This is a genomic window from Pseudomonas sp. SWI44 (assembly GCF_002947915.1).
In the GTDB taxonomy this organism is placed as follows: Bacteria; Pseudomonadota; Gammaproteobacteria; order Pseudomonadales; family Pseudomonadaceae; genus Aquipseudomonas; species Aquipseudomonas taiwanensis.
This window is the reverse complement of record NZ_CP026674.1, coordinates 4,516,154-4,955,230: the sequence shown is the minus strand read 5'-3', so window position 1 is coordinate 4,955,230 and position 439,077 is coordinate 4,516,154. Positions and strand designations below refer to the sequence as shown.

The following is a 439,077-nucleotide window of genomic DNA, read 5'->3' as shown; positions in this document are numbered from 1 at the left end:
CGGGACTTCCTGCCCAAGGCCAGACGCTTGCTCGATGACTTCGAGGACTCGATCCTGAGCATTCGCGAACTGGCCGAACGACAGACCGGCCAGGTCACCCTCGCCTGCATTCCGACCGCAGCGTTCTACTTCCTGCCTTCGGTGATCCGCGACTACAACGAGCAATACCCGAAGATCCGCATTCGCTTGCTGGACCTTAGCGCCAATGATGGGCTCGAGGCCGTGCTGCGGGGTGAGGCTGACTTCGGCATCAACATGATGAGTGGCCAGCACCCGGACATCGAATTCGTCTCCCTGGTGCAGGAACACTTCGTCCTGGCCTGCCGCCGGGACCATAAGCTGGCGACCCGCGACGCCGTCACCTGGACGGAACTTGCCGACTACCGCCTGATAGGCGTTGGCCGCCTGAGCGGCAATCGGATGCTGCTGGACCATGCGCTTTCCGGGCTCAACCTGCGGCCCAAGTGGTTCTATGAGGTCCAGCACCTGTCCACCTCGCTGGGCATGGTCGAGGCCGGGCTGGGGGTGTCGGCCATGCCCAGCCTGGCGATGCCCAGCGCCGACCACCCGACGCTGGTCAGCGTGCCGCTGATCGAACCCCAGGTGACCCGCACCCTGGGCCTGGTCTATCGCCGAGGGGCGTCGCTGTCGCCCGCAGCGGAGAAATTCGTGTCGATCCTGCTGGACAAGTGGCCTAACCGTTGAGCGAGAGGACTTGCCTGTGGTTTGGCGCAACGCAGGGCGAATGCCAGATGCGATCATGGCTCATTCCCCTCCCAGGCCCAGCGTGTTGGGTCGGCGTTTCTCGATCGCGAACTTGAGCAATGCCGCGCTGCGGAACAGGCCATGGGCGAACTTGCCGTAGGGCAACGTGATGAACAGCGCCATGACCGTACCCAGGTGAATCGCCAGCACGATCGCCATCGCAGCCGTGTCACGCAGGCCCAACAACGCCAGGCCCGTGGCGCTGACCAGCAGCAGAAGCAAGATGAACGCCCGGTCCATGGGACGCTGGGCGACATCGCCCTGCTCCGGCGCCCTGCGAAGGTTGAGCGCCAGCAGCCCGGCTGGCCCGACGATCAACCCAAGACCGCCCAACGTGCCGAGCAACACCGGTGCACTCAACAGGGGGTATGGCGCCTGGTAGCCCAACAGGTAGTGATACCCGGTGGCAACCACTGTGGCGGCGAAACACAGCATGAAGCCGTAGAAGGTGAAGTGATGGAAACGTCGCCGCCACAGTGTGTAGCGATCGTCGGCGTTGTTGCAGCCCTGGCCATGCCCTCCATCGAGATACTTGAGGGTCAATGCCGCACTCGATGCCTCCACCACAGCCCCTTTGACTGGTTGCGCCTGCGCCTCGGCCGGCGAGACCGAACGCCAGAAACGGCGTACCGCGACCACCAGCGCCAGACTCGCCGCAGCGAAGACACCGCCGAACATCAGCGCCAGGGTGTTATGCGGGAAAACTGCATAGAAATTTCCCGCCAACCGACCGGGCAACAGCGTGCCGTTGGCGCACAAGGTCAACAGCAAGAACAACGACAGTGCCACTGCCAAAGCACTGGCGACGAAGATGCCGTTGTGTCGATACAAGCGTCCGAACAGGGCCGGCCAGGCGTACTCGGCGTAGGTTTGCCCACGCACCTTCGCCATAGCCTGCGGCACGTTGACGGCAAATTCGTGGGGTTGAGCGTACTGGCAAGCATGCAGGCACGCGCCGCAGTTGTGGCACAGGTTGGCCAGGTAGTGGATATCTGCCTTGCCGAACTCAAGCCTGCGGGTCATGGCCGGGAACACCGCGCAGAAGCCCTCGCAGTAACGGCAGGCGTTGCAAATGCGCATTTGCCGGTCGACTTCTTGCTCCTCGACGTTCAACACCGGGATCAAATCGAATGCGGGCTGGGCGGTATCAGGCTGGAATGGTTCAGGCAGTTGCGCGGTCATGGCGTTTCTCTTTTTCTGGATGTTCGTAGCCTGCCGCAGCAGCGGCGCTGGTCCCGGCGATGCGCCCGAAGGCGGTACCGATGGACATGCCGACACCGGCGGTGTAGCCCTTGCCCAGCACATTGCCCGCCATCATCTCGCCGGCAACAAACAGGTTCGGGCTGGGATTCCCATCGAAATGAACGGCGGCCGTTTCATCGGTGCGCAGCCCCAGGTAGGTGAAGGTCACACCCGGTCGCAGCGGGTAACCGTAGTACGGAGGTGTATCGATCGGGCGCGCCCAGTGGCTTTTCACAGGCGCCAGGCCTACGGTGTGACAGTCGTCCAGCTGCGTGTGATCGAAGGTACCCACCTGACAGGCATGGTTGTAGGCGCGCACGGTTTCGACGAAGGCTTGGACAGGCAAGCCAAGCAGGCCCGCCAACGCCTCAAGGCTGTCGGCGGTAGCGCCCGGGAATACCGGCGGCATAAATCGACCCAGGGCTTTCTGGTCGATGATCGAGAAACCCACCTGCCCAGGCTGATGGGCCACCAGACGCCCCCAGATGGCATAGCGCTTGGGCCAGAAATCCTCACCTTCATCGTAGAAGCGCTGCCCGTCGCGGTTGACCACCACGCCCAGCGACACACAATCGATGCGGGTGCAGATCCCGCCGTCGTAGAGAGGCGCACGGGCGTCGATCGCTACCATGTGTGCCTGCGTCGGGTCGCCAATCTTGTCTGCGCCCTGTTCGATCAGGCGGCGTAACAGAACCCCGTCGTTGAAACGCGTGCCGCGAATCAGGAAATTGTCCGAGGGCCACTCCCCTCGCGGGTTCTGCCCCCAGGCCTCGCGCAACCACTGACGGTTGGACTCGAACCCCCCGGCTGCAAGCACACAAGTGCGCGCCTCGATGCGCTCGGCAGGAAGGTGCCGGCCCTGGACCTCACGCGCCGGCACATGGGCTGCAACGAAGGATCCCTCTTGCAGTTCAATGTCGGCGACAGGCGTGTCGTAACGTACCTGCACCCCAAGGTTCTCGGCGCTGCGATAGTAGGCATTGATCAGCGCCTTGCCGCCGCCCATGAAAAAGGCGTTGGTTCGTGCGGTATGCAGCGCACCAGATAACGAGGGCTGAAAGTGCACGCCATGACGGCGCATCCACCCGCGGCAATTGGAGGAGGCACGGATCACCAGGCGCGCGAGCTTTTCGTCGGTCTGGCCACCGGTGACCTTCAGCAGGTCCTGCCAGAACTCTTCTTCCGGATACGCGTCGACCAGTACGTCCTGCGGGGCATCATGCATGCACCGCAAGTTACGCGTGTGTTGGGAATTGCCACCCCGCCAGGCGCGGGGGGCAGCCTCAAGCAGCAGTACGCTGGCTCCGGCTTCCCGCGCCATCAGCGCGGCACAGAGGGCGGCATTGCCCCCTCCAATGACTAGCACATCGATCATTTCGCCTCCAAGTCACGAAGCGCCGAATGTTCGGCTGCTCCTCGTGACCAGGGACTCTAATGAGTACCCAGAGGGTCCGAAACGCGATTAGCGGGGGGAGGCATTCAGTTTTTCTAAAGGCTACGGATGGCAATGCCGGGAGACTGAGTCAAAGCAACTGCGCTCCGGGCCATCGGTCCTGCTCCACCAACTCCCGAGAAACCTCCTGCAGCACGATCCGTGTCGCCAAGGCGGCCGGCGAGAGCTCGTCATCGGTCAGGCTGACGATCAGGTTCCGGCGCTGCGCCTGTGCTTCGTCAATGGCGAACACCCGCAAGCCTGCGTGATGCGCCCGTGCGACGGTCGCGCCGGGCTGGATGGTGGCGGCATGCCCTGCACAGACGCAATCCATCAACAGCGACAGGCCATCGACTTCCATGACGATCGAGGGCTCCAGCCCGGCCCGTTCGAAGATCGAGCGCAGCGTGGTGCGCAGGCCGTGCTGTGTGCTGGGCATCACCAAAGGCAGCGAGGCGATCTGTTGCAGGGTCAGGGCCTCGCCCCAGTTGGCATCGACCAGCGCGGCGGGAACCAGGACGAACAACCGCTCGTTGAGTAGCGGCCGGACCTCCAGCCTAGGCCCCGCCTCTGCCTGGAACAGCACAGCAAGGTCAAGGTGCCTGGCGTTGAGTTGGTTCATCAGGTAGCCCGACAGCATCTCCACCAGGTGCAGACGGATATCGGGATAGCGTTCGCGCATCCTGTCGATCAACGCCAGACCAAGAATGGATGCAGTAGTCGGTGCCAATCCGACACTGGCATAACCGCTCATACGGCCGCTTTGCGCGGCTAGGACAGCATGATCCGCCTGCCGTAGCGCCAGCCGTGCATGGTATTCGAAGGCCAGGCCCGCTGCCGTCGGCGAGACACCGGTACTAGACCGCGTCAACAACCGAGTACTCACTTCGCTTTCCAGCTTCGACAGTTGCTGGCTCAAGGCAGAAGCGCCAACCCCAAGCTCAAGCGCAGCACGGCCAAGGCTGCCGCACTCCAATACACTGAGGAAATAGCGAAGTTGACGTAATTCCATGTGGGTCTCTTTCAGCGATATGGGTCTGGCCCCATGGTAAAGGCAAAAGTGCAATGGCCAAGGTGCGAAAGCCTCAGCGCAACCCGGTGGCCTCAAACGACTCCACACGTCACTGCACGAAAACCCGCACCCGGGCGCTCAAAAGGCGATTGGGGGAATAGACCATAGAGATCGGATTGGACTCAAGCGACCAGCACGCCAGCAACCGAACCCGTGCGTCAGACTCGAATGCGGTTCGACCATGCCCGCTTCGCGGGTAAAGCCGCTCCTAAAGTGGCCTGGACGCACGCTGGCGTATCAGAGCAACAGCCTGTGGTTCTGCAGTGCCTTCCTGACCGCCAACGCTGCTTCAAACAGGGACCGTTCCTCATAAGGCGCGAATCCCAGCAAAAAACCTGCAGACACCGGCGCCTGGAAAAATGGCGAAAGTGGCAGTACATCAACGTTGGCTTCTTCGATTCGACGACCCGCTTCAGACTCGCTACCGACCAGCAATGAGCAAGCGATGTCCAGGCCAGCACGAATCTCCGGCACCTCGATCAAACCCTGCCAGTGTGCTTGAGCTGCGCAGTTGAGCGCCTCAGCACGCAGCGAATAGCGTTTGCGCATGCGTCTGACATGCCGTTCGAAATGCCCTTGATCGAAAAATGCCGCCAGCACCGCCTGACTCAGGCTGTTAGGGTGTCGTGAGGTCAACGCTACCGCGCGGGTAAAGACATCGACCAGATGTGTAGGGAGCGCCAGATACGCCAGGCGAGCGGACGGGAACAGCAGTTTGCTGAATGTGCCGGCGAGGATTACCGACTCATCGGCACCCGCCATGGCGCGCAAGGCTGGAATGGGCTTGGCAATGAATCGATACTCGCTGTCGTAGTCATCTTCAATGATATAGGCCCCAGAAGCGCTCGCCCAACGCAGCAATGCAAGCCTCCTGGCGGGAGACAGTTCATGGCCGGTGGGCATTTGCCGCGAGGGCGTCACATAAGCGAGCTTAGCCTTAGGGGCGGCCTGAATACCATCCTCGACCCGCATACCCTGTTGATCCACCGGGACGCCCACGACCTCACAACCTGCCACCGCCATAAGCTGACGTACCCCCGGGTAACCCGGGTCCTCCATCCAGACGCTCTCCCCTGGCGGAACCAATAAGCGCAAACATAGATCGATCCCCTGTTGCACGCTACTGAGCACCACGATCTGGTCAGCCGAAATATGCACGCCTCGAGCGCAGCCCAGATAGTCGGCGATGGCGTGACGCAAACTCGGCAACCCGGCGGCATCATAATCGAGCAGCGCTTCCAGTTTGGAACTGCGCATCTGCTGGATATGCAGCTTGCGCCAAAGGTCTATCGGGAATGACCGAACGTCACTACGCATCGGGAAGAAAGGACGAAGTCCAGGCGCGACCTTGCGCCTGGCGAATGCCGGCGTGGCAGTCTGCAGCCGCTCGACCCATTCCGTGCTTGGGGGAATCCGCCGCACCGGGATTTGCGCTCCACCGCCTCGCTGGCGGGGAAACACCCGTTGTTTGGCATCAGGCAGCTCCAAGCACACACGGGTGCCACTGCCTGTTCGGCTGACCGCGTAGCCCTCAGACAAAAGCTGCTGATACGCTGCCTGTACCGTTCCGCGTGCGACGCCGAGTCGTGCAGCCAGCGTCCGGCTTCCCGGGAGCTTGCTTCCTGCAGCCAGACGCCCGGCAAGCATTGCCTCGCGCAATTCCAGATACAGCCACTCCTGAAGATTGACGCCCGCAGTTGACCTTCCCGAGGGTAGCGCTATCGCACCGAACAGGGTCGCATCGGATGGCATGGGCACCTCAAAAGTGGATCAGTGAATTAGAGTCCAAGTGGATCACTACTATAGTCCGCTTCATGACCACAATTGAACCCTACCCAAGCTTCTCGCGCTGTGTGCGAACCGGGTCAGGGAATCCCGCAAATGACGCCCCGCATGTCGCGCGCTCACCACCGTCCCGAAGAAAGGAAACAACCCATGAGTCGCCTCAATTGGTTTCAAGCTTCGCCTGGCGCAGCCAAGTCCCTTGGAGGTCTGCATCATTTCGTGACCACGGCTACGAATCTGCCGGCCCCCCTCATCCATCTGGTGTTTCTCAGAGTGTCCCAGATCAATGGATGCGCCCACTGCATTGATCTGCATTCACGGGATCTGATCAAAGAAGGTATGTCGGTGGACAAGCTGGTGTTAGTACCGGTATGGCATGAAGCGCAGGACTTGTTCACGGATCTGGAACGCTCGGCTCTGGCCTGGGCAGAGGAAGTCACACGGGTTAGCGAGACCCATGTGTCGGACGAAGCATACGCAGCGGCCTCGGCGATGTTTGCAGAGAAGGACCTCGTTGACCTGACGGCGGCCATTGCCGCCATGAATGCTTTCAACCGTATGGGAGTCAGCTTCCGGTTACGGCCTGCTGCCGAGGCTTGATCCCGAGGTTCATGAAGAAGGCAAAAAAAGGCCCGCGCTAGAACGGGCCGAAGACCTGATTGGGAACGTCGAACGAACGTTACATCTGTTCTGATGAGCGCCCCCGGCAAAGGTTTTTCAGCGATACGGATCACACCGACGAACGGCAACCTCCGCCACGTGCCAGCCTCAGCGCCAATGGGTCATCGGCGCGCCTGTGACGGGGTCCTGCACGGGGCCTGGTACGACAGCGATGCGCGCAATTGCCTGAGCGTAGGTGTGGGCATCAGGCCGCTGGATGTCGTAGTCCTCCTGCCCGCGGGGATAGGCCCCGACCACCAGGAAGTCTTCGCTGCACTCGACGCAGCGATGGCCCGTCCCGGCCGGCAACACCAGCACATCGCCAACCCTCACGCTCAGCGTCTGACCCGCTTCGCCACCGAGGGTCACCTGGGCGCGGCCCGCGGCGACGCCCAATACCTCATGGGCATTGGGATGAAAGTGGTGATAGTCGAATATCCCGGCCCGCCAGAGCGGCGTCCAGCCATGGCCGGCGAACAATGCCTCGAACGCACTGGCATTGTCATTATCAGGGTCGAGCTGCAAGCGATAGCACAACACGGGGAAACGGTTGTTGGGCGTTGCCCCGTCGTCTTCGAAGTGCAGGGTCTGCAGCGCGCCACTGCTGGTGTCGATGTCATTCATCTGTGTCCCGTCCCGATCAGGTTGTCGATGTGCCTGGGAACCCCTCGCCCGAGATGAGGTTCCGGTTAGCCGACCGACGTGAACGCCGTTGAAACTTTACCGGCGCGTGCCAAGTCCAGCCCCCTATCGAGGACAGACCGGGAGAAGACAATGAGCGGCACGGTAGGCCACTTTCTGGTGGAGCGCTTGTATCAGTGGGGGTACGGCGCATCTTCGGCTACCCCGGCGATGGCATCAATGGCATGTTCGGCGCACTGTGCTGATCGAATTCAAGACCGACCCCAACGTGCCGCCGCTACCCCCGCATATCAAGCTGGAACAGGCGAAGCAGTTCGCCAGCACCCTGCTCAAGGGCGCCCCGAACCAGGCTGGGGTCATCGTGCAGACCGCCAAGCAGGTACTCAGCTCGGTACTGCCCGGCAAGAAATACCCCACCGTGAGGACCTGCCATGAGTGCCATTTCCCTAAAGGGAGCGAAAACGCACCGCCCGCAGCCAGATCCTCGGGGCGTGGTGTGGGGCGTGGCCATTGGTCGGCGTTGCTGTGGCGGTGGCCAATGCGGTCTACCACGCCACTGGCAAACGCGTCAGGGAGTTTCCGATCACCCTCGACAGCTCCTGTAACCCACTACCTGCGCCCGCCCAGTTCGATCCAGGCGGGCGCGTGGTCGCTGGCCTTGACCTGGTTGCGTACCCAGGCATCGACCCCCGCCCGTTTCAGGTAAGGTGCAAGTTCGGGGTTGAGCAACAAATGGTCGAGGCGTAACCCGGCATTGCGCGCCCAGTGATTGCGAAAGTAATCCCAGAAGGTGTAAACGCGTTCATCGGGATGCAGGTGGCGAATGGCATCGACCCAGCCCACCTCCAGCAGCTGCTGATAGCAGGCGCGGGACTCGGGCTGCAGCAGTGCATCCTTCTGCCATGAGCGCGGGTCGTAGATGTCCAGGTCGGTGGGCACCACGTTGAAGTCGCCCGCCAGCACCGTTGGATGGCCGTTGCCGTGCAGACCCTTGGCGTGCTCGATCAGGCACTCGAACCAGCGCAGCTTGTAGTCGAACTTGGGCCCCGGCTGCGGGTTGCCGTTTGGCAGGTACAGGCAGGCGACCAGCACCCCGTGAACGGCCGCCTCGAGGTAACGGCTCTGCGGGTCATCCTCCATACCCGGCAAGCCCCGGCGCACTTCCAGCGGCTCGCTGTCACGCGCCAGGATGGCTACGCCATTCCACGACGGCTGCCCCTGATAGAGGCAGCCATAGCCTGCCATTTCCAGGTCATGGCGCGGGAATTGCTGATCGGTTGCCTTGAGCTCCTGCAGGCAGGCAATGTCCGGCTGCTCGCGCTCCAGCCAGTTCAGCAGGGCCGGCAGGCGGCTGCGAATGCCGTTGATGTTGAAGGTTGCGATTTTCAGCGTTTTCATGCGTCAGGGGCGCTCCCTGGGGCCTGCACGAAGTTTCCAGCGCATGCACACGGGCCGGGACGGCCCGCGTCTTGAGCGCCAGGTCTGTAGCGACATGATGGCAGGCTTTGCTGGACAGCGCACCGCCGAGGGGGCGCCGAATAGACTCCAGTTACCCCAGGACAGGATGGCCAGGTTGGTCGATGCTCATCTGCCGTGAGGTGGGCGCACGCCGACCGCGTACATCACGCATGACAGGTGCGGGTCTATGCCCTACCTGGGAGAACGTGCAGGTGCTCGCGCAGAAAATCGATGAACGCCATCGCCCGTGCCGAATGACGCCGCTCACGACTGAACACCGCACTGACTGGCAGCGCGGTGGCCTTGTAACGGTCGAGCACACTTTGCACGCGGCCTCGTTCAACGTCTGCAGCGAAAAGCCATTGTGGAGAGAGGGAGATGCCCAAGCCGCAGAGGACCATTTCACGAATGGCCTCGCTGCTGTTGCTGGTGACGTTACCGGTGATGGCGATCTCGAACTCGTGCGCCCCGCGCGTGAAGCGCCAGCGGTCGTAATGCTCCAGCAAGGTGAAACCGATGCAATTGTGACCTGCCAGTTCACTCGGCTCCAGGGGCACACCGCAGCGTTCTAGATAAATAGGCGAGGCGTATACCCGTCGCGTGGTTGTGCCTAATGATACCGCCACCAGGCCCTCGGTCTTCACCACTCCAATTCGGATCGCCAGGTCTATGTTTTCCATGAGCAGGTCTTCGTTGTGATCGCTCAGCCGCAGGTCAATTCGCACATCGGGATAGCGCTGCAGAAACGTCCCGATCAGAGGCGCGATGCATAATCGCCCGTAACTGACCGGTGCGGCGACGCGCAGGGGGCCTGCGACCTGCTCCTGGCCACTGGCAAAGCTGCGCGTGGCGCTTTCGACTTGCCCGAGAATTTCCTGGCAGTGGCTGTAGAAACGTTGCCCCTGGTCGGTTAGCGCGAGGTGTCGGGTGCTGCGGGCGAACACTGGCCCGCCCAGGTACTGCTCCAGAGCGCGGATCTGCTTGCTGACGGCGGGCTGGCCCATGTTCAGTTCCCGAGCCACTGCCGAAAAAGACCCACGCTCCACGACCCTCACGAAGACGCGCATGCTGTCGAACAGGTCCATGCCACCAGCCCTCTCTTGGGAATGAGTCATATGCAAATTTAGCTTCTTATCGGAATGGCTCGAAAGGAGCAACTTGTATGCATCCACTCAAACAGAGGTTTCCGTCATGAGTCAGACCATGCTTGCCGCTATCGCCGAGTCCGCCCACGCTCCACTGGTCGTACGGCGCATTGCTCGTCCAGTTCCCGGTAAGGGGCAGATCCTCGTCAAGGTGCACGCCGCCGGGGTCAACCCGCTCGATACCAAGATCGCCAACGGTGCTGGGGCACACGCCCGTCAGCCGCTGCCGGCGGTGCTCGGCCTGGATTTGGCCGGCACGGTCGTCGAGCTCGGCGAGGCGGTAGAAGGCTTCACGCTCGGCCAGGAGGTCTTCGGCATGGCCGGTGGGATCGGCGGGACCCAGGGCACCATGGCCGAATACATCGCCGTGGATGCCCGGCTGATCGCACCCAAACCGCACGCTCTGGACATGTGCGAGGCGGCCGCCTTGCCTTTGGTGTTCATCACCGCCTGGGAAGGTTTGGTGGATCGCGCCAATGTCCGCGCAGGCCAGCAGGTGCTGATTCACGGCGGCGCCGGTGGAGTCGGCCAAATGGCCATCCAGCTGGCCAAGGCGCGTGGGGCCAAAGTCTACGCCACCGGATCGGCCGCCAGCCTCGACTTCATACGCGCCCTGGGAGCCACGGCGATCGACTACCAGGCCCAGCACGTAGCGTCCTATGTGGCGCAACATACGGCCGGGGAAGGTTTCGACATCGTCTATGACACCGTGGGCGGTAGCACGCTGGATGCATCGTTCGAGGCCGTGAAGCCCTATACCGGGCACGTGCTGAGCTGCCTCGGTTGGGGCCAGCACAGTCTTGCGCCGCTATCGTTCAGAAGCGCCACCTATTCGGGCGTGTTCACCCTGACTCCGTTGCTTACGGGCAAGGGCCGCGAACACCACGGAGCAATCCTGCACGAGGCGGCTGAGCTGGCAGATGCCGGGCAACTGAGGATCCGGGTGGATCGGCAACGGTTCGCACTGGACGAGGTCAACGACGCCTTCCGCCAGGTTGCTGAAGGCCGAGCCAAGGGCAAGACGATAATCCAGTTGCCGAGCGAATAGAGTCGAGACGATTGGAAGCCAAAGTACCCGACCAGCATTTGCCGAGCGGGACCGAAGGCAGTCTGTGGGCAAGGGCAGCTAACGGCCCAAGCAGTAAACAATTTCGGGGATGCGGCGAGCCTTGAGGGCTCGCCGTCGTCCCGTTGATTGCAGCCGTCGATTACAGCGTTGAGATGGTACCGCCGTCGATACGGTGCTCGGATCCTGAGATCGAGGCGGCACGGGGGGACGCGAGGAAGACGATCAAATCGGCAACCTCTTGAGGTTCGGCCGGCCTGCCCAGTGGGATTCCGCCAATCGACTCCATGACAATTCGTTTGCCTCCTTCGTAGTCCGTTCCTGCCTGGGCAGCCAACCGCTCTGCAAGCCTTACGGACGCCTCGGTCTCAATCCACCCAGGCGCGACGCTCAGCACACGAACCCCCTTTGGCGTCACTTCCCTTGCAAGGGATTTGCTGTAGGTGGTGAGCGCTGCCTTGGCGGCGGCGTAGGCGGTGGTGGATTCAGGCACAGGCATCATGCGCTGAATCGAGCTCACATGGATGATAACGCCTGAGCCCTGGGCAAGCATGGACGGCAATAGCGCGCGATCCAGGCGTACGGCAGGCATCAGATTGAGGTTCAGCTCTGCTAGCCACTGCTCGTCACTGATGGCGGCAAAGCCACCACCTGGAGTGCTTGAACCACCAACCACGTTAATCACGATATCGACCCCGCCCCAGCTCTGCAGCACGGTCTGCGCGACGTGAGCCACGCCTTGTGCCGTCGTCAGATCGGCACCGATATAGGTGACGCCATCCACCGGTCGTGCCGACACGTCGCGCGCCGACGTTGCGACTCTGGCACCAGCCTCCACGAGGGTCTGCACGACTGCAGCGCCAAGGCCCATCGTGCCGCCAGTGACGACTGTGCGCAAACCCTTGAGTTGAAGGTCGAAGCTCATGCCGTTATTTCCAGCGATGCGATCAGGCCGCGTTCAAGACGAAAGCGGTACGACAGAACGATCGGGCTGCCAGGGAACTTGCCAGTGACGTTGGCGCGCACCAGTTGGAGTCCGTCCTGGCGCTCAATGGCAAAGGGCACGCTCGTCGCGCTGTACTTGGCCGAGGCCTCGGCCATGAATGCCTGGATGGCGTTGATACCCGTGTAGGTGTGACCGTCGTCCTTCATGACGGCTTGCGTATCGAAGCAATGTGCCAAAGCTTCAGGGTCGTGTTCGGCAGCGAAGTACGCAGCAATCGGATCAGGTAGGGTCAAGGTATGCATGTTGTTGGCTCCATGGGGTCAGTGACAGCCTTAGGCTCTGTACGAAAAGCCTTGAAACTCGGTGATGCTGCGCTGAAAACAGCCTCGGAATGCTCATTTACAACCGTAAACTCCGCTTCCTCGGCTGTTTTCGCCTTGCCTTACCTTCGTCTCAATACTTTTTGTACAGCCCCTAGGATGCGTACCGGACAGCATTAATTGAATGCTCTAGAATCCGAATGGACTATGTAGAAGCGAATGCATAATGCGTGGATCCGAATTTGCTGAGCTAAAAGCCTTTGTGGCCATCGTGGAGCGTCAAAGCTTCGCGCGGGCCGCCGATCATCTGGGCTTATCGCCCTCTGCACTCAGCCAGACCATTCGACAGCTCGAACGTCGCATCGGCGCACGCCTGCTCAATCGCACGACCCGAAGCGTCGCGCCATCGACGAGTGGCGAGCTGCTCTACAGGCGTGTCGCCCCCTTGTTTCGAGAGATAGCTGTTGCCGTCGCCGAAGCCAGTGAGGCCACAGGCCAGATAAGCGGCACGCTGCGTATCAATACGCTGGGGATCGCCGCGAGAACCCTCATTGCGCCCCGGCTGGCACGCTTCCATCAGGCACACCCTGACGTGGTGCTCGATATCGTGGTCGATGACGCACTGGCCGATATCGTTCTTGGCCGTTTTGACGCGGGCATCCGTGTAGGTGGCCGGCTTGAGAAAGACATGGTGGCCGTCCGCCTGACGCCAGACCTGAACATGGTCGCCGTGGCGTCTCCGGACTACCTCGCACGTCGAGGCATCCCTCAGTCACCTGCTGAGTTGCAGGATCATGCATGCATCAACTGGCGGCTGCAGATGGACGGTAGGCCCTATCGCTGGGAGTTCCAGGAACGGGGACAGCCGCTGGAAGTGGCGGTCGACGGCCCCGTCGTCACCAATCACCCTGACATCGGCATCGCTGCCGCCCTGCATGGGCTCGGCATCGCCTATCATTTCGAGAAAGAAGACGTGGGCGAACTGTTGGCCCAGGGACGGCTGATCCAAGTCCTTGCTGACTGGTCGATTTCACGTCCAGGGCTGTTCCTCTATTACCCGAATAGGCAACACCGGCCAGCCGCCCTAGGAGCGTTCATAGACTGCCTATTGGATCGCAAACCGTTCGATCAGGCCCATTCCGAAACCCATCGATGATAAGCGCGAGGCAGGGGTAGCGGGAAACATGACATTGAGCCCCTCGAAACAACAGCGGACGCGACGGTAGCGTTTGAGTGCTTGTCCTGCGACATCCCATCTTCCTTCGAAGAATGCCTGCAGGTCAGTAGCTGATCTGCAGGGCATCGGTATTCATCCGATGCAGCGATGTAGATGAAGCCGTGCTTGCTCAGCTGCGCTCGGCCATTTCCAACATTGGTGACTTTATGGGCAGTGATCAGAATGTGTGTGTCATCGACTGCTGTTTGTACGTTGTGGCCAACCGTGCCTCGGCCACTCGTGGCCATTTAGCGGCGATCAAAACGTTAGACAATCGCAGGTGTCTTCACACAGCCTGGCCTCAATTGGTGCCCTTCATACCGAGTAGCCATGGGACAATGTAGTTGAAAAAGTCGGATTATCAGCCCGTCAGAACTTGGCGCCATGTGACAAGTCTTGAGGCGAAGGTCAGGCGAGGCTGTTCTCAACGCAGCCTCACCGAGTATCAAGGCTTTTCGTACAGAGCCTAAGGCATAAACTGCTTTGATGCGCTGGCAATGCGTTGGTACTTACGCTGCTGCCGCTTAATGCTGCGGATATCCAGAAAAAATATTTCTGCGCTACGCCACAGCAGCATCCACGCGGTGACTGTAACGACTCCCACAGGGATGGTGCCTTCAATCCCCAGAGCTGTGCCTGCCAGCACCAAGGCAAGCGCCAAGCCTAAGAGTGTCAGCGCTACCAGCCGTTGGACGCGAATATCCCCTCTGAGTTGCTCCCTCTTTTCCGCAAAGGTATTGCTGATGGCGTGCTGCAGGCGTTCTCGCTCGTCTTCTGGGCAACGAATGTGTAGGCACAGATCGGGATGGTACCAAGCACTATCTGATAAGTAGTCGGTCAGCTCCGGGCTTAACTTGGGGTTTTCCGGCAAGGCAAATGGATTGAGGTAATCTTGGGTGATCGTGAGATCGATTATTTTAGTCATAACGAAACTCTACCGGGTTGAGCTATGAACGGAGATTTTAGTGCTCGAGGTAAAGCTAGTCGCAAGACAACTGCTCTGCCCGATAGGCCGTTGCGCGCTCAGTTGCAGAAGCGGATTCATCCGGGATCTGTGAGGGACATCAGAAAGTGACCGGCTCAGGCGGGGATAAGGGCCTGGGGCAGCGGGTGGCCGATCTCGATCAGTAATGACTAGGGTCTGTCTGAAAAGTCTTGGGACGAAGGTCAGGCAAGGCGAAAACAGCCTAGGAAGCGGAGTTTACGGGTTGAAAATGAGCATTCCGAGGCTGTTTTCGACGCAGCATCACCGAGTTTCAAGGCTTTTCGTACAAAGCCTAGCTGCTTTTGGCTGATCTCTGCCCTTCATGAATGGCAGCTTCGGGCCGAAAGCAGCCGGTCGTGAGTGACTGCTTTCGACCCATAGCTGCCCTTCGCGGAGGGCAGCAATCGGCCAGAAGCTGCCCATCCGCTCTTCGAATGCTACGCTCTGCGGTATCCGAATGACCCTTTACTACTTCTACAACCGTTGCGTGTTTGTTGGAGATCTACATGGAAACCATCGCACGGGCATTGATCCTTGCCTGCAAACATATTGATGACCGGCATAATGTCGAAAACGATGATGACGTAGCGGCGCTTGAGGCAATTGCTGCTGAACTGAACGACGCATCTAACGCGGAAATAAATTGCTTGATTGAGACGGCGAAAAAGCTTGAAGTGGAAACCTGGCCTGAAGAAATGGGAATTATCTAACACTGCGTATTCGATAGGTCATGAACTACAGCTTTTGGACGAGAGCGGTCCATGTCGGAGGTCTGCTTTGGGTCGAATGCAGCCGGTCGTGGGTGACCGCTTTCGACCCAAAGCGGGCATCGAATCTGGACTCTTTATCCAGTATCGGCCTCATCGCTTGGTAGCCGGCTCCGGACCGAAATGCGCCACCTTCCTGGTCTATGCCCCACCGGTCGGATCTGCGCTTGCAGACCATGGGGCATGAAACGGCCCCCTCTCGATAGGTGTTCGCTTCACGCCCTGATGAGGCTAGCCACTACTGTCGATGTCGACTCAGATCCAGACGTCATTCAGCGCTGTTCGCTCCTCGACTTCATGACCAGTATTCAACACGCCTCGCGGCTCAATCATCATAAGTGCTGTTTCCGTTTCTGCCGCTGTTCTGTGCTCTACACCACGTGGTACGACATACAGTTCGCCCGGCTTCACATGAACGCAGCCCTCGGGGAGATCGATGCGCAAGAGACCTTCGAGCACTAGAAAAGCTTCATCAGTTTCTGGGTGTGAATGCCAGATAAATTCACCTTCGATGCGTATCACCTTAAATTGGTAGTCGTTCATTTCCGCGACGACCCTTGGGCTCCATTGCTGCTCGATCAGAGAAGCTTTTTGAGTCAGGTTTACAGGCGGTGATGCCGATTGCTGATGCATGCTGGACATAGCTGATCCTCTCTAATTTGGAGTGACCAGCCTATCGAGCGGAAAGCGCGCTGTTCTTGTACGATCCTGCAACTTAGCGAACAGTGCGTAAGCGTTCCAGCCAACGCAGAGGCGGCACGCCGTAGGTGCGAGTGAAATGCCGGGTCATGTGGCTCTGATCATGAAAGCCTGAGACAAGGGCGGCATCGACCAGTGAGAAGCCATCCAGAATCAGTCTGCGGAAAGAATCCAGGCGCCTAAGCGTGACAAAACGGTATGGGCTGGTGCCGTAAAGGGCCCGAAAGTCTCGCGACAAGCTCCATTGCTCACGTCCACTCGCCTGTTCGAGCATCTCCAGCGTGATGTCCACGTGAAGGTGCTCCAGGATGAACTCCCTGGCGCGCCCGGCAGAGCGGTAATCCAGACGTTTGCGACCACGCGGCTTGCCGCCGACTGCACGAAGCGCCATTGCCAAGTCATAAACGGCGTCCTGTTCCTCTAGTGTTTCCAGTGGATGATCGAGTGCCTGCACGAAAGCCTCGCTGGCGTGGTACAAGCGCGGGTCGCAGGATAGTCCGCCAGCAATGAAAGGCAACGGTTCTCCCCCGAGAACGTTCTGTATAAGCGACGGGTCGATGTAGGCCATCCGATAGCGAAAACCCACATCCGTGCCAGCCATGCCGTCATGCACTTCGTCGGGGTGCAGCACAAGTGTGTTGCCTGGCACGCCGTGGCACAGCGCTCCCTTGTAGTGAAAGCTCTGAACGCCGGCAAGAGTACGGCCTATCGAATATGTATCGTGACGATGCAGGTCGTAGCCATGGCCGCCAAACCACGCTTCGATGCGCTCCACACTGCCAGGTGTAGTGCTGCGTATGACCCAATCAGAGGTGGATGACGGGATTGCTTTTCGCTCCATGGGTATGCTCACCGCTAGTGCGCCATCTTGAATGTAAATAGCCCATCCTATTTCAGGATTACGCGAGCACCCAATCCATTTCCGTTCAATGTCCGCAATGGGTCGTTTGCTGGTCTGAAAGCGTATAGCGACAGTGAAGGTATGACCGTCGCTACACGATCCTAAGCAGACATTCTGCGTTCTTGTCGGCAGCCCAATAGTCACATATGATACTACGTCTCATTTGCATCGACTCAAACTCATGGCATCCGTCGACAATGCTCAGCTCACGGCTCTTTACGAACAGCAACACCGCTGGCTGCGTCGCTGGCTGTATCGGCAATTGAGCTGCTCACACCGCGCCGCTGATTTGATGCAGGACACCTTCATGCGCCTGTTGCTCAGCAAAGAGGCGTTGGAAGTCCGACAGCCTCGACCGTTTCTGGCGAAGGTTGCACGCAGTGTCCTGTCAAACCACTACCGCCGCACACGCCTGGAAAAAGCCTATCTGGATGCAATTCAGACGGATGACGAAAACGTGCTGCCGGATCTGGCTACCCAATTGATTATTTTCGAGACGCTGGTTCGACTCGACGAAGCACTCTGTAAGTTGGATGTCGCCGTCAAAAAGGCATTCCTCTGGTCGCAACTGGATGGGCTCAGCCATGGGGAAATTGCCGAGCGGCTGGGTATTTCAATCGCTACCGTCAAACGCCACATCATCAAGGCAGGTGCGCAGTGCATGCTGGTCACGGAAGCGCTGGGATGACGATCACCGAAAACGCCTTTACCCCAGAACCCGCGCCATCACCGAAAATGTGCGAGGCGGCGATGGCGTGGTGGCTCGATATGCAGGAAGCTCACTTCGATTCACCCGCACAGGCCGCCTTCATGGCATGGCGTAGTGAACACCCCTTGCATGAGCTGGCCTGGGAAAGGGCCTTGGCCCTGGCTGCGCAGCTAGACTCAATACGTACCCAGGGCGATCCAAACCTTGCCCGACAGGCCCTGTTGCTTTCTTCTCAGGAAGGGTTGAGCAGACGACGGGCTATCAAGGGCCTGGCCCTGCTGCTTACCACAGGCGCGGGTGCATGGTTGGCCGGAGGCAGCGAAGTGGTTTCGCGCTTGAGCGCCGATTACGTCACGGGCGTTGGAGAGCAGCGACGCGTCGCGCTGAACGCCAATCTGTCGTTTGATCTCAATACCCACAGCGCGATAAATGTTCGTCATACAGATCATCGCTGGCACCTTCGATTACTCAGCGGCGAGATCCTGGTCGACACGGTTTTGAACCAGGCACTCTCCATCGAAGCCCCTCAGATCCGCGCGCAGGCGTCCTCGGCGCGCTTCACGGTACGCCAATTTGAGAATGGCTCGACTCAGTTGGCGGTCTATCGTGGCTCGCTTCAGGTAAAACCGGCAAAAGCGAGCACGTGGACTCCCTTGCAGGCCGGGCAACTGGCTCGTTTCGGGCCGCTCGGGCTGCTCGATCAGGATGCACTGCAAGCAAACGCTCCGGCCTGGGCAGAAGGCATGATCGTCGCCAACGGCCAACCGCTCCAGGCTTTCCTGGATGAACTGGGTCGTTATCGTCATGGGCATCTCGGGTGCGACCCCGCATTGGCCAACCTGCGTGTATGGGGATCCTACCCGCTGGCAGACAGTGATCGAATCATCGATGCCATTGCCCAGACACTGAAACTGGATGTCCAGCGTTTCACTCGCCTATGGGTCAACTTGCGCGCCTTGCCAGCAACCGTTTGAACTATTTTCGTCTTCGATGAGCCGTTTTGATTTCTGGCGAGACTTATAGGCCAAACATCAAAAACATCGGGGAACTTCACATGCATCACCGCAGTATTTCGTCGTGCTACGCAAACCCGCTCGCCAGCACCCTGGGTTGCGCCGCGGCGGTTCTGATTGCCAGTTCATCGCCAGTGTGGGCAGCCGCCGATAGCAGCGTGCAACACTACGAAATCCCCGCGGCGCCACTGGGCACTGCGCTCAATCACCTGGGCCAGCAAGCCCATTTGTTGTTGTCGTTTCCCAATGAATTGATTGCCGGACAAACCAGCCCTGGCTTGAAGGGTGATTACACGGTCGACGGTGCGTTACAGGCGCTGCTTGAGGGCAGCCAGCTCATAGCGGTGCGCCAGCCGGATGGGCGATACACCCTCCAGCGAGCGCCGGCCTCTAACGTGCTGGAGCTTCAAAGCATTTCAATTTCGGGCAAAGCGCCCGGGTCGACTACAGAAGGTACCGGGCTCTATACCACCTACTCATCCAGCAGTTCGACCCGTCTGAACCTGACCCCCAAAGAGACCCCGCAGTCGCTGACCGTCATGACCCGCCAGCGCCTGGATGACCAGCGCCTTACCAATCTAAGCGATACCCTCGATGCCACACCGGGCATCATCGTGTTGCGCGACGGGCTGGGTGCCGAATCCGATGGTTACTTCTCACGCGGCTTCGAGGTTCAGAACTTTGAAATCGATGGTGTGCCCACCGTCAAGCGCATGGACAATTACACCCAGAGCATGGCCATGTATGACCGGGTGGAGGTGGTGCGCGGTGCTACCGGCCTGATCAGCGGCCTGGGCAGCCCTTCAGCGACGATCAACCTGATCCGCAAGCGTCCGACCTCCGAGGCTCAGGCCAGCGTCACCGCAGAAGCGGGTAACTGGGACCGCTACGGAACTGGCTTTGATGTATCTGGCCCGCTGACCGAAACCGGCAACGTACGCGGTCGTCTGGTCGCCGACTTCAAGACAGAGCAGTCATGGGTAGACCGCTACAAACAGGACTCGCAGCTGATCTACGGCATTACCGAGTTCGACCTGACTGAAGACACCCTGCTGACGATGGGCTTCAGTTACCAACGCACAGACGTTGACTCGCCCATGCGCTCCGGCCTGCCGACCCGCTTCACCGACGGGTCTCGCACCAACCTCAAACGCTCACTCAATTCGGCTCAAACGTGGTCTTACAACGACCATGAGCAAACCAGTTTTTTCACCTCGATCGAACAGCAGTTCGCCAATGGCTGGAGCGGAAAGATCGAGCTGACCCACTCCGAAAACAAGTTTGATGAAGTCTTCAACTACGTCAACGGCAGCCTCAATCCGGACGGAAGCGGCACCACACAGTTGCCCGTGCGCTTCTCCGGCATCCCCCGCCAGAACAACATCGATGCCTACCTGACCGGCCCGTTCAGTCTGTTGGGCCGCGAGCATGAATTGATCGCCGGCGTGACCTTGTCCAACTACTACGAGGACGTGCCAAGCTACGGCGGCTGGAAATACGACTATTCCGGCTCTCCGGCTGGCGCAATCGATAACCTGTTGAACTGGAACGGCGGCTCGGTCAAACCGGAATTCGACGTCACTGGCAAATCCACTGCCGACGAAACTCAATACGCCGCTTATCTCGCCACGCGCCTGCACGCCACCGACGATCTCAGTGTCTTGCTGGGTAGCCGCGTGATCGATTGGCATCGTGACACCGAGGATAAACCCTACAACGCCGAGCAAACCAAGACCAAGGAGTCGGAAACCGGCGTGTACATCCCGTATGCTGGCGTGGTGTATGACGTCAACGATACGTGGTCGCTGTATGCCAGTTATACGAAAATCTTCAACCCACAATCGTCCTGGGTTCGCGACATCGACAACAAACCTCTGGATCCGATGGAGGGCACCGGATATGAAGTCGGCGTCAAGGGAAGCCACTTCGACGGCAAGCTGAACTCCAGCGTCGCGCTGTTCAAGATCGAGCAGGACAACCTGGCAATCTGGATCGATACTCCAGGCGGTAACACGTACAAGTCGGAACAGGGAACCACTACCAAAGGCGCTGAATTCACCCTGGACGGAGAGCTGGCCGAAGGCTGGCAGGCATCTGCCGGTTATGCCTATGCGGTCAGCACCGACGCTGACGACCAGCGTATCGTTACCACCCTGCCTCGCCACAGTCTCAAGACTTTCACCCGCTATCGCCTGCCGGGGATTCTGGACAAGCTCACCCTTGGCGGCGGTGTGAACTGGCAGAGCAAAACCGGTGCCGACCTGCACACCTTCACCCAGGGTAGCTATGCCGTCACCAACCTCCTGGCTCGCTACGACTTCAACCAGCATCTAAGTGCGTCAGTCAATCTGAACAACGTGTTCGACCGTGAATACCTCAGCTATGCCGGCGACCACGGTATGTACGGTGCTCCAAGAAACATCATGACGGGTTTCAAGTACAACTTCTGACGTTCGCGCGCTTCGTGCTGGGCGATGGGTCGATAGCAACGACCGCCTTACAGGCCGAGCATGGCATACCTGCCAAGTTGGGTAAAAATGCCGGAGAGTGCGCAATGGACGGTGGGAGAGCAGGTTCGCCCACGAAGCAGGCCGCGCGGTGAATGGCGAGGGCTTCGCCCGTGTTTGCGGGTGAACCCGTTCCTACAAAGATTACTGCCGACCTCACAGACCTCTGCAGTATGAAAAATTCACGGAGTAGCATACCGAACTGGAAAAGCTACTATCAGTAGGTTACCTTTAGTAGCTAAAGCGCGGTCGCTTCTACATCGAGGACCACGCGTCCTCTGTCGGAGAACCGATCATGCACAGTTTAATCGTCGTCGCCCATCCCGATCCGCGTTCTTTGACCCATGCCATCGCCCAGCACATCGTCCACGGCATCACGGCCTCTAACCCACACAACAGCGCAGAGTTTGCCGATCTCGTCGCCGAGGGCTTCGACCCGCGTTTCAACCTGGCGGACCAAGCGCTATTTCACAAGCAGGCAGAGCCACCCGCCGACGTTGCTGCCGAACAAGAACGACTGGACCGTGCAGACGCTTTGGTCTTGGTCTACCCAGTCCATTGGTGGTCCTTCCCTGCCCTGCTCAAGGGTTGGATCGACCGCGTCTTCTCCCAGGGTTGGGCCTACGACGACAGCGACGGTAAGGTTGTGAAGAAGCTCAAGCGCCTTAACGTTCACCTGGTAGCCATTGGCGGCGCCGATGAAGGTACCTATACGCGGCACGGCTACACATCCGCCATGAAGACCCAGATCGAGCACGGCATTTTTGATTACTGCGGCGCACAGGTGCACTGTTCAAGCGTACTGCTTCCTTCGGAAAAGGGTTATCCGCAGGCTCATCTGGAAACAGCACAGGCCATCGGTGCCGGTATCTTCGCTTCACACACGCAGGGGCGTTGAGCATGACAACGCCAAGTGACGCACCTTCCCGTCGACGCCTGCCCAGAGCTGCACGCGCCCGCCAGTTGCTGGAAACATCCTGGATGCTGATCGCCGAAGAGGGCACGGATGCTCTGACCCTAGGTCGCCTGGCCGAAGCGGCGGGCGTAACCAAGCCGGTGGTCTACGACCACTTCGGTACCCGCGAAGGCCTGCTGGCTGCACTGTACGAAGACTATGACGCTCGCCAAACCGCCCTCTTCGACGCCGCGATCGCGGCGGCTGAGTCCACCTTGCAGGATAAAGCGACTGCCTTCGCCAGCGCCTATGTCGATTGCGTGATGACCCAGGGGCGGGAGATTCAGGGTGTGCTGGCAGCCCTGAGCGGTTCACCGGAGTTGGCCATGTTGAAACGTCAGTATCAAAAGGCCCTGATCACGAAGTGCCTCGGGATTTTTGCACCTTTCGCCCAGCCTGCTGGTATTTCCAACGCCTACCTCTGGGGCATGTTGGGGGCGGCCGATGCATTATCGGATGCAGCCGTGGCAGGAGACATCACTCAGGCCCAGGCGAAGGAAGAACTACGACAAACGCTACTGGGCGGCATTGAGCGCAACACGCCGCAGAGTAGGCGACCGACCGAGTAGGTGTCATGACGATGCGGGCCGGTAATCGTCTCCTGCCAATCACGCTTACTGCCCGAGGTGCCACTGCGTATGACCCAGTGGGCGGTGCTTGAGAGGGTGCTCTGCTCCCAGGAGTGATCTTTCTGCTACTGCGCCACCTTGCCGGGCAATCCCGTTCCCCAGACTCCATCGCTTTGCGCGTTCAGGCGATCAATCCCAGTGGCAGGCCTTTCAAGGTGGCGGTCGCCCGGGTCGAGCATTCCAGGAAGGGCCCGAGCGCACCTAGCGGCAGATCACATCATCTGCAGCAAACCGTCGAACCGCACTAATCGCGCACGCTACATGAAACCAGGCATCGCCCCTGGTTTCAGCCGGCGTTGTGAATCAATGGCTTCAGGCCGCTGTCCTCGATCGCCGCGTCCGCTTGTGGCGAGGCCAGGTAGTCCAGTAGTGCCTGGGCCGCGGCATGGTGCGGGCTCTTGCTGACGATGGCGCCCGAATACATTGTCATTTTCTGCGCCTGGGCCGGGATCAGGCCAACGATGTCGATGCCCTTCACGGGCTTGAGTTCGCTCAGTTGTTGGAAACCGATCTGCGCTTGGCCACGGGCAACCACGGCCCCGACCGGCTCGGCAGGGATCATGTGGGCTTTGGCATCGAACGCTGTGCCCAATTGCATGCGCGGGAAAAGAGTCTTGGAAAGGTACACGCCGCTTGCACTGTCGGAATAGGCAACCGACTTGCTGTCGAGCAGAGCCGTACGCAAGCCCTGCAGGGTGCTGATGTCCGGCTTCGGTTCGCCTTTGCGCACAGCCATGGCAATGAAAGACTTGCCCAGGTCGACTCGGCTGGCCTTGTCCGCCTGGCCGTGGTCGACCAACTTATCGAGCGCCGATCCGACCATGAGCACGACGTCTGCCGGCTCGCCGCGAGCCAGTCGGTTCGGCACGGCTTGCGGGGTCTCGCCCATCGACGGAGCAGCCACGACGTTGAGCTTGACGCCGAATTTCTTTTCATACGCGGGGGCCACTTCGCGGATAGCGCCCATGATTCCGCCAGAACTGAGCACCGTCAGAGCCTCCCCCGAGGGCGCCGCGTCAGCCGCCGAGCAGGCGAACGTGGCCATCAACAGGACAGTGCAAGACAGCATCCGAAACATTGTGGGTTCTCCGCAAATTCATGAAAAACAGAACCTTACCGAAGTGCGGAGACAGCCATGGTTAATCAGTCGTTAAGAATGTTTCATATCCCAAGCCGTACGGGCGATGCGAACGTGAGTCGGCGCGCCGTCATCCTCGGCCACAGCGTTACCGATGCGCCGCCCGGACGGCGCTCGGTGCTCAGGGACATGCACAGGACGGCACTGGACCGACCCTGCTCTTCAGAAATGAACCTTGAGCAATGCGCTCAGCGCATTCTGGTCGGTTGCAAAGCCGTGACTGTCCTCGATCCCATACTTGTCCGACCAGTAATCCCACTCTACCCCCACGTAGAACTGCTTCGGGTTGTGCCCTAACGCCTTGCCAAGGTCGTACTTGATCTGCGGATTGAAGTGGAAACTCTTGGCTACATAGTCCGACGTGCCCTTGCGGCCAACGTCATTCACATACCATTCCAGGTAACCATCGAACAGGATGTCCGACCGCCCCAACGGAAGGGTCATCGCCCAGGTCGGGTTGATCTGCCACTGCCCCGATGCCTTGCCGGTGATGCCGTCGGGCTTGCGATAGTAGGTGTTGAGCGAAAAGCGGTCGAATCCAGGCAGCAACAGGTCCACCGCTGGCCCCAACAGGTACCGGCGAATACGCCCCTCCCCGCGCTCGTAGGTGGCGGCAATCAGCACATCCTTGATCACGCCGTAACGCAGGTTCTGCCCGCTGACCTTGCCCAGCGACAAGCGCGGAGAAAACTCGCCATAGTAGGTATACCCATCACTGCCGGATAAACCGTTCGACCACTTGTTGTCGACGAACAGAAACACATCCCCCCAGCTCCAGCCGCTGGCATGTTCGAAGGTGACGGTCTGCTGGATGTCATTGCCGGTGCCATCGACCTTGTAGTTATGGCCGTAGAGATAACTGAGGCTGTTGTCGCTCCACATCAACGGGCCAGCCTGGGCGCTGGCGCTCGCCAGGGCGCAGACGGGCAGGAAGCTGTGGAAGAACCAGGCAAATGGGCTGAGTTTCATGGGCATCCCTTGGGCTGAGGTCGGTGAAATTCACCCGCAAGGGACAGGCGGACAGACCTCGTCTCTGGCCACGGAGCAAACCGTGGCGCCACCCCTGCCGGGTGTGCGGCGTGATGCCGCCAGAGCAATGTCCCATGCCATTTCCAGGCACTGACCGCTTCTACTCCCATGATCCCTAGCAGGGTACGTGCCAGCTGATCGAATACAGTAATACGCATGGATTGTGAGCAATAAATCCGACAAATGAATACTCACCAGTAACGATATTGCGCACTCAAATAGCGCTGGCGCAGGCCTCGCTGCACCGTATCGATCCACTGCCCTGACCTCGCAACGCCCCGGCCAGGCTCCGCCAGCCCTGTTTCAGCGGCTCTCAGGAACTGGCACGCTTCTGGCTTCGTGTACGGTCGAGTAGAAGCGGTCAGTGCCGGTGGACGGCATGGGGCATTGCTCTTGCGCCTTTGATCAGGCGTACATCCGAGTGGATGTTTGCACGCGGCCAATCGGCCATGGGCAAGAGAACAATGTCAGCCGAGAACACTCACCCTGCTCCTGCCGCGTTGTTTCTCCACTCGGTCTTCTCGTTGAGGTGCCCACAGGCACCCTGCGGATTTCGAATCGAGGTGGAGAACAATCATGAAAAACCGCTTTGGCTTGACTCAACCGCTGCGCTCGCTGGCGGCAGCGCTCAGCGTGATGCTGGCGGGCACGTCCCTGGCCGTGGCCAACGACAAGGTCGTGCTGCTCACCTCCTGGTACGCCCAGGCCGAACAGGGTGGCTTCTACCAGGCCCTGGCCGAGGGTCTGTACGAGAAGGAAGGCCTGGATGTGACCATCCGCATGGGTGGCCCGCAGGTCAATGGCATGCAGTTGCTGGTCAGCAAACAGGCCGACTTCATCGTCAACTACGACCTGCAGATCCTCAAAAGCGTGGAACAAGGCCTCCCAGTGGTTGCGGTAGCCGCCCCCTTTCAGGGCGACCCACAGGGCCTGATGACCCACGCTGACATCCAAGGCCTCGACGCGCTGAAGAACAAGCAGGTGCTGGTGTCTACCTCCGGTCAGCAAACCTGGTGGCCGTGGCTCAAGGGCAAGTACCAGCTCCAGGACAACCAGGCGCGCCCCTATACCTTCAACCTGCAGCCGTTCCTCGCCGGCCCGGATACCACCCAGCAGGCCTACGCCAGCTCGGAGTTGTTCCAGGCAATCAAAGCCGGCCAGCAGCCGAATTTCTTCCTGTTCGCCGACGCAGGCTACCCACCCTACGGTTCCACCTTGGCCACCCGCCAGGACATCATCGATGAACATCCGCAGCGCGTCGCGGGGTTCGTCCGAGCCTCGCTCGAGGGCTGGAAGCGCTACCTGGAAAACCCCGCCGCCGGCAATGCGCTGATCAAGCGCGATAACCCCAACATGACTGACGAACTGCTGGCCTGGGGCCTCTCGACCCTCAAGCAACACCAATTGCTGACCCGCGGCGATGCCGCGACCCAAGGCATCGGCACCATGAGCGACGCCCGCTGGCAGGCCACCCGCGATTTCATGGTCGAGGCCGGCCTGCTCGGCGCCGCCGCACCGTGGCAGCAAGCCTACACCACTCGCTTCGTGGACGACCTGAGGGTGCTGCCCGACGCGCCCCAGGCCGCTAGCCGCTGAACGAATAACGACAACTTCAAGCCGTGTGAGGAAACTGGATCATGTTGGTCACCAAACAACCTGTATTGCGTCGCTTCTGGTATGCCCTGCTGCCCCTGACCGCCCTGGACGACGGGCCAAAGCCGTTCACCCTGCTCGGTGAAGCCCTGGTCCTGTGGAAACGCCACGACGGCACGCCGGTGGCGATGCGCGACCGTTGCTGCCACCGCACCGCCAAACTGTCCAAAGGCTTTGTCAGCGAGGCCGGCAACATCGCCTGCGGCTACCACGGCTGGGAATATGACTGCACCGGCGCCTGCGTGAAGATCCCGCAGAACCCGACCGGCGCGATTCCACCCGGTGCGGCAGTCGAGACCTTCCACTGCCAGGCGCGATACGGTTATGCCTGGGTGGCACTGGACGATCCGCTGCAGCCGATCCCCGACTTCCCCGAGGACGGTGCCCCTGGCTATCGCCGAATCTTCCAATTCTACGAAGAGTGGAAAACCAGCCCGCTGCGGGTCATGGAAAACTCTTTCGACAATTCGCACTTCTCCTTCGTGCACAAGGCCAACTTCGGCCTATTCGACCAACCGCAACCGGCCAGCTACGAATTTCGCGAGACCGACTACGGCTTCGAGGCCGAAACACGCGTCGCGATTCGCAACCCAGAAGAGAGCTTCGCCATCACCGGAACCCGTGCGCCGATCACCGAGCGCCATCTGATCAACCGTTACTACCTGCCGTTCTCGCGCCGCTTCGGCTGCATGTACCCCGATAGCGGCATTCACCACATCATCTACAACTGCGCCACACCCATCGACGATGGCCGCCTGATGCTCGTGCAATGGCTGTACCGCAACGACAGCGAAGAACAGTGCTCGACCCAGGCGCTCATCGACTGGGATGCGGCGATCACCGCCGAGGACCGCGACATCCTCGAAGCCACCGACCCCGACGCCTGTGTCGATACCCGTCGGCGCGTCGAGCTGCACATGCCCTCGGACAAGCCTGGCCTGGTGATCCGCCGGCAACTGCTGGGGCTGCTCGAAGCCCATGGCGAAAGCGAAGTGTTCGCCAGCCACTGACTACCTGTTCGACGCCCCGGTGCGCCGGGGCATACGCAACCGCTCAATGTCCAACGGGAGAGCGCCATGTTGATGCAGACCTTATCCGAAGCCAACGCCCGGCTGCAGGCCCCCATCGGTGCCGACGCCGTGAGCGCCGACACCCCGCTGTTCGCCAATCAGGTCGAGAAGACCTACAGCAATGGCACCCATGCCCTGAGCCGAGTCAAGCTGGCGATCCAGCGCGGCGAGTTCGTGTCGTTGCTGGGCCCCTCAGGCTGCGGCAAAAGCACCTTGTTGAAGATGTTCGCCGGACTGGAACAGCCCTCCGCCGGCCACGTGCGCTGGTGGGGCAAAGAGGCCCCCGACAGCGACAGCCGCGGCACTGGCCGCCGCCTGGCAATGGTGTTCCAGGAAGCGACCTTGATGCCCTGGGCCAAGGTGCAGGACAACGTGCGCCTGCCCCTGGACCTGGCCGGCGTGCCGCGGGCCGACAGCCAGGCCAAGGTGCAGGCCGCACTTGAACGGGTAGGCCTGGGCGCGTTCGGCGAGGTTTATCCGCGGGAACTCTCAGGCGGCATGCAGATGCGCGCATCGATCGCCCGGGCGCTGGCCACCGAACCCAACCTGCTGCTGATGGACGAGCCGTTCGGCGCCCTGGACGAGTTCACCCGCAACAAGCTCGACAGCGACCTGCGCCAACTCTGGGCCGAGCGCGACCTGACGGTGGTGTTCGTCACCCACAGCATCTTCGAGGCGGTGTACCTGTCGTCGCGTGTCGTGGTGATGGGCGCCCGCCCCGGTCGGGTGATCGCCGATGTCGCCATCGACGGGCCACGGGAGCGCGACGAAGCCTACCGCACTTCCCCCGCCTTCATCGCCCAGTGTGCCCACCTGTCCCAGCTGCTGGCCAAGGCCAACGGCGAGCCTTCCTGAGAGCCCCGACATGAGCCGAACCTCTACGCCCTGGCTACACAACCCAGCCCTGTTGCGCATCGCCTCACCATTGGTGGTCGGCGCCGCGTTGCTCGCACTCTGGCAACTGGCGTGCATCGCCTGGCAGGTACCGGTGTACCTGGTGCCCTCACCCGCCGATATTGGCCGCACGCTGATTGCCGACGGCCCGATGCTGCTGGGTGCACTGTGGATGACCTTGAAGATCACCTTCCTGTCGTTTGCCCTCGCGGTGGTCATCGGCACCCTGGCAGCCTTCCTGTTCGTGCAGAGCCGCGTCGTGGAAGCCAGCCTGTTCCCCTACGCCATCCTGCTGCAGGTCACGCCAGTGGTTGCCATCGCACCACTGATCATCATCTGGTGCAGCGACACCACCCTGGCCCTGGTGATCTGCGCCACGTTGGTCGCGGTGTTTCCGATCATCGCTAACACGGTCCTGGGACTGCGCAGCGTCAACCCGGGGCTGCTGAACCTGTTTCGGCTCAATCGCGCCAGCCGCTGGCAGGTGCTGCTGCGTCTGCGTATTCCCAGCGCGTTGCCATGCTTCTTCGCCGGCTTGCGGATTGCCAGCGGGCTGGCGTTGATCGGTGCAGTGGTGGCCGAATTCGTTGCCGGCACAGGGGGACGGGCGCCGGGCTGGCGTACCAGATCCTGCAAGCGGGCTTTCAGCTGAACATCCCGCGGCTGTTCGCCGCCTTGGTGTTGATCGCGCTGACCGGCGTCGCGCTGTTCAGCCTGATGGCCGTGCTGGCTCGCCTGAGCCTTCGCCATTGGCACGAAAGTGAATTGGGCTAAGCCTATGGAGACCCACATGAAGCATTCAGACAGCTGGCTGATCCGCAACGCCAGCGCCATTCTCACCGGCCTGCGTGGCGTGCCAGCGCGTCATGCCGGGCCGGACATCCGCATCAGCCAAGGGCGTATCGCAGCCATCGGCACACTGCGGCCGGAGACAGGCGAACCCGTGCTCGACGCTACCGATTGCGTCGTCTATCCCGGCTGGGTGAATACCCACCACCACCTGTTCCAGTCGCTGCTCAAGGGTATTCCGGCAGGGATCGACCAAAGCCTTGGGGCGTGGTTGGGCGCGGTCCCGTATCGCTACCGCGGGCTGTTCGATGAGCACAGCTTCCGCCTGGCCGCACGTATCGGCCTGGTTGAACTGGCTCGCTCCGGCTGCAGTACGGTTGCCGACCACCATTACCTTTACCTGCCAGGCATGGGCTTCGATAGCGCACAGATCCTGTTCGAGGAAGCACAGCAGCTTGGCCTGCGCTTCGTGCTGTGCCGCGGCGGCGCGACCCAGGTGCGCCAGGCCGAAGGCCCGGCAAGTGCGGGGCCGGAGACCCTGGAGCAGTACCTGGATGACGTCGAGCGGTTGGTACGCACCTACCACGACCACGCCGCCGACGCCTGGCGCCGGGTCGTAATGGCGCCCACCAGCCCACCTTATTCGATGCCACCCGAGCACCTGCGTGAAACCGCCCGCGCCGCCCGCAAGCTGGGCATCCGCCTGCACAGTCACTTGAGCGAAACGGTGGAGTACCAGAACGAAGTCCAGCGTCGCCATCAGCTCTCACCGGTTGCCTTCTGCGCAGAACACGAATGGCTGGGGCCGGATGTGTGGTTCGCCCACCTGGTCAAGCTCAGCGCCGAGGAAATCCGGCTGTTGGGCGCGACCGGAACCGGCGTTGCCCATTGCCCCCAGAGCAACGGCCGGCTGGGCAGCGGCATTGCCGACATCGTCGCCATGGAAGCTGCTGGCATGGCGATCTCGATCGGTGTGGACGGGGCGGCCTCCAACGAAGCCTGCGACATGATCAGCGAAACCCACGCCGCCTGGCTTATGCAGCGGGCCAAGGGCGGCGAGCGGGCCTTGCCTGGTTACGCGGGCGGCACGCTGGAGGGGGGTGCCCATGTCGCCTGTGTGGAAGACGTGGTGCGCTGGGGCACGGCCGGCGGCGCCCAGGTGTTGGGGCTGGATGCGCTGGGCACGCTGGAAGTCGGCATGGCGGCGGACCTCGCCTTGTACCGGCTCGACCAGCCACGCTACTTTGGCTTGCATGACCTCGGAATCGCGCCAGTGGTCGGCGGCGGGCGACCGACGTTGCGGGCGTTGCTGGTCGGCGGCCAGCTGCGGGTGGAGAACGACGCCATCCCTGGCCTGGACCTTGCCGAACTGGGCTGCCAGGCCCGCGAGGCCGTGGTGCGCCTGCAACGGGCGGCGGGAGTACGCGCATGAACTGGACGTCCCTGCAAGTACGTGCCTTGCGCCTGGAAGCCGACGATGTGCTGGGTGTCGAACTGGGCACACCGGGCGGCGGCGCCCTGCCCTTCAGTTGGGCAGCCGGCGCCCACGTCGACCTGCGCCTGGGCAACGGCGTGGTGCGCCAATACTCCGTGGCCAGCCTGCCCGATGAGGGGCATCTGTACCTGGGCATCAAGCGTGAACCCACTTCACGGGGCGGTTCGAAATGGCTGCATGAGCACCTGCGCCTGGGTGCAAGAATAGAGGTAAGCGCGCCGCGCAACCTGTTTTCCCTGCAACCTGGCAACGGCCCGGTGACGCTGCTGGCGGCGGGCATCGGCATCACGCCGCTGCTGCCCATGTACCGGCAATGCCAGGCACAGGGGCGTGCGGTGCGGCTGCTGTATTTCACCCGGCACTTGCACCAGGCGCCCCTTGTCCAGCACCTGGGTCCGCACGTCGAGGTGTTCAGAGGCTTGCGCGCGGCGCAGATCCGTGACTGCCTGCATGAGCAACTGCCCGACTGGCAACATCAAGCCAGCGTGTACTGCTGCGGGCCTGCGGGGTTCATGGAAAGCGTCGAGCAGATCGCCCTGGCTCGCGGCTGGCCGGCTTCGGCGCTGCACCGCGAGCACTTCAGGCCGGCTGAGCCACTCGATCAAGCCGGCGCCAGCAGTGTGCTGGTTCTGCAGCGCAGTGGGCGTGAAGTCCAAGTGCACGCGGGCGAAAGCCTGGTCCAGGCTGCCGCGAGAGTTGGGGTGGCGCTGCCCATCTCATGCGGCATGGGTATTTGCGGTGCTTGCGTGTGCCGGGTCATCGAGGGCGAACCGCAACACCGTGACGAATGCCTCAGCGAGGCACAGCGCAACAGCGGTGAATGGATCGCGCCATGTGTCTCGGTCGCGCGGGGTCCGCACCTGGTGCTGGACGCCTGAGGCCGGGCAACCAGTGCCCGATAACCTGACATCCAACGGGTTGGCGAGGTTACAGGGGCGGGCGCACCCGCAATGCTCGATCGCCAACCCTGCCAGGCTTAAGCTTGGCAGCGATGCAGCTCAAGCGCCTCCACGAAAACAGCTGACACCCCAGGCGGTGATCTTGAAAGGCAGGTGATAGTGCGCCTGCGCCTCGCCGATGCCGAAGCGATACACCAACTCGTCCAGGAAGGGTATGGCGGGCAATTCGGTGCCGAGCTGGCGATAGAACTGCGCCACCTGCAGGCGCAGTTCGTAGACGCCGACGCCAAATCGCTCGTTCAGCGCAGCCAGAGCCGGCCACTGGCCGCGGGCGTCGATAATGCCTTCGGCAAACGCCGCCTCGCCAACTGCCCCGATGCTCACCCGCAGCCCATGCGCGGCGCGCCCGCTGGCGATGTCGACGACATGCACGGAAACGCCGCCGTTCATGACCAGAACCCTTGGTGAGCTCGCGCCGCCTCATCCTCCAGCACTGGCCCATGCACCTTCACGATGCGCTGACCACGGGCGAACACTTCGCGGCATGGCAACGAGAACGTAGGGTTTTCCGGGTGGGCGCCGGTCAAACCCAGCAGGGCATGCTCCGACAACGCATAGACTACCCTGCCGATACCGGTCCAATACACCGCCCCGGCGCACATGCAGCAGGGCTCGGCGCTGGTGTATAGCGTGCAGGACGCGAGTTGCTCAGGTGTCAGCAGCTTGGCTGCCTGCGCGGCCGCCACGAGCTCGGCATGCTGGGTCGGATCGCCCTCGGGGGGCATGGAATTGTTGCCAGCGCTGGCGATGATGCGGCCCTGGGCATCGGCGACGAGTGCGGCGAATGGATGTCGGCCATCCCTGCGCGATTGCTCGGACAGGCTGATCGACTGGCGCAGCAGGTCAAGGTCCAGCTCGGACAGGTCGGTGGCATGGGGGGTGGACAGCGTCATGGCGGTTGCTCCCTGAGAGGCAGTTGAAAGCGCGCCGACGGGCGCGCGTGAAGAAAGGCTCACTTGGCCAGTTTGGAGTCGATGGCGTCCTGAGTGCTTGTCTCGGCTTCACGATTGAGCAGCAGGTTGAGCACAATGGCACTGACTGCGGCGAGGAAGATGCCGCTCTCCAGCACCAGTTTCAGCGGACCGCTGACATGCTCGAACAGCGCCGGCATTGACATCGGCAATACGCCAATGCTGACCGATACCGCCACCACCAGGCCGTTGCGAGTCCCCTCGAAGCGCACCCGCGACAGTTCCTGGATCCCCGCCACGGTGGTCATGCCAAACATCACGATGGCGCAGCCACCGAGCACGGGTGTCGGCACGCTGGCGATCAGAGCACCCAGCTTGGGAAACAGCCCCATCAACACCATGATGGCGCCTGCGGCAGCGACCACGTAACGGCTCTTGACGCCAGAAAGCGCAATCAGGCCAGTGTTCTGGGTAAACGCGTTGTAGGGGAAGCTGTTGAACAACCCGCCCAGCATGGTCGACAAACCATCGGCACGAAACGCGTTGCCCAGGGTTCGCGGGTCGGCAGGCTTGCCGGTCAGCTTGCCGATGGCCAGGCAGTTACCGGTGGTCTCGGCCATGATCACCAGCATGGCCAGGAACATGATCAGCACCGGCGTCAACGAGAACTGCGGAACACCGAACGCCATTGGCGCACTGAGCTCGAACCACGCCGCCGCCCCCACCCGGCTGAAGTCGGTCATGCCGCATGCCGCCGCCGCCAAGCTGCCGACGATCAGCCCCAGCAGCACGCTGAGATTGCCGATGAAACCGCGAAAGCGGGCATGGATCACCAGGGTTATCGCCACCGTCGCCAGGCCCAGCAATAAGTTGGCCGGTGCGCCGAAATCCGGGGCACCTGGCTGACCTCCCCCGAGCCAGATCGCTGCCGCAGGCATCAGCGAGATGCCAATGACCGTGATGAGGCTGCCGATCACCACCGGCGGGAAGAAACGCAGCAGGCGGCTGAACAGCGGTGCTATGGCCATCGTGAGTGCACCGGCGGCGATCACCGCACCGAACACATGGGGTAGACCGAATTCCTTACCGATCATGATCATCGGTGCCAAGGCGATGAACGAGCAGCCCTGGATCAGCGGCAAGCGGGCACCGAAGCACCTCAGGCCGAGGGTCTGGAGCAAGGTCGCGATTCCCGAGGTGAGTAGGTTGGCATTGATCAACGTGACCACCTGGGCATGGCTCAGTCCCAGGGCGCTACCGAGAATCAATGGTACGGCGACGGCACCGGCGTACATCACCAGCACATGCTGCAGGCCGAAGGTGAACAGCTCCCGTGGAGGCAGTACTTCGTCCACGGGGTGGATCAGAGATTGGCTCATGTTGTGACGCTCCTGAAGTGCGGCTCTTTTTATTGTTGAAGGCGCCCGGAGTGACATGCAGCACAGGAAAGCATGGGCAGCTGTCGCCGATGTCGACGGGGAGCATCCTGTTAATTCAACGATGGAGCAAATGATTAACCATCGCTAATATCGATGGTTGGACCGTTTGGGAAGGATCAGGCGATGCGCTTTTCACTGGAACAACTTCAGGTGTTCGTCAGCGCCGTGCAGGCAGGCTCATTTTCTGCCGCGGCGCGGCGACTGGGGCGCACGCAATCGACGGTCAGTGCGGCGATCAGCAACCTGGAAACCGACCTTGGCGTGCAGCTGTTCGACCGCTCCAGCCGCATTCCTGGTCTGACACCCGCCGGCCACAAGCTGCTGCTGCGGGCCGAAGGCATCCTCGAACGCTGCTATGCCCTGGAGGGCAGCGCCGACAGCCTGGCCGGCCAGGTCGAAGCGGCACTGACATTAGCCATCGAAGTCCCGTATGGCCCACTGATACCGCCGTTCAAGGGCTTCGACGCAGCGTTCCCCTTCGTCGATCTGCTGATCCGCCACCCGCTGCACGGCGATGTCAGCGAGATGATCCTCACCGGCGAAGCTGACCTTGGGGTGACATTCGCCCAGCCCGACTACCCGCCTGAGCTTGCCTTCCAGCAGTTGGGCAAGCTAATCATGACCCACGTCTGCCATCACCAGTTCGCCCTGGCGCGACAATCACCGGTCAGTTTCGCCGACCTCAACGCCCATCGCCGGCTGGCCTTCTTTGCCCATGCCGACAAACTGCCCAGCAGCGAGTATCTGCGTGCGGGCCAGCTATGGCGTGCGGAGAGCTACCTGGCACTGGTCGAGATGGTCTGCGCAGGGCTGGGCTGGGCGACCCTGCCGCGCCTGCTGGTGCAGCGCGAATTGGAGAGCGGCCAATTGGTGGAGTTGCAACTGGAAGCCTACCCACACACCGACTGGCTGGTGGGGGTGGACCTGCTGTGGCATCGCAGCCGCCAAGCGGGGCCGGCGGCGAGCTACCTGCGCGACCGCCTGCAGCACAGCAAGGTGTTCGAGCTGGATCGACTTGGGCGGGCAACGACTTTATAGAAGCGTGTCCGTGGGGTGGCGGCGGAAATCGCCTGCCGCTGAAGGCCAGGCGCTCAGTGCCCGCAACAGCGTCTGCACGAGCTGAGGTGAAGCCCCGATACGTCCCGCAACCGGGTATGCCACCTGGAGAACGCTGTCGCGTGGAGAACCTGGAACGGGGGCAACGGTTCATCTACGGGCACGACGCTGCTGGCGAACGGTCTATCCACTGCGCCGCTCGCCCGCGCAGGCGTGAGGCTTGATCATCAAGGTGAAACTGCCGGTCAACTTGGCACGCAGTTCCTTGGGCATGAAATAGGCGAAGTGGACGAGCCAGGTGCCATCACCCAGCAGATATGATTCTCCCCGGTAGTGTTGGACTTGTGATTCGCTGATGTCGATCAAGGTCGCAACTTCCTGGTTGGTGGGCTCGTTGAGCATGGTTGAAGCTCCTCCTCTGACTCACGCTGATGGCCCTGCATGAACAGCTGAGTGTCATACCTTCGTATTCGTTCAAAGGTTTTAGGCTCTGTGCGAAAAGCCCTGATACCGGGTGATGCTGCGTTGAACCAGCCTCGGAATGCTCATTTACAACCCGTAAAGGGGTTGCAACAAAAAAGCCAGGGCAAATCGCCCTGGCTCATCGTGCCCGTCTGCAAGGCTTCACGTGTCGGCACTGCCGCTATTAGAGAACTTCTTCATATCGATAAGCGGCGCGACGAACTCCGGACCTTGCCCCGATACCCACCACCGTACGTTGGCGATACCGTACCGCTCGGCCATGGGCCGGCTGACCTTCTTGATCCTGTGCTGGCCAAACCTGGGGATGATGCCAACCCCCGCATCGCAGCTCGCCCAGTGCCAGGCCTGAGCATTGTCCATACGCTCCTGGCGGATGATGAACGTGCGAAACTCCCCGTGAAGCTCATATTCGATCACATACAACTGCTGTCCTGCCATTGGACTCTCCTCCTTCGATTCAAGCCAATGGAGCGAGTCGAGGCAGAAAAGATTCAGTTAATTTGACCGATTGGTCACTGTTGTTGGCCAAGCGAACCGCCAGCGGCCTCGGCCCTGACTGCATCACCTGCGACCGCGACTCGCCTGGCATATCCCACGCCCCATACCAATGCCCGGCTCATGGTTTCTCCGGGGCGTCGGCTGTAGACCCGCTCGCGCACCACCGAGCCATCGCGTCGATAGACACCAATGAACAACTGCGTTTCTCCCGTGCGTGACAGACGCGTCTGCACTTCCAGACAGGTGCCATCGTCGAGGGTCTCCTCATGGGCCTGATGATGCAGGATCGGGTCACACCACTGTCGATAGGTCTCGCCTCTGTGCTTCATCTGCTGGCCCTCGCCGCTGTTGTCGTCGGTAGATCCTCTGATCGGCGCTGCCGATCGAAAAAAATCGACGCCGTCGGACAACCGGCCAGGCCTCTACAAAACGACTGACGCTGTACAACCACCGGTCATCGGCCGTGCGCGAATGAGCCACCCCTCTGCGTCCCGCCCGTCCTTCCCACTGAACGCGCCGAAACATTCGGCGCTATCGCTCGGTTGATGAAATCCAATCGACCTGTGGCGTCTGCCGGACGTCCAAGACAAGGAATTGCACACCTATCGATGGCAACCAGGAGGCGAGCCGCTGATGAACGATCGCATCATTGCACTGTTCACCGACACCACCGTATTCGGTATTTCCATTCTCAACGTGTTGTTGGCGCTGACCACCACCCTCGTGACCTTCCTGGTCGCCCGTGCGGCGATCAGCTTCCTGCTGCACCGGGTCCGGCGCTGGTCAATGCACGATGGCGCCTTGAGCCAAGTGCTGGCCAAGGTGCTGGCTGGCACCAGCAATTTCCTGCTGTTCCTTGCCTCCTTGCTTGTAGGCTTGAGCCTGCTCGACCTGCCCGAGCGCTGGCTCAGCCGGGTCAGCAGCCTGTGGTTCGTGGTCGCCGCCCTGCAGATTGGCCTGTGGGCCAACCGCGCCATAAGCCTAGGCCTTAGCCGCTACTTCGCACGCCACAGGGCCGATGGCCTGAACCAGGGCAGCGCCTTGGCCACGCTCTCGGCCTGGGGCGCGCGGGTGTTACTGTGGTCGGTGGTGTTGCTGGCGATGCTGTCGAACCTGGGCGTGAACATCACTGCCTTCGTTGCCAGCCTGGGTGTGGGCGGGATCGCGGTGGCGCTGGCCGTGCAGAACATCCTCGGCGACCTGTTCGCCTCGCTGTCGATCGCCGTGGACAAGCCGTTCGAAGTCGGCGACTTCATCGTCATCGGCCCGCTGGCGGGCACCGTGGAGCATGTCGGCCTTAAAACCACGCGTATCCGCAGCCTTGGCGGCGAGCAGATCGTCATGGCCAACGCCAGCATGATCAGCAGCACCATCCAGAACTACAAGCGGTTGCAGGAACGCCGCATCGTGTTCGAATTCGGCCTTTCCTACGACACACCCACCGAGGCGGTGAAGAAGGCGCCGGGCATCGTCGAAGAAGCGATCAAGGCGCAGGATCAGGTGCGTTTCGACCGTGCTCACCTGCGCGGTTTCGGCAAGGAGGCGTTGGAGTTCGAGTGCGTGTATATCGTCAAGGACCCAGGCTACAACCTGTACATGGATATCCAGCAAGCGATCAATTTCCGTCTACTGGAACGCTTCTCCCGGATCGGCGCCACATTCGCCGTTCCGGTACGGGCAATCAAGGTCACCGCCTTGCCAGAGGCCAACGTTGAGTCTGCAGGGCGCGAAGGCCGTGGCTTCAGAGGAGCCTGAATGCACAAGCCCCAGGGAAGGCGTCGACAGCCAAGGCGTCTTCCCTCTCCGTCACAGGTCCAGCGCACCGCTGAGCAGCGCTTCCAGGACACCCGCCACATTGCTCTGACGCTCGTTCAGCAGGCACAGCGGAATACCCTGCAAAACCCCCAGGGAATCGTCCAGGCCCTCGCCCACCACCGCCAACGGGCAAGCGACGTCCATCTGCAACGACCGCAGGCGCCTGGCCAGCACAGGGGTAACAGGCTCCCGTACGGCAATCACCACCGCCGCGGGCTGGATCGCCGCGCACAGCAGGGCCAGTTCTTCGAGGGGTTGGCCACGACCGAGCACCTCGATGCGCTGGCGCTCGCCACTGAGCAGCAAACCGGTACTAAGCAACTCAAGCTCGGCATGGTCCTCCAAACCAGCCAGCAGGACCCGAGGGGCATCGGGCTGATTCATCTGCAGGCGCAGGAGTAACCTGGCGCGCAGGAAGGTATCGAGGAAAAGCCACTGGCTGCGCTCCCCGAAACCACTACCGGATGCCAGACCACGCCAGACCGGCATCAGCACGTCATGCATCACGCTGGCCTTGGGAAAGAGCGTGAACAACTGGCCATGGATACCTTCCAGCGCCTGGCTATCGAATGTTCTGGTTGCGCGCACAACGGCCGTACGCCATTCATCGAAGGCATCGTCGCGCACAAGGCTGGTCTTGCTTTGCCCCGCGAGCATTTCGCCGACCTTGCTGATCGGCAGGCCATTGGCGGTCCAGCGCAGGATGTCGCGGATTCGCTGCACGTCCGTGGCAGTGTACAACCGGTGGCCGCCATCGGTACGTTGTGGGCGGATCAGGCCATGGCGCCGCTCCCAGGCACGCAAGGTAACGGGGTTGATGCCGGTCATGGTGACCACATCGCGCATGGGAAAAAGATCAGGTGGGGTGGCTTCAGTCATCGTGGGGCATCCGTGAGATAACACATTCTAAACCCCTGCACATCTTCTTGGGCGAGCATCATTGAGTCATCATTCGACGAACCGCACCGAAGCTCTCGACAGTAGAGCTACGCTGCGCATACTGAACATGAATCCGTGGGTGGCTAAATGATCAACGCAAAACTCCTGCAACTGATGGTCGAGCATTCCAACGATGGCATCGTCGTCGCCGAACAGGAAGGCGACGACAGCATCCTTATCTACGTCAACCCCGCTTTCGAACGCCTCACAGGCTATTGCGCCGCCGATATCCTTTATCAGGACTGTCGCTTCCTCCAAGGCCAGGACCACGACCAGGCAGGGCTCGTTGCCATCCGCCAGGCCATCGCCCAAGGGCAGCCCTGCCGTCAGGTGCTGCGCAACTACCGCAAGGATGGCAGCTTGTTCTGGAACGAACTGTCCATCACGCCGGTGCATAACGAGGCGGACCAGTTGACCTACTACATCGGGATCCAGCACGACGTCACGGCACGAATGGAAGCCCAGCAAAGGATCCGGGAACTGGAAGCGCAAGTCGCTGAATTGCAGGGCAAATTGGGCGAGCTCGAAGCTTGATACAAAAAAAGCTGTACAAGGCCGTTGACTTGTACAATTTTAGACGTAGTCTTCAGCTATACCTGTACAAGATTCATTATCTGTACAGGCCTGCCTGGAGACTCGCATGTCCGCCTACCTGCAGCAATTCGCGCAACGCTTCGCGCGGCTCGACGCGCACAATATCGATGCGCTGGTAAACCTGTACAACGAAGAGGTCACTTTTCGCGACCCCCTGCATCAGATTCAGGGTCTTGAGGCACTGAAGGCCTACTTCTCCCAGCTTTACGCCAACGCGCAGGACATCCGCTACACCTTCACAGGCGCCGATGAGGTAGGGCCTGGTCAAGGCTATTTGCGTTGGACCTTGCAGTTCCGCCACCCTCGCCTGTCCGGCGGACGGCCGATCGCCTTGCAAGGTTGCAGCTACCTGCAATGGCAGGACCGGGTGCATCTGCATCAGGACTTCTTCGACGCAGGAGCCCTGCTCTACGAGCATGTTCCGGTCATGGGCGGCGCTATCCGCTGGCTCAAAGGCAGGTTGGCATGAGCCGTTGCTGGCTGACCGGCGCGAGCAGCGGGATCGGCGCCGAACTTGCGCGATGCCTGCTCGAACAGGGGCACCAAGTGGCACTCGGCAGCCGTCATGCCGAGCGGCTGTCACCCCTTGCCGAACAGTTTCCTGGCCAAGTGCTGCTGGCCATCGGCGATCTCGACGACCCACGCCAGGTAGCCCAGGTCGCCGCCTGCATCGAGCAGGCCTGGGGTGGCCTGGACATGGTCATCCTCAACGCAGGTACCTGCGAATACCTGGAGCCCGGCCGATACGACCCGCAGCTGGTCGAACGCGTGATCCGCACCAACTTCCTCGCGCTGAACCATTGCCTGGCAGCCGCCCTGCCCTTGCTGCGCGCTGGGGAGCGCCCGCACCTGGTGGTGATGGGCAGTTCGGTTACCTGGCTGGCCTTGCCTCGGGCGGGAGCTTATGGCGCATCCAAGGCGGCTGTACGCTACCTGGTGGAATCGCAACGCATCGACCTGGCGCGCGAGGGTATCGACGTGACCTTGGTGAGTCCGGGGTTCGTCGACACGCCGCTGACCCGCCGCAACGACTTCCCCATGCCCCAGATCTGGCCAGCCCAGCGCGCCGCCAGCCATATCGCCAAGCGCCTGCCCCGGCGCCCGCTGGAGATCAATTTCCCCGGCCTATTCACCTTTGTCCTGCGCCTGCTCGGTGCTTTGCCTGCGCGTCTGCGCCTGGCGATTGGCCGACGCCTGGCACGCCATGAACAGGAATGATGCCCCATGCGCATAGCGATCATCGGCAGCGGTATCGCAGGTTTGACCTGCGCCTACCTGTTGTCGCGCAAACACGAAGTGACAGTGTTCGAGGCCGAGCAATGGATCGGCGGGCACACCCATACCCTGGATGTGGACTGGCAGGGCCAACGCTATGCCATCGACACTGGCTTCATCGTCTTCAACGACTGGACCTACCCCCATTTCATACGCCTGCTCGGTCAGCTCGGGGTCGCGTCGCAACCAACGCAGATGAGCTTTTCGGTCCATGACCCGCTCACTGGCCTGGAATACAACGGTCACGACCTCGATACCCTGTTCGCCCAACGCAGAAACCTGTGGTCGCCGGGCTTCTGGGGGATGCTGCGCGACATCCTGCGCTTCAACCGGCAGGCACTGGCCGACCTGGACAACCAGCGCATCGATGCCTCCACCACCCTGGGCAGCTACCTCACGACCCATGGCTATGGGCAACGCTTCATCGAACACTACATCGTACCGATGGGGTCGGCCATCTGGTCGATGTCCCGCGCCGACATGCTCGACTTCCCGCTGCGGTTCTTCGTGCGGTTCTGTCGCAACCATGGCCTGCTGTCGGTCAACGATCGCCCGCAATGGCGGGTCATCCAGGGCGGCTCGCGTAGCTACATCGAGCCGCTGTGCCGACCGTTCGCCGATCGTATTCGCCTTGGCACCAAGGTCCACCGGGTCAGCCGCGACGAGGGGGGGGTGAGCGTTTTCACCAGCGCCGGCACCGAACGCTTCGAAAGCGTGGTGTTTGCCTGCCACAGCGACCAGGCCCTCGGGCTGCTGGAAGCACCCAGCGCCCAAGAGCGCGCCGTGCTAGGCGCCATAGGGTACGCCGAGAACGACGTGGTGCTGCACACCGACATCCGCCTGTTGCCGCGCCGCAGGAAAGCCTGGGCCAGTTGGAACTACCGCTTGGGCGGCGCCGAGCATGCCCCGGCCGCGGTCACCTACAACATGAACATTCTCCAGGGTATCCAGGCGCCGGCGACCTTCTGCGTCAGTCTCAACCAAACCGCACTCATAGACCCGGCACACATCATCGCCCGCCTGCGTTACGCCCACCCACAATACAGCCTGGCCGCCTCCACCGCGCAGGCAAGGCAGGAACAGATACAAGGCCATCTGCACAGCTACTTCTGCGGTGCCTATTGGGGCAATGGTTTTCATGAAGACGGCGTGGTGAGCGCGCTGCAGGTGGCGCGCCACTTTGGAGAGCAGCTGTGAACAGCAGCCTTTGCCTGGGCTGGCTCAGCCACCGCCGCCTGGCGCCACGCCCCCACGCGTTCCGTTACCGGGTAGGCATGTTCTTGCTGGACCTGGACGAACAAGCCGCATGGCTGGGGCTGTCGCGCTGGATCGGACGCTGGCGCCTGGCCCCTCTGAGCTGGCGCGACACCGACTACCTGCCCGCCCTGACCCGCCAAGGTACACCGCTAGCCGAAGCTGCCCGCACATTGGTCGGTCAGGCCACCGGCCGCACACCCACTGGACACGTCCAACTGCTGACGCAATTGCGTTGCTGGGGGCTGTCGTTCAATCCGGTGAGTTTCTACTTCTGCCATGACCACGACGGGCAGCTGGCGGCGATCCTGCTGGAAGTCCGCAACACTCCCTGGCGCGAGCGCTACCACTATGTGCTGCCGGTAGAGGGCAACCTGGCGACGTCCTTCACCCTGGCCAAGGCCTTCCATGTGTCGCCGTTCATGCCGTTGAACATGGACTACCGCCTGCACTTTCGCCTGGCGGCGACGCAAGTACGCATTCACATGCAGAACTGGCAGGACGGCCAGAAAGTCTTCGATGCCGATCTCGCCCTGCAGCTTCAGCCCCTGGATAGGCGCGCACTGCGGGGGTACATCCTGACCTTCCCCTGGATGAGCTTGCGCACCGTCTCGGCCATCTACTGGCAGGCGCTGCGCCTTCTACTCAAACGCACGCCCATCCATGACCACACCGAACGCCAGGGCGACCTGGTACTCGGCCAACCCTGCGAGGACCCCAACCATGCCCAACCCCACTCTGAGCGTTAGCAAGTCCGCAGGCCTGGCGCCCTTGCTCGGCACATTGGCACGTAACGCCCTGCTCGCCCAATTGGGCAAGTTACGCCACGGCCACCTGCGGCTGCTCAGCCATGGGCGGCAGTGGAACTTTGGCGATGCCGCCAGCCCGTTGCAGGCCGAGGTGGAGATTCTCGATGACGCAGCCTGGGGCATGATCGCCGGGAATGGCTCGATTGGCGCCGGCGAGGCGTATATCCATGGCTACTGGCGCAGCCCGGACCTTGCGCGGGTGACCCGCCTGTTCGTGGCCAACCTCGACGTACTGGACGCCCTGGAAGGTGGCCTGGCACGTCTTGGCCGACCAGCCCTGCGCCTGCTGCACCGGTTGAACCGCAACAGCCGGCGCGGTGCCCGGCGCAACATCCTGGCCCACTACGATCTGGGCAACGCACTGTTCGAGCAGTTGCTGGACCCGACCATGATGTATTCCGCGGCCAAGTTCGAGCATCCAGGGCAAACCCTGGAACAGGCGCAACTGAACAAGCTGGAGCGCATCTGCCAGAAGCTCGAACTCAGCCCGAACGACCACCTGCTGGAAATCGGCTGCGGTTGGGGCAGCCTGGCCATCCATGCCGCAACCCGCTACGGCTGCCGAGTCACCACCACCACGCTGTCGCAAGCGCAGTACAGCTATACCTTGCAGCGGGTCCGGGACCTTGGCCTGGAGCAGCGCGTGACCGTACTGCAAGACGACTACCGCGACCTGGTCGGCAGCTACGACAAGCTGGTGTCCATCGAAATGATCGAGGCCGTGGGCCACCGCTACCTACCGACCTACTTCCGCCAGTGCGCCGCCCTGCTCAAGCCCGACGGGCTGATGCTGCTGCAGGCCATCACCATCCGTGACCAGCGCTATGCCCAGGCGCGGCGCTCTGTGGACTTCATCCAACGCTACATCTTCCCCGGTGGCGCCCTGCCGTCGCTGAGCGTGATGCTCGACACCGCCAGCCGGCAGACCCCGCTCAACCTCGTGCATCTGGAAGATTTCGGTGTGGACTATGCACGCACGCTGGAGCATTGGCGCGACAACCTGCGCCAGTCACGCACCACGCTGGCCGCGCTGGGATACGACGACACGTTCCAGCGCTTGTGGGAGTTCTACCTGTGCTATTGCCAGGGCGGCTTCGAAGAGCGTGCAATCGGTGTAGCACAATTGCTGTGGGCAGCCCCCTTGGCCCGGCGTGCGCCGTTGCCAGCACAGCCATGATGCCCAGCGCCTGGCTGGTGGCCAACGCCCTATGGTTGCAGGCCGGCTGGTGGCTTTGCGTGCTCGGCGCAAAATACCCGTGGCTGTTGCTACTGGTGCCGATCGGGCTGGCCGTGCACCTGTACCTGTGCGCGGACCTTGCCGCCGAGACCAAGGCGTTGTGGCGGGTCACACTGGCCGGCTGCGTCATGGACAGTCTGCTGGGATCGTTGGGCGTTTTCGATTTCGGCACCTGGCCACTGCCCCTGTGGCTGGGGCTTTTGTGGCTGGTGCTGGCCAGCGGCTTGCGCCACAGCTTGGCCTGGGCTGGCAGCCCATTCTGGCGTGGCGCACTGCTGGGTGCTCTGGGCGGCCCGGCGGCTTACCTGGGCGGTGCCGGGCTGGCTGATGTGGCGCTACCCTTGGGGTCACTGCCCACCGCGCTGTTGCTGGCCCCGATCTGGGCGCTGGCCTTCCCCCTGCTGGTGCGCATCGCCGCGTGGCGCTGACCTTCGGCAGCGCTGCGAGCAGTACCGCACCTGGTCCCAACACCGCGCCCAGCGCTTGCGCCAATCGAATGGGCGACCACACACCACGCAAACCTTGCTCGGCAATAAACCCTTCTTCATAGCGCCTCCCCGGCATCCAGCCGTGCCAACAACTCCTGGCCACGCTCCCACACCGCTTGGCGACGCGCCGGTGACATGTTGTCGAGGCTTCCATAGACCAGGCGCAGGCGCGGATTGGCAGATAGCTGGGCACGATGCCGAATCAGAAAATGCCAGTACAGCGCATTGAACGGGCAGGCATTCTCCTCCGTGACCTGCCCGACCTTGTAGCTGCAGGCCTGGCAATGGTTGGACATCCGCTGGATGTATCGACCACTCGCGCAATAGGGTTTGGAGCCCAGATAGCCGCCATCGGCGTGCATCACCATGCCCAAGGTATTGGGCAGCTCGACCCAATCGAACGCATCGATATACACCGCCAGGTACCACTGGCAAATGGCGTCTGGTGCGATGCCGGCCAACAGAGCGAAATTGCCAGTGACCATCAGCCGCTGGATATGGTGCGCGTAGCCAAGCCGCAGGGTCTGCCCAATGGCCTGCGCCATGCAGCGCATGCGCGTATCCCCGGTCCAGTAGAACGTCGGCAGCGCGCGATCGTTGCCCAGGTGGTTCAGCCCAGCATACTCGGGCATGCGCAACCAGTAGATGCCCCGCACGTATTCGCGCCAGCCGATCAACTGACGAATGAAGCCCTCAGCGGCATTGAGCGGTACCTGGCCGCTGCGCCAGGCGTGGTCGACATCCGCGCACAACTGCCGGACATCCAGCAGCCCGACATTCAGGGCCGCACTGATGCGTGCATGGAACAGGTACGGTTCGCCTTCGGCCATGGCGTCCTGGTAATCGCCGAATGCCGCCAGGCCAAAGTCGAGAAAATGCTGCCAGAGCTGCTGGGCCTGACCATGGGTCACGGGGTAATCGAAACCGTCCATGGCACCGTAATGATCATTGAAACGCTGCCGGACCAAGTCCACCACCGTTTGGGTGATCGCATCCTGGTCGAACTGCGCCGGAATCGGCCCGCGCAGGCCTCGCGGCAAGGATTTGCGATTGTCGGCATCGAAGTTCCACGAGCCGCCTGCCGGACTGCCGTCGGGCTCCAACAGCAGGCCACAACGCTTGCGCATGCCTCGGTAGAAATGCTCCATGCGCAGTTGCGTGCGCCCTTGCGCCCAGCGCGCAAATGCCTCGCGCGAGCATAAGAAGCGGGTATCGCGATGCCACACCAGCGGCAGCCCGGCATCGCGCAGCGCCTGTTCCAGACGCCACTCGCCGCATTCGGTCAGGTGAATTTCGCTCGCACCGAGCACCTTGCACCAGCGCCGCAGCTCGCCGGCGATGCTGCCGCTGTTGCCTTCGGCATCCAGCTCGACGTAATGCACCTGCCACCCACGCTCGCGCAGGGCCTGGGCGAAATGACGCATGGCGCTGAAGATGAACATGATCTTGTGCGGATGATGCGGCACATAGCGGGCCTCCCCCTTGACTTCGGCCATGAGGACGGCGTCCTGGGTCGGGTCCAGCGCCGCCAGGCTCGCCAGGTCGAATGACAGCTGGTCACCGAGCACCAGGCCGAGACGCATTGCGTTGGTCACCATTGGCTGGCCATGGTCAGAGGCCCTTATTCAGTTGCAGGGAGCGCCTTCCGGCAGACGGCGGAAGAACAAGGTGATCTGCCCGAGTTCCACGCCCAGTTTGCTCATGCGCGAGCGATTGATCAGGGTGTCGTCGTCCATCAGGTACATCCAGTCGTCCAGGTCGACCTCCCAGTGCCGCCCGTCCACGGGCAGATCCAGCTGGTAGCGCCAGCGCAGCGCATTGCCCGCCACCTCGCCGCGGGCCTCGCCAATCACGTCCGCCGCGGTTCCGCGCCAGCGGCCAGGGCCGTCTGGCACGAGGGTCCAGACGCGCCGTTGACGCGTGCCATCGCTGTAAAGAAAACGCTCGTCGAGGATCAGCCGCTCACCGTCCCGCCGGCTGGCGATGCACACGTGAAAACGCTTGACCACTTCCCCGGAGCGCTTCTGGAACATGCCCCAGGCCTGCACCGGCTGCGAGAAGAAACCCGCCAGGTCTAATTTCGGCTGCTCCGAGGCGTAGCGCTCGACGCCAACATTGCCACAGCTACCCAATAAAACGCAGGCCGCCAACACCAGTGCCCTGTACATGCTCATGCTCCTTCGTCGTCGCTAACCTGCCCCAGCAAGCGCAGGCGCAGTCGAGGGTCTCTGGCCCGAGGGTCGAGCCATATCGCAAAGAACGCCCGCGCAAAGGCCGGGTCGGCGATTTCCCGGTGTAGCGTGCCGTCGACATAGAAGCGGCATCCCTCACCCGGCAAGTACAAACCGGTGATGCGCATTCCAGGGCGCACATCCACGAATGCCGTTTGAATCAGCTCGGCCCATGCAGCGATTTGCTCCGGCGTCACGGCCCCCGTGTTCAGTCGGCGAATCTCATCCATGCTGGCCTGGACCAGAGTTTCGCGGGAAATCGGTCGGTGGTAGAGCAGCTCCAGCGCAAAGGGCTGTCGCCAATCCTGTACAGGTCCGTTGGTCCAAAGCCTGGCGCTGTAGACACGCAACCCGAACCAGGTGAACTCACCGCTGCCCAGTCGCTGTGCCGTGGGCAGCGCTGTCCGCCAGTCGGCTGCTGCCGCTTGCAGGCAGATCAACAGGAACCACAGGCAGGTCCAACGCGCAGCGTGCGTCATGCTGACCTCCAGCTCACTCAATCCTGTACAAGAAGATACATTTGTACAACTTTATGAAGGGGATGTACAGCTTCTGACGAAACCTGCCCTCACGTCCGACTTGCAATACATCCGGAAAATCGTATATTCGGAAAATCATATACGCTCAGTGCACCCCTGCGGGCTGGCAGTGAAACCCAGCCACCGAGACACGCCATGACTGACCCGCTGTCACCCCTCCAGGTTTTCAAATGCCTCGCCGATGAGAATCGCATCCGGATGATGCTGCTGATCGCCCGCGAGCAAGAGCTCTGCGTCTGTGAGCTGACCTGCGCACTGGAACAAAGCCAACCCAAGGTTTCCCGCCATCTGGCGCAACTGCGCACCTGTGACCTGCTGGAGGACCGCCGGCAAGGCCAATGGGTCTATTACCGCCTGCATCCAGCGCTGCCCGCCTGGGTGCGAGAGGTACTGGCAATCACCCTCGAGGCCAATCGCGAATGGCTGAGTCGCACTGCCGATCGGCTGGACGCCATGGGGGATCGCCCACGGCGCGTCGCCACCTGCTGCTGATGCCATCGGATGGAAGAACCTCCTTCGCCTTCACCCTGAACAAGACCGACGTCCGCTGCATCGGTCATCGAGCGGCCATTGCCGCCCTACCCCTATGAGCGCTCTCTGAGCACAACCTGAGTACAACGACATGGCAATCAAAGTAGGCATCAACGGATTCGGACGTATCGGCCGCCTGGCGCTGCGCGCATCCTGGGAATGGCCAGAGTTCGAATTCGTCCGGATCAACGACCCAGCCGGCGACGCCAAGACACACGCCCATCTGGTCAACTTCGACTCGGTCCACGGCCGCTGGCACCGCGAAGCCAGCGCAGACGGCGACTCGGTGGTAATCGATGGCAAGCGCATCAAGGTCAGCGCGAACAAAACCCTTGCAGAAACCGACTGGTCCGACTGCGACCTGGTGATCGAGGCCAGCGGCAAGATGAAGTCGGTGGCCGTGCTCCAGGCCTATCTGGATCAGGGCGTCAAACGCGTGGTGGTGTGTGCGCCAGTCAAGGAAAAGGGCGCGCTTAACGTGGTGATGGGTGTCAACCAGCACGTGTTCGACCCGGCCCTGCACCGCATCGTCACCGCTGCTTCCTGCACCACCAATTGCCTGGCTCCGGTGGTCCAGGTAATTCATCAGCACCTGGGCATTCGCCACGGTTCGATCACCACCATCCACGACCTGACCAATACCCAAAGCATCCTCGATACGCCACACAAGGACTTGCGTCGCGCCCGGGCCTCAGGCATGAGCCTGATCCCCACCACCACCGGCTCGGCCACTGCGATCGCGGAAATCTTCCCTGAGCTGCGCGGCAAGCTCAATGGTCACGCCGTGCGTGTCCCGCTGGCCAATGCCTCGCTGACCGACTGTGTGTTCGAGGTTCAACGCGCGACCACCGCCGAAGAGGTCAATGCCCTGCTCAAAGCGGCTGCCGAAGGTGCGTTGAAGGGCATCCTGGGCTATGAAGAACGGCCATTGGTGTCCATCGACTACCGCACCGATCCACGCTCCTCGATCATCGACGCGCTGTCCACGCTGGTGGTCAACGGTACCCAGGTGAAGATCTACGCCTGGTACGACAACGAATGGGGCTATGCCAACCGTGCAGCAGAACTGGCCCGACTCGTCGGCATGGCGGAGTAGACAACGATCATGAAGGCGTTGTCAGCCCTGTCCGGGGACGTGCGTCAATACCTGCTGGTGACCGGCAATTACTGGGCCTTCACGCTCACCGACGGCGCGTTACGCATGCTGGTGGTCCTGCACTTCCATGCACTGGGCTATACGCCGCTGCAGATCGCGGCGTTGTTCCTGTTCTATGAAGTGTTCGGCGTGATCACCAACCTGACGGGGGGCTATCTTGGCGCACGCCTGGGGCTCAATCGCACCATGAACATCGGCCTGGGCATGCAAGTCGTGGCCTTGATGATGCTGACGGTCCCGGCGGCCGGGCTGACGGTGCCCTGGGTGATGGCTGCCCAGGCGCTGTCCGGCATCGCCAAGGACCTCAACAAGATGAGCGCCAAAAGTTCGATCAAGCTGTTGGTGCCGGACAGCCAGCAAGGCACCCTCTACCAGTGGGTGGCCATCCTCACCGGCTCGAAGAACGCGCTCAAAGGCGTGGGCTTCTTCCTCGGTGGAGCGCTGCTCGCGCTGCTTGGTTTCACCCACGCGGTGCTGTCCATGGCGGCCGTGTTGGCAGCGGTTTGGATCGGCAGTTTGCTCCTGCTGAAAAAAGACCTTGGCAAGGCCAAGGCCAAACCGAAGTTCCGCGACATGCTGTCCAAGAGCCGGGCGATCAACATCCTCTCGGCTGCACGGCTGTTCCTGTTCGGGGCCCGCGACGTGTGGTTCGTTGTGGCGTTGCCGGTCTATCTGAGCGCCACTTTCGGCTGGGACTTCTGGATGGTCGGCGGTTTTCTGGCCGCCTGGGTCATCGGCTACGGCATCGTCCAGTCGTTCGCCCCTTACCTCACCGGCAAGAAGCAAGGCCATGTGCCCGACGGCCGAGCCGCCTTCACCTGGGCCATCGCCCTGGCCGGGCTGCCCCTGCTCATGGCACTGGGCCTCACAGCCGGTGGCTCGGCCCAGATCGTGCTACTGGGCGGGCTGATGTTGTTCGGCGTGCTGTTCGCGGTGAACTCATCGCTGCACAGCTATTTGATCGTGAGCTATGCCAAGGAGGATGGCGTTTCCCTGGACGTGGGCTTCTACTACATGTCCAACGCCCTGGGACGGCTGATGGGCACGCTGCTTTCGGGTTGGGTATTCCAGGCCTATGGCCTGGAGGCCTGCTTGTGGGTTTCCAGCGTTTTCGTCCTGGCTGCGGCACTCATCTCGGTCGGATTGCCAAGGCACGGCAACCGGGTACGACAGCACGACTGAGCGGCGCCGAACAGCGCAGGCTGTGGGGCCTGCGCTGACACCGAGCGGCGATCCTGGGTTTCGCAAGACGCCCGCGAATCATCACTCAATGCGGAAGCTGGCCACCAACCGGCGCAATTCCCCAGAACGGCCATCCAACGCCTCACACACCTGGAGTGCCTGCTGCTGACTGGCTTGAACCTGCTGGTTGAGCAGGGAGATTTCGCCCACCTCACGGTTGATCGACTCGACCACCGCACGCTGCTGCTCGGTCGCGGCGGCTACCGACTGGTTCATTTCGTCAATGTCGGCCAAACGTCCAATCACGCTATCAATACCTCGGCAGGCCTGGGCTATGACCTCGACACTGCGCTCGGCATGACGGTGGCTGGCAACCATCGAATCCACCGATAGCCGTGCACCAGCCTGCAGCGACTCGATCATGTCCTGGATCTCTTGCGCCGACGCCTGGCTGCGATGGGCCAATTGACGCACTTCGTCTGCCACTACGGCAAACCCTCTGCCCGCCTCGCCCGCACGCGCCGCTTCGATCGCGGCGTTGAGTGCCAGCAGGTTGGTCTGCTTGGCGATACCATGGATCACCTCGAGAATGCGGCCAATGGCTTCGGTCTGCCCGCCCAACTGCTCGATGCTGGCACGCGCGCTATCGACCTGGGCTGCAAGGGCATCCAGCGCGGCAGAGCCTTCCCCGAGGATGCTGTGGCCCTGCTCGGCCTGGGTACGTGCCTCGGCGCTCTGCAGCGAAACCCTGGCGGCGCTGCCAGCAATTTCCTGGGCTGCCGCACCCAACTGCTCGATCGCAGCAGCGACGCTGTCGCTGCGTTGCACCAGCTCGCTGGATTGGCTCAGGGTGGTCTGGCTCGCATGTACCACGCGGCGCGCACCTTCATCGACACCGACGCTACCGGTCGCGACCTGACCGATAGTACTTTGCATGCGCTCGACGAAGCGGTTGAACGCCAACGCCAGCAGGGACAGTTCATCGCGCCCGCCCGCGGGCAGGCGCTGGGTAAGGTCGCCCTCCCCGGCGGCGATGTCGCCCATGGCGTCGCCCATGCGCACCAGCGGCTTGAGTAGCAAACGCAGCAGCCCCCCCAGGGCAAGCATGACCAGAACCACCGACACCACCATGGCGATCAGTGCCGAACGGCTGAAGTCACTGAGTTGTTCATAGGCCAGATCGCGGTCCACCGAGAGCCCGACGTACCAGTCCGTACCTGGCAGGCCGGCGACCGGAATGAACGTGTCGATGCGTACGTGGCCATCGACCTCGTGCTCTTGCAGTTCGCGGCTGATGCTCAGCGGCTTGGCCGGGTCGAGTTCGGCAAGACGCCGATTGACCAGATCGGTCTGCGGATGGACCAATATCTTGCCCTCGCCGTTGACCAGATAGGCATAGCCCTTGCCTTGCAAGTCGACGCTGTTGATGATCTGCACCAAGGTGTCGATGGGCATTCCTGCACCGACGGCGCCCAACAGTTCACCAGCACGACTCACCGGGGCAGCAACGGCCATGATCATTTCCTGGGTGGCAGCATTGATGTAGGGCTCGGTCAGTACACTGGCATCGCGTGACTGCACGCGCTGATACCAGTCACGCTGGCGTGCGTCGTAGCCTGCAGGCATATCCTGCTGCGGACGGATACTGAAGCTACCGTCGGCGCGAGCCAGGTACACCATGTTGAATGTGTTCCGCAGCACATCCTGATCGAAGGCTTGTTCCACTGCCGCTTCACGGGTGTCGGCAGCTAGGCGCTGGGCCAGGCTTTCCACCAGCAGCACGCGGCCGCTGAGCCAGTTGTGGATGCTATCGGCGGACAAGGCCCCCACTTCACGCAGCTGGCCCTGCAGCTCACGGGCCAGCAGCCGCTGTTGCCAGCTGTAGTTGTAGCGGGTGAACAAGGCAAATGCGCATACCACCACAAGGGCGGCTGCCAGCAAAATCTTGTGACTGAATTTCATCATGGAGATCATCGAAAAAGGACCGCGCAACCGAACTGCGCGGCCAAAAAACCTCTGGTGGCACTCGCGCCCCCAGGAGCGCGAAGACGCGAACGCCAGCAGAGCCTCAGGCGACCCGCCCTCCCAGATACAGCTCACTGACGTCTGGATCGTGCATCAGCTCGTGAGCGTCGCCGGTTAGCGCCACCCTCCCCATCGACAGCACATAGGCCCGGTCTGAGATACGCAGCGCTTCCATGGCGTTCTGCTCCACCATCAGGATCGTCACTCCCTCCTGAGCGCGGATCTGCTCGATGGCTTCGAAGACCTCCAGCAACACCTTGGGGGACAAACCCGCCGACGGCTCGTCGAGCAACAGCAGGCTGGGCCGGGGCATCAATGCCCGGGCCAGGGCGAGAATCTGCCGTTCACCACCGGACATCGACGCCGCCGGGGCGTTGAACTTCCTCGCGAGGATCGGGTAGACCGCACACAATTCGTCGATGCGTTGCAGGTTGTCCTGGCGACGCTGGTAGTGCCCGCCGACCTGAAGGTTTTCACGGATGCTAAGGCTCGCGAAGACATTGTCGGTTTGCGGCACGAAACCCACTCGGCAGCGGCGGATCTTTTCATGGACCGGCACCCGCGACACGTCTTTCCCCTCCAGCAGGACTTGCCCCTTGCGCGGCAACAGGTAGCCGGCGATGGTCTTGAGCAGCGTGCTTTTGCCGCAACCATTCGGTCCCAGCAACGTGACGATTTCTTTTTCCGCGGCATGCAGGGACATACCGCGCAAGATGTCGACCTCCGCCGAATAGCCGGCAACGACGTCCTTGACTTCGATCATGGCGTGCTCTCCTGCAAGGTCTGCGGGTTATGGCGACCGCCCAGGTAGGCCTGTATCACCCGCTCGTTGGAAGCCAGCTTGTCGGGCGTGCAACTGGCGACGATTTCACCGCGATCGAGGACCACGCAACGACTGCAGACATCGCGAATGAAGTGCATGTCATGCTCGACGATGACCAAGGTCATGCCCAGCCCGTTGAGGCGCTTGAGCGCGGCGACCAGATCACGGCGCAGGTTGGGGTGAACGCCGGCAGTGGGCTCGTCCAGCAACACCAGTTCAGGCTCGCCCATTAGCGCGCAGACGATACCCAGCAGTTTCTTCTGCCCGCCGGACAGCGACGAAGCAGGCAAGTCACGAACGCGGCCCAGCAGCAATTCGTCGATCAAGCGCTCGGCCTTGGCACGGGCCTGTTGTTCTGCCCGGCGCAACAGGGGGGTGCCGAACAGCGTGGCGAAAACACCATGTTGCTGGGAGCTGGCGGCCATGGCCACTTCGAAGACGGACATCCGGGAGGGCATCGACGGCAACTGAAACGTCCGAGCGATACCCTGGCGAACGATACGGTGCGCAGGCAAGTCGTCGATGCGTCGAGGGCCAAGCGCAATGGCACCATCATCTACCGTTTCAAAACCAGTGATGCAGTTGAGCAAGGTACTTTTGCCCGAGCCATTGGGGCCGAGCAGGCCGACGATTTCGCCGCGCTGTACGTTGAAGCTGACATCGCGCAGCACCTGGTTGCCACCAAAGGCCTTGGCTACCGAGCGTACGCAAAGCAGGCTTTCGCGAGTGGCACTCATGTGATCTTCCTTACTTTTTCGGGGATGAGACCCTCGCTGCGCCACATCAGGCAGGCCAGCAGGATCGCGCCAATCAGACCCAGGCGCAGGGCGCCAGCCAGATCCGAGTCGAAGCCGAGGTGATCCTTGGCGAACGGCACCAGGCTGTAGGCACACTGCACCAGAAACACCCCAAGCAGCACACCCCGCAAGTTGCCCAGGCCACCAATCATCAACATGGTCCAGAGCAGGAAGGTTTCCGAGGCCAGCACATAGTCCGGCCCGACGTAACTCATGAAATGCGCATACAACGAACCGCCAACAGCCGTGAGTGCAGCCCCGCTCATGATCGCCCGTGACTTCAGCGAGGTCAGGTCGTAGCCCATGCAGGCTGCCAACTGTGGCTCTTCACGCATCAAGCGCAGCGCGCGTCCGAAGCGACCATCGGCCAATCGCTGGCAGAGCAGCGCGGCAACGGCCAGCAACACCAGCATCATGACCAGAAAGCCGACGCCATCGGCTAACGTCGGGATGGCGCCGATACCCTGTGCCCCTCCGGTCAGCCAACCTTCATTGGTGGCAATCACGCGCAGGATCTCGGCGATTGCCAGGGTGGCGATGCCCCAGTAATCGGAAGCCAGCTTGCGCCCCAGGCGGGCCATGCACCAACCGAGGGTCATGGCCAGCAGAATGCCTAGGGCCATGCCGGACCACCACGCATGCCCCGCCTGGATGGCAATGCCCGTGGCATAAGCGCCCACGCCAGCGAACGCGATGTGGCCGAAGTTGAGCAAGCCGGCATAACCGGCCTGAAGATTGAGCCCCAGCGCCATCAGGCCGTACAGGCTGGCGAATGTCAGGGCGGAAACCAGAAAGTCAAACACGCCGCACCTCCCGGTCGAACAGGCCGTATGGCTTGAACAACAAAGCCAGCAGCAGGATCAGGAACGCCGCGCCGCTGATATAGGACACCGGCAGGAACGCCACTTGCTCGCCGACCAGCCAGCCGAGATTGAGGTTGGTCACCAGAGTTTCGGTGAAGGCGATCAGCAAGGCGCCAGCCACCGCCCCCATCGGGTTGCCGAGACCACCGAGGATAGCGGCGGCGAACACCGGCAGCAGCAGGTCATGACCAAGGTTGATGTGAGCGCCCGTGGACAGCGCCAGCAGCCCGCCACCCAGGCCTGCGATGGCACCGCTGGCGAAGGTCACTACCTGAGAGATTCGGGTGGCGTGCAGGCCACTGGCGTTTGCCAGTCCCGGGTTACCGGCCAGCGCGCGCATGGCGCGTCCGAGACGGGTGTGGAACAGCGCCACGGTAAAGGTCGCAAGCAGTGCAACGGTCGTGAGGAAGAAATACGACTGCGTAGGGGTGACCCGCGCGTTACCGATGACCAGCGGCGCCCTCAACGGCAGCTCGAACATCCGCGGGAAAGTCCCGGCGGCGCCTTGCACGGCGGCGACCAGCAGCATGGCAATGGCAAGCGAACCGATCATGGCAATTGCCGGGCCACTCTTCAACAGACGCTGGAACACCACGCGCTGCAGCAACAGGGTCAAGGCACCGACCAGCAGTGCGGCGCACGACAACGCCAGCGGCAATGGCAAGCCGCCGGCCGCCAGGGCGTAGGTCAGGTAGGCACCGAGCATGGCGTATTGCACATGGGCGATATTGGGGAACTTGACCAGGCCATACACCAGGCTGAGGCCGAAGGCGATCAGCGCAAGGTCAGTGGCCCTGAGCAAGGTATCGATCAGGAACTGCAACATGAAAAACACTCCGCAAGGGCAGGCAGATACCCGCCCGGAATGCCGGGCGGGTGTGTCGCGTACTTATCGGGGAACGACCTTGCCGCCGTCGTACTTGAGCTTCGCGTACGGCGGGTCGAGGCGTTGACGGCCAGCGTCGAACGCAACATTGCCGGTAACGCCGTCGTAGCCTTTGCCCACATCCTTGAGTGCAGCCTGAACCGCTGCAGGCTCGGTGGAACCCGCTTTCTCGATGGCCTTTGCGGTCATCAGCACGGCATCGTAGGCATAGCCGGTGTAGGAGGTTTTCATGCCTTCCTTGTACTTGGCGGCAAAGGCATCGGCATAAGCCTTGCCGGTTGGGCCGACGTAAGAGCCAACCTCCATGCCCAACTGGCCCTGGGCGATGTTGGCGGGGGTGTCGGACAGGCTCATGGACAGCAGAATCGCGTACCACGGTTGCTCACGCAGCCCCAGCTCCAGGGCCTCGCGATTGATCACCGCCGACTCCTGGCCGTAGGCGGTATAGATGTAAGCATCCGGCTCGGCGCGGGCGATCTGTTGCAACTCGCGGCGGTAGGTGGACTGCCCTGCGGTGTAGAGGGTCTCGCTGACGATCTTGCCGCCCAGCTTTTCGAACTCGGCGCGGAAACCATGGGCGACACCCTGGCCATAGGCGTTGTTCGGCGCCAGGATGGCGACCTTGCGAAAGCCCAGGTCCCAGGCGTCCTGGGACGAGAACTTGTTGCCCTTGTCTTCGAGGCCGATCAGGTTGAACGAGCTAGCGCCCAAGTCCCGAATCTTCACACTGGTGCTGGCGATGTTGATGTGTACTACCCCCTCTTTCACCAAGTATTGCCCCATCGGAATACTGATGCCCGATGAATACTCGCCGATCACCACCGGCACCTTGTCGACACTGACCAGTTTGCGTGCGGCGTTGATGGCGGTGGTAGGGTTGCCGCCGGAGTCTTCGACGATGACTTGGAACGGCTTGCCCAGCACCCCCCCGTCGGCGTTGACTTTGTCTTCGGCCAATTTCACGGCCCGACGGACATCTTCGCCGACAGTCGCGTTGGCCCCCGTCAGGGACAGTACCGCGCCCATCTGAATGGCGTCAGCGGCATGGCTGAACGGCGCAGCCATGGCCAGGGTGAAGAACAGGGAGCTGGAGGTAAGAATGGAGCGGAACTTGAATGGCATAACTGTCTCCTTGGAATGATCGTGACGGCTTCGGCCGTCGCGCATTGCGTCATGCAATCCCCTGTATCAGCGGGACAAACAGCTCAAGTACCGGTGCTTCCACGTCGCTCGTGGCAATTCTCGGACGCACCGCTCCGGCCTCCCCGGTGTGCCGGGTGAGGAAGGAATTCACGTAAACGCTTCGCAGTCGTTACCAGATCGGCACGGTGTAGCTGACGGTCAGACGGTTGTGGTCGATATCGCCGAGCACATCACTGCGCAAGACGCCATTGCGCCAGGCAACGCCAACCCCTTTCAGCGGCCCGCCCTGCACCACGTAGCTCAGCACGATGTCGCGCTCCCACTCTTCGCGGTCCGAACCCACGGCGGTCTTGATCTGGTCGCCTTTGAGCCAGGTCACGCTGGCATTCAGGCCTGGCACCCCGACGGTGGCGAAGTCGAAGGCGTAACCCCCCAGGATGGTGCGTTCACCCGCATAGGTGAAGTTCTGCACCAGGCTGTCGGTTATCACGTAGGTGCTGGTGCCGCCGGCACCTTCATTGGCCAGTCCGCCCTGGTTCAACTGGGCGAAGATACTGTCGTCCGATACCTGCTGATAACCCAGGGTCAGGGCATGGCCACTCAGGGCGTAGGTGAACTTGGCACTCCAGGTGGAGTTGTCCAGTTCGCCATCGTTGCCACTGCCGTTGGTCGAGGCAAGGTAGCCCGCGGCACGGTCGGCGTTCTTGCCATCGGAGGTGGTGCGGAAGTAGCGCAGGTCGGTCTTCAGTACGCCGGGCCCCAGCGGCAGGCTATGCAGGGCGCCAAGGAAGTGCTGGTCATAATAGTCTTCGAGGTTGGCGAAGTAGTACTGCAGGGTCAGGTCCTTGACGCCCTTGTAGTCTCCGCCAACAAAACGAAAATGGTTGCTTTGCTGGGTGCCGCCCGAGATCGCCATCCCAGTGAAGTTGCTCGACATCCGCCCCACCACATGCTCGATCTGGCCACCGGTGAGGGTCAGGTCATCGATCTCGTTGCTGGTGATCTGCCCCCCTTCGAACAGTTGCGGCAACATACGGCCATCGTTCGACCAGAGGATTGGCAGCTTGGGTGTGAGAATGCCGTATCGCGCCTCGGTCTTGGAAAGACGCATCTTGCCCGTCAAACCACCACGGCTGAAATTGTCCACGGCCTCGCCATCACTGTCGGCCGGGAATATCGATCGAGCGCCCGGTGCATCGAGCTTGATACCCAGGGTATAGGTCGCATCGGCACCGAAGCCGACCACACCCTGGGTGAATCCGGACTGAACGTTGAGTATGAAACCCTGGCCCCACTCTTCCTGGGTCGGGGAATCGGTATCGCGGATATCATGGTTGAAGTAGAAGTTGCGAAGCTCCAGTTTGGCTGTGCTGTCTTCGATGAACCCTGCGGCAAGCGTCTGCCCGCCCAAGCCCCCCAAGGCCGAGATAATGGCCAGGTTCAACAGTTTTTTCTTCATGTGAAGCGGCTCTCCATTGCTTATTGCTTTTTTTAGGACGCACTTCCCCGCAAGCGGCCCTGACAAGGGCGCCTGGAGGAAGAAGACGAGTGGCGACAGATGATCAACCGGCGCACGAGTGCGCCGGCTTACAGCATTCAGGACGCGTGAGCGCGGCCCTGAACATCGTCGTCTTCGCGACGTTTACCAACGGACAGGATGGCGATCAGCGAGATCGCCACGGTTGCCAGCATATAGAGAGCAACTGGGCGCCAGTCACCCTGGTACTCGGAGAGCAGCCAGGTCGCGATCAGCGGTGCGGTGCCCCCTGCCAGCGCGGCCCCCAGTTGATAGCCCAGGGTGATACCGGTGTAGCGCACCCTGGTTGAGAAGATTTCCGAAGACAAGGTACCCAGCACAGCCGTGACAGGAGCCCAGAGCACACCGAAGCCCATCACGGTGGCCAGGGTGATCCCCCACTGAGTACGGGTATCGAGCAGCGTGAAGTACGGCACGATATACAAGGCAATGGCGATGATGCCGCCGATGTACACGCGCTTGCGACCGAGGCGGTCCGACAGCCAACCCATCACCGGAATCAGCAGCGAGGCCACCAGCGCACCGATCATCACGGCGTTCAGTGCCGAGACTTTCTGGTAGCCGAGGTTGTTCACCGCGTAGCTCACCACGAAAGTCGAGAAAATATAGAACGGCGCGGTTTCGACGACTTTGAGCCCTGCAGCGATCAGCACTTCGCGCCAGTGATTGCGGAGGGTTTCCACAACCGGCATTTTCGAGACATTGCCGGTGGCCTTGGCCTTCTTGAACTCCGGGGTTTCGTCCAGACCATGACGAATCCACAGGCCGAGAAACACCAGACCGGCGCTCAGTACGAAAGGCACACGCCAGCCCCAGGACAAGAAGGCGTCTTCAGGCAACATTGCCATCAAGCTCACTGCCATCGTGGCCAGCAGCATGCCGAGCGTGACCCCCACTTGCGGCACGCTACCGAACAGCCCCTTGCGGTTGGCAGGCGCATATTCATAAGCCAGCAGCAGAGCTCCGCCCCACTCACCACCAATGCCAAGCCCCTGAATGACCCTCAGCAGGATCAGCAGTATCGGCGCCCAGATACCGATCTGTTCGTAGGTCGGCAAGCAGCCGATCAACACGGTTGCACCGCCCATCAGCGACAGCGTGATGACCAACGTCTTCTTGCGACCTATACGATCGCCGATATGGGCGAACAGCACACCGCCAATGGGGCGAATGAAGAACGTCAACGAGAACGACAAGTAAGCCAGCAGTAGTCCAACCACCGGGTCGAAATTAGGGAAGAACAGTTTGTTGAACACCAGTGCGGCGGCGGTCCCATATAGAAAGTAATCGAACCACTCGATTGAACTACCGGTAAGGCTGGCGACCAGCGCACGCCGACGCGTCTTTGAAGAGTGCGCCTCGGAGGAGGGATTGCTCATGTAAATGCCCTATTTGTTATTGGATGGGCCACAACGACCCAGGCATCACTGGGTAGCACCAGCGATGAGGGGATCCTAGGTTTCTCTGCGTAAAAGGTGCAACCGCACACTTTGTCATGGGTATAACAAAATCTACCAGTGATATCATTTTGCACCATTAAAGTGCACCTTTATTGCCTGGCAAACGTTTGCCGCACTATTACAAGACCTGCCAACCTGCCTAGTTTCGAGCGAAATATTCGCTGAACCGGAAAGCCAGGTTGCACTCGGTTGCACCCTTGTTCGATCCGGGTTTAATCTGCTTCGCGTTCCGATTGGCCAAGCCACTTACCAGGTAATAAAAACATGGCAAGCACCACCCTCGGCGTGAAGCTCGATGACGCCACCCGCGAGCGTCTCAAGCAGGTTGCCCAGCAAATCGACAAGACCCCTCATTGGATGATCAAACAGGCCATCTTCAACTACCTCGAACAGCTAGAAGGCGGCTTGACTTCGGCCCGACAGGCCGCAATGGCTGTCGTTGCGGGTGAAGAGTCCCTGGAAAGCCTCGATGATGACGGCCTGCAGGTGTTTCTCGATTTCGCCGAAAGCATCCTGCCGCAGTCGGTCTTGCGCGCCAGCATCACCGCCGCTTACCGACGCCCCGAGTCCGAGGCCGTACCGATGCTGCTGGAGCAGGCGCGCCAGCCCGCCGACACGGCCAAGGCCACGCACGCACTGGCCTACGGCATCGCCGAGAAGTTACGCAACCAGAAGAGCGCAGGCGGCCGTCAAGGGCTGGTGCAGGGGCTGCTGCAGGAATTCTCGTTGTCGTCGCAGGAAGGCGTGGCGCTGATGTGCCTGGCAGAAGCCCTGTTGCGCATCCCCGACAAAGGTACCCGCGACGCGTTGATTCGCGACAAGATTGCCAATGGCAACTGGAAGCAACATTTGGGTCAGAGCCCGTCGATGTTCGTCAACGCCGCTTCGTGGGGCCTGCTGATCACCGGCAAGCTGGTCTCGACCCATAACGAATCTGGACTGTCGTCGTCGCTCAACCGCATCATCACCCGAAGCGGCGAGCCCCTGATTCGCAAGGGCGTGGACATGTCCATGCGCCTGATGGGCGAGCAGTTCGTCACCGGTGAAACCATCGGTGAGGCGCTGGCCAACGCCTCCCGCCGAGAAGAGCGCGGCTTCCGCTACTCCTACGACATGCTCGGCGAAGCTGCCCTGACCGAGCACGACGCGCAAAAGTACCTGGCTGCCTATGAACAGGCGATTCATGCCATCGGCAAGGCTTCCCACGGCCGGGGAATCTATGAAGGCCCGGGCATCTCCATCAAGCTTTCGGCCCTGCACCCGCGTTACAGCCGTGCCCAGTACGAGCGCGTCATGGATGAGCTCTACCCTCGCCTGCTGGCGCTTACCCTGCTGGCCCGGCAGTACGACATCGGCCTGAACATCGATGCCGAGGAAGCCGACCGACTGGAACTGTCGCTGGACTTGCTCGAACGTCTTTGCTTCGAGCCGCAATTGGGTGGCTGGAACGGTATCGGCTTCGTGATCCAGGCCTACCAGAAACGTTGTCCGTATGTGATCGACTACGTCATCGACCTCGCTCGCCGCAGCCGTCACCGCCTGATGATCCGCCTGGTAAAAGGTGCCTACTGGGACAGCGAGATCAAGCGCGCCCAGGTCGATGGCCTGGAGGGCTATCCGGTATACACCCGCAAGGTCTACACCGACCTGTCCTACATTGCTTGCGCTCGAAAACTACTGTCGGTGCCTGAGGCCATCTACCCGCAATTCGCCACCCATAATGCCCACTCGCTGGCGGCCATCTACCACATCGCTGGGCAGAACTACTACCCCGGCCAGTACGAGTTCCAGTGCCTTCATGGTATGGGCGAGCCGCTTTACGAACAGGTGGTGGGCAAGGTCGCCGATGGCAAATTGAATCGCCCCTGCCGAATCTATGCCCCCGTGGGCAGCCACGAAACGCTGCTGGCCTACCTGGTGCGGCGCCTCTTGGAAAACGGCGCCAATACCTCATTCGTCAATCGTATTGCCGATCACTCCATCTCCTTGGACGAGCTGGTACAAGACCCCGTGATTCAGGTCGAAGCCATGGCAAGCAGCGAAGGTGCGCTCGGCCTGCCGCACCCGCGCATCCCCCTGCCCCGTGCGCTGTATGGCAACGCGCGCCTCAACTCCAGCGGCATCGACCTGTCCAACGAGCATCGACTCGGCTCGCTGTCGTCGGCACTGCTGACCAGCGCCAACCAGGTGTATAGCGCTGCGCCAACACTGAGCGACGAAAGCAACCACCCGCGCACCGTCACTGCAGTACGCAACCCGGCAGACCATCGTGACCTGGTAGGCCAAGTCTACGAAGCCACTGACGCCGATGTTCAGCATGCCGTGCACTATGCCCAGGCAAGCGGGCCGATCTGGCAAGCGACCCTGCCTGCCGAGCGCGCAGCGATTCTGGAGCGCGCCGCCGACCAGATGGAAAGCGAGATGCAGCAATTGATGGGGCTGTTGGTCCGCGAGTCCGGCAAAACGTTCGCCAACGCGATCGCCGAAGTGCGTGAGGCGGTGGACTTTCTGCGTTACTACGGCGCCCAGGCCCGGCACTTCGGCAACGACAGCCACCGTCCGCTGGGCCCGGTGGTATGCATCAGCCCATGGAACTTCCCACTGGCGATCTTCAGCGGTCAGGTAGCAGCCGCCCTGGCTGCGGGGAACACCGTTCTGGCCAAACCTGCGGAACAGACCCCTCTGATCGCCGCACAGGCCGTGCGGATCCTCCATGAGGCTGGCGTGCCTGTTGGCGCCGTTCAACTGCTGCCAGGCCGGGGTGAGACGGTGGGCGCCAGCCTGGTGGGCAACGAGCGAGTGCGCGGGGTGATGTTCACCGGTTCCACTGAGGTCGCAGGCATTCTCAGCCGCAACCTCGCAGGACGCCTCAACGCCCAGGGCCAGACACTGCCGCTGATCGCCGAGACCGGTGGCATGAACGCCATGATCGTCGACTCCTCGGCACTGGCCGAGCAAGTGGTCGTGGATGTCATCAGTTCCGCGTTCGACAGCGCCGGCCAGCGCTGCTCGGCACTGCGTGTGCTGTGCGTGCAAGCCGATGTGGCTGACCACGTCAGCCAGATGCTGCGCGGCGCAATGGCCGAATATCGGGTCGGCTCGCCGGAGCGACTGAACACCGATATCGGGCCGGTGATCGACAGCCAGGCGCGTGACAACATCCTCGAACACATCGAAAGCATGCGACGCAAAGGCCGCAACGTCTTCCAGGCCGCACGCGCGGTGGGTGAAGAACTGCAACGCGGCACGTTCGTTCTGCCTACCCTGATCGAACTGGACAACCTTGCCGAGCTGGAGCGGGAAATCTTCGGTCCGGTACTGCACCTGGTGCGCTACGAGCGCCAGCAGCTCGGCGAACTGCTGGAGCAGATCAATGCCAGCGGCTACGGCCTCACCTTGGGCGTGCACACCCGGATCGACGAAACCATCAACCAGGTCGTCGATACCGCTTGCGTCGGCAACCTGTACGTCAATCGCAATATCGTCGGGGCCGTGGTCGGCGTGCAGCCCTTCGGCGGCGAAGGGCTATCCGGCACCGGCCCGAAAGCCGGTGGCCCACTGTATCTGTATCGCCTGCTCTCCACCCGTCCCCACGACGCCGTGGCCGATGCGCTGGCCGAGGGAGCGGGTCAGACCATCAAGCTTCCCGATGACTTGCTGCAGGCGCGCAAAGCTTTCGCCGCCTGGGCCGAGCAGAAGGCGCCGACCATCGCTGCGCTATTTACCCAGTACCTGGCTCAATCGCAGAGCTATACCCGCTATTCGCTCAGCGGACCGACTGGCGAGAGCAACAGCTACACCCTGCTGCCAAGGGCATGTGTCCTCAACCTCGCCGAAGACCGCCACGACCTGCTTGCCCAACTCGCGGCCAGCCTGGCCGTCGGCAGCAGCGTACTGTGGCTCGATAGCCACCAGGGGCTGCACGCCCAACTGCCCGCCGAGGTGCGGAGCCGGATCGCCATTCTCACCGACTGGACCTGCGCGGATGCCCACTTCGACGCCATCCTGCATCACGGCGACTCCGACCAATTGCGCCATGTCAGCCAGCAGGCTGCGCGTCGCAGCGGCGCGATCGTTGGCGTGCATGGCCTGAGTCGCGGCGAAACCGACATTCCGCTGGAGCGCCTGTTGCTTGAGCACGCACTGAGCGTGAACACCGCCGCGGCAGGGGGCAACGCGAACCTCATGACCATCAGCTAAATACCCGCCTGCCGTGGTCCTGGCCACGGCAGGTCTCGCTGCGGCGTTATCGACGCTGCGCTTCTGCACACAACAACAAGGTACAACGATGAACGCACTTTTCCTGGGTTACGGTCGTATGGGCAGCGCCATTGCTCAAGCCTGGCTCGAAGCAGGCCTGGTCAGCCATATCAGCGCCGTGGACCCCTATCTGCAAACCGCCAGCCACGCCACGCTCTACAACGATGTGGCAGCGCTGCCCACCATCGCTTACGACATCATCGTGGTAGCGGTCAAGCCCAACTACGCCTGTGAAGTACTCAGCGCGCTACCCCCTGGCCTGTGCCAACAGGCCGTCGTGATCTCGGTGGCGGCGGGCGTCACCAGCCAAAAGCTGAGCCAGGCGTTGGGCCATGGATGCCCCGTGGTTCGCGCCATGCCCAACACACCGGTATTGGTAGGCGCTGGCTGCACTGGGCTGTTCGCGCCAAGCGGCCTGAGCGAGCGCCAACGCGCGCAGGTCACCCGTTTGTTTTCGGCCGTGGGCACCGCCAGCTGGGTCGAACAGGAAGGCTTGCTGGATGCCGTCACGGCCCTGTCCGGGAGCGGCCCCGCCTATTACCATCTGTTCAGCGAGGCACTCGCCGCTGCCGGTATCGAACTCGGTTTGAGCCCGGAGCTTGCGAAAACCTTGGCGGCGCAAACTGCCCTGGGGGCAGCGACCCTGCAAACCCAGGCGGATGCGGATTTCGTCGCGCTGCGCACGGCTGTCACCTCGCCCAATGGAACGACCGCGGCTGCGATCGGTGTGTTCGAACACGAAAGCGCCCTGCGTCGCCTGGTTGAAACGGCCGTGCGTTCGGCCTCGCGCCGCTCCGAAGAGCTGTCCCGCGAATCCTGACTCCAGTCGCAACCGTGCCCCAGGCCACGGTTGCCTTCCGCGCAGGTAGGTAACACCGATGAAGCTACATCAACTCAAAGTGCTGGTCACAATATGCGAGAGCGGCAGTATCCAGGAAACGGCACGCCTACTGCACCTCTCCCAGCCCGCACTGTCGAAAACCATCAAAGAACTCGAGTCTTCACTTGGCGTACCCTTGTTGGTGCGTTCCAACAGAGGCATCACCACCACCGAGTATGGCGAACGCCTGGTTCGTCGCGCTCGCTTGATGCTAGAGGAAGCCAATCGCGCCCGAGAGGAAATAGCGGCACTCAAAGGCGAGGCCACCGGTCGAGTCTCGATTGGTGTTTCACCGGCAACGCCCAGAGCGCAGGTCATCGCGGCAATCAACCAGTTCAGCGCACGCAACCCAGAAGTGCGCTTGCGCATTCACGAAATGCGCCCTTCCAAGCTGATGGAAGGGCTGCGTGAAGGGCATCTGGACCTGGCCTTGTCATGCCAGCCGGCCTGCCGCTATGGCGATGGGTTCCAATGGACCGAACTGTACCAGCAGCCCACTGTACTGGCGGTACGACGGGGTCATCCGTATGCGCAGGTGCGTAATCTTGTGCAGTTGCGCGAACAGCAATGGCTGCTGCAGGAGCCATTGGACAGCTCGCGGATTCGCTCGATGTTCGACCAGTACAAGCTCGCGCCCCCTGAGAACATCCTCGAGTGTTCCGCCGGCGGTATTTTCTGCGAGCTTGCATTTACCACGGATGTAATCAGCTTCTGGCCGTTGCGGATGCTCCGCTCCATCAACCGCAACAGCCAGAAGTTCGAAGCCCTCGACCTTGAGGAAGAAGTCCCGGCGCTGGACATATCCATGGTTTACCGTACTCAGGAGCTGCTGACACGGGAAGCCAAGCTCATGGCAGATGAGCTCGAATACATGTTCACCAATCCCGGGGCGCCCAAGTTCAACGACGAATACTGAGGCGCCACCTCTGCCTGTCAGGACTCAAGCTCGTCCGCACACGAGATGTCGCATTGGCCCGGAACCTGGATCATCGATACGGGGTTCGGGCAGCCCACCGCGGTCTACCGACGGGCGCGAATCGCTTCGATGCCATTGAACACCAGCATGCCCAGCAACATGGCTGCCACGAACAGCCAGGCCTGCCAATAACCACCCGGCAACAGCACCAGCGCAGGGCCCGGGCATACGCCAGCCAGCCCCCAACCAATGCCGAACAGCAGGCTTCCGCCTACCAGGCGACGGTCGATGTCACGCCGGGTGGGCAACTGCATCGTGCCCCCCAACAGCGCCACCGACTGTCGGCGCGCCCAGGCCATCGGCACCAACGCTGCGCCAATGGCACCGACCATGACCAATGCAAGCGAAGGATCCCACTGCCCGGCCAGGTCGAGAAATCCAAGCACCTTGGCGGGATTCGCCATGCCGGACAGCAACAAGCCCAACCCGAACAGCAACCCTGCGATGAAACCAGTGATCCGCGTCATGTCACACGCCCGCCAGAAGATGCCGAGCGACGAACACGGTGGCGAACCCGGCCGCCATGAAGCACAGCGTCGCCACTGCCGAACGGGGTGACAGCCGCGACAGGCCACACACCCCGTGACCGCTGGTGCAGCCGCCGCCGTAGCGAGTGCCCAGGCCGACCAGCAGCCCTGCGACCATGAGAACCCAGGGTGCACGGGTGAACTCCACGGCGGGAAGCGACACGAACACCTGCCACAGCAGCGGTGCAGCAATGATGCCCAGCAGGAACGCAGCTTTGTCGCCACGCCCCTCCCCTGACCGCTGCAACATCGAAGCCAGCAACCCACTGATACCGGCTATCCGCCCGTTGGCTGCAGCGAACAGCCCTGCGGCCAGACCAATCAGCACGCCTCCTCCGAGCGCCGACCATGGCGTGAAGGCATTCATGTTAACAAGCATCGCAACGCTCCAACTCAAGAGAAAGGGGTGAGCATGCCCTTATTCTAGCCCTGGGCCAGCAGGGTTGAAATCCGAGTCTGCGGCAGCCCGCCGTGGCTTGGGGATAGGTGAATTACTGCTACGCTTTTCAGAGGCTGACCGGTAATCCTCGTTGCTGCATTGCCAGTTCAGCACCGATGAGTTCCATTGTCGTTCGGGCCCACCCTTTGCGCATGACCTTTGCTCAACAAAGGTGCCGACATGGCTGACTTCAAGAAGCATTCGACCAAGCGGTTGTCCAAGGTGAAAGACGACATCCGTGAAGAAAAGAATTTCCATTCGCGCAAGGAGAGACTGGAGGCCGGTAAACGTCTGCGAGACGTCGTTCCGCGGGCGGCTCATGCAACGTGGAAATCCAAGCCCAGGCAGCGTGATCCCGTCGGTTTGCTCGAACTGTCCAACCGTGACCGCCATCCGGCACTGGTGCCTGTCCGTTATGGGCGAATGCTGCGCAGCCCATTCACCTTCTTGCGTGGCTCGGCCGGCCTGATGGCACGCGACCTCGCCACGCTGCCTTGTACCGGCGTACACGTCCAAGCCTGCGGCGATTGCCACCTGCTCAACTTTGGCTTGTTCGCCACCCCCGAACGTAACCTGATCTTCGATATCAACGACTTCGACGAGACACTTCCCGCGCCGTGGGAATGGGACATCAAACGGTTGGCAGTCAGCTTTGCCGTCGCCGCCCAAGACAATCGGCTGAACGACAAAGAGGCCGGACAATTGGCCATGGCCTGCGTGGAGGCCTACCGCAAGCGCATGCGTGAATTGTCGGATATGAGCCCGCTTGACGTCTGGTACGACCGCCTGGACGCTCAGGCCATCATCGACATGGCCCCCAACGAGAAATACCGCAAGGCGCGCGAAGCATTGATGGCCAGGGCCAGAACGCGGATCGGGGACTACCTGTATCCCCAGATCAGCGATGAAGTGGGCGGTAGGCGACGCCTGGTCGACCAGCCTCCGATCCTGTTCCATATCCAAGAAGCCGGTTTCGCCAAGCGCGTGAAGCTTGCACTTGAGGATTACCGCCGTTCATTGCTACCCGAGCGCAGAGTGCTCTACGACCGCTATCGCCTGGAGGACTTCGCAGTGAAAGCCGTGGGCATTGGCAGCGTGGGCACGTTCTGCTTCGTCGGCTTGTTCTTTTCGGCCGAAAACCATCCGCTGCTGCTGCAATTCAAGGAAGCCTGCCCGTCCGTGCTGGCGCCCTATGCCGGCAAAAGCGAGTTTGCCAATCAAGGTCAGCGAGTGGTTACCGGCCAGCGCCTTTCGCAATCCGCCAGCGACATTTTTCTGGGCTGGACCGAAAGCACCAAGGGCCGGCAGTTTTTCGTCCGACAGCTACGCGATATGAAGATGTCATTGCCAGTGGAAGGTGCGACCTTCGAGCAGATGAACATGTATGCGCAGGTGTGTGGCATGACGTTGGCGCGGGCGCATGCCAAGTCAGGGGACGCAGCGCTGATCAGTGGATATCTCGGCAAGTCGGACGCCTTCGATCAAGCCCTTGGCAAGTTCGCACTGGCTTATGCCAAGCAAAATGCCATGGACTACGCGGCGCTGGTCAATGCCGAGAAAAAGGGCAGGATCAAGGCACTTCGCGAGGAAGACGATTGAGCACTGCCATGGCCTATGCCATGGGGGGTGACCTAACTGCATTCATCTGGATTCAAGAAGATGCATGACCCTCGTTTTCCCCCAGCGCGTTCAAGATCGTCTCGTTTCCACTGGGCCGTTCTCGTCGCGACCATACTGATGCTGACCGCCTGTTCAACCCTCGGTCCCTCCACCATCGAGCGCGACAGAAGCGATTACGCGACCGTCATAGCCACGACCTGGAAAGAACAGACCCTGTTGAACATCGTCAAGTTGCGTTACGCCGATGCCCCCGTCTATTTGGAGGTGTCATCGGTGATCAGTTCCACGGCCATCCAAAGTCAGGTGAACCTCAGCGCCAGTTGGTTCAGCGGTTCGCCCGCTGAGGGTAACAACCAGACCTTGGGCGCTTCAGGCCTCTACACAGATCGCCCTACCATCAGCTACACACCGTTGTCCGGCGAACGCTTCTCCCGTTACCTGCTCACGCCCCTTTCGCCAGCGGCTATATTCTCGCTCGTCCAGGCGGGCTATCCGGTCGATCGTGTGCTGCACCTGACCACGCGTGCCGCAAACGGCTTGTACAACAGGTCAACCTCCCCGTCTCGGCTGCGTGCAGCAGACCCAGAGTTCTATGCGGTGCTGGATGCGCTTCGGCGGATTCAGCGTTCAGAAAAGCTGGGCATGCGAATCAGCCAACGTGCCGGGACTGACAGTGAACTGCTGCTGATCGCCGACACCCGGTCGGAAATCGTCGAAACCGATCGCCGACTGGTGCGCCAGTCGCTGCACCTTCGACCCGACGCGGAGATACTGAAACTCACCTTCGGCTCGGTGCAGAGGGACGATACCGAGGTGGCCTTGCTGACACGTTCGATGTCGGAGATCTTCTCGGAGATCGCCGCCACCATCGAAGCCCCGCCCATCCATGTGCAAGAGGGTCGGGCAAACCCCGAACCCGCCCTTCCCAAGGTTTCCAACGAATGGGACACGCCACTGGTGCGTATCCATTCAAGCGAGCGAAAGCCAGACAATGCCTATGCCGCCGTGCACTACCGCGATCACTGGTTCTGGATAGACGATCGCGACCTGAAGTCCAAGTCCGAGTTCCTCTTCATTCTCGTGCTCTTGTCCCTCGCCGAAACTGGCGTAGCCCCGGAAACACCGGTCATCACGATCCCCGCCAACTAGTCAGGCAGCGGATACAGGCTTTGCAGCAAACGATCCTGCGCGGACAGGGGACCTAGATGGCGAACGAACAGGGCCTCGCCTTGTGGGCCCGAAAGTGCCTGGCTCAAGGCGGTATCCACCAACAAACGAAAATCGTCGTCTCCTCTTGGCATCGACAACGCCACCCGGCTCATGACGAACAAGTGATCCGGAACCCACAGCTGGTCGCGCTCAGCTTGCCGGGCCTGATAGGCCAGCAGGACCACCCTGTCTCCCAGGAGCGCGTCGACCTTGCGGTCGACCACCCGCTGCACCCCTTCCGCGTACGTCGACACTTCCTGGAGCGTGGATTGCAAACCAAGCTGGCGGATCCGCTCATGGGCCCAGCGACTGCTCAAGGTGCCACGCAGGACGGCAAAGCTGTGCTTGCTCAACCCCGCGTTGATCGTCGCGCGCCAGCGCGGGCTGGTGTCCTGCGCGCCACCGCTGAGGGGGCCGAGCAAGGTATTCGGTGCATCACGCCTGACCAGAGCCGCAAGGCCGGAAGTAAAGACCGCGATGGAAAAGTCCAAGGTGCCCCTTCTGGATAGGGTTTCCACCATCGGTGTACAGAGCAGGTCGACCTGCCCGTCACCCACGGTGCGAACAGCCTGCGGCTCTGCCAGGGAGCGCCAGCGTACCTGCAAGCCCGCGAGCCCGGGCGACTTCCGAAGGCGTGCGACGACTGCCTGGCAAAGGTCGATGGAGTACCCCTCCGGTGCCTGTTCGCTGCCAGATGAGAAGGGAGCGAACCCCTCCACGAATCCGAGATTGAGCACCTGCCCTTGCCTTAACCTGCTCAATACGTCCGCAGCGGCGACAGTGCTGTCTGCTACCGCGCACAACAGCAAACTGGCAAGACACCAACCGGTCGCTTTCAATGAACGCTTCATGGCGCACCTCCGATCATGTCCAACGCCTTGACGAAACGCTTGGCAATGAAACCGAACAGCAGGTAGCCCAGCGCCATGATCAGAGCGGCACCGAATACGGCTTCCAGGCCCGAGGCGTACAGTGCGTAGAAGCAATAGCACACCGCGACCACCATGACCGCGCTGTTACGGCGAAAAATGGCTGCCTGAACCTGGGCCTTGTACATGATCACCAACAGCCCGGTCAGCGAGGTGATGTAGGGAATGATGTTGGTCACGGCAGCCAGGTTGACCAGTTTGCTGAACTGGGCGCTGGCATTGGGCGAGAGCGTCGACAGGGCAATGAGGCTCTGCAGCACGGCGCAGGTCAGCATGCCTATCAATGGCACACCACGTGCCGTGGTGCGCGTGAACAGCGTTGGGAAAAGCCCCTGCCCGGCAGTCACTCTGGCGGTTTCAGCCAAGGTGAATTGCCAGCCGAGCAACGAACCCACACAGGCGATTACCGCCAAGGCCATGATGACATTGCCGACAGCGTCATTGAACATCTGCGCATAGACCAGGGCGAAGGGCGCGCTGGCGTTTGCAAGTTCCGGGTTCGGCACGATGCCCTGGATGACACTGGTCGAAAGAATGTAGATCACCGCTGCGCCAAGGGTGCCGAGCAAGCACGCCAGAGGCACATTGCGCTTGGGGTTTTCCACCGCGTCGGAGTTCTGCGCAGCCGATTCCATGCCCAGGAACGCCCACAAGGTCAGCGGAATACTGTTGGTAATGGCCTGGGCGACCGGCATTTGACCCGGGTTCCAGGCATCCTGGAAGGTCGCGGGGCTGAACCAGTGCCACCCGATCAGGCTTAAACCGGCAACCGGGACGATGACGCCCCACACGCTGACAGCGCCAATACGACCGGTAACTTCGGCTCCCCCCAGGTTGGACAAGGTGGTAAACCAGATCAACGTCACCGCTCCAACCAATAGCGGCCCACCACCAGTTCCAAGCCAGGGAATGAAAGGCGTGAGGTAGCCAACGGCAGAAATGGCGATGGCTACATTGCCAATCATCAGCGACAGGAAGTAAAGGTAGGAGCACAGAAAGAAAGCAGACTTGCCATGGGCTTGTTCACTGTAGGCAGACATGCCGCCCGATTGCGTGCAGTAGATGCCGCATTGGGCGAAACAGTAGGCGATAGCCATCGAGCCGATGGCCGTAATCACCCAGGACAGCAGCGAGACGGCGCCGATCTGCGCCATGCTTGCCGGCAGCATGATGATGCCCGAACCCATCATATTCACAGTGACCAGCGTCGTCAGTCCGACCAGGCCCATTTTCTTTGCTTTATCACGCATGGCTGCCACCTCCGCGAAAGCCTGTCGAAGAACCGATCGCTCATGTGCCACGCCTTCACTTTCGAGCCCTGCGCCCCAACCGCCGGGCACCGGGTGCAGCGCTTATGCCATGCAATATCACGCTGAGCACGACGCAGGCGATGGTCGTGGCGATGATCGTGCTGCCCTCTTGCAGCGGCGCATCGAGTACCAGCACGGCGAAGACGATAGACGCTAGACCACGCGGTCCGAACCAGCCAATGAACAGACGGCTCTCGGCAGCCAGCTCGCTGCCGGCCAGGCTCACCCAGACAGGCACCATACGCACCAGCGACAGGCTCAGCAGTGCATAGAACCATACCGAGGGCGACAGGATTTGCGAGGCCTTGGGCGCTACGTAGGCACCGAACACCACCCAGGTCAGCAGCGAAAGTGCTTCACCGCAGGATTCGCCGGTCTTAAGCAGCGGCTGCGTTTCCCGATTGAACAGGTAACCGGTCAACACACCTGCACAGAACGCTGCGATAAAGCCGCTACCGCCCATTGCCTGGGCGCTGGCGAAGCTCAGCAACGCCAGGGCGGGCATCACCAGTTGTTGCCAAGAGTCCATTTGCAGGCAGCGGCGTTGGGAAAGACGCAGCAGCCCTCCCACCACCAGCGCCAGCACTGCCCCCGTCAGTACGCCAATGCCCAACTCCTCCAGCAAGAAGTATCCCGCCAGGGCAAAGGGCATCGTCGAGCGACTTTCCATCAGCAATGCCAGCAGCAAGAGCAGAACCGGCACGCAGATGCCGTCATTCAGTCCGCTTTCGACGTTCAGGCTTTCACGCACATTGGCCGGCACCAGGGGGTTACTCACCACTGCCTTGCCAAGGGCGGCATCGGTGGGCGCCAGGATCGTCGACAACAGGGCCATTTCCAGCCAGGGCATGCGTGGAAACATCAGCCACGCAGCAAGCCAACCGGCGACCAGGGTCAGCGGCAAGCCAATCGTCAGCAGACGCAGCGGCAGGCTACGGTGAAGGCGCAATTGAGCCAGATCAGCTTGGGCAGCATCGCTGAACAGTACGATCGCCAGGGTAAGCTCGGCCAGCAGCCGAAGATCATGACGATCCAGGGAAAGGTTCAGCACCCCAAGCCCAGCGGGGCCTGCCACCAGCCCCGCCAGCAAGAACAACAGGGGGCCATTGATAGGTTTGGATTCGAGCGCGCCGGCCAGGTTGGCGTACAGCACCAGCAAGGCAGCCAGGACAGCCAGATTCTGATACATGACAACCCACCGTGATCGCCACGACTGTATGAATACGCTACCACTGCGTTCGTGGCGCGACGATCCAAAAGGCGGCGCAAGTTATCCTAGGTCAACAGTTGAGGTAATAAACCTGCAAGACTCCTGTGCATCAGGTGGTACCTGCCCCAAGGCCCTCGCCAGCGACCGCGGGGATCATCGTGGAAATGACCTGTGCTTGGCTTTTATCAAGTCGAGCAGGTGGCAGCGGTATAGGTTGCCAATGACCCTTGGACGACCACGGAAAACAATCATGAACCGCCCCGCCCCCTCACGCGCTCGCCTGTATGACGAACAAGACCTCGACAGCGTGCTGCGTAGCATGGCGCAGCAGGCCCTGGCGTTCATGACTGCCCAACCCACGGTGCTGGTGGGGATTCAACGCCGAGGGGAGCCTTTGGCGCGCCGCCTGCAACTGCACTTGCACCGACTGACCGGGGCGGCGCCATTGCCACTCTACCCGATCAAGGTCAAGCGCTACGCCGACGACCTCAGCATCCTGCATGCCTATACGCAGCTTACCGAGAACCCTGAGTTGGCCAAACTGGATCTGGCCGATACCACCTTGCTGGTGGTCGATGACGTGCTGTACGAAGGGCACTCCCTGCTGCGTACCTGCGCCTACCTGGCTGAGCTTGGCGCGCGACGGGTATTCAGCGCGGTGCTCGTTGACCGTCACGTCTGTCACCAACCCGTGCATGCGCAGATCGTGGGTATACACCTGCAGGTCGCCGAGCAGGACATCGTCGAATGTCATGTGCCACCTTTCGAGGCGGATTTCAGCGTGGAAGTGGTTCGCCACGGCCGAGCTGGCGACACCGCCTGAATCAATCCGCGGACGCGGACCGGACCGTCAGAAGGCTGCACGGCGCATGGTTGAGGAGCCGTTCGGTGGTGTCGCCGATCAGCTTGGCCCAGCGCCTGGGCTGCACCACGCCGACCACCACCACGTCGATCTTCAGCGTGGCGACCAGAGACTGGATCACGCGCAGCGGCGCACCTTCGATGAAGTAGCGCTGCGCATGGACAATGCCATGGATATCGGCCAGCTCATCGAACGGTGCCTGGAGCGACTCGCGCACTTGCTCCGCCCAGGGCGCTGCAAGGTCGGGATTGGCCAGCATAGCCATGGGCAGGTCGTACGCCGACAGCAAGTGGACCTGGCCGTTGCATGCGCTACCCAGTTGTCGACCTGCCTCCACCAGCGCATGGTTCAGCGCTTGCTGCGCAAGGTCCGCCTTGGCCACATCCACGGCGACCAATATGCTCGCGGGCATGGCCGGGGCCTCGGCAGGCACCAGTTGCAAAGGCACCTGACACGTATGCAGCAACGCACGGTCAACCGAGTACTTGTCGATCAGGCCACGTACCGGACTGGCGGAAAGCCCCTTGATCACCAAGTCAGGCGCACAACGCTCGATGCATGCCGGTAGGAGGTCACCCGCCGTGGCGGTTTCCAGCGCTTCGAAGGTGATGTGCAACCCTGTGGGCGCCTGCTCATCGAGCAATGCCTTGAGCCCGGAAGCGAAATGCGCGAATGCGGCTGACGGTTGGGCAGCTTGCCGCTCTTGATCGGGCACGCCACGTTCGGCAGGCGTATGGATGCCCAGTACATGCAGCGAGGCACCTGACGCTTGAGCCAATCCCAGGGCCCGACGCAACGCTGCATCGACCTGGACCTGGGTCATGACCAGAAGCATCCGACGGTACAGGCTCATCAGCCACCTCCTGGCGCGAATGGGGGTGCCGCACCGCTGTCATTATCGAAGCTGGCGGTCAGCCAATCTTGATAAATATCAAGGCCATCAAGCCCCACTGCGTCACCCTTGGCCTGAACCGGTGGGCCTTCATCGAGGCTGCCATCGCCGTGGAGGCCATCATGAATGCTTACTCGCGACTGCTACTGATCTGCCATCCAGACCTGCACCCCTCGCCTGCCCTGACGCGTGCCCAGGCGCTGGCCAGCACGACTGGCGCCACCTTGCACCTGGTGGTGCTCAGCCAACTCCCCTCACGTCTGGCCACCCTGGACCAAGTGCTGCGCGCCAATGCTCGCAAGCAGGACGCCGAGCACCGCAAGGCTTGGCTGGCCGACCAGGTGAAGGCGCTGGGCGAACTGGGCATCAGCGCCTACGCCGAGACACTGGACGATGAAGACCCGCTCAAGGACTTGATCCGGCTGGCCCAGTTGCACCGGGTAGAGATGGTGATCAAGGACATCAAGCACGAAACCGCCTTGAGCCGTGCACTGCTCACGCCTTTGGACTGGCAACTGCTGCGCCGTTGCCCGATCCCGCTGCACTTGGTGGCCCAGGCGCAGACCAACTTGCCAGCGCGCATACTTGTCGCCGTCGATCTGGTCGAGCACGACCCTGTGATCGACAAGCTCAACGACCACATCCTGCAATCGGCACAGGCCCTGGCACAGCGATGCAAGGCGCAACTGCATCTGCTGCAGGCCTATGAACCCAGTGCAAGCTTCGTTGCCTATGCCGCCGCCCCCGTCGCCTGGACTGACAAACTGGTCGAGGAAATGTCCGGTCGTGCGCGCGAGCGCATGGCAGCGTTCGGCGGCCGCTACGGCATCAAGCCAGATCATCTGCACCTGGTGAGAGGCGCTGCCCGTAACGTGGTCAGCGAATACGCCAACCAGCATGGCTTCGATGTGGTGGTGATGGGCACGCTGTACCATGAGGGGGTGAGCAAGGTGGTCGGAAGTACCACCGAGCAAACCCTGTACAAGGTTCACTCCAGCATTCTGGCGATCCACGGTTGAACGATCGCTCGCCTGGTTTCACCTCCTCCCTGGAGTGAAACCAGGCCAGGCGACCTCAGTCTCGATGCCAATCGACACTCAAGTACACATCGCTGTCGCTATAGCGGTAGCTGCACGCGCCATCGTAGGCGGCCTCCAGTTCATGACCGATGCGGTTGGCCAGGTGCGTGCCAGTGGTGGTTGCCACCAGTTGGCCCTGCTGGTAGTCGATCGCGATCAAGCGCTCAAGAACATGCGTCTGCCTTTCCTGTTGCTCCACGTTGTGCATGAGTTTGCGAATCTCCTCTTCATGCGCTGCCAGAAAACGGCCCGACACCCGCACTTGTCCGGCAGCGGCACGGTCTTCGATGCGCCGGCATGCCGGGCAGACGATCGACTCAACCGGCCCAGGCCCCGTCGCCCCATGGGCGTGCCACTCGCCTCCATGGTAGGCAGCGCCACATTGCGGACAACGCGCACTGCCAGCAGGACGATGCGCCGTGGCATAGGGGTCGAACGGATGCGGCTTGAACAGTTTGTCCTTGTGGCTTTTCTGGTATTTGTCCATTGGCGTACTCTCCGTGCAGGGTGTAGGGGGCGCAGGCCATTGCATGCTCTGACATGCCCAGTGTCCGCCCGCTGGCTATGCTCGACTTGATAATCGTCAAACCGCGCAGTGGCATGCCGCTTATGTTGCTGTGAACGACCTCTGGAGCGCAGGGCATGAATGACACACCACCGTTACTGTTCGCCTTGCAACGCAGCCAGGCCTATGGTCATGCCGTGGCGCAACGATTGGGCTGGAAGCTGTCTGCGCATGAAGAGCGCGACTACGAGGATGGAGAACACAAATGCTGGCCTGCCGAGTCGGTCGACGGTCGATCGGTCATCGTCTTCCATTCGCTCTTTGGTGACGCGCACCACAGCGCGCACGACAAGCTGTGCCGCTTGCTGTTCTTCTGTGGTGCGCTCAAGGACGCCGGTGCCCGCCAGGTGACAGCCGTCACGCCTTACCTGTGTTATGGCCGCAAGGACCGCAAGGTGGAGTTTCAGGACGCGACCATTACCCGCCATGTAGCCCGGCTGATGGAAAGCTGCGGCATCGACCGCGTGGTCGCGCTGGACGTACACAACCCCAGCGCCTTCGACAACGCCTACCGAATCCCGAGCTGGAACCTGCAATGCACCCAGCTATTCGCCCAACACCTGGCCCCGCTGCTCGGAGAAGAGGCTGTCACGGTCGTCTCGCCGGATATCGGTGGTATCAAACGCGCCGAGCAGTTTCGCCAGGTCCTGGCGGACCTGCTGGCGCGCCCGGTTTCGGTGGCCATGATGGAAAAGCATCGCCAGCCGACGGGCCTGAGCGGCGAACATCTGGTTGGCAATGTGGCAGGCAGCACCGTCATCGTGTTCGACGACCTGATCAGCACGGGGCAGACGCTGCTCCGCGCTGCCCACGCCTGCCGGCAGGCCGGCGCCACCCGCATACTGGCCGCAGCCACCCATGGCCTGTTCACCACAGGTGGCGAGCTGTTCGACAGCTGTGCGTTCGAACGAGTACTGGTGACCGACAGCATCTCGCCCTTTCGCCTACCCGTGCGATGTCTGGAACAGCTGGATATCGTCGATACCAGCGCCCTGGTTGCCGAGTTGCTTGCCTGCCGCCGGGGCTTGGACGCATGACTCCGGCGCCGGGCCTTACACCGCCAGGATATTGCAGGGAATCTGGTACAACACATGCTCCGTGGTGCTGCCGAACAGTCGGTCCAGTCCCCGGGCGAGCGGCCTGCCCATGACGATCACGTCCACCGGATGGGTTTCGACGTATTCGCTCAGCACCGTGACCGGGCGGCCCAGTATGAAGTGCCTGCGCTCGGCCGGAGCGCCATAGCGGTCAGCCACCGCCTTGAAATCCTCCTCCAGTGCCTGGCGCAGGGACTCGCCGACGTCGCCAATGGCCCAGGCGCCATATCCCATGTCGCCCATGTAGGCCATGGTCAGGTCGCACGCGAACAGCAGGTCCAGTTGCGCGCCGGTCTGCAACGCGAGCGCATTGGCCTGCTGGACGATGCTGTCATTGCGCGCCTGGCCCTCGGGCGATGGATCGGCCACGTCTACCGCCGCGACGATCTGGCGAGGCAAGGCCGGTCTGGCTGCGCCCAATAGGTAGACCGGGATCGGGCAATGCCGCAGCAACTGCCAGTCCAATGGGGTAAAGAAGGCCCGCTTGAGCACCGGTTCGCGCTCGACCTGCTTGAGCAGTACATCCGGCTGCATCTCCAGGGCATGTTCGAGAATATCCGCCTGCAGATCGCTGCTCCAGGCGACTTCCGTCGTCACTTGCACACCCGATGCCCGCAGCACCTGGGCCTGCGCTTCGAGCTGCGCCTGCTGGGATTGCAGGTAAGCCTGCCGCTCGCTCTGATGGTCACCTGTCTCCAGGAACCTGAGCTTGTCCAGCGATTCCAGCAAACCCACGATGTGCAGGCTGGCCGAACTTGACCTGGCCAGGGCGGCCGCCTGTTCCAAGGCACAGGACTGGCGCAATGCAGGGCGCAGGATCAGCAACAGGCGTTGATAGTGGCTCATGGTAGCCTCCGACGATCGGTTCGCCTGATCACTCAGGCAATGGGGGTTGCATCAAAGGTGCTGTCTTTTCCGGGATATCGGTCATGGTTGCCTCGGTCAGCAGCAGGATGCTGGCGACTGAGACTGCGTTCTCGAGGGCGATGCGTACCACTTTGGTGGGGTCGATGATGCCGGCCTCGTACAGGTCGACGTAAGTGTTGGCCGCCGCGTCGAACCCGATGCTGCCCGTTTCGGCGAGCATGCGTGCCACCACCACGCCCGCGTCCACCGCGGAATTTTCGGCAATCATCCGCGCTGGGGCCTCCAGCGCACGGCGCAGTATCTGCAAGCCGGTGCGTATATCACCTTCGCTGCCCGCCTCTTCAGCGAGCAACGCAGGCACCGCCTTGAGCAAAGCCAGGCCACCGCCAGGCACCATGCCTTCGGCGATGGCCGCGCGGGTGGCGGCCAGGGCATCATCCAACGCGTCCTTGCGCGCTTTCATCTCCGCTTCGGACGGTGCCCCGACGCGGATCACTGCCACACCACCCGCAAGCCTGGCCAGGCGTTCATGCAGTTTTTCCCGGTCGTAATCGCTGGTGCTGGCCTCGATCTGGGCGCGGATCTGCGCAACGCGGGTAGCCACCGCTTGCTGGGTGCCCTTGCCACCGATCAACGCCGTACTGTCTTTCAACACCACCGCACGGTGCACCTGGCCGAGCTGGGACAACTGCAACTGATCGAGATTGATGCCAAGCTCCGCCGACACCAGGGTCGCCCCCGTGAGCACCGCGATGTCCTGGAGCATTTCCTTGCGCCGGTCGCCATACCCAGGAGCCTTCACGGCCACCGCTCGCAGCACGCCGCGGATCTGGTTGATCACCAGCGTGGTCAAGGCCTCGCCGTCGATGTCTTCGGCGATCACCACCAGCGGCTGACCGCTTTTCGCCACTTGTTCCAGCAGGGGCAGCAGATCGTTGAGTGCGCCGATCTTGTGATCGCACAGCAAGACACAAGCATCGGTCAGCTCGACCTGCATCTTCTCGGTGTCGGTGACGAAGTAAGGCGACACATAGCCCCGGTCGAAGCGCATGCCATCCATGATTTCGACCACGGTTTCGGTGGTCTTGGATTCCTCCACGCTGACCACGCCTTCCACGCCGACCTTCTCCAGGGCATCCGCGACCAACTGGCCAATCAACGGGTCGTTGTGCGCCGATAACGTCGCCACCTGGGCTTTTTCCTTGGCAGTGCTGACCTGGCGTGACTGCGCCAGCAGCGATGTCATGACCAACGCCAGCCCTCTGTCCAGGCCTCGCTTGAGGTCGATGGCGCTGGCCCCGGCCACCACGTTGCGCACGCCGTCGGCCAGGATCGCGTGGGCGAGCACTGTCGCGGTACTGGTGCCATCCCCCACCGCTTCACCGGTGCGTTCGGCCGCCTGGCGCAGCATCTGGGCGCCAAGATTTTCCTCCGGGTCCTGCAGATCGACCCGTTTGGCGATGGTGACTCCATCGTTGCAGACGGTCGGCTTACCCCAACTGCTCTGCATCAGCACCGATTTCGATTTGGGCCCTAGCGTAACGCGCACGGCATCGGCGAGCTGGGTGGCGCCACTGAGAATTTTCTCCCGCGCTGCAGAGCGGAACAGCATTTTGCTGTGGGGCATGGTATTGCCTCCCGTGTAGGCCAGGGCATGAAACAGCTGCTGCCAGCATCCCGCTCCACCACATTGGGTGCTTGATTTTTATCAACCCTACAAGGCGCTGAACGCTGCGCTCAGCGTTGATCCAGGTACCGGTAAAGGGCCTCTTCCTGGTCGAAGTGCAACTTTGCCAAGGTGTCCAGGCGTATCAGCTGGTGCTGGATGTCATCTGCGCTCGGGCTCGCTGCCGCCTGACTGAAATCGTGGTTCATGCAGGACAGAAGATGGATGAGGCGGAAAATTTCCCGGTGGGTATGGCTCATCGCCGACAACGGGTCTTCGCCGGGCATGAAGCGGCTCAGCAGCGGGTACAGACGACGCTCGTCATCGCGCTCGTGGCGCTCCAGAAGGTCATGCAGCCCGGTGACCAGCCTGCCGAGGTCAGCCCGCGCCTGCTCGATGGGACGCTTGGCGAAGTCGCAGGCCATCTGGCTCAGTTCCGTCAGCAACCCGTCGAGTTGCCGATGCTCGTCCTGCAACCGATCCAGGTCCTCGACGGCAAGCCCGCTGCGTTGCCTGGCCGTCAAGGGGCCTAGCGCACGCAAGGCGTTGACGATGATCAACAGGTCGATACCTTCCTGCAACACCGCCCCCAGCAATGCCGGCAGGTAGCCGGCGGCTGCAACCACCATCGCCAGCAACGACAGGCTCATCCCCAGCCATACTCCCTGCCGGGCGATGTACACGGCATGCCGGGCGATATCCAGGGCCTCGACCAAGCGATCGAGCCGATCGACCAGCAACACCACACCGGCCGCCTGGGCGGAGGCCGTCACGCCAGAAGCCCCCATGGCAACCCCGACATCGGCCGCCGCCAATGCCGGTGCGTCGTTGATGCCGTCGCCGACCATCAGCGAGGGGGCCGTACGGCAGCCCTCCTGCACCAGGCGAATTTTGTCTTCTGGCGAGAGCCCTGAGCGAAGCTCGTCGATACCCGCCGCCAGCGCGACCATTTCCGCGGTTTCCGGGCGGTCACCGGTGAGCATGACCACCTTGTCGATCCCTCGCGCCCGCAGGCGTCGCAGTGTCTGGGGGGTTTCCCGGCGCAGGTCATCGGCCAGCCGCAGTACCGCTTTCAACTCACCGTCAACCGCCACGAAACTGCCGCTGTTGGCCAGGTAGTCCAGTTGCTGCAAACGCTCCTGTGCCCAGTGCCCATCGTCCTTCTCCTGCTGCACATAGGCCAGGGCACCCAAGCGTACAGCCTTGCCGTGCACAACCCCGGCGAGCCCCTGGCCGGGGCTTTCCTCCACCTGCTGGGCGGCGGTCAGCGTCACGTTGCGCAATCGGGCAGCATGAACAATGGCCTGGGCAATCGGATGGGTCGATGACTGGGCCAACGAAGCGGCCAGCTGCAGCATCTGCAAGGGCGCGCCCTGCCCCCTCACCTCGATCGACTGCAACTGGGCATGGCCACTGGTCAAGGTCCCGGTCTTGTCGAGGAACACCTGGCGCACGCCGGCGAGGGCTTCGAGCACCTCGCCGTCACGCACCAGTATGTTGCGCCGTGCAGCCCTCGAAATGCCTGAAATGATGGCAATCGGCACAGCCAGTATCAGCGGGCAAGGCGTGGCGACCACCAGCACGGCGAGCACCCGCTGCACATCGCCACTGGCCCACCACGCCAGCGCAGCCATCAGCAATGTCAACGGGATCAGCGCCAGTGCGTAGCGGTCGGCCAGGCGCACGAACGGTGCCCGTGACTGACGTGCCGCTTCGGCCAGTCGCACGATGCCCGCGTAAGTGCTTTGCGCTGCGGTACGGGTGGCCAGCAAGAGCAGCGGCGCGCCTGTGTTGGTCACGCCGCTGGCCACCGGCTCACCGGCATGGCGGGTGACGGGCAACGATTCGCCGGTCAGCGCAGCTTCGTCCAGAGTCGCCTGCTCAGACTGCAAGTACCCGTCCACTGGCACGATTTCGCCCAGGCGCACCAGGACGCGGTGGCCAGCGCGGACTGCGTCGACCGGCACCTCACGCAAGCCCTCCTGCTCCTGAATCCAGGCCCGCTGTGGCGCCCGGTCGATCAGTGCGCGCAATTCGCGCTCGGCGTGACGCAGGCTGAGCGTCTCCAAGGCACGCCCCGTGGCCAGCATCAGCGCAACCACGGCGCCCACCAGCATTTGCTCCAGGGCCAGGGCCGCGCCAATCGACATCAGCGCGATCAGGTCGATGCCCGCCTCACGCCTGGCCAGGCGCTGGACCATTTCCACCGCCAGCACCACTGCCATGAGCGCGCTGCCGCCGGCCCAGATCAACGCCGCCCAAACCGGCTGTTGCGCGGCATAGACCAGCCCGCCCAACAGCAGGGACAGGACGCAGACCAGCAACAGGCTTGGGTCCAGCCATCGACGTGACATGGCCGTTACTTGCGTTTGGCCTGCTGGAGCAACTGCTGGACCTGTTCCTGGGCCTGTGTCGCTCTGCGCAACGCCTCGTTGGCGGTCTGCTCGACCATATCGATGCGGTAGCACACCTGGTCGGCCCGCAAGCGCGCGGTCGCCGCGTTGTTCTCGGCCGACTCCAGCCGTGCGTCGTATTGCTCAGCGTGCCATGGCGTGCATCCCCAAACCAATACCAGCAGCAGGCTGGACAAGCCGGCAAGCAGATAGCGTTGCATGGTGGTGCCCTCGCGCATGCTCAAGACACCCCTAGTATCGGCACCGGCACTCACCGCAGCCTGACATTTATCAATCTCGCCAGGCGTACGGTAGCGCGCCGGTTTTGACCTTTGTCAATCGCGTGGTACCGCTGGAGGGTAGAAACATGGGCTGAGGGCATCTCGGCCCACCTTTCCAATGGATAGCGGAGACCATCATGAACGACCTTGATTTGCGCGACCTGGTGCTTGAAGAGTTGGCGTTTCAACCTGACATCAATGCCGCCAGCATCGGTGTGACGGTGCAGGATGGCGTGGTCACACTGTCCGGCCACGTCAGCAGTTATGCCCAGAAGATCAGTGCCGAGCGCACCGTCAAAGCCATGAAAGGCGTGCGTGGGCTGGCCGAGGAAATCGAAGTCCGACTGAACAAGCTCGAAGGTACTGCCGACGATACCATTGCCAGCCGCGCCCTGAAGATCATCGCCTGGAGCTCGGATGCCAATGTCGAGGGCATCAAGGTCACCGTTCACAAAGGCACGGTGACCTTGGAAGGCGAACTGGACTGGCAATACCAGAAGGAAGTGATCGAGCAAGCGGTTTGGCGTCTGTCGGGCGTGGTCGGCGTGCACAATCGCATCACCTTGAAGGCGCGGGCCAATGCCAGCGATATCCGCCATCGCATCGAACAGGCCCTCAAGCGCAGCGCAGAGATCCAGGCCGAGGGCATCCGCATTACCGTCAACGGCGGTGTGGTCCGGCTGGAAGGCAAGGTGCACTTGCTTCGTGAACGGGAAGTGGTCGAGCGCGCTGCCTGGGCAGTGCCTGGCGTAAGCAAGGTTGAAGACTACCTGTTGATCGCCTAGCCCGGCGGCCCACCAGGAGAGACGGTCATGAACAAAGATCAGCCCTGGACGCTGTACCTGCTGGCAATCGGCCTGGCCGTGCTCGCCGCCATCCAGTTCGGCCTGTTCAACCGAGCGGCCGTTCAGACCATCTCCTATAGCCAGTTCCTGCAATTGCTCGAACAGCAAAAGGTCAGTGAGCTGCGGATCGAACATGACCGCATCCTGGGCACATTGCAGGAACCGATCGCCGGGCGTTCGGTGTTCTCCACGGTGCGGGTCGACCCGCAGTTGAGCGAGCAATTGGGCCGTACGGGCGTTACCTTCACTGGGGTAGCCGAGGACAGCAACCTGGCGAGCCTGGTGGGTTGGCTGATGCCGCTGATGATGATGCTGGCGCTGTGGTTCTTCCTGTTTCGTGGCGTGACCGACAAACAGGGGTTGGGCGGGTTGATGAGCGTGGGCAAGTCACGTGCGCGCGTCTATGTCGAGCGCGATACCAAGGTCACCTTCGCCGATGTGGCGGGCATAGACGACGTCAAGGGCGAGCTCACCGAAGTGGTGTCCTTTCTCAAGAACCAGGCGTTCTATGCCCGCCTGGGGGCGCATGTGCCCAAGGGCACGTTGCTGGTCGGCCCCCCTGGCACCGGCAAGACCCTGGTCGCCAAGGCCATCGCCGGAGAGGCGGCGGTACCGTTTTTCTCGATCTCCGGGTCGGAGTTCGTCGAGATGTTCGTCGGCGTGGGCGCGGCGCGGGTGCGCGACCTGTTCGACCAGGCCCGGCGCGCAGCGCCCTGCATCATCTTCATCGACGAACTGGACGCCCTGGGCAAGATGCGTGGTATCGGCAGCCTGGGCGGCAACGACGAGAAGGAACAGACCCTCAATCAACTGCTGGCTGAGCTCGATGGCTTCGATCCACGCGAAGGTGTCGTGCTGCTGGCAGCGACCAATCGCCCTGAGATACTGGACCCGGCGCTGCTGCGCGCCGGACGCTTCGACCGGCAGATCCTGATCGACCGCCCCGACCGCAAGGGCCGCCTGGCGATCCTTAAGGTGCACCTGCACAAGATCGTCTACAAGAACGACCTGGACTTGGAACGCATTGCCGAGATCACCCCTGGCCTGACCGGCGCCGACCTGGCCAACCTGGTGAACGAAGCCGCCATCGTCGCCACCCGGCGCGCCAGCCAATGGGTTGAGCTGCAGGACTTCACCGCTGCCGTCGAACGCCTGGTGGCAGGCGTGGAGCGCAAGGGCAACGTGCTGCGCGACGATGAACGCCAGGTTGTGGCGTACCATGAAATGGGCCACGCACTCGCGGCAAGCAGCCTGCCGGCGATGGACCCGGTGCACAAAGTGTCGATCATCCCCAGAGCCGCTGGCTCGCTGGGGTTCACGCTGCAACGGCCGACCGATGACCGCTACCTGATCAGCGCGCAGATGCTGCGCGACCGGATCGTCGTACTGATGGCCGGGCGGGCCGCCGAAAGCCTGGTATTCGGCCAGGTGTCCACCGGAGCCGCTGACGACTTGGGACGCGCCACCGACATCGCCCGCCAGCTGATCACCCGCTTCGGCATGAGCACGGAGCTGGGCCAGGCAGTGCTGGAGCGGCAGCAGGCCAGCTACCTGGGCGAATCGTTGTTGCGCCAGGAGCGCAAGGACTACTCGGAGCAGACCGCAAGGGAAATCGACCTGGGTATTCGCGGCTTGCTGGAGGAAGCCTACGCCCGTGCCCGGACGTTGCTCGAACAGCGACGTTCCGACCTGGACGCTGGGGCACGCCTGTTATTGGCCAAGGAAACCATCACCCCGGAAGAATTCCCCGCGCTGCTGCCCCTGGCCAAGGAGCCTGCCACCTATAATCTGGTCGATGCGGCCAAATGACAGACCGATCCAATCCGAGTACCGACCATGCTCACCGTCACATTGATCAACATGCTGGTGGTGATCCTGGTGGTGATCATCCACTACGAATGCCTGCTTCGCCTGAACGACTGGCTACCGCGGCTGAAGCTGTGGAGCCGGTTCCGGATCGTCGCTGGCGTGTTTGGCGCGCTGCTGGCCCATGCCTTGGAGGTCTGGTGTTTCGCCCTGGTGTATTACCTGATGGCCCACGCCGAGGGCTGGGGCACGCTCAGTGGCAACTTCGACGGCAGCTTGCTCGATTGCGTGTACTTTTCCTTTACCACCTACACCACGATAGGCTTTGGCGACATCGCCCCTACCGGTCATCTCAAGTACCTCACCGGCCTGCAAGCGTTGACAGGCCTGGTGCTGATCACCTGGACCGCGTCGTTCCTGTTCCTCGAAATGCAGAAATACTGGAAAGCCAAATAGCGCCGGTTCAGGCGTCTGGGTGCGGTGTCCAGTGCCATTGCGCAACCTCAGGCATGTCTTCGCCATGCTCGATCAGGTACAGCTTGTGCTTTTCCATGGTCGACCAGTAGCGGGTTCGCGCCCGCTCCACCTGCGCTTGCAGGCGAGGCACGCGTTCGAACACATCCAGCACCAGCTGGTAGCGGTCGAGGTTGTTGATGACCGTCATGTCGAACGGCGTGGTGGTCGCCCCTTCCTCACGAAAGCCATGCACATGGAAACGCTGCGGGTTGGCACGCTTGTAGATGAGGCGGTGAACCAGGGCCGGGTAACCATGGAAGGCGAAGATCACCGGCTGCTCTTCGGTGAACAGCGCATTGAAGTCACTGTCGGGCAAGCCGTGCGGATGCTGTAGCGGTGATTGCAGTGCCATCAGGTCGACCACGTTCACCACCCTGACCCGCAGGTCGGCGACGTCGTCACGAAGCAGGGTTACCGCCGCCAGCACTTCCAGCGTCGGCACATCGCCTGCGCAGGCGAGGACCACCTCCGGCAGGTCATCGTCATGGCTGGCCCATGCCCAACGCCCGATGCCAGCCTGGCAGTGCAGGTTCGCCGCCTGCCCATCCAGCCACTGCCACTCCAGTTGCTTGCCGGCAACGATCACATTGATGTAGCCACGGCTGCGCAGGCAATGGTCAGCCACGGACAGCAGGCAGTTGGCGTCCGGGGGCAGGTAGATACGCGCAAGATCGGCCTTCTTGTTCGCCAGAAGGTCCAGCAGACCTGGGTCCTGGTGCGAAAAGCCGTTGTGGTCCTGACGCCAGACATGCGAGGTCAGCAGGATGTTCAACGAAGCGATCGGCTTGCGCCACGGCACTTCGGCGGCTGTCTTGAGCCATTTTGCATGCTGGTTGATCATCGAATCGACGATGTGGATGAACGCTTCATAACACGAAAACAAGCCGTGGCGGCCGGTCAGCAGGTAACCCTCCAGCCAACCTTCGCATATCTGCTCGCTGAGAATCTCCATCACCCTGCCATCTGGACCGAGGTGGTCATCCTCGGCACCGTGGGGGTCCAGCCAGACCTTGCAGGTCGCCTCGAATACCGCATCCAGCCGGTTGGAAGCCGTCTCGTCAGGGCCGAACAGGCGGAAATCGCGGGACACCAGGCTGTTCTTGATCACGTCGCGCAAGTAGCTGCCCAGAACCCGGGTCGCCTCTGCGCGTACGCGTCCAGGCCCGTCCATCTTCACGCTGTAGTCGCTGAAGCGCGGAAGGTCCAGCGCTCGCAACAGCAGCCCGCCATTAGCATGTGGGTTCGCGCTCATGCGCCGCCGCCCGGTCGGGACCAGCGCGGCCAGTTCCGGCAACAACGCGCCCTGGGCATCGAACAATTCATGCGGCCGGTAGCTTTCCAGCCATTGCTGCAACTGCTGCAAGTGCAGTGGCTTGCGAAGGTCTCCCAGGGGCAGTTGATGGGAGCGCCAGGTTCCCTCTACCCGCTGCCCATCGACGAACGTCGGCCCCGTCCAGCCTTTTGGGGTGCGCAAGACCAGCACCGGCCACAATGGCCGGTCGATGGCTTGGCCCGCCTCGGTGTGCCGGGCAAGCCGCTGGATCTGGCAGATTTTCTCGTAGATCACATCCAGCGTCCTGGCCAACGCCCGATGCACCTCCATCGGTTCGTCGCCCTCGACGAAATAAGGATCATAACCGTAGCCATACATGAGGCTGGTCAACTCGTCCTCGCTGATCCGCGACAGCACCGTCGGGTTGGCGATCTTGTAGCCATTGAGGTGCAGGATCGGCAGTACCGCACCGTCGCGCGCGGGATTGAGGAATTTGTTGCAATGCCAGCTCGCCGCCAGCGCTCCGGTTTCCGCCTCGCCGTCGCCGATGACGCAGGCCACGATCAGCTGCGGATTGTCCAGGGCTGCGCCATAGGCATGGACCAAGGCATAGCCCAGCTCGCCACCTTCGTGCAGAGAACCCGGAACATGCGGGCCGACATGGCTGCCAATGCCGTACGGCCAGGAAAACTGACGAAACAACCGCGCCATTCCCTGCGCGTTACGTTCTATCGCAGGGTTCAGCTCGGTGTAGGTGCCATCCAGGTACGCCTGGGCAACCATGGCCGGGCCGCCATGGCCAGGGCCGGCGACGAACAACATGTTCAGGTCGTAATGGCGGATCAGCCGGTTCAGATGGGTGTAGATCAGGTTGAGCCCTGGCGACGTGCCCCAGTGCCCCAGCAACCGAGGCTTGATGTCGGTCAGCTTCAGCGGCGTGGCCAGCAAGGGATTGCCCTGCAGGTAGATCTGGCCAACGGTAAGGTAGTTCGCGGCCCGCCAGTAGGCATCCAGCCATTCCAGTTCCTCGGTGCCTGGAAAATCGTTCATGATCGCCCCCTCTGTCGATGGCGCGCACGCGCATGGGGTTCAGATGTCCCCGGCGCGGATATCTTCTTCCCGCCGGCTCTGCTGACGGATCAGCAACGTCAGCTCGTGCAGGTGGTCGGCCAACAGCCCCACCAAGTCGTCCGCGGTGACGATTCCGACCAATAGGCCAAAGTCATCGACCACCGGGATCCGCCTGATGTTGGCTCGCCGCATGTTCAGAATCACATCGAACAGGTCTTCGTTCTGGTTCGCGGTGATCAATGGACGTGGCAGCACGTCGATGGCCTGCAGGTCTTCCTGGTCAGGAGGGTTGCGGGCGATGATCCTCAGCGCAAGGTCACGGTCGGTGATCAGGCCGATGGGCCGGCAACGGTCGCGGTCGACAGGCTCGGCCAGCACCAGGTCCCCGACGTGGTACCGGCTCATCATCCGCGCCGCGGCGTAGATGGAAATGCTGGGGGGCGCTGTGACCACATCCCGGTTGCAGTATTTGCCAATGGACATGATGTTCTACCTTTTGGAATGCGAAGGCGGAGCGTCCCTGCTCCTGAAATCGGTCGGGTCAATCACTTGCTGCTTTTGATAGGAATCACTTTTTCAGGGTGAATCGCTTCGGCGCGCTTGGGCAGGTGCACCAACAGTACGCCCTTGGCAAACTGGGCATTGATCTTTTCAGCGTCGACTTCACGGGGCAGTTGGAAGACCCGCTCGAAGCTGCCGTAATGCCGCTCCGACAGGTGGTACTCCTTACGCTTTTCGTCGACCTCTTCCTGCTTCTCGCCGCGAATCACCACATTGCCATTGACCAGCTTGATCTCGATGTCCTTGTCGTCCACACCTGGCAGTTCGGCACTGATGCGAAACTCATCGGCCAGTTCGCTGATATCCATTGCCGGCATGCCATGGGCGAACAGCTCACGGCGCCAGAACGGCTCGACATCGAATGGGGTGTGGCTGAACGGCAAGCGCAATGGCCGGCGCCCGAAATCGTCGAACAGGCTGTCGATCTGGCGCCGCAGCTGCTGGAACGGCCGCCACAGGTCCGACGGCTCGGTGCCGGGTGGAGAAGCCTTGGCAGGTTGGGTGGCTGCGGGAGTGACAGGTACTTTCTTGGCTGCTTCGGACATGGCGACCTCCTCGAATGAGTAATGCCTCCCAGGGAGACACCTCGATCGTGCGCGGGCAGGCAACCCCGCGCTTGACCTTTATCAATCAGCGCGCTGCTGCCATCGCTTGTCGGTTTGATCCTGATCAAAGTCCCGTTCTGGCAGACGCCTAGCCTGAAAACAGTGCGGTCCATCCAGACACTATCGAGGCGACTATGGAGCGGGACGACGGCAAGCGTGTCCGCTTGCTGGAAACCTTCCCTGGCCCGGGTATTCAACAATGCCTGCGCCTGGCACAGTGCAGCCCGCTATTCACCGAGGCGATGCCAGGCCAGTATTGCCTGCTGGCCAATCGCACCGAGCGCTGGCCATGCAGCTACGTCAGCCTGCCCGGAGTGGATGGACGGTTCGTGGTGACTACCCACGGTGCGCACCCGCTGGGGCAGCCAGGCGAGCTGCTGGGGTATTCAGGCCCGTTGGGCAGCGGCTGGCCAGTGCCCTTGCAGAGTGCGCGCCTGCTGGCGATCACACGGGGCGAAGGGATATTGGCGCTATTGTGCATGCTCGATGAGGTCCGCTGCTGGCTGCCTTGGGTACAGGTGCGCTTGCTACACGAGGGCTTGGCGCTGGAGCACCTGCCCGCTGAATGCCGGCCATGGCTTCGCGCGCAAACGACGGCGCCGCGCGACCCCTCAAGCGGATGGATGCAACTGACACAGCAACTGCAAGCATTCAGGCCAGACACGGTCTACTGCTGCGCGCCGCCCCAGGTGGCTCGACAAGCAGCACGCCTGTGTTGGCAAAAGGGGATATCGCCACAGCGCATCTGGCTGCGGACCGACCATATGCCTCGGCCAACCTGGGGGGATCACTGTCCACTGGGAGGGCCGGTCCAGCGCTATGACAGGGTCCTGGCTGCGCTCAAGTGGGTTCCTCCAGCCGGCTGAGGTTCAGCAGGCTTTGCAAGTCGACCAGCCGAACTTCCCGCCCGACGCATTTCACGAACCCTGCCTGGGTGAAACGGCTGAACAGCCTACTGACGGTTTCCAGGGTAAGGTCCAGGTAGTTGGCGATATCGCCACGGGACATCGGCAGGTTGAAGACGTCTGCGCGCAGGCCGCGTTCGTGATAACGCGCCGACATGCCGAGCAGGAATATCGAAAGCCGCTGTTCGGCTCGGCCGTGGCAGCAGCGCAAGTGCTCATCCTTGCCCTGAATCCCCATGCTCAGCATATGCAACAGCTGGTAACGCAAGCCTGGGATCTGCCCCGACAGGTCGACCAGCTGATCCAGCCTGATGGAACACACCAGCGAAACCTCCAGCGCCAGGGCATAGCTTCGATAATGCCTTGCACCAATGGCGTCCAGCCCCAGCATCTCCCCCGGCAGGACGAAACCGGTAATCCGCTCGTTGCCCTCGGTATCGATCAGGAAACTCTTGATCGCCCCTGAGCGTAGGGCGAACACGTGCTCCATCGGCTCATCGGCCTTGAACAGATACTCGCCCTTCTTCAACGGGCGGTTACGGCGCACGATTCGCTCCAGCTTGTCCACTTCGTCGGCACTGAGGCTGGCGGGCAGGCAAAGCCGGCTCAACGAACACGCAAGGCACTTCACATGGGGCCTTGCCCCCATATCCAGTGAGCCTGACATGACCATGCCTCCGCTAATGTGCATGGGGGGTATTAATACAAATTAGCTGGTTCCCCCGGCCTTTTCGCGCCCTCCGACCAAGGGTCACGCCGTCCTGCTCAAGGCTTGATGAAGATCAAGTCAGGTCTGCGCGCTGCTCTCATGCTCGACTGTCGGCAGGTTGCAAGCAGCCAGTGCGGCTCGATCGATGCTCAGTCCAGACAGAAGGCCCCATTTATGAAAATCAATCACTTGCTTTTGATCGCCCCTTGCGATGATCGATACAGCCCGGCGGTTGAGCAAAGCGCCGAATTGGCAATGGCCTTGGACGCCAGTGTTTCGCTTGCCGCGCTGCGTGCCCCATCCCTTGGCGGGCAGAAACCGTCCGTCGAGTCGTACCTGAAACAGCGGGCCTCCCATCTTGCGTCCAGGGGCCTTCGTGTCAGTCCTGATGTCACGGTACTCAAACCCACGGCAAACGGCGTCGCGGCGCAAGTCACGCGCTGTGGCGCGGACCTGGTGGTCATGGACCATGCCGCCGACGAGGCGGCGCATCAGGCCAACCTGGACCTGCAACTGCTGGAAAAAGCTCCCTGCCCGGTGCTGTTCGCTCGCGAACAGGTGGCGCCCAACCTGGAGAAGCTGTTCGTCGCCGCGCCAGCAAGCTGCGAAGACCTCGACGAACGGGCATTGAATGCCCACGTCATCGAGGTAGCCAAGGCCGTATGCCAGGCCCGCAAAGGCAAGATGCACCTGTTTTCGGTCTACGACCAGGCGGCGCTGCTGCGCCATAGCGAGCACTACAGCCTGGCAGAAATCCCAAGGTACGAAACCTTGGCCGCCACGTTCAAGGCATTTGCTGGGCAGCTTGGGATACCGACGCTTCACCATCACCTGATCGTCGGCTCTTGCGCCCATACCCTCTGCGCCTATGCCAATCGGTGCGAATACGACCTGGTGGTGATCGCCAATGCCTATAACCTGCGCCAGCACGAGACACTGCGCTATTTGCTGAGCCACCTCACCTGCAGCCTTTTGGTGGTCAACGCACCGAACAGGGCAATGCAGCCAGCGACCCAAGCCTGGGCGAGCCTTGACGATCCGCTGTTGTTCCCTGCCTGACAGGTGACACCCGCTGGAGGGCAGGCAATTGACAACTATCAAGTCCGCGCAGGGCCAAGCGTCGAAACTGAAGCTCCATTGTCCATTCCCGACACACGAGGATTATTGCCATGGCTCCTACAGAACCCTCCCGCCAATACACCGCGCCCTCGTTTCCCAAGCCTGCGGGCGAGCATTGGATCGAAGCCCTCGACAATGGCACCCATGTGCTGATCAGACCGCTGCAAGCCAAGGACCGGGAGCGCGAGAGGGCCTTCATCGAACGGCTGTCACCGCAGTCGCGGCATTTTCGCTTCCTGTGCCAGATCAAGGAGCCCGGTGAGGCAATGCTCGACCAGTTGATGGCGGTCGACCAGGACCGCCAAGCGGCCTACGTCGCCCTCGCCCATGTGGACGGCGAGCTGCAAGAGGTGGGCATTTCCCGTTACGCCGCCATTGCCGGCAAGGATGAATGCGAATGCGCCGTGACCGTGCTCGACAGCTGGCAGCACCATGGTCTGGGTCGACTCTTGCTCAAGCACCTGACCGATCATGCCCGGGCCAAGGGCCTACGACAGATGTATTCGATCGACTCGGCCGCCAACCAGGCGATGCGTGACCTGGCCAAGGCGGCAGGATTCACCACCAGCACCGACCCGGATGACCCGACCCAGGTCATCCATCGCCTGAACCTGACCTGAAGCGTCGTTGCGCCAGCGCCTGGGGTGGCCACAGCGCTGCCCCACCCGCTCTTCGCCCCACGACCTGCGGCCACATCCGCACGAGGAGGGTATCCATGAACGGTAACTCGCGCAAACTGATGGAGATGCTCTACGGCAAGCAATACCAGGTCGACAGCGCGGAGATCGCCCCCCTGCTGCATCAATTCGCCGAACCCTTGCCCGACCTCGAGTCCCCCGCCTTCGCCGCGCTGTTCGATCGCTACGCCGACGCCCGTGTGGTGATGCTGGGCGAGGCAAGCCATGGCACCAGCGAGTTCTATCGCGCCCGTGCAGCCATTACCCGGCGGCTGATCGAACAGCACGGCTTCGATATCGTGGCCGTCGAAGCCGACTGGCCGGATGCAGGGCACGTTGACCAGTACGTGCGGGGCTTGGCTCATTCGGCATGGAAGCGCCATATATTCAGCCGTTTCCCAACCTGGATGTGGCGCAACAGCGAGGTCAAGGCATTCGCCCACTGGCTGCATGGGCATAATCGCCTGCTCGCCGTCGACCGCCGCGTGGAGTTTCGCGGCCTGGACGTCTACAGCCTGCGCAACTCCATTCACGAAGTGCTGGCCTTTTTGGACCGGACAGATCCGCACCTGGCCCGCGAAGCGCGCCGACGGTATGGTTGCCTGACGCCCTGGCAGGATGACCCGACACTGTATGGCCACTTCGTCGAACGGGGTGGCGTCATGCCCTGCGAGCAGCCTGTGGTCGAACAACTGAATGTGATGCTGGCCGATCAGCTGTCGGGCCTGATCCGCAATGATGAAGCGTTTTTCAATGCCACCCAGAACGCACGCGTGATCATCGCCGCAGAACAATACTATCGGGCGATCTACCGAGGCTCGACTGCCTCGTGGAACCTGCGCGACCGGCACATGTTCGATACCCTGCGCGCACTGCTGGAACATCGCGGGCCACACGCCAAAGCCGTGGTCTGGGCACACAACTCTCACATCGGCAACGCCGATGCCACGGAAATGGGCTGGAAAGGCCAATTCAACATCGGCCAACTGTGCCGCCACGCGTTTGGCCGGGACGCCGTGCTGATCGGCATGGCCACCGACCGCGGACAAGTGGCCGCCGCCAGTGACTGGGATGGCGACATGCTGATCAAGGACATCCGTCCTTCGCGGTCGGACAGTTGGGAGCACCAGTTCCGCCTGGCAGGCGTACCGGCTTCCTTGACCGACTGGCGAGACCCACAGCGCAAGGAGCTTCGTCGCATCTTGTCAATGCCACTGCTCGAACGCGCGATCGGCGTCATCTACCGACCGGAGAGCGAACGGCTGAGCCATTACTTCGAAGCAGTGCTGGCCGAGCAATTCGACGCCCTGCTTTGGATCGAACAGACCCAACCGGTTGACGCCCTGCCTCTGCCGAAACAACAACACCTTGAACCGGAGGACGAAACCTATCCGTTCGGCGTCTGAACATCCGGCCTGCAAGGCTCAAGGGGATGGGTCTTGCAGGTGGGTGACGAACCAGTCACCCGCCAGAACGGCGACTTCGGTCAGGGTGCCAGGCTCTTCGAACAGGTGCGAAGCACCTGCTACTACCTCCAAGCGATGCTCGCAAAGCAGCATCCGACTGGCCTGACGATTGAGTTCCAGGACCTGAACGTCCCTGCCACCAACGATCTGCAGGGTCGGGGCTTGTACCCGCTTGAGCGCTTCGCCTGCCAGATCGGTGCGCCCTCCCCGACTGACCACCGCCGCCACCACCTCCGGGCGCTCGGCCGCCGCACACAAAGCCGCCGCTGCACCCGTACTGGCGCCGAACACGCCAATGCGCAAGCTACCAAGGTCGGGGTCCTGGCCAACCCAATCGATGACATCCGTAAGCCGCTTCGCCAGCAGCGGAATATCAAAGCGCAGCGCGGCGGTCTGGTTGTCCAGTCGCTGCTCCTGCTCGGTCAAAAGGTCAAACAGCAACGAGCCGAGGCCGCGACTGGCGAGCACGTCCGCCACATACTGGTTTCTGGCGCTCAGCCGACCGCTACCGCTGCCATGGGCGAAAATGACCAAGGCCTGGGTGTTGGTGGGTAACCGTAGGTCCGCGAGCAGTTCGACGCCGGGCCATTTCATCGAGCGCAGCACTACCTCAGTCATCTTCAGCCTCCCCGCCACGGCCCCCGGACGACGCTGCGATCCCGGCCTTGTCCATCAGCGCCATGACCTCCTCGTCCGAGGTCTGCGGAAAGTCCTGGTACCAATAGCCGACCGAAACCATCCGATCGGGCACCAGCGGGCAGATCACCTCGTCCACTTCGCTCCACAGGGCCTCTAGCGTTTCCGGTGGCGCGACCGGCACCGCGACCACGATCCGCGCTGGCGATTGGGCACGCACCGCCTGGATGGCCGCCATCATCGAGGCCCCGGTTGCCAGGCCATCATCGACCAGGATCACGGTCTGGTCTTTGAGCCGAAGCGGAGGTCGGCCACCCCGATAGGCGCGCTCACGACGTCTCAGTTCCTGTGTTTCCCTGGCTATCACGCTCTCAAGCAGGGCCCGATCGACCGGATAGGCCCGCAATGCATCGTCATTGAGAATCTTCACCCCTCCCCCAGCGATCGCGCCCATGGCATATTCCGGGTGCGATGGCATGCCAAGCTTGCGCACCACCAGCAGGTCCAGGCGAACCTTGAGGGCGATGGCGACCTCGTAAGCCACCGGCACCCCGCCCCGTGGCAAGGCGAGCACGATTACATCAGCCCGTTCGGCGTATTGGCTCAACGGCGCCACCAGGCAGCGACCGGCTTCAGCGCGGTCGGGGTACAGGGTGCGACGCGCAAGATCATGTGACATGGAAACCTCCCGCGCCGAGACGGCGCCTGTCGTTTCACCTACTGGCAAGCACTACCACCCTTCAAGGCGCCGTCGCCCGGGCTTCTTCAGGTAGCAGGTCGAACTGCTCGAGACAGCGCTGTTCATCGTCCGCCGTCAACGCCTTGTATGCGCTCACTTCCCGCATCGGCGTTTCGAACAAGGCCAGGCGGATCACGCCATTGCGATCGAGGAACGTTTGCGCCAGGCAGGTACACACCGGCTTGCCGACCAGTGCCGTGAGCTTCTCATCCCCTGGGGTGTTCACCTGGGCCTGCAAGTTGTCTGCGCAATTCTCCACGATACGGTCCACCGAGCGCCCCGCCAGCCAAAGCGTGCCGCCAGCGAGCAACGCCAGCAGCAGCAACAGGCCTAAAAGAACATTCGACTCCTGGGTGACCGAGCGCAGGAAGGCAAGCCGAGCCTGCCAGCCCGTGGCCTGACCATTGAAAATGGTCTTGCCGACCGTGCGCTTGACGCCACGCTGCACCACCCAGCCCAACGCCACGCACAAGGCCAGCAAAGCCAGCAGCACGAACGGGTGTTGCATGGGCAGACGCCAGCTTGGGCTCAACGACCGGTAGGTAGCGGCCACCATGAGCAATGCCAAGATCGCCACGATCCACCCCAGGCTACCCCGTGGCCGATGCATCCAGGCCCGGAGTTTCGCCCTCGCTTGTGTTTCCATGACAGCCTCCCGGCCCACGCTAGCGCACTGGGTCAATGGCAACGGTTTCCTGGTACTCGGGCACGCAGACCTGCCAACCGAGCTCGATGCTGATCCGCCGTCGCAGCGTGTCGGCGGCATGGGGCTCGCCATGGATGACGTAGGTCTGGCGTGGCGGGCGGGCGAATCCGCGCAGCCACTCCATGATCTCGTCGGCATCGGCATGCGCTGAAAGGTTCTCCATGGCATGCACCTGGGCCCGGATGGGCACGTCTTCGCCATGCAGGCGGACGTTGTGTGCACCGGCGACGATATCAGCCCCGCGCGTACCACCGGCCTGGAAACCCGAGAACAGGATGCTGTTGCGTGGGTTGGGGGCCAACGCCTTGAGATGGTGCAGCACCCGTCCACCAGTCGCCATGCCACTGGCGGCGATGATCACCGAAGGTTCCCGCAGCTGATCCAGATGCCGGGACTCATCGACCGTACGGATGATATGCGTGCCCCTGCACATTGCCGCGCATTCCGTGGACGTCAAGCGATGCTCGCTTCTGAACTGCTGGTACAGGGCGGTTGCATCGGTGGCCATCGGGCTGTTGAGGTAGACCGGGATGTCGGGTATCAGGCCATCGCGCTTGAGCTTGTACAGGTAGTACATCAGCAACTGGGCACGACCGACGGCGAATGACGGTACCAACGTGATGCCATGGCGCAGGAGGGTCTGGTTGATGACCTGGGCAAGGTATTGCTCGGTTGATTCGGTTGGGTGCTGGCGATCGCCATAGGTGGATTCCACCAGCAGCACGTCTGCCGTCCTGATCAGTTCCGGCGCGCGCATGATCGGGTCCTGTGGCCGGCCAAGGTCCCCGGAGAAGACCAGCGTCTGGCCATCGACCTTGATCTGCACCGTTGCCGCGCCAAGTATGTGCCCGGCCGTGCGCAACAGCAGCTCCATGCCTTGCACGACCATGATCGGGTGATGCAACTCCACAGGGCGCAGCAGTGCCAAGGCGCGCTTCGCATCCTGCTCGGTGTACAGCGGGCGTGCCGGTGAATGCTTGGAGTAGCCGTGGCGGTTGGCATGCTCGGCCTGCTCTTCCTGCAATCGGGCACTGTCGAGCAGCAGGATCTCGGCCAAGGCGCAGGTGGCCGGGGTTGCGTAGATCGGACCGGCATAGCCTTCCCGTGCGAGCACTGGAAGATAACCACTGTGGTCGAGATGGGCATGGGTCAGCACCACCGCATCGAGTGCATGAAGCGCCGCCGGAAGCGGTTCCCAGTTGCGCAGGCGCAGTTGCTTGTAACCTTGGAACAGTCCGCAGTCGATCAGCACACGGCTGCTGTCGCGGGTCAACAGGAACTTGCTGCCGGTCACGGTCCCGGTACCACCGAGAAATGTCAGTTGCATGGCTAGGGCTCCAAGGTTTCGACCGCTTGAGGGTGAACCGCCAGGACACTGCACGGTGGACGGCTGACGATGCGCTCGGTGGTATCGCCCAGCAGCTTGTCCAGCCCTTTGGGCTGCACCACACCCATGACCACCGCGTCGATATCCAGCGCAGCGACCTGCTCGCGAATCACTTGCACCGGGCCACCTTCCATGAAATGGCGGCGATTCGCCGCGACCCCCTCAGTGTCCGCCAAGGTGTCGAACGGCTCCTTCAAGGCGTTGCGCATCTCATCGATCCACGCCTGGGTGACGTTCATGTCCGAGGCGAATACGCCGGCCAGGTTGTAGGCCGAGAGCAGGTGCAACTGTGCATCGCATTGCAGTGCCAGCGCCTGCGCGGCACGGATCAGCCCACGATTGAAGGATGCCTGGACCTCGGGGGTTTCGCTGAAGGAAGTGTCAACGGCGACCAGCACGCGCTGGGGCAGCGACACCGCTGCCGCCGGCACGAAGTGCGTGATGCCCTTCAGGCCCCGCATCAAGGCGCAATCCAGGGGCGTGCTGAACAGTCGCACCATGGTTGGCGTCGCTTCGCTGTCCTTGATGACCATGTCGGGCTGCAGTTCGCTGATGTAGTCGAGGGCCTGGCTGCGGATGTCGTCCGCCTGCAGGCTGTCGACCGTCAAGGCGACACCGCTGCCACGGTGACGCTCGACCAAACCTGCCAGCCGTACACGGTAGTGGTCGAACTGGCGCTGGATATCGGCCTCGTTCAATCGCTCTTCACGCAACAGGTGCTCCTGCGTCGGTTCGAACAAGCCCAGTACATGCACGCTGGCACCACTGACATGCGCCAGGGCCAGGGCCCTGCGCAGCGCGGCCGAATGCGGATCGACCTCGGTGAGCAGCACCAGCAGTTGTCGATATTGACCCATGGCGAACCTCCGGGCTTGCGCGGCTGGCGTGATGATGTAGGCGATTGTCCGGAGGCAGGCTGATGCGCGCTTGATGCAGATCAGAAAAACCACCTGCCGCGCCTGAACTTGACGATTGTCAGAACCGGCGCCGCCCAGCACGGTACAACGGCTGCAGCAAGCATCGACCAGGTAATCGGGAGGCGACATGAACAAGCAGCAGGCTGACCAGCCAGATACGGGCGAGCATTGGATCGAGAAGCTTTCGGACGGCGCTGCCGTACTGATCCGTCCGCTGCGAGAAGAGGACCGCGAAAGGGACCGCCGCTTTCTCAGCACGATCGCCTACGAAGCCCGACGTTTCCGCTTGATCGCTGGGCTCAGTGGCGGCGTGCCAAGCCTGGATGCGCAGCAAATGCCAGTGGATCACCACCAGCGCGAAGCCTACGTTGCCCTGGTCCATGCAGATGGCCAGTTGCACCAGATCGGGGTAAGCCGGTATGCCAGCGTGCCCGGCAGCCGCCTCTGCGAATGCGCCGTCGCCGTGGACGAACAATGGCAGCGCAAGGGGCTGGGCCGGTTGCTGATGCAGCACCTGATCGCAGCCGCCAAGCGCAACGGCTTTCACTGCATGATTTCCAGGGACCTGGCGAACAACTATGCCATGCACCGGCTGACCAAGGGCCTGGGCTTCAGCTCACGCTACTTGGGTGGCGATGTCAGCGAGATCATTCACGAACTTGACCTTCGCACCTGAAGACAAGGCCCTTTGGGGCCTTGTCTCTCAGCCTTGGGAATGCTCCGGTGAAATCACCAGCACGCTGCTGGACAAGCGATTCAGCACCCGCTCGGCAGTGCTGCCGATGAACCAGCCGATGCCGTGATGGTGGTAGCTGCCCATGACCAGTACGTCGATATCGTTGTTCTCCATGAACAGCGCCAGCACCTTGGCCGGGTCTCCCAAGCGCAGGTGGCGGTGTTCGGCGGCGATTCCATTGCGCTCGGCAAGTGCCTGGAAGGCATCGCTTTGCGCCTCGTGCAGTGTCTGGGCCAGGTTGGAGTCGAACAGGAATGAATGCTCGCGGCTGCCGCCGGCGTCCAGGTACATCGACCCCATGTCGTAGGCATATAGCAACTCGATCTGGGCATTGCACTGTAATGCCAGCTTCAGCGCCTCGCTGATGATCTGGTCGTTGAAGCCCTCGAACTGGTCTTCCGGGCGCGACAGGTCCACGGCCGCCAGAATCTTGCGCGGCAGCGCATGGCTGGCCTGGTGAACCAGGTGCAGGGGAATGCGGGTTTCCCGCAGCAACTGAATGTCGAGCGAGGTGAACATTGCCCGTGCCCACCAGGGTTCATGCTCGAAGGCCTTGATCAGCATGGCGAAAGGCTGCTCGCGCAGGTGCACGAGTATCTCGTCCAGCGGATGCTGGACCCATACCACTTCGGTGGTGACCGTCACCCCATTGCGGCGCATCGACAGCGCTTGGGTTTCCAACCATTCACGGTGTTGCTGTACATAGCCTTCGCGCATCACCGCCAGGGCCTGGTCGTTGACCAAGCCCGCGGTGACAAGGCCTTCGAGGTAGTCAAACGCCACGATATGCAGGGCCATGCCCTTGGCCTTGGCCAGCGCCGCCGCACGGTCGTAGACCGGGGTGCGCCGCATCAGAGGCGAAGCGATCAGCAGAAGTCTTTGCGGGTTGTCCATGGCGCACCTCAGCGTTTGGGAAGTGTCCCTGGATCATCCCTGAACCGCCCTATGCGGACTTGACGTTTATCAACTGAACCACTGGACGGACAAACGGCGATGCCAGCTGCGCGAGAATTTGATGCGGATCAAAGCTTCCTGGCGTTTACGGCGCAACCTGACTCTATACCAACAACAATCATCGAACTCCCTGGAGGCGTGCCATGACGCTCATGACAACCTGCGAAGTCGGCCATGAATCATTCGCCAACCCGCCCAATGGCGTGACGAAAATGGCCAATACGCCCTGAACCACCCCTGTTGCTGGCAGGGATGCCTTCGTTTCGCATGGATTTGCAGTTGGTTTGCTCATGCATGCTTCTGGAGGCTTCCATGAACATCTACGTCGAAACAAGCCCTGAACAGAACCGCTGGTGGGTCCGCATGGACGACTGCCGGGTGAGCTTCACGACGCCCGACGAAGCGCAAGCCTTCGTCGATCGGCTTAACGCCCGTCTCAATGCACCCCATTCACGCGACATGCTTGCCGACTGGTCACCACGCCCCGGCATGGGCAGCACGGGTAAAGCCAATGCTCGGATGGCCACTCAGGCAGATCTCCGATGCGCGAAGGAGGCCTGAAAATGACTGGCCTACTGAACGTGACCTTGCTCGACCAACCGCCAGCGTCGAGTCCCGCGACGCCGATCCACCTGAAACCGCTCACGACCCTGTGCACCGAGTGCCGTGTCAGCGGGTTGTGCCTGCCCACCGGTCTTCCGGTGCAAGACAACAGTTGCCTGGGCGCCCTGATCGGCCCACGCCTGCGTGTTCGCAAAGGCGCCGCGCTGTTCAACGCCAATGACCCGCTGACAACGCTCTATGCCGTGCGCTGCGGCAGCTTCAAGACCAGCCTGAACAGTGCCGAAGGCCAGGGCGTGGTGATCAATTTCTGGATGCCGGGCGATGTGCTTGGCCTCGACGCCATCGCCACCGAACACCACGTATGCGATGCCATTGCCCTGGAAGACAGCGAGGTGTGCCCTGTCCCCTACCGCCGGCTGCAGGCCCTGGCACACGACTTTCCCGTCCTGCAGCAAAGCCTGAACCGTTTGATGAGTCGGGAAATCGTGCGCGAGCATGAACGGGTGTTGATGCTGTGCAACCTCACCGCCGAGCAGCGCCTGGCCAGCTTCCTGGTGGGGTTGTCACGGCGCTTCGTCAGCCGGGGCTATTCTGCCCACGGTTTCATGCTGCGCATGTCCCGGGAAGACATGGCCTCGTACCTGGGACTGCGGCTTGAGACCGTCTGTCGTTCGGTCGCCCGCTTGCGTGCGCTGGGTATCGTCAGCATGCGTGGCAGGCTTGTCGAGATACTCAATCTGCCAGCCTTGATAGCCCTTGAGCAAGGCGGCGCGGACGTCGCGCCCAAGGACAACCCGAAGGCGCCATGCTCGACGCGGTGAATATCAGCCACGGCGCCGTGGCATTGGGCATCGGCATGCTGGTGGGGCTTGAGCGCGAGCGCAAGAAAGGCCGCAATGAAGACCATGCCGCCGCCGGCCTCCGGACCTTCGCCATCACCGCCCTGTTGGGCTACGTCAGCATGTTGCTGGCCGGGCCCATGCTGGTCGGGTTCGCCAGCCTTGGCCTGGTACTGATGTTGTGCATGCATTACCACAAACATGCCGACAGAGACCCCGAAGTCACCAGCGAAATCGCCCTGCTGCTGGTGCTGACCCTCGGAGCACTGAGCCTCGAGGAACCAGAACTGGCCACCGCTGTCGGCGTGGTACTGACCCTGCTCCTGGCACTGCGCCGCGAGCTGCATCATTTCGTGCTCCAGCAACTGAACGAGCAAGAGCTGCGCGATGGCTTGATGCTGTTGACGATGGCGCTGGTGGTGCTGCCGTCGACACCGGACAGGTTCATGGGGCCGTATGGCGCACTCAACCCTCGCACCCTCTGTACGCTGGTCGTGCTGCTGATGACCGTCGGTGCGCTGGGGCACATTGCCTTGCGTCTGGTCGGCCCACGCTACGGCTTGCCCCTGAGCGCCATCGCATCCGGCTTCGCCTCGGGCACGGCGACGATTGCGCTGCTTGCCCATCAAGCCCGTCAACGCGTCGCTGCCGTGAAATCCCTGGCCGCCGCGGCCGTGTTGTCCAACCTCGCCAGCATCGCGCAATTCGCCTTGGTACTGGGCATCGTCGACCGCCGCCTGTTGAAACCTTTCATGGCCTCGATCGGGCTCGGTGTAGGGGTTACGGTGGTTTACGGAACCTTGTTACTGGCACCTTGGCGCAACGACCAAGGCGCGTGCCCGGCACCTCAGGGCGATGGCGCCTTCAACCTCTGGACAGCCTTGATCATCACCCTGGCGCTGGCCGGAATCGCCTTGTTCTCGGCATTCCTGCTTCACCACCTGGGCCACAGCGGCGTCAGTATCGCGGCCTTCCTCGGCGGGATGGGCGATGCCCACGCAGCCACCGCATCGGTAGCCTCGCTGGTTGTGGCAGGACAGCTGGGGACAGCCGATGTCGTGGTACCAGGGATGATGGCAGTGACGGGCAATAGCCTGACCAAATGCGTACTGGCGTTCAGCAATGGCGGCTTCGCATTCGCACGTTACCTCGCCCCGGCACAGTTGATCATTCTTGGCGCGATGTGGCTGGGGCTTTTAGTGACCTGACTTGTCGAACGCCACTCGGGCATTGCGCAGGAACTTTGCACCCGTCGGACAGGCCTCCTGTTCCAGGTCTATCGAAAAACGGAGATTACGACGATGAGTGCACCACTCAATGGCAAGCGCGTGGCCTTTCTGGTCACCGATGGATTCGAACAAGTCGAGCTGACCGGCCCCCGCGAAGCATTGCAAAACAATGGCGCCGTGGTCGATATCCTGAGCGACAAGGAAGGCACTGTGCGGGGCTGGAACCACGACAAGCCCGCTGACGAATTCGCCGTCGATGCCACCTTCGAGAATGCGCATCTGGATCTGTACGATGCGCTGGTGCTGCCCGGCGGCGTGCAGAACTCCGATACCATTCGGCTGATTCCCGGCGCGCAGAAACTGGTCAAAAGCCATCAATCGGCCAACAAGCCGTTGGCAGTGATCTGTCATGGCGCCTGGCTGTTGGTGTCGAGCGGTTTGGCCAAGGGCAAGCGGATGACCAGCTACAAGACACTGCAGGATGACATTCGCAACGCAGGCGGCACCTGGGTGGACGAAGAGGTGGTGGTGGATGGCAACCTGATCAGTAGCCGTCAGCCCGATGACATTCCCGCGTTCAACGACCAGTTGGTCCGCGCCCTGGCCGTTTGAGCTGCGCGTTGACACCGCCGCTGCAAGTGAATTGAACGTCGCGCGCGGCCCCATGACCTAAAGAGGTACCCATCCGCTACTGGAGGTACCTCGTCATGCACGATCCCAATGCCCCAGACCCATATGTCGATGACGTCCCCCACAACCCAGGTGAACCGATGCCTGCACCAGACTCCGAAACCGAGGCGCCGGACTGGCCAGAGGACCAAGTCCCGCCAGAAGAGCAATCCGATGGTTGAGTGACGGGTTCGCCGGCGTCAACCTGTGGCCGGCGTCATCTCGCCCACCACTTGGTCGACCACCGCCCGGAAGGCCTGGCGCCGGTCTCTCCCCTGGGCGAGGGCGCGCTCGAAGGCGGCCAGTTGGCGTTGGGCGCTACTGCCGTCCTGGAGGATACGCGCAGCGTGGCCGAATGCGTGCTCGGCATCCTGGGTGTCGGCGGGTACCAGGCCCTGCAGCTGTGCCAGCCAGCCATGGGCGGTCACCGGTTGCCTGTCGTGCGCGCCTATGAACATGCCATTGCCGCCATGGCGGAGCGCCCTCCAGTAGTTCTCCTGGATGATCCAACGTTGCTCGGGGCCGAGCGGCTGCCAATGCTGACGAACCCGCAGCGTCTGCTCTACCAGGTGACGGAACAGCCCGGCGATGGCCAGGCCGTCTTCCAAGCGTGGGCACGCATCACAGATGCGCAACTCGATTGTCGGAAATCGCCGCGACGGGCGGATCGCCCACCAGAAGTCGCCGTCTTCGGCAAGCCCGCCTATACCTTGGAGCAGTGTTCTGTAGCGCAGGTAGGCATTCCAGTCAGCCAGCGGCTCTGGCATGTCCATGTGCGGCCACTCCCCGCAGACCACGCGTCGGTAACTTTGGTAACCGGTCACTTGGCTGCACCAGAACGGCGAAGAGGTGGTCAGGACGAGCAACAGCGGCAACCAGCAGAGCATCTGGTTGATCAGCTGCATGCGGTCGATCTCCGGCGCCACCCCCACGTGCACATGCAGCCCCGAGAGCAGGCTACGGCGGGCGACCATTTGATAGTCGTCGAATACCTGGCGGTAGTGATTCTGGTCCCGGGCATGCTGGCGTTGCCACCGCGCGGTGGGATGGCTGGCAGCGCCATAAAGGGCCACCCCCTCCTGCGCCAGCGCGCTGCACAGATTGTGTCGACATTCGGTGAAATAGCTGCGCGCTTCATGCAGGTTGGCCAACACCGGTGAAGCGACCTCGATCTGGCTGTAGAACATTTCCTCGGCGAAATGCTCGCCCACCACTTCACGGCAACGGCGCGCCACTGCGTGCGACGGCCTGGCTAGGACGTCGCCACGGGTAACGTCGACCAGCAAGTATTCCTCTTCGATGCCGAACCCTTGCGCCCTGACCATCGTGCACTCAGGCGATGCGAGTCAGGGTCAGTGCTACTGCGGCGATGCGTTCGACATGCGCGTAGCCTGGTTCGAGCAGTTGCTCACCGAATACATCCGGGTCCAGCTCACGGTAATGCCAACTGAAGGCAGGCCCGGCCAGGCGTAGGCGCACAGCGTCCAGCAAGGCATCGCGACCGTCGACGATCGCGACCCCGGTGTACAGCAACAACGTGCCACCCATGACCAGGCGTTCGCGCGCCTGTTCGATGATGCGCAGGGAAAGCTCGGCTCCGAGCGCACCGCCACCATGGCGATAGGCGCGCTGCTGGGCGTCGAGCATGTAAGGCGGATTGGCAACGATCAGGTCGAAGTTCGCGCCGATGCCATCGAGCAGGTCACTGGGCTCGACCGACACGTTGGCCACCCCCGCCAGTGCAGCATTGATGGCGGTATAACGCAACGCCAAAGGGTTGATGTCCACCGCGCAAACCTGCGCATGGGGGGCTGCACGGGCGATGATCAGCGCGCCGATGCCGGTGCCACAGCCAAGGTCGACCGCATGTTCCACGCGCCGGGGACTGTGCTGCAGAAAGTCCTGTATCACCTGGGCGAATCGGTAGCTATCGGGACCGAAGAACACCGCGTCGTGGCTGTCGGTCGGCCACGCGGAATGGACCAGCAACAGGTTGTCGAGGCTCGACCAACGCACCGCGCTGCGCAATAGCTCACCCTGCGCCTGCACCACACCAGCGGTTTTCAACTGGGCCAACTCGTCACTACTGATCAGCGAGGCCGGGAACGGCCGGCTCCAGCCGAACACATCCCGCAGGTCGTGGGCCTGCTGGGCGGCGGTCCGGTCGTTGACGCGAGCATGGGTAGCTGGGGTCACGCAGGTGAAACGATAACCGTCGGCGCTGAGGCGCCGACCCAGGTGCAACAGTGCCTGGTCGGCATAAGCTTGGTTCTGGTCAAGCAACATCAGCACTCTCCTGCGTGGGTCAAGCCGGTGGCAAGGATGAAATCGCGGGTGGCGCGCAGTCCATCGGGCTCGGCGTGATGGTTACCGGACATCCGTTCGATCATGCACTCGACACGAGGCAGCCCTTGCGTGGCCGGCCCGCCCTCTTCCAAGGCCAAACCCTGCTCCCAGTGCCCCGGTGCGACGCGCCGATACGGCACGCCGGCCCTGTCACCGGCAATCCAGTCATGCCAGAGCTGCTTTTCGTAAGCGGTGAAAACCCCAAACATCGCGGCATGCGGTCCGTCGATCAAGGCCCAGAACCGGCTATTCGAAGGCGCCTCGCCTCGTTGCACCCACTGTTGCGTTTCAAGGGCGCGCAGGAAGCCGGGTAACGCGCTGGCATCGGCCAGCCATTGGTTGATGGTCCGACCTTGCAGGCGGCAACGGTCACTGTGCATGAACTGGCCGTATACCCGCTTGCGTTGCAAGGCGGCCAACAACTCCGTTTCCAGGTCGAAGGACGCAATCAGCGAGGCCGTGTCGAGCCCAAGATCGTTGAGACGATAGCCCCTGCGCACTCGCTCGTAGCAGGCTTTTTCCGACGGCCCCGGCATCAGCAGGAACAGGCTTTGCAATGCGCGACGAGCATGACCGCTGGCGGCATTGTCGATCGTGACGTGCAGCTGAAAGTAATGAGCATCGATGCCCAGTTCGGCCAACTCGTGGGTGGTGATCAGCAAGTGCAAAGGCGGCTGTTCATACCCCAGGTTGTAGCCAATGACCTCCGGCAAATACTGCTCGACGTTGCGCCCCAAGGCCAACTGCACCGCGCCTTGCAGGTACCGCGACGGGTCCAAAGGCAGCCCTTGGTCACAACCCAGGCGGCTCAGCAATCGCTGGTAGATCAACACATGGTTGCAGCGGGGGTCACCATCGCCCAGTTCTTCTAGGAAGGTACGGATCAGCCCATGGAACCGTGGATCTTGCCAGTGCTTGAGCGTTCCGTGCAGCCAAGCGCCATCCACCTCTTTGGTCGGGGCGACCTGTTGCAGGAACCACAGGGCCTGTGCCCGGTTGGCGAAGAACCGCCGTGGTGCGCCCTCACGCCGCTGCGCCAGGTAACGCGCATGCTCTGCGGCGACCCGGGCGGCATGATCGACCGACCACTGCGCCAAATCCGCGGGATCGTCCGGCAAATCATCGGTCATCGATATCGTCCGCTGAAGTTGACCGGCCAACCACTCCCGCGCGTCGTAGCCACCCGACTGCAGCATTGCCGAGTACTGCCGCTGCGGATCGTCCGGCACAACCCGGACTGACTGCTGCATGATTTCTAACGGTATCAACCTCATGGGCCGCACCTCGCTCAGGGATTCTGGGGCTTGGTCTCGGGGCTCGGATGAGTGGTGGGTGTATCGGGTTGCTCCATCTGCAAGGACGGCTTGCTGGGGTCCGCATCCTTGGCGGGATGATCTGAATCACGGTCGAAACAGCCGCCGAGCAGCGTCAGGCTGGCGCCGAGCAGCACCGTGGGGAGCAGGGTGTATTTCATGTCGGGCTCCGGTTGTAGTTGCGAGGGTTCATAACGAACGAGTGCGCTCGACGCGGCTGGATTCGTTTTTTTTACCCTGCAGTGGATGAACGGCGCTAAATACCGGGGCGGGGTGCATCGGGAGGCGCGGGTAGCCATCACGATGATTGAAGAAAAACTAAACCTTCCCGCCCTCGCCTGGCTCAACCGAATGCGACATCGAGGTCGCGCCAACTGAACGAAGGAGTCAGACATGAGCCAACCCTTCTTGAAACTCGCAGGCGTCACGTTGTTGATGAGCCTTGCTTCGCTGCAGGTCCAGGCGGCCTCTTCGGACGATTTCGTCGACGCGGCGATCGAGGCAGGCATCGCCGAGGTGGTCACCAGTAACCTTGCCCAGGAAAAAAGCCAGAACGCCGACATCAAGAAATATGCCCAGCAGATGGTCACCGACCATACCAAGGCCAACCAGCAGCTGGGCGAAATCGCCCGCAAGCTTGACATCAGCGTGCCCGACGAAGCGGCGCTGACCGACAAGGTCAAAAAAATGATCCTCGAATGGCGCGAAGCGTCCTTCGACCGTTCCTATGTCAACAACCAGGTCGATGCGCACGAAAAAGCCGTGGAGCTGTTCAAGAAGGAGTCGACATCCTCCGACAAACCAGAGCTGAAGGCCTTCGCCAGCGAAAAACTGCCGACGCTGGAACATCACCTCGAGCAGGCCAAAGCTTTGCAGACGACTCACGGCAAATAACCCAGCCGACAGGCCAGGCGACGGTAGGCCCGACGCCAATGGGGCAGCCATACTGCCCCATTGATCAACGGTTCTGCGACCTTGTATCACTCGAACGCGGAGAGAACAGCATGCCACGTGGAGACAAAGACAAATACACCGACACCCAAAAGCGCAAGGCTGAACACATTGAAGAGCGCTACGAGCATAAAGGCCTGTCCAAGGACGAAGCCGAGGCGCGCGCCTGGGCAACGGTCAACAAGCAATCGGGCGGCGGCGAAAAGCCAGGCGGCTCGGGCAAAGCCGCCTCGTCGAAGGCCCAGTCCACCGCCCGTTCGGATTCGGCCAAGCGGGCGGCGCAAACACGTCAGGGGCACTCACGTACATCGAGTACGTCGCTGAACACGCAAACCAAGCAGAGCCTTCTCAAGGAAGCGCGGAGCAAGAACATCAAAGGCCGCTCGACCATGAGCAAGGCAGAACTGGTCGAGGCGTTAGGCAAGCATGGTTGAGATGCTCGACGCACGTCGGCGGCCTGCTTGGGTTTGACGGATGCTGGCCACCTCCTTGAGCGGTCATGCATCCGGATCGCTCACATGGGCCTGCACGGCATCTTCAAGCGCCCGCACGTGGGCTTCATCGGCCAGCGCCTTGAGTGCCAGCCAATCGTCCCAGTCGATGGCGCCATCGTCACGCAAGGCCTCGGCGGTGCGGACCAAAGCGTGGTGGTAGGCATCCGGCGACTCGGTGCGGTAGCTGGTGTCGTCGTACTGGGCGTACCAGGCTTCAAGCTCTGGGATGCTGCGTTCGATGCTCATGGCAAGACTCCTCGGTGCTCATTGCAGTGAGAGTCCATCCGCCGGGCGACGTTCACCCGGATCGGGCGAGGATCGTCATCGCGACGTCGCCAAACCCTCGTCGCTCAGATGATGTGAAGCCTATAATCGCTGCCAATGCCCATGATTCATACAGGGACCCTACCCGGTCCGCACAAGGTTCGTGCCCATGAAGTCGTCCAGCAAGACTACACTCGCAGCACCGCACAACCCGGCGCTCAGCCCCAGCCATCTGGATTTCCCGGTCGTAGGCATCGGCGCATCGGCTGGCGGGTTGGAGGCGATCCAGACGTTCTTCCAGCACATGCCGGCCGACTGCGGCGTCGCGTTCGTCGTCGTATTGCACCTGTCGCCGGACCATCAGAGCCAGGCCGACCGCTTGATCCAGCGGGTCACCCGCATGCCCGTCTGTCAGGTGAGCGAGCCGGTGCCGATCGAGCGCAACCATGTCTACGTGATTTCTCCGGCCAACCGGTTGTCCACCAACGACGGCTACCTGCGCGTCAGCCCAGCCAGGCGCAGTCGCGGCGATCATGTCGCCATCGACCTGTTCTTCAGGGACCTGGCCGATGTGCACAAGGATCATGCTTTTTGCGTGATTCTTTCCGGTAGCGGCAGCGATGGCGCAGTGGGTTTGTCGCGAATCAAGGAGCAAGGCGGTGTGACCCTGGTGCAGGCACCCGACGATGCGCTGTACGCCGACATGCCCAAGGCGGCGATCGACACCGGCATGGTCGACCTGGTGCTTCCAGTGGCCCAGATCCCTGGGAAGCTGGTGGAACTGTGGCGCACGGCACGCGAGGTCAAACTGCCTGAAATAGACGACGACAGCCTGCCCCCTGCCCTGGGCGAGCGCTCAGGCGACCCACAGCAAAGCGATCCGCTCCTGGACGACATCCTGGCCCGTCTGCACGCCACCACCGGGCATGACTTCCAGCACTACAAGCGCGCAACGGTTTTGCGTCGGCTTGAACGGCGCCTGCATGTCACCGCGCAGACCGACCTGGCCGGCTATCGCGACTACCTGGAGCAACACCCCGAGGAGAGCCGTGCCTTGCTCGCCGACATGCTGATCGGGGTGACCAATTTCTTCCGCGACCGTGACGCCTTCGAGGCGCTGCAACAGCATGTGATGCCCGGCCTTAGCCATGACCAGAGCGGCGAAGATCCGCAGCGCGAAGTGCGCATCTGGTCGGCAGGCTGCTCTTCCGGCGAGGAAGCCTACAGTCTGGCGATGCTGGCCACCGAACAACTGGCGCGGGAGCAACGTAGCGCCAGGATTCAGGTGTTCGCCACCGACCTTGACGAACGCGCTATCAATGTCGGCCGCCTGGGTGTTTATCCTGATGCCATCGCCACCGATGTGCCTACCGCGCGGTTACGCCAGTTCTTCATCAAGGAAGACCAGCACTACCGGGTGCGCAAGGACATCCGCGAAAAGGTCTTGTTCGCCCGCCATAACCTGCTGTCCGACCCACCCTTCTCCCAACTCGACCTGGTCGTGTGCCGTAACCTGCTCATCTACCTTGACCGAGAAGTGCAACACGAAATCCTGCGAATCTTTCACTTCGCCTTGCGCAAAGGGGGCTACCTGTTTCTGGGTTCATCGGAGTCGGCGGATGCGGCTGCCGATCTGTTCATTCCGGTGGACAAACGCCATCGTATCTTCAAGGCCAGGGAGGTGGAGCCTGCGCGTCGCACCGCCCGCCTGCAGGCGCCCGAGTCGCAGGTGGCGCGGGTCAAGACCAGGCCCGTTCGCAAGCTGTCCTATGCCGAGATCCATCACCGCGCACTGGCCAGGCGCACGCCACCAAGCCTGATCATCGACGCCGACGGCAACATCTTGCACATGAGCGAAGGGGTCGGCCGCTTTCTGCGCCACCCAGGGGGAGAACTCAGTCACAACCTGCTGAACCTGGTGCTGGTGCCGCTTCGACCGACCTTGCGCAGTACCGTGCTACAAGCCCAGAACACCGGCCAACTGGTCACCTCAGGCCCGGTCATCGTCGCTGTCGATGAGCAGCGTATCGAAGTAAAGATGCAGGTCCAGCCACACCAGGACGAGCCCAGCGGCAGCGAATGCCTGCTGGTCGTCTTCCAGGTGAGCGAAGCCGACGCGCACGGCCCGGCCATTGCCGAGCAGACCGACGGCATGGTGTTGAACACCCTGGAGCGCGAACTTCAGCGAACCCGCCAACAGTTGCAGGAAACCATCGAGCAGTCAGAGATCTCCAGCCAGGAGCTGACCGCTTCGAACGAGGAAATGCAGGCGATCAACGAAGAACTGCGCCTTGCCAGCGAAGAGCTGGAAACCAGCAAGGAAGAACTGCAGTCGATCAACGAAGAGTTACTGACGGTCAACTACGAGCTCAAGTCCAAGGTCGATGAAACCGACAAGATCAACGATTACCTGAGCAACCTGATCGCCTCCACCCAGATCGCGACAGTGTTCGTCGACCGCAGCCTGCGCATCCGCTGGTTCACCCCCCGGGCCACCGATATCTTCAGCATGCTGCCGGTCGATACCGGCCGCTCGCTGCTCGACATCACCCACCGCCTGGACTACCCAGGGCTGGCGGACGACGCGCGCGCGGTGATCGAGCGCGAGACCACGCTAGAGCGCGAGGTGATCGGCAATGACCAGCATTGGTACCTGGCCCGCCTGTTGCCCTATCGGGCCAATGAACAGAACGTCGATGGCACCGTGCTGACGTTCATCGACATCACCAAGAGTCGCGCTGCCGAAGAGCGTTTGCGACGAGGGGAAGAGCGCATGCGCCTGGTCGCGGAGAGCACCCACGACTTCGCCATCATCCTGCTCGACGAACAAGGCTTGATCATCGACTGGAACACCGGCGCTGCGCTGATATTCGGTTACGCCAAGGACGAAGTGCTGGGCCAGCACTTTTCGCTGCTCTTCACCGAGAAAGACCGCGAGAACGGGGTGCCGGAGCGTGAACTTCGCACCGCTCGCCTGCAGGGTCGCGGCCAGGACGAGCGCTGGCATGTGCGCAAGGGCGGCAGTCGCTTCTATTGCAGCGGCGAAGTGTCGCGCCTGAAGGGCAACAGCCTGCGCGGCTACGTCAAGATCGCCCGCGACCTGACAGGGCACAAGCGGCTTCACGACGAGCAAAGCAAGCGACTGGCCGAGTCGCAGGTCACCAGCCACATGAAGGATGAGTTCTTCGCGGTCATGTCCCATGAGCTCAAGCATCCGTTGAACCTCATCCAGCTCAATGCCGATATCCTGCGACGTCTGCCTCCGGTCAAGAGTACCAGCGCGGCGAACAAGGCCGTCAGCGTGATCTGCGAAGCGGTCGCCAGCCAGGCGCGTATCATCGACGACCTGCTCGATGTCGCACGCATACGTACGGGCAAGCTCAAGCTCCAGACCCGGCCGGTCGACCTGTGCGCTGTGCTGCAGGGTATCCACTCGGTGGCCTGCAGCGAACAACGCGGTTGTAGCGTGCGCCTGACGCTGCCAGCCAATGGCGCGCCGGTGTATGTCATGGCAGACAGTACGCGCCTGGAACAGATTATCTGGAACCTGCTGAACAACGCGCTGAAATTCAGCCCCGCCGATGGCGAGATCCTGCTGGTGCTCACGCAGTTGGACGAGCATGCGCAACTGCAGGTGATCGACCACGGCATTGGGCTTGCCGAAGAATCGCTGGAAAACATCTTCGAACTGTTCAGCCAGGCCGCCCCCACCAGCCATGGCCGCGAAGGCCTCGGCATCGGCCTTTCCCTGGTACGCCAACTGGTCGAGGCCCATGGCGGTAACGTGCGCGTACAGTCACCAGGGCTTGGCCAGGGCTGCACCTTCACCATCACCCTGCCGTTATGCGAATACACTCAGCAAACCCAGGAACAGGCTAGCGATGCAGTGCCTGAGGGGCGGCTCGCCGGTATCCGCATATTACTGGTGGATGACTCGGTCGATGTGTTGGATGTGATGGAGCAGTTACTGCTCATGGAAAATGCCGAAGTCGATGCCTACAGCGATCCACACCTGGCCTTGGCCTCAGCGGCGGATGCGCGATATGACGTGATCATTTCCGATATCGGCATGCCCGGCATGGATGGACACGCGCTGATCAAAGCACTGCGTGGCCTTGAGCATCTTCGCTACGTTCCGGCCATTGCCCTGACCGGCTACGGCGCCAGCGCCGATCAACACAAATCGCGACAGTCCGGCTTCGACCGACACTTGAACAAGCCTGTCGGTTACGAGGACCTGATCGAAACCCTTGAACGCCTGAACGGCGCGCAAACCCGCTGATCGCGCGGCTGGCGCCTGGCGCTGTGCCGCACGAGTCTACCTGCTGTCCCGGCGGCCCGCTCGTCAATCGTGGTGAACCCTTGCACCCCACCACGGGTCGCTAGAGGTGAGTCCACGAATGCAGGGGAGCTGGCGTGAGCGAGATTCGCATTGGTATTTCCGGATGGCGCTATGGTCCATGGCGCAAGGACTTCTACCCCAAGGGGCTGCGCCAGGACGATGAACTGGCGTTCGCCTCGCGGGCGGTCAACAGCATCGAGATCAATGGCTCGTTCTATGCGTTGCAGACACCGGAACGCTATTGCCATTGGCGTGACCAGACACCGGACGGGTTCGTGTTCTCGGTCAAGGCGCCGCGCTACATCACCCATGTGCGCAGGCTGCGCGACATCGACGAGGCGCTTGCCAACTTCTTCGCGTCCGGCCCGTTGTTGCTGGGCGACAAACTGGGCCCATTCCTGTGGCAGTTTCCCGCCACGCTGAAATTCGACGCCCAGCGTTTCAGCGACTTCCTCGGCAAGTTGCCCCGTGATCGCAAGGCTGCCCGCGAATGCGCAGGGCAAGCTGCCGCGCGCCTCAAGGACAATGGCGGTACCGCCATTGGCGGCAATGCCCGGCTCCGTCATGCCGTGGAAATCCGTCACCCAAGCTTCCTGTGCGACACCTTCATCAACCTGCTGCGTCGACACAAGGTGGCCCTGGTAGTGGCCGACAGCGCCGGCAAATGGCCGTACGTCGAGGATGTCACCGCCGACTTCGTCTACCTGCGCCTGCACGGCGATGTCGAACTCTACAGCAGTGGCTACACCGCCAAAGCCCTGCGCCGTTGGCGCTTGCGTATCGAGGCCTGGGCTGCCGGTAGCCAGCCAGATGATGCCGAGCTGGTGATGCAGGGCGCACCGGCCAGACGCGCCTCTCGCGATGTGTACTGCTATTTCGACAACGACCAGAAGGTGCATGCCCCGTACGATGCGCGCCGCCTGCTGGGTAAACTCGGCCTGGACGGTGAGCTTGTGACCGAGCCTGGCGTCGAACCGCAGGTGCAGTCATGAACCGGACCCTACCTACCGCAAGCTGCGTGATCGACGAGGCGAGCGCGGTGCATCGCCTGACAGTGCTCACCCTGAACGTGCATAAAGGCTTCACCCTGTTCAACCGCCGCTTCATCCTCCCTGAGCTTCGCGAAGCCGTGCGCGCTACCGGTGCCGACCTCGTGTTCCTGCAAGAAGTGCATGGCAGCCATCAGTGGCATGCCGAGCGCCATCCAACCTGGCCGCAGGAACCCCAGTACGAATTTCTCGCCGACAGCATGTGGCCTGAGTTCGCCTACGGTCGAAATGCGGTCTATCCCCATGGCGACCATGGCAATGCCCTGCTGTCGAAGTTTCCGATCCGCGCCTACGACAATCTCGACGTGTCGATCCACGGCAACGAGCAGCGCGGCCTGCTGCATTGCCAACTGGAAGTGCCCGGCCATGAGCGAATGCACGCCATCTGCGTGCACCTGGGTTTGCGCGAGGAGCACCGTCAGCGCCAGGTCGGCCTGCTCCTGGGGTTGCTCGACAGCCTGCCAGCGGACGAGCCGGTCATCGTCGCCGGTGACTTCAATGACTGGCGACTGAGGGCCGATGCACTGCTGTCCGGGCACCTGGCCGAAGCTTTTGGCAAACCGGCGCGCAGCTTCCCTGCCCGCCTGCCGCTGCTGCGCCTGGATCGCATCTACCTGCGCAATGCCAAGGCCAGCGAAGCGCGGGTGCTGTCCCGATACCCTTGGTCGCATCTTTCCGACCATGCCCCCCTGGTAGCGGAGGTGACCCTGTGAAACACACTTGGAGCGACGGCAACCACGTCGAACTGCTGATCAACGGCGAGCAATATTACCCTCGGGTGTTCGAGGCCATGGCCCAGGCACGGCACGAGATCCTGCTGGAAACCTTCATCATCTTCGACGACAAGGTCGGCCAGTCCCTGCGTCAGGCGCTGATCGACGCGGCCCGACGAGGCGTGCGGGTCGAGGTGGCGGTGGACGGCTATGGCACCGCCGACCTGCCCGATGACTTCATTTCCTCCATGACCGAGGCCGGGGTGCGCTTCCATGCGTTCGATCCCCAGCCCAAGCTGGCCGGCATGCGCACCAACCTGTTCCGCCGCCTGCACCGCAAGGTGGTGGTCATCGACGGTCAGCGCGCCTTCCTCGGCGGCATCAACTACAGCGCCGACCACCTGGGCGACTTCGGGCCGCAAGCCAAGCAGGACTATGCCGTGGAGGTCGCAGGCCCGGTGGTGGCGCAGGTGCATGCATCCAGTTGCCGGTTGCTTGCGCCCGTGCTCGAAAGCATCAGCCAGTTGCCCTCGGCCAGCCCCCCTGCCGGCACCGCCAGTGCCTTGCTGGTGGAACGCGACAACCGTCACCACCGCAACGATATCGAGGTGTGCTACCTGCAGGCCTTTCGCGAGGCCAAGCACCGCATCATCGTTGCCAATGCCTACTTCTTCCCCGGCTATCGCCTGCTGCGCGAACTGCGCAACGCCGCACGGCGCGGCGTTGACGTCACCCTGATTCTTCAGGGCCAACCGGACATGCGCTGGGTTCGTAGCCTATCGCGCCTGCTCTACAACTACTTGTTGCGCGACAATGTGCGCATCCGCGAGTACTGCCAGCGGCCTCTGCATGGCAAGGTGGCCTTGGTGGATGACGACTGGTCCACCGTCGGTTCCAGCAACCTTGACCCGCTGAGCCTGTCGTTCAATCTCGAAGCCAACCTGCTGATCCGCGATCGTGCGTTCAACCATGGCTTGCACGAGCACCTGAGCGAACTGGCCAGCAAGCATTGCAAGACCGTGACCCTCGAACGGATGGTACGCGGCTACTGGTGGCGTGCGCCGCTGATTTTCCTCGGCTTCCATATCACTCGCTACTTCCCGCGCATCGCCGGTTGGTTCCCGGCACACCGCCAGCGCCTGCAGTCCGTGCAAGTGGACCTCACGGCGCCGGTGGATTACCGCGGAGGCAAAACCGGATGAGCGGGCAACGTTGGAAGACCTGGGGCAAGCGTCTGTTGACGCTGCTGTTCGTGGTGCTGATCCCGGTACTGCTGTTCACCCTGGCGCGCAACCTGGACTGGTCCGAAGTTCGCCAGTCACTGCTGGCCTACCGGCCCTCGACCCTGGCCCTTGGCCTGCTACTGGCACTGTGCAGCTACCTGGTGTTCGCCAGCTACGACCTGCTGGCCCGTGCCTACACCGGCCACCACTTGCCAGCCCGACAGGTACTGCCAGTGGCGTTCGTCTGCTATGCGTTCAACCTCAACTTCACCACCTGGGTTGGCGGTGTGGCCCTGCGCTACCGCCTGTACAGTCGATTGGGACTGGATACGGCGACCATCACGCGCATACTGACCCTGGGCCTGCTCACCAATTGGATGGGCTATATGCTGCTGGCCGGCACGGTGTTCGCCTTGAGCCTGGTCAAACTGCCTGAAAGCTGGGCACTGGGTACCCTCGGCCTGCGCCTGGTGGGCGTGCTCATGGTAGCGATCGCGGTGGTCTATCTGCTTGCCTGCGCCTTCGCCGAGCGCCGGACGTGGCACCTGCGAGGGCATGAGATCGCCTTGCCGAGCCTGCGCCTGGCGGTGTGCCAACTGGTGCTCGGCGCCAGCAACTGGGCCCTGATGGCGGCGCTGATTCATCTGTTGCTGCCACCTGAGCTGTTCTACCCCTCGGTACTGGGTGTATTGCTGATCAGTTGCCTGGCCGGCGTGGTGGCGCATATTCCGGCCGGGCTAGGGGTATTGGAGGCGGTGTTCCTTGCCCTGCTGCACGGTCAACTCGGCCAAGGCACGCTGGTAGCCGCCCTGCTGGGCTATCGGACGTTGTACTACCTGATACCGCTGGTGCTGGCGGTGATCACCTACCTGATCCTGGAAAAGCGCGCCAGGACCCTGCGCCAGCAGGCCGGGCAGGCCTGAGGCAAGCGTCGATGGGCCGTCTGGCCCGGGAGGTACATCATGCGATGCTTATTGTGTGTGGCACTGCTGGGCGCCCTGGCCAGCGGAGATGCGCTGGCCGAAGGCTGCGAGGTGGTCACCCGGTCTTCCAGCGAAGCGGTCAAACCGGTGCAACAACGTACCTGCTACACCTTCGGCAACATGCCTTCCGAAGCGATTGCCTGGTCTTGCAGCAATGAAAGCAAGGAAATGCTCAACAGCCAGAAGCGCAAGGTCGAGCGCTGCAGCGACGGCAGCGTTGGCAGTTGCATCGCGCCGCTGACTCAGGAGACCTTGGCCAACCCGGACGCCGCGGGGCGCGATGAACCCTCGACCCGCCCGCAGGTGCCGAAGGATGCGCGGATCATCACCTACTACTACGACACCCCAAGCCTTGGCCAGGCGCGCAGTGACTGCGAGCGCAACAATGGTATCTGGCAGACTCACTGAGGTGATCAGGGCGGGGCGAACCGGTACACGGCTTGCCCCGCGCAGCGCCTCAAGGTGAGATCGGGTCGCTCGCCGGGAAGGTTTCATCCAGGGCGTTATCGACGCTGCTTTCCTTGGGCTGGGTGGCTTCGCCACATTTGCATTCGGCCACGCGGCAAGGCTCACCGTTACGGTGACCCGTCGCGCACGCTTCACAGCAGTAGGCCTTGCCATCCTGGACCACGGCATTGGCGTCGACGGTGCAGGAACAAGGGTTGCAGGAACAGCGTTGCTCGTTCATCAGGGCGCTCTCCGGTCGTCTTCAGGTGTGACTTCATCGGTCCACGGCTCGCCGTCCAAGGGTGCCGAGCGCGCCAGTTCAGCCTCGTCCAAACCAATGCCACCGCCAATTTCATGGGCCTGGACCTGACGCAAGGTCTTGTCCGCCGGGCCGTCCCCCGTCCCCGGCTCATGGGGATCGCGGGCGCCAGTTTCGTCCAGCAGCGTATCGGGGCTCAGGTCATCGAGGGTGACATTGTCCTCGTGCAGGCTGTCACTGAGGGCTTCGCCACCGGTCATGCCGCTTTCGGCGACGCGCCGGGGCGGAAAGTCCTCGTGCACCTCCCGCGCCGGACGCTCGTCGCCGATGCGACCCCTGCGCTCATCGCGGCGCTCGCTGAAATCCAGTTCATGGACACTGCCCATACGGTCTTCGGTGTCGTCTATTTCGACCTGAGGTCTTGGGTCATCGGGTGTAGCCATGAGGGTTCTCCGTCTGTGGGCTTCATTCGGTCGACTACCCTCATGGGTAAATGATTCAGAGTTTCTGGCTGTGCGCGCCTCGCTTTTTTTGGAACTCCCCGTTCCTGCGCCCTCTCCCACTCTAGAGACCCGCGAATCGTTTCGGAGCCCGCCATGGCCAAGCCCCTGCAGGAGTACCAGCGCAAGCGCGACTTCAACGCCACCCCCGAGCCGGCTGGCAAGCGCGCACGCGCACGCCCCGCCCATGGGCTGCAGTACTGCATTCAGAAGCATGACGCCAGCCACCTGCATTATGACTTTCGCCTGGAACTCGATGGCACCTTGAAAAGCTGGGCGATCCCCAAGGGCCCCTCACTCGACCCCAAGGTCCGGCGCCTGGCTGTGCATGTGGAGGATCACCCGCTGGACTACGCCAATTTCGAAGGCCACATCCCCGAGGGACACTACGGTGCCGGGGACGTGATCGTCTGGGATCGGGGCATCTGGGAGCCCGAGGGCGACCCGCGCGAAGCCTATGCCAAAGGCAAGCTGCGCTTTGCCCTGCAAGGCGAGAAGCTGTCGGGTGTCTGGAACCTGTTCCGCACCCATCTGGCCGGCAAGAAAGAGCAGTGGATGCTGGTCAAGTCCCATGACGACCAGGCCCGCAGCGAAGCCGATTACAGCATCGTCGAGGCCCTGCCGGACAGCGTGCTCAGCGACCGTACCCTGCTGCCGCGGCGCCCGACCAACGCCAGACCCGCCAAGCCCAGGCGCAAGGCCAAACCCAGCGCCCTGCCGGACAAGCTTCAACCCCAGTTGGCCACCCTGGTCGATTCGCCTCCCAGCGGCGACTGGCACTATGAAGTGAAGTTCGATGGCTACCGCATCCTGGCCCGCATCGACGCAGACGATGTGCGCCTGTTCACCCGCAATGGTCACGACTGGAGCGCCAAGCTATCGCACCAGGTCGAGGCACTCAAGGCGCTCGGGCTCGATTCGGCTTGGCTGGATGGCGAGATGGTAGTGGTCGACGAGAACGGCGGCACCGACTTCCAGGCCCTGCAGAACGCCTTCGACACCGAACACGACGACAACATCACCTATTACCTGTTCGACTTGCTGTACCTGAGCGGCAAGGACCTGCGTGAACTGCCCGTGCAAGACCGCCGGGCAACCCTGGCCAAACTGCTTGAGCACAACACATCGGACACGCTTAAGTTTTCCGAGGACTTCAACCAACCGGTCGACTCACTGCTCGCCAGCGCCTGCCGGCTCGGACTGGAAGGCCTGATCGGCAAACGTGCCGACAGCGTCTACATGAACCGGCGCAGCAGCGACTGGATCAAGCTCAAGTGCAAGCAGCGCCAGGAATTCGTGATCGTTGGCTACACCGATCCCAAAGGCAGCCGTCACGGCTTCGGCGCCCTGCTGCTGGCCCTGCACGACAAAGACAGCGGCCAGTTGCGCTACGCCGGCAAGGTAGGCACCGGTTTCAGCGCCGCCACCCTGGCGAGCATCCGCGACCGTCTGAAACCACTTCAGACCGCCACGCCACCCTTGCCCAAGCCGCCGACCGGGGCCGATGCCCGCGGCGTGCACTGGCTAAAACCGCGCCTGCTGGCCGAGGTCGCCTACGCCCAGATGACCCGCAGCGGCATCGTGCGCCACTCGGTATTCCACGGCCTGCGCGACGACAAGCCTGCAACCGCCATCGACCTGGAGCGCGCCGTGCCCGCCAAGACCGCAACGACGGCTCAGCCGAACGGGCTGGGCAAATTACGCCTCACCCACCCCGAACGTGTCATCGACCCGACCAGCGGCACCACCAAACGCCAGATCGCGCAGTACTACGCACAGGTCGCCGACTGGCTGCTGCCACAACTCAAGGACCGTCCCGTGGCGCTGGTTCGCGCACCGGACGGTCTTGACGGTGAATTGTTCTTTCAGAAGAACGCCGGTCAGTTGCACATTCCCCATGTCGTCAGCTACAGCAAGGCCGAAGCCGGCCAGGCGGCGATGGTGCTCAACCGCGCCGACAGCCTGCTGGGAGCGGTGCAGATGAACATGCTGGAACTTCACACCTGGAACGCCACCGACAAGGACTTCGACCGCCCCGACCGCTTCGTCCTGGATCTGGACCCTGACCCGGCACTGCCGTGGAAAGCCATGCTCGAGGCCACCCAGCTGACCCTCACCCTGCTCGATGAGTTGGGCCTGAAGACGTTCCTCAAGACCAGTGGCGGCAAGGGCATGCACCTGGTCGTGCCGCTGACCCGCAGAGCCGGATGGGAGCACGTGAAGGAGTTCAGTCACGCTATCGTCGAACACATGGCGAACCTCTTCCCGGATCGGCTCAGCGCCGTGTCCGGGCCCAAAAACAGGGTGGGTAAGATCTTCATCGACTACCTGCGCAACGGCAAAGGCGCCACCACCGTGGCCGCCTATTCGCTGCGCGCGCGCGAAGGCCTGCCGGTGTCGGTACCGATCTGGCGCGAGGAATTGACGCAGCTCAAGGGGGCCAACCAATGGAACATCGGCAACCTGCACGAACGGCTGGCGCAGGTGGACGACCCGTGGGCCGAGATGAGCAAGACCCGGCAGTCGATCACCGCACGCATGCGCAAGCAACTGGGGCTCGCTTGATGGGGGGGCTGATCGACCTGCTGCAATGGCCGGCGATGCTGCTCACGCTCGCAGCGGCCTGGTGCATCGGCTCGCGCCAACCCCGTCGGCGACGCATGGGATTCTGCTGCTTCATTGGCAGCAACGTGCTCTGGGTGGCATGGGGCTGGCAGGTGCAAGCCTGGGCATTGATCGTCCTGCAGTTCTGTCTGTGCGCCATGAACCTGCGGGGGTGGAAGAAGAATGTGCAAGGAGGGAGCAGCCCATGAGTCTCGACCCGGATTTCGACCCAGGCCATCTCGACCGGCTGCTGCAGCGCTTCGGCGCACGACCGCGCCCTATCGACCTGGCAGGCTCGCTGCCAGCGCTGTTGCATGCCTTGCAGGCCGACCACCTGGACTTGCTGCCGCTCCCAGGCCAAGGCAAGACCCTGCAACGCTGGCAAGCCCTGGCGCGGGTGGCGGCTTGCGATCTAGGTCTGGCGAAACTCTACGAAGGCCATACCGATGCCCTGGCGATCCTTGCCGAATGTGGCGCGGCGCAGCTTACGCAAATGGGCATCTGGGGCGTTTGGGCGGCCGAACCGCCGAATGCCCGGACCCACATCGTCCAGCGCACTGGCGATCAGGTACGCCTGCAAGGCCGCAAGGCCTGGTGTTCGGGCGCGCTGCAAATCGACCGTGCGCTGATCACCGCCTGGGCACACGACCAGCCACAGCTGGTCGTCATCGAGATGGCGCACCCCAGCCAGCAGGTTCAGGCCGATCACTGGCAAGCCGTGGGCATGGCCCATACCGCCAGTGTCACCGTCACATTCGACGACTCGCCGGGGCTGGCCGTCGGCTTGCCGGGTCAATACCTGTCGCGACCGGGCTTCTGGCACGGCGGCGCAGGCATCGCGGCCTGTTGGTACGGTGCGGCCGAGGCGCTGGCCGAGTACCTGCGCGAACAGTGCCGCAAGCCTCGGCCCGATCCGCACGCCGACGCTCACCTGGGAGCGGTCGATGCCGCCTTGCAGGGGGCCCGCGCCGCGCTTCGCGAATGCGCGGCCTGGATAGACAGGCACCCCCAGGCCGACGCCAGCGTCGAGGTGCGCCGTACCCGCGCCCAGGTCGAGCAGGCGGTCGAACAGGTCATTCACCACGTTGGCCGGGCACTGGGCGCTACGCCGTTCTGTCATAGCAGCCACTTCGCCCGGCTCAGCGCGGACCTCCCGGTCTACCTGCGTCAAAGCCACGCCGAACGAGACTTGGCCGAATTGGGCCGGCAAGTGACCCACCTTCCGCCAGGAGCATGGCACTTATGAGCGAAAACTTGATTCAGGCAGCCTCCGGCACGCCGTGGAGTGAATGGCAGCATTCCGCGCACCTGGCACGCGCGAGCTGGCTGACGCCCGAGCAGCTGTGCCCTCCTGGCCGGCGCCTGGTGCTGCTGGCGCCGCATCCAGACGACGAAATCCTCATGGCGGGCGGACTGCTGGCGAGCTTTCGCGGGCGCGAAAACGAGCTGGTGCTGATATCCGCCACCAATGGTGAGGGCAGCCACCGCGATTCCGCGTACTGGACCGAGCACCGCTTGCGTCACCAGCGCCCGCTGGAGAGTCGACATGCCTTGCAGCACCTGGACCTGGACCTCACCCGCCTTGACTGGCGACGGCTCAACCTCAAGGACGGAGCCCTGCCGCGCGATGAAGCCTTCCTGGTCAACCACCTGGAGCAGCTACTGGAACCCGACGACCTGTTGCTGACCACCTGGCGCGGCGACGGCCACTGCGACCATGAGGCCGCTGGCCGCGCCGGTGCGCGGGCGGCCCTGTCGCGCCGGGCACAACTGGCCGAAGCGCCGGTGTGGGCCTGGCACTGGGCCGAGCCTGACGACCCTCGCCTGCCCTGGCCTCGGGCGCATCGCCTGCAGGTGGACGAAGCACGCCTGGCACGCAAGCGGGAGGCCTTGGCCGCGCACGCCAGCCAACTGCAGCCCGATGGCGATCGTCCTCCAGTGCTGCCAGCGCCTTTGCAGACATGCCTACTGCAACCCTTCGAACTGCTTTTCCTATAAGGAGTCGCCATGAGCCTCGACGCGCAGTACTTCGCCGAGTTGTATGCCGCCAGCGATGACCCATGGGCCTTCCGCACCCGCTGGTACGAGCGCCGCAAGCGTGACCTGGTGATGGCCTGCCTGCCTCGCCAGTGCTACGCGCGCATCTTCGAACCGGCCTGCGCCAACGGCGAGCTCAGCGTGCTGTTGGCCGAACGCTGCGCCAGCCTGCTGTGCCAGGACATCGACAGCACCGCCGTATCCCTGGCTCGCCATCGCCTGACGGGCGCACTCCACGCCCTGGTCGAACAGGGGCACTTGCCGGGCGACTGGCCAGGCGGGACATTCGACCTGGTGGTACTGAGCGAGATCGGCTACTACCTAGACCCGACCGACTGGCTGCAAGTGATCGAACAATCGGTGGCGAGCCTTGCCAACGAGGGGGGGTTGCTCGCCTGCCACTGGCGCCATCCTATCGCCGGTTGTCCGCAAGATGGTCGCGAGGTACACGCCCTGCTGGCCCGTCACCTACCGCTCTACCCCCTGGTGCGCCACGAAGAGGCGGACTTTCTGCTCGAATACTGGTCATGCCAGCCCAGCGTGGTGGACCTGCAAGAGCGCTGCCAATGATCGCCGTCATTGTACCCGCCCACAACGAGGCCCGGCGCCTGGGACGCTGCCTAAGGGCGATCAAGGCTGCGGCTGCACGCGCTGAAGCGGCTGGACTTGCCGTCGAGGTGCTGGTGGTGCTGGACCGCTGCAGCGACACCAGTGCGCTTATCGCCCACCGCCATGGCGTGCAAACCCTTGCACTGCAAGCCGGTAATGTCGGCATTGCCCGGCGAGCGGGCGCGGCGCGGATGATCGCCCGGGGCGCCCGCTGGCTGGCATTCACCGATGCCGACAGCCGCGTTCCGGAGCACTGGCTGGTGTCGCAACTGCAATGGCATGCCGATGTGGTCTGCGGCACGGTGCACATCGAGCGCTGGCACCCCTGGCACAGTCACGCGCTGCGCGAGCTGTACCGTAGCGGCTACCAGGCCCTGGAGGGTCATCGGCATATTCACGGAGCCAACCTCGGCGTGTGTACCGAGGCCTATCAGCACGTCGGCGGTTTCCAACCGCTACCGGCCCATGAGGATGTGCAGTTGGTGCTGGCGCTGGAAGCCAGTGGCGCGCAGATCGTCTGGACCGCAGAACACAGCGTGGCGACCAGCAGCCGGCGGGATGGCCGGGCGAAGGGCGGCTTCGCCGACTACCTTACTCGCTTGGAACGTCAGCTGTGATGACGGCGCGCCAGGGTCTGCGCAAGACCCCGGCTTTTACGACGCAACCCATTGAGCGCTGGGTATTTCGTGCACCCTGTCTGCTCGTTCGAAAGTGAGTGGAGCAATCGCCTGCTGCCTGATCTCACACGTAAACACAGTCTTTTCTGTGTGAACAAACGAGGTTCAAGACCATGGCTAACGAACAAGATAAAAGTGGACAGCAAGGTGGTACTTCCCAGAACGCCCAGGGCAGCCGCGCCAACGACCCTGGCCGCACGTCCGAGGCAGGACAAAAAGGTGGCCAAACGACCGGAGGCAGGCCTGAGGAGCGGCAGCAGGGCGGCCAGGGATCGTGGGAGGACAAACAGCGTGGCGACCTTGAGCGTGCGAGCGGTGCGAATCAGCAAGGCGCAAAAGGTGGGCATGGGGCCGACACCCAATCCGACAATCGCCGTCCCCAGGACATGGACGACAACTCACAAACCGTCCAGGACGAAGACAGCGGCATGACCGACGACAACCGCTAAACCACGTAGGCCGAGGCGAAGGATCGCCTTGGCACTGGGCCTACGCATGACATGCCATCGCCGCACAGTCCGAAAAATAAGACTCAGCGCTCCCACGGAGGTCAGATTCTGTAGATCCTCGTGGAGTCAACACCATGAAATTCGCGCAGTTCTGCCAATGGCTTTCCCACCATGCCGGTAAACCGAGCACCTTCTTCACCGCTCTATTGCTGATCGCCCTGTGGGCTGCAACCGGACCATGGTTTCACTACAACGATACCTGGCAACTGATCGTCAATACGTCGACGACGATCATTACCTTCCTGATGGTCTTTCTTATCCAGAACACCCAAAACCGCGACAACGACATCATTCATGTGAAGCTCGACGAGCTCATCCGCGCCACGAAATCGGCTCAACGCTCGGTGCTGGACCTCGAGGACCTGGACAACCGGCAGATCCACAAGCTGCGCGAAGCTTACCAGGCCATGGGCTGCCAGGGTGAAAACGAAACAGACAGCCCTGAGGCGCCACCCCGGGATGCAGCTGGCGACGACGCGCAGCGCTGATCCCAGGCGCCGTCGCGCTGTAGCCGGCGGCCGGGGGAGTACCACTCGTCGAGTCGACTGCACATCGGAGCCAACGCGCCGCGGGCCGGTGTTTCGAACAGGTATGAGCCTTCTCAACCGCAGGAGTTTTTACCATGCACCCCTACCCTACTCCCCCCTTTCCCTCCCAACCGCAAAACGTGCCAGGTTCGCAACGAAAAATGGACCCGTATCCCGACTGTGGCGAGCAGTCCTATACCGGTCACGATAGACTGAGCGGGAAGGTGGCGTTGATCACCGGAGCCGATAGCGGTATTGGCCGGGCTGTGGCCATCGCCTATGCCCGCGAAGGCGCCGACGTTGCCCTCGCGTATCTCGACGAACACGAAGACGCCAAGGAAACCGCGCGCTGGGTGGAGAACGCCGGTCGACAATGTCTCCTGCTGCCGGGAGACCTGTCCCAAAAGCAAACTTGCCGTGACATCGTCGAGAAGACCGTCAAGCAGTTCGGTCGAATCGATATCTTGGTCAATAACGCGGCGTTCCAGATGTCCCACGAGACCTTCGAAGAAATCGACGATGACGAGTGGGTGAAGACCTTCGACACCAACATCACCGCCATCTTCCGAATTTGCCAGGCGGCCTTGCCTTCCATGCCCGAGGGCAGCTCGATCATCAATACCAGCTCGGTCAACTCCGACGACCCCTCGCCAAAACTACTGCCCTATGCCACCACCAAGGGTGCCATTGCCAACTTCACGGCTGGGTTGGCGCAGCTGCTCGCCAAGCGTGGGATTCGCGTCAACAGCGTAGCCCCAGGCCCGATATGGACGCCCCTGATCCCGGCCACAATGCCGGACGAAGCTGTCAGGAACTTCGGTTCTGGCTATCCCATGGGGCGGCCAGGTCAGCCTGTCGAGGTCGCACCAATCTACGTGCTGCTTGGCTCGGATGAAGCCAGCTACATCAGCGGGTCGCGCTATGCTGTCACCGGGGGTAAACCGATCCTGTGAGAAACGCAGGCTCGCCTTTGCGGCGAGCCTTGCCACCCAACCACAGGGCCCATTTCAGCGTTTGGGTCGACCCTGTCCACGCGCGGCTTTCTGAGCGGTGGAGTCGTGGGAGGTGCCCGTCGAGCCGTCTGGACGTAGTGCGTCGTTATCCCTCTCCTGCTCGCCTTTGGGGTTTTGCTGGGTGTCAGTGTTTTGCGACGGGTCTGCCTTGCTCATGCTGCACTCCTATCCCTTGCTGTGTTCGGGGGACGTTGGTCCGGTGCCGCGCTTGATTCCGCGCGGCCCGGCCACGCCCCAGAGGGCGAGCCCGACTATCGGCAGCGCCACGAGAATCAAGGACCACACCACCTTGGTCGTATCTGACTTGTCGCTACGAAAAACACTCACGATTGCCCAGAGGTCGACCAGCAGGATGATCACGGCGACGGCAATCCAGAAATAAGTCACAGGGGCATTCATGGCGCGCTCTCCTTCTTTGTGCGCAACTGGCCGCATCGCTGCGCAGCGATTGCTGCCTATTACACAGAGGAAGCCGCCAGTGGCAACAAGTTCAGGCCGATCCGTATGCAAGGGATGATCGGGGCCAACGAACGCTGAACCAAATAGCCCTGGATGGCGTCCACCGCACAACAACAGACGAGTCGATCCCCTGATGGAAACCGAACCTGTATTGGCCACGCTCGGCTATCTCAAGGATCATCGGTTGATCCTGACCACAGCTGAGTCCTGCACGGCGGGTTGCATGGTGGCCTTGTTAGCGGCAGTGCCCGGCACCGGAGAAGTACTCGAAAGCGGGTATGTGGTCTATTCCCCGACTGCCAAGAAACGCTTGCTCGGCGTCGCCCCCAGGACCATCGAACGATACGGCCTCACCAGTGAGGCAGTGGCATGGGAAATGGCCCTGGGCGCCCTGCGCGACAGCGACGCCAATGTGGTCATCGCCACCACTGGCGTGGCCGGGCCCGAGCCACAGGACGGTGTTGCGCCAGGCACCCTGTGCTTTGCCTGGGCATTCGCCGGGGAACCCGTGGCTGTTTTCACACGAACCCAGCGGTTCTTCGGAGATCGCTCCGAGGTCATGCAGCAAGGCGCGCTATTCGGGCTGACCCGGCTCGCGCACTACCACCAGCGCTGGCTTCGCGGCGAGCGCGCCTGAGGCTTACTTCTCGCTCGGCGTCACCAACACTGTCTCGCTGCTGTCGAGCACAAACACGGCCATCAGCTTGGCGGGCTTGCTGTCGCTGGCGTTGGCGCTGACACCATGAAACGCCCCTGGCGCCTCGTACCAGTTTTCACCGGGTTTGTAGACCTTGGCTGGTTCACCATTCACACTGCTGCGTACTTCACCTTCGAGCACCGTTGCATAGATGAACGCGGATTTCGGGTGTCGGTGGGCAGGGGACGCGGCGCCCGGGGCATAATCGACGATCACCCCGCGCATGCTCTTGCCCGGCACGTTCGGCAGTGGGTGGTCAAAGACCACGGTGACTTTACTGACCGGCCGTTCGGCGGCCAGTACCGGGGTGAGGGTCAGCGCGGTGAACGCGGCGACCAGGAGAGTGCGACTGAACATGGCGAAGCTCCTTCTGTTCGGTAGGGGTTGCATGGGTTCACTGGCGCGCCAGCCAGTCTTCAAAGCGTGTCTTGCCAAGCCGCGCCCCCTTGCCAGGGGTCAGCGACTTGTCATCGAGTTCGGCGCCGAAGTAGCGTGCGTGGACGTCCGCCACCACCTTGCGCGCATCGCCTTTGAGCCGCAGGAAACGGCGTACCAACTCATCCAGCGGAGTGGCTTGGGGACCGGCGATCTCCAGCGTGCCATTGGCTGGCGCCGCCAGCGCGACGTCGGTGAGCGCCTCAACCACATCGTCCGCCGCCATGGGTTGGAACAGTGCCGGTGACAGGCGAATCTCCTCACCCACCGCTCCCGACTGGGCAATGCCTTCGACGAACTCGAAAAACTGGGTGGCGCGCACCACGGTGTAGGGCACCCCAGACTGCTCGATCAGCGCCTCTTGAGCGACCTTGGCACGGAAATAGCCGTTTTCCGGCAACCGCTCGCTGCCCACGATCGACAGCGCGACATGGTGTCCGACCCCTGCCGCCTTCTCGGCGGCCAACAGGTTACGGGTGGACGTCTCGAAGAACGCGAGTACGGCCTGGTCCTCCCAGGACGGCGCGTTGGCGACATCCACCACCACATCCGCCCCGTTCATCGCTTCGGCCAGCCCCTCGCGGGTGATGCTGTTCACCCCTGTGCTCGGTGCTGCGGCGACGGCCTGATGGCCTCGCTCGCGTAGGCCGTTGACAAGCTTGGAACCAATGAGACCGGTGCCTCCGATGACCACGATTTTCATGGCGCTCTCTCCGCGTGCTCGACTGCAACCTTTGCCGTCGTCAGGCATGCAGTGTGTGCCGTCGCCGCGGCAAAAGCCTTGCTGGCAGGCTGGATTTTCCTCCAGGCACGCTTGAATTTGCGTCCAAACCGTTCAAACCGCGCCCAAGCATGTGCAGCCGGCGATGCGCTGCCGTATCATCGAACAACCCCCATGAACAGTCGCCTCGGACACCGAGCCTAGGGCGCGCGCGAGGACATCACGTGCCATTCGAGTTTGACGACTATGTGCTCGACGAGCAGCGTCGGGAGCTGACCCAGCGCGGACAGGCCGTGACCATCGGCCCGCAGGTGTTCGACCTGCTGCTGCAACTGGTCAGCCACCGCGACCGGGTGCTGGGCCGCGATGAATTGCTGGCCCGCGTGTGGAACGGCAAGATCGTCTCCGAGTCGACCATCACCAGCCATATCAATGCCGTGCGCAAAGCCATCGGCGATACCGGTGAGGAACAACGTCTGCTGCGCACCGTGCCGCGCAAGGGCTACCGCTTCGTGGCCCGGGTCCGCGAAGCCTGCAGCACCGAAGCGCCTGTTCCCACCGGGCCTGTGAGCGCCCCTGTCGGGCCCAGCCTCCCCGAGAAACCCTCGATCACGGTGCTGCCGTTCCAGAACCTCAGCGGCGACCCCGAACAGGACTACTTCGCCGATGGCATGGTCGAGGACATCATCGCCGCCCTGTCGCGCATCCGCTGGCTGTTCGTCATCGCCCGCAACTCAAGCTTCACCTTCAAGGGCCAGCGTGTCGACGTGCAACAGGTCGGCCAGGCCCTGGGCGTGCGCTACGTCCTCGAAGGCAGCGTGCGCAAGGCTGACAAACGGCTGCGCATCACGGGCCAGCTGATCGACGCCACCACCGGCGAGCACCTGTGGGCCGAGCGTTTCGAGGGACGGCTAGACGACCTGTTCGAGCTGCAGGACCAGATGGCTGAAAGCGTGGTGGGCGCTATCGCCCCACAGCTGGAACGGGCCGAGATCGAGCGTGCCAAACGCAAGCCGACCGACAGCCTGTGCGCCTACGATTACTACCTTCGCGGCACGGCGAAGCTGCACAACGGCACCCGCGAGGCCGTCGACCAGGCGCTGCCCTTGTTCTACCAGGCCATCGAACGGGACCCTGATTTCGCCTCGGCCTATGGCATGGCAGCCTGGTGCTACTTCTGGCGCAAGCTCAACGGCTGGATGGGTGATCGTACCCAGGAAATCGCCGAGGGTGCGCGCCTGGCACGCCTGGCCGTGGAGCTTGGCCGCGACGATGCCGTGGCGCTCACCCGCGGTGGGCATGCCCTCGGGCACCTGGCAGGTGACCTGGACGGTGGCATCGCCCTGCTCGATCGGGCGCGCCTGCTCAATCCCAACCTGGCGCCTGCCTGGTTCCTGGGCGGGATGCTGCGGGTACTGCGGGGTGAGACGCAGACCGCCATCGACAACCTCAACCACGCGGCACGGCTGAGCCCGCTGGACCCCGAAATGTTCCGCATGGAGGTGGGCATGTCGTTGGCGCATTTCTTTGCTGGGCGCTTTGACGAGGCGGTGGAGTGGGCGGAGAAGGCACTGGGGAATCTGCCCAGCCTGCTTGCGGCGGTGGCCCTGCTGGCCGCCAGCCATGCGCTCAGCGGGCGCATGGACAGCGCGTACAAAGCCATGCTGCGCTTACGCGAACAGGACCCTGGGTTGCGGGTTTCGGCGTTGCGCCAGTGGATGCCAATTCATCGCGACGAGGACTTGGCACTGTTTGCCGAGGGCCTGAGGCTCGCCGGGCTGCCAGAATGATCGCCCGATCAGGGCATCGCGCGTTTGGGGTTCGATAATCGCACACTTTTCCACGCGGGGCAGCGCTTCGAATTGACGTAATTAACCACCTGGTACAAACATAAGCACATCCAAAAACAACAAAGTGATGCTGCTATGAAGCCCCTCATCCTGGTACTCAACGGCCCCAACCTGAACATGCTGGGCACCCGTGAACCTGCCCAATACGGTCGTGAAACCCTCGCCGACCTCGCCCAGGGTTGTGCTGACAGCGCCCAGGAACTGGGCCTGGACCTGGAGTTTCGCCAAACCAACCATGAAGGTGAGCTGATCGACTGGATTCATGCCGCCCGTGGCCGCTGCAACGGCATTCTGATCAATCCAGGCGCCTGGACCCACACCTCGGTGGCTATCCGCGACGCCTTGGTCGCCAGCGAATTGCCGGTAATCGAGGTGCACCTGTCGAATGTCCACAAGCGCGAACCGTTCCGCCATATTTCATTCGTCTCGTCCATCGCCGTCGGTGTGATCTGTGGCCTTGGCAGCCAGGGCTATCGCCTGGCCCTGAGTCACTTCGCGGAACTGTTGCAGGAGCAGGCAGCATGAATCAGCAAGCCATCCTTGCCGGACTGATCGGCCGTGGTATTCAACTGTCGCGCACCCCTGCCCTGCACGAGCACGAAGGTGATGCCCAAGCCCTGCGTTACCTGTATCGCCTGATCGACGCCGACCAGCTGGACGTCCAGGACAGTGCGCTGGCGCAATTGCTTGAGGCGGCGCAACTCACAGGCTTCACCGGCCTCAATATCACCTACCCGTTCAAGCAGGCGATTCTGCCACTGCTCGATGAGCTGTCGGATGAAGCGCGCGGCATCGGCGCGGTCAATACCGTGGTGCTCAAGGACGGCAAGCGGGTGGGACACAACACCGACTGCCTGGGCTTCGCCGAAGGTCTGCGCCGTGGGTTGCCCGACGTCTCACGACGCCAGGTGGTGCAGATGGGTGCCGGTGGTGCAGGATCGGCGGTGGCCCATGCCCTGCTGGGTGAAGGGGTCGAGCGACTGGTGCTGTTCGAGGTCGATGCTGCCCGCGCACAAGCGCTGGTGGACAACCTCAACGCGCACTTCGGCGCGGGCCGTGCGGTGGTAGGTACTGACTTGGCTAGCGCGCTGGCCGAGGCCGATGGCCTGGTGAATACCACGCCCGTGGGCATGGCCAAGTTGCCAGGCACCCCACTGCCTGTAGAGCTACTGCATGAGCGGCTGTGGGTGGCGGAAATCATTTACTTCCCGCTGGAGACCGAACTGCTGCGCGCAGCACGGGCGCTGGGCTGCCGTACGCTCGATGGCAGCAACATGGCCGTGTTCCAGGCGGTGAAGGCCTTTGAGCTGTTCACCGGGCGACAGGCCGATGCGGGACGGATGCAAGCGCATTTCGCCAGCTTCAGCTGAATCGGCCGCCCCCTTCATCGTCGGCAAGCCGGCACCCGCACCAACCCGGTAGGTGCCGGCTGCCGGCGATGAAAGCCGACACATTGCCATCAGCCCTTCTCATCCAGCAACGCCCTGATCACCCGCGCCTGACCGTCATAATCACCCTCGCCAAAGTGCACATGCCGCACCTGCCCCTTGCGATCGACGAAATAATGGGCGGGCCAGAACTGATTGCCCCAGGCATTCCAGACCTTGTAGTCGTTATCCACCGCAACCGGATACTCGATACCAAGGCTGGCAACCTTCGACTTGAGCGTCCCCACATCATGCTCGTAGTCGTATTCCGGGGTATGTACGCCCACCACGACCAGCCCCTGGTCGGCGTACTGGCGCGCCCATTCGTTCACATGCGGCAAGCTGCGCTGGCAGTTGATGCAGTCCCAGGTCCAGAAATCCACTAGCACCACCTTGCCCTTGAGCGCCGAGGCGTCCAGCGGTGGCGAGTTGAGCCACTGGTTGGCACCGGCCAGCGACGGCATGGCCCCAAGATCGTCATGGGTCCAGGGCTTCGCGGCTAGGCCCAGGCCTACCAAGGCCAGGGCCACACCGCCTATCTTCAGCCAGTGGCGCCGATCAATTCTCATGGCAACCGCCGGTAGCGTACGTACGGTACTGCACGCTCTGGTGCTGACCTTTCGAATCGAGGTAGTCCATGCGGGTGTTCACCAGGCCGCAGGCATTGCCCTGGTCGTCCTGTACCGACAGCACTTTCTTGATATCGAGCGTGTCGCCGTAGCGGTACTGCATGACACCGGCATCGCTCATCGGTGCCGTGGCGGCCTGGGCGGCGATAGTGCCGAGGCTCAGCACGGCGAACAGGCTGGCGCTGGCGAAGGTCTTGAAGTTCATGGCATCTCTCCTGTGCAACGTTCAGGTGTGGGGAGTGTTGCTCCCCGGTCGAGAGCCATTTCACCGCTGCCAGGTATCCTGGATGTGTCGTTGCACGTTGCTATATGCCTCTTCCTGTATCTGAGTCCGGTACAGTGACGCATTGAAAAATCAGATAAAACCCTTTAAATACATGATGTTAAGGAATAATCCAGCACCCGAGATGGGCGCCAATCTTGTACAAACGGATACAATGGCATCAGGACGTCACGTATGCATTTTGAGAAAGACCCTCGTCTGCTCTGCCATCTCCAATGCGTCATCGACTTCGATGCCTAGGCTCTGTGTGAAACGTCTTGAGACGAAGGTCAGGCAAGGCGAAAACAGCCGAGGAAGCGGAGTTTACGGGTTGTAAATGAGCATTCCGAGGCTGTTTTCAACGCAGCATCACCGAGTATCAAGGCTTTTCGTACAGAGCCTACGGGCTTGCTCCCGGGAGGACCGCGCTGAACGGCCCCTCCTGGGCCGCAGCGCTTGACGGGCATCCATGCCCGTCACCTCCCTACGCAAGCCCTACGCTCGGCCTACTGACGTCGCAATTTGCAGCGTCTGGGATATCGCGCATTAAAAGCAAAAGCGGAGCATGAAATACCAAATCCGAACAACAACAACAACAACAACAACAACAACAACGACAACAACAACAACAACAGCTAAACCAGCCGCACATTCAACATTAAAACCATAAATGCGAGGCAAATTTTCTTTTGCTTCGCTTTGCTCTTGCTTCTAGCGCGCGGTAGTTCAGGCGCCACCTAATGCGACTTCAGGAGGCCGAGCGCAGGGCTTGCGCAGGGAGGTGACGGGCATGGATGCCCGTCAAGCGCTGCGGCCCAGGAGGGGCCGTTCAGCGCGGTCCTCCCGGAGCAAGTCCGGAGCGAGGGAACCCCGGAGCGCAGCGCAGGGGCCGGATGATAGGAGCCAGACTTTTTTGGTTACTTTTTGGGGCGCCTGCCAAAAAGTGACCCGCTGTAAGAGCGGAAAGGTGATTGAGCGTCACCTTGGCAAATGGATAAGCTCACGCATCCAGAAACCAAAACTTCGAAGCACAGATTTAAGGGCGGCATTCAGATAGCGTGAATATCCATTCGCCATGGAGGCGCTCACTCACCTTTTCGCCTTTACGGCGACCTACTTTTGCTCTTGGGCAAAAGTAGGCAAAAACCGCTGGCTCCTATCATCCGGCCCCTACGCTTCGCTTCGGGGTTCCCTCGCTACGGGCTTGCTCCCGGGAGGACCGCGCTGAACGGCCCCTCCTGGGCCGCAGCGCTTGACGGGCATCCATGCCCGTCACCTCCCTGCGCAAGCCCTACGCTCGGCCTACTGACGTCGCAATTTGTAGCGTCTGGGATATCGCGCATTAGGCTCTGTCTGAAATCCCAAGAAACTGAAATGTGGCCCCGGAACAGCCGGGGTTCTGTACAGTCGCCGGCCATCTGCGGAAAGGAATTCTGTGATGGCAAAGCGTTATGAACTCTCGAATGAAGCGTGGGCAGTGGTCGCCGATCTCTTTACGGCAGCCCACGTCAGGGGCAGGCCCCGCAGCAGTGATCGCTTGATGCTCGATGGTGTGCTCTGGGTGCTGTGCTCAGGAGCAGCCTGGCGAGATATGCCCGAGCGCTTCGGGTCTTGGGCGACGGTCTATCACCGCTTCCGGGTCTGGCGAAACCGCGGAACATTCGATCAGATGCTCAGACGATTGCACCTCAGACTCAATGACAAAGGCTTGATCGATCCCCACACCTGGATGATCGATTCGACCGCTGTTCGAGCAACCCGTGCTTCATCTGGAGCGCGGAAAAAAGGGGGCCTGACGAGCCTACCGATCACGCTCTAGGCCGCAGTCGCGGCGGACTGACAACCCAAATTCATATGCTCTGCGATGCCAACGGGATACCGTTGCGCTTCCTTCTCTCTGGCGGCCAAGCCAGCGACATCAGCTATGCCCAGCCGTTACTTGATGATGTCAGCATCCCGACAAACCAGCGTGGTCGTCCACGCAAACGATGCAAATGGTTGCTGGCTGACAAAGGCTACGACGCCGAGGCCTTGCGCCGTTACTGCGATCGATATCGGATGCAGCCGGTCATTCCGCTGCGCTCAATGAAACGCAAGCCCAAACCCGGCTTGCCAAGACTGTTTGACCGCCCAAAATATCGACAGCGCAACATCATCGAACGCATGTTCGGCTGGCTAAAAGAGAACCGCCGAATCGTCACGCGCTTCGACAAGCTCGCAAAAAGTTATGCCGCAATGGTCTCGCTGGCTTGTGTCATGCGGTGTATGCGACGGCTTTTTTCAGACAGAGCCTAGGGCCATAGGCATCACTGATGTCCGCTTGGGGTCGAAAGCGGTCACCCACGACCGGCTGCATTCGACCCATAGCGGCCATTCGCGGAAGGAAACTACCGGCCAAGAGTAGACTTTCGAACTAGCCTGCTAACAACCTACAGCGGTCGTTTGAAAGTGATTACTAGAGAGTGTGACTTTATATGAGTACGCCCCAAAACCAGAAATGGTGCCTATTGCGCATGCTCGGTTTTGCTTCGCTGCTTTTCTCCGCCTTCCTTTACTAAGTTACTCATAATATTGGGTACCAACATCTCTGCAAAACCAGCCACCATGGCGATCATATAAAACCCTGAGTCATCTGGAGCTTTGGATACAAATGAAAAGGCAACATCTGCCCGTATTGCAAAGTAAGAGAAAACGGAAGCTGCGATTGCAATTAAAATCCTAGAGCAGCCAATTAGGCAGTTGACCATTTTACTTGCGTCGAGATCTATCTCAAGAGAAGAAAACCCTAGAGCGATTGAAAGAACGCCACCAAGACTCCCGAGCAAAATTATATTAAATAATATCGGGGCGCTCGATAGGCCATTACATAAAGATATAAGAAAAACGAAAAATACAAGAGTTAGCGCACTCAGCGTGTATTGAAGGCGCCCTTGAATGGTTTTTAACTTTACAAGCCGGTCTTCCGCTTGATCTAGGATTTTTTTAGCGTCTTCAGGGAAGCCGGCGGCGTTTGCAGTTATCGCGCGTGCAACAAGCCTATTGATAGATTCTGATTCAGACAAATTCTCTGGGAGCCATGAATATATTCGAGCTAGGTTTACACTTAGCTCATAGTGTCTTTGTCCAATGACTTTGGCGTCTTTGTGCTCATCATCGATATCAATTCTTATCGCGCGATCCGTTCTGTACACAACGCAGCTCAACGCTTTTGAATAGATTTTAATTACTTCTTGGTCGTCATTATCCATAGCTCCAATTATATAAGAGTAAGGTTTTTTTGTTTTTGCGACTGCTCTCTCTCTTTGTCGCTTAACTCATTTTCGGAAATTGAAGATTCGCCCCTGTTATCTCTTTCAGAATCTGTGGGAGCTACGTTTTCAATGTTGTTCTGTTCTGTACGTTTTTCTTCTACAATATCCATTTACACACCTTCAACAAACTCATAAATTTTATTCGAATGCAACGTAAGCTCCACGCGGCATACTGAACACGCGTCATACCAAAATGATATCATTTAGATTTTAAAGGCAACAACCCTTGGAGAATTTCATCGCTTGGGAGGGCGTATTTTTCACTATTCATGTCGACGCTGGGTCTATCTCAGCCAACATCTACCGATACTAACTGGCAGTTTTGGGTCGATAGCGGCCATTCCTGCTCGGCCCTAGCGTATCTAGGCGGAGACCTTCGAAAGACGGTCATATTCACGGTCACACTGTTCGCCAGCTATTCGGGCACGGTCATCAGCTGTCGACAGTTCTCCCGATCACTCAGCCCGTGCGAGCAGGTCGCAGAACACCCTGGCGGCGCGGGTGGCTATCGCACACTAGTTACAGTGCTGATCCGGCAATCGCTAACCTAGTGCCGTGGGGGCAAATCCTTCCCGGGAGCCTTCGCTATGGACACGGAGCAGGTGGCCAGAAACCGACTCAACCAGTGGGCTCCGCCAGCAGCCAATGGCGCTCCACCTCTTCTGGATGAGCGCCATGGTCTTGGGCGTGGTGGTACTTGCGCATGGCATCAAAGGACTTTTGAATCAGCTGCTCGCCAACCTCGACCATCCCTATAAAGCTGTGCTTATCCACGGTACCGCTCCGATCATCTGACCAGCGCATTATAGGACTTTCCTCGGCACTGTCGGCACTGTCCGGCGAATCCAGCATGGTCATTGCGCAAACTCTCTCGCTCAATGTCCACCCAAGCAAAGGGGCCGGAGGGTACTCTTGCACACTTTCAATGGAAACTTAATCAGCCTCTTTAGGCAATTTAGTTTTCCAAAGCGAAACCACAACCCCACCCAGCAGAAGACCTATTGTCACGCTTAAAGATAGCTCTGCCGGAACTTTACCAACTATATCATGAAGGAAAATTTTTGCGCCAATGAATACGAGCACCAGTGCCAACGCATACTTCAGATAAACAAAACGACTTATCATGGCTGCCAGCGCAAAATAAAGGGCTCGCAAACCGAGAATGGCAAAAATATTAGATGTATAGACTATGAAAGGATCTTGGGTAATGGCAAATATAGCAGGCACACTATCAACAGCAAACACCAAGTCGGCGCACTCGATAAGAACAAGCGCAAGAAAAAGCGGCGTCACCCATAAAACATTTTTACCTCTTGCGTCTGGCAAGCTCACCAGAAAACTTTGCCCGTGCAGCTCCTTGGTAACGCGGAGATGACTGCGCAAATACTTGACAAAACGGTTATTTTCTAGATCCGGGGCATGATCGACACGCGCAAACAGCATTTTTATACCCGTAAATACTAGGAAAGCACCAAACAAGTAGAGCACCCAACTGAATTTCGCGATGAGCGCCGCACCAAGGCCGATCATGATAGCTCTCAGTACGATCACCCCCATGATCCCCCAGAATAGGACCCTGTGTTGGTACTGCCGTGGTATCGCTAGAAAGCTAAATATTAGCGCGATCACAAAAACGTTATCCATGGACAAGGATTTCTCAATCAAGAAACCTGTCACATAGTCCATACTGGCATCGCTTCCCTTCTGGAAATAAACCCAAATTGCGAACAGCAGCCCCATGCCAATATAGCCTGCAGAGAGCATTAGGCTTTCTTTGACCCCAATCTCACGATTGCCGCGATGAAGAACTCCTAGATCAAGAGCCAACAGGGTCAAGACAACGGCAAAGAAAGACAGCCAGAGCCATAGATCAGTACCAAAAACATCTTGAGAGAGATAAGCACTGAGGGCAGACATAGGCCCCTCCTCGACAGTCGTAGTTTAACAACTATGACTCCGACATGGCGGCTGTTAACCGTCAGAGGGGCCCGGCGTCACGAGCCAATATTTTATCGAGGCTTTTAAGCTCGCAAGTAGAATTGATTTACAAAACATGTCATAACCAAATTAGATAATCTAAAGAAAATTGATAAAAACATTATCGAGATGGATTTTAATAGGGCGTTCCTATTAGCTATCCCCCCCAATCGCACAGGCAGGGCTACCAGCTGAACTCTATGTATTTGAAGTGGAAGCCATCAACAGCCGCATCCGTTGTCCGGGTGGTTAATCACCGCTCTCAGCAAAAGGACATTTTCATGGAGGCCATGGCTAGGTTCTTTATGAAAAGTCTTGAGACGAAGGTCAGGCAAGGCTGTTTTCAACGCAGCATCACCGAGTTTCAAGGCTTTTCGTCCAGAGCCTAGCCCTTCTCACTGGCCAGCACCGGCAAGACATTCTCTCTTTCAGGTTCAAAGACGAGGTGGAGGGTTTCCTGCAGGTAGTTAAGTCGAAGACAGGAGCCAGGCTCAGGATCAGCATCACGCTGGGGTGCATAGGCCTGAGCCTAGTTGAGGTGATACGACGTTGTCGTGACAGGGTGGTTGCAAAGCAACTGGCGCACCATCACCGAACAGTCGCTCGCGTCAAAGCGGGCGCAACGATCATGCCAGACACCATCAGCAAAGAGTTCGCGGCAGCTCGAGACCGGGCGGTAGCGAAGCTGGGTTTGGTACTGGGGAACAGCCCACCGCCATTCCATGAACAGGGGTCGTTGGCTGCACGGCTCCCTGAACAAGAAGGCCGGGATGCCCAGCGGCGACTCGGACACCATATTGCCAAAATGACCGATATGTACCTCGATAGCCGGGGCTCTGCAGGGATCGATTTCGCCTGGTTTTGTATTTTAGTTTTGGGGATATATTGGGGGAAGATTTCTGGAGACCAGTTAATCTCCTTTAAATTCAGTACCTTAAGCCAGTTGCTGTATCTGGTACAGATACACTGCAATACAAAGCGCCGCAGGCAAGTACGCAAAGGCTCGGTACACTGCGCCCAACCCTTCTGAACAGGAACGCTTTAGATGGAACACGTCGATCACATCCTGGTCGTCGACGATGACCGCGAAATCCGCGAGCTGGTCGGCAACTACCTGAAAAAGAGCGGCCTGCGCACCAGCATCGTTGCCGATGGCCGGCAGATGCGCGCCTTCCTCGAAGCCAACAGCGTCGACCTGATCGTGCTCGACATCATGATGCCCGGTGACGACGGCCTGCTGTTGTGCCGCGAACTGCGTGCCGGCAAGCACCGCAATACCCCGGTGCTGATGCTGACCGCCCGCAACGACGAGACCGACCGCATCATCGGCCTGGAGATGGGCGCAGACGACTACCTGACCAAGCCCTTCTCCGCCCGCGAACTGCTCGCTCGCATCAACGCGGTGCTGCGTCGGACCCGCATGCTGCCGCCCAACCTGACCATCAGCGAAAGCAGCCGCCTGCTCGGCTTCGGCCAGTGGCGCCTTGACACCACCGCACGTCACTTGCTCGACAGCGAAGGCACCCTGGTGGCGCTCAGCGGCGCCGAGTACCGCTTGCTACGGGTGTTCCTCGACCATCCGCAACGGGTGCTGAGCCGCGAGCAGTTGCTCAACCTTACCCAGGGCCGCGAGGCGGACATCTTCGACCGCTCCATCGACCTGCTGGTCAGTCGCTTGCGCCAGCGCCTGGGCGACGACGCTCGGGAGCCCAGCTGCATCAAGACCGTACGCAGCGAAGGCTACGTCTTTTCACTGCCCGTGCAGCTGCTCGAGTCACCCTCATGAAATGGCCCCGCACCCTGGCCTCGCGCCTGGCCCTGATCTTCTTCACCGGATTGGTACTGGCCTATGGGCTGTCGTTCAGCCTGCAGGCCTATGAGCGGTTCGTCAGCAGCCGCTCGATGATGCTCAGCAATCTGGAACAAGACGTCGCCACCTCGGTAGCCATCCTCGACCGCCTGCCTGCGGCCGAGCGCGCCAGCTGGCTGCCTCGCCTGGAGCGGCGCACCTACCGCTACCGGCTCGACCCGGGGGAGTCGGGCGAAGCGATGCCAACCGAGAACCCGCCGATGGCCGCCGATTCGATCGTAAAAGCCATCGGCCATGACTACCGCCTGACCTTCCAGGATATCCCTGGCCCGAATGCGCACTTCCAGGTCCATTTACGCCTGGCGGATGGCGCGCCCTTGACCATCGATGTCACGCCGGCACCGGTGCCCATGGCTACCTGGCTGCCAACGGTGCTGCTGATCCAGTTGCTTGTCCTGTTGCTGTGCACCTGGATGGCCGTGCGCCTGGCCATCGGCCCACTGACCCGCCTGGCCCAGGCCGTGGACAACCTCGACCCGGACAAACCTGGCGTGCAACTGGACGAAAGCGGCCCGCGAGAAGTTCGCTACGCCGCGGCTGCGTTCAACGCGCTGCAGGCGCGAATCGCCGCTTACTTGAAGGAGCGCATGCAACTGCTGGCCGCGATCTCCCATGACCTGCAAACCCCCATTACCCGCATGAAGCTGCGGGTCGAGGTCATGGACGATGGCGCCGATAAGGACAAGCTGTGGAGCGACCTCAACGCCATGGAGCATCTGGTGCGTGAGGGCGTCGCCTACGCCCGCAGCATGGACAGCAGCACCGAAGCGCCTTGCCGGATCAACCTCGACGCCTTCCTCGACAGCGTGGTGTTCGACTATCAGGACAGCGGCGCCCAGGTCGCCCGGCATGGCACCACCGATAGCCTGCTGGAGACCCGTCCCCATGCCCTGCGCCGGGTGCTGGTGAACCTGATCGACAACGCCCTCAAGTTCGCTGGCGCTGCAGAGCTGGAAGTGTCCCGCGAGGGCGGCAGTACGCTGATCCGCGTGCTCGATGACGGCCCCGGCATTCCTGCTGATGAGCTGGATGACGTGCTCAAGCCCTTCTACCGGGTGGAAGGCTCGCGCAACCGCAGCACGGGCGGCACCGGGCTGGGCCTGGCGATCGCCCAGCAGCTGACCCAGGCCATGGGTGGCCAGCTGACCCTGAGCAATCGCGCCTCTGGCGGGCTGTGTGCCCAAATCGAACTGAAGTGAGTCTGGCCAGCGCCCGCGCTGGCCCATGACTTTGCCCACGATCCAGATCGCTACAGTCCGATACACAAACGCCCCTTCACCGACACACTGCAGATACCCCCCGCCTTCACACTCTCGGCATACCACCACAACCGGGAGCGCCCTCGATGAAATCCCTCACCCTGCCCAGCGGCTGGAAGCTGTTCGCCGCCCTTGCCGGCCTGACTTTGGCCATGACCGCCGTGGTACTTGCCAGCCACCCCATTGGCTCGGATGGGCTGCGCAGCGCGATACGCGCCACTGCGCGCAGTTCGTTCGCGTTGTTCCTGCTGGCCTTCCTGGCGTCGACGCTGGTGACCTTCCTCCCCGGTAGTGGCAGCCGCTGGCTGATACGCGAACGACGGTTCCTGGGCCTGGCGTTCGCTTTCTCGCACACCGTGCATGGCCTGTTGATCTACCGCTATGCCCAGCAGTTCCCCGAGTTGTTCTGGGCCGGTCGCACGGTAACCTCCAGCCTTCCTGGCAGCGTGGGCTACCTGTTCCTGCTGCTGCTCACCCTGACCTCGTTCAAAGCGCCGATGCGCCTGTTGGGCGGGCGTGCCTGGAAAACCTTGCACAGCACCGGAATGTGGGTACTGGCGGGTGTGTTCTGCTTCTCGTTCTACAAGCGCGTCCCCCTGGGCGGCTGGTACCCGGTGGCATTCGCCATCATGTTCGCCGCCCTTGCCTTCAAGCTCACCGCCAAGCTGGCCCAGCGCCAACGCCGCACCACCACCGCCCTTTCCTGAGATGAGCCCTGACCATGACGACCCTGACCCGCGCCCTGACCCTTTTCGACCGTTTCGGTACCTGGAGCGCCGACCTGCCGCTGCGGCTGTTCCTGGCCTGGGAGTTCTTCGAGTCCGGCCTGGAAAAATTCAACGGCAGCAACTGGTTCGGCGACCTGCAGGCAAGCTTCCCCTTCCCCTTCAATCATCTGCCGGCGCAGTTGAACTGGCAGCTGTCGATGTGGGCCGAGCTGATCCTGCCACTATTGCTGCTGTTGGGCCTGGGTACGCGGCTGGCCTCGGCAGGCTTGATGGTGGTGACGGTGGTCGCCATCGCCGCCGTGCACTGGCCGGCGCACTGGTCGAGCCTGGCTGAACTGGCCCAGGGCTATGCCATTACCGACCAGGGCTTTGGCAACTACAAGTTACCGCTGATCTACCTGGTCGCACTGCTACCGCTGCTGCTCAAGGGCGCCGGACGGTTGAGCCTGGATCAGTGGCTGAGCCAGCGCTTTCTTCGCCACGCTTGAGTGCCACGCCCGGTCCCGATAAATTTCCCGGCGCGTCGCTCGTTTTCTGTTCAGATCAATGACCAAGAGAACGCGCCGTGGACCTGCAGATCCTTCTGGGCAAGCTGTTCGCCAACGCTGGGAGTGTCGGCCTGACCGGCACCTTCCAGTTCATCTTCGATGCCACTCACGCGTGCTGGTTCGAGGCCGGCGGCCGAGGCGGCAGTGGCCGTCATGCTGCCCCGGATGTCACCATCGAAGTGGCCACGCCCGACTTCATGGGCATCATGGGCGGCCAGGCCAATGTCGAGGAACTGTTCGCCACTGGCCGCCTCAAGATCGACGGCAATCTTGGCCTTGCCACTTTGCTGCCTCAGGCCATCGACATGGCGCTCAATGGCGCCAGCGCCCCCAGGGTCGAGGCCAACCGCCGTTACCCTCCACGTCCCCGCCTGAGCGATGCCCTTTCAGCCAGCCAGCCGCCCTTGCTCAGCGTGGAGCGTCGTGCGCACAGCAGCCTGTCGGTCGAGGCGTTCCGTGAACGTTACATGCTGCATGGCATTCCTGTGGTGATCAGCGATGCTTTGCAGGACTGGCCTTTGTTCACCACCGGTCGCCAGGCTTCGCTGGAGCTGTTCGCCAATCTGCAAGGCATCACCCGCCATGGCGACTACGTGAAGAAAACCTTCTCCACCGAACGCGACTTCCGCTCGACCTCGATGGCCGAATTCATCGCCAGCCTGGATGCACCCGCCCCGCCAAGCAGACACGGTCAGCCGCCGGCATACATGGGCAACAACATTCTGCCTGCGCAGTTGCTCGAACACATTCGCTATCCGCGCTACTTCAACGCGGCGCAGTTCATACCACCAAGGATCTGGATCGGCCCGAAGGGCACGCTGACACCCTTGCATCGCGATGACAGCGACAACTTGTTCGCTCAGGTGTGGGGGGAGAAGTCGTTCATCCTGGCCGCTCCCCATCATCGCGATGCGCTCGGCTGCTGGGCAACATCGCCCGACGGGGGACTGGAGGGTTGCGATGTGGACCCAAAGGCGCCGGATCCGCAGCGTTTCCCGGGCTGCCAGGCGGTTCATTTCATGGAGGTGGTGCTGCAGGCGGGGGACTTGCTGTTCTTGCCGGAGGGTTGGTTCCACCAGGTGGAGTCTCGCTCCACCTCACTGTCGGTGAACTTCTGGGTCGACTCGGGGCGCGGCTGGAGAAACTCGCCCTTGCCCGGAATGACCGGCCAGCACGCCCCCGTCTGAAGATCAACGAGTGCCTACGATCACACCTTGCTCGCGCAGTGAAGTGAGCAACGCCAGGCCTTGCAGGTCTACATCACCCAAGGCCTGAAGGCGCGCGCGGCCAGTGCCTGAAACCACGGCCAGCAGTTGATAGGCCATGGCTGTCAGCCGGGCGAAGCGCACCTGCAGGTCAGCATCGCGGTAGACCAGCAGCAAGGTTGGCGCGGCGGGCGCTTGCTGGGGCTGAAACGGCGGGCCGATCTGCTCTACCGGCCATTGATAGGCCAACACCCTGGCCGTGCAGGACAACAGCGGCTCACCTTCGAGCAGATCACCCCTGGCGTCATGCGGCGGGTCCTGTGCATCGCTGAGGTACAACTGCGCTTCGACCCACTCGTAATGGGCCAGCTCCAGCTGCCAGGGTGCGTCGAGTTCGATGCCTTGCAGGTAGTCGATGAAGGCTTCGGCAATTTCGGTGAACAAGGGCGTCTGGCAGCGGTAGTTGGCATAGAAGTGATGCACCCGCGCATGCCAGGCGGCATCGCCCAATGTCTCCCTCATTACCGGGAAACTCCCCGCCAGCAAGCCCTCGATGGAACCGTAGAACAGATCGCGGTACACCTTGAGCCGCCTCGCCTCGATGCCCGGTGGTGGCGCATGCACCTTCGGGTCACGAAGATGCCGGGCCAGGCGCCATTGCTGGTCACGCAGCGTCTCGTTCATCACGGTCCTCCTGTGCTGCCTGTTGCACGGCGCGTACCCGCGCGGTTTCCGCCAGCAGCTCGGCCAGCGGCGGGTAGTTGAAATCCCGTTCCAGCAGCGTCGGTTGCGTACCGAAGCGCCGACAGGCAGCGTGAAACAGCGACCAGACAGCCTCTTTCACGGGCGCCCCATGGGTATCGACCTTGAGGTCATCCGCCTCGTCATAGTGCCCGGCCACATGCATGCCGGTTACTCGTGCCACCGGCAAGCCATTGAGGAAGCCCGCTGCGTCGTAACCGTGGTTACAGGCATTGACGAACACGTTGTTGACGTCGAGCAACAGGTCGCAATCGGCTTCATCGAGCACCGCATTGATGAACTCCAGCTCGCTCATGGCTTGGTAGGGCGCGGCGTAATAGCTGATGTTCTCCACGGCGATACGCCGTTGCAGGTGGTCCTGAACCTGACCAATTCGCGCGGCCACGTGGTGCACGGCCTCGTCGGTGAACGGTATCGGCATCAGGTCGTACAGATGGCCATCGTCGCTGCAGTAGCTCAAGTGCTCGCTGTACAACCCGACGTGGTAGCGGTCGAGAAACTGGCGGGTCTGGTCGAGAAAAGCACGGTCAAGCGGCAGGCTTCCGCCCAGGGACAGGGACAGACCATGGCAGGTGATCGGAAAGCGCTCGGCCAACCGTGCCAGCCCCTGGCCATAGGCCCCCCCGACACCGATCCAGTTTTCCGGCGCGCATTCCAGGAAGTCGACCGCGCCGTCTTCCATTACCAGCAGTTCGCGCAGCAATCCGCGACGCAGGCCCAGGCCGGCACGCATTGGGTTGTGATTCATGGCGGTCACTCCATAAGGCACGACGCCCGCCTGCCCGGCAGGGAGCGTCGTGGGTAACGCAAGGGTGAGGGTCAGGACTTGCCGGCCAGGTGGCTGAATAGCCCGTCAGGCATGGCCTTGCCGTTGGCCTGGTAGATCGACTTCAGATGATCGTAGGCTTCCTGCTCGGAGATGAAACCATCGTGGTTGCGGTCGATCTTGTCGAAGTCGGCGGCACGGTCCTTTGCCACCACCAGAAACTCCTGGCGCGAGACCTTGCCGTCGTGGTCGGTATCGGTTCGAGCGAAGGAGGCATCGCCACATTTACCCTCCCCGCATTTGCCCTCTGCCCCGGCCTTGGTGCTGGCGCCACACTTGCCTTCGCCGCATTTACCTTCACCGTGAGTAGCCTTGGCACTGCCACCACACTTGCCTTCGCCGCACTTGCCTTCGCCTGGGACCTTGGCTGAAGCCAGTTGATAACCCTGGGCCAGCGGTTCGGCCGCGAACGCAGTGCTGCCAAAGGCCATGCTACCGATCAGTGCAGCGCCGAGCAGTCCGAGAGTATTGCGTGCATGAGTCATGGTGTTGCTCCACTTGTGGTTGGGAAGTGGAGCCATTAAGCCGCTTGGATGTGTCGCAGGTGTATCACCACAATCTGCGTTTGGTATGAGAATGCGTCTGTTGCCGTGACAGATACACAGCGATACATTCAGACCCCGTCAGCTGGCGGCAGTCGAGGTCCGTGCAGGGTGGTCAGTCTTCCAGCGGCTTGGGGGGCGCCGCCGGCTTGGCCGGTTTCGCCGGCTTGCTGTCCTTGGCCTTGGGCTCGGGTGCAGCTGCAGCCGCTACCGGTTCCGGCGCAGTGATGGTTTTCTCGCTGGCCGGCAGGTCGTCGACGGCCTTGAGGATCACCTGTGGGTCGATCTTCTCGCCGGTGTCGTCGTCCCTGAGCATATGACGCTCGCCATCCTTGCCCACCAGAATGACCTTGGTCCCCTTGCTTGCCCCAAGCTTGAGCTCGCGGATCAGGGCCATGGTGGTCTGTTGCTCGAGGTTCTTGTCCTCGCGCTTGCCCATCATGTTGGCGACGCTGTATAGCACCAGGCCGCGTTCCTTGAAGGCAGCCTGGGTCGCGGGGTCCTTCAGTGCCTCGTTCAGCCCCCGCAAGGTCGGGTCGGCTGAACTCGGGGCAATGATCACCAAGGGCCGTGCCTTGCCCAGTTCCTTGGCCAGTGGCGCGTCGCTGTCGGCGGCGAACACAGGGCCTGTGACGGCGAGCAAGGTGGCGAGGGTCAGTGACCGGACGAGCATGCGCATCTCCTTAATGTTTCGATAAACCAATGACTACAGATCACGGAGAAAAATCCGATCCGGAGCCTAAACCAGTTCCAACGCCCAGTGGCCAAGGAAAAGTAACTGACAGTTTCCAGCCCTGCGTCAGACTCGGACGTCGAGCCCTTCAGAAAGTGCCGATACCCTGACTGAGCATAGTCCAAAGCCACGGGCGCGCAGGGGCTCAATGGTTTGCGCCGGGCCGCGGTCAGACGTCGATCCCGGGGTCTTCCGGGCCGATTTCCATGGCTCTGAGTGTGATGTCGAGCATCAAGGCGCGCCGGGCGGCACGCTGCTCCTCAAGGGTCGCATCCGACTGATCACGCCGCTGTTCATCAGTCAGCGTGTCATCGTCGAGCACCGTTTCAAGCCGTTGCCTGAATGGCTCGTCGACCGACGCGAAGCGATCAGGATAGGTGCGCTCCAAATGCTCTCGCCAGAAGGCACGATCCACCAGCGAGCGTGCGACGTCGTCTACGTTCTGCTCCCAGGCGAGAATCCTGGTTTCAGCCTCTGCCAAGGCTGCTTCATCGACGCCTGACAACAGGCGAAAGCTCATGCTACCCACCGTAATCGGCAAACCCAGCCGGTCGCGAAGACCAACCCGATAAGCCAGCCCGACCTCGCTCTCATCTGGATTGCCACCCCGTTGTTGCCGTAAGCGGATCTCCTGCGCGGCATACCGATCAACGGCATCCTGACGCCATAAACGCCTGCCCAGCGCGAGCAGACTGCGCTCTGGGTTTCCCCCGACCCGGGTCCGAGCACGCCAGGTCAGCACATTCAGCTCCAGGTTGCTCAGGCACCAAGTGGCGCCGTCCTGGCAACCCCACTCGTCATTGGCCACGACGAACAGTTCGTCACGCAGCGAGGCATCCATCGCCATCGCCTGCAGAAGGGCCAGCACCCGGTTTGCGAGGGACGGGGCATCGATGTGGAAATCGGCTGAATGCACCAACTGCTGCAGCACCCGGAACAACCGCTCCGACACGGCGCCCTGATCGACGGTTTCCCAGGCCGCCATCAGCAGGCCGCGTAACCGTGGGCCGATGGCATCCCCCCACACTTGACGTGCGTGAGCGAGCTGTTCATTGCGCAAGGCTTCGTCCACGGGTTCGGAAATATCCATGAGCGAAGCATGCAGACGCATCATTTCTGCCTCGCCCAGCGGGTTACCGGCCAACCTGATACTGCGCCGGGTACGGAGCGAGGCCTGGTAGAAGCGCTCGGGTATATGCCTGATGCGATTCTCACGCAGATCCACGTAGACCAGCTCATGGTTGAGCAGGCCGCTGGGAAACTGCCTGATGGCCGTGCTGCGCAAATTCAACCAGCGAAGTCGGGTCAACCCAGCCAAGGTGAACGCGCGCCCCAGCGGGTTGTAGGACAGATCGACGTACTCCAGGTTGCCACAGCTGGCCAGCATGGCGGATTGCGCCATATCGAGGACGATCTCGTTGTTGGTAAACGTGAGATGACGCAGGTGTTGCATCTGCAACAACGACTGCGGCAGGCGGGTCAGGTAGTTGCCGCCCAGGTCCAGGACCTGCAAGCGAGGGAAAGCCAATAGAAAGCTCGAAGGCAGGTCCTCCAGATCCATGCGCAGCAATGACATTTCGGAAACATGGGCAAAGCTGACCTGCGCCGGTATAGGCGGCAGCTCACCGAGCCTGGAGTTGTAGGTCATGATGCGGTAGTCCTGGTCGGTATTGAGTTGCGACTCGCCAACCGAAACCGTTCGACGCCAGCAGTCGATCATCGTCGTACGAAAACTGTCCCGATCCTCCCAGACATCACCCTCGACCTCTCCCACCCAGGCGCTCAGGGTGTTGCGCAAGACGGTCAGCTGTTGCTGCAGCGTGCTCAATACCGTCTCGACCCGGCGTCCGGACCGCTGCACATGAGTGATCCAGGCCTCCACCTGCTCATCGGTGAACGTGGGGTACAGCTCACGCAACATTGCACTGAGCGAACGATCGGCACCTCGCAATTCGCCCGAACTGCACCCGCCCAGGGGGTAGCCGAGGCGACCGTCGGCCAAGCGCAAGGGCAAGCGGGTCGCACCCGGGCGCAACGGACTGAGCAAGCGCTTGACCTCGGCTCTTCGCTGCGCCGCTTCAAGTCCCAGGATCACCCGAAGGTTGTGCGCGAAAGGTTCGGCGATTGCCATGGCTTCACGCTGACTCGCGCCATAGGCCCTGGCCATGACGTCGAACAACTCCCCTGGCTCACCCAACAGCACGCCGTGGGTGTCGCGCAGTTGGAAGGCGCCGTTGGTGTGCACCAGGTCGAACGCTTGCTGCCCTAGCTCGGTCGAGGCTAGCAATGGCCCCTGAAAATAACCCTCGAACAAGCGCCAGCGGATACCCTGCTCGCCACCTGGCAGGTGCTTGAGCATTCCCAGCGCGACGCGCGCCAGGTCTGCGTTTTGCGGTGTATCGATGTTGAATGCCTCGAACACCCGCGCGGTACGAATGCCCAGCACACAGCGCCGCGCCGCCTCAGCCAGACGCAATGGCACCCGGCCGTGCTCCAGCAGGGTTCGGCGGTCCTGTACGTTGGCTGCCTCGACAAGCGCTTGCGCGGCTCGCGGGTACAGCCCCGTGAAGACCCGGCGCAGCGTGGCGCTGCCCGGGCTTTCTACGGGCTGCTGGGCCTCGTACAAACGTCCCAGCAACAGCCGTCGCTGAGTCCAGGCAAGCTCAGCCAACGCTTGGTCGGACAGGCTTTGGGCGCCTGTCAGCCCGCGAGCCTGGTCCAGCACCATCGGATCGTCGACCACCTCACCACCACGCAAACGGTTGATCGCTCGTCGAATGCGCTGGTCAAGGCCGATGCGCTGTGCACTGTCGAGCATTCCGGGCTCAGGCGCCAGGCCATAGACATGCAGGGCCCGTACATGGTCACCATCCATACCTTGGAACAGCAGTACCTGATCGATTTGTTCGTCGTTCAGTTGATTGAGCGGCTCACCCAGCCGGCGGAACATCCGATGGGTGTCGCGCCAGTCTGCCGGCTGCTCGCTCCAAAGTCGCCAGGCGCCGGCACCATTGCTTCGCAGGGCCGGGCCATGCCCGTTATGCGGACGCAACTGCCACTGCCCTTCGCCACCTTGCTCGACCACCGGATAATGATGCCCGTCCATCTCGATCCAGGCGTGATCGCCCAAGCGCCAGATGCCCTGCGCATCCCGGGTTGCCGCCGCGCCAGGCAATGTGCTGCGGTAGGGCATCAGGTCCTGCTGCCAGAGCTTGGTACTGCCGTTTTCCAATTGCGCGGGCACCATGGCATCGACCAGCGAAGAGCGCGTCCACAACCGCCGTACGACCACTCCCCCGACAGCCACGGCACCAATGGCCGCAAGGTCGATGGCCACGTTGGTCAAGTGGTCGAGCGCCTCCTGGTGGTCGCCATCACGCCACGCTTCGATACCGTGATAAACCTCGTCCAGCAGTTCCCACACGGCCACTGCCAGCAAGGCGGCACCGATGACAGGAACGAACAGACCTGCCACGTTGAGCAGTGTCCAGCCCTGTGCTGCCAGGCGTTCGTCATGGGCCCTTTGGACTTCACGATCGAGTTCGGCGACCGGCATGGCGATGACGGCGGCATCGTCCTTGATCTGGCGGACGCGGGCATGGGCGAGGCTATTGAACAAGGGTGCCGGGTAGGCGCGTAAGCGCGGCTTGAGGTCCAGCGTCGCCCATGCGGGCAAATCGGCGTAATCGGGAATGATCGTGGAGAAGAATGCCTGGCTGTCACGGCGGCGCACGAAGCGGGTGAAGAATCGCTGGTAGGACGGCTCACGCAGCCGATTGCCAAGCGCGCGCGCAAGCTCATCCATGCTTGCGAAGGCACTCCAGGCTGCCACCGGATCACCCGGGACATGCATCAGCAGACGCCGGGTCGTGTCCAGCAGCGGCCCCTGGTCGATGACTTGCAGCACGACGATCTGCTCCAGCTCGCACCCCAGCAGGCTCAAACGCCTGGCAACCACCAGATCGCCCGCCAGGCGCAGCAACTTGCCGTCGATGCACATGGCCACCAGCAACCTGAGCTCGCTGTCGTCCAGCTGTTGCTCCTGTCTGGCCTTGTAGGCGTCGACCAGCATGCTGAAGCGGCTGGCGTCACGCAGCAAGGCCTCCACGCGCTCGTCGCGGTCGCCGGGCGAAAGGATCGAGTCCAGGTGGCGTTGGTAGGCCTCACCCAGATCGAGCTCACGGCACAGGGCCGCGAACTCGATGGCCGTGGGCGGCTTCACCGAACCCTGGCGCGGCATCAGCAGACGGTTGCCCACCGGCTGGCCGCCTGCCAGCGCCTGTTCGGCGGTGAAGTTGCGCAGTGCGACCTCGAGCAACGGTTTTTCTTCGTACACCACTTTCGTCAGGTGCGCGCCTACCGGTTGCTCGTTGATGACAGGTTCGCGGCGCCCCTCCAGAAACCGCATGCGGCGCAGGTTAGCGGTGATGCCGTAACGGTCCTGCAATGCGGTTGCCAAGGCCGACTCGACGAAACCGTCGATATCCTGCAGGCGCGTCAGCAGTCTGTTCAGTTGCTGCCGGCAGGCAAGGCTCTGGGCCAATGCCTTGCCGATCTCGGGTAACTGTGCGACCGGCGCATCGCGCAGCCATCCAGGCAACCGCCTGCCAATGATTCCGTCCTGGTAGGCCCTGCTCGCCTTTCGATAGGTTTCGAAACGCTGGGCTTCGACCGTCACATTGTCTTGCGTGGCGGTTGGTGTGTGTGGCGATGGTTTCGTGCCCATGCTCGCGGCCTCGTGGTCGACAAAGACCGCCAGCCTAGGCAGCAAGGGTGTTTCAGGGCGCTAGATAGGTAATACCCGCCTCAGAACAGTAGTAGCTGGCGATCGGTCAACGCCGAGAAGTCATCGCCGACAAAGGGCAGGATGGCGTCTGCCACGGGTTGAAGCTGGCGACTGAGGTAATGGTCGTAGTCGATGGGCGACTGCAGGTTTTCCAGCGGTTCCGGGCCTGCGGTGGTGATCACATAGCTGATCCATCCGCCATTCTGGTATTGCCGCGCGCGCCCCAGGCGGCTGTTGTAGTCGTCGGCCATGCGTGCGGCGCGCACATGGGGTGGCACGTTGCGCTGATAATCGGTCAGTGGCCGACGCAGGCGTTTGCGGTAAACCAGCAATGCGTCCTGCTCGCCTGCCAGGGTGCTTCGCACGAACTCCCGGACATACTCGCGATAAGGCTCGCCGCGGAAGATGCGCCCATACAGGGCCTGCTGGAATTGCTGGGCCAAGGGCGACCAGTCCGTGCGTACCGACTCCAGTCCCTTGTACACCACATCGTCACTGCCATCGGTGCGCTGGACCAGGCCGGCGTAGCGCTTCTTGCTGCCCTCGTCGGCACCACGAATGGTGGGCATGAGGAAGCGCCGGTAATGCGTTTCGAACTGCAGCTCAAGGGCACTCTCAAGGCCCATGGTCTCACTCAGGTGATGGCGCCACCACTGATTGACCTCAGCCACCAGCGCGCGACCGATTCGGGCCGCAGCCTCCTCGCCATGGGCCCCTTTGAGCCAGACGAAGGTGGAGTCGGTGTCGCCGTAGATCACGTCATAACCTCGCGCCTCGATCAACGCGCGGGTCTGGCGCATGATCTGATGGCCGCGCAGGGTGATGGACGATGCCAGGCGTGGGTCGAAGAAGCGGCAACCATTGGAGCCGAGCACGCCGTAGAACGCATTCATGATGATTTTCAGCGCCTGGGACAGCGGTGCATTGCCTTCACGCTTGGCCGCCTCCCTGCCCTGCCACACCCGCGCCACGATAGCCGGCAAACAATGCTGGCTGCGCGAAAAGCGCGCGCCCCGAAAGCCTTCCACCGAGTGTTCCTCGTCCGGCTGGCGCAAGCCCTGGACCAGTCCCACCGGGTCGATGAGGAAGGTACGGATGATCGAGGGGTACAGGCTTTTGTAGTCCAGTACCAGCACCGAGTCGTACAGGCCAGGGCGCGAGTCCATGACGAAGCCACCGGGGCTGGCTTCGTCCGGGCGACTGCCCAAGTTGGGGGCGACGAAGCCCAGGCGATGCATGTGCGGAATGTACAGATGACAGAACGCGGCCACCGACCCGCCACTGCGATCCACCGCCAAACCGGTGACGGACGAGCGCTCCAGCAGGAATTCCAGCAGCCGCGTATGGGCGAAGATGCGGGTGACCAGTTCGCAATCCTTGAGGTTGTAGCGCGCCAGCGATGGCTTGTCCTGGGCGAACATGCGGTTGATTTCGTCCATGCGCTGGTAAGGGGTCTCGATGGCCTTGCCCTCCCCTAGCAGAGTCTGGGCGACGTTCTCCAGGCTGAACGAAGGGAAACTCCAGGTTGCCGAACGCAGCGCCTCGATTCCGTCGATCAGCAGGCGACCGGGGGCATCGGCAAACACATGGCCCCGGCTGGCCTGGGCGCGCAAGCTCAGGACAGCGCCATTGCGGCCCAACGCCAGTGGCACGTCCAGTTGCTTGGCATGTTCGTGCAACAGCCGCAGGTCGAACTGCACCAGATTCCAGCCGATGATGGCGTCGGGGTCGTGGGTGGACAACCACTGGTTGAGGCAGGTCAGCAGTTCGGTGCGGCTGTCGCAGTAGTGCAGGTCGAAGTCCAGGTCTTGAACATCGCCATTGGCTGGGCCGAGCATGTAGACCTGTCGCTGGCCACAGCCTTCCAGTGCGATGCTGTAGAGCTCGCCGCGCTCGCTGGTTTCGATGTCCAGCGAGACCAAGCGCAGGTTTGGGCGGTAGTCCGGCGAGGGTTTGAGCTGGGCGTCGCACAGGACCCCTTGAGCGTCGGGTTTGCCGGTGAACTGCACGGGAGCGGTGATGAAGCGCTCCATCAGGTAGCGCTCGGGGGGGCGTATGTCGGCCTCATGGACCTCGATCCCGGCGCTGCGCAGGCGTTGTTCCAGTTGCATCAGCTGGCGGTGCTGGCGGGTGTACAGGCCCATCACCGGTTGCTGCTCGAAGGTTCGCAGGTCCAGCGGTTTGAGTTCGACAGCCGTTTCATTGGCCAGCAGTGCGCGGGTGCGGTCGGCGTCTTTGCTGGCGATGAAGGCGATTGACGCCTGAGGGGCCAGGCGTACCTGGCGGGGGCCTTGGTCGGTAGCCAGCCAGAATTCCACGCAGGTGCCTTGGGGGGTGTCATGCCAGTGTCGGGTCAGGACGAAGCCCTGCTGCACATTCACTGCGTTGTCCTCAGAATGGCTGTTCGATTCAAGAGGTGATTCTACCTCCAGTCGCCGATGGGAGGTTCGACAACGGCAGAATTCGCGAGTGCGCACCCGTTCAAACACACCCGGTTGCGACTTCAGGAAGTTTAAAAGTGATGACGCGTCGCCTTGGCAAATGGATGCTCACGCATCCAGAAACCAACACGCCAGACGTCAGGTCACCAACGTAGGCGCGGCATTCAAACCGCGCGAGGCTCCAACCGCTGCCTCCGGTCTCCCGGCCTCCTGTCGTGGCAATCGGCTGAACCTGAACTTGCGCACACGAGAAGCAAAGAAGAGCAAGAGCGACACCGAGAAATCACCCGTATAGGTAATTGATATCCTTGTAGGCCAACGCTGGCACCTGCCCCAGCAGGAACTCACGCAGCTTGCCCATCTGCCGGGCCTTGGGACTCGCCTTGAGCCAGGTCATGTAATAACCATCCCCCGTCGCCACCGCATGCTTGAACGGCGTCACCAACCGCCCCGCCGCCAAGTCAGCACTGGCCAACACCAGGTCCACCACCGAAATCCCCAACCCTTGCTGCGCCGCGGAAATCCCCTGGTCGAGCGTATCGAACACCTGACCATGGTCGATGCTGATATCCAACGCATCCATACGCGCCAACCAGCGCCGCCAGTCTCGCCTATCCGGTGACGGATGAAGGAATTCACAGTGACGCAGATCCCCCAGGTCCGGCTGCGGGTTATCCAGGTAATCTGGGTGACACACCGGGATCAGCCACTCATCGAACAACTTGAAACTCTCGACATCGGCCGGAAAACGCCCATTGGCCAGCAAAATCGCGCAATCGTAGGGCTCGGAATAGAAATCCACCGTGTCGATGTCCATCCACACGCTCGACAATTGCACGCTGCAACTGTCATCGACCTTCTTGAACGCATCCAGCGCCCTCAGCAGCCAACGCACCGTCAAAGTCGATGGCGCTTTCAAACGCAGGCCATAGCGGTCCTGACGCAATAACGCACATGCATTCTCGATGATCTTGAAGCCAACCTTGAGCTCCTGGGCCAACAACCGCCCGTGCTCGGTCAGGCGCAACTTGGGACCTCGGCGCTCGAACAGGTCGCAGCCGAACATCGCTTCCAGGGTCTTGATGTGGTGACTGACCGCCCCTTGGGTCAAGGCCAGTTCCTCCGCCGCCCGGGTGAACGACCCGTATCGAGAAGCCACCTCGAACGCACGCAGCGCGTGCAAAGCCTGAATCCGTTCCGACATGGGGTCTTCCGAAGCATGAGTGAGACTAATAGTAGGTCATAGTTCCACGCGTTTTACAACCTGAGGGCCGTCTCAGAAAATGCAGGTAAATAACAAAGATAAACAAACAAACTGCCTGCATATGACTGGAACGTCCACTTATCTTAAACGCCTGGGGAAATCATGTTTACAGGTTATGGAAACTGCTATCGCCTGGATGCGCTAGACGCGGCCTCTGAACATGTCCGGAATTCGCAACACTGGACCTACACGACCATACAACACTTCAAAGGCGTCCTTGCCAACCCCGAATTTCCTTGCCTGTTCGGGCGCAAGGCAGTGGCTGCCGAAACCTGCCACATCCTCTTCGCACGCGCCGAATACCTGGCTGACGACATGGCCAAGGGGCTTGCCGACTATGTCGTGAACATCAAGCACGTGCCGGTCAAGCAACGCATCGGCAGCCCCCTGGTGGTGTTTCTCGAAACGGCCAGCGAAATGACCCTTGCCGAACAACAGGCCTTGGCCTGGAAAGTCTTGCGTGGCGTTCACGCGCGCGACCCTCACCCCTGGCCCCAGGCCATCCCGACCGACCCTGACGACAGCGGTTGGTCGTTTTGCTACGCCGGCATGCCGCTGTTCATCAACATGAACTTTCCCGGCCACCAGCAGATGAAAAGCCGCAACCTCGGCGCGCACATCACCTTCGTCATCAACCCGCGGGAAAACTTCGACGAAGTCGCCAACGCCAGTACTGAGAGCGGCAAGCGCATCCGCGCCCGCATCCGCGAACGCGTGCACCATTACAACGATGGCGTCGTACCAGACACCCTCGGCTTCTTCGGCCAGGACGACAACTACGAGTGGAAGCAATACCAGCTTCAGGAGCAAGGCTCGCTGAACCCACCACGCTGCCCCTTCCACGCCCTGGCAACCTCTGAATCATTGATCGAGAACTGACCGTGAATACCGCACTGACGCTGACCTACGCCCTGACCGTCCTGCTGCTGATCGCCACCCCAGGCCCGGTGGTGGCACTGATCGTCAACACTGCCGCGGCCTCAGGCTCGCGCAAGGCCATCTTTACCGCTGTCGGCACCAACTGGGCATCGCTGGTACTGATCGGCGCGGCAGCTTGGGTCATTCTGACCAGCGCCGCCATCGACAAGACCTGGCTCAGCGCCATGAGCCTGCTGGGGTGCCTGTTCATCGGTCATATCGCCGTGGGCACCCTGAAAGACGCGCTGCAAGCACCGGCTGCCGAGGCATCCGGCGAGGCATCCAAGGCTGGACGCGGAGGCTTGTGGCAAGGGTTCATGGTCGGCATTTCCAATCCCAAGGACATCATCTTCTTCATCGCCTTCTTTCCCCAGTTCATCCAGATCACCGAATCGTTCGGCAAGAGCATGGTGGTACTGTCGCTGCTCTGGGTGTTCATCGACTTCGCGGTGCTCAGTCTCTACATCTTCGCCATTGGCAAGATCGCCTCGCAGCGTAGCAACCGCCTCATCAGCTTGGCCTCGGGCGTCGCCCTGCTTCTGATTGCCACCGGTGGCCTGCTGTACAACCTCAAGGAGCTGGCCTCCTGACACAGGCGAGCCAACCCCGTCGCCCCAGAAAGAGGAATGCCCATGACGACGACCGACACAGCCAACGACGCGCCGGACATGCCCTCTTCCCTGCAGCAGGACTATCAGCATTTCCTGTTGATGGGTAACCAGCGAGCGCCGCACACCTTGCAGGTGCACGAGCGCGGCTATCGCTCGGGCACCATCAACACCGATGCACTGGGCTTTCGCTACAGCCATTTCGCTGGCAAGCGCTTCTCGGCGGCCGAACGTGGCCCGGCAGGACGTGTCAACCTGCTGGTCGGTGGCTCCGCCGTATTGGGCATTGGAGCCAGCTCCGACGAGCACACCGTGGCCTCGCACCTGTCGATGCTCACCGGAGAGGTATGGCTGAATCTGGCCAGTTGCGGACTCAACGCCAGCCAGGAACTGCTGCTGTTCCTCACCCATCAGCACCGCTTCGGGCAGATCGGCCACGTGGTGGTTCTAAGTGGCCTGAACACCTTGGCCCACGAAGGCTTGAGCGAAGTCCTCGACGGCCTGCTCGACCCACAGCATGCCAAGGCCCAGCAGGCATTTCTCGACAGTTTCAAGGAAGGGGTTCAGCCCCCGGCCTCGCCAACCAACCAGTCCTTGTGGCGCCGCCTGGGGCAAGCCCTGGCGCCGCGCAGACCATCTACCCCGATCAACTGGACACTCTCCTCGCCAGAAAAACGCATGGCCCGCGCCGCCGACACCATCGGCCGCACCCTGCGCCAATGGGAGCGCATGCTAGCCGACAGCCACGCCACGCTCACCTTCATTCTCCAGCCACTGCTGCCCTGGTGCCGGGACACGGTACCCGCTGGCGAGCAAGCAATGCTGGCAGCCCTGGAGCGTCGACCGGCGAACTTCGACAAGTTGTTGGAGGATGCATTCGACAGCCAACTGCACATGGCCTACTTCCGCCGTATCAAGCGCCAGGCCGACCCGGTTCCCTGCTATGACATGAACAGCATGCTCAGCAGCTCACCTGTATTCGCCGCCGAGCTGTTCGTCGATCGCCTGCACCTCAACGACCTGGGCAACAATGCAGTAGCCAAGGTGATCACCGCCAAACTTGGCCTGGCCCAGGAAAAACACGCTCCGCGCAAGGTCACACCGATCAAGCTCGTCTGACAGTTGCCCTTGGGCCTTCCGGCAAGCGCCTGGGCATGGCTAGAATACGTCGTCGTTCCGTTATGCCTGAGGCACCCTGTACCGGCCATGAACCTCGTAGTCCTGCATCAGACCCTGCCCGCTGGCCATGACCGCTGTTCGTCGTGCGAGGGCAGCCTGTGAGTCGCGTCCGACCCCTGCCTGCGCTGTTGTTCGCCCTGTTACCGCTGGCCGCGCAAGCGCTCGATGTGCGCATCGATCCCCATGCCGACCTGCTCTATCGCCAGGCCCTGCCACTGCTCGAACAGGCCGATACCCAGGAAGACAACCCTAGCCCCCTGCGCACCGCCCTGGGCAGCGACCCTGAGTTGACCCGCCAGGGCGAGGCCATGGCCCGCACGTTGCCGACGGCCGTGGCATTGCTGAAGAAGTCCGTGGAATTGGGCCACCCGGTGGCGCAGTACCGACTGGCCCTGTACTACATGACCTACTTGCCGGCAGCACAGATTCCGGATGCCGCCTGCCCATTGCTGGAGGACAGTCTCAAACAAGGGTTCGCCCCTCCTGCCTCGGCCATTGCCAGCTTGTGCGCGCCGTACAACACCAGCCCGACCTACCGCCAGGAGCTGGAAGCCATTCCCAGCATGGCCACGCTTTACGCCCCCTACTACCCGCAACCGGCCTTGCGCCTGGCCTGCAATCGCAGCCAACCACAGGGCCTGCAGATGCAATGGGGGCGTCAGCGCGACTACCAGGCCGAGGTCTACCGGCTGTTGAGCGACCTGGATCCGCAGCAGCGTCAAGCCCTGTTGCAAAAGGCTATCGAGATCAATGGCTGCGCCACCGCCCAGCAGCGTTTGGCCAGCCACCGCTGACAGAGCAAGATCGTTCAAGCCATCGGCTCCCTCGCTCTGGCATGCTGGCCTGCCTAATCGACGTGTCGTCATCGCCATGCCCAGCAGCCTTCCCATTGCCCGTCAAGCCTTTCTCCACGGCGCCATCGCCATTCTCCCGCTGTCCCTGGCCGTGGCCCCGTGGGGGTTGCTGGCAGGCTCCATGGCCATCGAAGCCAACCTCAGCGCCTGGGAAGGCCAGGGGCTTTCGGCCATCGTCTTCGCGGGCGCGGCACAACTGGTGGCCATTGGCATGCTCAAGGGCGGCGCCAACCTGGCGTCGATCCTGCTCACCACCCTGCTGCTGACTTCTCAGCACTTGCTCTATGGCCTGTCCATGCGCCCGGTGCTGTCGAGTCAGCCGCTGCGCTGGCGGCTGGGTCTGGGCTTTCTGCTCACCGACGAGTTCTTCGCGCTGACCAGCCATTACGACCAGCAGCAGTTCAACCGCTGGTACGCACTGGGTGTGGGCCTGACCTTCTATATAGCGTGGAACCTGTTCACCCTGGCCGGGATCATCCTCGGCCAGAACATCCCGCACCTGGATCAACTGGGTCTGGACTTCTCCATCGTCGCCACCTTCGTCGCCCTGATTGCGCCGCTTGTACGCAGCCTGGCGACAGTCGTCTGTGTGGCGGTATCGCTGTTCTGCTCGGTGCTGTTCAGCTACTGGCAGTGGGAAACTGCGCTGGTGGCTGCAGGCCTGCTAGGCATGGCGGCGGGCTTTATTTGTCAGAAGTTTTCCGGAGGCCGCGCATGATCTGGTTGCTGATATTCACCATGGGCGCGGTGGTATTCCTCAACCGCTATGCCTTCCTGGAACCTCGCCTGCCCCTGCGCCTGAGCTCCAATGCCCGGCAGTTCCTGGGCTTCGCCGTGCCCGGCATGCTCACGGCCATCTGCGGGCCGATCATCTTCCTGCCCGACCACCAACTGGACCTGAGCCCGCTCAATCCTTACCTGCTTGGCTCGCTGGTGGCCATCGCACTCGTGCTCTGGACGCGCAGCGTATTGTTGAGCATGCTGGTGAGCATGTTGATCTTCTTTCTTCTGCGTAGCTGGCTGGCATGAGCAGACCCCTGCGCGAACAGACCCACCTCTGGCAAGCGCCTGCCCTGGGCGATGTGGAGATGCTGCATGCGCGGTATTTCCAGCAACGCTTTGCCCCGCACGTGCATGAGGGCTACGTATTTACCGTGATCGAGTCCGGGGCCCAGCGCTTCTGGCACCGAGGCAGCGAGCATCTGGCACCGGTCGGCAGCATGGTACTGATCAATCCCGATGAGCTGCACACCGGGGCCACCGCCCATGAAGCCGGTTGGCGCTATCGCGGTTTCTATCCGGAGCACGAGCGGGTCACCGGCGTGCTGGACGAGCTAGAGCTTGGCCGCCATGGCATGCCGCATTTCAAGGAAAGTGTGATTCAGGACCCGGCCCTGGCCTTGGCGTTCAGCCAACTGCACCAGCTGTCCGAATCCGGCGCCAGTGCCCTCGAACAGCAAACCGCCTGGCGCCAGGCGGTACTGGCCCTGGTGCAGCGCCACGGGCAATGCGCCGAACCTGCGGCGCCCGGCCAGGAACCGCTGGCAGTGGCCCGCGCCCGCGAACTGCTGGAAAGCCAGCTGGCCGACCCGCCCTCGCTTGAAGCGCTGGCGGCGGCGGTCAACCTGTCGCCGTTCCATTTTGCCCGGGTGTTCCGCCAGGCCACCGGCCTGCCGCCACATGCCTGGCTGAAGCAGCGCCGCCTGGCCCGGGCACGGGAAATGCTCAAGCGTGGCTGGGCAGCCTCGGAGGTAGCGTTCGACCTGGGTTATGCCGACCAGAGTCATCTGAGCCGGCAGTTCAAGCAGGCCTATGGAGTGCCCCCTGGGGCCTACCGGCAGGCGTGCATCAGCTCAAACATGCCTGCCGGATCGCTCACAATGCCAACTCAAGTTGCAATGGATCCAGCAGGTCCCGTCGAATCCTGACGGCAACACCAACCAGGCGCACTGCTCGCCCCTGCCGCTTGCTTTCCCAAAGCATTCGACACAGCCCCCGCATGACCTGCGGTTGTAACGCCAGGGCGGGCGCTTCGGCAGTGGCAACAGAAAAATCGGAAAACTTGAGTTTGACTTGATTCTTGATAATAGGCGGTGCGTTGCCTAGCGCTTGCAAGCGGGTCGCTAAACTCGCCAGTAGTTCATCCAGCTCTCGGATACAGCAAGCAAAATCATCACAATCGCTGGGCAACGTATGCTCAACACCGAACGACTGCATACCACTGGGCTTGCCTTCGTAACCTTCCCGGCCCCGGCAACGCTCCCACACATAGAAACCGTGAGCGCCAAGGTGACGCAGCAGGGCCGGTATCATCTCGTCTGTGACATCAGCACATTTTGTACACCCCAATGCTTGCAATACCGCCCAGGTCTTGGGACCCACCCCTGGAATCTTGCGAATGTCCAGGCTCGCAAGAAAGGCCTGCACCTGATCCGGCGCGATAACGAACTGGCCGTCAGGCTTGTTCACCTCCGAAGCCATTTTCGCCAGGTACTTCAAAGGAGCGATACCCGCAGAAGCTGTCAACTGCAGCTCTTGTTCAATGGTCGCCCGGATCCGGCTTGCCATGTAAGTCGCCGATCCGCTGCAGTGCGTCTGCCCTGTCACATCCAGCGTTGCCTCATCCAGCGAGAGAAACTCGACGCTCGAGGTATAACGCCGGAAAATGATGTCCAGCCTGCGAGTCACTGCCTCGTAACGCTCGAAGCGCACAGGCAACAGGACCAACCCCGGACATAAGCGTTGCGCTGTTGCGGTTGCCATGCCGCTCCTGACGCCAAATCGCCTGGCGATGTAGTTGGATGTACTGATCACACCCCGGTCAGTCGCCTTTCCGCCGACAGCGACAGGTCGTTCACACAACCATGGGGCATCCAGCAGCTCGACGGCAACGAAGTAGGAGTCCATGTCGATGTGAATGAATTTGCGCCCGTGACCGTTCGGTTGCTGCCCCGCGCTGTCATGCGATTGAGCGTTTTCAGTCAAGCACGAATACCCCCAGCGAGACCGATCCATCGGTATTACGAACCTTGTGCACACCCTGAATATGCGGGGCAAATTCGGGGTATTGCACAGACAACGCCTCGACTGCCTGCAGGTAGCCAACCAAAGCCGCAGTCCAGCGCTCGCCGGGGGCGATGCACATGATCCCTGGCGGGTATGGAATAACCCCCTCGGCCGCAACCCTGCCCGTAACCTCTCCAATGCTCTGAAGGCGGGCTTCGCCACGCACAAACCGCTGGTTGGCCTGATACGGGGGGCAATCCACCTGTGCCGCCCCAATGGCACTGAAGATCTCACTTTGCCTCTGTTCTACCTGATGTGCGCGATAGAGCGTATTGATGCGCTCACCGAGCATAGCAAGGGATAGCCCCTGATAAGGCGCTGGAGCTAAACGCAGCGAAGGCAGCAATTGCAGCACCGCAGCCCCCTCGAGCAAGTGCGCTTCGAAAAACTCCAGAACATGCACCAACCCATTCAAGGCGGCATTGTTGCTGGATGGCGTCATTAGCAGGGTGAAGGTGTAGAAATCCGTTTTTTCCGGGGTAAAGCCGCAATCTCGCAGGTACTGGGTGACCAGGCATGCCGGGATGTCGAGCTGTCCTCGAGTAGTGAAAATGGCTTTGCATGGGTCGATGTAGTGCAGACCAGGCTCGATAGGTAACGCGCCCTGCGCCTGGTATTCGAGCGGGGTTTCGGAAACAGGCGGCATCAGTGGCCGGATGAACCGGCAGCGGCGTGCCACTTGGTCCCGCAATGTCTGCGCAGCGGCCAACGCCTGCCGCCAATGCCGCTCGCCTTCGCCGTCGGCAAGCATGGCGGCATTTACCTCCAGCGACATGAACAAAGGGTAGGAAGGGCTGGTCGAGGCGTGTTGCATGAAGGCGGCATTGAACACTGGCCGCGGGCAGTAACTTGGCAGATGGCCGATATGCCGGTCTTTCTTGTGAATCTGCGACGCCTGGGAGAGCCCGGACATCTGCTTGTGCACCGACTGGGTCACGACAATACCGGGGGAGGTATCGATCAACTGCACGTTCAGCGGCGACAGTGTGGCCAATGCCGGAATGAAAGGCTCATACCCAGCCCAGGCGCCGTCGAACAGTACGTATTCACAAAGATGGCCAATGCGCGCCAACATTGCCGCTGCGTCGACCACAACTCCATCGCAGGTCGCCTGCTGGATTATCGCCAGACGAAAAGGCCTGGGTTCGTGCGACCGCCGCTCACAGATCTGACCCACCCGGCTGCGCAAGTGCCCCTCATCCAGGGCACCCAATCGGTAGCCGCCCAGCACCCCCCGCTCATCTCGTACATTGTCCAAGTACACCGGCAATGCACCGCACTGGATCAAGGCACCGAGAAACACCGACTTGTGGTTGTTTCGATCCATCAACACCAAGTCGCCTGCCGCCAGCAGAGCGCTGGCAACCACCTTGTTCGCAGTAGACGTGCCATTGAGCACGAACCAAGTATCGTCGGCACCAAAAACCCTTGCTGCCAGTTGTTCGGCCTCTTGTACCGGGCCTTCATGACCGAGCACGTCACCCAGCTCCGGTGCTGCATGGGGGACATCCACATGAAACACTTCCGGCCCCAGCAATTGCCGGAAACGGGCACCGGCCGGGTGCTGCTGTAAACAGGCTCCCCCTTGGTGACCAGGGCAGGCAAACGTGGGTCGGCGTTTGTCGACAAATGATGCAAGCGCACGGGTGAAGGGTGGTAAAACCTGCTGTTCAAAGGCGAGTGCAGCAGCTATCAGCCTGGCCTTGTCATGCTCAGATAATGGCAATTTCAGCTGCCGCTCGTCCCCCCCCTCTGCCGGACCACTCGCAGCGTTCGAACTAATGAACAGTGGTAAACGCCAACGCTCCACCGCTTCACGCACGGTCGCTTGCAGCGCGTCCTCAGGTGTCATATACAAAGCCGAAGCGAGTGCAAGATTTACCGACGAATCCAAAGGTATGGTTTGCACGCCCTCCCACATGTCTACATCGAGCGCCACGCTATAGACGATTGTCGGTGTCATGGTTTTTTCCTTTCAGGTTCCAGCGCACTGGAGCAATAAACAACATCAGCGTCATCCAGATGAAGGTCGCCGGCCCTGCAAGTACAAACACCAAACTGGCAACCAGCCCTGAAACGGCATCACCCATGACGGCCGTGAAATAGTAGAGAGAGAAATTCCTGCCAACTTCCTGCTCACCCGACAAGCACTGGATATTGGTCACGATAGCGATATCGACAAATGCTCCAATGAAGCCGACCAGAAATAGGGCCAGCAGGAATATCCAGCTGTTGACTTGCAGTGCGATTGCGGCAGCCAAAAACAATGCGCCATACAGCAGCCAATACCGCAATACCGTCCGAGTGGTAGTGCGCGGGTTCAAACGTGTGTAAAGCACACCCCCCAGCACAGTACCTGCAGCAAGCAACGAAATTACGTAACCAACCGCCGCTTCGGAGGCAAAATGTTCCAGCACCGCAGCCGGAAGGATGAAGCGAATGACCGACGTTGCAAAAAGTGCACAGAGCGTGGTGCAGCCAATAACGGCAAATAATGGGGCGTTGTTGCTCCTGAGCTTGCTCACATTGCGTGCGGCATCGCGAATTATGGCACGCCCATCAAACACCTGATGCTTGCCTCGCCTGCCAGGTCTGAGGGCGGTGATGGAAATGGCCGACAACACTAGGCACAGCACAAAAAACAGGAAAGTCGCTTCGCGCGTCAGCAGCAGCACACATGCCGAAAAAACCAGCGGACCGACAATCGAGGCGACATCTTCGATCACCTGAACCCCACTGTTCACCGAGGCCAACAGATGCTTTTCGACAAGATCGGGAAAGTATGCTCGAAAGGTCGGCGCATAAAGGCATTCCAGTGCCGTCATGACCATCGCCAACCCAACCAGCACCGGCAATACAGACGTGTGCAGACTGAACAAGGAAAAGAAGGCAAGAGCCAAAACACCTTTGCTCACCTCGACCGCCAACAGCGTTCGTTTCTTGTCGCCGTTATCTGCCAGCCAGCCGCCCAGGGGCGAAAACACCACACTCGGCAAGTAGCGGAAGAAATAGGCAATGCCGATCAAAAGCAGGTCGGCATCGGCCATGGACACGATTGCCACGGCAAATGCAGCTTCGAAGGCAAACTCACCGCATTTGGAAAAGCAGTACCCCAACGCCAGCGAACGCGTTCCGTAATTAACAGTCAACGCCTGCATATCCGGTGCTCCTTAGCCAGCTGCATAAATCAATTCACGCTCGGTGATGTCGCGCCCTGGTACATCAAGCCGCTCGAATACCAGCTTCTTTAGAATGTCCTGCTCACCTGCCGGCATCAGGTAAAACATGATGTTGCTGTACCAAAGCCAGCCAAGCCGCGTCAGCCGATAATGGTTTGTGTCCTCCAGGACCAGGCCTGCCTGGATCAAAGCATCAAGCCGATGTATCAGCGCCTCCGGCACACGGCACATTTCAACCTGGCGTTTGTCGACCACGCCGTGATACGCCAGGCGAACGACCAGCGGCTTGACCACATCCAGCAGCGAATCATGCCCACTCACCTGGCACACGTGCTCCCCTACCGCCATGCGTTGGGTATATTTTTCGCGCAATGAAATGTTGGTAATGACGTGCCCCGCCACCGACGAGATGGCGCCCACGCCAAAGCCCAGCAGGTCATGGTCGGCATAGCCGTAGACATGTTCGTGGTAGACAAATGAGTAATCGTTAGCGAATAGCAAGCTATCGGCGCCGGGCCTGTGCACATAGCCATGGCCATTATAGGGAACATAACCATACTGGCGCAGATGCTCATCGAGCATAAATTTCATGTTGAGCTTGCGCATCGCAGGCATTACGTCCGCGAAGCGAGCCTTGATCTGCTTATGTAGTTTGACGGATGTGGCAGCGTTATTAATAGGGTAGATATCCACATTACTGACGCCCATCTCAACCGCTTTATCAATGTCGGCAAGTGTCTGCTGCTCATGGCTTCCGTTCATGCCATACAGGATGTCGCAGAGCACATGCCCAAAATGGCCGCGCAGCAGTTCGGCAGCACGCTCGATCTTGCCAATGTCCGGGTCGAGATTGAACAGGTGCCGCCATTCACGATCAGTCGTTTGCAGGCCAAATCGTGCATGAGTGATACCAATGGCAGCGAGTGCGCGAATACGCTCTTCGGTGACACTGGTGACATTGAACTCGAATGAGAACTCCTGTACATCGCGCATATCGAAATGACGATGCAGCGCCTCGCCAATGTCGTAAATGTTTCGCGGCGATAGCAGTGATGGTGTTCCACCACCAAAAAATATGGCTCTGACCGGGACCGCCTTCAAGTCCATTACTTGTGCCTTGTACTCTATTTCGCCGATCAGAGCCTGCGTATATCGGTCGATGTCCTCGGCTCGCTTGTACAGCCCTCGGGTAAACGGGCAAAACGAACAAATGGACTCACAGAAGGGGATGTGGAAGTACAACGCCCGTGAACGCGCACTCTTATTCGCAGTGACCATCATCTCAGCAAACTGATTTCGTCCCGGCTGGTAAACATTGAGTGCTTGCGTTGGAAAGAAAAAATTGTAGAGCGGGAACTGATAGTCAAACTTTAACATTCCTCTATCGAGCAACTGCATGCCTAACCCCCCCTGGATCGTTCACTGCACTTCCACGCAACAACGTTCTTCGATTGATTTGTACATCCGCACCAAAAAATTCTGAAATCCCTTCATTGATCGATTGATTACTCTTCCCACACGTATACACGTCAATACTAATGTAGCCGCGCTCAGGATAAGTATGGTAAGAAAGGTGAGACTCGGACAAAAGAAAAAGCCCGGTAACTCCCTCCCCGCCTGAGGAAAACTTGTGAATCATATCGCTTATCACGGTAAACCCGGATGCCTGCAGAGCAGATAAAAAGAAGCAATGCAATGCTTTATCATTGCTCAGCAACTGCGCATTGGCACCGGTTATATCCCAGATGGTGTGGTATCCACGATCGTTCATAAAGCGTGCTCCTTCAGGAAAATGAAGGGGCGGCACGAAGCCGCCCCCTTACTTACCACATGCAAACACCTTTCGCGTCAACGCCAGCCACATCGGTCTTGAACAGTTCGATTGCAGATTTCATATGTGAACTCCTTTCAGATTATTGAGGTCGCCCGTGTATCTGCAGGGCAACTCCAACCTAAGACTTCTTTGGGGCCACACTCAACAACCAAGTTGTAACAAGAACACGACCAACGACATGCACTGACCAAGCAAGCAGAATATTCCTACACTGCTTACATGCTTGATAAGCGCACTACCCAATATTCACCCACGGTGGGATAGAGCACTTCAATGGCGCTTACTAAAATGCGCACACTCCTCGTCCCCACAAGGAGCAATGGCATCAAATTTAAACATGTTGTTTATACGTAACGAGTTGTTACCGGCCGCCACCGCCGCCGTTTTCTGCCGGTTCGGCGCCTCACGCACAGGCAGCAGAGCCCCGTCAAGCCTCTGCTACACTGACAGAGCTGAACGGAGGATCCTGCCATGTCCGAAAGAGAGCTCACCACCCTGCTGTCGCTGATGAACCAGCGCCAAGCCTGCCTGAGCAGCGCCTGCAAGGAGATTGCCGACTGGATCGACCGGCAGGGCGATGTGCCCGCCGCCGGCAAGATCCGCGCGAGCCTCAAGGCCCTGGAGGCTGACGAGGCCCAGGTACGCAAGACCCTGACCTCGCTGACGCTCGACAGGCCGCTGCCCAAGTTTCGCAGCTGAAAAGATCAGGGCCGCTGTGCGGCCCTGTTTCAAGTGTGTCAGTGGTTCATGTGCATGTGGTCATGCCCTGCGCCCACCTCGGCTGTGAGCGCCCGCACTTCAGCCTGCACGTCCAAGGTTTCCCTGGCGCCTTTGGCATCTTCGATGGTCAGGGTCAGCGGCACTTTCTCACCCTCCTTCACCTGATTGCTCAGCCCCATCAGCATCACGTGCAGGCCATTCGGATCCAGCGTCACGGCTTTGCCGGCTGGCAACTCGACGGTTTTCACCTCACGCATGCCCATCACGTCGCCGTTCATGGTCATCTCGTGCACCTGAACGGTCTTGGCCAACTTGGATGCCACGCCCACCAACTTGCTGTCGCTGCTGGCGGTCAGGGTCATGAAGGCACCGGTGGACTGCTGGTGCGGCACACTGGCGCGTACCCACGCATCACTCACCGTGGTCTGAGCCAGAGCCGGCAAGGCGAGGCCCATCAATGCCAGCGTGGCCAGGCCGCGCTTGAACGGTTGCAGTGAAATAGCCATTAGCAAATCTCCATCAGGGTAACCAGGTCTTCGGCGCATTCCTGGGCGGTCAGGGAATGGCCCAGGCTCAGGCGCAGCGTGCCGCGCGTATCGTAGACATAGCTGGTGGACGAGTGGGAGACGGTATAGGTATCCCCGGTCGGGACCTTCTCGTAGAACACCTTGAATTCCTTCGCTACCGCGGCGATTTCCTCGGGGGTGCCGGTGAGCGCGGTGAACGACGGGTCGAACGCCTTGACATAGGCATCGAGCACTTCCGGCGTGTCGCGCTCCGGATCCAGGGTAATCAGCACCACCTGGAACAGGTCGCGATCGCGGCCTTTGAGCAGCTTGCGGATTTGTGCGGCGCGCGCCAGCGTAGTCGGACAGACCGCCGGGCACTGGGTAAAGCCGAAGAAGATCATCGGCATGCTGCCGTAGAAGCTCGACAAGGTGACGTCGTTGCCACGGGTATCCTTGAGGCGGAACTTGCGCCCGAGGATTTCGTTGCTCATGTTCTTGCCGTACTTGAACTCGAGCCCCCGGGCCGGGCTGCAGCCTGCCAGCAGGCCGAGCCCGAGAACGCCCATCCCGGCGACGACCGCGCGCCGGGTAAACAGATCATTCATGGAACCATCCTTTACAGGGAAGGTGCCGGCCCTAGGGACAGGCCGGCCGAAAAACCGGGGCATTCTGGCATGACACCCCCAGGGCATCTACCCGACGTTGGAGGTGCAGGCCTGCAGCCCTTTAAATACGGGCTGCGGCCTGTTGTCGCAGGGGTTGAATCCGTAACAGTTTGTTGCTAGGGATCAAGGTTCTGGCAGCGCCAACCTGAATCGCCCGAGACGTCTCAGTAGTACGCGTTTTCTTTCTGGCTGTGGTCGGTCACGTCACGTACACCCTTGAGCTCAGGAATGCGCTCGAGCAGGGTACGCTCGATGCCGTCCTTGAGGGTGACGTCCGCCTGGCCGCAACCCTGGCAACCGCCGCCGAACTGCAGCACGGCGATACCGTCGTCGACCACGTCCACCAGGCTGACCTGACCACCGTGGCTGGCCAGCCCCGGGTTGATCTCGGTCTGCAGGTAGTAGTTGATGCGTTCGTTGATCGGGCTGTCTTCGTTGACCATCGGCACCTTGGCATTCGGTGCCTTGATGGTCAGTTGGCCACCCATGCGATCGGTGGCGTAGTCGACCAGCGCGTCCTCGAGGAACGGTTCGCTGACCGAATCGATGTACGCGGTGAAGCTCTTGAGCCCCAGCGCGGTGTCGTCAGGCTTCTCTTCGCCCGGCTTGCAGTAGGCGATGCAGGTCTCGGCGTACTGGGTGCCCGGCTGGGTGATGAAAATGCGGATGCCGATGCCAGGCGTGTTCTGCTTGGACAGCAGATCGGCCAGGTAATCATGGGCGGCGTCGGTAATGGTTATAGCGCTCATGGAAGTTCCTCACAGACTTGCGGCCAAGTGTACGCCAACCTGGCCTTCGAACAAAGTCCTAGTAATTGACTCGGGAAAGCGCATATGCCTGGCTTTGCTCCCGTGGCGCCGCCAGCCAGGCGTGCATCCGTCGGTACAGGCCTCGCTCAAGCCACTGGTAGCTGAACCAAGACATTAGTCCAATGGACGGCACGCAGAAGGCGAAGACCAGGTAAGGGTTCAGCTTCAGCCGCTGGCTGACGAACCAGCCGCCGTAAAGCACCAGCACATGGATCAGGTACACCGAATAGGAGCAGTCGCCCAGCATCTTGAGCAGTCGATTGCCTTTGAACCAGGGCTCTAACGCAACGAATGCCAGCACCACCAGCGCGCTCGGCAGCCCCCAGTGCAGCAGGCGCTGGGAAGCGTCCAGGTGAAACAGCGCATACCCCGCCACCGCCAGTACTGCCAGCGGCAGCCATCGCCCCTCGCGAATGAGTCCGCGGCGGTACAGCACACCCAGGCCAATACCGAGCAGGAACTCGTAGATGATGTCGTTGTTGTAGAAACGGCTGACGACACCCAATCGGCCCAGCAACTCACTCACCACCAGCAGCGCGGCGGCCACCAGCAACAGGTGGTGACGCTGGCGGGCCAGAAACGCGAGGCCGAACAACGCGTAGAAGAACATTTCGTAATTCAGCGTCCAGCCAACGTTCAGGGTCGGATACAGCCCATAACCTCCCGGGTTTTCGGCCGGAATGAACAACAGCGACAACAGCAAGTGTTGCCATTGGAACACCTGGTGGGGCATCCATTGGCTGGCGACGAGTAGCAGCGTGGCCATCAGCGCCGTGTAGAACCAGTACGCCGGGACGATGCGCAGCAGTCGGTTGAGCAGGAACTGCCCAGGGGCGATGGCTTTGTCTCGGGTTGAGAGGTAGATCACCAGGCCGCTGATCACGAAGAAGATGTCGACCCCCACGGCGCCTCGCTCGCTGAGCAGGCGGCCGACAGGGCCGGTGGCATGGAAGTCGAAGAAAATTTGCATGAAGTGGTGGCAGACCACCACCCAGGCGGCGAGCGCCCGCAGTGCCTGAAGCGAATACAGCATGAAATACCTGCGATCAGCCGGTGCATTGAGGCCTCGCCCGCCCGGCTCCCACAGCACCTGCAGGAGCCGGCTTGTCGGCGATGGGGCTGCAAACCAGCCCCTGGCCACCCGACCTTTGGGACCGCAGTGAGTCCGCAAAGGTCAGTCCGGCCGATCAGAGGTTCTCGTAGCGGTTCATGTCCAGTACGCCCGCCTCGACCGGATCGGTCTGTTCGATGAAGGTGTTCAGGTCATGGAAGTAGAACCAGAACCGCGGATGGCTACGCCGCACGCCCCAGCGCATGACGATGCGTTCGAACTTGGCCGGGTCGTCGCGTGCCGCCTCCATGTCCTCGACGAACTCCGGCACGTTCGACGCCGGGATGTTGAAGATGAAGTTCGGGTAGCTACTGAGCACCCCCGGGTACAGGGTCAGGGTATCCAGACCTGGCTGGTAGCGGTACGCCTCGCCCAGCAAGAAGGCCACATTGCTGTGGGCCCTGTTGCGCAACAGGCTGTAGACCTGACGGCGGCCGCCCTCGCCTTCGATGCGCAGCATGGTCGCCTCGGGCAGTTGGTTGATCACCTTCAGCCCCGCCGCCGGACGCGACACCAGTCGGCTGAGCGACTGCTCTACATCGCGGAACTCGGCATCCATCTCCGACCGTGAACAATAAGCGCCCTTGCAGCGGTTGATCGGGTCTGGCGCTGCGTTGAGGCTGCCGGTGCGCTGCAGCAGTTTCAGGCCAAAGTCGCGCGTCGGGTCGCGAGGGTCGAGTTTCAGCCCGCTTGGGGTGTCGGTGTCGATGTCCTCGTAGTCCATCCACATCTTCACCTTGCCGCTGTTCTGGTACCAGTTGCTGAGCACCTTGCCACGCTGATCGGCCGGCATCAGGCGCAGGAAGTTGACCTCGGCGCCGTTGCGGATCAAGTCGAAGTACAAGCGCGTCTGCAACTGGTGCGAGACGTTGCCAAACACATCGAAGTTGACCGCCAACTGATAATAAGTGCGCTCGAACAACGGGTAGTCGAACAGCCAGGTGGTCAGCGGCACATCGCCGATCAACCCCTTGGTCACCGAAGCACTGTCAAAGTGGCGGAAGATGGTCAGCAAGGCATTGTCGTTGCCCGCCCACAGGGTCGACCAACTCGGCGGCGCCATCTCGGCGTAGGCCTCGCGGCGCAGCTTTTCATATTCATTGCGCTTGTCCCGGTAGGCGTGCCACAGGGTGAGCACGCTGCCCACGTCATCGATCTGCCCAGGCATCGCCAACAGCGGCGTGGCTTCGCTGCGGTATTTGGCATCGGTGATGTAGCGGTCATGCGCTGGCTCCTGGAACAGCGCCCAGAAGTTGTCGCGGATCACGTCGGTGGCGATTTGCCCACGGCAAACTGGGCCGCGGATGAAGGTCCGCACGAAGTACTCGGCGTTATCCAGCATGAACTGATAGCGCGCCACCGCCGGAATCGCCTCGAAGGTCTCGAACGGGTTGGCCCGGTGACGTGGGCCGTAACCCGGCAGCGCGGTGGCATGCCAGTCGCCCGCGTAGAACAACTGCTTGACCCGCTTGAGCTTCTGCGGACCCATGGGGTACGTGATGTGGGTCTTGTGCACGATCACGCCCTGCACCGGCACCAGGCGGTAGTAGAAGTCGGTGCCCGGCGGGTCGTTGGGGCGGCGAGTGGCGATCAGGTCGACCGGCTGGCCGCTCGGCGTGCGCGAACGTACCCATTGGAAGAAGTGGCCTTGTTCGCCGCCGACGAAATAAATATGCGCGAGGAACAGGTGCTCGTACAGCCAACGACCCACCAATGATTCGGTGGAACCGGGACGGTTGAGCAGTTCTTCCCACTCGGCGATCTGCCTGGCTTCGACCGGGCTGGGCTGGATCGGCTGGTATTCGACTGGCGCACCGGCGGCCAGCCAGGCGCGCATGGTCTGGTACTCCTGGTCGGTCAGACCGGTGACGGCCAGCGGCATGCCTTCCTTGGGATGCGCGCCGGCATAAGCGTCGAACTCATGGGGCAACGGGCACATGTTGGTGCGGTTGAGCCCAAGCACGATCTCGTCGGGCAATTTGGCATTGGGCGTGAGCGGGGTCTTGTGACCGAGTTCGAGCATTCGAGCCATCAGTGCGGCCTGGCTGCCCTGGTTGTCGAGCACCGAATAAAAGCCCTTCTTACGCCATTCGGCCTCGCTATGGGCGTCGTAGAACAGCCGTGTGGTGGGCACCGCCTTGCTCCGGTCGCCTTGGTACACCGGCACCTTGGAGGCACCGCGCACTGCACCTTCGGGGCTTTCCAGCTTGAGCTGGCACGCGGCGTCGTTGCACGCATGGCAGGCCACGCATTTCTCGGTGAAGATCGGTTGAATATCCCGGGTGTAGGAGATGCCCGGACTCGACTGGGGGCCCTGCCCAAAGGCCACGCCACTGACGAGCAGCGCGAAGCCACAAGCCAGGGCAATAAAACAGCGATGCACCATGTGCGCGAAATCCTGGTTACAGAAAGCCATCACGTTAGCCTGGTCGTCCTTGGATGCTCATCGACCCAACATGAACAGAATTCATGCAAATGGGCAGCGCGCCTAAAAACCGCGCAGCTTTGTTATGATTCGGCACCTTCTGATTTTTGCCCGACCAGGTAGTTCCTATGTCCGACCGCAGCGCTCGTCTCCAAGCACTCCAGAACGCACTCAAAGAGCGCATCCTGATCCTCGACGGTGGCATGGGTACTATGATCCAAAGTTACCGCCTCGAGGAACACGACTATCGTGGCACGCGCTTTGCCGATTGGCCAAGTGACGTCAAGGGAAACAACGATCTGCTGCTGCTCAGCCGCCCCGATGTGATCGCCGCCATCGAGAAGGCCTACCTGGACGCTGGCGCCGACATCCTTGAAACCAACACGTTCAACGCCACGCAAATCTCCCAGGCCGACTACGGCATGGAGTCGCTGGTGTACGAGCTGAACGTCGAAGGCGCCCGCATCGCCCGCCAGGTGGCCGACGCCAAGACCCTGGAAACCCCGGACAAACCGCGTTTCGTCGCCGGCGTGCTCGGCCCTACCAGCCGTACCTGCTCGATCTCCCCGGACGTCAACGACCCCGGCTACCGCAACGTCACCTTCGACGAGCTGGTGGAAAACTACATCGAGGCCACCCGTGGCTTGATCGAAGGCGGCGCCGACCTGCTGCTGATCGAAACCATCTTCGACACCCTCAACGCCAAGGCCGCGATCTTTGCCGTGCAGCAAGTGTTCGAAGAAGACGGCGTCGAACTGCCGATCATGATCTCCGGCACCATCACCGATGCCTCCGGCCGAACCTTGTCCGGCCAGACCACCGAAGCCTTCTGGAACTCGGTGCGACACGCCAAGCCGATTTCCGTCGGCCTGAACTGCGCCCTGGGCGCCAAGGACTTGCGTCCGTACCTGGAAGAACTGGCGACCAAGGCCGACACCCATGTTTCGGCGCACCCCAATGCCGGCCTGCCCAACGCGTTCGGCGAATACGACGAAACCCCGGCGGAAATGGCTGCCGTGGTCGAGGAGTTCGCTGCCAGCGGTTTCCTCAACATCATTGGCGGTTGCTGCGGCACCACCCCGCCGCATATCCAGGCCATCGCCGAAGCTGTGGCCAAGTACAAGCCGCGGGCCATTCCCGATATTCCCAAGGCTTGCCGCCTGTCGGGCCTGGAACCGTTCACCATCGATCGTCAGTCGCTGTTCGTCAACGTCGGCGAGCGGACCAACATCACCGGTTCCGCCAAATTCGCCCGGCTGATCCGCGAAGAGAACTACACCGAAGCGCTGGAAGTCGCCCTGCAGCAGGTAGAAGCCGGCGCCCAGGTGATCGACATCAACATGGACGAAGGGATGCTCGACTCCCAGGCTGCCATGGTCCGCTTCCTCAACCTGATCGCTGGCGAGCCGGATATCTCCCGCGTGCCGATCATGATCGACTCCTCCAAATGGGAAGTGATCGAAGCGGGCCTCAAGTGCATCCAGGGCAAGGGCATCGTCAACTCGATCTCCATGAAGGAAGGCGTCGAGCAGTTCAAGCACCACGCACGCCTGTGCAAGCGCTATGGCGCCGCCGTGGTGGTGATGGCCTTCGACGAAGTCGGCCAGGCCGACACTGCCGCACGCAAGAAGGAGATCTGCCAGCGCAGCTACGACATCCTGGTCAACGAGGTAGGCTTCCCACCGGAAGACATCATCTTCGACCCCAACATCTTCGCCGTGGCCACTGGCATCGAAGAGCACAACAACTACGCCGTCGACTTCATCGAGGCCTGTGCCTACATCCGTGACCACCTGCCTTTCGCGCTGTCGAGCGGTGGTGTGTCCAACGTATCGTTCTCGTTCCGCGGCAACAACCCGGTGCGCGAGGCGATCCACTCGGTGTTCCTCTACCACGCCATTCAGAACGGCCTGACCATGGGTATCGTCAACGCTGGCCAGCTGGAGATCTACGACGAGATCCCGCCTGTCCTGCGCGAGAAGGTCGAGGACGTGGTACTCAACCGCACCCCGCACGGCACCGATGCATTGCTGGCCATTGCCGATGACTACAAGGGCGGTGGCGCGGCCAAGGAAGTGGAAAACGAAGAGTGGCGCTCGCTGCCGGTGGAAAAACGCCTGGAGCACGCGCTGGTCAAAGGCATCACAGCCTTCATCGTCGAAGACACCGAAGAGTGCCGTCAACAGTGCGCGCGTCCTATCGAGGTCATCGAAGGCCCGCTGATGAGCGGCATGAACGTGGTCGGCGACCTGTTCGGTGCTGGCAAGATGTTCCTGCCCCAGGTGGTGAAGTCAGCCCGCGTGATGAAACAAGCGGTAGCCCACCTGATCCCCTTCATCGAGGCGGAAAAAGGCGACAAGCCAGAGGCCAAGGGCAAGATCCTGATGGCCACGGTCAAAGGCGACGTGCACGACATCGGCAAGAATATCGTCGGCGTGGTGCTGGGCTGCAACGGCTACGACATCGTCGACCTGGGCGTGATGGTGCCGGCGGAGAAGATCCTGCAGACCGCCCGTGAACAGAACTGCGACATCATCGGTCTATCCGGCCTGATCACCCCGTCGCTGGACGAGATGGTCCACGTCGCCCGTGAAATGCAGCGCCAGGATTTCCACCTGCCGCTGATGATCGGTGGCGCCACCACCTCCAAGGCCCACACAGCGGTGAAGATCGAACCCAAGTACAGCAACGATGCGGTGGTCTATGTCACCGACGCCTCCCGCGCCGTGGGTGTCGCCACCCAGCTGCTGTCCAAGGAGCTCAAGCCAGGCTTCGTCGAGAAAACTCGCCAGGACTATGAAGAAGTGCGCGAGCGCACCGCCAACCGCAGCGCCCGCACCGAGCGCCTGAGCTACGCCCAGGCAGTGGCCGCCAAACCGAAGTACGACTGGGCCGGCTACCAACCGGTCGTCCCGTCCTTCACCGGCGTCAAGGTGCTGGAAGACATCGACCTGCGCACCTTGGCCGAGTACATCGACTGGACCCCGTTCTTCATCTCCTGGGACCTGGCCGGCAAGTTCCCGCGCATCCTCACCGACGAGGTGGTCGGGGAAGCCGCCACCGCGCTGTACAAGGATGCCCGCGAGATGCTCGACAAGCTGATCGACGAAAAGCTGATCAGCGCCCGTGCCGTCTTCGGTTTCTGGCCAGCCAACCAGGTGGCCGACGACGACATCGAAGTGTACGGCGAGAACGGCCAGACGCTGGCCACCCTGCACCACCTGCGCCAGCAGACCATCAAGCCGGACGGTAAGCCGAACTTCTCCCTGGCCGACTTCGTCGCACCAAAGGACAGCGGCGTCACTGACTACATGGGCGGCTTCATCACCACCGCTGGCATCGGTGCCGAGGAAGTGGCCAAGGCCTACCAGGACAAGGGCGACGACTACAGCTCGATCATGGTCAAAGCCCTGGCCGACCGCCTGGCCGAGGCCTGCGCCGAATGGCTGCACGAGCAGGTGCGTAAAGAGCACTGGGGTTATGCCAAGGACGAGCACCTGGACAACGAAGCGCTGATCAAGGAGCAGTACAGCGGCATCCGCCCTGCCCCAGGCTACCCCGCGTGCCCGGATCACACCGAGAAGGCCACGCTGTTCCGCCTGCTCGACGGCAGCGCCATCGGCGAAACCGGCCCAAGTGGCGTATTCCTCACCGAGCACTTCGCGATGTTCCCGGCGGCAGCGGTCAGCGGCTGGTATTTCGCCCACCCGCAGGCGCAGTACTTTGCCGTGGGCAAGGTCGACAAGGACCAGATCGACAGCTACAGCGCGCGCAAGGGCCAGGAAGTAACCGTAAGTGAGCGTTGGCTGGCACCTAACCTCGGTTACGACAGCTGACAGTTCATCGCCGGCACGCCGGCGCCTGCAACGATGGCGCAGAGCCTGCAGGAGCCGACTTGCCAGCGATGAGGCCAGTACCTATCACCTACACTGTCCTTGTATGCCTCTGCATTGATCAGGAGCCCCCATGGACGATTCCAGCCAAGGCAAGCCGCCCACCTTCTGGCAGATGCTGCACAGCATCCTGGCCGCAGCGTTCGGCGTGCAGAGCGGCAAGAACCGGGCACGCGACTTCACTCACGGCAAAGCCAGCCACTTCATCGTGCTGGGCACGTTGTTCACGCTGGTGTTCATCCTGGTGCTAATCGGCCTCGTGCAACTGGCCGTGCACCTCACCGCCCGCTAAAACGCAATCCGCCCGCGGAAATCCCTTCCACGGGCGGCTCAGGTTGAGTCACGGTCTGAAGACTAAGGCTACTGGTGGCTGACCCAATATACGGCAGTGACCACCACCAGGACGATCAGGCAGAGGATCGCCCAGGCATCGACGCTGCTGTCAGCTTTGCGGACCTTGGTTGAGTTTCCCATTGCATTGCCTCTTGTAGTGGTTATGGGAATGCACTTCACAACCAGCAGTTAAGACGAGCGATGCCCTTCTCTCAAGCAGGGTTTTTCAATAGTCGACGGGTGACGCAAGAAACGGATACTGGAAACCGGCCGGGCGCCCTTCGGCGCTGTAACGCTGGAAATCGATCCCGTAGTCGTCCCGATCCAGCAGCTTCAGCCAACGCCGGGCCTTGTTCTCGTCGATCGATTGCAGCGCCGGCGCCCGGTACTCATGCAGGCCATCACGATCCATCGACACCCCTTGGGCATCATCATGCAGCATCACCATGGCCCAGCCGCCCAAGGTGAAGTGCCCGCCCATCAATACCCCCAGGCGTCCATCGATTCGTGCCCGCAGTGCCTCGGGGGAGCTGTTGATCGCGCTGAACACCACGTCCCGGCCCGGCTTGCGCCCAGCCGCTTCGAACGCCTGCATGGCGCCAAAAGCCATTTCGTCATTGGCTGACCAGACCAGCTTGATGTCCGGATATCGCTCAAGCAGCACCTGGGCCTGTTCGAAGGCACGCTGACGGTTCCAGCCACCGTACACGACCTGACGCAAGCGCACCTGGGGAAAGTCCGCCAACGCCCGGCGCATGCCCTGCTCGCGCAATTGCGAGGCTGGCGTGCTCTTGACCCCGGCGAATGCCACCAGGTCCACGGGCTCGTTGCTACGGGGCAGCAAAGCGACCATCTGGTGCAGCATCTGGTAACCGGCCTGTTCGTCATTGGCGGTTAGGGTACCCAACAGCTGTGCGTATTTCTCCGGCTGCGCCTTGATACTCTGGGCCTGGCTGGCGGTCAGGCCATTGTTGACCAGGAACAACTTGACCCCGGTGCCCTGGGACAGCCGGATGATTTCCGGCGCCACGTACTGCTCGTTGACCAGCACCAGGTAGTCGGGTCGTTGCGGCCCCTGGAGAATCGTCCGGGCCTGAACCAGCGCACGCTCGGCACTGCGCTCGCTGTACTCCACCCGAAGGGTCATGCCCAGGTCGTCGGCCGCCGCCTGCATGAAACGCGAATAGCTGGTCCAGAACGCTTCGCTGGACAGGCCTGGGTTGAGAAATACCACCGAAGCAGCCTGCGCACTGGCTACCAGCGGCAGGCTCAGGCACAGGCTTTGGCACAACGCCTTGAGCATGCGGTTACACCCGTCGAAACAAAGTCGCGAGTATAAACATGTCGGCGCACGGGCGAACAAATGCCAGTCAGTCTCACATAGTCCGTTTAGTTCTTTTCATATGCAAAAACATCACTTTAGCGCATAACTACAACCTGATATCGTTCCCCGGCTCCGAAACCGGAGTGCGCGGCCGTGCGCGCGAATAGCTGCATGCAGCCTGAGACAGGACTTTTATGTACGTATACGACGAGTACGATCAGCGGATCATCGAGGACCGCGTCAAGCAGTTCCGTGATCAGACCCGCCGCTACCTGGCCGGTGAGCTGAGCGAAGAAGAATTCCGCCCTCTGCGCCTGCAGAACGGCCTTTATATCCAACGTTTTGCCCCGATGCTGCGCGTCGCCGTGCCGTACGGCCAGCTGAACTCGACCCAGGTCCGCTTGCTGGCCAAGATCGCCCGCGACTACGACAAGGGCTATGCGCACATCAGCACCCGGCAGAACGTGCAGTTCAACTGGCCTGCGCTGGAAGATGTTCCAGACATCCTGGCCGAGCTGGCCACCGTGCAGATGCACGCGATCCAGACCAGCGGCAACTGCCTGCGCAACACCACCACCGACCAATTCGCCGGTGTGGCTGCCGACGAAGTCGTCGACCCTCGCCCCTGGTGCGAAATCATCCGCCAGTGGACCACCTTCCACCCGGAATTCGCCTACCTGCCGCGCAAGTTCAAGATTGCGGTCAACGGCTCGCAGGAAGACCGCGCGGCCATCGAAGTCCACGATATCGGCCTGGAGCCGGTGCGCAACGAAGCCGGCGAGCTGGGCTTCCGCGTGCTGGTCGGCGGTGGCCTGGGCCGTACCCCGGTGGTCGGTTCGTTCATCAACGAATTCCTGCCATGGCAGGACTTGATCAGCTACCTGGACGCGATCCTGCGCGTGTACAACCGTTACGGTCGCCGTGACAACAAGTACAAGGCGCGCATCAAGATCCTGGTCAAGGCACTGACCCCTGAGGTGTTCGCCGAGAAGGTCGAGGCCGAAATGGTCCACCTGCGTGGCGGCAGCACCACCCTGACCCAAGCGGAAGTCGACCGTGTGTCGCGCCACTTCGTCGACCCTGACTACAAGGCGCTGGAAAACGTCGACTACAGCGCACTGGACCAGGAGCACCCAGGCTTCGCCCGCTGGCGCTCGCGCAACACCCGCGCCCACAAGAAGCCCGGCTACGTGGCCGTGACCCTGTCGCTCAAGCCGACCGGTGTAGCACCAGGCGACCTGACCGACAAACAGCTGGACGCCGTGGCGGACCTTGCCGAGCGCTACAGCTTCGGTTTCCTGCGTACTTCCCACGAGCAGAACATCATCCTTGCCGACGTCGAGCAGCGTCAGCTGCACACGCTGTGGATGGAGCTGCGCGAGAACGGCTTCGCCACGCCGAACATCGGCCTGCTGACCGACATCATCTGCTGCCCGGGTGGTGACTTCTGCTCGCTGGCCAACGCCAAGTCGATCCCGATCGCCGAGTCCATCCAGCGCCGCTTCGACGACCTGGACTACCTGTTCGACATCGGGGAAATCGACCTGAACATTTCCGGCTGCATGAACGCCTGCGGCCACCACCACGTGGGCCATATCGGCATCCTCGGCGTGGACAAGAAGGGTGAGGAGTTCTACCAGGTTTCCCTGGGCGGCAACGCCGCGCGCGGCGCGAGCCTGGGCAAGATCCTCGGCCCGTCCTTCGCCCAGGAAGACATGGCCGATGTGATCGAGAAGCTGATTGCCGTGTACGTGGAACAGCGTACCGAAGAAGAGCGCTTCATCGACACTTACCAGCGTATCGGCATCGACCCCTTCAAGGAACGCGTCTATGCAGCGAATCATTAAGAACAACCAACTCGTCGACGAAACCTGGCACCTGCTGCCCAAGGAAACCACCCTCGACGAGCTGACCAACTGCGACGACTACATCGTCCCCCTGCAGCTGTGGAGAGACCATGCCCACGTGCTCAAGGCCCGCGACGGTGGCCTGGGTGTGTGGCTGGACAGCGACGAAGAAGCCGAGGAGATTGGCGACGACGTCGACCAGTTCCAGGTCATCGCCCTGAATTTCCCGGCCTTCACCGACGGGCGCAGCTACTCCAATGCGCGCCTGCTGCGAGACCGCTACAAGTTCAAGGGCGAACTGCGCGCCATAGGCGACGTGCTGCGCGACCAGCTGTTCTTCATGGCCCGCTGCGGCTTCGATGCCTTCGCCATCCGCGCCGACAAAGACCCGGAGGATGCGTTGCAAAGCCTGAAGGACTTCTCGGTCACCTACCAGGCCGCCACCGACGAACCGCTGCCGCTGTTCCGCCGCCGCTGATTCGACCGTGTTTGCCACAACGGCCCGCCTCCTTGGCGGGCCGTTGCATTTCCGCAGGCCGCTTCTTCAAGCGTGGCTGCGGCCTTGTCGACTGAGCGTATCGAGTTGCAACTGGACGGCTTGCAACCGGGCCATGGCTTCAACATCCAGCGGATTACGAAAAAGATTCAGTCGGGTCGGGTGATTTCGAATCCACTGCAGCGCCTGCTGACTCAGATCGACGATCAGGTTCTCGGCAAGGTCGACATACAGGTCAGGATGACGTTCGAGGAAAGCGAGCGGCAGCTCGGTCAGGCCAGTGGCGCGCAACGACAGGTGGCTAAGGTGATCCAGGTTGCGCAGCGCGGGAACAGTGCCGATCGGGTTGCCCCCCAGGTGCAGGGTTCGCAGTGCACTGAACGCTTCCAGGCGCTGGGCACCCGGCCCATCTATGACGATCTGGTTGCCTGTCAGGTACAACTCCTGCAGTTTCCTCAAGCGCTCCAAACCCTCGGGAATGGCGGTCAGCTGGTTGTCACGCAGGTCCAGAACGCTCAGCTGGCTTAGCTTGGCGAGGTCCCCAGGCACACGGATCAAGCGGTTGTCGCCTACATTCAACTGCCTGAGTCGGCTCAGCTCTCCCAGCCCTTTTGGCAGCTCGGCAAGCTGGTTATAAGAAAGGTCCAGCTCGAGCAGCCCTGTCATCTGCTCGATCCCGGCAGGCAGACTTTCGAATCGGTTTCCACTGAGGCTCAGGTACTGCACGCGCACGAGTCTGTGAATCGAATCAGGCAACCGGATCAGTCGGTTGTCGCTGAGGTCCAGACGAGTCAACAGGGTCATCTGTTGCAAACCCTCGACATCAGCCAAGCGGTTGCGCTGTAGATCCAGCCGCGTCAACCGCTGCAGGCCCCCCAACCCAGGTAATGCAACCAGCTCGTTGTCGTTGGCGATCAACTCGGCCAGGCCGGTAAGTTGCCCCACACCGTCGATGGCCTTCAGTTTGTTGAACTGCAAATCGAGCGTGTTCAGATGCCTCATGCCATCAAGCCGGGGCACGCCGACCAGTTTGTTGCCGCCCAGTTGCAACTGGCGCAGGTTGGGGAAGCGACTCAGAAATGCGTCATCCAGCGACTTCAGGGCCACATTGACCAAGCTCAACCGGTGTATGTGCTTGAACGCGAGGTCCGCTGGCAGCTCTGGCCAGGTGCCCATGGGCAGGTTGCGCACCACCAGTTCGCTGACACCATGCGGCCCGAAAAACTCCGGCTCCCAAGCCTCGCGAATCAACTGCCCCGCTTGTTGCCGACTGCGGTACGCAGGGTCCAGGTACACGCCTCGCCAGGCCCTGAGGCTTGACTCCAGCCTATCCACCTGCCTGGCCAGTTCGCTGAAGGCAACCCAGATCGACTGCCCGGGCCTTCGCGCCAACTGGAAAATCAGCCAGTGGATGTCCGCGGCAGAGCGGTGCGGAAACAGGTGCCATACGCCGGCACGAATCGACTGGCGCGCCTGGGCAGCGCCGGCATTGACTGCCTCGCCCCTTGGCAGCCAGCCAATCTCCCCGCCACTGAGCGGATAGCCCAGCCGGCCATCACCCAGGCGTACCGGCGGACGCACTCCCAGAGCACTCGGCGCCATGCCCAGCAGGTGAGCGGCCCGCTCGCGTTGGTCAGAGGCCCTCAGGGCAAGGGCCTGGCTCAAGGACTCGGGCGAGCGGCCCGCCTCCCCCAAGTCATGTTTCTGGGCATCGACCAACTGCAGCCACAACGCTTTGAATAAGCTGTCGTCCACCTGCGCCGAAGGCAACCCGGTGCCATGGCCATCCACTGCCTGGTAGCCCTGTCCACGTTTGATGATGTAGCCCACCTGCGTGGCATCCTGGGCAGCGCTGCGCGCTCGAAGCTCTCCAGCGACGCCGCCCAGGCGAATTTCGATGCGCAGCGTGTCCGGCCAGGCTGACCAATGGTCAATCAAACCCAGTGCCAAGCGTTCGCTGTCAGGGTTGATCGCGTCCGCCTGGTAGAAACCGACACAAGCCCGATCCAGGCGGCTGTCGCGCAGCGCCCAACGCGCCTGGGTGGCCAGCGGCAACGGAACACGGCCGCTGTTGACCAGGGTTTCGATCTGCTGCGTGCCGGCGTGCTCGAGGATTTCCTGCGCGGCGCGCGCCGACAAGCCCGGAAAATCCCTACGCAACAATTGGGCAGCTGGCGTCGGTGCGGCCTGCATCGCGGCGAGGTGCTGCTCGAACACCTCGCCGATCAGGCCAGGCTGGCGCTCGTGCAACTGGTAGCGCTGCAAGGCATCCCACAAACGCGCAGGTGCAGGCGCATGCTCCAGGTGCAACTCGCGCAGCCGGTCCTCGTCGAAACCGGCAATATGCATGACCCGTTCGGCTGTCTGCCGGTCGAGTGTGGCCCATTCACTGCCCAACCGCTGCATCAGGTAGTGCGGATCCTGCCAGTCCCGTGGCGTTTCCAACTGATGGCGCCAGCCGCCCTCACCGTTATCATCGAGCCAGGGCGAGTACGCAGACGACCTGCGAGGGTGCTGGATGCGAAAACCGCCGTGCTCCTCACGTACCTGATAAGTCGCCTGCAGGGTACGCACCCTCGTCGTGCCCGCCACCTGGGTGCGTTCACCGACCGCCACGTCCTGATCAGGCACTGCGTAGCCCGGCAGGCTGGGGTCGATCAGCCGGACCTGCTCGCCAGCCGTCAGCACCGGAACCAGCCTGTCCACCTGGGCAGAACGCTCGATCAGCCTGGCCGCAACCTGTCCAGCGCCAGCCAGGGTAATGCCTGCGGCTACGTTTTCGGCCACACCCCACACATGCTTCAAGGCCCCTTCCCGGTCACCCAATTGCCAATCCTCATAGCCTTCGAAGACCGCATCGGCGATCTGCAGGGCCGCGATGCCCAACAGGGGCAGGCCCAGGGCTGGCACGAACAGGCTAGCCAGCCCCAGTACGTTCAGGCCTGCGTTTGCGTATTCGGACATTCGTTGCTCGCGTTCGGCGTTGGCCGCCTGCGCACTAGGGACAGCCAGAAGCGCTGCATCGTCCAGCATCGTGTCCACGCGAACCTCGCGCAGATGTCGAAACAACGGCGCATGGATCCGGTGGCTGCGGCCATCGAGTTGGATCGCCCCATGGCCTGCGGCACTTCGGATCAAGCCATCAAGTGCCTGGACGAACCCTGGACGGTCGCGCTCACTGATGAACCGCGCGAAGAAGGCCGCATAGTCCGACGCCTTGAAACGCCGCCCAAGCCCCTGCCAGAGGGCCGCCCAGGTGTCGAAGCGTTGCAACGCGCCATGCGGATCGTCCGGAACCCACAGCACTACCCCCTGCAGCGGCGCATCCGACTGGAGGCCATGGCGAATCTCGAATGCCACGCCACCACGCACTCGCTTGCCGAGCACGCGAAAGTCGAACGGCACGGCGCGCCCGGAATTCGGGCCGACGATGGGCGCCACCGAGATGATAGGCAACAGCGAGTAGTAGGTTGCCCGGTCGATTCCGCCGCTGAGCAGGGCCAGGCGCACGGAGGCCTCCAGCGCCGCACGGGCGCCCTCTTCCAGCAAATGGCGCATGTCGGCCGGCCTCGCAATAACCTCATCGAGGTGGCGTTGATAGGCATCGCCAACATCCACCTCGCGGCAAAGCTGCATGAAGGCGGCAGGTTGCAGCGCCAACGGCTCATCCTGCGCATCGACGATCACCGAGGTGTGCAGCGCGCCGGACGGCGCTGTTTCGTGTTCGGCGAAATTCTGCAGCGCAGCCGCCAGTAAAGTCACCTCACTGACCTCTTCCACGCGCCGGCCCAATGCGCCCGGAGCGCCCTGTGCGGGAACCACGATCCGGGTGTGGCGCAGTTTGGCCCTGCGGACATCCGTTCGCGGCCACGCGCGCGCTGCCAATGCCTGCCCAAGCAGCGCTTCGCCGAAGGTATCCAAAGGCGCCACCCTGGCGAAGCGAGCCGCCAGTTGGTGCTGGATGCGTTGCTGCTGCAACAAACTCGTACGCAACCTGCTCAGATCATCCAGCGAGGCAGCGGTGAGCCATTCCGGCAACCTGCTGGCGATCAGGGAGTCGACATCGTGTGGTGGGGAGGGTTCGAAGGTCATGGAGGCGGTCCTTTGGGTGAAAACCCAAGCTAAACAGGCTACCGCTCCACCCAAGCACTACTTATGTGATGCACCGGCGATTCGTGACTGCAAGTCAAATATCCTTGGCCGCGCATGCCCTTAATCATTTCCCGGGAAACCCGCACACTGCTCGCCACTGGCAACAACGACGAACTTCATTGATCAGGAGCCTACATGAGCATTCCATCCTTCGGCCTCGGCACATTCCGTCTTACCGGCCAGGCCGTCATCGACTCGGTCACCTCCGCCCTGGAGCTGGGCTATCGGGTGATCGATACCGCGCAGATCTACAAGAACGAAGCCGAGGTCGGCGAGGCCATCGCCAAGAGCGGCGTACCTCGTGACGAGCTGTTCATCACCACGAAGATCTGGGTCGAGAACTATAGCGCCGAAAAGCTGGTTCCCAGCCTGCGCGAAAGCCTGAGCAAACTGCGCACCGCGTACGTCGATCTGCTGCTGATTCACTGGCCGGCCCCCGGCAACGGTGTCGAACCGAGCGAATACATGACGGCCTTGGCCGAGGCCAAGAAACTGGGCCTGACCCGCCAGATCGGCATCTCCAACTTCAACATCGAGCTGACCCGACAGGCAATCGAGGTGGTCGGCAAAGGCGAGATCGCCACCAACCAGATCGAACTGAGTCCTTACCTGCAAAACCGCAAGCTCGCGGCGTTCCTCAAGGAACAGGGTATTACCGTCACTTCCTACATGACACTGGCCTACGGCAAGGTCTTGAAAGACCCGGTACTGTCCGAGATCGCCAACAAGCACAAGGCCACCGTGGCACAGGTGGCATTGGCCTGGGCCATGCAACTGGGATATGCGGTGATACCGTCGTCCACCAAGCGCGAGAACCTGGCAAGCAACCTGCTGGCCCGCAGCCTGCGCCTGGACGATGGCGACATGGCGCGCATCGCTACCCTCGAGCGCAACGGCCGAGAAGTCAGCCCGGACAACCTGGCGCCCGCCTGGGACTGAAACCAGCAGCGGGCTGGGCCGCGAAGCACGCTGCGCAGTGGGTGGCGCGGGCAGTGCCCGTGTTCGCGGGCAAGCCCGTTCCTGCAGTGATCACGCTCGCTTTCAGACGACACCGTTTCACCTGCGATCTTCCCTATTTTCAAACCGGAGCTGCCGATGAGCACGCTTTCCTCCAAACGGGTTCTGTTCGCCCTCGCCATCGGCGCATTCGGCATCGGAACCACCGAGTTCACCCCCATGGGCCTGCTGCCGGTGATCGCTGACGGCGTTGGGGTCAGCATTCCCAGCGCGGGCATGCTGATTACCGCCTACGCCGTGGGCGTCATGGTCGGTGCACCGATCATGACCCTGCTGTTCAGCCGCTTCGGCAAGCGTGCCGCATTGATGGGGCTGATGAGCATCTTCACCCTGGGCAACCTGTTGTCGGCGCTGTCGCCGGACTACTACACGCTGCTGGCCTCGCGCCTGGTCACCAGCCTCAACCATGGTGCCTTCTTCGGCCTGGGCGCAGTGGTGGCCGCCAGTGTCGTACCCAAGGACAAGCAAGCGAGTGCCGTGGCCACCATGTTCATGGGCCTGACCATCGCCAACATCGGTGGCGTGCCCGCCGCCACCTGGGTGGGCCAGCAGGTCGGTTGGCGCATGGCCTTCGCTGGCACCGCCGTGCTCGGCCTGCTGGCGATGGCGACGCTGTGGTATGCACTGCCCAAAGGTGAACGCGGCAGTGTGCCTCACGTGCGCAAGGAGTTGGCAGTGATTGCCCGCCCCAGCGTGTTGCTGGCCATGGCCACCACCGTATTGGGCGCAGGCGCCATGTTCACCTTATACACCTACGTAGCGCCGGTACTTTCCGAGTTGACCGGGGCCTCGCACGCCTTCGTCACCCTCGCCCTGGTGCTGATCGGCGTGGGTTTCACCTTTGGCAACAGCCTCGGCGGACGCCTGGCCGATTGGTCGCTGGACGGGGCGGCGAAAATCTTCCTGGGCGTGCTGGCCGTGATCATGCTGCTGATGCCCCTGGTGCTGGCCAGCCATGTCGGCGCCGCTGCCGCCCTGCTGATCTGGGGGGTGTTCACCTTCGCCGTGGTCCCACCGCTGCAAATGCGGGTGATGATCGCCGCCAGCGAGGCGCCAGGACTGGCATCGTCCATCAACGTGGGCGCCTTCAACCTGGGTAATGCGTTGGGTGCGGCATTGGGTGGGGCGGTGATCAGCGTGGATCTGGGCTACGCTGCAGTGCCCATGGCGGGTGGTTTGTTGGCAGGCGCCGGGCTGCTGCTGGTCTGGCTTGGCCAGCGTGGCAAGGCCGGCCAGGCCTCCCTGAGCGACGCCGCGTAAACGGCTGGCGGGGGCTGCGTTACCCGCGCAGCCCCGGCTGGTCATCCTCGCAAGCAACCGCGCATTATTCCACCGGCCGCAACTATGAAGTGCCGGTCGCGCGGATTCTCCGCCAGCGTGCGCAATAGTAGCCTTCATCGTGCCGATCGACGAAATGGCCACACATCGTCGCCAACAGATCCGTTCCTTCCCTTCATTAGAGGAATACCACGATGTCCCGTCCTCCACTGCCACCGTTCACCCAGGCCTCGGCCATCGAAAAAGTCCGTCTCGCCGAAGACGGCTGGAACAGCCGCGATGCGGCGAAGGTCGCGCTTGCCTATACCCCGGACACCCGCTGGCGCAACCGCGTCGAGTTCGCCACCAACCGTGAACAGGCCCAGGCCTTCCTGACCCGCAAATGGAACCGCGAACTGGAATACCGCCTGATCAAGGAGCTGTGGGCGTTCACCGGCAATCGCATTGCAGTGCGTTACGCCTATGAGTACCGCGACGACAGCGGCCAATGGTTCCGTGCCTACGGCAACGAGAACTGGGAGTTCGCCGAGGACGGGCTGATGCAGAACCGCCACGCCAGCATCAACGAAATGCCCATTGCCGAAGCGGAGCGCAAATTCCGCTGGCCACTGGGCCGTCGTCCGGACGATCACCCAGGCCTCAGCGACCTGGGGCTCTGATCAATCGATCGGCAACGTGACCCTGACCTGCAGCCCACCCTCTGGGCGGTTGGTCAGGGTTACGCTCCCCCCTTGCTCAAGCACGATCGCACGCACCGTCGCCAACCCAAGCCCCACCCCTCCGGTAGTCTTGTTACGCGAGCCTTCGATACGGAAGAACGGCGCGAAGACCTGCTCATGCAATTGCGGGGCGATGCCTGGCCCACGGTCGAGCACTTGGATTTGCAACTCATCAGCGCTCACGCGCAATTCAAGCCTCGGCTCCCGGCCATACTTGGCGGCGTTGTCGATGAGGTTGACCAGCACTCGCTTGAGCGCAATCGGCCGCCCGACGTAAACCCAGTGACGCGGGCCGTCGAAAGCCACCTCCACACCGGCATCCTTGTAATCGTCCACCACCGTCTGCAGCAACTCGCCCAGGTCGAATGCCGTGGTCTGCTCGAACCGCGCATCGTCCCTGAAGAACTCGAGTGCGGCGTTGACCATGGACTCCATTTCGTCCACATCCTTGAACAGCTTCGCCTGCAATTGGCTGTCTTCGACGAACTCGCCACGTAGTCGCATCCGTGTCAACGGCGCCCGCAGATCATGGGAAATGGCGGCCAGCAGCTGCGTGCGGTCATTGAGAAAATGCTTGAGTTGCGCCTGCGTGGCGTTGAACGCGAGTATCGCCTGGCGCAGGTCATGGGGGCCGACCACCGGAATGGGCGGTGCGTTGAAGTCCTTGCCGAATCGCCGCGCACCTTCGGCAAAGCGCTCCAGTGGACTTGCCAGGTAGCGGCCAGCCAGCACGGCCACGGCAACGCTGGACGCCAGCATCAGTACGAGGATTATCAGGTAGCGGGGCAACTCATCCAGCCCCCAATTGCGCGAGGGAGCGCGAAACACCACCCATGAACGATCCGACAACTCGATCATCAGCGCATAACCCTGCCCCGCCAGCTCGGGCGGCAGGTTCGGTGGCCCGTAGGCTTCGATCCTGGCATCGGGCCGACCCAGCAACGCACGCAAGATCGGCTCGCCCTCGGGAAAGCCTGCATCCCTCACCCTGGGGATACCCGCGTCGGCATGCCGCTGCAGCCATTGCACGCGGTAGGTAGTGTCACCGGCCGCTTGGGCAATCGTCGCGCGCTGCTCCACAGGCGCGACGTCGAGGATGCGAGTGACGGAAGCGATTCGCTCGATGATTCCGCTTTGCAGCAAGGGCGGTTGCGCCCAGGTTTCCAGCACGAGACTGAGCAGGCCACGCACGGCCAGCAAAGCCAGCATCGCGACCAGCGTCGTCATCGCGATCCAGCGGGTGATGGTGATGCGGGGACGCCACCCTTTCTGACGGCCTAGCGCCCTTGCCTTCACCGCCTTACCACCGTTGGCGTGAACAGGTAACCGACGTTGCGCAGCGTGCGGATGAGCGGTTCGACCTGGCTATCGGTCTCCAGCTTGCGACGCAAGCGACTGACCTGCACATCGACGCTGCGGTCATACGCTTCATGCGTCTCACCGCGCGCAAGGTCGAGCAGTTGCTGACGGCTCAGCACTCGCCGTGGGTGCTCGGCGAACACCAACAGCAATTCGAACTCGCCATTGGACAGCGGTATCATCACCTGCTGGGGAGAGCGCAGTTCGCGCCTCACCACGTCCAGCTGCCAGCCCGAGAATTCAAGAATCGTGCGCGAATTGCCCGCCGGCACCGGGGCTTCACCGGCACGTCGCAAGACCGCCCTGACCCGGGCCAGGAGCTCACGAGCGGCAAACGGCTTGGTCAGGTAGTCATCCGCGCCCAGCTCCAGCCCTACCACGCGATCACTCAGCTCGCCCATGGCGGTGAGCATGATCACTGCCAACTGGTGCTCGGCGAGCAGTCGCTGGCACAACACCAGGCCGCTTTCGCCGGGCAGCATGACATCGAGGATGACCAGATCCGGTACCCGTCGCGCCAATGCCCGCCACAGGCCTGCACCATCGCTGGCCACCTCCACGTCATAGCCGTGCTGGCGGAGGAATTTCTGCAGCAGGTCCAGCACTTCGACATCGTCGTCGACAATCAGCAAATGACTCACACAATGGCACCACGGGAATAGGCAAGATGGCGTATTTAAGACCATCCGACCGGTGCCGTCATATATTTCAACCCGGAAACAATGCATCAGGACGGAGACAAAGCGGACATGCCCAGGCAAAAAAGCACCCGCAGCATCTGCACCCGTTCTCGTCAGGAATGCATCCATGTCTGCTTCTGTTTTGCTATCGGCATCTGCCCGCAGTGCGCTGCTGGCCCTCCTGTTGCTCAGCGCCGGGGGCTGTAGCCAACGGGCCGCTTCAACGACCCTCGCGTGCAGCGACCCCCGCTACCAGATCAGTGACCCCGCCGAGCCGGCCAACCGCGCGGTGTTTGCCTTCAACCGAGGCGTCGATGACTACATCGCGGCGCCGGTCGCCCGTGGCTATACCCAACTGCCCGAAGCCGCCCAGCAGGGCGTGCACAACTTCGTCGCCAACTTCGGTGAACCCAAGGTATGGGTAAACGACTTGCTGCAAGGCAATGTCGAACGCTCGATGACTACCCTGTCGCGGTTCATCTTCAACACCACCTTCGGCCTGGCCGGCCTGATCGACGTTTCCGGGAAGATGGGCCTGGAGCGCCACAGCGCGGACTTTGGCCAGACCTTCGGCGTCTGGAGCATCGGTGCCGGGCCTATCGTGGAACTGCCGCTGCTGGGCTCGCATAACCTGCGCGACGCCACGGGACGCGTACTGAGCCTGGCCATCGACCCGTTCGGCGACAACAGCGACACGGTCCAGACCCTGAACACCGTTGCCATGACCGGTGGCGCAGTGGCAGGACGCGCCCAGGCGCTTGCGCTGACCGACGTGCTGCAAGAGGCGCCGAACTATTACCGCGCCGTGCGCGACTACACCGCGATGGTGCGCGCCCACTATGTGGCCGAGGGCAAGGCCGGCAAGCACATTGCGTGGGTTCCTAGCTGCCGGGAGCAAGGCGATGAGTGACCCAGCCAATGCGTCGATGTTGCTGTTCAGACGCCTGGAACGTGCCGCATCGGAGTCCGTTCTGCTGCATGAATTGCAAGCCAGGGTGTCCGACGATGGCCAACACCTGATCGTGAGCCGCTACCGGGAGCATCGCACCGCACAAGGCCGTCCGCACTGCCGCGAGGTTCATCGCAGCGTGCCGATCACTGCACTGCTCAAGTGGATGGCCAAGCAAGGCGCGGTTTTGAACAGCCTCTAGAACCCGCCACAGGGCCCAGCCCGCCCCAACAGGTGCGGGCTGTTTTGCATTATCATGGCGTCATTCCTTTACACGAGTTGCCCATGAAATTCGCAATTGCGGTGTTTTCCCCGGCCCACGCGCCCTCCTCGCGTCGCGCCCTGCGCTTTGCCGAGTCGGTGTTGGCGGGCGGGCATGAAATTGTCCGACTGTTTTTCTACCAAGATGGCGTGCACAGCGCCTCGGCCAATATCGTCGCACCCCAGGATGAACTGGACTTGGCCGGCCAATGGCGCACCTTCGTCGAGCGACACCAGCTCGACGCCGTGGTGTGCATCGCCGCCGCCCTGCGTCGCGGCGTGCTCGACGATGCCGAAGCCAACCGGTACCAGCGTCCGGCGGTCAACCTGCCCAAACCCTGGGCATTGTCGGGCCTGGGCCAGTTGCACGAGGCCGCTCAGCTCGCCGATCGCCTGATCTGCTTCGGAGGCGACTAAGATGAGCAAGTCCCTGTTGATCATCAGCCGCCAGGCACCTTGGAGCGGGCCCTCGGCCCGAGAGGCGCTGGACATTGCACTGGCCGGCGGCGCGTTCGACCTGCCATTGGCCATGCTGTTTCTCGACGATGGCGTGTTCCAGCTCACCCCAGGCCAGCAACCGTCCACCGTGCAGCAGAAAAATCTTGCCGCCAACCTGCAGGCCTTGCCGATGTTCGGTGTCGAAGCGCTTTTCGCCTGCGGCCACAGCCTGAACCGGCGCGGCCTGAGCGACCAAGCCTTGGCGCTGCCAGTGCAAGTATTGGAAGACGAGGCCCTTGCTGAACTGATCGCCCGTTTCGACCTGGTGGTGACCCTCTGATGACGACCCTGCATGTTATTGCCCACTCCCCCTTTGGCGATGACCGCCTGAACAGTTGCCTGCGCCTGCTGGGTGCCGGGGATGGCTTGCTGCTGTGCGGCGACGCGGTGTACGCCCTGCGCCCGGGCAGCGAACCCTATGCTGCGCTGCAGGCCAGCGGCCTCGGACAACGCCTGTTCGCCCTCGAAGAAGACCTGCAGGCGCGCGCCCTCGATAGCGACCTGGCCAAGCCTGTCGATTACCCGGCTTTCGTCGCGCTTTCGCTGGAATATGACAAGGTCAACAGCTGGCTATGAGTACCCTGACTGTCGGTGATCGCGACATCGCCCTGGACAAAGACGGCTTCCTGGTCGACCTGCAAGACTGGTCGCAGCCGGTTGCCGAAGCCCTCGCTAGCCGCGAAGGCATTTCCCTGACCGCGGATCACTGGGAAATCCTCGCTTTGCTGCGTCAGTTCTATGAGGAATACCAGCTGTCCCCGGCCACCCGCCCGCTCATCAAGTACACCGCGCTCAAGCTGGGCCCGGAGAAGGGCAACAGCCCGCACCTGAACCGCCTGTTCAATGGCACGCCCGCCAAACTCGCCGCCAAGCTGGCGGGCCTGCCCAAGCCGACCAACTGTATATGACCGAGCCGATGACCAACAGCCCGCGCCCACTCACTCTGCAAACCCCGGCCGAGCACCCTTTCGCCGAATTCGTACGCATTCTGGGCAAGGGTAAGCGCGGCGCCCGTAGCCTGACCCGTGAGGAAGCCCGCGCCGCGATGGCCCTGCTGCTCGAAGGCCAGGTCGAGGACACTCAGCTGGGTGCATTCCTGATGCTGTTGCGGCATAAGGAAGAAAGTGCCGAGGAGCTGGCCGGTTTCACCGAAGCCCTGCGGGCACACCTGCAAGCACCCTCGATGGCCGTCGATCTGGATTGGCCCAGCTATGCCGGCAAGAAGCGCCACCTGCCCTGGTTCCTGCTGTCGGCCAAATGCCTGGCCCAAAACGGTGTGCGCATCCTGCTGCACGGCGGCGGCGCGCACACTGCCGGACGTCTGTACACCGAGCAACTGCTCGACCTGCTGCACATTCCGCTGTGCCGCGACTGGGCAGCGGTGTCCAGTGCCCTGGACCAGCAGCAACTGGCGTTCATCCCACTGCAAGACTGGGCCCCCCAGTTGCAACGCATGATCGACCTGCGCAACACCCTTGGCTTACGCTCACCGATTCACTCCCTGGCCCGGGTGCTCAATCCTTTGGGTGCCCGCTGTGGCCTGCAGAGCATCTTCCACCCCGGCTACCAGGCCGTGCATCGCGAGGCCAGCCGCCTGCTTGGCGACCATGCCGTGGTCATCAAGGGCGATGGAGGCGAAATCGAGGTCAACCCCGATGTCATCAGCCACTTGTACGGCACCTCCGCCGGCGAGGCATGGGACGAGGAATGGCCGGCACTCAGTGAGCGCCGTCATGTCAAGCCAGCCAGCCTGCAACCGGAACATCTAATGACGGTATGGCGGGGCGAGGCACAGGACAGCTATGGCGAAATGGCCGTGGTCGCGACGATGGCCTTGGCGTTGCGAGGGCTTGGACAATCGCGGGAGGAGGCCTTCGAAACCGCTCGCCACTACTGGACCGCGCGCAAACAATCGAATTAGCCGATCAAAGACCCCCAGTCTTTGCGCTATTTATTCGAACGTTTTCACCTAGACTGGGCTCCAACGACAAACACTTTGTTCCGAGGAGCTCAGCATGGGCCTTTTGATCGACGGCCGCTGGCACGACCAGTGGTATGAAAATGGCAAGGACGGCGCCTTCAAACGTGAAAACGCCCAACGCCGCAACGCGCTACCCGCTCCTGACGCCGGCCGCTACCATCTGTATGTCTCGCTGGCCTGTCCATGGGCCCATCGCACCCTGATCGTACGCGCCCTCAAAGGGCTCGAACCCCTGATCGACGTGTCGGTGGTGAGCTGGCTGATGGGCGAAAACGGCTGGACTTTCGACGTCCAGAACGGCTCCACCGGCGATCACCTGGACGCACTGAGCTACCTGCACCAGCGCTATACCCAAGACGATCCGCATTACACCGGGCGCGTCACCGTGCCTGTGCTGTGGGACAAACAGCAAAAGCGCATCGTCAACAACGAGTCGTCCGAGATCATTCGGATCTTCAACACGGCGTTCAACGAACTGACCGGCAACCTGCTGGACCTGTATCCCGAGCCGCTGCGCCCGACCATCGACGCGCTCAATGCCCGTATCTACCCTACGGTGAACAATGGTGTTTACCGCGCAGGCTTCGCCACCACACAAGAAGCCTATGAGGCTGCGTTCGACGATGTGTTCAATGAACTGGACGCCCTGGAAGACCTGCTAAGCCGCCAGCGCTACCTGGCCGGTGAGTACCTGACCGAAGCCGATGTGCGCTTGTTCACCACGCTCATACGTTTCGATGCGGTGTACCACGGCCACTTCAAGTGCAACCTGCGTCGTCTGGCCGACTATCCGAACCTGTCCAACTGGCTGCGTGAACTGTACCAATGGCCCGGCGTTGCGCAGACGGTGAACATGGAGCACATCCAGAAGCACTATTACATGAGTCACAAGACCATCAACCCGACAGGCATCGTGCCAAAGGGGCCGCTGCAGGACTTCAACCTGCCACACGATCGGCAACGCTTGGTGGGTAAAGGCATCTGGAAAGACTGAAATAACGGGGGCCGCTAAGCGGCCCCGGTTACTCAATCTTGCTGCGACCCTTCGAACCAGGCCAGCTTCTCACGCAATTTCACCACCTCCCCCACGATCACCAGGGTCGGCGCATGCACTTCGTGCCGGGCCACAAGCTCTGGCAGATCTGCCAGGGTGCCGGTGAACACCCGCTGATTTCGCGTAGTCCCCTGCTGCACCAGCGCCGCAGGCGTGCTGGCCGCACGGCCATGGCGAATCAGTTCGGCGCAAATGGTCGGCAACCCCACCAACCCCATGTAGAACACCAGCGTCTGGGCAGGCGCGACCAAGTCATTCCAAGGCAGGTTGCTGGTGCCGTCCTTGAGATGGCCAGTGACGAAGCGCACCGATTGCGCATAGTCACGATGGGTCAACGGAATACCGCCGTAGGCAGAGCAACCACTGGCCGCGGTAATGCCCGGTACTACCTGGAACGGGATACCCTGTTCGGCCAGCTCCTCGATCTCCTCGCCACCGCGGCCAAAGATGAACGGATCACCGCCCTTGAGCCGCAGTACACGCTTGCCCTGGCGGGCCAGATCGACCAGCAGGCGGTTGATCTGGTCCTGCGGCACGGCATGGTCGGAGCGGCGCTTGCCCACGTAGATACGCTCGGCATCACGCCGGCACATCTCGATGATCGCCGGGGCCACCAGACGGTCGTACAACACCACATCGGCTTGCTGCATCAGGCGCAAGGCACGGAAGGTCAGCAAGTCTGGATCGCCAGGACCGGCCCCCACCAGATACACCTCACCACCCTGCTGCACCGGCGCGCCCTCGACCATGGCCTGCAGCAGGCGCTCGGCCTCGGCGCCCTGCCCGGCCAACTGGCGCTCGGCGATGGGGCCTTGGAACACCGTCTCCCAGAAGCCCCGACGCTGATTGACATCCGGATACAAGCCCTTGACCTTGTCACGGAACCGCGCAGCCAGGCCAGCGAGTTCGCCATAGGCCGACGGAATCCAGGCCTCGAGCTTGGCGCGGATCAACCGCGCCAGCACCGGGGCATCGCCGCCACTGGAAACCGCCACCACCAGGGGTGAGCGGTCGACGATCGCCGGGAAGATCACCGTGCACAGCGCCGGGGCATCCACCACGTTGACCGGCAGGCTGCGTGCCTGGGCATCGGCCGAGACCTGGGCGTTGAGCGCAGTGTCATCGGTCGCGGCAATAACCAGACGGCAGCCGTCCAGATCGCTCATGCGATAGCCACGCACCTGCACCTCGCCGCCACCTTCATGGGCCAGCGCGGCCAACTGGCTGTCGACCTCGGGCGCGACCACCCGCAGCACGGCGCCGGCATCGGCCAGCAGGCGCGCTTTGCGCAAAGCGATTTCGCCACCGCCGACGACCAGTACGCGGCCGCCTTGCAGCTTGTGGAACAGGGGCAGGAAATCCATTTAGCGGATGACCTCGACACCACCCATGTATGGCTTGAGCACCTCGGGCACGCGGATCGAGCCATCGGCCTGCTGGTAGTTCTCCAGAACAGCCACCAGGGTGCGGCCGACCGCCAGGCCAGAGCCGTTGAGGGTGTGCACCAGCTCAGGCTTGCCGGTTTCCGGGTTACGCCAGCGCGCCTGCATGCGTCGGGCCTGGAAGTCACCGCAGTTGGAGCACGAGCTGATTTCGCGGTACTTGTCCTGGCTAGGCACCCACACTTCCAGGTCGTAGGTCTTCACCGCACCGAAGCCCATGTCGCCGGTGCACAGCGCCAGCACGCGATAGGGCAGTTCCAGCAGCTGGAGCACGCGCTCGGCATTGGCGGTCAGGCCTTCCAGCGCTTCCATGGACTTGGACGGCTCGACGATCTGCACCATCTCGACCTTGTCGAACTGGTGCTGACGGATCATGCCGCGGGTGTCGCGGCCGGAGGCGCCCGCTTCGCTGCGGAAGCAAGGCGTGTGGGCAACCAACTTGAGCGGCAATTGCTTGGCATCAAGAATCTGGTCGGCCACCAGGTTGGTCAGCGACACTTCGGCGGTAGGAATCAGGTAGAAGTCGGCTTCGCCATCGCGGCTGATCTTGAACAGATCTTCCTCGAACTTCGGCAACTGACCGGTACCCTGCAGGGCCGGGGCTTGCACCATGTACGGGGTGTAGTGTTCCTCGTAGCCGTGTTCACCGGTGTGCAGGTTGATCATGAACTGCGCCAGGGCGCGGTGCAGACGGGCGATCGGGCCACGCAGCACGGCGAAGCGGGCACCGGACAGCTTGGCTGCGGCTTCGAAGTCCAGGCCTTTGCTGATTTCGCCCAAGGCCACGTGGTCCTTGATTTCGAAATCGAAGGCACGCGGCGTGCCCCAGCGGCGCACTTCGACGTTGTCTTCTTCGCTCGCGCCGACCGGTACGCTGGCATCCGGCAGGTTGGGGATGGTCAGAAGAATGCCGTCCAGCTCAGCCTGGATACCATCGAGTTCAGCCTTGCCAGCGGCCAGCTCGTTGGCCATGCGCTCGACATCGGCCATCAGCGGCGCAATGTCCTCGCCCTTGGCCTTGGCCTGGCCAATGGACTTGGAGCGGGCATTGCGCTCAGCCTGCAGTTGCTCGGTACGGGTCTGCACCGCCTTGCGGCGCTCTTCCAGTGATTCGATGCGCGCGACATCCAGGCTGAAGCCACGGGAGGCCAGGCGATCCGCCACTTCCTGAAGTTGGCCGCGTAACAGTTTGGCATCGAGCATATCGTTCTCTCGTTATGTTTAGGTTGGTTCAGAATCGAGTCAGGGACAGGCCGGCCCAGGTTGCGAGCAAGCCCCCCATCACGCTAATACCGGTATAGCCCAAGGCGAGCGGTACCTGCCCGCTTTCCATCAGGCGCACGGTATCGAGCGAGAAAGAGGAAAAAGTTGTAAGGCCGCCGAGGAAGCCGACAATCAGCCCGGCGCGCAGCTCGACCGGCGCCAGCGGCTTGTGCAGGAACAGGCCGTAAAGCAGGCCGATCAGCAGGCAACCCACCAGGTTGACCGCCAGCGTACCGAGATAGAAGTGCCGTGGCCAGTGGGCCGATACCCAGTTCGAGGTGGCGAAGCGCAGCAGTGTGCCAGCGATGCCACCCGCACTGACGGCGGCGATGAGTGCGATCATGGTTTTCTCCGCTGCCGTGGGCTGTTGCGATCCAGGTCAGCCAGATGGCGAAGCTTTTCGCCGATTTTCAGTTCCAGGCCGCGGGGCACCGGCTGGTAATACTGGCGGGGTTCAAGCTGCTCGGGGAAGTAATCTTCACCAGCGGCGTAAGCATCCGGCTCGTCATGGGCATAGCGGTACTCTTCGCCATACCCCAGTTGTTTCATCAGCTTGGTCGGCGCGTTGCGCAGGTGCAGCGGCACCTCCAGCGAGCCATGCTCGGCGGCCTCACGCAACGCCGTCTTGAAGCCCATGTAGACGGCGTTGCTCTTTGGCGCGCAGGCAATGTAGGTGATGGCCTGCGCCACCGCCAGCTCACCCTCGGGACTACCCAGGCGTTCCTGGACATCCCAGGCCGCCAGGCACAGGCTCAGCGCACGAGGGTCGGCGTTGCCGATGTCCTCACTGGCCATGCGCACCACCCGGCGTGCGATGTACAGCGGGTCGCAGCCGCCGTCGAGCATGCGCGCGAACCAGTACAGGGCCGCGTCGGGATTGGAACCACGCACCGATTTGTGCAGCGCCGAAATCTGGTCGTAGAACGCCTCGCCGCCCTTGTCGAAACGGCGACGGCTGTCGCCGAGCAGGCTTTGCAGCAGGTCGACACCGATCTCTCCACCGTCCTCTGCCAGGTCCGAGGCGTTTTCGAGGAAATTGAGCATGCGTCGGCCATCGCCATCGGCGGCCGCCATCAGCATCTTGAAGGCATCGTCGCCTACCCGCAGGTTGCGCTTGCCCAGGCCGCGCTCTTCACTCAACGCGCGGTCAACCAGCTTGCGCAACGCCGGCTCGTCAAGGCTCTTGAGCACATACACCCGCGCCCGCGACAGCAAGGCGTTGTTCAATTCGAAGGACGGGTTCTCAGTGGTAGCGCCGATGAAAATCAGCGTGCCATCTTCCACATATGGCAGGAAGGCGTCCTGTTGGGACTTGTTGAAGCGATGCACCTCGTCGACGAACAGGATGGTGCGCCGACCGTACTGCCCCGCCTGCTGCTTGGCCACCTCAACCGCCTGACGGATCTCCTTGACCCCGGCCAGCACCGCGGAAACCGTTTCGAAGTGAGCATCGCAGAACTGCGCCAGTAACCGCGCCAGGGTGGTCTTGCCCACCCCGGGCGGTCCCCAGAAAATCATCGAGTGCAACGCACCCTGCTCCAGCGCCTCGCGCAGCGGCTTGCCGCGCGCCAGCAGGTGCTCCTGGCCGACGTACTCGTCCAGGTTCGCCGGACGCAGGCGGGCCGCCAGGGGCTGGGCGACGGGTTCGCTTCGAAACAGGTCCATGGCGGGCTCTGGTTACTCCTTGATGACGTCCGCGCCTTTCGGGACGTCGAACTTGAACTTGCTGTCCGGCACCGCCTGGTTGGCCTTCACCCCGTTGAACAGGATATTGGTGCGCTGGCCGACACTGTCGATCAGTTGCATGTCGTTGACCAAACCCTTGCGGAAGGAAATACGCAGGGAATCGAACAGGGTGTCCTTGGTCTTGGGCTTCAAGGTGAAGTCCATGACTTCGCCCTGCTCCTTGGAGGTGATGTCGAAACTCTGGCTGATCTTCGACACATCACCGGACAGCAGCAACGCCGGGGTCTGGTTCAGGCGCACGTCGAGCTTCTTGATGGTCGCCTGCTCAAGGTCAGGGTCCCACAGGGTGACGTTCTTGCCGTCGGAAACCACCACCTGCTCCTGGGGTGCGTCGGTGTGCCAGTAGAACAGGCCGGGACGTTTTACCGTCATCTTGCCGCTGGTTTCCTGCAGGCTCGTGCCACTGGCATCCAGGGTCAGCTGAGAGAAGTTGGCCTCGATGGTCTGGGACTTCTCCAGCAATTGGGTCAGACGCTGTACATCCTGCTCACCAGCGTAAGCCGACAGGGAGCCCAGGGTAAGGGCAGAAACCAACAGCATGCGAATCGCGCGCATGGGAATCCTCATTGAGCATTGAATAGGCCGGATGCCACCGTTGGCACCCGGCAAGGTGTGATCAATCGCGTGGGCCGCCCGGGGCAATCACTTCGCGGGAACCGTTGCTGTTCATCGGGGTGACGACACCGGCCATTTCCATCGCTTCGATCATACGCGCGGCACGGTTGTAACCGATCTTCAGCTTGCGCTGCACCGCCGAAATGGAGGCGCGCCGGCTCTCGAGCACGAACTGCACGGCCTCATCATACAAGGCATCGCTTTCCGAATCGTCACCGTCGCCGCCACCGCCGCCGCCTTCGAAGCCGCTGCCGGCTTCTTCGACGCCGTTGAGGATGTCGTCGTTGTAGTCCGGCGCCCCTCGGAGCTTCCAGGCCTCTACCACCCGATGCACTTCATCGTCGGAGACGAACGCACCGTGCACGCGGATCGGCAGGCTAGTGCCCGGAGGCATGTAGAGCATGTCGCCGTGGCCCAGCAATTGTTCGGCGCCACCCTGGTCGATGATCGTCCGCGAGTCGATCTTGCTCGATACCTGGAACGCCATGCGGGTCGGAATGTTGGCCTTGATCAAGCCGGTGATCACATCCACCGACGGGCGCTGGGTCGCGAGGATCAGGTGAATTCCCGCGGCACGTGCCTTCTGGGCGATACGGGCGATCAGCTCTTCGACCTTCTTGCCGACGATCATCATCATGTCGGCAAATTCGTCGACGATCACCACGATGGTTGGCAGGGTCTTCAGCGCTGGTGGCTCGTCGTCCATGCTCTCGCGACGGTACAGCGGGTCATGGATGATTTCGCCGGCTTCCTGGGCGTCCTTGATCTTGCGGTTGAAGCCCGCCAGGTTACGCACGCCCATGGCCGCCATCAGCTTGTAGCGCCGCTCCATCTCGGCCACGCTCCAGCGCAGGGCGTTGGCGGCGTCCTTCATGTCGGTGACCACCGGGCACAGCAGGTGCGGGATGCCTTCGTAGATCGACAGCTCAAGCATCTTCGGGTCGATCATGATCAACCGCGCGTCTTCGGGGCTGGACTTGAACAGAATCGACAGGATCATCGCGTTCACACCGACCGACTTACCGGAGCCGGTGGTACCGGCCACCAGCAGGTGTGGCATCTTGGCCAGGTCGGTGATCACTGGCTTGCCGCCGATGTCGTGACCCAGGGCCAGGGTGACCGGCGACTTCTGCTCATCGTACTGCGGCGTGGCGAGAACCTCGGAGAACCGCACCATCTGCCGGTTTTCGTTGGGGATCTCGATACCCACGGTAGTCTTGCCAGGAATGACTTCGACCACCCGCACGCTGGTTACCGCCAGGGAACGCGCCAGGTCCTTTGCCAGGTTGGCGATACGGCTGACCTTGACCCCGGCCGCAGGTTGAATTTCGTAACGGGTAATGACCGGGCCCGGGTGGATCGAGTCCACCGAGACTTCCACGCCGAATTCCTTGAGCTTGATTTCCAGCAGTTGGCCGACACCGGCCAGGGACTCTGGCGAATACTCGATCTTCTTCTGCTCGGCCGGGTCGAGAATGGAAATCGACGGCAAGGTGCCTTCCACGGCGCTGTCGACGAACAACGGCGCTTGTTTTTCCTTCATCACCCGCTTGCTCGGCTCTGCTGGCTTGGCCGGCGTTGGCGCAATGATCACCGGTGCCGTTGGCTGCTCGCGCGACACTGCGGGCTCACGCGCCAGCACGGGCCGAATCGGGGTCTCGTCGCGTTCGACGCTGCGCTCGCGCGGTTGCGGTTGTGGTTGCTGCGGTTTGGCCGGCTCGCGCTTCTCGGCGGCCATCGGCGCCACATCGAAGACTGGCTCGTCGACCTCACGCAGTTGCGCCACCAGGCGCTTGCGCTCGTTGCGGGCTTCCCACCAGCGATTGGCTGCGCCCTGCACCAGCTCGAACAGGTCAAGGGTGATCTTGCCGGTCATGTCCATCACCTTGAACCACGACAGGTCGGTGAACACGGTCAGGCCGAACAGGAACAAGGCAATGAACATCAGCGTGCTGCCCTGCACATTCAACAGATTGCGCGCCAGGTCGCCGAGGCTTTCGCCCAAGGCCCCACCCGCGGAAAACGGCAGGCTCTCGGGCGGATGGAAATGGATATGCGCCAGCGCCGCACCGGACAGCACCAGGAACACCAAACCGATCAGGCGCCAGGAGAACAGCCAGCCGCTCCACTGCCAGGGCTGGTGGCGCTCACGGAAGATCTGCCAGGTCTTGATCGCCAGCAGCAGCGGGAAGATATAGGCGAAATAACCCAGCACCATGAACAGGATGTCGGCGAAGTAGGCACCGGCGCGCCCAGCGGCATTCTGCACCTGCTCGACGTTGCTGGTGTGGCTGAAGCCCGGGTCCGAGGTGTCGTAGGTCAGCAGGGCCATCCACAGGTACAGGCACAGGGCGCCGACAGCGATCAACGCACCTTCCTTGAGGCGGTAGTGCAGCTGCTGCCGCCACTGGGGCACTGGCAAAGGGGCTGGAGTTGCGGTGGATTTCTTCAAAACGCGTCTATTCCTGCGCGTGGTGCGCGTCCAATAGTGATCGGCCGGTCACTGGCCAATGAACCACTACTTTTAACATTACTGCCCGCCTGCCGCCATGGCGGCACGCCGTATGGCCGGCTTAGCGGGCGACTTTCGTATAGGTGCAATTTGAGCACGCATTTTCTTTCGTGACAAAGGCTTATGCTGTGTTTTTGCACAGGTGTGACAGCAAATGTGGTGGATGGTGCCGATGGGAACATGAATGTGTAGGAAATTACCGGCAGCCCAGCCAGACAGCGCTGGCATTGACCCCATACGCCTGGCGCGCCATGCTGCCCTCTCCCCTCCCCCACCGCACGATAGACCATGCTGACCTGGCTGACCCGCGACTCGCTCACCTTCCCTCCCCTGGAAAAGGCCCTGCATGACCCCAATGGCCTGCTGGCCGCCGGTGGCGACCTGAGCCCCGAGCGCCTGGTCCAGGCTTACCGACATGGCTGCTTCCCGTGGTACCAGGATGGCCAGCCGATCCTGTGGTGGTCGCCCGACCCCCGCACGGTGCTGTTTCCAGACGAGCTGCACATCTCCAGGTCCCTGGCCAAGCTGATGCGCCAAGGCCGCTACCAGGTGAGTTTCGACACCGACTTTCCTGCCGTCATCGCCGCCTGCGCGGCACCTCGGGATTATGCCGACGGCACCTGGATCACCGACACCATGCGCGCCGCCTACTGCGAACTGCACCGGCGCGGCATCGCGCACTCGGTGGAAGTGCGCCAGAACGGCGAGCTGGTGGGTGGCTTGTACGGCCTGGCCATGGGTCGACTGTTTTTCGGGGAGTCGATGTTCAGCCGTGCCGACAACGCCTCCAAGGTCGGTTTCGTGACGCTGGTCAACCACCTGCGCCAGGCCGGATTCGTGCTGATCGACTGCCAGATGCCCACCGACCACCTGCATAGCCTTGGCGCCCGCGCCATCAGCCGCGCCGAGTTCGCAAGCTACCTCAACCGCCACCTCGACCAGCCCAACAGCGCCACCTGGGTTCCCTAGGCGAGTTCTGCCAGCTGGCTTACACTTAAAGCAAAGTCTCACCGAGGGGGTTGATCATGACAGAGCTGGCGCGGTTGAAGTTTTATGCCACTCAACCCCACTCCTGCAGCTACTTGCCGGACGAGCAGGCGACAACGCTGTTCCTCGATCCCAGCCAGCCGATGGACGTGCATGTCTATGCCGACCTGTCGGAAATGGGGTTTCGTCGCAGCGGCGACCACCTCTATCGCCCCCATTGCCAGAACTGCAATGCCTGCGTGCCAGCGCGCATCCCTGCCGCCCGCTTCCTCCCCAATCGCCAGCAGCGGCGCATCCTGAAGCGCAACGCAGACTTGACCGTGACCGCGGCGCGCCCGGCGTTCAAGGAAGAGTATTTCGACCTGTACCGACGCTACATCGAAACCCGACACGCCGATGGCGACATGTACCCACCGAGCCGTGACCAGTTCTCCACCTTCCTGGTACGCGACCTGCCTTTTTGCTGGTTCTACGAATTCCGCCTGGGCGAACGCTTGCTGGCTGTGGCGGTATGCGACCTGCTACCCAACGGTCTGTCAGCCGTTTACACCTTTTACGAACCTGAGGAAGAGCGCCGCAGCCTTGGCCGATACGCCATCCTCTGGCAGATCACCGAAGCGCTTCGCCAGAACCTTGAAGCGGTTTACCTGGGGTATTGGATAAAGAACTGCAAGAAGATGAACTACAAGACCCAATATCGCCCTATCGAGCTGCTGATCAATCAGCGCTGGGTCACCCTCAACTGAAAGCATTGGCTTGACACACAGTTATCGGGCATAATCCACGCCACTTTTTTGCCCGGTGCAGTCATTGCGTCGGGCCAACACTGGATACCGAGGGCTTTACTGCATGTCGAAAGAAGACAGCTTCGAAATGGAAGGTACTGTCGTCGACACCCTGCCCAACACCATGTTCCGCGTGGAGTTGGAAAACGGGCACGTCGTAACCGCGCACATCTCCGGAAAGATGCGCAAGAACTACATTCGCATTCTGACTGGTGACAAGGTCCGCGTCGAACTGACGCCATACGACCTGAGCAAGGGCCGCATCACTTACCGTGCGCGCTAAGCTCAAGCCATGAAAAAGCCCGGCCATGTGCCGGGCTTTTTTGTACCTGCCAGTTTGGCAAGGGCCGCTGCGCGACCCCGCTTTCACGCCACCTCTGCCGTGGTCTCGAAGTCGAACACCAGTTCGCCATCGCGCAGGTCGATGTGCACGACACCGCCATGCTCGGCCAGCTCGCCAAACAAGATCTCCTCGGCCAGCGGCCGCTTGATCTTGTCCTGGATAAGCCGCGCCATCGGCCGCGCACCCATCTGCACATCGTAGCCGGTGGTAGCCAGCCAGCCGCGAGCGGCATCGCTGACTTCCAGCAGCACACGCTTGTCCTCCAGTTGCGCCTGCAGTTCGATGAGGAACTTGTCGACGATGCTCTTGATCGTCTCGTGGCTCAGGCGGCCGAACTGGATGATGGTGTCCAGGCGGTTGCGGAACTCCGGTGTGAAGCTCTTGCGAATGACTTCCATCGCGTCGGACGAGTGATCCTGGTGCGTGAAACCGATCGAGGCCCGCGCAGCGGTTTCTGCACCGGCGTTGGTGGTCATGATCAGAATCACGTTGCGGAAATCGGCCTTGCGCCCGTTGTTGTCGGTCAGCGTGCCGTGGTCCATCACCTGCAGCAGCAGGTTGAAGACTTCCGGGTGGGCCTTCTCGATTTCATCGAGCAGCAACACGCAATGCGGCTGCTTGGTAATCGCCTCGGTCAGCAACCCCCCCTGGTCGAACCCGACATAGCCAGGTGGCGCACCGATCAGGCGCGACACGGTGTGGCGCTCCATGTACTCGGACATATCGAAGCGTACCAGCTCGACACCCAGCGCCTTGGCCAATTGCCGCGCCACTTCGGTCTTGCCGACACCGGTCGGACCTGCGAACAGGAACGAGCCGACTGGCTTGTCCGGCGCCTTGAGGCCCGCCCGCGACAGCTTGATGGCCGTGGAGAGCGAGTCGATCGCCGCATCCTGGCCGAAAACGGTCAGCTTCAGGTCACGCTCGAGGTTGCGTAGCAGTTCCTTGTCGGAGCTGGTGACGTGTTTGGGCGGAATACGCGCGATTTTGGCGACGATGTCCTCGACCTGCGGCACATCGATGCGCTTGACCCGGTTGGCTTCCGGCTGCAGACGCTGATAGGCGCCGGCCTCGTCGATCACGTCGATGGCCTTGTCCGGCATGTGCCGGTCATTGATGTAGCGCGAGGCCAATTCGGCGGCGGCGCGCAGCGCTTCGTCGCTGTACTCGATGTTGTGGTGGCTTTCGAAGCGCCCTTTCAGGCCACGCAGAATGCCCACGGTATCTTCGACCGATGGCTCGGAGACATCGACTTTCTGGAAGCGCCGCGCCAAGGCACGGTCTTTCTCGAAGATGCCACGGAATTCCTGGAAGGTGGTCGAGCCTATGCAGCGGATGTCACCCGAAGATAACAGCGGCTTGAGCAGGTTGGATGCATCCATCACCCCACCCGAAGCCGCACCGGCACCGATGATGGTGTGAATTTCGTCGATGAACAGAATGGCCTGGGGACGCTTGCGCAGTTCGCCGAGCAACGCCTTGAAGCGTTTTTCGAAGTCGCCGCGGTATTTGGTCCCGGCCAGCAGCGCACCGAGGTCTAGCGAATACACCACGCTTTGCGCCAGCAGGTCGGGCACCTGGCCGTCGACGATGCGCTTGGCCAGGCCTTCGGCGATGGCGGTCTTGCCGACACCCGCCTCCCCCACCAGCAACGGGTTGTTCTTGCGACGGCGAGCGAGGATCTGCGCAACGCGCTCGACTTCCTGCTCACGCCCTACCAGCGGATCGATGCGTCCGGCCCGGGCGAGTTCGTTCAGATTGCTGGCATAGGCATCCAGCGGGTTGCCCGAGGCCGACGTTTCGCCGCCCTCTTCGTCCTGCATTTCCTGGTCGTTCTCGGTGTGCGAACCATGGCCTGGCACCTTGGAGATGCCGTGGGCGATGTAATTGACCACATCGATCCGGGCCACGCTCTGCTGTTTGAGCAGAAAGACTGCCTGGCTTTCCTGTTCGCTGAAAATCGCCACCAACACGTTGGCACCGGTCACTTCGCGCTTGCCCGAGCTTTGCACATGGAACACGGCGCGCTGCAAAACGCGCTGGAAGCCCAAGGTCGGCTGAGTTTCGCGATCTTCGTCATTGACCGGAATCAGGGGTGTCGTGGAGTCGATGAACTCTTGCAGGTCGTGCTTGAGTTTGTCGAGATTCGCGCCACAGGCGCGCAGAACGGTCGCGGCAGCCTCATTGTCAAGGAGTGCTAGCAGCAGGTGTTCGACGGTCATGAACTCATGACGCTTCGAACGAGCCTCCTTGAAGGCCAGATTGAGGGTGACTTCGAGCTCGCGGTTTAACATAGCTTCACCTCATACCCAAGTGGTCGGCGATTAACCGTCCTTCTCGATTTCACAGAGTAGCGGATGCTGGCTTTCCCTGGCGTATTGGTTGACCTGCATGGCCTTTGTCTCGGCGATGTCACGGGTAAACAATCCGCACACTGCCCGCCCTTCGGTATGGACGGTCAGCATGATCTTGGTCGCCAGCTCGCGGTTCAGATTGAAGAACGTTTCGAGCACTTCGACGACGAAATCCATCGGTGTGTAGTCATCGTTGAACAAAACCACCTTGTACATCGGTGGCGCCTGCAGGATCGGCTTGGCTTCCTGAACCGCAAGACCTGAGCCGTCGTCCTCATTCGATTGCGGGCGATCCTGATTGAATGTTAGTCGAATCTCACTAGGTGCATGCATGGAAAGAATTTCATCATGATCGACAAGTTAAGGTTGTGGGTTGACCGCACAGGCCACCAACAGCGCACGCGCCGGCTGACCTTGACTATCGGCAAAACGGTGTTACAACCAATAAGAACCCACCGTGGTCGATAAAGATCCGCGCAGTCAACCAGATTTTTCGCACGGTTCGTATGCGGATGAAGTGGATGATACTCCAGTGATGGAGTCCTTTGCAGAGGGACATAGGGATGGCAAGCGGTAAAGTCAAGTGGTTCAACAATGCCAAGGGCTATGGATTCATCAATGAGGAGGGCAAAGACGAAGATCTGTTCGCCCACTATTCGGCGATCCAGATGGACGGCTACAAGACGCTCAAGGCCGGACAGGCCGTGACGTTCGAGATCATCCAGGGCCCCAAAGGCTTGCACGCGACCAACATCAGCAGCGCTGGCGCCACCCCCTCACCCGGCATACAGACCACGACCGACGATACCGTGAATGCCTGACGCACCCTACTCTGCCGGTAGACGAACAAGCCGGCCGCTTCTTTGAACGGAAGCGGCCGGTTTTCATTTAACCATCCCCCTGCAGGAGCCGGCCCGGTGATGGTGCCGGCAGCCCAGCCCCCCAGGGCACAGCATTACATGTGCTTGATCATTTCATCACCGAAACCTGAGCTGCTCACCAGCGTCGCCCCCTCCATCAGGCGCTCGAAGTCATAGGTCACGGTCTTGGCCGCAATGGCGCCATTGGTGCCCTTGATGATCAGGTCGGCCGCCTCGGTCCAGCCCATATGGCGCAGCATCATTTCGGCCGAAAGGATCACGGACCCTGGGTTGACTTTGTCCTGCCCGGCATATTTCGGCGCAGTGCCATGGGTAGCTTCGAACATGGCCACGGTATCCGACAGATTGGCCCCCGGCGCGATACCGATGCCGCCCACCTCGGCCGCCAGGGCGTCGGAGAGGTAATCGCCATTGAGGTTAAGCGTGGCGATCACGTCGTACTCGGCCGGGCGCAACAGGATCTGTTGCAGCATGGCATCGGCGATGGCGTCCTTGACGATCACTTCGCGGCCGGTCTTGGGGTTCTTGAACTTCATCCATGGGCCGCCGTCCAGCAGCTCGGCGCCGAACTCGTCCCGTGCCACTTCGTAGCCCCAGTCCTTGAAGGCCCCTTCGGTGAACTTCATGATGTTGCCCTTGTGTACCAGAGTCAGCGACTCACGGTCGTTATCCACCACATACTGCAAGGCCTTGCGCACCAGACGCTTGGTACCTTCCCTGGAGACCGGCTTCACGCCGATGCCGCAATCCTGGTCGAAGCGGATCTTGGTGACGCCCATTTCCTCCTTGAGGAACTTGATCACCTTGTTGGCTTCCGGCGAGCCAGCCTTCCATTCGATACCGGCATAAATGTCCTCGGAGTTCTCACGGAAGATCACCATGTCGACATCGCCAGGCTTCTTGACCGGACTGGGCACGCCCTGGAACCACAACACCGGGCGCAGGCATACATAGAGGTCAAGCTGCTGGCGCAAGGCCACGTTAAGCGAGCGGATGCCGCCACCGACCGGGGTGGTCAGCGGCCCCTTGATCGACACCACGTAATCGCGCACCGCATCCAGGGTTTCCTGGGGGAGCCAAGTGTCCTGATCGTAGACCTGGGTCGCCTTTTCGCCGGCGTAGACTTCCATCCAGGCAATCTTGCGCTTGCCGCCATAGGCCTTCTGCACGGCGGCATCGACCACCTTGATCATCACCGGCGAGACATCCACGCCGATACCGTCGCCCTCGATGTAAGGAATGATGGGGTTGTCGGGAACGTTAAGCGAATGGTCGGCATTGACGGTGATCTTGGCGCCGTCGGTCGGAACCTTGATTTTCTGGTATCCCATGCTTGCACTACTCCGCTGTCGGGTGTGATTGGACATCATGCGATCCACTGAGCCTAAACCACATCCGCTGACCTGCAAGGCGTTGCGCGTGCGTCGACGAGACAGGACACGTCGCCGGGCAGGCCGTTTCCCGCAAGAAATCCGCCGCACCGCACGGCCTTGCAGGCCCCGTACGAGCCTGCGGCAACACGCCACATTGCCCCTACGTCTTTGGTCTTATAAATGCGCAGATATCACTTCGCCTTGCTGAATAGCCCGCATGGTTTGGTATACTGCGGCGCGACCGTAGGGTCATCGGGGCGAACCCTTGGAAAAATGCGGCTCGCCCTTGGCCATCGACGGCCACTAAGCCTGGGTTGTTACCGCAGCTCAGCACTTGACGCTCGACTGATGCATCCACCATCACCGCTCGCAGCCTCTCGACTATCCGCTCATGGCGTTGCCAGGGCGATGCGCCTACCCTGCGCACCTCGAGACTCGAGTACGCTCAGCACATAGAGAGTTAACCCGCATGCCCACCCGTTCCAAGATCATCTACACCTTCACCGACGAAGCTCCCGCCCTCGCCACCTATTCCCTGCTGCCGATCATCGAAGCGTTCACCGCATCGGCCGATATCGCCGTCGAAACCCGCGACATCTCCCTGGCCGGCCGTATCCTCGCAGCCTTCCCGGAGCAATTGGGCGCCGAGAAGCAGGTAGGCGATCACCTGGCGGAACTGGGCCAGCTGGCCACCACCCCCGAAGCCAACATCATCAAGCTGCCGAACATCAGCGCCTCGGTACCGCAGCTCAAGGCCGCGATCAAGGAGCTGCAAGGCAAGGGCTTCAACATCCCTGACTACGCCGACGAGCCGGCCACCGAAGCCGAGAAAGAATCCCGCGCCCGCTACGACCGCATCAAGGGTAGCGCCGTGAACCCGGTTCTGCGCGAAGGCAACTCCGACCGCCGCGCCCCGCTGTCGGTCAAGAACTACGCACGCAAGCATCCGCACAAGATGGGCGCCTGGGCCGCTGACTCCAAGTCGCATGTTGCCCATATGACCCAGGGCGACTTCTACGGCAGCGAGAAAGCCGCACTGATCGAAGCTGACGACAGCCTGCGCATCGAGCTGGTCGGCAAAGACGGCACCACCACCGTCCTGAAAGAAAAGACCGCGGTCAAGGCCGCCGAGGTCATCGACTGCGCCACCATGAGCCGCAAGGCCCTGAAAGCCTTCATCGCCGAACAGATCGCCGATGCCAAGGCCTCCGGCGTACTGCTGTCGGTGCACCTGAAAGCCACCATGATGAAGGTCTCCGACCCGATCATGTTCGGCGTGATCGTCGAAGAGTTCTACAACGACGTGCTGACCAAGCACGCCACCGCATTGGCCGAAGTCGGCTTCAACGCCAACAACGGCATCGGTGACCTGTACGCCCGCATCAAGGACCTGCCCGCCGAGAAGCAAGCCGAGATCGAAGCCGACATCCAGGCCCTGTACGCCGTGCGCCCAGCCCTGGCGATGGTCAACTCCGACAAAGGCATCACCAACCTGCACGTTCCGAGCGACGTCATCGTCGACGCTTCGATGCCGGCCATGATCCGCGACTCGGGCAAGATGTGGAACACCGCTGGCGAACTGCAAGACGCCAAGGCCGTGATCCCGGACCGTTGCTACGCTGGCATCTACCAGGCCGTGATCGAGGACTGCAAGGCCAACGGTGCCTTCGACCCGACCACCATGGGCAGCGTACCGAACGTCGGCCTGATGGCCCAGAAAGCCGAAGAATACGGTTCCCACGACAAGACCTTCCAGATCAAGGCCGACGGCGTCGTGCGCGTGGTCGATGGCAAGGGCAACGTCGTTCTGGAACAGAACGTCGAAGCTGGCGACATCTTCCGCATGTGCCAGACCAAGGACGCGCCGATCCAGGACTGGGTCAAGCTGGCCGTCAACCGCGCCCGCCTGAGCAACACCCCGGCGGTGTTCTGGCTGGACCCGGCTCGCGCCCATGACGGCGTGATGATCGAGAAGGTGCAACAGTACCTGAAGGACCACGACACCTCCGGCCTGGACATCCGCGTCCTGGCTCCGGTCGACGCCATCAAGTTCTCCCTGGCCCGCATCCGCGAAGGCAAGGACACCATCTCGGTAACCGGTAACGTACTGCGCGACTACCTGACCGACCTGTTCCCGATCATGGAACTGGGCACCAGTGCCAAGATGCTGTCGATCGTGCCGCTGATGAACGGCGGTGGCCTGTTCGAAACCGGCGCCGGTGGTTCGGCTCCGAAACACGTGCAGCAACTGGTCGAAGAGAACTTCCTGCGCTGGGACTCGCTGGGTGAGTTCCTGGCCCTGGCCGCTTCCCTGGAGCACCTGGGCAACACCTACGACAACCCGCGCGCCAAAGTCCTGGCCAACACCCTGGACCAAGCTACCGGCAAGTTCCTGGACACCAACAAGTCGCCATCGCGCAAAGTCGGCGGTATCGACAACCGCGGCAGCCACTTCTACCTGACCCTGTACTGGGCCCAGGCCCTGGCCGCTCAGACCGACGACGCTGCGCTGCAGGCGCGCTTCGCCCCGCTGGCCAAGACCCTGACCGAGAACGAAGCGACCATCGTCGCCGAGCTCAACGCCGTTCAGGGCAAGCCGGCCGACATCGGTGGCTACTACGCCCCGGATGCCGAGCTGACCGCCAAGGTGATGCGCCCAAGCCAGACCCTGAACAGTGCCATTGCCGCCCTGTAAGGCTCGCTTGAAGTAACCACACAAACCCCGGCCACGCACCGGGGTTTGTGCTTTTCAGGTACACACCCAGAATCCGCAGGCGCCAGCTTGCCGGCGAGGGCAGCGCAGCGGCCCCAACGATCGAAGGACTCCACCATGACCTGGCAACCCCACATCACCGTCGCCACCATCGTCGAGCACGAAGGCAAGTTCCTCCTCGTCGAAGAATTCAAAGCCGGCCAGCACGTCTTCAACCAGCCTGCTGGCCACCTCGAACCCAATGAGACCCTACCCCAGGCCGCCCTGCGCGAAACCCTCGAGGAAACCGCCTGGGAAGTCGAGCTGACCGGCGTGGTCGGCATCTACCTCTACACCGCCCCGAGCAACGGCGTAACCTACCAGCGCATCTGCTTCGCCGCCCGCCCCGTGCGCCACCACGCCGACCTGGCGCTGGACAGCGATATCGTCCGCGCCGTCTGGCTCACCCGCGAAGAATTGCTGGCCGACTCCACGCGCTGGCGCAGCGAGTTGGTACCACGCTGCATCGACGACTACCTGGCCGGACCATTGCACAGCCTCGACCTGCTGCGTGACTGACGTACGTGCGCGGGTTTGATAGAATCGGCGCTTTTCCCCCTGAAACACATCGGTAGCCATGACCAGCCCAGCACTCAAAGACCCCGCCAAGACCCGCGTCATCGTCGGCATGTCCGGCGGCGTGGACTCTTCCGTCTCCGCCCTTCTGCTCATGGAGCAGGGGTACCAGGTGGAAGGTCTGTTCATGAAGAACTGGGAAGAAGACGACGGCACCGAATACTGCACTGCCCGCGAAGACCTGGCCGACGCCCAGGCGGTGTGCGACCGTATCGGCATCAAGCTGCATACCGCCAACTTCGCCGCCGAATACTGGGACAACGTGTTCGAGCATTTCCTCGAGGAGTACAAGGCCGGCCGTACGCCGAACCCGGACATCCTCTGCAACCGCGAAATCAAGTTCAAGGCGTTCCTCGACTACGCCCTTTCCCTGGGGGCCGACCTGATCGCCACCGGCCACTACGTGCGCCGCCGCGATACCGGCGACCTCACCGAGTTGCTCAAGGGCCTGGACCCGAACAAGGATCAGAGCTACTTCCTGCACGCGGTCGGCGGCAAGGAAATTGCCCGCACCCTGTTCCCGGTCGGCGAACTGGAGAAGCCCGAAGTCCGTGCCATCGCCGAGAAACACGGCTTGGCCACCGCCAAGAAAAAGGACTCCACCGGGATCTGCTTCATTGGCGAACGCCGCTTCAGCGACTTCCTCAAGCAGTACCTGCCCGCTCAGCCTGGCGATATCGAGACCACCGAAGGCGAGGTGATCGGCCGCCATCACGGCTTGATGTACCACACCATCGGCCAGCGCCAGGGCTTGGGAATCGGCGGCTTGAAAGATGCCGGCGACGAGCCGTGGTACGTGCTGCACAAGGACCTGGCTCGCAACGTGCTGGTGGTGGGCCAGGGCAACGAACATCCGTGGCTGTTCTCCCGCGCCCTGCTCGCCTCGGAAATCTTCTGGGTCAACCCGATCGACCTGAGCAGCCCGCGTAAACTCACCGCCAAGGTCCGTTACCGCCAGAGCGACCAGCAATGCACCCTGGAGCGCACCGAGACCGGCTACCGCGCAGTGTTCGACGAGCCGCAACGGGCTGTCACTCCAGGCCAGTCGGTGGTGTTCTATGACGGCGAGGTCTGCCTCGGCGGCGGTGTGATCGAAACCGCCGAGCCGTGGAGCCCGCGCGCATGAGCAACCTGCAGGAGCAACTGGTCGCCCTGGGCGGCGTGTTCCAGGCCGCGGTGCTGGTCGACCGCATCGCCCGCACCGGGCAGGCCAGCGAGGCCAACATTGGCTGCATGATCGGTAGCTTGCTGGTCCGCGACCCGAAGGACACCCTGGAAGTGTTCGGCGGCGACGACCTCAACCTGCGCGATGGCTATCGCGCCCTGGTCGGCGCCCTGGAGCGCGACCCCAGCAGCCTGCAGCGCGAGCCCCTGCGCTATGCCCTGTCGATGCTGGGCCTGGAGCGCCAGCTGAACAAGCGCGGCGACCTGCTCGACACCATCGGCAACCGCTTGCCCCAGATCCAGTCGCAGGCCGAGCATTTTGGCCTGGTCCACGAAAACGTCATCGCTTCCAGCGGCGCGTTGTACCAGGACACTCTGAGCACCCTGCGCCAGCGCATCCAGGTGCATGGCGACATGCGCTTCCTGCAGCAGGCCAGCAATGCCTCGAAAATCCGCGCCCTGCTGCTGGCTGGCATCCGCGCCGCGCGCCTGTGGCGCCAGCTGGGCGGGCACCGCTGGCAATTGGTGTTCAGCCGGCGCAAGTTGCTGAACGAACTGTACGACATGATGCGCAACCCTTCCTGAGGGGGGGGGTTGACCGTTCCGGCCCTCATCCCGGCAAGCCAGCTCCCACAGGAACCGCACTCGCCTCGAGCGCGGTGCAAGTCCTGTGGGAGCTGACTTGCCAGCGAGAGGGCCGGAACAGGCAATACGCAATGCCGCACCTGATAAATGGCCTGACCTTTGGTCAGCCACCCGACCTGAGCGCATTTTTCATGTATGATATGCGCCCTTCCAAAAGCCTGACTGTCCGAGAACACCCCATGCAGCTCTCTTCGCTCACTGCGGTTTCCCCTGTAGACGGCCGTTACGCCGGCAAAACCCAGGCCCTGCGCCCTATTTTCAGCGAATACGGTCTCATCCGTTTCCGCGCCCTGGTCGAAGTCCGCTGGCTCCAGCGTCTGGCCGCCCACCCGCAGATCGGCGAAGTGCCGGCGTTCTCCGCCGAAGCCAACGCCCTGCTGGACAGCCTGGCCACCGACTTCAAGCTCGAGCACGCCGAGCGCGTCAAGGAAATCGAGCGCACCACCAACCACGACGTCAAGGCGATCGAATACCTCCTCAAGGAGCAGGCCGCCAAGCTGCCTGAGCTGGCCAAGGTCAGCGAGTTCATCCACTTCGCCTGCACCAGCGAGGACATCAACAACCTGTCCCACGCCCTGATGCTGCGCGCCGGTCGTGACGAAGTCCTGCTGCCGCTGATGCGTCAGATCGCCGACGCCATCCGCGCCCTGGCTCATCAGTACGCCGACGTGCCTATGCTGTCGCGTACCCACGGCCAACCGGCATCGCCGACCACCCTGGGCAAAGAGCTGGCCAACGTCGTGTACCGTCTGGAGCGCCAGATCGCCCAGGTTGCCGCCGTACCGCTACTGGGCAAGATCAACGGTGCCGTGGGCAACTACAACGCCCACCTGTCGGCCTACTCGCAGATCGACTGGGAAGCCAACGCCCGCGCCTTCATCGAAGACGAGCTGGGCCTGGTGTTCAACCCCTATACCACCCAGATCGAGCCGCACGACTACATCGCCGAGCTGTTCGACGCCATCGCTCGCTTCAACACCATCCTCATCGACTTCGACCGTGACGTCTGGGGCTACATATCCCTGGGCTACTTCAAGCAGAAGACCGTCGCTGGCGAAATCGGCTCCTCGACCATGCCGCACAAGGTCAACCCAATCGACTTCGAGAACTCCGAAGGCAACCTGGGTATTGCCAACGCACTGTTCCAGCACCTGGCCAGCAAACTGCCAATCTCCCGCTGGCAGCGCGACCTGACCGACTCCACCGTGCTGCGCAACCTGGGCGTGGGCTTCGCCCACAGCGTCATCGCCTACGAGGCCAGCCTCAAAGGTATCGGCAAGCTGGAAATCAACACCCAGCGCATCGCCGCCGACCTGGACGCCTGCTGGGAAGTCCTGGCCGAGCCGATCCAGACCGTCATGCGTCGTTTCAACATCGAGAACCCCTACGAGAAGCTCAAGGAGCTGACCCGTGGCAAGGGCATCACGCCTGAAGCGCTGCTGACCTTCATCGATGGTCTGGACATGCCAGCCGAAGCCAAGGCCGAGCTCAAGCAGCTGACCCCGGCGACCTACATCGGCAACGCGGCAGCCCAGGCCAAACGCATCTAAGCTGAGCGTCGCGTACAACGCCCGGCTTGGCCGGGCGTTTTTATTCCCGCACGAAAATTACGTTTTTTCAATAGGTTGAACATGAATCCTGATACTCCACTGCAGCTGCTCGGCGGCCTCACGGCCCGCGAATTCATGCGCGACTACTGGCAGAAGAAGCCCCTGCTGGTGCGCCAGGCGTTCCCGGACTTCGAAAGCCCTATCGACCCCGATGAGCTGGCCGGCCTGGCCCTGGAAGACGAAGTCGAGTCGCGCATCGTCCTCGAGCACGGCGCGCACCCATGGGAGCTGCGCCGGGGCCCGTTCGAGGAGGAAACCTTCGCCGAGCTGCCGGAGAAGGATTGGACCCTGCTGGTGCAAGCCGTCGACCAGTTCGTTCCGGAAGTCGCCGAGCTGCTGGAGCACTTCCGCTTCCTGCCAAGTTGGCGTATCGACGATGTGATGATCAGCTTCGCCGCCCCCGGAGGCAGTGTCGGCCCACACTTCGACAACTACGACGTGTTCCTGCTGCAAGGCCACGGCCAGCGCAACTGGAAGATCGGCCAGATGTGCAACAGCGACAGCCCGCTGCTGCCGCATGCCGACCTGCGCATCCTCGCCGAGTTCGAGCAAAGCGGCGAGTGGACCCTGGAACCGGGTGACATGCTGTACCTGCCACCGCGCCTGGCCCACTACGGCGTGGCCGTGGACGACTGCCTGACCTACTCGGTAGGCTTCCGCGCCCCGAGCGCCGCTGAGGTCCTGACCCACTTCACCGACTTCCTCGGCCAGTTCCTGCCCGACGAAGAGCGCTACAGCGACGCCGACGCGGAGCCTGCCAGCGACCCACACCAGATTCAGCACGATGCCCTCGACCGCCTCAAGGCGCTGCTCGACAAGCACATGGGCGACAAAGACCTGCTGCTGACCTGGTTCGGCCAGTTCATGACCGAGCCACGCTATCCGGAACAGGTCGTCGGCGAAGAGTTGTCCGAAGACGAGCTGATCGAGGCCCTTGAAGACGGCGCGATCCTGATCCGCAACCCGAGTGCACGCATGGCCTGGTCCGAGCTCAACGACGACCTGATGCTGTTCGCCAGCGGCCGCAGCTGCCCGCTGCCGGACAAACTGCGCGAACTGCTGAAACTGGTGTGTTCCGCCGACGCGTTGCATATCGACAACCTTGACCAGTGGCTGCAGGACGAAGATGGCCTTATGCTGGTACAGCAGTTGGTCAAACAAGGAAGCCTGGGGTTTGCCAATGAATAAGATCAGCGTTCGCCTGGCCGACTGGCACAAAGACAACGCCGATATCCGCCGCATTCGTGAGGCGGTATTCGTCGCCGAACAGCACATCCCGCCGGAGCTGGAGTTCGACTCCGAAGACCAGGACGCCCTGCACTTTCTCGCCCTGGAAGGCGACTACCCGATCGGTACCGCCCGCCTGCTGCCCGACGGCACCATCGGACGCATTTCAGTGCTCAAGGACTGGCGCGGACTGAAGGTTGGCGATGCGCTGATGAAGGCCGTGATCGCCGAAGCGCAGAACCGCGACCTCAAGCAACAAATGCTCAGCGCCCAGGTCCATGCCACCCCCTTCTATGAGCGGCTGGGTTTCCGCGTGGTCAGCGAAGAGTTCCTCGAAGCGGGTATCCCGCACGTGGACATGGTCCGCGATTCGCGCGCCTGATGCACAACCGGCAGCGGCCCTATCACGGGTTTACCCGCGAAAGGGCCGCTGCCGGCCAAAGACATGCCTGCCCGACACAAAAACCTGTACATCCATCCAGATAAAGCTTGCCTGCGCGCCCTCGCTTGCGCATCCTAGTGCCCATCTTTCCCGATGAAGCGTTCCCGGCCATGCGCCTGTTCCTCTGTGAAAAACCCTCTCAGGCAAAAGACATCGCCAAGGTGCTAGGTGCCAATCGCAAGGGCGACGGCTGCTGGCAAGGCACCGATGTCTGCGTGACCTGGTGCATCGGCCACCTGCTTGAAACCGCACCGCCCGACAGCTACGACGCTCGCTACAAACGTTGGAACCTGGCCGACCTGCCGATCATTCCGGAAAAATGGAAAATGCTGGTCAAGCCCAAGACCGCCAGCCAGTTCAAGGCGGTCAAGCGCCTGCTGGGAGAAGCCCGGGAGCTGGTGATCGCCACTGACGCCGACCGTGAAGGCGAGATGATCGCCCGCGAGCTGGTCGAGCACTGTCGTTATCGGGGTCCGATTCAACGCCTATGGCTGTCGGCCCTGGACGATGCGTCGATTCGCAAGGCCCTGGCCCGGCTGCTGCCGGGCCAGGACACGTTCAGCCTTTATCACTCGGCACTGGGCCGCTCGCGGGCCGACTGGCTGATCGGCATGAACATGAGCCGGCTGTTCACCCTGCTCGGTCGCCAGTCCGGCTACCAGGGCGTACTGCCGGTAGGCCGTGTACAGACGCCGACTTTGCGTCTGGTGGTCGACCGCGACCGCAGCATCGCCAACTTCGTACCCGTGCCGTTCTGGTCCATCGACGTGCAGCTGGAACACGCCGGCCAGCACTTCAACGCCCAGTGGCGCGCTCCAGAGGATGCCTGCGACGATCAGGGCCGCTGCCTGAACCCGGCATTGGCACAACAAGCCGCCGCCGATATGGGCAACTCAGGCACCGCGCAGGTGCTGAAGGTAGCCACTGAGCGCGTGCGAGAAGCAGCGCCCCTGCCCTTCGACCTTGGCACTCTGCAGGAGCTGTGCTCGAAGAAGTTCGGACTCGGCGCCCAGGAAACCCTCGACATCGCCCAGGCGCTGTATGAAACCCACAAGCTGATCACTTACCCGCGCAGCGACTGCGGCTACCTGCCCATGAGCCAGCACAGCGAGGCTCCGGCAATCCTCGCCGCGCTACAACGCGCCGACGCCAGTTTGGCCCCCTTGCAGCCATACCTGACGCCCCAGCGCCGTTCACGGGCCTGGAACGATGCCAAGGTCAGCGCTCACCACGGCATCATCCCCACCGCGGCCGCCAGCGACCCGTCCCGCCTGCCGGCCAAGTACAAGGCGGTCTACACGCTCATTCGTGCCCGCTATCTGGCGCAGTTCCTGCCCAATCATGAATTCGACCGCACCCAAGCCGAATTCGATTGCGCCGGCCACGCGCTGCGTGCCGTGGGCAAGCAGATCGTCGAGCCAGGTTGGCGCCGCGCCCTCCCCGAGGCACTGACCCCGAACAAAGGCCGCGAGGCGCCACCGGCCCAGGTGCTGCCAGTCCTGTCTGAAGGCCAGGTGTGCAACGTGCACGATGTGCAACTGAAGGATCAATGGACCCAGCCCCCCAAACCCTTCACCGAAGGCGACCTGATCAAGGCCATGAAGAACGTCGCCAAACTGGTCGACGACCCTCGCCTGAAACAAAAGCTCAAGGAAACCACCGGCATCGGCACCGAGGCGACCCGTGCCAGCATCATCCAAGGCCTGCTCGACCGCGGGTACCTGGTGAAGAACGGCAAGGCGCTGAGCGCCACCCCGGCAGCCTTCAGCCTGATCGACGCCGTCCCCCGCGCCATTGCCGACCCCGGTACCACGGCGATCTGGGAGCAGGCCCTGGACATGGTGCAAAGCGGCGAAATGAGCCTGGAGGAATTCGTCGCGCGGCAATCGGCCTGGATGGGCAAGCTGGTGCAGCGCTGCAGCGGCATGCAACTGACCATCAGCGGACCGGCGGCAGGCAAGGCAGCAACACCGTGGAAGAAGAAGCGCCGGACCAGCGGGAAAGGCAAAGCGAGCGCTGGCAAACCGAAGCAGCCTCGGCGCATGGCATCGACATAGCCGGAGGATTGATCGTTGCCTCCTCCTCATCGCCACCCTGCGTAAGAGCGGTAGCCGCGAATCTCCCATAAAAGAAAGCTGGCGCCGTGAAAAAATAATGCTACATTTTCATGAAAATAAGCACTATAAATTTCACGAGGCATCTGCATGTTCAAGCAATCCGCCCAGCATATTGCCAGCTACTACGCCCAGACCTTCCCCACCCCCATCCCCTTGCGCCCTACCCTGCAAGGCCAGCATGACACCGATGTAGTGATCGTTGGTGCTGGCTTCAGCGGCCTGCACACTGCCCTGCGCCTGGCCTTGGCCGGTAAGCGCGTGACCTTGCTCGAATCCAGTCGTGTGGCATGGGCTGCCTCCGGGCGCAACGGTGGCCAGGCATTGCTGGGTTGGTCGTGCGACATGCCGCCGCTGGAAAAATCCCTTGGCACAGAACGCGCACGTCGGCTGTGGGACAGCATGTGCTGGGCGGCAGAAGAGATGCGTGAACTGCCCCTGCGCCACGGTTTCGACATCGACTACCGGCCCGGCAGCCTGTGGGCGGCGGTACTGCCTCGCCGTGTGAAGATGCTGGAAGAAGCCCTGCACGAGGCCGAAGACAAATGGGGCTACGACGGCTTGCGCCTGATTGGCCGCGACGAGCTGGCGCAGTGGATCGGCAGCCCGCGCTACCAGGCTGCGCTGTACGACGGCAAGGGCGCGCACCTCAACCCGCTCAAGCTCGCCCAGGGACTGGCCATTGCCCTCGAAGCCGCGGGCGGGGGCATCTTCGAACAAAGCCAAGTGGTCGACTACCAGCAGACCAACAACGGTTATCGCGTCCGCACCGAGCGCGGCGAAGTGCGGTGTGACGTGCTGGTGCTGGCCTGCAATGCCTACATCGACCGCCTCGACCGCACGCTCTCACGCAGGCTGTTGCCAGTGGGCTCGTACCAGGTCGCCACCGCGCCGCTTGACCCTGCACTTGCCGCATCGCTGCTGCCGCGCAACAGTTGCGTGATCGACAACCAGTTCGTCCCCGACTATTTCCGCCTCACCCCGGACCACCGCTTGCTGTTCGGCGGTGGCTGCACCTACCTGGGCGGCATACCCAAGGACGTGGCCAGCGCCACCCGCCCCTACCTGGAACGGGTCTTTCCTCAACTGACGGGCGTGACCATCGACTACGCCTGGGGTGGCCATATCGACTGCAGCATGCGGCGCACCCCGGACGTTGGCCGGGACGGCCAGCGCTACTGGCTGCAAGGTTTTTCCGGCCATGGTGTGCTGCCGACCCTGGCGGCGGCGAAAGCAGTCAGCGATGCGATCCTGGGTGACGATGACCTGTTGGCACTTTACCAGGGCATCGACAATGGCCGCTTTCCCGGCGGCGACACCCTGGCCGCGCCCCTGGAGGCAGCCGCCAAGGCGTGGTACCGGCTGCGGGACCATTTCTGAAGCGAGGCTGGCACATGAACATGCAGGATGAGATCGAGGGGCTTGCGATTCTGGTACGTGACCTGCGCAAGCACCGTGGCCTGACCCTTGACGACCTGGCGGCGAGGATCAACCGCTCGGTGGGCTTCCTCTCCCAAGTCGAGCGCGGGCTGTCGCGCCCCACCGTCGCCGACCTGACCGCAATCAGTGAAGCACTGAAGGTACCTACCACCTACTTCTACCACGTCAGCAAGCCCAGGGCGCTGGACTGGGTCACCCGCCCGGACGAGAGACGTACGCTGTATTACGCCGCCGGCATCACCGACGTACTGGTATCACCCAAGCTCAACGGTGGGTTCTCGATGCTGGACAGCCACCTGGCGCCAGGCGCCAGCAGCGGCGATGGGCATTTGAACGACAGCGCCGAACAAGGCGGCTTCGTGCTCGAAGGGGAGCTCACCTTGTGGCTCGATGGCCACGACCAAGCCGTCACCCTGCGCCCCAACGACAGCTTCCAGCTCCCCCCGCACAGCCAGTTCCGCTACGCCAACCTGTCCGACCGGGCGACCCGCGTGCTCTGGGTATTCCGATAAGTCACCGCCCCAAAATCTTCTATGCCTGGCGAAATCTCTCCTATTCTCAATGGTTCATTCGACTCTGCCTGATACACCCCTACGGAGGAGAAACAACCATGAGCTACGTAACAACCAAAGACGGCGTTCATATCTTCTATAAGGACTGGGGGCCGCGCGATGCACCCGTCATCCACTTCCACCACGGCTGGCCACTGAGTGCCGACGACTGGGACGCGCAAATGCTGTTCTTCCTCGCCAAAGGCTTCCGAGTGGTCGCCCATGACCGCCGTGGCCACGGACGTTCCAGCCAGGTTTGGGAGGGCCATGACATGGATCACTACGCCGCTGACGTGGCTGCGGTGGTCCAGCACCTGGGTATCCAAGGGGCTGTCCATGTCGGTCACTCGACAGGCGGCGGCGAAGTGGTGCACTACATGGCCAAGTACCCCCAGGACCCGGTGGCCAAGGCCGTCCTGATTGCCGCGGTACCCCCGCTGATGGTGAAGACGCCGGCTAACCCGGGCGGCCTGGACAAGTCGGTGTTCGACGGTTTCCAGGAACAGGTGGCCAGCAACCGTGCACAGTTCTATCGCGATGTCCCGGCCGGACCGTTCTATGGCTACAACCGGCCTGGCGTACAGGCCAGCGAGGGCGTCATCGCCAATTGGTGGCGCCAGGGCATGATCGGCAGCGCCAAGGCCCATTACGACGGCATCGTCGCCTTCTCGCAAACCGACTTCACGCAGGACCTCAAAGGCATCAAGCAACCGGTACTGGTCATGCATGGCGATGATGATCAGATCGTACCCTATGAAAACTCAGGGCCGAAGTCGGCAGAGCTGCTGCCCAACGGCACGCTGAAAACCTACAAAGGCTTCCCCCATGGCATGCCTACCACCCATGCCGACGTGATCAATGCCGACTTGCTGGCGTTCATCCAAAGCTGACGTGGCGGCCCTGCACGGGGTCGGGCTAGGCCCTGGCACCTGAACGCCGGCACCTCTGATGGGGCCGGCTTTCAGCGCTCAGGCTGCCGCTCAGAGGAAGGTAAAGACGGTCGAGGCTGGCAGACGCGACTTGTTCAACCCCGCATTGAAGTCTGCGTCGCTGCGATAGCCCAGGCTCAGCACCACCACGCTGGTGAAACCGCGCTCACGCAGGCCCAGCTCGGCGTCCATGACCTTGCTGTCGAAACCCTCGATCGGCGTGGCGTCCAGGCCATGTGCGGCGGCACCGAGCAGCGCGGTACCCAGGGCCAGGTAGGTCTGCTTTTCCATCCAGTGCTGCAGGTCTTTCTGATCGTATCGGTGCAGATTCACATAGTGGCGGCGGCTCTGGTTCTGCGCGGCGCGGGCCTGCTCGTCACGGAATCGACCATTGGCCGCTTCCTGATCGAGCACGGCATCGAGGTGCGCTTCGGTCATCTCGGTGCGGGTGCAGAAAACGATGACATGGGACGCATCGAGGATCTTTGGTGTGTTGTACGCAAACCCTCCCACCGTGCTCTTGGCCAAACGCGCCTTGCCTTCGGCGCTGTCGGCAACGATGAAATGCCAGGGTTGCGAGTTCACCGACGACGGGCTGTGACGCAATTGCTCAAGCAGCGCGTCGATGGTGGCCTGTGGGATCTTGCGCGAGGCATCGTAGGCTTTGGTGGTGTAACGGCGTTTGGCGAGCGCAACGGTATCCATGAATCGACTCCTGGTGGTGGCACGGGTTTGCCACGCATCTTATCTGTCCGTAGAAAAAGAAAAACAGGCACAATGCAGCAACACTTTCATCTTTGGAGTGAAAATGCTGCGTATCGCTGATCTGGAATTGTTCGTTCGCAGTAGCGCCTTGGGCAGCTTCACCGCTGCCGCCCAGGAGGCCGAAGTGCTGCCCGGGCAGGTGGCCGCCGCCATCAAGCGCCTGGAGCGCGAACTGGACGTACGTCTGTTCGCCCGCACCACCCGCAGCCTGCGGCTGACCGCCGAGGGTGAGCTGTACCTGCCCACCGCGCATACCGTCCTGGAAAGCCTGCGCCAAGGGCGGGACAACCTGCACGGCGCCCACAGTAGCCTGCGCGGTGTGCTACAGGTATCGGCGCCGTCGGACCTGGGCCGCAACATGTTGTTGCCATGGCTCACGGAGTTTCGCCGCGAACACCCCGACCTTAACTTGCGCATCCTCCTTTCCGATCAGCTCGCCGACTTCTACCGCGACCCGGTCGACGTGGCCATCCGCTATGGGACCAACGACGATGCCAACTACATCGCCTTGCCTCTGGCGCCTGCCAATCGCCGTGTCGTGGTCGCCTCGCCGGCCTATCTGGCCCACCATGGACGGCCGACCACACCCGAGGCGCTGCATCACCATGCGTGCCTCCTGTACCCACAACAAGGCCGGGTCTATGACAAGTGGCGCCTGGGAGATCGCACAGTACAGGTCAAGGGTTCGCTGTTCAGCGACGACGCCGACCTGGTCAGGCGCTGGGCGCTGATGGGCGAAGGCATTGCCTATAAATCGTGGCTGGATGTGCGTGCCAATGTGGCCGCCGGCGAGCTGGAGGTCCTGTTGCCCGACCACCCTGGTGAACCGACGCCGGTGACCCTGGTATGCCCGCACCGCAAACAGCTGTCGCCTGCGGTTTCTCGCCTGCATGTGTGGTTGCGTGACCGGTTCGCGGCGCTGGACCCGCGATGACCTGACTTTCTGCACAAATGTTCTAAGCCGGGGCAGGACCTGCGAGTTACAGTGGCAAGCCTATTTCCACAGCAGCACCCGGCCATGAGCAATTGGATCGACCTCAAGCAGGACGCCGACACCGGCATCGAGTCGGTGCGTGCGCACTTCACCGGTCACGCCTACGACCCACACTGGCACGACACGTACCTGGTCGGGGTGACCGAGCAGGGTGTGCAACAGTTCAACTGCCGCCGCGAGCAACACAACAGCACGCCTGGGCAGGTGTTCTTGCTCGAACCCGGTGAATTGCACGACGGCCACGCGCCCACCGATGACGGCTTTACCTACTCGACCTTGTACCTGGACCCGAACTGGCTGGAAGCCGAAATGCGCGCGCTGTTCGGACAGGCCCCGGCCGGCTGCCTGCCCAGCTTCAAAGGCACGCTTTGGCGCGACGAGCACCTGTCCCTAGCCACGTTCCGCGCCTTCCAGGCATTGCACGGCGAAGAATTGCGCATGGTCCGCCAGACCGCTACGGATGACCTGCTCAGTTGCCTTACCCGGCACCTGCACTGGCGCAAACGGATCAACCCCGACCCGCGCCTGCCCCTGGTCGCCCAGGTGGCCCGCGACTATCTGCATGCCCATCTTGACCAGGACATCGGCCTGGACGACCTGGCCCATGTCTGTGCTGTCGACCGCTTCCGCCTGACCCGCGCCTTCAAGGCTGCATTCGGCCTGGCGCCGCACGCCTACCTGATCCAGCTGAGGGTGGCCCGTGCCCGGCGCCTGCTTGCCAAAGGCCAGACGCCAGCCGAAGTGGCCTCGACCTTGGGTTTCGCCGACCAGAGCCATCTCGGCCGCTGGTTCCGCCGCGCATATCGACTGACCCCGGCCGACTACCGTCGACGTTGCTCAAAGCTTCCAGACTGAAGCACCGCTGACAGCGAGGATGGTGCTCCGATTCATTGGAGTACTCGTCATGTCGTCGTCCCTGTTGCCTTTCATCCTCTTTGCCCTGGTCGCCAGCATCAGCCCAGGACCGACCAACCTGCTGATCCTTGCCCACAGTGCCCGCCTGGGCCTGCGAGCCAGCGTGGCGCCGATCGTAGCGGGGTGTGGCGCGGCCGCAGGGGTGGTGCTGATGGTCGGCCTGGGTTTGGGTGATTGGCTGACTCGCCACCCCCTCGCCCAGCAGTTGATGAGCTGGGCTGGAGTGATCTGGTTGAGCTGGCTGGCGTGGCAGATGCTGCGCAGCGCTGACGAACCGCTGCACAGTCTCACTGGCAAGCCCTTCAGCGCCTTCAGCGCTGCGTCGTTGCAACTGGTCAACCCAAAGGTGTGGATGATGGCGGTGGCGGTGATCGGCGTGTTCGCCGCGCCGTCACTGCCAGTGTGGCAGTTGGCGCTGGTGTTCCTGCTGGTTGCCCTGCCGTGCATGACCGTCTGGGCGATGCTGGGCGTGGGGAGCGCCCGCTGGTTGCATTCGCCGCAGCGGCTGCGTGGGTTCAACCGGGGACTTGCCGGGTTGTTGCTGGTGTCGGCAGGGTTGGCTGTCCTGGGTTGAGACTTACGCCCTCATAGCCGGCAAGCCGGCTTCAACCGATGCGGTGATGCCTTTACAGGAGTGCTCAGGCCCCCAGCGCTTCCCGGAAGCGCCGGGTGCTGGCCAGCGCCAGCAGCAACCCCGCCACGGCTATGCTACCGCCCACCAGGCCGATGTCCGCCACGCCCATCTGGCTGCTGACGATGCTGCCCAGCAGCGCCCCACCACCAATGCCGATGTTGTAGATGCCAGAGAACAACGCCATGGCCACGTCGGTGGCGTCGGAGGCCAACTTCAGGGTCTTCGATTGCAGCGCCAGACTGAAACTCAGGATCGCCACGCCCCAGAACATGCTCAACGCCGCGAACCCATAGAAGTTGCCCGACAGTGGCAGCAACAACAGCAGGCAAGCAGCCAGCAGGCTGATCGAGCCAATCAGGAAGCCATGGGGGAAGCGGTCGCTGTAACGGCTGAACAGCAGCGAACCGAACACGCCAGCGCCACCGAACAGCAGCAGTACCAAGGTGGTACGTTCGCCGCCGATCTGCGCCACATGCAGGGCGAACGGCTCGATGTAGCTGTAGGCGGTGAACTGCGCGGTAATCACCAAGGTCACCAACAGGTAGGTGATGACCAGCGCTGGACGCTTGAACAGAATCGGTAGGCTGCGCAGCGAGCCGGAGTTCTGGCTGGGCAACAGCGGCAACGACTTCATCAGGCATAGCATGGTCGCCAGCGCCACCCCGGCGATGCTGAGAAAAGTGGTGCGCCAGCCCAGCGCCTCACCCACCACGCGGCCCAGCGGAATGCCCAGCACCATCGCCAGTGTGGTACCGGTGGCCAAAAGCCCCAAGGCCTTGGCCTGCTGCCCCGGTGGCGCCACACGCACCGCCAGCGATGCGGTGATGGCCCAGAACACGGCATGGGCCAAGGCGATACCGATCCGGCTGACCAGCAACATGGCGAAACTCTGCGCCAGCCACGACAACAGGTGGCTGACGATGAACACCGCGAACACCATCAGCAGCAGACGCCTGCGCTCGATGTTGCGGGTCATCAGCATCATCGGCAACGACGCCAGCGCCACCACCCAGGCGTAGATGGTCAACATCAGCCCGACTTGCGCGGTGGTCATCTCGAAGCTGCGACCGATGTCGCTGAGCAATGCCACCGGGACGAATTCGGTGGTGTTGAAGATGAAGGCCGCCAATGCCAGGGCAATGACGCTCAACCAGCTGCCATTACCCGTAGTGGTGGGTAGGTGGGTAGGAATGGGTCCGTTCATGGGTGGATATCGTTACTCCGGAAACGAGGCAACAGTCGGCGCGCCTGGCACACGCGGGCCCGGTGCTGACGTACGGTCTGTTATTGGAAGGAATGCCGGGCATGGTACGCGTCAGCCCAGCCCCTCACAACCACAGGCGTCCCAGATTCATCGCGCCGACCTGGGGTTCGATCAACCCTGCAGCGTCGCCATGTCGATGACGAACCGGTATTTCACATCACCGGCGATCATCCGCTCGTAAGCCTGGTTGATGTGACGAATATCCAGCAGCTCGATGTCGCAGCGAATATCGTGCTCGGCGCAGAAGTCCAGCACTTCCTGGGTCTGGGCTATACCGCCGATCAACGAGCCAGCCAGCACCCGACGCTTCAATACCAGGTTGGCCGCATGCAGCGCCGGGTCTACCGGTTCGATCAGACCGACCAGGATGTGCACGCCGTCGAACCTGAGGGTTTCCAGGTACGGGTTCAGGTCGTGCGGCACCGGGATGGTGTCGAGCAGGAAATCGAAGCGCCCGGCGGCAGCACGCATCTGCTCGGCATCGGTGGACACGATCACATGGTCGGCGCCTTGGCGGCGCGCCTCCTCGGCCTTGGCCTGGGAGCGGGTGAACAGCGTCACTTCGGCACCCAGCGCCTTGGCCAGCTTGATGCCCATGTGGCCCAGGCCGCCCATGCCGAGAATGCCGATCTTGTGGCCTGGGCCGACGCCGTGGTGCTTGAGTGGCGAGTAAGTGGTGATACCCGCGCACAGAATCGGCGCGGCACTGGCCAGGTCCATGCCCTCGGGAATACGCACGACGAAATGCTCGTCGACCACGATGCTGTTGGAGTAGCCGCCCATGGTATTGCTGCCGTCCACCCGGTCGGGGGTGGCGTAGGTCATGGTCGGGCCTTCCAGGCAGTACTGCTCCAGGTCCTTGGCACAGGCTTCGCAGTGACGGCAGGAATCGACCATACAGCCGACGCCGACCAGATCGCCCGCCTTGTACCGGGTAACATTCGCCCCCACGGCGGTCACCCGGCCGATGATTTCGTGGCCCGGCATCAGTGGATAGACTGCGATGCCCCATTCGTTGCGGGCCTGGTGGATGTCCGAGTGGCACACGCCACAGTAGAGAATCTCGATAGCGACATCGTCCGGGCGTGGGCTGCGACGTTGGAAGGTCATCGGCGCGAGGGGGCTGGTGGACGTCTGGGCGGCGTAACCGATAGCGGTGTACATACGGTACCTCATGGGAAGTGAAACGATTCAGGCGACGCATTCTGCGCGCCTCGAATCGCTGAGCCCACAACCGATTCTCCGGCATCCATGCCTGATTCTACGGAACTAACAGCCAAGCTCTGGCGCTAGACCGTCAATCTGCGATGATGCGACTGTCTGATTCTCTGCCCTGGTTCCTCATGCAACTGACCCGCCACGTCGACGCCAATGCCACCCTCTGCGCCCTGATCCGCAGACTGACCACACGCCCCGGTTTCGTACCCACCGCCCTGCCCCAGGTGAACGTCCTGAGCTGGGACCACTACGTGGCCAGCAGCCCGCAGATCTACGAGCCGAGCCTGATGATCCTGGCCCAGGGCAGCAAGCTTGCTCGCCTTGGGCCACGCACGCTGGAGTATGGCGCCGGCCATTACCTGGTGCAGGCGCTATCGGTGCCCTTTATGTGCGAAACCTTTGCCACTCCCGATGCGCCTCTGCTTGGCGTAGCCGTGGACATCGACCGCGCGGTGCTCGGTGAGCTGGTGCAAAGCATGGACCTGCCCCCCGACGCCACAGTGCAGGCGCAAACTCCGCAGTCGATGACGTCGGCGGCTTTGGATGCGCCGATGCGCGACAGCGTCGAACGCCTGCTGCAGTGCCTGCAAAACCCGCTGGACGCCAAGGTTCTTGGCCCGGCACGGGTACGCGAAGTGCTCTACACCGCCCTGCGCGGCCCCCAGGCCAATGTCCTGAGGGCACTGGTCGAACAGCAAGGTCACTTCGCCCGCATCGGCGCGGCCCTGGCCCACTTGCGCGAGCACTACACCGAGCCACTAAGCGTCGAAGACCTGGCGGCGTGCGCCAACATGAGCGTTTCGACTTTTCATGAGCATTTCAAGCGTTGCACCGACATGGCACCGATGCAGTACCTCAAGCGTCTGCGGCTGCTCAAAGCCCAGCAAATGCTGATCGGCGAAGGCCTTGGAGTGGCGCAGACAGCGCACCGGGTGGGGTACCAGAGCACCTCGCAGTTCAGCCGCGAGTACAAACGCCAGTTTGCCCGCAGTCCAGGGGACGAAAGTGGCCGCCTCCTGTCATACCCCGTTTAGTGCGTCATTTCTGAGGCAGCCATTTCGCGACGCCAGGCCGCGCCCACCGTGCTCTACAACAACGGCCACTCGGCCAGCGGCCAGTAGCGCCCCTTGCGTGACTCGTACAAGGTGAAATGCCGGGCCGCGATAAAGAACTCCGGGGCCACCGTCGCTTCAGGCAGCTGCCCGCGAAAATCCCGGGACAAGGTAAGGTGCGGCCGGTACTCGCGTGCCTGCTCCTGGAACCCCAGGGGCAGCAGTGCCTGCTGCAGGCCATATACCAGCTGACGCATCCCCGCAGGCGTTTCCTGAGGCTCCAACACCAGTGCATTGGCGCGGTTCCAGACCTGCAACCGGTCAAGCAGCAACCGCAGCGGCGCCTCGGGCCGCGCCAGATTGTCTACCACGGCGCAAATGGCAGGCACCTGTGCGGCGTCCACATCGCCAAGAAACAACAAGGTCAGGTGGAAGTTCTCGCTGGGCACCGGCTTGCCACTGCGCAGGTTCAGACCGCGCCGCCATTGGGCAATGTCACTGCGCTGGCTGCCTTTTACCGGTAGTGCGAAGAACAGTCGCTTGAACGGGGCGCCACTTGGGCGAACATCCTGGGGCATGGGATCTCCATAGGGCTGAATCCACTTGAAACGTTTGCGCAAAGCATGGGCCATTACACCTAAGTCGTCCTGATTTCACGTAACAATAAGTACAAAGTCCCTACATGATTGTTTATGCTGGCGTGCTAATGCCATGTCGCATGGCCATTTCTTCGACAAGTAAACGTCCATGAAAATTGCACTCGTACTCCTTTTCGTCTTCTCGATCGCCTATGTTCACCTGCGCGGTCGGGTACGCCACAAGCTGACCCGTCAGCTGGGCGACCACTCCAGTTTCCTCGCCCCGATCAATAGCTTCCTCTACCTGTTCTCCAAGCATCCAGCCAAGCCCTACCTGCCGGTCGAGGCGTTCCCGGAACTGCAACCGCTCAAGGACCACTGGCAGGAAATCCGTGAAGAGGCCCAGCAACTGCTGCATGCCGGTGCCATCAAGAAATCCGAGAATTACGACGACGTTGGCTTCAACTCGTTCTTCAAGACCGGCTGGAAGCGCTTCTACCTGAAGTGGTACGGCGAAAGCCACCCCTCGGCCATGAGCCTGTGCCCACGCACCACCGAGTTGCTCCAAGGCATCGGCACGGTCAAGGCGGCGATGTTCGCCACCCTACCGCCGGGTGCGAAACTGGTGCGCCACCGCGACCCCTACGCCGGCTCCTACCGCTACCATCTGGGCCTGGATACACCGAACGACGACGGCTGCTACATCGATGTGGATGGCGAAAAGTATTCCTGGCGCGATGGCGAAGCGGTGGTGTTCGACGAAACGTACATCCACTACGCCGCCAATACCACCGATCACAACCGCATCATCCTGTTCTGCGACGTCGAGCGTCCGCTCAAGTACCGCTGGGCGACCGCCTTCAACCGCTGGTTCAGCCGCAATGTCATGGCCGCCGCCGCCGCGCCGAACACCGCCAACGACAAGACCGGCGGCATCAACCGTCTGTTCACCCGCATCTACCGGATCCGTGAGCGCGGCAAGGCGCTGAAGAAGCGTAACCGTACCCGCTACTACCTGGAAAAGTGGGCCGTGGTCGCGGCACTGCTGCTGGTGTTCATCTATATCTGAAGGCTTGGACTACCCTGAAAGCTCCTGCCCAAACCCCAACAAGGTGAAGACGATGAGCATGATGGACTGGGACGCCTACCGTAAGCAGTTGATGGCCGGCATCGGCGATCTCAAGCAACTCTCCCCCGACACCGTGGCCGGCTACATGACGGCCAGCGGTGCGGGTGCCAAGACCAACCACCTGGACGCCAAGACTCGCGAGTTGATCTCCCTGGCCGTGGCGGTCACCACCCGCTGCGACGGCTGCATCGCCGTGCACTCGCAGCAAGCCGTCAAGCACGGCGCCACCCGCGAAGAAATCGCCGAAGCCCTGGGCGTGGCCGTCGCCATGAATGCGGGTGCCGCGCTGGTCTACTCGGCCCGGGCACTGGATGCCGTTGGCAAGGCCGACAGCTGAGGCCTGGCGGCGCCGCCCTTGCGCGACGGCGCCGCGTTACTCAGACTGGGCACCTCAGCCCTTGCAGGAACCCGCATGATCCACATCCGCCCCATGACGCCCGAAGACTTCGAGCGCTTCTGGCCAACCTTCCAGGCCGTCATCCAGGCCCGCGAAACCTACGCCTACGACCCTGCCCTCACTTTCGAACACGCCCGGCAACTGTGGCTGGAACTGCCCCTGCATACCCTGGTTGCCGAAGCGAACGGCGAGGTGCTCGGTTCGTATTACCTCAAGGCCAACGCGGCAGGTCCCGGCGCCCATGTGGGCAACTGCGGCTATATGGTTTGCGAAGCCGCCCGCGGGCGCGGCGTGGCGCGGATGATGTGCGAGCACTCGCAAAAGCTGGCACGCCAGGAGGGCTTCCTGGCCCTGCAGTTCAACTCGGTGGTGGCCAGCAACGAAGTGGCCGTGGCGCTGTGGCGGAAACTGGGTTTCGAAACGGTCGGTCGCCTGCCCAAGGCCTACCGCCATGCCCGTCTTGGGCTGGTGGATTGCCTGGTGATGTACAAATGGCTGGCCGACGAACCGGTGGTGGAGAAACCGCCGCTGCTGATCGGGCGCAAGAACATCGAAGCCCGCGTATCACGCCGCCGGGGTCGATAGCGCCATCGGCAATACCGCGCAATCCATTGACGCAGAGCCGTTTCGATGGTCAGATGCGCGCCAGTTTCAGGTGCCCTGCGCCGCCGCGCGCAGGGTGAAACGGGAAGCCGGTGAGTCGAGCTACACGACAAGTCCGGCGCTGCCCCCGCAACGGTAAGCGAGCGAACCCTTCGAAATACCACTGTGCAAACGCATGGGAAGGTGAAGGCTTCACGACCCTCGCAAGCCCGGAGACCGGCCTGGAGCTTCACTTGGCAACCCGCGGTGGGCGGGCGCAGGCCGGTTTGCGCGTGCGCGCCTGCGTGCGTGGCTCACCTTTGCGTGTTTTCCACCGGGATCCATTCATTCCTACAGCCGTGGAACGACATGTCCCGTATTTACAAGCTTCACACACTGGCGGCCTGCCTGGCCGTGACTTTTCCTGCCCTGGCCGACGAACGAAGTGCCCTGGCCCTGCCCTCCACGGCCATCACCGGCACCCACGATGACGCCGCCGTGGACCTCGCCACCCCGACCCAGGCTGGCTCGCGCCTTAACCTCAGCGCCCTGGAAACCCCGGCCAGCACCAGCAGCATCAGCGCACAACAGATCCAGCAGCGCAACAACCTCACCGTTCAGGATGCAGTCAGCCGCTCGCCCGGCATCTCCTTCATCGGTACCCCAGGCGACGGCGGCACCGGTCTCTCGGCCAGGGGCTTTACCGGGCATGGATCGGTGATGACCCTGTTCGATGGCACACGCCTGTACACGGGCGCGGGCACCCAGACTTTTCCGGTAGACCCGTGGCTGGTCGAGCGTATCGACGTGATCCGTGGCCCGGCCTCGGTGCTGTATGGCGAGGGCGCAACCGGCGCGGTGGTCAACGTGATCCCCAAAAAGCCATTCAGCGGCCAGGTGCAGAACCATCTGCGCCTGGGCTATGGCGCCTGGGACCGTCAGCAACTGGGCCTGGACAGCGGCGGCAGCATCAGCGAGCGCCTCAGCTACCGGGTGACCCTCAACCGCCAGGCAAGCAACGGCTGGGTCGACCGCACCGACTCGCGCAGCCTGGCCCTGGGCGCCGCGTTGCGCTTCGACGCCAACGACGACCTCAGCTTCACCCTGGCCCACGAGCGCGGCGATGCCGAGCCGGCCAACGACTTCGGCACACCCTTGATCGACGGCCACTACCGCTCCAGCCTGCGCAAGAAGAACTACAACATCGACGATGACGTGCAGCGCTACCGTGATGCGTGGACTCGTTTCACCACCGACTGGACCCTCAGCGACCACCTCAGTGCCAGCAACCAGCTCTACTACATCAAGAGCCGCCGCCATTGGCGCAATGCCGAGGCCTACAGCTGGGATGCCGACCGTGACCAACTGCTGCGCCAGAGCTACCTGCAGATCAAGCATAATCAGGAGCAGATCGGCGACCGCCAGACCTTCACGCTCGACCACCGCCTGTTCGGCTTGGCCAGCACCACCCTGGTCGGCGCCGAGTACAACAAGATTCGCTTCAACGTCGACAGCAACTCACCCTACGACGATGTCGGTGGCGACTACGTCGACCCATGGCACCCAACTGCGGCGACGTTCCACAGCAACTCGCCGCTGCGCCCGCAGACGCTGTCCACCACCCACACCTTCGCCCTGTTCGCGGAAAACCGCCTTCGGGTCACCGAGCGCCTCTCGCTGGTGACCGGCGTGCGCCGCGACCAGAACCATATCGACCGCGACAACCTGGTCGACGGCACCCGCAGCGACCACAGCCTGCAAGGCGGCAACTGGCGCGCCGGGCTGGTGTTCGCAGTGAACGATGACCTGTCCCTGTACGGTCAGTACGCCACCAGCGAGGACGGGGTGAACGATTTGATCAGCCTCAGCCCCGGCCAGATGCACTATGACCTGACCGAGTCGAAACAGACCGAACTGGGCCTCAAGCAACGTTTCTGGGAGGGGCGCGGCGAGTGGACCCTGGCGGCTTACCACATCGTCAAGAAAAAGCTGCTGGTGGACGACCCTGTCAGCCACGACAAACAACAAGCCGGCCAGCAGACCTCTGACGGGCTGGAGGCCAGCCTCGAACTGGCCTTGCCCCACCAGTGGCAGGTCTCGGCCAACGCCGCCGTGGTTCGCGCCACGTACGACGACTTCGATGAAGTGGTCGGTGGCGTAACCCAGGACCGCGCCGGCAACCGCCCGGCCAACGTGCCGCGACGCACCGCCAACCTATGGGTGAGCAAAGGCTTCGGGCAGGCCGTGGAAGCTGGGCTGGGCTTGCGCTACGTCGACCAGCGCTACGCCGACAGTGCCAATAGCCTTCAAGTACCTGGCTACACCGTGGTCGACGCCAACCTGGGCTGGCAGGTGGTGCCGGACGTACGCCTGGGCTTGCAACTGAACAACCTGTTCGACCGTGACTACGTGTCCTCGGCCTACAGTGGCGAACAATGGCTGATGGGCACACCCAGGTCGTACTTCGCCACGCTGGACTACCGTTTCTGACCGCAGTCCCTCGACGTGACGCCAATGTCCGCCTCGCGGGTCGCCCACGTCGGCGATGATAACCCTACTGCATCCAGGGTGGCGTCGGTTCCACCGCGTTGAGCGGCCCGTGCTCCGCCTCGGCACGAGCCGCTCGGCGACGGGCATCGTCGAGCCGTGCGGCATCGATCTCGCGCAGCACGCCCTGGACGTCGGCGTCGTACTCATCGTCCTCGAACTGCCCGGTCAACGGGCTGTCGGGGCGCAATTCCCCGGCCTCGTACAGGGCCCACATTTCCTCTGCGTAACGGGTGCGCTTGAGCTCTGGTGCGAAGTGCCCGAAATAGCTGGCCATGTTCGCCACATCACGCTGCAGCATGCTGAAGGCGTGGTTGTTGGCGGCGGCGTCCACCGCTTGCGGCAGGTCGATGATCACCGGGCCTTGCGGCCCGAGCAGCACGTTGAATTCCGACAAGTCGCCATGCACCATGCCGGCACAGAGCATCAGGACGATCTGGCGGATGACGAAGGCATGGTGCTCGCGGGCTTCTTCCGGCTCCAGGTGAACATCGTTCAGACGTGGTGCAGCGTCACCGTCGGCGTCGGTCACCAGCTCCATCAGCAACACACCATCCTGAAAGTCGTAGGGCTTAGGCACCCGCACACCGGCATTGGCCAGACGGAACAACGCGGTCACCTCGGCATTCTGCCACGCGTCCTCGGCTTCCTTGCGGCCATACTTCGAGCCCTTGGCCATGGCCCGGGCCTGGCGACTGTTGCGGACCTTGCGGCCCTCCTGATACTCGGCGGCCTGGCGGAAACTGCGCTTGTTGGCCTCTTTGTAGACCTTGGCGCAGCGGATCTGCCCTGCGCAGCGCACCACATAGACGGCTGCTTCCTTGCCGCTCATCAATGGCCGCAGTACTTCGTCGACCAGTCCGTCTTCGATCAGTGGTTCGATTCGTTTTGGCGTCTTCATCAGGCTGGGTTCTTGGGTCCTGGCTGGCCGATCGGCCGGAATGGACATCCTCTCACAGGCTGATGCGTATTGCTTGGTTGTCTGCTACTGGCCAATCGCTGGCGTGCTGGCGCCTGCCGGGGGGGCCCCTACGTCGTCGGGGACCACCTGCCAACTGTCATCCGGATCGAAGCGCTTCATGGCCTTGGCCTCTGCCTCCCCATTCGGCCCAAGGTCCTTCTCGAACACCTGGCCGTCATGGCTGATCATGAAGCTCATCACGCCGGTATCGTTGTACTTCGCAGGCCAGGCGATCAAGGCAAAACCACGGCTCATCTGGTTGCCGATCAGATAGCTGTAGGCCCCACCCGGTGCCGAGGGTCCCTGGCCGTCGAGGATGCGGAAGTGATAGCCATACCAGTCGTCGCCCATCACGTCATTGCCGAACAGCGGCCCCAGCGGACTGACCTGGCCGTCGTTCTCGTCTTCCCAGAACAGCCCGTCATGCTTGCCTGGGGAACTGAAGATCTTTTGCGCGTATTCCAGCGCGCCGTTGCCGTTGCGGTCCTGGGAGGCGTACTCCATCTGTGCGTCGTGGTACGCCAGCACGGACTGCAGCGCGGCCAGTTCATTGCGACCAATGCGCCGTGCTCGAATTTCGGCGCTGCCGGCCTTCAGGTCGAACGTCCAACCCTGCGCGCCTTTTACCAGCGGGATGGGCAACGTCCAGTGCTGGCTGCCCACCGCCAGAATCGCGTTACGGTCTCCTTGCGCCTGGACACGGTGCTGCTCGCGGTACTGCTGCAAGAACGCGTCGACATCGCTGCGCTGCACACCCCCGCGGGGAATATAGGTACGCCAGTCATCCCCAAGAAGCTGCGCCAGACGCGCCTCATCGGCGTGCGTTTCGCCCAATGCCGCAACGAACGCCTCCACTGCCTTTTCCGGTGTGGGGAATGCCTGCTGCGCCATGGCCAGACCCGACCAGGTCAGGCCCAATGCCAGTACCGCTGCCTTTGCATTCATCGACGGCCTCCTGCGCTACGGCGCACGCCTGCACTGGAGGGCCGGGAAATCTGGTGCCCGGCCGCCCGCGAGGCATTGGGCCGCTGGGCGAAGCTCTGGCTGGTCCGCCCGCGGGTGGCTTGCAGGGTGCTGCGCGACGGCGAGCGAACCCCTTCGAAGGCATTGTTGCGCGCTCGTCCGGCGCTACGCTGCTGCAGGGCCCGCCCTTCACCAGGCCGGGCTTGGCCGGCGTCCCGGGTGTTGCGCAGTTCCTGCCTGCGATCATGGGCACGTGGCGCGTCCTGCCGTGCCTGCACCCGGTTACCCGGGCTGTTGCCCGCCTGCACCTCGCGTACCCGGTCGCGGGCTTCGCGATTGCTGGTGGCCGGGCGCTCGATGCCATGGCGATCCATCGACGCCCGGGCCTTTTCCCGCGCCTGCGCCCGCTGGGCATCGTCACCACGAAAAGCCGTGCGCTGGGCGGCACCGTCGAGCTGGCGGCCAAACTGCTCACGGCTACGGCTGTCTCGGTAAGGCACCCCGTCACGGTGCACGGCGTTGTGCTGCCATTTGTTCTGGTTGTTGGTGATGCGGTTGTTGGCGTTGATGTTGTTGTAGCGATTGACGTCGATGTCGATGTCGTTGTCGCCCCAGTCGCAATCACCCCACAGCGAATCGATGATCGCCACCCCCGCCCCGAACGCCAGCCCGGCGATCAGGGCGGAGCCAGCGTAATACAACGGCGATGGCGGGTAATAGACCGGTGGCGAGGCCGGGTAGGCCCAGGTGCCATAAGTCGTGCTCGGGTTGTAGCTGGGCACGTACACCACCTGCGGGTCGGCTGGCTCGATGATGATCGTGGTCGACGATGAACTGGCCGCTGGGGATGCACTGCCAGTGGCGGGCGCCGCCTGGACCGTCACGTTCTGGTACTGGTTGCTTTGCAGGTTGCCGGCGGCCTGGGCCTGGTGGCGCAAGCGCTGGACGCTGTTCATCACATCGTCGGGCTGGGCGAGGAACGCATCCCCCAGACGCTGCACCCACACCGGGTCCTGGCCAAGCGTGACGAGCACCTGAGGGAAGGCCACCACTGCCTGAACACTGGGGTCCCAGGATTGCTTGGCCACTTGCCTCACAGCCTCGTCGCCCTGGGCCTTCGGATTGGCCTTGGACCAGGCCACCGCCTCGGCGACTTCGCCGGGGTAAGTGGCGGCCATCAGTACCTGGGCCAGCAGCGCGTCGGGGTAAAGCGCGAGGGGAGCGAGCATCTGGTCCAGTTGCGCCTGGGTGAACACCGCGTCCTTAGTCGCAGCTGCCGGCGTCGCAGGTTCAGGCGCTGGGGGATCTGCAGCCTGCAGGCGGTTGGGCAGGACGTTCAGGCACAGCACCATCGACACAACACAGCACATTGGAATGCGCATGGCATTTCCCCATGTGTTCGGCTTGCGTGAAAGGAGTGAACCGCCACTGGGCAGTTGGAGCGTGAATAAGGTTAGCAAAGCGCTCGTCGTCAGCAACAAGCGCGCGTTCTCTTGGTCCTGGGGTTGGCTCGATAGTCACTATCGACAATGCCAATTTCTATCGCGCGGCGCCGCTCAATAAGCTGGGGCCATCGACAAGACACCTGCCCCGCCGCCCCTGGAGCCGCCCAATGAAAGCCACGACCCGAATATTGATCACTGCCCTGAGCGCCCTCGGCGTGGCACTGCTTGGCGGCTGCGCCAGCCACCCGGAACTGCGCCCTTACACGGCGCAGGAAACCCTGCAACTGCAACTGGAGGCCCTACAGCGTCAAGGCCTTTCCATGGATGAGTACGAACAACGCCGTCGAGTGATTCTGCGCGCCGCCACCCCGCAAGCGGTGACTGAAGTGACCGGCGCGCAGCCTGCGATCAGCGGCTGACCGGCAGCGCCTTGGGCATCAACTCGTAGGGGTGCTTCCACCCTGGCAATGCCTTGATGCGCGCCTTCCAGGCTTGGATGTGGGGATAATTTTCCAGCTCGATGCCGGTGTCCTCAGGCATGTACACGTAACCCGCCAACGACAGGTCGGCAATGGTAACGCGCCCGCCCACCATGAAAGGGGTCTTTTCCAGGTGCGCATCGACCACGCTGTAGGCCGCCTTGGCCCGCTCGCGCAGGAAGTGGGTCACGTCCGTTTCACCGGTATTCTTCAGACAGAACAGAAAACGCAGCGCCGCGTAGTAGCTGGTGAACTTGTGGTTGTCGAATAGCATCCAGCGCCAGATTTCGCGTTTTTCGTCCTCGTTACGGGCAGCGAACTGGCCCGTGCGTTGCGCAAGGTAATCAAGAATCAGCGCCGACTGGGTCAACGTCTGCCCAGCGTGCTCGAGCACTGGTACTTCGCCCTGCTCGTTGACCTCGTCTCGCCAGGCCTGCTCACGGGTCTGGCCATTGAAGAAGTCGACGAATACCGGTTGCCAGTCCTGGCCGGTCAGTTCAAGCATCAGCGCAGCTTTGTAAGCGTTGCCGGATTCAGCGAAGCAGTGCAGCGTGTATTCGGACATGGCGGACCTTCATTTTCCCTTGAATGATCTGTGATCGGGTTCGCACCCGAGCCAGGGAGCAAATCATGCCCTGGTCGCCAGCGTCAATGCATCACTGATGCAATCGAGCCCACAGGTGAACCGTTGCGCCCGTTATGCTTAGATACAGCCCAGCACACTCCGCCAGGATGGCTCCGATGCCCTGCCCTTCATTGCCCCGCGCCGTCACCACTCAACGCACCCGGCTCAGTCGTCCGACCCCGGCCATAGCCTCCCAATTGCACAGGGCACTGCTGCGCAGCTACGCACTGCACCAAACCTTCCTGGCATGGGCCAAGGACGACTGGACGCTGGATGAAGTCCGCGACAGCCTGGAAGTGAGCGCCGAACAGTTTATCGACCCTGATGCTGAGAAACGCTACTTCGTGCTGACCCCGGACAACGCCGAAGTGGTCGGCTGCATCGGCCTGCGCCCCGGTCAGGATGGGTACGAGGTGGGTTACTGGGTCAGCCAGGACCACTGCGGACAAGGTTTGATGCGCGAGGCACTGGCAGGCCTGCTGGATGCCGTGGAGGTGCCGCTCTGGCTGACGACCGATCTGGCCAACAGCGCCAGCCAGCGCCTGGCCGAGCGTGTGGGATTCAGACGCGAGGGTTGCGTGCAAGTCGGACAGGCCCCTGGCACACCGCACGCGCTTTACCGCCGTCCGCCCACGGGTTGCCGCTGAGTCACTTGGCAGGATCGCCAACGGAACTACTGCCGGGCCCGCACCCTCTTAAGGATTGAGCGCCAACCCCTTTTGGCTGCACGCTTTTGGAGAACACGCTATGCGCAAACTACTCCTTGCCCCTGCACTGCTGCTCCTTCTGCCTGCCGGGGCTGCCCTGGCCAGAGTCGATGCCGGAGACGTCGCCACCTCGGCCGGTATCTCCGCGTCGCTGTATTCGACCTTCAAGGATGACAAACGCATCATCCCTGCCCGCGACGAGCTTTCGGCTTTTGTCGCCAGCGGTGGCGCGATTCGCGGCGCCTACGTGGAGTCGGCGCTGGAGCAGGCCCGCAAGGACCATCCAGGCCTGCAGGCCAGTGATGAAGAGCTGGCGCGCGCAATTCTGTCCCAGGATGACCCGATCGCCGAGCATTGATCGGCGCGGTGCGAACCCTGTAAGCGTCGGCTCGCCGGCGCTTGCGGGGCAGCCGGGGTCATCGCGGCCCACATAGCGCTCGAATCTCTAGAGGGCGATTCCACGCCTACCCCCACCCATCCATGCGCATGGTCGCCCGCACCAGGCGTTGTTCCTCTTGCTCGATCTCGCGCAGGCTGTCGCGTATGCCGTTGATGTGCTCGCGCGCCGCTCGCTGCGCCTGCTCGGGCAGTTGCTCCATCACGGCGTGGTATAGCCGCGCGTGTTGGCGGTCGATCTGACGCTTCTGCGCTGGCCGGCAGTACAGGTTGTTGACCGAGGCGAATACCGTGCTCAAGGTCAGGTCGCTGAGCGTCTGCAGGGTGTGCACCAACACCGGGTTGTGCGATGCCTCGCTGATGGCTCGGTGGAAGGCGTGGTCGCGGCGGGCGTGCTCGCGTGGGTCGTGGGCGTCAGCCGCCTCATGGGCCGCCAGCATCTCTTCGTAACGACGACGAATCAGCAGACGGTCGATCTCGGTGGCGCGCAGGGCCGCCAGGCGGGCCGACTCACCTTCCAGCAGCGCACGCACCTCCAGCAGGTCGAACAACGTACGCGGTTGCGAACTGAACAGATGCATCAATGGTGTACTGTTGGCCGAGCCGGTGAGGTCGGCCACGAACGAGCCACGCCCCTGTTCGGTGTCGATGATGCCACGCCCGCTCAAAAGACGCAGGCCCTCGCGCAGCGCCGAACGGGAACAGCCGAGCTTCTCCACCAGGCGTCGCTCCGACGGCAGCGCCTGACCGACCTTCAATACTCCCTCCACGATCAACCGCTCGACCCGCTCGGCCACCTGTTCGGCGACCTTGGCCTTGCCTTCAGTAATCATACGTATCCTCTGACTGGTAGGACCACATGTACTGCATGCCGCAATCTAGCCATGGAGCGCCACGAATCACCAGCTTTCGTGCGAAAAACTGGTAGGACCAGCTGCCCGAAGGCTCGACCGAACGCCTCCGTCGGCGCAGGCTGAAAGGGTGATGGGTTAACCGTGAGCGCGCGCCTGCCACAGGTGCGCGATAACAACAAGAATTGCCTCTGAGTGAGCCTGATGAGCATCCTTTACGACGAACGTGTCGATGGGGAACTGCCCGCCATCGACCTGCCTGCCCTGCTGTCGGCCTTGCGCGAGGCGCTACCCGACCTCGATATCCTGCACCGCGCCGAAGACCTCAAGCCGTACGAGTGCGATGGTCTCTCGGCCTACCGCACGCTCCCGCTGCTGGTGGTGTTGCCTGAACGCCTGGAACAGGTGCAAACCCTGCTCAAGCTCTGCCATGCATGGGGAGTGCCTGTGGTTGCACGGGGCGCCGGCACCGGGTTGTCGGGCGGCGCCCTGCCCCTGAGCAAAGGCATCCTGCTGGTGATGGCACGCTTCAACCGCATTCTCGAAGTGAACCCACAGGGCCGCTTCGCCCGTGTGCAGCCTGGGGTGCGTAACCTGGCGATTTCCCAGGCGGCGGCGCCGCATGGTCTTTACTACGCGCCGGACCCGTCCTCGCAGATCGCCTGCTCGATTGGCGGCAATGTCGCCGAGAATGCCGGTGGCGTGCACTGCCTGAAATACGGCCTGACCGTGCACAACCTGCTCAAGGTCGAAATCCTCACCGTCGAGGGCGAACGCCTGACCCTGGGCGGCGATGCCCTGGACAGCCCGGGCTTCGATCTGCTGGCCCTGTTCACCGGTTCGGAAGGCATGCTGGGTATCGTCACCGAAGTGACCGTCAAACTGCTGCCCAGCCCCCAGGTGGCGCGGGTGCTGCTGGCCAGTTTCAACCGCGTCGAGGATGCCGGTCGGGCGGTCGCCCAGATCATCGCCGCCGGGATCATCCCAGCCGGCCTGGAAATGATGGACAACCTGGCGATCCGCGCCGCCGAGGACTTCATCCACGCTGGCTACCCGGTGGATGCCGCCGCGATACTGCTGTGCGAACTCGACGGGGTCGAGGCAGACGTGCACGACGACTGCGAACGCGTCGCAGCCGTGCTACAACAGGCCTGTGCCCGCGAGGTACGCCTGGCCTGCGACGAGGCCGAGCGTGCGCGTTTCTGGGCCGGGCGCAAGAACGCCTTCCCGGCGGTGGGCAGGCTCTCGCCGGACTACTACTGCATGGACGGCACGATTCCGCGTCGCGAGCTACCACGGGTACTCAGGGGCATCGGCGAGTTGTCGCAGGAATACGGCCTGCGCGTGGCCAACGTGTTCCACGCCGGCGACGGCAACATGCACCCACTGATCCTGTTCGACGCCAACCTGCCAGGCGAACTGGAACGCGCCGAGGCCATGGGTGGACGGATTCTGGAGCTGTGCGTCGCGGTGGGTGGCTCCATCACCGGTGAGCATGGCGTGGGGCGCGAGAAGATCAATCAGATGTGCGCGCAATTCAACAGCGACGAAATCACCCTGTTCCACGCAGTGAAGGCCGCGTTCGATCCGAAGGGTTTGCTCAACCCCGGCAAGAACATCCCGACCCTGCATCGCTGCGCCGAGTTTGGGGCGATGCATGTGCATCATGGCCAACTGCCCTTCCCCGAACTGGAGCGCTTCTGATGAGCATGGATCGCGACCTCAGCCAGGACCTGCTGGAACAGGTCAACCAAGCGCTGAACCTAGGCAGCGCGCTGCGCATCCAGGGCAGCAACAGCAAGGCCATGCTTGGCCGAGCGGTGGCCGGCGAAGTCGTCGACACCCGTGGCCACCGTGGCATCGTACGCTACGACCCGACCGAACTGGTGCTCACCGCCCGCGCCGGTACACCGCTGCGCGAGATCGAGGCAGCGCTGTACGAAGCCGGGCAGATGCTGCCCTGCGAACCGCCGCACCTGGGTACCGAGGCGACCCTTGGTGGCATGGTCGCGGCGGGGTTGTCCGGGCCACGACGGCCCTGGGCCGGTTCAGTGCGCGACTACGTCCTGGGCATACGGATGATCACCGGCCACGGCAAGCTGCTGCGCTTTGGTGGTGAAGTGATGAAGAACGTGGCCGGTTACGATGTCTCGCGGCTGATGGCTGGCAGCTTCGGCTGCCTGGGCTTGCTGACCGAGGTGTCGCTAAAAGTGCTGCCACGTCCACGGCAATGCCTGAGCCTGCGGTTGCCCATGACCCGCCACCAGGCGCTGGCAGAGCTGGCCGAATGGGGCCAGCAACCCTTGCCGATCAGCGCCGCCTGCCACCACGGCGACGCACTGTACCTGCGCCTGGAAGGCGGCGAAGGTTCGGTGCAGTCGGCCCGTCAACGGCTGGGGGGCGAGGAACTCGATAGCCGCTTCTGGAGCGACCTGCGTGAACAGCGCCTGGGCTTCTTCGCTGCCCCAGCGCCGTTGTGGCGCGTGTCGCTGCCGATTGCCACCGGCGAACTGGAGCTGCCGGGCGAACAGCTGATCGACTGGGGCGGTGCGCAGCGCTGGCTCACCTCCACGGCCCCAGCGGCGCTGATTCGTGAGCAGGTCGCCCAGCGCGGCGGCCATGTCACAGGCTATGCAGCGGGCGATGACAGCAGCGCACCACTGCCCGCCGCGCTGATGCGCTACCACCGCACCCTGAAGCAACAGCTCGACCCCCAGGGGGTTTTCAACCCCGGTCGTTTGTACCCGGATCTGTGAGGCCACGCCATGCAAACCAACCTGAGCGAAACATCCAAGCGCCTGGCCCGCGCCGAAGAGGCCGAAAGCATCCTGCGCGCCTGCGTGCACTGTGGTTTCTGCACCGCCACCTGCCCCACCTACCAACTGCTTGGCGACGAACTGGACGGCCCGCGCGGACGTATCTACCTGATCAAGCAGGTGCTCGAAGGCGCGCCAGTCACCGCCAGCACCCAAGAGCACCTGGACCGCTGCCTGACGTGCCGCAACTGCGAAACCACCTGCCCCTCGGGGGTGAAGTACCACGATCTGCTGGACATTGGCCGCGCCGTGGTCGAGCAGCAAGTGCCGCGCCCCCTCGGCCAGCGCCTGCTGCGCCAGGGTTTGCGGGCGGTGGTGCCTCGGCCGGCCCTGTTCAAGGCCCTGAGCTGCACCGGCCAGGTGTTGCGGCCGCTGTTGCCGGCCACACTCAGGCATAAGCTGCCGGTGCATGTCGCCGATCCAGGCAAGCGCCCGGCACCACGCCATGCCCGCCGGGTGTTGCTGCTCGAAGGCTGCGTACAACCCGCGCTGTCGCCCAACACCAACGCGGCCGCGGCAAGGCTGCTGGACCGCTTGGGTATCAGCGTCGAGCCGGCGTTCGAAGCCGGCTGTTGCGGCGCCGTGGATTATCACCTCAACGCCCAGGAACGCGGCCTGGAACGCGCACGACGCAACATCGATGCCTGGTGGCCGGCCATCGAAGCAGGCGCCGAAGCCATCGTACAAACCGCCAGCGGCTGCGGCGCGTTCGTGCGCGACTACGGTCACCTGCTGGAAAAAGACCCACGCTACGCCGCCAAGGCCAGACGGGTCAGCGACCTGTCACGCGATCTGGTGGAGATCCTGCGCGACGAGCCGGTCGAGCAACTGGGCCTGTGCGCCGAACAGCGTCTGGCCTTCCATTGCCCGTGCACCCTGCAGCATGCCCTCAAGCTCGGCGGCGCGGTGGAGCGCCTGCTGACACGCCTGGGTTTCTCCCTCACTGCAGTGCCGGACGGCCATTTGTGCTGTGGCTCGGCTGGCACCTACTCGCTGACCCAGCCGGCATTGTCGCAACAGCTGCGCGACAACCGCCTGGACGCCCTGGAAAGCGGCAAGCCGCAGATCATCGCCACCGCCAACATCGGTTGCCAGACCCACCTCGACGGCGCCGGGCGCACAGCCGTGCGCCATTGGATCGAAATCGTCGAAGCTGCCCTGAACCCGGAGACCAACCATGCATAGCAAGCCCGTGATCGGCCAGGCCGAAGTCCATCGCCTGCTCAGCGCCGCCCGGCAACACGCACAGGCCAACCAGTGGAACGTGACGATCGCCGTGGTCGATGATGGCGGCCACCCATTGGCCCTGGAACGCATGGACGGCTGCGCCCCGGCCAGCGCCTACATCGCCGTTGAAAAGGCCCGCACCTCGGCGCTGGGACGCAAGGAAAGCCGCGATTACGAGCAAATGGTCAACGGTGGGCGCACCGCATTCGTCACCGCGCCCTTGCTCACCAGCCTGGAAGGCGGCATACCGCTGAGGATCGACGGCCAAGTGGTGGGCGCCATCGGTGTGTCCGGGGTCAAGTCCGAGCAAGATGCCGAAGTGGCCAAGGCCGGGGCCGCTGCATTGTGACGGCGTCGTTGCCAGAAGCCAGACGTCAGTCCGGCACCACCACCGGCTCACCGATTGCGTAGAAATGCCCACCCGCCACGTAATGCAGGCTGCGCCACTGCGGGTCGGCATGCTCATAGGCCCAGTGCCCATCACGGAACACCCGATCGTCCGCCCAGGCTGCCACCACTTCACCGATGAACAGGTCATAGGTGTTCTGGTTGTGCGGCTCGTCGATCACCCGGCAAATCAACCAGGCCGAGCAGCCCTGCACCAAGGGTGGCGCGTAGCCCTGGACATGGGCCAACTCGACGCCAATGCTGGCCAGCTTGTCGGGGTGGTCGAACAGGCTGCGCGTGCCGACTTCGTGGGTCAGCTCAGCCTGAGCAGCCGTCGGCACCTGGATCACGAACCAGCCACTGCCTTCTACCAATTGCCGGGTGCGGGCCGTCTTGTCGAGCACCACCGTGACCTTGGGTGGGTCGAAGTCCAACGCACAGGCCCAGGCAGCAGCCATGACGTTTTCCACGCCCGCATGGTGCGCGGACACCAGCACGGTCGGCCCGTGATTGAGCAGGCGATAAGCCTTGTTCAGGTCGACGGCTTGGAAATGGCTGTTCATCGGGACGCCTCGGCAATGCGATTTAGCGAGACATTGTGCCGCAGTGCCTTAGGGCGGTACCAGCCTGACCGATGGCGCCAATAGCGATAAATTCGGAAATTTCCCACGGACAGAACGGATGTGCCTTACTTGTCGCAGCCACCCGGCGAAAACATGATCGGCACTGGATGACAAAGGGCCGCAAGGAACTGGTGGCCCGACCCCGCTCGCGATCCGAGGAGGTTCCCCATGCTGAAACACCTGCGCACCACCGCCGAACTGCGCAGCGCCCTGCGCGAACTGCTGGACCACGACATCAGCAACCCTGATGACGACCCGCACCTGTCCGGCGTGCTGTTCTTCTGCTCGACCGATGAACGCACCCGGCAACTGGTCGAACAGATCGAGCTACTGGCCAGTGAAGTGTTCTTCGATGCCAGTGGCCGCGCCATCAGCCACCGCATGAGCGCCGTCGCCGTGGAAGGGGTGCGCATCAAACAGAAGCGCAAGGCACCGGCTGACGAGACGGTGATCCGCATCGCCCTGCCGGACAAAAGGTACATCACCGTGAGCACGGCTCGATTCTAGTGTGGTGTTTCAGAAATACCACACTAGGTAACCCGCACGGTGGCGCTGCCATGCCCTGTAACAGCGATCTCGGGGTGCACGTTGACCAGCGGTATCCGCTATCCTGAGCAATTCTGCGCTGCGGACCCCCACCATGGAATTGCACATCCGCCTGGACGGCCGCAAAGGCTTGGCCGACCAGCTCTATCGACAACTGCGTGCCGGTATCGACAGTGGCCACCTGGCCGCGGGCACCCAGCTCCCCCCCTCCCGGCTGCTGGCCGAACAACTGGGGGTTTCGCGCAAGACCGTGGCCGAGGCCTATTCCCGTCTGACCTACGACAACTTGCTCAGCGGTGTAGTAGGTCGCGGCACCTTCATCACCCCACGGCAACCGGTGAGCGTGAGCGATACGCAGGCCATTCCCCTGGCCGCCGCCGACTCGCTGCAACGCTGGCAGCAGCGGGCCACGGTGCTAGCCAGGCGCACGCTGCAAGCGCCCTCGCGCTATGACTTCGTTGGCGGCGCCTCGACCAAGGCGCAGTTTCCCTTCGACCAGTGGCGCAGTTGCCTGAACTACGCGTTGCGTCGCAGCCAGCGCCATCCCGAGCGGCAATTCCCGGCCCAGGGGCTGCCAGAGCTGCGCGAAGCCATTGCCCACCACATCGCCTACGCCCGCGGCGTGCACTGCAGCGCGGCGGATGTGCTGGTCTGCAACGGCGCCCAGCAAGCACTGGACCTGATTGCCCGCGTGCTGATCGAACCCGGCTGCCAGGTGGCCATGGAAGACCCCGGCTACCCACCCGCACGGCAACTGTTCCTGGCCCTGGGTGCCCGCCTGCAATCGGTACCGGTGGACGACCAAGGCATGTGCGTCGAGCAGATCGCCCAAGGCACGCGGCTGATCTACGTCACCCCTTCGCATCAGTTTCCGTTGGGCATGCCGATGAGCGAAGGCCGCCGTCAGGCTTTGCTGGCCCGCGCCGCAGAGCTGGGTGCACTGATCATCGAGGACGACTATGACTGCGAATTCCGTTACCACGGACCGGCGTCGGACGCCCTGCAGCGCCTCGACCGACACGGTCTGGTGGCCTATGTCGGGACCTTCTCGAAAACCTTGCTGCCCGAGCTGCGCCTGGGCTACGCGGTGCTACCGGCCGCAGTACTGCAGGCGGCCTGCGTGGCCAAGCACCTGACCGACTGGCACAGCCCCACGCTGCTGCAGTGGGCATTGGCACGCTTCATCAGCGAAGGACACCTGAACAAGCACATACGCCGCTGCCACGACATCTACAGCGCCCGCCGCGAACGGATCCTGTCACGCCTGGAAGGCGACCTGGCCCCATGGTTCCGGGCCGTGCCCGCCAGTGCTGGTTTTCACCTGAGTGCGCTGGCGCAGCCGCAGGTCGATGTGGAGCTTCTGGCCAACCTGGCCCGCAAGGTCGAAGTAGGCCTTTACTCACTGGCCCCCTTCTACCACGAAGTCCCGGTGCGCCCTGGCTTGTTGATGGGCTTCGGTGCGATCGAGCTGCTGGACATCGACCCGGCCCTGGACCGGGTGGTCGATACCCTGCAACGACTCAGTTGACCGCAGGCGCCCGGTCGACCCGCTGCGCTCGGGCGATTGCGACCGAATAGCCGCGCGGGGCAAAACACAGGGTGACCAGCAGCATCGCCAGCACAGTGAGCGCCAGCAACGACCAGGACGCCTGGAAGTCACCGCTCACATCACGCAACCAACCGGTGATGTAGGGCACGATGCCGGTGATGATGAAACCGATCCCCTGCACGAAGGCTGCCAGGCTGCCCGCCTCGGCCGGAGTCTTCAGGTGCTCCAGGGTCAAGGTCAGGCTCAGGCTGAAGCATGCACCCAGGCCGAAGCCGATCATCGCCACCCAGGCCCCCATGGCCTGCGTCGGCGCCAGCAACAACCCCAGAAAACCGACCAATTGGATCGACAAGGCCATCCACAGCCCTGGGCGACGATCGAGCCAACGCCGCAATAGCAATGGCAGTCCCAAGGCACCGGCAACCTGGAAGAGGGTCATCAACCCGACCAGGTCACCACCGCCCTGAGCCGTGCCACCGTGCTCCAGGTGGTAGGCCGGCAGCCAAGCGACCATGCTGGTATAGCCACCATTGATCAGTCCGAAGTACAGCGCCAGCAACCAGGCCCGACGGTTGCTGAACCAGTGCCCGTCGGCGGTACTGGACCGTTTCGGTACAGCCTGGCGGGGGCGCAGCGAACCCCAGGCGAGTGCCGCCAGCACCGCGGGAATCGCCCACAACCCAAGGCCTGCCTGCCAGCGCCCGAAGTACTCACTCAGATGCGGCCCGAACACCGCCGCCAGCCCTCCTCCACTCATCAGCGCCGCCGAGTACAACCCCATGGTTGCCGCCAGGCGGCTGGGGAACCAGCGGTTCACCAGCCCCGGCATCATGCCCTGGACCACGGCCACGCCTAGCCCGGCAAGCACCGCACTGGCGACCAACGCGGCGGCGCTGTCCAGTTGCAGACGCCACAGGCAGGCCAAGGCAATGGCCGACAGCCCGACCAGCATGCCACCGTGCTCACTGAGCCAACGCCGCAGCCAAGGTTGCAGCAATGGCACCAGTCCCATGCACAGCACCGGCAACGCGGTCAGCAACGCAGCCTGTTGGTAGCCCAGGCCCGTGCTTTCGCGCATCGGTTCGAGCAACGGGCCGATACTGGTAAGGATGGGCCGCAGGTTCAACGCCAGCAGCACCACCAGCAACACGTTCAGTGCACCTCTCATTGTGTGCTGGCCTGCTTCCATTGTTGATAGAGGCCGGCCTCACCCGAGGGCTTGAAGGGGCGAAGCGGCAGACATTGCTGCTGCGGGGGCCGGGCCATCTGGGCATAGACAGCCGCCGTGGACAGTCCATAGGGCTCGCCTTCGTCATTGTCATAGGCGAACCAGGCTCGCTCGATGCCACACAGGTGCATGGCGGCCAGGCACATTGGGCACGGATGGCCGCTGGCATAGATCTGCGCACCGTCCAGGCGCGCTTGCCCCAAGGCCTTGGCCGCCTGGCGAATGGCCTGCATTTCGGCATGGGCGGTGGGGTCCTGGGTGCAGTGGATCTCGTTGACCGCACGGGCCACGACCTTGCCCTGGTACACCAGCACGGCGCCGAAGGGCCGGCCGCCGGCCTGGATATTGGCACGAGCCAGCTCAAGGGCTTCGCGCATGTAACGTTCTTCGGGCATGGACACGTACTCCTGATGCAAGACCCGGTCATTATCCCGGCAGACGCTTGCCGGCTGAAATGAAGAGATTGGATGCCTGCCAGTGGCTACCCGAATGGGGCCATTGGCCTCCCTTGAAAGCGCGGGATTGGCTATCGGGTGAGCGCACGGGCACGGCTAAGGTAGCTGCATGTCCACACCCCTTCACACTTGAATACGGAGACTGTCATGCAAGCGCGCATCGAATGGGCCAAGCACGCCCCGCAAGCCTACAAAGCCATGGTCGGCCTGGAGCAGGCCCTGGCCAACAGTGGCCTGGAAAACTCACTGCTGGAGCTGGTGCGCCTGCGCGCATCGCAGATCAACGGCTGCGCCTACTGCGTGAACATGCACGCCAATGACGCGCGCATGGCCGGCGAAACCGAAGCACGCCTGCAAACCTTGAGCGTATGGCGCGAAACCCGTTACTTCACGCCACGCGAACGTGCAGCACTGGCCTGGGTAGAAAGCCTGACCCGCCTCGCCGAACACGGCGCACCGCAGGCGGAATACGACGCGCTGTTCGAACACTTCGAAGCCGAGGAAGTGGCCAACCTGACGCTGGCGATCGCCACCATCAATGCCTGGAACCGCTTCGGTGTTGGCTTTGCGATGGTGCCGGCCTGATCACTCGGTTCTGGCTACCGCCAAGCGCGCCCGGTAGGTACCCGGGCTCTGCCCCGTCCACTTCTTGAACGCCCGGTGGAACGCACTGGGCTCTTGAAAACCGGCCTGCTCGGCAATTTCGGCAATGCTCAAGGTGCCGTCGCGTAGGCGCTCGAAAGCCATGGCGCGACGTACCTCGTCCTTGATCTGCTGGTACGAGCGCCCTTCGCGTTCCAGTTGTCGACGGAAGGTGCTGGCACTAATGCCTTGCTGATCGGCCAGCGCTGCCAATGTCGGCCATTGCCCGTATCCCCGCGCGCGCAGGTGACGGTACACCTCGGCCACCAGGCCATTCTGGTTGCGAAAGCGAATCACCAGCCCCTGGGGCGCACTGCGCAGAAAGGTCTTGAGACCGGCCAGGTCCTGTACCACCGGCAGACGCAACCAGGCGCTGTCGAACTCCACTTCGGTACGGCCGCTGCCCAGGCGCAGGTCCGGCCCCCACAGCAACAGGTCATCTTCCTGGGCCGGGCGCGCCACCGAGAGCTCGGTTCGGTCGATGGCAATGCGCTGACCGGCCAGCCAGCACGACAGACCGATCATCAGCACCAGGTAGGTTTCCTCGGCGTACACCCGGGTCAAAGGGTCAACGATGCTCGACTGTACGCTGATCACCGCCCGGCCGCCGCGTACCGTCAGGCTGCCGTGCAGGTCACGCAGGAACAGACTGAAATTGGCCATGCACTGGCGCAAGGCCTTTTCCAGGTTCGGTTCCTGGATCAGCCCACGGCAGATCAGGGCAAAACTGCCCAGCGGCATGCCGTGGCTGTCGAGACGGAAAAACTCATCGTCGAGCAGTTGAATCAGCTCTAGCCACAGCTGCGCGAAAGCCTTGGCCGGCACCCGCGCCTGGGGTTGCCCGAGCAGCGCCGGGTCGATGCCCACGGCACGCAGACGCGCATCGCGTTCATCGGGGCGATCACGCAAGGCATGAAGCATGGCATTGAGAAAGTACACCGCGACCGAATCGCTCTCGCGCATGGCGTTTTTCGCTGTCTATGCTGAGTGGCAAAAAATGCCAGGTTGACTGAACAGTTCCGGCATAGGCTCAAGCCCGGCCTTTGCCTAGACTCGGACCTAACCGACGGATCACCGGCCATTCTCGCAGAGCCTGGCCCGGTCCCGCCATGCCTTCGCAATCGGAGCCCCTATGAGCAGCGCAGAAATCTACGTCGTCAGTGCCGTCCGTTCAGCCATCGGTGGCTTTGGCGGATCCCTCAAGGACCTGCCGCTGGCCGACCTGGCCACCGCCGTGACCCGCGCCGCGATCGAGCGCTCGGGCGTGGCCGCCGACCAGATCGGCCATTTGGTGATGGCCAACGTCATTCCGACCGAGGCACGTGATGCCTACCTCAGCCGAGTGGCTGCGCTGAACGCGGGCCTTCCCAAGGAGACCCCCGCGTTCAACGTCAACCGCCTGTGCGGCTCCGGCCTGCAGGCCATCGTCTCGGCGGCCCAGTGCCTGCTGCTGGGCGATGCCGACGTCGCCGTGGCCGCGGGCGCCGAGTCGATGAGCCGTGGACCGTACCTGCTGCCTCAGGCCCGCTGGGGCGCACGCATGGGCGACCTGCAAGGCATCGACTACACCGTTGGTGTGCTGCACGATCCCTTCGAGCACTTCCACATGGGCATCACCGCCGAAAACGTCTCGGCCAAGCACGGCATCACCCGCGAAATGCAGGATGAACTGGCCCTGACCAGCCAGCGCCGCGCAGCGCGTGCCATCGCCGAAGGCCGTTTCGCCAGCCAGATCGTCCCGCTGGAGCTGAAAACGCGCAAAGGCAGCGTGCAGTTCAGCGTTGACGAGCATGTGCGCGGCGATGTGACTGCCGAGCAACTGGCCGGTATGAAGCCGGTGTTCAAGAAAGACGGTACCGTCACCGCTGGCAACGCCAGTGGCATCAACGACGGTGCTGCCGGCCTGGTCCTGGCTTCCGGCGAGGCGGTACGGCGCCTGGGCCTCAAGCCGCTGGCGCGCCTGGTGGCGTATGCCCATGCAGGCGTCGAGCCAGAGCTGATGGGCCTGGGCCCAATCCCAGCCACCCGCAAGGTCCTGGAAAAAGCCGGCCTGAACGTCAGCGACCTGGACGTGATCGAGTCCAACGAAGCCTTCGCCGCCCAGGCCTGTGCCGTGGCGCGTGCGCTGGACTTCGACCCGGAAAAGGTCAACCCGAACGGCTCAGGTATCTCGCTTGGCCACCCCGTCGGCGCCACCGGGGCAATCATTGCCACCAAGGCCATCCATGAGTTGCATCGCATCCAGGGCCGCTATGCCCTGACGACCATGTGCATCGGCGGCGGCCAGGGTATCGCCATCGTCTTCGAACGCGTCTGAGGGAGCCAGGAACATGAGCATTGAACGAATCGCCGTGATCGGCGCTGGCACCATGGGCAATGGCATTGCCCAGGTTTGCGCAGTGGCGGGCTACCAGGTGCTACTGGTGGACGTTTCCGACGCAGCGCTGGAACGCGGTGTGGCGACCCTGAGCAAGAACCTCGAACGCCAGGTCAACAAAGGTACCTTGACCGCCGACCAGGCCCAGGGGGCGAAAACGCGTATCCGCACCAGCACCGACTACGCTCAATTGAGCGGTGTACAACTGGTGGTCGAGGCCGCCACCGAGAACTTGCAGCTCAAGCAACGCATCCTGCAGCAGGTGGCTGCCAATGTGGCTACCGATTGCCTGATCGCCACCAACACCTCATCGCTCTCGGTCACCCAGCTGGCCGCGTGCATCGAGCACCCGGAACGCTTCATCGGCGTGCACTTCTTCAACCCGGTGCCGATGATGGCGCTGGTAGAGATCATTCGTGGCCTGCAGACCAGCGACAGCACCTATGCGCAGGCCCTGGTAGTCACCGAGAAGCTTGGCAAGACGCCGATCACCGCAGGTAACCGCCCAGGTTTCGTGGTCAACCGCATTCTGGTGCCGATGATCAATGAGGCGATTTTCGTGCGCCAGGAAGGCCTGGCCAGTGCCGAGGACATCGACACCGGTATGCGCCTGGGCTGCAACCAGCCGATCGGTCCGCTGGCGCTGGCCGACTTGATTGGCCTGGATACCCTGCTGGCGATCATGGAGGCCTTCCACGAGGGCTTCAACGACAGCAAGTACCGCCCTGCTCCGCTGCTCAAGGAAATGGTCGCGGCCGGTTGGCTGGGCCGCAAGAGCGGTCGTGGTTTCTTCACTTACTGAGGAGCGAATGCCATGCCACCTGTCACTGCCGAAATGCGCTGTAGCAACTTTGAAGAGCGGCGTGACAGGGCCATGGCACTGTTTGCCGAGAAAGGCTTCGGGCAGGTCAGCATGCGCGAACTGGCGGCGCACGTGGGGCTGACCGCAGGCTCGCTGTACCATCACTTTCCCAGCAAGCAGGACCTGCTGTACGACTTGATCGAGGAGTTGTACGAGGAACTGCAGGCGACGCTGGACCTGGGCCGTCGGGCCATGGCCCGGGGAGCATCGGCGCTGTCGTGCCTGATTGCCGCGCACTGGGAGCTGCATGTGCAGCGGCCCATGCAGTTTCGCCTGGCCGAACGCGATTTCTGTTGCCTGAGCGAGGCGCAACAGGCGCGCTTGAACGTGCTGCGCAAGCGCTACGAGTCGGGTTTGCTGCGCTTGATTGCGCCTCGGGCAACGCTGTCGGGGGACGCCCTGGCGGCGACGGCCCACGTGCTGGCGACCTTGCTCAACCAGTTGCCAGCACTTTTGCAGGCATTGCCACAGGAGCAAGGGCTGGGGTTGATGGAGGACCTGCTGGTGGGGGGGATAGAGCGCACATTGCGCTAAGCGCTGTACGAAAAGCCTTGAAACTCGGTGATGCTGCGTTGAAAACAGCCTCGGAATGCTCATTTACAACCCGTAAACTCCGCTTCCTCGGCTGTTTTCACCTTGCCTGACCTTCGTCTCAAGACTCTTCATACAGACCCTAGGCTGCTGTTTTTGAGTTACGTGCGGGTCTCTTCGCGGGTGAACGCGCGCCCACAGAGCTGCCACAGCCCTGGTGAGAGCGGGTTTCTCTGCGCAGAGGCCCGTCGCATCAGCGCAAAAGCGCTTGGATCTGCTCGCGCAGCGTATCCAGGTCGAACGGTTTGGCCAGGATCGGCGCCTTGCGCGCGATCGGGCTTCCTGATTCGAGAATCTCCGCCGGGTAGCCGCTGATGAAGATCACCTTCAAGTCCGGTCGCAACTTCACCGCAGGCTCGGCGATCTCAACGCCGGAGATGCCGCCCGGCAGGCGAAAATCGGTCACCATCAGGTCCAGGTGCGGTTTGCTCGCCAGAATGGCGAACGCTTGCTCACCATCCTCGGCCACCAGCACGTGGTAACCCTCGCCTGCCAGGTAGTCGCGCAGGATCATGCGAATCGCCGGTTCGTCCTCGACGATCAGTACCACATCTTGTGCATCTTCACTCATGACAACGCCTTGAAATTCTTTGAGTTGGCCTTCTGACCCCTGGCTCAGGCAGAGGTTGCCCGCAGCGGGTCGTTTTGTTCGGTCGTACGCGCCAGCGGCAATTGCACACTGAAGGTGGCACCCTGGCCTTCCTCGCTTTCGACCAGGATCCGCCCGCCATGGGCCTGGACGATCTGCTCGGAAATGTACAGTCCCAAGCCCAACCCACCACTGGCCTGATGCGCGGCAACCCGCTCGAACTGGTGGAAAATCCGCTGCTGGTTGTCCGCACTGACGCCGATACCCTGGTCCTGTACCTGCACCCAGGCCATGCCGTCCTGAGCGTAGACGCGCACCTGCACGGGGCGCCGCTCACCATAACGCAATGCGTTGGACAACAGGTTGGCCACCACTTGCTCAATCCGAAATTCGTCCCACTCGCCCTGCAGGGGCTCGCAGCGCAGCAGTTCGATGTGAGTGTCCAGGGCAGCGGCCTGGGCCGCGAAGTTTTCGACCAACCCACGCACCAACTGGCTCAGGTCGAACGGTTTGGGCCGCAGCGACAGTTTGCCGGTGCGAATGCGCGACACATCGAGCATGTCTTCGATCAGCCGGATCAGACTGTTGATCTGCCGCTCATCGCGCTCGACCATGGCCTGCAGCTTGTCGGCGGTAAACGCTTCGAGCTTGCCTCGCGCCAGGTGCATCTTGCGCAACTGGGTTTCGAGGATCAGGCCATTGAGCGGGGTGCGCACTTCATGGGAAACGATCGACATGAAGTCGTCGCGCATGCGCACCGCCCGCTCCAGCTCTACCCGGGCCGTTTGCAGCTGGGCCAGCAGCACCTCCTGCTCCTGGCGGCTGCGCTCGAGGGCCTGCAACTGGCGGTCGAGGACCTTGCGTTGGCGGAACAGGTCGACGAAGACCGAGACCTTGCTCTTGACCGCCAGGGTATCGAGCGGTTTGTGCAGGAAATCCACGGCACCGCTTTCATAACCCTTGAACGCGTAGTTCAGTTCACGACCCGCGGCGCTGACGAACACGATGGGGATGTTGCGGGTCTTGTCGGTGCCGCGCATCAGCTCGGCCAGTTCGAAGCCATTCATGCCCGGCATCTGCACATCGAGAATCGCCAGGGCGAATTCGTGCTCCAGCAGAAGCGACAGCGCCGCTTCAGCCGAACGGGCCTGGTGCACTTCACGATCGTCGCCCTGGATCAGGGCTTCGAGGGCCAGCAGGTTTTCCGGCAGGTCGTCGACGATCAGCAGTTTGGCGATGATGTTGCTTGACATGCGCTGGGTTCCAGGTTGGCGAGCAACTGCTCGATACCGCTCAAAGGAAGAATCAGGTCCGGGCGATGCAAAGCCAGTGCGGCTTCCGGCATCAACGCCACCTGTGCGTCATCGGGGTCCTGGACCACGGTCCGGCCTCCGGATTGTTTGATGTAGGCAAGCCCTTCGGCGCCATCTTCGTTGGCGCCGGTGAGCAACACGCCGAGCAGCCCGGCACCAAAGGCATCAGCTGCCGACATGAACAAAAAATCTATCGCCGGCCGCGAGAAATGCACCGGGGCTTCCTGGCTCAGCGACAGGCTCAGGTCACGTTCGATCGACAGATGGTAACCGGGCCCGGCGACATAGATCTGGCCGGGGCGGATGGTCTGCTTGTCGCAAGCCTCATGCACCGGCCGCTGCAATCGTCGTTGCAACACTTCAGCCAAGTGACTGTGGCGGTCACCCGGCAGGTGCAGCACGCACAAAATGGGTATGGCGAAGTTTTTCGGCAGTGCGCCAAGCACCTGCAACAGCGCCGTGACACCTCCCGCCGAGGCCCCCATGACCACCGCTTGTACGCCCTTCATGATTTACGGTAGATCCGTTCGGGCTTGACCAGCGGCTCGAACCGGTCGCTGTAAGCCGAAAAGTCCACCGATTCCTTGCTGCCGAGCAACAGGAACCCCCGGTGACACAAGGACTCATGAAACAGGCCCAGGGCCCGGTCCTGCAATTGCTTGTTGAAGTAGATCAGGACGTTGCGACATGACACCAGCTGGGTTTCCGAGAACACGCTGTCGGTGGCCAGGCTGTGGTCGGCGAACGTCACGTTCTCGCGCAGGCTACTGTCCATGATGGCGTTGCCATAGGCTGCGGTGTAGTACTCGGAAAAATCCCGGCGCCCACCGGCCAGGCGGTAGTTCGCTTCGTACTCGCGCATGCTCTTGATCGAGTAGATGCCCTGCTTGGCCTTCTCTAGCGAGTGCGGGTTGATATCGGTGGCATACAGGATGGTGCGGTCGAGCAGGCCCTCCTCGCGCAGCAGGATGGCCATGGAGTAAACCTCCTCGCCTGTGCTGCAACCGGCGATCCACACCTTGATCGAAGGCCAGGTGCGCAGCAGCGGCACTACTTCGTTGCGCAAGGCCAGGAAGTGCTCGGGGTCGCGAAACATTTCGCTGACAGGGATCGTCAGGTACTGCAGCAACTGCATGAACATGCCGGGGTCGTGCAGCACCCGCTCCTGCAGCGCCGATACGGTCATGCACTCGAACTGGCGCAGCGCATGGAGGACCCGGCGCTTGATGGAAGCGCCGGAGTAATTGCGAAAGTCATAGCTGTACTTGAGGTAGATCGCCTCGATCAGCAGCCGGATCTCGATATCGGTGTTGCGTTCGCTAGTCAAATTCGCTCCAGTTGCGGCAGCCAGACACGAATCAGCGAGAACAGTCGGTCCAGGTCGATCGGTTTGGCCAGGTAGTCGTTTGCACCCGCCTGCAGGCAACGCTGCTGGTCATCCTTCATGGCCTTGGCGGTCACGGCGATGATCGGCAGCTTACGCCAACGCGGCTGCTGGCGAATCAGCCGGGTGGCTTCAAAGCCGTCCATTTCCGGCATCATCACGTCCATCAGCACCAGGTCGATGTCGTCGTGCTGCTCCAGGCGCTCGATGGCCTCACGCCCGTTGCGGCCGATCTCGACGATCGCGCCCTTGTGCTCCAGGGCACTGGTCAACGCGAAAATGTTGCGCACATCGTCGTCCACCAGCAACAGCTTGCGCCCCTCGAAGACTCTGTCGCGGCTGCGGGCAGTCTTGAGCATGCGCTGGCGTTCATGTGACAACTGCGACTCGACTTTGTGCAGGAACAGCGTCACTTCGTCCAGCAGACGTTCCGGAGAACGCGCGCCCTTGATAATGATCGAGCGCGAGTACTTGAGCAGGTCGGCTTCTTCCTCGCGCGTGAGGTTGCGTCCGGTATAGACGATCACTGGCGGGAAACTGCGGATGTCCTCGGCGGTCATGCGTTTGAGCAACTCGTTACCTTGCATGTCCGGCAGCTTCAGGTCGATGATCATGCAGTCGTAGATGTTCTCGCGCAACAGCTCCAGCGCTTCCTGCGCCATGGCCACGGCGGTGATCTCAACATCGTCGTCGCCGATCAACCGGGCAATGCTCTCGCGCTGCAGGTCATCGTCCTCGACCAGCAGGATGTGCTTGAGCTTCTGGGTCAGCTTGGCTTCCAGGCGGGCGAACACCTCCTTGAGTTCATCACGGCTGGTGGGCTTGACCGCATACCCCACCGCGCCCATGTGCATGGCCGCCTCGACCCGGTCTTCCACCGAGATGATATGCACCGGAATGTGCCGGGTCATGGCCTGTTCCTTGAGACGCTGCAGCACGGTAAGGCCGGAGTGGTCAGGCAGCCGCATGTCCAGCAGGATGGCATCGGGGATGTACTGCACCGCGAGCTCGAAGCCTTCATCGGCCCCCTGGGCCACCAGGCAGCTGTATCCGAGCTCGTGCGCCAGGTCGAAGAGGATGCGGGCGAAGTTCGGCTCATCCTCGATCACCAGGATGCAACGATTGTCGAACGGCGCTTGTCCACGGTCATCGTCGAACGCCGGTTTCGGGCGCTTCGGCGCGCTGGGTTGACTGACCTGGGGCGCAGGTGGCAGCGCATCCACCGCCGGGCGCAGGCTTTGCGGCTCGATCACCTGATCCTGGGCCTCATAGCGCTCAGGCAGGATCAGACTGAACACACTGCCCTGGCCTGGGCTGCTGTCGACGCTGATCTGCCCACCCAGCAGATGCGCCAGGTCGCGGGAAATCGACAGACCGAGGCCAGTACCACCGTAGCGCCGGTTGCTGCTGCCATCGACCTGGTGGAAGGCGCCGAAGATCGCCTCTTGCTGATCGGCGGCAATGCCGATGCCGCTGTCGCGCACCGCGAAGACGATGCCGGTGCCCGCCTGGTGGCTGATGTCCAGGCTGACCTGACCGTGATCGGTGAACTTGATGGCGTTGGACAGCAGGTTCTTGAGGATCTGCTCCAGACGCTGGCGGTCGGTGAACACGGTGACCGGAACCGACGGCTCGACCCGCACGGCAAAGGCGAGGCCTTTGTTCTCGGCCAGCGGCAGGAACATACCTTTCAGGCCGTCTACCAGGCGCTCGACCTGGGTAGTTTCGGGACGGACTTCCAACTTGCCGGCCTCGACCTTGGCGATGTCGAGAATGTCGTTGATCAGGTTCAACAGATCGTTGCCGGCCGAATAGATCGATTCGGCGAACTTGACCTGCTCTTCGCTGAGGTTGCCCTCGCCGTTCTCGGCCAGCAGCTTGGCCAGGATCAGCGAGCTGTTGAGGGGCGTACGCAGCTCGTGGGACATGTTGGCGAGGAACTCGGACTTGTACTTGCTCGAGCGCTGCAGATCATCGGCGCGGGCTTGAAGCTCCTGCTGGGCCTGGTTCAGTTCATCATTCTTGCGGTTCAGCGCGTCGGTTCGCTCGGACAGCTGTTCGTTGGTCTGTTCCAGTTCCGCCTGCTGGGTCTCCAGATACGCCTGGGACTCCTTGAGCACGCGGGATTGCTCTTCAAGCTCTTCGTTGGCGGTCTTGAGCTCTTCCTGCTGGACTTGCAACTCTTCATTGAGCTGCTGGGTCTCGGCCAGCACCTCCTGCAAACGTTGACGATAGCGGGCGCTTTCGATGGAGATGCCCAGGTTGCCGCAGACGCGATCGAGCAACTCGTCATCCCGCGTTTGCAGCGGACGCAAAAAGCCCAGCTCGATCACGCCGTTGACCCGGCCATCATCGCTGGTCGGCATCAGCAGCGCACTGCGCGGCAGGCCGCTGCCCAAGCCGGAACTGAGACGGTAGTAATCGGCAGGCAAGTCGTCCAGGCGCAACAAGCGCCCTTGACGCACTGCCTGGGCCATCAGCCCTTCACTGTCGCCCAGCACCTGCTCGCGGGCCTGCTCCTCGGCATCCAGGCCGTAGCTGGCCACGCGCATCAGCCGCCCATGCTCGTCTCGCACGTACACCGCACCGACCACACTGCCCAGGTACCTGGCGAAAAAGCGCAGGATATTGTCGCCTAGCATCGGCAGGGTCAACTGCCCCAGCACCTGCTCGGCCAACTGGGTCTGGCCGTTGCGCAGCCAGGCCTGATGTTCGAGGCGTTCAGCCGAGCGCTGCTGTGCCAGCAGGTTATCGTTGTAACTGGTGGACAGCGAAAGCAGGTCACGCCTGCCCAGGTAGGCCAACAAGGCAGTGAGCCCGACGATCAGCAGCACGAACGCGGATATGGCCGTCACCGTGACGGTACTGACCTTTTCGTTGCGTGCCGAGCGCAACTGCTGTTCGGTGAGAATCAGGTCATCGAACTCCCTACGGATCTCGTCAGTGATGCGCTTGCCGCGACCACTGCCTATCAAGGCCTGGTAATTGCCCTGATCGCGACGCAACGCGATCATTCCACTGCCGAATTCGTTCCAGGCCTGCTGCAGGGCGATCAAGCGGTCGATGCGATCGACCTGCTGCGCGTTGTCCCCGACCAGTTCGCGCAAACTTTTCAGGCTACCCAGAATGCGTGGCTTGGCCACCTCGTAGGGATCGAGGAAACGTTCTTCACCGGTCAGCAGAAAACCCCGCATTCCAGTTTCCATGTCGATCGAGAGCTTGAGCGTTTCATTGGCATTGCCAATCACTCGGTCGGTATGCTCCACCCATTGCATGGCCGACAGCAGGTAGTTGATCACCGTGACGAAGGCCACGGCGCCCAGCAGGCCTACGCCCAAGGGCAGGCTGATGTTACGAGCCAACAGTTTGCGGAAACTTTTCTGGTCCATGGAGGCGGCCTGAGTCATGAGATAACGCCCGAGCAAAAATTAAAGTCCATTGAAACGGTGTAGCGGCCAGTTTCCATTATCTCCAGCCACTTTGCTCACCAGTTACAGCGAGTCTAACCAGCTTTGCCCAGTCTGGCAGGGCATTTAGCCAGTATTTGAAGGTGACGAACACGAATCGTTCCCTCCCATCGCGTCGGTCGGTATCCTCGGGGGAACTTCTATCATCGCCCGATGAACAGATATACAGACACTCCCCTCTCAACAGGACCTGAACCATGCCCCTATTGGTAGTCGAAGACGACGACATCGTACGTTTGCTGATCGTCGAAGTGCTCGACGAAATGGGCTACACCATCGTTCAAGCGGCAGATGCCACCGAAGCCCTGCGCGTGCTTGAAGATGACGGTCAGCCGCTGGATCTACTGATGACCGATGTCGGGTTGCCGGACATGCGTGGCGAAGATCTGGCGAAACAAGCCCGCAAGATCCGGCCCTCCCTGCCGGTGTTGTTCGCCAGCGGTTATGCCGAAAGTGTCGACGTGCCCGAGGGCATGCACTTGATTGGCAAGCCCTTCAGCATCGATCAGTTGCGTGACAAGGTGATGGCGATTCTGGGCGCGCCCTGACCTCGAATTCAAGGTGGCCGTCCAAGCGGCACCTGTTCAACATTCCCGACGCAGCAGATAGGTGTCCATGATCCACCCCTTGCGCATGCGCGCTTGTTCTCGCACTCGCACAATCTGCCCTTTGACCTGCTGCAGCGGGCCCGCGATCAGCAGCTGATCCTCGGTGCCCAAGTAGGCCCCCCAATAAATCGTCAGTTCGGGGTCATCGAGCGTGGCGAACGCGCACTGTCCATCGAGCATGACCACCACGTTGTCGATCCTTGCCTGTTCGGCCAGGCGTCTGCCTGGCAGCACTGTCAACGGCTCGCCGATACGATTGAGCGGAATCTGGTGGCTGGCCGCCAAAGCCTGAACACTGCTGATGCCGGGGATGACTTCCAGCGACAATGCCACACCGAGCTGGCGAACCCGGTCAAGGATGCGCAAGGTGCTGTCGTACAGGGTCGGGTCCCCCCACAGCAGGAACGCGCCGATATCACCTGGGCGCAATTGGTCGCGCAGTGTACGGGCATACAACTGCGCACGCTGTTCATGCCAGTCCTGTACAGCCGCGGCATAGTCGGTGGCTTGGTCATCGCGCTGCGGGTCATCCATCGACACCAGACGATAACTACCGGCCGCAGCGTGCTGCTCAAGGACACGCCTGCGCAACTGCACCAATTCATCTTTGTCCGCGCCCTTTTCAAGCACGAAGAAAACACTGGCGCGTTTGAGCGCATCGATGGCCTGCAGCGTCACCTGGCGCGAATCACCCGCCCCAATGCCAATCAGCAGGAGTGTATGCATCGTCTTTTCCGCCGAGTTTTCCTCATGGTAGTGGAAAAACAAGGCCTGGAGGCAGTGCAAACTTTTCGGGCTATCTACTATGTCGACCTATTGGTCAGCCCACAAACGCCTTAGGCTCTGTACGAAAAGCCTTGATACTCGGTGATGCTGCGTTGAAAACAGCCCCGGAATGCTCATGTCCGGAAACTCAGCTTCCTCGGCTGTTTTCGCCTTGCCTGACCTTCGTCTTAAGACTTTTCACACAGCGCTAGAGCATCAGGCCCGTCGTACATCACCAGAGCGAGAAGTTGTAGCTCACAATCACCCGTGTCTCATCCATATCGCGCGCCCACTTCTCGTAGTTGCTGCGATAGGTGGAGTTTCGCAGGCGCACGCTGACATCCTTGAAAGTGCCGCGCTGTACCTGGTATTTGAGCTCGGTGTCGCGCTCCCATTCCTTACCCTCGGCATTGCTGCCTGGGACCTTGATGCTGTCACCGTTGATATAGCGGGTGAAGAACGTCAGCCCGGGCACACCCAGGGCTTTGAAGTCATAGTCATAACGCACTTGCCAGGACCGCTCCTGGGCGGCGGCGAAGTCATTGACCTGGGCGTAGTTGACCAGGTAGGGGTTGCTGCCGTCGAGGTACGGCATGGCGCTTTCGCCATACATCCGCTGCCAGCCGGCGCTGACCTTGTGTCCACCCAGGCTGTAGCCGAGCATGCCGCTGAAGGCGCGGTGGTCGATTTCGCCGGCGCGGGCATTGCCGATATCGTCGCTCTTGATCACCCGCAGGTCGGCCGACAGGCTGCCCACCGACAGGGGCTGGTTGGCCACTACGCCGAGGAAGTGCTGGCGATAGATGTTTTCCAGCTTGGACACCTGGTAGGTAGCGGTGACCCGGTCATTGAAACGGTAGTCCAGACCGGCCAGATCGAAGTGGTCGGCCTCGATATCGCAGGCATAACGCTTGTTCTTGCAATGCACGCGGATATCCTGCCGGTCGGTAGAGTCCCGTGCGGTGTAAGTGTTTAGGCGGGCCAGGGTGAACTTCAGGTCGCGCACTTCTTCGGAAGTCAGCATGAAGCCGTGGAACAGGGTCGGAAGCAGACGGCCATCGTTGTACTTGAGCAACGGCATATCGGGCATCATGGAGCCGTACTTGAGCACGGTATTGGATACCTTGACCTTGGCCGCGAGCCCCATCTTTGCATACTGATCGGCAGAGTGGCGTGGGTCGTGGCCAGAGGACGGCATCAATCCGCTGTTGCTGTCCGCCGGACTGGAATCGAGCTTGAAGCCGACCATGCCCAGCGCATCCACGCCAACACCAACCGGCCCTTGGGTGTAACCGGACTGCACATTCAGGATGAAGCCTTGCGCCCACTCTTCACGCTTGGAAGCGCCCTGGCTGGAACTGCTGTGACCATCGCGAAAATCCCGGTTGAAGTAGACATTGCGTGCTTCGACCTTGGCACTGCTGTCTTCAAGAAAACCGGCGGCCTGGGCATCGACGCCGGCACACAGAAGAAACAGGCCGGCAACACGGCGCCCGGGGGCGAGAGGAAAAGGGGCAAACATGCGGGGGAACATCCAGAAATAAGGCGAAAACAATCCGCGAGCAACAAGCGACGCGGCAATGCGCAATGGCCAAACATTGGGCGGCCATCATCTGAAATGGTCACGTAACCGCTCTGGTACGCACCATTGGACCATGGTCTAAAAGGCCCCGCAGAGCACGCCAAAAGCGTTAAAGATCGCGGTTCAAAAAACGTGTAAAGTTCCCACCTTACTTATAAAAAGTTTGCGGTTTACCCACTAGCAACGGGTGCTACACTCGTTATCAGCGAACAGCTGATACCCACCCACGTGGCCGGCGTTTATCTTTCTCCCATGTTCGTCACGCCCCGCCACGAATGACGTACAGGAGTGAAAACAGTGTCCAGACTTGCAGAGTTTCGTGCTGCCGAAAAAGCGCTCCAGGAACAGATGGCTCAACTGGAGGCGCTGAAAAAGGATGCCGGCCTAAAACGCGAAATCGAATTCGAGCAGAAACTAGTCGGCCTGATGAAAAGCTATGACAAAAGTCTGCGCGATATCATCGCCATCCTTGACCCCAAAGCCGTTACCCGGGTTTCGAGCGCAGCGCCGAAACAGCAGCGCCGCCCCCGCGTGGTGAAAGTCTACGAAAACCCGCATACCGGCGAGCTGATCGAAACCAAAGGCGGCAATCACCGAGGCTTGAAGGCTTGGAAGGAGCAATACGGCGCCAGCACGGTGGAAAGTTGGGTGCGCTGATGAAACGTCCACGCACCCTTCACGCTTTTTTCACATCGACTCCCCCAGTATCGAGACAGCTAAAGGACTAGCGACCCCATCACGCGCCCGCACATGCGGGCCTCTAATTCCAGCGCCCTGCCTCGTGCAGGGCGCTTTCATTTGCGCAATCGGTTCACTGCCGTATCATGACACCCTGTCTGTTTTTCGCTGGTGCCTAGCCGCCAGCCCGTCTCAGGAGTACCTATGAGCCTGCACGAACTGCACTCGCTGCCTGGCGTTACCGCCCGGCCAGACGCCGCTACCGCCAACTTCGTCTTCAACCACACCATGCTGCGGGTCAAGGACATCGAGAAGTCCCTAGACTTCTACACCCGCGTCCTGGGCTTTAGCCTGGTGGACAAGCGTGACTTCCCGGAAGCCGAATTCAGCCTGTACTTCCTGGCCCTGGTCGACCCGGCGCACATCCCAGCCGACGATGCCGAACGCCACCAGTGGATGAAGTCGATTCCAGGCGTTCTGGAGCTGACCCACAACCACGGCACCGAGAGCGACCCGGCGTTCGCCTACCACAACGGCAACACCGACCCACGCGGCTTTGGCCACATCTGCATCTCGGTGCCGGACGTGCGCGCAGCCTGCGAACGCTTCGAAGCGCTGGACGTTCCGTTCCAGAAGCGCCTGAGCGACGGGCGCATGAAGCACCTGGCCTTCGTCAAGGACCCCGATGGCTACTGGGTCGAAGTCATCCAGCCGACCGAACTCAAGGACTGATCTTTCGTCGGTTCGCGCTCGTCGGGCCGGGAACTCCCGGCACCTTGCTGTGGTATATGAAGGTAACGGCTTCACATGCCACAGCGAGGTAAGGACGATGCAAACCCTTCACTGTGAATACCGCGACCACACCATCACCGCCAGCGTGATGCCCCACCCGGACTCTCCCCTGCCCTATGCGGCCGGATGCCTGATCACAGATCCCGAAGGCCATACCAGCCGACGCATTTCGATGCCGATGAAGTTCTTTGCCGACCTGGACAACGCCCAGCATGTGTCACTGGCCCATGGCAAGGCATTGGTGGACCAGCGGCTGGATGAAGGCCACAAAGCATTTTGATCGAATGCCGGCTCCTGCAGGCGCGCGGGACGCCTGCGGGAGCTTGCCGGCGACTTAAAGGTCCCGCGCGTAAGCCACTGCTGCCTCGACCTGAGCCTTCGACGGTCTTACGCCCGTGTACAACACGAATTGCTCCAGCGCCTGCAGGGCGATGACCTCCAACCCAGTGATCACCGGCTTGCCCAATGCTTCAGCGCGGCGGATCAGCGGTGTGCGCGCTGGCATCGCCACCACGTCGAACACTCGCTCGGCCGCGGCGATGGCCTCTTCGGAAAATGCCAGTTGCTCAGCCTCGGGACCACCTGCCATGCCGATCGGCGTCACATTCACCAACATCGGAGGGCAGCGATCGCCCAGTTCGGCCAGCCAACGATAACCGCAGGCATCGGCCAACTGCCGACCGGCCTGCTCGTTACGGGCAACGAGGGTGCCCTGACGGAAACCGGCATCACGCAGCGCATGGGCCACCGCCTTGGCCATGCCGCCACTGCCCCGCAGCGCAAACGCCGTGCCGGGGTCGACCTGGTGCTGTTCCAGCAATTGCCGAACGGCGAGGTAATCTGTGTTGTAGGCCTTCAGGTAGCCCTTGGTATTGACCAGCGTATTGACCGACTCGATGACGGCGGCGGAAGGGTCGACTTCATCCACCAATGCCATGCAGGCCTCCTTGTATGGCATGGACACCCCACATCCACGGATGCCCAGCGCACGAATACCCGCCACCGCCGCCGGCAGGTCATCGGTGGTCATGGCCTTGTAGTAAAAGTCCAGGCCCAGTTGCTGGTAGAGGTGGTTGTGAAACCGCACGCCAAAGGTACCCGGTCGCCCGGCCAGGGAAATGCACAACTGGGTGTCTTTGCTGGGAGATGTCGCCATTACCGGCTCCTTCCTCGTCACTGAATCGATTATGCAGCGTAACAGAGACCTGTGGTGGTCGTCCCTTACACAACCTTTACCGTTTCCCTGCGCTCAGCTGACAGTCGCCTGGGTCATAGTGGAGGTACACGCCCCCTGAACCGTCAGGTCGCCGGTGATCGTTGATAAAGCTAATGACCACTATCGAGGAAGTTGATTTCAAACCTCTCTGGCTGCTGCGTAAGGTAGGGCCATGTTTTACAGGAGGTCCACATGGCCACTATCCAGATCATGTCCGTCGTCGGCAGCGCCGTCCCAAGCGCATTGCGTGAGCAAGGCCTGCTGGCCTGCTGGTACCTGGTACGCAATGGCGAAGCCGTCAGCGGCCCACTGATGACTCGCGCCTCGGCCCAGGCCCTGGCCCAGCGACTGCAAGCAGACACGCTGCTCGCCTGACCCTATTTGTTGTGCGTTGCTCCCTACGCCCTTCTGGCCCGCCTATGGCGGGCTTTTTTTGCCTTCATGGCCCGGCGGATGGGGTCACCTGCTTTCTGACACCTACAATGCCGATCGCTCGGGCCATTTCATCATGAATGTGTGATCTGTGCCGATGAGCCTGCGTCTGAAACGCACCCCTCGCTTGTCGTCTGGGGAAGTGATTACAGGGCTTTCCATGCAAACGCTGTTGAACGAGATTCTCGACGAAGTGCGTCCCTTGATCGGCAAGGGCAAAGTGGCTGACTACATTCCCGCGCTGGCCGATGTGCCTGCGCAGCAGTTGGGCATCGCCGTCTATGGCAACGATGGCAGCTATTACTGCGCAGGTGACGCCCTGGTGCCGTTTTCGGTGCAGAGTATTTCCAAGGTGTTCAGTCTGGTCCAGGCGATTGGCCATTCAGGTGAAGCCATCTGGGAGCGTCTTGGCCATGAGCCCTCAGGTCAACCGTTCAACTCGCTGGTACAGCTGGAGTTCGAACGCGGGCGCCCACGCAACCCCTTCATCAATGCGGGCGCGTTGGTGATCTGCGATATCAATCAGTCGCGCTTCGCCGCACCCACCTTGTCGATGCGCGACTTCGTACGGCGGCTATCGGGCAACCCCCGTATCGCCATCGATGCCCGCGTCGCGGATTCGGAGTACCAGTTCCGCGCGCGCAACGCCGCCATGGCGTACCTGATGCAGTCATTTGGCAACTTCCATAACGAAGTCGAGACGGTGCTGCGCAGTTACTTCAGTTACTGCGCACTGCAGATGAGCTGCCTCGACCTGGCCCGTGCCTTCTGCTTCCTGGCCAACGATGGGTTCTGCAAGCACAGTGGCGAGCAAATCCTGACCCGACGCCAGACCCAGCAGGTGAACTCGATCATGGCCACCAGCGGGCTGTACGACGAAGCGGGGAATTTCGCCTACCGCGTGGGCTTGCCAGGCAAGAGTGGCGTAGGTGGCGGAATAGTGGCGATCGTGCCGGGTCAATTCACCGTTTGCGTGTGGTCGCCGGAGTTGAATACGGCGGGCAACTCGTATGCCGGGATGGCGGCGCTCGAGTTGCTCAGTTCACGGATCGGATGGTCGGTGTTCTGACCCGCGGGTGGTGTCGCCTGGCCGTCAGGCTGGCCTGCGCCCCAAAGCTGCCTTGGCGTCAGCAGTGAGCGCTGCGGGAGCGCCGCCGACCTCGCAGGCCCCTTCGGGTCGAATAAGGCCGGTCGTGGATGTTCCATCGCAAACCGCACCGCCTACGCGCTTGGGGAAATCAAAAATGGCGTACCGGATTAAATTTCCTTCACGTTGCGCCCTTTAGATATAAGGCATTCGACAGCCGTTCAGCCATACTCCAAAGATGTTTTCCGCGTTTTGAGCAGTTTACGAAAGTGAGGAAAGCCCGTATTTACGGGCCTTCCAGTCCGCCTCATCACTCTGCGATACCCACCAAAACACAGCTATTGGTACAAAAAGTGGTACGAGCTTTACTGTGTATCCATCCAGCACTTTTGGCAAGCAAGCACCCGCCTCTTCCGGCGTTCTGCCAACTCTAACTCCCCTCTCAAGTTGACACCCCGACAGGCCCCTCATGCTCGAGCGCCCACAGCCGGGCAGCCTCGGCAAATTCCAGCATGTCGGATAACTCACCGTCGTCCACCTCGCGGCGGCGATGAGCAGCAAAGGCCATTTCACAGAGCACGGCGGCACGCCCATCCGGATCGGTGACCAGGGCACCCTGGTCGTTCAGTTCGGCCAGCCAGGCCGGCGGCAGACTAGTTGCCATACGATCCCTCCGCCCGGCACCACCAGGACTGCGCGTAGAGCACGCCGTCGACCTCTTCCACGCCATTGATGTTCATTCCGAGCTGGGCCATGCCGTTGACCTTGGCATCGAGCAGGCGCGGGATGATGTCGCCGCTCGGCGTTGGATTGAAAACCCATGCCTGGGTAGCCACCCGGCCAAGCACCTCGGAGTGATGCTCACCGATATGGATGTCAGCTTTCAGGGGTTTTACCTTGCGAAGCTGGTCCGCAGGGATTGCCACGCCGCGTACTCGGCGACGAACAACGAGGAAGTACATAGCTCACCGACACCAATACTGTATATAGATACAGCATCGTATCCACCAAGTCAGCACCCGGGCAACTGCCGGTCAGCGGATCAGTGCAGCGGGGGCAGTTCCTTGCCGCGCATCTTGGCAATCACGCGAAGTTGGTAATCGGAGACGACTTGGAACAGCGACTCAGCCAGCAAGCGTAGGCGCTCGACCTCTTCAGGCGGCGCGCCACGGTCCTGGGCTTGGTGGTATTCCCGCATGGCGTCGATGGCCTGCTGAATCAGCGGCTCGCCAGCCTCGACCATCCCAATGAAGGTTCGCTTGTCCATTGCTCTTCTCCGTCCCCCTAGACCGCCCATTATAGGCAGTCGCTACGGAGCCTTCATATGATCAACCACCGCCTCGCACGCCAGTCCAGCTATTCGGCTTCGCTCAAGCGCTGTCGCGAGGTCTCCCGCCATTCGGTCAGCGTCTTCAAGCAATCCCCCAAGCACCATGACGGCAGAGGTTCCTGCCTGGCGCTGCTGGGTAGCGATGGTGTCGCAGGTTGCTCGATGGCCGGCGCGCAGTCTGGCGATTTCCCCACGCAGCCCAGCAGCAGAAGACTCAGCATCAGCGGCGCGGCCTTGGGCCAGTTCCAGTTGTTGTCGTGCACTCTCGCCCTCCTTGTCCGCCATAGCTTGGCGGCGCTGTTCTTCGGTTCTGGCCTGGGCAGCGGCACGCCGGTCGCGCTCGGCTACCTCCAGGCGGTAGTCGGCCAAGGCCTTGTCGGACTTGGCAGTTTCTGCCCGGGCATCAGCCGCAGCCCCATCAGCAATCACGACCCGGCACTGCTGGCCGCCGGTGACCAGCACCAGAGCGATCAACCACCAGCACCAGGCCGGTACCGCGCCGAGCCAGCTCATGCCAGCGCCCGCCGCACACCCTCATCGACGATCGCCGGCGCGTAAGGGTTGCTGCCGTTCTCGTGAATGATGATGCTGACCACCATGCCGCGCAGCGTGGCCGGGTCCTTTATGTTGATCGGGTCAGTGGTGCGCACGCCCAGGCGCTTGGCCACGGCGCCAGCATAGGCCTGGGTGTCGTTCTCGTTGCTCGGCGCCCAGCGGTTGATGGTTTCCAGCACCGTGTCGATGCCCTTCCCGCCCACGCCGGGCATTCCATCCTTGCCGCGGTAGTTGATCAGCAGCTTGCCTAGGGCACGAATGCCGTTCTCTGGCGTGTCGAAGATGGCGAAGCGGCCACCAGGTTCCTTGCCGATCTGGCCCTGCCAGTCGTTGCGTGGGTTGAAATCTATGTTGCCGGGGTTGCGGTTGCGCACTCCCCGGGGCTGGGATTGGGTCATGGGGTTTCTCCAGGCAAAAAAATACCGCCAGTCGGCGGTTTGTGGGATTTCGGCAGCTCAGGCCGGAATGGTGCGTTTCACGATGATTGGCACCGGGTCGTCACCGGGGCGGAAAACCACCTCGTCATGCTCAATCAACGGCTCTGGGTACTCGATCATTGAGCCGTCACCTTGAACCGATCGGGTGATGCTCGCCACCTCGCGATCAACAAGCCGACCGTCGATCCTGACTTTCATATCCATAGCCTCTCCAGTTCGAATGATTGATTGAGCAGCGGAGGTTCAGCTGAGCTCTGCGGTTCACACAGGTGCAAAATTCCGCCCGTCTGGTACCGAAAGCTGTCGAGAATGTAAATTTGGGTTAAGAAATCGGTTAATCTGGGCGGCTGATGCGGCGAGGGGCGGCGCGACTATCCGCGGTAGACGAGTCATATCTCTCTTGCCGGACACATCTGTGTGACCCACCCATGCATGGGCAGGGCTTGGGTTTTCAGTTTTTTGTATATCGTCAGAAGGACCGACTGGCAAAATGTCTCATACGAAACACCACACTGCGTCGCTACCAACCCCACTGGGGTTCAGGCCCGACATCGAAGGCCTACGGGCATTAGCCGTTACTTTGGTCCTTCTATACCATGCCGGCGTAACGCAACTCAGCGGCGGCTTCATTGGCGTAGATATTTTCTTCGTGATCTCAGGCTTTTTGATCACGCGCATTATTTACATTGAGATACTGAACAACTCGTTCACGTTTGCAAATTTCTATACTCGACGACTAAAAAGAATCTTCCCACTGCTTGTACTGGTAGTATCCGCAACCTCCGCAGCGTCATACGCCATTCTCGCCCCTGCCGACCTCAAATCGTATGCAAGTAGTGTTTTGGCATCTCTATTTTCAGTAAGCAACATATTATTCTGGAACAACGAAGGAGGCTACTTCGCCCAGAGTGCCGCTCAGATTCCACTTACCCATACTTGGTCATTATCAGTAGAAGAACAGTTTTACTTAATAATGCCTGGACTGCTTCTTCTCTCTCTAAAGTTAACTACAAGCGGCAAGCGCACAGCCATCTTTCTGGCAGCTTTCGCCCTATCCTTCGCGTATTCAGTATATTCTTCGCATCATGCGCCCGCATCGTCATATTACCTCATTACCTCAAGGGCTTTTGAGCTATTAATTGGCGCGGGCCTTGCCTTCATTTGGGACAAATTACCAGTTTTTGGAACTATCACTGCAGGCTTAATGCGGACAACCGCCCTTGCGTTGATCGTCGCTACAGCGCTGTATATAAATGCTGAAACCCCATTCCCGGGGCTTGCTGCCATAATTCCATGCCTTTCGGCGTCTGTACTCATTGCATCTGGGAAGGCTGCTGCGCAACCAAAAGGCTTGACCTACTACCTGCTTAGCAACCCGCTCGTCACATACATAGGCAAGCTTTCCTACTCGTTGTATCTATGGCATTGGCCAATCGTAGCTCTGATCAACTACCAGGGAATACAGATCACCGGCTCCATCACTATTCAGATCATCGCCGCGTCCTTGGCCTTGTCCGTTGCATCCTATCATTTGGTCGAGTCCCCCATACGGCACAGAAGAAATATTAGTTTCAAATTTGCTTTTTCAACAGCATTTGCTATCCCAGCAGTAATTGCCACTGCCGGCTTATTGCTGACGAACGCGACCGAAGGCTTCAAATCGCGGTTCTCAACGGAGCTTCAAAGCGAATTTTCATCAAGCAACTCCCCAGGCGCTCTCTACAAGGAGTGCTTCAATAGCTACAAGCTTGACAATTTCGACACCTGCTTCGTGGGAGTAGCTTCAAAGCCTGCTGTCGGTATGTTTATCGGCGATTCAATGGCCGGGCACTATATGCCATTCATGGATATCCTGGCAAAAGACGCTGGAATCAAGCTCGTGGCCTCAAGTGCTTCTGGCCTGCCGCCGTTCCACGTCAAAAATTACGACTATTTCAAACAGCAGCGGACTGAACAGGCCCTAGCCTACAATGACAGCCGCATAGAGATGTCGATGAATTATCCTTACGTATTCATTGCCGCCAGCTGGGCTCAAGGTTACCCATATCTATCTGAAAACGAAAAAGACCTTCTCGACAGCATTTCCAGATATATCAAAAACGGTACACAGGTCTATCTGATCACAAGACCTAATACCATCACAGACAAAATAGTTAGCGATATACGAACCAAACGAATGAACGGCGAGAACATATTTAATGACCGTGCCCCACTCAAGGACTCCAACAAATTCTTGCGGACTATTGCTGAAAAATACCCTTCCGTCAAAGTTATCGACCCTAACAAAATCATCTGCCCCGACGCTTCCTGCATCGTGTCCATTGACAACCAAACTATGTACCTTGACTCGGCGCACATCAACGTTCACGCCTCGGAAAAACTAGGCGAAAAATATATCCAGCAGCTTGGAAACCCACTGAAATCAGTTTACTGATTTCAGTGCAGTTCTGTACAGTCGAGCGACCGCGCCCCGGACAATAAATTTGCCGGGGCGCAATTTTCATACATAGTTTGGCGTTACATTCACACGGTCCAAAGCGAATCCGGCGGTGATTGAATTCACTGTAACCGTAAGGCCGTCAGCACTTAGCGCAATGATTGCCGAGGCGTTAGAGCCGAAGGAAACGTTGAAAGTCGTACCTCTCACCGCGCTCAATGCGGCCTGTTGCATCCCGGCATACGATGAGTTTACGCCGAACATGAGCAACTCCCCCGGCTGCACCGCTCGACTGAGGGTTGCCGATCCGGTCGACAGGCTTCCGGTCCAGAGCGAAACCGGTGCCTTCTTCGGGCCGGCATAGTGAGCAATGCGACCTGTGATTACTTCGCCAGACGTATTGTTGAGGAATGTGGTTGTTGCGCCATTCGGCAGGATACCGTTGAGGCACCAGGTGCCGAGGAATCCGCTTGGAATTGTGATCATCGTGCCAACGGCGTTGGCTGAGCCAGTCATTCCGTTAACCAGCAGGTTACCTGCCACACCAGCCAGAAGGCCAAACTGTACGTATTCGACGTGCAGGTTTTCGACATGCAGCGAATCGTTAATCATGTAGACAGAGCGGGTTAGCTGATTGGTGTCCGTACCGGTTATGGTCGAGTTCCGAATAATCATGAGGAACCCGCCAACCGTTGAGACTTGATTAACTCGGATTCCGTTCTTCGTGGCTGCCGTCGAATCTATGAAAATCTCACAGTTGATGACTTCCCAGATAGCCGCGCCACCCGCACCGAGTTCATAAAGGACACCAAGGCCGGTTGTGCCATTCGCACTGATGACCACGTTCTCCATCGCGCATGTTTCTTGCCAGCCGGTCGTGTAAACCACTGCCGTTAGGTTTACACCTCTGGCATCGAGGTACATGTCTCTAACCCAGCTGGCGAACATCGAGGTGGTGCCATTTGTTGCGGATATCAAGTACTGCCCAACGAAGCCTGCCAGAGGCTTGAGCACTGTCCCCCTGCCATTTGTGCCGCGCAAACCTACACGGTTTGGCACGTTGATAGTCTTGCTAGCACCGACCGCGCCGCGCGGCAGACGCACAACCATGCCCTGGCCACCGCTCACCGCTCCTGCTGCGAAGTTGATAGCGGCCTGCACTTGGTCAGCGTAATCCGCTCCGTCGTTGCCGCAGCCGAACCATTCAGCAAGAATTTCGTTGTCAGTGCCTGGGCGAATCCAGCGACCACCTGCCAGGGCCCCGAAGATGGTTCCGCCGTTATCAGTCAGCGACGATCCAGCAACCCACACAAGATTGCCTTGACCCATACGGTTGACGATGTCGCGCCCGCGCAAGTAAACGACTTCACCATCATATTGACCTGCCAAGGCGCGTAGCTCGGTCAGGCTGTTTATATGCCGGATAGCGCGAGCCACCAATGCCGCGCCAAGCGCAGGATCGGTGCTGTTGGCCAAAGCCTGTCGAATCGCTGCATCACCTACCGACTGGAGCTTTGGCGCATCAGTGGCCCAGTTGCCTGTGAGGGTGAGCGGAACATCCACTGCATTCATCACCCGGTACAGGTCACCATTTCGCTGTACCAGTTGCGTTTGACGCTCTACGACTACGCCCGCGCCATAGGTTAAATAGACCGACTCGTACCCCATATCGATGAGGAAATCGGTGACCTGCTGCATGATCCCGAGCCAGGATTTCAGCGGAACACCAAGCCGGCTCAGGTATTCGCCGAGCGGACCGTTCACGAGGAGGTCGATGATGCCGGCGTTGTCATAGAGGTCTCTCGGATCGCTCGATCCTTGAGTGCCAACCGGGTTGCCAGTGTTGTAGCGCATATTTTCTCCGGGCATAAAAAAGCCCGCTCAATGGCGGGCATGCTCGTTCAGGGTCCGGTCAGGACGGCGGGAAGTTGTCATCGTCCAGATAGACGCGGGGGTCGTAATTCACTGCCGTGACGTTGCAGCTGACGGTACCGCTTGGGTTCACTTCTTTGATCAGCGCCGGGTAGCAGAACTTAGCCTTTGGCCCGAACTGGAGCACCGGGGCATCCATGGCACTGTTCAGCACTGGAACAAAGTCCAGGTCCGGAATGGTCAGGCGGTAGTCGTCGATGCGGGTGGCCACATACGGGCCAGAGGCGCTGCCGTCCGGCCGGCGAAGCGCAACCCAGTGCTCGCCCCCGGCCGACCAGTCGAAACGCTCCGACGAAACCAGCATGTGCAGACTGCCCAGCGGGGCATAGCCCTTGAGCATTGCGCTCTGGCCATAGCCTGGCGTGGTGTCGCCCAGCAGGGCGTAGTCGAGATAGCCGCTGTTGAGCGCATCCAGCTCCGTAGAGAAGCTGTAGCGCTTTCGCTGGTAGACCTGCTGCCGGCGGCGGCGCATTCCGTAGCGCCAAGCCCTGATTTCGTCGCTGATTCCCTCGACCTTGACCTTTTCGACTCTCAGCCCAAGGTCGCCAGGAAGGCGGCATTCAATGGTCTCCACCTGCCAGGTGGTGCCATCCATGTATTCAACGTCGACGCCGTCGAAGTCGTCTGCCGTGACGTGCTCTGCCTCTCGCTTGAGTGGCTTCGTCATTACCTGTGGGTTGTACATGTGGTCGAAGTCAGGGCCGCGAGGCTCATCGCGAACCGGGCGGATAAGTCCGCGGTCGATTGTCAGCTCAGAGAACCCGGCCTGCAGAGCCTCGATCATGCAGGCCTTGACGGTACTCGCTGAATCGATGGTGCGGTCGTAGTAGTCGCCACGGGCCGTCCAGATCTCCTGAAGTCGATCCAGTTCGTCGAGGTCGATGTCGGAATCTCCATCCTCAACCGAGTACCCCACGCTCTGCGCCACATAGCCGATCCATGCCGCGATATCCCTGGTCGGCTCTGGATCAGTCCACGCTCCGTCACGCCTTGTGCGCAGCTTTCGGGTTGCGATCACCGACACCTGGCTCTCGGACTGGGATGCGATGCGGTTCCCGCCTTTGACCCGCAGGGCCAGCAGCGTAACGCCTTCGTAGCTGGTCGGCGCTGGAAGGTTCGCGCGCAAGCCATACCACTGAATTGTATTCGCCACCTGGGTGCTTTGGTTTTTCGCGCCAATTCGGCGCACCCGTACCTCAGGGCGCATAGCAGATGGCAGGTCCGTATATTCCGTGAACCCGAGTTGATCGAGCGTGGACTGCTGGTACACCTTCTTTACCGACGTCCACGAGCCAGCAGTAGCTAGATCCCTGTACTGCAATTCCACAGTGACGGAATAACTGCCGATCGATCCAGAGGAGGATATGAGCGCCAGCCCTTGTGGAAAGAAGATATCCCAGGCAATCCGCGTTGTTGTAGTTCCAGCCGGACAAGCTGGGAATGCCCCTGACCAATCACCTTCCTGCGTCGAACCGTCGAGAGTAAGAGCGGCTGATGAGGTTGTCAGTGCGTCGAACCCAGGCCAGGTGGCGTCATTGTCGCCAGCGGCATTCATCCTCTCGACCGAGATAGATGCAGTGCCCGCTGCTGTTATGCGATAGCGCAGGCCGCGAAAACCTATGCCCATCACCAACCCAGTGCCGACGGTCAAGCCAGTTGCTGCGCCGCCAGCCGACCAGTCCAAGGTCATCTCGTCAGGCGCCGTTCCTACGCCGGGCGTGTATGTGGCCACGGTGTAATTGCCAGCGTTCGCCCCGATGATCTCGATAGGCATGCCGACATAAGGCGCGATCTGGTCCAGGTTGCCGCGAATGATGTCACGTCCAGCCCCGCCATCGATTACGTCGTAGGGATAGCCCACTTCAATGCGAACGATCATGCCGGCTGCCCACCCATCCGGGAACTGGCCTGCTCCCGCGGGAACTGTGATGGTCTTTGCTGCGAACTGGTAGGACTGGGCGGTCGGCACTGGAGCGACTGCATAGGTAGCCTTGAGCTCAATACCTGCCGTTCCGGTAGAGGTGGCCCCAACTTCTGGAGCGGAGTGCCACCACTTCGCCGCAGTTTCTGACGATAGGTTTGCTCCGGGCTCATATAGCGTGTACTGGGCATCACTACCCAGGGAAATAACTGGAGTGTCACCAATCAGGATGCTGCCCGCCGGTATTTCGTAGCTCCCCTTTCCAACCACCAGCAGCATCTCAATCCACTGCGAGCGCGGGTCATCGAAGTAACGGTTTGGCGGCAATGCATAGTCCGGATACGGGCGCTGTCGACCGGCGATCTCACGGATCAGTGCGTTCAGCTTCACTTGGTTGCCCTTGACCGTGGCCAGCCCAAGGTCGTTGCCACGCTTGGTGGTGCTTCGGCTGTTCAGGGATGGCATTTTCGGCATCAGCGCGCTGAGCACAGCCTTTGCGCCGAACACCAGGGCAAAGGTGATCGAGAACGGATCGGTACCCTTAGGCTCGCGGTAGATCTGCACCTGGTCTTCAGGACCGAACTCGATGCTTGCCCACTGAGTCGGCAATGCGCGATCGCCGTTGACGAACACGCTCAACGGCAGCGCCTCCGGCTCAACCTCTTTCGGCAGGCCGTCAGCATGGAACCATGCCAGAAGGCTCTGCCGGATTTCTACCGGGCGCACCTCGGCAGGCTCGGAAGCGAGCTTATTGGGGTAGATTTCGATCATTCCCGGTCTCGGTAATAGATAACGGTGTTGTGGTCGCGTTGCCACTGGGAAAGCGGCAGGCACCGGGCGCCGCGCTCTGGATTGATTTCCAGAACCTTCAGGCGACCGCCTGACTCGACGACAAGGGCGACGTGCACGCAGATGTGGCCGCGCATCACGGCGGCAATTGCGCCAGGCTCTGGCCGGCACACTTCCATGTGCTCGGCTTCGGCCCGGTACGCCCGGGTGAACTCCTTCGGCTCGGTGTTGCGCACATGGCCCCAACTGGGCAGCAAGCGCTTACCCATGTGCAGGTGTCGCGCCTCCCTGACCAGCCCCCAGCAGTCGTACCTTTCTGGACCGCGAGCGCCGTCCTCGTATCTGCACGATAGGTAGGTGTTGATCCATTCCATGGGGGAACCTCAGAGGTATTTCAGGCCCGGGAAGCGCTTGGTGCTAGCAATGTCGCGCGGGAATCCTGTCCCGATCAGATCGAAGAACCCGCATTGCAGGTTTGCCTGGTTCTGCTCGAATGAGTCGCTGTCTACTGACATTCGATAGGGCTTCTCGCACGGCGCTGAAAGGTCGCTGGCCAGATAGACGCGGTAGGTGGCGGTGACTCGGGCGGCGGCATCAAGGGCCTGGTCGGCCTTCTGCTGCACTTCGCCCGTGGTGTTGTCCACGGCGAAGGCCAGGGCCTGGTTGCCCTTGTTGTTCTTGGACGCGAGAGCGATCCCGATATTCGCAGCAACGAAGGTGAGCAATCGCCCGTCCTCGGTACCGCAAATGCGATCCTTGAAGCCGTTGCAGATAAGAACCGGCGCGGCCCAGGCGGAACAGGTGATTTCCAGCGTCCTGACAAACGCCTCTTTGCCACCTGATGCCACCGCCTCCCGGTAAATCTGCTCGAGAATGGCGGTGTCGGTCATGCTTCTGGCCACTCCCTGTTAACGGCCATGTCGATGATGCCCATCATGAACCAGAACTGCGGGAAGTCTTCCCAGCCAGGCTGGATCAGCGGTGGTTCGCGCAATTCAAGGGTTGCCGAAAACTCCCAGCGACTAACCTGAACCAGCGAAGGCCCGGTGTAATGACCGGTGAACCGGCATTCGTAGTCCTTGAATCCGATTGGCGTCAGCAGCGTGGCCTTGAACCACTCCACACCCTGCACCAGTGTGCGCGCGTACCATCCCTGGAAGAACGCCATCTGGTTGCGATCACAGTTCCATTTGGCGTTGATCAGGTAGGGAACCTCGTCAAAGTTCAGCCGCTGACGCGCCCTGCCCGACTCCATCTGCGTGCGTAGCATCGGATCAACAGGGGTGTCCAGCGCATAGCCGTCCTGCAGTGGTAGCGGCAGTTCTGCTGGGTACTCGATCATGATCCAACCCCTGAAAGTCCGTATTTTGCCCGCATGGCCTGATCCGCCTCGCCATCACCCATGATGCTGGCGACCCATACCTTGATGAAGTCCTGATTACCTTCTCGGGTTACCTGCGATGTGCCTGCGCGAGATGGATCCTGGTAGATCTGGACGATCGGCTGCGGCATGGGTGAACCTCCGGCGCCGGCAACCGTGCCGCTCGAAGTGGATACGCGCTCTCCCGAGTTGATCGCTTCCAGCAGGGCTCGGTTCTTCCTGGTCGCCGCAGCGTTGACGATGAACTCGCCATTGCTGATCTTGGCCAGGTTACTGTCAGAAGTTCCGGTGCCGGAGCCTGTGAAGTAGCCACCGGTGGCGAACCCTGGAACAGCTGCCAGCGTGGTTGCCAGGGCCGTGGTCGAGGTAAGTGCCGCGGCAGCTGGAATCGAGTTACCGCCGAGAGTTGCGAGGGATGCCAGGGCGGCAGGCGCCGCCCATGCCGCTGCAGTTGTCCCAGCCAGAGCAATAGACGTACCGGCCGTGGCCGTGCCAAGGGTTGCGGCCAGGGCCGCGTTCAGCCCCATTTGCACACCCATCTTCACGAACCCAGCGACGATCTCCCTCAGCACGTTCTTGCCCAGGTCGCCCAAGCTCTGGAACGACAGGTTAAGGTTCATGATGTCGTCAGTCAGCCCCTGCGTAACCGAGCCGAACGCCGTCGAGAAGATCGATTGCGTCTGACCCGCCACGTTCATGGATTGGACGCCGAAGTTCTGCACCGCTGCCGTCCAGCCATTGATGGGGTTCAGCATGGCCTGATCCATCTGGGCCCAGCCGTTCTGCAGCGCCTCCAGCTGACGCGGCAGAAACTCATTGGTCAGGTCGATCTGCGCCTGCAGATCCTGGCGCTGCTTCTCCGTCGTGGCATTGGCCAGTTCGGTGCGCAGCTGCAGGATGCGGTCGTTGGTCTGCTGCTCCAACTGCACGCGCTGCTGCATGCGTTGCGTCTGCTGGTCGCCCATGCCGACGCCGGCTGCTGCAATGCTGTACTCGCTCTGCTGGCCGGCTAGTTGCCGCTCAAGCTGCGCCCGGTATTGCTCAGCCTCGGTGAGGCCTTGGGCGCCCTTGATGGCGGCGGCGTAGTTGATCGAGGCCTGGGCCAGCGCCTTGCCGTACTCGTCCTGGCTGATCTTTCCCTTGTCTAGGGCCAGCCGGAGCTGGGTTTGTTCCTTGGTCAGGGTTCGCGCAGCCTGGGCGGCCGGGTCGTACTGGTTGTACAGGCGAGAGAAGGTGTTTTCCGCCTCGGATACGCCTTTGTTGGCTCCCTTGGGCGTATTCTTCTTCGCTTCGCGGGCTTTGATGTCCGCGATTGACTGCTCGATGTTCTTCCGAGACTTGGCGTACTTTTCTTCCTCAGCAGCGCTAAAGCCTCCCGCTGCAATGGCGTCAGAGCGCGCCTTGTCCAGGTCAGTCAACTCCTTCTGCAGCTTTTGGGTCTGCGTCAGGGATGACTTGTAGGTCGAGTTGATGAGGTCGACCCCCTTCTTGCCGGCATCCTGAGTCGCCTTGTTGGCGGCATCAGCTGCTGCCTGAGTGGCATTGTTGGCCAGGGCTGTCTGTAGCTGTTTCAGACGGGTTTCGAGGCCACGGAGGGTCTGGTCGTCATCGCCCGCGAAGAACCCGATGATACCCCCTTTGCGCTGGGCAATCAGTTTCTCTGTGTTGGCGATTTGCTCCTCGATCGTCTGATCACGACCAACGTCGAGCATCGCATCCCAGGCCTTCTTGGCCGCCCCGGTGATGGATTGCCAGGCTGACTCCAAGGTGCCCAGGTTGCGCTCAATCTCCGCTGCCCGGCTGTTGATGGCCTCGGCATATAGTCCAGCCGCCATGGCAGCGGCGTCCATCGTCTTGCCCTGTTCCTGCAGGGATTGGATGTTGGCGTACTGCGATGCGGTAAGGATGTTAAGCTCGCCATCGAGCTTCTTGATGGCCTCGACTGGGTTCTTGCCGATCTCGTTGAAGGTCTGGACGACATCGTTGATATCGCGACCAGTTTGCTTTGACCACGCCAGGGAGGCCTGGGCGATCTCCACGTACATGGTTCGCAGCGGGTTTCCTGCGGCGGCAAACTGGGTCAGAACACCAGCGGCCGCACCAACGGTTCCGCTACTTGCGGCGACCTGATTGGCCATGTCGGCCAGCTGGTTGGCGGACAGCCCAGCCGCGTTACCGTTCTCGATCAGCGCATTGGCGAACCGCTCGGTTTCCTCGGATCCCTGGTAGTAGGCCAAAGCCAATACGCCGGCCGCTGCCGCCGCTGCTGTGAACGGGTTGACCAGTCCGAGTATGTAGCCGCCCATGGCGCGGGCAGCCGGCCCTATGCCGCCGAACATGTCCTTGAGTTGGCCGCCCTGCTGAAGCAGAACAGTGAGCGGTGCCTGGCCTGCCTGGAGGCTGACCGCGATGTCGGTGAATTGGGCAGGCAAGCCGCGCAGCGCTGCGTTGTAGGCCTTGGCTGACATGCCAGCTTTGCTCATGCCATCGGACGTCTCACCAAGGGCATCGCGCATGGTGTTAATGCGCTGAGTGTACTCAACAAAGGTGTCGCTCTCGACGATTCCGGCCTTCTTGAACTTGGCCAGTTTCTCCTGCATGTCATCCAGGCGACCCAGCGCGGCTGTCGTCGGATTGATCTGACCGAGCAGCTGTGAAAGTGCCCGGCGTTGATCTTCCAGGCTCTCCGAGACGCCTTCTGCCGATGCCGCGGCAGCGTCACCAGCCCGCTCCATTTGCTGAAGCGAACCTGTCAGATCATCCGCGTTGCGCTTTGCTCCGCGCGAGTCGATAGTCACCGCAAGGCGTGATTCTTGCGCCATGTCGTCCTCCGGCGTCAGCGCCTCTTGGGCTTGGATTTGGATTCAGCGTCCGCTCTGGCCTTCTCGTTCTGTTCGTCCCAATGCTTGCGGAACTGGTCGTCGAGGGCAAAAACAGCTGCGTCAAACTCTTCGCGGCATAGCGCCGAGGGGTAGCGGTCGAGGTATTCGGTGATGGCTGATGGCGCGATAGGCGCCGGAGCGCCCACCATGCCGACGTACTGCCGGGACCGGCTGATGTAGGCGTAGGCCTCAAGGATCTCTGCGGTTACACCGTCAATCTCGGGCGCCTCGGGCACGCCAGAGCCAAGACGCTCATGCTTCCAGCGCTTCTTTTCGTTGGCATCGCCAGCCCAATCGCGTCCCCACAGGTATGCCGCTACTGCTTTTCCGCAGTGGCTGCAGCCTTCTCCTCAACGCGGCGTGCGATATCGGTCGCGGTACGCAGGGCCAGGAAGTAGACGCTTGGCATCTGGTTGATCAGAGCGATGCACAGCTCAGCGCTGTAAGGAGCTGGTTCGCCGGGCTTCTCTTCTACGTCGACGCCCTTCCAGTCCTTGATCAGGTGCTTGGCCGCCAGTTCGACGAACAGATCATCGTCGGTCTCCAGCTCAACATCAGGGATTTCCGATAGGCTGAACTCAGCGGTGCCGACCCTTGCCTGTTGGTTGATCGCGGCAAGGTGTCGATTGATCAGCGCCTGATGGGACTTGTAGAGCGGGTTGGCAATCGACCCAACGAGGATTTGGGCGCCAGGGGCGAACTCGACCCAGCGCTCGCCGCTGATATCCAGTTCTGGCTTCTTTGCGATGGTGAAGGCCATGGTATTCCTCTGCGGTAAAAGGCCCGGCGCACACCGCAGGGCGCGCCGGGCAAAGGATTAAACAGTAACGGTGACAGCGCAGGTGTCGGTCTTGGTGCCGTCTGCGGCGCTGGTCGCGGTGATGGTGGCGGTGCCCGCAGCCAGGCCGGTGACCAGGCCGGTGGCACTTACACTGGCGATTGCCGGGGCCGAAGAGGTCCAGGTGACCAGTTGGCTTGCGCCTACCGGGGTCACGACAGCCTCGAGGTCGCCGGTTTCATCGACTGCTAGGCTCAGGGTGGCCGGGGTCACGGTGACCGCTGCGATCGCAATCGGCGCTGGCAGACGGGTAATGGTCGGCGGCACGCGGCGGGCGGTGTATTCCAGTTCGACCTGGATGATGTCGGTGGCGCCACCGTCCGGCCAATCACCGCTCACTTCCATCTCAGGGATGAAGAAGGTGTAGCCGCCGTCGGCGTTGTTCAGGGTGAACTCGAAGCTGAGCGAGTCGCCGGTCTGCTGGGCCTTCCAGTACTGATAGGCGGTCTTGGACCAGCTCATGGTGATCGAGCCCGACGGGGTGAAGGTGGTCGGGATAATGTTGCCCGGGAACGGGTTGCCGTTACCGATGCAGCGCTGGGTTTGAGCGTTGTTGGCGAACTGCAGGTTGAAGCTGTCAACGCAGGCGTTGTCTTCGCCCAGCTGCACGCCGTTGATCTTCAGGCCGGTGACGTCCTTGAAGCCGTAGCGCCGCTGATTCGCCTCGGGCGCAGGGCTGACGATGAACGACGTATTGTCGGCCTTGTCATCCCACGACGTGGCCATGAACGTGGTGGTGACGCTGATTTCGTTGTCGTTCGGGACCTCGATGTTGATCGTGTCCACCTGGGCGCCGCGGGCGATGCCAGCGATACCCACGTCGGCATCGTAGGCGCCGATGGAGAACGAAATGCGGTCGTTGCCCATGGTCAGGACGTTGCCGACCCAGTCCTTGCCGAAACAGGAGGCCAGGAACTCGTCCAACGCACCGTAGCGGAACTTGGTTTCGATATCGCCACCGACATCGACGGTCGTCTGGGCAGTACCCTGCGACATGCGGCTTTCGCCGATCTCGTTGTTCTCTTCGGTGTTGTAGGTGGGCACCAGGCCGAAGCTGACGCGGGTCAGCACGTTCCAAGGGCCAGGCGGGGTAATGCCCGGGGTGACCTCGCGAATCCACGCGGTCGAGCGCTTTGCACCGCTACTCATGGGGTGTTTCTCCTATCAATAGGCGTAAAAAAACCGCCATTTGGCGGTGCGGGATGGTTCGGCGCTCAGGCCGGGATTGTGCGGGTGACGATGATGGGCATAGGGTCGTCGTCAGGGCGGAATACGACTTCGTCGGGCTCAAGCTTGGGTTCGTGATACTCGACGGTGGACCCGTCGGCCTGGATGGCCAGGGTGGTGCTCCCTATGGCCCGGTCCACAACCTCGCCGTCGATGCGCACCTTCATGGTTTCGCTCATCAGTAGGCCCTGTAGGGGATGGAGACGTTGACCTGATACCAGCCGTTACCTTCGTCACCAACCACGCTTGGCGATGCAGCGAAGAAGTCCAGCGGCCCTTCTGGCGCGCTGTAGTACTCGAAGTGCTGGACCAAAGTGTCGGCGGCCTTGGTAATAGCCAGGTTGCCTTTGTTGCTCGGCACGAACAGCTGAACGATGACAATACCGGTGCGCCGAACGCTTGGGCCGTTGCCGACCTCTGGCGTACTGGATAGACCAGGAACATCCGCAAGCCTGGCCCAGATTGGCTTGCCTGCTGGACTGAATGGCCCCTGTGGGTTGTTCGGGTAGTCGATGGCATCGGCTGGAATCCCCGCCCACTGCTGCATGCGGCCGATGATGACGGCGCGGATCTGTTCGAAGGTCATGAATAGGCCTGCGTGACGCCATGGAAGCTGGCTTCGTAGATACCCTTCGGCGGCGCTTGGTTGGAATGGCCATCTTCAAGGGCCTGGGCATATGGAAGGTTGTTCTGGATAAACACCTGCGTGTACGGCTCAAGCCCGCTCATGGCAGACAGGCCGCGCTGGATCGTCTCGCCGCCGCTCTTGTCCAGGTTCTCAGTGCTCGTGTAGACCGGCGCGCCCACGCTGACGATGTTATTGCCACGGAACCTCCCAGTGTCGACCGGCGACCGCAGCACGATTTCGTTGAGCATGGCCAGCGCAATGACGCGCACACGCTGCGCCAGGGCCTCTTCGACCAGGCCGGTGAACAGGCTTGGCGGTGTGCTCCATCCCCTGCTCTTGGCCATGTCTACTTCCTCAGCTGCATTCGGTAGGTGGCTGAAGCCGGGTCGGAGCGCACCGATTTGACCAAGTAGACAACCTGCTTGGACCGGTCCATCAGATCAGGAGCGGTGATCTTGTGCCCAACATGCGGGGTATCGCTGACCTCGTTGGCAAGCGCGGTGAGGCGCAGGTCGCCGACCAGGATGTTCACGTTGTCGATACGGCTATCTTCGTAGCGGGACAGCACGCCTCGGCCCGTGTATGTCACGGGCTGGGCCGTGGTTTCCTCGGTGGCGGGATCAACCACGCCGGGGCCCATGTACTCGCCAGTGAAGGCCAGCACAGCGTCGGCCAGGTCCGTATTGAACGCCTGGGCCAGGTCGGCCTGCAGTTCATCGCGAAGCCCCATATCAGCCCCTCACGATCTTGGTTTGGCCGCTGCTGTTCAGGTGATGCGCCAGCAGCGCCAGGGCGAACGACTCGCCAGCGCTGATGGTGCGGGAGGATTCCGAGTAGGTTTTGCTGCTGGAAACCCCGTCAGCGTTGACCGACTTGCTCAGCACGCCGGTCTCCTTGCTGCCGTAGATGTTCCCTGCCGCTGCCTCTCGGGCAATCTCGGCGCCGGCCTGGATGACGTCGTCCGGTACCGGATCGAACTCAGGCAGGCCGAGATTGGTAAGCCAGGTGTTGGCCATCAGCACCGCCCGGGCCTTCTGGTCGTCGGGCGCCCAGGTCGGCCCAAGCAGGGCGTCTACCTGCTCGACGGTGATGTAGATGATCATTACGCGGCCTCGTCCAGCAGCTTCTTGAGGTCTTCCAGGCTGGCGTCAGGGCTGAATTGCACGCCCTTTTCGTTCAGGGCGGCCTGCAGCTTTGCCTTCAGCTCGGCTTCTTCGGCAGCCTTCTTGTCGGCAGCGGACTTGCCAGCCTTCGAGCCTTTGGTTTCCTTCAGGGGCTCCGGGTGTTCGTAGCCATCGGGCGCGAAACGCGCATCGATGATCTTGTAGCCCTTCTGACGCAGTTCGGCCTTTCGCTCAGGGCTGACCGGGTGTTTCTCGTAAATCACTTTCTCGCTCATGGCGATCTCCTGGGAAAGCGCCCCGGAGGGCGCGGTACCGATTACTTGGTGGCGTCACCGATGGTCAGCACGCCGGCCGAGGCCTTGATGCTGTTCGCCACCAGGTCCCAGTTGGTGCCGGTGGACAGTTCGGCGTTGGTCGGCGACTTGCCGCCGTTGGCGGTGTCCCAGGTGTAGCCCTTGAGGCCCAGGCCGAAGGTGTAGTCGGCCTGCATGGTGGTCTCGATACGCTCCTTGCCGTTGGAGGTCTCGATGTTGGTGATCAGGTCAGAGCCATCCATCACCACCGCGGCGCCGTCGGCCAGGCTGAGCACCTTCTGCTTGTTCGGGGTGCCGGCCTCGTACAGCGCAGGGGCATCGGTGATGATCACGGCTTTGCCGAGGATGTCGACCACCTGCACGCCGGAGAACTGGAACAGACGCTCGGCGTTGGCGAGGTTCTGGCCAACCAGCTTGTGGTACATGGCACCGGTCATGACCTGGGCCACCAGGCGCTGGGAAGCGTCACCGAACAGCGCGTGGGCGTTGTTGATCGCGACGTAGGTCACGCCAGCAGTGGCCGAAACGTCGTTGGTGGCGCTCGGCTGGTTGCCGATGGCGCCGGCCAGGGCCGAGATGGCGGTGTTCAGCTGGTCCGCCATGATGGCTTCGGACAGGTTGCGGCTGATCACTTCCAGCGCTTCTTCCGGGTTCTTCTGGATCCAGGAGAGCTGGGAAGGCTCCCACAGGATCGGGCCGAAGCCGCCGGCGATCTTCACCGAGTCGTACTGCTTCTGGGCCAGCGGGGTGGACGCCTGGGCGCCGTTGGCGGCGTAGCGGTCGACGCGACGCTGGGCGCCGTGCAGACCTGCCCAGAACGATTCCTGCAGGAAGTCGCCGTCGATGCCCTGGGTGGTCAGGCGGATGGCACCGGCCGAGGATGCGTTGAACTTCTCGACATCCTGAGCCAGGGTCTCGATGGTGGTGCGCTTGAGGTATTCGTTGAACACCTTCATGTTCGAAAGGGCCATTGGGCCTCCTTATTCGCTTGCGGTCAGGCCCTTGATGGCTTCCAGGCGTTCAGCCTTGGTGCCACCGAAGTTGCCCTTCGTGGTTTTGTGCTGGCCACCGCCGTTCGGCGCGCCGCCGCCATTGGCGCCGGAGCTCTTCAGGATGTGGTCGCGATGGGGGTACTGCGAGACGAGGGTTTCGAGCGCTTCGTTGAAGTCGGCCAGTTCGCCCGGGCGAGCGCGACTGAAGATCTTCTGGCCCTGGGCGTCGTACGCGACGACCTTGCCTTCCTCGATCTTGAAGTTGCTGCCGAAGGCGGCCTGGACCATGTCAGCGGGAACAGCCATCTTCTCGGCGATGAACTGGGAGCGCGCGAAGCTGCCGCCGATCTTCTCGGCATACAGCTGCTGCTCGAAGGTCTGCGCCTTGCCGTTGGCTTCATCCAGCTGGGTTTGGAAGGCCTTGCTGATTTCGCCCTTCACCTTCTCGATCTCGCCGGCATCCACCAGCTTCTTGGCGTCGAGGTTGGCGACGATCTCCAGGGCTTTCTTGGCGGCCGCAGCATCTTCGATGCCTTCGAACGCCTTCGCAGTTTTCTCGAAGCTGTCCGCGCGCTCGCGGTGCGACTTCGCCTCGGCATTCAGCCGGGTGATGGTGTTGCGAGTGCCGACCGCATCGAAGGCGACGTCCTTGCCGTCGTCATCGGTGTATACGGGCTTTCCATCTTCGATCACTGCGTACTGCTTGCCATCCACTTCAACGGTTTTGAGTTTCATCTCGTCTCTCTGGGCCATCCGGCCTGTTGGTGAGCCATCCGGCCCCAGGTCGCCCCGTCCATCCGAACCGCAGGCATGAAAAAGCCCCGCACTAGGCGAGGCTTTGCAATTGCGCGCCACGAAATGGCGCTTTGGTGTTTTGTGGCGCGGGCTACAACAGGCGCTCCCGGAGCTCATCGAGCGTCAGGAACTTGCCCTTGTCGTTGTAGAAGTCCTGCAGCTTCAGCTTGTCCTGGCGCAGCAGCTTCCCCCGCTCCGGGCCGAGGATCTCGTCCTGGCGGGCGGCAGGCTGGCGTGCAAGCCATTGTGCGTACGTGGTCTGCTGCGGCACCTGGCCATCCATACTCGCCCTGGTCGCTGCATCGCTGATGCCGAGCGAAAGAGCGCTCTTGAGGATTGGCAGCTTGGTCGAGCGGCAGCAGAAGTGAATACGGCCCGGGCCGGCTAGCCACGGCACCTTGTGCCCGATGGGCCGGTAGGTGCCCAATGTGTACGGCAGGCGGTCACGTATTCGGCAGGTCGTCGATGTCCGGTTGTCCAGAGTGCTCAGCCACTCAACATGGCTGATGATGTCGCTGTTGGCCTCGAACGCCTTGTCGCTGGCCGTCTCAGCCGTGCTGGACACAGCAGACCGGACAACCGCCTCCACCTCCCGGCGAGACCTCTGCAGGATGCCGTCAGCGTACTTCTCCGCCTTGGTACCCATGATCTGCCGGACGATCTCCGGCGTCGTGCGCCCTTCAAGCACGCCAGACCGCACGGCATCGCGGATCGACGCAGCACGGTCAGCCTCGATGCCCGCCATCCACTCGCTGAGCAGCCGTCCTTGGAAGGGTCTTGCCAGCGCAATGGCGCGTACCTGACTGAACTGTGCCACGGCAACCGGGAATCGCGCCTGCACAAGCTCAGGAACAGCCGCTGTAAGCGCAGCGGCCTGAAAGGCAATCTCGTAACTGGCCACGCCGTCGATTACGCCTGTGAGCGCCTGCTGCAGGCTAAAGAACGTCGATTGATTGATCCGCAGCACGGGCGCCAGAGCGGCATCGATCGCTGCAACGGACGCGCCGGCATCCAGGCTGTCGATGGCAGCGATGAGCGCTGCCCTCAGCTCAGGGTCAGAACTGTTCAGGATCCTGATGATCGCCACGACCTGGCTGTTGCTCAACCTGGAGAGATCAACTTCATGGCCGATCAGCTCGTCCAGCAGCTTCTCGTTGGCGGTCTTCATCACAGCGTACCGAGAGCCGGGCCCTGGGCCTCAATCTTCGCCAGCTCCTCTTCCCAGTCGTATTCGTCGCTGATCACGCCGCGCCGCTGCATCTCGGTGAATAGCGTCTCCTTACTGATCATCCCGGCATTTGCCATGGACACCAGCGTCGGCAGCGACACCTCCGGCATGTAGTCGACATCGAAATTGCCGCGCATCTCGACGGTTCCGCCATCGCCCAGTCCGCGATAATCGGCCATGAACTGGAGCAGTTGCGCCAGGCAGTCGGCGAAGTGGTGAGCCATGCGTGCCAGCGGGGACAGTTCCTGCGCCGCCTCCTCCTCCGCCTGGGTGGCGGTCTTGGTGGCTGTTTTGTCCGGCGTCAGCAGCTTGGCCCCGGCCATGCGCATCTCGTTGATCAGGTCCTGCAGCGCGGTGCGACCCGCATCGACGGCTTGGCCGGTGTGCTCGACATACTTGAGGTCACCATCCTTGGGCAGATCGGTCAGCTGGCCGGTACCCACCTTGAACTCTGGCGGAATCACCTTCCCCTGGTTGTCGTACTGGGCCTGGATGCCGATGCGCACCAGGATCGGCACGCGGATAACGTGGAGGATGTTGTCCTGGTCGCTCTGGCTTTGCCAGTGCTTCACGTTCAGGTGTGCCAGTTCGATCAGCGGCGGCTTGGCCGTCATGAAACCGGTGCGCCCCGTGTAGAAGGTGACCCAGGGGATCGCGGTCAGGCTGTTGGTGCCTTCCTCGTGCAACTCCCAGGTACCGCCAGATGCTGCCTGCTTACCGCGCACGGCCTTGGCTGACCTGCGATAGGTTCGCCAGGCGCCCGGCTCCAGCACGCGAATCTGCTCGACGCACTTGGCGCCGAACTCGCCATCTTCCTCCTCGACCACCTCGATGTAGCGGACCATGGTCAGCACGCCGCCCTTGGAGCGCCAGCCCAGCACCTGCTCAGGCCTCACCATCACCACATAGGGGCGCACGCCAGCGGCCTGCTCGTCTGCCTGGGTCTTCAGCTCACCCGCTGGCGGGTGATCGACGAAGGCGTGGCACAGCCCATGGCTCAAGCCTTCGGTGAAGAACCCCACCGCCCAGGAGTTGAGATCGTTGCCGGCGTGGTCGATGTCCTTAGTCATCTCGACAATGGCCTCTGGCACATCGTCGCCCACCTGCAGCGGCTCAGCGAACACGCGGGAGGTCATGTTGCCCACGGTCTCGGAGTACGCCGGCAGCAGGGTTGAAAGACGCAGGCGCTCTTTGTAGGCCTCGTCGTCTTCGGCTGGATACTGCGGCAGCAGGGTCTTTCCTGCGGCCCGCATAGCCATCGTCCCGTTCATGAGCGGCGAGATCACGGCCCAGTAGGCGCGCATCGCGTCGACAGCGGGCAGCGTGATGCTCGGGTTATCGCTCATGGTCACATTCTCAGGGATTGGCTTGTGGTCGTCGCCACGTTGATCGGGTATCGCTTGGCGATGAAGTAGCCGGCGGCGTCGTTCATATGGTCATGACCCTTCTTAGGGTCTTTGTCCGGGTCGCCGTGCTTGTCGTAGGTCTGCCGCTCCAGGCACAGCGCCAGCTGTGGGCACTGGTCCATGTTGACCTTAAGCCGGCGTTCGCCGTAGCTGTTCAGCAGCATGGCGTTGACCGAGTTAACCCGGTCTTTGACGCTCGGGTTCTGCGTGTCCACGATCACCGTGAATCCAGCTTTGCGCAGCAGGGATAGGTCCGACTCGCTGGCGTTCTTGCTACTGGTGTTCTGGCCACTGGCGTCGGGATAGACCGCTATGCCGTGCCCTGGGAAACGCGCCTTGATCTTCTCGATCATCTCCGGCGTGTCACGAACCGAGTGGAACTCATCAAGGGCCAAAGGCAGGCCATCGCGGACGACATAGACCACCGCGGCCATCTTCATGACGTTGAAGTCCATGCCGATGTGCAGGGCCTCGCCAGGCTTGATGCGCTCGCTTGTGCAGCTCTCGCTGCGGCTGAAGGTGTAGTAGACGACCCCGGCATAGTTCTCGAAGCTGGCCTCGTACTCCTGCCGGAATGTGCGCGGGTCCATCTTGCGGCGGGCCGCGTCCAGCTCCTCAGCCGGAACATTACCGCCCTGCAGTGACGTATAGAGCCAGCTCTTGTGGTCTGGCTCGCCGCCTACCTGGCCGTCGCGGTAGGTGTCGAAGCAATGGTTGAAGCCTTTCGGGGTGCCAATGCGCAGCGCATGTCCGCCCTTGCACTTGCCAACACCGGGCACGACGTACTCGCAGGTGGACAGCATAGGTCGCAGGACTTCCTCCCACGCAGCCCACTTGCAGTCCGCCCATTCGTCCACCAGCACGAAGAACAGGCCTGAGCCGCGCAGGTCGTCGTAATTCTCCAAGCCAACGCACCGGATCAGGTGGCCGCTCTTGAGCGTGATCAGCATGTCCGACTCGTTCGGCTTGCACTCTCGCCACTCTCGCGGGATGGCCTGCTTCAGTCGGCGCCAGAACACTCGGCGGGCCTGCTTCTGCGTCGGGGCTGCGTACCAGATCTCATCCTCAACGCTGACACCCCACTCGGCAGCCAGCCGGGCCGCGCGGCGCATCTCAGCCTTGCCGAGGAAGGTCTTGCCGAATCGCCGGCCACACACCGCATCGCGGAAGCGGGCATTACGCTGGAAGCCCCACACGTAGATGTTCGCCTGCTTCGGCGTCAGCTTTACCGGAGCCTCATAGGTACGGGGTAGCGGGGACATTCTCGTCTGGCTCCAGCTTGTACTCAGCAACGGCGTGCTGCTGGTCCGCCTGGGAGCCCAGGGGCTTGTCGGGTTCGATCTTGCGGTTGACGTACATGTCGCCGCATTCCTTGGCCGCCTGCTCATACAGCTGAGCGGTCAGCGCCAGGTTTCGCATGTTCTCGGCCTTCTCGGCCAATCGCCCAAGCCCGCGCAGCCGAAACGCTCGGTTAGCGATTGGAATGTCTGCCGTCTCTTCACGAAAGCGCTTTCGGCATTCGTGGAAAAGGTCAGCCCACTTTTGGGCCAGACCTCTTCCTGCATACTTGGTGGGGTCATGCGACTCGCACTGCTGGCGACTCACTTCAATCCCGAATTCCTTCTTGACGGCCTCAGCAACCTGCGACGGTGTGTCGAAGCAGGCCAGAGCCTGAACAATGAAGGCTTTGACCTCGCTTCGTAGTGCTGCCATAGGGTTGTCATCCGTCAGGACCCGTCAAAATCAGGCCGACTTGAGTAGGCAGGTTCCGCAGGCCCTCGAAATGTTGATCTTGGCCACCTCAGGCGGCCGGCTTGCAGCGTCGATCAGCTGCTGTACGTCATGCCCGGCGCCGTAGCGGCGAACCACTCCGACGAACTCCTCCACATCGTGGCCACGCAGCGTCAGGCAGGGCAGCCCGTCCTGGGTGAACTTGGGCGCGCCGTACTGATCGAGCTTCTGGGCTATGTGGTAAAGCTCGTGCTCGACCAGAGCGCAGAACTCGGTGTCGGAGCACTGGGAGCAGTAATCGGCAGCCAGGGTGATAACGAAGCCCGGCACCTCGCCGAACCAGTCGATCATTTGCTGCTCTTGCCGAGCCTTCTGCCATCCGCCAGCGCGGAACATCAGCTGTTCGGCCTGACCTACCACGGTTCGACCTTGCCTCTCGAAGCAGGCGGACGCCCACAGAAAGCGCAGCGGTGCGTCGATCAAGTGGGCATGGTCGGGATTGTGCAGATCGCCTGTGTCACTGAGGATCGCAGCCTGTACCCACTCGCCGACCTCAGGCGCTGGCTTAAGCCTGGTACCGAGCATCGATAGATCGGTCAGCTCAAGCAATGCAGGTGGCGGCATGGGCCTGGCCGTTTCTCCACTCACTTGCACACCATCTTGTGCGTCTCGGCGTGGGCATGGCCATGCAGCAGGCCGACGATCAATCCTTGCGGAAGCCCGGCAGTCTTAGCGACGTCAATTGCAGCCGCCAGCGCAGCATCTAGGCCGGATACAGCAGCCTTGATCTCGTTACTGACCGGTAGCTCGTGGCGGATCCGAGTGACACGACCCGTCATCGAATCGTCTCGATGAGTCATGTTGATGATTTCCCTCTGTGGGACTAATACTTAGTTATCTGCCTGGGGAGGCACAAAAAATGCAACCAAGATTCGTTATCGTTCCGGCTGTGCCAATAGAAGGCGAGTCCTTCCGAATCGGTAACCGGTTCTACTCCGCCACAACTTCGGGCGGATTTGATATCTATGACAACCAGGAAAAGGCCAGGCTGAAATTTGGCTTCACAAACAGATCTGACGCCGCAGCTGCGTGCGACAAGATGAACGCCGACTCACGCAATCCGGACGAGCTATTCCCCCTGCTGCGCTCAGAGTGAAACGCTACGAAACGGCGCATCCCGAATTTGTGGCGCCCTACCCCGGCTGAAACACATGGCCACGTCGAGCGACCGCGTACAGGACGATCCCGAGCTTGAGGATCACGCCGTACACGGTGGGCACATGACCGTTCATGGCCAGGACGAACGAGCCGAAGGCGCCGATGGCCACCAGGTAGAACGCGACGGCCAGTAGCGGGTGATCCATTGGGCGGATGCGGCGCAGGTAGTCGCACGCAGCGATCACCACCAGCACGCTCAGGAAGGCATTGGCGCCGATCAGGACTGAAATCAGGGTCGAGCTCATCAGGTAGCTCCTTTGGCTCCGAACGACCCCACGAGCGACTTCAGCGCCGGGATGATGTTCATTGCCAGAAGGCCTATCAGAAAGGCCACGCCGTATTGGGTTTCTCCGCTTGTGCCAAGGCCGAAGTAGCTTATGGCGAGCGGGGTGCAGAAGACTGCCGATGCGAATCCGGTGAAGAAGGCGGCGACCGCTTGGCCCCGGGTGAGGCCCCGCAGGAAGGTAAGCGAGAGGATCGCTCCTGCGAAGCCGCCAATGATCACGCCGTACTTCACCAGCAGGACGCCGGCAGTCGTGCTTGCTGGTTCGGCCATGAATGGTTCCTAGAAGAAAAGGCCCGGAGGGGAGGCCCTATTGAGGGACCGGGCAAAGGTGCGGAGCAGCACATAACGAATCGAATTGGGGCGGGCACAGGGAAACGAACCCTGATTGTCAGCATGTGACTGAGCGTCCTACGCTACCCGCGTTGTGTGGGTCTCTCCCCACCTGTCCGCCGAAGACCATTGCAGCGCTGGCACCCCAATGCACCAGTCTCGCCGATCCGGTCACGCGCCACCCTGAAAGCATGTGAGGTCAGGGTGCGCGGGCTGCCGGTGTTTTTCCGTACACCACACTACCGGCTAGCAGTGTCCAGGCTGTCCCGTTAGGGCCTGCCCTGGCTGCAGTTGCGTTTCTTGCGGGAACAAAAATCCCGGCGCTTGGCCGGGACTCTTGAGGCCCTCTTCGGGCAATAAAAAACCCGGCTCATTGGCCGGGTTTCTTTTCGTCACTCCTCAACACGCGCAGGAATGACAGGATGGAGCAAATTTACGACATGGCGACATGATATTGCAAGCCCTTTTGAGGCCATTTTCACGCGGCCTCGTCGAACAGCACGCCAATCGCTTCAAGCATGTGCTGGGCCTCGGTCAGCGCCTCGTTCACCAGCGACTCCAGCGCGCCCTTGATTGCCCGGTTCCAACGCTGGTAGGTGCGCTCGGTCAGGCCTTGGGAATCCCAGTTGGTCATGTCGTAGTTCGACTCGGCCAGGACGATCATCTCCCCCGGCTTCACCTCGGCCACGGCACGGGCGTGCTTGTTGGCGCGCTCAGCAGCGGCAGCAGCAGCCTTGTTGCGCCAATCCCACTGCCCTTCCCGTTCGTTTTCGCGAGGGTCAGGCGCCTTGAACTGGGGCACCTTGCGCTGAATGCCCTTCGTTTGCTGCGGAACCGCCCAGACCAGAACTGCCTGCTGAGTGAAGCGCTTCGGCGCCGGGGTTGGCACGATGGCGACCAGGCGGCCGATGGAATCGATCTTGCGCCCCTTGTGCGTGCTGTACTTCGCCACCAGGGCATTCCAGTGTCGTGGGCTGAGCTGGGCGTGCAGCAGTTTGTGCACGATCGAGTCAGCCAGCAGCGCGGCATCCTTCCCCGATATCTCGCCCTTGAGCTTGCTGGTCTGCACCCGAGGCTCGACATTGCAGCCGCCGGCGCTGTTGATCGTCTCAGCCGCCAGGGCGCGAACCACCGCTGATACCACGTTCTGATAGCTCATTCGCCCTTCTCCTTTTTCATCCGATCCGATACGCGCATGGCGCGCCAAACGCACAAGTTGCTTGCCACGATCAACGCCAGCACGAGGATGTGCGCTGCGTCATTCCAATCCCAAGTCATGCCGCACTTCTCCCCTCGATCTGCTGCTCACAGCGCTTGCAGCGAACCCAGTTTCCAGCATCGAACATCGGCATTTTCCCGGCGCTGACGGCATCGATGCCGCAGAGGGAGTGCCATGACACCGCCACCCCTTGGCCGTCCAGCGCCGGCAGTTCGAACTCTTTCTCGAAGTAGTGCGCCCGCCCGGTGATCGGGAACATCGGCTTCAACCAGCCCTCGGAGGCCTGCGTGGGCGGGCCACCGATCATTGCTGCCTTGGTCATGCTGCCGCACTCCGCAGGTCTTTGAGTTTTTGCCTGTACAGGGCTTTGATGGCCTGCAGGTCCTCGATGGTCAGGCGCTGGGGCTTATGAGGCCCTTCGATCCAGTCGACTTGGTCGGCGCCGATGCGCTTCACCAGACGGATGCGGTACTCGACCGCGTTCCCCGACAGGTTGCGGTTGCACTTCACGCACTGGCGGTGGACGTTCAGCGGCTCGAAGCGCAGTTCCGGGCAGGCGCCCACAGACCGGTAATGTCCGGCGTCCCAGCGACTGCCGGTGATGAGGTCGTGGTCGCTCGGGTTCGAGTCGCAGCTGATGCACGGCAGGCCGGCGTCGCGCTCACGGATGTAGGCGTTAAACGCGGCCTGGGCCTCGGCCATGTGCTCGCGGCGGGTCTTCAGCTTCTCTCGGCGCTCCTGCAGTTCTTGGCGGGCCTGCTTGGTGATCGCCTTGGCCGCAATCTTCTGCACCTTTGAATCCTTCGACATGGCCAGGGCGCAGGCGATGCTGCACACCTTCTGCGTGGTCATGGTCGGCTTGAAGGGCTTGCCGCAACCTGGTGCCTTGCACTTCTTCGACTTGATCTCGGTTACGCGCATGGCTCGGCCTCCTTGGCTTTCTGCTGCTCGGGCTCGAAGTCGCCGCGCAGGGGAATCAGGAAGCGCTCTTGAATCAAGAAAATGCCGCCGACATCGACGCGCCCACTATCCCCTACCGCTGTAGCTCCTTCAGCATGTACGGCCCACGCCACGTACCCGCTGGCATTCGTGGCCTTCCTGCCATTTGACGTATCGAACACCTGGCCAGGGGCAAGCTTGATAATCAGCTCTACGGCCCTGCCGATATTCGGTGACGTCCCAGTGCGAGATCCGGCAACCAGCGCCAGGTCTCCCGGCTTGAACTGATGGCTCATGCCGCCTCCTCGCTGAGCAAATCGCTGAACACCACGCCCTGCGGCGAGAACTCGGCCACGATGCGGTCGGTGTACTGGCAGCCCTGGGCCCGGTCGAACAGCCGGGTCACCGGGAAGCCATCCGGCCCGAACATGGCGCACGGCCCCATCAGGCGCAGCTTCACCTCATACGGCAGATGGATGAACGACTCCGCCCAACCGGTGCGGAACTCGTCGCAGCCGGCGCGCATGATCGGCACGCCGAAGTGCAGCTTGCAGTACCGGCGCACATCCTCGATGTCGCCCATCTCAGTGCTTTTGGCGATGCGGTCGTACATGGCAAACCACAGGGCGTTCTGGTCCAGGGTGCGGTCCTTGCCTGGGCGCATGGTGACCACGACGAACTTCTTGTCGCGGAACAGACGGGTGAGCATGGTTACGGCCTCGGACAGCTTGGCCTGGCAATTGACGCTGATTTTCTCGGTCATGGCCTTGCCCTCCCGATGGCGCAGTTGTAGGTGGTGTTGCCGATGTAGAAGCCACCGATGCGGTCGCAGTCGTTCTTGATGCTCTCGTGAGCTCCAACCCAGCCGCCGAGCGCGCAAAGCGCAAAGACGAAGGCAAGCCAGAGGGAATTCATCACACCCCCTCCCCGGCCGGCTGCCCGGCGCGCTTGATGTTCAACTTAGCCAGCAGGTGTGCACGGCATGCGGCGGCGCTCGATGGGATCTGCTGAATCTCCAGCAGGCGGACCTGGCGCTGATTCGCGTACTCGTCAGCCAGCTCGACCAGGCTCTTCTGACTGTCGTGGCCGATACCGGTGGCGATGTCGCCCAGTGGCTCGCCGGCCACCAGCATGCGAATGGTGATGTCGTAGGCCCGAGCAAAGACCTTCTCGGCCCGCTCCACCTCCATCGACCCCAGGTTCTGCGCCTCGCACTGCAGGGCCGCGTGGCGCACCGCTGCATGCGACCAGGTGCGGGAATCTGCCCTGCTGGGGTGGAAGTTCTCCAGCGCCTCTGCCAGGGCCCGCGCAAGCGGCGGAATGCCCATCTCCTCCGGCGTCGGCTGGCACAGCTTGATGAACTTGCCGCTGCTCGGGGCGAAGTCGGTACCCAGCACCCGGCACTTCTGGATGCCGAAGCGGATCTGCTCGAGCGTGTTGATGCCCGCGGTTACGAAGGACTTGATCCAGCTGCGCTTGGCAGCCTTCAGGGCCTCGTCATCCGGCCAGGCCTGCTTCCACGCCGGGAAGATGGCCTGCAGTTCCTTGAACAGGGCGTTGACCACTTCGGTGGTGCCTGGGTCCAGCTGCTTGGCCGGAGCCTGCACCTCGGCTGGCAGGTTGCGGGCCGTGGCCATGATCTGCGTCACGCTGCGCAGTTTCGGTTGTTCGGTCATAAGCCCCCCAGGTCATCAGCCCAGCTGGTGTCGTTGAAGTCGGGACCGTTGCGGCGCTGGCCCTGCTGTGCACCCGGCAGCACCTTCTCCGGGAACAGGCCGGTCCAGCCGTTGCTGATCGATTGGTTGATCACGGCGTCGGGTGCGTGGTGCTTGGCCAGCTGGGCGGCCTGGCGCCCGCACGACGTCTTGGTCAGGCGCTTGCCGATTTCCTTGCGGTGCTGGCACCAATCAGCCCATACGGCGTCGCTGACGTTTGCCGGCTTTGCAGTCATCGGATCGAACTTAGGAGCCTTCTTCGGAGCCGCAGGAGCGTCAGCGACTGGCCCCTTCGGTTCTTTGGTGGTTCCTTGATGGTTAATTGATGGATTGGGTGCAGCTCCTGCACCCCGTTCTGTCGTGGTTTGCACCCCGTTCTGTCGTGAGCTGCACCCCGTTGCGTCGTCATTTGCACCCCGTTCGGAACCGGGTGCAGCTGGTGCACCCCGTTCTACGCACAGGTCGTAAACGGTTGGGCGGCGGTCGTGACGGTCGATGTAGGCGCCGGCAATAGCCTGATTCCCAAGGCGAATTGCCCCGATCTCCAGCAGGTGGTCGAGCTTGTACTTCACCGTGCGGATGGACAGGCCGGTGTCATCGCTGATGCTGGCGGAGGACGGAAAAGCCCCTCGGCCGTTCTTGTCGGCATAGTTGGCCAGGACCAGCAGCACGTAGCGCGCAGTGGCGTCTACGATGTCGCGCTGCTCCAATGCCCAGGACATGGATTGGACGCTCATTGGCCGCGCTCCTTGTCCTTCTCAGCACGGCGCTTTTCGCGGTAGGCGTACACCTCTTCCAGGCCTTCCTCGATCTTCACCACCTCGCGGTCGAAGTAGGCCTGGGCCTGGGTCTCTACTTCCGGCGGCAGCTCGCCAGGGCCACGCAAGCCGTTCCAGATCCACTGCATCGCGGCATCAGCACCCTTCCCTTGTTGCCATTCCACAACGGCGGCACGCATGCCAAGCAGATAGCGCCCAAACAGCAGGTCGATCTCCTTGACTTGCATGCGCAGCGCCTCGTTCTCGTCGAGCAGCTCCAGGATCGAAGCGGGACTGGCGGCAGCGATGAACGCGGCATCAGCCAGAGATCGGGCCTTGGCAACGAGATAGTCTTCAATATCGTCGTTATGAACTTCGAAGCCGTCCTGGGCCCACTGGCCCTGGCTCGCAGCCTGAGCCGTTGTCTTGAGTTGATCCTTGCCGACAGTCATGACGGCTCGCTCCCCTCACGCATAGCGCGCAGCTTGTCGCGCTGGATGATTTCGGTGCACTTGGCGTTTCCATAGAAGCAGGCGTCTGGCATGCCTTTCGGATCGGAAAGGCAGCAGTCGGAGCAGATCCAGCCGCATTCGCCCCGGGCGGCCTGGTCGGTCCAGTCACGCATCTGCTTGTTCATTCCATCCAGGTAGGCGGGGAACTCACTGGCCGGCATTTCGGTGATCTTCACGAAGTCGCTCATGCTGCACCCCGCACGGCCTTGTCGTGGGTGTGCAGACCGTCCCAGTTCTTCTTCATGGGCAGCTCGCCGGCTAGGTACAGCTCGTACAGGCGCACGGCGCCTTTGCGCAGCAGGATCGGCGTGTAGCTGATGAATGCCTCTTTCCCGTGCGGGGTGATCTCCTGCTGGTGCTCGGTCATGTACTTGTCGCGGGCGTAGGCAGCGACGCGGTACCGGGTACCGGACTTGCTCTCGTTGTAGAGCCAGTTGCGGCCTTCGAGGAAATGGCCAACCTGCATCACGTTGACCCCATTGAGGCCCTTGCAGAACTGAACGTGGCTCATGCCTTCCTTGAACAGGTTTTCCAGGCTGTCGATCTTCTTGGCCTGGGCCTCGACTTGGACAGTGAGCAGGACGCGGGCTTTCTCCGACTCAAGGGCCATCTGGAGGATTTCCAGCTTGCTGAGGTCGGCGGGCTGGGCCGGGGCGGCTTTCGCCAAGCGCCAGAACTCCTTGACCAGGCGCTTCTTGAAGTCGCGGACTATCGAGGTGTTACGCATGTAGGTGAGCAACAGGGTCGCTTGCTGTTCATTAAGCAACGCGATCTCGCGGGCTTGGGCGCCGCCAGGAGTTTCAAAGGGTTCGATTTGAAATCTGACCCCTCCGAATTCGCTGAAATCGGCCTGATACTTGCGAACCAGCGCGATCACGCTGGCGTGCTCGTTGTCAGTTTCTCGGGCGATGGTGACGGTGCTGGTGACAGCTTCGCGATCGAACACCGTGACTATTTCCGTGCGCGCCACGAAATCGTGGTTCGCATTTTGTGGCGCGGGCCTGGACAGGGCCTGTACACTTTGGGTCTGCATATGCATAATTCCCTTCACAAGTTGTGTATTGCAGAGAGCCGGGCCGCGAACCCGGCTTTTTTGTCTCTGCGATTTTGTGTTGCGGTGCTGCATTGGGTGTCCGGCGCATCCGTGGTAGCTTTTTGCTTCCACACAACAAGGTCCAAGGAGACCGGACATGGCTGAAAAATCTGTCGAGCAAATGGCTCGTGACACGCTTAACGCCCTCATCGCTGGCGGCTACTTCAAAGGCTCGATCATTAACCTCACATCTGATGGCCTGACCCTGGACAAGGAATCCCTGGCCGTTATTGAGGGCCAGCTTCGGAACTACTACTCGACTGGGATTTATGCCCCTGTTCCGCCAATGACCGGATCGTTCCGCCTGTGAAATAGCGCGACATGAATACGAAGGCTGAGGCGAACGCTTCGCCGTGAGCTCTGGCCTTCTCCTCATTAATGTCGTCGCGCATGATGTAGCCGACCGACTCCTTCAGCGACTCAGCGCAGGCCCGCGCAAAGATCAGTTGGATTTCCTGTTTCAATTCTTCTTGGGTCATGCCCTTCTCCTGCTCTATTGGTTCGACCCCAATGAGGGACTAGCGCCCGGGTCCCTAATTAGGGATCGGACGGTTACCTCGGCGCCGCGAACGGCACCACGTTGTTGCTCTTGGGCTTGCCTCGCATTGCAATGAATCGGGTGGCCATGCCGACGATCTGCGACGCCAGCTCATCCGGGGTCAGGCCTACCTCTTCCGCCCAGGCTTCAAGCGCCTGGAAATCCGTCTTGCGGAAGTTCTCGACCTTTACGTCGTGCTGCACTGCTTCATTCGCAGGTGACATGCGTCCTCCCATGACCTATTCAGGCCCTGGCCTTCTTCTCGTTGATCAGCGGCAGGTGGCCGTGCTCTTTCTTGAACGCCAGCGCAGCCAGGATGATTTCCCGGGCCAGCACGCTGTGCTGAGCCTTGAGCTCCAGGGCGTACCCCTTCAGCTCGTTGAAGTCCTCGTCATCCAAGCGGACCTTGACCTGGTGGTCGTGTCGGTGTGCTTTGTCGTCGTAGGCCATCAGGTGATCCCCTGGATGCTTTTGTCGTTTGAGGTTGAGTGTTATGAGGGCCTCCGCCCTACCCTGAAGAGTCCCTCGCAGAGGCCCTTATTGGGGGCACCAACTGCAAGACTTTGGCCTTTCGGCGGCCAACCACTGACAAGGCTCCACTGGCTACAGCTGCTTCGAACACTTCGTTCATCGCTCTACTGAAATCCCAGTTGTTAGCCCTCATCAGCCCCTCTACTCGCTGCCGCGCAACCGGCGGCAGCTGATCAAGCTGTACGGTCATTTGGGCCTCCAAAGGGCCTTCAGCCCGCGATATCTTCTTGCTTGTCCTGCATCAGCTCCTCGATAACGCCGTTGGCTACTGCCCACTCGATGATTTCGTAGAGATAGGTCGCGTGTTGCATACGGGTTTTGCTCGCTGCTTTGCGGAGAATCCGGTCGAGCACGGGCTCGAAACGGACCTTCACCGGGATGGCGCGCTTCTGATTCGGGTCTTGGTACATGCTTGGTTGGCTCCTTGCGGCTATGAAATTGGTTAAGCGGCGGATTTAGCTGTTGGCCGAACGCACAGTTCGCGAGCAGTGATCACGCCGGATGTGAGTTCTTCTGCCTTGAAGGCCTTCTCGGCGCTCATGAAGTGGATCCCGGACACCCAGTACGAAACCGCAGCCTGGGATACGCCGAGAGCCAATGCTGTTTTGGTCTGGCCGCCGAAGAATTCGACGAGCCTTTCTATGGGGGTCATACGCGATCCCTCCTGATAAGCCTGCTTATATCGTATGAATAAGGAGCCTTATTTGCAACCCTATAAGGCAACTTATAAATTGCTGTGCATGACGACACTCGCCCAACGCATGAAAATCGCCCGCTCGCACGCCAAGCTCACCCAGAAGCAACTGGCTGAAAAAGCAGGCGTAGAGCAACCAGCCATATCGCAGCTGGAAACAGGAAAGAGCCTGAAAAGCGCTCACATAGCGGCTATCGCAAAGGCCTGTGGGGTCAGCGCAATTTGGCTCGATAAAGGCATTGGCGAGATGACTGACGGCGCGCCTGGATTCGACGCTAACGTCGAGCCTGCATCGGGGCCTTTCAGGTATTACGAGTACCCAGAAATAAGCTGGGTCCAGGCGGGGATGCCCGTGGAAGCTGTAGAGATTTCGAACGTCGCATTGTGCGAGGTTCACCCATCGGATGCCTGGGCTGGCCCGAACGGGTTCTGGCTCAAGGTGAAAGGCCCCTCGATGACCTCGCCAAATGGCATGTCGTTCCCTGAGGGTATGGTGATCCTGGTGGCCCCAGGTTTCGACGTTGAGAGCAGCCAGTTCGTGGTGGCCAAGATGGTCGACACCAATGAAGCGACCTTCAAGCAGTTCATCTGGGATTCTGGCCGTGCCTTCCTCAAGCCGCTGAACCCTTCGTTCCCGACTGTCGAGATGGATGGCGAGTGGGTTCTGGTTGGACGGGTGGTTGATGCTAAATGGCCTAGATCGGCTCTGTGAGGAGTTGCCATGCCCCTAACCAAGCCCAACCAAGAACTCCGCCGCGACCTCAAGGAGGCCGCCTCTACTCTCAAGTGGTCGGGCGTGGACCTCTTCACCTTCGCCAAGAAGCTTCTGGCCGCAGGGGATGAGGACGGGGCAAACCAGCTGATGGAGATCTCCCTTCGCTTCCAGGATGTCGAGGACAAGCTGCAGGGGTATGCAGAAGAGGTGAAGATAGGGCTTATCTCCAGGGAAAAGAGTAGCGCCATACCATCGAGCGCTTCTGAGCTGGAACACAAACTTATTGCAGAAAACATAGAAGCCATCACGCAAAAGGATTAATCGAGTCAGCAGAATCATTTAATTTAAAGCAAATAAAGCCATACGCACTTAAACTGTACCGAGCTGACTCATGATCAACAGCGGAATTTTGAGACGTCAAATATATAGATTTTCCGAAATCACTTGGATGGGAATATCTGCAGCATTAGCTGTAATGGGGTGGATCCTGTCCATCGATGGCGATGAGGATTGGACAAAAGAACGACCAATTGTATGGCGCGCATTTGAAGTCATCCAAAACAACTCACTATACATTTATTTGTTAATTGGCATCTTGGCAATAGCTACCTTTTGGGCTAAAAGAAAATGCGATCCTTGGCTAATTGAAAAGCTCAAGTTCATCCTGAATGGCTATCAGCAGGGCGCTTTCGCTGGAGATGATCCAGTGCTACGGGATCGGGATCGCGTCACAATATTCAAGCACACCGGAAGCACTTGCTTTGTGCGCCACTGGAGTTCCACCTCGCGTCTTGCTCCCTGGGGGAAAAACCCTATTTTCTCGCGTTATCTGGTACCCATTCTTCGCTCCGGACATACATCTCAGAATTCAAAAGCAGCTTTTTTCGCTCCCGATGTAGCTGATAAGGCAGAGGGCATCGCGGGCCGCGCCTGGGCGACAAATCGCCCAATCGTCTTATGCGACCTTCCAGACATCACAGAAAACTCTAAGGTCCGGGATAAGAAAAGCTATGCAGCCTCGACGTTTAGTGACGTTGGCATGCTTGAAAAGTACATAAGTGATGGTCGCAAGCTACCACGATCTATCGCAGCAATCCCGATCGAAAGCTGTGGGCGGGTCTGGGGCGTTGTTGTACTTGACAGCGCAAACCCAAATGGTGTATCGCCGGATTCTGTGTCACACTATAGCCTGACGGTCGCCTTGATTGGCGAGCTTTTGGAGAGAGTTTAATGAAATCTAATCACATATCCGAATGGATTACTGTCTCCCAAGAAGAGATCAATAAGCCGACCTCGGAAAATAAGAATGGGATTAAGATTCACTTCATGATCTCACCCTTTGATGTCCCAGTAGCCACTCGCGCTGGAGTTGAGGAATCAGACAAAGGGCCTGGCACATATTTTTTAGAGTTTAAATATATTTCCGAAGAGAAAAATAGCCGAATAATAAATGGCGATACTGGAATCCAGTTTGAAGTCGGAAAAAACAGTAGGAAAATTCATAAAATAATGATTGACCTATCGAAATTCACCGATGGAATTAGTGATTCGGAGCTTAACGTGGCGGTGAGCTTTAATATCGATGAATCATTAAAAGATTTAGAGAGCGGTAGCTCCAATCTAGTTAACTCAAACAATGCTGATGCAATACGCAAGATCATTAGAGGATCAAAGGGCTCCGAAGGCGTACCTGTCAGCCCTGTAAATCACCATCAAACATAGAACCAGCTTCGGACTAGCCCGCCTCGGCGGGCTTTTTCATGCCTGCTACGATTTCCTCATGACTTGGAGGAATCGCCATGGCCGACCTTCCCGACGATCCGACAGCCGCCCTGCTCTTTCGGCTGAACCAGAACATCAACGCACTCGGCGCCGCAGTCGAAGAGGTGGGGATCTGGCTCGACCAGCGAGGCGCCTCAGAGGCGTACGACCGTATCAACGAGCACCTGGAAGTACTGATGGAAAACAGCGATTCCATTGCTGAATTGCTGGCCTACCTGATTTCCAAGTCGAATCCTGATAGCCCTGACGGCTGAGTGATGGCTGGTTGCCAGAGTGGTAGGATGGCGTCTCAATTCACAGGGAGGTCGCCATGCTTCGCCACATACACCGATTCTTTCTCGCCGCAGTAGTCGCCGTTCTTGCGGGCTGCGCCGGCACCCCATTCACCTTCGGCCAGGCCAGCCAGGTCAAGGTCGGCATGACCGAAGATCAGCTTTACGAGATCATGGGCAACCCCTACATGGTCACATCCAGGGAAGACGGCCAGATGTGGGTCTACAGCCATGCCACAGCATTCGGCGGCGCGAAGTCCGTGTCGTTCGAAACAAAGGATGGAAAGGTGACCAAGGTGCCGTATATCCCGAAGGATTTCATCGCCAAGCCCAGCCCTGACGAGTGATCCAGCCCTTCCAATGAAGCCCGCCTAGCGCGGGCTTTTTTGTGGGCGCTATAAAAATTATAAGCACGCTTATTGACAGCAAAAATAAGCATCCTTATATTTCATCTCAAGCAGTCACTCACGAGGGACTGCAGAGGCCCTCAAGCCTCACCGCTCTTTCACATCGATGGGAACCTCGCGGATCGATCCCGGCAACGGCACAGCGCGAGCAATAAATTCGATCCCCATGCCAGCTCTGGAACTGGCCAGCTCGAAGTCAGGCGGAACGTCAGCGCGGCAGGAACACAGGCCGGGCAACGGAAAGCGGATGGAGGGTTGCGCTGCAAACGCTCCCTGCCGGGATGCCCTCAGAACGGGCGTCGGTGCCTGGCACAGCGCGAGCAGCGATTAACCAAGAGGAGGAACCTGCCCATGAAGTAGATAGACCAGCCGGAACGCGGACCGGCACTCCACGACGGACTGCCCACACAACGGGCCGCAGAGCTGCAGTCGGCAGTCGTGTAGCGAACACCTTACCCAGCGACCACCCCGCCGAGGCCGATCGACGCGAGGTGATAGGGAAGCTCCAGGCCAACCGAACTGAGAGCAGGGCCGTCGGCGGCTGAGCTCGAGCGATCACCGCTGACGCAATGCCCCGGCCTGTCGCCAGTAGCGAGGCCGGGATTTCACCAGGTGCCATTCAGAGAGTGGCATCTGGGAAATCAACCAGAGGAACACAGCATGAGCATCACATTCGACGCGGATAGCGTCAGCGTTGAAAGCGTGGGCCGGAACAGCCAGGTGCGCGTGGCGGTTGAAGGCAAAGGCAGCGACATCGCTGAGTCGCTGCACATCGACGATCGATTGCACGACCTGGAGCCCCACGAGATCGTCAACCACATCGGCGCCGGCAAGCTTCTGGAAACCATGGACGAGGCCGAGATATCCGAATGGCTGGCCAGCAGCGATGTCGACCCGACCGAATTCCTCAACGCTATCGGCGAGGAAGAGGTTCTGCGCTGGCTCAACAACGAGTAAGCGCCACGACAGCCTGTCGTTAACTGCCCGATGCCCTGCTCCCCATCGCAGGCTGCATCGGGGTGTGAACTGAATCCTGCCGCCAAGCAGCACAGCTTCTATCCAGCGAGATCGGGAGGAACGAACACCGGTCGATGCAGAGATTGGCTCCTGCCAGTTCACACCCCGATGCAGATAAGCGCCCAGCTCAGGGCGCGGTTACCGAAGCACCTGTGGACGTCCCTTCCCTCGCTCTGAGGGTAAACGAATTGCACCGCTGGATGGGTCCACGCCAAGCCAGCTGCCGGGGTAGCGCCCGGCATCTGCATCCCCTTCCCTTCACATACGACCGCATTGGCAGGCGCCAGGCCACCTTTCACGGTGGGTTTGGTCACCCGCGCCTGACGTCTGGCCAATGCGGCCGCACAACCACCCCTGGAGGCGACCATGGCTCGTGAGTATGAGCTGTACGCAGACAGCGCCCAAGCCCGGGAGGTCGACCGCCAGTACCAGCTATTCGGCGACACGGCCTGGGCTGACCACCTGACCTCGAAGCAGGCCAGGGCAAACAACGAAGCTTGGAACACGATGATCCGCGAACGTGATGAGCGCCAGCGGGCAGAAAGCCGCCGAGTGATCGGCTCGGCTCTCGACAAGATGGAAACCATGTGCGGCTCAGGTGCCGCCCGGAGGACTGCATGAACAGAGGAACACGCGACGAGGTGGTCGCCATCATCAACTCGCGTTTCGTGGCCATCGAAGCCTCGTTCAGCGAAGGGTTGCGCGGCGAACTGTCGATGGCCATCGACCTTGCCGGACTGACCGGCGCGATCGACATTCCCAAGCAGCGCGGTTATGCCGAGCGCCTGAACCAAATTGTCACTCGAAAGCATCAGCAGTGGATGGAAGAAAACGGGAGGGTGGCATGACTACGCCTATTGTGATGTCGCTTATTGACGAGCAGGTAGCTGAGGCTGAGCACACAGTCCCTGACGACCGAATCCTCATGGTGTTCAAAGGCCTGACCCTGGAAGACGCCATGAACCAGGCGCGCATGGCGCACATCGAGAACCCGGCTGCATGGTCTGGCCGCGCCTATTTGTGCGGCATTTGCACCCTCGCCTACGAGGTCCGCACGTGAGCCGCCAGCAGGCCAGACGCATGGCGTTCTGGCGCGGCAGTTTCATCACCTTATCCCTCTGCACCGCTTGGATGCTCGCCAGCGCGTACGCGGACCGCATCACTTCCTGAGGCAACCATGAACACGACACCTCGCCAGGCCGCCCAGCTCGACTGGAGCACAGTCGGATCATTCTCGCCTGAGTGGTACCAGGGCGAAGAGCGCAAAGAGTACGAAGAAGAGGCCGCTCGCATCGAGCGGCAGTGGGACAACCAACCGAACTGAAGGCATCCCAATGTTCAAGAAAGCCGAACGTAAGCAGGCAAGGCTACGGCTAGCACTTACCGGCCCATCTGGATCAGGCAAGACCTATTCCGCGCTGCAACTGGCCATCGGCCTGGGCGGCACGATCGCGGTAATCGATACCGAGCACGAAAGCGCCTCGCTGTACGCCGACCTGACCGACTTCGATGTCATGGGGCTGAGCGCGCCGTACTCGCCGGAGCGGTACATCGAGGCCATCAAGGCTGCAGAGGCAGGCGGCTACTCGACGCTGATCATCGACAGCTACTCCCACGAGTGGGTCGGTTCCGGTGGCTGCCTTGAGATCAACGACACGATCGCCAAGCAGCGCTACAAGGGCAACACCTGGTCGGCCTGGAACGAGACGACGCCGCGCCACCGCAAGCTCGTCGACACAATCCTAACCAGCCCGCTGCACATCATCTGCACGATGCGCAGCAAGACCGAGACGGTCCAGGGCGAAGGCAAGAAGATCCTCAAGCTTGGCATGAAGTCCGAGCAGCGTGACGGTTCTGACTACGAGTTCACCGTGGTGCTCGACCTCCTCCACGACGGCAACGTTGCCGTGGCCACCAAGGACCGGACCCGGCTCTTCGATCAGCCTGAAGTGATCAGCCCGGATACCGGCCGGCGCCTCCTGGCCTGGCTAAACGATGGCAAGTCTCAGGCTGACCTGCAGGCCGCAGCACTCGACGATGCCCTGTCGAAGATTCCACTCACGGAGACGATGCAGGAGCTGCAGAGCGTGTTCTCGGCAGCTTATCGCGTCCTCGAGCAGTCCCCTCACCTCCTTGCGCAGTTGAACGCCGCGAAGGATCAGCGCAAGTACCAACTCACCCCTCAGGAGCAATCGGCATGAATGCCTTCATCTTCGACAGCGAAACCACTGGCTTCAACGAGCCACAATTGGTCGAGGCCGCTTGGCTGCAACTGGCGGCCACCCCAGGCCTGCCAGTGGCTGGCGAATTCCTACAGCGCTACAAACCGGGCAAGCCGATCGAGCTCGGCGCACTGGCCACCAGCCACATCCTTGATGAGGAGCTGGCGGATTGCCCGGACCATACCGAGTTCGCGCTGCCTGCCGAGGTTGAGTATCTGATCGGTCACAACGTCGACTACGACTGGGGTGTCATTGGCCGTCCGGATCTCAAGCGTATCTGCACCGCGGCGCTGAGCCGTCGCCTATGGCCAAACGCCGATAGCCACTCACAATCGGCGATGATCTACCTGCACTACCGCGAGCAAGCCCAGGGCCTGCTCCGCAATGCTCACGCAGCCCTGGATGATGTGAAGAACTGCCGACTGCTGCTGGTCAAGATTCTCGATGCCCTAGCTGCCGAGCTGGGCCGCCCGGTGGCCGACTGGGAAGAACTCTGGAGCATCTCTGAAGACGCCCGCATCCCGACCGTAATCGGGTTCGGCAAACACCGCGGCACCAAGTTCAGCGATCTGCCGGCCGACTACCGTCGCTGGCTGCTCAACCAACCTGACCTCGACCCGTTCGTTCGCAAAGCACTGCAGCGCTAGGAGAAAACATGGCCCGCGGCGTAAACAAAGTCATCCTGGTCGGCACCTGTGGCCAGGACCCAGAGGTCCGCTACCTGCCCAATGGCAACGCGGTCACCAACCTAAGCCTGGCCACCAGCGAGGCCTGGACCGATAAGCAGACAGACCAGAAGGTCGAGAAGACCGAATGGCACCGGGTGGTGCTGTTTGGCAAGGTCGCAGAGATCGCTGGCGAGTATCTGTGCAAAGGGTCGCAGTGCTACATCGAAGGCAAGCTCAAGACCCGTGAATGGGAAAAGGACGGCATCAAGCGGTACAGCACCGAGGTTCACGTTGACATCAACGGCACCCTCCAGCTGCTGGGCGGCCGGCCGGATAACCAGGGCGGTGGCCAGCAGCAACAACAGCGGCAGCCTCAACAGCAGCGGCAACAGCGCCAGCAGCCTCGGCAGCAGAACAACTACAACCAAAATGACAACTACGGGCATCAGAACCAGCAGTCGGCGCCGCCGGACAACTTCGACGACGACATACCGTTCGCGCCCCTCCACCACCTGGTAGGTGCATAACCATGAGCGATTGCGGCGAGCATCCCAGCGTCTACTACCTTGGCCGGGAATGCCGCCGAAACGGTGGCGGCAAGATGGCCAACCCATTCGCCTATCACACGTTCCATGGGGCCTGGTTCTTGGCCGGCTGGAACGACATGGATCTTGAGATTGAGCAGAAAAATCCGAAGCGCGCTGCAAAGAACAAGGCGGCGTGAGCATTTCCACCTTCCACCAAGCGGCCTGCAGGAGGTCGAGCATGGCATCCCTTTTCGACGCATCGATTCGCAAGCCGGTCCGAAAGCTGTACATCACCCGCAGCGGCGGCCAGTACCGGCCTGATGATGTGGCCCTGGCATTCGCGCTGAGCCTGCGCATGCACGACAGCGCGGATCATCTGCGCAGGCTGGCCCGGCGCTTGGTCGATAAGGTCTGCCTGGAGCACCAGCCGAACATGAAGCGCCTGGCCCGCGAGCCGGACGACGCCAAGATGTTCGACGCCGCGCTCAAGATCATCAACCGGGTGTGCGACCTGCTCGACATCGGGCCGGGCGCCACCTTTGTGCGCAATGGAGGCGATGATGGCTCTGACGCAGCAGCAGCGTGACGAGAAGCGCAGGGCCAAGGCCGAGCGCCTACAGGAAGAAGACCTGCGCTTGAAGGTTCGACCAGGGACTAAGCAGGCCCTGCTGGAGCTGATGGAGTGGGCCGGGATCGAGGAACAGGGCGAGGCGATGACGCTAATGATTCATCACCTGCATGGGCTGGGCCCGGGCGGAGCGCTGCCGCTGTTGACGCCTCCGCGCCACGAAATCACGGTATCACCGGATGTGGCGCGAAGGCTTGAGATGTTCAGGGCAAGTGAATCGCTTCGCGTCCTCAGCGACGTGTAGTGCCAATAACCTGAGTTACTCCGTGTCCAAGTCAGCCTGTATGCGAGCGGCTACCGATGGAGCCCAGTTCTGCCCCGTCAGTTGATACGTAGAGCGAGTCTTACTCACGATGTGGATCTTGTAGCTTTCGGAGGCTTTGGTCGTTGGAGTGATGAAAAGCCCAACCACTTCTCCCCATGTTGCAATTCCCGCAGGAACTTCAGACTTAATCACCCCTGCCGACTTGTTCATTTCGACGATAGCCATGTTGGTGCTCATAGCATTAACCGAGGACTTCCAGACCTCCGCGTATGGCTTGTGGGCGACCTCTAGGGTAATTCCACTGTCAGTAGGTTCAAGGCTATCGATGGTTGAGCATGCGGTTGCGCCAGCAGCCAATACACAAACCCCCATAGCCCGCAGCCAGCGTTTCATCACGTTTCGATTCCTTATTTGATCGACCTATAGAGGCGGCAAGCGCGCACAAAAAAGGCACCTGCGAAGCAGATGCCTTGATACCGGATTAAGCAGGGATAAAGCCCCGCTCCGGCTCGATGAGTAAACACCATTCGAACCAAAATTGCCACCATGCCGCCACCAGCACGGAGGGGCGGCGCATGCATGGAGAAAGCCATGAGTAACTTCAACTGCGACTACGTTCGCCGCCACTACGACGTGCCGGCAGAGATCGGGCGACGCGTCATCGCGAACGGTGAGCCAGGCGTGATCATGGCCGACCGGGGCCACTACATCGGCGTCATCCTGGACAGCGACCCGAAGAAGCGCATCCGCAACTACCACCCTACCTGGAAAATGCAGTACGGCGAGATGTCCGAGAAGCTGCCGCTCAAGCAGTGGGAGGTGCTCACTAACGACCTGTACGACTGGGATGATGTGCGGTACATGCTGGGCGATGCGCGCCATTACGTGCAGCGCGTGTGGGCAGCCACTCGCAGCCAGGCCAAGTACCGGGCCTATCAGGAGCTTGTTGAGTGCTTCAACGACGACGCTACCGCCATGCTGTCGTTCAAGGTACGCGCCGCCTGACTCTCCGCCGCTGCCGGACAATTAGCGGCCCGATAACGATCTACTTACACTGCAACGCAACTTCACCCAAAGGACCACCGGTTCCATTTGCTGAAAATGCGACGACGCACTGCATCGCCCCACAATTGCAATTGTATACGGCGTGCTTATTCCCAATCAGGTTTGCCTGGTCAGAGCATCCGCAAGCACTTGGAGCAACGTTGGCCTGCGGCTGCGCCTCCACCTTTTCACCGCAGCCAACCAACTGGGCGGCTACCAGAGCAATTCCGAAAACGATGAGAAATCTCATTAGAGTTCTCCTTGTTCGACCATATCGGAATAGCACACACCAACTACCTGAACAAACTGGCGCTGCCCGCCAGCGCCTCAGGAGCCTTCGCTTTTCACCTGGCAAATCCCGTTAGCCCGGTCCTTCCCGGTATACGAGACATCAGGCGAGCCGTCCGGGTTGATCGACAGCGAGATTGTCACCCCACTGCCTTTGGCTTCGAAGTAGTTCTCGTTGAACTTCTTCAGCTTGCCTTCTTTGCCGTTGATATAAATCGGTCCGCCCTTGTCGGCGTGCACCTCGATGTTTCCTGGGCACGTCGCGTTCACCAGTGGAATGCCAGCCTGAGCCGCGCCCGACGCAGCCAGCAACGCACAAATCATTAACCGCTTCATCTCACGCTCCCTGAATGGATTGACCGAGAGCCAAGCAATAGCCCAATTCGGCACTGCCCGCCAGCGCCTTCCCCTATTCAACGACAGGGTCGGCGCCCAGCCCTTCCCGGTAGCGCGCAATCGCAATGATCTGGCGCAGGCCGATGACAATTTCCTTCTTCAGGTGGTCATCCGGCAGACCGATCTTTTTCAGCATTGCCTGGGCTTCTTCCTCGATAGAGGCAAGGGCCTCGGTATCGCTTTTCAGTGTCATGGCGACCTCCACCAGGTCGAGTCACCCATGAACTGATAGCCCAGCAGAAGAATGCGCGCCAACTACAGCGCCTTCCCTATTCAACGATAACGCCTCCCCGGCAAGGGCGGCGCCTGGACGCAAGGATCACAAAACATGACCAAGCAGCACTGCAGCCCCACTCTCGAGCCGAGCAGCTAACCGACGTGAGCGAGGCCACCAACATAGACCTGCGGGCCACGGCCAACCCCAACCACCTGGTGGCGGCCGGCTGGATCGCCATCCCTACCGACACAACGCTCGACGAGGCGGATGCGGCCAAGATCTCTGCCGATGTCGGCGATTGAAATCAGCAGAAAGCAGCGTGAAACGCACCACCACGCGCGATCGGCACAGCAGGTTTCAGGAGCATAACTAAAACTCGTCCTCATTGGTTTGAGAGACGTCATACTTCTCAGAAACCACCTTACGCAACTGCTCTTTGGTAATATCTTCACTATCTGCGTACGCCATGTCATCGTACACACTTTTCACGTAACCGAAGTCAAAAGGCTCAGGCAATTCGACTCCCTTCAAAATCGAATATTTTTCAACATAATGTCTCAGCCCAGCACCCTTATTAGTTAGGCAATTTATGAAGATACAACACAACTCGTCATTACTAAGCTGCGCCCGAAGTATATTGGCATAAACTCGCTGCTCACTATAGTACCGAATTGCTTTGCGAACCCTCATAGTCGACGGCATGCCTTCACTAAGCGTACTTCTACTTCCGTATCCATCGATGAACTTCAAGATTTGATGCAGATTCTTAAAATATCTCGACAAACCCATGGAATAGTCATAGGCATACACACTGACATTTTGCCGAAGGAGTTCAACGGGGTCTACGCCATATGTAGCTGCGGGCAAAAACTTATATGTAACCCAAGCAAAGCAATCTTCACCAACCTTGTCTTTCACTGAATTAGGCACTGAGACGCGCGCCAATTTAAATTGCTGACTGTGAGCTTCCAGAAGGCGAAAGAACGTCGACTCAAAATTTTGACGCTCTACTGCTTCATTTTGTTTTTGAAATATCCTGCTCTGCATTCGCTGGGTTCTATTAGATTCCCGAGCCTCCTCTCTAGCCAGAGCAAGATCACGGCGCTGTAGAACCAAGTTAATCAATACTGCTATGAAGGCCACGAAACTCAAGAGTGGGTTGAGAACCCCTCCAATGAAATCCCCAATCTGCCCCCAGTGCGCGGCAGTGGTGTAACTTTTCACACTTAACCACGGTACGTCACCCCCCAACTGGAAATGAAAGTATACAGCCCCAATCACGGCCAAAATTGGCAGCACTGCCACAAAAGCAAGTAGTGAAATGTAGCTACGCGCAACAAAGCTCCAAGCTTTCTTGGCTGTCACTTTCAGTTTATCAAGATCATCCCGAGACAGAACCTCCCACACGTCCTCAAGATTTCTTACATCCCTGTTTTCATTTTTGGGCAGCACTGGAACTCGCTCTCTCACTAACCGACCTCCTCAAAAAACTCCAGATGATATCAAAATACAATCAACTCTTCGATGACAGTTTGAGAGCTTGCGTTGTGGATAAGTGAGGCAGAGTGTCAAAAGAGGTTTCTCAATGACAATCACTTACGGAAGCGTCTGCAGCGGCATTGAAGCTGCGACCGTAGCCTGGCACCCGCTGGGCTGGCGTGCCGAGTGGTACGCCGAGATCGAGCCATTCCCTTGCGCGGTTTTGGCCCACCACTACCCCGCTACGCCGAACCACGGCGACATGACCCGCCTGGCTGCCATGGTGCTGTCCGGCAAGATCCAGGCGCCCGAGGTGCTGGTTGGAGGCACGCCCTGCCAGGCATTCAGCGTGGCCGGCATGCGCGAAGGCCTTGCTGATCCCCGCGGCGCCCTCACCATCAAATACGTGGAGCTCCTCGATGCAATTGACCATGTTCGAACAAAGCGCGGCCAGCCCGAGGCCACCTGTCTCTGGGAAAACGTCCCCGGCGTCCTCTCCGACAAAGGCAACGCGTTTGGCTGCTTCCTCGGCGCCCTGGTGGGCGAATCCGAAGAACTCCAACCGCCAGGGGGCAAATGGAAGGACGCTGGTTGTGTGTATGGACCCACGCGAACAGCCGCATGGCGGATTCTGGATGCCCAATATTTCGGCCTGGCCCAACGACGCCGCCGTGTGTTCGTTGTCGCAAGTGCTCGAACAGGGTTCGATCCCCTCGAAGTACTTTTTGAGCGCGAAGGCGTGCGCCGGGATACTGCGCCGCGCCGAGGCGAGGGGCAAGGCGTTGCCTGCACCCTTGATGCACGCGCTGAAGGCGGTGGCTTCCCAGGAACAGATGGGGCCGCAGGTGGCCATGTAGTTGCACCGCCAGCCTGGCCTAGGGTGTACGGCGGGAACAATACCGCCGGGCCGATTGATGTAGCGCCAGCTCGCAACGCATGCGCCAGCGCCAGCGCCAGCGGGCGGATGGACTTCGAATCCGAAGCTTTTATTGTGAGCGGCACACTCCAGGCCAACGGCAAGGCGGCCGGCAGCGCCACCCAACAGGATGCAGAAAGCGGAATGCTGGTCGTGCACGGCACGCAAGACCCATGCGTCATTGATGATCAAGCTTTCGCCCTGGGCCGAAACAGCGGTCAGGAGAATGCGCTACTCGCCTTCAATTGCAAGCATCAGGGCGCTGATGCAGGCGAGATCACCCACACATTGAAGGCCGGGGGCTTCGACGCGAGCGAAGACGGCACAGGTCGCGGCCAGCCCATCGTCGCCCACGCGATTCAGGCCGGCGCGTTGCGCGAGAACCCATCCAGTGGACCGGATGGCGTGGGAGTTCAGGCCGACCATGCCTACACCCTCGAAGCTCGGGCAGAGGTTCAAGCGGTGCAGGCAAATGCCCAAGTACGCCGACTCACCCCTTGGGAGTGCGAATGGCTCCAAGGCTTCCCCGGCGACCACACCCGAATCCCCTATCGCGGCAAGGCCGCAGAAGAATGCCCCGATGGTCCGCGCTACAAGGCGATTGGCAACAGCAAGGCCGTATTCGTCGTCCGCTGGATCGGCCAGCGCATCCAACAACAACTTGAACGTCTCGGTTGAGATTACCCATGCCCACAGAAAACCGATCCAGCAACACCGAGGTGGTCAGACAGGTGCAGCCGTGCCCTTTTTCGCGGGGATAGCTGACTCGCGCTGCTAATTCCAGTAGGCGGTCTGGCTTTCAATAAGCGGAGGGTTGATGTTCATCTTCCGCTGTTCCTCCAACCAGAGCCTATTCAACTCCACGTCTAGACCATTCGGGTGTTGAGCCATGGCCGCCAGCGCGTCCCTGGATATGTCGTACCGCCCGCATAGAACGCATTCCAACGACTTACCGCCCTCGCCTCGGTCCCATATCAGTACGAGATAGCAGCCGCAGAGATAGCAGTACATTGCTTGGCCCTCCACACATCCAAAAATTTTAGACAACTGCAGAGGTATCCCCATGCCCACAGAAAACAAAGTTGATTGCCCCGCGCTACACAAGCGCAGCAGCAGCTATCCGTTCGGCGATCGAGTGCCGCGCACAGTCCGGATGCTGAAGACCGTCACCGCCGACCCTATGCCCGGTATCGGGCTCGCCTACATCAAGGGCGATGCGCCAGTTGCGAAAGCAGGTCAAATCTATCCCGTGTGGACGAATAGCCACGGCGCCGTCACAGCGGCGATGGAAGACGGGACCCGACTTGGCCTGCGCCCGGCAGAGTTCGAGGTTGAGAGCTGGCACCACCTTGCAGCTGAACCAGCCCCGCAGCCCCACCCCGAGCCAATATCCTGGCTGGTTGGTACTGCCATCTGGTGGACCAAAGCAGAGGCAGAGAGGGATGCGGCTCAAACTGGGCTGCCGATTGTCCCTGTTGGGCCTTTGATATCCATCCCTGACGGATATTGCCTGATGCCCAAGCGGCTCACGGCCGAGAACGGCGCCAAGGCCCTGCTGCTCGGTGAGTTCAAGCTGGAGGTCACCCAGGCATGCCCGGAATGCCGCAAACTGGATGAGCCGGTAGAAGGCTGCGAGATATGCGATGGCGAGGGTGAGTACGGCCAGCGTCACACGATCCCATGGGAACTCATCAAGTACATCTACAGCGAGGCCGTAAGGGGTCTCGCTCTCCAGCCACGCCGGTCGGTAGCAAAACCCTGATATGAGCACATTTGTACTCCTGGCGGCGCCTCAATCCGTTTTCGCCACACCATTGGGGGAACAGGCAGCAAGACTGCTCACCGATACGTTGAGCTCACGAATCGAAGCTTCCACTTGTGATGTATCCACCCACCATTCAGGCGCTTCCTTCGTAAGAATGCCAATCGCAGTAAGTCTCAGCAGTTCTGGATGGATTCCCAGCTGCTCGGCTGCAGCCATAAGAGACAGAAGAGCCTGACGAAGCTGGATGTCGGATTCTTTCGGTAGATCCATGGTTTGGGCCTCTATCACTCCTATCACCCGCTGGCGGTAATGAAGTTTGCTTCATGTGCTCTAGTGGCCAATTTCCGTGCATAACCGACCCCCCAGGCAAGGGCTCTAGTCATTGTTTCGTTCGGTCTTGAATCAAAGGACTCCTCGTGAATCGCCATGCCGGCGGGAGCGTAGACGCCGATGAACATCTGCGTACTGCCTGTTCGCGACAGTCGCACCTGGACATCGATGTAGGTCCCATCACTGAGCGTCTCCTCGTGAGACCGGTGATGAAGCGTTGGGTCAGCCCAATCCCAAAAAACGTCACCGCGGATCCTCATGCCAAACTCCTACGACTTTCGTCTTATTAATCTCCATCCCCCACCATAGCCCCCTCTGCCACTAGCACGAACAAATACTTCAGAAATGCGCAGTGAATCGGACCATCGGGCCCGATAGCTATACCCAATCATTCTTCTGTACAACTTCTGCCGCGAAAGGGCGGCCAAGGAATTGTCATGCCCGAAAAAACTGAGTTGGACCTCGACGCGATCGAGGCGGCGGCAAAGGCTGCAACCCCGCAAGACTTTGTCAGTGCCCAGGTCGCCGGGGCCGAAGAAGGCTGGATGGAATGCCCTGGGTGTGGCGGTGAAGGCTCCGTCGAGCTGACAGCGGACTATCTGAACTACGACGGCGAGGCTCTGGGCGTCCAGTTCTACGGGATCGGTGAACCGCACGTTCACGCTGAGGCCTACTACCGCGCCGCGCGGCCTGCAGTCATGTTGGCCCTCATTGCAGAAGTTCGCGCCCTCCGGGCTGACGCAGAGCGGTACCGCTGGCTGCGCGATCCTGACGGCCAGGAGGATCTTGGTAGCGAATACAACATGCCTCCCATCATCTGCGGTTACGCAGAGCATGAGGACATTCTTGCCAACAATGCGTTAGACCGCGCAATCGACCAAGGCATGGAGGCGCTTAAGCCATGACCCGCCTCACCCTCTGCCTCCTGCTGCTGGCCACCGGCGCCAGCGCAACCGAACTGCCGCCAGGCGTCTCGTCCTTCGAGGATAAGCCCCGCGGCGTCGTCTGCTACGTCATGAACTCGCTGGGCAACAACGCCATCAGCTGCGTGAAGGTATGGCTGCCGCAAGTGGCAGGCAACGAGCGCCAGCTCTCCCCGCACGAAACCCAACCCGAACCTACACCCGCTCTGGCGCCTGGGCGCTGGATTGATGAGAGGTATCAGCTGTGAGCAAGTATCGCAAAGGTCAGCTTTACACCCGCCGCATGCACCCTTCTGACGACAGCGTCAGTTGGCGCTTGGCGATGCGACTGGCGTTCTACACAACCATGCTGCGCAGCGGCGAATACAAGACCGCCTACGTGCTCTGCCGCCACGGCGTGAAAGGAATAATGGAGGTTGGTCGGAGCCGTAAAGACCTGACTTCCAGCCTGCTCATGTCCGGTTGCCGCAACTTCAAGGATATCCAACGCAAGAGCAAGTTCAACAACATCGAGCGCGCCAGAGCGGCGAAGAGCAAGCAGGTGGCCCCATGACCGACCTGATTGAAGTGAAGACGGCCAGGTTGATCGGCGCGCCGCTGGACTGGGCGGTGGCCCAGGCCACCGGTGCAGGCGACATCACCACCACGGAGAACGGGGTGAGCTGCATCTACGACACGCCCGAAGGGGGCTGCTGGACGAATCTCTATCAGCCGTCGAAGGACTGGAGCCAGGGCGGCCTGCTGATCGACAAACACTCTGGAACATCGCAGCACGTCCACGGGCTACCGGACGATGTCTGCTACGCAGGCGGCCCTGCCGGCGCCGGAGTCTGGTGCTACGGCCCAACCGCACTGATCGCATTCTGCCGCGGCCTCGTTAACCACAAGCTCGGCGATACCGTCTAGGTGCCGAAGGAGCTGATGCCATGATCCTGCCCCTGATGTACATGGCCTACCTGATCTACAAAGGACCGCGACCATGAAAGCGCGAATGACCTACTGGAACGGCTCCTGGTGGTGCCGGCGAATGGGGTGCACCGGCCAGGGCTCGACAATGAAAGAAGCCTGGGACGACATGTGGAAGCTGTACTTCGAAGCCGTCCGTCCTGTACTGCCTCAGACTTTCCATTCCCCGCGCGTCCGCTGCGGCTGATTTCCGCCTAACCCCTACCGCTACTACTCAAGCCCGCCGATATGCTCGGGCGAGGATTTCCTATGTCCGCAACTCAGCAATTTCATCAAACCGCCAATGACTGCCTGGAGCGCATCGCGGCCGACCTCTGGCCCGAAGCTAAGCTCGCCCTGGTCATCTACACCACCAACAAACTAGAGCTCGACATTGTGCTCAAGGATAGCGGCCTGAACGTCGACGAGGTCGTCAGCACTCTGCGTCAGCGCGGTGGCCTGGGCCTGGATGGCGAGAACATCTACAAGCGGCTGCTCTGTGACGCCATCATCGGCGCCATGGCCTTCGGCAAGCAAAACAGCAACCCGCCGCCGGAAGGCCATTGGGGCAAAGAGTTCTGGGATATCGGCCGCGCCGAGGGGGCGCTGCAGGAAGAACTGACCCAGGCGCTGCGCCTAGTACGCAAGGAACTAGACGCCTGCCAGCGCGTCATCCACTACGCCGGGGGCTTCGACCCGGCCTACGTCAACGACGCCCAGGCTGCACTCAAAGTCGCCGACACAGTGCTCGAAAAGACTCCCGCCTGACCACCAACCTGCCGCCACCGGCGGCGTGGAGACCATCATGCAAGACGAAGAACGCCAGCCGGCGGCCTATGTATCCGACAAGGTCCCGGAGGAGAAAATGGCCGAGCTGGTCGGCACGACCAAGCGGGCCTTGGAAGGCAAGCGAAGCCGCGGAGTGATCCCCGAGGGGGTCTGGAAGAAGATCGACGGCCGGATTTTTTACAGCATCAGGAGATACGAAGCGTGGCTGGAAGGAAGCTGGGGCTACCCACTGGAGTCGAATTCATCGGTAAATCAATCCGGATCCGTTTTACTTGGAACGGTGAGCGTCGGTCCGAAACTCTCGCGTATCCCCAAACCGCCAAGGGGATCAAAGCGGCAGCCGATCTACGCGCTCAAGTAGTCAGCCTGGCCAAGCACGGTGTTCTGGACGAAAAGCGGTATGCCGAGTTGTTTCCTGGTTCGAGCTATACGGCGCCGGCCAATGAACTGATGTTTGACGAGTATGCCCAAAGCTGGCTGAACAGTCTGGAGGTGGTGCACGACACCCGAGTTAACTACAAAGGTTTGATGAACAACTACTGGATGCCCCATCTGGCGACACTGCCTATCAGGGCGGTCACGCCGATGGTGCTAAGGGAGGTGGTTGCGAAAACCGAGTGGAAAAGCTCGACAGTCAAGCGTGCAGCAATCGCCCGGGTCAAGGCGATGTTTCGAGCAGCTGTGTATGACGAGGTGGTAGACAGGAACCCGGCAGCATCGATCCAGCTGCCGCTGAAGAACAAGAAACAGGTGGACCCTTTCACGGTTGAAGAAGCGGAATCGCTGATTGAATGGATGTACGAGAATTTCTCCCGGTGCAATCAGGTATTCGCGGCGTTCTATGAGTTCGCCTTTTACACCGGGATGCGAACGGGGGAAATCATGGCACTGCGCTGGGATGAGATCGACTTTGAGAAGAAGACGGCTCACGTCTGCCGGATCGTGGTCGAGAAGAAGGTGGTCGAGCGGACCAAAACCAAATACACCCGCACTGTGATGTTGAATAGCCGGGCCTTGGGCGCGCTAGCCAGGGCCAGGGATATCGCGCACTACCGTTCCAAACAAAAACGCCGGGTGTCGACCGAGTCGCCGTTCATCTTCCAGCCAGCTGGCTCGTCGCCACACATCACCGTACCCGAGACCGCCGGTAAGCACTTCAACCAGGCGGTTGAAGCGAAGGGCTTCAAGCACCGCCCCCAGTACAACTGCCGGCATACTTATGCCACGATGTGCCTCATGTCAGGGATGAATCCGGCATTCATTGCAGGGCAGCTTGGACACTCGGTGCAGGTCCTTCTCTCGACCTATGCCAAATGGCTGAATTCCGCCAACGACTGGGCCGAACTGGCGAAGCTGGAAGCGAACGTAATTGGTACAGAATTGGTACAGGATTAAATTTCGTTCACTTTGCGCCCTTTAGATATAAGGCATTCGACAGCCGTTCAGCCATACTCCAAAATGCAGCGGTTTTTTGGGGGAAAACCCTTGCACAGCCAACGACATACCAACATTTAGTGAGCCTCAACGTGAAAACATCCCTGTCCATCCTCAGCCTGATGCTGTTGCTCACAGGAACCGCGACCCTCCCGTCGACCGCTGCTGCACAACCCCCGGCCCAGGTTCAACGCGACCCTTCCAAGCTGCACCTGGCCTCTGGCAGCGCCCTGCTGATCGACCTGAACACCAACCAGGAACTGTATTCAAGCCACGCCGACCGCGTGGTACCCATTGCCTCGGTGACCAAACTGATGACGGCGATGGTGGTGCTGGATGCCAAGCTGCCCATGGATGAAATGCTCACCATGACCATCGCCAACAACCCGGAAATGAAAGGCGTCTATTCGCGTGTGCGCCTGGGCAGCCAGCTCAACCGCCGCGAAACCTTGCTGATTACCCTGATGTCGTCGGAGAACCGTGCCGCGACCACGTTGGCCAACTACTACCCAGGAGGCTACCCGGCCTTCATCAAGGCCATGAACGCCAAGGCCCGTAGCCTGGGCATGGCGCACACCCGCTACGTCGAGCCAACGGGCCTGTCGACCCAGAACGTCTCGACCGCCCGTGACCTGGCCAAGCTGCTGATGGCTTCACGCAAGTACCCGATGCTGAGCGAGCTGTCGACCACCCGGGAAAAGACCGTGGCGTTCCGCAAGCCCAACTACACGTTGGGCTTTCGCAACACCGACCATCTGGTGAACAAAAGCAACTGGGACATCAAGCTGACCAAGACGGGCTTCACCAACGAGGCCGGCCATTGCCTGGTGCTGTTGACCCGGATGGACAATCGCCCAGTGGCCATGGTGATTCTCGACGCCTTCGGCAAGTACACTCACTTCGCCGATGCCAGCCGCATGCGCCAATGGCTGGAAACTGGCGCGGCCAAGCCGGCACCGGCGGTGGCCATGCAGTACAAGTCCGAGCGCCAGAACAAAGGGCGCGTGGCGGCAGACTGAGTATCGATTGGGCTGACAGCAGCAAGTCAGCCCTTTTCACTGCCAGCAACGCCCCTCAAGCCTGGGTGCTGACGATACCGCCCGCGCTGCTGCCACCGGTTTCCTGAAGCGCTTCGAGCAACTGTGCGGTGGCCCGCAGGATCTCACCATTGATCGTGGTGATGCTGGCCTGCTTGGCACTGGCCTGCGCAAGCTTGGCGCTCTCGTCCATATCCTTGGCCATGATCGCGGCCAGTTGCTTCTGCTGCTCGGCCAATTGCTTCTGCAAGTCCTTGATCATTTGACGCAGTTGCTTGATGGCAGCCGACTCGCCGCTGCCCTCGCCGCCCTGGGCCCCTTGCGCACCCTGCGCCTGGCCATTGCCGGTGATTTTCGACGTGTCGACCTGAGTGGTCGAGCGGTCCTCGGTTGCGGCTGTTTCGCTGCTTTGATTGGCAGCCTGGGCCTGAGCCGAAACGTTGTTGACGGTGACGGCGCTGATTCCGACCATGAGATTTCCCTGCCTTTGAAGTGGGTCCTTGGGTTGGCCTACCTATCGGCGCAGCGGCTCAGAACTTTAGGCCGGCGCGCAAACACCCTACGCCGCCTTAAGTAAATTCCTCCACACGTGGCTCGTTCCAACCCATGTACTCGCGCAGGAGCCGGAGCCCCGGCGGGCGTCCACATTCGACCATTATGGAATCGCAGCCATGAGCCAGTCTTCAAACCCGGAAACAATCAAAGACCTGATAGGCGTGGGCTTCGGCCCGTCCAACCTGGCCCTGGCCATCGCCCTGGAGGAGCTCGCCCAGACCCAGGGTCACGCCCTGGATGCCCTGTTCATCGACAAGCAGAAAGACTATCGCTGGCACGGTGAGACCCTGGCTACCCAGAGCGAGTTGCAGATCTCTTTCCTCAAGGACCTGGTGTCCCTGCGCAACCCCACCAGCCCTTACAGCTTCGTCAACTACCTGCACCAGAAGCAGCGACTGGCCGACTTCATCAACCTCGGCACCTTCTACCCCTGCCGACTGGAGTACAACGACTACTTGCGCTGGGCTGCCGAGCATTTCGCCACTCAGGCGGCCTATGGCGAGGAAGTGCTGCGCATCGAGCCTGAAGTGAATGCCGGTCGAGTCGAACACCTGCGTCTGGTGTCTCGCGATGCACAGGGCCGCGAATACAGTCGCCGCACGCGCGCGGTGGTGGTCGGCAGTGGCGGCACGCCAAAAATCCCGGAGAAATTCGGCGCGTTCAAGGAGGATCCCCGGGTCTTCCACCACTCCCAGTACCTGAGCAGTCTGAACCAGCTGCCTTGCACCGAAGGCAAGCCGATGCGCATTGCGGTGATCGGCTCGGGCCAGAGCGCCGCCGAAGCCTTCATCGACCTCAACGACAGCTATCCGTCGGTCAAGGTCGACATGGTGCTGCGCGGTTCGGCACTCAAACCGGCCGATGACAGCCCGTTCGTCAACGAGATCTTCTCGCCGGACTACACCGACCTGGTCTACAACGAACCGGCCGACCAGCGCAGCAAACTCTTGGGCGAATACCACAACACCAACTATTCGGTGGTCGACCTCGATCTGATCGAGCGCATCTACGGCATTCTCTATCGCCAGAAGGTGTCCCACCAGTTCCGCCACAATGTGCTGTGCCGCCGCAATGTGGAAGCCGTGGTGGCCACCCGCGAGGGCATCGAACTGACCCTGCGTGACCTGGCCACCGGCCAGCAGCAGACCCACCGCTACGATGCGGTGATCCTCGCCACTGGCTACGAGCGCCGCTCGCACCGCGACCTGCTGGCACCCTTGGCTGGCTACCTGAACGACTTCAGCGTCGACCGCAACTACCGCGTACTGGCCAGCCCAGACCTGCAAGCCTCCGTCTACCTGCAAGGCTTCTGCGAAAACAGCCACGGCCTGAGCGACACGTTGCTGTCGGTGCTGCCGGCCCGCGCGGCGGAAATCGGCCAGTCGCTGTACCAGGACCTGGCCCGCCAGTACGGCAGGACACACGCGGCTGCCGCCAGCGCCTGAACCTCGCCATAGGCCTTCGCAGCCGGCATGTCGCCTCCGCGCGCATGCCGGCTCGTGTTTTCTGAAACATTTGCTTGCATTTAAATCTTCAGGATTTCGATTCTCATTCGTCCTTATTAATGCAGCCCTTTGGTTGGGCCTGTGCTCGACCCTCCTTTTCAGAAGACCGACCGATGGCCAAATCTCCCAAAAAATCCAAGTCCAGGCTGTGGTTCCTGGTACATAGCTGGCTCGCCCTGCCGATCTGGTTCTTCGTGCTGATCGTCTGCTTTACCGGCATGCTCGCCGTGGTCAGCCAGGAAATCGTCTGGCTGGCCAACCCGGACGTGCGCGCCAGCAAGCCCGATGACGTGACTGAACGCTTGAGCTACCAGCAAGTACTCGACGCCTTGCACAAAGCCGAGCCGGACATGGTGGTGCGCACGTTGCGCCAGCCGGACGGTGCGCACTTCGCACTCAATGCCTCGGTGGTCTTCCCGGACGGCACCAGCCCGACGCTTTACGTGAACCCCTATACCGGCGTGATCCAGGGCAAGAGCCCTGACTTCAATTTCGAGGCGTTCACCCGCGCCTTGCATGGCTGGTGGCTGGTGCCCTTCACCAATGGTTACAGCTGGGGCTGGTACCTGGTGTCGCTGCTGGGCCTGCCGATGCTGGCCTCGTTGGTGACTGGCCTTGTGGTCTACAAGAAGTTCTGGAAAGGCTTCTTCAAACCCATCCGCACCGGTCACGGCTCACGTATTTTCTGGGGTGATCTGCACCGCCTGGCCGGCGTGTGGTCGATCTGGTTCATCGCAGTCATCTCCATCACCGGCACCTGGTTCCTGATCCAGGCCATACTTGCCGACAACCACGTCACCGTATCCACCGAACCGGTGGTGCCGGTCATTTCGCGCGAGGATGTGCCACCCACTCGCGATGGCAGCCCGGCACCGCGCATCGACCTGGACGAAGCGGCGCGCATCGCCGGCCAGGCGATCCCGGGGCTGGATATCGATTTCATTTCACTGCCTGCCACCCACTACAGCCATATCAACCTGGGCGGGCGTGGCTGGTATCCATTGATGTACCAGACCGCGGCCATCAACCCGTACACCCGAAACGTCGACAGCCAGTTCCTGCTGGCCGACCGTTCGGCCCTGGAGTTCGTCACCGAATCCATGCGCCCCTTGCACACCGGCGACTTCGGCGGCCTGCCGATCAAGCTGATCTGGTTCTTCTTCGGCCTGGTTCTCACCCTGATGGTATTCAGCGGCCTGCTGATCTGGACCAAACGCACCGCCCAGGCCACCGCAGCCGCCCTCAAACGCAGCGAGCGCACGCCCCGCCTACACGCTGGCCACAACGACACCACTGCCGAGGTCCATCCATGAGCCAGGTCCATAGGGTGCCCGTCAGCCCGCTGAAGCAGTGGTGGCTGAAGTGGCGCTTTCACCTGAACATCCTTTTGATCCTCATACCGCTGGGCTTCATGCCCAAGTACTTCGCCGACGCCAAGCTGTTGCGTGGCGATGCCGGCCTCGGCGTCAACCCGATCAGCGCCATCCAGGTCGGCCCCTACACCGTCGACCTGGCCGAGTTGCGCAACGAGGCGCCGCGCGCCGACGGCCCCGCAGGCCACTTCAAGGCGTTCAATGCGGCCTTGTGCAAGGCGTGCATTGGGGACGTCAAGGCCATCTACCTGCGCATTGGCAAACCACGCAACCTGCGCGCCGCCGGCAGCATCTTCTTCGGCGCACCCTACCGCATGAGTACCAATCTGCCAGTCCCTGCCCGCACCCGCCCCGACGCACGGATCTGGATCACCCTCGAAGGCTGGGACGGCAGCATGCACCAAGGCTCCGTCGCGCTGGCCGACGCATCCCCCGCCACCGTGGCCTGGCTGAAGAAACAAGGAGGCAAACCATGAAACATACGATCCGCAGGCTCGTCCTGCCACTGATGGCCCTTGCCGCCGGGCCAGCCTTGGCGCACAACCCGATGTGCGAATGCGAAGAGGTCGCCGGCGGCCAGATCAAATGCACTGGAGGGTTCTCCGACGGCAGCGGCGCGCCTGGCGTGACGCTGGACGTGATCGGCTACGACGAACAGGTGCTGGTCGGCGGCAAGCTCGCGCAGGACTCGACCTTGACCTTCCAACGCCCCGATGTCGAGTTCTACGTGTTGTTCGACGCCGGTCCCGGCCACGTGGTGGAAATCGACCACGCCGACATCGCCCAGCCATGAGCAAGCCCTGCATGAGTCACGCCCAGGTAGTACGCCCGGCCGGTGCCGGGTACGAAACGCTCTACGTTCTGCTCGCCAGCCTGCTGATCGTGCTGCTGGCCTCCACGGTGGTGCTGATGCGCGGTGAGCGCGAGGACGAACAGGCCATCGCCCGCCATCAGATAGATGCCCGGCGTGACCTCACTGCCGCCGAACAGGGCATCTACACCGACCTGCGGGTGGCCTTCGACGAGATCCAACTGCTGCGCGAAGAAAACGCCGTTGCCCCGAGCGTCGACGACCTGGTCGAAGAGGGCCTACCGCCCTTCGTCGTCGATGCCGGCAGCCAAAGCCGTGGCCGCCATCACTGGCAATGGCTGCAAAGCGGCGCCTACCTGGGGCGCAGCCAAGCCCCGGAAATCGCCGGCAGCTTCCTGTTGATCCTGCCTGGCGACGCCGCCGGGCCGTCCGATGTCTGGCTACGCCGCGACAGCACTGCCCTGCTCCCGGACGACCTGGGCCAGGCGGCCTTGATCGCTGCCGGCTGGCAGCAGGTGGTTAGCCACTACGACGCCGGGGTCACCCGCGAACACCGTCACTGAACCCAAGGAATCTCCCCCATGCTCCGCTCCGTCCTTGCGCTGCTCCTGGCCTGCGCCCTGCCAGCCCTGGCCCTGGCCGACAACGCCAAGCCGCTGCGCATTGGCATCACCCTGCACCCCTACTACAGCTACGTCAGCAACATCGTGGGCGACAAAGCCGAGGTGGTACCGCTGATTCCGGCGGGCTTCAACCCGCACGCCTACGAGCCACGAGCCGAGGACATCAAGCGCATCGGCACGCTGGACGTGGTGGTGCTCAACGGCGTGGGCCACGACGACTTCGCCGACCGCATGATCGCCGCCAGTGAAAAACCGGGCATCGCCACCATCGAAGCCAACCAGAACGTTCCGCTGCTGGCTGCCACCGGCATCGCTGCTCGCGGCGCGGGCAAGGTGGTCAATCCGCACACCTTCCTGTCCATCAGCACCACCATCGCCCAGGTCAACAACATTGCCCGCGAACTGGGCAAGCTCGACCCAGACAATGCCAAGCTCTATACCCAGAACGCCCGCGCCTACGCCAAGCGTTTGCGCGCCCTGCGTGCCGAGGCTCTGGCGCAGGTCACCGAGGCGCCCTCGGCGACCTTGCGCGTCGCCACCATCCACGCGGCCTACGACTACCTGGTGCGCGACTTCGGCCTGGAAGTGACCGCCGTGGTCGAGCCGGCCCACGGCATCGAGCCGAGCCCCGCACAACTGAAGAAGACCATCGACCAGCTCAAGGCCCTGGACGTGAAGGTGATTTTCTCGGAGATGGATTTCCCTTCTGCCTACGTCGAAACCATCCAGCGTGAATCGGGCGTTCGACTGTACCCGCTGACGCACATCTCCTACGGCGAGTACACCAAGGACAAATACGAGGTGGAAATGAAGCGCAACCTCGACACAGTGGTGCGGGCCATCCAGGAGAACCGCGCATGACCGCCGCCGCCACGCGCATGCCCGCCCGCGGGCCGCGCATCGAGTTCGTCGGCATCGACCTGACCCTGGGCCGTACGCGCATCCTCGAACAGGTCGCCTTCAGCGTCGCCGCTGGCAGCGTGCATGCCATCGTCGGCCCCAATGGCGGCGGCAAGAGCTCGCTGATCAAGACCTTGCTGGGGCAGATGCCGCACCAGGGCCAGTTGACCCTTCACTGGCCGACACAAGCCAACGTGATCGGCTACGTGCCCCAGGCGCTGGAGTTCGACCGAGGCCTGCCAATGACCGTGGACGACTTCATGGCCGCCATGTGCCAAAGGCGCCCCGCGTTCCTGGGCCTTTCGCGGCGTATCCAGCCGGCCATCGACGCAGCGCTGGCTCAAGTCGGCATGCTCGACAAACGCAAGCGTCGCATGGGCGCATTGTCCGGTGGCGAGCGCCAGCGGGTGCTGCTGGCCCAGGGCCTGATCCCCGAACCCCAGTTGCTGGTCCTGGACGAGCCGATGTCGGCCCTCGACGAAGCGGGCATCCAGGTGTTCGAAGCGCTGCTACAGGGCTGGCGCCAATCCGGTACCACCGTGCTGTGGATCGAGCACGATCTGCAGGCCGTGCTGCGCCTGGCCGACCGGGTCACCGGCCTGAGCCGCCAGGTGCTGTTCGACGCCGCGCCCGCCCAGGCCCTGACCCCCGAGCGTCTTCTCAACCTGTTCTCCGTTCACCCGCGCAGCGAGAGCCTCGCCTGATGAGTTATGAAGCCTTCCGTCAACTGGTCCAGGACTGGGCCAGCGCCGGCTACCTGCCCGAGGCCCTGGCCTATGGGTTCGTGATCAATGCGTTACTGGCCGGTCTGATGATAGGCCCGGTGCTCGGCGGCCTGGGCACGCTGGTCGTGGTCAAGCGCTTCGCGTTCTTCTCCGAGGCTGTGGGCCACGCCGCGCTCACGGGCGTAGCCATTGGCATCCTGCTCGGCGAACCCTATACCGGCCCCTATGGCAGTCTGTTCGGCTACTGCCTGCTGTTCGGCATCCTGCTGAACTACCTGCGCAACCGCACCGGACTGTCGCCGGACACACTGATCGGGGTGTTCCTCTCGGTGTCCCTGGCCCTAGGCGCGAGCCTGCTGCTGATGCTGGCCGGCAAGATCAACGTGCACATCCTCGAGAACGTGCTGTTCGGCTCGGTGCTGACGGTCAGCGCCCACGACCTGCTGGTGTTGGGCATCGTCGCGGTGCTAGTGCTGAGCCTGGCCCTACCGCTTTACAACCGCATCATGCTGGCCAGCTTCAATCCGCAACTGGCCGCGGTGCGCGGGGTGGCGGTGAAGACCCTGGACTACCTGTTCGTGGTCCTGGTGACCTTGGTCACCGTGGCCTCGGTGAAAGTGATCGGGGCGATTCTGGTCGGTGCCCTGCTGGTGATTCCGGCCGCCGCCGCACGCCTGGTCAGCCAGTCGCTGAAAGGCTTTTTCTTCCTCTCGGTGCTGATCGCCACACTGAGCACCCTGCTCGGCATCCTGTTGCCGATCGTACTCGACCTGCCGGTGCCGTCGGGTGCCGCGATCATTCTGGTCGCCGGCCTGTGCTTCGCCCTCGCCGCGCTGGCCCGCGCCCTCGTCCCACGCCTGCAAGGAAACCCGGCATGAATCTGAATATCAAGCAGCTGACCCTGGCCATCGCCCTGGTGGGCCTGCCTTCGCTGAGCTTTGCCACCCAGGTGCTCACCACCTTGCCCGTGACCCACAGCCTAGCCGCTGCTCTGCTTGACGGCACCTCGGTGCAGCTCAAGCGCGCGGCTCCAGCCAACCTGCCGGCAAGCCGCCAGCCGTCGTACTTCAGTGGTCGTGGCGGTGCCGGCCTGCAGAAGGCCGCGCAACAGGCCGATGCGGTGATTGGCGTGCGCTCGATCTGGCGGGACGACCCGCTCTACCCAATGGCGCGGCGCAGCAATATCCGCATCGTCGAGATCGATGCCGCACGGCCAGTGGATGGCGCATTGCCGGGCATTGCCGTAACCGGCGATGAGGCCTATGCCGCTTATCCCTGGCTCAGCCCGACGAATCTTGGGCGCATGGCCGATGTGGTGGCCAATGACCTTGAGCGGCTCTCACCGGCTGACAAGGCGAAGATCCAAGGCAACCTCACCGCTCTCAAGCGCCAGTTGCTGGAGCTGACCGCCAGCAGCCAGACACGCCTGGCCGAAGTCGACAACTTGACCGTGGTCAGCTTGTCGGATCGCCTGGGTTATCTGGCCAGCGGGCTGAACCTGGACGTGGCGCAGCAGGCGCTGCCGCCCGAGGACAAGTGGGATGAGGCCACGCTCAAGGCGCTGGGTGAGAACCTCAAGACCCAGGATGTGGCTTTGGTGCTGCACCACCGCCAGCCGGAGGCTGCGGTAGCCGAGGTGATCAAGGCATCCGGGGCCAGGTTGCTGGTGGTCGACAGCGACCCGGAGGATGCCCTGGCGGGGTTGAAGGCCAGTGTCGAGCAAGTGGTGGATGCCTTGGGTCAGGGTTGAGGTTCGCTTCACCGGCCTGTTCGCCGGTACACCCGCCCCCGGGGTCGGCGCCACGGCCAGACTTTGGGGAGCGGGTTTGCCCTACCGCTTCATGCAGCGCTGGTAACGCTCATCCACACGACCTGCGAACCACGCCGTGGTCAACTTGCGGGTAATCTTCGGGCTCTTGAGCTCGATTCCCGGCAATACTGCACGCGGCACCGGCTTGCCGGCCGCCGCATCGGCCAGGGCGAACACGCCGCGGTACAACCGGGTGTCCTCGAAGGCCAGGCTGTCACCCTGCTCCAGTTGGCTGCGAATCTGCGGGTTGCGCAAGCCAAGCTTCGCCCCCAGTTTGCGCGCCGCCTGCTCGGTGGTTCCGGGCATGATCGCCCCTGGCGCCACCAGGTCGCCATCCAGCGCCAACTTCACCCCGGTTGCCCGGCTCAACGCTGCCTGGAAAGCGGCATTGCGGCTGGCGTACCAACCCGCATTGAAATCGGCGAAGCGGTACAACGGCCGCTCGTAGTTCGCTGGGTAGCCCAGCAGGTGGGTGATGCCGAAGTACAAACCGCCACGGCGGGTGAATACCTCCTGCCGGATCGTGCCTTCATAGCGGTAGGGGTAACCCTTGGCGTGCTGCTCGGCAAAGTCGATGCTCACTTGCATCGGCCCACCGGTATGCACCGGGTTCAGCCCGCCCAGCAGAGTCTTGCCCAAGGGCAGGCCGGCAATGAAATCATCGTACAGCGTGCTCAACTGTTTCTCGCTGCGTACCGCCAGCAGCCTCTGCTGATAGGTCTTGCCACTGCCGGAACTGGTATTCAGGGCACCGTCGACCAGCAGCTTGGGGATATGCAGACGCGCCGCGCGCCGGTCGATTTCTGCTCGGGCGATGCGCCCGAGGTTCGGCACCTGTGGGTCGGCATTGAAGGTCGACTCCTGCTCGGTGACGGCCAATACCGCGCACAGGTTGCTTTTGCTTGGGGCAATGCCCTGGGCTTCGAAGGCCACTTGGATATCCTGGGCCCACCCTTGCCGGTCCTTGGCTTGCGCCGGCAGCAGTCGCATCAACTGTGCTCGCACTTTGGTGGGGTCGGTTTCCACTGCTTCTTCGCGGCGCCCGGCGCAACCTTGCAGCAGGGCCAGCGCCACCAGCCCTGCCGCCATCAGCCGCGCGTTCAGGGCTGCTCACCGACCAGGTAGGTCTTGCTGATATGGCGAAACAAGGGATGGCTGGCGCTGCCCATCAGTTCGAACAGCACCATCTCACGGGTCACCACCTGCGCCCCGGCATCACGCATGCGCGCCAGGCCCGCGGCCTTGCTGGCCGGGGTACGGCTGTCGCAGGCATCCTCGACCACGAACACGTGCTTGCCCAGCGACAACAGGCCCAGCACGGTCTGTAGCACGCAGACATGGGTTTCCATACCACAGACGATCACTTGCTCGCGGCGCAGCAGGCTTTCCGGCAGGCACTCGGCAGCCACACAGGAAAAATGCGTTTTCTCCACCACCTGGGCTGCCGGTGCGGCAGTGGTGAGCGCTGCCAGGGTGTGCCCCAGGCCTTTGGGGTACTGCTCGGACATCACGATTGGCAATTGCAGCTCGGCGCTGGCCGCCACCAGCCAGCGCGCACGCGCTCGGGTGCCCTCGGGGTCGCTCATGGCGCCTATGAGCTTTTCCTGGATATCGACGACCAGCAGCGTGGCCTGGCGAGGGTTGATCAGCATTGTCGGCCTCTTGCCTGGGGAAAACCCTAGCCTCCCCCAGGCAAGCGATGACGTCAATCAGGCAGAACGCCGGTACGGCTCCAGCGACGCGGCCACCACACCGAGCACGCGGTGCTCGTGCTCATGGATGAAGAAGTGGCCGCCGGGGAACATTTGCAGCGAAAATTCCCCCGAGGTTTCACGGCGCCAGGCCATGAGTTGCTCTTGCGTGGCCCGGTCGGCCTCACCGCCGAGGACGTGCAGCGGACATTGCAGCAGCGACCGCTGACGATAGGCATAACGGCCGCACAGCAGGAAATCATGGCGCAGGATGGGCAAGGTCAGGCTCATTAGCTCGGCGTTGGCCAGCACCTCCTGTGGAGTACCGTCGAGCGCACGCAGCTCGTTGATCAGCTCGGCGTCGGTCTTGGGTTCGGACCAGTGCTTGCCATCGTAGTCTTCGCGACGGGTCGGTGCCGCGGTACCGCAGGCGAACAACGCGCGTGGCGCCGGGCAGCCCAGCGCTTGCAGTTCATGGGCCAGCTCGAACGCCAGCAGCGCGCCCAGGCTGTGCCCCAGCAATGCATAGGGCGCGCTGGCGGCCGTGCGCTGCTCGGCCGCCAGTTGCCGGGCCAGCGCCTGCATGTCGGTCTGCAGTGGTTCACTCAGGCGCGCGCCACGGCCCGGCAGCTCCACCGGGCGCAGCTCAAGCCAAGCCGGCAACGTGCGCCGCCAGCGGCTGTAGACCATGGCACTGGCGCCGGAGTAAGGCAGGCACAGCAGCTTCATCCCGCTCACTGCGCCGCGGCTTCAGCCATCTTCTGACGTAGGCTCAGAGGGCGCATGTCGGTCCAGACCTCGTCGATGTAGGCCAGGCAGTCCTTCTTCAGGCCGCTCTTGCCCACGGCGCGCCAGCCGTTGGGGATGGCCTTGTAGTCGGGCCAGATGGAGTATTGCTCTTCGTGGTTGACCACTACCTGGAACTGAATATCGTCGCGGTCGAAAACGGAAGTCATTGCCTGTCTCCTTGAGTGATGAATGCCGATACGCACTTGGCGTGGGGCGGCTCTCAGGTAGACGTTGGAGCCGTTGGGAAAATTAGTCTGGGTGAGGCTGGAGCAGGCTGGCGGGAGTCCCCTGTTGGGCGGCACTCGATCTCGACAGCGCCGTGCGGCTCAAGACGAACCCTCAAGCGTCCCGCAACAGATCATGCGCATCCAGCAACCGGAACGCGACCTGCGGGTTACGCTCCAACCCCCGCCGAATCGCAGCCGGAATCGACTGTCGGGTCTTGCGGCACAACCCCACCTGCTCGTCCAGTTCGATGACGATACCGCGCATGGTGCGCACTTCGTTGAACCCAGGGGCGATGTGCACGCGAATGCCGAGGTTTTCGTACATGCGCTGCTGCAGGCGTTGCAGATCCTCCAGGTCCTTGAGGTTTTCCAGGCGCTCGAGCAGGCGTTTTTCTTCCTGGCGAGTGAGCAGCAGGATTCGCTGGGCGGCCTGGGGGTGATCGGCCAGTTGTTCGCGGCCACACACACAGGCGCCGGGGGGGCACGGTTGGCGTAATGGAGGGGTGTTGGTCATGGGGCAAGCATAGCCAGTTTTTGGTGTCGGCTGCACTGGCGATGTCGCCGGCCAGCCGGCGCCTGCCAGGGGCCACCTCGATCACCAGAGTTTCCCCTCAGGATAAAAAATTTCACAAACCTCTGGACCACCACCCACCTCTTCGCCTATAAATCGCCAAAAGGAAATTTATATTCCTGATAAGAAACAACGCTTCGCCAGCCGCGAGGCCATTTCGCCCTTGTGCCCGACCTGCCCCACCCCACCACGAGGACCTCGACATGCACCCCGCTCCCGACCATTTCATCCTGCGCGTCAGCTGTCCGGCCGTGTCCGGCATCGTCGCGGCGGTGACCACCTACCTGGCCGAGCACGGTTGCTACATCAGCGAGATGGCGCAGTTCGACGACGAAGACAATGGCCGCTTCTTCATGCGCGCCGTGTTCCGTTACAACACCGGTATCACTGGTGACACGCCGCAGCTGGAAGCGGGCTTCGCCGACGTGGCCCAGCGCTTCGCCATGGACTGGAGCCTGCACAGCAGCGCCCGCCCGATGCGCGTGCTGCTGATGGTGAGCAAGTTCGACCATTGCCTGAGCGACCTGCTCTACCGCCACGCCAAAGGTGAACTGGAGATGCAGATCACCGCCGTGGTTTCCAACCACCTGGACCTGCGGCCCATGGCCGAGCGCCAGGGCATCCGCTTCGTCTACCTGCCGGTAACCAAGGAAACCAAGGCCGAGCAGGAAGCGGCGCTGATGCGCATCGTCGAGGACACCGATACTGAACTGGTGGTGCTGGCGCGCTACATGCAAATCCTCTCCGACGACCTGTGCCGTCAACTCTCGGGCCGGGCCATCAACATCCACCACTCGTTCCTGCCGGGTTTCAAGGGCGCCAAGCCCTATCACCAGGCCTACCAACGCGGGGTCAAGCTGATCGGCGCCACTGCCCATTACGTCACCAGCGACCTGGACGAAGGCCCGATCATCGAGCAGGAAGTGCAACGTGTGGACCACGCCTACGCGCCTGACGATCTGGTCGCCATCGGCCGCGATACCGAAACCATCGCCCTGTCCCGCGCGGTGAAGTACCACCTCGAACACCGCGTGTTCCTCAACCACGACCGCACGGTGATCTTCAAATGAATGCCATCCCCAGCGTCAAGCTGATCGACGGCAAGGCCACGGCGGCGCGGGTGCTGGCCGAGGTGCGCGAGCAGGTCGACACCCTGCGCCAGGGCGGCGTGCAACCGGGCCTGGCAGTGGTGCTGGTGGGCATGGACGCGGCTAGCCAGGTGTATGTGCGCAACAAGGTGCTGCGCGCCGAGGAGGTGGGTATTCGCTCGCTGGAGCACCGTCTGCCAGGCGACACCACCGAGCACGAGCTACTGACCCTGATCGACCGGCTCAATCGCGATACGGCGATAAATGGCATTCTCGTGCAGTTGCCCTTGCCCGCGCATATCGACGAACACCGCGTCTTGCAGGCCATCAGTCCGCTTAAGGACGTGGACGGTTTTCACAGTGAAAACGTCGGCGGCCTGGCCCAGGGTCGCGATGTACTCACCCCTTGCACGCCCAGTGGCTGCATGCGCCTACTGCGTGATGCCTGTGGCCCATTGCGGGGCAAGCACGCGGTGGTGGTCGGCCGCTCCAACATTGTCGGCAAGCCCATGGCCGCCCTGTTGTTGCAGGCCGACTGCACGGTGACCGTGGTGCATTCGCGCAGCCGTGACTTACCGGCACTGTGCCGCGAAGCGGACATCCTGGTCGCCGCGGTCGGCAAGCCTCGGCTGATCGGCGCCGACTGGCTCAAGCCGGGGGCAGTGGTCATCGATGTGGGTATCAACCGCATCGAAGAGAACGGCCGCAGCCGCTTGGTGGGCGATGTCGACTTCGACGCGGCCCTGCCCCAGGCCGCCGCCATCACCCCGGTTCCCGGAGGCGTCGGGCCCATGACCATCGCCTACCTGATGAAAAATACCCTGCTCGCCCTCGACCTGCAGCAACAGGCCGCCCAACAGGAGCGCACCCCATGCCCTTCGCCCTGCTGAAATACGGCCTGAGCGCCGACTACCCGGTGGAGGTCGACCTGCCGCCACCTTGCGAACTCAAGCCACGTTACGACGTGGTGATCATCGGCGGCGGCGGTCACGGCCTGGCCATTGCCTACTACCTGGCCAGATACCATGGCGTGACCAATGTCGCAGTGCTGGAGAAAGCCTATCTGGGCGGTGGCAATACCGCGCGCAACACCGCGGTGATCCGCTCCAATTACCTCACCAGCGAAGGCGTGCGCTTCTACGCCGAATCGGTGCGGATGTTCCAGCACCTGTCGAACGAATTCGACTTCAACATCATGTATTCCGAGCGTGGCCAGCTCACCCTGGCGCACACCGATGCCACCGTGCGCGCCTTCCGCCAACGGGCCGAAGTCAACAAGCACTTCGGCGGGCGTACCGAAATGATCGACCGCCAGCAGATCCGCGAACTGGTACCGACCCTGAATCTCGACCCCGGCCACTTGCCGGTGCTGGCCGGGCTCTGGCACATCGACGGCGCCACCGCGCGCCATGACGCGGTGGCCTGGGGTTACGCCAAGCAAGCGGCCAAACGCGGCGTGGAAATCCATCAGTTGACCGAAGTGCAGGACCTGGTGATTCGCAATGGCCGGATCGAAGCGGTCAAGACCAACCGTGGCACCGTCCAGTGCGGCTGCGTGGTGCAGGCGGTGGCTGGCGCCAGCTCGCTGTTGATGGCAAAGGCGGGCATTCGCGCGCCGATCCACACCTACCCGCTGCAGGCGATGGTTACCCAGCCGTTCAAACCGTTCCTCGATCCGCTGGTCAGCTCGTCCGCCCTGCACTGCTATGTGCAACAGACCAGCCGTGGCGAGATCGTCTTCGGTGGCGGCTCCGATCCCTACCCGCTGTACAACACCCGCTCGACCCTGGACCTCAAGGAAAGCCTGCTGGCCCACGCCATCGAAATGTTCCCGTTCATGGCCAACGCCAAGCTGATGCGCCAATGGGCCGGTATGACCGACATGACCCCGGATTACAGTCCGATCATGGGCCTGTCGCCGGTCGAGAACTACTACCTGGATGCTGGCTGGGGCACCTGGGGCTTCAAGTCCACGCCCATCTGCGGCAAGACCATGGCCGAACTGGTCGCCAGCGGCGGCAAGGTGCCCGAACTGATCGCCCCTTTCGCCCTGGAGCGCTTCAGCCGCTTCCAGCAAGTCAATGAAATGGGCGCCACGGCGGCCAGCCACTAGAGGAACGCACGATGAAGATCCTGACCTGCCCCTTGAACGGCCCGCGCAACATCAGCGAATTCACCTACGGCGGCGAGTTCAAGCAGATGCCCGACCCAAGTCGCTGCAGCGACGCGGAGTGGGCCGACTACGTGTTCAACAGCGACAACCTTGCCGGGGTGGTCGTCGAATGGTGGCTGCACAACGCCTCCAGCTACTGGTTCCTGGCCGAACGTCACACCGTGAGCGACCAGGTACTGCGCACCTTCGATCCAAAGGACGTATTCGTCCGCCGCATCGACTTTGCCCCCACCGCCACGCCGGAGACCGCAGGATGAACAGCCTCACTCGCCTCCCCGCGCCCATGGGCCTGCTGATCGACCGCGACCGGCCCCTGCGCTTTACCTTCGACGGCCAGAGCTACCCTGGCTTTGCCGGCGACAGCATCGCCAGCGCCTTGCTCGGCAACGGTCGCTGGCTGCTGTCGCGCTCGTTCAAGTACCACCGCCCACGCGGCCCCTTGAGCCTGGCCGGGCAGGACGCCAATACCCTGGTGCAATTGCCCGACGAACCCAATGTGCTGGCCGACATGCAGGCCGCACAGGATGGCCAGGTGGTCGAAGGCCAGAACTTCAACGGCAGCCTGGACAACGACCGCGATGCCTACCTGGGCACATTCTCGCGCTTCATGCCGGTGGGCTTCTACTACCGTGCGTTCTACAAACCCAAGGGTATGTGGAAGGTCTGGGAGCCTCTGATCCGCAAGAAGGCCGGACTCGGCGTGCTCGACCTGAGCTTCAGGCCGCAGTACTACGACAAAGCGTATCTGTTCGTTGACATCGCCATCATCGGGGGCGGTCCAGCCGGCTTGCGCGCGGCCCTGGATGCCGCCAACGGCGGGGCCAAGGTGCTGTTGATCGAGCAGCAGCCGGTGCTGGGTGGTTCGCTCACCTATGCCCGTTTCGACATCGCCGGCACCCGTGCCACCAGGCTGCGCAAGGAACTGCTGGCGGCGGTCGAAGGCCACCCGAACATCCAGGTATTGCTGGAGGCCACCTGCAACGGTTGGTTCACCGACAACTACCTGCCGGTGATCCAACACAAACGCATGTACAAGGTACGCGCTACTCGCTGCCTGGTGGCGGCCGGCTCGTTCGACCAGCCGGTTGTGTTTCGCAACAATGACCTGCCCGGTGTGATGCTGACCAGCGCGGCCCAGCGACTGATGAAGCTGTATGCGGTCAAGCCGGGCCAGCGTGCGGTGATCCTCACCGGGCATGACGATGGCTACCTGGCCGCGCTCGACCTGCAAGAGCAAGGCGTGGCCGTGGCGGCGGTGGTAGACATGCGCGCCGCTCCCGCCGATGCCACGCTGGCGGCCGAGCTCAAGCGCCGCGACATTGCCCTGCACCTTGGCAGTACCGTCTACGAGGCCCTGCACGAAGCCGGCATGCGCCATGTCAGCGGCGTGGACATTCGCCCCATCACCGGTCAAGGGAAGGTGAGCGAGCATGGCCTGCGCCTGGCGTGCGACCTGCTGTGCATGTCGGCAGGCTACATGCCGGTGTACCCGTTGCTATGCCAGGCCGGCGGCAAGCTGGCCTACGACGTAGGTCGCGACGAGTTCGCCATCAGCGGCCTGCCCGCTGGGCTTGATCTCGCAGGCTCGGTGAACGGCCGCCACCAACTGGACAACGTGCTAACCGACGCCTCGCGCGGCGCCGCCGAAGCACTGACCGCACTGGACCTGCCGCCCCCGGTGCTGCCGGCCTTCGTCGCCGAAGCCAAGGTCAACTTCCCCTGGCCGATCTTCCCGCACCCCAAAGGCAAGGATTTCGTCGATTTCGACGAAGACCTGCAAGTGCGTGACATCGTCAACGCTACCCGCAGCGGCTACCGTGATGTACAGCTGGTCAAGCGCTTCTCAACGGTGGGCATGGGCCCGTCCCAAGGCCGCCACTCGGCACTGCCCACCGCTCGCCTGGTGGCCCAGGCTACTGGGCGCAGCATCAGCGAAACCGGTGTGACCACCGCTCGCCCACCATTCCAGGCCGAGAAACTGGCGCACGTCGCGGGCCGTGCGTTCGACCCCTATCGCCAGACACCCATGCACCGCCGTCACCTGGAAGCCGGGGCGAAGATGATGCCTGCTGGCATCTGGCAGCGCCCCGCTTACTACGGCACGCCGGACCAGCGGGAGCGCTGCATGCAAGAAGAAGCCCGCCACGTGCGCGAGCAGGTCGGCCTGATCGACGTTTCCACCCTTGGCGGCCTGGATGTGCGCGGCCCGGATGCCGCCGAACTGCTCGAACGGCTCTACACCTTCGGCTTCGCCAAGCTTCCGGTCGGGCGCACCCGATATGCTCTGATGACCAACGAGCACGGCGTGGTGATCGACGATGGCGTCTGCGCACGCCTGGCCGACCAGCACTTCTACGTCACCGCCACCACCAGCGGCGTGGACCGCATCTACCAACAGATGCTCAAGTGGAACGCGCAATGGCGCCTGGACGTGGACATCACCAACGTCACCGCCGCGCTGGCTGCGGTGAACCTGGCCGGGCCACTGTCGCGACAGGTGCTGGCCAAGGTGTGCAACGATGTCGAACTGTCGGCCGAGGCCTTTGCTTACCTGGGCGTACGCGTGGGCACGGTGGCCGGCATCCCGGCGCGTATCCTGCGGGTCGGCTTCGTCGGCGAGCTGGGCTATGAAGTGCACGTGCCTGCGCGCCATGCTGAACGCCTGTGGGATGCGCTGATGCAGGCCGGTGCGGGGCTTGGCATCCGCCCGTTCGGTGTCGAGACCCAACGCCTGCTGCGCCTTGAGAAGGGCCATGTGATCATCAGCCAGGACACCGACGGCATGACCCACCCGGCCGAGATCGACATGCAGTGGGCGATCGGCCGCAAGAAGCCGTTCTTCGTTGGCAAACGCTCGATCGAGATCCTCGAAGGGCAGCCGCTCAAGCGCAAACTGGTCGGTTTCACCCTACCCAAAGGCAGCCCACAACCGCTGGAGGGGCATCTGGTGCTGGACGGCCAGGACATCAGCGGCAACGTCACCTCCTGCGAGTACTCCCAGACCCTGGGACAGATCATCGGCCTGGCCTACGCCGGGGCGCACCAGGCCACCCCCGGTATGCACATCCCGATCCGCGTGGAGGGCGGCGTGATGGTCAACGCCCTGGTGGTGCAACTGCCCTTCTTCGACCCCGACAACCAGCGCCAGGAGCTCTGATTCATGTCCAGCCTCAATGCCGAAGCTTTGATCGAACGCAGTCCGCAGGCCGGGCTGCTCAATACCTGTGCGCTGACCAACCTGACTGACCTGCCGCGCGTGGGCTTTCGCGGCAGCGACAGCGCAGCCTACCTGCAGGCGCGGGGCTATCGCCTCCCCGAGCGGCCCAACCAGGCGCTGCGCCAGGATGACGGAGGGTGGGTAGCTCGGTTGTCACAAAGCGAATACCTGCTGCTCGGCAGCCTTGCCGACGAAGGCGAGCGGGTCGCCGCCGAGGAGGCCAACTGGGCACAGGACGCACGACGCAATTACCTGCTGCCGCGTCAAGACAGCCATGCCTGGCTGCAACTGTCAGGGCACCGAGGGAGCGCGGTGATGGCCAAGCTGTGTGGCGTCGACCTGAGACCGGAGGCGTTTCCCGTCGGGGCGGTGGCCCAGACATCGGCGGCGCGGATCAATGTGATCGTGATCAATGTTGGGAGCGCGACGTTGCCGGCTATGCACATCCTGTTCGACCGGGCATCGCTGGTTTACTTTAGCGGTGCCATGCTCGATGCCATGGATGAATTCGACGGCGCGATGGTGGCGCTGGGCGCGTTGCTGGATTGACCTCCCGGCAGCCCTCCCTGTGGGAGCGGATTTACCCGCGAATTCGGCAGTGAAACCACTGCCCTTTTCACGGGTAAACCGCTCCTATCGGAATGGGCCGTGCCAGGTGATTTGGATGCAGCGCCAGATCCTGAGGCACTCCAACTGCGTCCCCGATTACAGTGATGCAGGTCGTGCGCCGTCCAGCCCCATCTGCCAGAATTCGGCTTCCAGCCTCGAAGCTTGGGCGAAGATCGCCGCCAGCTCCGTGAAGCGTTGTTCAGTCATGCTGCGGGCAGCCAGTTCGTCCAGGTGCCTGCGCGCGCCCTGGGCAACCCCTTGGTAAGCCTCGCCGGCATACTCACCAATCCATTCGCGGTATGGGTGGCTGGCCATGTCGCCGATAGCGCCTGCCAACCGACTACCAATTTCAGCGTAACCGATCACGCAAGGCGCCAGCGCGACGTGCAGGTCGAGCAAATCGCCGGCCGCGCCGCAGTCCAGGACGAAACGGGTGTAGGCCACGGTCGCCTGGAGCTCCGGCGCCGCTTCGATATCAGCCTGACTAAGGCCCCAGCGCGCGCACAAGCGCACATGCAGGTCGGTTTCGTCGAGAATCGCCGCCAGCCCGGCCTGGGCGGCGCGGATGTCGGAAGGGCGACGGCTTTTATAAGCAGCCAGCGCCCAGGCGCGGGCGAACTGGATAAGGAACAGATAGTCCTGTACCAGATAGGTGCGGAAGGCCCCCTCCGACAACGTGCCGTCACCCATCTGGCGCACGAAGCTGTGATCAACGTAGCTGTTCCATTCCGGCAGTGCAGCGGCCTTGAGGCGGTCGAAGATATCCAGGCTCATTGTTGCTCCTCGTACACGGCCTCGAAGAAGGCCAGTTCCAACGCGACGGTGCGCAGGTAGAAATCGGCAGCCCGCTCAGCGTCCTGCGGGCCGACCCGGTCCAATTCGGTTTGCAGGAAGGCGACAAATTCACTGAACGCCGGGTTGTCGTGCAGGGTAATCCACTCGGCATGGACGAAATTCGCTGGAAGCGGCTTGGGTGCCTTGGTCGCCCAGTCCAGGTACAGGCCTTCGGCGACATTGAGCACTGCCAGCGCTGCGGCGTAAGAACGGGTGGCGGCGGCTTCGCGCATGATCGCCTTGAAGCCCGCGGTGGGCACGGTGTCGGCCGGTGCCTGGCGCTGCTCGGCGCTAACGTCCAGGGCCTCGAAAGCGCGCAGGAAATAGGTATTTTCGTCGCTGCTGATCATGCCGGCGAAACGCCCGAAACGCAGGCGGGCTTCGAAGGTGTCCGCCGTGGCGATGGCCGCGCCGAGCAAGGTCAGGAAGCTGTCGAGGAAGCGGTGGTCCTGTACCAGGTAGCGGACCATCACCACGTCCGGCAGGCTGCCGTCGCACAGTTGGGTGACGAAGCGGTGTCCAACGGCGGCGGACCAGGTCGGCTCGCTCTGACGGCGCAGGGTGGCGGTGAAGCGTTCGGTCATGGTGCTGTCCTTTCTAGGCTGACAGCGAGACCGGTGCAGTGATACATGGAACGACCTCGCAGTGAGGCCGGCAAAAAGGCAGGTCGGCAGTCCCATCCCTTCGCCGGCATGATCCGGATCAGGTTCGAAGGGTCACCGCGCCAGCGGTTTCTCAGCCCGTTGCCGGGCTCCCCTTGGTGGCGTCATGTATACAGCAGTGGTTGCGCCCGCATCAACTGAAATAGCGTGTGTCCAGATGTTCGACCAGAAAGTCGATGAACACCCTCACCCGCTGCGGCAACTGCCGGCCCGGCCCAATGAACACGGCGTGCAGCACGTCCTGCTGGTCGTCGCTTTCAAAACCGTCCAGCAATGGCACCAACCGTCCCGCGTCGATATCGGCGCCCACATGGAAATTGGCCAGACGAGCTACCCCCGCCCCGCCCAGGCACAGCTGGCGCATGCTCTCGCCGTCATGCACCAGCAGGTTGCCCTCGGGCTCGACCTCCACCCGCTCACCGTGCTCGTCACGGTAGACCCACGCCTGGGCGTGGCGATGAAAGCCAAAACCGAGCCGGTTGTGGCGGGCCAGCTCTGCTGGCGTGCGCGGCCAGCCATGGCGCGCCAGGTAGCCCGGCGAGGCGACGGTGCGCAAGCGGCTGCGGCCCAGGTGGCGCTGCACCAGGCGCGATGCCTTCAACGGGCCCGAGCGGATGGCGATATCGGCGCGGCGCTCCAACAGATCGACCACCATGTCGGTCAGCTCAAGATTCAGGGTGATCTGTGGGTAGGTCTCAAGAAATCGGGGAATCAACGGCGTCAGGCAATGCAAGCCGAATGGCAGGTTGCTGTTGATATGGATGACGCCGCTTGGGCAGGCCGCATTGGCCACGTCACGTTCGGCGTTGTCGATCTGCTCGAGGATGCGCAGGCTTTCGACGTGAAAACGCTCACCTTCGGCCGTCAGTTCCAGGCGTCGAGTGGTCCTATGTAGCAGGCGTGCACCGAGACGTTGTTCGAGGCGGGCAATCAATTTGCTGACCGCCGAGGGCGTCATGTCCAGGCGACGTGCCGCTTCCGAGAACGTGCTGGCGGCCACCACCTCGGCGAACACCTCCATTTCGCCGGAGCGGTTGATGTCCTTGATTCGGCTTTGCATGACTTCGATTCACAGCTGGCTTGAATTGTACGAGTCTACATCACAGGCCTGTGAGCTCGTATCGTCTGCCTCATCGTTGTCGTGCCGCCTTTTCCTTGGCCTTTCGCCGCGCAAGCTAGGCGAAGCAAGCTTTCTGTGACGTGGATTCACCACAGTTTGGCCTGGCGGCGGCTGTTTCAGCCTGCGCCGATCCGCTAGCCTCCAGGCAGATTTGTGCTCAAGGAGACCTTCATGTCCAACGATTACAACGCCTGGGCCTGGACCCCAGGCGCCGGTCTTGACGGCTTGCAACTGGTTCGCAAGCCCCTGCCTAACCCTGGCCCCGGCCAAGTGTTGGTCGCCAACCGCGCCATTGCCCTTAACCCGGTGGATTGGAAGATCTGCCAATGGGGCCATCCGGACTGGCACCAAGGGACCGTGCCTGGGGTGGATGGTGTCGGTGTGGTGGAGGCGCTGGGCGATGGTGTGGATTTGCCACTGGGTACGCGCGTCGCTTACCACCAGACGCTGTCTCGCGATGGCAGTTTCGCCGAGTACTGCCTGGTGGATGCCAATCTGCTGATGCACCTGCCGACCAACCTTGACGACAGCGCTGCCGCCGCTGTGCCCTGCCCCGCGCTCACTGCCTGGCAGGCCTTGGCCAAGGTGCCCGCTGGCGCCAACTGCGATGTGCTGGTGATCGGAGCTGGTGGAGCGGTGGGCTGGTATGTCGCGCAATTGGCGGTGCAGCGTGGGTTGAGGGTCTGGGCCACTGCCGGCCAGCATCATCACGCGGCGCTCAAGGCCCTGGGCGTGATCGAAGCCTACGACTACCAAGCGAGCGATTGGCAGGCCCGCTTGCAGGCCGCCCTTGGCGAGCGCCCGCTGCATGCGCTGTTCGATACGGTAAGTGGCGCCCATGCCGCCAGCCTTGCCCACCTGCTTGGCTACAACGGCCATCTGGTATGCATTCAGGACCGCCAGGAAAACGCGCCCCTGCCCGCATTCAGCACCGCGATCTCGTTGCACGAAGTGGCACTGAACAGTATTCATGCCCATGGCCGCTTGCTCGACCGCCAAGCGCTGCGGGTGGCGGGAGAACAACTCTTGCAGGCCGTCGCCGAGGGTCGGTTGCTGTCACCACAACGGCGCAGTTTCGACTTCCAGACACTGCCTCAGGCGTTACGCCAGTTGAAGGATGGCCGTCTGGGTGGCAAGTGGGTCGCTCGGCTGGTCCAGTGACCTCAAGGGAGGTGCATTTCACCCTGTGGGCCGATACTGCGCCAGAACCTGGCACTGCAGGATCAGTGAGCCTTGCCCGTCAGCTCAGGATGGTAGGACCGGCGCACGACGCCGCCACAGGCAGATACAGCCAAGCCCCAGCACGCTCAGCCCCAACACCCCAAGCAGTGTGACCAACTCGCGGCTGTACCGGGCCACTTGCGCGGGAAACCCCACATACTCGCGGTAAACCTGCACATCGGCCAGGCCATCGGCATGGCTTATGCTGATACCGCCCTGGCGGATCTGGGCGTAGTCGGCATCGAAATACACCCAGACCTTGCACAGGCCACCCGGCTCGAGGGTGGGAATCTCGACCGTCGACGTCGAAACCTCGACGATGTTGTCGTTGCCCTGGGCATCGCGAACCTGTACCAGGCCCTTGGCCGGCAAGTTGACCTTCACGTTGCGCACCAGCGCATCGCCCGTGTTGCGTAGGTCGATCAGCAAACCGGTGCGGTGATCCACCAGGCCTGCCTCGAAGGGCTTGGCGAACAGTTGCGCATAAGGGGCCTGGGCCAGGTCGACCAGCTTGTCGACTTGCTCGTCGCTGAGCCCACCTTGGCCGATGCTGCGAATGCGCCGATGCAATTGCTCGTACTTGAGCAGCTCGCTGGCCTTGCTGATGCGCTCGCTGAACTGGCTTGGGTAAGTGAGATAGGCGTAGGTCAGCGTGGCCTCCAAACGCGGACGGCTCTTGAGGAACCCATAGGCCACCAGCACGACCAGCAGGCCAATCAGCACAGCGACCAGAAGCTTCCCGACTTTGTCCCAACTCAACGGTGTGTTTCCTTCAGCCAAGGCACGGACCATTCAAGCGGTCCAAGGGTGCCAAGTTCGACGCCCCCAGGCAAGCGTTCAACGTGCCAGCAACACAGGCAGCGCTGCCAACCCGGACCAGGTCAGCACCACCGGCGAAACGCCGCCTCGCGGACGTCCAGCTACACCCGGGTACTCACGGCAAGCCAGCCCCTACAATGACCGGGCCACTGCTGCACCGTAGGGGCCAGCTTGCCGGTAAAGGCGTCAGGCAAACCGCTCGACCTGCGCAGGCGTACGACGCATGAGCACCTTGCCATTGCGCACCGACACCAAGGCATGCCCCTGGCTGCGAACCATTTCGTAGTCATCAGGCGCAGACAGCAGCAACAGGTTGGCCGGCCGCCCGACGTCGATGCCGTAGCGCTCGCCCAGGTTGAGGGTACGGGCGCTGTTGTCGGTGATCAGGTCCAGCCCGCGTTGCAGGTCTTCGTAGCCAAGCATATGGCAGATGTGCAGCCCGGCTTCGAGAATGCGCAGGATGTTGCCGTTGCCCAGCGGATACCACGGGTCGACGATCGAGTCCTGGCCGAAGCACACGTTCATGCCCGCACGGTCGATTTCGGCCACGCGGGTCAGGCCGCGGCGCTTGGGGTAGGTGTCGAAGCGACCTTGCAGGTGGATGCTCTCGGTTGGGCACGACACGAAGTTGATGCCCGACAGCTTGAGCAGACGAAACAGCTTGGAGCAGTAGGCGTTGTCGTAGGACCCCATGGCCGTGGTATGGCTGGCGGTGACCCGTGCCCCCATGTGCCGCACACGGGCCTCCTCGGCCAGTACCTCGAGAAAGCGCGACTGTGGGTCGTCGGTTTCGTCGCAGTGCACGTCCACCAGGCAGCCGGTACGCTCTGCCAGGTCCATCAGGAATTTCACCGATGACACCCCTTGATCACGGGTGTTTTCAAAATGCGGTATGCCGCCGACCACATCGGCACCGATGGCCACCGCCTCCGTCATCAAGGCCCGGCCATTGGCATACGACTCGATGCCCTCCTGGGGGAAGGCAACGATTTGCAGGTCGATCAGGTGACGCACCTCTTCGCGCACTTCGACCATGGCCTTGAGCGCAGTGAGCTTGGGGTCGGTCACATCCACATGGGTACGCACGTGCTGGATGCCATGGTTCACCAGCATGTCGATGGTCTTTTTCGAGCGGTGCTTGATGTCGTCGTGGGTGGTGATTTCCTTGCGCTCGGCCCAGCGCTCGATACCCTCGAACAAGGTACCGCTCATGTTCCACTTCGGCTCACCGGCGGTAAGGGTGGCATCCAGGTGAATGTGCGGCTCGACGAAGGGGGCTACCACCAGGTTCTGCTTGGCGTCCAGGTCATCGGGGCTGCCGAGCGCCGCCACATCGGCCTGTGGCGCGATGGCTGCGATGCGGTCGCCGTTCAGTTCGATGCGAAACAGGCCCGACTTGCCACGCAGACGTGCATTGATGATGTTCATGACATTACTCCTTGCCTTGGGCTTCGCTCATGCGCCATACCAGCATGGCGACCGAAGCGTTCATACGAAACAGCGGGTCGTCCAGAGACTGCCCGCTCAGTTGTTCGATGCGTTGAATTCGTTGGTTGATGGTATTGCGGTGCAGGCCCAGACGCTGGGCAGCCTTGAGGCCATTGCCATTTTCCTTGAGCAGCGCATCGAGGGTATGCACCAGCATATGGGGCTGCTTGCGACCAGATGCGATCAGCGGGCCCAAGGTTTGCGCGACGAAGTCGTCGATCAGTGAACGGTCGGCGATGCCCTGCAGCAAGCGCAGCACGCCCAACTCGCTGAAGTCGCAGAAGCCCGTGACCGGGCGCAGGTTCTGCGCCACCTCCATGGCCTGACGTGCTTCGTTGAGCGCCTGGCGATAGTGGGCGCAATCTTCGGCCAGGCTCGACAAGCCCATGGCAAGACTCAGCTCCCCTGCCGCAGCGGCCAACTGCCGGTGCAGCGCGGCCAGGGTGACCTGCAAGTCCGGCGCATCCGCCAGCAACAACACGAACAGGTCGCCCGGCAACTGCGCCGTCACCGTCCCCGGGCGGCCATGGCACCAGGCCTCCAGCCGATCTTCCAGCGCCTGGCGGATGCCCTGCCACACCCGCTCGCCCTGGGCCAGCCCGTGGCGTTCGAACAGGCTATCGACGCCAGACAAGCGCAGCGCAACCAGGCGGCGTGGCGCGTCCAACGCCAGGGCCAGGTGCGTGGCCCGCTGTCGGGCGATGGCCAGGCTCGGGTAATCGCCGGTCAGCAACTGGCCGAGGATGTCGTTGCGCGAGCGCCGCACCTGGGTCATCTGAACCAGAGCCGTGCCGATCAAGTGGGTAACGACCACCATCTTCAGCGCGTAAGGCTGTTCGATCAGTGGCAGCCCCAGCTGCTCGGCCCGCTCGATCACCGCCGGCGGAATACGTTGGATGAAGCTGCCGCCAGTCAGGATCACCATACCGGCAATACCCACGGCGTCGCCGTCTTCCACCAGGCTCAGCAAGTTGGCCTCACCGCGAGGGTGATTGATCCCGGTAACGAACACCAACTCGCCGCCCATCACCCACTCGGCGATACCTTCGTTTTCCGCCACATACGGCCAACGCACGCGCCGTTGCAGATTGCGCGCGCCCGCACGAACGGTCATTTCCTGCAGGCCTGGCAGGTGAAGGATTTCGTCAAGCGCCAGGCTCACGGTTCGACACCTGCCTGCCCCAGTGCCCGGCGCTGGCCGCTCAGTTCAAGCATGACGATGTAGCACAGCGCCGAGGCGCCGATGCCTACCAGTGGCGCGACCCACGGCGACGCATAGGCCAATACCGCGCCGACCGCATAGGCGAACAGCCCCATCAGGTTGTAGCGGGGCAGGTTCACACTGGCCAACGCAGGGTACTTGCCGCGGTGGCGGTACCAGAAGTCGGCCATGATCACCCCACCCACCGGCGGGATGATCGAACCGAGCAATACCAGGAACGGAATCAGCATTTCGTACATGCCGCCAATGGCCAGCACGATCCCGACGCCTGCCGCCACCAGTGTCGCCGTGCGGCGGCGTTCGCTGCGCAGCAGGTGGCACGCGGCTGCCGACACGTTGTAGATGGTGGGCCCCTGAATGGTCCATAGGTTCAGGCACAGCATCACCACTGCGGCGAACGACAGGCCCTGCAGCATCATCACCTCGACGATGTCGGCTTGCTGGTAGACCATGGCGCACCAGGCCCCCGCCACCACCATCAACCCGTTGCCGAGCAAAAACGCGACGACGCTGGCGACTACCGCCACCCGTCCGCTGCGCGCCAGGCGGGTCCAGTTGGTGGCCTGGGTGGCACCACTGGCGAACGTGCCAAAGACCATGGTCACTGCCGCTGAAAAGGTCAGGCTTTCATGGGGTACCACTGCAGCCAGCCCGGCAAAGCCACCGGCATCGCGAGTGGCGATGTACATCGAGATCACGAGCAGCGCGAACATCAGCGGCACCGACACCCGCGACAACAGGTCCAGCCCTTTGAAGCCGATGATGGCGGTGATGCTGAAGCCCAGACCGAACAGCACCATCAACGGCATCGTGTAACCTTCCGCCAGCCCCAGCAATTTGACCAGCACGATCGCCACGGTGGCAGTGCCCCATGCATACCAACCCAGCTCGGCAAAGCCCAGCAGAAAGTCGGACAACCGGCTGCCCGCCTCACCGAAGCAGAAGCGCCCCATCAGCACGGTATTCAGCCCGCTGCGCGAGGCGATGAATGCCAGGGCTGCGGCATACAGGGCCAGTAAGGTGTTGCCGATGGCGGCGACCCACAGCATGTCGACAAAGTTGAAGGCCATGCCAAGCTTGCCGCCGGCGAACATCGTGCCGGTAAAGAAGGTAAAGCTGAACAGGACCATGGCAATGGGCAACAGGCCCTTGCGGGAGGTCTGAGGGGCTTCGGACAGCGGGAATTCGGTGGGTGAGCTCATTGCACGGTGCTCCGGGTTGTAGGTGGGAGCAGGCAGAGCAATATGCGGGCCGCTTTTGCACCGGCTGAAAAGGCAAAAATAGCGGGCGAACGGCACAAGCGCCAATGTGCATCATGCACACTCAAAAGCCAACGTTGTCGATTCAATGTGTGCGCCGTGACTTAATTTGAGGCGGTTGTGCACCAAGACGGAACAGGGCTGGGTAGTTTCCACCCAGCCCATGCATCAGCGTGTTCTGCGCAGTTTTTCTGCCTTGAGCCTGCGATAGACAGCCATCAATGGCCGGAACACCGCCAGGCGGTCAAAGATCGAGAGCGCATGCAGGTCGGTGCGCGAAGGACGCTGGTAGCCAAGGTTCCAGGTGTAATAGTACGCCTGGATGTCCTTGCGGGTTCGAATCAGGGTATTGAGGGCCGCGTCGTAGTGCATCGGCCCGCCATCCGGGTGACCGGGGGGGCGTTCGAGAATCTGGGTGAGGAAGTCCCGCAGCTTGGCAACGCTCTTGCCGTTCACGGCATAGAAATGGGACAGGTGAATCGGTCGGTCGACCACCTCCCAACCGGGTGTATCCGAGTTACCTTCATAGGGGTGACCGAGGTAGGCGATGTCCCAATCCATGCCCTGCAACGACTCGATGGCCTGTTTGCCGAACGCGGCGATGCGCCGGGAAAACTGGATATCATCCTCCATGATCAGGATGTTCTTCACATTCAGGCGCATCGCTTCTTCGAGGATGTGCAGATGGCTGAGAAAGCAGCCCCTGGCGCCGATGCTGGGAAACCCCTCCTGCGCCGTGGGCGTAACCGCGGCGAAGAAGCCTATCTTGTCGTCGTCGATATGGAAGCCATTGCGGGCGAACTCGGCTTCGGTTTCCACCCGACGGTCCGTCCGGTACGGGATATTGATGATTCTGGTTCGATCAAAGTAGTCGATCACATTCATCGGTCAGGTCCTTGGGCAACGACTCAGGCGAACAACTGGGTGACGAACTCTCCACACAAGGCACCAATCACCATCACCGGCAAGACCACCAGCTCACGCTTGATGCTCAACATGCCCAGTTGGTGGCTGACCTTGAAGATCAGGATGAGGGTGAAGAAGCTATGCAGGGCCACGCCCCATAGCGCATAGGTCACGCTGCCAATGGCCAACAGCAGCGGCATCAAGGTGAACAACGCCACGACCCGGATGATGTTGTCCATGGCCATGTACTTGGTGAGCCCCAGGGCCATCCAGATTTGCTGGGTCAGGCCATAACGGAGCGTGAACAGCGACAACGACAGGATCGCCATCATCTGCCCCGCGTCGGCATAACGATCATCGTACAGCCAGTGGATGATCAGCGGGCTGGCGGTGAACAGGAAGCCACAGGTGAACAAGGTCAGCACATCGAACATCAGCCTGAAGCGCCAATACAGTCGACGCAGACGCTCTTTGTCGCCACTTCTGGCCGCCTCGCTGAAGGCCGGCAGCGCGACGGCGCCGGCCAGGCGCTGCAGGCTAAGGGTGAATGCCTGCAGGATACCCACGGCAATCGAGTAGACCCCCAGTTGAGCCACTGTCATGCTGCCACCGAACCAGATGCGATCGCCTTGCATGGCCAGCACGCCAACGGCAGACGACAGCAGCACCCAACGGCCGTAACTGACGATCTCGCGCAGCGCTTCCGGGTCCCATTGCGGACGGTCCTTGTGCCCTGGGAACATCACGTGGCTGAGCACGGTGGTGACCAGGGTACTGACCAGGCCCGCGGCCACCAACGCCCAGATGGAACGGGTGAGGTAACCGATAACCAGCATCACCAGCAGACCGGCGATTTGCGAAACCAGCTCGACCACGACCACTTTCTTTTGCTGGAACGCACGAACGGCCACGTCCATCTTGGTCGATTGGAAGGCGAAGATGATCGCGAAGAAGCCTGTTATGGCCAGCACACCGGGCAGTTCCGGGGCGGCATAGGTGGAGTGCGCCGGCCACAGTTCCAGGTGTTGGCTGAACCAGGAGCACAGCGCGATCAATTCCATCACGACGAACAGCACCATGCCGCGAATGATCTGCACCGACCAGACCGTGTTGAGGAACAGCGGCTCCTCGCCGCGCGCGCTCTGGACGATGTTCTGCCGCAAGCCGACATCGGACAGTAACAGCAACAGCACCGACACCGTGGTGGCGATGGCCATCAGGCCGAACATCTCCGGCACCAGCAACCGGGTGATGATCAGGTTGCCGCCTAATCGAATGACTTGTGAAGCCACGATGGACCCGATGTTCAGGGCCCCTGCCACCAGCACGCGTTTGCGAAGGCTTTGCGGGGACGACAACTCGATCGTAGGCATGGCACCATCCCTGATCTGGTTTTTTAGACGTTACTATAGTCTCAATCTGCCATGCCGCTAGGGCGCCCGTCGCGCCCCACCAACGACGCCAGCCAGGCCGACCCGTGTGAACCCTGCACGGATCTCTGCCCTTGACCTGACCTGCACCTACTACGAAACGCGACGAGCGGGCCGAGACTAGAACGGCAGCGCCATCACCACAATGGCTAGGGGGCTGGAAACACCACCTTTGGGAAATGGACTACAAGATTTCCGCCCAGTCGTGACTTAACGATTCGCCTGGAACCCCGGCGACCGATCGAGGGCATACCCTGGGACCTGTGTTCGCAGACCACGGCAAACGCAGGTCTGCGCAGTGTCGATGGCAGATATGCCACTTCGCCATCAGCGCTGTACGGAGGGCCCAAGAAGCGGTGATAGCAAATGGCCTGCTGAAAAGCCTTATAGCGCCTGTCCTAGGAAAGTGAGTACCATGGCCATTTTGCCACATACCCCAGCGTAGAATCGCGCTAGCCATGGCCATCATCCAAGGAGGGAGCTCATGAGATCCGTACTCGTCCTCGCCGCATTCGCGAGCCTGTTCAACACTGCTGCCTGGGCACAATCCGGCACGTCCGAACCTGCCCCAGCCTGGCCGAAAGAGCCAAGCGCGTTCCTGGGCATCGACATCGAAGGCAACTTCATGGAGCAGGTACCGACCTGTCCAGCCTTGCCCGCCAGCCCGGCCAGCCTCTGCCGTGTGGCCACCGCCACTGCCGATCGCTTCGAAGTTCGCGGGCTGCCGTATCTGCCGATTTCTCCAGGCTATGAGCTGGTGGTGGTCGCACCCAACGGCAAGATCAAAGAGCTGGTGTTCAGCGGCAATGCCAACAGCCTGTACCTGGTCAGTGAAATGCTCACCGAAGATTTCGGCGAACCCGGCGAGCGCACCAACCATTGGGTCAAACTGTCCTCCGGTGCTTCCTACCAGACCGAAGTGTACAAATGGCAAGGCCAGAAAGTGGGCATGCGCTTCCAGCGCCAGGAAAACGACCTGGGTCGCTATGCGGTCACCGTGTCTACCCTGGCGGGGGAAGATGTGATCGCCGACGACGATGTCGACACCCGCAGCGTGCCTTCTGAGATCACTACCAATAGCCAGGACGAGAGCACTTCGACGCTCTGACGGCAGTGGCGCGGCCCAGGCGCCAAAACCGTTACCCGCTCACTTTGCGCAGACGAACTGCTCCACGGCAGGTACGGCATCCGTCGCGATGCGCCGGGCGCGCCCGACACCCCAGGCCAAGGCCCGGGTCATGGACTCTCCCGGCCGTGACTGCACCGATTCTTCGTGAATGGGCATACCCGAGGGGGCATAGACGCCGATGAACATTTGGGTACCACCGGCTGACGACAGCCTGACCTGCACGTCGATGAGCGTGCCGTCATTGAGGGTTTCGTCATGAGTGCGATGGTGAAGCGTCGGGTCAGCCCAGGCCCAGAAAACATCACCGCGCATTTTCATGCCACTCTCCTACGACTTTAGTCTTATATGGGTGGTGTAATGCCACCATAGACAAAGCACGTCGGTAATCAACCGCGAAGACCCTTTTTTTGATTCAATCGGACAGCCGGACAAGAAGCTCGGGCCTGCTACTTGCCCTGTAGAAATGCCCCCACAGTCCGTCTTCAGGAGAGGCCCCAATGCCCTACCCCATCGAACAGAAACTGGTCGTTGGCGTCGCCTCCAGCGCCCTGTTTGACCTGACCGTGTCGGATACCATCTACCAGGACGATGGCATGGAGGCGTACCGCCTGCATCAGGAGCAGAATCTGGACGTTCCCTTCCCCAAGGGTGTGGCGTTCCCTTTCATCCGCCGCTTCCTGAGCATCAACAAAGCCTTCCCCGAGCAATTGCCGGTTGAAGTGGTGTTGCTGTCGCGCAACTCGCCAGAAACCGGCCTGCGGGTATTTCGCTCGATCGACCATTACGGCCTGGACATCACCCGCGCAGCGTTCATGTCCGGCCGCTCGCCCTACGAATACATTCCTGCCTTCAACGCATCATTGTTCCTGAGCGCCCATGAAGGCGATGTGCAACGGGCCATCGACGCCAACTATCCCGCCGGTCTGGTACTGCCCACACGCATCTACGATGACGAGATCGACACCGAACTGCGGGTAGCCTTCGACTTCGATGGCGTGATTGCCGATGACGAGGCTGAAAGCGTGTACAAGCAGCGGCTGGACCTCTCCGAGTTCCAGGCCCATGAGCATGCGCGCAAGGCCGTCCCTCACCAGCCGGGGCCGTTGGCCGACCTTTTCCGCAAGCTGTCGCACATTCGCACGCTGGAAGACCGTAAACTGGCACAGGACCCGGGCTACCAGCGCATTCTGCGCATCGCCATCGTCACCGCGCGCAATGCGCCTTCCCATGAACGGGTAGTGACGACCCTGAAGACCTGGGGCGTTTCTCCGGACGAGTCATTCTTTCTGGGCGGCATGGAGAAGGGCCGGGTATTGTCCATCCTACGGCCGCACATGTTCTTCGATGACCAGCGCAGCCATCTGACCTCGGCGGCGGGGAACCTGCCAATGGTGCATGTACCGTTCGGGGTGGCTAACCAAGTGCCAACCCTCAGGTTCACTCCACCCGACGCGCATCCCGACGCACCGCCTGCGGGGGAACGCCAAAAACCCGCATGAATACCTCACGCAGGTGACGCCGGCCCCTGCCCTCCCGTTACCCTGGCCACCACATCCAGGCAATGACGGCTCCTGTTCGATCATTGGCCGTGCGGCCTCCAGCCTCAGGCTCTCCACCGGCTCGCCCCCGCTACGCTGACATTAAAGCCAATCGAATGCCGAAGCACCCGTCGCAGCCGGCAGGTGCTGCAGCGGATGCACGCAGCCCTCGCCCAAACCGACACGCAAGACTTTCGCCAAAACGACGAAAGTCTTGCGGTGATTACCCTGTTTCTGCATCAGACCAACATGGATAGCCTGACATCACGTCTGAACCTCTGTGAAGGAAAAACCCCATGAAAGCCATCGTCTTCAGCCAGCCCGGCTTGCCGATCCAAGACCCGCAATCGCTGTACGAAACCACACTGCCCCAACCCACGCCTGGCCCACGCGACCTGCTGGTGGAGGTCAAGGCCATCGCCGTCAACCCGGTCGATACCAAGGTCCGCGCGCGCAGCAGCGGCCACGGCCCGCAAGTGCTGGGTTGGGACACTGTCGGCATCGTCCGCGAGGTGGGTGCCGACGTTTCGCTGTTCCGACCTGGCGACGAGGTGTTCTACGCTGGCGCAATCGACCGCCCTGGCAGCTACAGCGAATATCACCTGGTGGATGAGCGCATTGTCGGGCACAAACCCCGCACCCTTGACAACGCCAGCGCCGCCGCCCTGCCACTGACTTCCATCACCGCCTGGGAACTGCTGTTCGATCGGCTGGGTGTCAAGGAGAGCGGCGGCAAAGGGCAAAGCCTGCTGGTGATCGGTGCCGCGGGCGGGGTCGGATCGATTCTGGTCCAGCTGGCTCGTCGGCTCACGCAACTGACCGTCATCGGCACCGCGTCGCGCCCGGAAACACAGCAGTGGGTGCAGGTAGCCGGGGCTCACCACGTGATCGATCACTCAGCACCGATCCCGCACCAGTTGGAAACGCAGCAACTGAGCCCGGTCGACTATGTGATCAGCCTGACCCACACCGACAGCTACCTTGAGCAGATCGTCGAAGCCCTGCGTCCCCAGGGCAAACTCGCACTGATCGATGACCCTGAACAACTCGACATCATGCCACTCAAGCGCAAATCGCTGTCTGTCCATTGGGAGCTCATGTTCACCCGATCGCTGTACCACACCGACGACATGATCAAGCAGCATCAGCTGCTCGAACGGGTCGCCCGGTTGGTCGACGAGGGTGTGCTGAAAACGACCCTGGGCGAACATTTCGGCAGAATCAGCGCAGAAAACCTCAAACGCGCCCATGCGCTGATCGAAAGCGGCAAGGCCAAGGGCAAGATCGTCCTGGAGGGATTCTGATAGCGGGTCAGTGCCCTGCGATGGACGTGTTGATGTAATGCTCACAACGCTCGGCCAGGAAGGTCCGCAACACCTGCAATGCGGGCGTGAGCGACGTGCGATGTGCGCATACCAATTGAAGCGGCGCTGGCTGGCCATGCTCGGGCGGGAAGATTTCCACCAACTTCCCCCTGCGTATGTCGTCCATGACGTCGAGCTTCGACTTGTACACCACGCCCAACCCGGCGACCGCCCAGCGTCTGACGATGTCAGCATCGTCACTGATGCGGTCGCCGGTTACCTGAAGGGTTTTCACTCCGTCAGGCGTGTGGAAATGCCAACGTTCGTAGGTTTGCTCACCCATGACATAGCGCAGACAGTTATGCCTGCTCAAGTCCTCCAGCGTCTGGGGCCGCCCGTGGCGGGCGATGTAGTCGGGAGACGCGCAGACGGTGCGGCGGTTGGAGGGTGACAGCATCAGCGACACCAGGCTCGAATCAGCGAGCTGCCCATAACGGATGCTGGCGTCCAACTGTTCGCCGAACAGATCGGCAACCTGATCACTGACACGCAGCTGCAAAAGAACCTGCGGGTGCAGTTGCTGAAACGCATCGAGCCATGGCAGCAGGACGTTGCGGCCCAGGTCCGATGGCATGGACAGGCGCAGCAGGCCGGCGATTTCATCGCGACCCTCGGTCAGTGCCAACTCGCCCAAATCCAGAGACTCCAGGGCCTGGCGGGCGTGAGGCAAATAGCGTACACCATCTTCCGAGAGGCGTAGCCGGCGAGTTGAGCGGATGAACAGCCTCACCCCCAGGCAGGTCTCCAGGCGCTGGATCGCGCCACTGGCCAGGGCCGGCGAAATGTCCAGCAACCTCGCGGCTGCGGAGAAGCTGCCGACCTCAGTGGTGGTGAGAAAGATCTGCAGGTCGTCGACGCGGGGGATTTTCTTCAAGGGTGCAAAGTCTGTGACGGAGGAAGAGAGGTTTCAGCGTAAAGGGAATGCTGAGCATTGGACAGCCACTGAGGATGATTCAGCGCGCCGGCCCTGGGCAAGCATCGAAATCGCTAGGCAAAAGATTTGGCCGCAGGTGCCTACACTGCTTGTACGAGGTAAACGGCAGACCGGCACCGCCGCCAAATGGTGCTTGAACCGCTCACGTCGAGGATAACTGCGCGAGGTGCTGCATGAGCCTGATTCCCCATCTGTCTGGCAAGGCCAATGTGCTGGTATGCGGCGCAAGCCGGGGTATAGGGTTGGCGCTTTGCGAGGCGTTGTTGGCTCGCGAAGATGTTTCCCGGGTCTGGGCCGTGTCGCGCAACGCCACGCACGATGACAGGCTTGCGAAGCTCGGGCAGCTCAACAATCAACGCTTGGTGCCGATAGATTGCGACGCACGCGACGAGCAAGCGCTTGCGGCGCTTGCCGGACAGGTGGCGCGCGGTTGCGATCACCTTCACTTGGTCATCAGCACGCTGGGCATCCTTCATCAGGGCGGCGCAAAGGCAGAAAAATCGCTGGCGCAACTGGACCTGGCTGGCCTGCAGGCGAGCTTCGCCACCAATGCATTCGCGCCGATATTGTTGCTCAAACACCTGTTGGCGCTTTTACGAAAAGGGCCGACTACCTTCGCAGCGCTGTCGGCCAGGGTTGGCTCGATTGGCGACAATCGGCTGGGCGGTTGGTACAGCTACCGGGCGAGCAAGGCGGCGCTGAACCAGTTGCTGCACACGGCAAGTATCGAGCTCAAACGCCTGAACCCCGCAGCCACGATTCTGGCACTGCATCCGGGTACGACCGACACCGAGCTGTCGCGGCCGTTTCAAGGAGGGGTACCCGCTGGCAAACTCTTCGAGCCTGCGTTTTGCGCGCAGTGCCTGATCGAGCTAGTGGGACGGTTTGGGCCGCTGGACAGCGGAGGCTTCTGGGCATGGGATGGGCAAGCGATCGAGTGGTGAAGCCTTCGGGCAGGTTACCGGCGAGATCGCGGAAACGAAAAAAGGGCCCTAAGGCCCTTTTTTCACGACTTACAGATCCCATTGCGAAACCTGTAGATCTTTAATTTGGAGCGGGAAACGAGACTCGAACTCGCGACCCCGACCTTGGCAAGGTCGTGCTCTACCAACTGAGCTATTCCCGCGTCGTGATGGGTGCCATTCTAGCGATATCTAAAACGGCGTCAACCCCTTGATTCGAAAAACTTTTATTTCTGCTCCGAGCCTTCGCGCAGATGCGGCCAGGCTGCCAGCAGGTAGTGTGCCATGGACCATAGGGTCAAGGCGGCCGCCACCAGCAGCAGTGCGTAGCCCAGGATCACCCAGAAAGTGACCAGCGGCGGGTTGGCCAGCAGAATCACAAGCGCCAGCATCTGCGCCGCAGTCTTCCACTTGCCGAGGTTGGACACCGCCACATGCGCCCTCGCCCCCAGTTCGGCCATCCACTCTCGCAGGGCCGACACCACGATTTCGCGACCGATGATCACCGCCGCTGGCAGAGTCAGCCAGAAGTTGGCGTGCACTTGCACCAGCAGCACCAGGGCCACGGCCACCATCAGCTTGTCGGCCACGGGGTCGAGGAAGGCGCCGAACGGCGTGCTCTGCTGCAGACGACGGGCCAGGTAGCCATCCAGCCAGTCGGTGGCGGCGGCGATGGCGAACACACTGCTGGCGGCTGCATAGCTCCAGTGATAGGGCATGTAGAACAGCAGAATGAAGATCGGAATGAGCAGGACGCGTAGAACGGTGAGCAGGTTTGGAATATTCATCGGTACGACTGGCTGCGGGTTGAGTCGGGCATTCTACTCGCTATGCAGGCTGGCATAAATCGACTCGGCAAGCTTTTTACTGATACCGGGCGCTTTGGCGATTTCATCGACACTGGCGCGGTTGAGCTCCTGCAGGCCGCCGAAGTGCTTGAGCAGGTCTCGACGCCGCTTGGGCCCTACCCCGGCCACATCCTCCAGGCTCGAAACGCGGCGAGCCTTGCCACGGCGGGCGCGATGCCCCGTGATCGCGAAACGGTGAGCCTCGTCGCGGATCTGCTGAATCAAATGCAGCGCCGGGTTGTCGCCCTTGAGGGTGAATTCATGGGCTACGTCGTTCAAATACAGGGTCTCGAAACCCGCCTTGCGGGTCACGCCCTTGGCCACACCGAGCAGGGTCAGGTCGGTGATGGCAAGTTCCTGCATCACCTCCCGGGCCATGTTCAGCTGGCCTTTGCCGCCGTCCACCAGCAACACATCGGGCAGCTTGCCTTCGCCGTCCTTGATACGGCCATAGCGCCGAGTCAGCGCCTGGTGCATGGCGGCATAGTCATCGCCAGCGGTCACGCCTTCGATGTTGAAGCGACGATAGTCGGACTTGAGCGGACCTTCCGGGCCAAACACCACGCAACTGGCCACGGTGGCCTCGCCGCTGGAGTGACTGATGTCGTAGCACTCCAAGCGCTGTGGCACTTCATCGAGCCCCAGCACCTGGGCCAACGCCTCGAAACGCGCAGCCATGTGCTGGCGGTTGGCCAGGCGGGCGTTGAGCGCCTGCTCGGCGTTGGTGACCGCCAACTGCTGCCAGCGGGCACGGGTGCCACGCACGCGATGACTGATCGCGAGCTCACGACCACGCAAGCTGTGCAAGGCCTCGCGGATCGCGTCGAAGTCCTCGTGCAGCACGTTGACGATCAGTTCGCCCGGCAACTCGCGCTCGGCATTGCCCAGGTAATACTGGGACAGGAACGCAGCCATCACATCAGCAACCTCTTCCTCGATGCCCACCTGAGGGAAGAAGTTCTTGCTACCCAACACCCGACCGCCGCGCACGCTGATCAGGTGCACACAGGCCCCACCGGGGTTGACGAAGGCGGCGACCACATCGACGTCGCCCGAGCCACCCTCCATGTATTGCTGGTCCTGCACCCGGCGCAACAGGGCTATCTGGTCCCTCAGCTCCGCGGCCCGCTCGAAATCGAGGGCCATGGCGGCCTTCTCCATCTCGGCATTGAGCTCGTTGCCCAACTGCTGACTGCGCCCCTCGAGGAACATCACCGAGTGGCGTACATCCTCGGCATACTCCTGTGCATCGACCAAGCCAACGCACGGCCCCTTGCAGCGCTTGATCTGATACTGCAGGCACGGCCGGGTACGGTTGGCGTAATAGCTGTCTTCGCATTGGCGTACCGAGAAGGCCTTCTGCAACAGGCTCAGGCTTTCACGGATAGCCCCTGCGCTGGGGTACGGACCGAAATAACGCCCCTTGGCCTTCTTCGCCCCACGGTGGATCCCCAAGCGGGGGAATTCGCCATCGGAGAGAAACACATAGGGGTAGGATTTATCGTCGCGAAGCAGAATGTTGTAGGGTGGTCGCCACTCCTTGATCAGGGTCTGCTCCAGCAACAATGCCTCGGTCTCGTTGGCGGTGATGGTGGTTTCGACCTGGGCGATGCGGCCTACCAAGGCAGCGGTCTTCGGCGCCAGCCCAGTCTTGCGGAAGTAGCTGGCCAGGCGTTTCTTGAGGTTCTTGGCCTTGCCCACGTAAAGCAGACGTGCCTCGGCATCGAACATCCGGTACACGCCCGGGCGGCCGCTGCAGGTTGCCAGGAATGCACTGGCATCAAAAATCTGGGACATGGGTCTTTACAGGCTTGCGTCGACCATACCGTGGCGAACGGCCAGCAACGTCAGCTCGACGTCGCTGGTGACGGAGAGTTTTTCGAAGATCCGATAGCGGTAAGTATTGACGGTCTTGGGCGACAGGCACAACTTGTCGGAGATGATCTGCACCTTCTGGCAACCGACGATCATCAGGGCGATCTGGATTTCCCGCTCGGACAGGGCATCGAAAGGCGACCCCTGGGGCTGGAAGGACTTGAGCGCCAGTTGCTGGGCAATCTGCGGGCTGATGTAGCGCTGCCCGGCGAAAGCCAGGCGAATGGCCTGGACCATTTCGTCCAGCCCTGCGCCTTTGGTCAGGTAACCGGCGGCGCCGGCTTGCATCAGGCGCGTGGGGAATGGGTCTTCTTCGCACACGGTCACTGCCACCACCTTGATGTCAGGGTGGCTACGCAACAGCTTGCGGGTGGCCTCCAGGCCACCGATCCCAGGCATTTTCACGTCCATCAGGACAACGTCCGGCTTGAGTTCGCGGACCTGCTTGAGCGCCGACTCGCCTGAATCCGCCTCGCCCACCACCTGCAAGCCGTCGATGTCGGCCAGCATGCGGGTAATACCGGTTCGTACCAGATCGTGATCGTCGACCACTAGGACCCTAATCAAGCACACACCTCGTCAACAGGGCGATTGGATCCCGCCACCTTAACAAAATTTTTCGTGGCGGACCTAGCGTAAAACTTCTGTCAGAAACGTCTGGCGCTGCTGCGCGGACGACCTTGCCGTTCCACGGGCGCAGTCTTGACCTGGTCACTGCCCCAGCATCCACCCGGATGCCCTGTGGCCGGAAGCCGGCAGTCAACGAAACCCAATAGCATCATGCGCAATTAGATATCTAAATGCCACTATGACCCTCCCCTTCGATTGTCGCAACCCAGGGTTTCATCTGTATGCCACCACCGCCTGCCCCGACAATTAAATCAACGGGGAGGCAAATCCTTGAAAAGCAATCACACCAGCAGGGGAAGATCAATTAACCGGACATTCTCCGGCCCTTTTAGGCGTGGCGAAAACACCGCAAAAAGCCGAAAAGACGCAGATTTGACGTCATTTTACCGCCCCTTCAACAGCAAACAATTTTTTGACGCCTAACTATCATCAAACTTTAACTATTTGATTTTTAACGGTTTTATAAACTTAACGAGAAACCTTTTAGTTATTTTCAACTTTAAGAACACCAACACTTGCAGCAAAAATAAAAACCCCCTTAGGATGTAAATAGACAACTAAGAAACAGCCTGTTACGCCACTTCCGAGCGCGGCTAACTTCTGCGCGTCTGCCGATCGAAAACTAACCAAACTGAGTATCTCGGCCGGCGTTGCCGCGCCCGAGGAAGAGGGATCTATGAACATCAGTATCTTTGGACTTGGCTATGTAGGCGCAGTCTGCGCGGCGTGCCTGTCGGCACGTGGCCACACCGTGCTGGGGGTAGACATTTCTCCAGCGAAAATCGACCTCATCAACCAGGGCAAGTCGCCCATCGTCGAGCCTGGCCTCGAAGCGTTGCTGCTCGATGGCGTCAGCAAAGGCCGACTGCGTGGTACCACCGATGTCCAGGCCGCGATCTTCGCCACCGACCTTTCCCTGCTATGCGTCGGCACACCAAGCAAGAAGAACGGTGACCTGGACCTGGTATACATGGAAGCGGTCTGCCGCGAGATCGGCACGGCCCTGCGCGACAAGGCTGGCCGCCACACCGTGGTGGTACGCAGCACCGTGCTGCCGGGCACGGTGAAAAACGTGGTGATCCCGATCCTGGAAGCGGCTTCAGGCAAGAAGGCCGGTGAAGATTTCGGCGTCGCGGTGAACCCCGAATTCCTGCGTGAAAGCACCGCCATCAAGGACTACGACTTCCCGGCCATGACCGTGATCGGCGAGCTGGACAGCCAATCAGGCGACCTGCTGGCTTCACTGTACGAGGGCTTGGACGCACCGGTGATCCGCAAGTCGGTGGAAGTCGCCGAGATGATCAAGTACACCTGCAACGTCTGGCACGCCACCAAGGTCAGCTTCGCCAACGAGATCGGCAATATCGCCAAAGCCTCGGGCGTCGATGGCCGCGAGGTGATGGACGTGGTCTGCCAGGACTACAAGCTCAACCTGTCGCGCTATTACCTGCGCCCCGGCTTCGCCTTCGGCGGCTCGTGCCTGCCCAAGGACGTACGCGCCCTCACTTACCGCGCCAGCCAGTTGGACGTCGAGCACCCGCTGCTGGCGTCGATCATGGCCAGCAACCGCAACCAGGTGCAGAACGCCCTGGACCTGATCGAGCGCCAGGACAAACGCAAGATCGCCCTGCTCGGCCTGGCCTTCAAGGCCGGCAGCGACGACTTGCGCGAAAGCCCGTTGGTGGAACTGGCCGAGCGCCTGATCGGCAAAGGCTATGACCTGCGTATCTTCGATGCCAACGTCGAGTACGCACGGGTCTTCGGGGCTAACCGCGATTACATCGAATCGAAGATCCCTCACGTCTCCTCCCTGCTGCACAGCGACCTCGACCAGGTGATCGACGACGCCGAGGTCATCGTCCTGGGCAACAACGACGCACGCTTCGCCCAGGCCCTGGAGGCCAGTGATGGCAAACGGGTGATCGACCTGGTCGGTTTCATGCCCCAGACCAGCGACGCGCAACGTCAGGGCATCTGCTGGTAACCGGCAGCGTGCCTAACCCGCCGTCCCGTGGGAGTCGGCGGAGCCAGCGATGCAATTAGTTGCGTCCGGGGGCTGCTATGCAGCCCTTCGCAGGCTCCGCCAGCACCCACAAGCCCCGAGTTCCGTCGACGAAATCACCTTCGTTGATCGACATCGGGCACCCGACAACAGGAGTTGAAGCTACATGGATCGACAGCAACAGCATCCCTTCGAGGCACCCGGCTACCTGCGTGCAGGCGCCAGCTTCTTCGCCTGGGCATGCCTGGCCGGGCTGATCGCGCTGGCGTCGGAGATGGTCGCGCCGCAGTACCTGGACCCGAACCATCACCTGTTCATCTTCATCATCGGCACGCTGGGCATGTGGCGCTACGGTAACGCGGTCGTCCACTACGTGCGCGGCATGTACTTCCTGCACCTGAAGTTCCCACGCCTGCGCCGCCAGGTCGAACGCATGGGCGATGCGGCCCTGCCCTCGCACCTGTTCATGGTGGTGACCAGCTTCCGCATCCCGACCCTGACCACCTTCAAGGTCTACCAGTCGGTGTTCCAGGAAGTGCAACGGCTCAAGGTGCCCTGCACGGTGATCGCCTCGATTGTCGAGAAAGGCGACGAGACGTTCATCAAGGACATCCTGCGCAACGAGGTCAAGGACCGCGACGATATCAGGCTGGTGATCGTCCGTGCACGCGGCACCGGCAAGCGCGATGGCCTGGCCCACGCCTTCCGTGCCCTGTCCCGGCAGATGCCGCTGGACGATGCGGTGGTCGGCGTGGTCGACGGCGACACCATGATGCTGCCCGGCTGTGTGGAGCGCGCGGTCAAGCTGTTCGCCCTGCTGCCGAATGTCGGCGGGCTGACCACCAACGAGTTCTGCGAAGTCGAAGGCAGCCGCTGGATGCGTCAGTGGCACTCAATGCGCTTCGTGCAGCGGCATATCAACATGTGCTCCATGGCACTTTCGCACCGGGTCCTGACCCTCACCGGGCGGCTGTCGTTCTTCCGTGCCAGCGTGATGACCGACCCCGAATTCATCCGCGACGTCGAGGCCGACTTCCTCGAACACTGGCGTCTGGGCCGGTTCCAATTCCTCACCGGTGACGACAAGTCGAGCTGGCTGAGCCTGATGCGCGCCGGCTGGGACACCTTCTACGTGCCCGACAGCCACACCCTGACCGTCGAGCACCCGCCAAGCGACAGTTTCTGGGTCGCCACCCGCCAGCTGATGTTTCGCTGGTACGGCAACTCACTGCGCCAGAACTTCCGCGCCACCGCCCTGCTCGGGCGTGCTCGCCTCGGGCTGTTCACCCTGTACGTCCTATTGGACCAGCGCATCTCGATGTGGACCTGCCTGATGGGCCTGACGGCTTCGGTGATGGCGGGGTTGATCTTCGGCATCCAGTACCTGCTGGTGTACCTGTTCTGGGTACTGCTCTCACGCAGCCTGGTGACCGTGCTGTTCGTCTTCGCCGGCCACCCGGTCAGCCCGATGTACCCCTTCGTTCTCTATTACAACCAGATCGTCGGTTCGCTGATGAAGGTCTACGCGATGTTCCACATGGACCAGCAAAGCTGGACGCGGCAGAAGACCACCCTGAGCACCGGCAACGTCGACTTCGATGCGACCCTCAACCGCTGGTCCTCGAAGGCGATGCTGTGCTCCTCGATCGCCATCTTCTTCGGGGTCATCACCGTTCTCCTCGAAGTTTCCCGATAACTCAACGCAACGTTAAGGAAAGGCGCCTGCACATGAGTAGCTCGAACATTCCCGTGGCCCCGGGCAAGACAGCGGCCAACATCGTTCATGAGGCGATCGACGAACGCCAGCATGTACGCACCCGCATGAACGCACGCGTGCGTTTATCCGCCGCAGGTCAGGCAGCGTTCGAAACGGCCCTGCAGGACATTTCCCTGGGAGGCATGGGCCTGCGTCACGAAACGCCGCTGAAGATCGGCGCGCTGTACGACGCCTCGATCCGCCTGCGCCTGAACCAGGTCGACCTGAGCATCGACAGCAAGATCCGCATCGTCTCGCAGCGCGGCAGCGAAGTGGGCGCGCAGTTCGTCGAGCTCGACGCACAGAAGCGCGACATCCTGCGCTACCTGATCAGCGCCTACCTGTCGGGTGAAATCGCCGACATCAATGGCCTGTTCAACGTCATGCAACGGGAAAACTACATCAAGGAGCGCAAGCAGAAGTACGCCACGGCACGTACCCCCGGTGCCCGCCTCAAGGCCTTTACCGGCACCCTGCTGTACACCGCCGCAGGCTTGGCGGCGCTGGCCTTCGTCGGCTACAAGGGTTACCTGTTGTTCTTCCGCATTCCGGCGGTCCAGGCGCAGGTGTCCACCCACGCCCAGGTCATCAGCATGCCCGACAACGGCTACGTGAAGTACCTGCTGCCTGCCGGCGCCACCGAAGTGCAAGCCGGCCAGCCGCTGGCCAACGTGTCCACCCAGCTGGCAACCAGCTTCACCAGCCCGGCCGACATGAAGGCAGTGGCCGACCTCGCCCCGGGCGATCTGCAAGCCTTGCTAGGCCGCGCCACCCTCGAAACGGTGATCAACAGCCCCTGCGACTGCCAGGTGTACTACCCGACCCAACGCCTGGATGGGTACGGCTACAAGGATGCGCCGCTGATGCACCTGCTGCCCAAGGACCAAGGGCTCTTCGTGCGCGCCAATGTGCCGTTCGACAAGCTGGCCGATGTCGACCGCGTGCGCTCGGTGGACATGCAGGTGTTCGGCCTGGACCAGCACTACAGCGGCAAGGTGGTCGATGCCCGGGTCGATGAAGTCAATCGCAACCTGGCCCTGACGATTCAGCCAGACAGCCCGCTGCCAGCCTCGGCCTATCAGAAGGCAGTCGCGGTCGACCTGTACCTTGGCCTGCCCTTTGGCCGTGCCAATTGAGCCTGTCGAGGACAATGCCATGACCCTGATGACGCCCACGCGCTTGCTGCTGGCCAGTCTCACCCTGGCTTGTGCGGGCAGCGCGACTGCCGGCCAGAGCCTGGAGCAGGTGCGCTATGCCCTGTTCAAGGATCCCAGCGCCGATGTGAGCGCCGATTTGCGTGAACTGGCACGGCGCGGTGATCTGGCCAGTACGCTGCTGCTGGGCGATGTCCTGGCCAGCCGCGAGGATGTCAGCCGTCAGGAGGTGGTTGCGCTCTATCACACCGCGTTCGGCGATGGCCAAGGCATGGTTCCGGCACTGGCCTCGTTGGCCCGGCTGATCGACCGCACCCCCAGTCTTCGCGAAGCACAACGGCCATGGTTCGAGCGCGCCCTGACCCGCTACCAGAGCACACTCGACCCACGCAACGCCAGTACCACACTGGAAGTGTTCCTCACCTATCCGCAACTGGTGAGCGTCGACCAGGCGGCGGAACTGCTGGAACTTTACGAGCGCTCGTGCTTGCTCAACTGCCGCCCGCAGCTGTACCGGGCGGTGCTTGCCGAGCGCCAGGGCGACCAGGGCGCGGCCGAACGCTGGTACCGCGAGGCCGTGCGCTTCGATGCGCGCGCGATCGACCGCTACTACGCCTTCCTCGGTGATCGACAAGACCAACTGTTCCCGGCTTTCGCCACTTCACTGGAGGCGCAGCGCAGTCAATTACCAGTCGATATCGTGCACCGTATCGCCTCGCTGCTCGACAACATCGCCAGTGTTCAGCGCGCCGAGCAGGAAGCCGACCGTATCGAACGTCAGAGCCGCGAGCCTGACACGCCGCCCGTCGCACCGACGCCCGAACAGCAGGCCCGTGACAAAGCCCAGGCCGATGCCTTGGCGATCGCCACCGCACAGGTGCAACGCTGGCGTGACGAGGCCGTCGCCAGGGGCTTCGTCCCGGCCATGGTGTCCAAGGCCAACTTCATGATCTCCAACCCCACCGAGCACAACGCCGAGGAAACCCAGGCGCTGATCGATCAAGTCCGCCTGCGCGAGCCGATGCGGGCCAAGGCGTTGCAGGCCTCGTTCTACATGGTCAACAACTGGCTGACCCTGGACCCGGAGAAGGCCCGGGCCGTGATCGACGAACTGCGCGCCAGCCAGTATCCCGGTGCCGGCCTGCTGCTGGCCGACTACTACAGCAAGGGCGTGCAGGACCAACCCGACCAGGACAAAGCCCTGGCGCTGTTCCAGGAAGAGGCTGCCAAGGGCTCGACCGCCGCCTGGTACCGCATGGCCACGTTGCACGCCTATGGCCGCGCCCTTTGCCATGACCCGGTCAAGGCCTACACCTATGCGCGGATCGCGCTAGACCTCGGCGAGCGCAGCGCCCGTAGCTTGGTCCGACGCCTGGAAAAGACGTTACCCAAGGATGACATCGAGCGTGCCCTGGCCGCGCGCAACGATCTGCTGAAGGAGGCCACGCTGTGAAAACCCACCATCCCCTGTTCGCTGCCCTGCTCACCCTGACGCCGCTGTCCGTGGTCCTGGCCGCCGAAGAAATCACCGGCCCCGAAGCCGACAGCAACGCGCCGGTGCGTGTTGCCACAGCCGATGGCAGCGAGCCGCTGATCACCTCGGAATTCTTCAACAAACTCACCGTGCAGACCGGCTACGGCCCGGAAGACTCGCAAGTCGGCAGCGATCGCGAAATGTTTTACAGCTTGCGCTACGAGCCATCATTTGCCTGGTATTCGCCCGAAAAGCGCTGGGCCAAATGGATGGTCTACGGCCGCCTGTGGCTCAACTACGACTCCAGCGAGTCGAGCAACCTGACCAACGAAGCCACCAACAGCAGCGAACGCGAACAGCCCGAGGGCTGGTACGCCGAGCTGCGCGAGCTGTACGTCAAGCGCAACCTGATCGGCGACGACCCGCGGTATTCCGCGTCACTTGGCCGGCAGCGCTTCTACGACGACTACGGCATCTGGTGGGACGACAGCCTGGAATCGCTGCGCTTCAACTACCAGGACACGTTCTCCGAGGCGTTCATCGCCGTTGGCCAGAAGTTTCACAACTACAACACCGATGTGAACAGCCTTGCCGATAGCGAAGCGCGCACCACCTACGTGATGGGTCAGTATGCCTACCGCTGGAGCCCGAACAACCAGGCCGGCGTGCGCCTGATGCACGAGAACGACCACAGCGGCCACGACGCCGAAGACCGCTACGACTTCAAGGGCCTGCGCTACGGGTTGTTCTTCATGGGCGACAACCTGGGCCTGCCGGCGCTCAGTGACTACCACCTGGAGCTGGCCGCCCTGGATGGCAAGATGGACAACACCGACGGCAATGGCACGACCACAACTGGCCACGGCAGCAAGGGCTGGGCCGCCTTGGGTGAGGTCGGCAAACGCTTCGACACGCTGCCCTGGACGCCACGTATCGCATTGCGCGGCGGCCTCACCGACAAGCCAAGCGACGAGAACGATGGCTTTCGCCTCAATGCCATCCAGTCGGACCGCATCACCCGCAGCGGGTCCTACAGCACGCGCCTGACCAGCTCGTTCGTTGCCCTGGACCTGCGCAACCTCAGCTACTACGGCATCGCCGTCGAGACCAAGCCCACTTCCCGCAGCGCCCTGGACCTGCGCGTGACCCAGCTCGACCTGCGCGATGAAGACGGCACTTTGCCCATCCGCATGAACGGCGACCAACGGGCCGAGCGCAACCGTGCAATCGCCCAGGGCAGCAATGGCAATGGCCGCAATGTCGGGCAGATGGTCGACCTCAATTACTACTGGAAGATGTTTCCGCTGGCACTCGACGGCAAGCACCTGGATGTCAACGCACTGGTCAGCGCCAGTTACCTCAATGCCGGCAGTGCATTGGCAACCGGCGACGACTACCAGCTGAGCGTCGGCGTGGTCATCAGTTACTAAGGACGGGCAGCGCCATGATCTTCGCCTCCAACGTGTTCCTGTTTCTCTACCTGCCGCTGTTCCTGGCCGCGTATTTCCTGGCCAGGGCGCAGTGGCGCTCGACGGTGATCGTCGTCGCCAGCTACCTCTTCTATGCCTGGTGGCGACCGGACTTCCTGTTGCTGTTCGTCGGCATCACCTACTGGAACTACTGGTTCGGCCTGCGCATCAAGGCGCGCCTCGACGCGGCGGACAAACGTTGGGCGCTTCGTCTGCTGTGGATCGGTGTAGCCGGCAACCTCTCGACCCTGGGCTACTTCAAGTACGCCAACTTCGGCGCCGAAGTGCTGGCCCTGCTGCTGGCGCCACTGGGCATCGACACCTGGACCCTGGAAAACATCTTCCTGCCCCTGGGCATCTCGTTCTATGTGTTCCACGCCCTGAGCTACATCGTCGACATCTACCGCAAGGACGCCACGCCGACGCGCAATTTCATCGACTTCGCCGCCTTCGTCGCATTGTTCCCGCACCTGGTGGCCGGACCGATCCTGCGCTACAGCCAACTGGCGCCGCAGCTGCGCGAACGCACCCATTCGCTGGAGCTGTTCTCGCTGGGCGTGTGCCGCTTCATGCTCGGCTTCATCATGAAAGTACTGATCGCCGACCGCCTGGCGCCGATCAACGCGCTGTTCGTCAGCGAAGGCACCCTGCAGTTCAGCGACGCCTGGTTCGGCCTGGTGGTCTCCACCCTGCAGTTGTACTTCGACTTTGCTGGCTACAGCCACATGGCCTTGGGCCTGGCCTTGATGATGGGCTTTCGCTTCCCGGAAAACTTCAACCAGCCCTATGTGTCGCAGAGCATCACCGAGTTCTGGTCGCGCTGGCACATGACCCTGGCGCACTTCCTGCGCGACTATGTGTACATGCCCCTGGTACGCAAGCGCGTGGCCGGCGCATTGCCGGCGCTCATCTGGACCATGCTGCTGTCCGGGTTGTGGCACGGGGCGAGCTTCGCCTTCATCTGCTGGGGACTGTTCTTCGGCGTTGGCATGGTACTGGAACGCAAGTTCAACCTGGCGACCAAAGTCAGCACCCCATACCACCTGGGCCGCAACCTGCGCACCGGCCTGTTGATCGTGCTGAGCATGCCACTGTTCTTCACCATGGACCTGCGCCACAGCATCGACATCTACAAAGCGCTGTTCGGCTTCAACGGCTTCGGCTCGCTGGAGCTGTACGTGCTCGGCGCCTCGAAAATGGCCATGGCCTTCGCCCTGGTGGCCTTGGCCTGGCTGGTCCTGGCGGGCATCAACAATGTGCGCTTCTACGCTGGCAACAAGACGGGGTACTTCATGCGCCATGTCGGCGCGCTGCACAGCGTGTTGCTGTGGGGCGGTTTCCTGTTGGCGCTGAGCAGCCTGGCGGCCAATTCGTTCTCGCCCTTCCTGTATTTCCAGTTCTAGGAGACGGCCATGTATCCGGTGATGAATTCGGCCAGCAAGGCCAATGGCATTCTGTTCGCGCTGGCACTCGGGGCGATGTTCGTCTACTCGCTGCCACCGGTGTTCAGCTTCGCCCGCACCCAAAGCGATGCCTGGAACCTATTCGTCGACGGCAAGCTGCTACGCAAGTTCGAGCAGGTGTACGACAAGCGCTTCTTCCTGCGAGCCCCCTCCGTGACGCTGTGGGCCGACGCGCAGTTCCAGCTGTTCGGCGAAGGTACCAAAGGCGTGGTGCTGGGCAAGGATGGCTGGCTCTACACCAACCAGGAATACCGCGTGCCCAATGACCTGGACGCCAACCTGACGGGCCAGCTGGAGCAGATCGTCAAGGTCCGCGCGCAATTGGCCGAACACGGCAAACAACTGGTGGTACTGCCGCTGCCAATGAAGCTGGATGTGTATGCAGCGCACGCCGAGCATGCGTTCGACCCCAGGGTGACCGGCCTGTACGACCGTTTCGTAAGCGAGCTGCAACGACACCAGCTGGACGTGGTGCCGCTGCGCAGCGCGTTCCTGGCCAACCTTGGCGGCCCGAAGCTGTTCCTGAAATCCGACACCCACTGGAGCCCAGAAGGTGCGCGCCTGGCCGCCTACGAACTGGCACGTCAACGTCCGCAATTGCTGGGTGATCAGGTCTACCTCTCGCACCCGTCCGGGGAGAAAAGCATCAAGGGCGACCTGATGAACTACATCCAGTTCGACCATGCTCGCCTGGCGCCGCAGTTCGGAGCCAACCCGATCAAGCTGTACGAAACCCTCAAAGCCGAACAGAGCAGCGATGACCTATTCGCCGAGCAGGAGCAGAGCCTGCTGCTGGTAGGCACCAGCTACAGCAAGATCGACGACTGGAACTTCGTCGGCTTTCTCAAGGAGGCACTCAACCGCGACCTGCTGAGCATCGCCGTCGAGGCCCGCGGCCCGTTCGAAGCCATGAACCAGTTCCTGGCAAGCGATCAACTGGCCAACCCACAGATCGAAACGGTGGTATGGGAATTCCCCCTTCGCACCTTGCTCGCCCACCGTCCCGGCGCGCTCAGCCGCAGCGCCGTGCCCCAGCATTTCTGACGAATCAAGGAGAACCTGATGAAACCTGCTCACCTGTTTACCGCCGTTGTCCTGGCCACCGCCAGCCAGGCGGGCTACACCGCCGAAGGCAATGCCGACCTGTACGATGCAGTAGCCCCTGCCGATTCGGCCTTCGTCCGCGTGCTGAACCTCTCGGACCGCAGCATCGACGTCACGTTGAGCGGCAAGGTCAACCCGCAGAAGGTTGCGCCCGGCCAGCTCAGTGGCTACCGCTTCACCTCAGCCGGCAGCCACAAGATCGCGGTCGGCGGGCAATCCATCGAGCCGCAGCTGAAGGCCAACGCCGCCAGCACCGTGATCTACGACGGCAAGCAACTGAAGCTGATCGCCGACAAATACGTCAACGAGCCGAAGAAGGCACAGATCGCCTTCTACAACCTCACACCGGCACAAGCGGCGCTCAAGACCGAGGACGGCAAGCACGTGGTCGTCGACCCATTGGCCAACGGCCAGACCGGCAGCCGCATGGTCAACGAGCTCAAGATCGGTTTCGCCGCCTATGTCGCCGATCAGAAGGTGGCGGAATTCGACGATCAGTTCCTCAAGAAGGGTCGCTCGTACAGCTATGTGCTGCTGCCCCAGGGCAACGGCTACCGCAGCATGACCCAGGCCAACAGCATCGACCCCACCGAGTGACGCCCACGCTGCAAGGATGGATAGGTACATGAAGACCCTAGTAAGTGTGTCTCTAAGCGCAGCCCTGGCCCTGCTGAGCCTGCCTGGCCAGGCCGCACAGGCGCCAAAAGCCGGCTGTGAGAACCTGCGGTGCATGGTCTGCCCGGCGCTCAGCGACCCACAGCGTTACACCGAGGGGCGCATGAAGCTGATGCGCGAAATCGTACCCGGCAAGGACCGCTGGCTATTCCGCTCGGCGGTGGACCTGACCAACGACTTCGGCATTCCCGCCCCTATGCGCCCGGAGTTCGCCCGCTTGATGCAGGCCTTCCAGCGCCAGGGCATCCACGTGGCCATGGCGGTCCAGCCCACCCGCGGGCTGATGCACCGCGACAAACTGCTCGAAGGCCAACTGCACGGTTTCGACTATGCCCAGGCCAGCGCCCACCTCAGTGCCTACCTTGGCCAGTTGCGCCAGGGCGGTGCGGTGGTGGCGCCGATGATGCAACTGGTGCAGCAGCCGCCCCAGGGCGAGTACTTCTTCCGCCGCGACCACCACTGGACCCCGGCCGGCGCCGAAGCCACTGCCAGACTGATGGCCGAAGAGATCCGCCGCCAGCCGTTCTACGGCGAGTTGACCAAGAAGCAGTATCGCACCGAGCCTGGGGTAATGGTGCCCAAGGATGGCACGCTGAACCTGGCGCTGAGCAACATCTGTGGCAACAACTATGGCTTCCAGTACGTGCGCGGCTTCCAGACCGTCCCGGTGGCCGACAGCGCCGATGCGCTGTTCGACGAAGCGCCAGACCCGCAAGTGATCCTGGTGGGAGACAGCAACGCCGCTGCACGTGAAGACGAGAGCAAGCAGTTCAATTTCGACGGCTACCTCAAGCAATACCTGAGTGTGGATGTACTCAACTATGCCCTGCCGGGTGTCGGTGAGGACGGCTCGCTGCTGGCGTACCTGCTGTCGGAAGACTACGACCCCAAGGCCCCGCCCAAGTTGATCGTCTGGGAACTGCCGGCCAACTACCGGCTTGATTCGCCGTTGATGTATCGCCAGTTGGTGCCGGCGGTTCAGGGCGGCTGCTCGGCCAGCAGGCAAGTGTTGGGGTCGAAGTTGCAACACCCGGCGCTGAAGGTTGGCGAGCGCATCGAGCTGCTGAGCAACGCGGGCAGTTCGCGCCAGTCGTTGAGTGGTTCGAAGGGGTTTCTCGACATCCGCCTGAGCGACAAGAACATCAAGGACTTCTACATCATCGTCTATTACGACAATGGCGCGCGCGACAAGGTGTGGTTCCGTCGCGAGGCAGCCGTCAGCGGCGGGCAGTACTACCTGGAACTGAGTAAGGACCCAGCGTTTGCCGGGGCCAACTTGCTGTCGGTGTTCATGGAAACGACCAAGGCGGGCACTGCGGCCACCGAGGTGGAGACTCGTCTGTGTCTTTGAAGATGCTCATCGGGGCTGCCTCGCTGCTTCCCCTGGCCCTGCTCCCCCCCCAGGCTCAGGCAGCCCAGTCGATCTGGCCTGCGCATCCCACGCCACAAGCGGCCATGATCGCCGACTACCACACCCTGGCCTGCAGCAAGGAGCCTCCGCCGCCCTATACCGGCAGCCTGCGCCTGCAGAGCAAGTACGACCAGCGCGACGTCAGCAAGTCGACCCTGCGCAGCAGCCCCGATGCAGGCAGCGAACGCATCGGCAAGCAGGTCAAACAGTTCGTCGGCGGGCTGATCTACGCCAGCAAGCGTTTCCAGCGGGCGAAAAAGCCGCAGGACGCCAACATGGCCCTGGCCTGCCAGGACCAATGGCTGCAAGACTGGGCCGAAGCCGGCGCACTGCTCAACCCGGATGCCAGCGGCACAGGTATGGCCGCGCGCAAATGGGCTTTGGCGGCAATGGCCGGAACCGTGCTGCTGACCCAGTCAGCCAGTGACGGCAAGGTGCGACTGAGCGAGGCTCAGCAGTCGTGGTTCACTCGCCTGGCCGAATTGGTGATCCACGAGTACGGCCCACGCCGCGATGCCCCAGGCGTGTACTTCAACAACCACGACTACTGGGCTGCCTGGGCCGTAGCCGCCACCGGCATGCTGGTCGGGCGCGACGACTTCATCCAGTGGGCCGACGGCAACCTACGTCGTGGCCTGGCCCAGGCGGTGCGTTCCCGCGATGGCAGCTACGCCTACCTGCCGCTGGAAGTGGCGCGGGCCAAGCTTGCCGCCACCTACAGCCAGTACGCCTTGGTACCCCTGGTATTGCTGGCTGAATCGGCGCGCGTCAACGGCCTGCCGTGGAGCGCCGACGACCAACAGACCTTGGACCTTCTGGCCAACTTCGCCGCTCGCACGGTGCTTGACCCACGCGACCTGCCCGAACTCGAAGGCCAGTCCCAGGCGGATGTAGCGCCGTACAAACTGGCCTGGTTGATCCCGTTCCTGCAGCGCAATCCCGGCCACGCCCTGGCGCGCCAGCTGTACGACAGCGAAGACGGCGATGTGGACAACTACAGCCAGCTCGGCGGCCCTATCAAACCGTTTTACCCCTCATTGCCCGGATCAAGGAACTGACCCATGACTGCCCTCGCCCGCTTCCCCCTCGCCTGCCTGGTCACCTTGGGCCTGGCCGGTACTGCCCAGGCCGCCAGCCAGACGCTGACGGTCAACTACACCTTGACCACACTGACCCAGGAGCAACGCACGCACAAGGTCGACCAACTGCGCCAGCAGGTGCGCGAGGCAGTGACGTTCCATCAGGCAGAACGCCCGCACCCGGCGGGCCGCGCCAGTGTCAGTCTGCAACCGATGTTCTCGTCGCAGGCCGGCAGCTGGCCCTTCGAGCCATTCGTCAACAACGGCCTGTTCCGCGCCATAGCCAGCTACCAGGCGCATCATCCTCAGGTAGTGCTGGTGCGCGCGGGCAGCATCACCCTGGCGCAGTTGCACGATGCGCTGAACGATACGCGCATCCTGAGGCGCTACAAGGACGGTTACCTGCTCAGCTACCCGCTGATGATCGGTGCCGACGCCGGGTTGGTGTTGGAGGGCACCCGCCTTTACTTGTCGAGCCATTCGGGCACAGCGCTGATCAACCAGGGATGGCTGGGGTTGAACCAGTCCAGCCTGCAAAGCCTGGCCGGTGACCGACCAGGCAACACCGACCGCGCCTGGCGGCCGTTCGTGGTGGCCTGGGCCGGCAGCCATACCCAGGTGATTGCTTCGACCCTCAAGCGCCTGGGCTACAACGCCAACCTGTCCCGCGGACTGACCACTGCCCTAAGTGCCCAGCAAGCCGCGAACACACCTGCCGCCACGGTGATCATCCGCGACAGCCACTTCAGCGAGATGTCCAGCGCGGTGGAGTTGCAGCACAGCCAGGCGACCATCACCGCCAGCCAGTTCGAAAAGTCGCAGCAATACGCCATCGACGTGCGTGACAGCCAGGTCAAACTGCAGGACAACCAGCTACGCGGCATCGACAACAACAGCGGCGTGCGCCTGCGTGGCCAGACCCGCGCCCAGGTCGATGGCAACCTCATTCTGGGTGCGGCAAAGGCGGCCATCGAAGTCAGCGAACAACAGGGCGCGGTGCTGCTGGCCGGCAATCGCATGGGTGACAGCCGAGGCAATGGCATCCAGTTACGCAACCTGACACCCACCACCGCTGCCCCGCTGGTCGTCGAAGATAACCTGCTGGCCAGTAGCCAAGGCAGCGCGGTGGATGCCAGCGAAGTCAGCGCCTTGGCACTGCTCGACAACCGCATCGGCAATACCCAGGAGTATGCCGTCAGCCTGCGCAATGCCACACCGCTGGCAGGGCCGCTGGTACTCAGTGGCAATCGCCTGGGCCAGGTCGGCAAGGCACTGGTACGGGTCGAGGGGATGCGGGATGTCGTGATGGGCGCTAACCGTTTCGAAGGTAAGCCCTTGTTGCAGAATTTATTGATCGGGGATCTGCTGCCGGTGCAGGGGCAGTTGCTCGACGCTACGGTTCGTCAGGGGGCGACGGTGCAGGTGCAGCAACAGTGAGTCCAGGCATGTGCGGGACTTCGCCTTTTCTATGCCACCTTCAAACTCGCCCACATGAAAAGGTCACACGGCATATAAGAGCGCGCCCTATCATTTTTACCAGTACCCCTTGGATACTTCTTTCGCTACATTTAAGCCTCACTCAAAAATCGAGGACTTAACAATGAGCAATACTGATACACAATGGATCGAAGAGACAAAATGGATCGAAAACCGATTTGTTATCGAATTCAAAAGCACGGGCTTAAAATATGAAACAGACAAATTCGATTCCCACAGCACCTTGATCAAAGGCACCTTCTCTTTAGCCTCAGGCAATTATGTGGTCGCTATCGAGACGAGGACCGCAAGCTTTACCAACGGCAACTGGGTAGTCCCAGATCAACTAGATGTAACCCTTTACCCACCAAAAGGCCGAATCATAGCCACTCAAGGCGAGGTACACATTATTCAACGAGTGGGTCAAAAGGTATGGGGGAGGATCGACGTGAGCTATCCACTAGAAGACGATAAGAAAGAAACGGTCACCGGTCGATTTAAGACAACACTCCGAGTAACTGACTGATACACCAAGACGCCTTCCAATCAACCTTGGAGGCCTTCGTCTCATAACCTATCAGCGCTCTCGCTTTCACTGACGTAGCCGGCGCTTCTGCGAACCCGCTACGTTAGTCTATTTCTCGCTGCAGTTGCCAAAAACAATCCGCCTCCCCGACTTTTAGAAAGCCATGGCGCAAGTATAAGTATCGCGCCGGGTTACTCCTGAATACCATCAACCTCAACAATGGCAAATGCCGCAGCGACGCCCAGTCGGCCAGTTGCTCCAGCACACAACTCCCCACGCCCCGGCCGCGATGTTCTGGCGACAGGTGCAGTTCGCGAATGAACAGCGCCTGCCGGTCCTGGCTCAGGCTACAGAACCCCAGTACGGTATCCCCCTCCACCACTAGCCATTGCTCGCGCCAGGCCCACGCCTGGTCGAACGCTTCCTCGATCCACAGCAAGTCGAACTCGCGGTAGTACGGCAACATCGCCCGCCGCGTCAGATCGCGCGCGAACGTACGATCGGCGTCGGTCGCGGCTTTCAGTTCAATGGCCATAGCACACCGGCGAGCTTGCCGGCCCATGTCGGTCCAGTTCATCCTCCAGCCATTGCGCCAACACCCGTGCGTTGTTGTGGCGCGTGTCCTTGCCGGCATAGAGCAGAGTCAGGTCCCCCTTGGCCGCCAGGTCCAGCAAGGGGTACCAATGCTCGGGATGCGCCGCCAGCTCTTGCCGGTAGCGCTGGCTAAAAACGGCAAAATCCAGCTCACCCCGATGGAATGCCTGGCGCAGCTCGACGGAAGGCGCGACCTCGCGCAACCAGGTTCCCTGCAGGTCATCTTTGCGTTTGTTGCGCGGCCACAGGCGGTCGACCAGCACACGTTGGCCATCGCTTGCCTGCGCCGCATCGTAGACACGCTTGCAGTGAATCATGGGTTTCTCCTGCGCTGACCGTTCGTCCCTGGCCTAGCGAGTTCTTTGACAAAGATCAGTCTAGCGTCCCGAATTGTTTCTATGCTCAGGGGCCTCGGCAACTTCGCCCAACGCCAACCGGAGCCCCCATGGCAACCCCGTCACTGGCCACCCAGACGCACCTGGCCCAGCGCGACGCCCGCCCGCAATTATCCCACAAGCCTGGGCGCGCCACCCTGACCTTGTTCTTTGGCCTGCTATTGGCGGGCATCGCCTATACCGCCTGGAGCCTGAGACAGGACGTCACCGCCAGCGGTACGGTCATCACCACTGTCACCCCCTTTCTGCTGCTGGGCCTGGCTTTGCTGATCGCTCTAGGCTTCGAGTTCGTCAACGGTTTCCATGACACCGCCAATGCTGTAGCCACCGTGATCTACACCCACTCTTTACCTGCGCCAGTGGCAGTGGTGTGGTCTGGGCTGTGCAACTTCCTGGGGGTGCTGCTTTCCAGTGGCGCGGTGGCCTTCGGCATCATTGCCTTGCTACCGGTGGAGCTGATACTACAGGTCGGATCTTCGGCTGGCTTCGCCATGGTGTTCGCCCTTTTGCTGGCGGCGATCATCTGGAACCTTGGCACCTGGTGGCTGGGCCTGCCGGCCTCATCGTCACATACGCTGATCGGCTCGATCATCGGCGTGGGCGTAGCCAACGCCCTGATGCATGGCCGCGATGGCACCAGTGGTATCGACTGGAGCCAAGCCAGCAAGGTCGGTTATGCCCTGCTCTTTTCCCCGCTGGTCGGTTTCGCCTGCGCGGCATTGCTCCTGCTGGCCTTGCGCGCACTGGTCAAGCGCCGGGCGCTGTACCAGGCACCGGAAGGCCAGACCCCACCGCCCTGGTGGATCCGTAGCGTGTTGATCCTGACCTGCACCGGCGTGTCCTTCGCCCATGGTTCCAATGATGGTCAGAAAGGCATGGGGCTGATCATGCTGATTCTGGTCGGCACATTGCCCATGGCGTACGCCCTGAACAAGACCATGCCGAACGAACAGGCCTTGCAGTTCTCCGCTGTCGCTGAAGTGACGCGCCAGGCGCTGGTACGCAGCGACCCGCAGCCAGCGCCGGCCGATCCGCGCCGGGTGCTGACTGCGTTCATTGCCGAGCCCAGGACCAACCCGCAACTGGTGCCCGCCCTGGCAGCACTCACCGGTATGATCGGCGAGCAAGTCAAAGGCTATGGATCGCTCAAGCGCGTGCCAGCCGAGGCCATGGCCAACGTGCGCAACGACATGTACCTGACCAGCGAAGCCATTCGCCTGCTCGACAAGCACCGCCTGGCCACCTTCGATGCTGCCACCCGCAGCCAGGTACAGATGTTCAAAGGCCAATTGGACGATGCCACGCGTTACATCCCGCTGTGGGTCAAGGTGGCCGTGGCCATCGCGCTGGGATTGGGCACCATGGTGGGCTGGCGGCGGATCGTGGTGACGGTGGGCGAGAAGATCGGCAAGACCCACCTCAGCTACGCCCAGGGCGCTTCGGCCGAGGTGGTGGCAATGTGCACCATCGGTGCTGCGGACATGTTCGGGCTACCGGTATCCACCACCCATGTGCTCAGTTCAGGGGTAGCCGGGACCATGGTGGCCAACGGCTCAGGCATTCAGAAACGCACCCTGATCAACCTGCTGATGGCCTGGGTGCTGACACTGCCGGCGGCCATGTTGCTGGCGGGGTGCCTGTACTGGATTCTGAGCCACGTGTTCTGAATCCGGGGCACTGGCCCCTCCCACACGGACAGCGCAGATCCTGTAGGCGGCGGCTTGCCGGCGATGACGCCGGTACAGTCAAGACGACGCCGTTACCCGTCCATTCAAATACTTCAACCCGGAATTTTCAGCCCACGCTGCACCGCTGGGCGTTCGAGGAACCGAGCCAGCGCACGCTGCACTTCCTTGAACTCATCGAACCCCACAAGCTCCCGGGCGTTGTAGCGCTCCACCAGGTTGCGCACCCAGGGGAAGATGGCGATATCGGCAATGCTGTACTCGTCCACCATCCACTGCCGCCCTTCCAGGTGTCGGTCGAGCACGCCGAGCAGGCGCTTCGATTCGTTGACGTAGCGGTCGCGAGGGCGCTTGTCTTCGTATTCCTTGCCCGCGAAGAAGTGGAAGAAGCCCACCTGGCCGAACATCGGACCAATGCCGCCCATCTGGAACATCAGCCATTGCAAGGTCTGGTAGCGGCGGGCCGGGTCGTCGCTGAGCAACTGGCCGGACTTTTCCGCCAGGTACTGCAGGATCGCCCCCGATTCGAACAGCGGCAGCGGCTGGCCGCCCGGACCGTTCGGGTCGAGAATCGCCGGGATCTTGTTGTTGGCGCTCAGGGAAACGAACTCGGGAGTGAGCTGGTCGTTGCTGTCGAAGTTGACCTTGTGCACCTCGTACGGCAGCCCGATCTCTTCCAGCATGATCGACACCTTGACGCCGTTGGGGGTGGGCAACGAATACAGTTGCAGCCGCTCAGGGTGTTTCGCGGGCCACTTTTGAGTGATCGGGAATGCGCTCAGATCGGTCATGGTCAACCTTGCCTGGGGAATGGTCCTGCCACTCTAGAGGCATCGCGGTCGGCTGACCATCATCCCGTGGCCTTCAAGCCTGTCCGTGGGCCTTGAGCTTGAGCTTGTCGGTATCGACTCGTACGAACACCGAATCAGCGGTCACTGTCAGCACATCGCCAGCCCAGACTTCACAGATCACGCGGCTCTTGCGTCCCACCTCGCCCTCTACACGCGCCTTGAGCAATAACTCCACGCCCATCGGGGTCGGCTTGAGGTAGGTGAGGTTGAGCGTGCCGGTGACGCAGTCGATGCGCGGCAAGCTGCCCGGCTCGCGACCTTCGGCACGGTAGTGATAGGCCATGGCGGTCCAGTTGGAATGGCAGTCGACCAGCATGGCCAACAGGCCACCGTAGACCAGGCCGGGCCAGCCGCTGAACGTGCTGTCAGGTGTGTGCCGGCACGACAGATGAATGCCATCGGCGTCCCAATGGCTTTGCACGTGCAGACCGCTGGGGTGGGCGCAACCGCAGCCATAGCAGGTGCCGTCCGGCGCGGCCAGGGCTTGAAGGGAAAGGGTCTGGTCGTTCATGCGCTTCCTGTGCTTGTTGGAATGGGAAGAAATGCCTGCCTCGATGGTAACGCTCGAATCTGTCAGCGCCAATCGCAAAACGGGGGCGCACCGCGCCCCCTGGAGGATCACGCCGTCTGAGCGACTACCTTGCCCCGACGCTGGGTCAGCGACACCAGCAGGATGAACAGCGCCACCCCGGCAGTCATCAGCGTCTCGTAACGGTAGGCATCACTGAGCAGCATGTAGCCCAGGACCATGACGATGGTGCCGATCACCAGCCAGGTCAGCCATGGGAACAGCCACATCTTCAGTTCCAGCGGACGGCCTTCGCGCTCGGCACGGGCACGCATGCGCAACTGCGAGACGGCGATCACCAGGTACACCAGCAAGGCGATGGCGCCCGTGGTGGACAACAGGAAGCCGAACACCTTGCCGGGGAATACATAGTTGACGAAGCAACCCGCAAAGCCAGCCAGGGTCGAGAGAATGACCGCAACGGTTGGAACACCCGAGCCCGAGACACGCTTGGTGATGCCAAGCGCCTGGCCACGGGCCCCCAGGGAATACAGCATCCGTGACGCGGTGTAGAGGCCAGAGTTCATGCAGCTGGTCACGGCCACCAGTACCACTACGTCGACCAGTAGCTTGGCGCCCGGCACGTTGAGTACCTCCAGCACCCGCTGGAACGAACCCACTGCCTTCAGGCCCGGATCGTTCCAGGCGACCAGCGATACCACCAGGAAGATCGACGCCAGGTAGAAGATTGCGATGCGGTAAACCACCAAGTTGGTGGCGCGTCGGATCTTGTCTTTCGGATTGGCCGTCTCGTCAGCTGCAATGGTGACGATCTCGGCACCGAAGAACGAGAAGATGGTGATCAGCACGCCACCGAGCACAGTGCCGAAACCGTTGGGCATGAAGCCACCGTTGTCCCACAAGCGGCTGACACCAGACACCTCGGCCAGCGGCCAGACGCCGAATACGGCGAGGCTGCACACCACGATGAAGGCGATGATGGCAAGCACCTTGACCAGCGCGAACCAGTACTCGAAGGCGCCGAAGTTCTTCACGCTGATCAGGTTGGTGCCCGACAGCACGACCATGATCAGGAACGCGAACAGCCATGACGGCACGCCCGGGAAATAGGCATGGAGAATATCCGCGCCGGCAATCGCCTCGACCGGGATGATCAGCACCCAGAACCACCAGTACAACCAGCCGATGGTGAAGCCCGCCCAAGGGCCGATGGCCTCGCCAGCATAGGTGGAAAACGAGCCGCTGTTAGGATTGGCGATGGCCATTTCACCCAGCATGCGCATCACCAGCAGCACCAGCAGGCCAGTCATGGCATAAGAAATGAGAATCGCCGGGCCAGCGGTGGCGATGGCATTGGAGGAACCGATGAACAGGCCTGCGCCGATGATGCCGGCAATGGAGATCATGGACACCTGACGTGAGGTCAGGCCGTGCTGCAAGGAACGCTGTTTCTTGTTGTGTAGCGAAGCCATGGAGAACCCTCGAATGGGTTGGCCGCCGCAAGGGCGGCTGAAAGTTGGAGCAGAATTCTGGTAAGTCCGTAGTGCTCGTTCTTGTTGTTGTGAAGGCGCCGGTAGCGGATATTTCCCTCCCCTTCGCACGACCGGTTGTCAACGTTGTTCCAGGCCAGTATCAATCCATCGGCATGGGTCAACAAACGACCTTTTCGAAACACATGATTCCATTTGAGAATGAACTTCTGACGTTTCTGCTCGGTACCAGTCCACAGCGCCCAAACGGCAGAAAGCACGATCCATTTCACCGTTGCCCTAAAGAGGCTAGCGAATCCGCCAGTTCACGAATCCATGGAATGATCGCAATCCAATAATTCGTTTGCGGTCTCACACCTTTGCACGCTTGGATAGGGGGAAAATTGAACAAAGGTTTGCGTGCCCATGCCTCAGGAAAGTATCAGCCAGTCCATTGCCATCGTTCATCCGATCACACTTTCCCATGGCCGCAATGCGGAAGTTTGGGACACGGACGGCAAACGTTATATCGACTTCGTCGGCGGTATCGGCGTACTCAACCTGGGCCACTGCAACCCGGCCGTGGTCGAGGCGATTCAAGCGCAGGCCGCGCGCCTGACCCACTATGCCTTCAACGCCGCCCCCCATGGGCCGTACCTGGCGCTGATGGAGCGCCTGAGCCAGTTCGTACCCGTCAGCTACCCATTGGCCGGCATGCTCACCAACAGTGGCGCGGAAGCGGCGGAGAACGCCCTCAAGGTCGCCCGCGGTGCCACAGGCAAGCGCGCCATCATCGCCTTCGACGGCGGCTTCCACGGTCGCACCCTGGCAACCCTTAACCTCAACGGCAAGGTCGCCCCTTACAAGCAACGGGTCGGTGAGCTGCCCGGCCCGGTTTATCACCTGCCCTACCCCAGCGTCGACACCGGCGTGACCTGCGAGCAGGCACTCAAGGCCATGGACCGCCTGTTCAGTGTCGAACTGGCGGTCGAAGACGTGGCTGCATTCATTTTCGAGCCGGTTCAGGGTGAAGGCGGCTTCCTCGCCCTCGACCCCGGATTCGCCCAGGCCTTGCGGCGCTTCTGCGACGAACGGGGGATCTTGATCATCATCGACGAAATTCAGTCAGGCTTCGGTCGCACCGGCCAGCGCTTTGCCTTCCCGCGACTAGGGATGGAGCCAGACCTGCTGCTGCTGGCCAAGAGCATCGCCGGCGGCATGCCGCTGGGCGCGGTGGTCGGACGGCAGGACCTGATGGCGGCCTTACCCAAAGGTGGCCTGGGCGGCACCTACTCGGGCAACCCGATTGCCTGTGCGGCGGCCCTGGCCAGCCTGGCGCAGATGACCGACGAGAACATCGCCACCTGGGGCGAGCGTCAGGAACAGGCCATCGTTCGTCGATTCGAGAAGTGGAAGGCGGCAGGTCTGGGTGGGTGCATCGGCCGTCTGACCGGCGTGGGCGCCATGCGCGGGATCGAATGCGTCGATTCCGACGGCAACCCTGCGCCAACCCGGCTGGCCACAGTGATCGAAGCAGCCCGGGCCAAAGGCCTGCTGCTGATGCCCAGCGGCAAGGCGCGGCACATCATTCGCTTGCTGGCACCATTGACCATCGAGGCCGAAGTGCTCGAGGAAGGACTGGATATCCTCGAGCAGTGCCTGGCCGAGTTGGCCTGAGGCTTACAAGCCCAGTTCAGCGGGGGTCAGCATGTCCGACTCGAAGGCGATCCAGCCGCCTTCGAGCTCGGCATGGCCGTTGACGATAGGGCCATAGTAGGTCAGGCCATTCTCCAGGGTCACGCAAATATGCGTGGCCGATTTTTCCGGGGCCGCGAGCGTACCGACGAAATGCACCTTCTTCAGCACTTCGGTCACGGCTTCGAGACCGACACGCATGTTGGGGTTTTCCGACGCCTCGACGTCACCGCCACGATCTTCGGCGCTGACAGTGATGGTGGCGATGTACGGGTACTTGTTGCTCAAACGGGGTTACCTCGATTGATGGATGTAGGCAGGCGCGTAGAGTACGGTAGCCGTTACCGGTTGTCTCTACTGCCCGACTTCAGCACGATCTGCGGTCCAGGCGGGAACCGCTTGCCAGCGACTAGGCCAGACCTGCAACAGGTGATCTGAAGGCCCCGATCTGTTAGGGTGCCCGCCGATACATGCCCCACCACCCGAGGATTTAGCGTGAGCGCCGAACACCCCCTGATCGCCGACCTGTTCGAGGTCGACAAACGCCTGACCCTCAAGCCCGTCGTGGACTTCAACAGCTACCTGCGCAATGCTTTCGGCGAGGGCTCGTGCCGCTGCCATCGCTGCTCCGAGGGCAACGACCCAAGCACCTATAGCCACCAGCACACGTTCACCCTCGAAGGCCGCCAACTGCATCGCCGCTTCGCCAGTACCGCTGGCAGTGACGTGCTTCAAGTGCTGAAGAAAGCCTGGCTGTCCTACACCAAGGCCGACCTGCCCCCCATCGGCGTGCTGGATCTGACCACGCTCAAGACCTTCACCGAGCCCAGCCTGCACGCCCGCCTGCTGGCCCTGCTGCCTGCCAGCGGCCTGGCCCGGGAAGTCGACGGCCAGTGGATGCTGCAAGCCCAGGCCGATTGATGGCCCGGCGGTAAAGCAGGATTCTTCCGGTCTGCTACCTTGGGAGAATCCGCCCATCCGCAGGTAGTCCGTCATGGCCCGTACAACGCCCATCGAGCTGTACCGCAACATCGGCATCGTCGCCCACGTGGATGCCGGCAAGACCACCACCACCGAACGCATCCTGTTCTACACCGGGGTCAACCACAAGATGGGCGAGGTGCATGACGGCGCCGCCACCATGGACTGGATGGCCCAGGAACAAGAGCGCGGCATCACCATTACCTCGGCTGCCACCACCGCCTTCTGGCAGGGGTCGACCAAGCAGTTCGCCCACAAGTACCGCTTCAATATCATCGACACCCCCGGCCACGTCGACTTCACCATCGAAGTCGAGCGCTCGCTGCGCGTGCTCGATGGCGCGGTCGTGGTATTCAGCGGCGCCGACGGCGTCGAGCCACAGTCCGAGACGGTGTGGCGCCAGGCCAACAAGTACCATGTCCCACGCCTGGCCTACATCAACAAGATGGACCGACAGGGCGCCGACTTCCTGCGCGTGGTCAAGCAGATCGACCAGCGCCTGGGCCACCACCCGGTACCCATTCAGCTGGCCATCGGTGCTGAGGAAAACTTCATCGGCCAGGTCGACCTGGTGAAAATGAAGGCCATCTACTGGAACGAAGCCGACCAAGGCACCAGCTATCGCGAAGAGGAGATTCCGTCAGAACTCCTGCCCTTGGCCAACGAGTGGCGGGCACGCATGGTCGAAGCGGCGGCCGAGGCGGATGACGAGCTGACCATGAAGTTTCTCGAAGGCGAAGAGCTGACCACCGAAGAAATCAAGGCCGGCCTGCGCAAGCGCACGCTGAACAACGAGATCGTCCCGACCATCCTGGGTTCATCGTTCAAGAACAAGGGGGTACCGCTGATGCTCGATGCGGTCATCGACTACCTGCCCGCCCCCTCGGAAATCCCGGCGATCAAGGGCACCGATCCGAACGATGAGGAGAAGCACCTGGAACGCCATGCCGATGACAACGAACCGTTCTCGGCCCTGGCCTTCAAGATTGCCACCGACCCCTTCGTCGGCACCCTGACCTTCGCCCGGGTATATTCCGGCGTGCTCAGTTCAGGCAATGCAGTGCTCAACTCGGTCAAAGGCAAGAAAGAAAGGATCGGCCGCATGGTGCAGATGCACGCCAACCAACGCGCCGAGATCAAGGACGTCTGCGCCGGTGATATCGCGGCACTGATCGGTATGAAGGACGTCACCACCGGCGACACCCTGTGCGACATGGACAAGCCGATCATCCTTGAACGCATGGACTTCCCAGACCCGGTGATTTCCGTGGCCGTCGAGCCCAAGACCAAGGCCGACCAGGAAAAGATGGGCATCGCCCTCGGCAAACTGGCCCAGGAAGACCCTTCGTTCCGGGTCAAAACCGACGAAGAAACCGGCCAGACCATCATTTCCGGCATGGGCGAGCTGCACCTGGACATCATCGTGGACCGCATGCGCCGCGAGTTCAACGTCGAAGCCAACATCGGCAAGCCGCAGGTGGCTTACCGCGAGAAAATCCGCAATACCTGCGAGATCGAAGGCCGCTTCGTGCGCCAGTCCGGTGGGCGTGGCCAGTACGGCCATTGCTGGATCCGCTTTGCCCCAGGCGAAGAGGGCAAGGAAGGCCTCGAGTTCGTCAATGAAATCGTTGGCGGCGTGGTACCCCGTGAATACATCCCTGCCATCCAGAAAGGCATCGAGGAGCAGATGAAGAACGGTGTACTGGCCGGATACCCGCTGATCAACCTCAAGGCTGCGGTATTCGACGGCTCATACCACGACGTCGACTCCAACGAGATGGCCTACAAGATCGCCGCGTCCATGGCTACCAAGCAGTTGTCGCACAAAGGCGGCGCGGTACTGCTGGAGCCGGTGATGAAGGTCGAGGTGGTTACGCCCGAGGAGTACCAGGGCGACATTCTGGGTGACTTGAGCCGGCGCCGTGGAATGATCCAGGACGGCGACGAGACCCCTGCGGGCAAGGTCATACGGGCGGAAGTGCCTTTGGGCGAGATGTTCGGCTATGCCACCTCGATGCGCTCGATGACCCAGGGGCGGGCCAGTTTTTCGATGGAGTTCACCCGATATGCCGAGGCACCGGCGAGTATTGCCGATGGCATAGTGAAGAAGAGCCGCGGGGACTCCTGAGCCGCCGTCTCATTGCCGGGGCAGCCCAGGCAATTCGTGTGTCGTTGCTCCAACCCAGGGGCCGCGTTGCGGCCCTTTGGCGGCGCCAGGCCGCTCTCACGGGTTGGGCCGTCAGTCCTGCTCCCCAGCCCGTTTCAGCAGCTTCTTGCAACGCTCGGAAAGATGCACCACCCGCAGTTGCTTGCCCGCCTTGGCATAGCGCTCGCGCAAGGTCTTCAACGCTGCGACCGCCGAGTAGTCGACGAAGCTCAGGTGCTGGCAGTCCAGGGTCACCTTGGCCGGGTCATTGGCCGGGTCGAACTGGTTGAGGAACGGCGTGGTGGAGGCGAAGAACAACGTGCCGTGCACCTGATAGCGCTTGCCGCCCTCTCCGTCGTCATGGCTGTCGGCATACAGCTCCCGCGCATGTTGCCAGGCGAAATTGACTGCCGCGATCACGATGCCGAACAACACTGCCATGGCCAGGTCCGTGAGCACAGTGACCACCGTCACCGCAATGATCGCCAGGACATCGCTCACCGGCACCTTGTTCAGCACCCGCAACGATGCCCAGGCGAAGGTCTGCTGGGCCACCACGAACATCACCCCGACCAGCGCCGCCAGCGGAATCCGTTCGATCAGAGGCGACAGGAACAGCACGAACAACAGGATCATGCCACCCGCCACGACGCCGGACAGTCGGCCACGGCCGTTGGAACTCAAATTGATCACCGTCTGCCCGATCATCGCGCAACCGCCCATGCCACCGCACAACCCGGAAACCATGTTGGCCGCGCCCAGGGCCACGCACTCCCGATCCGGGAAACCACGGCTCTCGGTGATTTCGTCGGTGAGGTTCAGCGTCAGCAGGGTTTCCAGCAGGCCAACCATGGCCATCAGCACGGCATAGGGGGCGACGATCTCCAGGGTGTCCAGGTTCCACGGTACATCTGGCAGGGCCAACTGCGGCAGGCCACCTGCAATGTGCGCCATGTCGCCGAGGGTGCGGGTGGGAAGATCGAGCAGGTACACCAGCAAGCCGACACCAAGAATCGCAACCAGCGCCGGCGGCACGGCGCGGGTCAACCTGGGCAAGACGTAAACCACCAGCATGGTCAGCGCCACCAGGCCGATCATCAGGTACAGCGGTGCGCCAGCGAGCCAATGTTCGCCCTGCTTGAAGTGCTCGAGCTGCGCCAGGGCGATGACGATCGCCAGACCGTTCACGAAGCCCAGCATTACCGGATAGGGCACCAGGCGTACCAGCTTGCCCAGACGCAGCGCGCCGAACAGGATCATCACCACCCCACCGAGCAGCACGGTGGCCAGCAGGTATTGCACACCATGCTGTACCACCAGGGCGACGATCACCACGGCCATCGAACCCGCTGCGCCGGAAATCATGCCAGGACGGCCACCGAACAGCGCCGTCAGGGTGCAGATGATGAAAGCACCGTACAGCCCCATCAGCGGATTGAGGTGGGCCACCAGGGCAAAGGCGATGCACTCGGGCACCAGGGCAAAAGAGGTGGTCAGGCCGGCGAGTATGTCGGCGCGGAGTCGAGCGGGCTTCATGGCAATCCTACGGCGGTGCCCTTGAGGGCGATGCAAAACACAAGGAGCGCGATGTTACGGAATTTGTCCTACAGCAGCCACCACCACGCAGAACCTGTGACCCAGACCCGGCACAACGCGAACAAATTTGCCATCATGAACATTCCACCCGCGGAGATCATGGACATGCCGCTACGCCCCCTCATTACCTCCTTGCTGATGGCCGCAAGCTTCACCACCCAGGCCGCCACCGAAGTGCTGCCGCTGCAGCATCGCAGCAGTGCCGAACTCCTGCCCACTGCCCAGTCCTTTCTCGGCAGGGACGGCACGGTCAGCGCCTTCGAGAACAAGCTGATCGTCAACGCCAGCCCCGAGCGCATCGACGACCTGCGCTCGCTGCTGCAGCAGCTGGACACAGCGCCCAAGCGCCTGCTGATCAGCGTCGACAACACCGACCACAACTTCCAGGACAACCATGGCAACGCCCGAATCATCCAGTACGGCACCGCCAACCGTGAGGGTGGCATGCAGCAGATCCAGGCCAGCGAAGGCAAGGCCGCGCTGATCCAGATCGGCCAGAGCATACCGGTGACCAGCACCAGCACCGATGGTTACGGCGGCTTCCAGAGCAACACTGAATACCGCAACGTCACCCAAGGTTTCTACGTGACGCCAAGCGTGAGCGGCGACACGGTTCGTCTGCAAATCAGCACCAATAATGACCGCATCAGCCAGGAACGCGCCGATGTAGTGAAAGTTCAAAGCACCGACACGACAGTCACTGGCAAGCTCGGAGAGTGGATCACACTGGCGGGCTTCAACCAGGACAGCCAGTCCGAACGCAACCCGTCAACCCTCACTTACAGCACCCAGCGCGGCGAAAACATGACTTTGCGTGTCAAAGTCGACCTTCTGGACTGATCCCAGGCAAATCAAGGCCTCGACCAAAGGCCTTGAAACTGACCAGCAAGTCGCATTAGACCAAAGATGTAGTAAGTGGAAAAAAGCACTACAAAACATTTGACAGGCACTTTTTCCCAAGGGCATGATGGCCTCGCTCCCGCTAATCAGAGGCCCTGGCAAGGGTCTTCGAAGCGCGCTCCTCCCACCCCTGGAGGCGCTTCGTGTCCATACGGCCCACAAGGCGGTTCGACGGGATTGCGACTGCAACGAAGAAGTTGTCCCGAGGGACGGAAGCGCATCACCGCAGTCACCCGGCAAGCCATGTCGCACCGCAGCAAGGCATCCACGAGCCAACCTGCCCGCCGCACCTTGCCCACGCTGCAGCCCCCTTCCTCTTCGAGCCTTCCTCGTCAGCCGCGCAATCCCCGCCGAGCAGGACCGCCGCCAGGCTTCTGATCGCTGCCCGAGCATCAGCACAATTACCCCAAGATCGATGCGACGAGGTTTATTTCCATGGCACTGACACGCGAACAGCAAATTGCAGCCCTCGAGAAAGACTGGGCCGAGAACCCGCGCTGGAAAGGCGTGACCCGTACCTACACCGCCGCTGATGTCGTTCGCCTGCGTGGCTCCCTGCAACCGGAGCACACCCTGGCCCGCCTGGGTGCAGAAAAACTTTGGAAGCTGGTCACCGAAGGTGCCCACCCCTCTTTCCGCCCAGAAAAAGATTTCGTCAACTGCATGGGCGCCCTGACCGGCGGCCAGGCAGTGCAACAGGTAAAAGCAGGCATCCAGGCCATTTACCTGTCCGGCTGGCAAGTAGCCGCCGACAACAACTCGGCCGAGTCGATGTACCCTGACCAATCGCTGTACCCGGTCGACTCGGTACCGACCGTGGTCAAGCGCATCAACAACGCCTTCCGTCGCGCCGACCAGATCCAGTGGAAAGCCGGCAAGAACCCAGGCGACGACGGCTACATCGACTACTTCGCACCCATCGTAGCTGACGCCGAAGCCGGTTTCGGCGGCGTACTGAACGCCTACGAACTGATGAAGAACATGATCGAGGCAGGCGCTGCCGGCGTTCACTTCGAAGACCAGCTGGCCTCGGTGAAGAAGTGCGGTCACATGGGTGGCAAGGTACTGGTACCAACCCAGGAAGCCGTACAGAAGCTGGTTGCCGCACGTCTGGCCGCCGACGTTTCGGGCGTACCGACCATCATCCTGGCCCGTACCGACGCCAACGCCGCTGACCTGTTGACCAGCGACTGCGACCCGTACGACCAGCCGTTCGTGATCGGCGAGCGCACCCGTGAAGGCTTCTACAAGGTCCGTGCCGGCCTCGACCAAGCCATCGCTCGCGGCCTGGCCTATGCGCCTTACGCCGACCTGATCTGGTGCGAAACCGCCAAGCCAGACCTGGAAGAAGCGCGCCGCTTCGCCGAAGCGATCAAGAAGGAGTACCCGGACCAGATCCTGTCGTACAACTGCTCGCCTTCCTTCAACTGGAAGAAGAACCTGGACGACGCGACCATCGCCAAGTTCCAGCGCGAACTGTCGGCCATGGGCTACAAGCACCAGTTCATCACCCTGGCCGGTATCCACAACATGTGGCATGGCATGTTCAACCTGGCGCACGACTACGCCCGCAACGACATGACGGCCTACGTGAAGCTGCAGGAGCAGGAATTCGCCGACGCCAGCAAAGGCTACACCTTCGTCGCGCACCAGCAGGAAGTGGGCACTGGCTACTTCGACGACATGACCACCGTGATTCAGGGTGGCGCTTCGTCGGTGACTGCACTGACCGGTTCGACCGAGGAAGAGCAGTTCCACTGATAGTGGGTTGCCGCTGAATAAAGCCCGGGGCTTGTGAAAGCCCCGGGCTTTTGTTTTTGCCTGCACCGGCCTTGGTTTTTGCGGTGTTGCGTAGATCGGTCGCGCGCCTGTCACAGGCGTTATTGGCCGTAAACAAACGTAGGAGCGAGCCTTGCTCGCGATGCGCCGCGCGGGCGGCGCTCGATCTCACAGGCGCTGCCTCCCGTTCGCCACACCCATGTCCCACACCCCAAACACCCCACAAGCATCACCCACAAACCCCAAAAACAGGTCTATGCTTGAGGCAGCCCAGCCGCAAGGACCGCTCATGCCTCGTCCAAGCCACCTGATGATGCTCGCCCTGATCGCCGCCGCCCTCTATATATATGCACTGGCCAGCGACAACACCCTGCTCGCCCTGCTGGCCAAACCGATACCCGTGCTGACCCTGATCGCCTGGCTACGTAGCGCTCCTGCCACACCTTATCGCCGCCGAATCACCTTGGGCCTGGCATTCTCGATACTCGGAGACATCCTGCTGGCCATTCCCGCCGACCTGTTCGTGTTCGGCCTGGTCGCATTTCTTTGTGCCCACCTGGCCTACCTACGCGCCTATTGCGGCCAAACCTTGCGCCCCGCCCTAGCCACTCTCCTGTTCAGCGCCCTCACCGGCATCACCCTGTTCGGCGTGCTCGCCAACCACGGCCTGGGCTCGCTGCTGATCCCGGTTGCGTTCTACGCCCTGGCCATCAGCACCATGCTCTGGCGCGCCCTGGCCTGCGGTGGCCTGGCCGCGCTCGGTGCTGGCCTGTTCGTGTTCTCCGACAGCCTGATCGGCATCGACCGCTTCGTTAGCCCGTCTGCCGCCGCACCGTACCTGATCATCCTCACCTACTGGCTCGGCCAATGGGCGATCGCCTCATCTGTCGGCCATCGCCCAACCGACAAAGTATTGACCCAGAGCGGTGCAAGCGGCGCTTGAAGCTGCTAGAACAAACGTTTTTCGCATTTGCAAGTAGGGGGAATCGCCCAATGAACTTTACCAGGCGCAGAACAGCCAAATTACAGGGTAACAGTTCAAATGATATCAATTATCATTTCGAAGTTTGTGATTCGTTACCAGCCGCAAGAAACATAATTAACAAAACCGCATGCAATGCCCGAATTTCAAGGCTTTCAGCCAGTTACGAACGCTTGTTGTTCTTAATCCTACGAATAAATTTGCCACAGAAATTTTACTTGCATCGGGTTTACCCATAAAATCAGCCCGATTGATTCAGCTGCGACATTTGGTCACTGCACCTGCGACGCCAAGTCGCCGCTCTACTTAATTTCAGACTGCAGAGCTGGGTCTCTGTGTATAAGGATTTCTAGCATGTCCGATTCGGCAGGACTCATCGCCCACAACTGGGGCTTTGCCATCTTCCTTCTGGGTGTCGTCGGCCTGTGTGCCTTCATGCTCGGCCTGTCCAGCCTGCTCGGTAGCAAGGCCTGGGGTCGCGCCAAGAACGAACCCTTCGAATCCGGTATGCTGCCCGTCGGCAGCGCCCGTCTGCGCCTGTCCGCCAAATTCTATCTGGTCGCGATGCTGTTCGTGATCTTCGATATCGAAGCCCTATTCCTGTATGCATGGTCTGTGTCCGTCCGCGAAAGCGGCTGGACCGGATTCGTCGAAGCACTCGTTTTCATAGCAATTCTGTTGGCTGGTCTTGTCTACCTATGGCGCGTCGGGGCACTTGATTGGGCTCCTGAAGGTCGCCGCAAGCGGCAAGCGAAGCTGAAACAATGAGGCTTTGGCAATGCAATACAATCTCACCAGAATCGATCCGGATGCGCCCAACGAGCAGTACCCGGTCGGTGAACGGGAAACCGTCACCGATCAACTGCTAGAGGACCAGGTCCACAAGAACATCTTCATGGGCAAGCTTGAAGATGTGCTGCGTGGCGCGGTCAACTGGGGTCGCAAGAACTCCCTCTGGCCGTACAACTTCGGCCTGTCCTGCTGCTACGTGGAAATGACCACGGCCTTCACGGCACCCCATGACATCGCCCGCTTCGGCGCCGAAGTCATCCGGGCCTCGCCGCGTCAGGCCGACTTCATGGTCGTCGCCGGTACCTGCTTCATCAAGATGGCGCCGATCATCCAACGCCTGTACGAGCAGATGCTCGAGCCCAAGTGGGTCATCTCCATGGGTTCGTGCGCCAACTCCGGTGGCATGTACGACATCTACTCGGTCGTTCAGGGGGTCGACAAGTTCCTCCCCGTTGACGTGTACGTGCCTGGCTGCCCGCCGCGCCCCGAAGCATTCCTGCAAGGCTTGATGCTGCTGCAGGAGTCGATCGGCCAGGAGCGACGCCCACTTTCCTGGGTCGTTGGTGATCAAGGCATTTACCGTGCCGAGATGCCCGCCCAGAAAGACCTGCGTCGCGAACAGCGTATCGCGGTAACCAACCTGCGCAGCCCCGACGAAGTCTGATCCAGCGACCTGCCGCCCGCTCCCGAAGGAGCCGGCGGCCTGGCTTCATTCTCTACGTTGACTCAAAGCGACCGAGACCATGACAGCGGACACCGCTATTTACATTCCGCCTTACAAGGCTGACGACCAGGATGTGGTCGTCGAACTGCACAACCGTTTTGGCGCCGACGCATTCGTCGCCCAGGAAACCCGCACCGGCATGCCGGTCCTGTGGGTGAACCGTGCCCAACTCAAAGAAGTCCTGACCTTCCTGCGCAACGTCGCCAAGCCGTACAGCATGCTGTACGACCTGCACGGCGTCGACGAGCGCCTGCGCACCCAGCGCCGAGGCCTGCCGGCCGCCGACTTCAGCGTGTTCTACCACCTGCTGTCGGTGGAACGTAACAGCGACGTGATGATCAAGGTCTCGCTCAGCGAAGGCGACCTCAACCTGCCGTCGGTCACCAGCATCTGGCCCAACGCCAACTGGTACGAGCGCGAAGTCTGGGACATGTTCGGCATCGACTTTGCCGGCCACCCGCACCTGTCGCGTATCCTCATGCCGCCGACCTGGGAAGGTCACCCGCTGCGCAAGGACTTCCCGGCCCGTGCCACCGAATTTGACCCGTACAGCCTGAACCTGGCCAAGCAACAGCTTGAAGAGGAATCGGCGCGCTTCAACCCGGAAGCGTGGGGCATGAAGCGTCACGGCGCCAATGAGGACTACATGTTCCTCAACCTCGGCCCGAACCACCCTTCGGCACACGGTGCCTTCCGTATCGTCCTGCAACTGGACGGCGAAGAAATCGTCGACTGCGTACCGGACATCGGCTACCACCACCGTGGCGCCGAGAAGATGGCCGAGCGCCAGTCCTGGCACAGCTTCATCCCCTATACCGACCGTATCGACTACCTCGGCGGGGTGATGAACAACCTGCCGTACGTACTGGCGGTAGAGAAGCTGGCTGGCATCAAGGTGCCACAGAAGGTCGACACCATCCGCGTGATGCTGGCCGAATTCTTCCGTATCACCAGCCACCTGCTGTTCCTGGGTACCTACATCCAGGACGTCGGCGCCATGACCCCGGTGTTCTTCACCTTCACCGACCGTCAACGCGCCTACACCGTGATCGAGGCAATCACCGGCTTCCGTCTGCACCCGGCCTGGTACCGTATCGGTGGCGTCGCCCACGACCTGCCACGCGGCTGGGACAAACTGGTCAAGGACTTCGTCGAATGGCTGCCCAAGCGCCTGGACGAATACGAGAAGGCCGCCCTCCAGAACAGCATCCTGCGTGGTCGTACCATCGGCGTTGCCGCCTATAACACCAAGGAAGCTTTGGAGTGGGGCACGACCGGTGCCGGCCTGCGTGCCACCGGTTGCAACTTCGACCTGCGCAAAGCCCGCCCCTACTCCGGCTACGAGAACTTCGAGTTCGAAGTACCGCTGGCCCACAACGGCGATGCCTACGATCGCTGCATGGTCCGTGTCGAGGAGATGCGCCAGAGTATCCGCATCATCGACCAGTGCCTGCGCAACATGCCGGAAGGCCCGTACAAGGCGGATCATCCGCTGACCACGCCGCCACCGAAAGAGCGCACCCTGCAGCACATCGAGACCCTGATCACTCACTTCCTGCAAGTCTCGTGGGGCCCGGTCATGCCGGCCAACGAGTCGTTCCAGATGATCGAGGCGACCAAGGGCATCAACAGTTACTACCTGACGAGCGATGGCGGCACCATGAGCTACCGCACCCGGATCCGTACCCCGAGCTATCCGCACCTGCAGCAGATCCCTTCGGTGATCAAAGGCAGCATGGTCGCCGACCTCATTGCGTACCTGGGCAGTATCGACTTCGTTATGGCTGACGTGGACCGCTAAGCATGAACAGCACGCTTATCCAGACTGACCGTTTCGCCCTGAGCGAAACCGAGCGCTCGGCCATCGAGCACGAGATGCATCACTACGAGGACCCGCGCGCGGCGTCCATCGAAGCCCTGAAGATCGTCCAGAAGGAACGTGGCTGGGTGCCGGACGGTGCCATCCACGCGATCGGCGAAGTGCTGGGCATCCCGGCCAGCGACGTGGAAGGTGTAGCCACCTTCTACAGCCAGATCTTCCGCCAACCGGTCGGCCGCCACATCATCCGCGTCTGCGACAGCATGGTCTGCTACATCGGCGGTCATGAGTCAGTGGTCAGCCAGATCCAGAGCGAGCTGGGCATCGGCCTGGGCCAGACCACCGCCGACGGCCGCTTCACCCTGCTGCCCGTGTGCTGCCTGGGCAATTGCGACAAGGCCCCGGCGCTGATGATCGACGACGACACCTTCGGCGACGTTCAGCCGGCTGGCGTTTCCAAACTGCTGGAGGGTTACGTATGACCATTACTTCCTTCGGCCCGGCCAACCGTATCGCACGTTCGGCCGAAACCCACCCGCTGACCTGGCGTCTGCGTGACGACGGCGAGCCGATCTGGCTGGACGAGTACCAGGCCAAGAACGGCTATGCCGCTGCCCGCAAAGCGCTGGCAGAAATGTCCGCCGACGACATCGTGCAAAGTGTCAAGGACTCCGGCCTCAAGGGCCGGGGCGGCGCAGGCTTCCCCACTGGCGTGAAGTGGGGCCTGATGCCCAAAGACGAATCCATGAACATCCGCTACCTGCTGTGCAACGCGGACGAAATGGAGCCCAACACCTGGAAGGACCGCATGCTGATGGAGCAACAGCCCCATCTGCTGGTCGAGGGCATGCTGATCAGCGCCCGCGCCCTGAAGGCCTACCGCGGCTACATCTTCCTGCGTGGCGAGTACACCACCGCGGCGAAGAACCTCAACCGCGCCATCGAGGAAGCCAAGGCCGCCGGCCTGCTGGGCAAGAACATCCTCGGTTCGGGCTTCGACTTCGAGCTGTTCGTGCACACCGGTGCCGGTCGCTACATCTGCGGTGAAGAAACCGCACTGATCAACTCGCTGGAAGGCCGCCGCGCCAACCCGCGCTCCAAGCCGCCCTTCCCTGCCGCCGTTGGCGTGTGGGGCAAGCCGACTTGCGTGAACAACGTCGAGACCCTGTGCAACGTTCCGGCGATCGTCGCCAACGGCAACGACTGGTACAAGTCGCTGGCCCGTGAAGGCAGCGAAGACCACGGCACCAAGCTGATGGGCTTCTCTGGCAAGGTGAAGAACCCTGGCCTGTGGGAGCTGCCGTTCGGCGTCACCGCCCGTGAGCTGTTCGAGGACTACGCCGGGGGCATGCGCGACGGTTACAAGCTCAAGTGCTGGCAACCAGGCGGTGCCGGTACCGGTTTCCTGCTGCCTGAGCACCTCGATGCGCAGATGTACGCCGGCGGCATCGCCAAGGTAGGCACCCGTATGGGTACCGGTCTGGCCATGGCGGTCGACGACAGCATCAACATGGTCTCGCTGCTGCGCAACATGGAAGAGTTCTTCGCCCGCGAGTCCTGCGGCTGGTGCACCCCCTGCCGTGACGGCCTGCCGTGGAGCGTGAAGATGCTGCGCGCGCTGGAAAAAGGCCAGGGCCGCGCCGAAGACATCGAGACCCTGCTGGGGCTGGTCAACTTCCTCGGCCCGGGCCGCACCTTCTGTGCCCACGCACCGGGTGCCGTCGAGCCATTGGGTAGTGCCATCAAATACTTCCGCTCGGAATTCGAGGCCGGTGTCGCTCCAGCAAGCGCTGCCGACGCCCTGCGCCCGAACCTGGCGAAGCCGATTGTGGTCGGCGCATAACAAGATGAAACGCGGGTGGTCCGTGCCACCCGCTGGCCTTGCAGGCACGCGCAGTCCTGACGCGAGCCGCGGGCCCACCGATTTCCATTAGCCACGCCTGCTCACGCGGGCCAACGAAGAACTTTGAACCATGGCCACTATCCACGTAGACGGCAAAGCGCTCGAAGTCAACGGTGCAGACAACCTGTTACAGGCCTGTCTGTCGCTCGGCCTCGACATCCCTTATTTCTGCTGGCACCCGGCGCTCGGTAGCGTCGGCGCCTGCCGGCAATGTGCGGTCAAGCAGTACACCGACGAAAACGACACCCGTGGTCGTATCGTCATGTCCTGCATGACCCCTGCCTCCGACGGCACCTGGATCTCCATCGACGATGAAGAGTCCAAGGCGTTTCGCGCCAGCGTCGTCGAGTGGCTGATGACCAACCACCCGCACGACTGCCCGGTGTGCGAGGAAGGCGGTCACTGCCACCTGCAGGACATGACGGTAATGACCGGCCACAACGAGCGCCGCTACCGTTTCACCAAGCGTACCCACCAGAACCAGGACCTCGGCCCGTTCATCGCCCACGAGATGAACCGCTGCATCGCCTGCTACCGCTGCGTGCGCTACTACAAGGACTACGCAGGCGGCACCGACCTGGGCGTGTACGGCGCCCACGACAACGTGTACTTCGGTCGCGTTGAAGACGGCGTGCTGGAAAGCGAGTTCTCCGGCAACCTGACCGAGGTCTGCCCGACCGGTGTGTTCACCGACAAGACCCACTCCGAGCGCTACAACCGCAAGTGGGACATGCAGTTCGCCCCGAGCATCTGCCACGGTTGCTCCAGCGGCTGCAACATCAGCCCGGGCGAGCGCTATGGCGAACTGCGTCGGGTCGAGAACCGCTTCAACGGCTCCGTCAACCAGTACTTCCTGTGCGACCGTGGCCGCTTCGGCTACGGCTATGTCAACCGCAAGGACCGTCCCCGCCAGCCGTTGCTGGCCGATGGCACCAAGCTGAGCCTGGACGCTGCCCTGGACAAGGCCGCCGACCTGCTGCGCGGCCGTACCATCGTCGGCATCGGCTCGCCACGCGCCAGCCTGGAAAGCAACTACGGGCTGCGTGAGCTGGTCGGCGCCGACTACTTCTACTCGGGTATGGAAGCGGGTGAACTGGCTCGCGTACGCCTGGCCCTGAACGTGCTGAACAACAGCCCGCTGCCAGTGCCGACCCTGCGCGACATCGAAGACCACGACGCAGTGTTCGTGCTCGGTGAAGACCTGACCCAGACCGCCGCCCGTGTCGCCCTGGCCGTTCGCCAGGCCACCAAGGGCAAGGCCGAAGCCATGGCCGAGGCCATGAAAGTGCAGCCTTGGCTGGATGCTGCGGTGAAGAACATAGGCCAGCACGCGCTGTACCCGCTGTTCATCGCTTCGCTGGCTGAAACCAAGCTGGACGACGTCGCCGAAGAGTGCGTGCATGCCGCCCCGGCCGACCTGGCCCGCATCGGCTTCGCCGTTGCCCACGCCATCGACCCGAGCGCACCAGCCGTCGCCGGTCTGGACCAGGAAGCACAAGCCCTGGCCCAGCGCATCGCCGACGCCCTGGTCGCGGCCAAGCGTCCACTGGTGGTCGCGGGTACCTCGCTGGCCGACCCGGCGCTGATCGAAGCCGCCGCCAACATCGCCAAGGCCCTGAAGCTGCGCGAGAAGAACGGCTCGCTGAGCCTGGTGGTGCCCGAGGCCAATAGCCTGGGCATGGCGATGATGGGCGGTGAGTCCGTCGACGCTGCCCTGGATGCCGTCATCAGCGGCAAGGCCGATGCCATCGTGGTCCTGGAAAACGACCTGTACACCCGCGTACCGGCCGCGAAGGTCGATGCCGCCCTGGCCGCCGCCAAGGTGGTCATCGTTGCCGACCACTCCAAGACCGCCACCGTCGACCGCGCCCACCTGGTACTGCCAGCGGCCTCGTTCGCCGAAGGCGACGGCACCCTGGTCAGCCAGGAAGGCCGTGCCCAGCGTTTCTTCCAGGTGTTCGACCCGCAGTACCTGGACAGCAGCATCCAGATCCACGAAGGCTGGCGCTGGATGCACGCCCTGCGTGCCACCCTGCTGAACAAGCCGGTCGACTGGACCCAACTGGACCACGTCACCAGCGCCTGCGCCGAAGCCGCGCCGCAATTGGCCGGCATCGTCAACGCCGCACCTTCGGCCGCATTCCGCATCAAGGGCATGAAGCTGGCGCGTGAGCCGCTGCGCTACTCGGGCCGTACCGCCATGCGCGCCAACATCAGCGTGCATGAGCCACGTACCCCGCAGGACAAGGACACCGCGTTCGCCTTCTCCATGGAAGGCTATTCGGGGTCGGCCGAACCGCGCCAACAGGTGCCGTTCGCCTGGTCGCCGGGCTGGAACTCGCCGCAAGCCTGGAACAAGTTCCAGGACGAGGTCGGTGGCCACCTGCGCGCGGGTGACCCTGGCGTACGCCTGATCGAGCCGCAAGGTGACAAGCTCAACTGGTTCACCACCATTCCGGGCGCCTTCAATCCGGCCCGTGGCACCTGGACCGCAGTACCGTTCTTCCACCTGTTCGGCAGCGAGGAAAGCTCGTCGCGCGCCGCCCCGGTGCAGGAGCGTATCCCAGCTGCCTACGTGGCCCTGGCCAAGTCCGAAGCCGATCGCCTGGGCGTCAACGAAGGCGCGCTGCTGAGCCTGACCGTTGCCGGTGTTTCGCTGCGCCTGCCGCTGCGTATCAATGAAGAACTGGGCGCTGGCCTGGTTGCCCTGCCCAAAGGCCTGGCCGGCATCCCGCCTGCCATCTTCGGTGCATCCGTCGAAGGTCTGCAGGAGGCAGCACAATGAGCTGGTTCACCCCCGAAGTGATCGATGTGATCCTCACCGTGGTCCGGGCCATCGTGGTCCTGCTCGCGGTGGTGGTCTGCGGCGCGCTGCTCAGCTTCGTCGAGCGTCGCCTGCTGGGCTGGTGGCAGGACCGTTACGGTCCTAACCGTGTCGGCCCGTTCGGCATGTTCCAGATCGCCGCCGACATGCTGAAGATGTTCTTCAAGGAAGACTGGAACCCGCCCTTCGTCGATCGCATGATCTTCACCCTGGCGCCGGTCGTGGCCATGAGTGCCCTGCTGATCGCCTTCGTGGTCATCCCGATCACCCCGCTGTGGGGCGTGGCGGACCTGAACATCGGCCTGCTGTTCTTCTTCGCCATGGCCGGGCTTTCGGTGTATGCCGTACTGTTCGCCGGCTGGTCGTCGAACAACAAGTACGCCCTGCTGGGCAGCTTGCGTGCGTCGGCACAGACCGTGTCGTACGAAGTGTTCCTGGGTCTGGCGCTGATGGGCGTGGTGGTTCAGGTAGGTTCGTTCAACATGCGCGACATCGTTGAATACCAGGCCCAGAACCTGTGGTTCATCATTCCGCAGTTCTTCGGCTTCTGCACCTTCTTCATCGCTGGCGTCGCCGTGACCCACCGTCACCCGTTCGACCAGCCGGAAGCGGAACAGGAACTGGCCGACGGCTACCACATCGAATATGCCGGCATGAAATGGGGCATGTTCTTCGTCGGTGAGTACATCGGCATCATCCTGATCTCGGCACTGCTGGTGACCCTGTTCTTCGGTGGCTGGCACGGCCCATTCGGCCTGCTGCCACAGGTTCCATTCCTGTGGTTCGCCCTGAAGACCGCGTTCTTCATCATGCTGTTCATCCTGCTGCGCGCTTCGATTCCGCGCCCGCGCTATGACCAGGTGATGGACTTCAGCTGGAAGTTCTGCCTGCCGCTGACCCTGATCAATTTGCTGGTGACCGCTGCGATCGTGCTCTACAACACGCCAGCCGTCGCGGCCCAGTGAGGATTTGACCCATGTTCAAATATATCGGCGACATCGTTAAGGGCACCGGCACCCAGCTGCGCAGCCTGGCAATGGTGTTCTCCCACGGGTTCCGCAAACGCGACACCCTGCAATACCCAGAAGAGCCTGTGTACCTGCCGCCGCGCTACCGCGGCCGCATCGTCCTGACCCGCGACCCCGATGGCGAGGAGCGCTGCGTAGCGTGCAACCTCTGCGCGGTGGCCTGTCCGGTTGGCTGCATCTCGCTGCAGAAAGCCGAGACTGAGGACGGGCGTTGGTACCCTGAGTTCTTCCGCATCAACTTCTCGCGCTGCATTTTCTGCGGCCTGTGCGAAGAGGCGTGCCCGACCACCGCGATCCAGCTGACTCCGGATTTCGAAATGGCCGAGTTCAAGCGTCAGGACCTGGTGTACGAGAAGGAAGATCTGCTGATCTCCGGCCCCGGCAAGAACCCTGACTACAACTTCTACCGTGTTGCGGGTATGGCCATCGCTGGCAAGCCGAAAGGCTCTGCACAGAACGAAGCCGAGCCGATCAACGTGAAGAGCTTGCTCCCATAAGGACAGAAAGATGGAATTCGCTTTCTACTTCGCATCCGGGATCGCCGTGGTCTCCACCCTTCGGGTGGTGACCGGCACCAACCCCGTGCACGCCCTGCTCTACCTGATCATTTCGCTGATTTCCGTGGCAATGATCTTCTTCGCCCTGGGTGCGCCGTTCGCCGGCGCACTGGAAGTGATCGCTTACGCCGGCGCCATCATGGTGCTGTTCGTGTTCGTGGTGATGATGCTCAACCTTGGGCCGGCGTCGGTCGCCCAGGAAAGGGGCTGGCTCAAGCCCGGTATCTGGGCCGGGCCGGTAATCCTGGCTGCCCTGCTGCTGCTGGAGCTGCTTTACGTGCTGTTCGTCGCCCCGAGCGGCGCCGGTATCAGCGGCACCACCGTGGACGCCAAGACCGTGGGCATCAGCCTGTTCGGGCCGTACCTGCTGGTTGTCGAACTGGCCTCGATGCTGCTGCTCGCCGCAGCCGTCACCGCCTTCCACCTGGGCCGCAACGAGGCGAAGGAGTAAATCATGGGTGCTATCCCTCTTGAGCATGGCCTGGCGGTAGCCGGGATCCTGTTCTGCTTAGGTCTGGTTGGCCTGATGGTCCGCCGCAACATCCTTTTCGTACTCATGAGCCTGGAAGTCATGATGAACGCCTCTGCCCTGGCGTTCATCGTCGCCGGTGCCCGTTGGGTCCAGCCCGACGGCCAGGTGATGTTCATTCTGGTGATCAGCCTGGCAGCCGCCGAGGCCAGCATTGGCCTGGCCATTCTGCTGCAGCTGTATCGCCGCTTCCACACTCTCGACATCGATGCTGCCAGTGAGATGCGCGGATGAACCTTATCTTCCTGACTTTCGTCTTCCCCCTGATCGGCTTCCTGCTGCTGTCGTTCTCGCGCGGGCGGTTCTCGGAGAACCTGTCCGCGCTGATCGGCGTTGGCTCGGTGGGCCTGTCGGCCGCCGTGGCCGCCTATGTCATCTGGCAATTCAACGTTGCCCCGCCTGAAGGCGGCGCATACAGCCAGCTGCTGTGGCAGTGGATGTCGGTGGACGGCTTCGCGCCGAACTTCACCCTGTACGTGGACGGCCTGTCGGTCACCATGCTCGGCGTGGTCACCGGTGTCGGCTTCCTGATCCACCTGTTCGCCTCTTGGTACATGCGCGGTGAAGCCGGTTACTCGCGCTTCTTCTCCTACACCAACCTGTTCATCGCCAGCATGCTGTTCCTGGTGCTGGGCGACAACCTGCTGTTCATCTACTTCGGCTGGGAAGGCGTGGGCCTGTGCTCGTACCTGTTGATCGGTTTCTACTACAGCAACCGCAACAACGGTAACGCGGCACTGAAGGCCTTCATCGTCACCCGTATCGGCGACGTGTTCATGGCCATCGGCCTGTTCATCCTGTTCGCCCAGCTGGGTACCCTGAACGTGCAGGAACTGCTGGTGCTGGCTCCGCAGAAATTCCAGGCGGGCGACACCTGGATGGTCCTGGCCACCCTGATGCTGCTGGGCGGTGCGGTCGGTAAGTCGGCCCAGCTGCCGCTGCAGACCTGGCTGGCGGACGCGATGGCTGGCCCTACCCCGGTATCGGCACTGATCCACGCGGCAACCATGGTGACCGCGGGCGTCTACCTGATCGCCCGTACCAACGGCCTGTTCCTGCTGGCACCGGACATCCTGCACCTGGTGGGCGTAGTGGGTGGCGTCACCCTGGTCCTGGCGGGCTTTGCAGCCCTGGTCCAGACCGACATCAAGCGTATCCTCGCCTACTCGACCATGAGCCAGATCGGCTACATGTTCCTGGCCCTGGGCGTCGGCGCCTGGGACGCGGCAATCTTCCACCTGATGACACACGCCTTCTTCAAGGCCCTGCTGTTCCTTGCCTCGGGTGCGGTGATCGTTGCCTGCCACCACGAGCAGGACATCTTCAAGATGGGCGGCCTGTGGAAGAAGCTGCCGCTGGCCTACGCCAGCTTCGTGGTGGGTGGTGCTGCCCTGGCGGCCCTGCCGATCCTGACCGTGGGCTTCTACTCCAAGGACGAGATCCTCTGGGAAGCCTTCGCCAGTGGCAATACCGGCCTGCTGTATGCCGGGCTGGTCGGTGCGTTCATGACCTCGTTGTACACCTTCCGCCTGATTTTCATCGCCTTCCACGGCGAAGCCAAGACCGAAGCCCACGCTGGCCACGGCATCAGCCACTGGCTGCCACTGGGCGTGCTGATCGTGCTGTCGACCTTCATCGGCGCGTGGATCCACCCGCCGCTGGCTGGCGTTCTGCCTGAAAGTGCCGGCCACGCCGGTGGTGAAGCCAAGCACGCGTTGGAAATCACCTCGGGCGCCATCGCCATTGCCGGCATCCTGCTGGCCGCGGTGCTGTTCCTCGGCAAGCGTCGCCTGGTCTCGGCCATCGCCAACAGCGGCATCGGCCGCGTCCTGTCGGCCTGGTGGTTCGCCGCCTGGGGCTTCGACTGGATCTACGACAAGCTCTTCGTCAAACCTTACCTGCTGATCAGCCACATCCTGCGCAAGGACCCGGTTGACCGCAGCATCGGCCTGATTCCTCGGATGGCCCGTGGCGGCAACGTCGCCATGAGCAAGACCGAGACCGGCCAGCTGCGCTGGTACACCGCCTCGATCGCCGTCGGTGCCGTGCTGGTCATCGGCGCCGTGGTAGTGGCCGCGGTATGACTATGAATCTTGCGACTTTGCCAAAGGAAACCAACCCGTCATGATTTTGCCTTGGCTGATCCTGATCCCCTTCATCGGCGGCTTCCTGTGCTGGCTGGGTGAGCGCTTCGGCGCCACCCTGCCGCGCTGGATCGCACTGCTGACCATGTCCCTGCTGCTCGGCATCGGCCTGTGGCTGTGGGGCACCGGCGACTACACCCTGGCCCCCGCTCCGGGCGCCGAGCCTGCCTGGGCACTGGAATACAAGGTCCAGTGGATCCAGCGCTTCGGCATCAGCATCCACCTGGCCCTGGATGGCCTGTCGCTGCTGATGATCCTGCTCACCGGCCTGCTCGGTGTGCTGTCGGTACTGTGCTCCTGGAAAGAGATCCAGCGTCACGTCGGCTTCTTCCACCTCAACCTGATGTGGATCCTGGGCGGCGTGGTCGGTGTGTTCCTGGCCCTGGACCTGTTCCTGTTCTTCTTCTTCTGGGAAATGATGCTGGTGCCGATGTACTTCCTCATCGCGCTCTGGGGTCACAGCTCCGCGGACGGCAAGAAGACCCGGATCTACGCCGCGACCAAGTTCTTCATCTTCACCCAGGCCAGCGGCCTGATCATGCTGGTGGCGATCCTGGGCCTGGTGCTGGTCAACTACACCAACACCGGTGTGATCACCTTCAACTACAGCGACCTGCTCAAGGCCGAACTGCCAGCCGGTACCGAGTACCTGCTGATGCTGGGCTTCTTCATCGCCTTCGCGGTGAAACTGCCGGTGGTACCGTTCCACTCCTGGTTGCCTGACGCACACGCCCAGGCACCGACCGCAGGTTCCGTGGACCTGGCCGGTATCTTGCTGAAGACCGCGGCCTACGGCCTGCTGCGCTTCGCCCTGCCGCTGTTCCCGAACGCCTCGGCCGAGTTCGCGCCCATCGCCATGACCCTGGGTCTGATCGGTATCTTCTACGGTGCCTTCCTGGCCTTTGCCCAGACCGACATCAAGCGTCTGGTCGCGTTCTCCAGCGTTTCGCACATGGGCTTCGTGCTGATCGGTATCTACTCCGGCAGCCAGCAAGCCCTGCAGGGCGCGGTGATCCAGATGCTGGCCCACGGTCTGTCGGCCGCCGCACTCTTCATCCTGGCCGGCCAGTTGTACGAGCGCCTGCATACCCGTGACATGCGTGAGATGGGCGGCCTGTGGCACCGCATCGCCTACCTGCCCGCGATCAGCCTGTTCTTCGCCGCCGCCTCCCTGGGCCTGCCAGGTACTGGCAACTTCGTCGGCGAGTTCCTGATCTTGATCGGCAGTTTCGTGCATGTGCCTTGGATCACCGTGATCGCCACCACCGGCCTGGTGTTCGGCTCGGTCTACTCGCTGATCATGATCCACCGCGCCTACTTCGGCCCGGCCAAGTCCGACGCCGTCCTGGCTGGCATGGACGGTCGTGAGCTGGTCATGGTCGTGGGTCTGGCGGTGCTGCTGATCCTGCTGGGCGTGTATCCACAGCCGTTCCTCGACACCTCTGCCGCCACCATGAGCGGTGTGCAGCAGTGGCTCGGTTCCGCTTTCACTCAACTCGCTTCGGCCCGGTAAGAGCGCTATGGAATTCACCACTCAACACTTCATCGCATTGGCGCCGATGCTGATCACCACCATCACCACGGTGGTGGTGATGCTGGCGATCGCCTGGAAGCGCAATCACTCGCAGACCTTCCTGTTGTCCACCGTGGGGCTGAACCTGGCCCTGCTATCGATCCTGCCAGCATTGAAAGTCGCGCCGCTGGCGGTCACCTCGCTGGTCACCATCGACAAGTTCGCCTGCCTGTACATGGCGATCATCCTGGTGGCGACACTGGCCTGCGTAACCCTCGCCCATGCCTATCTGGGCGAGGGTTCCAAGGGCTTCCCGGGCAACCGTGAAGAGCTGTACCTGCTGCTGCTGATGTCGGCCCTCGGTGGCCTCGTGCTGGTCAGCGCCAACCACCTGGCTGGCCTGTTCATCGGCCTGGAGCTGCTGTCGGTGCCGGTCTACGGCCTGGTAGCGTATGCCTTCTTCAACAAGCGTTCGCTGGAAGCCGGTATCAAGTACATGGTGCTGTCGGCCGCAGGTTCGGCCTTCCTGCTGTTCGGCATGGCCCTGCTGTACGCCGACGCTGGCAGCCTGAGCTTCGACCTGATCGGCAAGGCCCTGGCTGCTACCGGCAAGCCAAGCCTGGTGGCCCAACTGGGCCTGGGCATGATGCTGGTTGGCCTGGCCTTCAAGCTGTCGCTGGTTCCGTTCCACCTGTGGACCCCGGACGTATACGAAGGCGCCCCGGCGCCGGTAGCCGCCTTCCTGGCCACCGCCAGCAAGGTCGCGGTATTCGCCGTGGTCGTGCGCCTGTTCATGCTCTCCCCTGCTGCCAGCAGCGGCGTCCTGAGCACCGTCCTGGCAGTGATCGCGGTCGCCTCGATCCTCATCGGTAACCTGCTGGCGCTGACCCAGAGCAACCTCAAGCGTCTGCTGGGTTACTCGTCCATCGCCCACTTCGGTTACCTGGTGATCGCGCTGGTGGCCAGCAAGGGCCTGGCCCTGGAAGCCATGGGCGTGTACCTGGTCACTTACGTCATCACCAGCCTGGGCGCCTTCGGTGTGATCACCCTGATGTCCTCGCCTTACGGCGGTCGTGACGCCGATGCCCTTTACGAGTACCGCGGCCTGTTCTGGCGCCGTCCGTACCTGACTGCGGTGCTGACCGTGATGATGCTGTCGCTGGCGGGTATCCCGCTGACTGCCGGCTTCATCGGCAAGTTCTACATCATTGCCACCGGCGTCGAGTCGCAACTGTGGTGGCTGGTCGGTGCCTTGGTTCTGGGCAGCGCCATCGGCGTGTACTACTACCTGCGCGTCATGGTCACCCTGTACCTGGTGGAGCCTAACCTGCGTCGCCACGATGCCCCGCTGAAGTGGGAACAACGCACCGGCGGCGTCATGCTGCTGGCAATCGCCCTGCTTGCCTTCGTGCTCGGCGTGTACCCGCAGCCGCTGCTGGAACTGGTTCAGCAAGCCGGCCTGCAACTGCTCGGCTGACCGAACCGGTAAAACAAACACCCCGCACATGCGGGGTGTTTTTTTATCTGCGTTTTGTAGTTATCTGAACGGGCTTGGCCGATCGAAGGTTTTCGGGCGAGGCCGCACTGCCATCCTTGAGTGCCGACTTGCGCAGTTCAGTGCCGGCCGATGGCAGGTGGACCTCAGGGTTCGGCATGCCGCTGGGTGACAGCTCATGGGTCATTTCGAACTCGGCTCTCACTGACCAGCCACACGCCTCGGTGGTGCACTGCAGGTACGCGATACGCAGGAAAATGTGCCGTCCTTCGCTGGTACGGATGCGCATTCGACTGTTGCAGTGAGGACAGACCAGCTTGTATGTACTCACGCCAAATACCTGCATGCGCTAATTGCACAGATATGCTGTAAGAATGCTCCCCCAAGTGCATCAGTATTGACTACGGAAAAGGAAGGGTTTTTCATCATGCTGCTCCTCATGTCAGGATATCTCCTCAAAATGCAGGGCTACTATTCGTAACAAGTAGTTTAAGCCCAAGTAACGTCGTTAAACCAGTCGTGGATATTTGTTATGAGTAGCCCTTTATTTGCATCAGTGCTGGCACGTCTCAAGCTGCTGACCGGCTCGGAGACCGATGTGCAGCTGGCCAGGGCCCTTGCGGTAAGCCCGCAGACCCTGAGCAGTTGGAAGGTGCGTGGCAGCATACCCTACGCACTATGCATAGACATCGCCCGCCAGCGCGGCTGCTCGCTCGACTGGCTATTGCTGGGTGAGTACCAGGACGGCCAGTCGGGCTTGGCAAACGAGACTTGGGAGAGCGACATGCTCGCGCGTCTTCGCGCGCTTTCAGTTGCCGATCGCCAGGCGATTCAATTGCAGATCGAAGACAAGCAACGAATCCACCAACTGGAGCGCCAGGTGCGCGAGCTGACGCTGCGCATGCCCACTCCAATCGAAGGCTAGCCACGACGGCGCCAGCGCTGAAGCAGCTCGCGCAGGTCCACAGAATCCAGCCAGACCATGACCTTGAGGCTGATCGGAATCACCACCACCGCCGCCACGAAGGCGGCCATGCCGCGTGACAACATGGGCACCAAGGAATGCAACAACGGCTCGAACAGATAGCCTACGCCCAGCGTCAGAAACACCAGCAGCATCTGCTTGCGGGTCGACAGGCGCTTGCGCGAGACGATGATCAAGCGATCTCGCGCGGCACTGACCAGCAAAGCTCCCAGCAACGCACCGAACAGCGCCCTGCCCTCTGTATTGAGCACCTCACGAAAAGCCGCGCTGGCCGCCTCCAGCAGGTAGCGTTCGCTCATGATGGCGTTCTCCACACCACCTGCCCGCCGGGCTTGGTATAAAGAGTACGCATCACGGCGGCCTCGACGAAACGCCGATAGCAGACCGACAACGCCCTTCCATGGTCATGCCCTGCTACGTCCTCCAGACGCTTGTAGCCACGCCCTCGCAGTACGGCGCGCCAGTGCGCGAACTCCGAAGCAGCGTTGATCGCCGCACAGCGAGCCGCCAGTGCCAGGCGCGCCTCGCTCACCTGACCGCCAAGGCGCAAGCGCTCTCGTAGCGAACACAGTTCAATGCGTGGCCAAAAAGGATCATCGCCATCGGGAAAACGTGCCCCCTTGACAGGCAACGCGGGTGGCGGCGGTAAATCTTCCATACGCTCTGATGACATGATCCGCCCTCACTGCTCGGACAACATGCCGTAGCGTATGGCCTTGATCACAGCCGCTACACGCGTGGGGACATCGAATTTGCGCAGGATATTGGACACGTGGAAATTCACCGTCGACTCCTTGCACTGCAGAATTCGACCGATCTCCCACGAGCTCTTGCCGTATGCACACCACAGCAGGACCTGATGCTCGCGGGGCGTCAGGCGAATCGGTGTGTCCGCAGCATGTTCTGGTTCCTGCCGTACGTTGGTTTTCATCATTGAACTCCACAAGTAATCGCCAGTTGCGACAGCCGGATGTGCTGTCGCCATGGGCCCACCTTACGAAGGGCGATGTGCTGGCTCCACTCGCGGGGTTTGTAAACGCGCTTCCTACACAACCGTCTTCCATTGGCGCGGTGCAATTAACTGAAATTCCCCGTGCTCTGGACGGTATTTCTTTCGTCACAACGCGGTTGCCTGTTCGCTTTTCGCCTGGAGTTGTAGGATGCGCCCCGTTTTGCCCCTTTCGTCTTGCCTTGGCCTGCTGGCCGCTTTCACCCTGAGCCAGCAAGTCACTGCTGCTCCAGCCGTTGAACTGGGCGAGGTGCTGATCAATGACGAGCAGCAAAGCGAGCTGGACGACGCCCGCGAACGCCTGCAGGCGGTGCCGGGGGCCAGCAACCTGGTGGACATGCAGCGTGTTGGTCAGGGCCGGGTGGCCAGTAATCAGGATGTGCTGGCTTACCAGCCTGGGGTATTCGCCCAGTCGGCGGGCAACGATGGCATCAAGCTGTCGATTCGCGGTTCAGGCATCAACCGTGCACCGGGGGCACATGGCTCCGGGGTGTACACGATGTTCGACGGACTGCCCCTGACCGGTCCCGGCGGCACACCCTACGAACTGTTCGAACCCCTGTGGCTGAGCCGGGCCGAAGTGCTGCGCGGCGCCAATGGTTTCGACCAGGGTGCCCTGGCGCTGGGCGGCGCGATCAACTATGTGACCCACACAGGGTACGATGCAGCGCCGCTGCAGGTGCGCTACGAGGTTGGCAGCCGTGGTTACCAGCACCGGCATATCAGCTCGGGCCAGGTGCTGGGTAACCTGGACTACTACGTGGCGCTGACCGATTCGGAATACGACGGTTATCAGAAGCACAGCAGCGGCAGTGCCAAGGGGATTGCCGCCAATGTCGGCTACCGTTTCAATCCCAACCTGGAAACGCGCTTCTACCTGCGCTACCGAGAAACCGAAAACGCGTTGGCCGGCCGCTTGACCAAAGCGCAGATCAAGCATGATCCGCGGGCTGCCAATCCAGGTTACTTGTCACGTAATGACAGCCGTCCGCAGCCGGGCAGCACCTGGGTGGGCAACAAAACCACCTTCTTCCTGGACGACGACTCACGCCTGGAAGCAGGGCTGGTCTATCACGACTACCCGATGGACTTGCGTGAAGGCGCAATGCGCCTGAAGGTTGCCTACACCGATGTCAGTGGCACGCTCAACTACTTCCGTCGGGACACCTTGTTCGGCCATGAGAGCAAGACGACCATCGGGTGGCGCACCACCAAACACCTGCCCAACAGCGGCGCATCACAATTCACGCGGGTGAACGATATAGTTGGCGAGCGCACGCGCGACTTCAGCTATCAGGGCTCGGACACCGTGCTGCATGTCGGCAACGACCTGGAGCTGGTCCCGGACCTCTGGCTGACCACTGGCCTGGCGATGATCTATACCCGACGCGAGAGCGATGTGACCTATCCTGCCGAAGGCGGGAAAGTCAGCCAACACGACTGGGACTATGCACCACGTGTAGGCCTGCGCTACGACATTCGTCCTGACTTACAGGTCTATGGCAACCTCAGCCGCTCGGTTGAGCCGCCACATCCGTGGTCGCTGATCTGGAGCGCACCGACCAAGACGCAACCGATCGAGATGCAAAACCAGACAGCCACAACACTGGAACTGGGTGCTAGTGGCGACTCGAGAGTCGGTCGTTGGGAGCTGGCCTGGTACTACGCCCAGGTGCGTCACGAACTGCTGGCAGTGGAACTGGCCCCCGGCATTACCGCCGAATACAACGCCAGCCCCACGGTCCACCAAGGTGTCGAAGCCGCATTGGACAGTATCCTCTGGGAACAATCCGGCACCGGCAAGTTGAGCCTGCGCCAGGCCTACACCTTCAGCGACTTCCACTACCGCGATGACGACACGTTCGGCGACAACCGCCTGCCCGGCATCCCGATGCATTATTACCAGGCCGAACTGCGTTATGACTGGCCAGGCGGCTTCTACGCCGGCGTGAACACCCAGATGGCCTCGAAGGTGCAGGTCGACTACGCCAACAGCTACCCCGCCGATGCCTATGCCCTGCTCGGTGCGCGCCTGGGCTGGGATTCGCCCAAGCAGGACTGGCAAACCTGGCTTGACCTGCGCAACCTGACCAACAAACGTTATGCCGCCACGGTTACACCAGGCTACGACGACGCAGGACTGGACAAGGCCCGCTCCACACCCGGCGAAAGTTTCAGCGTGTATGCAGGCGTTTCGTACAGTTTCCGATAATTCGGCCTGCCCTACTGCGGCAACTGCACCTTCGGCTTGGTCGATGCGAAAATCGCCCAACTGGAGACGAACAAGGCCGCGATCAACGGCCCGATCACGAACCCATTGAGCCCGAACACCGCCAGCCCGCCCAAGGTGGACACCAGGATCAGGTAATCGGGCATTCGGGTGTCCTTGCCCACCAGAATCGGTCGTAGCAGGTTGTCCACCAGGCCAATCACCAGCACCCCGAATGCCGTCAGGATCGCGCCCTGCAGAATCGCTCCGGTCAGCAGGAAATACGCCGCCACCGGTGCCCAGACAATGCCCGCGCCCACCGCCGGCAACAACGACAGGAACGCCATCAACACCGCCCATACCAGCGCACTGGGAATGTCCAGCACCCAGAAGATGAATCCGCCCAGCGCCCCCTGGGTGATCGCGACCAGCACGTTGCCCTTGACCGTCGCCCGCACCACGCGGTTGAACTTCAGTTGCAGACGGCGCTTCTGGTGCTCGGGCAACGGCACCGCAAGCCGTACCTGACGAGCCACCTCCGGCCCCTCGCGCAAGAAGAAGAACAGCAGGTACATCATGATGCCGAAGCTGATCAGGAATTCGAAGGTGCCTTGGCCGAAGTTGAACGCCTGGCTGGCCAGTACCTGACTGCCCTGGGTGGCCCATTTGGTGATTTTCTCGCGCAGGCCGTCGAAGTTACCCATGCCCATCCTGTCCAGCCCTTGCTGGGCGAAGGCGGGCAGCATGTCCCGGCCGCGCTCGACATAGCCGGCGATGTCCAGTTGACCGCTCTCGATGCGCTGGTACAACGCCGCCCCCTCCTGCACCAGCAATGCGCTGGTGATGATCACCGGCAAGATGGCCACCATCAGGCATACCAGCAAAGTGGCCGCGGCGGCCAGGTTACGACGCCGACCGAAGCGGATCAGCAGATGGCGCTGCAAAGGCGCGAAGAGGATGCCGAGAATCACCGCCCAGAAGATGGCGCCGTAGTAGGGCAGTAGTATCCACGCGAAAGCGACCGACACCAACGTCAGGAGTACGGCCAGGGCTCTGTTCTGGAGGGCGGTTTCGTTCATGGTGATTCCTTGAGTGTCCTGGTTGTTAGTGCAGGCCATCACAGGAAAAGTGCCACCCTGGCGTTGATTCAAATCAATACGCAGCCGCGAGCCGAGCCTTAGCATCCGCCGCTTTTGCCCCGGTGCGCACATGACCTCCTTCGCCAAGCCCGAATTGCTGGCCCCAGCCGGCACCCTCAAGACCATGCGCTATGCCTTCGCCTATGGCGCCGATGCGGTCTACGCCGGCCAGCCGCGCTACAGCCTGCGCGTGCGCAACAATGAATTCGACCACGCCAACCTGGCCTTGGGCATCCAGGAGGCGCACGCCCGGGGCAAGCGCTTTTACGTGGTGGTCAACATCGCCCCGCACAACGCCAAGCTCAAGACCTTCCTCAAAGACCTTGCGCCCGTGATCGACATGGCGCCCGATGCGCTGATCATGTCCGACCCGGGCCTGATCATGCTGGTGCGCCAGCACTTCCCGCACATGCCGGTGCACCTGTCGGTACAGGCCAACACGGTCAACTGGGCCAGTGTGCAGTTCTGGCAGCAATTGGGCTTGAGTCGGGTCATCCTGTCCCGTGAACTGTCGCTAGAGGAAATCGCGGAAATCCGTCAGCAGGTGCCGGAGATGGAACTGGAAGTGTTCGTCCACGGTGCCCTGTGCATGGCGTACTCTGGCCGCTGCCTGTTGTCGGGCTACCTGAACAAGCGCGATGCCAACCAAGGCACCTGCACCAATGCCTGCCGCTGGAAGTACGACGCCCAGCCGGCCACTGAAAACGCCACCGGCGACATCGTGCAACTGGTCGAACCGACACTCGGCCTGGGCACCCCTACCGACCAGCTGTTCCTGCTGCAGGAGAGCAACCGCCCGGGCGAGGCGATGCCCGCCTTCGAGGACGAGCACGGTACCTACATCATGAACGCCAAGGACCTGCGCGCTATCCAGCATGTCGAGCGGCTGACCGCCATGGGGGTGCATTCGCTGAAAATCGAAGGCCGGACCAAGTCGCACTTCTACTGTGCCCGCGCGGTGCAATCCTATCGCCAGGCCATCGACGACGCGGTGGCCGGCCGACCCTTCGACCGAAGCCTGATGGGCAACCTCGAATCCCTTGCACAGCGTGGCTACACCGAGGGTTTCCTGCGCCGCCATGTTCACGACGAGTACCAGAACTACCAACGAGGCAACTCGGTGTCCGAGCGCCAGCAGTTCGTTGGCGAGCTGACGGGCGAGCGCGTTGATGGGCTGGCCGAGGTCAAGGTGAAGAACCGCTTCGCCGTGGGCGATCACCTGGAGCTGATGACCCCGCGTGGCAATTATCATTTCGACCTCCATCGCCTGAACAACCGGCAGCAACGGGCCATCGACGTGGCGCCGGGGGATGGCCACATCGTGTACCTGCCCATTCCTGAGCAGGTCCCATTGTCGTTCGGCCTGCTGATGCGTGACCTTGGCCAGGACGAGCAGGCGAGCTGACGACGTGCGCGCTGCGCCGGGAGGCGGCTTACGCTATGCTGCTGACCTACCGCCGGGCCTGGAACCGACACCTGTGATGACAGGCATGCGGCTGCGTCTTAGAAGGAGTTGAACCCTCATGCTGCGTAAACACTTGATCACCCTGGGACTGCTGGCCTTCACAGGCCTGGCCCAGGCAGCCGAAACCATCGACGTCTACCGCGACCCCAACTGCGGCTGCTGCAAAGCCTGGATCAGCCACCTTCGCGACAACGGCTTCACCGTCAATGACCATGTCGAGCCGAACATGAGCGCGGTCAAGCAGCGCCTGGGCGTCGCACCGCGCCTGGCGTCGTGTCACACTGGGGTGATCGACGGCAAGTTCGTCGAAGGCCATGTGCCGGCCGAGCAGGTGCGCCTGCTGGCCAAGCGCACTGACCTAAAAGGCCTGGCAGTACCCGGCATGCCCATGGGCTCGCCAGGTATGGAAATGGGCGATCACAAGGACCCTTACCAGGTCATCGGGGTGACCCAGGACGGCAAGGACACCGTGGTCGCCAACTACTGATGCTCAGCCTCTGGGCGCTGTTTCTCAGCGCCTTTGGCGCAGCGACCCTGCTGCCTCTACAGTCGGAGGCCGTGCTGGTGGGGTTGCTGCTGCGCCAGCCCGACACCTGGGCGACCCTCCTTGCGGTGGCAACCTTGGGCAATGTGCTCGGTTCGGTGGTCAACTGGCTGCTAGGCCGCGCCATCGAGCACCTGCGCGAGAAGCGCTGGTTCCCTTTCAGCGCCGCGCAACTGGAGCGTGCCCAGCAGCGCTACCAACGCTGGGGACAATGGTCGCTGCTGCTCAGTTGGATGCCCGTGATTGGCGACCCGCTGACATTGATCGCCGGCATCATGCGCGAACCCTTCTGGCGTTTCCTGTTGCTGGTGACCCTGGCCAAGGCCGGTCGCTACACCGTGTTGGCGATGATCACGCTGGGCTGGTTTCACGCCTGGTAACACCTTTAACGTTTCATCAGGGCAAGCGACTGCTACAGTCGCCCATTCCTACATGGCCCTACACGGAGTGCCCCCATGCTGCGCGCAACCGCCCTGGCCCTGGCCTGCCTGATGACGGGCCCGGCCCTCGCCGCTGAAATGCCCACCTACGGTCAACAGCTCGAAGGCTTCCAGTACCCCTACCCGCTCAGGCATTTCGACTTCACCTCCCAGGGGCAGCGCCTGCAGATGGGGTACATGGACGTGCCTGCCAAGGGGCAAGCCAATGGCCGCAGCGTCGTGCTGATGCACGGCAAGAACTTCTGCGCCGCCACCTGGGAAACCACCATCGACGCCCTGAGCCAGGCTGGCTACCGGGTCATCGCGCCCGACCAGGTCGGTTTCTGTAGCTCCAGCAAGCCTGCCCACTACCAGTACAGCTTCCAGCAACTGGCCGACAACACCCAGGCGCTGCTCGCCCAGTTAGGCATCAAGCAGGCGGTCATCCTCGGTCATTCCACAGGCGGCATGCTCGCCACCCGCTACGCCTTGATGCACCCACAGCAAGTCGAACGCCTGGCCATGGTCAATCCCATTGGCCTGGAGGACTGGAAAGCCCTAGGCGTGCCTTACCGGACGGTCGATCAGTGGTACCAACGAGAGCTGAAGCTCGATGCCGACGGTGTGCGCAAGTATGAGCGCAATACCTATTACGCCGGGCGCTGGAAGCCCGAGTACGAACGCTGGGTGCAGATGCTGGTGGGGTTGAACACAGGGCCTGGGCATGAACGTGTGGCATGGAACTCGGCGCTGATCTACGACATGATCTTCACCCAACCGGTGTATCACGAGTTCAAGGACCTGAAGATGCCGACGTTGCTGTTGATCGGCGATCAGGACACCACGGCCATCGGCAGCGATATCGCGCCAACGGATGTAAAAGCCAAGCTTGGCCAGTACAAAGTGCTGGGGCCGCAGGTGGCCAAGATGATCCCCCAAGGCGAACTGGTGACCTTCGCCGGGCTGGGACACGCGCCACAGATCGAGGAGCCGGCGCAGTTTCACAAGGCGTTGATCGAATGGCTGGGGCGTTGACCCGGTAAACGCAGACGCCTGTGGGAGTGGCTAACTGTCACGATCGATCGGCAAGGATTCTCACTCCGCCCGCTACGCCGTGGGGCTGCCGGGCGGGCCTTTCGCGATGCAAGGCCCCTCCCACGGGCGGCTCAGTTCTTCCAGATCTGTGCTTCGGTCCAGCCAAGTTCGGCAAAATCCTCCGCCCGCAACCCGGCTTCCTCCTCGCAGAAGAACTCGTCCAGCTGGGGCGGTCTCACCGAGGTGTTGCTGAGCATCCCGTGCACTTGGCCACGGTGATGGATCTGGTGCTCGAACAAATGCGCCAGCAGGCGCAACCGAGGCTCGCGTTGCATGCGCTGAGGACGGGCAATGTTCACATACCGGGCCAACTGGTCATCACGCAATCCCTGGCAATAGCTGATCAACCGATGGTCTGCCTGGGCTTGCTCGGCATGCAGGTCAGCGCAGGTGGCGAACGGCTGTTCCGGCTCGAAAAAGCGCTCTGCATCCGGGGTAGGTGTTTCCCCGCGCTGCTCGCATTCGAGCATGTGCAAATAGAACCAGTCCACCGTCAACAGATGGTTGAGGGTGGACTTGATCGATGGGAAAAAACTGCAACGCGGGGCGACGAATTCGTCCTGGGTCAGTTGCAGGCAAGCCTTGTACAGGCGGTGATTGGCCCAGGCATTGTTGTAGGCCTGGGTCAGCAGATGATGCGACAGCGGCTCCATGATTCGGCTCCTTCAGGCGAAGCGTTGCAGTTGCATCTCCCGTAGCCGGCTGAGGGTCCGTTGATACGGGAACGCCAGATACCCTTGAGTGTAGAGTGCTTCGAGCGGTACCTGCGCTTCCAGGTACAAAGCCACCTTGCGGTCATAGCACTCATCGACCAGGGCGATGAAGCGGCGCACCGCATCGTCCTTGGGCGACAGCATCGGCAATTGGCGATCGCCAGCCTCGACCCGGGCCGCTGCATCTTCGGTACCGCGAGCGATACGCCCTGCCCGTTGCTCTCCACCCAGGGCCGGGATGCCCTCCACCAAAATGGCCGAAAAGCGATCGCACAATGCCATGAACTCCATGGCTGCCAGGGGCTGCTCGCACAAGTCGGCGAAGCGGCACCAAATGGCCTGCTCGCTACGGCGTACCACGTGAATCTGGCGGCTGCCCAGCGTCAGCGGTTGATCCGTGCCTGGCTCGTGCGCACTGAGCTGTTCGAAAACCCGCGCAAGGGCAGTGCTGCCGCCCGCCTCGGCCACCCAGTAGCGTTGCCGCGCAGCCCCTGGGTGCAAGCGGTGATCCTGCTCGCCGGCCACCGAGAGCACCTTCATGTGCCGCTCGATGGCGGCTATCGCCGGCAGGAAACGCTCGCGGTTGAAGCCGTCGCGGTACAGCTGGTCCGGCGGCTGGTTTGAGGTGGCCACGATGACCACACCCTCATCGAACAGCACCTGGAACAAGCGCCCCAGGATGATCGCATCGCCTATGTCGCTGACGAACAGTTCATCGAAGCACAGCACGCGGATCTGCCCGGCCAGCTCACGTGCCAGTGCATGCAACGGGTCGGCAGTGCCGTTGAGCTGGAACAGCCGCTGGTGCACCCAGGCCATGAAGTGATGGAAGTGCTGCCGTCGGGCAGGCACTTGCAGGCAACGGTGGAACAGGTCCATGAGCCAGGTCTTGCCACGCCCGACTGGCCCCCAGAGGTAGATACCCTGGGCGTGTCTGCCTTGTCGCAGGCTGTCGAAGCACGCCTGCAGGGCGATGGCAGCCTGGGCCTGGGCAGCGTCGGGAACGTAACCTTGGTCGCTAAGGGCCTGTTGGTAGAGCGTTTGCGGATCTGGGTGCATGGTTCATCGCACTGGACGGTCAGCGAGCATTGTCCGCAACGGCCTCATCGCCGGCAAGCCGGCTCGTACAGCTAGAAGGTGACGCCGGCTATCAGGGCGATGTTGCTGTAAGGCTTGCACTCCCCCGTGCGCACCACGGCCTTGGCCTGACGGCTGAGGCGTTTGAACTGTTCGTGGGGCATCAACTCACGCCGTTCCAGCGGCAAGCGTGCCACTTCCGCCAGCGCAGGTGGCGACACGTCCAGCATTTCTTCTGCTACCACATAACGCTCAACTTGCATCTCGCTCAGCACGGTACGTAGCACACTGGCGAAATCCGGAATGCCTGGCGTCACCGCCAGGTCGATCAGCTCGACGCCCGGCGGTACCGGCAACCCCGCATCGCCGATCACCAGGATGTCGCCATGCCCCAGGCCTGCAATGGTGCGTGACAAGGCGATGTTGAGCAGTGCGGTCTTCTTCATGGCAGCTCCTTGAGGTACGGGATGGACGGCTGCGCACCCGCGCGGGTAACGGACAGCGCTGCGGCGCGTTGGCCGAAAGCGATGGCGGCATCCTCCGTCAGGCCACGCACCAGCGCGGCGGCGAACCCGCCAATGAAGGTATCGCCGGCGGCGGTGGTATCCAACGCCTTGACCTTGGGCGCGGGGAAGTGCCGGCTGCCTTGCGCGCAAACCAGCAGGGCCCCGTGCGCGCCCAGCGTGATGATCACCTTGCGCACCCCCAGTTGCACCAGGCGCTCACCCGCACGCCGGGCGCTGTCGAGGTCGCTGACTGGCACGCCGGTCAGCGCTTGGGCCTCGCTTTCGTTCGGGGCGAGGTAATCGATGTGGGCCAGCCATTGTGTCGGCAACGGGCCGGTGGCCGGCGCGGGGTTGAGAATCACGGTCTTGCCAAGCTCACGCCCCCGGGCCAGGGTCCAGGCCACGGTGTCGGCCGGCACCTCGAGCTGGCAGATGATCACTTCGGCCGCCTGCAACAACCCATCGAACTGCTGCACGGCCTGTGGCGTCAGCAGGCCGTTGCCACCGGGAATGATGACGATGCAGTTCTGGCTGGCGGCATCCACGGTAATCAGCGCCACGCCGCTGGAAACGCCCTCGCATACCTTGACTGCCTGGCAGTCGATACCTTCGACCTCCAGCGCTTGGCGCAGCTGCTGGCCATAGGCGTCATCGCCAACGTTGCCGACCATCGCCACAGTGCCGCCCAGTCGGGCGACGGCCACCGCCTGATTGGCACCTTTGCCCCCAGGCACGGTGAAAAAAGTTTCGCCGGCCAGCGTTTCGCCCGGACGCGGCAGGCGTTCGGCGCGGGCCACCAGGTCCATGTTGAGGCTACCGACCACCACTACCTTGGCCTTCATGGCTGCTCCTTAGCGGTAATCATTGAACAGGTCCGGGCGTGGCCCGGTGGACTCGCGGGCAACGATACGCGGTGCAACGATACGCTGCTCCGAAGCCCCCTGGCGCGGTGTGGCGATGCGCAACAGCAGCAGCGCCGCAGCGCTTTCGCCCAGCTCGCGGATCGACTGGCCCACAGTGGTCAGCGGTGGGTACACATAACGGCTCAGTTCGATATCGTCGAAACCGATCACCGACAACTCGCCTGGCACGTTGATGTTGCGTTCGGCGGCGGCACGCAGCACGCCGAAGCCAATCATGTCATTGCCGGCGAAGATCGCCGTGGGTCGGTTGCCATCGAGCAGCGTCGCCGCCGCCGCATGGCCACCGGGGCTGGTGAAGTCGCAGTGCAGGACACGGCCGGGCTCCACCGGCGCCTGCGCCTGGGCCATGGCCCGGCGAAAACCGGCCAGGCGCAGTTGGCTGACACCGGTCTGCGCGGGGCCGCCGATGTAGGCAATATCACGATGGCCCAGTTCGAGCAGGTGCACGGTCGCCAGGTAGGCACCCTGTTCATGATCGATGCGCACCAGGTCGGCATCGACCCCCTCCAGTTCGCGGTCGACGATGACCATTGGCGTCCGCACACCGGCAAGGCTCTGCAGCAGGTCGCTGTCCTCGCCCACCGACGCCACCACCAGGCCATCGATGCGCTTTTCCAGCAGCACGCGCAGATAGCTGCGCTGCTTCTGTGGGTTGTCATCCGAGTTGCACAGGATCACGCAGTAACCATTGCGCTCGCAGGCATCCTCGATACCCCGCGCCAGCTCGGCGAAGTACGGGTTGACACTGTTGGGCACCAGCAGGCCGATGGTCGCCGTACTACGTGCCTTGAGCGAGCGGGCCACCGCACTGGGTACATAGTCGAGCTCGGCGATGGCCGCCTCGACCTTCAGCCGCACCTGTTCACTGACCGGGCGGGTCTTGTTCAGTACATGAGACACCGTGGTATAGGAAATACCTGCGAGTGCCGCGACGTCTTTGATGGTTGCCATAAATTCAGTTCCGCCGACTTGCGCGCCGGCTGCGGTAGGTGTCGAGCACCACGGCGATGACGATGACCGCCCCGGTGATGATTCGTTTGGTGGGCTCGGAGGCGCCGATCTGCGCCAGCCCCGCGGCCAGTACCGAGATGATCAGCACGCCGAAGAAGGTGCTGATGACCGAACCACGCCCGCCCATCAGGCTGGTGCCACCGATGACCACAGCGGCAATCACCTGCAATTCAAGGCCCGAGCCGGCGTTGGGGTCTGCCGCCTCGAGGCGCGAGATCTGGAATAGCGCGGCCAGACCAGCCAAGAGCCCCATCAAGGCGAACACCACGACTTTGTAAGGGCGTGGGTCGATGCCGGCCAGGCGAACAGCCTCTTCATTGGTGCCGATGCCGATCAGGTAGCGCCCGAACACCGTGCGGGTCAGCACCAGCTGGGCCGCCAGAATCACCAGCAAGGCCAGGATGAACGCCGGCGAAATGCCAAAGGCAATCGGGTTGGAGAACCAGGCGTAGGCATCGCCGATGTAGGCGGTGCGCGAGTCGGTGAACTGGTAGGCCAACCCACGGGCCATCTCCAGCACGCCAAGGGAAACGATGAACGAGGGGATCCGCCAGGCCACGGTAACGGCCCCGGTGATGCTGCCCGCCAGCGCGGCCACGGCCATGCCGAGCAAGGCGGCGGGCAGCACCGACCACCCCCAGCCGAGGATCGCCACGCTGACCGTCGACGCCGCCAGCGCCAGCACCGAGCCCACAGACAGGTCGATGCCGCCGATGATCAGCACGAAGGTCATGCCCACCGCCAGCACCATCAGGTCGGGAATCTGGTTGGCCAGGGTGCTGAAGGTGGCATAGGACCAGAAATGGCTGCTCAGCAACGAGAACAGCACGATCATCGCCAGCAAGGCGCCGGCCAGGCCCAGGTAACTGCCCAGGCCGAAGTAGCTGCCGCCGCGGCGCACTGGTGTGCTGCCCGGGGTATCGAGGGGGGTGGTTTTCATGCATCAGTCCTGGGAGCTGCGTCGTGCAGCAGTGCGTCACGTTTCTGATAGCCAGCGAAGGCAGCGGCAAGAAGCTGGTCCTGGCGCCAATGTTCGCGTTCGAAGGTGTCGATCAGTCGCCCAGCGGAAAGGACCGCGATACGGTCGCAGATCAGCATCAACTCGCGCAGGTCGCTGGACACCACCACCAAGGCCTTGCCTTGACGCGCAAGGTCGGCCAGCAGGCCATAGATGTCGAACTTGGCGCCGACATCGATCCCCCGAGTCGGCTCGTCGAACAGCAGCACCTGGCAGTCCCGTTCCAGCCAACGGCCGATCACCACTTTCTGCTGGTTGCCCCCGGAAAGTTCACCGACCGCCTGGTCCTGGCCCGCACTGCGGATGCGCATGGCATTGATCTGCCGCTCGGCCAGAGCTTTTTCGGCGTCGCCGTCGAGTAAGCCGGCCTGGGAAACCGCGCTGTAGTTGCCCAAGGCGATGTTGGCAGCGATCGACTGCGACAACAGCAGGCCTTCGCCCTTGCGATCCTCGGTGATCAACGCGATGCCCGCTTGCACGGCAGCCTTGGGCGAGTCGATGGTCACGGCCTTGAGCGGCTGGCCGATCTCGATGCTGCCACTGTCGGCGACATCGGCGCCGAAGATCAGGCGCAGCAACTCGGTGCGGCCTGCGCCAATCAACCCGGAAATACCGAAGATCTCCCCTGCCCTGACCTGGAACGACACATCGCGCACCTTGTCACCCCGAGACAAACCGTCGACCTTGAGCAAGGGCGCACCCAGCGTGCGACCACCAAGGTCGATGTGTTCGCCCAATTCCCGGCCTACCATCAGGTTGACCAGCTCGGCACTGCTGTAGCGTTGGATGGGCTCATCGCACACCAGCTTGCCATCGCGCAGCACGACGATGCGCTGGGCCACGCGCTGCAGCTCTTCTAGGCGGTGGGAGATATAGACGATCGCCACGCCGCGCTGGCGCAAGCGTTCGATCTGCACGAACAGCAATTCGACCTCGCGGGCGGTGAGCATGGCGGTAGGTTCATCGAAGATCAGCACGCGGCAGTCGCCGATCAGGTTGCGGGCGATTTCGACCATCTGCTGGTGGCCGATGCCCAGTTGCCCAACCGGGGTGTCCGGGTCGATGGCGTCCAGCCCCACCTGGGCCATGGCCGCAGTGGCCAGCTGGCGCAGGCGCTTCTGGCTGATCCAGCCGAACCGGCTGGGCAGGTTGTCGAGGAAAAGATTCTCGGCCACGGTCAGGGTCGGCAGCAGGTTGAGCTCCTGCATGACCATGCGCACGCCCAGGCGCTCGGCCTCATTGCGGCTGCCAGGCGCATAGGCCTGGCCGCGATAGGTCATCTGCCCGGTGGTGGGTACCTCCAGGCCACTGATGAGCTTGGACAAGGTGCTCTTGCCAGCGCCGTTTTCACCGGTAAGGGCCAGCACCTCACCACCACGCAGGCTCAGGCTGACGTCGCCGAGCACTGGCTGGGCGTAGGTCTTGCCCAGCCCCGTTGCAACGAGCACCACTTCATTGGCCGATGCCGACATGGCCACGTCTCCTGCTGGGGGTCAAGGCTGGGTGATGAGTTGGACCGGGGTCTGGATGACATTGTCAGCATCCACATCCGGTTTCTCGCCCTTGAGCATTTTCAACGCTGCCTGGATGCCATACACCGCTTGCTGGCTGGCGGCCTGGTCGAGGGTGGCGAGAACCCGGCCATCCTTGAGCATCGGCTTGATTGCATTGATGTTGTCATAGCCGACCACCTGCACCTGACCGGTCTTGCCGGCGGCTCGCACAGCCGACACAGCGCCCAGGGCCATGCTGTCGTTGCCCGCAAGCAGCGCCTTGATATCGGGGTATTCGTTGAGCATCGAAGCGGCAACCGCGTTGCCTTTGTCGATCTCCCAGTTGCCGGACTGCACCGAGACGATCTTCACCTGCGCCGCTTCCATGGCGTCCTTGAAACCGGCGGTACGTTGCTGGGCATTGGTGGTGGTAGGCACGCCTTCGATGATACCGACCTGGTCGCCAGCCTTGAGTTTTTCCTTGGCCAGGTAGTCGCCGACCAGGCGAGCGCCCTTGCGGTTATCAGGGCCTACGAAGGGAACGCTGATGCCCTTGCTCTTGAGTACGTCCGGGTCCAGGCGGTTGTCGATGTTCACCACGGTGATGCCAGCATCCATGGCCTTCTTCAACACCGGTACCAATGCCTTGGAATCGGCCGGAGCGATGACCAGGGCCTTGGCGCCAGTGGCGATCATCTGCTCGACGATTCGGATCTGGTTGCCGGTATCGGTTTCATCCTTGATGCCGTTGGCCACCAGTTCGAACTCGCCCGGGTGGTCTTTCTGGTACGCCTTGGCGCCGTCCTCCATGGTGCGGAAGAACTCGTTGGCCAGGGACTTCATCACCAACGCAACCTTGGGCGCATCTTCGGCGTGGGCGGCAGACAGCGGCAGAGCGAGGGAAAGCGTGGAGGCGACAGCGAGGGCCAGCAGACGGCCAGTGAACGGCAGCTTCATGGGGAATGACTCCGAATCTTGTGATTTTTATCGGGTCGCAAACGTTTGCGGTTCCTAACTATGGAAACAAGACCTGCGTTTGTCAAATCCGTTTCGATGCCGGGGTCAAGGCGTGTGCGCGACGGATTATCAGGAATTTTTCCGATAAACCGAACACCTTTTGCTGATTTTGTTCGGAATCCCGAATAAGCGCAGCTACCCAAGCGCCCACACCCCCCGCAGGCGCTGGCTTGCCGGCGATGGGGCAGCTGGTACGAAAACTGCCTCACGTGCAAGGCGACACAGCAAAAATCTCATTAGGAAGAGAGCACAATAATCATGAATGCTGCATTGAAGACCTTCGCCCCCACCGCGCTCGCGCTGCTGCTGGCGCTGCCCGCCACCGTCTCGGCGAAGGAAGCCGAAACTCAACAGAAACTCGCCAACGTAGTGATCCTCGCCACGGGCGGCACCATTGCCGGCGCCGGCGCCAGTGCTGCCAACAGCGCTACCTACCAGGCCGCCAAGCTGGGCGTGGACAAACTCATCGCCGGCGTGCCGGAACTGGCCGGACTGGCCAACGTTCGCGGTGAACAAGTGATGCAGATCGCCTCGGAAAGCATCAGCAACGATGACTTGCTGAAGCTGGGCAAACGCGTCGCCGAACTGGCAGACAGCAAAGATGTCGACGGCATCGTCATCACCCACGGCACCGACACCCTGGAAGAGACCGCGTACTTCCTCAACCTGGTGGAGAAGACCGACAAGCCGATCGTGGTGGTGGGCTCGATGCGCCCAGGCACCGCCATGTCCGCCGATGGCATGCTCAACCTGTACAACGCTGTGGCCGTGGCCAGCGACAAGCAGTCGCGCGGCAAAGGCGTGCTGGTAACCCTGAATGACGAGATTCAATCCGGCCGAGACGTGAGCAAAGCGGTGAACATCAAGACCGAGGCCTTCAAGAGCGCCTGGGGCCCCATGGGCATGGTGGTGGAAGGCAAGTCCTACTGGTTCCGTTTGCCAGCCAAGCGCCACACCGTCAACTCGGAATTCGACATCAAGCAGATCAGCAGCCTGCCCCAGGTGGACATCGCCTACGGCTATGGCAACGTAACCGACACGGCCTACAAGGCACTGGCACAAAACGGCGCCAAGGCATTGATCCATGCCGGCACTGGCAATGGCTCGGTATCGTCGCGAGTGGTACCGGCCCTGCAGCAACTGCGCAAGGACGGCGTACAGATCATTCGCTCTTCCCACGTGAACCAGGGCGGCTTCGTACTGCGCAATGCCGAGCAGCCGGATGACAAGAACGACTGGGTCGTGGCGCATGACCTGAATCCACAGAAGGCGCGGATCCTGGCGATGGTGGCGATGACCAAGACCCAGGACAGCAAGGAACTGCAGCGCATCTTCTGGGAGTATTGATCGCATGATCCCCGCGGGAGCGGCCTACCGGCGCAACGCCGCTCCCGCGGGAATCGCGCCAGCCCGCTGCAAGTCAGCCGCAAACCCTTTGGAAGGCGGCTTGGCGGCGATGAAGCCAGTTGCGAAAATTCTTGTGGTGAAATACTGTACGTACATACAGCAACAACAAGGAAAGCGCTCCATGGCCAGCACCGCCACCGCAACCCCTAGCAGCTACGAACAACTGGGCCTTCGCGTCCAGAAGATCATCAACAATCCTCTCGCCCAGCGCAGCCGTGCCGCCCTGATCTTCCGGCTGGAACATGAGTCGGTGGAGGATTGGGAAACCCTGCTTGAGGAAATCGCCGAGAACGACAATGTCACCCTCGCCCACCGCGATGACGGCGGCGTGCAGATTTTCTGGACTGTGCCCAAGGAAGATTGACCCAGCAGGCACGTCTCGCGTCGGCCTGTGACTGCCATTCACGCCAGTGCCTGCAAGTAGGCACTGGCCTCCCGATAACGCGCCAGGCGCGCCAGGTCGGCAGGGCCCGGGGTGGCAATGCGGGTAAGATCACTGTTATCGGCAAGATCGGCCAGCTTGACCGTGCGGGCCAACGGGTCATCACCCAGGCGCACGACGAAATCCTGGTAGCTTTCGCCTTCACGCCTGCTCAATGCCAGCAAGGCCGCCAGGATCTTCAATGCGAAACCCTCACGGGCGAGGTCCGACAGCGTCAACGGGGTGTCTTCGAGCACATCGTGCAGCACCGCGACAATGCGCTGCTCAGGGGTCGCAACGCGCATCATCACCCGCAACGGGTGGAGAATGTACGCCGCCCCACCCTTATCGAATTGCCCTTCATGCGCCCTGGCGGCCACGACGATGGCCCGTTCCAGCGTAGACATGAGGCCCTCTCCGTTCAGCATCTCCTGTGTCCAAGCATAGCCGGGACCGGCGCGCCATGGCCACCCGCAGACTCGCCTAGCTCGCCGCCTAGCGCTCGACGCCGTGCTGGATGACGATCGAGTCAGTGCCGAGCTTGGCCATGACTTCAGCCTTGCGGGCCTCGGCTTCGGCCTTGGTGGGGAATGGCCCCATCAACACCACCGGCTTGCCATTGCGGTATTCCACCGAAGACGGAATACCCTTCTCGATCAGGCGTGCGGTCATATCGCTCAGTGCGCCCATGTTGGCGCCTTGAATCACTTCGACATCCCAGCCTTCAGGGGCCGGCTGATCGGCCAGGGCTTCGGCGCGGCGCTGCAGCTCCGCGCCACCGCACATTTCGCGGATACGCAAGTTGTTGCCGGTGTCATCGACGATGATTTCGTATTGGCCAGCGTCGCGCTTGATAGCGACGTAGCTGCGGTAGGCTTCGTACTGCCCGGCATCGTCCTTGCCACGCACCTGGCCGCAGATGGTGCCCTGGGTGTCGATCCGCACGTTGCCGAACTTGGCGGTCTTGGGGTTGTGCAGATGTTCGGCCACCTGCTTGTGTACGCCTTCGACCTCGTTCTCACAGCCCGCCAGGGCCAGCACTGCCATTACCACTGCCAGTTTGCGCACGCGTCCACCTCCAGATTCGAAGGGGCGGATTCTAGCATGATGGCCTTGCGCACGGGCCGCGACCATAGGTTACGGGCTGCAACAGCGTGGAAACGCGCAAACGAAAAAGGGCGACCCTATCGGATCGCCCCTCTTCAGATTTGGTAGGCACAATTGGACTCGAACCAACGACCCCCACCATGTCAAGGTGGTGCTCTAACCAACTGAGCTATGTGCCTGTCGTGTGGCGCGCATATTAAGGGGGATGCGCATGGCTGTAAAGCGTTTTTTTCAAAAAAATCAAAAACTTTCGGTTCTGGGGAGTGTTGAGTGGCAGGCCAAGGGGTTGGCGCTCATGCGATCGAGCGCCGCCGGCGCGGCGCATCGCGAGCAAGGCTCGCTCCTACGGTGGTGGCGGGCCAATGTTGTCTGCGGTTGGCGCGCGCGAACGCCTGGCCTGGATGACTCGAGATCGAGCCGTGCAATAACGCGCAACTGTAGGAGCGAGCCTTGCTCGCGATGCGCCGCACAGGCGGCGCCCTTCTGAAGCCCCGCGAGATCTATGGCAGCTGCCCTGCCTCCACCACAGACGAGCACGCATGAACTTTTCTTGCACAAGCAAAAAGGGCGACCCCTTCGGATCGCCCTTCATGTGCCCGGAAGCCGGGACTTTTGTTTGGTAGGCACAATTGGACTCGAACCAACGACCCCCACCATGTCAAGGTGGTGCTCTAACCAACTGAGCTATGTGCCTGTCGATGTGGGCGCATTCTACGCGTTCCGAAACCGGTGTCAACTGTTTTTTTCCCGCTAACCCACTGAATCTTAAAAATATTTAGAGTCCAGGCGCTGGCAATGCGAGTAAAGGATTTTCAACGGACGACTAGCGGGTGTTTATTATTATTGATAGCATCGGTACATTCGTTAAAAATATAAAACACGAGGTTCCTCGAGCATGGCCAATACCCCCTACCCCCAGTCCTACTACGCCGCCTCGGCTAACCCGGTGCCGCCACGTCCGGCGCTGCAGGGTGAGGTGGAAACCGATGTGTGTATCATCGGTGCCGGCTACACCGGCCTGTCCAGCGCGCTGTTCCTGCTGGAAAACGGCTTCAAGGTGAGCATCGTCGAAGCCGCCAAGGTCGGCTTCGGCGCTTCGGGCCGCAACGGCGGCCAGATCGTCAACAGCTACAGCCGCGACATCGATGTCATCGAACGTACCGTCGGCCCCAAGCAAGCACAGTTGCTGGGCCAGATGGCCTTCGAAGGCGGCCGCATCATTCGTGAGCGCGTAGCCAAGTACAACATCCAGTGCGACCTGAAGGACGGTGGTGTTTTCGCCGCCCTCACCGCCAAGCAGATGGGTCACCTGGAATCGCAAAAGCGCCTGTGGGAACGCTTCGGTCACACCCAGCTGGAACTGATGGACCAGAAGCGCATTCGCGAAGTCGTGGCGTGCGACAACTACGTCGGCGGCATGCTGGACATGAGCGGCGGCCACATCCACCCGCTGAACCTGGCCCTGGGCGAAGCCGCCGCGGTCGAGTCGCTGGGCGGCATCATTTATGAGCAAACCCCGGCCGTACGTATCGAACGTGGCGCCAATCCGGTCGTACACACCCCGCAGGGCAAAGTGCGCGCCAAGTTCATCATCGTCGCCGGTAACGCCTACCTGGGTAACCTGGTCCCGGAACTGGCCGCCAAGTCGATGCCATGCGGCACCCAGGTGATCACCACCGAACCGCTGGGCGACGAGCTGGCGCGCACCCTGCTGCCGCAGGACTACTGCGTCGAGGACTGCAACTACCTGCTCGACTACTACCGCTTGACCAGCGACAAGCGCCTGATCTTCGGCGGCGGCGTTGTCTACGGTGCACGTGACCCGGCCAACATCGAAGCGATCATCCGTCCGAAGATGCTCAAGGCGTTCCCGCAACTGAAGAACGTCAAGATCGATTACGCCTGGACCGGCAACTTCCTGCTGACCCTGTCGCGTCTGCCGCAGGTCGGCCGTATCGGCGACAACATCTACTACTCGCAGGGGTGCTCGGGCCATGGCGTGACTTACACCCACCTGGCAGGCAAGGTGCTGGCAGAGGCCCTGCGAGGCCAGGCTGAGCGCTTCGATGCCTTCGCCGGCCTGCCCCACTACCCGTTCCCGGGTGGCCAGATGCTGCGCGTGCCATTCAGCGCCATCGGCGCCTGGTACTACAGCCTGCGCGATCGTCTGGGCTTCTAACGGTTCATCGCCGGCGCACCGGTTCCTACAGGTTTCGCGTAACCCTGTAGGCGCCGGCTTGCCAGCGATCAGGCCACGTTACCTGCCCAGGCTGCTCACCGCCTGCTTGGCTGCAAGCTCCTGGCCTGCCCGAGCCAGTTCATCTGCCGCCTGCAACCAGCGTTGGCGGTCCACTTGGGCCGGCAACTGCCGCGGTGGCTGCACCAGCACCGCCCAGCTCCCCTCCTTGACCCAGGCCGCCTCGAAATCATCGAACGCCATCAACTCCCGGCGATGCATGCCTGAGCGCAGCAGCACCCGTTGTTTGTAACGGTCATAGCCGATCAGCACCGCGTAACGCGGCTCGCCCCACCAGGCCGCACCCTCCTCGTAGCGCAGCAACACCGGATTACCCGCAGCCACCTGCACCAGCAAGGCGTCCAGGCGCTTGTCCAGTGGATAGACGACCATGCCGTAATCCCTGGCAACGCGAGGAATGCCGGTATCCAGCGACTCGGCGGCCTGGGGCAGGTTCAAGGGCTTGTCCAAAAGGCCTGGCGTGATCGGTGCGCCTTGCTGCGAGAGCACCGCCGCCAGGGCCATGGCGCCGCTGTGGTTGGCATTGCCACGGTAGAACGGCACGCTGCTGATTTCGACACGCTGCGGCAAGCCCTTGAGAGCGGCCGGTGGCGCACTGGCACAGCCCGTCAGGCTGACGGCCAGCAGACACGCGGCCAGCCATTTGAAGGATTTTTGCTCCATGGACACTCACTTGTTCCAGCGCCGGACAGGCACGCCCGGCTGTGGTCGTCGATCATAGGTCGGACAGCCTCGCGGGTATAGTCCGACCCACCGTAGGAACGAATCGGACCAAGCAATAGACTTAAGGTCAATGGAACGTCACAGGGCGCGAGCTAGACTAAAGCAGTGTCTGGAAGGCAAAGCCTTGCGCTGGCCCGAGAGAAGGAGGCACCTATGAGCCTGACCATGGCAATTCTCATGCTGGTGGGCATGTGGCTGAGCGTCGCAGCCGCCATGCTGTGGGGTGTACTACGAATCGTGCGGCGTCGTGCCCATCATCACCCTCTGCCGCCGCACACCTTGCCCACGCCACAGCCGGCCCGGCGCGCGCGCCGCCATGCTGGAGCGCACTGACCTGCAGATACGTCGAGGCCCGCTCACCGGCGGGCCTCGGTCCATGCATCAGCCTTCAGCCATCTCACGCTTGACCCGCGCACGGCGAGCCATGATGTTGAGGATCTCGATCAGCGTCGAGAAGGCCATCGCCGCATACACATAACCTTTCGGTACGTGGGCGCCCATGCCCTCGGCGATCAGCGTCATACCGATCATGATCAAGAAGCCCAGCGCAAGCATCACCACGGTCGGGTTGTCGTTGATGAACTTGGCCAACGGGTCGGCTGCCACCAGCATCACGATCACAGCACTGATCACGGCGATGATCATGATTGGCAAGTGTTCGGTCATGCCCACGGCGGTGATGATGCTGTCGACCGAAAACACGATGTCCAGCAGCAGGATCTGCCCGATCGCCGCAGCGAAGCCCAGCGTCACGGTGGAGCCCGCCTTGGCTTCTTCCTTGGCGCCGCGCGGGTCGACGTTCTCGTGAATTTCCTTGGTCGCCTTCCACAACAGGAACAGGCCACCGGCGATGAGGATCATGTCTTTCCACGAGAAGCTATGGCCGAACACATCGATCACCGGCTCGGTGAGCTGGACGATCCAGGCCACGGTGCTCAGCAACGCCAGGCGCATGACCAGGGCCATGCTGATACCGATGCGCCGCGCCTTGGAGCGATACTCCACCGGGAGCTTGTTGGTGAGGATGGAGATGAAGATCAGGTTATCGATACCCAGGACGATCTCCATCGCCACCAGCGTGGCCAGGGCGACCCAGGCGGTTGGGCTTGCGACGAGTTCCAGCAAATATTCCATTTTTCAATCCTGCTCGGGTCTGGGTCAGATGTCCTGGGTCTTTGCGTCGGGCTCGGTGCTCTTGGGCTTGTGCCCTTCGGAGCCGATGGCTTCATGCAGCGCCTGCTGGGCCGCTTCGTTGGTCTTGTCGATGGCTTGCTTGGCCGACTCTGCAGCCTGGTCGAGCATTTGCTGGGCGGATTTCTCGGCCTGATCGCACCCGCTCATGGCAAACAGTGCCAACACCAGCACCAGGGGCGTACCGATGGATTTGAGTTGCAGCATGGGTTCCTCGCTTGTCGAAAACCGGGCGGCGCGCACTGCGCCTGATGGGGTCGCATTCTAAAGAGTGCGATACATCAGAAAAATTCGTATTTTCAGCAGTTATACTTCGGTTTTTACGAATATTGGAAATACCCCGTGCTCAACTATCGCCAGTTGCATTACTTCTGGGCCGTGGCCAAGACCGGCAGCATCGCACGTGCCAGCGAACAGCTGAATCTCACACCCCAGACCATCAGCGGCCAGATCAGCCTGTTCGAGCAGACCTACGGCCTAGAGCTGTTTCAGCGCGTCGGACGCCAGCTGGAACTGACCGAAACCGGCCGCCAGACCCTGGCATACGCCGAGCAGATGTTTCAGATCGGTGGCGAGCTTGAGGCGCTGCTGCGGGCAGGCCCGCAAGAGCAGATCCTGTTCCGTGTCGGCGTGGCGGACGTGGTGCCCAAATCCATCGTCTATCGCCTGCTGGCACCGACCATGGAATTGGACAACGCACTGCGTATCAACTGCCGCGAAGACAAGCTGGAACGGCTATTGGCGGACCTGGCGATCCAGCGTCTGGACCTGGTCATTTCCGACAGCCCGATGCCCAATCACCTGGATATCAAGGGTTACAGCCAGAAGCTGGGGGAATGCGGGCTCAGCTTCTTCGCCACACCGGCATTGGCCCAGCGCCACAAGGGGCCCTTTCCTGCATGCCTGCAGGACGCGCCGCTGCTGATTCCGGGCCAGGAAACGGTGGTGCGCAGTCGCCTGATGCGCTGGTTGAGCGAGCAGCAGGTGCAGCCGCGGGTCATCGGCGAGTTCGATGACAGTGCACTGATGCAGGCCTTCGGGCAGTCGGGTAGCGGTATTTTCGTGGCCCCGAGCGTGATCGCCGATGAAGTATGCCGCCAGTATGGGGTCGAGCTGGTTGGCCAGACCGACGCGGTGCACGAGTCGTTCTACGCGATTTCAGTCGAGCGCAAGGTCAAACACCCTGGGATCGTGGCGATCACCGAAGGCGCGCGGCGAGAGCTTTTTCACTGGTAGAAGGCGCTGCACCCCAGTGCGGCAAACCGACGCGCGGCCGTTATCGCCGGAGCCGGACTGCCGGCGATAACGGCCAAACGGTCTGTGGTAAAGTCGCGCCCTTTCACAATAACGAGATACTGCTTCACATGACCCCTGTTCTTCGCCTACTCAACCGCACCAGCCTGGTGACGCAGATCGTCATCGGCCTGGTTGCCGGTATCGCTCTGGCGCTGCTTGCACCAGCCATCGCCCGCGACCTGGCTTTCCTCGGCAAAGTGTTCGTCAGCGCGCTCAAGGCAGTGGCGCCGGTGCTGGTGTTCATCCTGGTCATGGCTTCGATCGCCAACCACCGGCACGGCCAGGAAACCCACATCCGCCCCATTCTCTGGCTGTACTTGCTGGGCACCTTCGCAGCCGCAGTTGTGGCCGTGGTTGCCAGCATGCTGTTCCCCTCGCAACTGGCATTGAGCACCGGCGAGGCAGCGCTCAGCGCCCCGGGCGGCATCGGCGAAGTGTTGCAGAACCTGCTGCTGAGCGCTGTCGACAACCCGATCAATGCGCTGCTCAACGCCAACTTCATCGGCATTCTGACCTGGGCCATCGGCCTGGGCGTGGCCCTGCGCCATGCCGGCGACACCACCCGTACGGTGGTCGAGGACCTGTCCAATGGCGTGACCCTGATCGTACGCGTGGTGATCCGCTTCGCACCACTGGGCATCTTCGGCCTGGTCAGCTCCACCCTCGCCCAATCGGGGCTGAGCGCCCTGCTCGGCTACCTGCACCTGCTGGCGGTGCTGATCGGCTGCATGCTGTTCGTGGCGTTGGTGATGAACCCGCTGATCGTGTTCTGGAAGATACGCCGCAACCCATACCCGCTGACCTTGCTGTGCCTGCGCGAAAGTGGCATCACGGCGTTCTTCACCCGCAGTTCGGCGGCGAACATTCCGGTGAACCTGGCATTATCCGAGCGTCTTGGCCTGCATGAAGACACCTACTCGGTATCGATTCCGCTGGGTGCGACCATCAACATGGCCGGCGCGGCGATCACCATCACCGTGCTGACCCTGGCAGCGGTACACACCCTGGGAATTCCTGTCGACCTGCCGACCGCCGTGCTGCTGAGCGTGGTCGCGGCCATCTGTGCCTGCGGCGCCTCCGGGGTAGCGGGCGGTTCGCTGCTGCTGATCCCGCTGGCATGCAGCCTGTTCGGCATTCCCAGCGAGATCGCCATGCAGGTGGTGGCGGTCGGCTTCATCATTGGCGTGCTGCAGGATTCAGCCGAGACCGCGCTGAATTCGTCGACCGATGTACTGTTCACGGCTGCCGCGTGCCAAGCAGAAACGCAACGCAGTGCATGAATGACGCTGGGCCGCCATGCGGCCCAGCGCCTACAGGTTCGGTTGATGCTTGGCCGACGATGAAGCCAGTGATTGCCTAAGCCTGGCGCTTTACCTACGCTAGTGGCCCTCCCCCAGTAATGAGACAGGGTCATGTCAGAACACGAAACCGCAGGCGCAGGCCGCTTCAACAGCGTCGAGATCCGAATCCTCGGCTCGTTGATCGAAAAGCAGGCCACCAGCCCGGAAAGCTACCCGCTGACCCTCAACGCCCTGGTTCTGGCGTGCAACCAGAAGACCAGCCGCGAGCCGGTCATGAATCTGACCCAAGGCCAGGTTGGCCAGGCCCTGCGCGCCCTCGAAGGCCAGGACATGACCCGCCTACAGATGGGCAGCCGTGCCGACCGCTGGGAACAGCGCGTGGACAAGGCGCTGGAACTGGTACCGGCACAGCTGATACTGATGGGACTGATGTTCCTGCGCGGCCCGCAGACCCTCAACGAGCTGCTCACGCGCAGCAACCGCCTTCACGACTTCGACGATACCGAGCAGATCCAGCACCAACTCGAGCGTTTGATCTCACGAGGCCTTGCCCTGCACCTGCCGCGCCAGGCTGGCCAGCGCGAAGACCGATACACCCATGCGCTGGGCGACCCGGCGGAAATCGAGGCGATACTCGCCGCACGCCAGCAGGAAGGTGGCGGGCGTGGCAGCGCCAGCAACGTATCGGAAGAGCGGATCGAAGCCCTGGAAGCCCGGATTGCCGCTCTGGAAGCGCGCCTGTCCGAACTTGGCGGGTGATCCGTTCAATTATCCGGTTCGGGGAAGTTGCGACAACTCTTGCGCTCAGCAAGCTCGCGGTCGCTCGGGCGCTGGTCGACGAACACCGTGCGTCCGTCGGCGTAGATTTCCAGATAGCCCCAGTGCAGGTCCTGCTCTTTCTGGCCGGGCTTGGGTGGCACGAGCCACCAGGGTTCGCGGCTGATCAGGGTCATGGCTGAGATTCCTGAGGGTGTCTGCGTTAAATGATAGACACCCTCGTTCACCACGAGCCACATCGCCGACAAGCCGGTTCCTACTGGTCCCTGTAGGAGTCGGCTTGTCGGCGATGTGTCGTTACAGGCTTACGCCGGCGCAGACGTACGGATCAAGTGATCGAAAGCCGCCAGTGAGGCCTTGGCGCCCTCACCTACTGCGATGACGATCTGCTTGTACGCCACTGTGGTCACGTCACCGGCAGCGAAGACGCCGGGGATGTTGGTCGCGCCCTTGGCATCGACGATGATCTCGCCACGCGGCGACAGTTCGACGGTACCCTTGAGCCAGTCAGTGTTCGGCAGCAGGCCGATCTGCACGAAGATGCCTTCCAGCGCCAGCTCGTGCGACTCGTCGGTGCTGCGGTCCTTGTAACGCAGGCCAGTGACTTTCTCGCCGTTGCCCAGCACTTCGGTCGTCAGGGCGCTGGTGATAACCTTGACGTTCGGCAGGCTGTGTAGCTTGCGCTGCAGAACGGCGTCGGCACGCAGCTGGCTGTCGAATTCGATCAGCGTTACCTGGGCAACGATCCCCGCAAGGTCGATGGCCGCTTCAACACCCGAGTTGCCGCCACCGATCACCGCCACACGCTTACCCTTGAACAGCGGGCCGTCGCAGTGCGGGCAGTAGGCCACGCCACGGGCGCGGTACTCCTGCTCGCCCGGCACATTCATTTCGCGCCAGCGGGCGCCGGTGGCCAGGATCACGGTCTTGGCCTTGAGCGAGGCACCGCCTGCCAGGCGTACTTCGTGCAAACCGCCGTCGGTGGCCGGAATCAACGCTTCACCGCGCTGCAGGTTCATGATGTCGACGTCGTACTGCTTGACGTGCTCTTCCAGCGCCGTGGCCAGTTTCGGCCCCTCGGTTTCCTGTACCGAGATGAAGTTCTCGATGGCCAGGGTATCGAGCACCTGACCGCCGAAACGCTCGGCGGCGACACCGGTACGGATGCCTTTGCGGGCGGCATAGATCGCTGCCGAGGCGCCAGCTGGGCCACCGCCGACCACCAGCACGTCGAACGCGTCCTTGGCGTTGATCTTCTCGGCCTGGCGGGCACCTGCATTGGTGTCGATCTTGCCGAGAATCTCTTCCAGGCCCATACGGCCCTGGCCAAACACTTCGCCGTTCAGGTAAATGCTAGGCACCGCCATGATCTTGCGGGCTTCGACTTCATCCTGGAACAGCGCACCGTCGATGGCCACGTGGCGCACGTTCGGGTTGAGTACCGCCATCAAGTTCAGCGCCTGGACCACGTCCGGGCAGTTCTGGCACGACAGCGAGAAGTAGGTTTCGAAAGTGAACTCGCCTTCAAGCGCCTGGATCTGCTCGATCACTTCGGCGCTGGCCTTGGATGGGTGGCCACCGACTTGCAGCAGCGCCAACACCAGCGAGGTGAATTCATGGCCCATTGGGATGCCGGCGAAGCGCAGGCTGATATCGGCACCCGGGCGGTTGAGCGAGAACGAGGGACGACGGGCGTCATCACCATCCGCGCGCAGGGTAATGAGGTTCGACAGGCCGGCAATTTCCACCAGCAGGTCGTGCAATTCGCGGGACTTCGCGCCGTCGTCGAGGGAAGCAACGATCTCGATCGGCTGGGTGACCCGCTCCAGGTAGGTTTTCAGTTGCGATTTAAGCGTGGCGTCCAACATACGGGCGATTCCTTTTTCAAACTTCGGATACAAAAACGCCCAGGCGATGGCGCCCGGGCGTTTGACGGGGCAGTGAGAACTTCAGCTATGGCGGCTGCTCACCGCCCGCGACGGGTGCATGAACCTTTATCCGTTCGAGAAGTGCCAAGCCTGTTTTCGACGCAGCATGGTCGTCGCGCTGGCACTCATCGGGCGAACATTAGATCTTGCCGACCAGGTCCAGGGATGGCGCCAGGGTCGCTTCGCCTTCTTTCCACTTGGCCGGGCAGACTTCGCCTGGGTGGGCAGCCACGTATTGAGCAGCCTTGACCTTGCGCAGCAGTTCGCTGGCGTCGCGACCTACACCACCGTCGTTGATTTCGACGATCTTGATCTGGCCTTCCGGGTTGATCACGAAGGTACCGCGATCAGCCAGGCCAGCTTCTTCGATCAGCACATCGAAGTTGCGGGAGATGACGTGGGTCGGGTCACCGATCAGCGGGTACTTGATCTTGCCGATGGTTTCCGAAGTGTCGTGCCAGGCTTTGTGGGTGAAGTGGGTGTCGGTGGACACGCCGTAGATTTCCACGCCGAGTTTCTTGAACTCTTCGTAGTTGTCAGCAAGGTCACCCAGTTCGGTCGGGCAAACGAAGGTGAAGTCGGCCGGGTAGAAGAACACGACAGACCACTTGCCTTTCAGGTCGGCTTCGCTGACCTGAACGAATTCGCCGTTGTGGAAAGCGGTGGCATTGAACGGTTTGACCTGGCTGTTGATGATAGGCATGAGAGACGCTCCTTCATGGGTTGAAATCAGTTGACGGAGAGAATCCTAACCGCTCATCCCCATAAAGGCTCATTGGCAAAGCTCATGCTTGCGATTGGTTTTGGCTATAACCGAGGTTTATTAATAGAAGGGATTGCGCTGAGCAAAGGATTGCGCGATACGCCGCGTGGGCCGTGGGAGCAGGTTCACCGCGAGCACCGGCAAAGCCGGTGCCCAACACTGCGTCGAAGGCTGCGTGGGGAACCCGCTCTAACACGTCAGCGCGTGGCGGTACGCAAGGTCACGAACTCTTCGGCCGCCGTCGGGTGCACGCCGATAGTCTCGTCGAATTGCTGCTTGGTAGCCCCGGCCTTGAGCGCAATACCCAGGCCCTGGATGATCTCGCCTGCATCCGGCCCGACCATGTGGCACCCCAGCACTTTGTCGGTCTCGGCGTCCACCACCAGCTTCATCAGGGTTTTTTCCTGGATGTCGGTCAGGGTCAGCTTCATCGCCCGGAAGCGGCTCTCGAAGATTTGCACCTTGTGCCCGGCCGCCAGGGCCTGTTCCTCGGTAAGGCCCACCGTACCAATCGGCGGCTGGCTGAACACTGCGGTAGGAATGTTCTGGTAATCCACTGGGCGATACTGCTCAGGCTTGAACAACCGCCGGGCCACGGCCATGCCTTCGGCCAATGCTACCGGGGTCAGCTGGACGCGGCCGATCACATCGCCAATCGCCAACACCGAGGGTTCGGTGGTCTGGTACTGCTCGTCAACCCGGATGTAGCCACGTGGATCCAGCTCCACACCGGTATTCTCCAAGCCCAGGTTGTCCAGCATCGGGCGACGTCCGGTGGCATAGAACACGCAGTCGGTGAGCAGCTCGCGACCATCCTTGAGCGTGGCCTTGAGGCTGCCATCCTCCAGCTTGTCGATGCGCTGGATGTCGGCATTGAACTGCAGGTTCAAGCCGCGCTTTTCCAGCTCCTCCTTGAGGTGGGTCCGCACCGATCCATCGAAGCCCCGCAGGAACAGATCGCCCCGGTACAGCAGCGTGGTATCGGCGCCAAGGCCCTGGAAGATCCCGGCAAATTCGACCGCGATGTAGCCGCCGCCAACCACCAGAACGCGGCGCGGCAGGTCCTTGAGGTAGAAGGCCTCGTTGGAAGTGATGGCCAGCTCCTTGCCCGGAATGTCCGGCACCTGCGGCCAGCCGCCCGTGGCAATGAGGATGTGCTCGGCGCTGTAGCGCTGGCCTTCCACTTCCACCTCGTGGGCACCGGTCATGCGCGCATGCCCTTGCAACAGGTTCACGCCACTGTTGACCAGCAGATTGCGGTAGATGCCGTTGAGCCGCTCGATTTCACGGTTCTTGTTGGCGATCAGCGTGCCCCAGTCGAAATGGCC

At 61.9% G+C, this 439,077-nt stretch carries 460 protein-coding genes, 3 tRNA genes, 7 pseudogenes and 2 riboswitches (2 of these 472 only partly in view); of the genes and pseudogenes, 238 read left to right on the top strand and 232 right to left on the bottom strand.

The features are described 5' to 3' along the window. On the top strand, positions 1–705 hold the 3' portion of the coding sequence (locus C4Q26_RS23445; RefSeq protein ID WP_023380901.1) for a LysR family transcriptional regulator. Its footprint begins 189 nt before the window's first position; 705 of the gene's 894 nt are visible here — the last part of the coding sequence; its start codon lies off the left edge, out of view; the stop codon is at positions 703–705. A gap of 60 nt (positions 706–765) precedes the next feature. On the opposite strand, the gene tcuB is transcribed toward C4Q26_RS23445, so the two are convergent. From tcuB to C4Q26_RS23420, 4 genes are all read right to left on the bottom strand, one after another. Then, on the bottom strand, positions 766–1,947 hold the full coding sequence (gene tcuB, locus C4Q26_RS23440) for a tricarballylate utilization 4Fe-4S protein TcuB (protein ID WP_104883622.1): 1,182 nt from the start codon (positions 1,945–1,947) through the stop codon (positions 766–768). After that, the gene (gene tcuA / locus C4Q26_RS23435; protein WP_104883621.1) at positions 1,928–3,382 is read right to left on the bottom strand and encodes an FAD-dependent tricarballylate dehydrogenase TcuA; all 1,455 of its coding nucleotides are present in this window, start codon (positions 3,380–3,382) and stop codon (positions 1,928–1,930) included. Before tcuA ends, tcuB begins: the two co-directional genes overlap by 20 nt. A 148-nt stretch (positions 3,383–3,530) precedes the next feature. After that, entirely contained in the window at positions 3,531–4,451 is a 921-nt protein-coding gene (locus C4Q26_RS23430) for a LysR family transcriptional regulator (RefSeq protein WP_104883620.1), read from the bottom strand. A gap of 297 nt (positions 4,452–4,748) precedes the next feature. Further along, positions 4,749–6,263 (bottom strand): PLP-dependent aminotransferase family protein, encoded by a 1,515-nt coding sequence (locus C4Q26_RS23420; RefSeq protein ID WP_027906707.1) that lies wholly within the window; start codon positions 6,261–6,263, stop codon positions 4,749–4,751. A 183-nt stretch (positions 6,264–6,446) separates the two neighbouring features. Here C4Q26_RS23420 and C4Q26_RS23415 point away from each other — a divergent pair, with 183 nt between their 5' ends. After that, a complete protein-coding gene (locus C4Q26_RS23415) occupies positions 6,447–6,896 on the top strand; it encodes a carboxymuconolactone decarboxylase family protein (RefSeq protein WP_023380906.1) in 450 nt (149 codons plus the stop codon). Positions 6,897–7,064: 168 nt separating this feature from the next. Here the strand turns inward: C4Q26_RS23415 and C4Q26_RS23410 are convergent, their stop codons facing one another. Together C4Q26_RS23410 and C4Q26_RS28165 are read right to left on the bottom strand one after the other, a co-directional pair. Continuing rightward, a complete protein-coding gene (locus C4Q26_RS23410) occupies positions 7,065–7,580 on the bottom strand; it encodes a cupin domain-containing protein (protein ID WP_104883619.1) in 516 nt (171 codons plus the stop codon). 295 nt (positions 7,581–7,875) lie between these two features. Continuing rightward, entirely contained in the window at positions 7,876–8,031 is a 156-nt protein-coding gene (locus tag C4Q26_RS28165; protein ID WP_177429809.1) for a hypothetical protein, read from the bottom strand. A gap of 77 nt (positions 8,032–8,108) precedes the next feature. On the opposite strand from C4Q26_RS28165, the pseudogene C4Q26_RS28915 reads away from it, so the two are divergent. After that, positions 8,109–8,192, top strand: a pseudogene (locus C4Q26_RS28915) (hypothetical protein); the annotation flags it as partial. A gap of 15 nt (positions 8,193–8,207) precedes the next feature. Here C4Q26_RS28915 and xth read toward each other — a convergent pair. Together xth and C4Q26_RS23395 are read right to left on the bottom strand one after the other, a co-directional pair. Beyond that, on the bottom strand, positions 8,208–8,996 hold the full coding sequence (gene xth, locus C4Q26_RS23400) for an exodeoxyribonuclease III (RefSeq protein ID WP_023380908.1): 789 nt from the start codon (positions 8,994–8,996) through the stop codon (positions 8,208–8,210). Between the two features lie 245 nt (positions 8,997–9,241). Next, positions 9,242–10,141: a LysR family transcriptional regulator gene (locus tag C4Q26_RS23395; RefSeq protein ID WP_027906708.1), complete on the bottom strand. Its 900-nt coding sequence runs from the start codon at positions 10,139–10,141 to the stop codon at positions 9,242–9,244. Positions 10,142–10,247: 106 nt separating this feature from the next. Here C4Q26_RS23395 and C4Q26_RS23390 point away from each other — a divergent pair, with 106 nt between their 5' ends. Beyond that, a complete protein-coding gene (locus tag C4Q26_RS23390; protein WP_027906709.1) occupies positions 10,248–11,249 on the top strand; it encodes a zinc-dependent alcohol dehydrogenase family protein in 1,002 nt (333 codons plus the stop codon). A 160-nt stretch (positions 11,250–11,409) separates the two neighbouring features. Here the strand turns inward: C4Q26_RS23390 and C4Q26_RS23385 are convergent, their stop codons facing one another. Together C4Q26_RS23385 and C4Q26_RS23380 are read right to left on the bottom strand one after the other, a co-directional pair. Beyond that, complete coding sequence (locus C4Q26_RS23385; RefSeq protein WP_027906710.1) at positions 11,410–12,192, bottom strand: SDR family oxidoreductase; 783 nt, start codon at positions 12,190–12,192, stop codon at positions 11,410–11,412. Continuing rightward, the gene (locus tag C4Q26_RS23380) at positions 12,189–12,515 is read right to left on the bottom strand and encodes a nuclear transport factor 2 family protein (RefSeq protein ID WP_027906711.1); all 327 of its coding nucleotides are present in this window, start codon (positions 12,513–12,515) and stop codon (positions 12,189–12,191) included. The genes C4Q26_RS23385 and C4Q26_RS23380 overlap by 4 nt, the downstream gene beginning before the upstream one ends. Positions 12,516–12,759: 244 nt before the next feature. Here C4Q26_RS23380 and C4Q26_RS23375 point away from each other — a divergent pair, with 244 nt between their 5' ends. Continuing rightward, the gene (locus C4Q26_RS23375; RefSeq protein ID WP_023380913.1) at positions 12,760–13,689 is read left to right on the top strand and encodes a LysR family transcriptional regulator; all 930 of its coding nucleotides are present in this window, start codon (positions 12,760–12,762) and stop codon (positions 13,687–13,689) included. A gap of 92 nt (positions 13,690–13,781) precedes the next feature. On the opposite strand, the pseudogene C4Q26_RS28460 reads toward C4Q26_RS23375, so the two are convergent. Beyond that, positions 13,782–13,985, bottom strand: a pseudogene (locus tag C4Q26_RS28460) (hypothetical protein); the annotation flags it as partial. Positions 13,986–14,215: 230 nt separating this feature from the next. After that, positions 14,216–14,674: a hypothetical protein gene (locus C4Q26_RS23365; protein ID WP_027906712.1), complete on the bottom strand. Its 459-nt coding sequence runs from the start codon at positions 14,672–14,674 to the stop codon at positions 14,216–14,218. Positions 14,675–15,240: 566 nt separating this feature from the next. On the opposite strand from C4Q26_RS23365, the gene C4Q26_RS23360 reads away from it, so the two are divergent. Further along, positions 15,241–15,444: a hypothetical protein gene (locus tag C4Q26_RS23360; RefSeq protein ID WP_023380915.1), complete on the top strand. Its 204-nt coding sequence runs from the start codon at positions 15,241–15,243 to the stop codon at positions 15,442–15,444. A gap of 312 nt (positions 15,445–15,756) precedes the next feature. Here C4Q26_RS23360 and C4Q26_RS23355 read toward each other — a convergent pair whose 3' ends face one another. After that, a complete protein-coding gene (locus C4Q26_RS23355; RefSeq protein WP_104883617.1) occupies positions 15,757–16,143 on the bottom strand; it encodes a cupin domain-containing protein in 387 nt (128 codons plus the stop codon). Positions 16,144–16,216: 73 nt separating this feature from the next. Beyond that, the gene (locus C4Q26_RS23350) at positions 16,217–17,041 is read right to left on the bottom strand and encodes an AraC family transcriptional regulator (protein ID WP_104883616.1); all 825 of its coding nucleotides are present in this window, start codon (positions 17,039–17,041) and stop codon (positions 16,217–16,219) included. A 241-nt stretch (positions 17,042–17,282) separates the two neighbouring features. Between C4Q26_RS23350 and C4Q26_RS23345 the strand changes: the two genes are divergently transcribed. The 5 genes from C4Q26_RS23345 (at position 17,283) to C4Q26_RS23320 (ending at position 22,854) form a co-directional block, all read left to right on the top strand. Continuing rightward, a complete protein-coding gene (locus tag C4Q26_RS23345; RefSeq protein WP_104881652.1) occupies positions 17,283–17,789 on the top strand; it encodes a sigma-70 family RNA polymerase sigma factor in 507 nt (168 codons plus the stop codon). Then, entirely contained in the window at positions 17,786–18,784 is a 999-nt protein-coding gene (locus C4Q26_RS23340; protein WP_023380919.1) for a FecR domain-containing protein, read from the top strand. The genes C4Q26_RS23345 and C4Q26_RS23340 overlap by 4 nt, the downstream gene beginning before the upstream one ends. A gap of 80 nt (positions 18,785–18,864) precedes the next feature. Then, positions 18,865–21,273 (top strand): TonB-dependent receptor, encoded by a 2,409-nt coding sequence (locus C4Q26_RS23335; RefSeq protein ID WP_104883615.1) that lies wholly within the window; start codon positions 18,865–18,867, stop codon positions 21,271–21,273. Between the two features lie 352 nt (positions 21,274–21,625). Next, the gene (locus C4Q26_RS23325; RefSeq protein WP_104883613.1) at positions 21,626–22,228 is read left to right on the top strand and encodes an NAD(P)H-dependent oxidoreductase; all 603 of its coding nucleotides are present in this window, start codon (positions 21,626–21,628) and stop codon (positions 22,226–22,228) included. A gap of 2 nt (positions 22,229–22,230) precedes the next feature. Continuing rightward, the gene (locus C4Q26_RS23320; protein WP_027906716.1) at positions 22,231–22,854 is read left to right on the top strand and encodes a TetR/AcrR family transcriptional regulator; all 624 of its coding nucleotides are present in this window, start codon (positions 22,231–22,233) and stop codon (positions 22,852–22,854) included. A gap of 346 nt (positions 22,855–23,200) precedes the next feature. Here C4Q26_RS23320 and C4Q26_RS23315 read toward each other — a convergent pair whose 3' ends face one another. Next, the gene (locus tag C4Q26_RS23315) at positions 23,201–23,992 is read right to left on the bottom strand and encodes a substrate-binding domain-containing protein (RefSeq protein WP_023380923.1); all 792 of its coding nucleotides are present in this window, start codon (positions 23,990–23,992) and stop codon (positions 23,201–23,203) included. Between the two features lie 222 nt (positions 23,993–24,214). Continuing rightward, entirely contained in the window at positions 24,215–25,021 is an 807-nt protein-coding gene (locus tag C4Q26_RS23310) for an outer membrane protein OmpK (RefSeq protein ID WP_023380924.1), read from the bottom strand. A 636-nt stretch (positions 25,022–25,657) separates the two neighbouring features. On the opposite strand from C4Q26_RS23310, the gene C4Q26_RS23305 reads away from it, so the two are divergent. The 6 genes and pseudogenes from C4Q26_RS23305 to C4Q26_RS23280 all read left to right on the top strand — a co-directional run bounded on the left by C4Q26_RS23305 (position 25,658) and on the right by C4Q26_RS23280 (position 31,860). Next, on the top strand, positions 25,658–26,677 hold the full coding sequence (locus tag C4Q26_RS23305; RefSeq protein ID WP_104883612.1) for an ABC transporter substrate-binding protein: 1,020 nt from the start codon (positions 25,658–25,660) through the stop codon (positions 26,675–26,677). Between the two features lie 41 nt (positions 26,678–26,718). Continuing rightward, positions 26,719–27,744 (top strand): aromatic ring-hydroxylating dioxygenase subunit alpha, encoded by a 1,026-nt coding sequence (locus C4Q26_RS23300; protein WP_104883611.1) that lies wholly within the window; start codon positions 26,719–26,721, stop codon positions 27,742–27,744. Positions 27,745–27,810: 66 nt separating this feature from the next. After that, positions 27,811–28,659, top strand: a complete 849-nt coding sequence (locus C4Q26_RS23295) for an ABC transporter ATP-binding protein (RefSeq protein ID WP_027906719.1) — start codon at positions 27,811–27,813, stop codon at positions 28,657–28,659. A 10-nt stretch (positions 28,660–28,669) separates the two neighbouring features. After that, positions 28,670–29,472: pseudogene (locus C4Q26_RS23290) on the top strand (ABC transporter permease). A 16-nt stretch (positions 29,473–29,488) separates the two neighbouring features. Continuing rightward, positions 29,489–30,919 (top strand): amidohydrolase family protein, encoded by a 1,431-nt coding sequence (locus C4Q26_RS23285; RefSeq protein ID WP_023380929.1) that lies wholly within the window; start codon positions 29,489–29,491, stop codon positions 30,917–30,919. Continuing rightward, entirely contained in the window at positions 30,916–31,860 is a 945-nt protein-coding gene (locus C4Q26_RS23280) for a PDR/VanB family oxidoreductase (protein ID WP_104881646.1), read from the top strand. Before C4Q26_RS23285 ends, C4Q26_RS23280 begins: the two co-directional genes overlap by 4 nt. Before the next feature lie 120 nt (positions 31,861–31,980). Here the strand turns inward: C4Q26_RS23280 and C4Q26_RS23275 are convergent, their stop codons facing one another. From C4Q26_RS23275 to C4Q26_RS23265, 3 genes are read right to left on the bottom strand one after another with little or no spacing between them, the layout of a single operon-like run. Beyond that, entirely contained in the window at positions 31,981–32,331 is a 351-nt protein-coding gene (locus tag C4Q26_RS23275; protein WP_104881645.1) for a hydroxyisourate hydrolase, read from the bottom strand. Beyond that, on the bottom strand, positions 32,328–32,834 hold the full coding sequence (locus C4Q26_RS23270; RefSeq protein ID WP_023380932.1) for a nucleoside deaminase: 507 nt from the start codon (positions 32,832–32,834) through the stop codon (positions 32,328–32,330). Before C4Q26_RS23270 ends, C4Q26_RS23275 begins: the two co-directional genes overlap by 4 nt. 59 nt (positions 32,835–32,893) lie before the next feature. Continuing rightward, positions 32,894–34,231, bottom strand: coding sequence for a nucleobase:cation symporter-2 family protein (locus tag C4Q26_RS23265; protein WP_104881644.1), 1,338 nt, complete (start codon positions 34,229–34,231; stop codon positions 32,894–32,896). 183 nt (positions 34,232–34,414) lie between these two features. Between C4Q26_RS23265 and C4Q26_RS23260 the strand changes: the two genes are divergently transcribed. Beyond that, complete coding sequence (locus C4Q26_RS23260; RefSeq protein ID WP_104881643.1) at positions 34,415–35,329, top strand: LysR family transcriptional regulator; 915 nt, start codon at positions 34,415–34,417, stop codon at positions 35,327–35,329. Between the two features lie 201 nt (positions 35,330–35,530). Here the strand turns inward: C4Q26_RS23260 and C4Q26_RS23255 are convergent, their stop codons facing one another. From C4Q26_RS23255 to C4Q26_RS23245, 3 genes are all read right to left on the bottom strand, one after another. After that, the gene (locus C4Q26_RS23255; protein ID WP_104883610.1) at positions 35,531–35,749 is read right to left on the bottom strand and encodes a hypothetical protein; all 219 of its coding nucleotides are present in this window, start codon (positions 35,747–35,749) and stop codon (positions 35,531–35,533) included. Between the two features lie 222 nt (positions 35,750–35,971). Further along, the gene (locus C4Q26_RS23250) at positions 35,972–36,268 is read right to left on the bottom strand and encodes a DUF6555 family protein (protein WP_104883609.1); all 297 of its coding nucleotides are present in this window, start codon (positions 36,266–36,268) and stop codon (positions 35,972–35,974) included. Positions 36,269–36,342: 74 nt separating this feature from the next. After that, positions 36,343–36,657: a hypothetical protein gene (locus C4Q26_RS23245; protein ID WP_027906722.1), complete on the bottom strand. Its 315-nt coding sequence runs from the start codon at positions 36,655–36,657 to the stop codon at positions 36,343–36,345. Between the two features lie 304 nt (positions 36,658–36,961). Between C4Q26_RS23245 and C4Q26_RS23240 the strand changes: the two genes are divergently transcribed. Further along, positions 36,962–38,083 carry a mechanosensitive ion channel family protein gene (locus tag C4Q26_RS23240; RefSeq protein WP_023380938.1) on the top strand — a complete coding sequence of 374 codons (1,122 nt, stop codon included), beginning with the start codon at positions 36,962–36,964 and terminating at the stop codon, positions 38,081–38,083. Between the two features lie 51 nt (positions 38,084–38,134). Here C4Q26_RS23240 and C4Q26_RS23235 read toward each other — a convergent pair whose 3' ends face one another. Then, entirely contained in the window at positions 38,135–39,022 is an 888-nt protein-coding gene (locus C4Q26_RS23235; RefSeq protein WP_104881642.1) for a MerR family transcriptional regulator, read from the bottom strand. Between the two features lie 147 nt (positions 39,023–39,169). Here C4Q26_RS23235 and C4Q26_RS23230 point away from each other — a divergent pair, with 147 nt between their 5' ends. From C4Q26_RS23230 to C4Q26_RS23200, 7 genes are all read left to right on the top strand, one after another. After that, on the top strand, positions 39,170–39,616 hold the full coding sequence (locus tag C4Q26_RS23230; RefSeq protein ID WP_023380940.1) for a PAS domain S-box protein: 447 nt from the start codon (positions 39,170–39,172) through the stop codon (positions 39,614–39,616). Positions 39,617–39,722: 106 nt separating this feature from the next. Next, positions 39,723–40,145: a nuclear transport factor 2 family protein gene (locus tag C4Q26_RS23225; RefSeq protein WP_104881641.1), complete on the top strand. Its 423-nt coding sequence runs from the start codon at positions 39,723–39,725 to the stop codon at positions 40,143–40,145. Then, a complete protein-coding gene (locus tag C4Q26_RS23220; protein ID WP_023380942.1) occupies positions 40,142–40,894 on the top strand; it encodes an SDR family oxidoreductase in 753 nt (250 codons plus the stop codon). Before C4Q26_RS23225 ends, C4Q26_RS23220 begins: the two co-directional genes overlap by 4 nt. Positions 40,895–40,900: 6 nt before the next feature. Further along, a complete protein-coding gene (locus C4Q26_RS23215) occupies positions 40,901–42,148 on the top strand; it encodes an NAD(P)/FAD-dependent oxidoreductase (RefSeq protein ID WP_023380943.1) in 1,248 nt (415 codons plus the stop codon). Then, positions 42,145–42,954, top strand: a complete 810-nt coding sequence (locus C4Q26_RS23210) for a DUF1365 domain-containing protein (RefSeq protein WP_104881640.1) — start codon at positions 42,145–42,147, stop codon at positions 42,952–42,954. Before C4Q26_RS23215 ends, C4Q26_RS23210 begins: the two co-directional genes overlap by 4 nt. Next, a complete protein-coding gene (locus C4Q26_RS23205) occupies positions 42,929–44,191 on the top strand; it encodes a cyclopropane-fatty-acyl-phospholipid synthase family protein (RefSeq protein WP_104883608.1) in 1,263 nt (420 codons plus the stop codon). Before C4Q26_RS23210 ends, C4Q26_RS23205 begins: the two co-directional genes overlap by 26 nt. Further along, positions 44,191–44,679, top strand: coding sequence for a DUF2878 domain-containing protein (locus tag C4Q26_RS23200; protein ID WP_027906724.1), 489 nt, complete (start codon positions 44,191–44,193; stop codon positions 44,677–44,679). Before C4Q26_RS23205 ends, C4Q26_RS23200 begins: the two co-directional genes overlap by 1 nt. Here C4Q26_RS23200 and C4Q26_RS28910 read toward each other — a convergent pair. From C4Q26_RS28910 to C4Q26_RS23180, 4 genes and pseudogenes are all read right to left on the bottom strand, one after another. Next, a pseudogene (locus C4Q26_RS28910) lies at positions 44,677–44,799 on the bottom strand (DUF2256 domain-containing protein); the annotation flags it as partial. The gene C4Q26_RS23200 and the pseudogene C4Q26_RS28910 overlap by 3 nt on opposite strands. Continuing rightward, the gene (locus tag C4Q26_RS23190; protein ID WP_104884065.1) at positions 44,796–46,322 is read right to left on the bottom strand and encodes a cryptochrome/photolyase family protein; all 1,527 of its coding nucleotides are present in this window, start codon (positions 46,320–46,322) and stop codon (positions 44,796–44,798) included. The pseudogene C4Q26_RS28910 and the gene C4Q26_RS23190, both read right to left, overlap by 4 nt. A 42-nt stretch (positions 46,323–46,364) precedes the next feature. Further along, complete coding sequence (locus C4Q26_RS23185) at positions 46,365–46,913, bottom strand: DUF3833 domain-containing protein (RefSeq protein WP_371919393.1); 549 nt, start codon at positions 46,911–46,913, stop codon at positions 46,365–46,367. Continuing rightward, the gene (locus C4Q26_RS23180) at positions 46,910–47,449 is read right to left on the bottom strand and encodes a chalcone isomerase family protein (RefSeq protein WP_027906727.1); all 540 of its coding nucleotides are present in this window, start codon (positions 47,447–47,449) and stop codon (positions 46,910–46,912) included. Before C4Q26_RS23180 ends, C4Q26_RS23185 begins: the two co-directional genes overlap by 4 nt. Positions 47,450–47,644: 195 nt before the next feature. Between C4Q26_RS23180 and C4Q26_RS23175 the strand changes: the two genes are divergently transcribed. The 3 genes from C4Q26_RS23175 (at position 47,645) to arsJ (ending at position 50,378) form a co-directional block, all read left to right on the top strand. Next, the gene (locus tag C4Q26_RS23175) at positions 47,645–48,001 is read left to right on the top strand and encodes a metalloregulator ArsR/SmtB family transcription factor (RefSeq protein WP_027906728.1); all 357 of its coding nucleotides are present in this window, start codon (positions 47,645–47,647) and stop codon (positions 47,999–48,001) included. A gap of 130 nt (positions 48,002–48,131) precedes the next feature. Further along, positions 48,132–49,136: an ArsJ-associated glyceraldehyde-3-phosphate dehydrogenase gene (locus C4Q26_RS23170; RefSeq protein ID WP_027906729.1), complete on the top strand. Its 1,005-nt coding sequence runs from the start codon at positions 48,132–48,134 to the stop codon at positions 49,134–49,136. A gap of 9 nt (positions 49,137–49,145) precedes the next feature. Next, the gene (gene arsJ, locus C4Q26_RS23165) at positions 49,146–50,378 is read left to right on the top strand and encodes an organoarsenical effux MFS transporter ArsJ (RefSeq protein ID WP_023380954.1); all 1,233 of its coding nucleotides are present in this window, start codon (positions 49,146–49,148) and stop codon (positions 50,376–50,378) included. Between the two features lie 81 nt (positions 50,379–50,459). Here arsJ and C4Q26_RS28905 read toward each other — a convergent pair whose 3' ends face one another. From C4Q26_RS28905 to C4Q26_RS23125, 9 genes and pseudogenes are all read right to left on the bottom strand, one after another. Further along, positions 50,460–51,314: a methyl-accepting chemotaxis protein gene (locus C4Q26_RS28905; protein ID WP_371919609.1), complete on the bottom strand. Its 855-nt coding sequence runs from the start codon at positions 51,312–51,314 to the stop codon at positions 50,460–50,462. A 54-nt stretch (positions 51,315–51,368) separates the two neighbouring features. Further along, positions 51,369–52,340: pseudogene (locus tag C4Q26_RS28900) on the bottom strand (cache domain-containing protein); the annotation flags it as partial. A gap of 106 nt (positions 52,341–52,446) precedes the next feature. Next, positions 52,447–53,166: an ABC transporter ATP-binding protein gene (locus tag C4Q26_RS23155; RefSeq protein WP_104883606.1), complete on the bottom strand. Its 720-nt coding sequence runs from the start codon at positions 53,164–53,166 to the stop codon at positions 52,447–52,449. Continuing rightward, positions 53,163–53,963 carry an ABC transporter ATP-binding protein gene (locus C4Q26_RS23150; RefSeq protein WP_104883605.1) on the bottom strand — a complete coding sequence of 267 codons (801 nt, stop codon included), beginning with the start codon at positions 53,961–53,963 and terminating at the stop codon, positions 53,163–53,165. The genes C4Q26_RS23155 and C4Q26_RS23150 overlap by 4 nt, the downstream gene beginning before the upstream one ends. Beyond that, positions 53,960–54,826: a branched-chain amino acid ABC transporter permease gene (locus C4Q26_RS23145; protein ID WP_104883604.1), complete on the bottom strand. Its 867-nt coding sequence runs from the start codon at positions 54,824–54,826 to the stop codon at positions 53,960–53,962. Before C4Q26_RS23145 ends, C4Q26_RS23150 begins: the two co-directional genes overlap by 4 nt. Beyond that, positions 54,819–55,712: a branched-chain amino acid ABC transporter permease gene (locus tag C4Q26_RS23140; protein ID WP_104883603.1), complete on the bottom strand. Its 894-nt coding sequence runs from the start codon at positions 55,710–55,712 to the stop codon at positions 54,819–54,821. The genes C4Q26_RS23145 and C4Q26_RS23140 overlap by 8 nt, the downstream gene beginning before the upstream one ends. A 63-nt stretch (positions 55,713–55,775) precedes the next feature. Then, positions 55,776–56,894: an ABC transporter substrate-binding protein gene (locus C4Q26_RS23135; RefSeq protein WP_104883602.1), complete on the bottom strand. Its 1,119-nt coding sequence runs from the start codon at positions 56,892–56,894 to the stop codon at positions 55,776–55,778. 190 nt (positions 56,895–57,084) lie between these two features. Then, positions 57,085–58,374, bottom strand: a complete 1,290-nt coding sequence (locus tag C4Q26_RS23130; RefSeq protein ID WP_104883601.1) for an OprD family porin — start codon at positions 58,372–58,374, stop codon at positions 57,085–57,087. Positions 58,375–58,511: 137 nt separating this feature from the next. Continuing rightward, entirely contained in the window at positions 58,512–59,831 is a 1,320-nt protein-coding gene (locus C4Q26_RS23125) for an MFS transporter (RefSeq protein ID WP_104883600.1), read from the bottom strand. A gap of 345 nt (positions 59,832–60,176) precedes the next feature. On the opposite strand from C4Q26_RS23125, the gene putA reads away from it, so the two are divergent. The 3 genes from putA (at position 60,177) to C4Q26_RS23110 (ending at position 65,968) form a co-directional block, all read left to right on the top strand. Beyond that, positions 60,177–64,112, top strand: a complete 3,936-nt coding sequence (gene putA / locus C4Q26_RS23120; protein ID WP_104883599.1) for a trifunctional transcriptional regulator/proline dehydrogenase/L-glutamate gamma-semialdehyde dehydrogenase — start codon at positions 60,177–60,179, stop codon at positions 64,110–64,112. Between the two features lie 88 nt (positions 64,113–64,200). After that, a complete protein-coding gene (proC, locus tag C4Q26_RS23115; protein WP_104883598.1) occupies positions 64,201–64,992 on the top strand; it encodes a pyrroline-5-carboxylate reductase in 792 nt (263 codons plus the stop codon). A gap of 58 nt (positions 64,993–65,050) precedes the next feature. After that, positions 65,051–65,968 (top strand): LysR substrate-binding domain-containing protein, encoded by a 918-nt coding sequence (locus C4Q26_RS23110; protein WP_104883597.1) that lies wholly within the window; start codon positions 65,051–65,053, stop codon positions 65,966–65,968. A 104-nt stretch (positions 65,969–66,072) separates the two neighbouring features. Here the strand turns inward: C4Q26_RS23110 and C4Q26_RS23105 are convergent, their stop codons facing one another. Further along, the gene (locus tag C4Q26_RS23105; RefSeq protein WP_023380956.1) at positions 66,073–66,495 is read right to left on the bottom strand and encodes a DUF6691 family protein; all 423 of its coding nucleotides are present in this window, start codon (positions 66,493–66,495) and stop codon (positions 66,073–66,075) included. Between the two features lies 1 nt (position 66,496). Further along, positions 66,497–66,934, bottom strand: a complete 438-nt coding sequence (locus C4Q26_RS23100; protein WP_104881638.1) for a YeeE/YedE family protein — start codon at positions 66,932–66,934, stop codon at positions 66,497–66,499. 240 nt (positions 66,935–67,174) lie between these two features. Here C4Q26_RS23100 and C4Q26_RS23095 point away from each other — a divergent pair, with 240 nt between their 5' ends. Next, on the top strand, positions 67,175–68,593 hold the full coding sequence (locus tag C4Q26_RS23095; RefSeq protein ID WP_049818691.1) for a DUF2252 domain-containing protein: 1,419 nt from the start codon (positions 67,175–67,177) through the stop codon (positions 68,591–68,593). Positions 68,594–68,731: 138 nt separating this feature from the next. Further along, positions 68,732–69,763: a hypothetical protein gene (locus C4Q26_RS23090; protein WP_023380961.1), complete on the top strand. Its 1,032-nt coding sequence runs from the start codon at positions 68,732–68,734 to the stop codon at positions 69,761–69,763. Here C4Q26_RS23090 and C4Q26_RS23085 read toward each other — a convergent pair. From C4Q26_RS23085 to C4Q26_RS23075, 3 genes are read right to left on the bottom strand one after another with little or no spacing between them, the layout of a single operon-like run. Continuing rightward, positions 69,760–70,674 carry a transporter substrate-binding domain-containing protein gene (locus C4Q26_RS23085; RefSeq protein ID WP_104883596.1) on the bottom strand — a complete coding sequence of 305 codons (915 nt, stop codon included), beginning with the start codon at positions 70,672–70,674 and terminating at the stop codon, positions 69,760–69,762. The genes C4Q26_RS23090 and C4Q26_RS23085 overlap by 4 nt on opposite strands. Next, on the bottom strand, positions 70,671–72,002 hold the full coding sequence (gene potE / locus C4Q26_RS23080; RefSeq protein WP_023380964.1) for a putrescine-ornithine antiporter: 1,332 nt from the start codon (positions 72,000–72,002) through the stop codon (positions 70,671–70,673). Before potE ends, C4Q26_RS23085 begins: the two co-directional genes overlap by 4 nt. A 55-nt stretch (positions 72,003–72,057) precedes the next feature. Beyond that, positions 72,058–73,251: a sodium:proton antiporter gene (locus tag C4Q26_RS23075; RefSeq protein WP_027906732.1), complete on the bottom strand. Its 1,194-nt coding sequence runs from the start codon at positions 73,249–73,251 to the stop codon at positions 72,058–72,060. Positions 73,252–73,522: 271 nt separating this feature from the next. Here C4Q26_RS23075 and C4Q26_RS23070 point away from each other — a divergent pair, with 271 nt between their 5' ends. Beyond that, entirely contained in the window at positions 73,523–74,095 is a 573-nt protein-coding gene (locus C4Q26_RS23070; protein WP_023380966.1) for a phosphoribosyltransferase family protein, read from the top strand. A gap of 1 nt (position 74,096) precedes the next feature. On the opposite strand, the gene C4Q26_RS23065 is transcribed toward C4Q26_RS23070, so the two are convergent. Beyond that, positions 74,097–74,987 (bottom strand): universal stress protein, encoded by an 891-nt coding sequence (locus tag C4Q26_RS23065; protein WP_104883595.1) that lies wholly within the window; start codon positions 74,985–74,987, stop codon positions 74,097–74,099. Between the two features lie 68 nt (positions 74,988–75,055). Between C4Q26_RS23065 and C4Q26_RS23060 the strand changes: the two genes are divergently transcribed. Beyond that, a complete protein-coding gene (locus tag C4Q26_RS23060) occupies positions 75,056–76,045 on the top strand; it encodes a universal stress protein (protein ID WP_041925688.1) in 990 nt (329 codons plus the stop codon). 55 nt (positions 76,046–76,100) lie between these two features. On the opposite strand, the gene C4Q26_RS23055 is transcribed toward C4Q26_RS23060, so the two are convergent. Further along, positions 76,101–76,592 (bottom strand): BCAM0308 family protein, encoded by a 492-nt coding sequence (locus C4Q26_RS23055; RefSeq protein WP_023380971.1) that lies wholly within the window; start codon positions 76,590–76,592, stop codon positions 76,101–76,103. 155 nt (positions 76,593–76,747) lie between these two features. On the opposite strand from C4Q26_RS23055, the gene C4Q26_RS23050 reads away from it, so the two are divergent. Continuing rightward, positions 76,748–77,707, top strand: a complete 960-nt coding sequence (locus C4Q26_RS23050; RefSeq protein ID WP_027906735.1) for a ribose-phosphate pyrophosphokinase — start codon at positions 76,748–76,750, stop codon at positions 77,705–77,707. Positions 77,708–77,722: 15 nt separating this feature from the next. Here the strand turns inward: C4Q26_RS23050 and C4Q26_RS23045 are convergent, their stop codons facing one another. The 4 genes from C4Q26_RS23045 to C4Q26_RS23030 all read right to left on the bottom strand — a co-directional run bounded on the left by C4Q26_RS23045 (position 77,723) and on the right by C4Q26_RS23030 (position 82,914). Further along, positions 77,723–78,613, bottom strand: coding sequence for a universal stress protein (locus tag C4Q26_RS23045; RefSeq protein ID WP_104883594.1), 891 nt, complete (start codon positions 78,611–78,613; stop codon positions 77,723–77,725). Positions 78,614–78,641: 28 nt separating this feature from the next. Further along, a complete protein-coding gene (groL, locus tag C4Q26_RS23040) occupies positions 78,642–80,261 on the bottom strand; it encodes a chaperonin GroEL (RefSeq protein WP_104883593.1) in 1,620 nt (539 codons plus the stop codon). Positions 80,262–80,371: 110 nt separating this feature from the next. Further along, on the bottom strand, positions 80,372–82,654 hold the full coding sequence (locus C4Q26_RS23035; RefSeq protein ID WP_104883592.1) for a heavy metal translocating P-type ATPase: 2,283 nt from the start codon (positions 82,652–82,654) through the stop codon (positions 80,372–80,374). A gap of 5 nt (positions 82,655–82,659) precedes the next feature. Beyond that, complete coding sequence (locus C4Q26_RS23030) at positions 82,660–82,914, bottom strand: Lpp/OprI family alanine-zipper lipoprotein (RefSeq protein WP_041925689.1); 255 nt, start codon at positions 82,912–82,914, stop codon at positions 82,660–82,662. A 197-nt stretch (positions 82,915–83,111) separates the two neighbouring features. On the opposite strand from C4Q26_RS23030, the gene C4Q26_RS23025 reads away from it, so the two are divergent. From C4Q26_RS23025 to C4Q26_RS23015, 3 genes are read left to right on the top strand one after another with little or no spacing between them, the layout of a single operon-like run. Continuing rightward, positions 83,112–83,759 (top strand): BON domain-containing protein, encoded by a 648-nt coding sequence (locus C4Q26_RS23025; RefSeq protein ID WP_023380977.1) that lies wholly within the window; start codon positions 83,112–83,114, stop codon positions 83,757–83,759. A gap of 27 nt (positions 83,760–83,786) precedes the next feature. Beyond that, positions 83,787–85,628: an ATP-dependent zinc metalloprotease FtsH gene (gene ftsH / locus C4Q26_RS23020; protein WP_023380978.1), complete on the top strand. Its 1,842-nt coding sequence runs from the start codon at positions 83,787–83,789 to the stop codon at positions 85,626–85,628. Between the two features lie 27 nt (positions 85,629–85,655). Continuing rightward, the gene (locus C4Q26_RS23015; RefSeq protein WP_023380979.1) at positions 85,656–86,081 is read left to right on the top strand and encodes a potassium channel family protein; all 426 of its coding nucleotides are present in this window, start codon (positions 85,656–85,658) and stop codon (positions 86,079–86,081) included. Between the two features lie 7 nt (positions 86,082–86,088). On the opposite strand, the gene C4Q26_RS23010 is transcribed toward C4Q26_RS23015, so the two are convergent. From C4Q26_RS23010 to C4Q26_RS23000, 3 genes are all read right to left on the bottom strand, one after another. Then, entirely contained in the window at positions 86,089–88,464 is a 2,376-nt protein-coding gene (locus tag C4Q26_RS23010) for a phosphoketolase (RefSeq protein ID WP_104883591.1), read from the bottom strand. A 39-nt stretch (positions 88,465–88,503) separates the two neighbouring features. Further along, positions 88,504–88,968: a CBS domain-containing protein gene (locus C4Q26_RS23005; RefSeq protein WP_023380981.1), complete on the bottom strand. Its 465-nt coding sequence runs from the start codon at positions 88,966–88,968 to the stop codon at positions 88,504–88,506. Positions 88,969–89,030: 62 nt separating this feature from the next. Next, complete coding sequence (locus C4Q26_RS23000) at positions 89,031–89,591, bottom strand: Hsp20/alpha crystallin family protein (protein ID WP_023380982.1); 561 nt, start codon at positions 89,589–89,591, stop codon at positions 89,031–89,033. Between the two features lie 194 nt (positions 89,592–89,785). On the opposite strand from C4Q26_RS23000, the gene C4Q26_RS22995 reads away from it, so the two are divergent. After that, positions 89,786–90,517: a hypothetical protein gene (locus C4Q26_RS22995; RefSeq protein ID WP_104883590.1), complete on the top strand. Its 732-nt coding sequence runs from the start codon at positions 89,786–89,788 to the stop codon at positions 90,515–90,517. On the opposite strand, the gene fnr is transcribed toward C4Q26_RS22995, so the two are convergent. Together fnr and C4Q26_RS27950 are read right to left on the bottom strand one after the other, a co-directional pair. Then, positions 90,492–91,223, bottom strand: coding sequence for a fumarate/nitrate reduction transcriptional regulator Fnr (gene fnr / locus C4Q26_RS22990; protein ID WP_041925509.1), 732 nt, complete (start codon positions 91,221–91,223; stop codon positions 90,492–90,494). The genes C4Q26_RS22995 and fnr overlap by 26 nt on opposite strands. A 120-nt stretch (positions 91,224–91,343) precedes the next feature. Beyond that, positions 91,344–91,757 carry a hypothetical protein gene (locus tag C4Q26_RS27950; protein ID WP_158664635.1) on the bottom strand — a complete coding sequence of 138 codons (414 nt, stop codon included), beginning with the start codon at positions 91,755–91,757 and terminating at the stop codon, positions 91,344–91,346. Here C4Q26_RS27950 and C4Q26_RS27945 point away from each other — a divergent pair. The 3 genes from C4Q26_RS27945 (at position 91,728) to C4Q26_RS22975 (ending at position 94,467) form a co-directional block, all read left to right on the top strand. Further along, positions 91,728–92,324: a universal stress protein gene (locus tag C4Q26_RS27945; RefSeq protein ID WP_158664634.1), complete on the top strand. Its 597-nt coding sequence runs from the start codon at positions 91,728–91,730 to the stop codon at positions 92,322–92,324. The genes C4Q26_RS27950 and C4Q26_RS27945 overlap by 30 nt on opposite strands. A gap of 110 nt (positions 92,325–92,434) precedes the next feature. Then, the gene (locus tag C4Q26_RS22980; RefSeq protein ID WP_023380986.1) at positions 92,435–93,004 is read left to right on the top strand and encodes a GNAT family N-acetyltransferase; all 570 of its coding nucleotides are present in this window, start codon (positions 92,435–92,437) and stop codon (positions 93,002–93,004) included. 95 nt (positions 93,005–93,099) lie between these two features. Further along, positions 93,100–94,467 (top strand): erythromycin esterase family protein, encoded by a 1,368-nt coding sequence (locus C4Q26_RS22975; protein WP_104883589.1) that lies wholly within the window; start codon positions 93,100–93,102, stop codon positions 94,465–94,467. A gap of 18 nt (positions 94,468–94,485) precedes the next feature. Here C4Q26_RS22975 and C4Q26_RS22970 read toward each other — a convergent pair whose 3' ends face one another. The 5 genes from C4Q26_RS22970 to C4Q26_RS22950 all read right to left on the bottom strand — a co-directional run bounded on the left by C4Q26_RS22970 (position 94,486) and on the right by C4Q26_RS22950 (position 98,852). Next, positions 94,486–95,145 carry a dienelactone hydrolase family protein gene (locus C4Q26_RS22970; protein ID WP_256583297.1) on the bottom strand — a complete coding sequence of 220 codons (660 nt, stop codon included), beginning with the start codon at positions 95,143–95,145 and terminating at the stop codon, positions 94,486–94,488. After that, the gene (locus C4Q26_RS22965) at positions 95,138–95,842 is read right to left on the bottom strand and encodes a phosphoribosyltransferase (protein WP_023380989.1); all 705 of its coding nucleotides are present in this window, start codon (positions 95,840–95,842) and stop codon (positions 95,138–95,140) included. Before C4Q26_RS22965 ends, C4Q26_RS22970 begins: the two co-directional genes overlap by 8 nt. 61 nt (positions 95,843–95,903) lie before the next feature. Next, positions 95,904–96,512: a hypothetical protein gene (locus C4Q26_RS22960; RefSeq protein WP_104881632.1), complete on the bottom strand. Its 609-nt coding sequence runs from the start codon at positions 96,510–96,512 to the stop codon at positions 95,904–95,906. Between the two features lie 55 nt (positions 96,513–96,567). Continuing rightward, entirely contained in the window at positions 96,568–97,935 is a 1,368-nt protein-coding gene (locus C4Q26_RS22955) for an MBL fold metallo-hydrolase RNA specificity domain-containing protein (protein WP_023380991.1), read from the bottom strand. Positions 97,936–97,937: 2 nt separating this feature from the next. Then, positions 97,938–98,852, bottom strand: coding sequence for a universal stress protein (locus C4Q26_RS22950; protein WP_027906746.1), 915 nt, complete (start codon positions 98,850–98,852; stop codon positions 97,938–97,940). Between the two features lie 187 nt (positions 98,853–99,039). Here C4Q26_RS22950 and C4Q26_RS22945 point away from each other — a divergent pair, with 187 nt between their 5' ends. Further along, complete coding sequence (locus C4Q26_RS22945; RefSeq protein ID WP_023380993.1) at positions 99,040–99,588, top strand: GNAT family N-acetyltransferase; 549 nt, start codon at positions 99,040–99,042, stop codon at positions 99,586–99,588. A 27-nt stretch (positions 99,589–99,615) separates the two neighbouring features. On the opposite strand, the gene C4Q26_RS22940 is transcribed toward C4Q26_RS22945, so the two are convergent. Beyond that, positions 99,616–100,542: a universal stress protein gene (locus tag C4Q26_RS22940; protein ID WP_104883588.1), complete on the bottom strand. Its 927-nt coding sequence runs from the start codon at positions 100,540–100,542 to the stop codon at positions 99,616–99,618. A 372-nt stretch (positions 100,543–100,914) separates the two neighbouring features. Between C4Q26_RS22940 and C4Q26_RS22935 the strand changes: the two genes are divergently transcribed. The 4 genes from C4Q26_RS22935 to C4Q26_RS22920 all read left to right on the top strand — a co-directional run bounded on the left by C4Q26_RS22935 (position 100,915) and on the right by C4Q26_RS22920 (position 103,846). Next, complete coding sequence (locus tag C4Q26_RS22935) at positions 100,915–101,163, top strand: hypothetical protein (protein WP_027906748.1); 249 nt, start codon at positions 100,915–100,917, stop codon at positions 101,161–101,163. A gap of 2 nt (positions 101,164–101,165) precedes the next feature. Continuing rightward, positions 101,166–101,987: a helix-turn-helix domain-containing protein gene (locus C4Q26_RS22930; protein ID WP_104881630.1), complete on the top strand. Its 822-nt coding sequence runs from the start codon at positions 101,166–101,168 to the stop codon at positions 101,985–101,987. Next, positions 101,972–103,213 carry a DUF4010 domain-containing protein gene (locus C4Q26_RS22925; RefSeq protein WP_023380997.1) on the top strand — a complete coding sequence of 414 codons (1,242 nt, stop codon included), beginning with the start codon at positions 101,972–101,974 and terminating at the stop codon, positions 103,211–103,213. The genes C4Q26_RS22930 and C4Q26_RS22925 overlap by 16 nt, the downstream gene beginning before the upstream one ends. A 93-nt stretch (positions 103,214–103,306) precedes the next feature. After that, entirely contained in the window at positions 103,307–103,846 is a 540-nt protein-coding gene (locus tag C4Q26_RS22920; RefSeq protein WP_023380998.1) for a type 1 glutamine amidotransferase domain-containing protein, read from the top strand. A gap of 257 nt (positions 103,847–104,103) precedes the next feature. On the opposite strand, the gene C4Q26_RS22915 is transcribed toward C4Q26_RS22920, so the two are convergent. From C4Q26_RS22915 to C4Q26_RS22900, 4 genes are read right to left on the bottom strand one after another with little or no spacing between them, the layout of a single operon-like run. Further along, positions 104,104–105,228: a carboxylate-amine ligase gene (locus C4Q26_RS22915; protein WP_104883587.1), complete on the bottom strand. Its 1,125-nt coding sequence runs from the start codon at positions 105,226–105,228 to the stop codon at positions 104,104–104,106. 7 nt (positions 105,229–105,235) lie between these two features. After that, on the bottom strand, positions 105,236–106,189 hold the full coding sequence (locus C4Q26_RS22910; protein ID WP_104881627.1) for a class I SAM-dependent methyltransferase: 954 nt from the start codon (positions 106,187–106,189) through the stop codon (positions 105,236–105,238). Next, positions 106,189–107,499, bottom strand: a complete 1,311-nt coding sequence (locus C4Q26_RS22905; protein ID WP_023381001.1) for an iron-containing redox enzyme family protein — start codon at positions 107,497–107,499, stop codon at positions 106,189–106,191. Before C4Q26_RS22905 ends, C4Q26_RS22910 begins: the two co-directional genes overlap by 1 nt. A 38-nt stretch (positions 107,500–107,537) precedes the next feature. Next, complete coding sequence (locus tag C4Q26_RS22900; protein ID WP_104881625.1) at positions 107,538–107,723, bottom strand: hypothetical protein; 186 nt, start codon at positions 107,721–107,723, stop codon at positions 107,538–107,540. 232 nt (positions 107,724–107,955) lie between these two features. Between C4Q26_RS22900 and C4Q26_RS22895 the strand changes: the two genes are divergently transcribed. Both C4Q26_RS22895 and C4Q26_RS22890 read left to right on the top strand, forming a co-directional pair. Next, positions 107,956–108,456, top strand: coding sequence for a DUF4142 domain-containing protein (locus C4Q26_RS22895; RefSeq protein ID WP_023381003.1), 501 nt, complete (start codon positions 107,956–107,958; stop codon positions 108,454–108,456). Positions 108,457–108,566: 110 nt separating this feature from the next. Continuing rightward, positions 108,567–108,947: a hypothetical protein gene (locus tag C4Q26_RS22890; RefSeq protein ID WP_023381004.1), complete on the top strand. Its 381-nt coding sequence runs from the start codon at positions 108,567–108,569 to the stop codon at positions 108,945–108,947. A 63-nt stretch (positions 108,948–109,010) separates the two neighbouring features. Here C4Q26_RS22890 and C4Q26_RS22885 read toward each other — a convergent pair whose 3' ends face one another. Next, positions 109,011–109,253, bottom strand: coding sequence for a hypothetical protein (locus C4Q26_RS22885; protein WP_023381005.1), 243 nt, complete (start codon positions 109,251–109,253; stop codon positions 109,011–109,013). 187 nt (positions 109,254–109,440) lie between these two features. Here C4Q26_RS22885 and C4Q26_RS22880 point away from each other — a divergent pair, with 187 nt between their 5' ends. From C4Q26_RS22880 to C4Q26_RS22855, 6 genes are all read left to right on the top strand, one after another. Continuing rightward, the gene (locus C4Q26_RS22880; RefSeq protein WP_023381006.1) at positions 109,441–113,553 is read left to right on the top strand and encodes a CheR family methyltransferase; all 4,113 of its coding nucleotides are present in this window, start codon (positions 109,441–109,443) and stop codon (positions 113,551–113,553) included. A 134-nt stretch (positions 113,554–113,687) separates the two neighbouring features. Further along, complete coding sequence (locus tag C4Q26_RS22875) at positions 113,688–114,605, top strand: DUF72 domain-containing protein (protein WP_104881623.1); 918 nt, start codon at positions 113,688–113,690, stop codon at positions 114,603–114,605. Then, positions 114,602–115,375 (top strand): endonuclease/exonuclease/phosphatase family protein, encoded by a 774-nt coding sequence (locus tag C4Q26_RS22870; RefSeq protein ID WP_023381008.1) that lies wholly within the window; start codon positions 114,602–114,604, stop codon positions 115,373–115,375. Before C4Q26_RS22875 ends, C4Q26_RS22870 begins: the two co-directional genes overlap by 4 nt. Further along, positions 115,372–116,577 (top strand): cardiolipin synthase ClsB, encoded by a 1,206-nt coding sequence (clsB, locus tag C4Q26_RS22865; protein WP_023381009.1) that lies wholly within the window; start codon positions 115,372–115,374, stop codon positions 116,575–116,577. Before C4Q26_RS22870 ends, clsB begins: the two co-directional genes overlap by 4 nt. Continuing rightward, the gene (locus C4Q26_RS22860; protein WP_023381010.1) at positions 116,574–117,521 is read left to right on the top strand and encodes a lysylphosphatidylglycerol synthase domain-containing protein; all 948 of its coding nucleotides are present in this window, start codon (positions 116,574–116,576) and stop codon (positions 117,519–117,521) included. Before clsB ends, C4Q26_RS22860 begins: the two co-directional genes overlap by 4 nt. A gap of 39 nt (positions 117,522–117,560) precedes the next feature. Further along, positions 117,561–117,989, top strand: a complete 429-nt coding sequence (locus C4Q26_RS22855; RefSeq protein WP_023381011.1) for a hypothetical protein — start codon at positions 117,561–117,563, stop codon at positions 117,987–117,989. A gap of 49 nt (positions 117,990–118,038) precedes the next feature. On the opposite strand, the gene C4Q26_RS22850 is transcribed toward C4Q26_RS22855, so the two are convergent. After that, entirely contained in the window at positions 118,039–118,269 is a 231-nt protein-coding gene (locus C4Q26_RS22850) for a metallothionein (RefSeq protein WP_023381012.1), read from the bottom strand. Continuing rightward, positions 118,269–118,730: a phosphotransferase system, HPr-related protein gene (locus C4Q26_RS22845; RefSeq protein ID WP_104883586.1), complete on the bottom strand. Its 462-nt coding sequence runs from the start codon at positions 118,728–118,730 to the stop codon at positions 118,269–118,271. The genes C4Q26_RS22850 and C4Q26_RS22845 overlap by 1 nt, the downstream gene beginning before the upstream one ends. A gap of 153 nt (positions 118,731–118,883) precedes the next feature. Between C4Q26_RS22845 and ligD the strand changes: the two genes are divergently transcribed. From ligD to C4Q26_RS22800, 9 genes are all read left to right on the top strand, one after another. Further along, positions 118,884–121,352 (top strand): DNA ligase D, encoded by a 2,469-nt coding sequence (ligD, locus tag C4Q26_RS22840; RefSeq protein WP_104883585.1) that lies wholly within the window; start codon positions 118,884–118,886, stop codon positions 121,350–121,352. After that, complete coding sequence (locus C4Q26_RS22835) at positions 121,352–121,600, top strand: hypothetical protein (protein WP_023381015.1); 249 nt, start codon at positions 121,352–121,354, stop codon at positions 121,598–121,600. Before ligD ends, C4Q26_RS22835 begins: the two co-directional genes overlap by 1 nt. After that, entirely contained in the window at positions 121,597–122,637 is a 1,041-nt protein-coding gene (locus tag C4Q26_RS22830) for an acyl-CoA dehydrogenase (RefSeq protein ID WP_023381016.1), read from the top strand. The genes C4Q26_RS22835 and C4Q26_RS22830 overlap by 4 nt, the downstream gene beginning before the upstream one ends. Beyond that, positions 122,634–123,389: a PIG-L deacetylase family protein gene (locus C4Q26_RS22825; RefSeq protein ID WP_023381017.1), complete on the top strand. Its 756-nt coding sequence runs from the start codon at positions 122,634–122,636 to the stop codon at positions 123,387–123,389. Before C4Q26_RS22830 ends, C4Q26_RS22825 begins: the two co-directional genes overlap by 4 nt. A 9-nt stretch (positions 123,390–123,398) precedes the next feature. Next, the gene (locus C4Q26_RS22820) at positions 123,399–123,998 is read left to right on the top strand and encodes a bifunctional 2-polyprenyl-6-hydroxyphenol methylase/3-demethylubiquinol 3-O-methyltransferase UbiG (protein WP_104883584.1); all 600 of its coding nucleotides are present in this window, start codon (positions 123,399–123,401) and stop codon (positions 123,996–123,998) included. Next, positions 123,995–124,654 carry a glycosyltransferase family 2 protein gene (locus C4Q26_RS22815; RefSeq protein WP_023381019.1) on the top strand — a complete coding sequence of 220 codons (660 nt, stop codon included), beginning with the start codon at positions 123,995–123,997 and terminating at the stop codon, positions 124,652–124,654. Before C4Q26_RS22820 ends, C4Q26_RS22815 begins: the two co-directional genes overlap by 4 nt. Before the next feature lie 173 nt (positions 124,655–124,827). After that, positions 124,828–125,163, top strand: a complete 336-nt coding sequence (locus C4Q26_RS22810; protein WP_104881617.1) for a stress-induced protein — start codon at positions 124,828–124,830, stop codon at positions 125,161–125,163. Positions 125,164–125,297: 134 nt separating this feature from the next. Beyond that, entirely contained in the window at positions 125,298–125,711 is a 414-nt protein-coding gene (locus C4Q26_RS22805) for a low affinity iron permease family protein (RefSeq protein WP_027906756.1), read from the top strand. A 134-nt stretch (positions 125,712–125,845) separates the two neighbouring features. Next, positions 125,846–126,703, top strand: a complete 858-nt coding sequence (locus tag C4Q26_RS22800) for an SDR family oxidoreductase (protein ID WP_027906757.1) — start codon at positions 125,846–125,848, stop codon at positions 126,701–126,703. A gap of 54 nt (positions 126,704–126,757) precedes the next feature. On the opposite strand, the gene C4Q26_RS28160 is transcribed toward C4Q26_RS22800, so the two are convergent. Then, positions 126,758–126,919: a hypothetical protein gene (locus C4Q26_RS28160; RefSeq protein WP_167332792.1), complete on the bottom strand. Its 162-nt coding sequence runs from the start codon at positions 126,917–126,919 to the stop codon at positions 126,758–126,760. Between the two features lie 9 nt (positions 126,920–126,928). Next, on the bottom strand, positions 126,929–127,162 hold the full coding sequence (locus C4Q26_RS22795; protein WP_023381023.1) for a PLD nuclease N-terminal domain-containing protein: 234 nt from the start codon (positions 127,160–127,162) through the stop codon (positions 126,929–126,931). Between the two features lie 193 nt (positions 127,163–127,355). Here C4Q26_RS22795 and C4Q26_RS22790 point away from each other — a divergent pair, with 193 nt between their 5' ends. After that, entirely contained in the window at positions 127,356–127,859 is a 504-nt protein-coding gene (locus tag C4Q26_RS22790) for a CinA family protein (RefSeq protein ID WP_104881616.1), read from the top strand. Positions 127,860–127,862: 3 nt separating this feature from the next. Here C4Q26_RS22790 and C4Q26_RS22785 read toward each other — a convergent pair whose 3' ends face one another. Both C4Q26_RS22785 and C4Q26_RS22780 read right to left on the bottom strand, forming a co-directional pair. Next, positions 127,863–128,276 (bottom strand): cupin domain-containing protein, encoded by a 414-nt coding sequence (locus C4Q26_RS22785; protein WP_023381025.1) that lies wholly within the window; start codon positions 128,274–128,276, stop codon positions 127,863–127,865. A 37-nt stretch (positions 128,277–128,313) separates the two neighbouring features. Then, positions 128,314–129,057 (bottom strand): SDR family oxidoreductase, encoded by a 744-nt coding sequence (locus C4Q26_RS22780; RefSeq protein ID WP_023381026.1) that lies wholly within the window; start codon positions 129,055–129,057, stop codon positions 128,314–128,316. A gap of 242 nt (positions 129,058–129,299) precedes the next feature. Between C4Q26_RS22780 and C4Q26_RS22775 the strand changes: the two genes are divergently transcribed. From C4Q26_RS22775 to C4Q26_RS22765, 3 genes are all read left to right on the top strand, one after another. Next, positions 129,300–130,865 (top strand): winged helix-turn-helix domain-containing protein, encoded by a 1,566-nt coding sequence (locus C4Q26_RS22775; protein ID WP_023381027.1) that lies wholly within the window; start codon positions 129,300–129,302, stop codon positions 130,863–130,865. Between the two features lie 135 nt (positions 130,866–131,000). Continuing rightward, positions 131,001–131,450, top strand: a complete 450-nt coding sequence (aroQ, locus tag C4Q26_RS22770) for a type II 3-dehydroquinate dehydratase (protein ID WP_023381028.1) — start codon at positions 131,001–131,003, stop codon at positions 131,448–131,450. Next, entirely contained in the window at positions 131,447–132,295 is an 849-nt protein-coding gene (locus C4Q26_RS22765; protein ID WP_023381029.1) for a shikimate dehydrogenase, read from the top strand. Before aroQ ends, C4Q26_RS22765 begins: the two co-directional genes overlap by 4 nt. 89 nt (positions 132,296–132,384) lie before the next feature. Here C4Q26_RS22765 and C4Q26_RS22760 read toward each other — a convergent pair whose 3' ends face one another. Further along, on the bottom strand, positions 132,385–132,921 hold the full coding sequence (locus C4Q26_RS22760) for a thioredoxin family protein (RefSeq protein ID WP_027906759.1): 537 nt from the start codon (positions 132,919–132,921) through the stop codon (positions 132,385–132,387). Then, the gene (locus C4Q26_RS22755; protein WP_023381031.1) at positions 132,911–133,186 is read right to left on the bottom strand and encodes a DUF2790 domain-containing protein; all 276 of its coding nucleotides are present in this window, start codon (positions 133,184–133,186) and stop codon (positions 132,911–132,913) included. Before C4Q26_RS22755 ends, C4Q26_RS22760 begins: the two co-directional genes overlap by 11 nt. A 1,495-nt stretch (positions 133,187–134,681) precedes the next feature. Between C4Q26_RS22755 and C4Q26_RS22745 the strand changes: the two genes are divergently transcribed. After that, a protein-coding gene (locus C4Q26_RS22745) for an IS5 family transposase (RefSeq protein ID WP_177429846.1) occupies positions 134,682–135,538 on the top strand; the annotation gives its coding sequence in 2 pieces (ribosomal slippage) (positions 134,682–135,030 and positions 135,030–135,538; 858 coding nt in all). Positions 135,539–135,747: 209 nt separating this feature from the next. Here the strand turns inward: C4Q26_RS22745 and C4Q26_RS22740 are convergent. From C4Q26_RS22740 to C4Q26_RS22730, 4 genes are all read right to left on the bottom strand, one after another. Then, a complete protein-coding gene (locus C4Q26_RS22740) occupies positions 135,748–136,491 on the bottom strand; it encodes a hypothetical protein (RefSeq protein ID WP_177429845.1) in 744 nt (247 codons plus the stop codon). Positions 136,492–136,499: 8 nt separating this feature from the next. Then, positions 136,500–136,664, bottom strand: coding sequence for a hypothetical protein (locus C4Q26_RS27940; RefSeq protein WP_158664907.1), 165 nt, complete (start codon positions 136,662–136,664; stop codon positions 136,500–136,502). 508 nt (positions 136,665–137,172) lie between these two features. After that, complete coding sequence (locus C4Q26_RS22735) at positions 137,173–137,412, bottom strand: hypothetical protein (protein WP_256583296.1); 240 nt, start codon at positions 137,410–137,412, stop codon at positions 137,173–137,175. A 75-nt stretch (positions 137,413–137,487) separates the two neighbouring features. Continuing rightward, positions 137,488–138,471, bottom strand: coding sequence for a TerC family protein (locus C4Q26_RS22730; RefSeq protein WP_104881600.1), 984 nt, complete (start codon positions 138,469–138,471; stop codon positions 137,488–137,490). A gap of 688 nt (positions 138,472–139,159) precedes the next feature. On the opposite strand from C4Q26_RS22730, the gene C4Q26_RS28155 reads away from it, so the two are divergent. The 6 genes from C4Q26_RS28155 (at position 139,160) to C4Q26_RS22700 (ending at position 144,123) form a co-directional block, all read left to right on the top strand. Next, on the top strand, positions 139,160–139,561 hold the full coding sequence (locus C4Q26_RS28155) for a hypothetical protein (protein WP_177429844.1): 402 nt from the start codon (positions 139,160–139,162) through the stop codon (positions 139,559–139,561). 15 nt (positions 139,562–139,576) lie between these two features. Beyond that, positions 139,577–140,317 (top strand): response regulator, encoded by a 741-nt coding sequence (locus C4Q26_RS22720; RefSeq protein WP_023381041.1) that lies wholly within the window; start codon positions 139,577–139,579, stop codon positions 140,315–140,317. Beyond that, entirely contained in the window at positions 140,314–141,600 is a 1,287-nt protein-coding gene (locus C4Q26_RS22715; RefSeq protein WP_023381042.1) for a HAMP domain-containing sensor histidine kinase, read from the top strand. Before C4Q26_RS22720 ends, C4Q26_RS22715 begins: the two co-directional genes overlap by 4 nt. Positions 141,601–141,746: 146 nt before the next feature. Continuing rightward, complete coding sequence (locus C4Q26_RS22710; protein WP_023381043.1) at positions 141,747–142,367, top strand: ferric reductase-like transmembrane domain-containing protein; 621 nt, start codon at positions 141,747–141,749, stop codon at positions 142,365–142,367. Between the two features lie 14 nt (positions 142,368–142,381). Continuing rightward, positions 142,382–142,876: a DoxX family membrane protein gene (locus C4Q26_RS22705; RefSeq protein ID WP_023381044.1), complete on the top strand. Its 495-nt coding sequence runs from the start codon at positions 142,382–142,384 to the stop codon at positions 142,874–142,876. A gap of 77 nt (positions 142,877–142,953) precedes the next feature. Further along, a complete protein-coding gene (locus tag C4Q26_RS22700; protein WP_104883582.1) occupies positions 142,954–144,123 on the top strand; it encodes a cupin-like domain-containing protein in 1,170 nt (389 codons plus the stop codon). A 3-nt stretch (positions 144,124–144,126) separates the two neighbouring features. Here C4Q26_RS22700 and C4Q26_RS22695 read toward each other — a convergent pair whose 3' ends face one another. The 7 genes from C4Q26_RS22695 to C4Q26_RS22665 all read right to left on the bottom strand — a co-directional run bounded on the left by C4Q26_RS22695 (position 144,127) and on the right by C4Q26_RS22665 (position 155,435). Then, the gene (locus C4Q26_RS22695) at positions 144,127–144,825 is read right to left on the bottom strand and encodes a DUF2063 domain-containing protein (protein ID WP_023381046.1); all 699 of its coding nucleotides are present in this window, start codon (positions 144,823–144,825) and stop codon (positions 144,127–144,129) included. After that, positions 144,806–145,651 carry a DUF692 domain-containing protein gene (locus C4Q26_RS22690; RefSeq protein ID WP_023381047.1) on the bottom strand — a complete coding sequence of 282 codons (846 nt, stop codon included), beginning with the start codon at positions 145,649–145,651 and terminating at the stop codon, positions 144,806–144,808. The genes C4Q26_RS22695 and C4Q26_RS22690 overlap by 20 nt, the downstream gene beginning before the upstream one ends. Before the next feature lie 71 nt (positions 145,652–145,722). Next, positions 145,723–146,214, bottom strand: coding sequence for a hypothetical protein (locus C4Q26_RS22685; protein WP_023381048.1), 492 nt, complete (start codon positions 146,212–146,214; stop codon positions 145,723–145,725). A 172-nt stretch (positions 146,215–146,386) separates the two neighbouring features. Beyond that, positions 146,387–146,944, bottom strand: a complete 558-nt coding sequence (locus C4Q26_RS22680) for a DUF4174 domain-containing protein (protein WP_104883581.1) — start codon at positions 146,942–146,944, stop codon at positions 146,387–146,389. Between the two features lie 229 nt (positions 146,945–147,173). Then, positions 147,174–151,730, bottom strand: a complete 4,557-nt coding sequence (locus C4Q26_RS22675) for an NEL-type E3 ubiquitin ligase domain-containing protein (RefSeq protein WP_023381050.1) — start codon at positions 151,728–151,730, stop codon at positions 147,174–147,176. An 80-nt stretch (positions 151,731–151,810) separates the two neighbouring features. Next, positions 151,811–154,171: a DNA polymerase II gene (locus tag C4Q26_RS22670; protein WP_104883580.1), complete on the bottom strand. Its 2,361-nt coding sequence runs from the start codon at positions 154,169–154,171 to the stop codon at positions 151,811–151,813. A 343-nt stretch (positions 154,172–154,514) separates the two neighbouring features. Next, the gene (locus C4Q26_RS22665) at positions 154,515–155,435 is read right to left on the bottom strand and encodes a LysR substrate-binding domain-containing protein (RefSeq protein ID WP_023381052.1); all 921 of its coding nucleotides are present in this window, start codon (positions 155,433–155,435) and stop codon (positions 154,515–154,517) included. Between the two features lie 162 nt (positions 155,436–155,597). Here C4Q26_RS22665 and C4Q26_RS22660 point away from each other — a divergent pair, with 162 nt between their 5' ends. The 7 genes from C4Q26_RS22660 (at position 155,598) to C4Q26_RS22630 (ending at position 160,982) form a co-directional block, all read left to right on the top strand. Beyond that, complete coding sequence (locus tag C4Q26_RS22660) at positions 155,598–156,374, top strand: YqcI/YcgG family protein (protein ID WP_023381053.1); 777 nt, start codon at positions 155,598–155,600, stop codon at positions 156,372–156,374. A 2-nt stretch (positions 156,375–156,376) separates the two neighbouring features. Next, positions 156,377–157,003: a LysE family translocator gene (locus C4Q26_RS22655; RefSeq protein ID WP_104883579.1), complete on the top strand. Its 627-nt coding sequence runs from the start codon at positions 156,377–156,379 to the stop codon at positions 157,001–157,003. A gap of 42 nt (positions 157,004–157,045) precedes the next feature. Continuing rightward, entirely contained in the window at positions 157,046–158,140 is a 1,095-nt protein-coding gene (locus tag C4Q26_RS22650; RefSeq protein WP_023381055.1) for a hypothetical protein, read from the top strand. Between the two features lie 158 nt (positions 158,141–158,298). Next, positions 158,299–158,994, top strand: coding sequence for a hypothetical protein (locus C4Q26_RS22645; RefSeq protein WP_023381056.1), 696 nt, complete (start codon positions 158,299–158,301; stop codon positions 158,992–158,994). Positions 158,995–159,070: 76 nt separating this feature from the next. Further along, positions 159,071–159,772 (top strand): AzlC family ABC transporter permease, encoded by a 702-nt coding sequence (locus C4Q26_RS22640; protein WP_023381057.1) that lies wholly within the window; start codon positions 159,071–159,073, stop codon positions 159,770–159,772. Continuing rightward, complete coding sequence (locus C4Q26_RS22635; RefSeq protein WP_023381058.1) at positions 159,769–160,083, top strand: AzlD domain-containing protein; 315 nt, start codon at positions 159,769–159,771, stop codon at positions 160,081–160,083. The genes C4Q26_RS22640 and C4Q26_RS22635 overlap by 4 nt, the downstream gene beginning before the upstream one ends. Then, a complete protein-coding gene (locus C4Q26_RS22630) occupies positions 160,080–160,982 on the top strand; it encodes an AraC family transcriptional regulator (RefSeq protein WP_104883578.1) in 903 nt (300 codons plus the stop codon). The genes C4Q26_RS22635 and C4Q26_RS22630 overlap by 4 nt, the downstream gene beginning before the upstream one ends. Here the strand turns inward: C4Q26_RS22630 and dinB are convergent. The 5 genes from dinB to speD are packed head-to-tail and all read right to left on the bottom strand — an operon-like array spanning position 160,930 to position 167,070. Continuing rightward, positions 160,930–162,039 (bottom strand): DNA polymerase IV, encoded by a 1,110-nt coding sequence (gene dinB, locus C4Q26_RS22625; RefSeq protein ID WP_256583295.1) that lies wholly within the window; start codon positions 162,037–162,039, stop codon positions 160,930–160,932. The genes C4Q26_RS22630 and dinB overlap by 53 nt on opposite strands. After that, on the bottom strand, positions 162,032–164,083 hold the full coding sequence (locus tag C4Q26_RS22620) for an ornithine decarboxylase (RefSeq protein WP_104883576.1): 2,052 nt from the start codon (positions 164,081–164,083) through the stop codon (positions 162,032–162,034). The genes dinB and C4Q26_RS22620 overlap by 8 nt, the downstream gene beginning before the upstream one ends. Further along, positions 164,061–165,278, bottom strand: coding sequence for an MFS transporter (locus C4Q26_RS22615; protein WP_104883575.1), 1,218 nt, complete (start codon positions 165,276–165,278; stop codon positions 164,061–164,063). The genes C4Q26_RS22620 and C4Q26_RS22615 overlap by 23 nt, the downstream gene beginning before the upstream one ends. 12 nt (positions 165,279–165,290) lie before the next feature. Continuing rightward, a complete protein-coding gene (locus C4Q26_RS22610; RefSeq protein ID WP_104883574.1) occupies positions 165,291–166,697 on the bottom strand; it encodes a coproporphyrinogen-III oxidase family protein in 1,407 nt (468 codons plus the stop codon). Further along, positions 166,681–167,070: an adenosylmethionine decarboxylase gene (gene speD / locus C4Q26_RS22605; RefSeq protein WP_104883573.1), complete on the bottom strand. Its 390-nt coding sequence runs from the start codon at positions 167,068–167,070 to the stop codon at positions 166,681–166,683. The genes C4Q26_RS22610 and speD overlap by 17 nt, the downstream gene beginning before the upstream one ends. 534 nt (positions 167,071–167,604) lie before the next feature. On the opposite strand from speD, the gene C4Q26_RS22600 reads away from it, so the two are divergent. Next, positions 167,605–167,832 carry a hypothetical protein gene (locus C4Q26_RS22600; RefSeq protein ID WP_003260451.1) on the top strand — a complete coding sequence of 76 codons (228 nt, stop codon included), beginning with the start codon at positions 167,605–167,607 and terminating at the stop codon, positions 167,830–167,832. Between the two features lie 38 nt (positions 167,833–167,870). Here the strand turns inward: C4Q26_RS22600 and C4Q26_RS22595 are convergent, their stop codons facing one another. From C4Q26_RS22595 to C4Q26_RS22575, 5 genes are all read right to left on the bottom strand, one after another. Beyond that, positions 167,871–168,353, bottom strand: coding sequence for a copper chaperone PCu(A)C (locus tag C4Q26_RS22595; protein WP_104884064.1), 483 nt, complete (start codon positions 168,351–168,353; stop codon positions 167,871–167,873). 5 nt (positions 168,354–168,358) lie between these two features. Further along, positions 168,359–168,967 carry an SCO family protein gene (locus tag C4Q26_RS22590; protein WP_023381062.1) on the bottom strand — a complete coding sequence of 203 codons (609 nt, stop codon included), beginning with the start codon at positions 168,965–168,967 and terminating at the stop codon, positions 168,359–168,361. A 224-nt stretch (positions 168,968–169,191) separates the two neighbouring features. Further along, positions 169,192–169,776 (bottom strand): Fe-S biogenesis protein NfuA, encoded by a 585-nt coding sequence (gene nfuA / locus C4Q26_RS22585; RefSeq protein WP_027907063.1) that lies wholly within the window; start codon positions 169,774–169,776, stop codon positions 169,192–169,194. Between the two features lie 58 nt (positions 169,777–169,834). Then, positions 169,835–170,869, bottom strand: a complete 1,035-nt coding sequence (locus tag C4Q26_RS22580) for an acyltransferase (RefSeq protein ID WP_023381064.1) — start codon at positions 170,867–170,869, stop codon at positions 169,835–169,837. Positions 170,870–171,023: 154 nt separating this feature from the next. Then, positions 171,024–173,333 (bottom strand): fatty acid cis/trans isomerase, encoded by a 2,310-nt coding sequence (locus C4Q26_RS22575; RefSeq protein ID WP_104883572.1) that lies wholly within the window; start codon positions 173,331–173,333, stop codon positions 171,024–171,026. Positions 173,334–173,500: 167 nt separating this feature from the next. Between C4Q26_RS22575 and metH the strand changes: the two genes are divergently transcribed. Continuing rightward, the gene (metH, locus tag C4Q26_RS22570; protein ID WP_104883571.1) at positions 173,501–177,208 is read left to right on the top strand and encodes a methionine synthase; all 3,708 of its coding nucleotides are present in this window, start codon (positions 173,501–173,503) and stop codon (positions 177,206–177,208) included. Between the two features lie 130 nt (positions 177,209–177,338). Continuing rightward, positions 177,339–177,557: a DUF2970 domain-containing protein gene (locus tag C4Q26_RS22565; RefSeq protein WP_023381068.1), complete on the top strand. Its 219-nt coding sequence runs from the start codon at positions 177,339–177,341 to the stop codon at positions 177,555–177,557. A 267-nt stretch (positions 177,558–177,824) separates the two neighbouring features. On the opposite strand, the gene C4Q26_RS22560 is transcribed toward C4Q26_RS22565, so the two are convergent. Beyond that, on the bottom strand, positions 177,825–178,901 hold the full coding sequence (locus tag C4Q26_RS22560) for an ABC transporter substrate-binding protein (protein ID WP_023381069.1): 1,077 nt from the start codon (positions 178,899–178,901) through the stop codon (positions 177,825–177,827). Positions 178,902–179,116: 215 nt separating this feature from the next. Between C4Q26_RS22560 and C4Q26_RS22555 the strand changes: the two genes are divergently transcribed. Together C4Q26_RS22555 and C4Q26_RS22550 are read left to right on the top strand one after the other, a co-directional pair. Continuing rightward, positions 179,117–180,769, top strand: a complete 1,653-nt coding sequence (locus C4Q26_RS22555) for a nitrite/sulfite reductase (RefSeq protein ID WP_023381070.1) — start codon at positions 179,117–179,119, stop codon at positions 180,767–180,769. After that, positions 180,753–181,247, top strand: a complete 495-nt coding sequence (locus tag C4Q26_RS22550; RefSeq protein ID WP_023381071.1) for a DUF934 domain-containing protein — start codon at positions 180,753–180,755, stop codon at positions 181,245–181,247. The genes C4Q26_RS22555 and C4Q26_RS22550 overlap by 17 nt, the downstream gene beginning before the upstream one ends. A gap of 66 nt (positions 181,248–181,313) precedes the next feature. On the opposite strand, the gene C4Q26_RS22545 is transcribed toward C4Q26_RS22550, so the two are convergent. Continuing rightward, complete coding sequence (locus tag C4Q26_RS22545; RefSeq protein ID WP_104883570.1) at positions 181,314–185,357, bottom strand: leucine-rich repeat domain-containing protein; 4,044 nt, start codon at positions 185,355–185,357, stop codon at positions 181,314–181,316. Between the two features lie 195 nt (positions 185,358–185,552). On the opposite strand from C4Q26_RS22545, the gene dkgB reads away from it, so the two are divergent. The 3 genes from dkgB (at position 185,553) to C4Q26_RS22530 (ending at position 188,371) form a co-directional block, all read left to right on the top strand. Then, positions 185,553–186,356, top strand: a complete 804-nt coding sequence (gene dkgB / locus C4Q26_RS22540) for a 2,5-didehydrogluconate reductase DkgB (RefSeq protein WP_023381073.1) — start codon at positions 185,553–185,555, stop codon at positions 186,354–186,356. 156 nt (positions 186,357–186,512) lie between these two features. Further along, positions 186,513–187,694: an MFS transporter gene (locus C4Q26_RS22535; RefSeq protein WP_023381074.1), complete on the top strand. Its 1,182-nt coding sequence runs from the start codon at positions 186,513–186,515 to the stop codon at positions 187,692–187,694. A 212-nt stretch (positions 187,695–187,906) separates the two neighbouring features. Continuing rightward, a complete protein-coding gene (locus C4Q26_RS22530; RefSeq protein ID WP_023381075.1) occupies positions 187,907–188,371 on the top strand; it encodes a DUF1348 family protein in 465 nt (154 codons plus the stop codon). Here C4Q26_RS22530 and C4Q26_RS22525 read toward each other — a convergent pair whose 3' ends face one another. Both C4Q26_RS22525 and C4Q26_RS22520 read right to left on the bottom strand, forming a co-directional pair. Then, positions 188,372–189,658, bottom strand: coding sequence for an ATP-binding protein (locus C4Q26_RS22525; protein ID WP_023381076.1), 1,287 nt, complete (start codon positions 189,656–189,658; stop codon positions 188,372–188,374). Positions 189,659–189,723: 65 nt separating this feature from the next. Then, a complete protein-coding gene (locus C4Q26_RS22520) occupies positions 189,724–190,431 on the bottom strand; it encodes a response regulator (RefSeq protein WP_023381077.1) in 708 nt (235 codons plus the stop codon). Between the two features lie 166 nt (positions 190,432–190,597). Here C4Q26_RS22520 and C4Q26_RS22515 point away from each other — a divergent pair, with 166 nt between their 5' ends. The 8 genes from C4Q26_RS22515 to C4Q26_RS22480 all read left to right on the top strand — a co-directional run bounded on the left by C4Q26_RS22515 (position 190,598) and on the right by C4Q26_RS22480 (position 195,153). After that, the gene (locus C4Q26_RS22515; protein WP_104883569.1) at positions 190,598–191,380 is read left to right on the top strand and encodes a VacJ family lipoprotein; all 783 of its coding nucleotides are present in this window, start codon (positions 190,598–190,600) and stop codon (positions 191,378–191,380) included. Continuing rightward, the gene (locus C4Q26_RS22510) at positions 191,373–191,621 is read left to right on the top strand and encodes a hypothetical protein (RefSeq protein WP_023381079.1); all 249 of its coding nucleotides are present in this window, start codon (positions 191,373–191,375) and stop codon (positions 191,619–191,621) included. Before C4Q26_RS22515 ends, C4Q26_RS22510 begins: the two co-directional genes overlap by 8 nt. An 83-nt stretch (positions 191,622–191,704) precedes the next feature. Beyond that, positions 191,705–192,097 carry a sulfurtransferase complex subunit TusD gene (tusD, locus tag C4Q26_RS22505; RefSeq protein ID WP_027907070.1) on the top strand — a complete coding sequence of 131 codons (393 nt, stop codon included), beginning with the start codon at positions 191,705–191,707 and terminating at the stop codon, positions 192,095–192,097. A gap of 1 nt (position 192,098) precedes the next feature. Further along, positions 192,099–192,458: a sulfurtransferase complex subunit TusC gene (gene tusC / locus C4Q26_RS22500; RefSeq protein WP_023381081.1), complete on the top strand. Its 360-nt coding sequence runs from the start codon at positions 192,099–192,101 to the stop codon at positions 192,456–192,458. Next, positions 192,458–192,754 (top strand): sulfurtransferase complex subunit TusB, encoded by a 297-nt coding sequence (gene tusB / locus C4Q26_RS22495; protein ID WP_023381082.1) that lies wholly within the window; start codon positions 192,458–192,460, stop codon positions 192,752–192,754. The genes tusC and tusB overlap by 1 nt, the downstream gene beginning before the upstream one ends. After that, the gene (locus C4Q26_RS22490; protein ID WP_023381083.1) at positions 192,751–193,086 is read left to right on the top strand and encodes a TusE/DsrC/DsvC family sulfur relay protein; all 336 of its coding nucleotides are present in this window, start codon (positions 192,751–192,753) and stop codon (positions 193,084–193,086) included. The genes tusB and C4Q26_RS22490 overlap by 4 nt, the downstream gene beginning before the upstream one ends. A gap of 8 nt (positions 193,087–193,094) precedes the next feature. Then, positions 193,095–194,099 (top strand): glycosyl transferase family protein, encoded by a 1,005-nt coding sequence (locus C4Q26_RS22485; protein WP_371919556.1) that lies wholly within the window; start codon positions 193,095–193,097, stop codon positions 194,097–194,099. Between the two features lie 94 nt (positions 194,100–194,193). Then, a complete protein-coding gene (locus C4Q26_RS22480; protein ID WP_104883567.1) occupies positions 194,194–195,153 on the top strand; it encodes a glutathione S-transferase family protein in 960 nt (319 codons plus the stop codon). A gap of 32 nt (positions 195,154–195,185) precedes the next feature. Here the strand turns inward: C4Q26_RS22480 and cysG are convergent, their stop codons facing one another. From cysG to C4Q26_RS22450, 6 genes are all read right to left on the bottom strand, one after another. Then, positions 195,186–196,577, bottom strand: a complete 1,392-nt coding sequence (gene cysG, locus C4Q26_RS22475; RefSeq protein ID WP_023381086.1) for a siroheme synthase CysG — start codon at positions 196,575–196,577, stop codon at positions 195,186–195,188. Continuing rightward, positions 196,578–197,858 carry a serine--tRNA ligase gene (gene serS, locus C4Q26_RS22470; protein ID WP_023381087.1) on the bottom strand — a complete coding sequence of 427 codons (1,281 nt, stop codon included), beginning with the start codon at positions 197,856–197,858 and terminating at the stop codon, positions 196,578–196,580. It abuts the gene before it with no gap. A gap of 28 nt (positions 197,859–197,886) precedes the next feature. Further along, a complete protein-coding gene (gene crcB / locus C4Q26_RS22465; RefSeq protein ID WP_023381088.1) occupies positions 197,887–198,261 on the bottom strand; it encodes a fluoride efflux transporter CrcB in 375 nt (124 codons plus the stop codon). Then, the gene (locus C4Q26_RS22460) at positions 198,258–199,583 is read right to left on the bottom strand and encodes a replication-associated recombination protein A (protein ID WP_023381089.1); all 1,326 of its coding nucleotides are present in this window, start codon (positions 199,581–199,583) and stop codon (positions 198,258–198,260) included. Before C4Q26_RS22460 ends, crcB begins: the two co-directional genes overlap by 4 nt. Positions 199,584–199,595: 12 nt before the next feature. Next, a complete protein-coding gene (lolA, locus tag C4Q26_RS22455; protein ID WP_023381090.1) occupies positions 199,596–200,219 on the bottom strand; it encodes an outer membrane lipoprotein chaperone LolA in 624 nt (207 codons plus the stop codon). Between the two features lie 61 nt (positions 200,220–200,280). Beyond that, positions 200,281–202,731 (bottom strand): DNA translocase FtsK, encoded by a 2,451-nt coding sequence (locus C4Q26_RS22450; protein ID WP_023381091.1) that lies wholly within the window; start codon positions 202,729–202,731, stop codon positions 200,281–200,283. A 348-nt stretch (positions 202,732–203,079) separates the two neighbouring features. On the opposite strand from C4Q26_RS22450, the gene aat reads away from it, so the two are divergent. From aat to infA, 3 genes are all read left to right on the top strand, one after another. After that, positions 203,080–203,760: a leucyl/phenylalanyl-tRNA--protein transferase gene (gene aat, locus C4Q26_RS22445; RefSeq protein ID WP_023381092.1), complete on the top strand. Its 681-nt coding sequence runs from the start codon at positions 203,080–203,082 to the stop codon at positions 203,758–203,760. Between the two features lie 56 nt (positions 203,761–203,816). Continuing rightward, positions 203,817–204,524 carry an arginyltransferase gene (locus C4Q26_RS22440; protein WP_023381093.1) on the top strand — a complete coding sequence of 236 codons (708 nt, stop codon included), beginning with the start codon at positions 203,817–203,819 and terminating at the stop codon, positions 204,522–204,524. A 103-nt stretch (positions 204,525–204,627) separates the two neighbouring features. Next, complete coding sequence (gene infA, locus C4Q26_RS22435) at positions 204,628–204,846, top strand: translation initiation factor IF-1 (protein WP_002553999.1); 219 nt, start codon at positions 204,628–204,630, stop codon at positions 204,844–204,846. A gap of 83 nt (positions 204,847–204,929) precedes the next feature. On the opposite strand, the gene clpA is transcribed toward infA, so the two are convergent. Both clpA and clpS read right to left on the bottom strand, forming a co-directional pair. Next, complete coding sequence (clpA, locus tag C4Q26_RS22430; protein ID WP_023381094.1) at positions 204,930–207,200, bottom strand: ATP-dependent Clp protease ATP-binding subunit ClpA; 2,271 nt, start codon at positions 207,198–207,200, stop codon at positions 204,930–204,932. Positions 207,201–207,230: 30 nt separating this feature from the next. Further along, a complete protein-coding gene (gene clpS / locus C4Q26_RS22425) occupies positions 207,231–207,593 on the bottom strand; it encodes an ATP-dependent Clp protease adapter ClpS (protein ID WP_013973290.1) in 363 nt (120 codons plus the stop codon). A 230-nt stretch (positions 207,594–207,823) separates the two neighbouring features. Between clpS and cspD the strand changes: the two genes are divergently transcribed. After that, positions 207,824–208,081 carry a cold shock domain-containing protein CspD gene (gene cspD / locus C4Q26_RS22420; RefSeq protein WP_023381095.1) on the top strand — a complete coding sequence of 86 codons (258 nt, stop codon included), beginning with the start codon at positions 207,824–207,826 and terminating at the stop codon, positions 208,079–208,081. A gap of 134 nt (positions 208,082–208,215) precedes the next feature. Here cspD and icd read toward each other — a convergent pair whose 3' ends face one another. Beyond that, positions 208,216–209,472 (bottom strand): NADP-dependent isocitrate dehydrogenase, encoded by a 1,257-nt coding sequence (gene icd / locus C4Q26_RS22415; protein ID WP_023381096.1) that lies wholly within the window; start codon positions 209,470–209,472, stop codon positions 208,216–208,218. Positions 209,473–209,983: 511 nt separating this feature from the next. Between icd and C4Q26_RS22410 the strand changes: the two genes are divergently transcribed. The 11 genes from C4Q26_RS22410 to C4Q26_RS22360 all read left to right on the top strand — a co-directional run bounded on the left by C4Q26_RS22410 (position 209,984) and on the right by C4Q26_RS22360 (position 222,925). Continuing rightward, positions 209,984–212,209, top strand: coding sequence for an NADP-dependent isocitrate dehydrogenase (locus C4Q26_RS22410; protein ID WP_023381097.1), 2,226 nt, complete (start codon positions 209,984–209,986; stop codon positions 212,207–212,209). 135 nt (positions 212,210–212,344) lie between these two features. Continuing rightward, positions 212,345–212,785, top strand: a complete 441-nt coding sequence (locus tag C4Q26_RS22405) for an NUDIX hydrolase (protein ID WP_023381098.1) — start codon at positions 212,345–212,347, stop codon at positions 212,783–212,785. Between the two features lie 58 nt (positions 212,786–212,843). Continuing rightward, positions 212,844–213,968, top strand: coding sequence for a tRNA 2-thiouridine(34) synthase MnmA (gene mnmA, locus C4Q26_RS22400; RefSeq protein WP_027907077.1), 1,125 nt, complete (start codon positions 212,844–212,846; stop codon positions 213,966–213,968). After that, on the top strand, positions 213,965–214,591 hold the full coding sequence (gene hflD, locus C4Q26_RS22395) for a high frequency lysogenization protein HflD (RefSeq protein ID WP_023381100.1): 627 nt from the start codon (positions 213,965–213,967) through the stop codon (positions 214,589–214,591). The genes mnmA and hflD overlap by 4 nt, the downstream gene beginning before the upstream one ends. Before the next feature lie 239 nt (positions 214,592–214,830). Then, positions 214,831–216,201, top strand: coding sequence for an adenylosuccinate lyase (purB, locus tag C4Q26_RS22390; protein ID WP_104882355.1), 1,371 nt, complete (start codon positions 214,831–214,833; stop codon positions 216,199–216,201). An 81-nt stretch (positions 216,202–216,282) separates the two neighbouring features. Continuing rightward, the gene (locus tag C4Q26_RS22385) at positions 216,283–217,449 is read left to right on the top strand and encodes a cupin domain-containing protein (RefSeq protein WP_027907078.1); all 1,167 of its coding nucleotides are present in this window, start codon (positions 216,283–216,285) and stop codon (positions 217,447–217,449) included. Continuing rightward, positions 217,442–217,870, top strand: a complete 429-nt coding sequence (locus C4Q26_RS22380) for a GNAT family N-acetyltransferase (protein ID WP_023381103.1) — start codon at positions 217,442–217,444, stop codon at positions 217,868–217,870. Before C4Q26_RS22385 ends, C4Q26_RS22380 begins: the two co-directional genes overlap by 8 nt. A 170-nt stretch (positions 217,871–218,040) precedes the next feature. Beyond that, a complete protein-coding gene (locus C4Q26_RS22375; RefSeq protein ID WP_104883566.1) occupies positions 218,041–219,987 on the top strand; it encodes a DNA topoisomerase III in 1,947 nt (648 codons plus the stop codon). A gap of 147 nt (positions 219,988–220,134) precedes the next feature. Continuing rightward, a complete protein-coding gene (locus C4Q26_RS22370) occupies positions 220,135–221,424 on the top strand; it encodes an FAD-binding oxidoreductase (protein WP_104883565.1) in 1,290 nt (429 codons plus the stop codon). A 14-nt stretch (positions 221,425–221,438) separates the two neighbouring features. Further along, complete coding sequence (locus tag C4Q26_RS22365; RefSeq protein WP_023381106.1) at positions 221,439–221,996, top strand: helix-turn-helix domain-containing protein; 558 nt, start codon at positions 221,439–221,441, stop codon at positions 221,994–221,996. Between the two features lie 98 nt (positions 221,997–222,094). Then, positions 222,095–222,925 carry an alpha/beta fold hydrolase gene (locus C4Q26_RS22360; protein ID WP_023381107.1) on the top strand — a complete coding sequence of 277 codons (831 nt, stop codon included), beginning with the start codon at positions 222,095–222,097 and terminating at the stop codon, positions 222,923–222,925. 90 nt (positions 222,926–223,015) lie between these two features. Here the strand turns inward: C4Q26_RS22360 and C4Q26_RS22355 are convergent, their stop codons facing one another. Beyond that, the gene (locus tag C4Q26_RS22355; RefSeq protein WP_023381108.1) at positions 223,016–223,669 is read right to left on the bottom strand and encodes an oxygen-insensitive NAD(P)H-dependent nitroreductase NfsB; all 654 of its coding nucleotides are present in this window, start codon (positions 223,667–223,669) and stop codon (positions 223,016–223,018) included. A gap of 103 nt (positions 223,670–223,772) precedes the next feature. On the opposite strand from C4Q26_RS22355, the gene C4Q26_RS22350 reads away from it, so the two are divergent. From C4Q26_RS22350 to C4Q26_RS22340, 3 genes are all read left to right on the top strand, one after another. Then, positions 223,773–224,663 carry a LysR family transcriptional regulator gene (locus C4Q26_RS22350; protein ID WP_023381109.1) on the top strand — a complete coding sequence of 297 codons (891 nt, stop codon included), beginning with the start codon at positions 223,773–223,775 and terminating at the stop codon, positions 224,661–224,663. An 84-nt stretch (positions 224,664–224,747) separates the two neighbouring features. After that, the gene (locus C4Q26_RS22345) at positions 224,748–225,578 is read left to right on the top strand and encodes an AraC family transcriptional regulator (protein ID WP_104883564.1); all 831 of its coding nucleotides are present in this window, start codon (positions 224,748–224,750) and stop codon (positions 225,576–225,578) included. A gap of 49 nt (positions 225,579–225,627) precedes the next feature. Continuing rightward, on the top strand, positions 225,628–226,212 hold the full coding sequence (locus C4Q26_RS22340; protein ID WP_027907082.1) for a LysE family translocator: 585 nt from the start codon (positions 225,628–225,630) through the stop codon (positions 226,210–226,212). A 64-nt stretch (positions 226,213–226,276) separates the two neighbouring features. On the opposite strand, the gene C4Q26_RS22335 is transcribed toward C4Q26_RS22340, so the two are convergent. Next, positions 226,277–227,476 (bottom strand): sugar transporter, encoded by a 1,200-nt coding sequence (locus tag C4Q26_RS22335; RefSeq protein WP_104883563.1) that lies wholly within the window; start codon positions 227,474–227,476, stop codon positions 226,277–226,279. A gap of 171 nt (positions 227,477–227,647) precedes the next feature. Continuing rightward, positions 227,648–228,700, bottom strand: a complete 1,053-nt coding sequence (gene calA / locus C4Q26_RS22330; protein WP_023381113.1) for a vanillin reductase — start codon at positions 228,698–228,700, stop codon at positions 227,648–227,650. A gap of 179 nt (positions 228,701–228,879) precedes the next feature. Between calA and C4Q26_RS22325 the strand changes: the two genes are divergently transcribed. Beyond that, on the top strand, positions 228,880–229,788 hold the full coding sequence (locus C4Q26_RS22325) for an AraC family transcriptional regulator (RefSeq protein WP_104881588.1): 909 nt from the start codon (positions 228,880–228,882) through the stop codon (positions 229,786–229,788). A 53-nt stretch (positions 229,789–229,841) separates the two neighbouring features. Here the strand turns inward: C4Q26_RS22325 and thpR are convergent, their stop codons facing one another. Next, on the bottom strand, positions 229,842–230,384 hold the full coding sequence (gene thpR / locus C4Q26_RS22320; protein WP_023381115.1) for an RNA 2',3'-cyclic phosphodiesterase: 543 nt from the start codon (positions 230,382–230,384) through the stop codon (positions 229,842–229,844). A gap of 169 nt (positions 230,385–230,553) precedes the next feature. Between thpR and lpxO the strand changes: the two genes are divergently transcribed. The 4 genes from lpxO to C4Q26_RS22300 all read left to right on the top strand — a co-directional run bounded on the left by lpxO (position 230,554) and on the right by C4Q26_RS22300 (position 234,982). Then, positions 230,554–231,453, top strand: a complete 900-nt coding sequence (gene lpxO / locus C4Q26_RS22315) for a lipid A hydroxylase LpxO (protein WP_023381116.1) — start codon at positions 230,554–230,556, stop codon at positions 231,451–231,453. A gap of 52 nt (positions 231,454–231,505) precedes the next feature. Then, entirely contained in the window at positions 231,506–231,850 is a 345-nt protein-coding gene (locus tag C4Q26_RS22310) for a carboxymuconolactone decarboxylase family protein (protein WP_027907085.1), read from the top strand. A gap of 75 nt (positions 231,851–231,925) precedes the next feature. Further along, complete coding sequence (locus tag C4Q26_RS22305) at positions 231,926–232,495, top strand: GNAT family N-acetyltransferase (protein WP_023381118.1); 570 nt, start codon at positions 231,926–231,928, stop codon at positions 232,493–232,495. 51 nt (positions 232,496–232,546) lie between these two features. After that, positions 232,547–232,753, top strand: a riboswitch (cobalamin riboswitch). Positions 232,754–232,861: 108 nt separating this feature from the next. Then, complete coding sequence (locus C4Q26_RS22300) at positions 232,862–234,982, top strand: TonB-dependent siderophore receptor (RefSeq protein ID WP_023381119.1); 2,121 nt, start codon at positions 232,862–232,864, stop codon at positions 234,980–234,982. A 64-nt stretch (positions 234,983–235,046) separates the two neighbouring features. On the opposite strand, the gene C4Q26_RS22295 is transcribed toward C4Q26_RS22300, so the two are convergent. The 3 genes from C4Q26_RS22295 to C4Q26_RS22285 all read right to left on the bottom strand — a co-directional run bounded on the left by C4Q26_RS22295 (position 235,047) and on the right by C4Q26_RS22285 (position 238,345). Continuing rightward, positions 235,047–235,940, bottom strand: a complete 894-nt coding sequence (locus tag C4Q26_RS22295; RefSeq protein WP_023381120.1) for a PA4780 family RIO1-like protein kinase — start codon at positions 235,938–235,940, stop codon at positions 235,047–235,049. Between the two features lie 84 nt (positions 235,941–236,024). Next, positions 236,025–236,945 (bottom strand): DUF2950 domain-containing protein, encoded by a 921-nt coding sequence (locus C4Q26_RS22290; protein WP_023381121.1) that lies wholly within the window; start codon positions 236,943–236,945, stop codon positions 236,025–236,027. Beyond that, positions 236,942–238,345 (bottom strand): DUF3300 domain-containing protein, encoded by a 1,404-nt coding sequence (locus C4Q26_RS22285; RefSeq protein ID WP_104883562.1) that lies wholly within the window; start codon positions 238,343–238,345, stop codon positions 236,942–236,944. The genes C4Q26_RS22290 and C4Q26_RS22285 overlap by 4 nt, the downstream gene beginning before the upstream one ends. A 230-nt stretch (positions 238,346–238,575) precedes the next feature. On the opposite strand from C4Q26_RS22285, the gene C4Q26_RS22280 reads away from it, so the two are divergent. Then, positions 238,576–238,827, top strand: a complete 252-nt coding sequence (locus C4Q26_RS22280) for a lipoprotein (RefSeq protein ID WP_023381123.1) — start codon at positions 238,576–238,578, stop codon at positions 238,825–238,827. Here C4Q26_RS22280 and C4Q26_RS22275 read toward each other — a convergent pair. Then, complete coding sequence (locus C4Q26_RS22275; protein ID WP_023381124.1) at positions 238,817–239,452, bottom strand: glutathione S-transferase family protein; 636 nt, start codon at positions 239,450–239,452, stop codon at positions 238,817–238,819. The genes C4Q26_RS22280 and C4Q26_RS22275 overlap by 11 nt on opposite strands. A gap of 176 nt (positions 239,453–239,628) precedes the next feature. Here C4Q26_RS22275 and C4Q26_RS22270 point away from each other — a divergent pair, with 176 nt between their 5' ends. Together C4Q26_RS22270 and C4Q26_RS22265 are read left to right on the top strand one after the other, a co-directional pair. Continuing rightward, the gene (locus C4Q26_RS22270) at positions 239,629–240,159 is read left to right on the top strand and encodes a GNAT family N-acetyltransferase (RefSeq protein WP_023381125.1); all 531 of its coding nucleotides are present in this window, start codon (positions 239,629–239,631) and stop codon (positions 240,157–240,159) included. 100 nt (positions 240,160–240,259) lie between these two features. Further along, positions 240,260–240,577 carry a DUF2388 domain-containing protein gene (locus C4Q26_RS22265; protein ID WP_023381126.1) on the top strand — a complete coding sequence of 106 codons (318 nt, stop codon included), beginning with the start codon at positions 240,260–240,262 and terminating at the stop codon, positions 240,575–240,577. A 106-nt stretch (positions 240,578–240,683) separates the two neighbouring features. Here C4Q26_RS22265 and glcC read toward each other — a convergent pair whose 3' ends face one another. Next, positions 240,684–241,448 carry a transcriptional regulator GlcC gene (gene glcC / locus C4Q26_RS22260; protein WP_023381127.1) on the bottom strand — a complete coding sequence of 255 codons (765 nt, stop codon included), beginning with the start codon at positions 241,446–241,448 and terminating at the stop codon, positions 240,684–240,686. Positions 241,449–241,670: 222 nt separating this feature from the next. Here glcC and glcD point away from each other — a divergent pair, with 222 nt between their 5' ends. The 4 genes from glcD to C4Q26_RS22240 are packed head-to-tail and all read left to right on the top strand — an operon-like array spanning position 241,671 to position 245,858. Beyond that, positions 241,671–243,170, top strand: coding sequence for a glycolate oxidase subunit GlcD (gene glcD / locus C4Q26_RS22255; protein ID WP_027907088.1), 1,500 nt, complete (start codon positions 241,671–241,673; stop codon positions 243,168–243,170). Next, complete coding sequence (gene glcE / locus C4Q26_RS22250; RefSeq protein WP_027907089.1) at positions 243,170–244,222, top strand: glycolate oxidase subunit GlcE; 1,053 nt, start codon at positions 243,170–243,172, stop codon at positions 244,220–244,222. Before glcD ends, glcE begins: the two co-directional genes overlap by 1 nt. 9 nt (positions 244,223–244,231) lie before the next feature. Then, positions 244,232–245,467: a glycolate oxidase subunit GlcF gene (gene glcF / locus C4Q26_RS22245; protein WP_104883561.1), complete on the top strand. Its 1,236-nt coding sequence runs from the start codon at positions 244,232–244,234 to the stop codon at positions 245,465–245,467. Next, on the top strand, positions 245,460–245,858 hold the full coding sequence (locus tag C4Q26_RS22240) for a heme-binding protein (protein ID WP_023381131.1): 399 nt from the start codon (positions 245,460–245,462) through the stop codon (positions 245,856–245,858). The genes glcF and C4Q26_RS22240 overlap by 8 nt, the downstream gene beginning before the upstream one ends. 25 nt (positions 245,859–245,883) lie before the next feature. On the opposite strand, the gene C4Q26_RS22235 is transcribed toward C4Q26_RS22240, so the two are convergent. Continuing rightward, positions 245,884–246,459 carry a flavin reductase family protein gene (locus C4Q26_RS22235; RefSeq protein WP_104883560.1) on the bottom strand — a complete coding sequence of 192 codons (576 nt, stop codon included), beginning with the start codon at positions 246,457–246,459 and terminating at the stop codon, positions 245,884–245,886. 228 nt (positions 246,460–246,687) lie between these two features. On the opposite strand from C4Q26_RS22235, the gene C4Q26_RS22230 reads away from it, so the two are divergent. Further along, entirely contained in the window at positions 246,688–247,026 is a 339-nt protein-coding gene (locus tag C4Q26_RS22230; protein WP_023381133.1) for a hypothetical protein, read from the top strand. A gap of 133 nt (positions 247,027–247,159) precedes the next feature. Then, on the top strand, positions 247,160–248,593 hold the full coding sequence (locus tag C4Q26_RS22225) for a PLP-dependent aminotransferase family protein (protein ID WP_104881586.1): 1,434 nt from the start codon (positions 247,160–247,162) through the stop codon (positions 248,591–248,593). Here the strand turns inward: C4Q26_RS22225 and C4Q26_RS22220 are convergent. Next, positions 248,586–249,782, bottom strand: a complete 1,197-nt coding sequence (locus C4Q26_RS22220) for a CynX/NimT family MFS transporter (protein ID WP_104883559.1) — start codon at positions 249,780–249,782, stop codon at positions 248,586–248,588. The genes C4Q26_RS22225 and C4Q26_RS22220 overlap by 8 nt on opposite strands. After that, complete coding sequence (locus C4Q26_RS22215; protein ID WP_023381136.1) at positions 249,779–250,237, bottom strand: nucleoside deaminase; 459 nt, start codon at positions 250,235–250,237, stop codon at positions 249,779–249,781. The genes C4Q26_RS22220 and C4Q26_RS22215 overlap by 4 nt, the downstream gene beginning before the upstream one ends. Positions 250,238–250,444: 207 nt before the next feature. On the opposite strand from C4Q26_RS22215, the gene C4Q26_RS22210 reads away from it, so the two are divergent. Then, the gene (locus C4Q26_RS22210; RefSeq protein WP_023381137.1) at positions 250,445–250,882 is read left to right on the top strand and encodes a carboxymuconolactone decarboxylase family protein; all 438 of its coding nucleotides are present in this window, start codon (positions 250,445–250,447) and stop codon (positions 250,880–250,882) included. Here C4Q26_RS22210 and C4Q26_RS22205 read toward each other — a convergent pair whose 3' ends face one another. Then, entirely contained in the window at positions 250,883–251,902 is a 1,020-nt protein-coding gene (locus tag C4Q26_RS22205; protein ID WP_023381138.1) for an AraC family transcriptional regulator, read from the bottom strand. A gap of 169 nt (positions 251,903–252,071) precedes the next feature. Between C4Q26_RS22205 and C4Q26_RS22200 the strand changes: the two genes are divergently transcribed. From C4Q26_RS22200 to C4Q26_RS22190, 3 genes are read left to right on the top strand one after another with little or no spacing between them, the layout of a single operon-like run. Continuing rightward, complete coding sequence (locus tag C4Q26_RS22200; RefSeq protein ID WP_023381139.1) at positions 252,072–253,256, top strand: acetyl-CoA C-acyltransferase family protein; 1,185 nt, start codon at positions 252,072–252,074, stop codon at positions 253,254–253,256. Positions 253,257–253,269: 13 nt separating this feature from the next. Beyond that, positions 253,270–254,118, top strand: a complete 849-nt coding sequence (locus C4Q26_RS22195) for a 3-hydroxybutyryl-CoA dehydrogenase (RefSeq protein WP_104883558.1) — start codon at positions 253,270–253,272, stop codon at positions 254,116–254,118. Positions 254,119–254,130: 12 nt separating this feature from the next. After that, positions 254,131–254,712 carry a TetR/AcrR family transcriptional regulator gene (locus C4Q26_RS22190; protein WP_023381141.1) on the top strand — a complete coding sequence of 194 codons (582 nt, stop codon included), beginning with the start codon at positions 254,131–254,133 and terminating at the stop codon, positions 254,710–254,712. A 250-nt stretch (positions 254,713–254,962) separates the two neighbouring features. Here C4Q26_RS22190 and C4Q26_RS22185 read toward each other — a convergent pair whose 3' ends face one another. From C4Q26_RS22185 to C4Q26_RS22165, 5 genes are read right to left on the bottom strand one after another with little or no spacing between them, the layout of a single operon-like run. Continuing rightward, entirely contained in the window at positions 254,963–255,340 is a 378-nt protein-coding gene (locus C4Q26_RS22185) for a response regulator (RefSeq protein ID WP_023381142.1), read from the bottom strand. Between the two features lie 44 nt (positions 255,341–255,384). After that, entirely contained in the window at positions 255,385–256,611 is a 1,227-nt protein-coding gene (locus C4Q26_RS22180) for a hybrid sensor histidine kinase/response regulator (protein WP_023381143.1), read from the bottom strand. Then, on the bottom strand, positions 256,581–257,180 hold the full coding sequence (locus C4Q26_RS22175) for a chemotaxis protein CheB (RefSeq protein ID WP_104883557.1): 600 nt from the start codon (positions 257,178–257,180) through the stop codon (positions 256,581–256,583). Before C4Q26_RS22175 ends, C4Q26_RS22180 begins: the two co-directional genes overlap by 31 nt. Next, positions 257,177–257,998, bottom strand: coding sequence for a protein-glutamate O-methyltransferase CheR (locus C4Q26_RS22170; RefSeq protein ID WP_023381145.1), 822 nt, complete (start codon positions 257,996–257,998; stop codon positions 257,177–257,179). Before C4Q26_RS22170 ends, C4Q26_RS22175 begins: the two co-directional genes overlap by 4 nt. Further along, positions 257,995–261,462 carry a response regulator gene (locus tag C4Q26_RS22165; RefSeq protein ID WP_104883556.1) on the bottom strand — a complete coding sequence of 1,156 codons (3,468 nt, stop codon included), beginning with the start codon at positions 261,460–261,462 and terminating at the stop codon, positions 257,995–257,997. The genes C4Q26_RS22170 and C4Q26_RS22165 overlap by 4 nt, the downstream gene beginning before the upstream one ends. A gap of 257 nt (positions 261,463–261,719) precedes the next feature. Here C4Q26_RS22165 and C4Q26_RS22160 point away from each other — a divergent pair, with 257 nt between their 5' ends. Then, positions 261,720–262,070 (top strand): response regulator, encoded by a 351-nt coding sequence (locus C4Q26_RS22160; RefSeq protein WP_023381147.1) that lies wholly within the window; start codon positions 261,720–261,722, stop codon positions 262,068–262,070. A gap of 36 nt (positions 262,071–262,106) precedes the next feature. On the opposite strand, the gene cobF is transcribed toward C4Q26_RS22160, so the two are convergent. Beyond that, complete coding sequence (cobF, locus tag C4Q26_RS22155) at positions 262,107–262,856, bottom strand: precorrin-6A synthase (deacetylating) (protein WP_104883555.1); 750 nt, start codon at positions 262,854–262,856, stop codon at positions 262,107–262,109. 271 nt (positions 262,857–263,127) lie between these two features. Then, entirely contained in the window at positions 263,128–264,417 is a 1,290-nt protein-coding gene (locus C4Q26_RS22150; RefSeq protein WP_023381149.1) for an OprD family porin, read from the bottom strand. Positions 264,418–264,774: 357 nt separating this feature from the next. On the opposite strand from C4Q26_RS22150, the gene C4Q26_RS22145 reads away from it, so the two are divergent. From C4Q26_RS22145 to C4Q26_RS22135, 3 genes are all read left to right on the top strand, one after another. Next, positions 264,775–265,134, top strand: a complete 360-nt coding sequence (locus C4Q26_RS22145; RefSeq protein WP_023381150.1) for a histone-like nucleoid-structuring protein, MvaT/MvaU family — start codon at positions 264,775–264,777, stop codon at positions 265,132–265,134. A 225-nt stretch (positions 265,135–265,359) separates the two neighbouring features. Beyond that, complete coding sequence (gloA, locus tag C4Q26_RS22140) at positions 265,360–265,887, top strand: lactoylglutathione lyase (RefSeq protein ID WP_027907095.1); 528 nt, start codon at positions 265,360–265,362, stop codon at positions 265,885–265,887. A gap of 97 nt (positions 265,888–265,984) precedes the next feature. Further along, the gene (locus C4Q26_RS22135; protein WP_104881577.1) at positions 265,985–266,227 is read left to right on the top strand and encodes a hypothetical protein; all 243 of its coding nucleotides are present in this window, start codon (positions 265,985–265,987) and stop codon (positions 266,225–266,227) included. Between the two features lie 54 nt (positions 266,228–266,281). Here C4Q26_RS22135 and C4Q26_RS22130 read toward each other — a convergent pair whose 3' ends face one another. Beyond that, positions 266,282–267,103 carry a shikimate 5-dehydrogenase gene (locus tag C4Q26_RS22130; protein ID WP_023381153.1) on the bottom strand — a complete coding sequence of 274 codons (822 nt, stop codon included), beginning with the start codon at positions 267,101–267,103 and terminating at the stop codon, positions 266,282–266,284. A 252-nt stretch (positions 267,104–267,355) separates the two neighbouring features. Between C4Q26_RS22130 and C4Q26_RS22125 the strand changes: the two genes are divergently transcribed. Both C4Q26_RS22125 and glsB read left to right on the top strand, forming a co-directional pair. Next, positions 267,356–267,538, top strand: a complete 183-nt coding sequence (locus tag C4Q26_RS22125) for a hypothetical protein (RefSeq protein WP_023381154.1) — start codon at positions 267,356–267,358, stop codon at positions 267,536–267,538. Between the two features lie 217 nt (positions 267,539–267,755). Beyond that, positions 267,756–268,664 carry a glutaminase B gene (gene glsB / locus C4Q26_RS22120; RefSeq protein WP_023381155.1) on the top strand — a complete coding sequence of 303 codons (909 nt, stop codon included), beginning with the start codon at positions 267,756–267,758 and terminating at the stop codon, positions 268,662–268,664. Positions 268,665–269,124: 460 nt separating this feature from the next. Here glsB and C4Q26_RS22115 read toward each other — a convergent pair whose 3' ends face one another. The 6 genes from C4Q26_RS22115 to C4Q26_RS22090 form a co-directional block, all read right to left on the bottom strand. After that, positions 269,125–269,346, bottom strand: coding sequence for a hypothetical protein (locus C4Q26_RS22115; RefSeq protein ID WP_027907096.1), 222 nt, complete (start codon positions 269,344–269,346; stop codon positions 269,125–269,127). Then, positions 269,336–269,644 carry a hypothetical protein gene (locus tag C4Q26_RS22110; RefSeq protein WP_023379863.1) on the bottom strand — a complete coding sequence of 103 codons (309 nt, stop codon included), beginning with the start codon at positions 269,642–269,644 and terminating at the stop codon, positions 269,336–269,338. Before C4Q26_RS22110 ends, C4Q26_RS22115 begins: the two co-directional genes overlap by 11 nt. An 80-nt stretch (positions 269,645–269,724) precedes the next feature. Continuing rightward, a complete protein-coding gene (locus tag C4Q26_RS22105) occupies positions 269,725–269,949 on the bottom strand; it encodes a hypothetical protein (protein ID WP_104883554.1) in 225 nt (74 codons plus the stop codon). A gap of 42 nt (positions 269,950–269,991) precedes the next feature. Continuing rightward, entirely contained in the window at positions 269,992–270,525 is a 534-nt protein-coding gene (locus C4Q26_RS22100; RefSeq protein WP_104883553.1) for a DUF2514 family protein, read from the bottom strand. Beyond that, positions 270,522–270,965 (bottom strand): structural protein P5, encoded by a 444-nt coding sequence (locus tag C4Q26_RS22095; RefSeq protein ID WP_104883552.1) that lies wholly within the window; start codon positions 270,963–270,965, stop codon positions 270,522–270,524. Before C4Q26_RS22095 ends, C4Q26_RS22100 begins: the two co-directional genes overlap by 4 nt. 57 nt (positions 270,966–271,022) lie before the next feature. Continuing rightward, positions 271,023–271,208, bottom strand: coding sequence for a hypothetical protein (locus C4Q26_RS22090; protein WP_104883551.1), 186 nt, complete (start codon positions 271,206–271,208; stop codon positions 271,023–271,025). A gap of 286 nt (positions 271,209–271,494) precedes the next feature. On the opposite strand from C4Q26_RS22090, the gene C4Q26_RS22085 reads away from it, so the two are divergent. After that, positions 271,495–273,438, top strand: coding sequence for an acyltransferase family protein (locus C4Q26_RS22085; protein ID WP_104883550.1), 1,944 nt, complete (start codon positions 271,495–271,497; stop codon positions 273,436–273,438). 66 nt (positions 273,439–273,504) lie between these two features. Here C4Q26_RS22085 and C4Q26_RS22080 read toward each other — a convergent pair whose 3' ends face one another. The 23 genes from C4Q26_RS22080 to C4Q26_RS21970 all read right to left on the bottom strand — a co-directional run bounded on the left by C4Q26_RS22080 (position 273,505) and on the right by C4Q26_RS21970 (position 293,489). Beyond that, complete coding sequence (locus tag C4Q26_RS22080; RefSeq protein WP_104883549.1) at positions 273,505–275,295, bottom strand: hypothetical protein; 1,791 nt, start codon at positions 275,293–275,295, stop codon at positions 273,505–273,507. Positions 275,296–275,353: 58 nt separating this feature from the next. Next, entirely contained in the window at positions 275,354–278,065 is a 2,712-nt protein-coding gene (locus C4Q26_RS22075) for a host specificity factor TipJ family phage tail protein (protein ID WP_104883548.1), read from the bottom strand. After that, on the bottom strand, positions 278,062–278,352 hold the full coding sequence (locus C4Q26_RS22070) for a hypothetical protein (RefSeq protein WP_371919555.1): 291 nt from the start codon (positions 278,350–278,352) through the stop codon (positions 278,062–278,064). Before C4Q26_RS22070 ends, C4Q26_RS22075 begins: the two co-directional genes overlap by 4 nt. Before the next feature lie 114 nt (positions 278,353–278,466). Next, positions 278,467–278,973 (bottom strand): DUF1833 family protein, encoded by a 507-nt coding sequence (locus C4Q26_RS22065; protein WP_104883546.1) that lies wholly within the window; start codon positions 278,971–278,973, stop codon positions 278,467–278,469. Then, the gene (locus C4Q26_RS22060; RefSeq protein WP_104883545.1) at positions 278,970–279,425 is read right to left on the bottom strand and encodes a transposase; all 456 of its coding nucleotides are present in this window, start codon (positions 279,423–279,425) and stop codon (positions 278,970–278,972) included. The genes C4Q26_RS22065 and C4Q26_RS22060 overlap by 4 nt, the downstream gene beginning before the upstream one ends. Continuing rightward, a complete protein-coding gene (locus C4Q26_RS22055) occupies positions 279,422–282,286 on the bottom strand; it encodes a phage tail length tape measure family protein (RefSeq protein WP_104883544.1) in 2,865 nt (954 codons plus the stop codon). The genes C4Q26_RS22060 and C4Q26_RS22055 overlap by 4 nt, the downstream gene beginning before the upstream one ends. A 14-nt stretch (positions 282,287–282,300) precedes the next feature. Beyond that, positions 282,301–282,582 (bottom strand): hypothetical protein, encoded by a 282-nt coding sequence (locus tag C4Q26_RS22050; protein WP_253776142.1) that lies wholly within the window; start codon positions 282,580–282,582, stop codon positions 282,301–282,303. An 80-nt stretch (positions 282,583–282,662) separates the two neighbouring features. Continuing rightward, a complete protein-coding gene (locus C4Q26_RS22045; RefSeq protein ID WP_099593449.1) occupies positions 282,663–283,106 on the bottom strand; it encodes a hypothetical protein in 444 nt (147 codons plus the stop codon). Between the two features lie 57 nt (positions 283,107–283,163). Beyond that, positions 283,164–284,333 (bottom strand): phage tail tube protein, encoded by a 1,170-nt coding sequence (locus tag C4Q26_RS22040; protein WP_104883543.1) that lies wholly within the window; start codon positions 284,331–284,333, stop codon positions 283,164–283,166. A 65-nt stretch (positions 284,334–284,398) separates the two neighbouring features. Continuing rightward, entirely contained in the window at positions 284,399–284,590 is a 192-nt protein-coding gene (locus tag C4Q26_RS22035; protein WP_104883542.1) for a hypothetical protein, read from the bottom strand. Next, positions 284,590–284,997 carry a phage tail terminator-like protein gene (locus tag C4Q26_RS22030; RefSeq protein ID WP_104883541.1) on the bottom strand — a complete coding sequence of 136 codons (408 nt, stop codon included), beginning with the start codon at positions 284,995–284,997 and terminating at the stop codon, positions 284,590–284,592. The genes C4Q26_RS22035 and C4Q26_RS22030 overlap by 1 nt, the downstream gene beginning before the upstream one ends. Further along, positions 284,994–285,383 carry an HK97 gp10 family phage protein gene (locus C4Q26_RS22025; protein ID WP_104883540.1) on the bottom strand — a complete coding sequence of 130 codons (390 nt, stop codon included), beginning with the start codon at positions 285,381–285,383 and terminating at the stop codon, positions 284,994–284,996. Before C4Q26_RS22025 ends, C4Q26_RS22030 begins: the two co-directional genes overlap by 4 nt. Before the next feature lie 2 nt (positions 285,384–285,385). Next, complete coding sequence (locus C4Q26_RS22020; protein WP_027907117.1) at positions 285,386–285,769, bottom strand: hypothetical protein; 384 nt, start codon at positions 285,767–285,769, stop codon at positions 285,386–285,388. A gap of 1 nt (position 285,770) precedes the next feature. Beyond that, entirely contained in the window at positions 285,771–286,142 is a 372-nt protein-coding gene (locus C4Q26_RS22015; protein ID WP_027907118.1) for a hypothetical protein, read from the bottom strand. Then, positions 286,142–286,438: a hypothetical protein gene (locus tag C4Q26_RS22010; RefSeq protein WP_027907119.1), complete on the bottom strand. Its 297-nt coding sequence runs from the start codon at positions 286,436–286,438 to the stop codon at positions 286,142–286,144. The genes C4Q26_RS22015 and C4Q26_RS22010 overlap by 1 nt, the downstream gene beginning before the upstream one ends. 41 nt (positions 286,439–286,479) lie before the next feature. Then, positions 286,480–287,448: a major capsid protein gene (locus tag C4Q26_RS22005; protein ID WP_027907120.1), complete on the bottom strand. Its 969-nt coding sequence runs from the start codon at positions 287,446–287,448 to the stop codon at positions 286,480–286,482. A 9-nt stretch (positions 287,449–287,457) separates the two neighbouring features. Then, positions 287,458–288,204 (bottom strand): DUF6651 domain-containing protein, encoded by a 747-nt coding sequence (locus C4Q26_RS22000; RefSeq protein WP_013972415.1) that lies wholly within the window; start codon positions 288,202–288,204, stop codon positions 287,458–287,460. Positions 288,205–288,355: 151 nt separating this feature from the next. Beyond that, the gene (locus C4Q26_RS21995; protein WP_104883539.1) at positions 288,356–289,432 is read right to left on the bottom strand and encodes a hypothetical protein; all 1,077 of its coding nucleotides are present in this window, start codon (positions 289,430–289,432) and stop codon (positions 288,356–288,358) included. Continuing rightward, positions 289,432–290,838, bottom strand: a complete 1,407-nt coding sequence (locus C4Q26_RS21990; protein WP_177429843.1) for a DUF4055 domain-containing protein — start codon at positions 290,836–290,838, stop codon at positions 289,432–289,434. The genes C4Q26_RS21995 and C4Q26_RS21990 overlap by 1 nt, the downstream gene beginning before the upstream one ends. Before the next feature lie 2 nt (positions 290,839–290,840). Continuing rightward, the gene (locus C4Q26_RS21985) at positions 290,841–292,160 is read right to left on the bottom strand and encodes a terminase (RefSeq protein WP_104883537.1); all 1,320 of its coding nucleotides are present in this window, start codon (positions 292,158–292,160) and stop codon (positions 290,841–290,843) included. Continuing rightward, positions 292,135–292,611 (bottom strand): DUF2280 domain-containing protein, encoded by a 477-nt coding sequence (locus C4Q26_RS21980; protein ID WP_023379917.1) that lies wholly within the window; start codon positions 292,609–292,611, stop codon positions 292,135–292,137. Before C4Q26_RS21980 ends, C4Q26_RS21985 begins: the two co-directional genes overlap by 26 nt. 30 nt (positions 292,612–292,641) lie before the next feature. Further along, positions 292,642–293,253: a putative metallopeptidase gene (locus tag C4Q26_RS21975; protein WP_027907678.1), complete on the bottom strand. Its 612-nt coding sequence runs from the start codon at positions 293,251–293,253 to the stop codon at positions 292,642–292,644. Positions 293,254–293,273: 20 nt separating this feature from the next. After that, the gene (locus C4Q26_RS21970; RefSeq protein WP_027907677.1) at positions 293,274–293,489 is read right to left on the bottom strand and encodes a hypothetical protein; all 216 of its coding nucleotides are present in this window, start codon (positions 293,487–293,489) and stop codon (positions 293,274–293,276) included. A 59-nt stretch (positions 293,490–293,548) separates the two neighbouring features. Here C4Q26_RS21970 and C4Q26_RS28455 point away from each other — a divergent pair, with 59 nt between their 5' ends. After that, a complete protein-coding gene (locus C4Q26_RS28455) occupies positions 293,549–293,785 on the top strand; it encodes a hypothetical protein (protein ID WP_104883536.1) in 237 nt (78 codons plus the stop codon). A gap of 37 nt (positions 293,786–293,822) precedes the next feature. Here the strand turns inward: C4Q26_RS28455 and C4Q26_RS21960 are convergent, their stop codons facing one another. The 18 genes from C4Q26_RS21960 to C4Q26_RS21875 all read right to left on the bottom strand — a co-directional run bounded on the left by C4Q26_RS21960 (position 293,823) and on the right by C4Q26_RS21875 (position 302,420). Further along, positions 293,823–294,092 carry a hypothetical protein gene (locus C4Q26_RS21960; protein WP_104881553.1) on the bottom strand — a complete coding sequence of 90 codons (270 nt, stop codon included), beginning with the start codon at positions 294,090–294,092 and terminating at the stop codon, positions 293,823–293,825. After that, a complete protein-coding gene (locus C4Q26_RS21955) occupies positions 294,092–294,403 on the bottom strand; it encodes a peptidase M48, Ste24p (protein WP_104883535.1) in 312 nt (103 codons plus the stop codon). The genes C4Q26_RS21960 and C4Q26_RS21955 overlap by 1 nt, the downstream gene beginning before the upstream one ends. A gap of 538 nt (positions 294,404–294,941) precedes the next feature. Continuing rightward, positions 294,942–295,622, bottom strand: a complete 681-nt coding sequence (locus C4Q26_RS21950) for a hypothetical protein (protein WP_039615319.1) — start codon at positions 295,620–295,622, stop codon at positions 294,942–294,944. A 115-nt stretch (positions 295,623–295,737) separates the two neighbouring features. Then, complete coding sequence (locus C4Q26_RS21945; protein WP_104883534.1) at positions 295,738–296,004, bottom strand: hypothetical protein; 267 nt, start codon at positions 296,002–296,004, stop codon at positions 295,738–295,740. Further along, on the bottom strand, positions 296,001–296,603 hold the full coding sequence (locus C4Q26_RS21940; RefSeq protein ID WP_104883533.1) for a recombination protein NinG: 603 nt from the start codon (positions 296,601–296,603) through the stop codon (positions 296,001–296,003). The genes C4Q26_RS21945 and C4Q26_RS21940 overlap by 4 nt, the downstream gene beginning before the upstream one ends. Then, entirely contained in the window at positions 296,594–296,917 is a 324-nt protein-coding gene (locus tag C4Q26_RS21935) for a hypothetical protein (RefSeq protein ID WP_104883532.1), read from the bottom strand. The genes C4Q26_RS21940 and C4Q26_RS21935 overlap by 10 nt, the downstream gene beginning before the upstream one ends. Further along, entirely contained in the window at positions 296,914–297,384 is a 471-nt protein-coding gene (locus tag C4Q26_RS21930; RefSeq protein ID WP_104883531.1) for a hypothetical protein, read from the bottom strand. Before C4Q26_RS21930 ends, C4Q26_RS21935 begins: the two co-directional genes overlap by 4 nt. Further along, entirely contained in the window at positions 297,381–297,536 is a 156-nt protein-coding gene (locus C4Q26_RS28150; protein WP_177429820.1) for a hypothetical protein, read from the bottom strand. Before C4Q26_RS28150 ends, C4Q26_RS21930 begins: the two co-directional genes overlap by 4 nt. Next, positions 297,536–298,297, bottom strand: a complete 762-nt coding sequence (locus tag C4Q26_RS21925; RefSeq protein ID WP_104883530.1) for a replication protein P — start codon at positions 298,295–298,297, stop codon at positions 297,536–297,538. The genes C4Q26_RS28150 and C4Q26_RS21925 overlap by 1 nt, the downstream gene beginning before the upstream one ends. Then, positions 298,294–299,073 carry a helix-turn-helix domain-containing protein gene (locus C4Q26_RS21920; RefSeq protein WP_104883529.1) on the bottom strand — a complete coding sequence of 260 codons (780 nt, stop codon included), beginning with the start codon at positions 299,071–299,073 and terminating at the stop codon, positions 298,294–298,296. Before C4Q26_RS21920 ends, C4Q26_RS21925 begins: the two co-directional genes overlap by 4 nt. After that, positions 299,070–299,546: an ead/Ea22-like family protein gene (locus tag C4Q26_RS21915; protein WP_104883528.1), complete on the bottom strand. Its 477-nt coding sequence runs from the start codon at positions 299,544–299,546 to the stop codon at positions 299,070–299,072. The genes C4Q26_RS21920 and C4Q26_RS21915 overlap by 4 nt, the downstream gene beginning before the upstream one ends. Then, positions 299,543–299,794, bottom strand: a complete 252-nt coding sequence (locus C4Q26_RS21910) for a hypothetical protein (RefSeq protein WP_104883527.1) — start codon at positions 299,792–299,794, stop codon at positions 299,543–299,545. Before C4Q26_RS21910 ends, C4Q26_RS21915 begins: the two co-directional genes overlap by 4 nt. Continuing rightward, a complete protein-coding gene (locus C4Q26_RS21905) occupies positions 299,791–300,639 on the bottom strand; it encodes a Rha family transcriptional regulator (RefSeq protein ID WP_371919554.1) in 849 nt (282 codons plus the stop codon). The genes C4Q26_RS21910 and C4Q26_RS21905 overlap by 4 nt, the downstream gene beginning before the upstream one ends. A gap of 287 nt (positions 300,640–300,926) precedes the next feature. Next, positions 300,927–301,178, bottom strand: coding sequence for a hypothetical protein (locus C4Q26_RS21900; RefSeq protein WP_104883525.1), 252 nt, complete (start codon positions 301,176–301,178; stop codon positions 300,927–300,929). A 73-nt stretch (positions 301,179–301,251) separates the two neighbouring features. Beyond that, a complete protein-coding gene (locus C4Q26_RS21895; RefSeq protein ID WP_104883524.1) occupies positions 301,252–301,461 on the bottom strand; it encodes a hypothetical protein in 210 nt (69 codons plus the stop codon). A 19-nt stretch (positions 301,462–301,480) separates the two neighbouring features. Then, positions 301,481–301,687, bottom strand: a complete 207-nt coding sequence (locus C4Q26_RS21890; protein ID WP_027907143.1) for a hypothetical protein — start codon at positions 301,685–301,687, stop codon at positions 301,481–301,483. Positions 301,688–301,977: 290 nt separating this feature from the next. Further along, positions 301,978–302,178, bottom strand: a complete 201-nt coding sequence (locus C4Q26_RS21880) for a hypothetical protein (RefSeq protein WP_104883522.1) — start codon at positions 302,176–302,178, stop codon at positions 301,978–301,980. A 32-nt stretch (positions 302,179–302,210) separates the two neighbouring features. Further along, positions 302,211–302,420: a Cro/CI family transcriptional regulator gene (locus C4Q26_RS21875; RefSeq protein ID WP_099593511.1), complete on the bottom strand. Its 210-nt coding sequence runs from the start codon at positions 302,418–302,420 to the stop codon at positions 302,211–302,213. A gap of 88 nt (positions 302,421–302,508) precedes the next feature. On the opposite strand from C4Q26_RS21875, the gene C4Q26_RS21870 reads away from it, so the two are divergent. From C4Q26_RS21870 to C4Q26_RS21800, 17 genes are all read left to right on the top strand, one after another. Beyond that, entirely contained in the window at positions 302,509–303,174 is a 666-nt protein-coding gene (locus C4Q26_RS21870; protein ID WP_104884063.1) for a LexA family transcriptional regulator, read from the top strand. Positions 303,175–303,183: 9 nt separating this feature from the next. Then, positions 303,184–303,498, top strand: a complete 315-nt coding sequence (locus C4Q26_RS21865; RefSeq protein ID WP_371919553.1) for a hypothetical protein — start codon at positions 303,184–303,186, stop codon at positions 303,496–303,498. 70 nt (positions 303,499–303,568) lie between these two features. Further along, positions 303,569–304,408, top strand: coding sequence for a GAF domain-containing protein (locus C4Q26_RS27935; RefSeq protein ID WP_158664906.1), 840 nt, complete (start codon positions 303,569–303,571; stop codon positions 304,406–304,408). Beyond that, positions 304,408–304,899: a hypothetical protein gene (locus C4Q26_RS27930; RefSeq protein WP_158664905.1), complete on the top strand. Its 492-nt coding sequence runs from the start codon at positions 304,408–304,410 to the stop codon at positions 304,897–304,899. Before C4Q26_RS27935 ends, C4Q26_RS27930 begins: the two co-directional genes overlap by 1 nt. A gap of 77 nt (positions 304,900–304,976) precedes the next feature. Then, entirely contained in the window at positions 304,977–305,213 is a 237-nt protein-coding gene (locus C4Q26_RS21860) for a hypothetical protein (RefSeq protein WP_104883521.1), read from the top strand. A 56-nt stretch (positions 305,214–305,269) separates the two neighbouring features. Then, on the top strand, positions 305,270–305,578 hold the full coding sequence (bamE, locus tag C4Q26_RS21855) for an outer membrane protein assembly factor BamE (protein ID WP_104883520.1): 309 nt from the start codon (positions 305,270–305,272) through the stop codon (positions 305,576–305,578). Between the two features lie 720 nt (positions 305,579–306,298). Further along, positions 306,299–306,595, top strand: a complete 297-nt coding sequence (locus tag C4Q26_RS21850) for a hypothetical protein (protein ID WP_104883519.1) — start codon at positions 306,299–306,301, stop codon at positions 306,593–306,595. A gap of 426 nt (positions 306,596–307,021) precedes the next feature. Further along, positions 307,022–307,276 (top strand): hypothetical protein, encoded by a 255-nt coding sequence (locus tag C4Q26_RS21840; protein ID WP_027907149.1) that lies wholly within the window; start codon positions 307,022–307,024, stop codon positions 307,274–307,276. Continuing rightward, positions 307,273–307,503, top strand: coding sequence for a hypothetical protein (locus tag C4Q26_RS21835; protein ID WP_104881534.1), 231 nt, complete (start codon positions 307,273–307,275; stop codon positions 307,501–307,503). The genes C4Q26_RS21840 and C4Q26_RS21835 overlap by 4 nt, the downstream gene beginning before the upstream one ends. Continuing rightward, positions 307,500–307,715, top strand: a complete 216-nt coding sequence (locus C4Q26_RS21830) for a hypothetical protein (protein WP_104883517.1) — start codon at positions 307,500–307,502, stop codon at positions 307,713–307,715. The genes C4Q26_RS21835 and C4Q26_RS21830 overlap by 4 nt, the downstream gene beginning before the upstream one ends. Positions 307,716–307,832: 117 nt before the next feature. After that, positions 307,833–307,979 (top strand): hypothetical protein, encoded by a 147-nt coding sequence (locus C4Q26_RS28145; RefSeq protein WP_177429842.1) that lies wholly within the window; start codon positions 307,833–307,835, stop codon positions 307,977–307,979. A gap of 10 nt (positions 307,980–307,989) precedes the next feature. Beyond that, positions 307,990–308,856, top strand: coding sequence for an ATP-binding protein (locus C4Q26_RS21825; protein WP_104883516.1), 867 nt, complete (start codon positions 307,990–307,992; stop codon positions 308,854–308,856). Continuing rightward, positions 308,853–309,524, top strand: coding sequence for a 3'-5' exonuclease (locus C4Q26_RS21820; RefSeq protein ID WP_104883515.1), 672 nt, complete (start codon positions 308,853–308,855; stop codon positions 309,522–309,524). Before C4Q26_RS21825 ends, C4Q26_RS21820 begins: the two co-directional genes overlap by 4 nt. Positions 309,525–309,532: 8 nt before the next feature. Next, entirely contained in the window at positions 309,533–310,072 is a 540-nt protein-coding gene (locus C4Q26_RS21815) for a single-stranded DNA-binding protein (protein ID WP_104883514.1), read from the top strand. Between the two features lie 2 nt (positions 310,073–310,074). After that, positions 310,075–310,269: a hypothetical protein gene (locus C4Q26_RS21810; protein ID WP_060507212.1), complete on the top strand. Its 195-nt coding sequence runs from the start codon at positions 310,075–310,077 to the stop codon at positions 310,267–310,269. A gap of 41 nt (positions 310,270–310,310) precedes the next feature. After that, complete coding sequence (locus C4Q26_RS21805) at positions 310,311–310,658, top strand: hypothetical protein (RefSeq protein WP_104883513.1); 348 nt, start codon at positions 310,311–310,313, stop codon at positions 310,656–310,658. After that, complete coding sequence (locus C4Q26_RS21800; protein ID WP_104883512.1) at positions 310,633–310,944, top strand: hypothetical protein; 312 nt, start codon at positions 310,633–310,635, stop codon at positions 310,942–310,944. Before C4Q26_RS21805 ends, C4Q26_RS21800 begins: the two co-directional genes overlap by 26 nt. A 15-nt stretch (positions 310,945–310,959) precedes the next feature. On the opposite strand, the gene C4Q26_RS21795 is transcribed toward C4Q26_RS21800, so the two are convergent. Continuing rightward, on the bottom strand, positions 310,960–311,358 hold the full coding sequence (locus C4Q26_RS21795; RefSeq protein ID WP_104883511.1) for a hypothetical protein: 399 nt from the start codon (positions 311,356–311,358) through the stop codon (positions 310,960–310,962). Positions 311,359–311,556: 198 nt separating this feature from the next. Between C4Q26_RS21795 and C4Q26_RS21790 the strand changes: the two genes are divergently transcribed. After that, positions 311,557–311,970, top strand: a complete 414-nt coding sequence (locus C4Q26_RS21790) for a hypothetical protein (protein ID WP_104883510.1) — start codon at positions 311,557–311,559, stop codon at positions 311,968–311,970. 366 nt (positions 311,971–312,336) lie between these two features. Here the strand turns inward: C4Q26_RS21790 and C4Q26_RS21780 are convergent, their stop codons facing one another. Next, entirely contained in the window at positions 312,337–312,633 is a 297-nt protein-coding gene (locus tag C4Q26_RS21780; protein ID WP_027907851.1) for a hypothetical protein, read from the bottom strand. Between the two features lie 73 nt (positions 312,634–312,706). After that, positions 312,707–312,886 (bottom strand): hypothetical protein, encoded by a 180-nt coding sequence (locus tag C4Q26_RS21775; RefSeq protein WP_027908123.1) that lies wholly within the window; start codon positions 312,884–312,886, stop codon positions 312,707–312,709. 185 nt (positions 312,887–313,071) lie between these two features. Here C4Q26_RS21775 and C4Q26_RS21770 point away from each other — a divergent pair, with 185 nt between their 5' ends. Beyond that, entirely contained in the window at positions 313,072–313,212 is a 141-nt protein-coding gene (locus C4Q26_RS21770; RefSeq protein WP_256583293.1) for a hypothetical protein, read from the top strand. Between the two features lie 67 nt (positions 313,213–313,279). Here C4Q26_RS21770 and C4Q26_RS21765 read toward each other — a convergent pair whose 3' ends face one another. Continuing rightward, positions 313,280–314,380 carry a putative phage abortive infection protein gene (locus tag C4Q26_RS21765; RefSeq protein WP_158664904.1) on the bottom strand — a complete coding sequence of 367 codons (1,101 nt, stop codon included), beginning with the start codon at positions 314,378–314,380 and terminating at the stop codon, positions 313,280–313,282. Positions 314,381–314,495: 115 nt separating this feature from the next. Here C4Q26_RS21765 and C4Q26_RS21760 point away from each other — a divergent pair, with 115 nt between their 5' ends. Both C4Q26_RS21760 and C4Q26_RS28450 read left to right on the top strand, forming a co-directional pair. Continuing rightward, complete coding sequence (locus C4Q26_RS21760; RefSeq protein WP_104883507.1) at positions 314,496–315,983, top strand: DNA cytosine methyltransferase; 1,488 nt, start codon at positions 314,496–314,498, stop codon at positions 315,981–315,983. Between the two features lie 385 nt (positions 315,984–316,368). Further along, positions 316,369–317,067, top strand: a complete 699-nt coding sequence (locus tag C4Q26_RS28450; RefSeq protein WP_256583292.1) for a hypothetical protein — start codon at positions 316,369–316,371, stop codon at positions 317,065–317,067. 30 nt (positions 317,068–317,097) lie between these two features. Here the strand turns inward: C4Q26_RS28450 and C4Q26_RS27925 are convergent, their stop codons facing one another. Then, entirely contained in the window at positions 317,098–317,340 is a 243-nt protein-coding gene (locus C4Q26_RS27925) for a hypothetical protein (RefSeq protein ID WP_104881522.1), read from the bottom strand. 23 nt (positions 317,341–317,363) lie between these two features. After that, on the bottom strand, positions 317,364–317,660 hold the full coding sequence (locus tag C4Q26_RS28445) for a hypothetical protein (protein ID WP_104881521.1): 297 nt from the start codon (positions 317,658–317,660) through the stop codon (positions 317,364–317,366). Positions 317,661–317,837: 177 nt separating this feature from the next. Here C4Q26_RS28445 and C4Q26_RS21740 point away from each other — a divergent pair, with 177 nt between their 5' ends. From C4Q26_RS21740 to pbpG, 8 genes and pseudogenes are all read left to right on the top strand, one after another. Next, positions 317,838–318,305 carry a hypothetical protein gene (locus C4Q26_RS21740; protein WP_104883506.1) on the top strand — a complete coding sequence of 156 codons (468 nt, stop codon included), beginning with the start codon at positions 317,838–317,840 and terminating at the stop codon, positions 318,303–318,305. Continuing rightward, entirely contained in the window at positions 318,302–318,571 is a 270-nt protein-coding gene (locus C4Q26_RS21735) for a hypothetical protein (protein WP_104883505.1), read from the top strand. The genes C4Q26_RS21740 and C4Q26_RS21735 overlap by 4 nt, the downstream gene beginning before the upstream one ends. Beyond that, the gene (locus tag C4Q26_RS21730; RefSeq protein ID WP_104883504.1) at positions 318,568–318,876 is read left to right on the top strand and encodes a hypothetical protein; all 309 of its coding nucleotides are present in this window, start codon (positions 318,568–318,570) and stop codon (positions 318,874–318,876) included. Before C4Q26_RS21735 ends, C4Q26_RS21730 begins: the two co-directional genes overlap by 4 nt. Beyond that, positions 318,873–319,229 (top strand): phage protein NinX family protein, encoded by a 357-nt coding sequence (locus C4Q26_RS21725; protein ID WP_104883503.1) that lies wholly within the window; start codon positions 318,873–318,875, stop codon positions 319,227–319,229. Before C4Q26_RS21730 ends, C4Q26_RS21725 begins: the two co-directional genes overlap by 4 nt. 309 nt (positions 319,230–319,538) lie before the next feature. Then, positions 319,539–320,036 carry a hypothetical protein gene (locus C4Q26_RS21720; RefSeq protein WP_104883502.1) on the top strand — a complete coding sequence of 166 codons (498 nt, stop codon included), beginning with the start codon at positions 319,539–319,541 and terminating at the stop codon, positions 320,034–320,036. 222 nt (positions 320,037–320,258) lie between these two features. After that, positions 320,259–320,423, top strand: a pseudogene (locus C4Q26_RS28895) (Arm DNA-binding domain-containing protein); the annotation flags it as partial. Positions 320,424–320,507: 84 nt separating this feature from the next. After that, positions 320,508–321,452, top strand: coding sequence for a tyrosine-type recombinase/integrase (locus tag C4Q26_RS21715; RefSeq protein ID WP_371919608.1), 945 nt, complete (start codon positions 320,508–320,510; stop codon positions 321,450–321,452). 131 nt (positions 321,453–321,583) lie between these two features. Continuing rightward, entirely contained in the window at positions 321,584–322,510 is a 927-nt protein-coding gene (gene pbpG / locus C4Q26_RS21710) for a D-alanyl-D-alanine endopeptidase (RefSeq protein ID WP_023381156.1), read from the top strand. Between the two features lie 55 nt (positions 322,511–322,565). Here the strand turns inward: pbpG and C4Q26_RS21705 are convergent, their stop codons facing one another. After that, on the bottom strand, positions 322,566–323,000 hold the full coding sequence (locus tag C4Q26_RS21705; RefSeq protein ID WP_023381157.1) for a hypothetical protein: 435 nt from the start codon (positions 322,998–323,000) through the stop codon (positions 322,566–322,568). Positions 323,001–323,199: 199 nt separating this feature from the next. Here C4Q26_RS21705 and C4Q26_RS21700 point away from each other — a divergent pair, with 199 nt between their 5' ends. The 9 genes from C4Q26_RS21700 (at position 323,200) to C4Q26_RS21660 (ending at position 330,770) form a co-directional block, all read left to right on the top strand. Next, complete coding sequence (locus tag C4Q26_RS21700) at positions 323,200–324,528, top strand: lysine N(6)-hydroxylase/L-ornithine N(5)-oxygenase family protein (protein WP_104881515.1); 1,329 nt, start codon at positions 323,200–323,202, stop codon at positions 324,526–324,528. A 173-nt stretch (positions 324,529–324,701) separates the two neighbouring features. Next, a complete protein-coding gene (locus C4Q26_RS21695; protein WP_023381159.1) occupies positions 324,702–325,901 on the top strand; it encodes a PepSY domain-containing protein in 1,200 nt (399 codons plus the stop codon). Further along, positions 325,898–326,437 carry a hypothetical protein gene (locus C4Q26_RS21690; protein ID WP_023381160.1) on the top strand — a complete coding sequence of 180 codons (540 nt, stop codon included), beginning with the start codon at positions 325,898–325,900 and terminating at the stop codon, positions 326,435–326,437. The genes C4Q26_RS21695 and C4Q26_RS21690 overlap by 4 nt, the downstream gene beginning before the upstream one ends. Beyond that, positions 326,434–326,754, top strand: a complete 321-nt coding sequence (locus C4Q26_RS21685; RefSeq protein WP_104881514.1) for a hypothetical protein — start codon at positions 326,434–326,436, stop codon at positions 326,752–326,754. The genes C4Q26_RS21690 and C4Q26_RS21685 overlap by 4 nt, the downstream gene beginning before the upstream one ends. 11 nt (positions 326,755–326,765) lie before the next feature. After that, a complete protein-coding gene (locus C4Q26_RS21680) occupies positions 326,766–327,335 on the top strand; it encodes a DUF6162 family protein (RefSeq protein ID WP_023381162.1) in 570 nt (189 codons plus the stop codon). Between the two features lie 18 nt (positions 327,336–327,353). Next, positions 327,354–328,256 carry a metal ABC transporter substrate-binding protein gene (locus tag C4Q26_RS21675; protein ID WP_104883500.1) on the top strand — a complete coding sequence of 301 codons (903 nt, stop codon included), beginning with the start codon at positions 327,354–327,356 and terminating at the stop codon, positions 328,254–328,256. Next, positions 328,253–328,999, top strand: coding sequence for a metal ABC transporter ATP-binding protein (locus C4Q26_RS21670; RefSeq protein WP_023381164.1), 747 nt, complete (start codon positions 328,253–328,255; stop codon positions 328,997–328,999). Before C4Q26_RS21675 ends, C4Q26_RS21670 begins: the two co-directional genes overlap by 4 nt. Then, complete coding sequence (locus C4Q26_RS21665; RefSeq protein ID WP_023381165.1) at positions 328,999–329,898, top strand: metal ABC transporter permease; 900 nt, start codon at positions 328,999–329,001, stop codon at positions 329,896–329,898. The genes C4Q26_RS21670 and C4Q26_RS21665 overlap by 1 nt, the downstream gene beginning before the upstream one ends. A 2-nt stretch (positions 329,899–329,900) precedes the next feature. Continuing rightward, positions 329,901–330,770, top strand: a complete 870-nt coding sequence (locus tag C4Q26_RS21660; protein ID WP_027908140.1) for a metal ABC transporter solute-binding protein, Zn/Mn family — start codon at positions 329,901–329,903, stop codon at positions 330,768–330,770. An 81-nt stretch (positions 330,771–330,851) separates the two neighbouring features. On the opposite strand, the gene C4Q26_RS21655 is transcribed toward C4Q26_RS21660, so the two are convergent. The 5 genes from C4Q26_RS21655 to C4Q26_RS21635 form a co-directional block, all read right to left on the bottom strand. Continuing rightward, positions 330,852–331,919, bottom strand: a complete 1,068-nt coding sequence (locus tag C4Q26_RS21655; RefSeq protein WP_041925514.1) for a DUF1615 domain-containing protein — start codon at positions 331,917–331,919, stop codon at positions 330,852–330,854. Positions 331,920–331,930: 11 nt separating this feature from the next. Further along, positions 331,931–332,482, bottom strand: a complete 552-nt coding sequence (locus C4Q26_RS21650) for a hydrolase (RefSeq protein ID WP_023381168.1) — start codon at positions 332,480–332,482, stop codon at positions 331,931–331,933. Between the two features lie 57 nt (positions 332,483–332,539). After that, a complete protein-coding gene (locus C4Q26_RS21645; protein ID WP_189672951.1) occupies positions 332,540–333,250 on the bottom strand; it encodes a thioesterase II family protein in 711 nt (236 codons plus the stop codon). A 5-nt stretch (positions 333,251–333,255) separates the two neighbouring features. Continuing rightward, entirely contained in the window at positions 333,256–333,477 is a 222-nt protein-coding gene (locus C4Q26_RS21640; protein ID WP_003256222.1) for an MbtH family protein, read from the bottom strand. 172 nt (positions 333,478–333,649) lie between these two features. Continuing rightward, positions 333,650–334,051: a hypothetical protein gene (locus tag C4Q26_RS21635; protein WP_027908143.1), complete on the bottom strand. Its 402-nt coding sequence runs from the start codon at positions 334,049–334,051 to the stop codon at positions 333,650–333,652. Positions 334,052–334,311: 260 nt separating this feature from the next. Between C4Q26_RS21635 and purU the strand changes: the two genes are divergently transcribed. Genes purU through C4Q26_RS21605 form a run of 6 tightly spaced genes read left to right on the top strand, consistent with a single transcriptional unit; the run spans position 334,312 to position 341,135 of the window. After that, positions 334,312–335,178: a formyltetrahydrofolate deformylase gene (gene purU, locus C4Q26_RS21630; RefSeq protein WP_027908144.1), complete on the top strand. Its 867-nt coding sequence runs from the start codon at positions 334,312–334,314 to the stop codon at positions 335,176–335,178. Beyond that, positions 335,175–336,086, top strand: a complete 912-nt coding sequence (gene folD / locus C4Q26_RS21625) for a bifunctional methylenetetrahydrofolate dehydrogenase/methenyltetrahydrofolate cyclohydrolase FolD (RefSeq protein WP_023381172.1) — start codon at positions 335,175–335,177, stop codon at positions 336,084–336,086. Before purU ends, folD begins: the two co-directional genes overlap by 4 nt. Then, the gene (locus tag C4Q26_RS21620; protein ID WP_023381173.1) at positions 336,068–337,309 is read left to right on the top strand and encodes an FAD-dependent oxidoreductase; all 1,242 of its coding nucleotides are present in this window, start codon (positions 336,068–336,070) and stop codon (positions 337,307–337,309) included. Before folD ends, C4Q26_RS21620 begins: the two co-directional genes overlap by 19 nt. Positions 337,310–337,320: 11 nt before the next feature. After that, a complete protein-coding gene (locus C4Q26_RS21615; RefSeq protein ID WP_023381174.1) occupies positions 337,321–337,626 on the top strand; it encodes a sarcosine oxidase subunit delta in 306 nt (101 codons plus the stop codon). Further along, positions 337,623–340,526, top strand: coding sequence for a 2Fe-2S iron-sulfur cluster-binding protein (locus tag C4Q26_RS21610; protein ID WP_104883499.1), 2,904 nt, complete (start codon positions 337,623–337,625; stop codon positions 340,524–340,526). Before C4Q26_RS21615 ends, C4Q26_RS21610 begins: the two co-directional genes overlap by 4 nt. A 3-nt stretch (positions 340,527–340,529) precedes the next feature. Next, positions 340,530–341,135 (top strand): sarcosine oxidase, encoded by a 606-nt coding sequence (locus tag C4Q26_RS21605; protein WP_104883498.1) that lies wholly within the window; start codon positions 340,530–340,532, stop codon positions 341,133–341,135. Positions 341,136–341,291: 156 nt separating this feature from the next. Here C4Q26_RS21605 and tenA read toward each other — a convergent pair whose 3' ends face one another. From tenA to C4Q26_RS21590, 3 genes are all read right to left on the bottom strand, one after another. Further along, positions 341,292–341,969, bottom strand: a complete 678-nt coding sequence (gene tenA, locus C4Q26_RS21600; RefSeq protein ID WP_104883497.1) for a thiaminase II — start codon at positions 341,967–341,969, stop codon at positions 341,292–341,294. Continuing rightward, positions 341,966–342,613: a TenA family protein gene (locus C4Q26_RS21595; protein WP_104883496.1), complete on the bottom strand. Its 648-nt coding sequence runs from the start codon at positions 342,611–342,613 to the stop codon at positions 341,966–341,968. Before C4Q26_RS21595 ends, tenA begins: the two co-directional genes overlap by 4 nt. 78 nt (positions 342,614–342,691) lie before the next feature. Continuing rightward, a riboswitch (TPP riboswitch) is annotated at positions 342,692–342,797 on the bottom strand. A 27-nt stretch (positions 342,798–342,824) separates the two neighbouring features. Further along, on the bottom strand, positions 342,825–343,751 hold the full coding sequence (locus C4Q26_RS21590; protein ID WP_177429841.1) for a LysR family transcriptional regulator: 927 nt from the start codon (positions 343,749–343,751) through the stop codon (positions 342,825–342,827). 231 nt (positions 343,752–343,982) lie between these two features. On the opposite strand from C4Q26_RS21590, the gene C4Q26_RS21585 reads away from it, so the two are divergent. Beyond that, positions 343,983–344,972 (top strand): zinc-binding dehydrogenase, encoded by a 990-nt coding sequence (locus C4Q26_RS21585; RefSeq protein ID WP_104883495.1) that lies wholly within the window; start codon positions 343,983–343,985, stop codon positions 344,970–344,972. Positions 344,973–345,056: 84 nt separating this feature from the next. On the opposite strand, the gene C4Q26_RS21580 is transcribed toward C4Q26_RS21585, so the two are convergent. The 6 genes from C4Q26_RS21580 to C4Q26_RS21555 all read right to left on the bottom strand — a co-directional run bounded on the left by C4Q26_RS21580 (position 345,057) and on the right by C4Q26_RS21555 (position 352,099). Beyond that, positions 345,057–345,791 (bottom strand): hypothetical protein, encoded by a 735-nt coding sequence (locus tag C4Q26_RS21580; protein WP_027908147.1) that lies wholly within the window; start codon positions 345,789–345,791, stop codon positions 345,057–345,059. A gap of 246 nt (positions 345,792–346,037) precedes the next feature. Continuing rightward, positions 346,038–347,279, bottom strand: a complete 1,242-nt coding sequence (gene codA, locus C4Q26_RS21575; RefSeq protein ID WP_027908148.1) for a cytosine deaminase — start codon at positions 347,277–347,279, stop codon at positions 346,038–346,040. Between the two features lie 4 nt (positions 347,280–347,283). Further along, entirely contained in the window at positions 347,284–348,501 is a 1,218-nt protein-coding gene (locus C4Q26_RS21570) for a PucR family transcriptional regulator (RefSeq protein WP_104883494.1), read from the bottom strand. Beyond that, positions 348,498–349,763: a cytosine permease gene (codB, locus tag C4Q26_RS21565; protein ID WP_023381184.1), complete on the bottom strand. Its 1,266-nt coding sequence runs from the start codon at positions 349,761–349,763 to the stop codon at positions 348,498–348,500. The genes C4Q26_RS21570 and codB overlap by 4 nt, the downstream gene beginning before the upstream one ends. A gap of 225 nt (positions 349,764–349,988) precedes the next feature. Beyond that, positions 349,989–350,705 (bottom strand): glycosyltransferase family 25 protein, encoded by a 717-nt coding sequence (locus C4Q26_RS21560; protein ID WP_023381185.1) that lies wholly within the window; start codon positions 350,703–350,705, stop codon positions 349,989–349,991. A gap of 23 nt (positions 350,706–350,728) precedes the next feature. Further along, positions 350,729–352,099, bottom strand: coding sequence for an oligosaccharide flippase family protein (locus tag C4Q26_RS21555; RefSeq protein ID WP_104883493.1), 1,371 nt, complete (start codon positions 352,097–352,099; stop codon positions 350,729–350,731). Positions 352,100–352,640: 541 nt separating this feature from the next. Between C4Q26_RS21555 and C4Q26_RS21550 the strand changes: the two genes are divergently transcribed. Further along, the gene (locus C4Q26_RS21550) at positions 352,641–353,264 is read left to right on the top strand and encodes a hypothetical protein (protein WP_104883492.1); all 624 of its coding nucleotides are present in this window, start codon (positions 352,641–352,643) and stop codon (positions 353,262–353,264) included. Between the two features lie 39 nt (positions 353,265–353,303). Here C4Q26_RS21550 and C4Q26_RS21545 read toward each other — a convergent pair whose 3' ends face one another. Beyond that, the gene (locus C4Q26_RS21545) at positions 353,304–353,603 is read right to left on the bottom strand and encodes a hypothetical protein (protein WP_104883491.1); all 300 of its coding nucleotides are present in this window, start codon (positions 353,601–353,603) and stop codon (positions 353,304–353,306) included. Between the two features lie 179 nt (positions 353,604–353,782). On the opposite strand from C4Q26_RS21545, the gene C4Q26_RS21540 reads away from it, so the two are divergent. Then, on the top strand, positions 353,783–354,784 hold the full coding sequence (locus C4Q26_RS21540) for a 5'-nucleotidase (RefSeq protein WP_023381188.1): 1,002 nt from the start codon (positions 353,783–353,785) through the stop codon (positions 354,782–354,784). On the opposite strand, the pseudogene C4Q26_RS28435 reads toward C4Q26_RS21540, so the two are convergent. Further along, positions 354,723–354,907 (bottom strand): annotated as a pseudogene (locus C4Q26_RS28435) (GlxA family transcriptional regulator); the annotation flags it as partial. The gene C4Q26_RS21540 and the pseudogene C4Q26_RS28435 sit on opposite strands and share 62 nt — an antisense overlap. 212 nt (positions 354,908–355,119) lie before the next feature. Between C4Q26_RS28435 and C4Q26_RS21530 the strand changes: the two are divergent. Further along, a complete protein-coding gene (locus tag C4Q26_RS21530) occupies positions 355,120–356,127 on the top strand; it encodes a zinc-binding alcohol dehydrogenase family protein (RefSeq protein ID WP_104883490.1) in 1,008 nt (335 codons plus the stop codon). A 7-nt stretch (positions 356,128–356,134) separates the two neighbouring features. Here the strand turns inward: C4Q26_RS21530 and C4Q26_RS21525 are convergent, their stop codons facing one another. Then, on the bottom strand, positions 356,135–357,052 hold the full coding sequence (locus C4Q26_RS21525; RefSeq protein WP_027908151.1) for a LysR family transcriptional regulator: 918 nt from the start codon (positions 357,050–357,052) through the stop codon (positions 356,135–356,137). A gap of 242 nt (positions 357,053–357,294) precedes the next feature. On the opposite strand from C4Q26_RS21525, the gene C4Q26_RS21520 reads away from it, so the two are divergent. Continuing rightward, positions 357,295–358,065 carry an SDR family NAD(P)-dependent oxidoreductase gene (locus C4Q26_RS21520; RefSeq protein WP_027908152.1) on the top strand — a complete coding sequence of 257 codons (771 nt, stop codon included), beginning with the start codon at positions 357,295–357,297 and terminating at the stop codon, positions 358,063–358,065. A gap of 106 nt (positions 358,066–358,171) precedes the next feature. Here C4Q26_RS21520 and C4Q26_RS21515 read toward each other — a convergent pair. The 4 genes from C4Q26_RS21515 to uvrY form a co-directional block, all read right to left on the bottom strand. Continuing rightward, a tRNA-Gly gene (locus C4Q26_RS21515) sits at positions 358,172–358,247 on the bottom strand. A gap of 63 nt (positions 358,248–358,310) precedes the next feature. Beyond that, positions 358,311–358,871: a CDP-diacylglycerol--glycerol-3-phosphate 3-phosphatidyltransferase gene (pgsA, locus tag C4Q26_RS21510; RefSeq protein ID WP_023381192.1), complete on the bottom strand. Its 561-nt coding sequence runs from the start codon at positions 358,869–358,871 to the stop codon at positions 358,311–358,313. A gap of 33 nt (positions 358,872–358,904) precedes the next feature. Next, on the bottom strand, positions 358,905–360,728 hold the full coding sequence (gene uvrC / locus C4Q26_RS21505; RefSeq protein WP_023381193.1) for an excinuclease ABC subunit UvrC: 1,824 nt from the start codon (positions 360,726–360,728) through the stop codon (positions 358,905–358,907). Between the two features lie 6 nt (positions 360,729–360,734). Further along, complete coding sequence (gene uvrY, locus C4Q26_RS21500; RefSeq protein ID WP_023381194.1) at positions 360,735–361,373, bottom strand: UvrY/SirA/GacA family response regulator transcription factor; 639 nt, start codon at positions 361,371–361,373, stop codon at positions 360,735–360,737. Positions 361,374–362,112: 739 nt separating this feature from the next. Between uvrY and C4Q26_RS21495 the strand changes: the two genes are divergently transcribed. The 12 genes from C4Q26_RS21495 to C4Q26_RS21440 all read left to right on the top strand — a co-directional run bounded on the left by C4Q26_RS21495 (position 362,113) and on the right by C4Q26_RS21440 (position 377,025). Further along, the gene (locus C4Q26_RS21495) at positions 362,113–363,420 is read left to right on the top strand and encodes a nucleotide sugar dehydrogenase (RefSeq protein WP_027908154.1); all 1,308 of its coding nucleotides are present in this window, start codon (positions 362,113–362,115) and stop codon (positions 363,418–363,420) included. 184 nt (positions 363,421–363,604) lie between these two features. Further along, positions 363,605–365,134, top strand: a complete 1,530-nt coding sequence (locus C4Q26_RS21490) for a glycosyltransferase (RefSeq protein WP_023381196.1) — start codon at positions 363,605–363,607, stop codon at positions 365,132–365,134. Between the two features lie 32 nt (positions 365,135–365,166). Continuing rightward, complete coding sequence (locus tag C4Q26_RS21485) at positions 365,167–366,330, top strand: PilZ domain-containing protein (protein WP_104881506.1); 1,164 nt, start codon at positions 365,167–365,169, stop codon at positions 366,328–366,330. A 19-nt stretch (positions 366,331–366,349) separates the two neighbouring features. Then, the gene (locus C4Q26_RS21480; RefSeq protein WP_104883489.1) at positions 366,350–367,801 is read left to right on the top strand and encodes a sel1 repeat family protein; all 1,452 of its coding nucleotides are present in this window, start codon (positions 366,350–366,352) and stop codon (positions 367,799–367,801) included. Further along, entirely contained in the window at positions 367,798–369,252 is a 1,455-nt protein-coding gene (locus C4Q26_RS21475) for an alginate export family protein (RefSeq protein WP_104883488.1), read from the top strand. The genes C4Q26_RS21480 and C4Q26_RS21475 overlap by 4 nt, the downstream gene beginning before the upstream one ends. 14 nt (positions 369,253–369,266) lie before the next feature. Further along, complete coding sequence (locus C4Q26_RS21470) at positions 369,267–370,694, top strand: MBOAT family protein (protein WP_104883487.1); 1,428 nt, start codon at positions 369,267–369,269, stop codon at positions 370,692–370,694. A gap of 9 nt (positions 370,695–370,703) precedes the next feature. Next, complete coding sequence (locus C4Q26_RS21465; protein ID WP_023381201.1) at positions 370,704–371,798, top strand: alginate O-acetyltransferase; 1,095 nt, start codon at positions 370,704–370,706, stop codon at positions 371,796–371,798. Between the two features lie 18 nt (positions 371,799–371,816). Continuing rightward, positions 371,817–372,455 carry an alginate O-acetyltransferase AlgF gene (locus tag C4Q26_RS21460; RefSeq protein WP_023381202.1) on the top strand — a complete coding sequence of 213 codons (639 nt, stop codon included), beginning with the start codon at positions 371,817–371,819 and terminating at the stop codon, positions 372,453–372,455. A gap of 28 nt (positions 372,456–372,483) precedes the next feature. Continuing rightward, a complete protein-coding gene (locus tag C4Q26_RS21455; protein WP_104883486.1) occupies positions 372,484–373,884 on the top strand; it encodes an alginate biosynthesis protein AlgX in 1,401 nt (466 codons plus the stop codon). Next, the gene (locus C4Q26_RS21450) at positions 373,875–375,002 is read left to right on the top strand and encodes a polysaccharide lyase (protein ID WP_256583290.1); all 1,128 of its coding nucleotides are present in this window, start codon (positions 373,875–373,877) and stop codon (positions 375,000–375,002) included. The genes C4Q26_RS21455 and C4Q26_RS21450 overlap by 10 nt, the downstream gene beginning before the upstream one ends. 3 nt (positions 375,003–375,005) lie before the next feature. Further along, on the top strand, positions 375,006–376,460 hold the full coding sequence (locus tag C4Q26_RS21445) for a right-handed parallel beta-helix repeat-containing protein (protein ID WP_104883484.1): 1,455 nt from the start codon (positions 375,006–375,008) through the stop codon (positions 376,458–376,460). Positions 376,461–376,623: 163 nt separating this feature from the next. Then, on the top strand, positions 376,624–377,025 hold the full coding sequence (locus tag C4Q26_RS21440; protein WP_104883483.1) for a hypothetical protein: 402 nt from the start codon (positions 376,624–376,626) through the stop codon (positions 377,023–377,025). A 103-nt stretch (positions 377,026–377,128) separates the two neighbouring features. Here C4Q26_RS21440 and C4Q26_RS21435 read toward each other — a convergent pair whose 3' ends face one another. Both C4Q26_RS21435 and C4Q26_RS21430 read right to left on the bottom strand, forming a co-directional pair. Beyond that, positions 377,129–377,560: a GNAT family N-acetyltransferase gene (locus C4Q26_RS21435; RefSeq protein WP_023381207.1), complete on the bottom strand. Its 432-nt coding sequence runs from the start codon at positions 377,558–377,560 to the stop codon at positions 377,129–377,131. Then, complete coding sequence (locus C4Q26_RS21430) at positions 377,550–377,936, bottom strand: DUF488 domain-containing protein (protein WP_027908160.1); 387 nt, start codon at positions 377,934–377,936, stop codon at positions 377,550–377,552. The genes C4Q26_RS21435 and C4Q26_RS21430 overlap by 11 nt, the downstream gene beginning before the upstream one ends. Before the next feature lie 128 nt (positions 377,937–378,064). Between C4Q26_RS21430 and C4Q26_RS21425 the strand changes: the two genes are divergently transcribed. Beyond that, positions 378,065–379,681 carry an inorganic phosphate transporter gene (locus C4Q26_RS21425; RefSeq protein ID WP_104881496.1) on the top strand — a complete coding sequence of 539 codons (1,617 nt, stop codon included), beginning with the start codon at positions 378,065–378,067 and terminating at the stop codon, positions 379,679–379,681. Positions 379,682–379,794: 113 nt separating this feature from the next. On the opposite strand, the gene C4Q26_RS21420 is transcribed toward C4Q26_RS21425, so the two are convergent. The 3 genes from C4Q26_RS21420 to C4Q26_RS21410 all read right to left on the bottom strand — a co-directional run bounded on the left by C4Q26_RS21420 (position 379,795) and on the right by C4Q26_RS21410 (position 382,551). Then, positions 379,795–380,490 (bottom strand): glutathione S-transferase N-terminal domain-containing protein, encoded by a 696-nt coding sequence (locus C4Q26_RS21420; protein ID WP_023381210.1) that lies wholly within the window; start codon positions 380,488–380,490, stop codon positions 379,795–379,797. Positions 380,491–380,563: 73 nt separating this feature from the next. Beyond that, a complete protein-coding gene (locus tag C4Q26_RS21415; protein ID WP_023381211.1) occupies positions 380,564–381,061 on the bottom strand; it encodes a PaaI family thioesterase in 498 nt (165 codons plus the stop codon). Positions 381,062–381,168: 107 nt separating this feature from the next. After that, positions 381,169–382,551, bottom strand: a complete 1,383-nt coding sequence (locus C4Q26_RS21410; RefSeq protein ID WP_104883482.1) for an amino acid permease — start codon at positions 382,549–382,551, stop codon at positions 381,169–381,171. Positions 382,552–382,974: 423 nt separating this feature from the next. On the opposite strand from C4Q26_RS21410, the gene C4Q26_RS21405 reads away from it, so the two are divergent. After that, positions 382,975–384,225 carry an aspartate aminotransferase family protein gene (locus C4Q26_RS21405; RefSeq protein WP_104881494.1) on the top strand — a complete coding sequence of 417 codons (1,251 nt, stop codon included), beginning with the start codon at positions 382,975–382,977 and terminating at the stop codon, positions 384,223–384,225. A 3-nt stretch (positions 384,226–384,228) separates the two neighbouring features. Here C4Q26_RS21405 and C4Q26_RS21400 read toward each other — a convergent pair whose 3' ends face one another. Next, a complete protein-coding gene (locus tag C4Q26_RS21400; RefSeq protein ID WP_023381214.1) occupies positions 384,229–384,531 on the bottom strand; it encodes a hypothetical protein in 303 nt (100 codons plus the stop codon). 207 nt (positions 384,532–384,738) lie between these two features. Here C4Q26_RS21400 and C4Q26_RS21395 point away from each other — a divergent pair, with 207 nt between their 5' ends. Together C4Q26_RS21395 and fusA are read left to right on the top strand one after the other, a co-directional pair. Further along, the gene (locus C4Q26_RS21395) at positions 384,739–385,164 is read left to right on the top strand and encodes a hypothetical protein (RefSeq protein WP_023381215.1); all 426 of its coding nucleotides are present in this window, start codon (positions 384,739–384,741) and stop codon (positions 385,162–385,164) included. A 73-nt stretch (positions 385,165–385,237) separates the two neighbouring features. Continuing rightward, the gene (gene fusA, locus C4Q26_RS21390; protein WP_023381216.1) at positions 385,238–387,352 is read left to right on the top strand and encodes an elongation factor G; all 2,115 of its coding nucleotides are present in this window, start codon (positions 385,238–385,240) and stop codon (positions 387,350–387,352) included. Positions 387,353–387,463: 111 nt separating this feature from the next. Here the strand turns inward: fusA and C4Q26_RS21385 are convergent, their stop codons facing one another. Next, positions 387,464–388,906 carry a SulP family inorganic anion transporter gene (locus tag C4Q26_RS21385; RefSeq protein WP_023381217.1) on the bottom strand — a complete coding sequence of 481 codons (1,443 nt, stop codon included), beginning with the start codon at positions 388,904–388,906 and terminating at the stop codon, positions 387,464–387,466. 135 nt (positions 388,907–389,041) lie between these two features. Here C4Q26_RS21385 and C4Q26_RS21380 point away from each other — a divergent pair, with 135 nt between their 5' ends. From C4Q26_RS21380 to nuoN, 16 genes are all read left to right on the top strand, one after another. Next, positions 389,042–389,806: a secretin N-terminal domain-containing protein gene (locus tag C4Q26_RS21380; protein ID WP_238346386.1), complete on the top strand. Its 765-nt coding sequence runs from the start codon at positions 389,042–389,044 to the stop codon at positions 389,804–389,806. Between the two features lie 495 nt (positions 389,807–390,301). After that, entirely contained in the window at positions 390,302–391,627 is a 1,326-nt protein-coding gene (gene aceA, locus C4Q26_RS21375) for an isocitrate lyase (protein ID WP_023381219.1), read from the top strand. 307 nt (positions 391,628–391,934) lie between these two features. Beyond that, positions 391,935–392,588: a lysoplasmalogenase gene (locus C4Q26_RS21370; RefSeq protein WP_177429840.1), complete on the top strand. Its 654-nt coding sequence runs from the start codon at positions 391,935–391,937 to the stop codon at positions 392,586–392,588. Between the two features lie 393 nt (positions 392,589–392,981). Then, on the top strand, positions 392,982–393,395 hold the full coding sequence (locus C4Q26_RS21365) for an NADH-quinone oxidoreductase subunit A (protein WP_011534614.1): 414 nt from the start codon (positions 392,982–392,984) through the stop codon (positions 393,393–393,395). 10 nt (positions 393,396–393,405) lie between these two features. Continuing rightward, complete coding sequence (locus C4Q26_RS21360; RefSeq protein WP_023381221.1) at positions 393,406–394,083, top strand: NADH-quinone oxidoreductase subunit B family protein; 678 nt, start codon at positions 393,406–393,408, stop codon at positions 394,081–394,083. A 79-nt stretch (positions 394,084–394,162) separates the two neighbouring features. Further along, complete coding sequence (nuoC, locus tag C4Q26_RS21355) at positions 394,163–395,944, top strand: NADH-quinone oxidoreductase subunit C/D (protein WP_023381222.1); 1,782 nt, start codon at positions 394,163–394,165, stop codon at positions 395,942–395,944. Between the two features lie 2 nt (positions 395,945–395,946). Beyond that, a complete protein-coding gene (nuoE, locus tag C4Q26_RS21350; protein WP_003251433.1) occupies positions 395,947–396,444 on the top strand; it encodes an NADH-quinone oxidoreductase subunit NuoE in 498 nt (165 codons plus the stop codon). Continuing rightward, positions 396,441–397,805, top strand: a complete 1,365-nt coding sequence (nuoF, locus tag C4Q26_RS21345; protein ID WP_023381223.1) for an NADH-quinone oxidoreductase subunit NuoF — start codon at positions 396,441–396,443, stop codon at positions 397,803–397,805. The genes nuoE and nuoF overlap by 4 nt, the downstream gene beginning before the upstream one ends. Positions 397,806–397,935: 130 nt before the next feature. After that, positions 397,936–400,650 (top strand): NADH-quinone oxidoreductase subunit NuoG, encoded by a 2,715-nt coding sequence (gene nuoG / locus C4Q26_RS21340; protein ID WP_027908167.1) that lies wholly within the window; start codon positions 397,936–397,938, stop codon positions 400,648–400,650. Continuing rightward, complete coding sequence (gene nuoH, locus C4Q26_RS21335; protein ID WP_023381225.1) at positions 400,647–401,654, top strand: NADH-quinone oxidoreductase subunit NuoH; 1,008 nt, start codon at positions 400,647–400,649, stop codon at positions 401,652–401,654. Before nuoG ends, nuoH begins: the two co-directional genes overlap by 4 nt. 11 nt (positions 401,655–401,665) lie before the next feature. Continuing rightward, positions 401,666–402,214, top strand: coding sequence for an NADH-quinone oxidoreductase subunit NuoI (gene nuoI, locus C4Q26_RS21330; protein ID WP_003251442.1), 549 nt, complete (start codon positions 401,666–401,668; stop codon positions 402,212–402,214). Between the two features lie 10 nt (positions 402,215–402,224). After that, a complete protein-coding gene (gene nuoJ, locus C4Q26_RS21325) occupies positions 402,225–402,725 on the top strand; it encodes an NADH-quinone oxidoreductase subunit J (protein ID WP_023381226.1) in 501 nt (166 codons plus the stop codon). A gap of 3 nt (positions 402,726–402,728) precedes the next feature. After that, the gene (nuoK, locus tag C4Q26_RS21320; protein WP_008096201.1) at positions 402,729–403,037 is read left to right on the top strand and encodes an NADH-quinone oxidoreductase subunit NuoK; all 309 of its coding nucleotides are present in this window, start codon (positions 402,729–402,731) and stop codon (positions 403,035–403,037) included. Beyond that, entirely contained in the window at positions 403,034–404,887 is a 1,854-nt protein-coding gene (gene nuoL, locus C4Q26_RS21315; protein ID WP_023381227.1) for an NADH-quinone oxidoreductase subunit L, read from the top strand. The genes nuoK and nuoL overlap by 4 nt, the downstream gene beginning before the upstream one ends. 40 nt (positions 404,888–404,927) lie before the next feature. Beyond that, positions 404,928–406,460, top strand: a complete 1,533-nt coding sequence (gene nuoM / locus C4Q26_RS21310; RefSeq protein ID WP_023381228.1) for an NADH-quinone oxidoreductase subunit M — start codon at positions 404,928–404,930, stop codon at positions 406,458–406,460. A gap of 7 nt (positions 406,461–406,467) precedes the next feature. Beyond that, the gene (nuoN, locus tag C4Q26_RS21305) at positions 406,468–407,937 is read left to right on the top strand and encodes an NADH-quinone oxidoreductase subunit NuoN (RefSeq protein WP_023381229.1); all 1,470 of its coding nucleotides are present in this window, start codon (positions 406,468–406,470) and stop codon (positions 407,935–407,937) included. A gap of 43 nt (positions 407,938–407,980) precedes the next feature. Here the strand turns inward: nuoN and C4Q26_RS21300 are convergent, their stop codons facing one another. After that, positions 407,981–408,286 (bottom strand): ogr/Delta-like zinc finger family protein, encoded by a 306-nt coding sequence (locus C4Q26_RS21300; RefSeq protein ID WP_238546528.1) that lies wholly within the window; start codon positions 408,284–408,286, stop codon positions 407,981–407,983. Positions 408,287–408,487: 201 nt separating this feature from the next. On the opposite strand from C4Q26_RS21300, the gene C4Q26_RS21295 reads away from it, so the two are divergent. Then, the gene (locus tag C4Q26_RS21295) at positions 408,488–408,880 is read left to right on the top strand and encodes a helix-turn-helix domain-containing protein (protein WP_104881491.1); all 393 of its coding nucleotides are present in this window, start codon (positions 408,488–408,490) and stop codon (positions 408,878–408,880) included. Here the strand turns inward: C4Q26_RS21295 and C4Q26_RS21290 are convergent. From C4Q26_RS21290 to C4Q26_RS21280, 3 genes are read right to left on the bottom strand one after another with little or no spacing between them, the layout of a single operon-like run. After that, positions 408,877–409,239 (bottom strand): hypothetical protein, encoded by a 363-nt coding sequence (locus tag C4Q26_RS21290; protein ID WP_023381232.1) that lies wholly within the window; start codon positions 409,237–409,239, stop codon positions 408,877–408,879. The two genes, C4Q26_RS21295 and C4Q26_RS21290, sit on opposite strands and share 4 nt — an antisense overlap. Continuing rightward, positions 409,236–409,598 (bottom strand): head completion/stabilization protein, encoded by a 363-nt coding sequence (locus tag C4Q26_RS21285; protein WP_371919607.1) that lies wholly within the window; start codon positions 409,596–409,598, stop codon positions 409,236–409,238. Before C4Q26_RS21285 ends, C4Q26_RS21290 begins: the two co-directional genes overlap by 4 nt. A 24-nt stretch (positions 409,599–409,622) precedes the next feature. Continuing rightward, entirely contained in the window at positions 409,623–409,871 is a 249-nt protein-coding gene (locus C4Q26_RS21280; RefSeq protein WP_023381234.1) for a response regulator transcription factor, read from the bottom strand. Between the two features lie 229 nt (positions 409,872–410,100). On the opposite strand from C4Q26_RS21280, the gene C4Q26_RS21275 reads away from it, so the two are divergent. Next, on the top strand, positions 410,101–412,161 hold the full coding sequence (locus C4Q26_RS21275; protein WP_104883481.1) for a TonB-dependent receptor domain-containing protein: 2,061 nt from the start codon (positions 410,101–410,103) through the stop codon (positions 412,159–412,161). Positions 412,162–412,172: 11 nt separating this feature from the next. On the opposite strand, the gene C4Q26_RS21270 is transcribed toward C4Q26_RS21275, so the two are convergent. Continuing rightward, positions 412,173–413,237: an AI-2E family transporter gene (locus tag C4Q26_RS21270; RefSeq protein WP_023381236.1), complete on the bottom strand. Its 1,065-nt coding sequence runs from the start codon at positions 413,235–413,237 to the stop codon at positions 412,173–412,175. A gap of 130 nt (positions 413,238–413,367) precedes the next feature. Here C4Q26_RS21270 and yegQ point away from each other — a divergent pair, with 130 nt between their 5' ends. From yegQ to C4Q26_RS21250, 4 genes are all read left to right on the top strand, one after another. After that, entirely contained in the window at positions 413,368–414,702 is a 1,335-nt protein-coding gene (yegQ, locus tag C4Q26_RS21265; protein ID WP_023381237.1) for a tRNA 5-hydroxyuridine modification protein YegQ, read from the top strand. 118 nt (positions 414,703–414,820) lie between these two features. Next, positions 414,821–415,249, top strand: a complete 429-nt coding sequence (locus C4Q26_RS21260) for a DUF411 domain-containing protein (protein WP_023381238.1) — start codon at positions 414,821–414,823, stop codon at positions 415,247–415,249. Beyond that, a complete protein-coding gene (locus tag C4Q26_RS21255) occupies positions 415,249–415,686 on the top strand; it encodes a YqaA family protein (protein ID WP_023381239.1) in 438 nt (145 codons plus the stop codon). Before C4Q26_RS21260 ends, C4Q26_RS21255 begins: the two co-directional genes overlap by 1 nt. A 75-nt stretch (positions 415,687–415,761) precedes the next feature. Continuing rightward, entirely contained in the window at positions 415,762–416,760 is a 999-nt protein-coding gene (locus C4Q26_RS21250; RefSeq protein ID WP_023381240.1) for an alpha/beta fold hydrolase, read from the top strand. A 131-nt stretch (positions 416,761–416,891) separates the two neighbouring features. On the opposite strand, the gene C4Q26_RS21245 is transcribed toward C4Q26_RS21250, so the two are convergent. From C4Q26_RS21245 to C4Q26_RS21210, 8 genes are all read right to left on the bottom strand, one after another. Further along, positions 416,892–417,473, bottom strand: coding sequence for a DinB family protein (locus C4Q26_RS21245; RefSeq protein WP_023381241.1), 582 nt, complete (start codon positions 417,471–417,473; stop codon positions 416,892–416,894). A 12-nt stretch (positions 417,474–417,485) separates the two neighbouring features. Continuing rightward, entirely contained in the window at positions 417,486–418,592 is a 1,107-nt protein-coding gene (gene zapE / locus C4Q26_RS21240) for a cell division protein ZapE (protein WP_023381242.1), read from the bottom strand. A 71-nt stretch (positions 418,593–418,663) separates the two neighbouring features. Next, a complete protein-coding gene (gene rbsD / locus C4Q26_RS21235) occupies positions 418,664–419,056 on the bottom strand; it encodes a D-ribose pyranase (protein WP_104881487.1) in 393 nt (130 codons plus the stop codon). Further along, the gene (gene rbsK / locus C4Q26_RS21230; protein ID WP_023381244.1) at positions 419,053–419,958 is read right to left on the bottom strand and encodes a ribokinase; all 906 of its coding nucleotides are present in this window, start codon (positions 419,956–419,958) and stop codon (positions 419,053–419,055) included. The genes rbsD and rbsK overlap by 4 nt, the downstream gene beginning before the upstream one ends. Positions 419,959–419,967: 9 nt before the next feature. Continuing rightward, entirely contained in the window at positions 419,968–420,990 is a 1,023-nt protein-coding gene (locus C4Q26_RS21225; RefSeq protein WP_104883480.1) for a LacI family DNA-binding transcriptional regulator, read from the bottom strand. Positions 420,991–420,994: 4 nt separating this feature from the next. Next, positions 420,995–421,990 carry an ABC transporter permease gene (locus C4Q26_RS21220; RefSeq protein ID WP_023381246.1) on the bottom strand — a complete coding sequence of 332 codons (996 nt, stop codon included), beginning with the start codon at positions 421,988–421,990 and terminating at the stop codon, positions 420,995–420,997. After that, on the bottom strand, positions 421,987–423,540 hold the full coding sequence (locus C4Q26_RS21215) for a sugar ABC transporter ATP-binding protein (protein WP_027908172.1): 1,554 nt from the start codon (positions 423,538–423,540) through the stop codon (positions 421,987–421,989). The genes C4Q26_RS21220 and C4Q26_RS21215 overlap by 4 nt, the downstream gene beginning before the upstream one ends. A 21-nt stretch (positions 423,541–423,561) precedes the next feature. Continuing rightward, complete coding sequence (locus C4Q26_RS21210; RefSeq protein ID WP_027908173.1) at positions 423,562–424,518, bottom strand: sugar ABC transporter substrate-binding protein; 957 nt, start codon at positions 424,516–424,518, stop codon at positions 423,562–423,564. A gap of 318 nt (positions 424,519–424,836) precedes the next feature. Here C4Q26_RS21210 and C4Q26_RS21205 point away from each other — a divergent pair, with 318 nt between their 5' ends. Together C4Q26_RS21205 and C4Q26_RS21200 are read left to right on the top strand one after the other, a co-directional pair. Continuing rightward, a complete protein-coding gene (locus tag C4Q26_RS21205; protein ID WP_023381249.1) occupies positions 424,837–425,925 on the top strand; it encodes an asparaginase in 1,089 nt (362 codons plus the stop codon). A gap of 181 nt (positions 425,926–426,106) precedes the next feature. Then, positions 426,107–426,349 (top strand): DUF1654 domain-containing protein, encoded by a 243-nt coding sequence (locus C4Q26_RS21200; protein WP_023381250.1) that lies wholly within the window; start codon positions 426,107–426,109, stop codon positions 426,347–426,349. 38 nt (positions 426,350–426,387) lie between these two features. Here C4Q26_RS21200 and C4Q26_RS21195 read toward each other — a convergent pair whose 3' ends face one another. From C4Q26_RS21195 to C4Q26_RS21180, 4 genes are all read right to left on the bottom strand, one after another. Then, positions 426,388–426,813: a hypothetical protein gene (locus C4Q26_RS21195; RefSeq protein WP_023381251.1), complete on the bottom strand. Its 426-nt coding sequence runs from the start codon at positions 426,811–426,813 to the stop codon at positions 426,388–426,390. 88 nt (positions 426,814–426,901) lie between these two features. Continuing rightward, complete coding sequence (locus C4Q26_RS21190; protein WP_023381252.1) at positions 426,902–427,474, bottom strand: SPOR domain-containing protein; 573 nt, start codon at positions 427,472–427,474, stop codon at positions 426,902–426,904. Positions 427,475–427,615: 141 nt separating this feature from the next. Beyond that, positions 427,616–427,692: transfer RNA gene (locus C4Q26_RS21185), tRNA-Val, on the bottom strand. 438 nt (positions 427,693–428,130) lie between these two features. Next, positions 428,131–428,207, bottom strand: a tRNA-Val gene (locus C4Q26_RS21180). 201 nt (positions 428,208–428,408) lie between these two features. On the opposite strand from C4Q26_RS21180, the gene C4Q26_RS21175 reads away from it, so the two are divergent. After that, the gene (locus tag C4Q26_RS21175) at positions 428,409–429,692 is read left to right on the top strand and encodes an FAD-binding oxidoreductase (RefSeq protein ID WP_023381253.1); all 1,284 of its coding nucleotides are present in this window, start codon (positions 428,409–428,411) and stop codon (positions 429,690–429,692) included. 78 nt (positions 429,693–429,770) lie between these two features. On the opposite strand, the gene C4Q26_RS21170 is transcribed toward C4Q26_RS21175, so the two are convergent. Beyond that, positions 429,771–430,433 (bottom strand): peptidase C39 family protein, encoded by a 663-nt coding sequence (locus tag C4Q26_RS21170; RefSeq protein WP_023381254.1) that lies wholly within the window; start codon positions 430,431–430,433, stop codon positions 429,771–429,773. A 213-nt stretch (positions 430,434–430,646) separates the two neighbouring features. On the opposite strand from C4Q26_RS21170, the gene C4Q26_RS21165 reads away from it, so the two are divergent. Continuing rightward, positions 430,647–430,826, top strand: a complete 180-nt coding sequence (locus C4Q26_RS21165) for a hypothetical protein (RefSeq protein WP_023381255.1) — start codon at positions 430,647–430,649, stop codon at positions 430,824–430,826. Between the two features lie 48 nt (positions 430,827–430,874). Here C4Q26_RS21165 and C4Q26_RS21160 read toward each other — a convergent pair whose 3' ends face one another. After that, positions 430,875–431,627 carry a TerC family protein gene (locus C4Q26_RS21160; RefSeq protein WP_023381256.1) on the bottom strand — a complete coding sequence of 251 codons (753 nt, stop codon included), beginning with the start codon at positions 431,625–431,627 and terminating at the stop codon, positions 430,875–430,877. A 24-nt stretch (positions 431,628–431,651) separates the two neighbouring features. After that, complete coding sequence (locus C4Q26_RS21155) at positions 431,652–431,891, bottom strand: hypothetical protein (protein ID WP_023381257.1); 240 nt, start codon at positions 431,889–431,891, stop codon at positions 431,652–431,654. Positions 431,892–432,026: 135 nt separating this feature from the next. Between C4Q26_RS21155 and nhaR the strand changes: the two genes are divergently transcribed. The 3 genes from nhaR to C4Q26_RS21140 all read left to right on the top strand — a co-directional run bounded on the left by nhaR (position 432,027) and on the right by C4Q26_RS21140 (position 435,040). Further along, entirely contained in the window at positions 432,027–432,920 is an 894-nt protein-coding gene (gene nhaR / locus C4Q26_RS21150) for a transcriptional activator NhaR (RefSeq protein WP_023381258.1), read from the top strand. Positions 432,921–433,048: 128 nt separating this feature from the next. Next, on the top strand, positions 433,049–434,260 hold the full coding sequence (sstT, locus tag C4Q26_RS21145; protein ID WP_023381259.1) for a serine/threonine transporter SstT: 1,212 nt from the start codon (positions 433,049–433,051) through the stop codon (positions 434,258–434,260). 132 nt (positions 434,261–434,392) lie between these two features. Next, positions 434,393–435,040, top strand: a complete 648-nt coding sequence (locus tag C4Q26_RS21140) for a YceH family protein (RefSeq protein ID WP_023381260.1) — start codon at positions 434,393–434,395, stop codon at positions 435,038–435,040. A 5-nt stretch (positions 435,041–435,045) separates the two neighbouring features. Here the strand turns inward: C4Q26_RS21140 and C4Q26_RS21135 are convergent, their stop codons facing one another. From C4Q26_RS21135 to gorA, 4 genes are all read right to left on the bottom strand, one after another. Further along, positions 435,046–435,234, bottom strand: a complete 189-nt coding sequence (locus C4Q26_RS21135) for a hypothetical protein (RefSeq protein WP_023381261.1) — start codon at positions 435,232–435,234, stop codon at positions 435,046–435,048. A 129-nt stretch (positions 435,235–435,363) separates the two neighbouring features. Continuing rightward, entirely contained in the window at positions 435,364–436,926 is a 1,563-nt protein-coding gene (gene ahpF, locus C4Q26_RS21130) for an alkyl hydroperoxide reductase subunit F (protein WP_104883479.1), read from the bottom strand. A 199-nt stretch (positions 436,927–437,125) separates the two neighbouring features. Beyond that, the gene (gene ahpC, locus C4Q26_RS21125) at positions 437,126–437,689 is read right to left on the bottom strand and encodes an alkyl hydroperoxide reductase subunit C (protein WP_023381267.1); all 564 of its coding nucleotides are present in this window, start codon (positions 437,687–437,689) and stop codon (positions 437,126–437,128) included. 257 nt (positions 437,690–437,946) lie between these two features. Then, on the bottom strand, positions 437,947–439,077 hold the 3' portion of the coding sequence (gorA, locus tag C4Q26_RS21120) for a glutathione-disulfide reductase (RefSeq protein ID WP_027908178.1). It continues 225 nt past the right edge of the window; the window shows 1,131 of its 1,356 coding nt (coding positions 226–1,356); its start codon lies off the right edge, out of view; the stop codon is at positions 437,947–437,949.

What these genes read in the sequence shown, in the direction of transcription:
- tcuB (WP_104883622.1), bottom strand. Translation starts at nt 1,947, where the DNA reads ATGACCGCGCAACTGCCTGAACCATTCCAGCCTGATACCGCCCAGCCC.
- tcuA (WP_104883621.1), bottom strand. Translation starts at nt 3,382, where the DNA reads ATGATCGATGTGCTAGTCATTGGAGGGGGCAATGCCGCCCTCTGTGCC.
- C4Q26_RS23430 (WP_104883620.1), bottom strand. Translation starts at nt 4,451, where the DNA reads ATGGAATTACGTCAACTTCGCTATTTCCTCAGTGTATTGGAGTGCGGC.
- C4Q26_RS23420 (WP_027906707.1), bottom strand. Translation starts at nt 6,263, where the DNA reads ATGCCATCCGATGCGACCCTGTTCGGTGCGATAGCGCTACCCTCGGGA.
- C4Q26_RS23415 (WP_023380906.1), top strand. Translation starts at nt 6,447, where the DNA reads ATGAGTCGCCTCAATTGGTTTCAAGCTTCGCCTGGCGCAGCCAAGTCC.
- C4Q26_RS23410 (WP_104883619.1), bottom strand. Translation starts at nt 7,580, where the DNA reads ATGAATGACATCGACACCAGCAGTGGCGCGCTGCAGACCCTGCACTTC.
- C4Q26_RS28165 (WP_177429809.1), bottom strand. Translation starts at nt 8,031, where the DNA reads ATGGCAGGTCCTCACGGTGGGGTATTTCTTGCCGGGCAGTACCGAGCT.
- xth (WP_023380908.1), bottom strand. Translation starts at nt 8,996, where the DNA reads ATGAAAACGCTGAAAATCGCAACCTTCAACATCAACGGCATTCGCAGC.
- C4Q26_RS23395 (WP_027906708.1), bottom strand. Translation starts at nt 10,141, where the DNA reads ATGGACCTGTTCGACAGCATGCGCGTCTTCGTGAGGGTCGTGGAGCGT.
- C4Q26_RS23390 (WP_027906709.1), top strand. Translation starts at nt 10,248, where the DNA reads ATGAGTCAGACCATGCTTGCCGCTATCGCCGAGTCCGCCCACGCTCCA.
- C4Q26_RS23385 (WP_027906710.1), bottom strand. Translation starts at nt 12,192, where the DNA reads ATGAGCTTCGACCTTCAACTCAAGGGTTTGCGCACAGTCGTCACTGGC.
- C4Q26_RS23380 (WP_027906711.1), bottom strand. Translation starts at nt 12,515, where the DNA reads ATGCATACCTTGACCCTACCTGATCCGATTGCTGCGTACTTCGCTGCC.
- C4Q26_RS23375 (WP_023380913.1), top strand. Translation starts at nt 12,760, where the DNA reads ATGCGTGGATCCGAATTTGCTGAGCTAAAAGCCTTTGTGGCCATCGTG.
- C4Q26_RS23365 (WP_027906712.1), bottom strand. Translation starts at nt 14,674, where the DNA reads ATGACTAAAATAATCGATCTCACGATCACCCAAGATTACCTCAATCCA.
- C4Q26_RS23360 (WP_023380915.1), top strand. Translation starts at nt 15,241, where the DNA reads ATGGAAACCATCGCACGGGCATTGATCCTTGCCTGCAAACATATTGAT.
- C4Q26_RS23355 (WP_104883617.1), bottom strand. Translation starts at nt 16,143, where the DNA reads ATGTCCAGCATGCATCAGCAATCGGCATCACCGCCTGTAAACCTGACT.
- C4Q26_RS23350 (WP_104883616.1), bottom strand. Translation starts at nt 17,041, where the DNA reads ATGGAGCGAAAAGCAATCCCGTCATCCACCTCTGATTGGGTCATACGC.
- C4Q26_RS23345 (WP_104881652.1), top strand. Translation starts at nt 17,283, where the DNA reads ATGGCATCCGTCGACAATGCTCAGCTCACGGCTCTTTACGAACAGCAA.
- C4Q26_RS23340 (WP_023380919.1), top strand. Translation starts at nt 17,786, where the DNA reads ATGACGATCACCGAAAACGCCTTTACCCCAGAACCCGCGCCATCACCG.
- C4Q26_RS23335 (WP_104883615.1), top strand. Translation starts at nt 18,865, where the DNA reads ATGCATCACCGCAGTATTTCGTCGTGCTACGCAAACCCGCTCGCCAGC.
- C4Q26_RS23325 (WP_104883613.1), top strand. Translation starts at nt 21,626, where the DNA reads ATGCACAGTTTAATCGTCGTCGCCCATCCCGATCCGCGTTCTTTGACC.
- C4Q26_RS23320 (WP_027906716.1), top strand. Translation starts at nt 22,231, where the DNA reads ATGACAACGCCAAGTGACGCACCTTCCCGTCGACGCCTGCCCAGAGCT.
- C4Q26_RS23315 (WP_023380923.1), bottom strand. Translation starts at nt 23,992, where the DNA reads ATGTTTCGGATGCTGTCTTGCACTGTCCTGTTGATGGCCACGTTCGCC.
- C4Q26_RS23310 (WP_023380924.1), bottom strand. Translation starts at nt 25,021, where the DNA reads ATGAAACTCAGCCCATTTGCCTGGTTCTTCCACAGCTTCCTGCCCGTC.
- C4Q26_RS23305 (WP_104883612.1), top strand. Translation starts at nt 25,658, where the DNA reads ATGAAAAACCGCTTTGGCTTGACTCAACCGCTGCGCTCGCTGGCGGCA.
- C4Q26_RS23300 (WP_104883611.1), top strand. Translation starts at nt 26,719, where the DNA reads ATGTTGGTCACCAAACAACCTGTATTGCGTCGCTTCTGGTATGCCCTG.
- C4Q26_RS23295 (WP_027906719.1), top strand. Translation starts at nt 27,811, where the DNA reads ATGTTGATGCAGACCTTATCCGAAGCCAACGCCCGGCTGCAGGCCCCC.
- C4Q26_RS23285 (WP_023380929.1), top strand. Translation starts at nt 29,489, where the DNA reads ATGAAGCATTCAGACAGCTGGCTGATCCGCAACGCCAGCGCCATTCTC.
- C4Q26_RS23280 (WP_104881646.1), top strand. Translation starts at nt 30,916, where the DNA reads ATGAACTGGACGTCCCTGCAAGTACGTGCCTTGCGCCTGGAAGCCGAC.
- C4Q26_RS23275 (WP_104881645.1), bottom strand. Translation starts at nt 32,331, where the DNA reads ATGAACGGCGGCGTTTCCGTGCATGTCGTCGACATCGCCAGCGGGCGC.
- C4Q26_RS23270 (WP_023380932.1), bottom strand. Translation starts at nt 32,834, where the DNA reads ATGACGCTGTCCACCCCCCATGCCACCGACCTGTCCGAGCTGGACCTT.
- C4Q26_RS23265 (WP_104881644.1), bottom strand. Translation starts at nt 34,231, where the DNA reads ATGAGCCAATCTCTGATCCACCCCGTGGACGAAGTACTGCCTCCACGG.
- C4Q26_RS23260 (WP_104881643.1), top strand. Translation starts at nt 34,415, where the DNA reads ATGCGCTTTTCACTGGAACAACTTCAGGTGTTCGTCAGCGCCGTGCAG.
- C4Q26_RS23255 (WP_104883610.1), bottom strand. Translation starts at nt 35,749, where the DNA reads ATGCTCAACGAGCCCACCAACCAGGAAGTTGCGACCTTGATCGACATC.
- C4Q26_RS23250 (WP_104883609.1), bottom strand. Translation starts at nt 36,268, where the DNA reads ATGGCAGGACAGCAGTTGTATGTGATCGAATATGAGCTTCACGGGGAG.
- C4Q26_RS23245 (WP_027906722.1), bottom strand. Translation starts at nt 36,657, where the DNA reads ATGAAGCACAGAGGCGAGACCTATCGACAGTGGTGTGACCCGATCCTG.
- C4Q26_RS23240 (WP_023380938.1), top strand. Translation starts at nt 36,962, where the DNA reads ATGAACGATCGCATCATTGCACTGTTCACCGACACCACCGTATTCGGT.
- C4Q26_RS23235 (WP_104881642.1), bottom strand. Translation starts at nt 39,022, where the DNA reads ATGACTGAAGCCACCCCACCTGATCTTTTTCCCATGCGCGATGTGGTC.
- C4Q26_RS23230 (WP_023380940.1), top strand. Translation starts at nt 39,170, where the DNA reads ATGATCAACGCAAAACTCCTGCAACTGATGGTCGAGCATTCCAACGAT.
- C4Q26_RS23225 (WP_104881641.1), top strand. Translation starts at nt 39,723, where the DNA reads ATGTCCGCCTACCTGCAGCAATTCGCGCAACGCTTCGCGCGGCTCGAC.
- C4Q26_RS23220 (WP_023380942.1), top strand. Translation starts at nt 40,142, where the DNA reads ATGAGCCGTTGCTGGCTGACCGGCGCGAGCAGCGGGATCGGCGCCGAA.
- C4Q26_RS23215 (WP_023380943.1), top strand. Translation starts at nt 40,901, where the DNA reads ATGCGCATAGCGATCATCGGCAGCGGTATCGCAGGTTTGACCTGCGCC.
- C4Q26_RS23205 (WP_104883608.1), top strand. Translation starts at nt 42,929, where the DNA reads ATGCCCAACCCCACTCTGAGCGTTAGCAAGTCCGCAGGCCTGGCGCCC.
- C4Q26_RS23200 (WP_027906724.1), top strand. Translation starts at nt 44,191, where the DNA reads ATGCCCAGCGCCTGGCTGGTGGCCAACGCCCTATGGTTGCAGGCCGGC.
- C4Q26_RS23190 (WP_104884065.1), bottom strand. Translation starts at nt 46,322, where the DNA reads ATGCGTCTCGGCCTGGTGCTCGGTGACCAGCTGTCATTCGACCTGGCG.
- C4Q26_RS23185 (WP_371919393.1), bottom strand. Translation starts at nt 46,913, where the DNA reads ATGAGCATGTACAGGGCACTGGTGTTGGCGGCCTGCGTTTTATTGGGT.
- C4Q26_RS23180 (WP_027906727.1), bottom strand. Translation starts at nt 47,449, where the DNA reads ATGACGCACGCTGCGCGTTGGACCTGCCTGTGGTTCCTGTTGATCTGC.
- C4Q26_RS23175 (WP_027906728.1), top strand. Translation starts at nt 47,645, where the DNA reads ATGACTGACCCGCTGTCACCCCTCCAGGTTTTCAAATGCCTCGCCGAT.
- C4Q26_RS23170 (WP_027906729.1), top strand. Translation starts at nt 48,132, where the DNA reads ATGGCAATCAAAGTAGGCATCAACGGATTCGGACGTATCGGCCGCCTG.
- arsJ (WP_023380954.1), top strand. Translation starts at nt 49,146, where the DNA reads ATGAAGGCGTTGTCAGCCCTGTCCGGGGACGTGCGTCAATACCTGCTG.
- C4Q26_RS28905 (WP_371919609.1), bottom strand. Translation starts at nt 51,314, where the DNA reads ATGCAAAGTACTATCGGTCAGGTCGCGACCGGTAGCGTCGGTGTCGAT.
- C4Q26_RS23155 (WP_104883606.1), bottom strand. Translation starts at nt 53,166, where the DNA reads ATGATCGAAGTCAAGGACGTCGTTGCCGGCTATTCGGCGGAGGTCGAC.
- C4Q26_RS23150 (WP_104883605.1), bottom strand. Translation starts at nt 53,963, where the DNA reads ATGAGTGCCACTCGCGAAAGCCTGCTTTGCGTACGCTCGGTAGCCAAG.
- C4Q26_RS23140 (WP_104883603.1), bottom strand. Translation starts at nt 55,712, where the DNA reads ATGTTGCAGTTCCTGATCGATACCTTGCTCAGGGCCACTGACCTTGCG.
- C4Q26_RS23135 (WP_104883602.1), bottom strand. Translation starts at nt 56,894, where the DNA reads ATGCCATTCAAGTTCCGCTCCATTCTTACCTCCAGCTCCCTGTTCTTC.
- C4Q26_RS23130 (WP_104883601.1), bottom strand. Translation starts at nt 58,374, where the DNA reads ATGAAGAAAAAACTGTTGAACCTGGCCATTATCTCGGCCTTGGGGGGC.
- C4Q26_RS23125 (WP_104883600.1), bottom strand. Translation starts at nt 59,831, where the DNA reads ATGAGCAATCCCTCCTCCGAGGCGCACTCTTCAAAGACGCGTCGGCGT.
- putA (WP_104883599.1), top strand. Translation starts at nt 60,177, where the DNA reads ATGGCAAGCACCACCCTCGGCGTGAAGCTCGATGACGCCACCCGCGAG.
- proC (WP_104883598.1), top strand. Translation starts at nt 64,201, where the DNA reads ATGAACGCACTTTTCCTGGGTTACGGTCGTATGGGCAGCGCCATTGCT.
- C4Q26_RS23110 (WP_104883597.1), top strand. Translation starts at nt 65,051, where the DNA reads ATGAAGCTACATCAACTCAAAGTGCTGGTCACAATATGCGAGAGCGGC.
- C4Q26_RS23105 (WP_023380956.1), bottom strand. Translation starts at nt 66,495, where the DNA reads ATGACGCGGATCACTGGTTTCATCGCAGGGTTGCTGTTCGGGTTGGGC.
- C4Q26_RS23100 (WP_104881638.1), bottom strand. Translation starts at nt 66,934, where the DNA reads ATGCTTGTTAACATGAATGCCTTCACGCCATGGTCGGCGCTCGGAGGA.
- C4Q26_RS23095 (WP_049818691.1), top strand. Translation starts at nt 67,175, where the DNA reads ATGGCTGACTTCAAGAAGCATTCGACCAAGCGGTTGTCCAAGGTGAAA.
- C4Q26_RS23090 (WP_023380961.1), top strand. Translation starts at nt 68,732, where the DNA reads ATGCTGACCGCCTGTTCAACCCTCGGTCCCTCCACCATCGAGCGCGAC.
- C4Q26_RS23085 (WP_104883596.1), bottom strand. Translation starts at nt 70,674, where the DNA reads ATGAAGCGTTCATTGAAAGCGACCGGTTGGTGTCTTGCCAGTTTGCTG.
- potE (WP_023380964.1), bottom strand. Translation starts at nt 72,002, where the DNA reads ATGCGTGATAAAGCAAAGAAAATGGGCCTGGTCGGACTGACGACGCTG.
- C4Q26_RS23075 (WP_027906732.1), bottom strand. Translation starts at nt 73,251, where the DNA reads ATGTATCAGAATCTGGCTGTCCTGGCTGCCTTGCTGGTGCTGTACGCC.
- C4Q26_RS23070 (WP_023380966.1), top strand. Translation starts at nt 73,523, where the DNA reads ATGAACCGCCCCGCCCCCTCACGCGCTCGCCTGTATGACGAACAAGAC.
- C4Q26_RS23065 (WP_104883595.1), bottom strand. Translation starts at nt 74,987, where the DNA reads ATGAGCCTGTACCGTCGGATGCTTCTGGTCATGACCCAGGTCCAGGTC.
- C4Q26_RS23055 (WP_023380971.1), bottom strand. Translation starts at nt 76,592, where the DNA reads ATGGACAAATACCAGAAAAGCCACAAGGACAAACTGTTCAAGCCGCAT.
- C4Q26_RS23050 (WP_027906735.1), top strand. Translation starts at nt 76,748, where the DNA reads ATGAATGACACACCACCGTTACTGTTCGCCTTGCAACGCAGCCAGGCC.
- C4Q26_RS23045 (WP_104883594.1), bottom strand. Translation starts at nt 78,613, where the DNA reads ATGAGCCACTATCAACGCCTGTTGCTGATCCTGCGCCCTGCATTGCGC.
- groL (WP_104883593.1), bottom strand. Translation starts at nt 80,261, where the DNA reads ATGCCCCACAGCAAAATGCTGTTCCGCTCTGCAGCGCGGGAGAAAATT.
- C4Q26_RS23035 (WP_104883592.1), bottom strand. Translation starts at nt 82,654, where the DNA reads ATGTCACGTCGATGGCTGGACCCAAGCCTGTTGCTGGTCTGCGTCCTG.
- C4Q26_RS23030 (WP_041925689.1), bottom strand. Translation starts at nt 82,914, where the DNA reads ATGCAACGCTATCTGCTTGCCGGCTTGTCCAGCCTGCTGCTGGTATTG.
- C4Q26_RS23025 (WP_023380977.1), top strand. Translation starts at nt 83,112, where the DNA reads ATGAACGACCTTGATTTGCGCGACCTGGTGCTTGAAGAGTTGGCGTTT.
- ftsH (WP_023380978.1), top strand. Translation starts at nt 83,787, where the DNA reads ATGAACAAAGATCAGCCCTGGACGCTGTACCTGCTGGCAATCGGCCTG.
- C4Q26_RS23015 (WP_023380979.1), top strand. Translation starts at nt 85,656, where the DNA reads ATGCTCACCGTCACATTGATCAACATGCTGGTGGTGATCCTGGTGGTG.
- C4Q26_RS23010 (WP_104883591.1), bottom strand. Translation starts at nt 88,464, where the DNA reads ATGAACGATTTTCCAGGCACCGAGGAACTGGAATGGCTGGATGCCTAC.
- C4Q26_RS23005 (WP_023380981.1), bottom strand. Translation starts at nt 88,968, where the DNA reads ATGTCCATTGGCAAATACTGCAACCGGGATGTGGTCACAGCGCCCCCC.
- C4Q26_RS23000 (WP_023380982.1), bottom strand. Translation starts at nt 89,591, where the DNA reads ATGTCCGAAGCAGCCAAGAAAGTACCTGTCACTCCCGCAGCCACCCAA.
- C4Q26_RS22995 (WP_104883590.1), top strand. Translation starts at nt 89,786, where the DNA reads ATGGAGCGGGACGACGGCAAGCGTGTCCGCTTGCTGGAAACCTTCCCT.
- fnr (WP_041925509.1), bottom strand. Translation starts at nt 91,223, where the DNA reads ATGTCAGGCTCACTGGATATGGGGGCAAGGCCCCATGTGAAGTGCCTT.
- C4Q26_RS27945 (WP_158664634.1), top strand. Translation starts at nt 91,728, where the DNA reads ATGGACCATGCCGCCGACGAGGCGGCGCATCAGGCCAACCTGGACCTG.
- C4Q26_RS27950 (WP_158664635.1), bottom strand. Translation starts at nt 91,757, where the DNA reads ATGCGCCGCCTCGTCGGCGGCATGGTCCATGACCACCAGGTCCGCGCC.
- C4Q26_RS22980 (WP_023380986.1), top strand. Translation starts at nt 92,435, where the DNA reads ATGGCTCCTACAGAACCCTCCCGCCAATACACCGCGCCCTCGTTTCCC.
- C4Q26_RS22975 (WP_104883589.1), top strand. Translation starts at nt 93,100, where the DNA reads ATGAACGGTAACTCGCGCAAACTGATGGAGATGCTCTACGGCAAGCAA.
- C4Q26_RS22970 (WP_256583297.1), bottom strand. Translation starts at nt 95,145, where the DNA reads ATGACTGAGGTAGTGCTGCGCTCGATGAAATGGCCCGGCGTCGAACTG.
- C4Q26_RS22965 (WP_023380989.1), bottom strand. Translation starts at nt 95,842, where the DNA reads ATGTCACATGATCTTGCGCGTCGCACCCTGTACCCCGACCGCGCTGAA.
- C4Q26_RS22960 (WP_104881632.1), bottom strand. Translation starts at nt 96,512, where the DNA reads ATGCATCGGCCACGGGGTAGCCTGGGGTGGATCGTGGCGATCTTGGCA.
- C4Q26_RS22955 (WP_023380991.1), bottom strand. Translation starts at nt 97,935, where the DNA reads ATGCAACTGACATTTCTCGGTGGTACCGGGACCGTGACCGGCAGCAAG.
- C4Q26_RS22950 (WP_027906746.1), bottom strand. Translation starts at nt 98,852, where the DNA reads ATGGGTCAATATCGACAACTGCTGGTGCTGCTCACCGAGGTCGATCCG.
- C4Q26_RS22945 (WP_023380993.1), top strand. Translation starts at nt 99,040, where the DNA reads ATGAACAAGCAGCAGGCTGACCAGCCAGATACGGGCGAGCATTGGATC.
- C4Q26_RS22940 (WP_104883588.1), bottom strand. Translation starts at nt 100,542, where the DNA reads ATGGACAACCCGCAAAGACTTCTGCTGATCGCTTCGCCTCTGATGCGG.
- C4Q26_RS22935 (WP_027906748.1), top strand. Translation starts at nt 100,915, where the DNA reads ATGAACATCTACGTCGAAACAAGCCCTGAACAGAACCGCTGGTGGGTC.
- C4Q26_RS22930 (WP_104881630.1), top strand. Translation starts at nt 101,166, where the DNA reads ATGACTGGCCTACTGAACGTGACCTTGCTCGACCAACCGCCAGCGTCG.
- C4Q26_RS22925 (WP_023380997.1), top strand. Translation starts at nt 101,972, where the DNA reads ATGCTCGACGCGGTGAATATCAGCCACGGCGCCGTGGCATTGGGCATC.
- C4Q26_RS22920 (WP_023380998.1), top strand. Translation starts at nt 103,307, where the DNA reads ATGAGTGCACCACTCAATGGCAAGCGCGTGGCCTTTCTGGTCACCGAT.
- C4Q26_RS22915 (WP_104883587.1), bottom strand. Translation starts at nt 105,228, where the DNA reads ATGGTCAGGGCGCAAGGGTTCGGCATCGAAGAGGAATACTTGCTGGTC.
- C4Q26_RS22910 (WP_104881627.1), bottom strand. Translation starts at nt 106,189, where the DNA reads ATGTTGCTTGACCAGAACCAAGCTTATGCCGACCAGGCACTGTTGCAC.
- C4Q26_RS22905 (WP_023381001.1), bottom strand. Translation starts at nt 107,499, where the DNA reads ATGCAGCAGTCAGTCCGGGTTGTGCCGGACGATCCGCAGCGGCAGTAC.
- C4Q26_RS22900 (WP_104881625.1), bottom strand. Translation starts at nt 107,723, where the DNA reads ATGAAATACACCCTGCTCCCCACGGTGCTGCTCGGCGCCAGCCTGACG.
- C4Q26_RS22895 (WP_023381003.1), top strand. Translation starts at nt 107,956, where the DNA reads ATGAGCCAACCCTTCTTGAAACTCGCAGGCGTCACGTTGTTGATGAGC.
- C4Q26_RS22890 (WP_023381004.1), top strand. Translation starts at nt 108,567, where the DNA reads ATGCCACGTGGAGACAAAGACAAATACACCGACACCCAAAAGCGCAAG.
- C4Q26_RS22885 (WP_023381005.1), bottom strand. Translation starts at nt 109,253, where the DNA reads ATGAGCATCGAACGCAGCATCCCAGAGCTTGAAGCCTGGTACGCCCAG.
- C4Q26_RS22880 (WP_023381006.1), top strand. Translation starts at nt 109,441, where the DNA reads ATGAAGTCGTCCAGCAAGACTACACTCGCAGCACCGCACAACCCGGCG.
- C4Q26_RS22870 (WP_023381008.1), top strand. Translation starts at nt 114,602, where the DNA reads ATGAACCGGACCCTACCTACCGCAAGCTGCGTGATCGACGAGGCGAGC.
- C4Q26_RS22860 (WP_023381010.1), top strand. Translation starts at nt 116,574, where the DNA reads ATGAGCGGGCAACGTTGGAAGACCTGGGGCAAGCGTCTGTTGACGCTG.
- C4Q26_RS22855 (WP_023381011.1), top strand. Translation starts at nt 117,561, where the DNA reads ATGCGATGCTTATTGTGTGTGGCACTGCTGGGCGCCCTGGCCAGCGGA.
- C4Q26_RS22850 (WP_023381012.1), bottom strand. Translation starts at nt 118,269, where the DNA reads ATGAACGAGCAACGCTGTTCCTGCAACCCTTGTTCCTGCACCGTCGAC.
- C4Q26_RS22845 (WP_104883586.1), bottom strand. Translation starts at nt 118,730, where the DNA reads ATGGCTACACCCGATGACCCAAGACCTCAGGTCGAAATAGACGACACC.
- ligD (WP_104883585.1), top strand. Translation starts at nt 118,884, where the DNA reads ATGGCCAAGCCCCTGCAGGAGTACCAGCGCAAGCGCGACTTCAACGCC.
- C4Q26_RS22835 (WP_023381015.1), top strand. Translation starts at nt 121,352, where the DNA reads ATGGGGGGGCTGATCGACCTGCTGCAATGGCCGGCGATGCTGCTCACG.
- C4Q26_RS22830 (WP_023381016.1), top strand. Translation starts at nt 121,597, where the DNA reads ATGAGTCTCGACCCGGATTTCGACCCAGGCCATCTCGACCGGCTGCTG.
- C4Q26_RS22825 (WP_023381017.1), top strand. Translation starts at nt 122,634, where the DNA reads ATGAGCGAAAACTTGATTCAGGCAGCCTCCGGCACGCCGTGGAGTGAA.
- C4Q26_RS22820 (WP_104883584.1), top strand. Translation starts at nt 123,399, where the DNA reads ATGAGCCTCGACGCGCAGTACTTCGCCGAGTTGTATGCCGCCAGCGAT.
- C4Q26_RS22815 (WP_023381019.1), top strand. Translation starts at nt 123,995, where the DNA reads ATGATCGCCGTCATTGTACCCGCCCACAACGAGGCCCGGCGCCTGGGA.
- C4Q26_RS22810 (WP_104881617.1), top strand. Translation starts at nt 124,828, where the DNA reads ATGGCTAACGAACAAGATAAAAGTGGACAGCAAGGTGGTACTTCCCAG.
- C4Q26_RS22805 (WP_027906756.1), top strand. Translation starts at nt 125,298, where the DNA reads ATGAAATTCGCGCAGTTCTGCCAATGGCTTTCCCACCATGCCGGTAAA.
- C4Q26_RS22800 (WP_027906757.1), top strand. Translation starts at nt 125,846, where the DNA reads ATGCACCCCTACCCTACTCCCCCCTTTCCCTCCCAACCGCAAAACGTG.
- C4Q26_RS28160 (WP_167332792.1), bottom strand. Translation starts at nt 126,919, where the DNA reads ATGAGCAAGGCAGACCCGTCGCAAAACACTGACACCCAGCAAAACCCC.
- C4Q26_RS22795 (WP_023381023.1), bottom strand. Translation starts at nt 127,162, where the DNA reads ATGAATGCCCCTGTGACTTATTTCTGGATTGCCGTCGCCGTGATCATC.
- C4Q26_RS22790 (WP_104881616.1), top strand. Translation starts at nt 127,356, where the DNA reads ATGGAAACCGAACCTGTATTGGCCACGCTCGGCTATCTCAAGGATCAT.
- C4Q26_RS22785 (WP_023381025.1), bottom strand. Translation starts at nt 128,276, where the DNA reads ATGTTCAGTCGCACTCTCCTGGTCGCCGCGTTCACCGCGCTGACCCTC.
- C4Q26_RS22780 (WP_023381026.1), bottom strand. Translation starts at nt 129,057, where the DNA reads ATGAAAATCGTGGTCATCGGAGGCACCGGTCTCATTGGTTCCAAGCTT.
- aroQ (WP_023381028.1), top strand. Translation starts at nt 131,001, where the DNA reads ATGAAGCCCCTCATCCTGGTACTCAACGGCCCCAACCTGAACATGCTG.
- C4Q26_RS22765 (WP_023381029.1), top strand. Translation starts at nt 131,447, where the DNA reads ATGAATCAGCAAGCCATCCTTGCCGGACTGATCGGCCGTGGTATTCAA.
- C4Q26_RS22760 (WP_027906759.1), bottom strand. Translation starts at nt 132,921, where the DNA reads ATGAGAATTGATCGGCGCCACTGGCTGAAGATAGGCGGTGTGGCCCTG.
- C4Q26_RS22755 (WP_023381031.1), bottom strand. Translation starts at nt 133,186, where the DNA reads ATGAACTTCAAGACCTTCGCCAGCGCCAGCCTGTTCGCCGTGCTGAGC.
- C4Q26_RS22740 (WP_177429845.1), bottom strand. Translation starts at nt 136,491, where the DNA reads ATGGATAATGACGACCAAGAAGTAATTAAAATCTATTCAAAAGCGTTG.
- C4Q26_RS27940 (WP_158664907.1), bottom strand. Translation starts at nt 136,664, where the DNA reads ATGGATATTGTAGAAGAAAAACGTACAGAACAGAACAACATTGAAAAC.
- C4Q26_RS22735 (WP_256583296.1), bottom strand. Translation starts at nt 137,412, where the DNA reads ATGACCATGCTGGATTCGCCGGACAGTGCCGACAGTGCCGAGGAAAGT.
- C4Q26_RS22730 (WP_104881600.1), bottom strand. Translation starts at nt 138,471, where the DNA reads ATGTCTGCCCTCAGTGCTTATCTCTCTCAAGATGTTTTTGGTACTGAT.
- C4Q26_RS28155 (WP_177429844.1), top strand. Translation starts at nt 139,160, where the DNA reads ATGCCAGACACCATCAGCAAAGAGTTCGCGGCAGCTCGAGACCGGGCG.
- C4Q26_RS22720 (WP_023381041.1), top strand. Translation starts at nt 139,577, where the DNA reads ATGGAACACGTCGATCACATCCTGGTCGTCGACGATGACCGCGAAATC.
- C4Q26_RS22715 (WP_023381042.1), top strand. Translation starts at nt 140,314, where the DNA reads ATGAAATGGCCCCGCACCCTGGCCTCGCGCCTGGCCCTGATCTTCTTC.
- C4Q26_RS22710 (WP_023381043.1), top strand. Translation starts at nt 141,747, where the DNA reads ATGAAATCCCTCACCCTGCCCAGCGGCTGGAAGCTGTTCGCCGCCCTT.
- C4Q26_RS22705 (WP_023381044.1), top strand. Translation starts at nt 142,382, where the DNA reads ATGACGACCCTGACCCGCGCCCTGACCCTTTTCGACCGTTTCGGTACC.
- C4Q26_RS22695 (WP_023381046.1), bottom strand. Translation starts at nt 144,825, where the DNA reads ATGAACGAGACGCTGCGTGACCAGCAATGGCGCCTGGCCCGGCATCTT.
- C4Q26_RS22690 (WP_023381047.1), bottom strand. Translation starts at nt 145,651, where the DNA reads ATGAATCACAACCCAATGCGTGCCGGCCTGGGCCTGCGTCGCGGATTG.
- C4Q26_RS22685 (WP_023381048.1), bottom strand. Translation starts at nt 146,214, where the DNA reads ATGACTCATGCACGCAATACTCTCGGACTGCTCGGCGCTGCACTGATC.
- C4Q26_RS22680 (WP_104883581.1), bottom strand. Translation starts at nt 146,944, where the DNA reads ATGCTCGTCCGGTCACTGACCCTCGCCACCTTGCTCGCCGTCACAGGC.
- C4Q26_RS22675 (WP_023381050.1), bottom strand. Translation starts at nt 151,730, where the DNA reads ATGGGCACGAAACCATCGCCACACACACCAACCGCCACGCAAGACAAT.
- C4Q26_RS22665 (WP_023381052.1), bottom strand. Translation starts at nt 155,435, where the DNA reads ATGTCGGAACGGATTCAGGCTTTGCACGCGCTGCGTGCGTTCGAGGTG.
- C4Q26_RS22660 (WP_023381053.1), top strand. Translation starts at nt 155,598, where the DNA reads ATGTTTACAGGTTATGGAAACTGCTATCGCCTGGATGCGCTAGACGCG.
- C4Q26_RS22650 (WP_023381055.1), top strand. Translation starts at nt 157,046, where the DNA reads ATGACGACGACCGACACAGCCAACGACGCGCCGGACATGCCCTCTTCC.
- C4Q26_RS22640 (WP_023381057.1), top strand. Translation starts at nt 159,071, where the DNA reads ATGCCCAGCAGCCTTCCCATTGCCCGTCAAGCCTTTCTCCACGGCGCC.
- C4Q26_RS22635 (WP_023381058.1), top strand. Translation starts at nt 159,769, where the DNA reads ATGATCTGGTTGCTGATATTCACCATGGGCGCGGTGGTATTCCTCAAC.
- C4Q26_RS22630 (WP_104883578.1), top strand. Translation starts at nt 160,080, where the DNA reads ATGAGCAGACCCCTGCGCGAACAGACCCACCTCTGGCAAGCGCCTGCC.
- C4Q26_RS22620 (WP_104883576.1), bottom strand. Translation starts at nt 164,083, where the DNA reads ATGACACCGACAATCGTCTATAGCGTGGCGCTCGATGTAGACATGTGG.
- C4Q26_RS22615 (WP_104883575.1), bottom strand. Translation starts at nt 165,278, where the DNA reads ATGCAGGCGTTGACTGTTAATTACGGAACGCGTTCGCTGGCGTTGGGG.
- C4Q26_RS22610 (WP_104883574.1), bottom strand. Translation starts at nt 166,697, where the DNA reads ATGCAGTTGCTCGATAGAGGAATGTTAAAGTTTGACTATCAGTTCCCG.
- speD (WP_104883573.1), bottom strand. Translation starts at nt 167,070, where the DNA reads ATGAACGATCGTGGATACCACACCATCTGGGATATAACCGGTGCCAAT.
- C4Q26_RS22600 (WP_003260451.1), top strand. Translation starts at nt 167,605, where the DNA reads ATGTCCGAAAGAGAGCTCACCACCCTGCTGTCGCTGATGAACCAGCGC.
- C4Q26_RS22590 (WP_023381062.1), bottom strand. Translation starts at nt 168,967, where the DNA reads ATGAATGATCTGTTTACCCGGCGCGCGGTCGTCGCCGGGATGGGCGTT.
- nfuA (WP_027907063.1), bottom strand. Translation starts at nt 169,776, where the DNA reads ATGAGCGCTATAACCATTACCGACGCCGCCCATGATTACCTGGCCGAT.
- C4Q26_RS22580 (WP_023381064.1), bottom strand. Translation starts at nt 170,869, where the DNA reads ATGCTGTATTCGCTTCAGGCACTGCGGGCGCTCGCCGCCTGGGTGGTG.
- C4Q26_RS22575 (WP_104883572.1), bottom strand. Translation starts at nt 173,333, where the DNA reads ATGGTGCATCGCTGTTTTATTGCCCTGGCTTGTGGCTTCGCGCTGCTC.
- metH (WP_104883571.1), top strand. Translation starts at nt 173,501, where the DNA reads ATGTCCGACCGCAGCGCTCGTCTCCAAGCACTCCAGAACGCACTCAAA.
- C4Q26_RS22565 (WP_023381068.1), top strand. Translation starts at nt 177,339, where the DNA reads ATGGACGATTCCAGCCAAGGCAAGCCGCCCACCTTCTGGCAGATGCTG.
- C4Q26_RS22560 (WP_023381069.1), bottom strand. Translation starts at nt 178,901, where the DNA reads ATGCTCAAGGCGTTGTGCCAAAGCCTGTGCCTGAGCCTGCCGCTGGTA.
- C4Q26_RS22555 (WP_023381070.1), top strand. Translation starts at nt 179,117, where the DNA reads ATGTACGTATACGACGAGTACGATCAGCGGATCATCGAGGACCGCGTC.
- C4Q26_RS22550 (WP_023381071.1), top strand. Translation starts at nt 180,753, where the DNA reads ATGCAGCGAATCATTAAGAACAACCAACTCGTCGACGAAACCTGGCAC.
- C4Q26_RS22545 (WP_104883570.1), bottom strand. Translation starts at nt 185,357, where the DNA reads ATGACCTTCGAACCCTCCCCACCACACGATGTCGACTCCCTGATCGCC.
- dkgB (WP_023381073.1), top strand. Translation starts at nt 185,553, where the DNA reads ATGAGCATTCCATCCTTCGGCCTCGGCACATTCCGTCTTACCGGCCAG.
- C4Q26_RS22535 (WP_023381074.1), top strand. Translation starts at nt 186,513, where the DNA reads ATGAGCACGCTTTCCTCCAAACGGGTTCTGTTCGCCCTCGCCATCGGC.
- C4Q26_RS22530 (WP_023381075.1), top strand. Translation starts at nt 187,907, where the DNA reads ATGTCCCGTCCTCCACTGCCACCGTTCACCCAGGCCTCGGCCATCGAA.
- C4Q26_RS22525 (WP_023381076.1), bottom strand. Translation starts at nt 189,658, where the DNA reads ATGACGACGCTGGTCGCGATGCTGGCTTTGCTGGCCGTGCGTGGCCTG.
- C4Q26_RS22515 (WP_104883569.1), top strand. Translation starts at nt 190,598, where the DNA reads ATGTCTGCTTCTGTTTTGCTATCGGCATCTGCCCGCAGTGCGCTGCTG.
- C4Q26_RS22510 (WP_023381079.1), top strand. Translation starts at nt 191,373, where the DNA reads ATGAGTGACCCAGCCAATGCGTCGATGTTGCTGTTCAGACGCCTGGAA.
- tusD (WP_027907070.1), top strand. Translation starts at nt 191,705, where the DNA reads ATGAAATTCGCAATTGCGGTGTTTTCCCCGGCCCACGCGCCCTCCTCG.
- tusC (WP_023381081.1), top strand. Translation starts at nt 192,099, where the DNA reads ATGAGCAAGTCCCTGTTGATCATCAGCCGCCAGGCACCTTGGAGCGGG.
- tusB (WP_023381082.1), top strand. Translation starts at nt 192,458, where the DNA reads ATGACGACCCTGCATGTTATTGCCCACTCCCCCTTTGGCGATGACCGC.
- C4Q26_RS22490 (WP_023381083.1), top strand. Translation starts at nt 192,751, where the DNA reads ATGAGTACCCTGACTGTCGGTGATCGCGACATCGCCCTGGACAAAGAC.
- C4Q26_RS22485 (WP_371919556.1), top strand. Translation starts at nt 193,095, where the DNA reads ATGACCAACAGCCCGCGCCCACTCACTCTGCAAACCCCGGCCGAGCAC.
- C4Q26_RS22480 (WP_104883567.1), top strand. Translation starts at nt 194,194, where the DNA reads ATGGGCCTTTTGATCGACGGCCGCTGGCACGACCAGTGGTATGAAAAT.
- cysG (WP_023381086.1), bottom strand. Translation starts at nt 196,577, where the DNA reads ATGGATTTCCTGCCCCTGTTCCACAAGCTGCAAGGCGGCCGCGTACTG.
- serS (WP_023381087.1), bottom strand. Translation starts at nt 197,858, where the DNA reads ATGCTCGATGCCAAACTGTTACGCGGCCAACTTCAGGAAGTGGCGGAT.
- crcB (WP_023381088.1), bottom strand. Translation starts at nt 198,261, where the DNA reads ATGATCGCACTCATCGCCGCCGTCAGTGCGGGTGGCATCGCTGGCACA.
- C4Q26_RS22460 (WP_023381089.1), bottom strand. Translation starts at nt 199,583, where the DNA reads ATGGACCTGTTTCGAAGCGAACCCGTCGCCCAGCCCCTGGCGGCCCGC.
- lolA (WP_023381090.1), bottom strand. Translation starts at nt 200,219, where the DNA reads ATGCGCGCGATTCGCATGCTGTTGGTTTCTGCCCTTACCCTGGGCTCC.
- aat (WP_023381092.1), top strand. Translation starts at nt 203,080, where the DNA reads ATGCTGACCTGGCTGACCCGCGACTCGCTCACCTTCCCTCCCCTGGAA.
- C4Q26_RS22440 (WP_023381093.1), top strand. Translation starts at nt 203,817, where the DNA reads ATGACAGAGCTGGCGCGGTTGAAGTTTTATGCCACTCAACCCCACTCC.
- infA (WP_002553999.1), top strand. Translation starts at nt 204,628, where the DNA reads ATGTCGAAAGAAGACAGCTTCGAAATGGAAGGTACTGTCGTCGACACC.
- clpA (WP_023381094.1), bottom strand. Translation starts at nt 207,200, where the DNA reads ATGTTAAACCGCGAGCTCGAAGTCACCCTCAATCTGGCCTTCAAGGAG.
- clpS (WP_013973290.1), bottom strand. Translation starts at nt 207,593, where the DNA reads ATGCATGCACCTAGTGAGATTCGACTAACATTCAATCAGGATCGCCCG.
- cspD (WP_023381095.1), top strand. Translation starts at nt 207,824, where the DNA reads ATGGCAAGCGGTAAAGTCAAGTGGTTCAACAATGCCAAGGGCTATGGA.
- icd (WP_023381096.1), bottom strand. Translation starts at nt 209,472, where the DNA reads ATGGGATACCAGAAAATCAAGGTTCCGACCGACGGCGCCAAGATCACC.
- C4Q26_RS22410 (WP_023381097.1), top strand. Translation starts at nt 209,984, where the DNA reads ATGCCCACCCGTTCCAAGATCATCTACACCTTCACCGACGAAGCTCCC.
- C4Q26_RS22405 (WP_023381098.1), top strand. Translation starts at nt 212,345, where the DNA reads ATGACCTGGCAACCCCACATCACCGTCGCCACCATCGTCGAGCACGAA.
- mnmA (WP_027907077.1), top strand. Translation starts at nt 212,844, where the DNA reads ATGACCAGCCCAGCACTCAAAGACCCCGCCAAGACCCGCGTCATCGTC.
- hflD (WP_023381100.1), top strand. Translation starts at nt 213,965, where the DNA reads ATGAGCAACCTGCAGGAGCAACTGGTCGCCCTGGGCGGCGTGTTCCAG.
- purB (WP_104882355.1), top strand. Translation starts at nt 214,831, where the DNA reads ATGCAGCTCTCTTCGCTCACTGCGGTTTCCCCTGTAGACGGCCGTTAC.
- C4Q26_RS22385 (WP_027907078.1), top strand. Translation starts at nt 216,283, where the DNA reads ATGAATCCTGATACTCCACTGCAGCTGCTCGGCGGCCTCACGGCCCGC.
- C4Q26_RS22380 (WP_023381103.1), top strand. Translation starts at nt 217,442, where the DNA reads ATGAATAAGATCAGCGTTCGCCTGGCCGACTGGCACAAAGACAACGCC.
- C4Q26_RS22375 (WP_104883566.1), top strand. Translation starts at nt 218,041, where the DNA reads ATGCGCCTGTTCCTCTGTGAAAAACCCTCTCAGGCAAAAGACATCGCC.
- C4Q26_RS22370 (WP_104883565.1), top strand. Translation starts at nt 220,135, where the DNA reads ATGTTCAAGCAATCCGCCCAGCATATTGCCAGCTACTACGCCCAGACC.
- C4Q26_RS22365 (WP_023381106.1), top strand. Translation starts at nt 221,439, where the DNA reads ATGAACATGCAGGATGAGATCGAGGGGCTTGCGATTCTGGTACGTGAC.
- C4Q26_RS22360 (WP_023381107.1), top strand. Translation starts at nt 222,095, where the DNA reads ATGAGCTACGTAACAACCAAAGACGGCGTTCATATCTTCTATAAGGAC.
- C4Q26_RS22355 (WP_023381108.1), bottom strand. Translation starts at nt 223,669, where the DNA reads ATGGATACCGTTGCGCTCGCCAAACGCCGTTACACCACCAAAGCCTAC.
- C4Q26_RS22350 (WP_023381109.1), top strand. Translation starts at nt 223,773, where the DNA reads ATGCTGCGTATCGCTGATCTGGAATTGTTCGTTCGCAGTAGCGCCTTG.
- C4Q26_RS22345 (WP_104883564.1), top strand. Translation starts at nt 224,748, where the DNA reads ATGAGCAATTGGATCGACCTCAAGCAGGACGCCGACACCGGCATCGAG.
- C4Q26_RS22340 (WP_027907082.1), top strand. Translation starts at nt 225,628, where the DNA reads ATGTCGTCGTCCCTGTTGCCTTTCATCCTCTTTGCCCTGGTCGCCAGC.
- C4Q26_RS22335 (WP_104883563.1), bottom strand. Translation starts at nt 227,476, where the DNA reads ATGAACGGACCCATTCCTACCCACCTACCCACCACTACGGGTAATGGC.
- calA (WP_023381113.1), bottom strand. Translation starts at nt 228,700, where the DNA reads ATGTACACCGCTATCGGTTACGCCGCCCAGACGTCCACCAGCCCCCTC.
- C4Q26_RS22325 (WP_104881588.1), top strand. Translation starts at nt 228,880, where the DNA reads ATGCAACTGACCCGCCACGTCGACGCCAATGCCACCCTCTGCGCCCTG.
- thpR (WP_023381115.1), bottom strand. Translation starts at nt 230,384, where the DNA reads ATGCCCCAGGATGTTCGCCCAAGTGGCGCCCCGTTCAAGCGACTGTTC.
- lpxO (WP_023381116.1), top strand. Translation starts at nt 230,554, where the DNA reads ATGAAAATTGCACTCGTACTCCTTTTCGTCTTCTCGATCGCCTATGTT.
- C4Q26_RS22310 (WP_027907085.1), top strand. Translation starts at nt 231,506, where the DNA reads ATGAGCATGATGGACTGGGACGCCTACCGTAAGCAGTTGATGGCCGGC.
- C4Q26_RS22305 (WP_023381118.1), top strand. Translation starts at nt 231,926, where the DNA reads ATGATCCACATCCGCCCCATGACGCCCGAAGACTTCGAGCGCTTCTGG.
- C4Q26_RS22300 (WP_023381119.1), top strand. Translation starts at nt 232,862, where the DNA reads ATGTCCCGTATTTACAAGCTTCACACACTGGCGGCCTGCCTGGCCGTG.
- C4Q26_RS22295 (WP_023381120.1), bottom strand. Translation starts at nt 235,940, where the DNA reads ATGAAGACGCCAAAACGAATCGAACCACTGATCGAAGACGGACTGGTC.
- C4Q26_RS22290 (WP_023381121.1), bottom strand. Translation starts at nt 236,945, where the DNA reads ATGAATGCAAAGGCAGCGGTACTGGCATTGGGCCTGACCTGGTCGGGT.
- C4Q26_RS22285 (WP_104883562.1), bottom strand. Translation starts at nt 238,345, where the DNA reads ATGCGCATTCCAATGTGCTGTGTTGTGTCGATGGTGCTGTGCCTGAAC.
- C4Q26_RS22280 (WP_023381123.1), top strand. Translation starts at nt 238,576, where the DNA reads ATGAAAGCCACGACCCGAATATTGATCACTGCCCTGAGCGCCCTCGGC.
- C4Q26_RS22275 (WP_023381124.1), bottom strand. Translation starts at nt 239,452, where the DNA reads ATGTCCGAATACACGCTGCACTGCTTCGCTGAATCCGGCAACGCTTAC.
- C4Q26_RS22270 (WP_023381125.1), top strand. Translation starts at nt 239,629, where the DNA reads ATGCCCTGCCCTTCATTGCCCCGCGCCGTCACCACTCAACGCACCCGG.
- C4Q26_RS22265 (WP_023381126.1), top strand. Translation starts at nt 240,260, where the DNA reads ATGCGCAAACTACTCCTTGCCCCTGCACTGCTGCTCCTTCTGCCTGCC.
- glcC (WP_023381127.1), bottom strand. Translation starts at nt 241,448, where the DNA reads ATGATTACTGAAGGCAAGGCCAAGGTCGCCGAACAGGTGGCCGAGCGG.
- glcD (WP_027907088.1), top strand. Translation starts at nt 241,671, where the DNA reads ATGAGCATCCTTTACGACGAACGTGTCGATGGGGAACTGCCCGCCATC.
- glcE (WP_027907089.1), top strand. Translation starts at nt 243,170, where the DNA reads ATGAGCATGGATCGCGACCTCAGCCAGGACCTGCTGGAACAGGTCAAC.
- glcF (WP_104883561.1), top strand. Translation starts at nt 244,232, where the DNA reads ATGCAAACCAACCTGAGCGAAACATCCAAGCGCCTGGCCCGCGCCGAA.
- C4Q26_RS22240 (WP_023381131.1), top strand. Translation starts at nt 245,460, where the DNA reads ATGCATAGCAAGCCCGTGATCGGCCAGGCCGAAGTCCATCGCCTGCTC.
- C4Q26_RS22235 (WP_104883560.1), bottom strand. Translation starts at nt 246,459, where the DNA reads ATGAACAGCCATTTCCAAGCCGTCGACCTGAACAAGGCTTATCGCCTG.
- C4Q26_RS22230 (WP_023381133.1), top strand. Translation starts at nt 246,688, where the DNA reads ATGCTGAAACACCTGCGCACCACCGCCGAACTGCGCAGCGCCCTGCGC.
- C4Q26_RS22225 (WP_104881586.1), top strand. Translation starts at nt 247,160, where the DNA reads ATGGAATTGCACATCCGCCTGGACGGCCGCAAAGGCTTGGCCGACCAG.
- C4Q26_RS22220 (WP_104883559.1), bottom strand. Translation starts at nt 249,782, where the DNA reads ATGAGAGGTGCACTGAACGTGTTGCTGGTGGTGCTGCTGGCGTTGAAC.
- C4Q26_RS22215 (WP_023381136.1), bottom strand. Translation starts at nt 250,237, where the DNA reads ATGCCCGAAGAACGTTACATGCGCGAAGCCCTTGAGCTGGCTCGTGCC.
- C4Q26_RS22210 (WP_023381137.1), top strand. Translation starts at nt 250,445, where the DNA reads ATGCAAGCGCGCATCGAATGGGCCAAGCACGCCCCGCAAGCCTACAAA.
- C4Q26_RS22205 (WP_023381138.1), bottom strand. Translation starts at nt 251,902, where the DNA reads ATGCGCGAGAGCGATTCGGTCGCGGTGTACTTTCTCAATGCCATGCTT.
- C4Q26_RS22200 (WP_023381139.1), top strand. Translation starts at nt 252,072, where the DNA reads ATGAGCAGCGCAGAAATCTACGTCGTCAGTGCCGTCCGTTCAGCCATC.
- C4Q26_RS22195 (WP_104883558.1), top strand. Translation starts at nt 253,270, where the DNA reads ATGAGCATTGAACGAATCGCCGTGATCGGCGCTGGCACCATGGGCAAT.
- C4Q26_RS22190 (WP_023381141.1), top strand. Translation starts at nt 254,131, where the DNA reads ATGCCACCTGTCACTGCCGAAATGCGCTGTAGCAACTTTGAAGAGCGG.
- C4Q26_RS22185 (WP_023381142.1), bottom strand. Translation starts at nt 255,340, where the DNA reads ATGAGTGAAGATGCACAAGATGTGGTACTGATCGTCGAGGACGAACCG.
- C4Q26_RS22180 (WP_023381143.1), bottom strand. Translation starts at nt 256,611, where the DNA reads ATGTCAAGCAACATCATCGCCAAACTGCTGATCGTCGACGACCTGCCG.
- C4Q26_RS22175 (WP_104883557.1), bottom strand. Translation starts at nt 257,180, where the DNA reads ATGAAGGGCGTACAAGCGGTGGTCATGGGGGCCTCGGCGGGAGGTGTC.
- C4Q26_RS22165 (WP_104883556.1), bottom strand. Translation starts at nt 261,462, where the DNA reads ATGACTCAGGCCGCCTCCATGGACCAGAAAAGTTTCCGCAAACTGTTG.
- C4Q26_RS22160 (WP_023381147.1), top strand. Translation starts at nt 261,720, where the DNA reads ATGCCCCTATTGGTAGTCGAAGACGACGACATCGTACGTTTGCTGATC.
- cobF (WP_104883555.1), bottom strand. Translation starts at nt 262,856, where the DNA reads ATGCATACACTCCTGCTGATTGGCATTGGGGCGGGTGATTCGCGCCAG.
- C4Q26_RS22150 (WP_023381149.1), bottom strand. Translation starts at nt 264,417, where the DNA reads ATGTTTGCCCCTTTTCCTCTCGCCCCCGGGCGCCGTGTTGCCGGCCTG.
- gloA (WP_027907095.1), top strand. Translation starts at nt 265,360, where the DNA reads ATGAGCCTGCACGAACTGCACTCGCTGCCTGGCGTTACCGCCCGGCCA.
- C4Q26_RS22135 (WP_104881577.1), top strand. Translation starts at nt 265,985, where the DNA reads ATGCAAACCCTTCACTGTGAATACCGCGACCACACCATCACCGCCAGC.
- C4Q26_RS22130 (WP_023381153.1), bottom strand. Translation starts at nt 267,103, where the DNA reads ATGGCGACATCTCCCAGCAAAGACACCCAGTTGTGCATTTCCCTGGCC.
- C4Q26_RS22125 (WP_023381154.1), top strand. Translation starts at nt 267,356, where the DNA reads ATGGCCACTATCCAGATCATGTCCGTCGTCGGCAGCGCCGTCCCAAGC.
- glsB (WP_023381155.1), top strand. Translation starts at nt 267,756, where the DNA reads ATGCAAACGCTGTTGAACGAGATTCTCGACGAAGTGCGTCCCTTGATC.
- C4Q26_RS22115 (WP_027907096.1), bottom strand. Translation starts at nt 269,346, where the DNA reads ATGGCAACTAGTCTGCCGCCGGCCTGGCTGGCCGAACTGAACGACCAG.
- C4Q26_RS22110 (WP_023379863.1), bottom strand. Translation starts at nt 269,644, where the DNA reads ATGTACTTCCTCGTTGTTCGTCGCCGAGTACGCGGCGTGGCAATCCCT.
- C4Q26_RS22105 (WP_104883554.1), bottom strand. Translation starts at nt 269,949, where the DNA reads ATGGACAAGCGAACCTTCATTGGGATGGTCGAGGCTGGCGAGCCGCTG.
- C4Q26_RS22100 (WP_104883553.1), bottom strand. Translation starts at nt 270,525, where the DNA reads ATGAGCTGGCTCGGCGCGGTACCGGCCTGGTGCTGGTGGTTGATCGCT.
- C4Q26_RS22095 (WP_104883552.1), bottom strand. Translation starts at nt 270,965, where the DNA reads ATGACCCAATCCCAGCCCCGGGGAGTGCGCAACCGCAACCCCGGCAAC.
- C4Q26_RS22090 (WP_104883551.1), bottom strand. Translation starts at nt 271,208, where the DNA reads ATGGATATGAAAGTCAGGATCGACGGTCGGCTTGTTGATCGCGAGGTG.
- C4Q26_RS22085 (WP_104883550.1), top strand. Translation starts at nt 271,495, where the DNA reads ATGTCTCATACGAAACACCACACTGCGTCGCTACCAACCCCACTGGGG.
- C4Q26_RS22080 (WP_104883549.1), bottom strand. Translation starts at nt 275,295, where the DNA reads ATGCGCTACAACACTGGCAACCCGGTTGGCACTCAAGGATCGAGCGAT.
- C4Q26_RS22075 (WP_104883548.1), bottom strand. Translation starts at nt 278,065, where the DNA reads ATGATCGAAATCTACCCCAATAAGCTCGCTTCCGAGCCTGCCGAGGTG.
- C4Q26_RS22070 (WP_371919555.1), bottom strand. Translation starts at nt 278,352, where the DNA reads ATGGGTAAGCGCTTGCTGCCCAGTTGGGGCCATGTGCGCAACACCGAG.
- C4Q26_RS22065 (WP_104883546.1), bottom strand. Translation starts at nt 278,973, where the DNA reads ATGACCGACACCGCCATTCTCGAGCAGATTTACCGGGAGGCGGTGGCA.
- C4Q26_RS22060 (WP_104883545.1), bottom strand. Translation starts at nt 279,425, where the DNA reads ATGATCGAGTACCCAGCAGAACTGCCGCTACCACTGCAGGACGGCTAT.
- C4Q26_RS22055 (WP_104883544.1), bottom strand. Translation starts at nt 282,286, where the DNA reads ATGGCGCAAGAATCACGCCTTGCGGTGACTATCGACTCGCGCGGAGCA.
- C4Q26_RS22045 (WP_099593449.1), bottom strand. Translation starts at nt 283,106, where the DNA reads ATGGCCTTCACCATCGCAAAGAAGCCAGAACTGGATATCAGCGGCGAG.
- C4Q26_RS22040 (WP_104883543.1), bottom strand. Translation starts at nt 284,333, where the DNA reads ATGAGTAGCGGTGCAAAGCGCTCGACCGCGTGGATTCGCGAGGTCACC.
- C4Q26_RS22035 (WP_104883542.1), bottom strand. Translation starts at nt 284,590, where the DNA reads ATGAGCGAAACCATGAAGGTGCGCATCGACGGCGAGGTTGTGGACCGG.
- C4Q26_RS22030 (WP_104883541.1), bottom strand. Translation starts at nt 284,997, where the DNA reads ATGACCTTCGAACAGATCCGCGCCGTCATCATCGGCCGCATGCAGCAG.
- C4Q26_RS22025 (WP_104883540.1), bottom strand. Translation starts at nt 285,383, where the DNA reads ATGGCCAAGAGCAGGGGATGGAGCACACCGCCAAGCCTGTTCACCGGC.
- C4Q26_RS22020 (WP_027907117.1), bottom strand. Translation starts at nt 285,769, where the DNA reads ATGGGGCTTCGCGATGAACTGCAGGCCGACCTGGCCCAGGCGTTCAAT.
- C4Q26_RS22015 (WP_027907118.1), bottom strand. Translation starts at nt 286,142, where the DNA reads ATGATCATCTACATCACCGTCGAGCAGGTAGACGCCCTGCTTGGGCCG.
- C4Q26_RS22010 (WP_027907119.1), bottom strand. Translation starts at nt 286,438, where the DNA reads ATGAGCGAGAAAGTGATTTACGAGAAACACCCGGTCAGCCCTGAGCGA.
- C4Q26_RS22005 (WP_027907120.1), bottom strand. Translation starts at nt 287,448, where the DNA reads ATGGCCCTTTCGAACATGAAGGTGTTCAACGAATACCTCAAGCGCACC.
- C4Q26_RS22000 (WP_013972415.1), bottom strand. Translation starts at nt 288,204, where the DNA reads ATGAAACTCAAAACCGTTGAAGTGGATGGCAAGCAGTACGCAGTGATC.
- C4Q26_RS21995 (WP_104883539.1), bottom strand. Translation starts at nt 289,432, where the DNA reads ATGAAGACCGCCAACGAGAAGCTGCTGGACGAGCTGATCGGCCATGAA.
- C4Q26_RS21990 (WP_177429843.1), bottom strand. Translation starts at nt 290,838, where the DNA reads ATGAGCGATAACCCGAGCATCACGCTGCCCGCTGTCGACGCGATGCGC.
- C4Q26_RS21985 (WP_104883537.1), bottom strand. Translation starts at nt 292,160, where the DNA reads ATGTCCCCGCTACCCCGTACCTATGAGGCTCCGGTAAAGCTGACGCCG.
- C4Q26_RS21980 (WP_023379917.1), bottom strand. Translation starts at nt 292,611, where the DNA reads ATGGCAGCACTACGAAGCGAGGTCAAAGCCTTCATTGTTCAGGCTCTG.
- C4Q26_RS21975 (WP_027907678.1), bottom strand. Translation starts at nt 293,253, where the DNA reads ATGCCGCCACCTGCATTGCTTGAGCTGACCGATCTATCGATGCTCGGT.
- C4Q26_RS21970 (WP_027907677.1), bottom strand. Translation starts at nt 293,489, where the DNA reads ATGACTCATCGAGACGATTCGATGACGGGTCGTGTCACTCGGATCCGC.
- C4Q26_RS28455 (WP_104883536.1), top strand. Translation starts at nt 293,549, where the DNA reads ATGCAACCAAGATTCGTTATCGTTCCGGCTGTGCCAATAGAAGGCGAG.
- C4Q26_RS21960 (WP_104881553.1), bottom strand. Translation starts at nt 294,092, where the DNA reads ATGAGCTCGACCCTGATTTCAGTCCTGATCGGCGCCAATGCCTTCCTG.
- C4Q26_RS21955 (WP_104883535.1), bottom strand. Translation starts at nt 294,403, where the DNA reads ATGGCCGAACCAGCAAGCACGACTGCCGGCGTCCTGCTGGTGAAGTAC.
- C4Q26_RS21950 (WP_039615319.1), bottom strand. Translation starts at nt 295,622, where the DNA reads ATGAGCTATCAGAACGTGGTATCAGCGGTGGTTCGCGCCCTGGCGGCT.
- C4Q26_RS21945 (WP_104883534.1), bottom strand. Translation starts at nt 296,004, where the DNA reads ATGACCAAGGCAGCAATGATCGGTGGCCCGCCCACGCAGGCCTCCGAG.
- C4Q26_RS21940 (WP_104883533.1), bottom strand. Translation starts at nt 296,603, where the DNA reads ATGCGCGTAACCGAGATCAAGTCGAAGAAGTGCAAGGCACCAGGTTGC.
- C4Q26_RS21935 (WP_104883532.1), bottom strand. Translation starts at nt 296,917, where the DNA reads ATGAGCCATCAGTTCAAGCCGGGAGACCTGGCGCTGGTTGCCGGATCT.
- C4Q26_RS21930 (WP_104883531.1), bottom strand. Translation starts at nt 297,384, where the DNA reads ATGACCGAGAAAATCAGCGTCAATTGCCAGGCCAAGCTGTCCGAGGCC.
- C4Q26_RS28150 (WP_177429820.1), bottom strand. Translation starts at nt 297,536, where the DNA reads ATGAATTCCCTCTGGCTTGCCTTCGTCTTTGCGCTTTGCGCGCTCGGC.
- C4Q26_RS21925 (WP_104883530.1), bottom strand. Translation starts at nt 298,297, where the DNA reads ATGACCGAACAACCGAAACTGCGCAGCGTGACGCAGATCATGGCCACG.
- C4Q26_RS21920 (WP_104883529.1), bottom strand. Translation starts at nt 299,073, where the DNA reads ATGAGCGTCCAATCCATGTCCTGGGCATTGGAGCAGCGCGACATCGTA.
- C4Q26_RS21915 (WP_104883528.1), bottom strand. Translation starts at nt 299,546, where the DNA reads ATGACTGTCGGCAAGGATCAACTCAAGACAACGGCTCAGGCTGCGAGC.
- C4Q26_RS21910 (WP_104883527.1), bottom strand. Translation starts at nt 299,794, where the DNA reads ATGAGCGACTTCGTGAAGATCACCGAAATGCCGGCCAGTGAGTTCCCC.
- C4Q26_RS21905 (WP_371919554.1), bottom strand. Translation starts at nt 300,639, where the DNA reads ATGCAGACCCAAAGTGTACAGGCCCTGTCCAGGCCCGCGCCACAAAAT.
- C4Q26_RS21900 (WP_104883525.1), bottom strand. Translation starts at nt 301,178, where the DNA reads ATGACCCAAGAAGAATTGAAACAGGAAATCCAACTGATCTTTGCGCGG.
- C4Q26_RS21895 (WP_104883524.1), bottom strand. Translation starts at nt 301,461, where the DNA reads ATGTCACCTGCGAATGAAGCAGTGCAGCACGACGTAAAGGTCGAGAAC.
- C4Q26_RS21890 (WP_027907143.1), bottom strand. Translation starts at nt 301,687, where the DNA reads ATGGCCTACGACGACAAAGCACACCGACACGACCACCAGGTCAAGGTC.
- C4Q26_RS21880 (WP_104883522.1), bottom strand. Translation starts at nt 302,178, where the DNA reads ATGTACCAAGACCCGAATCAGAAGCGCGCCATCCCGGTGAAGGTCCGT.
- C4Q26_RS21875 (WP_099593511.1), bottom strand. Translation starts at nt 302,420, where the DNA reads ATGACCCCCATAGAAAGGCTCGTCGAATTCTTCGGCGGCCAGACCAAA.
- C4Q26_RS21870 (WP_104884063.1), top strand. Translation starts at nt 302,509, where the DNA reads ATGACGACACTCGCCCAACGCATGAAAATCGCCCGCTCGCACGCCAAG.
- C4Q26_RS21865 (WP_371919553.1), top strand. Translation starts at nt 303,184, where the DNA reads ATGCCCCTAACCAAGCCCAACCAAGAACTCCGCCGCGACCTCAAGGAG.
- C4Q26_RS27935 (WP_158664906.1), top strand. Translation starts at nt 303,569, where the DNA reads ATGATCAACAGCGGAATTTTGAGACGTCAAATATATAGATTTTCCGAA.
- C4Q26_RS27930 (WP_158664905.1), top strand. Translation starts at nt 304,408, where the DNA reads ATGAAATCTAATCACATATCCGAATGGATTACTGTCTCCCAAGAAGAG.
- C4Q26_RS21860 (WP_104883521.1), top strand. Translation starts at nt 304,977, where the DNA reads ATGGCCGACCTTCCCGACGATCCGACAGCCGCCCTGCTCTTTCGGCTG.
- bamE (WP_104883520.1), top strand. Translation starts at nt 305,270, where the DNA reads ATGCTTCGCCACATACACCGATTCTTTCTCGCCGCAGTAGTCGCCGTT.
- C4Q26_RS21850 (WP_104883519.1), top strand. Translation starts at nt 306,299, where the DNA reads ATGAGCATCACATTCGACGCGGATAGCGTCAGCGTTGAAAGCGTGGGC.
- C4Q26_RS21840 (WP_027907149.1), top strand. Translation starts at nt 307,022, where the DNA reads ATGGCTCGTGAGTATGAGCTGTACGCAGACAGCGCCCAAGCCCGGGAG.
- C4Q26_RS21835 (WP_104881534.1), top strand. Translation starts at nt 307,273, where the DNA reads ATGAACAGAGGAACACGCGACGAGGTGGTCGCCATCATCAACTCGCGT.
- C4Q26_RS21830 (WP_104883517.1), top strand. Translation starts at nt 307,500, where the DNA reads ATGACTACGCCTATTGTGATGTCGCTTATTGACGAGCAGGTAGCTGAG.
- C4Q26_RS28145 (WP_177429842.1), top strand. Translation starts at nt 307,833, where the DNA reads ATGAACACGACACCTCGCCAGGCCGCCCAGCTCGACTGGAGCACAGTC.
- C4Q26_RS21825 (WP_104883516.1), top strand. Translation starts at nt 307,990, where the DNA reads ATGTTCAAGAAAGCCGAACGTAAGCAGGCAAGGCTACGGCTAGCACTT.
- C4Q26_RS21820 (WP_104883515.1), top strand. Translation starts at nt 308,853, where the DNA reads ATGAATGCCTTCATCTTCGACAGCGAAACCACTGGCTTCAACGAGCCA.
- C4Q26_RS21815 (WP_104883514.1), top strand. Translation starts at nt 309,533, where the DNA reads ATGGCCCGCGGCGTAAACAAAGTCATCCTGGTCGGCACCTGTGGCCAG.
- C4Q26_RS21810 (WP_060507212.1), top strand. Translation starts at nt 310,075, where the DNA reads ATGAGCGATTGCGGCGAGCATCCCAGCGTCTACTACCTTGGCCGGGAA.
- C4Q26_RS21805 (WP_104883513.1), top strand. Translation starts at nt 310,311, where the DNA reads ATGGCATCCCTTTTCGACGCATCGATTCGCAAGCCGGTCCGAAAGCTG.
- C4Q26_RS21800 (WP_104883512.1), top strand. Translation starts at nt 310,633, where the DNA reads ATGGCTCTGACGCAGCAGCAGCGTGACGAGAAGCGCAGGGCCAAGGCC.
- C4Q26_RS21795 (WP_104883511.1), bottom strand. Translation starts at nt 311,358, where the DNA reads ATGAAACGCTGGCTGCGGGCTATGGGGGTTTGTGTATTGGCTGCTGGC.
- C4Q26_RS21790 (WP_104883510.1), top strand. Translation starts at nt 311,557, where the DNA reads ATGAGTAACTTCAACTGCGACTACGTTCGCCGCCACTACGACGTGCCG.
- C4Q26_RS21780 (WP_027907851.1), bottom strand. Translation starts at nt 312,633, where the DNA reads ATGAAGCGGTTAATGATTTGTGCGTTGCTGGCTGCGTCGGGCGCGGCT.
- C4Q26_RS21775 (WP_027908123.1), bottom strand. Translation starts at nt 312,886, where the DNA reads ATGACACTGAAAAGCGATACCGAGGCCCTTGCCTCTATCGAGGAAGAA.
- C4Q26_RS21760 (WP_104883507.1), top strand. Translation starts at nt 314,496, where the DNA reads ATGACAATCACTTACGGAAGCGTCTGCAGCGGCATTGAAGCTGCGACC.
- C4Q26_RS28450 (WP_256583292.1), top strand. Translation starts at nt 316,369, where the DNA reads ATGCCCACAGAAAACAAAGTTGATTGCCCCGCGCTACACAAGCGCAGC.
- C4Q26_RS27925 (WP_104881522.1), bottom strand. Translation starts at nt 317,340, where the DNA reads ATGGATCTACCGAAAGAATCCGACATCCAGCTTCGTCAGGCTCTTCTG.
- C4Q26_RS28445 (WP_104881521.1), bottom strand. Translation starts at nt 317,660, where the DNA reads ATGAGGATCCGCGGTGACGTTTTTTGGGATTGGGCTGACCCAACGCTT.
- C4Q26_RS21740 (WP_104883506.1), top strand. Translation starts at nt 317,838, where the DNA reads ATGCCCGAAAAAACTGAGTTGGACCTCGACGCGATCGAGGCGGCGGCA.
- C4Q26_RS21735 (WP_104883505.1), top strand. Translation starts at nt 318,302, where the DNA reads ATGACCCGCCTCACCCTCTGCCTCCTGCTGCTGGCCACCGGCGCCAGC.
- C4Q26_RS21725 (WP_104883503.1), top strand. Translation starts at nt 318,873, where the DNA reads ATGACCGACCTGATTGAAGTGAAGACGGCCAGGTTGATCGGCGCGCCG.
- C4Q26_RS21720 (WP_104883502.1), top strand. Translation starts at nt 319,539, where the DNA reads ATGTCCGCAACTCAGCAATTTCATCAAACCGCCAATGACTGCCTGGAG.
- C4Q26_RS21715 (WP_371919608.1), top strand. Translation starts at nt 320,508, where the DNA reads ATGTTTGACGAGTATGCCCAAAGCTGGCTGAACAGTCTGGAGGTGGTG.
- C4Q26_RS21705 (WP_023381157.1), bottom strand. Translation starts at nt 323,000, where the DNA reads ATGGTCGGAATCAGCGCCGTCACCGTCAACAACGTTTCGGCTCAGGCC.
- C4Q26_RS21700 (WP_104881515.1), top strand. Translation starts at nt 323,200, where the DNA reads ATGAGCCAGTCTTCAAACCCGGAAACAATCAAAGACCTGATAGGCGTG.
- C4Q26_RS21695 (WP_023381159.1), top strand. Translation starts at nt 324,702, where the DNA reads ATGGCCAAATCTCCCAAAAAATCCAAGTCCAGGCTGTGGTTCCTGGTA.
- C4Q26_RS21690 (WP_023381160.1), top strand. Translation starts at nt 325,898, where the DNA reads ATGAGCCAGGTCCATAGGGTGCCCGTCAGCCCGCTGAAGCAGTGGTGG.
- C4Q26_RS21685 (WP_104881514.1), top strand. Translation starts at nt 326,434, where the DNA reads ATGAAACATACGATCCGCAGGCTCGTCCTGCCACTGATGGCCCTTGCC.
- C4Q26_RS21680 (WP_023381162.1), top strand. Translation starts at nt 326,766, where the DNA reads ATGAGTCACGCCCAGGTAGTACGCCCGGCCGGTGCCGGGTACGAAACG.
- C4Q26_RS21675 (WP_104883500.1), top strand. Translation starts at nt 327,354, where the DNA reads ATGCTCCGCTCCGTCCTTGCGCTGCTCCTGGCCTGCGCCCTGCCAGCC.
- C4Q26_RS21670 (WP_023381164.1), top strand. Translation starts at nt 328,253, where the DNA reads ATGACCGCCGCCGCCACGCGCATGCCCGCCCGCGGGCCGCGCATCGAG.
- C4Q26_RS21665 (WP_023381165.1), top strand. Translation starts at nt 328,999, where the DNA reads ATGAGTTATGAAGCCTTCCGTCAACTGGTCCAGGACTGGGCCAGCGCC.
- C4Q26_RS21655 (WP_041925514.1), bottom strand. Translation starts at nt 331,919, where the DNA reads ATGGCGGCAGGGCTGGTGGCGCTGGCCCTGCTGCAAGGTTGCGCCGGG.
- C4Q26_RS21650 (WP_023381168.1), bottom strand. Translation starts at nt 332,482, where the DNA reads ATGCTGATCAACCCTCGCCAGGCCACGCTGCTGGTCGTCGATATCCAG.
- C4Q26_RS21645 (WP_189672951.1), bottom strand. Translation starts at nt 333,250, where the DNA reads ATGAAGCTGCTGTGCCTGCCTTACTCCGGCGCCAGTGCCATGGTCTAC.
- C4Q26_RS21640 (WP_003256222.1), bottom strand. Translation starts at nt 333,477, where the DNA reads ATGACTTCCGTTTTCGACCGCGACGATATTCAGTTCCAGGTAGTGGTC.
- C4Q26_RS21635 (WP_027908143.1), bottom strand. Translation starts at nt 334,051, where the DNA reads ATGACCAACACCCCTCCATTACGCCAACCGTGCCCCCCCGGCGCCTGT.
- purU (WP_027908144.1), top strand. Translation starts at nt 334,312, where the DNA reads ATGCACCCCGCTCCCGACCATTTCATCCTGCGCGTCAGCTGTCCGGCC.
- folD (WP_023381172.1), top strand. Translation starts at nt 335,175, where the DNA reads ATGAATGCCATCCCCAGCGTCAAGCTGATCGACGGCAAGGCCACGGCG.
- C4Q26_RS21620 (WP_023381173.1), top strand. Translation starts at nt 336,068, where the DNA reads ATGCCCTTCGCCCTGCTGAAATACGGCCTGAGCGCCGACTACCCGGTG.
- C4Q26_RS21615 (WP_023381174.1), top strand. Translation starts at nt 337,321, where the DNA reads ATGAAGATCCTGACCTGCCCCTTGAACGGCCCGCGCAACATCAGCGAA.
- C4Q26_RS21610 (WP_104883499.1), top strand. Translation starts at nt 337,623, where the DNA reads ATGAACAGCCTCACTCGCCTCCCCGCGCCCATGGGCCTGCTGATCGAC.
- C4Q26_RS21605 (WP_104883498.1), top strand. Translation starts at nt 340,530, where the DNA reads ATGTCCAGCCTCAATGCCGAAGCTTTGATCGAACGCAGTCCGCAGGCC.
- tenA (WP_104883497.1), bottom strand. Translation starts at nt 341,969, where the DNA reads ATGAGCCTGGATATCTTCGACCGCCTCAAGGCCGCTGCACTGCCGGAA.
- C4Q26_RS21595 (WP_104883496.1), bottom strand. Translation starts at nt 342,613, where the DNA reads ATGACCGAACGCTTCACCGCCACCCTGCGCCGTCAGAGCGAGCCGACC.
- C4Q26_RS21590 (WP_177429841.1), bottom strand. Translation starts at nt 343,751, where the DNA reads ATGCAAAGCCGAATCAAGGACATCAACCGCTCCGGCGAAATGGAGGTG.
- C4Q26_RS21585 (WP_104883495.1), top strand. Translation starts at nt 343,983, where the DNA reads ATGTCCAACGATTACAACGCCTGGGCCTGGACCCCAGGCGCCGGTCTT.
- codA (WP_027908148.1), bottom strand. Translation starts at nt 347,279, where the DNA reads ATGAACATCATCAATGCACGTCTGCGTGGCAAGTCGGGCCTGTTTCGC.
- codB (WP_023381184.1), bottom strand. Translation starts at nt 349,763, where the DNA reads ATGAGCTCACCCACCGAATTCCCGCTGTCCGAAGCCCCTCAGACCTCC.
- C4Q26_RS21560 (WP_023381185.1), bottom strand. Translation starts at nt 350,705, where the DNA reads ATGAATGTGATCGACTACTTTGATCGAACCAGAATCATCAATATCCCG.
- C4Q26_RS21555 (WP_104883493.1), bottom strand. Translation starts at nt 352,099, where the DNA reads ATGCCTACGATCGAGTTGTCGTCCCCGCAAAGCCTTCGCAAACGCGTG.
- C4Q26_RS21550 (WP_104883492.1), top strand. Translation starts at nt 352,641, where the DNA reads ATGAGATCCGTACTCGTCCTCGCCGCATTCGCGAGCCTGTTCAACACT.
- C4Q26_RS21545 (WP_104883491.1), bottom strand. Translation starts at nt 353,603, where the DNA reads ATGAAAATGCGCGGTGATGTTTTCTGGGCCTGGGCTGACCCGACGCTT.
- C4Q26_RS21540 (WP_023381188.1), top strand. Translation starts at nt 353,783, where the DNA reads ATGCCCTACCCCATCGAACAGAAACTGGTCGTTGGCGTCGCCTCCAGC.
- C4Q26_RS21530 (WP_104883490.1), top strand. Translation starts at nt 355,120, where the DNA reads ATGAAAGCCATCGTCTTCAGCCAGCCCGGCTTGCCGATCCAAGACCCG.
- C4Q26_RS21520 (WP_027908152.1), top strand. Translation starts at nt 357,295, where the DNA reads ATGAGCCTGATTCCCCATCTGTCTGGCAAGGCCAATGTGCTGGTATGC.
- pgsA (WP_023381192.1), bottom strand. Translation starts at nt 358,871, where the DNA reads ATGAATATTCCAAACCTGCTCACCGTTCTACGCGTCCTGCTCATTCCG.
- uvrC (WP_023381193.1), bottom strand. Translation starts at nt 360,728, where the DNA reads ATGTCCCAGATTTTTGATGCCAGTGCATTCCTGGCAACCTGCAGCGGC.
- C4Q26_RS21495 (WP_027908154.1), top strand. Translation starts at nt 362,113, where the DNA reads ATGAACATCAGTATCTTTGGACTTGGCTATGTAGGCGCAGTCTGCGCG.
- C4Q26_RS21490 (WP_023381196.1), top strand. Translation starts at nt 363,605, where the DNA reads ATGGATCGACAGCAACAGCATCCCTTCGAGGCACCCGGCTACCTGCGT.
- C4Q26_RS21485 (WP_104881506.1), top strand. Translation starts at nt 365,167, where the DNA reads ATGAGTAGCTCGAACATTCCCGTGGCCCCGGGCAAGACAGCGGCCAAC.
- C4Q26_RS21480 (WP_104883489.1), top strand. Translation starts at nt 366,350, where the DNA reads ATGACCCTGATGACGCCCACGCGCTTGCTGCTGGCCAGTCTCACCCTG.
- C4Q26_RS21470 (WP_104883487.1), top strand. Translation starts at nt 369,267, where the DNA reads ATGATCTTCGCCTCCAACGTGTTCCTGTTTCTCTACCTGCCGCTGTTC.
- C4Q26_RS21465 (WP_023381201.1), top strand. Translation starts at nt 370,704, where the DNA reads ATGTATCCGGTGATGAATTCGGCCAGCAAGGCCAATGGCATTCTGTTC.
- C4Q26_RS21460 (WP_023381202.1), top strand. Translation starts at nt 371,817, where the DNA reads ATGAAACCTGCTCACCTGTTTACCGCCGTTGTCCTGGCCACCGCCAGC.
- C4Q26_RS21455 (WP_104883486.1), top strand. Translation starts at nt 372,484, where the DNA reads ATGAAGACCCTAGTAAGTGTGTCTCTAAGCGCAGCCCTGGCCCTGCTG.
- C4Q26_RS21445 (WP_104883484.1), top strand. Translation starts at nt 375,006, where the DNA reads ATGACTGCCCTCGCCCGCTTCCCCCTCGCCTGCCTGGTCACCTTGGGC.
- C4Q26_RS21440 (WP_104883483.1), top strand. Translation starts at nt 376,624, where the DNA reads ATGAGCAATACTGATACACAATGGATCGAAGAGACAAAATGGATCGAA.
- C4Q26_RS21435 (WP_023381207.1), bottom strand. Translation starts at nt 377,560, where the DNA reads ATGGCCATTGAACTGAAAGCCGCGACCGACGCCGATCGTACGTTCGCG.
- C4Q26_RS21430 (WP_027908160.1), bottom strand. Translation starts at nt 377,936, where the DNA reads ATGATTCACTGCAAGCGTGTCTACGATGCGGCGCAGGCAAGCGATGGC.
- C4Q26_RS21425 (WP_104881496.1), top strand. Translation starts at nt 378,065, where the DNA reads ATGGCAACCCCGTCACTGGCCACCCAGACGCACCTGGCCCAGCGCGAC.
- C4Q26_RS21420 (WP_023381210.1), bottom strand. Translation starts at nt 380,490, where the DNA reads ATGACCGATCTGAGCGCATTCCCGATCACTCAAAAGTGGCCCGCGAAA.
- C4Q26_RS21415 (WP_023381211.1), bottom strand. Translation starts at nt 381,061, where the DNA reads ATGAACGACCAGACCCTTTCCCTTCAAGCCCTGGCCGCGCCGGACGGC.
- C4Q26_RS21410 (WP_104883482.1), bottom strand. Translation starts at nt 382,551, where the DNA reads ATGGCTTCGCTACACAACAAGAAACAGCGTTCCTTGCAGCACGGCCTG.
- C4Q26_RS21405 (WP_104881494.1), top strand. Translation starts at nt 382,975, where the DNA reads ATGCCTCAGGAAAGTATCAGCCAGTCCATTGCCATCGTTCATCCGATC.
- fusA (WP_023381216.1), top strand. Translation starts at nt 385,238, where the DNA reads ATGGCCCGTACAACGCCCATCGAGCTGTACCGCAACATCGGCATCGTC.
- C4Q26_RS21385 (WP_023381217.1), bottom strand. Translation starts at nt 388,906, where the DNA reads ATGAAGCCCGCTCGACTCCGCGCCGACATACTCGCCGGCCTGACCACC.
- C4Q26_RS21380 (WP_238346386.1), top strand. Translation starts at nt 389,042, where the DNA reads ATGAACATTCCACCCGCGGAGATCATGGACATGCCGCTACGCCCCCTC.
- aceA (WP_023381219.1), top strand. Translation starts at nt 390,302, where the DNA reads ATGGCACTGACACGCGAACAGCAAATTGCAGCCCTCGAGAAAGACTGG.
- C4Q26_RS21370 (WP_177429840.1), top strand. Translation starts at nt 391,935, where the DNA reads ATGCCTCGTCCAAGCCACCTGATGATGCTCGCCCTGATCGCCGCCGCC.
- C4Q26_RS21365 (WP_011534614.1), top strand. Translation starts at nt 392,982, where the DNA reads ATGTCCGATTCGGCAGGACTCATCGCCCACAACTGGGGCTTTGCCATC.
- C4Q26_RS21360 (WP_023381221.1), top strand. Translation starts at nt 393,406, where the DNA reads ATGCAATACAATCTCACCAGAATCGATCCGGATGCGCCCAACGAGCAG.
- nuoC (WP_023381222.1), top strand. Translation starts at nt 394,163, where the DNA reads ATGACAGCGGACACCGCTATTTACATTCCGCCTTACAAGGCTGACGAC.
- nuoE (WP_003251433.1), top strand. Translation starts at nt 395,947, where the DNA reads ATGAACAGCACGCTTATCCAGACTGACCGTTTCGCCCTGAGCGAAACC.
- nuoF (WP_023381223.1), top strand. Translation starts at nt 396,441, where the DNA reads ATGACCATTACTTCCTTCGGCCCGGCCAACCGTATCGCACGTTCGGCC.
- nuoG (WP_027908167.1), top strand. Translation starts at nt 397,936, where the DNA reads ATGGCCACTATCCACGTAGACGGCAAAGCGCTCGAAGTCAACGGTGCA.
- nuoH (WP_023381225.1), top strand. Translation starts at nt 400,647, where the DNA reads ATGAGCTGGTTCACCCCCGAAGTGATCGATGTGATCCTCACCGTGGTC.
- nuoI (WP_003251442.1), top strand. Translation starts at nt 401,666, where the DNA reads ATGTTCAAATATATCGGCGACATCGTTAAGGGCACCGGCACCCAGCTG.
- nuoJ (WP_023381226.1), top strand. Translation starts at nt 402,225, where the DNA reads ATGGAATTCGCTTTCTACTTCGCATCCGGGATCGCCGTGGTCTCCACC.
- nuoK (WP_008096201.1), top strand. Translation starts at nt 402,729, where the DNA reads ATGGGTGCTATCCCTCTTGAGCATGGCCTGGCGGTAGCCGGGATCCTG.
- nuoL (WP_023381227.1), top strand. Translation starts at nt 403,034, where the DNA reads ATGAACCTTATCTTCCTGACTTTCGTCTTCCCCCTGATCGGCTTCCTG.
- nuoM (WP_023381228.1), top strand. Translation starts at nt 404,928, where the DNA reads ATGATTTTGCCTTGGCTGATCCTGATCCCCTTCATCGGCGGCTTCCTG.
- nuoN (WP_023381229.1), top strand. Translation starts at nt 406,468, where the DNA reads ATGGAATTCACCACTCAACACTTCATCGCATTGGCGCCGATGCTGATC.
- C4Q26_RS21295 (WP_104881491.1), top strand. Translation starts at nt 408,488, where the DNA reads ATGAGTAGCCCTTTATTTGCATCAGTGCTGGCACGTCTCAAGCTGCTG.
- C4Q26_RS21290 (WP_023381232.1), bottom strand. Translation starts at nt 409,239, where the DNA reads ATGAGCGAACGCTACCTGCTGGAGGCGGCCAGCGCGGCTTTTCGTGAG.
- C4Q26_RS21285 (WP_371919607.1), bottom strand. Translation starts at nt 409,598, where the DNA reads ATGGAAGATTTACCGCCGCCACCCGCGTTGCCTGTCAAGGGGGCACGT.
- C4Q26_RS21280 (WP_023381234.1), bottom strand. Translation starts at nt 409,871, where the DNA reads ATGAAAACCAACGTACGGCAGGAACCAGAACATGCTGCGGACACACCG.
- C4Q26_RS21275 (WP_104883481.1), top strand. Translation starts at nt 410,101, where the DNA reads ATGCGCCCCGTTTTGCCCCTTTCGTCTTGCCTTGGCCTGCTGGCCGCT.
- C4Q26_RS21270 (WP_023381236.1), bottom strand. Translation starts at nt 413,237, where the DNA reads ATGAACGAAACCGCCCTCCAGAACAGAGCCCTGGCCGTACTCCTGACG.
- yegQ (WP_023381237.1), top strand. Translation starts at nt 413,368, where the DNA reads ATGACCTCCTTCGCCAAGCCCGAATTGCTGGCCCCAGCCGGCACCCTC.
- C4Q26_RS21260 (WP_023381238.1), top strand. Translation starts at nt 414,821, where the DNA reads ATGCTGCGTAAACACTTGATCACCCTGGGACTGCTGGCCTTCACAGGC.
- C4Q26_RS21255 (WP_023381239.1), top strand. Translation starts at nt 415,249, where the DNA reads ATGCTCAGCCTCTGGGCGCTGTTTCTCAGCGCCTTTGGCGCAGCGACC.
- C4Q26_RS21250 (WP_023381240.1), top strand. Translation starts at nt 415,762, where the DNA reads ATGCTGCGCGCAACCGCCCTGGCCCTGGCCTGCCTGATGACGGGCCCG.
- C4Q26_RS21245 (WP_023381241.1), bottom strand. Translation starts at nt 417,473, where the DNA reads ATGGAGCCGCTGTCGCATCATCTGCTGACCCAGGCCTACAACAATGCC.
- zapE (WP_023381242.1), bottom strand. Translation starts at nt 418,592, where the DNA reads ATGCACCCAGATCCGCAAACGCTCTACCAACAGGCCCTTAGCGACCAA.
- rbsD (WP_104881487.1), bottom strand. Translation starts at nt 419,056, where the DNA reads ATGAAGAAGACCGCACTGCTCAACATCGCCTTGTCACGCACCATTGCA.
- rbsK (WP_023381244.1), bottom strand. Translation starts at nt 419,958, where the DNA reads ATGAAGGCCAAGGTAGTGGTGGTCGGTAGCCTCAACATGGACCTGGTG.
- C4Q26_RS21225 (WP_104883480.1), bottom strand. Translation starts at nt 420,990, where the DNA reads ATGGCAACCATCAAAGACGTCGCGGCACTCGCAGGTATTTCCTATACC.
- C4Q26_RS21220 (WP_023381246.1), bottom strand. Translation starts at nt 421,990, where the DNA reads ATGAAAACCACCCCCCTCGATACCCCGGGCAGCACACCAGTGCGCCGC.
- C4Q26_RS21215 (WP_027908172.1), bottom strand. Translation starts at nt 423,540, where the DNA reads ATGTCGGCATCGGCCAATGAAGTGGTGCTCGTTGCAACGGGGCTGGGC.
- C4Q26_RS21210 (WP_027908173.1), bottom strand. Translation starts at nt 424,518, where the DNA reads ATGAAGCTGCCGTTCACTGGCCGTCTGCTGGCCCTCGCTGTCGCCTCC.
- C4Q26_RS21205 (WP_023381249.1), top strand. Translation starts at nt 424,837, where the DNA reads ATGAATGCTGCATTGAAGACCTTCGCCCCCACCGCGCTCGCGCTGCTG.
- C4Q26_RS21200 (WP_023381250.1), top strand. Translation starts at nt 426,107, where the DNA reads ATGGCCAGCACCGCCACCGCAACCCCTAGCAGCTACGAACAACTGGGC.
- C4Q26_RS21195 (WP_023381251.1), bottom strand. Translation starts at nt 426,813, where the DNA reads ATGTCTACGCTGGAACGGGCCATCGTCGTGGCCGCCAGGGCGCATGAA.
- C4Q26_RS21175 (WP_023381253.1), top strand. Translation starts at nt 428,409, where the DNA reads ATGGCCAATACCCCCTACCCCCAGTCCTACTACGCCGCCTCGGCTAAC.
- C4Q26_RS21170 (WP_023381254.1), bottom strand. Translation starts at nt 430,433, where the DNA reads ATGGAGCAAAAATCCTTCAAATGGCTGGCCGCGTGTCTGCTGGCCGTC.
- C4Q26_RS21165 (WP_023381255.1), top strand. Translation starts at nt 430,647, where the DNA reads ATGAGCCTGACCATGGCAATTCTCATGCTGGTGGGCATGTGGCTGAGC.
- C4Q26_RS21160 (WP_023381256.1), bottom strand. Translation starts at nt 431,627, where the DNA reads ATGGAATATTTGCTGGAACTCGTCGCAAGCCCAACCGCCTGGGTCGCC.
- C4Q26_RS21155 (WP_023381257.1), bottom strand. Translation starts at nt 431,891, where the DNA reads ATGCTGCAACTCAAATCCATCGGTACGCCCCTGGTGCTGGTGTTGGCA.
- sstT (WP_023381259.1), top strand. Translation starts at nt 433,049, where the DNA reads ATGACCCCTGTTCTTCGCCTACTCAACCGCACCAGCCTGGTGACGCAG.
- C4Q26_RS21140 (WP_023381260.1), top strand. Translation starts at nt 434,393, where the DNA reads ATGTCAGAACACGAAACCGCAGGCGCAGGCCGCTTCAACAGCGTCGAG.
- C4Q26_RS21135 (WP_023381261.1), bottom strand. Translation starts at nt 435,234, where the DNA reads ATGACCCTGATCAGCCGCGAACCCTGGTGGCTCGTGCCACCCAAGCCC.
- ahpF (WP_104883479.1), bottom strand. Translation starts at nt 436,926, where the DNA reads ATGTTGGACGCCACGCTTAAATCGCAACTGAAAACCTACCTGGAGCGG.
- ahpC (WP_023381267.1), bottom strand. Translation starts at nt 437,689, where the DNA reads ATGCCTATCATCAACAGCCAGGTCAAACCGTTCAATGCCACCGCTTTC.